The following is a 458679-nucleotide window of genomic DNA, read 5'->3' on the forward strand; positions in this document are numbered from 1 at the left end:
GCCGTTCCGGCGCTCAGGAAGCCGGCTGCCACCGCGCGCGTTTTTTGCCAGGCGTTATGCCACGCCAGTTCTCGGGCTGCTGGCAGTGATGGCAGTCTGCATGAAGTTCGACGGGTTTCCTCAGCGCTGGGACCAGCAGGTGCTGGTGTTCGACGGCATCGTGTCGACCAAGCCAAACGAGATTCGCGCGGGATGCCACGTGTCGACGCAGCAATACCGGACCCTGCCCAACGACTCGTGTGTGCTCGGCGCCAGATCCAGAAAAGTGGAGGGTTTATTGATCGGAGATTCGTACGCGAATCACTTTACCGGCATGATCGACATTCTGGCCGCGCACGACGGCATAGCGCTTCAAGACTACACAATGGATGGGTGCGAACCGATCATTGGCTTTTCCAATCTCAGACAGGCCTCCTATGCAGATAAATGCAGGTCACGAACTGCGTTCGATTATCGTCTGATTGGCAACCACCACTACAAATACGTGATTCTCGCTGCGCACTGGCCGCAGGACGAGAATGGCATCGTCGCGAAAGCGATGACGCGATCTGTCGACTTGGTGCTGGCCTCCGGATCGAAGCTTGTCATCGTGCTCAGTAATCAGACGATTCGGGACGCGGCAACATGCCCCGTGCGAAAGCTGATGTACGCGTCAGATCGAAATTGCGCGGTGCGCGACCTCCCCGATGCACCGAGCTATCTGCGCGATATCCAGAAGAGTCACCCGGAGATCACGTTCATCGATCCTAACGCCGTGATCTGTGACGGCAAGCAATGTAGCCCGATCGTGGGCAACGTACCTCTCTATCGGGACGACGGGCACCTTAACGATGTCGGTTCTCGCCTGATAGGCACCCTGCTGCTTCAGCGGGGGGTCTCTTTGCTTCACCCGGGTGCGACCGGACATGCGACGAAGGCTGCAAATGGGGCAACTTGAAACTGCCAGTGCGAAGTCGCATCAATGGAGTTGGCACAGCGCGGCGCTTCAGGGCTGAGGCCGTCGTTCAAAACCGCCAAGAAAAAACGACGCCTCACGTGGCGGCACATTGCGTTTCGCTCGAAAGAACGCTTGAAAGGATGCTGGCGACCTTCGGCGATGAAATCTTCGCGAAAACGTTCATGCACTGCCAACCAAAGCACGCGAGACTGTAATCCGAGACGTCGGGATCACGAACAGATCAAGGTCCGCCGCAAATCGGGGGAAGCTCATATCAGAAGATGACATGTCGCGACCGTCAGGTTCGCAATGCGGATTTCCGAACTTGGCGCCGCTGATGCAAACATGCCCAATGAGAACATTTCGGGCGAATGTTGTTATTTACGCCTCGAGCTAAGAGAAGCGTCTTTCGCTTCGCTGCAATGTTTTCACCCTATTTTTTCTCACGCGTGCGCGCTTTGGGGACCTACATGCAGCGCGATGAGCCGCTGCATCCGGGCTCACATAAAAAGCGAGTTCAGCTTTCCAAGCCTATTTGACCCCATGCCTGCGCATGGGCGCCAACATCCTGTTTCGTGCCCGAAGATGGCGCTCGAATTAAATCTGTAACCGTCCGAAGCATCCATTTAATTTGCGGATTCTGCCATCGCTAGCTACTCCAATTCCTCTGATGTTAATTAGCCTTACTGACGGAATGGATGTATCTATTGCGCATAATCATTTAATTTTTTTTGAAGGCTCGAAACGGACCTGGATTTATATGTGAAGAATACACAGCGCTCCGTTCCACGGGGAGTTCACGCGAACCGGCCCTTAAACGCCACGCCCTAGTCTAATTCCGCCAGTTACGCTTGGTTACGAAATGATAAGGGTTTCCACTTGAGCCATTTTGTCAGATCGTTATCATTCGCGAAACGTCAAATCGGCTAAACGGCGCGTCTGCTTCTCAGACACGTCGTCCGCCATCTTGCGTTCTTTCGGACGGTAGTAATCAACTTGTTAATTCAATAATTGTCCGACTCCCGCGCGCTGCATACGTACGTTTGCTTGCGCAGGATGGTGCTCGTCCGCGATTTTTGCGGACTTCATATCGATCCGCTAACCGGCCATCGACCATTTTTATCCCGCGAACATTTGTTCGCCTAGCTGCCCGGTATACGGGCTTAGATAAATGACCTCTTTGATCAAACGATACGCCAACGCCGACCTCCTATCTCTCGACCAACTCACCACCCGCCGCAAATTCCTGACAGGATTCGCCCTCACCGCCGGCTCGGTTATGCTCGCCGGCTGCGGGGGCGGCGGTGACGGCACCAGCAGCAGCCCTAGCTCAGTTGCCGACGCCGCAGTCAACGCGGCGATCACTCCTCCCACCACCATCGTCAACGCGTCCAGCTTCGGCGTGAAGGCTGATGGCACCACGAATGACCGCGTCGCGCTGCAAAATGCGATCAACGGTTCAGTAGGCAAGATTCTCCTCATCAGCGGTCAAGTCCGTATCGACGTCACGGGTGTCGCTCTGCTGACAAACAGCTACATTCGCTTTGCATCGGGTGCATCGATCAAATTGCTGCCCCACAATTCAACGTTTTATCAGGTCATGCGGATTTGGGACGTTCAGAATGTGACGGTCCAGAACGCGTACATCGACGGCAGCAAGGAGCTGAACTCGGCCACGCCTAACGCGAATAGCGGCGGCGGCGGCATGGGCATATCGATTTGCGGTGCATCGAATGTCACGCTTACCTCGCCGACCACCATCGACACTTGGGGCGATGGCATCTACATCGCGAATTCGTACTCGTCGGCAGCGACGGTGACCAGCAACGTGACCGTGTCGAATCACATCTCTAACGGCGTCCGCCGTAACGGCGCGACCATCATCAGCGGCAGCGGCATTACGTTCACGAACCCGGTGTGGGAAAACTGCTCCGGCACAATGCCGTCCGCAGGTCTCGATATCGAGCCGAACTCGAATGCGGACGTTCTTTCGAACATAAAGATCGTGACCCCGACGACTACCAACTGTCACTTCGGTATCAACATCTACCTGGCAAACCTGCCTGGCGCCGTTGCAAAGAACGTTTCCATCGCCATTTCGAATCACACCGACAACGCCGCGAACGATGCGGGCTTTTACGTCAGCGGCTTAACGCTGAACGGCCATACGGTTTCTGGCCTGATTACGAGCGCATCGCCGACCTTCGTTGGATCGAAATCCGGATATCGCCTCGCCGCTTGGGATATGGCAGGCCCATCGGTTGAAGTAACAAACGTCACGACGCGTGCGTAATGACGTAACAGCCGCGCGCGATTGGTCCATTCGGACTGTCGCGCGATTCTGGCCCGCCCATGCCCCCGACCACTCCGTTTCCGGTGCCCAGCGGGCATGGGCTTTGCCACTTCAATAGTTGATTTCATCGGTCTGTGAGCGTCAGCAAATCTTGCTTGCGTCGCCAAAAGCATCATTTTTCTCGCCGTTTTATGTGCGATATCCCACATAAGGGCGTGCTAAGATAAATACGTATATTCGCTTTTGTATGATCGATGCAGATGACTTGACGGGCACCGGCCAGACGCGAACCAGATGCACAGGTCGTGTTTCCACACGAGGATCGGCAGATGAAATTGCTTAATGTCATCGGCACGGTGATTTTTCTTGGTGTTGTGGCGCTGGCACTAATAGCTGTGCTGGATGTAGTTTTCTTGCGTCGAGAGAAAAAAAGGATCCACAAGCCAGGTCGCAGATTCCTTGTAAAACGTAGCTCCAAGGTGCGGCCTAACTCCCGCGCGCCCCGCGAAAGAGCCTTCACTTTCAAAAAGCCCGATCGTTAGCCGTGAGCACCGCGCGCTGTAACGCCATGGGCGCCACATTGTTTCGCTTTCATTCCTCTGTCTAGCGCTGGACCTGCCCGTTCTCCCGTGCTCTGCCGCATATTGGTTTTATCACGCATAGTTCGAAGCGCTTTACTCCTTCCTTGCAATCTTCCGCACTCGCTCCCGAATCGCCTGGATAAATCTGCGGCTCCTGCCTGGTGATTGAGGCGGAATACTTTGGTATGTGCGATCGCGAACGGTGCACCAACGCGGCGTGCAGGAAGCTGCACCGTGGGCCTGCTGCTGCACTGCGCTTCGTAACGCCAAGATCAGGCGAGGTTGATTTAATCCGCGACGCTTTTCGCAGACCGACAGACAGAATGCTTCGAATCGTACCGGTAACGAACGCTTTCGATTTACCCCCTCCCGCCCGTCTCAAAAGGCGATACGACGCGTAAGCGTCACGCGGAGCCCGTGGGGAAAATCGCTGCCGTCTCCAGCGCGCATTCGATTTTCGGTGAGCCGTGCTGGCTAGAGGCCCCAACGGGTGGAAACCTGGGATTTGCCGAGACCTGACGGCTTCGGCGGGTTATCTCGTGAAGCACTTCGAGGTCGAGCCCACCTCAAACCCGCTAATCACCAGGCGGCATGTGCACACGAGACTGCTCATGACAAATTTTCTTCGATTCAGCTTCCTGTTTGTCGCGCTATTGCTCTCGACACTGGCGAGTCACGGTGCCTATGTTCAGATGGCCGGCACCCTGCTGGTCGGCGCGTACTGTCTTTGCATGCCCGACACGCGGAAGACGCTGTTCGATCGAGTAAATGTCTTGCGGGTGCTGTCGGCACTCATTGTCATCACCGCGTGCTTTCTCTATTACCTGTTCTTTCCAGCGCCAAACGGAGCCCCTGAACTGGAAAAGTCCGCATTCAACAATTATCTTTTTCTTGTACTCGTGACGGTCTTCGTGGCGTGTCTCTGCTCGCTCGTCCTCAAGCGACTGAGTGAACTGACGCTTGTGCTGGCGGCTTTACTGGTGTTCAACGACCTGATTTTGTTTGCGCAAACCGCGTGTCTCATTGTCACTAAGAGTTATATCGATTTTGTCGAACCGGTCACGGGTGAGCCTTCGCGATTTCACAACTACGAAAACCTGAATCCTGTTTTCGCCTACCGCCCTACCGGTCTCTTCGTTGAGCCTTCGACGTTCAGCGCAGTGGTCGCCACCATGACCGTCGGTTATGTACTGCTCAGCCGGGCGCAACAGCGTGAGCCGCACGCCCTGCCCGTCTTTCTAACGCTCTTCGCCATGCTGATCACTCAGTCGACAGCGGCCACGGTTCAGTGTGTCGTGCTGCTGCTCGCCGTCCTCGTGACCACCCAAAGGAAGTCGGTGCGGGTTCTAACCGTGGGCGTGTGCCTGCTTGCGTTATTGGCTTTGCCTTCAGTCATGCTGACTTATTTCGACAGCTTCGCTATGAAGATGGACGAAACATCGGCTATCCGTCTTCAGTTGCTTGACTACGTCTACAGCTTTCGCACGGGCTGGGATTGGATGCTCGGCTACGGGCCTTTCACGCTGGAAGCGCCGCTATATCACTTGGCCAATCCGAACGGGGGGATGCAGATAGCGTCGCTTAATGACGCAGGTCTGCTTCAGTACTTCGTGGTGCGCTTTGGGATGGTCGGGCTGCTGATTCCTGCCTGGATGTTCCTCAGGATTCGCAAGGACATACCGCATGTGCTATTTTTCGCGCTTATCATGAGCCTGAAGCTTTCATATTCCGAACCAGTCATCTTTCTTGGGCTGCTGCCTTTGCTGATGCGTCTTCCCACGCACGTGCCGGTCGCACGGCGAGCCGGGACGGCGCTTACCCCGCCGATGCTTCGCAAGCCGGTTGGCGAACCGGGTGGCGATGAATAGCAACTGTTTGTGCGAGCGCGCTCAACCGGTCTTCGGGCGCTCCACCAGGGTCTGTGCGCAGGTCTCTTCGTCATGCCGCCAACTGTGTTCCACCGAAAACTGGCGCTGAATACGGCTTCTTGCTGCCTGTCCCAAGGTGGCCCGCTCGCCGCGGGAGAGGCTAAGCATCGCGATCAAAGGGTCCGTGCGCGCGCATTTTCCGGCGGCACGACACATCCTGTCGCACCTTGAGTAGCTCGGCGTCTTCCAGGTCCGTGGCGACGCACGGTACTTCGCATGCCATCGCGTCGCTAACCCGTTGGTTTAGGCGAAAACAATGACTTTACGCATGTCGGCTCCTCGTTGACGCATCCGCTGCTTGCAACGGCCGAATAGCGATGGTTCAGCTTCGACCGCATGGCTGTCCTGTTCTGCTCGCTGGGGTGGCCGGCCGCGTCAGGATGTCATGTGACGGGCGGACCGCGCGGGCCCCGACCCGCTCGAACAGCTCTTCCCAATGCGTGAGCACCGCCTGCACCGAATAGCGTTCGCGGATTGAATGCGCTGCCTTGCTGCCGAGTTCGGAGCGCAACGCCGCATTGGCGATGAGTTCGCGCAAGCCTCGAACCATGGCGTCCACGTCGCCCGCCGGTATCAGAAGTCCGTCGCTTCCGTCGCGCATCAACTCTCGTGGGCCGCTGCGGCAATCAAAGGCGATTGAGGCGACGCCAAGCCCCATCGCTTCCATCAAGGCCATCGGTAAGCCTTCAAAGCGCGACGACAGCACGAAGACGTCCGCAGCCGCCATTTCAGCCCATGGCGAGGCAGTCTTGCCAGGCAGGAAGACACGGTTCTTCAAGCCGGCGCCTTCTATCTGCGCCGCCAGCTTCGCGCGCTCTGGACCGTCGCCCCAGATCCACAGGTCCCATTGGGCATACGCTTCAGCAAGTGCCGCGAAAGCAGTGATCAGAACGTCGTACTGTTTCTGCTCGTGCAGGCGGCCAACCGAAATCAGACGCTTGCGGGCATCCGCCGGCCCGCGCACGCACTGCTGTTCAAAAAGCTCGTCGGGTAACGGATTGGGCATCACGGCCAGGCGTGACATATGCGGCACCATGCGTCTGAGCGGCAGCACGACGTTTTCCGTCAGCACGGTCACCAGACTCGCATGCGGGTACACATAACGGCAAGCCATTCGCCAGAAACGGGAGCGTTTATCGGCCGACGGATCGTTGTGTTCGCATGCAATCACCGGCACGTGCATCCCGCGAGTCGCCAGGATTGCCGTGACGTTAACGTTCGTCAGAAAGGAGATGACGACATCCGGCCGGTGGCCGCGAATAAACGCACGCAACGCGACGAAACGCGCCACGTAGCCGCGCAGCCCGCGCCTGTTTTGGCCGGTGAGATCGGCGAGATAGATCAACCGGACATTATCAGCAAGCGGATAGAAGCAACTGCCGCGGCCGCTGTACGTCACCACGAGGGTAACGGTTTCCTCCCGTTTCGCCCATGCGTTGACAAGCGTAGACGCCACGCGTTCCGCACCGCCAGTGCCCATCGAACTCACCAGCAGGACGATATTCATATCTCCACTGTCCTTGGCTTGCCCGCCGCCCATCCGCCGGCATAGAAAATGGTGCGGATCAATGTCGTTGCGTGCTTCAGCGACGTGCCGAGTTGGGGGATCACGCGCTTAACTCCCCTCCGCGCGTACGGCCGCGGACAGGACGCGAGCGTCGTCGCCGAAGCGGGTACTGTCCGCGACGAAGCGCACGTACCAAGGCATGGCCACTCCGAGCCCCTGCTCAAGCGTTATCCTGCGTTCATAGCCGAGCAGCCGTTGCGCCTTGTCAACATTGGCCTGCGAATGCCGGATATCGCCTGGGCGATTCGGGCCATACACGGGCCGATGGTCGCGCAATGCAACGCCATGATCAGCGAGTGCCGCTTTCAGGTAGCCGTATAGCTGATTGAGTGTCGTGCGGTTGCCGACCGCCACGTTGTACACCTGATCGCGGCTCGCGTCGTCGGCAAGGGCGGCGAGCAGATTCGCCTGAACCGCATTGTCGACAAAACAGAAGTCGCGGCTTGTCTCGCCATCGCCGTTGATGACGACTTCGTCGCCGTTGATCAGCGCCGCCGTCCAGCGGGGAATCACGGCGGCATATGCGCCGTCCGGGTCCTGACGCTGGCCAAATACGTTGAAATAGCGCAGGCCGATCGTGCGCAAGCCATAGTTGCGTGCGAAAACCGACGCGTACAACTCATTTGCATACTTGGTCACCGCATACGGCGACAGCGGCTGACCAATGCGGTCTTCCACTTTCGGCAAGCCGGGGTGATCACCGTAAGTAGAGCTCGACGCCGCGTAGGTAAAGCTTTTGACCTGGGCGTCGCGCGCGGCCACCAGCATGTTGAGAAAGCCGCTGATATTGACTTCGTGGGTTGCGATAGGATCCTGAACCGAACGCGGCACCGAGCCGAGCGCAGCCTCGTGAAGCACATGGTCAACTTGCTTCACCGCGGCCGCGCAATCCGCGAGTTTGCGGATATCGCCTTCTATGAATCTAAAACGCTGCCATTGCGCGGCGTTGACGAGCGAGCGCACTTCGTCGAGGTTGCGCCGGTGACCGGTCGCGAAGTTGTCCAACCCGACCACGCGCTGGTCTAGCTTGAGCAGCGCCTCGAGCAGATTCGAGCCAATAAAGCCCGCGACGCCTGTCACGAGCCATGTATGCGGAGCCGCAGCGAGTTCAAGGCGAACGCGATCGTAGCGATTTGACATCAATGTCCTCCTACCTATAGAAACGCTATCAACCGCGGTCGCGGACGGTATGTGCGCGAAGACACACAACCCTTTTGGATTCGCCTGCGCGACGAATCGCGGGCCCCTGGTATCTCGGACAGCTCTAGAATTTTTCCGCCATATCGCCACGCTTATTCCCGCTTCGGGGTCAAGGTATGATGCGCTGATTGCTCACAATTATCTGCGGGCCATGCACGCGATCGTAGTCTTCACTTCTTAGCGTCGAAAGTCGAGGACTCACCCACTTCGATGAATCGATCACGATGCGTCCCTTCACGACGGCGCCTTTAAGTTCGAGTCCCGAGATATCGAGTGGCGCGAACGCTGAGGCTTCGTCCCGATGGTCCGTTATCTTGATCTGGACGTACTGCGGCTTCGGCCCGGCAAGCATCTGCAGGTACATCAGAATTCCGGTGCGACAGTTGCGGGTTGTCGGGCTTTCAATTCGAATGTCGTGAAGAATATCCAAGTTATTATTGGGCTCGATATCGAGTCCTGCGGACGGCAACGTTCCACCAATACTCTCCCAGACCGGGCGCTCGAAGACGATATTCGCACCGCTGATGATTGACACGCCCTGTCGGCGGCAACGCGAGGCCCGGTGATCGAGCACGCGGATGTCGCTTGGCCACGTGCTCTTGCTCGAATAACTGTTAGCTATATAAATGCCGTCGCCCCAGCATCCGGTCGTGGTGGGTGAAATGAGCGTGATGTTCGAGCTTCCCGCAATGGAAATCCCCATTCCATACCCGCCATTGTGGGGGTCGTTCGGCGCCGCGTTCAGTTCCCTGCTGCCGTCGAGCGTCGCGCCTTCGAGTATCACGTCCCGCACATCCCAGATGCGCATGATCTGATAGAAGGACGCGTTGTGCGGCAGAAGTTTGATCGACGCGCCCGGCGCAAAGCGCACCCGACTGCCGCTTCGCAATGCGAGGCCGACTGCGTCGATCCGGCAATCGCCGGTGATCATCAACGTCTGGCCGAGCGACTGGTCAATCGCCGCCTGCAGGCTCGAGCGATCGTTGCTACGTCCATCCCCCTTTACACCGAACGCTTTGTCCATGAGAACGGCGTTGCGGGCTGGACTGGAAGCGTACGCTGGTTGCGCTGCTCCAGTCGACGCCGCCGCAAGCACGGGAAGCACTTGTATCAAGCGCCGTCGGGCCCACGAGCGGGGCATCTCACTCGCCGCGTGCTCTTGCGCGGATGCCGGCTTTCCGCTCATGGCCGACCAGCCAAGACGACACTGCGGTTCTATTACACGCATATTCAGAAACCACCTTGAGCTCACGTCAGTCGAAGTCAAACGAATGGTCCTGATCAGACCAGGCGTCGCTATTAACACCGGCGAGTTTCGACGGCTTACCTCGAAAAGAGAGATAACTATCGATCAATAAGCCAGACGACAAATATCAGGTCCTACCCTATATGAAGGAATGCGAAGTTTCGTATGACCTGAAACCATCTACTATTAAAGGCCGTCGGGCCGACAATAGATGGCTTCGTTCCGCCGTGAAAATCGAGAGCAAATAGGCTCGTGGGTACCCACCTGGGACCGCTCGCAAACGGGTCGGAACAGATCGCCTTGATATATGCGGCCGATCAAAATGCGCGATTGCCTCCGCATCAGTCTGCGAGAAGAACTCGTAGCCCTTGCCGCGCAAGCATCTCACGCGGCGACTCGTCGTTCTCGATAACGGCGCTATGCACGAGTGCTACTTGTTGCTCGAGAAAATCGGATGCGCATTGCGGTCACAGGTGCTTCGTGTGTTGCCTGGCGCATGTGCGCGATCCCGGATTGCCCCTGCAGACCGGTCTCCCGACCCTGACTGGCCAGATCGGCGACACGATAGACGCTGCAGGCGCGTCTCGGGCGGCCGGCAGCAATCACGGCCACGCCTAACAGGTCGTAACCGCGATATTTCAACCGGCGCAGCCCTTCGAGCCAGCGCTGACCCGGGACGCGACCGTCCTGTTGAATCTCGACCTAGGCTACTCGCCGAATAGTCTGGAACCTATAGGAAAGCTGGGCCTTTCGTGCGGTCGCCAACATATGTAATGCGAGCATAAATATCGAACCGTTGCTCGATTTCTCCTTGATCGCTCCCTGGCTTCTCTAGCCCCGTCTCGTTCCCTGCTTCAGAAGTTGAGTGATCTGTGTTCCGTTAGCCTGCCAGGACGCCCGAGCGGGCCGTACTTGCCCCTCCTTGACCCTCACCCCTCCCCCTCCCCTCAGCCCCGTCAAAGAAGATTGCAGTTTGGCAACGCCGCCTGCCTTCTTCCTTGCAATGTTCGCTGCCGCACGGTCGCGCGGTCGCTTATTCTTCTAACCTCTGGCGTCGGTGGGGACAACGTGAGAGGAATCGAGCGTCATGAACACAGAGAAGATTCCCGTGGTAACAGTTCCTGGTCCGCTCAAACCGCGAACACGCAAGCCGGCTCTCGAAGAACCCCCGAAATCACCAAACGTTCTGCCTGCATCCATTGGGCTTACGGAACGCTCGGTCTTCCACGAACCGTGGTGGCTGAACGCGACCGCTGGTGAGGATTGGCACATGGCCGTCGTGAAGACCGGCGACCAGATCGTCGGCGAGATGCCCTACACGCTTACCAAAAAGGGCTTCTGGCGCATATCGACATTGCCACCGCTCACCCGAACCCTCGGCCCGGTCATCAAGCCGCAGCCCGCCGATGCGGGGAACCCCGAGTGGAATCATCGTCTGGAAGTCACGCGCGAGTTGATCGCTCAACTACCCAAGTGCGCGCACTTTCATCAGATCGCGCACCCGCTTGTGTCGGAAGCCGAAGCAGCCGCTTTCTCGCTGCACGGCTTCCAAGTCTCGGTGGGGTTCACGCTCAAATTGCCCCCGGGCACGGACGAGGCCACCGCCTGGCGCGGACTTCGCTGGAATACGCGCAACCGCGTCCGGCGCTCCGCTGAGCGATTCGTGGTGCGCGAGATCGCGGGCGTCGAGGAATTTGTCGACTTCTATGATTCCAACCTTGCCACCCGTAAGCTCGATAACGTCTACGGCTCAACGATCATGCGGCGGTTGCTGACCGAGGTCGTGCGCCATAATGCCGGCATGCTGCTCGGTACGTTCGACCATGATGGCTCACTCAATGCCGCGACCGCGCTCGTTTGGGACAAGACAAACGTCTACTATTTTTTGACGACGCGTACAGCCACCGCGCACAGCGGCGCGGTAGCTCTACTTGTCTGGCAGGCGATCAAAGTCGCCCGCGAACGTACGCTCGAACTTGACTTCGACGGCGTCTCGACAGCGGGCATTCTCCAATTCCTCGCAGGCTTCGGCGGACATCTCGTTCGGCGCTATACATTCGAACAAATGCGGGGCGATTTTGCGCTCGGTCGCGCCCTGCGCGCCAGTTCGCGCGAGGTTGCGAAGGCTGCTCGAAGTGTTGGCGCGAAGAAAAGCACACCTGCAGAGAAGGGCACACCTGCGGAGAAGAGCTCACCTGCGGAGAAGAGCTCACCTGCAGAATAGCCGGATGCCGTTGCTCGCAGCGTGCATGCTCTTCTGATCCTTCGTAAATAGGGAGGTCGTGAACGCGAGTTTTACGGGCGCACTAGACCAACTGAATGCTCCAAGGTTCGTGGTGCCGGTACCAGTACTTCGCAACAATCGCGCTGCGGTAGTTTCGTATATAGACGAATGGTTCACTGCACCTCGACAAAGCGCCTAAGCGAGCAGCCGGTCAGCCTTGCTCCATCACGAGATTCGATGCCTTCGACCTGTCCGACGAAGAAGTCGTGCGGTAACGGGGTCGTGAATCGCTACTGACAGGTCTTCACTGGCGAGACGTTCCTGCAAACGCAGCCACTGAATGATCCGTCGAGCTTGACGCGCTGGCGCAAGCACCTCGGTGAGGCGGGCGTTGAAGAGCTGCTGGAGGCGACGATTGATGCTGCCGAACGCGCTGGCGTAATCAAGGCGTCGAGCGTGAAGCGGGAAGTGATATCGAAGGTAATCTACCTAAAGCACAATTTCGGAAGGCTTCGGCTGATACCTAGCGAAGCAAGCGCTAGCGAGGGCGGATTCGCAATTTATCTACCGTGAACTGTTGTACTAATGATCCGGTGGATGCGTGCCGATGCTCATGGCGTCAATTCAGCTCAATCGAGAATAGCGCCGCGTTCTGTATGCGCAAATCACCGATAAGTCTTGTTTAGGGCCTCCGCATCCTCGGGTGTCAATTCGTAGACCGGATGCATGACAGCGCCGTTAGACCACTCGAGCTGATAGCGCCACTTCCCGTCGCCGAGCATATAGCGCCATGCTATCGGCTTGCGTTCGCTGCGCTCAGCAAGCGATCGCTCGGTCTGAAAATCTTCGCGTTGACCCATTTTCGCCACCCCCGGACGTTTGTTAAATCCTAAGGTGAGTTTAATTTTCGGTGTGCGCGTTGTCGCTCACTTTTATATCGATTTGTCTTATCTGACCTTACCAACGCGTCATTCGATCATTCGTCCGTGACAATCTCATCGCCTATTCAACCTCAAACGTCGGGAAAACCTTGCTCTCAGACTGTCTTTGCCGCTCCCAACGTGAGGCCGACGTCAAGTCGAAGGCGCCATGTGTTTCATCGCTTGCCTCTTCGATTCCGGGATTGTCCTGCTACGAACTAGCCGCGCAAATTAGACCCGTACAGTTCGTTTATGAACTGTCTCTATTGGGGCGTGCATGCGGGAAAAGAGCGGTGCGGATCTCCTGCACCGCCAACCTGCTTGCGAAGTCACACGCGCTACGAAGCGAGCTCCGGTACAGCGGGCATCCTTGCGGTCGCTCCTCCCAACAAGCAGTCGTGAGACATTAACTGTTGAGTAACCCTCAACCGATTCGAGCCGACTGCACACTCGTCAACGCTGGCGTCATAGTCGTCTGATACTCCGGCACCCAGCGGCGCAGGTCACGTCGCACTTCGTCATCTGCCAATACGCGATGCTGCATCAGCCATGGCAGCAATTCATCGAGGAAGTGATTCGGCACTTCGCGCGCCTGTGCGATCCGCAGCTTCGGATGCGGCGTGCGTGTGGTCGTTTCGTCGTCGGCAAGCAATTCCTCGTACAGCTTTTCACCCGGCCGCAAGCCCGTGAACACGATCCGGATCTGCTCCTCCGAGAATCCGTACAAGCGAATCAGATCGCGCGCCAGATCCACGATTCTCACCGGCTCACCCATATCCAGGATAAAGATCTCGCCGCCACGGCCCATGCTCGACGCTTGCAACACCAGTTGCGCAGCTTCGGGGATCGTCATGAAGAACCGCGTGATCTCCGGATGCGTGACCGTTACCGGACCGCCCTTCGCAATCTGCTGCTGGAACTTCGGGATCACGCTGCCCGCGCTGCCCAGCACATTACCAAATCTCACCGTCTCGAACTGCGTGCGCGGCGCGGTCTGCTGCAACGCCTGGCAGGCCATCTCGGCCAGGCGTTTGCTTGCGCCCATCACGTTGGTCGGGTTGACGGCTTTATCGGTGGAGATCAGTACGAAATGGCTCACCTGATGACGGATCGCCGCGCGCGCCACGCGCAAGGTACCCAGCACGTTGTTGCGCACTGCCGCCCATGCGTTCTGCTCTTCCATCAAAGGCACGTGTTTATACGCCGCAGCGTGAAACACAATATGCGGCGCAAAGCGCGACATGGTCTGATCGAGAAGCAGCGAATCCTTGGCATCGCCGATCACCGGGATCACTGACAGATCCGGGAACCGCTCATGCAATTCTTCGATGAGCAAATACATCGCGTATTCGCTCAGGTCGTAGGCCACGAGTTGCGCCGGCGAGAAGCGCAGGATCTGCCTGCACAATTCCGAACCGATCGAGCCGCCTGCACCCGTGACCATCACCACGCGCCCATGCAGCAGCGCCTCGACGTGCGGCATGTCGATCTTCACGGGCTCGCGGCCGAGCAAGTCTTCCAGGTCGATCTGGCGAACCCGTGAGAGGAATGCCTGCCCCTGTGTGAGCACGGTAAGCGCTGGCAACACCATGGCCTTAACGCCTGCGCGAACGCACATGGTAGCCACACGCCGCTGCGCATCTACCGACGCCGACGGAATCGCGATGATCGCCGTATCGGCCTTGAGTTGTTCCGCCCACAACGGCAGCTCGCTGATCGATCCCAGTACCTTGTGGCCCAAGATTTCACGACCGCGTTTAGCGGGGTCGTCGTCGAGCAGACCCACCAAACGCCATTCACTGGAGCGCGCCAGCTCGCGCACGAGATTCGCGCCCGCCGTACCCGCGCCGAGCACGATCACCGGCTTGCCCTTGCCTATCAAGCCGCCGTACAGGTAAAACTCCTTGATTGCACGGTAAAGCGCGCGCGAGCCGCCCGTCACCATGAACAGCAGCAACGGCGACACGATCAACACAGAGCGGGGAATGATGGGAGAAGGCTGGAGCATGGCCGCACCGATCATCACGATCAGCGCGCCGCTGGCGACCGCCTTGGAGATCCGCATCAGGTCAGGCAGGCTTGCAAACACCCACATGCCGCGATACAGCCCGAAGATACGGAACATCAGACCGTAGATCACTACGACCCACACCAGAGCGTTGATGCCGCCGTGCCAGAAATCGTCAGGAACCGAGCCATTGAAGCGCAGCGTATACGCGGCGAGCCACGCCACCGCGACCGCCATGAGGTCAAAACCGAATGCCGCGATCGAGAGCCACGAAGGCTTAATTCGCATCGTTATCGTTACCTTGAGTGAGGATGAATTGCCGCCAACGGCGGTCGATCTGCCAGCCAACCAAGGCCAGAACAACGTACCACGCCCCGAACAGGGCCCATTGGGCCATGAGCGGCACGCAAAGTGCTAAGAGCGCTACGCAACCGCTGCCCAACATGAGCAAGTAATACGCCACAGCCACGCGGACGTGGCTTTCAGTCAGTCTCACCAAACGCTGATAATAATGCTCGCGATGCGCCAGCCACACTTTCTCCCCCCGCGCGAGACGGCGCGCAAGGGTCACGGTGGCGTCGGCCACGAAAGGCGCAAACACCAGCGCGGGGAACCAGATCGGCCAGACGCTGTGCTGCCAACCCCAGAAGCCCAGCGCCCCAGCCAGGAAACCAAGCGGGATCGAACCGGCGTCGCCGAGGAATATCTTGGCCGGATGGTGGTTAAAAATCAAGAAGCCAAGTGCTGCGCCAGCTACCGCCGCCGCAGCCACTGCAAGCGACGGCTGCGAAATCAGCGCTGCAACGGCGTAAAAACCGAAACCAAACACAGCCATGCCGCCCGCGAGACCGTCGGAGCCGTCCATGAAATTGTAAAGATTGACCACCCAGACGAGCGCCACGACGGCAAGCAGCGCAAGCCACCAGGTAATGCTCACGGAGCTCCACGCAATGGCCCCAGCCACCACGATCAGATGCGCGGCGAAGCGCACGCGGGCCGGCAAGCCCCGCCGGTCATCGATTTGGGACACCACGGACAGCAGCAATGCTCCGAGCGCGATCCAGCCAAAGGATGGCACGCACAATGCAACGGCGAGCAACGTGGCTGGCATGACCCCCCAGCCGCCCACGCGCGGCACCGGGCGCACGTGCAACGACCGATGGTTCGGGATATCGACTGCTATATCCCAGGCCCAGCCTGTACGCAATAGCAGCAGCAAAATCCCCGCGCACACACCGCAAGCGATTCCAGCAGCGAAGAACAACAGCATGGGCATGGGCGTCAGCAGTACCATCAGCGCGCCTCCTGGAATGCACGCACCGTCCGCGCGATGCCTTCGGCCACCGTTATGGGCGGCGTCCAGCCGAGGTCCGTCCGCAGGCGCGTGCTGTCCATGCGCAGCGGGCTTGTCAATCGGTCGACCTGGGCCGTGCGCCCCGTCAGCGCGCCCGCTGCACGCAACCATGAAGCGGGTACCGCCAGAAGCCGCGCGGGTTTATCAAAGGCCTGGGCCAGTGCCCGGATCATCTGCGCGACGCTGAGATCGTCGCCGTCGGTAACATGGAACACTCCGCTGGTCGGCTCGGTGCGCGTTGCCACGAACCGGATGGCATCGGCGAGATTACCCACGTAGACCATGCTGCGACGGACACTGATAGCACCAAGCGGCAAAGGGATACCGCGCTCCACGGCTCGCATCAATTGCTCGAAGTTCGCTCGTACTCCCGGGCCATAGACCAGCGGCGGACGGAGCACGACAATCTCCATACCTTGCTCGCGGCCGAAGCACTCAAGCGCCCGTTCGGCTTCGAGCTTCGTAATGCCGTAAGGATCCGCGGGCGCCGGCGCATCGTCCTCGCGCCATGGCCGGCCCGGCTCGCTCTCGCCCAACGCCTTGATGCTGCTTATAAAAACCAGCCGCGTCACACCCGCGCGCAACGCGGCGCGCGCCACGTTGAGCGAGCCCTGCACATTGACCGCGCGATACTCGCCGAGCGGGTCCCCAGCGCTGTCCCGCATCACGTGAACACGCGCGGCAAGATGAATCAGTACGTCCGCAGCAGGCAAAGCGGCGAGACTTGCGAAGTTATCGTCGGCGATTACTCGTTCGTGCACGCGCGGCTCACAGCCGCCTGGCCGACGCACGAGTGCGGTCACGTCGTGACCCGCATCGCAGAGCGCCGCGCAAGTCGCGCGCCCCACAAAACCGTTGGCCCCTGTGACGATTACTCGCATGACAGCGATCTCCGCAGCTTCATGCCGACAATCCGCGATAAACCGCGCACGTCTGGGCGACGGTCGCGTCCCAGGTGAGATCGGCGGCGCGCAGCAAACCCTTGGCGATGAGTTCGTCGCGCAGAGCCGGATCGCCGATCAGGCGCTCCATGCCGGCCGCGATGTCATCGATGGAATAAGGGTCCACCTCCCACGCCGCCCCTGCCGACACTTCCGGCAACGAAGTCAGATTCGACGTCAGCACGGCCACGCCGCTCGCCATGGCTTCTGCAACGGGCAAGCCGAAGCCTTCGAACAACGACGGATAGGCAAACAATGCCGCCGATGCATACAGCCTCAGTAAATTTTCCCGTGGCACATAGCCGGGCACCACCACCTGACCATCACGCGCGAGCGGTTCGATCACGCGCATGAGGGCGGAATTCTTCCAGCCATCCGCGCCGATCAGCACGAGCGGAAAGGCGCTGCGCATCTCCGCGGGCAGCCGCGCGAATGCTTCGACCAGCCGCTGCAGATTCTTGCGCGGCTGCAGCGTGCAGACGGACAGCACGAATCCGCGATGCTTCAGGCCGAGATTGGCGAGCGCCTCGGCGCATGATTCCGCCGAGTACGGCTGAAACGCCGCTTCAACGCCCAGATGAATGGTGACGACCTTGGATTCGGGCACGCCGTAGATATCGACGATATCGTTCTTCGTGTAGTGACTGTCCGCGATCACGACCTGCGCTTGCCGCAACGTTTTTGGCAACTCGCGGTCGAGATATTCCACCGCCACGCGCGGATGAAACTCTGGATGCCGCCGATGCGACAGGTCGTGAATGGTCACGACCGTCGGGCCTTTGTACCTCGAGGCCACGAAGTTTGTCTCGTGATACACATACCCGCGGCGCGCGAAATCGTCACGCACTTCACGCGACTTGATGGCCCGCGCAATTGTCCTTCCGCGATACAGCCCCGGCAGGCTGCGCGCCTTCTGAAGCACCTTGGCCGCAATACCCTCGCTGAACTGCACGCCCTTGCGCAACGCCACGTGTTGATTGATCAGCGCGAGCAGGCGCTCGCCTTCGAAACGCTCCGCGCCCACCCAGCCCGCCAGCCCCTGCACATCCGGCTCATCGTGCAATCCTTCCAGCAGATGCTGCGTGTAATAGCCGACGCCGCTCCTCGGTGGACGAAGTGAGTTGAGATCGAAGAGCAATTTCATGCGTTAGTGTTTAGTTGACGTAGTGAACAAACAAAAAACAAAAGGAGGTCTGCGATGGCGGAATAGCCCGTCATCGACCGTTGCATGCGAATATGTTTCAAGCTCTTACCGCCGGGATGAAACCGCTTGGGGCTCGGTCGTTATGGCCCCACTCATGGCCCGCTCATGTCCACCAAACGGACGACACGCCTGTCCTGATGACATGAACGTGCCCAATGCATCTATCCTATTTTCCTGATCGATTGGACAGATTTTCCTGCCTGAGACCCTGCTGAGACCCTGTCTCCGCAGCGACTAGGTGTGCTTTTCGTACCCCGGACGCAACCACGAAATTTAACACACTGGCTCTTCGCGAACCTTATGCAGCAAGCGATAGAAGTTGCCTGCATACGATATCAAAACCTTTGGCTGGCGGCGAGTCGTAGCCGGTTCGATTGCTGCAACATCGGTAACGAGATGTTCCGAAACAGGGCACCAGCGTCTCGAAATCCGCTAAAATCGCCGCTTCGCTGCCACAATTCAGCCATTTTCGAGCCGTTCAATGAACATCATTCCCGTCATTATTTGTGGGGGCGCAGGTACCCGCCTGTGGCCGGTGTCCCGCGAAGCCTTCCCTAAGCCGCTGTTGAAACTGGCCGATGGGCAGAGCCTGCTGCAAAAGACGTTTCTGCGTGCTTCGCATGTGGCGAGCGCCAATGAAGTGGTCATCGTTACGAACCGCGAAACGTATTTCCTGACGAAAGACGAATGCGTTGAAGCCGACTCGGACGTCGGCCAGCTGGGTTTCATCCTCGAACCGTCCGCGCGCAATACCGCTGCGGCGATCGGCGTGGCGGCGGAAGTCGTGCGTCAGCAGCATGGCGCAGACGCGATCATGCTCGTCATGCCCGCAGACCAGCTCGTGGAAGACGAAGCCGCGTTCGGCGCCGCCGTCCAGCACGCGGCGCGTGCGGCGCAGGAAGGCCGGATTGTCACGTTCGGCATCCGCCCGACGAAGCCCGAGACGGGCTATGGCTACATCGAATTCGAAAGCAAGCCGCTGCCCGGCGCGGATGCCGTGCACAAGGTCGTGCAGTTCGTCGAAAAGCCGCAGTTGTCCGTGGCTGAAGAACTCGTTGCCGACGGTCGGCATCTGTGGAATGCAGGCATGTTCTGCTTCACCGCCGAGACCATGCTCGCCGAACTCGAGAAGTACGCGCCGACCGTGCTGGAACCGGCTATTGCTGCCGTTATCGATGCAAAGCGCAGTACATCGAAGGATGGTTACACCGTCGAGCTCGATGGCGCGCAATTTGCCCGTGCTGAAGACATTTCCATCGACTATGCCGTGATGGAGCGCTCCAACAACGTCAACGTGGTGCCGTGCGAGATGGGCTGGAGCGACATTGGCTCGTGGCTGTCCATCAGCGAACTCACCGCGCCCGACGCACGCGGCAACCGCATCCATGGCGAGGCGGAGCTGTACGAAGTCGACAACTGCTTTATCCGCAGCGAAGACGGCCGCATGATTGGCGCCGTGGGCGTGCAAGATTTGATCGTGGTGGATACCGCCGACGCGCTGCTGATTGCATCGCGTGACCGGGCGCAGGACGTGAAGCAAATCGTCGCCAAGCTCAAGAAGGTCAATCACGATGCGTACAGGCTCCACCGAACGGTGCATCGCCCGTGGGGCACGTACACCGTGCTCGAAGAAGGCGATCGCTTCAAGATGAAGCGCATTGTGGTGAAGCCGAACGCACAACTTTCGTTGCAGATGCACCATCACCGCAGCGAGCACTGGATCGTGGTGAGCGGGTGCGCTGACATTGTCAATGGCGAGCAGATCATCTCGCTGCAGCCGAACGAGTCCACTTACATTCCCGCTGGCCACAAGCATCGGCTTATCAATCCGGGCGTGATGGATCTCGTGCTGATCGAGGTGCAGTGCGGCGAGTATCTTGGTGAGGACGACATTGTCCGCTTCGAGGACGTTTATGGGCGCGTGCCGGCCTGATCGTCTTTTGCGCAATCGGGTAGCCACCGCTGCCTGATATCAATGCGCGGTGGTTCTTGATTGATGCTGGCTTCGCAACGGCGGCGTCGCTCGCTTTATCGCCGCCCGGCCACGTTTGCCCAGCACCTTCAACGGGATCTATGCGCGTTTTACATTTCTATAAGACTTATAAGCCGGACACAATGGGCGGCGTTCAGGAACTGATCAGCCAGATTTGTTCCGGCGCGGCCCGTCGTGGTGTGACGAGTGAAGTGCTCACGGTGAGCCACGACACTAGCACCGTGGACTTCGGGGACCACGTACACCATCGCGCGAAGATGGACGTGGAAATTGCGTCGTCGGGCTTTTCGCTCTCGGCGTTCGGACGGTTCCGCGAACTCGCCGAACACGCCGATCTGATCCACTACCATTTCCCGTGGCCGTTTGCCGATGTCGTGCACTTCGTTACGCGCGTGCATAAGCCGTCGATCGTGACGTATCACTCCGATATCGTGCGGCAGAAGGTGTTGCTGCAGTTCTATAAGCCGCTGCGCAATCGGTTTCTCGCGAGCGTCGACAAGATCGTGGCAACGTCCCCGAATTATCTGGAGACGAGCGACGTGTTGCAGCGGTATCGCGACAAGGTCGAGGTGATTCCAATCGGGCTCGACGAGACGTCGTATGCGGCGCCGACTGCCGAGAAGTTGCAATATTGGCGTGAGCGCGCCGGGCCGAAGTTTTTTTTGTTCGTCGGCAATCTCCGATATTACAAGGGGCTGCACGTGCTGCTGGATGCACTGCCGGGAACGGATTTCCGGGTGGTGATCATCGGGTCGGGACCAGTCGAGCGCGAACTGCGGGCGCAGGCGGAACGGTTGAAGCTGACCAACGTGGATTTTGTCGGGCCGGTAGGCGACGACGACAAGATCGCCCTGCTCACGCTCTGTCATGCTCTGACGTTTCCGTCGCATTTGCGCTCGGAGGCGTTCGGGATCTCGTTGCTGGAAGCGGCGATGTTCGGGAAGCCGATGATATCGACGGAAATCGGCACCGGGACATCGTATGTGAACGTAGATGGGGAGACGGGGCTGGTGGTGCCGGCGAGTGATCCGGGAGCTTTGCTCGGGGCGATGGGGCGGCTGTGGGAGGACGATGCCCTGGCCGCGAAACTGGGGCAGAACGGCCGGCAACGCTTCGAAGCGATGTTCACAGCCGGCAAGATGGTCGACGCCTATGTGGATTTGTACAGGCGGCTGGTCGACTCCAGTGTCGCGTCATCCATTCGCTAACGGCGTTGAGCGGGCGCCACGCCCGCCCGCGAATTCGCCCGGGCTATCGTCACCGCAAAAACCATACACTATAATGCGCAAATTCCTTTCGACAGCTTACCGAATCCGTCTATGCGGTAGATAACGCATAGACGCGCGTTTTATCGCTTCCAACCCAATGCATGGAAGCCGCGCGCGAAGGTTCCCAATACACGCGGCGGCCAGACTGATCGTTGCCACTTAATCACTGCACTCAACAGGATTTCAATGAAAGCTGTAATTCTTGCAGGCGGACTTGGAACCCGGATTTCCGAGGACACCGTCAATCGTCCGAAGCCAATGATCGAAATTGGTGGAAAACCGATTCTTTGGCACATCATGAAGATCTATTCAGCCTACGGCGTGAATGACTTCGTGATCTGCTGCGGCTACAAGGGCTACGTGATCAAGGAGTATTTCGCCAATTACTTTCTTCATACGTCTGACGTCACGTTCGACATGCGCACGAACGAGATGCAGGTGCATCAGCAATACGCCGAGCCGTGGAAAGTAACCTTGGTGGATACTGGCGAGTCCACCATGACCGGCGGACGGCTGCGCCGCGTCAAGGATTTCGTCAAGGACGAGGAAGCGTTCTGCTTCACCTACGGTGACGGCGTGAGCAACATCAACATTTCGTCGCTGGTTGAGTTTCACAAGCAGCAAGGGACGCTCGCCACCCTCTCCGCCACCTTCCCGCCTGGACGCTTCGGCGCGTTGGACCTGCACGACAATAAAGTACTGTCGTTCAAGGAAAAGCCGAAAGGCGACGGCGGCATGATCAACGGCGGGTTTTTCGTACTGTCCCCGAAGGTAATCGACCTGATTCCGGACGACGACTGCATCTGGGAACGCGAACCGCTCGAGAAACTTGCGGAAGGTGGTCAGCTTTCAGCCTTCGAACATGAAGGGTTCTGGCAACCCATGGACACACTCCGCGACAAAACGCACCTTGAAGAGCTCTGGCAAAGCGGCCGTGCACCGTGGAAGGTGTGGTAATGGTCGATCAAGCGTTCTGGCACGGCAAGAAGGTCTTTCTTACCGGCCATACGGGTTTCAAGGGCAGTTGGCTGACGCTGTGGCTACAAGCTCTTGGCGCCCGCGTCACGGGCTTCGCCCTTGCGCCGGACACCACGCCCAACCTGTTCACGCTCGGGCGTGTAGATGACGGCATTGAATCCATCATCGGCGATATCCGGGATCGCGCTTTGCTGGCCGAAGCCATGAAGGCCGCCAGTCCCGACATCGTGATCCACATGGCGGCGCAACCGCTAGTGCGCGAATCGTATGTGACCCCAGTGGAAACCTACGAAACGAACGTGATGGGCACGGTGCACGTGCTCGACGCGATCCGGCAGGTGCCGGGCGTGCGGTCAGTCGTCGTTGTTACGACGGACAAGTGCTACGAAAATCGCGAGTGGGAGTGGGGATACCGAGAGAACGAGGCAATGGGCGGATACGACCCGTACAGCAGCAGCAAGGGCTGTGCTGAACTCGTGACCTCCGCTTACCGGAACTCGTTCTTCAATCCTGCGACTTACGCGAAGCACGGCGTTGCCATGGCAAGCGGGCGGGCGGGCAATGTGATCGGCGGTGGCGACTGGGCGGCTGACCGGTTGATTCCGGACATCATGCGAGCGATCTCGCGCGGCGAAACGGTGAACATTCGCAATCCGCACGCCATTCGTCCGTGGCAGCACGTGCTTGAACCGCTCAGCGGTTACCTGATTCTGGCTGAAAGGCTTTACACCGATGGCCCGCGTTTCGCCGACGCGTGGAACTTCGGCCCCAACGACTCCGACGCGCAACCGGTCCAGGCGATCGTTGAACGACTGACGTCCCAATGGGGCGACGGTGCGCGATGGAGTCTCGACGGCGGCGAGCATCCGCACGAGGCGACGTTCCTCAAGCTGGACTGCTCGAAGGCGCGCGCACGTCTTGGTTGGCGGCCGCGCTGGGACCTGAACCATACCCTCGACTCGATCGTGGCCTGGTACAAGGCAGCGGCTCGCAACGAAGACGTGAAGGCCGTCACGTTGGCCCAGATCGACCAATACACCCAAATTTGATGAACCCCACCATGACAACTAAAGATCAGATTCGCGAACAAATCATCCAGCTCGTCCGGCAGTACGGCGAGATCGCTTCGCAACCCGTTGCCTTCGAACCTGGCACATCCGTCGTTCCGCCTGCGGGCAAGGTAGTCGGGGCGCCCGAGATGGAAGCGATGGTCCACGCGTCCCTCGATGCATGGCTCACGACCGGTCGTTTCAACGACGAGTTCGAGAAGAAGCTCGCCGCGTTCATCGGCGTGCGATATCTGATTACGGTGAACTCCGGTTCGTCGGCGAACTTGGTCGCGTTTTCTACGCTGACCTCGCCGCGACTCGGCGACCGCGCCATCCGTCCGGGCGACGAAGTGATCGGCGTGGCTGCAGGCTTCCCGACAACCGTCAACCCGATCCTTCAATTTGGCGCGGTTCCGGTTTTTGTCGATGTGGAGCTTGGCACGTACAACATCGATGCGACCCAGATTGAAGCGGCCATCTCGCCGAAGACGAAAGCGATCATGCTCGCGCATACGCTTGGCAATCCGTACAACCTCGAGACGATCGTCGCGTTGTGCAAGAAGTACAACCTGTGGTTGATCGAAGATTGCTGCGACGCGTTGGGCGCAACTTACGACGGCAAGCTCGTTGGCACCTTTGGCGATATCGGTACGATCAGTTTCTATCCGGCGCACCACATCACGATGGGCGAAGGCGGCGCGGTGTTCACGAACAACCCCGAGCTCAAGCTGATTGCTGAATCGTTCCGTGACTGGGGCCGCGATTGCTACTGCGCGCCGGGCAAGGACAACACGTGCGGCAAGCGTTTCTGCTGGAAGCTCGGCAACCTGCCCGAAGGCTACGATCACAAGTACACGTACTCGCATCTTGGCTACAACCTGAAGATCACCGACATGCAGGCAGCCTGCGGACTCGCGCAGATGGATCGGGTGGAAGGCTTCGTGCAAGCGCGTCGCGACAACTTCGCCTACCTGCATGACAAGCTTCAAAGCTGCAAGGAATTCTTGATCTTGCCGCACGCAACGCCGAATTCGGACCCGTCGTGGTTTGGTTTCCCGATCACGCTCAAGCCTGAAGCCGATTTCCGTCGCGTGGATCTGCTTGCGTACCTCGATCAGAACAAGATCGGCACGCGCCTGCTGTTCGCTGGCAACCTCACACGCCAGCCGTACATGATCGGACGTAACTATCGCGTGAGTGGCGAACTGACAAACACCGACATCATCATGAATCAGACGTTCTGGGTCGGTGTGTATCCGGGGCTCTCCCGCGAAATGCTCGACTTCGTCGTTGAGAAGCTCGAGACCTTCCTCGGCGTGAACTTCTAAAGCGGGATTTATGCGCAAGCCGCTGCCTCAAGACGACCTGGATTTTGTCGTCGAGCGTACCGCCGATGTCTGGTCCGCCCTTCAAGGGGCGCGGCTGTTCATCTCCGGCGGTACGGGCTTTATTGGCTCATGGCTGCTTGAAGTCGTGCAGCACGCCAATCGCGTGCTGGGCAGCAAGATTGAAACCGTTGCGCTGAGCCGCGATCCGCAGAAAGCCATCAGTTATGCGCCGCATCTGTTTGCAGTGCCCGGCATGAAGCTCATTCAAGGCGATGTCGCGAGTTTCGAAGCGGCGCGTCAGGCTATTGACGCCTGCATTCATGCTGCAACGGACGTTGCCGATCTTGCCCGTGCAGGCGATGCATTGCGCGTGTTCGATACCGGTGTGACCGGTACGCGTCGCGTGTTGGATTTCGCGCAAGTGAATGGTGCATCGCGGTTTCTGCTGACGTCGAGCGGTGCTGTGTACGGCGTACAGCCAGCCACGCTCGCGCGTACGCCTGAAACGTTCTCAGGTGCGCCCGACCCGTTGAAGATGGCAAGCGCCTATGGCGAGAGCAAGCGTGCGTCCGAATGGCTGGCCTCCGCCTACGCGCAGCAAAACAGCAGCATGCACGTGGGCATCGCGCGGATCTACGCGTTGCTTGGACCGGCCATTCCGTTGGACGGTCCCTTCGCCGCGGGCAATTTCATCCGCGATGCGCTGGCGGGAAAACAGATTGGCATCAGCGGCGACGGGCGCCCGCTGCGGAGCTATCTGTACATGGCAGACGCGTGCGTCTGGCTCCTGCGCATGCTGGTTCGCGGTGAAAGTGGCACCGCGTATAACGTCGGCTCCGAACGCGAAATTTCGATCATCGATCTCGCACGGATGGTGGAAGGCCAATGCGGCTCGACACTGCCCGCGGCACCAGCAGCGAAGGCCGGCAATGGCCCCGCTCCGCGTTACGTACCGGATACGTCGAAGGCGCGACACGCGCTTGATGTCGACGAATTCACTCCTTTGGAACTGGCTCTGTCCAAGACGATCAACTGGAACCGCTCAGCGGTCACGGCATGAAAAAATTCGACGCAGTCCGCGTTCGCAAGACCATTCTCGACATGGCGTTCGCCGGGTCGACCGTTCACATCGGCTGTGCATTTTCGATTGTGGAACTGCTCGCGGTGCTTTATCGCAATCACCTCAACTTCGACGCCAAGGACCCACATGCGGCGCACCGTGACTACATGGTGCTGAGCAAGGGGCACGGCGTGATGGCGCAATACGCCTGCCTGCATGAGATCGGCTGGCTGAGCGATGAAGAGATGCACACCTACTTCGGCAACGGTACGCGCCTGAAGGGCTTGGCCGATGCGCACGTGCCTGGCGTAGAAGTCACGGCCGGTTCGCTTGGGCATGGCCTCTCGGTTGGTGTTGGGCTTGCGCTCGGCGCGAAGATGAACAAGACGGAGCAAATGTGCTACGCGCTGGTGGGCGACGGCGAACTGAACGAAGGCACGATCTGGGAAGCCTCGCTGTTCGCAGCGCAATTCAAGCTCGACAACCTGGTTGTTATCGTTGACGTGAACGGCTTCCAGGCGATGGGTACGACCGACGAAGTGATCAGCCTCGGCGATATTGAAGCCAAGTTCAGGGCGTTCGATTTCGAGGCGGTCAGTATCGATGGTCATGATGAAGCGGCGATTGATAGTGCGTATCGGGATTTCAAGTCCAGCAAGAATGGCAAGCCGAAGGCGCTGATCGCAAAGACGGTCAAGGGCAAGGGCGTGTCATTCATGGAACACGACAACATCTGGCACTACACGCGGCTTAATCCGCAGACCTACGAAGCCGCCATTACGGAACTGGGAGAGCGCGCATGAGAGACGCATTTTCTAACGCGCTGGTTGCGGCCGCGAAGAAAGACCCGAAGGTGTTATTGCTGACGGGCGATCATGGCTATGCCCTCTTCGATGCATTCAGGAAGTCCTGCCCGGACCAGTACATCAATTGCGGCATTGCCGAGCAGAACATGGTGGGAGTCGCGGCCGGGCTGGCGAAGGCCGGCTTCAAACCGGTCGTGTACGGACTCGCCGCCTTCGTGCCCATTCGTGTGCTCGAGCAGATCAAGATCGACGTGTGTTACGAGAATCTGCCGGTCACCTTCATTGGCGACGGCGCCGGCGTGGTGTACGCCCAACTGGGCACGAGCCACCAGAGTACCGAAGACATTGCCGCGCTGCGTGGCGTGCCGCAAATCTCCATCTACTCCCCTGGCGATCGCTTCGAACTGACGGCGTGTGCCGAGCATATCGTGCGGAATCCGGGACCGGCGTATATGCGCATGGGCAAGGCCGATCTGGGCGACGTGCATCGTGGTCCTATTGAAGGCTGGAGTCACGGCGACCTGATTCCCGTGACAAACACCGGTGCGCCGTATCTTTTCATCGGTACAGGCTCCGGCTTGAAAATGGCTCAAAAAGCCGCCGAAGCGTTAGGCAATGCCGACGTTGTTTCAGCGCCCTGCCTCAAGCCGTTCCCCGCAAGGTCATTGCGTGAACTGGCGAAAGGGCGCGAAGCGATCGTCACGTTCGAGGAGCATTCCATTTATGGTGGACTCGGCGGCGTGGTGGCTGAAACGCTGATGGGTCAGTACCTCGGCACCTTTGTGCGCGTCGGTATCCAGGATCAGTTCAGCTCGCTCTGCGGCAATTATTCTTTCCTGATGGAAAGTCACGGCTTGTCGTCCGAGGCCGTGGACCGCCAGATCAGGGAGGCATTGAATGCCACTGTCCAACTCCAGGACTGAAGAGGCGGTCAACGGGCAGCCTATCGTGGACGATCCTATTGCACTTGCCGCGGCTCCCGAGCCGCGCGTCAACACGTGGTACCAGTTGCTGCGCTTTCTGGTGGTCGGCGGGATTAACACCGTCTTCGGTTATGCGCTGTTCGCCGTCTTCACGTGGTTTGGAATGAAGTATCCGCTCGCGATTGCGCTGGCGACCATCGGCGGCGTGTTGTTTAATTTCCAGAGCGTTGGGCGCCTTGTGTTTGGCGGCGCGCCGCGATCGCGCTTCTGGCGCTTCGTTGGTGTGTATTGCCTGATCTACCTGATCAACCTCGGTGGTGTGAAGCTATTGTTGAGCTCTGGCCTAAACGTGTACGTGGCGAACGGCATCATGCTGATTCCCCTTGCCGGCCTCGCTTTCATCCTTAATCGTCGGTTTGTTTTCAATCTGCCATGAAGCATATAACGGTCGTTACCCCCTGTTTCAATGAAGAAGAAAATGTCGAGGCGGTGTACACCGAGACGAAGCGGATTTTCGCGACCATTCCGGAAGTCACGTACGACCACTTGTTCATCGACAACGCGTCCTACGATAAAACCGTCAGCATTCTTCGCGGGATTGCCGCGACCGATCCGAACGTCAGCGTGATTGTGAATGCCCGCAACTTTGGGCATATCAAATCGCCGGTGCATGGATTGTTGCAGGCTAAAGGTGACGCCGTGATCCTGCTGGTGGCCGATCTTCAGGATCCGCCCGAGTTGATGCGCGACTTTGTCCGCAACTGGCTGGAAGGGGCACCCATTGTTGTGGGTGTGAAACCTGAGGCCAAGGAATCCGCATTGTTCTTTGCTATTCGCCGTGCGTATTACCGGATGGTCACGCGGATCGCGAACGTCAAGCTGATCCAGAACTTCACGGGCTTCGGACTCTACGACCGCAAGGTGATCGAGATCATCCGGCAGATCGACGATCCGTATCCCTACTTCCGCGGCCTGATCTGTGAGATCGGGTTTGACGCGATTCAGATCCCTTACGTGCAGCCGCGGCGTAAGCGAGGGATATCGAAGAATAATTTCTATACGCTCTACGACATTGCGATGCTGGGCATTACATCGCATTCGAAAGTGCCGTTGCGGCTGGCGACTATCGCCGGATTTTTCTTGTCAGGTGTGAGTTTGTGCGTGTCCGTGGTCTATATGATTTTGAAGCTGCTGTACTGGAACAGCTTCGTCATGGGAAGCGCGCCGTTGTTGATCGGATTGTTCTTCTTTTCATCGGTCCAGTTGTTTTTTATTGGGCTGCTGGGCGAATACGTGGGCGCGATTTTGACTTATGCGCAAAAGCGGCCGCTGGTGGTGGAAAGGGAGCGGATTGTGGGGGGGGGGGGTGCAGCGTCTTTTGTGCATCCGGCTGTGACCGTTGCCGATTCGACCTCGCCTACCGCGTAGCCAAAACAAACGGCTTTTCCTGCCTCGTAGGTGATCGCTAGGTTGTTCGAGTTCGAGAGGGGATCGCGTTAAACGATCCCCTCTCCCATTTCTGTCACGTAAGTCTGTCAAGTAAGCCGCTTCTTGACCACGATGCCAGCCGACGTTGTGACGTGCCTCCCAAACTTGATCTTCAAATGCGGTTCATTCGAGTAAGGGGGAAGGTCTACGTGAAAATCCAGGAAGTGGGAACCGGGTGCGATCACGAAAGGTTGGACCTCATGGCCAAGCATCTCCAGGCTCGACACCAATTCCCCCATGTCGCGCTGGCGGTATAACACCGTCGGTCCGCTATCAATCGTGTCATCGTTTGAAGACAAGTTGAATTCAGTTGTATGGACCGCCACGCCGCCCGGCTTAAGCGTATTTTCACGACTGTTGATCACAAACTGCATGCCGGCCTCGAGGGACCCGAGGTGTTCGAAACTGCAGCAAGACCACGTGAAGTCAAAGCCCCTTCAGGTCCGCATCAATGGCGTTCATGTCAGAGAACCGGTGCGACACCTTGCTGTTGAATACCTCTTTGCTGACGAGATCCGGATCAAGAAACTCGTTCAAGGTATCGCTGTGCTGACCTGACCGGTTTCGGTCCAGCCGGAAGAAAGTCCGATTTCGGCGTGCGCGTCTGTGGCTAAGATGCCGGCGCCCAAGTTGGCAAATACGGACGGCAGCCGCTCTGTGCCAACGCCAAACCCCACGCCCAGAAAGCTTTCCTTGAGAACGCCCAGTCGCTCAAGGTGGTAATACACGAATATCCATTCCCATACCTTTCGATGGAATTGGACCGGATGTGCAAGGGTTCTGCAAAGTTGGGCATAACGCGGGTGAATGAAATCTGCCGCGCTGCAGGTCGAGAAAGGCAGGAAGAGCTTCTCCGCCGACCAACGCGATGGTTGAGGCAAATAAATATGCTCACGCAACACGCTTGCCACGCGGTGATCAAAATCGCTATCGAATTTGGGAATCTGCTGTTCAATAGCTGTCACCCGCCGCGACAGGTCTGAACAGACAGCGGCTACCTCAGCGGTGACCGCCTCTACCTCAGCGGCGATCTCCTTACTTCGGGACTGCCTCGATATTTCCTTGTCAATGTTTAGAATCGCAGCGTAGGCTCGGATGAGCTGACGGAATGGCGTGATATGAGTAAAAGGCATAGTCGCCTTACTTCATTTATTCGCCCCTAATCACCGAGCGCGGACGGAAGAGCGGCACCATTCAAATTAAACCATGCGGCAAAAAACCGCTTCGTTCAGCCATACTAACAGGCGGCCTGGACGCATGCAGTTCGGACGCGGGCCCAAAATTCAGATCGTCAGATCGAACTGATTGAGCGGCGCCTGGAGAATCGACGAAGATGTCTCCAGGCAACTCATCTACCTGCCAGCGAGTTTACGAGTCATCCGCCAGTTGTGTCGGAAGATGTTGCGGGCGCGTCGCGTAAAGTAAGGGTCTTGAGGCCAATCCCAAACACTCGATTATCTGCGGAGGCGCTCAACTGGCTCGGCGAGACCGCTCCGGGCGCCCGAAAGACGATCTTCAGGGTGCCGTCTTTAATCAGATCGGCAGGAATGGTCGCCGTGCGGGGCCCTTGAGGAGAGGCAGAAGTGAAATCCCACTCCGCGATTTTTGTTCCATTGACCTCGACGATAATCTGCTGCCGATCATGGGGCGGGCTGATGTACGCCATGGCGTCGACATCGAGTTGATTCGGGATCTTGCGATTCTTCGGGATCGTGATCTGAATCTCGGCATCATTGGTAGCCCATGTTCCCCACGGTTCGGTGCCATACCACCCGCGGCCGAGCAGTACCCGACCATTGCCCGACGAGGAAAAAGATATGACGTCTCCCGGCTGATATTGCATCAGGCACGAGCTATCGATGGCCACGTATTCCGAGCTCCAGGCGTGATTCGGAGAACAATTCTTATCGAAAGGGATGCGGGGAACAACCGCATATTGAACCCCATCTGTGATCTTCATTCCCGACCACCATCTGTAGTCGAGAGGATGATTGAAAACAACTCTTGATATCAGTGCATTCGATATCAAGGGGAGTGATTTGTCGTAGAAGACTGCGTTTTCCGAAGTCAGTTGCTGGAATTGGTAGGTGGCCAATTCCTTTGCTTGCTCAAATGCGCGGACAGTGGGCGAGAGAGGCTCAGTGAACGCTCGCAGCACCCAGGTTGCCATATAGGCTGCAAGCAGCGGAGTAGCGCAATCCACCAGTAACCGGTTACGCATGCTGGGTCTGTCGATTAGAGCGGCCAGCAGCCTGACGCCATTCATCATGCCGACCGTCACAACAATGTACATGTGCTTCTTAACGGCATAAGGCGATCCGTCGCCGTGCAGTGACCATGCCAGATATTGCAATACGACCAGTGAGCATGCTGCCAGCCCGGCAGCGCCAAGGACAAGATCCGCTTTTTCGGCATTGCGGAACACGTATCGCCACGCGTTCAAAGCACAAATGACAGCGCAAATGAAAACCACCAACGGCATCGAATATGCGAACTCGAGAGCCCCGTTGTTAGACGAGATCTGTCGCATCAACTTGAACTCGGGATGCGAAACCAGGATAACGAGCGTCAACAGGACGACTACGCCAGCAGCGACGGCGCCCTGAAGGGGAAACGCCCTGCGATCACGCCAAAGCCGCAGCAACTCCAGTGCAAGCAGAAAACAGCCGGTTGCCATGATATGGATGGCATTGAGAGGCTGCACCCACATCGTCAGCGTTCCCATGATGATGAAAATCGCTGATCGATAGGATAGACGCTCGACTTTGACCAGACACAAAAGCGCGAAGAAATAAAATGCGTCGCCCACTAGTTGCGGGTAGAAAAAATTGAGGACGACTTCCCATCCAACCAGCGATTGCGTTCTTTGGATTAGTAAGAAGGCACCCAAAAATAAAGCTAGCCGAATGGGCGTGTCCGCAACAATTCGTGCTGCGATCAGATAGGTGAAAAATGTCGCGCCTACTGTGACAAGACTGATACCTACAAGGCCTGATCCGCCTACCCATCCGATCAAAGCCGCCATCCAATGAGAGACGGGTGGATAAAACGCCATGACGCTGATGCGGTCGGCGGCGTCCGCAGCAACGCCACCCGATCGCATGATCTCGTCAATCAGTGTGAAATGCAGGATGTAGTCGGGGCTGCCATTCTGAAAGTACGGGCCGTACCTGAACATCAAGAATAGGAGAGCGCTCGCGCCAAGCAACAAGGGGCTCAGTCGGAGCCCTGTTTGATTCTTCATTTTTAGACCTTATGGAAACAGCTGCGACGATCCGACCCGATCACCTGCCACGTGGCACCGTTGGCAAGCGGTGCGATAGATGATGACCACTGGTAACCACAGCTTCTTAGCTTCTGCGTTCATGGGAGGCCTCTCGGTACATTTGGCGGCAGTTTATCGCAAACCAGCTTGATGAATCATAAAAGCCCCCTCGATCCGAGCCTCCAAATCGCTGAGCTCTTCCATTAGGGCATTCAAAGGTAACTTCAGATTGTCCGGCGCAGTCAGGGACTGCTTTGCGGTTCGGTGGCACTACGTATGTTCATGTAGAACCCCAGTGCGCGTCATGCCAGCGGTGTCGTGATAGCAAGACACTTAATGGATCTCCGGTGGCCATACCGGGGCTCGGAGCTATCGCGGAAATTCGAATCCGTGAAGCAGTTATTGTGAAAGTGCTTTAATCCGGAGCGCGATCAAATGTGAACTGCAACTTCTTACCAACAACTGCAGCCGGAAGAACGCCTAACCATTGCAAGCTTGCATCTGCAGGTTCCGAGTATGCGGGCCAAGCCCGCATACTCGGGCGCTCACCGGGCACTATCAGCCGTGAACTCATGCGAAACAGCTCCCCTGTTGGCTACGCATCGGCGCCCGCTGCAGCGTTTTGCCGGGCACGAGGTAAGTATTGGCGGCTATCGAGCGCGGAAGCGGGACGGCAACCCTGATTTAAAGTGGTTGACGGACGATCAAATGCTGGCGATGATCCCAGCCATTCATGCTGAATTCCAAAGCGCTTATGCACCGTTCTGTGCATGATGCGTGAATTTGCAGTTGCGCGGCTTTGCCGCCGGTAAAGTGCAAGTTCAACGGCGCACGCGTGAGATGGCATCCGTGTTTGTCACACGCGATGCTACTAAGGAACCGCGTACTGCGAACACGGCCTGCCGATGGATGAGAATTTTCGATCGAAACCCCTTTGCCGTGCGGCCTAATAGGTCCGAACATCAGATACCACGTACCTTCGAAAAGTGAGAGCTGGATGTATCTCGCCATTGTTCCGGACCTGCTCAACCACGAGGTGATTGGCTGACTGCTCAAGCTGCCCACGACGGTAGAAATTGTGGCGCACGCATTGACGATGGCCTGGTTTGGAGCTGAATCGGACGACTCCGCGCATAACGTTTTTTCGAAGCGGCGCTATCTCACCGGCTCAGCTTGACACCTCAGCATATGCGAGTCGGCTTGAAATAGCGGTTAAGCCGGTCGTCTTACGGAACACGCGGGGGCGATAACAAGGCGGTCCGCGCCGCTTATAGATCTCGAACCTGCTAGCGAAACAGTAAAACCAATCCAAACACTCAAACCAACTCAGCCCCGAACTGAGCGAAATGAAGTTACAAAGGAGAAACCCAGCTTGCAAGTCATCGTTTTAGGGCTCTGCATTTTGCTTTTAGCAGCACGCCTTACCATCGGGATTGACCTGTCCGATGAGTCTTACTATGCGGCCTTTGTCGACGGATGGCTGAAGACAGGGATAGCACACAGTCGCAATCTCATGGTCCATCAGACCGCAGATTTTCTGATTTATCCGCTTGCACTTGTTTTCCGCGCCATCAATGGTGGATCCGACGGCCTCATTCTCTTTCTCAGGCTGGTGTATCTCGCGATCGCAGTCCTTGCGTCGACGGCTTTATATCGAGCCGTGGCTCCCAGGTACGACCGACCGATGGCCACCTTAGTAGCGGCGTGCGCGTTGATCTTCGTGCCATTTGGCCTACCTGCACCGTCGTACAACACTATCGGCATGTATTCGCTTTTAGCGGCTCTTGTGCTGTTTGCGACGCATTTCAGTCAGGCACTTCCGCAGCCCGGGAAGCGCCTGGTATTGCCGGTATCGCTCTGGCTATCAGCGATCAGTTGGGCCTTCGCGTGTGTCGCCTACCCGACCATGCTGGCGCCACTCCTATTACTCCTCGTGCTGAGTTTCTTGATTCTAAAAGCGAAGACTGATCGAAGCCTGCTGCTGCGCTACCTGTTTGCGTGTTGCGGAACGCTGGCTCTCGCCGCGATGGCATTGGGCATTACCTTTGGCCTATCCCGCTTGCTCGACATGGTGCTTTTCACCAATGCGTTCAACAGCGTGTCAGGAGGCTTCGCCCGCAAAGCGAATTTCGCAGCATCAATATTCGCGAGTCATCCGGCTTACGCCATTCTTCTCGCTTGCGCACTGATAGTTGCAGTCATCCGGGGATCGTCAATACTCGGTCGGCATCGCCAGTGGATTACCGGCCTTGCTACAGCGGGGATTGTCGTCGGCGTTGTGACGACCGGCAGTCCGACGCTTTTCATGCGCTCACACGACCTCGTACTGGTTCTCTCGGTCGCGGGCGTCGGCGAAGCATTTCGGGCACTGCGGGACTCGGCCGCCGATCGCGGCACGCGCGCCTTCGGCATTATTTATCTGGTGAGCTTTGCAGCGGGTATTACCACCATGATCACCGCCTTCAACGGACCCTACAATTTTCCGATTGGCGGCTTGCTATCGGCGTGTTTGACTTTGATACCCTTCGCATCGATGGGGATAAAAAAATCGCCCGCGTCTTCGCAGCCCACTTATAGACTTCCGGCAGGCACGCCAAACCTGTTCCTTGGCGCAGTTGCATGCTGTGCGATCGGATGGTCCACCTTTACCTTTTACTATGGGCAGATCGTTACGCCTTTCCACAATCTGACCCTCGTTCGTGAAGGAACGTTTAAAGGCCTCCGTACTGACGGCGAACAAGCGTCGTTCATTAGCGAGCTGACTCACGCGATCAACTCAGAGCGATTTTGTGGAACACAGATGGCAGTTCTCGGCACGGGGCCAGGATTCTACTTAATGGGCGCATTCGCACCCACTGCCCTTTCGACATGGAATTTTTCAGGGGACGCTGCCAATCCGGCCGCGATGGCGACCGCGGCATTTTACAGCCAAGCGAAAAATCGCCCCGATGTTCTGGTCGTAAATACCTGGCAATGGGCAACGCCGCTTTCTGACCCCGATCGCGCCCTTCTCAGCCAGTATTCGATTGTGCAGCGAGTTGCGGTCGGCGTGCGCGAAGCGACGGTTTATCGACGCGAAGACTGTGTCGCGCCAGACCGGGAGTAGCGAGCAATTGATCCGGCGGTCCGGCTAGCCGGTTCACTATACAAGCCTGTTCTCCGAAGTCGTATTTCTGCCGTGTTGGCATCGCAGGCGAGCCCCTCACTCGAATGTGCTGCCGACCGCCGCCGACGCGGCTCACAGTGCACCCCGCCGGCACTCGACAACTGCCACACGCCGTTAAGTCTGGCCCATGAGCAACGCGGTTGCTTGACGATCGCACACGGTTTTGCAGTCACAAAACCTACACAATCCCTACATTTTTGACCCATTGTATTGTTTCGAGATTCGAGGAGAAGAAGACACTCGTTTACGCTAAACTCTTGGCAAACATTTCCAAAGTAATTTATTAGAAAGGGAATTCGGAGGTTATGCGATATAAAAACAAGCGTGTACTTTGGTTGCTCAACCACAAGACGCTAATGCCATATGAAGCAAAATTGTTGGTGGAACTGGGATACGAGGTGTTTACTCCCAAGGTCATACCTACAGCAACCGGCTTCCGGAGTGGCGCGGTAGATTTCAGCTATGACAAAACGCTATCTATCCCCAAGCGCGTGCTTGCACGATTGAATAGCTTCAATTTTTACGAGACCGCGTGGCCGTCGGACATCGTGAAATTGCTGAATCGTTATTTCGGCGCGATTTACATCATTCCCTATGGGAAACAAGTCCCGGAAGCCCTAGCCAAGTTTGAAGGGACGATCATGTTCCGGGCATTTGGCTTGGATAACACCCAAACATACACGAACGTACTTCAATTAATGTACGGCCCGGAAATCCTCGGACGAATTGCCGAGCTAGGCGAAAAATTTGTGTTTGCTCAGGGCTATGACCAGTTAATGGAATGCGAACCGCCCCTTATTTCCGACAGGGCCTTGTTCCTCCCAATTGGCGTACCCCAATCGTTTTGGAGCACTGAAAATACGTACACCGGCCGCGACAAATGCATTCTGTTCGTGTGTCCGAATTGCGTCACCAATCCTTACTACTCAGCGGTGTATAGAAAATTCAAGGAAGAGTTTGGCGACCTGCCCCACGTGATTTTTGGCGCGCAGGACGTGCCGGTCGACGACCCCCACGTATTGGGCTTCGTCTCCGACGCGGAATTGATCCGTCTGTACCAGGACTGCGCCCTCCTCTATTACCATTCGACCGAACTGCGGCACGTCCATTATTCGCCTATCGAAGCAGCGATCAACGGTATGCCTGTCGTGTACTTCGAGGACTCATTGCTCGGCCGGATGACACCGGAAATTGCTGGCGGACGGTGTGTCACTGCGCAGGACGCCCGGGCATGCGTCGAGCAGATTCTGTCGGGCAACCAAGACTTTATCGAACAAGTTCGAAATGATCAGCGGGCGCTGGCATTCAAGTTCTCGGATGAGTATTGCAAGGATGTCTGGCAGAAGAACCTGACAGCCGCTGGCCTCCTCCCCGCACGCCGCGCCGAGGCGATTCGGACTGCCGTTGTGCGGGAAGCAAAACGCACCGTGTTACGCCCGTGGGCTAAGGGCCTTGTGACCCTCCCGCGGAAAACGCCGGTACGGCAGCCGACGCAAGAACAAGTGACCGATGCATCGGTCGACGTTACGGACAAGACGTCAGTGTACGAGGGGATAGATTTTTCGAAGCCGCTCTATCCGTCGTTCGTACAAGGCGTGACAGGGCTCTCATTCGAGGAAGAAGGCGGACGCTGGAGCGTCGGATCAACTGTTGCTATTGCTCTGGCGCGGCCGCTGCCGAAGAGGTTCAAGCTGCTTATCGAAGGCGGCGGCTACGGCCCTAACATCGGCATGCCGGTGAAGATTCGGATTGGACGCACGAAGCGCGAAATGACCTTCTGGAATGAACCGGGAATGGGTTCGGAAATCGCAATTGAATTTTCGATGCGAAAGCCAAGAGATCTGATCGAAATTACAATACCGAAGCCGACATTCCCCCCTGGCGACAACCGGGACATTGGAGTGGCTTTCAGACATCTTAAAATCGAAGCGATGGAAGTTGCACGTCGATAAACCGACCGATCTCTCTATGCAATGTCGTGGCAGATCAAATCCGCTCTGACGTACATGATTCGTTGCGCGTACTCAGGGAAGATTAGTGAGGCGAGCGAGACGATGGCAACGCAAGTGGCCGACGCGCGCTCACGCTATCGCGATCGGGGCAGTATATGGCACACACAGACCGGGTTTGTGACCACGGGCAGAAATGCGAACGGCTTGGTGGCTCGCGACAAGAATTTTTCTCTGCGTCACCCGCACGTTAGCGTACCAGGATGAGCCGGGCCATTTTGCGTACGGCATAACGGGAGGCATCCGGTGTCAGATGGCCCACGTCATAGCTGCTCACGGCGGCGCCGTTGATGACGGTTAAGCATCCCGCTTTGTTGCAGAGGGCGGCATAGGGCGAAGCATACAAAACGCCGAGCGACGTCGCGCGCTTTTCCATGTCCCGATCGAGGTCGTCGATGCCCAAAACCAGACCACATCGGGAGAACTCGTTCGTACCGACCATCGTCTCTTGGCTCGCGCATTGAACCAGCATTGAAGGCATCGGTTTCTGCCATTGAGGCATTGGACCCACCACTACAATGCGCGGAACCCCGATCGCCTTAAGAGCTGCCACGGTGTCCTGAAGTCGCTCGACGTTATAGTTCTTCGAGATTCGCCCGTATGCCCAGTTGGCTCCGAGCAAGACGGTTTGCGGTTTGACGCGTGCAATCCGTCGGAGCGTTGCCCGGTTGATATCCGCGCAAAACGGCCGGTCAGAGAAATCGACGTTCATGAGCGGCGGGCACGCCGAGGCTGTGTACTGCGAAACGCCAAAACTGTCGTTCGTCTGCAATGCCAGCAAGCCAGGGTAGAGCGCGGCGGCATACGAATCGCCCCAGAGAAACACCAAAGGCCGAGTTCCAGACGCTGAGCAATCGGCCGAAAACCGGGAATCGTCCTGTTGTGGATCCAGAAAACATGTGTGATCACGCCACTCGGTCGCAGGATACTTTCCGGCTAGCTGCGCCAATTGCGCCGTGTCGCCGCGAGCTCGGTAGCTGAATCCGTCGGTCCACACGATACCCACACCAAGAAGCACCAGAGCAGCCACCGCCGTTGTCAATGGCAAAGTCGCTCGTTTTCGGAAATGCCCAAAACGGATTGGTTTTTCGACCAAGAGATACGTCAAAACGCTAAGGGACAAGGCGACGGCAAGCGCAATCAATCGAGCGCCGGAACCGCCCGCGCGAGCCCATAGATCGTGATTGGACACAGCGTAAAGAATTGGCCAGTGCCAAAGATAGAGAGGATAGCTGATTATGCCGATTGATCGCATGCCGGCGTTCCCGAGGACCACCCGGTTCAGCCAGCTCCCGGGGGTCGACAGCAATAGAAAAGCGCCAAGCACAGGAAGAAGCGCAGCCCAGCCGGGGAAGGTGCTTGTGGGGCCGAGAAACACCATGCCTGCGGCAACGAGTCCAGCGCCCGCGAGTGAGCGCCAGTTTTCGTTTCTACCCATTTTCTTCGGGTGATGCACTTGAAGATGGGCAAGAACACTTCCAGCCATGAGTTCCCAGAAGCGGGAAAGTGGTGAATAGAAAGCAGCATCTGGATGCGCATGAACAGTGGCGATGTTCAGTGCGAACGATGCGACGGCTACGGCCAGCGTGACCGTTAAGAAGTTGAGGCGACGTCGCCACATTAGGCCTAGGAGAAGTGGCCATAAAACATAGAACTGTTCTTCCACGGCGAGCGACCACAGATGAAGCAGTGGTTTTGTTTCGGCTGCCACATCGAAGTATCCTGTTTCTCTCCACAGCGCAATATTTGAGAAAAACGCGCCGCCTGAAATCACCTCTTGTCCGAGTCTTTTGTACTCCTCTGGCTGCATCCAGAACCAGCCTGTAAAGCAACACGTTGTCAAGACAACGGCAAGAGCTGGGAATATGCGCTTGATACGCCGTGCGTAAAAATCGGCGTAGCTAAAAGAATTTGCCTCCAACTTCCAGAAGATGATCCGGCTGATCAGAAAGCCAGAAATCACGAAAAAAATGTCAACCCCGACAAATCCACCGGGCACCCACGCAGGGAATGCATGAAATAGCACTACCGCGAGTACCGCTATCGCGCGAAGACCATCAATATCGCGTCGATATTGGGTCGAACTGTTAAAGGACATTTTTTGGGGCAGGTAGAGTTATGTGTTTGGCCCGCAGGAGTTTAGCAGGCGGACTGCGGTAGACCTTACTCCTCTTCGCTCGCGAATCGCTATGCGCGACCGGAGTCCGCGTCGTTCGTTAGCGGCTGTTTCGTTTATGCCTTGGCCACTGCCGACCTATCTTGCGCGTGCTTCCTGACCAGGCGATGACCAGCAAAATGGCCTCAACCAGGCCAACGACCGAATAAGTGCCGGCGAAATGTCCGGCCGTTGAACTGATCCTGCCACCGTTAGGCAATAAGCATGGCCCAACAGAGAGGGTCGCACTCTCGTGAAGTGGCGAACAGCAAACGCTTTTTGGGTGCTCTTCGAATTGGCCCAACGCGAGTACATGTCTTTGCTTGTTTCCCTACGAAGCATGCGCTAATGACTTCCGCAAGTTATTCACACGTCTGATGAGAGAAGATATAAAAAATATTCCGGGACGTTCAATGAACCGTTCAGAAAAAACGGCAAGCGGCAAGGTTAAAATTGTCGTCACCAAGGCGGACCCGACGCCCCACAACAGATAATGTTTCTCGGGATGAGGGTTAATAATTAATATGGTTCCCCACACTGCGTATAAAATCGGCACGTTCAGCAGGTAAAAACTATAGCTAATTCGACCCAAAAACTGGACGGGACGGCTGATGAGGAATTTATAGGCTAGGCCACGGTATGCTCGAGAAGCAGTGAAAACGACCAAGCCCGCCAAAAAAGAGTGAACAATTAATCCCGAAATGTTACCACGGGCGACAAAGTGCCGAGCGAATACAAAAAGCACTATAGAGATCGCAAGGTGGGTCGGTTTCACGTCAAAATCTATAGCCTTGAATTCAGGCGAGGACAGTGCGACTCCAATCCCAAAAGAAACGAGGTACGGCCAAAGATTGGGCAGACTACCAACTAGAACTGGGTAATCTATAGCCAGCATGGCGTAACCGATCGCCAGGACCAACGCAAAAAAACCAAACGTTCGGCGAAGCAACACAAACGCAACGACAAACGGCGCCGCTACGACCTCAACCAACAAACTCCATGATGGTCCATGAACACCGATGTCATACAGCGTCGCGCTTTGAAAAGCAGTGATTGGTGAAATTACCGGATATTCAATATGCGGAACGAATACGAAAGATAAGAGCATATAAACGAGCATGCAGAAGAACATCGCCGGATATATTCGAGCCACGCGTTTTACTAGAAACTCGATGGATGTTACTAGAGCAGGTTCACCACGATCCAGCGTGCGATCAAGCGACGCACCCAGAACATAACCACTCAAAACAAAAAATAGGATGACCGCGCTATCCCCATTGAAAATAGCTAGGAGAAATTTAACCCAGATATCGGTACCATCCGAAAGAGATTGTGCTGGGGCATACAGAACTCGCGGAATAAGCGATACATTGAAATGCAATATGCCGTGAAACATCGTCACGGCCAATGCCGCGCACCCCCTCAAACCATCTAGGGTTCGGATATGCGCTTGGTCGCGTTGGGACTTCTGATTCATTGCTCATCTGGCCTGTCGTAGTTTCAAGGATGTTACACCAAGTAAGATCCTCGAACTCGCTGCACGGCCTTCTTGAGACTGAGTCGATGCTGAGTTGGGAGCAATTGCCTACCAATCAAGTCAACGCGACTGCGCTGATTGCTCGATGAACAACCACTTCTGCCCGAACAAACTGTTTCGCAAGGTCGCGCTCGGTGTCCGTGAAGTGGTGCGTCAAGAGCCTAAGCGCATCGCGGCATCGCGGCAACGCGCCAGCCTGCAGGCAAGCTCGACGCGACGGAAGAAGGGAAGATGCTCTTCGCTCATGCGAAACTTCCTCAAGCTTGATCGCTTGTGCAATAGGACCGCAGCTTCAGATGGTGTCGGCGAACGACCAATAAGGGATTGAGCTAGCTCGGAATCAGGGCAACGCTGATGTTACGGCGTTGCCCCCTTCTGCGAGACGCTGTTCCGAAACTGACCGCGACGAGATTGTATGTTGACACCGCTTCACTATCGACGGTGCTCCGAGATGACTCACCGTCAAAACCATTGTCCTCTCTATCACGGACCCGCATGACGGTTCAGGGCCACACGTTACAGACCAAAGGGTTTAGTTTTTCGGTGCAAGGTCAATCTGATCGACAAATATACTGAGCCCATAATAGTCAGGCGATGCAGGCGATTCGAATTCAATGGTGTTTGACCCGGACTTGAGAATCCCTTTGCTGACGGTGGCGCTTAGATCTTTGTCGCTTGTCCATTGAACAGGAACCGGCACGCCATTTACGCTGATGGTCGTGTTGTCTTTGGCGGAAGCTGCGTGCGCCAGAGTTTGAATACCCAACTCATAGTCTTTCGCTGCAGGATGCAGATCGAACAGCAGCGTCGCACGTGGCTGATTAATCCATGCAGCCGACGTTTGCCTGAAGGGCGTGTACACCCATTCATCCGGCTTCCAACCGGAGCCAGGAGTAGCTTGCGGAAGATCCCAACGGTGCCCAAAATCCCAATGATGCGACTCGCCGTCGGAGTCTTTATCGAAAAGTCCCAGGTGAAGTGGCCAGGCGCTAGGATTCAGCACCGCGGCATGACCGGAGAGAAGAGCATTACCACTGCGAAGGTCGCGGGGGACTCGCACGACCACGGCATTTGACTTCGAAACGACAAAGTCAGGGAGCTGTGTCGTCAGCGCAAAGCCGGGGCCGGAAACAGGAGCTGGTCCTCTGAAAATCCAACTGTCCGCAGTTTCGATACATGTTCCTTGGCGCGCCACGCCGTCGCGCATTTCCCAGATGTTTTGCGGAGTCAGGCACACAAGTGCTGTCCCGATCGGCTTCCCGGTCAGATAGGTCAGTGCGCTCGGGACGAGTTCGTCAAGCATCCACGTGCCATTCAGTCTTTGCGAATCGTCCAGCACGACAATTATTTTTCCCGGCTCAGTGTCTCTTAATTGGGGGACGATAGACCGCAGAATCTGACGCTGACTCTCGTACAACTTGTTGTAAACGTCGAACTGATACAACTGCTGCGCGGCGCCCAGGAAAAGCAGCGTTACACCGGCAACCGCTGCAACATGCGACTGGACGCGGTCGACCATGATTAGCACCGCGAGAAAAACCAATACCGAACCGGGCGACGCAAACATGAACGTCCGCTGGGTCGTACTCAAATGAGCCAGCGAAATAAGAAACGGCGCATAGCCCATCGCGAGAACGAGTACCCCGACCAGCGCGATCCGCAGAGTGCGGCCGCTGTCCCGCATGTCGACGCGTCGAGCAGAAGCGACGATGACACCAAGAACTATCGCCACTGCGACAAAGTACGCCGGATGGGCTACGTCGTGAGCCACAATGCGTACTGCGTCGAGCCACCCGTCCAGCAAAGAGCGAACAAAGCCACGCGAGAACAGCATGGTTCCATTGGCTTCAAGGGCCGCTATCACATGGCTCTCGTCGCCGGCAACTTGCTGCTGATAGGTATTCTTGGCAGTCAGCAACACGTTGCCGATGTACACGCTGCTCACAGCGCAACCGAGGAACCAGGCTACAGTCGCCCCCCCTTTTCCTCGCATGGTCGCGAACGCCCCCGACCGACCGTTTCGCGCGTAAAGAACCAAGAAGGGAAGTGGCGCCAGCAACAGCGTCAGCTCATACATCCAGGTGCCGATAACGATGCACATAGCGGCAGCAATAGACAACGCGTATCGATGCTTGCGCCTGTCCGAAAGATACGCAGCGACCAGCAACGCTGCCGAGAGCACAATGAGGGAAAACGACATGCCGATATTGAGCGCCCGAAATGCCATCTGCAGCGTGTCGGCGGGCCATACCATCAACAGCAAACCAGCGATTACCGCAAGGCGCCTTGAGCCTGTCAGGTACATTGCTATCCACGCCATCGCTGCGCCGCGGATCAGAAGGGAAAGGGCAAGTTCGACGTGCCAGAACCACCACGAATCCGGGTCGACTGCGTACGCAATTGCCCACGGGGTTGTCATTAGCGGGCGCATCTGGTGTTGAGGCATCAAGCTGTCCGCGCCGGCGAAGAAAAACGGGCCGTGCTGGGAATACAGCCCTAGCAGCCCCCACTCTTCAATCAGGCCACCCATGTGGAAGCCATACGGCAGCCAAAGCATAACGATGACCGCAAGACACGGGAGGAGTAATAGTGACGCCTTCTTCATTGCCGGATGCCCTAGTGGTTTGAGGCGGCAGTTTAAACTACTGGAGTAGTGAAATGATCTTTCGCCGCGTTTGACGGAGATAGAAATCAATTGTGGCAGAGGGCAGCAGGAGCGCTCGACAGGTAGGGTAACTTGCGATCGTTGTGCGAGCGCACCTTATTGGAACACAAGCCTCCTCAGTCACCGCTTTATCGATGCATCGACGCGCAATGCAAGAGATGTAAACATGGGGTTGGTTACAGGGTCATCTGAGTCACGCAAGCTGCTACTCGGTCACAGTCCGCTGATTAGTCGATGACTGGAGCACGTCGCCAGTTCTTTTAAATGGGCCTCGGTCGTGCGTTACCGTGCTTCTCACATAATCAACATTAAGAACATATGCTAGACATAAAGTATCCATGAACGCGACAGCGGCCAAGAGAGAAACTTTCGGATTCATTGAAGGGATGCGCGGCATGGCTGCGCTTCAGGTAGTTCTCACGCACTTGTTTTCCGCGTTTTTTCCCGTCTTCGCGGGCGTAGGTGGGAACGCCCACTACGCATGGGAGGCGGAATTCGCTCGCACGCCTCTTTATTTCCTGATCGATGGCAACACGGCCGTGTACATCTTCTTCCTCATGAGCGGCTTCGTGCTAGCACCGTCGTTCCTGACGACGAAACTTGGGGCCTGCCAGATCATCGCGAAACGTTTCGCAAGACTTTATATACCGGTTCTAGCCGCAGGAATTATCTCGGTGGGGCTTTGGCTCATTCTGCCTGCCGCCAGGGATCACGCGGTGGGTGTCACCATGTCCGCCTGGGCGTCAGCACTCTGTCGCAACCCCATGAGCCTGTGGTCGATCATCAAAGACACTACCCTCAATTCAATGGTGCTCGGATATGAAACCGAATCCGTACTGCAGCACATTCCGATCGTTTCGAGCTTGATTGTCGGCACTCCGCTAACCCTGGCTTTCAACCCTCCTCTCTGGACGTTACATGCAGAGCTCTGGGGATCCGTGCTGACCATCGCCGTCGCTTTCTTCTACAAAGCCGTATCGAGGAGAGTCTTCTGGCCGGTCTGCCTGATTGCGCTTCTTGTTACCGGGACAAGTTTCTTCACGCTGTTTCTTTTGGGTTTCGCTGCCTATGTGAGCAAAGAAAGGCTCGTCCGGCTAAAGAGCCGAGGTGCATCATTAGTCGCGGGAATCCTCATAGCGTGCGGAATCACTGTTTCATCCACGCTAAGCCAGCATCCTTTTGATGTGGCGTTAAATGTTGCGAACCAGGTTGCCTGGCTTAACACCCGGGCTGGCATTCGCCTGCAGTTCGAGTTCGGTGCAATTCTTATCATGCTGGGCGTGTGTCTATGCCATCAGGCTCGTGCCGCCTTGTCTATGCGCTTACCGGTATGGCTGGGAAAGATCTCGTTCAGCCTGTATCTGATCCATTTCCCTGTTATTTTCACCGTCGGCTTCGCCGTTTTCAACGCCGTGTATCCAACATTTGGCTACGGACTTTCCGCGGCCTTTGCAATGGCAACGAGCATGGCTCTAAGCCTTTTGCTAGCCATCGCGTTCGAACGCTATGTAGACGCGAGAAGTGTGCGGTTTTCGAGGAAACTGACTGCATATATGAGCACGAGCGATAAATCGCCACCCGCGCTATCGCAAGAGTGACTCACGATTTCGCGGGCAACGATCCCCGAGCCACGGTGGTACTTGACAGTACACCACCGACCAGTTGGCGGCGCCCTCCTACCGCCACACGGCTAATCCATCACGGCAAGCGAAGCCACCGTCTCTTCGGCGCAAAGCAGTTCATCGCTCGCACCCCATTGCTTCATTACCCGAACGAAATATGCCTTGGCGTTGACGCGCGGTCTGGACTTTTGACTGGCGATGCTTGTATCGATGAGCTCCCTTGCATAGTTGTCCGCGGAGTGCGTTGACAATGCCCATTGGCTTGCTCGCTCACCCAGCGCAGCCCGCGCTGCGGGCGACGAATAAAGGCGCTCAAGTGTTGCTCGAACTTCGTCAATCTCGTCCTCGTGTGAAATTTTTTCGACGCAATCATCCGGGATCTCGCTATAAAACCCGGTATCGGTCACCACGGTAGCTTTGCCATAGAGCATTGCCTCAATAGCCGAGGCCGACGCCGCTTCAAGGCTGGGCCATCGCAGACAGCTCATAACGTCCGCCTCCCCCACAGCGGATGCCAGCTCGGTATCGTTTACGGGGCCCGATATCACCAAATTCACACGTAAGCCGTTTGCCAGTGCGGTGAGCTCGAGAGTTGTCTTCGGATCGATAAATCCCACCAGCCGGTATACGACGTTTTGTTTCAATAGCGGACTAGCGGCAATCGCACGAATTACGTTGTCCACCCGTTTGTTCCGATTGATGTGACCGATCGTCAATAACTTCATCCTGCCAAACTTATTGGGCTGGTAGTCGGTCGACACTAAAGATTCCCCGGGCGCATCGTATGCAAGCGGAACAACTCGAACCGGTCCGGCACAGGAGCGCTTCAGGCGCGGCGTACCCCAATGGCTGTGTGTGATAACTCCTAAAGCTTGAGAGGCAATCCACTCAATCAATGGAGCCTTATCTTTTGTTCCTTCCAGGAATGCATGGTTGTCTGGGTACTTGAAAAACCGCGTTGCTACGTCGTCGCCATACAAGTGTTGCAGAATGGAATTTGCAGCGTCCATGTTCGTCTGCGCCCAGCCATGGAACATGTGTCCGATAAAAAAATCATGCAGACACACAACACCGGGCAAGCGCGCTAACCACGTGACGCAGCCTTCGTGGTATTCGTAATTGTCGCCGACCTGATAGATCGTTGTGTCGCACTCAGCTGCTGCATCCAATACCTGACTTTCCGCATTCCACGGAATCATCCGTGTACCAAAATCGTGTGAAGGACGACTAAGGAGCGCATCACTTTCGGCGCGCACTATGACTACTTGATGCCCCTGCGCGATTAGCGCATGACTGACAAGGCAGGTCATTCGGCCGATCGCAGAGGTCTTGAGCGCAGGTGTAAATATGAGCAATTTCATCGCAGAAGACTCTCAACTGTTTTCGGCCAGGTAATGTCAAAGCTATTCCATAAGTCCTGTGCGCCACGGCCGTAACTCCGGGTCAACGCTGTATCTGCAAGAGCTGCATTCATGGCGTTGGCGAGTGATGCCGCCGCAGGCTCGGCGACCCATCCGGTTTCACCCTGCTTGACGAGCCCCAGAATGCCACCGCTGTCTGACGTAGTGATGAGCGCTTTCCCGGCCGTCGCAGCTTCCATTGCCACATAACCGAGCGAATCTTCGTCGAAGGGAAGATAGGCGACCGCCGCTGCATTCATCAGGTATTCGGCGTAGGTCTCACGTGGCAAAAATCGCAAGTCCAGTTTTACGCGGTTGCCTAAGCCAAGCCGCTCGACCGCTTCCCGAAGCTGATCACCGTCCGCCGGGCTGTCAGGCGGCCCTGCAATAACCAGTCTGACGTTCGAACCGGTGTGTGCCAATGCCTCCAACAGCAAATGCTGGCGCTTCATGCCATTAACCCGCCCGCCCGCGAAAATATAGTCACCGAAGCGTCCACCCGTGAACAGGTCGGGATCGTTGATGGGAGGAAGCAATACCGTAGCGTCGAAGCCATTATATTTCTGGAGTCGACGCCGCGTGACTTCGGAGTTCGTGAAGATCCGTTTGCTTTCGGCAAATGCTTCGTTATCCGCATTAGTTATCAGTGCGCGTAGATCATTACCTTCCTGCCCCGGAGAAAGGTTCGTCTGGCCGACGTCATACAGGTCATACGCCTGTCGATACTGATGCAACAGCCAAAGCGTCTTGTCGGGATGCCTGATGTAGAACGCGGGAAATTTGAGTGCAATCACCTTGTCGACGTTCCACAACTCGAGCGCACGGACCATCAGCATCTGCGAAGATATGCGCGAGGCGGGTTCCCATTGGAATGGGATCCGCAACACCTCGGAGTCATGTCCCTCAATGATTAGATTTTTCTGAAGGTTAACTGCGAGCTCTTCCGCCCCGCCCCACACGAACGGCGCCATATTATTCACAATCAGTACTTTCACGCGAGCAACCTTCTGAGAACGTGGGACCAGGAGATATTGATTTCGTCCAGCCGTTCCAGCGCTTTCCTTCCCATCTGTTTGGCAAGTTCCCGGTCGAGGTAGAGCTTGTCCATCACCTCAGCCAAGCGCTCGGCTGACGGCTGTGTAACAAAACCGTTGACGCCGTCCTGCACCAACTCAAGGACGCCGCCAGAGTCGGTTGTAGTGATAATTGCTTTCGCCGAATGACTCGCTTCCACGCTTGGATAGCCGTACGAATCTTCATCCTCTGGCAGATAGGCAGTCGCCAGGCAATCGGCAAAGTAATTCGCCTTCTCTTCTTCCGTGATCCAGCGGTAATCAAGGGTCACGCGGTCACCAACGCCCAACTCCGCGATTCGGCTCTCGAGTTCTTCCGGATAGTGAGAACCTGAACTGGAGCCGCATAGACGCAACCGCACCGGCGTCTTGGTAAATTCCATGGCGTCGACAAGCAAATGCTGCCGCTTATGATGTTCAAGCCGGCAAACGCAAACTATCTCATCGTTATATTGACGCGTATGGAATCGCTCTGAATCGAAGACAGGCGGATAAAGTACTTCGCTGTCTACACCGTTGAAATGCTTCAGCCGATCAGATACGACCCGCGAATTGGTAAAGATTCGCTTTGCCTCACGCAGCGCGGCGGTATCCGCGTCGTGCAATGCCGCACGCACACCACGGTGCTTTTCATCATCAGGAAAGCCGCGGTAACGGTCGTTGTCCCAAAGGTCGTAGAACGAGCGGATATGATGAATAAACCAAAGTATCTTGTGCGGGTGCTGGATCAGGTGCGCTTGAGGCCGGAAACAAATCACCCGGTCCGCAGAGGACAGGTCGATCCAGCGGAACGCTGTCATTTGTTGAAAGAGGAGGTCCGGAACATCAACCTGGGGCAGGTAGATGCGCTCGACTTGATGCCCCTCCTTCTCCAGCATGGCTTGCAACCACTCGACTATGTTTCTCGCGCCACCATAGATAAACGGAACGAATGTCGAGACCAAAGCGATTTTCATGCTTGGAGCAAAGCCTGCTTGAGACTGTCTGCGACGCGATGTACATCGGCTTGCGTCAGCGCCTGATGGGTCGGAAGATTAATGCCCCGCTGAGCCCAGAGGTCGGCCACCGGATAGACCGTCTCTTCCTTATACGGCGGCAGAACGTGCATCGGGTAGAAGACCGGACGCGTTTCAATGCCGACGTCTGCCAAGTGGCGCATGACTGCGTCGCGTCGCGTCGCGTTGCCATTACGCAGGAAGATGTTGTACATCCAGTACACCTGTTTGACGGACTCAACTTCCTTTGGCAAGACGATCTGTTCTTCGAGACCAGCCAATGCATCGGCATACCACGTAGCGAGTGTGGCGCGGTCGGAGAGCGACTTCTCGATCGTCTCCATTTGCGCCAAACCGATGGCCGCCTGAATGTTCGTCATGCGATAGTTGTAGCCCACTACCGGGAACCAGTAACGCCGGTTCAAATCCATGCCCTGACCGCGGAACAACCGCAATTTCTGAGCGAGCTCGTCATTGTTCGTCGTGATCATCCCGCCTTCACCGGTGGTAACGATCTTGTTGCCGAAGAAGCTGAACGTGGCGCAGTTGCTCATGGAGCCTACTTTGCGCCCACCCACTTCCGCGCCGTGCGCTTCGGCAGCATCTTCAACCACCCACAGTTTGTGCTTGCGCGCGATCGCGTTAATAGTCTCCATTTCCGCCGGGTGGCCATAGAGATGGACGGGAATAATCCCCTTCGTCTTCGGCGTGATTTTGCGTTCGATATCGGCCGGATCGATATTCATCGTCGCCGCATCGACGTCGACGAGCACTGGAGTAGCACCGCAATACCGGACCGCGTTTGCGGTGGCGATATACGTGACAGTCGGAATAATCACCTCGTCGCCCGGATGCAAATCGAGCGCCACCAGCGCGAGGTGAAGCGCGGTTGTGCCGTTGTTGGTAGCAATGGCATGTTTTACACGGCAAAACTGCGCGAACGACTCCTCGAACGCGGTGATATATTTTCCGACCGACGATATCCAGCTGGTATCCAGGCAATCGAGAACATATTTGCGTTCGTTACCATTGAGCACCGGTTGTGCGACAGAAATCCTATTCATTGTATATTTTCTCTCAACGTATTAGCGGTCGCGCAGGCACGCCAACGACCGTTTGTTCATCTGCTATATCGGTAATAACGACGCTTCCTGAGCCAACCATGACGCCCGAACCAATAGAGATCTCCGGAATGACCCGGCTACCGATTCCGAGGAAACTTTGACTTCCCACACTCACATTTCCAGCAAGTCCACATTGCGGAGCGACATGTGCCGCTTTCCCGATTTTACAGTCATGATCGACACATGCGCCTGTGTTGATGATCGCGAGGGAGTCAATTACCGCCTCCGCATTGATTACCGCCCCCGCCATCACAGCAATTCCGGCGCCTAACTTAACAGAGGGCGAAATGACCGCGTACGGACTGATTGCATTGACCAGTTCGTAGCCCTGAGCAATGGCTAAATCAGCTAAACGCTCTCTTAAGCGATTCGAACCAATGGCGATGAATGCTCGCCGGTATCCTTCTTCATGTAATCGCACGAGATGGTCGTCGCCGTTCAAAACGGGCACTCCGACGCAAACGCTTTGGCTGCGATCGTCCCCTACACAAAAATCGACCTGCTCGCCCATCCCTTGCAGGCTTTCGATGCACACCTTGGCGTGCCCGCCGGCGCCCACTACTATCACGCCTTTCTTCACACTATTCATACGTCAAAACCCAATTTTTTCCATGCGACGGACCCGTTCCGCGCGAAAAACAGGTTAGTACTTTCCGCCTGACCCAGTTGCTCCTGCGTCACGTACTCCAGAACGCCCGTGTCAGGATTGATTGCGCGGTAAACAAAGCCGCTTTTCGCGAACGCTCCAAGCCAGTGATCGAGAGAATGACCCACACGCCTCAAATGAGACGGTCCTAATTCTACGATCAGGGCAATCTCCGGATTATTTGCGAGCAGCGACTTCGCCCCCTCCATGATGTCGAGTTCTGCACCCTCGGCATCGATCTTCAACAAGTCTACGGTCAAGCCGGCCGGGAGCGCGCTATCGAGCGTGACCGTGCGAACATCAATTGAAGAGGTTTCGTAATCGGCGGGAAGGTCGAGCGCGAAGATCGAGTGGTGTCCGCTCGTCGCACCCAGGAATAGCTTTGTCTCGCCGATATTATTTGAAACAGCGGCACCGTGTACCTCGATCATGTCAGAGAGGCCGTTGAGCCAAAACGACCTTTTCAACATGGCCCGCGTATTCGGAAACGGCTCGAAAGCAAAGATCTTTCCGTGGCCATGCATCGCCCTCGCCGCAGCAAGTGACAACAGGCCAAGGTGGGCACCGACATCAACGAAAACATTGCCGCGGCCGACGAATTGTTGAATCAGCAAGCGCGTTCCTCGCTCCAGATCCCCGGTATCGAGCAGTCCGGCGAGCACTGCGTGATCCGAGTCCGCACAAAGTACGTAACCCACTTCGGACTTAAGCAGAACCCGATCTTGATCGCTATGCACAGCCACGCGTCGCGCGGAAATAGTCGCCAAGTGTTCAAGCCGGTCAAGACGAGAAAACTCATTGAATGCGTGATCTTCTGCAACGGATCGAATCGCTTCGCGCGATTCCTTCATCAGAGCCCGCAATTCAGCCGCAGTGGCTTCCTGCAAGAGAAGCACCTCGTCACGGATCGATTCCCGCGAGACCTGAATGCTCTGGTGCAGACCAGCAGATAATGCCTGCGCATCTTTGTACCCGACCGTGTGCCAGTGATGCGCATTGACTAGGATCTGATGCTGCACGCTCTCCGCCGTCATCTGCAGGACTTCGCGCCCCGTGGCGTGCGCGTGGCGAATTTCGTGCGCAAGCTCCGCCTGCATGCGACGAAGCTCGTCGTTCACGCCCTGAGCCACAGCGGCAGTACGATTCAATTCATCTTGTATGCCCTGCGTTAGATAACGGCGCGTACGAAACGCAAGCGGCCTGACAATAGGTAATACCATCCGATAAGCCAGCCGAGCCATTTTTCGCGCCGCTCGTTTCAACAGCGACGGCCTGACCGGTTGCGGTGGGCGATCGGCTTCAGCCATTTACCTTCGCCTCCACGCCAAAGTACGCGTCGAGGATGGTGTGCGGATCACCATCCATTTTGACCCTACCGTGCTCAAGCCAGAGCACGCGATTGCACGTATGCGTAATCAGCTCCCGCGAGTGCGATGCGATCACCAGAATATTCGTCGCCTTAACCAGTTCGGTCATGCGTATTTCAGCCTTCTGCTTGAACCCCTCGTCTCCCACCGATAACCATTCGTCCATTAACAGGATTTCGGGGCGCACGATCGTCGACACGGCAAACGCCAGCCGCAGATGCATACCCGTCGAATAGGTCCTCATGGGCATGTCCACGAAATCGCCCAGTTCAGAGAAATCGATGATCTCGTCTATCTGCCTCTTGATATGCGAACGTGGCATGCCGAGCAATGCTCCACGCATGAAGATGTTTTCGCGTCCGGTTGCTTCGGGATCAGTTCCAAGCGATATATCGATCAGCGAGCCAATCTCGCCGTCGATACGGGCTCTCCCGGACGATGGTTCATACACACCGCCGAGCAACCGTAACAGCGTGCTCTTTCCCGCGCCGTTATGACCCAATAGGCCCACGCGATCGCCATCACGCAACGTGAAACTCAATCCCTCCAGTGCACGTACTACTACGCGCCCGTCCTTGTCCGCGCCAATTTGCCCACCTGTCGCAACCTGCATCAGCCTTTTCTTGAGCGACCTGCCATTTGCGTTATAAATTGCAAAATCAACGCACACGTTCTCGAATTCGATAAATGCCATAATTTCCGTCTTGGTTACAACCAGTAAGCGATACGTCGCTTATAACGTCCGTAAAGCGCAATTGCGAACAACCATCCCACCAGTGCCAGTGCGCATGCAACCACCCAGTTTATCGTCGTAGGAAAATCGCCAAGCAGTGGCGCGCGCACGATTTCCAATAGGTGATACATCGGGTTCAGGTCCAGCAAATATAAACCGGCACCTTTAGGCAAGTTTTTCGGCATCCACATTATTGGCGTCAGATAGAACACGACCTGCAGAACACTCCCGACAATCTGGGCGAGATCGCGATATCGCGCGCACAGGAGCGCAAGAATCAGCGCCACCCACGTTAAATTGATCAGCAGCAATAAAAGGCCGGGTATAGCGAGAAACGCCGTCAGATAAAGAGGCTTCCCAACAGCAAGCAAGATAATCGGAAATATGACAACGTTATGCCCAAGAATTAATATATTTCGCCAGATCATCCGAAGGATATGGACAAACAGTGGAATAGGAAGTTGCTTAATAATGCCTTCTGCGGCAATGAAACCAGTACACCCCTCGGTAATTACTGTCGATATGAAACTCCACAAAATAATGCCGATCGCAATAAACGGAAGAAATTCCGTCATCGGGGATTTGAAAATAGTACCGAACACAATGCCAATCGTGCCAATCATGACACCCATGCTGATAGTCAGCCAGAGCGGACCGAGCGCTGAACGCCTGTAACGCTGGCGCACATCCTGCCAGCCAAGCATTCCTACGAGCGAATAACGTCTTGTTGCCGCCGCGATATCCGACAACGCACTTACAGTGGGTCTCTTGCGCATATAAAGCAAATTCTCGAAAAAAGTTCCACGATTTTAGACGGGGACGGGTTCGGGGTCCACCAACTTTGTTGACAAGGCCGCCTTGGTGCCGAGTTATTGTCGTTCGACCGACATCTCGCACGTTGGTGCCCCATGTCTGGCCGACCATGCGGCAATATTTGCGCGTTGCCGGCAACGGCGCGGGGACGGGTTGTATCAGGCGTGGAGAACTGCCAGCGGCCCGACCACCCTCCGGCACCGCGGGCGGATCGCAGGGGACGAATGATTGAATTCAGCACGCTTGCGGCTAAGTAATCATTCGAAGGAACAACCAACCAAATGTGATTCAAGCGACTTTCGGCGCCATTCAAATCACCTAGTTGATAACTATAATCCGTATTCTAACTCCTCTGCTCGTACCTTAAAGCGACAATGGCAAATCGTTGAATCATCGGGTTATTCAATGATCAGAACGAGCAAGATCATAATCCAAACTTTTAAGCACCCTCTCCAAATTAGACTCCTTAACAACGCCTCTTTTTTGCAACTTGCAATTTCTTTTGATATCCTTACAATCTGGAATGTCAGACGGGACATTTCGAAATGTCCGTGTGCAGTTCGGTTAACTGAACGCATGAAAATGGTTACGAAATATTTCCCCTCATTAACTACCATTACGGTTTTAAGGAAATGAGATCGTGATACCCGACATCAAACTCTTTTCCGATGCAGATTGTCAAATTATCTGGCCGAAGGCTCGTCGCGCTGTCACAGATTGTGAATACATATGCTTGTCTGGTTTCGCTTCCGAGCGAAAATTTTGGCACAGCGATAAGCACGCTCTTGAATTGCTCGCGACGCGGAGAGTGTTGAACGACCGGCTAGGTAATGGGCCGACACAAAATGTTACGGCGGGTACGTGGCACTTTCCCCATAGTGCGCGTTCATACAATTCTTTTTATGTCTTAAATTGCGTGCTTTCAGCCAACGCTCGCCAGGGCCACCCCACCTCCCGCGCGCAGCGGAGGCTCATGGATCGCGGAATGCTTGTGCTGGCCCACCCGTGGTCAAGTCCGATCCAGTCCTCGGCCCTTGAAGCGTAAAGCGCTCGAAGCAGGAACAATAATGGAAACAACCCATCTTACGAGCACACACGAACCGTCTTCGCCAGCCACTAACGTGGTCACGCAACCGTCGGCAGTTACACGCGAGCAGCGTGAATCCAGGAATGATCATCGGGGCGCAGTCGTCTGGCTCACTGGGCTACCAGGTTCGGGCAAGTCGACAATTGCCCGCTCAGCCGAGCGGATTCTCCACGATCTCGGACTCCAGACGGTTACCCTCGACGGCGACAACATTAGGCTGGGTCTCTGCGCAGATCTCAGCTTCTCTGCGGCGGACCGAAATGAAAACGTTCGCAGGGTAGCCGAGACTGCGAAGCTCTTCCTTGATCAGGGAAACGTTGTAATCGTCGCCTTGGTTTCACCAGTGCGCCAGGCCCGCGAAAAGATCAAGGAAGTAATCCCTGCCAAGGACTTTCTCGAGGTCTACTGCCGCTGCCCGCTTTCTATATGCGAGCAGCGGGACCCCAAAGGCCATTACGCGCGGGCAAAACGAGGGGAGATCTCAAACTTTACGGGCCTCTCGTCGTTCTATGAAGAACCGCTCGAACCTGCTTTGCTCCTGCGCACCGACGCGGAGTCGGCAGAAGAATCGGTGCGCCGCCTGAGCGAGTTGGTACTCGAACAGTGCAAAGCGGTCAAGGTACAGGGTTGAATGAACGGCGCTCGCGAAGCGCCGGTTTGGTTTTTTGTTGAGGATGAAAGTGAACAAGCTTCCGGGCAGTGATGCCTTATACGCAGTCGTTGCCACGGTGCGCGCGTTGCTATTGGTTGAATTGGGATCGAAGCAGGTAATACCTCTAGAATGGGACCAGCCGGAGTATTACGGGATTAGTTGGCGCCCGGAGGGAAAGGATTTGATCCTTTCCCACTCGATGCTCGACAATAATGAGTTGCGGGACGTCTCCTCCTACGCCATGTCGGAAGTAGGCATTCTGTCGGAAGGTACATTCATAACGCCGCCTTTCCTTTCTCAGCCGCATCAGATCACTCTCGCATCCGACGGACGCGTTATCTGCACCAATACAGGTCGCAATTCCATTTCAATCTTCAACTTTGCGAAACCAAACCTGATGCAGGAAGCGAGGGTTTCCGGCGCACGGTGGGACCGGTTATCCTCTGATAATATTCCTGGCGATCATCTGAATTCGGTATTTGAAAAAGACGGCTTTTTATATGCAATAGCGCATCGTCACGGCAGGGGCTCAACGCTAGCCACATTCAACTATCCTGATCTTGACTTACTCGCGTTGGATCCCGTAAAAAACCGCAGCGGTCTGCATAATATCTGGGTCACCGACGACGGCCAGCGGATTTCCTGCCACAGCGAAGCGGGGTCGGTAATCGACCTGAATAGCGGCGCGGTCCTTTGGGATGCAGGCAGTCCGGTTTATACCCGTGGCTTGGCGGCATCAGTCGACTTTGTCTTGGTGGGTGAAAGCGAAAGAGCCCAACGCGCATCCCGACGCCATTCCATGAGCGGATTGTGGCTGCTTGATCGGAAGTCATGGCAAGCGCTCGACTACATCTGCCTCGGCTCATATGGGGCCGTTCATGAAGTACGGTTGCTCAACGTCAGGGATGAAGCACATCATGGCCACACTTTTGGCGGACTCCATACGCTCCTGACCCGCGACCGGCGAGATGTCATGACAGCCGAACGTCTGGGCGCGTCGCGTCGCGCACGCCAATCGAAGGCAATGTGGCAGTCATTCGACCTGATTTTTGGATCTCCTGTGTCTTCCGAGAACGGCGGTCAGATGGCTGACTCAGGAAACCTTTGTCTCCTGGTCCAGCGAACGCAACCTGGCCGGAATCTCACTTTCTCTTTTTCGATCGCGTCGGCAGAAGCTGAGTCGCATATCGCGATCGTCGCTTATCGCGGCCAGGGCGGTGATACGGATATGGACGCGTTACTGATTCGACGCGTGAGCGAAACCGAAGCGGAAATGAACCGTTGGATTCATGACAGCAGTTCGTGGAAACGACGCGACGAAGCTGTAATAGCCGACCTCCCGCTTTCGGGAGACGTCCACTTCTCGGTAAGTAGCGAAGGCGTTAATCTGGAAATCAACGGTAAACCATTCTCAGGAAGTTGCGTTGATGATTTCCCAACCGATTCAGGCGCACTTGGAATCCGGTGGCTAGGTGCAACGGTCTGGCCAACAACTAAATAACGTGCAACTCGGGGTGCTGACGCGAGGAATGTTGCGTCAGCCCACCCCTGTCGCCGTAGCATTCTCAGCGATGCCACCTCGTCATATTGAAGATGCGCGAGAGCGTACTTTATTCGAGTTCCGACGGATCATAAGATCGGTACAGCCACGCGGGTTTGTTCCCACGATCAATACCGGTATTTCTAGCTCTCAGGAAGATGTACTGACCAAGGTCATGTTTGCGATATTCGATCAAATGCCCAAATTTGTCGGGATCGAGATAGACATCGGTCATATTGTCGTGGACGTCGGCGGTGAACATCTCATCAATAGTGAAGCCAAGATGCGTCAATAGCAGATGAAGCTCGTGCTTGTTATACTCGCGGTTATGTCGTCCGTAAGGTCCGAAGGCGCTGTACGGGTCATACATATTTGTGCCAACGATCATGCGAGCCACGTTCTCAATTCGGTTCACATTCGGTGTTGTCAAAATCAGCGTTCCATCCTCGCGGAGAGTACGCTTGATTTCCCTTAATACCCGACACGGATCGTTCAATAAGTGCTCGATAATCTCGCAGAACAACACGACGTCGAGTGATGCCGATTCAAACGGAAACCGATCCGCTTCAATATTGAAATGCGAGAACGGTAGGTCGACGTGTGTCTTGCTGCCGGGTTTGCGAAACTCGTCCAAATAAACTCGTTGTACTGCCTCACCTTTCGGGACCTGATCGCCGAAATAATTGCCGATACGCCAATCGGCCGAGGTAAAGTTCCTCAACAGCATGGTGCTGAAATAGGGGTTGCCCCCCAGTTCCAGCCCTGTCACCGGGCCTGACACGTTCGACACCGCTCGCTCAACAAGACCAAATGTCTGAACAAACCGCTCAAAATCCTGGATGCAATAGCTGGCAATAGATTCGGGGGCATCCGCAACACGGACTGATTTGAGCCAATCAAATAACTCCTCTCTCGACACTCCTTGAGGCAGCGGCAAAGGTGGACGAAGTGGGAACGACTCAAGAGAAAATCCAGGACCGGTATGTTCCGTCTTGTCGGAAGTCGCCCGATCCCGCTCATTAGTCATTTCGGCAACAGCAGCCGCGTTCCTCTTTCGTAGAAACATCTCATTCCTCTCAGTTTCGTTCGTATGATCAACACTCGAAGATCCAAGTGCCTACGTTCGGAAACAAAATAGCAGCTATATGTTTCAGGCGATACTGCGAGAAACGGGGATGGTAAAAAAATCAGGCGCTTACGAGGCCTATGCAGCAGTCACCCTCGCCTTCGCCCACCTCAGATACCATTCACCTTGCAGCATCACCCGTCCGATCTGTCCTGCGCTCTGCTTCCACGTCATCCAGGCCATACCGGTCGACGGCGGCACGCGCCCTTCCTTGTACAGCAGCAACCATGCTTCAACGGCAGCGCTCAAATCTCCGTCCGCATAACCAGTGAAATAAAACGCATGGTCGCCCGCGACCTCACGAAACACCGGCAGCTCACGCGCCAGAATCGGCAAACCTTTTTGCGCCGCCTCGATCAACGGCAATCCGAACCCCTCGCCAAGCGAAGGGGCAAGCAAACACGCCGATGCCTCATACACCTTCTGAAGAAACTCGTCGCTGATCCCCTCCAGCCAGAAGAAATGATCGTTGCTTTCTGCCTGCTGCTTGAGCGTGTCCGCCAACTCATTAACGCCCCACCCGGCTTTCCCGACGATCACCAGATTCACGTCGACACCCGCCGCCCACAGCCGCTCGAATGCAGCAAACGCTTGCACGTGGCCCTTGCGCGGCTCTACCGTGCCCACCATCAGGAACGTCGGACGCTCGCGCAAGGCGGCAAGAACAGCGGGAGCGGTCGCAGGCATACCCGCCGAGGGCTGGCTGCTGTCGATATCCGCGCCCAGATGAAAATAGCCGACCTTCAGCTCGCGAACCCGCTCCACCGACGATGCCTCGAGCCACATCATGAGGTCATCGGCAACCGCGCGTGAAATACAGATCAAACCATCGCTGACTGTCGAGATAGTCTTAAGCCACGGCGGAAACACGGTAGCAATGACCTCCGGGAACCACTCGGGTTTCAGCACGGGCAGCAAGTCATAGACAACAAAGTAAATCTTCACGCCCCGACGTCGCTGCGCGGCAAACCAGCCTTCAGCCGGCGGCACGCAGTCGGCAACTAGGTCAAGACCCAGGAAAACATCACCTTGCTGGCTGTCGACCCATTCGTCTTCGTCGTCGACACCTCGCAGGCCCACGTCCAGCCCTTGCATAAAGCGGTTCGCGTACCGGTAGATCATCACGCTTCGGTCTAGCCGCACCGGCCGCACTTCCCAACCAGCCGGAGGCTGCTCTAGCAATTGCCGCACGATTGCACGTGTGACCCGCTGGATGCCTGACTTCGCATCGTGGTCGCATAGCACCGAGACATCGACGAACAGTTGCCGCCGGCGTCCTGCTCGCTGGTTCGCCGCAATAGCGTCCGCACTCGCAACCAGATCGATATCAGTGGATGCCAAATCAAGCTGCGTCAACGCTTCAATGACCCTACGATACCGCTCCTCACCCGACGTCAGGGGCCTTACGGTGCCGTTCTTCATCCGCTCGCTACGCTTGGCGTATGCATCCTCGAATGCTTTCAACGAGCGTTTGCCAGTCGCGTCCCACGAAAACTTGGACACCTGCACCGCGGCATGATCACGCAGTGACTGCCAGTATTCGGTGTCGCTCAGACCCCGCTCGATCATGGCGGCCATCTGCTCATAGTCGAGGGGATTGAACAGCGCATCCTCCCTGCCGATCACCTCGGGAATACTTGTGGCCTCCGAGCCGATCACCGCAGCGCCGCAGGCCATTGCTTCCAGCGCCGGTAGGCCGAATCCTTCGTGCAGCGACGGAAACACGAATAGGTGGCACGAACTGTACAACCCGATCAGGTCTTCATCGGACACATAGCCGCTCGACAGCACAAGGTCCTCGCGCGCCATGCCATTGGCCTCGGCGAGGTCATACAGCTTCGTGCGATTCGCCTCGGTAGCCTGGCAAACCATGAAGAGCTGATACTGCTTGCGCACCGCAAACGGCACTTTCCCCCATGCCTCGATCAACCCTTCAAGATTTTTGCGCGGCTCGACAATCCCCGTTGTCATCACGAACGGGCTGCTAATGCCGAAGCGCCCACGAAGCACCGTGATATCGAGTTCCGAATGAGTGGCGCGAGCGAACGACTCTGAAACAGCCGAGGATATATTGGTGATCCGCTCACGCGGTATCTGCAATTCACGCACGGCTTCTTCGCCGCAATAGGCAGAGATGGCCAGCAACACGTCAGCGCGCTTGAGCGCTTCAATCTTCTCGTAATAGTGCTTCTTGAAGCCGGCGTCGGTCAGGTACTTGGCCGGATTCAAATATGGAATCAGGTCATATAGCGTGACGGCGTTGATCGTGTCAGTATCGAGCTTTTTGATGGTCGACACTGAAACGTCGACGTAGCCTTCGAACAAGCTGCTGATGTGCACGACATCCGGTTCGAGTTCGGCAATCGCGTACTCGCGGATCAACTGCGCAGCGCGTGTTCGCCAGTCGTCGGATCCTTGATAGAGCGCGATCGGGGGAAGCGAGAACACGGCAATCCGGTCAATCGGCACCAAGCCGTCGAACGTGTGGCGAATCTCTTCGATCGAATCGGGAAACAGGTTGTTCAGGACAACCCAAACCTCGTGCTCACCGGCATTACGCGCGATCGCTTTCGCCAGCGCGAGGCTGTAACGGCCAATGCCTCGTAGCCGGCTAACCGACTGGCATCCTTGAAGATCTAAAACAATACGCATGGCTGTACCGGAGAATTTTATTTCGTGCGTGCGTTTAAAGCACTGAGCAGATCGGCGTGCACCTTCCGGCCGCGTGCCGTGAGCCGGTCAATGGACTCGACTGCCGGCATCGCTGCGCCAGTAACAACGCCCTGAATCGCGTCGAAGCCCGCCATTTTGATGAGACCTGCTCGAACCCGCGGCATCCGTGACAACACGTTGGCAATGCGCTGCCTGAGCACCGGACGACATCGGACATAAGCTGCGGCATGAAGCAATCCAAGCCGCGCCAACCGGTTGACTGCGGCCTTAGAGCGGCCGATTTTCCTGACCGTCAGACCGCCCGCGCGCAACGGTGACGACAACCGCCAACTGGTACTCGCCATCATGGCTGCAACGTGATGTTGAGCGCGGTGGGCCACATCTTCCGCAGCAACCGCACGGGACTGTGCCTGGTGCAATTGCGCTTCCAGTTCACTAGCGCGAGCGGCAGCCTGCTCCTTGCTCGCACGTAAATCCGCCTCCGCACGCAACCGGACCTCTCTCAGACGCTCCTCGTTTCGCGCTGCCCTCTCCTTCAGGTACGCCGCTTCAGCAGCCGCCAGCTCTGCCTTCCCTTGCAGCGCGGCCCGCTCCTTTTCCGCCTCGAGTACTCGGGCAAACAATGCGTTCACGTCCTCAGTCTCCTTTTGCGAGATGGGCAACGCCGATGGCGTAACGAGTGATTCAGCAATCGGGATCGACTCGTTGTCCGCTTTCTTGAACGCGATGATCGCGTAATCGGGCGCCTGCATGAAGTTCTGATCCAGCGCCGACACCACTTTGTTGACGACGCTCGCGCCCGACAATTCGCTCGGCAATAATTCGAGGTCGTTCTGTAAAAAGTCACGATTCACCGGCACCACCACCACACGCTCGAACCCCGAGAACTCCGCAGCGAAGCTAAGCAGGATGGACGGGATCGGCCGCTCGTGAGTCGGGTCCAGATAGAAATTGCACGCACCTACGACCAGGTTCGCCGGATTGGGTGTTTCCAGCAGCATGGCGCCGCCGTCGTCCAGAACGCGATGCGCCTCCTTCATGAACGTCAGCAGTTTCTCGAAGCCGAGGTGCTCGACCACGTGAAATGCGCTCACCAATGTGTATGACTGGTCGGGCTGGAGACCCAGATAGTCCGTTGCATCACCCTTGATGACTGACAATCCTGCTTGCTGGCCCTTGGCGACAAACTCGTCATTGAGATCGAGTCCCTCTGCGCTGAGTCCACGCGCGCCCAGCAACTCAAGCCATTCCGCACGGCCGCAGCCGATATCGATAATCTTCTTGGGGACGCGCTGAAGCAGAGCTTCGACGACTGGCAGGTACACGCTCTGCCGCGCCTTGATCAGGTCACGACTCCCCCGAAACCGGTCTTCGAGCGCGCGATAAAAATCGTCGGTTACCATAAATTCCGCTGTGCTTTCATCTGTACGTTGAAGTTCCCGGCGACCAGACTGAAGCTTAATCTACGCACAGCCAAGAACAGGGATAGTGTCGGGCACCAGAGGGAGCGAACACCGTCACGTTTCGTCGACGTCGCCGCAAATAGCACGCGGCGAACCGATTCCCCGCGCAAGCCCAGCAGACTATCCGCAAAACCAAATGCAAATGCCGCGCTGTCTTGCAAATACAACGCAAACAATCCAGCGCGACATTGCCGATTCGCAGCCGATAAGCAGGCCGGCGTCAGCGAACCGAGCCAGCCTGACCGGAGATCAGAACGAGAAACCCGCCTTGTTACGGCGCAGATCTTCCTCAACCATCATCTTGCACAACTCCTCAAGCGTGGTCTTCGGCTCCCAGCCCAGCTTTTCCTTTGCCTTCGTAGCGTCGCCAATCAGCAACTCAACTTCGGCCGGACGATGGAACTTCGGATTGATGCGCACGATCACTCGGCCATTGGACGCATCGACGCATTCTTCTTTTTCGCCGGCGCCGCGCCATTGGCCTTCAATACCTACGCCCTTGAGCGCCATGGTCACGAAATCACGCACGGTTTCCGTACGGTTGGTCGCGAGCACAAAGGTATCGGGTTCGTCGGCTTGCAGCATGCGGTACATGCCTTCGACGTATTCTTTTGCGAAACCCCAGTCACGCTTCGCGTCCAGGTTGCCCAGTTCGATCACATCGAGTTTTCCAAGCGAAAGCTTGGCGACCGAATCCGTGATCTTGCGCGTGACGAACTCACGGCCGCGCAACGGCGACTCGTGGTTGAACAAGATTCCGCTCGAACCGAAGATGTCGTAGGACTCGCGATAGTTGATCGTGATCCAGTGCGCATACAGCTTGGCAACGCCATACGGGCTGCGCGGATAGAACGGCGTATCTTCCTTCTGCGGAATGGCCTGCACCTTGCCGAACATTTCCGACGTCGACGCTTGATAGAAGCGAATTGATTTGTCGACAATACGGATAGCTTCCAACTGGTTCAGCGCGCCAACACCGGTGATTTCGGCGGTTGTAGCCGGCTGGTCGAACGACACGCCCACAAAGCTTTGCGCCGCCAGGTTATAAACCTCGCGCGGCTGCGCCTTTTCGAACAGGCGGATGGACGCGCCCAGATCGGTCAGGTCGTGTTCAACCAGGTTCAGCTTGGGATGATTCAGGACACCCAGTTCCTCCATCCGCCAAAAATTGACCGAACTCGTGCGCCGATAGGTGCCGTGGACGTCATAGCCCTTTTCCAGCAGCAACTTCGTCAGATATGCCCCGTCCTGCCCGGTGATGCCAGTTACAACTGCGCTCGTCAATTCCATCTCCCTTGGAAAAACCCACCATCGCGCAAATCCGACGCAATGGTGGAGAATGGCTTAAAAATGGTGCGATTATATCCGACGCGCAAAACGCTTCGTCGGCCGAGACCTCGGCTTCTACAGCCGGACACGCCTGCCGCATGTTCGAAAGACATAGTTAAAGCGGATCACCAGCTTGTTAAAGCCCGGCCCGGAAAAAATTGCAGCTGCCGAACCGAATGACGGGCCCGATTCGGACATAACAACGCTGCAAACAACTCTGCCGCAAGATCAATCAGATAATTCGAAGGACCCGACTGACGAAAACTGCGCAACAGCCGCTCCGGAATGATCATGAGTCGCCCCGATTGTATCCACCGAAAAAACGATCAAAAAATTATTAAAAACGTGCGCAGCGATCTTCAAGAAGGCGACGCGGCAGCCGATTAACACTGTTTCACATGGATGACGCGCTGGCGCCGATAGAATCGCGCGGGCCGGTACTACGTCTGACGAAATGAGAAATCCAGTAGTTCGCAGATGACCCTCAACCTCCCAGCAAGCCGCAACCAGCCTCGGTTATCATGCTATGTTGATTTAGCCGGCTTGCGCAGCCAGAGCACAAGCCTACGCAAGCCCGCCGCACGACCTCGGCCTCTCCAGAACGGCTTCGGCCAAGCAAGTCTCTCCGTAGAGCTGCCCGGCAATTAGTTCCGTTCACGCGCCGCGCCCATGCCGGCAATAGATTCACCCTTCGCATCGTTCCTACATGGCATCTTTATTCCCGCAACGCCCCGTTCCCCTCGCTTTCGGCGACATCCAGGGTTGCCGCGAAGCATTCCAGCGTCTCCTGGCTAAAGCCGCGCCGGGCGACGCCACGCCGCTGTGGTTCGCCGGCGACATCATCAATCGCGGCCCCGAATCGCTCGCCACGCTGCGTGACCTGATCGCCCTCGGCGACCGTGGTGTCGCCGTCCTCGGCAATCATGACCTGCACCTGCTCTCGGTATCGGCGGGGATCCGGAAGTCTAAAAAAGGCGACACCATCGAGGAAATCCTGGCCGCCCCCGACGCCGCCGATCTCCTCGACTGGGTCCGGCATCGTCCGATCGCGCATTTCGATCACGGCATGCTGATGGTTCATGCAGGCGTCCTGCCGCAATGGGACGTGGCGCTGACACTCGAACTCGCCGATGAATTCCAGCGCGCTCTGCGCGCGCCCAACTGGAAAGATACGCTCGCGAGCCTCTACGGCAACGAACCGGCCCGCTGGAAACCCAAGCTCAAGGGCAGCGACCGTCTGCGGGTGGTGTGCAATGCGCTGACGCGCCTGCGCTTCTGTTCCGCCGAAGGCGACATGGACTTCTCGTCCAGCGGCGGCGTGGACTCAGCGCCCTCGGGCTTCATGCCGTGGTTCGACGTCCCGTCGCGCGGGACATCAGACATCACCGTCGTGTTCGGCCATTGGGCAGCGCTGGGTCTCATCGTCCGCGATAACGTCATCGGCCTCGATTCAGGCTGCGTCTGGGGCGAAGAGCTGACGGCAATACGCTTGGCAAGCGACCCGGCCGAACGCACGGTGACGCAAGTGGAATGCTCGAACTGCCGAGCGGTTATCGACTAAAAATCGACTAAATGCCCTGCATGGCGGATTTACGGATCTAAGGACCCGTCCGCCATGCAGAGTTCCAGCGCCTCACGCCAGTCAGGCGCCGTCAGTCCGAAAGTCGCGAACAGCTTTTGGTTCGATAAGCGGGAGTTCTTCGGACGGACCGCTGCGGCTGGAAAACCAGCGGTCGTAAGACCCACTGTTGTTAAACTGGAATAGGCGACTGTCGGGATCGCCTTAATCACAGGCTTGGTCGCAAGCGTCGATGTGTCGAAAATGGCCTGAGCGAAGCCGCACCACGAGGTCGCGCCGGAAGCCGTCAGGTGGTAAATGCCCGAGCATCGCAGCCATTCGTCGCGATCCTGGACAAGAAGCTGCGCCAGCACATTGGATGTCAATGTTGCGATGGTCCTGGACCATGTCGGCGCGCCTATCTGGTCAGCCACCACGCTCAGCTCCTCCCGTTGCGCGCCAAGCTGCAGCATCGTTCGAAGGAAGTTCTTGCCTCGCGCGCCGTACACCCAGCTCGTTCGCAAGATCAGATGCGCACAGCCCGACGCCGCAATCGCCTGTTCACCAGCCAGCTTGCTCTTGCCATAAACGTTCAGCGGATTCGCGGCATCGTCTTCTTCGTACGGGTCGTCCTTCGTGCCATCGAAGACATAATCCGTCGAGTAGTGAACAAGCAACGCGCCGAGACGCTTCGCCTCCTGCGCCAGAATATCCGGTGCTTCGGCATTCAGACGCATCGCGGCAGCCACATCGTTTTCCGCTGCATCCACAGCCGTATAAGCCGCTGCGTTGACAATCAGCGCAGGCGACAGTTCGCGCACGATTCGTCGAATCTGTTCGGAATCCGAAAGATCGAGACCACCTCGATCCAGCGCCACCAGATGCCCCAAACCCTGCAGACTGCGCGCCAGTTCGAAGCCGACCTGGCCGTTGGCGCCCGTCAGCAAAATCGGTTTCCGCTCGTGTTCGGTGATCATCTAAGGGCTCTCACGCAAAGAGCTGCGCATCGGCAAGCCGCACGCCTGCCGCATCCTTCGCGGAAAGCAGCGGCTCGAAGTCGATAGGCCACTTAATCCCGATTGCCGGGTCGTTCCAGATAATGCTTCGCGCATGCTCCGGATACCAGTAATCGGTCGTCTTATACAAGCACTGCGCCGACTCCGACAACACGACAAAACCATGCGCGAACCCCGGCGGCACCCACACCTGCCGACGGTTTTCGGCTGACACTCTCACGCCGCTCCACTTGCCGAACCGCGGGGAGCTTTTGCGGATATCGACGGTGACGTCGAACACCTCTCCTTCCATCACGCGCACAAGCTTGCCCTGCGGGTGCTCGATCTGATAGTGCAGCCCGCGCAGCACACCGTGAACCGAGCGCGAATGATTGTCCTGCACGAATTCAACGCCCGCCTGCACGTGCTCACTGAAGTCGCGGTTATTGAAGCTTTCGTAGAAAAAGCCGCGGGCATCGCCGAACACTTCCGGCTCGATGACCACAACTTCCGGCAGCGCCGTAGCGGTTACGTGGATGACCATGCGACGTGGTTCGTAAGTAGGTTGAGCAGATATTGCCCGTAGGCATTTTTGGCGAGCGGATGCGCGAGCTTCAATAACTGTTCGCCGTCGATCCAGCCGCGACGGTACGCAATTTCTTCCGGACACGCGACCACCAGGCCCTGGCGCTTCTGCAATGTCGCGATGAACGTGGCCGCTTCGATCAGCGAATCGGGCGTGCCGGTATCGAGCCACGCAAAACCTCGCCCCATGATCTCCACTTCGAGTTTGCGCTGCGCGAGATAAAACGAATTCACATCGGTGATTTCGAGCTCTCCGCGCGGTGACGGTTCAATGTCGGCCGCGATCTCGCAGACGTTGTTATCGTAGAAATAAAGGCCCGTCACCGCGTAGTTCGAACGTGGCACCGCCGGTTTTTCTTCAATCGACAACGCGCGAAAATTCGCGTCGAATTCAACCACGCCGTAACGCTCGGGGTCGTGCACATGGTACGCAAAAACCGTCGCGCCATCGGACTTTGCATTGGCATGCTCGAGTTGCTTGCCAAGATCATGGCCGTAGAAAATATTGTCGCCGAGAATCAGCGCGCAGGGATCGCGGTCAATGAACTGCTCGCCAATGATGAACGCCTGCGCCAGTCCGTCCGGCGACGGCTGTACCGCGTACTGGATGTTCATGCCCCACTGGCTGCCGTCGCCGAACATGGATTCGAAACGCGGCGCATCCTGCGGTGTCGATATGATCAGCACGTCGCGAATCCCCGCGATCATCAGCGTGGAAAGCGGGTAGTAGATCATCGGTTTGTCGTACACGGGCAGCAACTGCTTCGAGACAACATGGGTGATTGGGTAGAGCCGCGTACCCGAGCCACCGGCGAGAATAATGCCTTTGCGGGCCATCGTCAGTCCTTGTTCAGCTTATCGAGTTCAAGCACGCTGCGCATAGTTGGCATCGAGCCACTTGCGATATTCACCCGAAGCCACTTCGTCGACCCACGCCTGGTTGTCGAGATACCACCGCACGGTTTTCTCGATGCCGGTCTCAAACGTTTCCGCCGGCCTCCAGCCGAGTTCAAGTTCCAGCTTGCGCGCGTCAATAGCATAGCGGCGGTCATGGCCCGGCCGATCCGCCACAAACGTGATCTGATCGCGGTATGAACCGGAGGGCTTGGTCTTCAGCCGATCGAGCAAGTCACACACGGCGTGCACGACATCAAGGTTCGACTTCTCGTTCCAACCGCCGACGTTATACGTTTCGCCCGGGCGGCCATGCGCCAGCACCTCGCGGATCGCCGCGCAATGATCACCGACGTAAAGCCAGTCGCGAATATTTTGACCATCGCCATAAACGGGCAACGGCTTGCCGCTCAACGCATTCCCGATGACCAGCGGAATCAGCTTCTCGGGAAACTGATACGGTCCGTAGTTGTTCGAACAATGTGTGGTCACGACCGGCAGCCCGTAGGTATGCCTATAAGCGCGCACCAGATGATCGGATGCAGCTTTAGTCGCGGAATACGGACTGTTCGGCGCGTACGGCGTGGTTTCGGAGAACGGCGCGTCGCCGCTAGAAAGCGAGCCGAATACTTCATCCGTCGATACATGCAACAAACGAAACGCCGATTGATCGGCATCGGGCAAGGTCTTCCAATAAGCAAGCGCTGCTTCGAGCAACGTGAACGTGCCCACAACATTAGTCTGCACAAACTCAGCGGGTCCGTGAACGGACCGGTCTACGTGACTTTCGGCGGCGAAATGCAGGACCGCGCGGGGTTTATGCTGGCTAAGCAGCGCGTCCATCGCCGCTCGGTCGCAGATGTCGACTCGCGCGAAAATATGCTTAGGGCTGCTTTGCACCGACTTGAGCGTCCCCAGATTTCCGGCGTAGGTCAGCTTGTCTACATTGAGCACGGCTTCGCTGGAGGCGTTCAGCCAACCGAGCACGAAATTAGCGCCTATAAATCCAGCGCCGCCCGTTACCAGAATCATAAAATCCCTCTAAGCCGATAGGTGCACGCATGACGCAGCTAAATGTAGTCGGTCTCGCTGCAGGCCCGCTCGGTAGGCCCGCTCATTCAAGTATAAATCCGCGTCGTGCATGGACGGCGAGATGATGTTTTACGTCTGGCGGCTTTGGGCGGCAATCTGCGAAGGCGTCGTGCTCGGACCAATATCGATCGACTGAACCTCACTGCCGCGGCGTCACCGCTTCGAACTCGCCGACCGCGCCCGCGTCGTCGCCAACAATAGCCACCGGCGCCCCAAGGCCCGCCTGCATCCGCCGTAATGCCGCCTCCACCGCCGCCTGCGCTTGCCTCGCCAGCACGCGCCTGTCGGCACCCGGCTTGATTGCATCGCAGACATACAGATGCGCTGTCAGCGGCGCATCGCGAAGCATGGCGTTCAGCGTGAACGCGAGCGTCAGGTCATCGATATAAGCCGGCGCTTCCGCCTGCCGTCCGTTTACGTCTTCGTACATCAGGCAGATCGGTTGCACCGGGCAAGCCGCCGACACAGCCGCCTGAAACAGGTTGGAGTGAAACGGCAGCAAGTCGTGCCCAAGCGATGTCGTCCCTTCAGGAAACACGCACATGAGTTCGCCGCGCACCAGCCGTTCCGACAGCTCATGCATGATGCGTTTGGCGTCGCTACGTTTTTCGCGTTGAAGGAAGATCGTGTCGAGCTGCTGCGCGAGCCAGCCGACCAGCGGCCATTGGCGCACTTCAGCCTTCGAAACAAACGGCGTCGGCCGCCACGCGTTGACCACGTAGATGTCGATCCAGGACACGTGGTTGCCGACGACCAGCGCGCCGCTATCGAGCCGCGCCTGATCGTTGTGCACGACAAGTTTCATCCCGCAACGGCGCAACATCTCGATCGACCAGAGGCGATTCAACTCCATGCGCACCTGCGGCGTCGCGTTCGGGAAACGCGTGGCCACGGTCCACATCCCGTGAAGCAAATGCCCAAAAATCCGTGCTTTGCGGAAAGCGAACATGGTCAGGACCGGTCAGTGCGCTTCATACGCAATATGCCCCGACACAAGCGTCATGATTACCCGCGCCGGCAATTCATAACCGAGGAACGGCGAGTTATGCCCCTGGCTCTTGAGCTTTTCGGGCTCGACGAGCCATTCGGCGGCGGGATCGAAGAGACAGAGATCAGCCGTTTCACCCACGGCAATACGCCCGGCGTTAAGCTTCAGCGCGTCGGCCGGTGCAGTCGTGATGCGCGTCAGCGCCTTCGCCAACGGCACGCGCGCCTCACGCGCCCATTTCACCGTCAGCGACAGCAGCAATTCCAGCCCCGTCGCACCCGGCGTTGCTTCGGCGAAGGGCAGCAGCTTTTCGTCGTCGTCGAGCGGGGTGTGATCGGAACAGATTGCGTCGATAGTGCCATCCGCCAGCCCCGCACGAATCGCGTCGCGGTCACGCTGCGAGCGCAACGGCGGATCGAGGCGAAATTGCGAGTTGAAATATCCGATGTCCATATCGGTCAGATGCACGTGGTTGATGGTTACATCGCAGGTCACGGGCAAGCCTTCGGCCTTCGCCTCGCGCACGAGCGCAACGCCCGCCGCCGACGACAAATGCGACAAGTGCACCCGCGCACCCGACACCCGCACCAGCTCGAAAATGGTATGCAACGCGATGGTTTCCGCCGACACCGGCACGCCGGACAACCCCAGTCGCGACGCCACCGCACCACTCGCCGCCACGCCACCGCTCGCCATATAAGAGTCTTGCGGACGCAGCCACACGGCATAGCCGTACGTGGTGGCATATTGCAGCGCGCGCAACAGCGTGCGTGTATTTACGATCGGCGTGTCCGCCTGCGAGAAGCCGATGCAGCCCGATTCGGTCAACTCGACCATTTCGGTGATCACCTCGCCCTTGAGCCCCACGGTCAACGCGCCGAGCGGATACACATGCGCCTGATGCAGCTTCTGCGCGCGGAACTTGAGCATTTCGACCAGACCCGGTTCGTCGAGAACGGGATCGGTATCGGGCGGGCAGACGAGACTGGTCACGCCGCCGGCAGCCGCGGCCGCCATTTCGGACGCGAGCGTAGCCTTGTGTTCAAAACCCGGCTCGCGCAGCCGCGCGCTTAAGTCGACGAAACCCGGTGCGAGGGCCAACCCTTTTGCATCGATCACGCGCGCCGCTTGGAAATCGGCGGGCGCATCGCCAATAGCAACGATCTTCCCGTCGGCGATAAACACATCGGCCCGGGTTTCCGTTCCCGCAGCCGGGTCAATGAGCGTGCCGCCCTGAATATGGATTTTCATCGTGTTAATCATTATTTCCGGCAACGATGCCCATTACCGCCATCCGCACGGCAATTCCGAATGTGACCTGGTTGAGGATCACCGATTGCGGGCCGTCGGCCACTTGTGAATCGATTTCCACGCCGCGATTCATCGGTCCGGGATGCATCACGATAGCGTCGGGAGCCGCCAGCGCGAGGCGCTCCGGCGTGAGTCCCCAGGACTTGAAATACTCTTGCGCCGAGGGCAGCAACGCGCCGCTCATGCGTTCGTTCTGCAGGCGCAGCATGATGATCACATCGACGCCCTTCAGTCCTTCGTCGAGGTTGTGATACACGTGCACGCCCATCTCGTTCAGGTTGCTGGGCAGCAAGGTGCGCGGACCAATCGCACGCACTTCCGGCACGCCGAGCGTGGTCAGCGCGTGAATGTCCGAACGGGCTACGCGCGAATGCAAAATGTCACCCACAATCGCCACGCGCAGATTCGTGAAATCGCGCTTGTAATGGCGGATGGTGTACATGTCGAGCAAACCCTGCGTGGGGTGTGCGTGACGCCCATCGCCCGCATTGATCACGTGCACATGCGGCGCGCAATGTTCAGCAATCAGATACGGCGCGCCGCTCGACGCATGGCGCACGACGAACATATCCGCGTGCATGGCCGAGAGGTTGTTGATGGTGTCGAGCAGCGACTCGCCCTTGCTCGTGGACGACGCATTGATATTCAGGTTCAGCACGTCCGCCGAGAGTCGCTTCGCGGCGATCTCGAACGTGGTCCGGGTGCGCGTGGAGTTCTCGAAGAACAGGTTGAAGACTGACTTGCCGCGCAGCAGCGGCACCTTCTTGATCTCGCGATCCGTCACGCTGACGAACTGTTCGGCGGTATCGAGAATATGCGTGACGATCGCTCGCGGAAGTCCTTCTATGGTGAGCAGATGCTTGAGTTCGCCGTTCTTCGTGAGCTGCGGATTGCCTTTGAGAAAACCGTAGCGCGAAGACGTCGGTTTTCTGTCCGGCACGCTGCTTTCGGCAGAACCCTGAGTGGCCGTGTTCATGTCGATCCTGGTGGTGCGTTGTCTTTTGTCTGGGAGAGTCGGCGCTGTTATTTGCTGACGTTCACTGCTGTTTGTGTCAGCGCGCATTTTTAATCCGTGCGCGCTTCGGTCGAGAAGGAGAGCGTGCCGTCGTCGCGCCGCGTGAGCACGAGATTGGCATTCGCGGGTACATCGACTACGCCGCCGGTGAAACGTGCCGCCATGGGCAACTCGCGGCCGCCGCGATCGGCGAGCACGGCCAGTTCAACCGAGGCCGGACGGCCGAAATCATAAAGCTCGTTGACGGCTGCGCGCACGGTCCGGCCCGTTGAGAGCACATCGTCGACCAGCAGAATTTTTTGATTGTCGACTTCGAACGGCAGCGACGTCGGGCTGGCCTGGCTGTGCAGGCCCTTTTTAGCGTAATCGTCGCGATGCAGCGATACGTTCACCACGCCGAATCCGGCCACGTTCAGGTCTTTGGCCAGCCGTTCGACGAGCCACACGCCGCCGCTATAAATACCGGCGAGCACCGGCGCGCCCGCTTGCGTCAGCGACTCGCCATAAGCGGCGCGGATCTGTCCGAGCAACTCCCGATACAGCGCCTCGGCGTCAATAGAACTCATGATTGGTCGTCAAAGTCCGTCTAGATACTGTTGGAGGATGACACGCGCGGCTTCGGCGTCGATATCGTCGTAACGGCCCTTTGCATTCATCTTCACGCCGTTGCGCTTCATTTCGGCCTTCGCTTCCACCGATGAATACCGCTCGTCCACCCAACTCACCGGCACGCTGAAACGACCGTTCAATTGATTGCCGAAACGCGTGGCCAGTTGCGTCATTTCATGCGGCGCGCCGTCGGGGTGCATGGGTAGGCCGACAATCACCGTCATGGGTTTCCATTCGGCAATTAATTGACCGGCTATTTCGAAACGATATTCACGGCTGCGGTTTTCAAACACCGTCAGCGCGCGGGCGTGCCGGGTCAACGTGTTGCCAACCGCGACGCCAATGCGTTTCTCGCCGTAATCGAAGGCGAGCAGCGTGGCCTCGATGCGGGCTTCAATACGGGCATCCCCCGGGGCGTCACCCGTCATGCGTGGCCCGCTTCGCCCGAGAGCATGGAAAGCGACACGCCAAGCAACGACAACGCCGCTTGCAGCTTGTCCTCGGCGGGCACGTCGAAGACGATGCGCGGATCAGCTTCCACGGTCAGCCAGCCGTTCTTGGCGATTTCTTCTTCCAGTTGCCCCGCGCCCCAACCGGCATGGCCGAGCGTAAGCAGGAACCGTGCAGGCCCCTTGCCGCTCGCGACCGCTTCGAGCACGTCTTTCGACGTGGTCATGGCAAGGCCGCCGGGAACGCTCATGGACGAAGTGTAGACGTCGCCGTCGGCCGGATCGTGCAGCACGAAGCCGCGTTCCGTCTGCACCGGACCGCCGAAATAAACGGGCAGATGCACGAGCGGCTCGATCTCGAGTTTCAGGTCGATGCGATTGAAAAGCGATTGGAGGTCGATATCGGTCGGCCGGTTGATCACCAGGCCAAGCGCACCGCGCTCGCTGTGATCGCAAAGGTAGACTACAGTCCCTGAGAACGTGGGATCGGCCATGTTGGGCATGGCGATCAGGAACTGATTGGTCAAATTGATGCGATCGGAAGTCTTGGACATAATTCAAATTTTAGCAAAGGCGCTGCTTGATGGCCGACTTTGATCTGGGGCTAGTCTGGTTTCGACGAGACCTGCGCGTAGCAGACCATGCTGCACTCTATCACGCACTAACACGCTGTCGCCGGGTGCTGTGCGCGTTCGTTTTCGACAGCGAAATTCTGTCTCCCCTTCCTCAAAACGATCGTCGAGTACCGTTTATTCATGCCAGCCTGATCGAACTCGACCAAACCCTGCGCGACGCGGGTGGCGGCCTGATGGTGCGGCACGGTCTGCCGTCGCACGAGATTCCGGGGCTGGCCCGCGAATGCGGCGTCGACGCGGTGTTCACGAATCGTGACTACGAACCGTCGGCGAAAGCGCGAGACGAGGATATCGCCAAAAAACTGGCCAGCGCGGACGTGGCGTTTTTCACGTTCAAAGATCAGGTCATTTTTCATCAGGACGACGTGCTGACGGGCGCGGGCAAGCCGTACACCGTGTTCACGCCCTATAAGCGCAACTGGCTCGCCTCGCTGACGCCGGATGCGATGAAGCCGTATGCATCGGAAGAAAATCTTTCTGTTCTGGCACGGCCGCCTGCTGAAGTAAAACACGCCATTCCGTCGCTGGAATCGCTGGGATTCAGCGCTGCACACGCGCCCGCGTTGCCGGCCGGAACGAGCGGCGCGTACCAGCTCTTTGATGATTTCCTCGACCGTATGGTCGATTACGACCGGACCCGCGACTTCCCATCCGTCAAGGGACCGAGCTATCTCAGCGTTCATCTCCGGCACGGCACCATTTCGATTCGCGCGTTGGCTCGTACCGCTCACGATGCTCAGCGTCACGGCAACCGGGGCGCCGAAACGTGGCTGTCCGAATTGATCTGGCGCGACTTCTATTTTTCGGTGCTGCACCATTTTCCCTACGTTGGCGTGCCGGGCGACCACAAGGCGTTCAGGCCGGAATACGACCGTATTCAGTGGGAAACGGGCGATGCTGCCGATGCGAGTTTTGCTGCATGGTGCGAAGGCCGGACGGGTTATCCGCTAGTCGATGCCGCCATGCGGCAGATCAACCAGTCGGGTTACATGCATAACCGCTTGCGGATGGTCGTGGCGAGTTTTCTCACCAAAGATCTGGGGCTGGACTGGCGGCGGGGGGAACAGTATTTCGAGTCGCTGCTGAACGACTTCGAACTGTCATCGAATAATGGCGGGTGGCAGTGGGCGTCGTCGAGCGGCTGCGACGCTCAACCGTATTTCCGCATTTTCAATCCAATCACGCAGTCGGAGAAATTCGATACCCGCGGCAAGTTCATCCGTCATTACGTGCCGGAACTCGCCGCGCTGTCGGATAAAGACATCCATGCGCCGTGGAAAGCGAAACCGGATGCGTTGAAGGCAGCGAAGATTTCGCTGGGCGCTGAATACCCCATGCCGATTGTCGATCACGATACCGCGAGAAAAATCACGCTCGCGCGGTATGCCGCGATCAAGTAGCGCAGTTAAGGCGCTCGTTCACGCACAGGGTCCGAGCGAGTGAGCGGAAAGCCTACCGCGCCGCGACCATTCCCCTCTCGATCATCGCGGTCAGCGCCGCAACAGACGCCCCGCCCTCCGAAGGTGCGATTCCAGCTGCAGCCTGATGCAGCATCGCGCCAAGCGCCTGAGCCGCCCGCTCGGGAATCGCGGCATCGAGCGGCGAGCCCTCCGGCGTTGTCTGCGCCTCGTACGCAATCCGCCGCCACGCGAGCCCGAGCGTGTCGGCCAGCAACGCGACATGGCCCAGCCCTAACGCACACGCCGCCGCACCCAGCCGATACGCCGCGTCAGCCGCCTTCAGCGCAGCCGGCACGTCAATGCGCGCGGCGTCCCGCGCCGACATCCCATGCTCAATCAACGCGCCGATAGCCGGCTCGGCGCTCGTCAGAAAGTCTTCATACGCAACGGCGTTCACGCGCAATACGCCCAAATCTCGCGTGGACGCGTCACGCGCCTGCTCCGCATTGCGCTCCCATGCGTCCTCGGACGCCTGCGACGCCGCGATGTGCCAGTCCACGGTCAGGCCGTAATCGCGCAACACATCGACCTGGGCGGAATCCTCTGCCGATGCGCCATATAACGCGTAATCGCGCCACAGCAACGCCAGCGCGGCGCGCACCAACGACTTGGGCGCATGCGACAAACCGTGCGCCTGATCGGCAAGAACAAGATTGAAGCGAGCGTAGAGACGGCGCGCGTCGGCCGCGGTGTCGGGATCGGGCTGCAAACGCAATGCTTCGACCACCGCGCCCGCCAGACGCCAGAAATCGTAGGGATCGGGACCGGCGAGATCGGCAAGACAGGCGTCGAGGATAGAGACAATTTCAGCCTCCCCCTTCAACTCGCCAGCCTTCGAACGCAGCAGCATCAGCAACGCACGTTCGTAGTGCGCCCGCACGCGAGCGAGGCGTTCGGGAGAAATGGAACGCAGCGTAGCCGGCGGAATGGCGCGGCCAGCGAGCGCGAGGTCATCGAAGGAAACGGGCACGGCCCGGGTATGCGCGGCCATCAGCGCATGCAGCCCTCGATAATGCTCGAACAGCAGCGTGGAACAGGCCATTTCGCGCAGATTGCGCCGTTCCACCGCCGCGCTGAAATCACGCAACGTTTCGGCGAACTGGTTGCGATTTTTGTCGCTCAGCGCGGCAAGCGGTGACACCAGCACCAGGGTCTCGCCGAAACGCTGCGCCGGGAGCCAGCCCGCCGACTGCAACGCACCAATCCCGCGGCGCAGGACGCCCAGCGTGTCGCCGTCGCGCATGAACGCGTGCAGCGCGTCGGTCAGCGCCATCTCAGCAATCCGCACGGCGCCGCCGCGCGGATTGGGCAATGCCTGGAACGTGTTGCTCAAACCGGATTGAGTTGTCATGGAACGCTCACGAGCCGATGCTCGGCGCTACGCCGTGCATCGGATGGATCTTGATCGAACCCGGGCGCATTTCGCCAATATATGCCGCGATGCATGCCGCCGCATCCCCTCTGGCAATACAACCCGGACACACGCCGGAAGAGTCGAGTCGGGTCGAGCCAACTCGCTCGCCGAGCGTTCCTGCTCACTAGTCTGTCTTTGGTTTAACTGACCATCATGCGTGCCACGGAACCATGACGCAAATCACGAAGCGAAGCACCACGCATCACGCGAACCGCGCGCCTATTTCCCCATACGTAAACAAGACGCGCCGCATGAAGGCATCCCATCCATGCGGCGCGGTTTTTCCTTGCGCGACGTCCGAGACTCGGCTCAGATCTGGACCATTTCGAAGTCTTCCTTGCGTGCGCCGCATTCTGGACACGTCCAGTTAATTGGAACGTCTTCCCAGCGAGTGCCCGGCGCAATTCCTTCCTCGGGCAGTCCTGCTTCTTCGTCGTAAATCCAGCCACAAATCAGGCACATCCAGCTTCTGTATTCCATACTTATGTCGCGTCGGGCAATCGGTTAAATGAGTGCATGATGGTACCGGTTTGGCGGCGCGATGCCTAGCAATGCAGCAGTGCTGGCCGATCGGCCAGGATTCGGACGGTTTTTGGGTTTCGCCGGGATTTCTGCTATCCCCTCTCCGGCGCCTCCACGTGAGCGCTACACAGCCTGCGACGCCCTTCCAGCAAGTATCGGTCCCTCGTCGCACCGGTTCCCGCACAATAATTCACCCGGCTTTGGTGCGAAAAAAAGGCCATCTCATGTGCCCGCGCGACTTTAGGCCGCATAATCGTGCCGTTTGCGCCGACTCCTTGTCCGGCCGCTTGAATAGCCGATAGATCGAACACACGAATAATCCGATGCCCAGCGACACCCCTCCTATTGTTCTAACCTTTGGCCTGTCCGATCCCACGGGTGGCTCCGGCCTGCAGGCAGACCTGCTGACACTTGCCAGCATGGGTTGCCACGGACTCACTGTCCTCACCGGCTACACCGTGCGCGACTCGGCGACCTGCGACGAAGTGACCGGGCTAGACCCCGACACCGTTGGCACGCAGGCCCGCATGTTGCTGGAAGATATGCCGGTGGCGGCCTTCAAGATCGGCGCGGCGACGCGTGCGGAAGTGGTCAGCGCAATTGCAGAAGTGGTCGCCGACTACGACGACGTGCCGCTGATCCTCGCACCCGACTTCACGCTCGACGACGAACACGTGCTGGCGGCTGACGAATTGCGCGAGTCGATGGCGGATCTACTGGTGCCGCAAACGACCATGCTGGTCGCCGATCACGCCACGCTCCTGCAGCTCGCGCAGCCGGACGGCGACGCCGAAGCCCCCACGCTCGACGCCGCGATCTCGCATTTGCTGTCGCAAGGCTGCGAGTACATCCTGGCGACGGAAACGGGCACGCACCGGCATGTGAATACGCTTTACAGTGAGGAAGGCCAGATCCGGCAGGACACGTGGGACCGGACCGAGCACCGCATGATGGGCATTACCGACACGCTCGGGTCTGCCATCGCCGCGTTGCTCGCAAACGGGCAGGAACCAGCGGAAGCCGCGCGCGAAGCACAGGAATATGTGTTCCAGGCGACTCGCGCCGCCTTCAGGCCCGGCATGGGCGCCTATTTGCCGGATCGGTTTTTCTGGGCACGTTCGAACGATGACGACGAGACGCCGCCCGTGGTTGTCGATGCACCACCCGTTACACCGGGCGAAGCCCGCCACTGACATTTTCCTGGAGCGAGACTGACCCATGCCGCTGCGCAAAACATCGCTCCACCCACTCAAGCACAGTCCCGGCCCCGTACGGATCGGCTGCGCCGGCTGGGGCATCACGGACGCGGTCGCGGAACACTTCCCCGGCGACGGTACTCACCTCGCCCGTTATTCGCAGGTGCTGACCTGCGTCGAGATCAACTCCAGCTTTTATCGGCCGCATCGGGCGGAAACGTATGCACGCTGGCGCGACAGCGTCCCCAGCTCGTTTCGCTTTTCCGTGAAGATCCCGAAGGCTATTACGCACGACGCACGCCTGGTGAACTGCGAAACGCTGCTCGACACCTTCTTCGAAGCCGCGACACAACTGGGCAGCACGCTCGGCTGCTGGCTCGTGCAACTGCCACCCAGCCTCGTGTTCGATCCTGCCGTAGCCGAATCGTTTTTTGCATCGATGCGCGAACGCACGGAGATTCCCGTCGCGCTGGAAGCACGGCACGAAAGCTGGTTCGCGAAAGGCGCGGCAGCGTTGCTCAAGTCGAAAAAGATCGCATACGTCGATGCCGATCCACAACCTGATGACTGTTTCATCGCGCATCGGGCGGATACATCGCTGGTGTATTTCCGTTTGCATGGCTCGCCGGAGATGTACCAGTCGTCGTACGAATACCCCTACCTTGATGCCCTCGCGGTAACGCTGCATGACCGGGCAAAAAAAGCGCACGAGGTATGGTGCATCTTCGACAACACCGCCGCCGGCCACGCCCAGTTCAACGCGCTGCGCGTGAAAAGCCGCAGGGCATTGAACGTGCGGCCGAAGCGCGCGGCCGTCAGGGAGAACGCCGATGCTTGAGTGCAGGAAATGGCTAAGTGCGCGGTTTATTGCGGGGGTGTTGATGGCTCTCAGCTCCGCTGCGGCGTTCGCCCAGACGCCTCCGGCTCCCGCGGAAAACCCGAATGCGAACGCAACGCCGGTCGGTGATGGCACTTTTCTGCTGACCATTTTCCTGAAGCATGATCAGTCGAAGACGCTGCCGAAGATCAACGAACAGCTGAAGGAGCAAGGCTTCTTCAAGGCGTTCCCGCCGCCGGGCGTTCAGGTGGTTTCGTGGTACGTGATGATGGGTATCGGTCAGGTGGTCACGCTGCGCGTTCCCGCCGATAAATTGCGAGACGTGAATCGCGCAATCGAAAATACCGCGTGGGGAGGCTACCGGACCGAGTTTTATCCGACCTACGACTACAAGGCTGTCGCCGAACAAATGCGCACACAGAACAACAAGTAGCCGGGAATTGCCGAAAGCCCAAGAAAAAACCCGCATCGTTGCCGATGCGGGTTTTTCTTTGAGCAGGCGCCGAGCTCCCGAAGAAGCTCGCGCTGCCCTGTAATTCAGGGCAGGCCCGAAATTACATGTCCATGCCCATACCGCCCATGCCGCCGGGCATACCGCCGCCCATCGGAGCATCGTCCTTCGGCAGTTCCGACACAGCGCAGTCGGTCGTCAGCAGGAGACCTGCCACCGATGCCGCGTTTTGCAGTGCCGTACGCGTCACCTTGGTCGGGTCCACAACACCGGCTTCCACCAGGTCGACGTACTCGCCCGTTTGCGCGTTGTAGCCAAAGTTGCCCGTACCGGCTGCAACTGCTGCCACCACGACGCTGGCTTCTTCGCCACCGTTCGTGACGATCTGGCGAAGCGGCTCTTCCATCGCGCGCAGCACGATCTTGATGCCTGCGTCCTGGTCGGCGTTCGCGCCCTTCAGGTCCTTCAGTGCCAGACGAGCGCGGATCAGCGCAACGCCGCCACCAGCCACGATGCCTTCTTCCACAGCTGCGCGCGTTGCGTGCAGTGCGTCTTCAACACGTGCCTTCTTTTCCTTCATTTCCATTTCGGTCGCAGCGCCAACCTTGATCACTGCAACGCCGCCAGCCAGCTTGGCGACACGTTCTTGCAGCTTTTCACGGTCGTAGTCCGACGTAGCTTCGTCGATTTGCGTGCGAACTTGCTTAACACGCGCTTCGATGCTTGCAGCTTCGCCAGCGCCGTCGATGATCGTAGTGTTTTCCTTCGCCACTTCGATGCGCTTAGCCGAACCCAGCTCAGCCAGCGTTGCCTTTTCCAGCGTCAGGCCGGTTTCTTCAGCAATCACTTGACCGCCGGTCAGGATTGCGATGTCTTCCAGCATGGCCTTACGACGATCGCCAAAGCCCGGAGCCTTCACAGCAACGGTCTTCAGGATGCCGCGGATGTTGTTCACAACCAGCGTTGCCAGAGCTTCGCCTTCCACATCTTCAGCGATGATCAGCAGCGGACGGCCAGCCTTCGCAACTTGTTCCAGGATCGGGAGCAGGTCACGAATGTTCGACACCTTCTTGTCGTGCAGCAGCACGAACGGGTTTTCGAGGATCGCGGTTTGCTTTTCCGGCGTGTTGATGAAATACGGCGACAGGTAGCCGCGGTCGAATTGCATACCTTCAACCACGTCCAGCTCGTCTTCCAGCGACTTGCCGTCTTCAACCGTGATCACGCCTTCCTTGCCGACCTTGTCCATTGCTTCAGCAATACGGTCACCAATCGACGAATCGCTGTTAGCCGAAATCGCGCCAACTTGAGCGATTTCCTTGTTCGTCGTGCAAGGCTTGCTGATCTTGCGCAGTTCTTCAATAGCAGCGGTCACTGCCTTGTCGATGCCGCGCTTCAGGTCCATCGGGTTCATGCCCGATGCAACGTACTTCATGCCTTCGCGGACGATCGACTGGGCCAGAACCGTAGCCGTGGTCGTGCCGTCGCCGGCGTTGTCGCTGGTGCGGGAAGCAACTTCCTTCACCATTTGCGCGCCCATGTTCTGGAGCTTGTCTTTCAGTTCGATTTCTTTAGCGACCGAAACACCGTCCTTCGTGACCGTCGGGCCGCCGAAGCTGCGTTCCAGAACCACGTTACGACCCTTCGGGCCCAGCGTGACCTTGACCGCGTTGGCCAGGATGTTCACGCCTTCAACCATCTTTGCACGGGCGATATCGCCAAATACGACTTCTTTAGCTGCCATATTCAAACTCCTTGATTCGTTTCAGTTTTTGGCCTTTTCCAGGCCGGGCGAGAGTCGCATGAGCGCGGGTCGATCGCACCGGCTGGAAGGCCGCAGGCTTGAAGGTGATTACTTGACCAGAACGGCCATGATGTCTTCTTCGCGCATCACGAGCAGTTCATTGCCGTCGACCTTGACGGTCTGACCAGCGTATTTACCGAACAGCACGCGGTCGCCCACTTTGACGTCGAGGGCGTTTTGCGTACCCTTGTCATCGCGCTTGCCCGGGCCGACGGCCAGGATTTCGCCCTGATCCGGCTTTTCAGCTGCAGCGTCGGGGATGATGAGGCCCGAGGCAGTCTTGGTTTCCTGATCCAGACGTTTGACGATGACGCGATCGTGCAAAGGACGAAGGTTCATACACACTCCTCTCTTAACTGAGACTATAAAAACGCGGGAAACCCGTCCGACGACCCACAAAGCCACCGGCCGGAAAACTGTTAGCACTCTCGTGCGACGAGTGCCAAGTATATGGCACACCGATCGGTAATTTCAAGAAGGGATATCGGCGAGGGACGAGAAATAGATGTGTTACGAGCGGCGGCGGGGCTGCGGCGGGATTGAGCCGCCTACGAAAACCGTCTGCGGTACGGGATTCAGGCCATATCGGCTGCGTGGAGTTCTTGCCCATCTCCATAATTTCCTGCTTTTTACGTCGACACGCGCGGCGCACTACAATCTACGCCACCGATGTCCTTCGTTTCATCCAGCCGCCCGTCATGCAAAACCCGCTTTCCCGCCTTTCACTCGCCCTGCCCCTGCTCGCCCTCGCCGCTTGTGGGGGCAACGCCACGCCCACGCCCAGCTACCAGGCCGAAATGTTCTCGACGGGCGCGAGCCCGTTCGCGCACAACTACGACGCCACCAGTCAGGAAACCTGCGAAGCCTCGCGCCGAGCGCTGCTGAGCCAGGGTTACGTGACGACCATGCCGCAGCCCGATACCATCGATGCCACCAAGAACTTCCAGCCGGCGGCAGATACGCACGTGGTGGTGTCGTTTCATGTCGTCTGCACGGCGGGCGAGAACGCGACCAATACGAGCATCGCGTATGTGAATGCGGTGCAGGACGGCTATACGCTGAAGAAAAGCGATACCTCGGCCAGCGTGGGATTGAGCGTGCTCGGCTCGCTCTCGCTGCCGATCCGCTCGAACAGCGACTCGATGGTAAAAATCTCCAGCGAAACCGTGCCGGCAGGCAAGTTCTACGATCGCTTTTTTAGTTTGGTCGGGCACTATTTGAAGACCGTGCCGCGCAGCTCGCCCATTCCTGGCGAGAACGTCAGCAGCCAGGCGCTCGCGCCATCGCTGATCCTGAATTCGCCGGACCTCACGCCAACACCTATTGTCGTGCAGACGCCAGCCGCGAGTTCGGCCGCTCGCGCGGAGTTGAACGCCAGCGCCGCTAAACCACCGCCAGCGGCGAGTGCTGTTCCAGCCGCCAGCGCCACGGCGGTGACCGCGGCTACCTCAACGGCTAGCCCGGCTTCCGCGCCGGTGGCGGCATCGGCGACTACCCCTTAAGCATTCGAACATAGTTGCCGTCCGGTGCGTTCATGTTGTCGCCAAAGTACGCACCGGGAGTCGCCACGTTATCAATCGAAGATAGCGGCTGGATTATCGAAAAATTGCAGTCAGCGACGCGCCAACGGCCGCCAGTTCAGCGGCCGCGCTTCGACTCATCGCAGATCGGATCTCGGCCAATACCCTCATCGGCCAGCCTTTGATCGGCGAGATGTATGCCTCGCTTCAGTTCGGCACATTCACTCCGCCGCCGCCAAACGTGATCGCGTTCGCCCCGGGCGACGCGGAAATCGCCGGTAAATTGTTCACCGACAAAGCCGGCGCAGCCCCCGGCGTACCACCCCGCGCCACCGTATGCACGACCTGCGACGGCGGCAAAGGCGCCCCGTTCTTCAAATGCGCCCACATCAGGTTCAGCGCCTGCAGGTTGTAGTACTGCAACGGCACGAAGCGCGTATCAAAGCCCGCGACGCTCAGGAACGCATCGAAATGCTGGCCGTTCGTGATCTCGTAAAAGGACAAATTGCTGGAATTGCCTTCGGCCAGCTTGTTCATCGCGGCGTACGGGCGCGACGCGTGATTGATCGGCACGAGCGTATCCGAGCGCCCCTGAACGATGATTACCGGCTTTCCGTGCAAATTCGCATTCACGCGGATCGCATTGACGCTCGCGGTCATCTTCGCGTCACCATTCGTCCACAAGCCGCGCAGACAAAACGCGCCGGCGAAACTGGCGTCGGCGGTTGCGAATCGATGGTCCGCCGCGCCCGAATTCCCCACGTTCCCCGCGTTGTAGACAAGATTGATACCGTTGGTCGGCGGCACGCCATTGCCGTTGCCGAACACGGTAAGCATGGGAGAAACCACCGGGCTGACTCCAGCCGCTCCCGTCACTGCATTGGTCGTGCCGAAACTGAAATTGCAGAGGTTATCGGTGACGCTCGATTGCGTGTACGCATTCGCGTAGGTCACGGCAACCGCTGGCACAGCTTGCGAATCCCACATCGGCGCCTGCAGGAAGTCGGAATCCGTCTGATAACCGGCCTGATGCAATTGGGCGAGCGCATTGGTGGCCTGGCTGATCACATCGCCCCCGGAAATCACGCCACTCGTCGCCAGCGACGCGCAACGCGCCGCCCGGATCGATGCGGTCGTGGCCACCGGCAACGTCGAGAGATACGGCGCGCCCGCTGCAGCCGGCGCCAGCGCTGCGCAAGGCTGCAGCAAGTTCGCGAGCGTCATGTAATCGGCGAGCGGCCGGCCGAACGACGCCACCGGCACGCCGCCCTGCCTGACAGAAACCTGCGATGGCACGTTCAGGTTGATCTGCGGCTCACCCACGACCACCGCCGTGATCCATCCCTGCGTGTCCTGCTCGGCGGCCGCGAGCGACGCGCCGCCGCCATTACTCACCGAAGCCGCGATGGTGGTCACATCGCCGCGGTTATAGCGGATCTTCTGCGTGCTGCCCCCGGCCGAGCCGTAGGTATCATTAAGCGCCCAGTACGCGAACTGGATCGCCTGCAGCGTATTCGTGCCCCAGTTTTTCTCCGGATTCTGCTGCGAGTGGGCGTGCTTGAAAGCATAGCGATTCGGGAATTGCGCGTTGAACGCGGCAAGATTGGTGCTCCCGAGGTTCGCCGTGAACACGCTGCTCTTGCCCGCGGCCGCGGCGTTGAACAACGTACCGTCGATAAGCGTAATCGTGTTCGTCGCCAGTTCGTGCGCGCCGTTGCCGGTGCCTTTATCGGTGTAAGCGACCGCGCAGCCGCGTTTCAAACCCCATTCCCCCGCCGCCGATATTGCCCCGTACACGCCGCGCGACCCGGACGAAGTCGCCGTGACAATGCACGGCTGGTCGGGGTTGAAACTCGCCGGGATCTGTACGAGCAAGCTGACGTTGAGCGTGCCGCTGCCGTCGTCGGCGAAAGCCAGATACTCCTTGCCGGCGATCATCCCCTCGCCGAGCGTGTCGTTGCCGTTCAGGTCAACGTTCGGCCCCCAGAAGCGCCCGTAGCCGCCATTGGCGGACATATCGACGAGCGCGCGGTAGTTCGAGTAGATCGCGAGACGACGCAGTTCAGCGGCGCTCGGTGCGGCTGGGTTGGCGATGGCCGGCGGCGTTGCCGATGCCAGTCCGTCCTTGCCCAGCCCCGCTGTCAGCAGGTCGTCGGTCGTGCCGTCGTAGGTTTGCGTGCGCACGCTGCCGGAGATGAAGCTTGGCAGCGCATTGGTCGGCGAACCGTTGCCATTGTCATGGCCGTCATCGTTGCCGTGACAGGCCGCGAGGCCGAACGCAACCATTGCCAGGGCAAGCGCCGTGGCTCCCGGGAATCGTTTCATCGTCGCTCTCCAGCATGTTGTTTTTATTCGGCGTACTTCTTTCGATGCACGTCGCGAATCCGCTCCTGCTCTCAACCAGGAAGCTTTAACTCGAAGATTGAACCCATAACGCATAACGGGTTCCGGTGCGAAGCACCGGAACCCGTTATTTAAGCCGCTGAACGAAACCGCGGAGCACGCTGCACACACGGTGCAACGACGCGCCGCTGTCCAAGGCTCAGGAAAACATCAGCCTCCGCCACCGTTCGGCTGAGCCAGCGTGATCTTGTTCGACACGGAGGTGACACCGGCCACGCCCTTCGCCACTTCCTCGGCCTTCGGAATCTGCGCGCCGTCCGGCACCGTACCCGTCAGCACGACAGCACCGCCGCGTGCGCGCACGAAGATGTTCGACACGTCGATGCCCTGTGCCTTACTCAATGCACGCCGCACATCGAGGCCGAGCTTGCGGTTGACCTTCTTGGTGGTCTTGGCCGACGGTGCTGCGCCCGTCGTGGCCATGGCATCACTTGATTGAGCATAGGCGCTCGACGCCACTGCGACGCACACTACGACGCTCAGCGCCTTCAACATATCGACTACTTTCATGACTTCTCCTTTTGTTTCGCTATGGACTTCGCAAAGTGTTGCTCTTGTGCTTCTTTTGGACCGCATCAACCCAGCGGTTTGGCTACGACATCTTGCGGTCTGATTGTAAAAAACAACAATCCACGCACATACGATACAAACAGACCGGCGATGCTGGCGACACGGTGTTGCGAGAGACTGGCGAAAAAACAAATGTCCGGCCGTTCTTATACGGGTGTCATGGCCGTTGGCTCAAGGACATAAGCTGCTGCACATCATGCGACGCTGCCGGTTCTGCTCGGAGCATTTCTCCGAATGCCGGTTAGGCGGCGCGGATGCTGGTTCTACGGCGGCGAACGTCAATTTAATCCAGCCTCGCGAGAAGCGCAAAGCATTTAACACGATGAAGCGCCCACTCGACCGTACTTATCCATATTGTCGTACCGGCTTAGGGCCTGCCCTTGATCCAACGGCACAGGCGATCATGTACCATCGGCGAAATTTGCAACAAAGCGCGGGCCAATGAATGTAACAGCAGACGTTTCAACGTATTAGCACAGGCATGTTTCACTGCCGCGACTGAATAAAATACTTAACGTGCACAACGAAGGGTATTTTAAACATCGCCATTTCGTTTAGTGAATGAGCGGATGCGAGGGTTTTCCCTTTCCAACTTCCCTCTCCCGTTCATGAAATCCGCTGCTTAAAGTTTAGCGGTTTTGCGTCAACGCAGGTCCCCGCCCCACCGAACCCTACAATGACTCAAACTCCCGGCCAAGAACCTCCCGCTCAGGAACCCCCGAAGAAACCCCGCTCCCGGCGCATTACTCCAACCATGGCGCGTTTCGTCGCGATCTCGTGGCGCGACCTCGCGATATCGTTCGGACCAATCCTCCTGATCAGCGCCGCCGCGATCTATTTCGCCGTGCGACTGATCCAGCCCGCGCCGCCCAATACGCTGACGATGTCGGCGGGGACCAAGGGCAGTTCGTTCTGGAACGACGCGCAGCAGTACAAAAAGATTCTCGCGCGCAACGGCGTCACGCTGAACGTGCTGGAGTCGCAGGGTTCGCTCGATAACCTGCAAAAGCTCGAAGATCCGAAGGTGAACGTCGATGTCGGTTTCGTGCAGGGCGGCATGTCGGCGCCCGGCACGCCGGATAAGCACGAGAACCTGGTCTCGCTCGGCAGCGTGGCGTATGTGCCACTGGCGGTGTTTTATCGTGGACCGCTGCTGACGCGGCTTTCAGAATTGAAGGGTAAGCGGCTCGCCATCAGCACTGAAGGCAGCGGCACGCGCGCGCTCGCGCTGGCAGTGTTGAAGGCGAATGGCATCGAGCCCGGCGGAGACACCGAATTGCTGCCGCTGAGCGGCGACGCCGCGGCCAGCGCGCTGACGGACGGGACTATTGACGCCGCGTTTCTCACCGGCGATTCCGCGCAGCCGCCGACCATGGGCAAGCTGTTTCGCACGCCCGGCATCCGTTTCTTCGATTTCACCCAGGCCGACGCCTACGCGCGCCGCTTCCCGTACCTGAAGGTGATCGTCCTGCCGATGGGCTCCCTCGATCTGGCGAAGAACGTGCCGCCGCACCCCATCCACCTGATTGCGCCGACAGCCGAACTGATCGCCCGCGACGGCCTGCATCCGGCGCTGTCCGACCTGCTGATCGAAGCCGCGAAAGAGGTGCACGGGCGCGCGAACCTGCTGCAGACGGCAAACGAATTCCCCGCGCCGCTACAGCACGAGTTTCGTATCAGCGACGACGCCGAGCGTTACTACAAGTCGGGCAAAAGCTTCCTGTACCGGACGCTGCCGTTCTGGATCGCGAGTCTTGCCGATCGCGTGATCGTGCTGCTGGTGCCGATTATCGTGGTGCTGATTCCGGGTTTGCGGCTCGTGCCGGGACTGTACCGGTGGCGGGTGAAATCGCGCATCTACAAGATCTATGGCGCGCTGATCAGCATTGAACGCGAAGCCATGAGCGACCCGGAACCCGCCCAGCGCGAGGCGCTGATCGAGCGGGTGGATGGCATCGAAAATGCGGTGAACCAGATGAAAATGCCGCTCGCCTACGCCGATCAGTTCTATGTGTTGCGCGAGCATATTGGCTTTGTACGGCAGCGGCTGACCAGCGCCCAGGCCGCCGCGCTCGACGCACAGGCAGACAGCGTTCAGCACACCACGTAATATCGAAAGAAGAAACGACGGTAGCCGATCTGACGGTTACCGCGACGAGCAACGCACCAGGGAGATTCATATGAGCGCCTCGCCTTCCATCGATCCGCGCCAGCCGTACTTTTTTTTCGATTTCAACTCTCCCTTTTCGTATCTGCTGCTCGAACAGCATGAGAAGTGGCCGAACATGCCGTTCGAAGTATTGCCTATCGACTATTTAAAGCTCCTCAAACACTGGGGCCAGCCGATGCCGGGCAACATCCCGTCAAAGCGCGTGTTTATCTATCGATACGCGCTCTTTCGCGCCGAACAGCTGGGTATTCCGTTCAAAATGCCGCCGTCGCATCCCTTCGATTCCAGCAAGGCGCTGCGTCTCGCCGTGGCGGCGGGCGGGGAAATTGGCTGTATCCGCGAGATTTTCCGGTTCATCTGGAAGGAAGGCCGCGATCCGTCGACCGAGCAGGGTTTCGACGATCTGTGCCGCCATGTGGGCCTGCCCGATGGAGCGAAAATGATCGAACTCGAGGACGTCGAGGCAACGTTGCGGGCGAACGTCGAGCGCGCGGTGGAACTCGGCGTGTTCGGCGTGCCAACGTTTGTGGTGAACCAGCAATTGTTCTGGGGCGAAGACACGCTGCCGATGGTGCTTTATGTCGCCCGTTCACCGAACTGGCTGGAAGGCGCCGAAGTACAGCGAATCAGCAATTTGCCGAGGACCGCGCCGGCTGTGTGAAGCGGCGCGCAGTGAGGTCGGTGGATTCACTGGATCGGGCCCGGTTGGCGGCTGAGCCCTATCCCATGCATAGCGCACACGCTATGGCGTGAGTGTTCTGTCGGGCTTAACGTAGTGAAATACCGATCCTGCGTGCATAACGCCGGAATCGTCCCGCCACGATTTGCTACGCAACACCACGCGCCCGAAGACCGCGCTCTATGACCGATCCCACCGATCCTGCCGATTACGCCAGCTCCGCCCCGGATTCCCTCGAAATCTGGCTGATCCGCGTGCTGCAAACGCTGCTGACCGAGCGCAGTGTCACGCAGGCCGCGCTGCGCCTGGGGCAGACGCAACCCGCCATCAGCACGGCGCTGCGACGGCTGCGCGAACTGCTGCACGACCCCATTCTCGTGCGCGGCAAGCAGGGCATGGTGCCGACCGAGTATGGCGCGTCGCTGCTGCCGGCTGTGCAGCGCGCGTTACGCGAGGTCGAGTTTGTCGCCACGCCGCATGGCGCCTTCGATCCCGCCACGTCACGGCGCACGTTCCGGGTCGCCGCGCCGGATTACCTGAACGATTTTTTCATGCCGACGCTGGTTCGCGCGTTCCGTACGGCGGCGCCCAACGCGCGGCTGGAGATCGAATCGCTGACGCCGACGCTCGATCATGAGCGTGCGCTCGATGAAGGCGATCTCGACCTGGTCGTCGGCAACTGGGAGAATCCGGAGCCGCGTTTTGCGCGCCGCGATCTCTTCACCGACAGCTTCGTGTGCCTCATGCGGCGCGGCCATCCGCTTGCACGCGAACCGCTGACAACCGCTCGCTACGCGCACGCCGCGCATCTCGCGCCCACCACTTATAGCGGCGCGAAGCGTCATCCTATCGATATAGGACTGGCGGGCGCAGGCATCCGGCGGCGCATTGTTACGACCATTCCGTACTTCGGGCTCGTGCCGCAAGTGTTGCTGCAATCCGACCTGATCTTCACCGCCACGCGACGCTTCGCGCTGCATTACGCCGCGCTGTTGCCGCTCGTGGTCATGGAGTCGCCGATCGAGTTTCCGCCTATCGAAAGTTATCTGATGTCCTTGCCCGAGGTCAGCCGCCCTACTGACCTGGCCTGGTTGCAGGCGCTGATGGCCGATGTCTCCATGGAGTTGACCGGGCAATCCGCAAGCGTAGAAAACCGGTAAGAGTTTCCCGCTCCACGGCCAGTCGCCGGCCAGGCGCAAATTCTTCGCTGCATCGCAAAAATCCCGAAAACCCTTCTCCGACAAGCCTCTCCACTATTTTGCGCATCCCGAAAAAGCGTCCGGCGGGTCACGCGCGCGCCCAACCTATGGGAGAATCACGCTTCTTCAGCGATATCAACCCCGCACTTACCCCAATGTCCACCGAAGCCCCGCTGTCCCGACGCGCCGATCTAGCCATTACCGGGCGGATCGTCGCGGTCGTCACGTTCACGTTCATTTGTTATCTGACCATTGGTGTCCCGCTCGCGGTGCTGCCGGGTTTCGTGCATACGGATCTTGGCTACGGATCGGTCATGGCAGGCGTGGCAATCAGCGTCCAGTACTTCGCAACACTCGCCTCGCGGCCGCTCGCCGGACGCACGGCGGACACTATCGGGCCGAAGCAGACTGTGCTGTACGGGCTGACCGCCTGCGCGCTCAGCGGCGTGCTGCTGCTTAGCGCAGCGCTCGCGTCGCAATGGCATTCGGTGAGCCTGGGGCTGCTGATCGTCGGGCGTCTTGTGCTTGGCTTCGGTGAAAGCTGGGTCGGAACCGGCGCGATCACGTGGGGTATCGGAAGGGTTGGCACCGGCAGCAGCGGACGGGTGATCTCGTGGAACGGCATTGCTACGTATGGCGCGCTGGCTATTGGCGCTCCGCTTGGTGTGGCGATGGAACGCTCGCTCGGATTTGCGTCGCTGGGCGTGTTCGTGATCGTGCTTGGCGGCCTCGGCTACTGGCTCGCCACGCGAATGGGCGCTGTTCCGATCGTGCATGGCGAGCGCATGTCGTATCGCAGCGTGTTCTTTCGCGTGCTGCCGCACGGTATGGGTCTCGCGCTGGGATCGGCGGGATTTGGGTCGATCGCCACGTTCATCACGCTCTTTTATGCCGCGCACAACTGGCCCGACGCAGCGCTTTCGTTGACCGTGTTCGGCACGATGTTCGTTGGCTCGCGGCTCTTGTTCGCGAACACCATCAAGATGTTCGGCGGCTTTCGCGTGGCTATCGTGTCGTTTGCATTCGAATGCGTCGGCTTGCTGATGCTCTGGCTTGCCGCTGACCCCGCCTTTGCACTCGCGGGCGCGGCGCTGACCGGCTTCGGCTTCGCGCTGATCTTCCCGGCGCTCGGCGTGGAAGCGGTAGGGCTCGTGCCGCCGGCCAGCCGTGGGGCGGCGTTGTCGGCGTATTCGGTGTTCCTCGATTTGTCGCTGGGCGTGACGGGGCCGCTGGCAGGGTATGTTGCCGGCGAGTTCGGGTTCAGCTCTGTGTATCTGTTCGCAGCAGTTGCATCGGCGGCGGGCGTGGCGTTGACCGTCGGGCTGTATATGCGCACAGGGCGCGGGGTGGGTGGAGCAGCGACGGCGTAGGACGGGTGCTAGGTTCTGGGGTTAGCGGTCGGGGTTAGCGGTCGGGGTTTGTGCTGGGTTGGTGCTTTCGGCGTTAGCGGTCGGGGTCAGTGCCGGGTTGCCAGGTTCTGGCGTTAGCGGTCAGGTCTATGCCGGGTTGCTGCTTTCGGCGTTAGCGGTCTGCTTGAGTCGGATATTCTCTTTATCACTTTTAGCCACTGCGCGTGGCGGCGCGTCATTTCTTTGTCCAAAGCGACAAAGAAACGAAGCAAAGAAAGCGCTTTTAAACCACGCTACCCTAAGTGTCCACAGCGTGCAGTTTCCATTCATAGGTGCCCCAAAAGCACGGTGCTCGCCAGAACTGCGGGTGTGTGAACCCCTCTTTCTCCGAACACGGATACCCACACGCTTCGCCACCAGTGACTGAACCTGCCCAAGGAACACCCCGCGCTATCCGCGTAAACCACCCTCCAAATTTGTATGTATGCCGAACCACGTCGCCAACCCGCCTCGAAATAAGGCCGTAAGGTGTGTCAGGCCGTCCCCCAAAAAGATAGCCGCGCGGATCAAACACCCAGTCGACCAAGATGTGAAGCAGTAAAGGCGCGTGATGACATGCGGGTTCCTTGGCAATGGTGCTTGCCCGAGAGCGTTCGGGGCGAAGCGTGTTCGTGTAAGAATTCGCGAGAAGGAGGGGTTCACACATCCGTGGCTTGGGGTTGACCCGTTTCGGTGGACAGTTAAGCAGTTGAATTTTGCATGGGCGGTTTTCCTCCTTTTGATGTGGCGCTGCGAGTTGTCCATGGCCGGCCGGCGGGTCGCCTGTTACGACCATGACGCTGGCCGGCGGTGGGCAACTCGCTTGCAGATGCCGTTCGATTCTGCTCGGCATAAGCATGCTCGAAGTTGATCGGCGAACGATAGCCGATGCTACTGTGACGGCGATGCAAGTTGTACCAGCCTTCGATGAACGAGAAGATCTCGCACTGGGCCTGCTTGTGCGTCTCGAAGCGCGTGCGCGCGAACAGTTCGCACTCAAGTGTGGCGAAGAAGCTTTCACACATGGCGTTGTCGAAGCAATCACCGACTGTGCCCATCGAGAGGCGCACTCCCATCTTGCTGCACCGTTGGCCGAAGGCAATCGAGGTGTATTGGCACCCTTGATCGGAGTGGTGAATCACCCCGTGGGGATGACGTTGCGCGAGCGCCATATTCAGCGCCTGCAACATCAACCCGGTGCGCAGGCGACAGCCCGTTGCCCAGCCCACCACGCGCCGGCTGAACACGTCCAGCACCACCGTGAGGTACAGAAACCCGACCACCGTTGGCACATAGGTCGCATCGGCCACCCATAGTTGATTGGGCACCTCGGCGCTAAAGTGCCGCCGCACCAGATCCGGCGCCGGGCGGGCATGCGGCTCACGCCGCGTGGTGCTGACCCAGGCGCGCCGGCTCACGCCGTGCAAACCCGCAGTGTTCATCAGACGTCTAACCCGCTTGCGGGCAGTGTGAATGCCTTGTTCGACAAACTCAGCATAGATGCGCGGCATCCCGTACGTGCCCCGTGAGCACGCATGGACGGTGCGAATGCGGGCAAGCAGATCCGCATCGCGAAGCGCATGCGCGCACGGGTGGCGCTTAAGCCACGCGTAAAAGCCGCTGGTCGAGACTTTCAGCAGCCGTGCCATGGTGGCAATGGGCCAGGTGGCCTGATTCGCTTTCATGAACTCGAACCCTTCTCGGGTACGGTTACGGTCTCCCGGGCGAACCAGGCCGCGGCTTTTGACAAGATGTCCCGCTCAAGCTCGAGCTGGCGAACCTTGCGTCGCAGCCGGGTCAGTTCCTCGCGCTCCGCTGTGCTCAGACCGTCGTGACGCCTGCCGGCGTCGCGCTCGGCCTGCGCCAGCCAGTTGTAGATCGATGCCGCAGTGGGCTCAAACTCCTGCGCGAGCTCCTCAGGCGTGCGCCCTGCGCGCACCAGTTCAACCATCTGCGCCCGGAATTCCGCCGGGTACGGCTTCCGATGTCTCTGCATAATGGACACCTCCTGTTCTAAAGAATAGGTGTCCACGAAATCGGGTCAACTCCAGCTCTTGCGAGCACCGTGCTTTTCGGGTACCCATGAATGGGAACTGCACGCTGTGGACACTTACGTGCCCTCGTTTTGAAAGCGTTTTCTTTGCTTCGTTTCTTTGTCGCTTTGGACAAAGAAATGACGCGCCGCCACGCGCAGTGGCTAATAGTGATAAAGAGAAAATCCGACTCAGGCAGACCGCTAAGGCTAAAAGCGGCAACCCGGCATAGACTCAGACCGCTAACCCAAGAACCTGGCAACCCGGCATTGACCCCGACCACTAACGCAAGAATCTAGCATCGACCCCAACCCCGTCCACCGGCGCGAGCGAAATACCTATGTCCAATCTGCTTTCCCGCCATTTCCTCAGCATGGCCTACAACAACGCGTGGTCGAATCATCGATTGTTGAAGGCTTGCGCTTTGCTGAGCCAGACGGATTTCGTCGCGCATCGAACGAGTTTCTTTCCGTCGATCAAGGCAACGCTGAATCACATTCTGACCGTCGACTGGTTTTACATCGACGCGCTCGAGCGCGAGCAGCGCAACGAGCCGCCGCATCCGCAAATCATGTCTTTCTTCGATCCGGAAGAACCCTTCGATACCTGCGCCGACCTGCAGCGCGAGCAACGGCTGGCTGACCGGAGGCTTATCGACTACTGCGCTCATCTCACTGACAACACGCTCGAGCGCCCAATCACCCTCCTCCGCCCTCGCGCAAAACAGCAGGAAACACGCGCGAGGCTGCTCGGACATGTGTTCCAGCACCAGATCCATCATCGTGGGCAAGTGCATGCGATGCTTGCCGGAACATCAGTCGCACCGCCGCCGCTCGATGAATTTTTCTGCGATATCGATGCCACCCTACGCGCCACGGACCTCGCCGAAATGGGCCTGAGCGAAGCGGCTGTCTGGGGATAAACAAAGGGTTCACCCGTCTCTGCGAATGAGTGCCGCTTCTCATTCAATCCCCGTCGCCGCGCTGCTTGTCTTAGAATCTGCCCTTGGTCCCCACTTCCTGCGCACTATGAACACGACATCGGAGGACCGCTGGCGCGACTTGCGCCCGGACCCGGACAGTGACACCCCGCTTTATCTCCAGCTCGCCCGCAAGCTCGGCAACGCAATTCACGACAATCGCTGGAACGCGGGCGAAGCGCTGCCCTCTGAACGCGTGTTGTCGGAGGCACTTGGGGTATCGCGAATCACGTCGCGCAAAGCGATCGCGCTGCTGGTCGAACAAGGGCTGATCCGGCGAACGCAAGGCGCCGGGTCGTTCATCACGCCGCGCTACGAAGATCCGCTGTCGCGGCTGTCGAGCTTCAGTGAAATGCTGCGTCGACGCGGTTTTACCCCCGGTTCGAAATGGCTCTCACGCGTGATCGAGCCCGCGAATCGCGATGAAGTGATCCAGCTCGGGTTATCGCCGGCGGCGGCCGTGACACGCTTGCGCCGCTTGCGCACAGCCGACGGCATTGTGATGGCGGTTGAGAACTCCACCTTTCCGGCGGCGCTGATTCCGGATCCGTTGGCTGTTGGTGATTCGCTTTATAGCTTCCTGGAACAGCGCAATCTGTCGATCGTGCGCGCCCTGCAGCATTTCCGCGCGGTGAATGCGAGCGATGAGATTGCCGCGCAAATGGGCATTGCGCCCCACGACGCGCTGCTGCTGATCACGCGCGTGGGTTATACGGCCGACCAGCGCCCGATCGAACTCACGGATACTTATTGCCGCAACGACTACTACGATTTCGTCGCGGAACTGCGCAAGTAGTCGCAAGTAATCACCACCAGCGGGGCTGATCGGTCCCAATAGGCACCGGCGGCGAGCTCCAGTACGGCAGCGTCAGCGACATGCGTTCGGGCGGCTGCGTGCACGTAAGCGTTCCAAACGGCGAAGCGATGGTTTGCAGCATGTCGCGGACATCGTCGAGTTGGGGATCGGGCACGTTCTGACCGTCTTCGACCAGTCCCATCGATTGCAACCAGCGCCCGGTCCGCGCCAGCGCTACCCGCACATGCCAGCTTCCGCCTTGCGTGGCGCGTCTTTGCAGCGCGATCATCGCGCCCAATGCCGCGAGATAACCCGTGGCGTGATCGAGTGCCTGGCAGGGCAAGTGGCGAGGTTGCGTCTGACCGGCCGCCTGCGCTTCGGTCCACGCAATGCCGCTCGCCGATTGCACCAGGCTGTCGAAGCCGCGCCGTTGCGACCAGGGGCCTTTGTGCCCATACGCCGATATTGTCACGTACACGATGCCCGGACGCAGCCGCGCGGCTTCTTCGGGTCCGAATCCGTGCGCGGCCAGTGCGCCCGGGCGATAGCCTTGAAGGAATATATCGGCATCTTTCAATAACGCGCGCAGCGATTCGCGACCGCTTTCCTCGCGAAGATCGAGGGTCGCCGAGCGTTTGCCGCGGCCATTGTCGATTACCAGCGGCGGAATGTTAGGCAGATGCGGACCGTTGATGAGCAGGACATCGGCGCCGTGTTCGGCGAGCGTGCGCCCCGCTACCGGACCCGCGATGATACGGCTCAGGTCCAGCACGCGGACGTCTGACAAAGGGCGTTGCGGCTCGCTTTGGCCTATAGGTTCCGGCGGTGCATCGTCGAGTTTGACAATCTCCAGCAGCGGTATTTCGCCAATCGCCTGAGCCTGCGGCAAGCGTGCCCATTCCTCCGGCGTGCGGATCAGCGCGGCGCAGAGGCCGGCATCGGCTAGCGCGTCGTCCAGGCTTGCGCCGTCCCAGTTGCGGATGGCCTGCGTCACTCCGGCATGATCGTTCGCGCAGCCCAGCAGCTTGATCACACCGTCCCGATGATGCTTGAAGTTCGTATGAAGCTGGATCCAGCGGCCGTCACGGGTTTCGTAGAAGCCCATTAGCGGATCGCGCAACTCCGGCGGGTTGTCGGCGCCAATGCGCAAGTAGCGCTCGCTGCGGAACGCTATTGCCGCGCGGCGCGTGTAGATGTGCACGTCTTGCTGCCGGCCCGTGCGATACCTGAAACATTCTGCCGCCGCTAACGCCGACGCACCTACGCTCGCCGCCGCCAGCGCACTTACCCGATAAACCGACGGCAGTTGCCGTTCATCGCCGCTGACCGTGAGGTGGTCAAGCGCTTCGGGGTCTCCCTGCGCCAGATGCCAAAGTTCTTCGACAACTTTCATGGCCATGCTCCTTCAATGCCGCTAGTCAGACCCGGGGTCCGCGGGTTCATCCTCGATTGGTATGGACCGCCCGCGCTGCAATCAGTTTCCGGTTTGGTCCCGATTGATCCAATCGGCGCGTCGATTGCTGCGAACATCGGCACGCAATCCGTGCCCACATCCACGTAAAATCACCGCACTCCTCCGGCCGGCTCCCTTCATGCCCGACACAATCCGCTCGAACGTTGCGCCCACGCCCTCGCCCCAATCGCTCACCATCATGTTATGGCTGGTCGCCACGGGCTTTTTCATGCAGACGCTCGACTCGACCATCGTCAATACGGCCCTGCCGGCCATGGCAAGAAGTCTCGGTGAAGCGCCCCTTCGCATGCAAGGCGTGGTGATTGCGTATTCGCTGACCATGGCGACGGTCATTCCGTTTTCCGGTTGGCTGGCCGACAAGCTCGGCACGCGCCACGTGTTCTTCAGCGCGATCCTGATCTTCACTATTGGCTCATTGCTTTGCGCGAACGCTCACTCGCTCATGCAACTCGTGATTTATCGCGTGGTGCAAGGCGTGGGCGGCGCCATGCTGCTGCCCGTCGGGCGCCTCGCGCTGCTGCGCGTGGTGCCGGCCGAACGTTATCTCAGCGCCATGTCGTTCGTGGCCATTCCGGGGCTGATCGGGCCGCTTATCGGACCGACGCTCGGCGGTTGGATCGTGCAGATTGCGTCGTGGCACTGGATCTTTTTGATCAACGTGCCGGTGGGCGTGATCGGTTGTATTGCCACACGGCTTTTCATGACCGATAGCCGCAACCCCGCCACGGCCCCCTTCGATCTCGCCGGTTACCTGCTGCTCGCGGTCGGCATGGTCGCGCTGACCATCTCACTCGATGGCCTCGCCGATCTCGGCCTTCAACACGCCATCGTGCTCGTGTTGCTCGTGCTGAGCATGGCGTGTTTCGTCGCTTACGGACTGCACGCCGTGCGCGTTCCGCAACCCATCTTTTCGCTCGATCTCTTCAAGATCCATACGTTCAGCGTCGGCTTGCTCGGTAACCTGTTTGCGCGCATAGGCAGCGGCGCGATGCCGTATTTGCTGCCGCTGCTGCTGCAGATCAGCCTTGGTTATTCGGCCTTTGAAGCCGGTCTCATGATGCTGCCCGTGGCCGCTGCCGGAATGGCCTCGAAGCGCATTGTGACGAGCCTGATCATGAGGAGGGGGTATCGGAAGGTACTGATGGTCAACACGGTGCTGGTCGGGCTCACAATGGCCAGTTTCTCGCTTACCAGCGCCGATCAGCCTCTCTGGTTGCGGCTCGTGCAACTGGCGTTCTTCGGCGGCGTCAACTCCATCCAGTTCACCGCGATGAACACGCTCACGCTGAAAGACCTTGGAACCGGCGGCGCCAGCAGCGGCAACAGTTTGTTCTCGCTTGTGCAGATGCTGTCGATGAGCCTGGGCGTCACTATCGCCGGGGCGGTGCTCGCGACCTTCACCGGTATCCTGCCGAAGGTGACCGCAACGAATTCGCTGCCCGCCTTTCACGCGACCTTCCTCTGCGTCGGCATTATTACGGCTGCGTCAGCGTGGATTTTTGCGCAGCTCGGGCCGGAGATTCGCGCCGTGAAGACCAAGAAAACCGATCCGTCGGAAGCACATTGAACGGTGGTTTTTCGCTCGCGCCGGTGGACGGGTTCTTGGGTTTGGGTGGTTTTGAGGTTAGCGGTCGGGGTCTATGCCGGGTTGCCGCTTTTAGCCTTAGCGGTCTGCCTGAGTCGGATTTTCTCTTTATCACTATTAGCCACTGCGCGTGGCGGCGCGTCATTTCTTTGTCCAAAGCGACAAAGAAACGAAGCAAAGAAAACGCTTTCAGAACGAGGGCACGTAAGTGTCCACAGCGTGCAGTTCTGATATATGGGTACCCGAAAAGCACGGTGCTCGCAAGAGCCACGGATGTGTGAACCCCTCCTTCTCCCGAATTCTTACACGAACACGCTTCGCCCCGAACGCTCTCGGGCAAGCACCATTGCCAAGGAACCCGCATGTCATCACGCGCCTTTACTGCTTCACATCTTGGTCGACTGGGTGTTTGATCCGCGCGGCTATCTTTTTGGGGGACGGCCTGACACACCTTACGGCCTTATTTCGAGGCGGGTTGGCGACGTGGTTCGGCATACATACAAATTTGGAGGGTGGTTTACGCGGATAGCGCGGGGTGTTCCTTGGGCAGGTTCAGTCACTGGTGGCGAAGCGTGTGGGTATCCGTGTTCGGAGAAAGAGGGGTTCACACACCCGCAGTTCTGGCGAGCACCGTGCTTTTGGGGCACCTATGAATGGAAACTGCACGCTGTGGACACTTAGGGTAGCGTGGTTTAAAAGCGCTTTCTTTGCTTCGTTTCTTTGTCGCTTTGGACAAAGAAATGACGTGCCGCCACGCACAGTGGCTAATAGTGATAAAGAAATTAGCCAACTCATGCAGACCACTAAGTCCGAAAGCAGCAACCCGGCACTGACCCCGACCACTAACCTCAAAACCACCAAAAGCCAAAACTCCGTCCACCGGCGCGAGCGAAAACATTAACGCGCCATGGCGATCCATCTCCCCGTGCGCGGTGCACTACGGAAGTGCACGAGGCTGCGCCGCCCGGCCGCCACGAAAACCCGGACCTCAGCCCCGCCCGAGTCAGGCCTGGGTTTCGGCGGGAATATCTCAATTGTCCGGCAAATGCGCATATTTCTTGCTCTTCAGGGAGAGGGCCTATCCTGTAAACTAGTTCTTTCCCGATGTTTACTCCCACTCGAGCCGCGTTCGAACGCCTGCCAAAACCACCATGAGCATGGTTGATCTCGACCCTCCCCGCTTTCAGCCACCTCGTCCCGTTGCCGGCGACGACGGTGCGCGGCGCACTGTCCTGTACGGCGAATACACGGTCTTCAGCGTATTCCAGCCCGTGTTCTCCGTGTCTCATCGCCGCGCAATCGGTTATCACGCGTCGCTGCGAGCCCGCGATGACGCCGACCGGCAAGTCCCATCGCATGAAGTCTTCACGCAGGCAGCACGGCGCGGCGATCTGCTCGAACTCGGCCGGCTGGCTGAATCGCTGCATCTGGGCAACTTCTTTTCCTTCGATAGCGACGACGAATGGCTGTTCCTCAGCCTCCACCCGGCCGCGTTGATGGACACGAGCTACGGCGACGCGCTGCTGGCATCGCTGAAAAATATCGGCCTGCCACCGCAGCGCGTAGTGCTGGAAGTGCCCGAGCAAGCAGGCGGCGAGACCACGCGCTTCGCGGAGATCATCGACTCATTGCGCAAGTCAGGCTTCCTGATCGCGCTGGACGGCTTCGGCGTGAAGCATTCGAATATTGACCGCGTGTGGCATCTGCGGCCGGATATTGTGACGCTCGACCGCTGCATCCTGCAGCAGGCGAGCGAACATTCGCATATCGAGCGCGTGTTGCCAGGGCTCGTTTCCCTGCTGCACGAGTCCGGTCAACTGGTCTTGATGGGTGGACTGAGCACCGAACGCGACGCGCTGATCGCGCTCGAATGCAACGTCGATTTCGTGCAGGGCGCGTATTTCGCCGGACCCAGCGTGGAAGCCGTGAAACCGCAAGCCGCGCAAGGCGTGCTGGACGCGTTGTCCGCAGCGTCGCGCGAGCGCGTGGCCGCGCGCGAACGAACGCAGTCGGCGCGACTTGCGCCGTACGTGGGCGCGCTGGAAGCGGCGGCGGCACGTCTGATCGAAGGCGAAACGCTCGCTAATGCGACCCGCACGTTATTGCAGCTTCACGAAACGGCTCGATGCTTCCTGCTCGATGCATCGGGGCGGCAGATCGGCGACAACGTGTTGCCCGTCGCGCGTGCATCGCAACGTGCCAAGCGTTTCCGGCCCCTGCTGCATTCGGAAGGCGCGAGCTGGGAACGCCGGCCGTATTTCATCGAAGCATTGCGCTCGCCGGACCGGGTTCATCTGACAGCACCGTATCTGTCGATCAACGAGGCTCACTTGTGCGTGACCGCGTCCATCGCTGCGCATACGCCGCGCGGTTTGCAGGTCCTGTGCGTCGATATCAACTGGGACGTGACATCGCAACGGCGTTGAACGTTGAGCATCGAAAGCCCACGCTGCGCCACACATGCGAGCGCGTCAGCGCAGCCTTCACGGCGCGCGCAAGGTCTCCTATCTGAATCGAGCACCGCGTACCCCTCAACGCGGTCCTTCGATACATCCCTCGTCGCCAGGGTCACAGCCAGTTTCGGGCGTGAGCGCTTCGCTTCGGCAATCGCTTCCGGGCCGTTCATGCCGGGCATCGCGAAGTTGACCATCAGCAAAGTCAGGCTGCAGCCGCTCCAGCCCCGCGCGTCCATGCGAGCCTCAGTGACGGCGTAACCCAGCATCTTCAGCACCGACGTCGTCTTCAATCACGAGAATCCGCTCGTGCGATACCGCGTGCGATACGATAGATCGTTGAACCTGCAGGCAGAACCGCCCTCCATGAGTTCGAGATCGATGCGTATTAACCGCCGCGTGCTGCTGGCTGCTTCGCTGGCGTGTCTCGGATCGCCTGCCTTCGCGACGGACACCATCGAAACAGCGCAGCCGTCCACGCTTGTCAGCGACGTCCATACCTTCGTCGTGGCGGAAGACGGCTCCTTGACGGAGGACGATGAAACCACCTTGCGCGCGAATACGCCGGCGGGTGTCGGTGAAATCGCGCAACGCTACATCTGGTTCGATAAATCGACGTCAACCATCGACATAACCGATGCCTACTCGCTAGGCCCCGACGGCATCAAACACATTGTGGCGCCCGACCAGATCCGTGAGATCCAGGAGCCGCGTTCGGCAGGCGCTCCCACGTTCGAGGACTCTCGCCTGAAAGCGGTAGTTTTTCCAGGAGTGAGCGCGGGATCGATCGTGCATCTGCGGTTTCACAAGACGCAGTCGAAACCGGTCATCGCGGGGCAGTTCGATTATTTCGTCGAGCCCGGCCGTGGCCCGGTGGAAAACCAGCAGCTGATCTTCGACTTGCCCGCCGACAAACCGCTCTACGCCGATGCACGTGGTTATATCGCCGTGCCGCCGGTGACACAGGGTGGCCGCACGCGCTACGAATTCGACTACAGCCGGGCGCATTACGATCGGGTGGAAGCGGGCTCGGTCGGTTACGCGCAGTATGGCGACCGGCTGATGGTGTCAACATTTCCGGACTACAAGAGCTTTGCCGAGAGCTATCGGGCCGGGACCGTCGATCCGAGCGCGGACGATCCGGCTGTGCGCACCCTCGCGCAATCGCTCACGCGCGACGAAACCGATGCACGCACCAAAGCGGCCACGCTTTACGATTGGGTACGTCACAACATCCGCTATGTGTCGTTATTCCTGGGACAGAGCCCAGCCATCCCCCACCGCGCCGCCGATATCCTCGCCAACCGATACGGCGACTGCAAGGACTATGTCGCGCTGTACGGGGCGTTGCTGGCGGCGGTGGGTATCGAGAACGAGCCGGCCTTGATCAGCCTCGGCTCGGTCTATACGCTGCCGTCGGTACCGGGCTATGGCGGCAGCGCGATCAATCACGTCATTACGTGGCTGCCGGGGCTGGGAATGTATGCCGACTCGACGGCCTTGAGTATCGAGTTCGGCTCTCTGCCGCTCGCGGACATGGACCGCCCAACGCTGCTCGTCGGCGACGGCACGCTGTCACGAACGCCCGCTACCGAGCCGCTGTCGCGCACGGCGCGCTTGCAGATCGATGTGGCGCCGGACGGCTCGGCCGCGTTCGCCTATCAGGTGGAAGACGCCGGATGGAGCAGCGGGCCGGAGCGCGCGAATTTGCTGCACGCGACTGCCGAGCGCCGCAAGCAGATTGCCGATGCCCGCCTTCGGGCGACAGGCCTGCGTGGTGTCGCGACGCTTGCCGCCAGCGACCTGAGCGCGAGCAACGGTCCGCTGACCACCACGATCAATGGCACCCTCGACAATGTCGCGTGGCCCACTGGCACGACCGCCCTGCCCGCGCTCACGAGCCTGTCCGGCGGGATCGCGACGCTGGTTGAGAACTTGCTCGCCGAGCGCGTGCGGACCCAGCCGTTCATGTGCACCGGAGGCACGTTCGATGAAATCTCGCAAGTCGCCTTGCCGAAGACGATTCGCGTCACCGATGTCCCGACCGACGCGAATTTCACAAACGCGTTTTTCGATTATTCATCGCGTTATGTCTTCGACCCTGCGACGAATCTGCTTCAGGCAGAGCGCCATCTGAAGGCGAACTTCGGCAAGCAGGTCTGTACGCCCGCGGACTTCACCGCCATGCAACCGGTGTTGAAGCGAATCGAACGGGACACGGACGCCCAGATCATCGTCAAGGCGATGGAGCCGTGACAAAGCGCGTTCGACCGGCGCGTAAATTTTCGTAATGACGGCATGCGTGCCTGTAACCGGAATGTCGGGCGAGGCGGCTATGCTGCAAAACCCGCATTGAAGGAGCGTCCCGATGCGCACGGCCAGGCCATGATGATCCAAGAATCCGACAACACCCCCGAGCATCCGTCTGCGCCGACTGATCATTTGAGCGCGATCACGTCGCCCGATCCATCGGTTCACCGCGCGCTTGCCGATGCATGCCGCCACGCCGGCGATGAACTCGGCGCGCTCGCCCATTTGATCGCGGCCCATACCCTCGATGCGTACGCGACCGGCTCATCGGACGCGCGCACGAACGGTCTGTGCGACGTCGCCACGGGCTATTTCATGAAAGGGGATCATGCAGTTGCTGCTCGCTGGTATGAACTCGTCCTGACGCTCGATCCGAACGTCGCCGTTGCGTGCCAGAACCTTGCCGCGATCCATGCGGGTGAAGGAATGACTGCCCTTGCCGAGGTTTATCGCGAGCGCGCTTATGGAATCCAGCGGGTGTTTGTCGAAGAGACGGCGGGCTGGACTCGCTCCGTCTTGATCCTCTGCGCGGGTAGAAGCACCGGTAATGTGCCGTTCGAGGCGTTGTTGCCGGGCGCCAGGAACCGTCGTATCAAGTACGCAATCGACTACGCGACCGACGACGAAGACGCTCAGCTTCCCGCCTTCGATCTCGTGTTCAACGCGATCGGCGATCCGGATATTGCAGCGCCGCTGAGGGGCAGGCTCGCGCGTTTTGAGGCGCAGTGTTCGCGTCCATTGCTCAACCCGAACTCGGCAATCACGCCGACCTCGCGACATAAGCTGTCCGCCCTGCTTGATGGCCTTGATGACGTACAGACCGCGCCGTGCGTGCGGTATGAAGATCAAAGCGAAGTACAAAGCGAAGCGCCGGGCGTTGGTCCGCACGCTTCGCTTCGCTCGCTGCTCGCCGATCACGCCGTTACGTTTCCGCTTCTGGCTCGCCCCGTTGCCGCTCACGGCGGCGACGGCCTGGTTCTATGCGACACAATCGAAGCACTTGAAAGCCGGTTATCGACGCAAGAAGGCGCCCAGTACCTGACGGCATTTCGCGATTGCCAATCGGCCGATGGCTTCTATCGCAAGTACCGCGTAATCTACGTCGATCGTCAGCCGTTTCCTTATCATCTTGTGATTTCGCCGCACTGGATCGCGCATTATTTTTCCGCCGACATGGAAAGCCATGCATGGAAGCTCGACGAAGAACGCCGCTTCCTCCGAGACCCGCGTGCTGCACTCGGCGAGCGCGCGATGAACGCCATTACGGCTATCGGGCAGCGGCTCGATCTGGACTACGCCGGCATCGATTTCACGCTTCTCCCCGACGGCGAGGTCTTCGTATTCGAAGCCAACGCGACGATGCTTGCGCACTACGAGCGTGATAACGGCATGCTCGCTCATAAGAACCAACACGTACAACATATCGTCGATGCGTTCGAGCAAATGCTCGTGCACCGGACGGCGGGCTGAATGAACAAGACCATGAACTTCTCCGGCGGACCGGGCGCGTTACCGGCGTCGGTGCTGCGCGAAACGAGCGTTGCCATCGATGGGTTGCCGGAGACCGGTCTGTCCGTGCTGGGAATGAGCCATCGATCCGACTGGTTCCGCGAAGTCCTCGATGAAGCCGAGCGCAACCTGCGCGTTTTGCTCGGCATTCCCGACAACTACCATGTGCTGTTCATGCAGGGCGGCAGCAGCCTGCAGTTCTCCATGCTGCCGATGAACTTCCTGCGCGGCAGCGGCAAGCATGCCGAGTACATTGTGTCCGGTTACTGGAGCGCGAAGGCGCCGGTTGAAGCGCTGCACGAAGGAGAGACGTGTGTGGTGTGGGATGGCGGGGCAGAGGGGTATCGGCGCTTGCCTGGGCCAGCGGAGTTGAAGCTCGCGCCGAACGCCGCGTACCTGCATTACGTGTCGAACGAAACGGTCGAGGGCCTGGAATTTACGGACATTCCGGGGCTTCGTGACGTGCCACTGGTCTGCGACATGTCATCGAATCTGCTGGCTGCGCCGGTCGACATCAACCGTTACGCGATGATCTACGCGCACGCGCAGAAGAACCTCGGGCCGGCCGGCGTCACCGTGGTAATCCTGCGCGATGAATTCGCTCCACGGGCAACGCATGCGTTGCCGACTTTGCTCGATTATCGGACGCATATTCGAGCACGTTCGCTTTACAACACGCCGCCGGTGTTCGCCATCTATGTGTTGATGCTGGTGACGCGCTGGTTGCGCGATGAAATAGGCGGCGTGGAAAACATGGCGGCGATCAACCGCGCGAAATCGGAGCGGCTGTATTGTGCGCTCGATGCCGAGCCGGATTTCTATCGCGTGCATGGCGAGCGCGCTTGCCGGTCGACCATGAACGTAGCCTTCCGTCTCCCCGATGCAGCCATGGAAACGAAATTCCTCGATGACGCCCGTCGCGCAGGATTGCATGGACTGGAAGGGCATCGATCGATCGGCGGCCTGCGGGCTTCGCTATACAACGCGGTGACGCCGGAAGCGGTCGCGGTGTTGTCGGAGTGGTTGGGGGAATTTCGTAGGCTGCGAGGTTAGGTAGACGGTGCAGGTTCGACTGGCTGCGTTGTTCACTCTCGTCATGCCGCGGCGAACAGCCAGTCGAGCAAGACAGTGAACTCCCCGGTCATCGGGTGCATCCCGATACAGTCGATGAAACGGCGGCCCTTCCAGCTCGACCTCGGGAAAGAGCGCGACGAGCTTGCCCCAGTCGCGAAGGTGCGAGCGGAGCAGAGGTATCGAAGTCACCGTTGCCGCTTGGCTAAGCCCGGCTAAAGGCCCTTGAACCTATCCGCGTAAAGGCGGCTCACGCTGAGCTTGTCCGTGTGGCCGCGCAACGTCAGCGTGAGTTTCCCGCTGTCATCGCGTAACGCGGTAGCGATGGCATCGCACCGTACGATCGTGCTTCGATGAACCTGCCAGAAGCATTCCGGATCGAGTTGTAATTGCAGCTCACGCAGCGAGATCCTGATCAGGTGCTCGCGTTCGGCTGTGACCATCCGTACATATTTGTCGGCGGCCTCGAAGTACAGCACGTCCGCTATGGGCACCATGGTTATGGTATTGCCAACACTCGCCTGGATTATCCGCAGCGGGCTTGCAGCCGGCGGGTTGTTCTGCGCTCTCGCGGCATCGACATGCAAGAGCCCGCGCAATGTATGAATGGCCGCTTCCAACGATGGCTCCGTTGCCGGCGATTGCGCCCTCTGCCGCAATGCCGCTTGCAGACGCGCACAGGTTTTTTCCAGGCGATCGGACTGCACAGGCTTCAGCACATAATCGACCGCTGCGTGTTCGAAGGCATGCAGTGCGTATTGATCGTAGGCGGTCACAAACACCAGCAACGGGAACGGTTTGGCAAGGTCCGGCCAGTCTTCGGCAAGCGCCTGCGCGACCTCGAGTCCTGTCATGCCGGGCATGCGAATGTCGAGGAAAAGCACGTCGGGTTGCTGCGCCAGCGCCTGTTCGACTGCTGCCGCTCCGTCAGCCACACTCGCGACGCATTGCAGGTCCGGCCATAACCGGGTCAACTGGGCCTGCAGGTCTGCGGCCAGCAAAGCTTCGTCTTCGGCAATCAGTGCAGTAGCTTTCATGGTCGGCACAGAGTGGTCGGTGGGCGGAATCGACTCAATGGTCGGGATCAGTTAATCGGCCAGAGTCAAGATACAGGAAGGCGCACGATAGCCAGGGTACCGCCCTCGTCATCGTTCGCGGCAATGAGTTCAAGCGACGCGGTTTTGCCGTACAACGCGGCAAGCCGTTCGCGAACCTGCTGGATGCCAAAGCGGCTGCCTTCGGGCGGTAAAACACCAAGACCCCCACCACCAATCCCCGCCCCTGTATCGCGGACACTGAGCACGAGCGTGTTGCCTTCGCGCCGTGCACTGACCCGAATCCAGCCGCCTGCAACCGTGGGTTCAAGTCCATGCTTGATAGCGTTTTCGACCAGGGGTTGCAGCAACAACGGCGGCACCGAGAACCCGGCTATGTCGTCGGGCAAATCGAGTCGCCGGCTCAGGCGATTTCCCATGCGGGTCTGCATCAACTCGAGATAATCGCCAATACGCGCAAATTCCGCGGACAACGAATGTGATCCTAATCCCGAGCGCGAGGCGTCCAGCGTCGCGCGCAGGAATCCAATCAGGCGGTCGAGCATGGCCTGGGCGCGCGGCGGGTCTTGCGCGATCAGCACCCGCAGATTGGCCAGCGTATTGAACAGCATGTGCGGTTCGAGCTGCGACTCCAGCAGCTTGAGCTGGCTCTCCGCGGCACTGCGCAGCGCGGCTTCGGTGCGCGTTTGCATCGCGGCCATGCGGCCTCGGGCATAAAAGAAATACGTGATGCCCAGCGACAGCACAAACACGCCGGTCATGCTCAGCAACATCGCCCGTGGGTTGTCAGGGATCGTGGCGGGTGCGTGCTGCACGCCGGTCAGCAGATCGCCGAGCATGTGCCCGGCGGCGTAACCCATTACGCCCGACACAACGACCCACGGAGCCATCAGTCCCCATCCGGGCCAGTTGCGCTGCGCCTCCTGGTTATCGGGGGACCGCTTGCGAATCAGGGCAGCGAGGCCGTATCGGCCCCCCTCGATCAAACCCTGGATGAACAGCGTGCTGCACAGTGAATAAATCAGGTTGCCGGCGAACGAATCGCGATACATCGCGTAGAAGAACAGGGTGCTCGCCGCCGATACCGGGATAAAGATCCGCAGTTCGCGCCATAGCTGTTTCAGGATGGGATGAGTGTGGCGCATGCAGTCGGCGATTGTGAATGAGGTGATTCAGGCGCGGCCGGAGCCTTCTGATTCTTCGACTGCCCGCGCAGCTCGGCAGTCGTATTGCCTTCGCCAAAGGGGGCCCATCCGGGAGGCTTGAACAGGTTCCTGGGATTGCAGACACACTGCGCGCGCCGGCCAAATCACCCGGCAGATCGACCCATTGCGCGGATTCTACGCGTAGCGGCTTGTTGCAGGCGATCGGATGCATCGGGCCGTAGCGGCAAGACAGATCAGATCGCCGCACTCCCCGCGAGGTCATGGCTCACAGCTCGCGGGTTGTGTGAAAAGCTGGCGTAGGACATACGGCGGACCAAACCCACTCAATAAGCCATGCCGGACGGCTGGGCCTGCCGGGCGACGCGCCACATCGCGAGGCCGCGTGCGAGGAAGATGCCGCTGAACGTGCCGTATGCAAAGCTCACCGAACCCGCGAAGATCCCGTCGATGCTCATATCGGGATGAGTTGCCAGCGCGACGTTGGCGCCGAACTTGATAACGAACAAGCCAAGCATCAGCATGAGCGGAACCCAGCTTCCGGGCACGAGCAGACGCTGCTCCGCGGCAAGCCAGCGGACCTTGCTGCCTACACCGGCAGCGAGGGATATGGCGAGAGCGGCGAGCATTGCCGCTGCCCACGCAACCAACGCGATGGACTCATGGGCGAAGACTGACACAACGCCGTAGAAGGAAAGCGCGGCCATCGCTATTGGAATCACCGTCGCGGCGCGCAGCGTCCTGTGCCCCGATTGCATTTGCTTGACGCCGAGGGAAATCAAGGCCGCAAGCAGCCACCAGACCCAGTGCGGTGTTTGCTGAAGAATGCTGATGAGCATGATGATCGTCCTTATCCGTGTTGAGGAGATTTCGATGATGCTCATGGTCAGCGTTCGCCTCGCGCGTCGCCAGCGGTTTGCGACGGAATGACACATTGCGCCGCGAAACGCTCTGGGTAAGGCGCGAGCGGTTGGTATGAAGCCAGCGCGGATTGCCGGTTGGCGGCGGACAAAGACCCACAAATAACAACGGCCCGCCGGGCAAAAGCCTGGCGGGCCGTTTTTTTGAACTGGTGAAACATGGCAAAGGCCGATCCGGCAAACCCGGGCGATAGCACCAGCCAACCTCAAGCGCTTAACGCTTTATCGCCCTGCCGGATACGCACTTCACCGTCACCAACCCAACAACCTCAAGCGCCGAAGTTCTTCGACGCGAAGTCCCAGTTCGCAATGTTCCAGAACGCTTCAATGAACTTCGGGCGCGCATTGCGGTAGTCGATGTAATAAGCGTGTTCCCATACGTCGATGGTCAGCAGCGCCTTTGCATCGGTGGTCAGCGGCGTAGCGGCATTGCTCGTTGACACGATGTCGAGCGAACCGTCCGCTTTCTTCACGAGCCACGTCCAGCCCGAACCGAACGTGCCGGTTGCGACCTTCGCGAACTCTTCCTTGAACTTGTCGAACGAGCCGTACTTGGCGTTGATTGCGTCGCCGAGTGCGCCGGCCGGAGCACCGCCGCCCTTGGGCGACAGGCTGTTCCAGAAGAACGTGTGGTTCCAGACCTGGGCTGCGTTATTGAACACGCCGCCCGACGCCTTCTTGACGATTTCTTCAAGCGACAGGTTTTCGAATTCAGTACCCGGAATCAGCTTGTTCAGGTTCGTCACATAGGTTTGGTGATGCTTGCCATAGTGATACTCAAGCGTTTCTTCCGACATGTTCGGAGCGAGCGCGTTCTTGTCGAACGGCAACGGCGGGAGGGTATGTTCCATGGTGCGAGCTTCCTTCTATGATGATTATGGGGGACGTGAGGAGTGAAGCAATGGAGCACTCGATTGTAGGCGAGTTGGGATAACCCCGCAAATTGCGGGTTTTTATGAGCAGTATCGATTACGAAGCTTTAACAGTGGCGTAAAAAATGCTCGAACGTTCCTTCTAAGCCGTCAAAAATACGGGCTTTCAAGCGCCGGTGCAGGTCTTGTAAAAAACGGTGTGCGCACCGTATGAAAGCAGCATCCGATGCACACCGCCGCCAACATCAGAATTCATCGGAGAGCCGGGGCTGGATATCGGCCAGCACAATATCCGCCGATCCTTCCGCCAGATGCACGGTCAACGGCCGTTTTGGCTTCAACGCGTTCGGCGCGCGCACGGCGCGTCCGGATTGCGTATCGATCAAAGCCGCGTAGCCGCGCTCGAGCGTGCGTTGCGGGCTCAACACCTGCAACCTCGCCGATAACTCCGACAGCCGGGCCGCCGCCCGTTCATGCCGGCGCCCTTGCGAAACACTCAGGCGTTGTCCAAGACGCATCAGATGTTCCCGCTCGGCGGCGAGATCGGGACGCCAGCGTTGCCAGCGCATTTGCACGAGCGCAAAACGCGCGCGGGCATCGCGCACCGGACGCGCGCCGGCCGACGCCAGCCGCACCGCGAGCTGCCGCAAGTGCGTGCGCTGACGTTCCAGCCGCTCAGCCGGACTGACCAGCCGGCGCGCCAGCCAGTCGAGTTGCTGCGCGCGCCGTTCCATCATCCGGCCGAAACCGCGCGCCAGCGCTGCATGCCGATGATCGAGATCGCGCAGCAGCAACACGCGCTGCGGACTGACGAGTTCGGCGGCGGCCGTGGGCGTGGGCGCGCGGACATCGGCGGCGAAATCGGCGATGGTGAAATCCGTCTCGTGGCCCACGCCGCTGACAACCGGCATCGCACTTTCGGCTATCGCGCGAGCAAGCACTTCCTCGTTGAACGCCCACAAATCTTCAATCGAACCGCCCCCACGACACACGATCAGCACATCGACCTCGCGGCGTGCGCTGGCTTCATCGACCATCGCCGCGAGCTTCGCGGCAACGCCTGCGCCCTGCACCGGCGCCGGATACACGATCACCGGCACGTGCGGCGCGCGCCGCGAAAGCGTGGTGAGCACATCACGCAAAGCCGCCGCCTGCAGCGACGTCACAATACCGATCGCGCGCGGATGCTGCGGCAGCGCACGCTTGCGCTCGGCCGCGAACAGGCCCTCGGCTTCGAGTTTTGCCTTCAGCTTCAAAAAGGCTTCGTACAAGCGACCTTGGCCCGTGCGGCGCACGGCTTCCACGCCGAGTTGCAACTCGCCGCGCGGTTCGTACATGGTGACCAGCCCGCGAACCTCGATCCGGTCGCCTTCGCGCGGCGTGAACTCGGCGTACTGCGCGCGGCCGCGGAACATCACGCAGCGCATCTGCGCCTGCGCGTCCTTGATCGAAAAGTACCAGTGACCGCTCGCCGCTTTCGTGAAATTCGATACTTCACCCGATACCCAGACCAGTGGAAACGAGCGTTCGAGCATGGACCCGATCGCCCGGTTCAGCGCCGAAACGGGGATGACGGCATCGGCGCTGCCGGATGAACCGGCTGAACCGGATGAAGCGAAAGGATCGGAGCTCATCGAGGAAAATGGTGGTCGGTTGAGGTTGAAAACACGGCTGGAAATAGGCTGGCCCGGTAGCGAACAAATCGCCGTCCTGTGAATGCCGCGCCCACAGTGAATAACGCGTGGACGATAGACCGATCAGCGTCCGAAGTGTATCAAGTGTCCACAATGCACAAGTTACCGAAAGCTAACGGGCGCGTTCATGAAACAATGATGAATACACTGTAAGTCATTGTTTTAAAAGTACTTTCCATCTCTAATTCATGAAGAGACCGATGCAGGTCTTTCCTGACGCCGATTTCAGGCGGCCGGAGTCCAAGTTGTTCACAGAGTTATCCACAGACGGTTTGTGTGAAAAATCGAGTAGCGAATCTACCCGATTTCGGACCGCGCCTAAGCCCGTTGCAATACCGGGCGGCAAGGTCCGGTTTGCCCTTCGACTGGCGCCCCCGGCGACGCCGCGCTAGAGTGCCGGGTTCAAGGGCCCGCGCAACAATGGCCCTGCGTCGTCCAGCGACCGCTTACTATCTGCTTACCATTCGCTCATTTTCGGAGATCCGCCCCGATGCAAAGGTGCCGGCCGTTATCACGAACATCGCCCTTCCCCTCGCCGCTACACCGCCCTGCGTTGCTGTCCATCCAAGCGCGTGCATCGTTCGCTTCTGATCTTTATTCTGATTCTTATCCTGTTCCCAAGGCGCGCCATGTCTGACTTCAAGCCGCCGATCGAAAACTTCCTCGCCCGTGAGTGGCGCAAGCGCGGCTGGGTCGCGTGGTCGCTGACGCCGTTCGCGTGCGTGTTCGGCCTGATCGCAGCCATTCGGCGCGCGTTCTTCGCGCTCGGCTGGATCAAACAGGTGAACGTGGGCGTGCCGGTTGTCGTGGTCGGCAACGTGACCGTGGGCGGCACCGGCAAGACGCCGACGGTCATCGCGCTCGTCGAAGCATTGCGCGCCGCCGGCTTTCAGCCAGGCGTCGTCTCGCGCGGTTACGGCGCGAAGATCCACGCAGCCACGCGGGTGACGCCCGACAGCCAACCCTCCGAAGTCGGCGATGAACCCCTGCTGATCGCCCGCCGCACGCACGCGCCGGTGATGGTGTCGCCGGATCGCGTCGCGGCGGCGCAGGCGTTGCTGAAGGCGAATCCATTGGTGGATGTAATCGTGAGCGACGACGGCCTGCAGCACTACCGCCTCGCGCGGACGTTCGAACTGGTGGTCTTCGATGACCGTCTGGGCGGCAACGGTTTCCTGCTGCCGGCGGGACCGCTGCGTGAGCCGATGTCCCGGCGCCGCGACGCCACGCTCATCAACAGCCCGTACGACCGCACGTTGCCGCCGTGGCCGAACACCTTCTCGCTCGATCTGGCCACCGGCGACGCCTGGCGCCTCGACGACCCCGCCGTGCGCCGTCCGCTCAGCGCGTTCAAGGGCGAACGGATCGCAGCAGCGGCGGGCATCGGCTCACCGGAACGGTTCTTCGCGTCGCTGCGTGCCGCCGGACTCGCGCCGGCCACGCGCGCGTTCCCGGACCACTACGATTATCGCGACAATCCGTTCGCCGGCATCGACGCCGATTCGATCCTGATCACCGAGAAGGATGCAGTAAAATTCGGGGCCTGGCGTGACGCGCGCATCTGGGTGGTTCCAGTCGAAGCCGTGCTCAGCCCCCGCCTCATCGCATTAGTTGTGGAGAAACTCCGTGGACGCACGCCTGCTTGAAATCCTTGTCTGCCCTATTTGCAAGACCCAGCTCACGTATGACCGCGCGGCGCAGGAACTCATCTGCAACGTCGATAAACTCGCTTACCCCATCCGCGACGGCATTCCCATCATGCTGCCCGACGAAGCCCGCCAGACCGTGGAAGGCACGCCCATCGAACCGTTGAAACCTGCCGGCGGCAACTGAGGAATTGAGTTTTATGAACGCACACGTTCCGGTCGCGCCGCCCTTCATCGCAGTCGTCCCCGCGCGGCTCGCGTCCACGCGGCTGCCGGACAAGCCGCTGGCGGATATCGGCGGTAAGCCGATGGTCGTGCGCGTGGCCGAGCGCGCGCGCTTGTCGGGCGCGCTGCAGGTGCTGATCGCCACAGACTCGCCGCGCGTAGTCGAAGTGGCGAAGGAACATGGTTTTGAGGCGCTGCTCACCCGCGCCGATCATCCGAACGGTACGGACCGGCTTGCCGAAGTTGCAACGCATTTCGGCTGGAGCGACGACACCATCGTGGTCAATGTGCAGGGCGACGAGCCCTTGATCGACCCGGCGCTCGTGCGCAACGTGGCGGCGCATCTGGCGGCGCATCCGTCGTGCGCGATCGCGACCGCGGCGCATCCCGTTCATGATCCGGCCGATGTCTTCAATCCGAACGTGGTGAAAGTCGTGCTGGATTCGAAGAGCGTCGCGCTGTATTTTTCGCGCGCGCCCATTCCCTGGTCGCGTGACGCGTGGCAGAAGGACTGGCCGAATGTCGCCGCGCTCGGTGCGCGTCCGTCCGTTCCCGCCAACGTGTTGCGCCATATCGGCCTGTATGCGTATCGCGCGAAGTTCCTGCGGGTTTATCCCACCCTGTCCGTGGCGCCTATCGAAGAAGCCGAGGCGCTCGAGCAACTGCGCGCGCTCTGGCACGGCGAGCGCATCGCAGTGCTGACGACGAACGACGCGCCGCCGCCGGGTGTCGATACCCCCAATGATCTGGCCCGCGTCCGCGCGCTGTTTAGCGCGTCGGCGTAACGCGACATTCCCCTTCCGATCAACTCGCGTTAACCCCCGCTGCGCGCCACTTACCGGGCTTTCCGGCCTCGGATTCGAGCCGCCGTCGTTACGATGCGTGGCATAATCGGCCGGTAGCGCGAGCCTTCCGGTCAGCGCCAACGCTCCTGAGCGCCCGTGTCCGACTGGTGCCGCGCCGTCTCTCGAATTCGGCTCGTCGCACCTCGTTTGCGGCTTCAACCGAGCGATGTGCCACAGCGACCGGATGCCAGATAAGCCTCGCAGCGCAGCGGTTTCTATTCGATTCGGAGATATCACCATGCGTTTGATCCTGTTGGGCGCCCCCGGCGCCGGCAAGGGCACCCAGGCCACCTTCATCAAGGAAAAGTTCGGCATTCCGCAGATCTCGACGGGCGACATGCTGCGCGCCGCCGTGAAAGCGGGTTCGCCGCTCGGCGTGGAAGCCAAGCGCTTCATGGACGCAGGCGAACTCGTGCCGGACACGCTCATCATCAACCTCGTGAAAGAACGCCTGCAGGAACCGGACTGCGCGAACGGTTATCTCTTCGACGGTTTCCCGCGCACGCTTCCCCAAGCCGACGCCATGAAGCAAGCCGGCGTTGCTATCGACTATGTGCTTGAGATCGACGTGCCGTTCGAGGACATCATTGTGCGCATGAGCGGGCGTCGCGTGCATGCGGCGTCGGGACGGACCTATCACATCAAGTTCAATCCGCCAAAGCAGGAAGGCAAGGACGATGTCACAGGTGAGCCACTGATCCAGCGCGACGACGACAAGGAAGAGACCGTGAAGAAGCGGCTCGACGTGTACGTCGCGCAGACCAAGCCGTTGATCGAGTACTACAACACGTGGGCCCAACATGGCGACAACAATGGCCTGAAGGCGCCGGAGTATCGGCGGATCTCGGGTCTTGGCGCCGTCGATGAAATCCGCACGCGCGTGTTCGATGCATTGACCTGACTCGTCACTGGGCGCTCATATCCGGGCGCTCGGGGCATGCCTTCTGAAACCCGCTCGCGCTCCATCGGCCGAGCGGGTTTTTCGTTCTGAGCGATCCTTGGGACGAAAACACGGAAACGATTACGTACAACCATCATCAAGGAGCACACAGCATGGACATCCAGGACAACGTTTTTCTCGTCACCGGCGGCGCATCGGGTCTCGGCGCGGCGACAGCACAGCTTATCCGCGACCACGGCGGCAAGGTGGTGCTCGCCGACATGAACGAAGCCGGCGGCGAAAAGCTGGCGAAGGAACTCGGCGGTGTGTTCGTGAAATGCGACGTGAGCCGCGAGGAAGACGGCCAACGCGCCGTGGAAGCCGCGACGCAACTCGGCAGCTTGCGCGGACTGGTCAACTGCGCGGGAATCGCGCCGGCCGCGAAGACGGTGGGCAAGGATGGCCCGCATGCACTCGATCTGTTCGCCAAGACTATCGGCGTGAACCTGATCGGCACGTTCAACATGATCCGGCTGGCGGCGGCGGCCATGTCGAAGAACGAACCGAATGCAGCGGGCGAACGGGGCGTGATCGTGAGCACGGCATCGGTGGCGGCTTACGATGGTCAGATCGGCCAGGCGGCTTACGCGGCATCAAAAGGCGGCGTGGTAGGCATGACGCTGCCGATCGCGCGCGATTTATCGCGCAACGGCATTCGCGTGATGACAATTGCACCGGGCATCTTCGAAACGCCGATGCTTCTCGGCATGCCGCAGGAAGTGCAGGACGCGCTCGGCGCGATGGTGCCGTTCCCCTCGCGTCTCGGCAAACCTAACGAGTACGCCATGCTGGTCAAGCAGATCTTCGACAATCCCATGCTCAACGGCGAAGTCATTCGCCTGGACGGCGCGATCCGGATGCAGCCGAAGTAAGTTTGCGGCTCGGCGGTGTTGGCTCGACGGGCTGGGTCGTATTCTCGGTTTCTATCGAACCCGAAAATTCATCGCTAGCTTCGTTCACACCCCGAGAGGCGAATCACGTTATCGGCCGGACTGGTAGCGGCTAGCGCCATGGGCTTATGCGCCAAGAAAAACGGCGGCCATCGAAATGATGTGCCGCCGTTTTTTGATGGACTTTAGAACGGTGGAAACAACTTACTCGCCGTTGTGCTGCATGCGCTGACGCAGCTCATGCAACTCCGTCTCCACGACGGTCGCGTCTTCGGCGTCGGGCCGATCGTCAAGGTACCGGCGCAGGTCTTCAATTGCCGGGCGCAAGTAGTCCAGGCGCGCGTAAGCGAAGCCTCGATCGCGCACTTCTTCAATACTTCCCGGCATCAGGATCACCAACCGTTGCTGCACGGCGAGCAGCCGTTGCCAGCGCTCGGTCTGCAGATAAATGCTCTTCAGGTTACGCAGCATTCGTCCGATGATTTCGCGACGAGTTGCCGGTTGCAACAAGACCCGCAGCGCGCTACCAATGGACTCTCCCACCCGCTGCACATACGGCTCGAGCATCTCGACCATTGCCGATTCGGACAGTGAATGGCCGGTGGTCGGATCGAGCATCACGTCGCCGTCAGGCGTGGTCACGCGCAGCAGGAAGTGCGCCGGAAACGACACGCCACGCACCGGGATACCGAGCTGCTCGCTCATCTCCAGATACACGACGGCCAGCGAAATCGGAATTCCGCGGCGCCGCTTCAGCACCATGTTCAGGTGACTGTTATCGGGATCGTAGTAATCGTTGAGATTGCTGGTGAAACCCAGCTCGCGGAAGAAGAAACGATTCAGCACGCCGACTTTTTGCTTGATGTCGGCCTCATCGGGCATACGACGGCGCACGCGCAAAACCAGCTCGTCGATCTCAGCCAGTACGCCCTGCAAATCGAGATCCGGATACGCGTCCTGAGCGAGCGACAACGCCGCCTCGGTGAGCGGCAGACTCTCGTCCTCCGCCACTAGCGAGGTGAAATAGTCGAGGATGCGCGTCGTCGTCATTGAAGCGTCCGCCTTCTGAAATACGCGTATTTAAAGCCCATCGCGGAGAGCATACCGAAATATAGCGCACCGAATACAACCAGGCTTGCACCGAGAAGCATGATTCGCTCCAGAGGCGCGGCGCGCATGCCGATCCAGTCGAAATTGCCGGCCACCCAATGCATCACGCCGGCGAGCACAAGGCACGCGCCGACAAGTTGCACGAAGAAGCGCGTCCATCCCGGCGAGGGTTGATAAATCCCGCGCTTCCTTAAGCCGATAAACAACAACGTTGCGTTCACGCATGCGCCCAGGCCGATCGACAGCGTCAATCCGGCGTGCGCGAAGATTGGCACGAAGATCAGGTTGCTAAGCTGAATGGCGATCAACACGATGATGCCGATGATCACCGGCGTCTTGATGTCCTGCTTCGCGTAAAAACCGGGCGTGAGGATCTTGATCAGGATCAGCCCGACCAATCCGACGCCATACGCTGACAACGCCCGGCCGACCATCACGACGGAATGCGCATCGAATTTACCGTAGTGGAACAGCGTGGCCGTCAGGGGTTCAGCGAAGAAAAACAGCGCGCATCCGCTTGGCGCCGCCATCAGGAACGTGATCCGCAGCCCCCAGTCGAGGAGCGCCGAATATTCGACCGGATCGGCGTCCACGTGCGCCTTCGAGAGACTTGGCAACAGGATGGTGCCCAGCGCCGCGCCGAGCAGCGCGGTCGGAAACTCCATCAGGCGATCGGAATAATTGATCCACGACACAGCGCCCGGACCCAGCCGCGACGCAATGTTCGTATTGATGATCAGGCTCAGTTGGGCGACCGACACGCCGAACGTCATGGGAACCATTTTGATCAGCACGCGCTTGACGCCCGGATGCCGCAACGCCCGGAAAAAATTCAGCCCGATGCGCGGGATCATGTCGATCTTCTTGAGGCCGGGCAACTGCACGAGAAACTGCAGCACGCCGCCCACAATCACCGCATAGGCAAGCGCATAAACAGGCACTTTCAGATGTGGCGCAAGAAAGATGGCGGCCGCGATGAACGACACGTTGAGCAGCACGGGCGCGAATGCCGGCAGGGAGAACTGCCGGTAGGTGTTGAGTACCCCGGACGCCAGCGAAGTCAGCGAGATGAAGATGATGTACGGGAACATGATCTGGGTCATGGTCACCGCGAGGCCGAACGCGCGGCCGTCGTGCTCAAGCCCCGACGCCACGGCGAACACGACCCAGGATGCGCCCGCTACGCCCGCGAGCGATACGACTGCCAGCGCCCAGGCGAGCACCGTCGACATGGCGTCGACGAGGGCCTTGGTGGCGTCGTGACCTTCTGTATTCTTGAACTCGGCAAGGATAGGCACGAATGCCTGCGAGAATGCTCCTTCAGCGGACAAGCGCCGCAACAGGTTGGGTATGCGGAAGGCGACGTAGAACGCGTCGGTGAATTGACTGGCGCCGAAGGCTCGCGCGATCAGCGTTTCGCGGACCAGGCCGGTCACGCGGGAAAGCAGCGTGAAGCCGCTGACCGTCAGTAGGGCTCGGAATAGATTCATGGGGCGTTGATTATACGGGCCGCATTATGAATACGACGCGTCGCAACATTTGCTGAATCGTTAGAATTTGCAACTTTGGTCGCTAGGTCGCCTACGAGCAGCTCGGATGCAGCTTGCTTACTGCTTGCGTACTGCTTGCGTGCTGCTCGCTGCTGTTATGCTGCGTCCGGGTTCGCCGGGTAGACGCCCTGCGACACCGGCCAAAAACCAGCCGCGCTTGCCAGTCCCATGATTTCGTTGCTATAATCGCCGGTTTCGAAGCTCCTGAATCCGCTTTCGGCACTTCTATGCAAGTTGTAAATTGCCTAAGAGTTGCCTAAGAGCATGGCGGCTTCGCGTCTTCTTTCGACGTTTTTTGCGCTTTCGGGCAATCGATCCCGAGGGTTTGATCATAAACAGCGCATCGGATTGACCTCGTTTTATCTTGTGTGGAGTCGGGCCAGCATTGAGTTGGATCCGCTCCAGAAGCAAAACGGGAAGCGCTGAAACACATAGCTGGAACAGGATAAGGAACCGTCATGGCAAATACAGCACAAGCCCGCAAGCGCGCCCGTCAAGGCGCCAAGGCAAACTCGCACAACTCGGCGCTGCGCTCGAAATTCCGCACCGCCATCAAGGCAGTTCGCAAGGCGATCGACGCCGGCGACCAAGCCAAGGCTGCAGAAATCTACAAGACGTCGGTCAAGACCATCGACATCATTGCGGACAAGCGCATCGTTCACAAGAACAAGGCTGCTCGCCATAAGAGCCGTCTGTCGGCTGCTATCAAGGGCCTGCAAGCAACTGCTGCTGCTTAAGTCTGGTAGTCGCCCATTGCGTGCCTTTGGTTTGACGGGCGCGTGACAGGCTGCTGCTTCGGTTTTGCTCCGATTTGTCCTGACGCTTAAAACAGCAAACGGCAACAAGAGGCAGCAATAAAAAAACCCGCTATGGCGGGTTTTTTGTCGTGTGCATCGAAAGGAGGCCTTCTCAGAGGCCCTTCCCGCTCAGTTAGCCGCTCGTTGAGCCGTGTTGCTGCGTGGCATGATGCGGCGGCAATTCGCACGCCTCCGTCACAAGAAGATCATTGTCTTTAGCGAAGTTCATCACGAAATCGAAAGCCATAGGCTCAATGTCACGCAAGCGGGAATCGAGAATCACCGTCTTCACGTTACCGAGCAAGGTCGGGCGCACATAAACGGAATACTGCAACCGGGCATTGGGCCCGCGCTTGCCCGGGCCGAACCCCGACATCACGCCGCAAAGCCGTTCCGACCAGTCGCTCGGCCGAAAAGTCTTGCCGTTCGACGTAACGCCCTGGATGAAGTATTCGGTTGGAATTGTTTCGGCCATGTAGGAATACCTGTTTGACAACCGGCGGAGAACGCCGGCGAACGCGCATGCATGGTTGGCAAGGTGAACCGGAAAGTCATCGGCTGCAACCTCCGGCGCTGAACTCCGCCTCGTTCGGCAGCGTCGCGGCCGGGAAGACCCAGCCTCTTTCTTCGACCTGCAGCCACCCGCTCATCGACCGCGTCGACCTGATTCCGACGTCGCCGAACTGCCTTGAGCGCGCAATCAACTCATCATGATGACGCCGGTCACGGCTGCCCGCCAGACGGACTGCTCGGGTAGATGGGCAGGTGTCAGCGAGACGAACTCGCTTGAGCGCGAACTGCTCTGGCTCCCGCGCGCTGCAACGTTAAAAGCAACGATGAATCTGCGTGTTTAGTCCGCGGGTTGACTCTGCGGGTTGACTCTATTTAAGCCCGCGAATGGATCTGCTTCGTAAGCATTCGAAAGGTGCCAAGACTGCGCGAGAAACCTGCCGGATTATACAGCAGAGGCCCTTTTTCCGCACTGCACACAAAGCCTCTAAACCGTGCCAGACGGTGTATGGCGGCGCACATCGGCTATTTGGCGACCTCGTCAAACGCAAGAAATTCCTTTATGCTGAAATTCGATACCACCACGACGGCGGCGCCGTCCGGCACATTTGCCGGCTGAAGCCGCCGTACGCATTTTTCATGACCGAAAAAAAAATTCGCCACTACCTGCAGTTCAAGGATTTCTCTCTCGACGACTATGACTACGTGCTCGAACGCGCGCGTATTCTCAAGCGCAAGTTCAAGAGCTACGAGACCTACCATCCTCTGCACGACCGCACGCTGGCGATGATCTTCGAGAAGAATTCAACGCGTACTAGGCTCTCGTTCGAAGCGGGTATCTTCCAGCTTGGCGGCCACGCCGTGTTCCTCAGCACACGCGACACGCAACTCGGCCGCGGCGAACCTATCGAGGACGCGGCGCAAGTGGTGTCGCGCATGGTCGACATCATCATGATCCGCACGTTTGGCCAGCACATCATCCAGCGCTTCGCCGAAAATTCGCGCGTGCCGGTGATCAACGGTTTGACGAACGAATATCACCCGTGCCAGGTTCTTGCCGACGTCTTTACCTACTATGAATTGCGCGGCCCCATCGCGGGGAAAACCGTGGCCTGGGTCGGTGACGCGAACAACATGCTGTACACGTGGATCGAAGCCGCGCAGATTCTCGGGTTCAAGTTGCGCCTGTCCACGCCGCCCGGTTACGCGCTCGACCATTCGTTGGTATCGGCCGATAGCGCGCCGTTCTACGAAGAATTCGCCGATCCGAACGACGCCTGCGCCGGCGCAGACCTTGTCACCACCGACGTCTGGACCAGCATGGGCTTCGAAGCCGAGAACGAAGTGCGCAAGAAGGCCTTCGCCGACTGGTGCGTCGACTCGGACATGATGGCGCGCGCTCATCCGGACGCCCTCTTCATGCACTGCCTGCCCGCACACCGCGGCGAGGAAGTGAGCGCCGAGGTGATCGACGGCCCACAGAGCGTAGTGTGGGACGAAGCTGAGAACCGGCTGCACGTCCAGAAGGCGCTGATGGAATATCTGCTGCTCGGCAAACTCAATCACTGAGCGGCTTTGAATAAGCGGCTTGATCGAGCCGATTGCAACGTTTAGCTAACCGTGCGGCGTTTCCATCGAAACGCCGTGTCGCCCCGAAAATGCGGAACGCCCGCCATTTGATGTCAAAATAGTGGTTTTCCGCGCGCTGAAAGCCCGGCGCACACCGTTTTCCAGCCATACGAGTTCACCATGAGCGATATCAAAAAAGTCGTGCTCGCCTACTCAGGCGGCCTCGATACCTCCGTCATCCTGAAGTGGTTGCAAGACAACTACGACGCCGAAGTCGTGACGTTCACCGCTGACATCGGTCAGGGCGAAGAACTCGAACCGGCGCGCAAGAAAGCGCTGCAGCTCGGCATCAAGCAGGACAACATCTTCATTGAAGATCTGCGTGAGGAGTTTGTCCGCGACTTCGTGTTCCCCATGTTCCGCGCCAATACCGTTTATGAAGGCGAATACTTGCTGGGCACGTCGATCGCGCGTCCGCTGATCGCGAAACGGCAGATTGAGATCGCCCGCGCGGTGGGTGCGCAATCCGTGTCGCACGGTGCGACCGGCAAGGGCAACGACCAGGTGCGTTTCGAGTTGGGTTATTACTCGCTCGAGCCGGGTATCAAGGTGATCGCGCCGTGGCGTGAATGGGATTTACTGTCGCGTGAAAAGCTGCTGGCTTACGCGGAAAAGGCGGGCATTCCGATCGAAATGAAGCACAAGCAAGGCGGCGCGCCCTACTCCATGGACGCGAACCTGCTGCATATCTCGTTCGAAGGCCGTCACCTGGAAGATCCGAAGGCTGAAGCCGAAGCCGATATGTGGCGCTGGACGGTCGCGCCCGAAGACGCGCCGGACCAGCCGGAATATCTGGATATCGAATACGAGAAGGGTGATCCGGTTGCGCTGAACGGCAAGCGCTTGTCGCCGGCGGAAATGCTGACGGAATTGAATGCGATCGGCGGCAAGCATGGCGTTGGCCGGCTGGATCTGGTCGAGAACCGCTATGTCGGCATGAAGTCACGGGGTTGTTACGAAACGCCGGGCGGCACGATCATGCTCAAGGCGCATCGCGGGATTGAGTCGATCACGCTGGATCGCGAAGTCGCGCATCTGAAGGACGACCTGATGCCGCGTTACGCCGCGCTGATTTACAACGGCTACTGGTGGAGCCCGGAGCGGCGCGCGCTGCAAGTGCTTATCGACCATACGCAGGACAAGGTCAACGGCTGGACGCGCGTGAAGCTGTACAAGGGCAGCGTGACGGTGGTTGCACGCGATTCGAAGGAAACGCTGTTCGACAAGAACATTGCTACGTTCGATGACGACGGCGGCGCGTACGATCAGGCCGATGCTGGCGGGTTCATCAAGCTGAACGCGTTGCGGATGCGGATTGCGGAAAATGCACGCCGCAAGCGCGGCGGCTGAGTTAGTCCGACTTTGTTGATGTTGAAATGAAAAACCCGCTTCGGCGGGTTTTTTGTTGAAGGGCGCGATGTCTTGCGGCGCCTGCCTGGGGGTGACTTATGTACGTCAGTTTGCTGCCGTCGCCTACGTCCGCCAGTTGCGGCGACGTTCGGCGAATACAACAGCGCTTTTCTTTCGCAGCAGTTTTAAATCAAAGACACACCGGCTCCGCTTCAAGCTCGACCGCGAAACGCGCGTGTACGTCGCGTTTAATGGCGGCGGCGAGTTCCAGGATTTGTGCGCCCGACGCGCCACCGCGGTTCACCAGAACCAGCGCCTGCCGGTCGTGCACAGCGGCCGCACCGATCGCCCGGCCTTTCCAGCCGCATTGATCGATCAGCCATCCTGCGGCCAGTTTGAACTGACCATCGTGCTGCTTGTAAGACACCAGCTCCGGCTCGAGCGCCTTCAACGCGTCAAAGGCCGCGGCACTCACAACCGGATTCTTGAAGAAGCTTCCCGCGTTTCCAAGCACCCGCCAGTCTGGCAACTTTGCCTGCCGGACCGCGACCACCGCATCGAAGATAGCCTGGGGATTGTTCGCGCCCCTCGTCTCGAGCACGCGCGCGATATCCGCGTAGTCCGCGCGTGGCGTCCACGCTTTCGGCAGACGAAAGGTCACCGATACGATCACAAAACGCCCACGCCCTTCCTGCTTGAAAAAACTGTCGCGGTACCCGAACGCGCATGCATCGCGATCAAATTCACGCGTTTCTCCCGTCGATAATTCGATCGCGCGTAAACGGTCGAAGCGCTCGCCCATTTCCAGCCCATAGGCGCCTATGTTCTGGATTGGCGCCGCGCCCACCGTGCCGGGAATCAACGCGAGATTTTCGAGCCCGGGCAAACCCTGCGACAACGTCCACGCGACGAACTCGTGCCAGTTCTCACCCGCGCCGGCTTCTACAAAAACGGCTTCGCAATCTTCGTTGATCACGCGGCGGCCGCGCAATTCAATGAGCAACGCGACACCGTCGAAATTGCGCGTCAGCACAACATTGCTGCCGCCGCCGAGCACCAGTTGCGGCAGGCCGTTTATACGGGCGTCGCGAGCAAGCGCCGGGATCTGCGCTTCTTCCGTCAGCCGAACGGCGTGCTTGGCGCGGACGTCGAAACCGAACGTGTTATGCGCGAGCAGCGGGTAATCGGAGAGAAATTGGGACTCGGACATTGAGGAAGCGCTGGGTCAGGATCTGGGGCGGCCTTGGGTAAACCGGGACGGCATCGGTAGAATGACGTTGGTCCGTGATTATAGCGAGTGCGTGCGAGCCTTACGTCACGCCTCGCCTCAACGAAGGGGAATGCAGATGCCATCGTTTGACGTCGTCAGCGAAGCAAACATGATCGAGGTGAAAAACGCCATCGAACAATCGAACAAGGAAATTGCCACGCGCTTCGACTTCAAGGGTTCGGACGCGCGCGTCGAGCAAAAGGATCGTGAACTGACGCTTTTTGCCGACGACGATTTCAAGCTCGGCCAGGTCAAGGACGTGGTGTTGTCGAAACTCGCAAAACGCAATGTGGACGTGCGCTTTCTCGATTACGGCAAGATCGAAAAAATTGGCGGCGACAAGCTGAAGCAGGTCGTCGAGATCAAGAAGGGTGTCACCGGTGATCTGGCAAAGAAGATCGTCAAGATGATCAAGGACAGCAAGATCAAGGTCCAGGCAAGCATTCAGGGCGACTCGGTGCGCATCAACGGCACAAAGCGTGATGACCTGCAGAGCGCAATTGCGTTGCTGAAGAAGGACGTGACGGACACGCCGCTGGATTTTAATAATTTCCGCGATTGAGCGTGACCGGATTGCGTTAACCGGTTTGCATTGATTCAGGCATCGCAATGAGTGAGAAAGCCGCCTTCAGGGCGGCTTTCTCACTTCGACGGCGCGCTTTTGCGGCTGTTTATTTAGCCGCTTCCACCGCCGGCTTCTTCTCTCCGATCCGGCTTTCCTTCCCATCAAGCAGTTTCTTGATATTCCCGCGATGCCGCCAGATCAGCAGCGCGCTCATTGCGGCAACGGCCAGCGATATGCGGCTCGGGCCGAAGAGGAATACGTCGAAGAACGGCGCGAATACCGCCGACACCAACGCCGCCAGCGACGAATACCGGAAGAAGAACGCGATGATCACCCACGTCAGCAAGGTGGCCAGCCCCAACACCGGGTTGATGGCGAGCAGCACGCCTGCCGCGGTCGCAACGCCTTTGCCGCCTTGAAACTTGAAGAATATCGGGAACAAATGCCCGAGAAACACGGCGATGGCGGCCAGCGCGATAGCCGTGGAATCCAGCCCGAACCGGGTGCCGAAATGCACGACGACCCACACGGGTAGCCAGCCTTTGAACGCATCGCCGAGCAGCGTCAGGATGGCTGCCAGCTTGTTGCCCGTGCGCAGCACGTTCGTCGCACCCGGGTTGCCGGAACCGTACGAACGCGGGTCGGCAAGACCCATGGCCGAGCTGACCACCACTGCAAACGAGATCGAGCCGATCAGGTAAGCAACCACAGCAACAATCACATTGTTCATTGATTTCTTCTTATCTTCGGGGACGTCAAGCGTGAATGAGACATGAGCAGGACTTCAGGACGCGCATTTTAATCGACGCTCGCGCAACTCACTGGCGTGGCCTTCAGCAGGTCGGTCAGAACCGGCGGCGCAATGCTCACCAGATATCCGCGCCGTCCGCCGTTCAGATAGATTGTGTCCAGGTCCAGGATGGTCGATTCCACGTACACCGGCATCGCCTTCTTCGTGCCAAACGGCGACGTCCCGCCAATCAAGAACCCTGAATGACGGTTGGCCACTTCCGGCTTGCACGGCTCGACGCGCTTCGCGCCAATCTGCCGGGCCAGATTCTTCGTCGAGACGGTTTTGTCGCCGTGCATGAGCACGATCAGCGGCTTCGCGTATTCATCCTCCATCACGAGCGTCTTGACCACGCGATGTTCATCTACACCCAGCTGGCGCGCCGATTCTTCCGTGCCACCATGCTCGACATACTCATAAGGATGTTCGCCGAAAGCGACCTTGTGCCGACGCAAAAACTGCGTCGCCGGGGTCTCGGAAATGTGTTTTACCTTGGACATGACGGCATTGTAGCGGCGCGAAAGCACGGCCACCATCGACCGAATGGCCAATTGTGCAAGCTGATTTACTGTGGCACGATCGTTCGCAAATGCTTATTCAGTGTTCTACGATCGAGCAACCATCTTGCATTGGATCAGAGGAGATTCAACGTGATTCGCGATTCAGAAACCCAGACGTTGCTTGAAGACGCCATTCGCCGATTTGTACGCGAAACCCTCGTGCCGCGTGAAGCGGAAGTCGATGAAACCGACCAGATTCCCGCCGATGTGCTCGCCGCCATGCGCGAGATCGGCCTGTTCGGGCTGACCATTCCGGAGGCTTACGGCGGACTCGGCCTGACGATGGAAGAGGAAGTGCGCGTGGCGTTCGAACTCGGCCAGACATCGCCGGCGTTCAGGTCCGTGATCGGCACGAACAACGGCATCGGGTCGATTGGCATTCTGCTGGACGGCAGCGAGGAACAGAAGCAGCACTATCTGCCGAAGCTCGCCGCGGGCGATCTGATCGGCTCGTTCTGCCTGACCGAGCCGGACGCGGGCTCGGACGCAGCATCGCTGAAAACCAAAGCGCGCAAGGACGGCGACCACTACGTGCTGAACGGCACGAAGCGCTTCATCACGAACGCGCCGGAAGCCGGCATCTTCACCGTAATGGCGCGCACGAGCGACGCCAAAGGCGCAAGCGGCATTTCCGCGTTCATTGTGGAGCGTGAATCGCCCGGGCTATCGCTCGGCAAACCCGACAGGAAAATGGGCCAGCGCGGCGCGCATACCTGCGACGTGATCTTCGAGAACTGCCGCATTCCGGCCGCGCAATTGATCGGCGGCGTGGAGGGCGTCGGATTCAAGACCGCCATGAAAGTGCTCGATAAAGGGCGTTTACACATTGCAGCCATCGCTATTGGCGCTGCTAAACGGATGCTGCGCGACGCCCTCGCCTACGCCATGGAACGCAAGCAGTTCGGCCAGCCGATCGTCGAATTCCAGCTCGTGCAAGCCATGCTGGCCGACAGCAAGACCGAGATCTATGCGGCCGAATGCATGGTGCTCGACGCCGCGCGCCGCCGCGACGAGGGCCGCGACGTGTCCATAGAAGCGTCGTGCGCCAAATATTTCGCCACCGAGATGTGCGGCCGCGTGGCCGATCGCGCGGTGCAGGTGCACGGTGGCGCGGGGTATATCTCGGAGTACGGCATCGAACGTTTTTATCGCGATGTGCGGCTCTTCAGGCTTTACGAAGGCACATCGCAGATTCAACAAGTGATCATCGCGCGCGGACTGATGCGCGGCACGGAGATTTGAAATGGACATGGATGTCACCGCCCTGCTCGCCGCATTGCCCACGCGTATTTCCGATATTCCCGCGCGCCTCGCCGCCCGCGATCCGCAGCACATTGTCTTGATCGAGGACGAGCGGCGGCTGAATGCGGCGGAACTCGTGCGAGCCATTGACGACACCGCCCGCCAGCTAGCGCAAGCCGGTGTGCAAGGCGGCGATCGCGTGATGATCGTGAGTGAGAATTGCGTGGCGCAGGTGGTGCTGATGTTCGCCGTCGCGAAGCTCGACGCGTGGTGTTTGCTGACGAACGCCCGGCTTTCGGCAAGCGAAGTCGACGCGATCCGCGCGCACGCAAAACCGCGAGTGGTGGCGTTCACCGTCGATGCATCGAAGGATGCCGCGAGTCATGCGGACCGGTTGCACGCTTCAGTAGTGACAGCGGCAACGAACATAGGCGCGTCGCGTTTTATTGTCGATGAAACCGTGTCGCCGGAGCCCGTCGAAACCGATCCCGCCCGTCAATGTGCCGCACTGATCTACACCACGGGCACGACCGGCGCGCCCAAGGGCGTGATGCTGTCGCATCGCAACGTGTTGTTTATCGCGGCCATGTCCAGCACATTGCGGCGTGTGACGCCCGAAGACGTGGTGTACGCCGTGCTGCCCATTACGCACATCTACGGACTGGCGTCGGTCTGTCTCGGCAGCCTGTACGCGGGGGCAACGCTCCGGCTCGCGCCGCGCTTCGCCCCGGATGCCGTGCGGCGAGCGTTGGCGGAAGAGAACGTCTCGATCTTCCAGGGCGTACCGGCCATGCACGCAAAGCTCGTCGAACAGGTGCAGACAAGCGGTACGCCGTGGCGTGCACCCGCGCTGCGTTTCGCATATTCCGGCGGGTCTCCGCTCGATGCCGCGTTGAAGGCACGCGTCGAAGGCTTGTACAAGGTGCCGCTGCACAATGGCTATGGCATGACGGAAAGCAGTCCGACCATATCGCAGACCATGCTCGACGCGCCACGCGATGACTGCTCGGCAGGCGATCCCATACCCGGTATCGAGCTGCGATTCGTCGCGCTGGATGGCGTGGATGTGGCACCGGGCGAAGTCGGTGAACTATGGGTGCGCGGCCCGAACGTGATGCTCGGGTATTACCGCAATGAAGCGCAGACGCGGGCGACAGTCACGAAAGATGGCTGGCTCCGAACCGGCGATCTTGGGCGACAGGCGCCGGATGGCGCGTTGTATATCGTCGGGCGCAGCAAGGAACTGATCATCCGTTCGGGCTTCAACGTGTACCCGGCTGAAGTCGAGAACGTGCTGAACTCCCATCCCGATGTGCTGCAATCTGCGGTGATCGGGAGGCCGGTCGAGGGCAACGAGGAGGTGATCGCGTTCGTCGAATTGCTGCCCGCGGTGCATGCGCTGCCCGACGATATCGTCCAGTGGTGTGCTGAGCGTCTCGCGCCTTACAAGCGCCCCGCCGAGATCCGCGTGCTGGCGGCACTGCCGGCGGCATCGACAGGAAAGGTGTTGAAACACAAGCTTCGGGACGAACTTTAAGCTCGCATCTGCTTTAGGCTCAAACCTTTCAGCCGCGCGGATGGTGATCGTGATGCAGCGTCTTCAGCCGCTCCCGCGCGACGTGGGTGTAGATCTGCGTCGTGGAAATGTCAGTATGGCCGAGCAGCATTTGCACCACGCGTAAATCGGCCCCGTGATTCAGCAAGTGCGTGGCGAACGCATGCCGCAAGGTGTGCGGTGAGAGCGGCGCGCGCACGTCGGCGGTGAGCGCGTGGCGCTTGATGATGTTCCAGAACTGCTGGCGCGTCATGCCTTCGCCGCGCGTGGTGACGAACAGGGCATCGGCGGCGCGAGCGCCGAGCAACACCGGCCGCGATTCGCGCAAATAGCGCTCGATCCAGTCGTGCGCGACCGCCCCGAACGGGATAAGGCGCTCCTTCGACCCCTTGCCCATCACGCGCACCACGCCTTCGTTCAAGCCCACCTCCACGGTCTTCAACGTGACGAGTTCGGTCACGCGCAGGCCGCTTGCGTACATCAGCTCAAGCATGGTCCGGTCGCGTAGCCCAAGCGCGGTTTCCACATCGGGCGCGTTCAGCAAGGCCTCGACCTGGGCTTCGTTCAAGGTCTTGGGAAAGCGCGGTGCCTGTTTGGCCGAACGCAGCTTAAGCGTGGGATCGGCGGGCGCGCGATGCTCTCGCAATGCCCACGCGTAGTAGCGGCGAAAAACCGATAACCGGCGGTTGGCGGACGTTGCCTTGTCCGCGCGACGGGCGGCGAGATAGCCGTTCATGTCGGCTTCGGTGGCGGTATCCACAGTGCCGCCCCGTGTCTTCGATAACCACTCGGAGAACAAGCGCAAATCGCGCCGGTACGCCTCAAGCGAGTTCTTGGCGAGACCATGTTCGAGCCAGAGCGCGTCGCAAAAAAGATCGATCGATGCGCTGCTCGACACGAGTTCCGGCGCGCGTTCTGCCTCGGTCACTTCCATTGATATTTCCTGTAATCGTGCGGTCATGCTTCCTGGCGCAGCGCCCATTCGACGTGCTCACGGACCAGCTCTGAATCATCCGTGGAGCGGGCATTCAGTGCGTTTCGTATTGCCGAGCGCTCATCGGCGCCCAAAACAGGCGAGCGCAACGCATTGCCCATCGCCACCGCGATATTACGCAGCCATTGCTCGTGTCCAATGCGGCGAATCGCGCTGCCCTGCATGCGTTCATCGAAATCATGGGCGCTCCAGCCGAACAGCATTACGAGCGACGCGCGATCGAGCCCATGGCGCACATCGAAATCCGCGACCGGCGCGGCCTGCGCGAACTTGTTCCACGGACATACCAGTTGGCAATCGTCGCAACCATAAACCCGGTTGCCGATCAGCGGCCGCATGTCTTCGGGAATGCTACCCTTCAACTCGATGGTCAGATACGAAATGCAACGGCGGGCATCCACGCGATACGGCGCGACGATCGCCCCGGTCGGGCAAACATCGATGCAGCGCTTACAGCTTCCGCAATGCGAACCGTCGTGTTCGGGCGCGTGATCGGGATGGGTCAAAGCGTCGGGTGGCAGCGGAATATCCACCAAAATCTCGCCGATAAAAAACAGCGAACCGGCATCGCTTTGTAGCAACAACGTGTGTTTTCCGCGCCAACCGTTGCCCGCTTTTTGCGCGAGCTCAACCTCGAGAACGGGTGCGGAATCGGTAAATACGCGATACCCGTACGCGCCAATCTCGGCCTCTATGCGATCGGCCAACTGCTGCAAGCGGCTGCGCATGACCTTGTGATAATCGCGGCCTCGAGCGTAGACCGACACGACCGCCGCCGCAGGATTGTCTATTCGAGCCCATTCGGCCGTGCGCCAGTCGATTGCCTGACCGTCGGCTGTCGTGGCACTTTCGCGCGCCTTGCCGTCGAGCGTCGATGCCGGCAAGTAGGCCATTCGAACTGTAATAACACGTCGCGTGCCGGCCACAAGCTCGGCTGGCCTTGCGCGTTTCATCCCATGTTTGGCCATATAATCCATCTCGCCGTGATAGCCTGCTTCAAGCCATGAGGCCAGGCCTTCTTCGGCTTCCGTCAAGTCGGCGTCGCTGACGCCGACTGCAGCGAACCCCAGCTCGCGCCCCCACGCCTTGATGCGTAGCGCGAGTTCAGCCAGCGCGGCTTCGTCGTCAAAGCTGAAGTGGCGCGTGTCCGCGACGGCGTCGTCTGACGCGCTCTCGCGTTCCACAGGGTGTTCCGGCAAACGGTTCATCACGACATTTTACGAGAATGCCCGACATCCTCACTCGATCGTTTGCAAACCTTCCCGCCGCGCTCCTCGAACGCCGCTTCGACCTGCCTGACGAAGACGCGACGCTCGCCTTCGGTGGCCGCTTCGCGCAGGCGATCCTGCAGACGCGCGGACTGAGCGATTCAGACATTTCGAACGCACAAAACGAACGTTTTCCGGGTTTGCAGGTCCAGTTGATCGGCGACTTGGGCGCGGGCAAGACAACGCTGGTGCGCGCGACGCTGCGCGCACTCGGTCACGCGGGCCGCGTGCGCAGTCCTACTTACACGCTCGTCGAACCCTACTCGCTTGCTACGGAAACGGGTCCGCTCGAGCTCTATCACTTCGATCTTTATCGCTTTGCCGATCCAGCCGAATGGGCCGACGCCGGCTTTCGCGAATACTTCGACGCAGGCGCGATCTGCCTGGTCGAATGGCCGCAACGTGCTGGCGGACTGCTAGGTGTGCCGGATCTCGAATTCACGCTGGAACAGGAAGGCGAAGGCCGCGTGCTGATAGCGCGTGCGTTTAGCGAAACAGGAAAGTCATGTCTCGAAAGCTGTTGATCAAGCCGTTTCATTCGATCGAATCGACCGCCACGGCCTCGCACAACTGGCGGCGGCGCCAGGTGCTGCGCGCGGGTGCCTCGACTATCGCGCTAGCGCTGCTCGGGCCGAAACTCGCGTACGCCAGCTCGGTGCTCGGCGTGCGCGTGTGGCCTGCCCGCGATTACACACGGGTCACGATCGAGTCCGATCAGCCGCTGCAAAACACCCAGCAACTGCTGCAGGGTCCGGACCGGCTCGTGGTCGACCTGAATGGGCTCGACCTCGATCAGGAACTGAAGGATCTCGTCTCGAAGATCACGCCGAACGATCCGCAGATCCAGTCGGTGCGCATCGGTCAATATCAGCCGCACGTGGTGCGCATGGTGTTCGACCTGAAGGGGTCCGTGAAGCCGCAAGTGTTCACGCTGACGCCGATTGGCAGCTACAAGTATCGGCTGGTCTTCGATTTGTATCCGGCCGTTGCTCCCGACCCGCTGATGGACTTGCTCGCTCAGTCCGAGCACAAGCAACAAACCTTCGATCAGACCAACCCGAATCCGGCCCCGCCGCCTGCCACGCTAAGCGGCCCCGCCACGCCGCCGAAAACGAACGTGCCGGACAACACGGACGAGTTTTTCCAGAAGTACGCACAGACCGATCTGCCGCGCGCGCCGTCATCGCCCGCGCCCGTGCCGCCCATTGCTGCGATTCCGAAGCCCCGTCCCACAGTCAAGCCGGCGCCACCTACGGCATTGGCGAACCAGGACGACTCGTCCGACAGCAGCACCAGCGACGACTACGGCTTTTCCAATCCAAAGAGCAACAAGTCCGGGACAACGCGCCTGCTTACCGTCGCGATCGACCCGGGCCACGGCGGCGAAGATCCGGGTGCGATCGGCAGCGGCGGAACGTACGAGAAGCACATTGCCCTCGATGTCGCGAAGAAGCTGCGCGCCAAGATCGACGCGCAGCCGAACATGCGCGCGATGATGACGCGCGACGCCGACTTCTTCGTGCCGCTCAACGTGCGTGTGCAAAAGGCGCGTCGCGTGGGCGCGGACCTGTTCGTTTCCATTCACGCCGATGCATTCACCACGCCCTCGGCGCGTGGCTCGTCGGTGTTTGCGCTCTCGGATCACGGTGCTTCGAGTGCGGCCGCGCGCTGGATGGCGAACAAGGAAAACTCGTCGGACTCCATTGGCGGCATCAATGTGACGACCCAGGACGCAAGCGTCAACCGGGCGTTGTTCGACATGTCCACCACCGCGCAGATTCGCGACTCCATGCGCTATGGCAATTTCGTGTTGAACGAGATTGGCGATATCAACAAGCTGCATAAGGGCTCGGTGGAACAAGCCGGTTTTGCGGTGTTGAAAGCACCGGATATTCCGTCGATCCTGGTGGAAACCGCGTTTATCAGTAACCCCGAAGAGGAGGCGCGCCTGAACGACGACGCTTATCGCGACAAGATGGCTAACGCGATCATGAAGGGCATCAAGCGGTATTTTGCGGCTAACCCGCCGCTCGCAAAGAGCCGGATGACGTAAGGGGCCAGGTTCGCTCGCGCTGGGCTGCGGGGCCCGTTTCTGCCACCGCTAGCGAACCGTTCCGACCTTCCTTCGACCTTGATTCGTACCGTTCCCTACCGCGCCGCCGATAAAAACCGCTGCCTTAACCATCCGCCGAACACATTCACCACGAGTCCGGCCATCACCAGCACCGCCCCCAGGAATTGCATCGGGCTCAGTCCTTCATCAAGCAGCAATGCCGCTGAAGCCAGCCCGACAATGGGCACGAGCAACGAAAACGGCGCAACCTGGCTCGCCGGATAACGCGCCAGCAGCTTTCCCCACAACGTATAACCAAGCATCGTCGCGATAAACGCGAGATAAACGATCGCCAGGATCGACGTGAGCGAGATGCCGGACAAGCTTTCCGAAATGCGCGCTGGCCCCTCCACCATCAGCGAAAGCGCAAGGAACGGCAGCGGCGGTATCAGGCTTCCCCACACCACGAGCGACAACAGGTCCACCTTGCCCATGCGCTTCGTGATGACATTGCCCATGCCCCACATGGACGCCGCCGCAAGCGTGAGCAGGAAACCCGCAACGGTCATGGCATGGCCAGCCTGTACGCCGATCACAGCGAGCCCGCACGCCGCGATCAGCAAGCCCGCGACGTTCGGCCCGCGAAAGCCTTCACCAAGAATCATGGCCGCGAAGATCAGCGTAAAAAACGCCTGCGCCTGCAACACCAGCGACGCAAGGCCGGCAGGCATGCCAACAGACATTGCGTAGAAAAGCAGCACGAATTGCCCGAACGAGATGGTCGCGCCGTAAGCGAACAGCCACCGAAACGGAATAGCCGGGCGCTTGACGAAGAACACCGCCGGAAAAGCGACCAACGTGAAACGCAACGCGCCAAGCAGCATGGGCGGCACACCGTGCAGACCCACCTTGATCACGACGAAGTTCACGCCCCAGGCGAGAATGACAATCAGCGCGGACAACAAATCCTTTGGCGACATCGCCGTCTCCATGAGTTTTATTCGAAGCTGCTTTCAGGACAGACCGGAGCCCGGAAGGCCTGAATTCAGATCGAACACAATTCGACACTGTAGCGGACGATTTTGCAAATGCGTTGTACAGACTCACGCCATAGCCCATTCGGACAAGACGATCCCGCGTCACATCCCAAAGAAAAAGCGCTTGCGCCGGTTCGGGCGCAAGCGCTTGGGTTTAAAACGTCACTTCGTTAGACGCCCTCGGCGCCCCAACCTACTTGCTTTGACCATTCTCCGTCGCGGCACTGGCGCCCGTCTCTACGGCTGGCGTCTTGCTAGGGTCGGCCGATTGGCCGGTCGATGACTGCTTGTTCATGTGCTTGCGCGCCTTGTGATGCTTTTTCATCGGCGCGGATGCACCGTCGGACATGTCGGCGCTTTGCATCGGTGCTGCGGTGGGCATGGACGCCGCGCCCGACGAATTGCCATTCGACGTTTGGGCATAGGCTCCGGTAGTGGCAAAAAATCCGGCGGCAAGGGCGATCAAAAGTGTGTTCCTGGTCATTGTGAAACTCCTGTCTAGGTTAGGCGGAAAGGGTCCATCGCAAGGGTCTATCAACACGGTCCATCGAAAATTGCACGGTTCGCCGGTTCACGCGGTCGCCAAACTTGGTGAGCGGCCCGTGATTCGGTTTGAACGATCGGCCGAACGACATACCACTCGGATTCCGCTTGCGTGCTTCCACACGACGCCCAGTAGAATTGCAGTTCCGAGCACGCAATCCGGACGCCCTTATGTCTTCCACAATCCAAGCGTTTCTCAAGCCGCATCAGCACGACGTCGGTGGCCTCATGGTGCGTCGGGTGCTGCCTGCACTGGCTGCCCGCACCATCGGACCGTTCATTTTCTTCGACCATATCGGCCCTGCAACGCTCGTGCCTGGAGTCGGGCTGGACGTGCGGCCCCATCCGCACATCGGCCTCGCGACTGTCACGTACCTCTTCGAGGGAGCGATCATGCATCGCGACAGCGTCGGCTCAGTCCAGAAGATTTCGCCCGGCGACGTGAACTGGATGACGGCCGGCGGCGGCATCGTGCATTCGGAACGCACGCCGGACGAGGAGCGCGCCGCCGGTCAGGACATGCACGGCATCCAGACGTGGGTCGCGCTGCCCGTGGCACAAGAGGATTGCACGCCGTCGTTCGAGCATCATCCGGCCGCAACACTGCCTCAAGTCGAGCGCAATGGAGTGAAGTTGCGGGTGATTGCCGGCAGCGCTTTCGGGGAAACGGCGCCGACCACCACGTTCTCGCCCACCCTGTATGTCGCGGCACAATTTTCGGTGAACAGCGCCGTGACGCTCGATACGGAACATGAGGAACGCGGGGTCTATCTGCTGGAAGGCGATCTCTTTATTGATGGCGACGCGCTGCCCGCCGGCCAGATGGCTGTGCTCAAGCCCGGAATTTCCGCCGATCTACGCAGTACGGGCGGCGCAATCGCAATGCTGCTCGGCGGCGCACCGCTGGATGGGCCGCGCTTCATCGAGTGGAATTTCGTCTCGAGTTCGAGGGAAAAAATCGAGGCGGCGAAACTCGCGTGGAGCGAACAGCGGATGGGGCAGGTCCCCGGTGAAACCGAGTTTATCCCGTTGCCGCCGCCACGCCGCCAAGCCAATCCGCCGGATGCCTGAGGTCGTAGCCTGAGGTCGAGACCTGAAGTAGGAGTCCGCAGCGCAATCAGGCATGCACCCAGTTGAACTCGGGCGGCTTGCCCCAAGATACTTGTTCATCGTTTACGCGTTTCTGGAGGAACACCATGGATACAACACTCGCCACGTTCGAACAGGACGTAATCGCCGCGTCCACGCTTGCACCGGTGCTCGTCGATTTCTGGGCGCCGTGGTGCGGTCCATGCAAAACGCTCGGCCCGATGCTCGAGCGGCTGGAGGCGGAAGGCGCGGGCAAGTGGAAGCTGGTGAAGGTGAATGTCGATGAAAATCCGGAGCTGGCGCAGCACTTTCAGGTACGCAGCATTCCGCACGTGGTCGCATTTGCGGACGGGGGAGCCGTCGACCAGTTCATCGGCGTGCTGCCGGAAGGCCAGTTGCGCGAATTCATCGACAAACTGGTTCCGGACGGCGCTGAAGCCGAGCGACGTGCCGCGCATGCGGCTTACGAGGCCGGCGACACTGACCTGGCCATTGACCATATCAGGGCGACGCTGGCACTTGATCCCGGTTATGACGACGCGCGGCTGGACCTGATCCAGTGGCTCCTCGCCGCCGGCCGCACTGACGAAGCACGTGATGAAGAAAAGTTGCTGTCGCCGAAAACCACGCAAGGGATCGATGCCCGCTACAACGCGCTAAAGACCGAACTGGACGCCGCCGACGCCGCAGAAAGCCTTCCACCCGCCGACGCCCTGATCAACGCCGTGAACGCCAATCCGGACGATCTGGAAGCCCGTTTCGCGTTGGCCAACCGGCTGATTGCCGGCCGCGACTACAACGGTGCGCTGGAGCATTTGTTCGCGATCGTGACGCGCGACCGCAAGTTCATGGACGACGTGGGCCGCAAAACCATGCTGTCGGTGTTCGGCTTGGCCGCGCATCAGCCGGAAGTGGTTTCGCAATGGCGCCGCAAATTAAGCGCGGCAATTAACTGACGCATTCAACGCCCGGAGTCAAAATCTTTCAAATAGTTTAAATTAATATTTCCGAGAAAGGCATTTTGAAAAATGGCCGCTTGAAAGCGGCCATTTGCTTGATTTACCCGATGTTCAAGCGCGTTTGGCGATTTCCCGTAAGACATAGGCAGCAGCGGCGAATCCAAAACTAGCTGTCACGCAGACACTCGATCCAAACCCCGCGCAATTCAGTCCAACGGGTCCCGCTGCAGCAGGCGCCATTTCCTCTGATTCGTCTACCTCGCTGGCTTCGCGAGCGGGGGTTTCGGGATAGATCAACGGCTCGTCGGAATAGACCGCGCTCACCTTGAACTTCGCTTTTGGTCCGCGTGGAAAGCCGTGCAATTTACGCAGTTGCCCACGCACTTTCGAGAGCAGTGGGTCCTGGATCGTGAGCGCCAGATCGTCAATACGAATCCGCGTCGGATCGAGCTGCCCACCCGCTCCGCCGACAGTGATCAATGGCTGTCCATGCTCAACGCACCACGCAATTAGCGCCGTTTTCGTACGCACACTGTCAATTGCATCGATCACGAAATCGAAGCCGCCGCCGAGCACCGAATCGAAGTTGGCCGGCTCGATAAAATCTTCGACCTGCTCCACGCGGCAAGCCGGATCGATCAGGCGAATGCGCTCGGCCATCGCGCTGACCTTGGCCTTGCCGTAGTTGCCGTCCAGCGCGTGCACCTGGCGGTTCGTATTGCTTTCAGCCACGTTATCGAGATCGATCAGCGTCAGACGCCCGATCGCATTGCGCGCCAGCGCTTCGACCGTCCACGAGCCCACGCCGCCAATCCCGATCACCGCCACATGCGCGCGTTCGAACGCCGCGAGTCCAGCCGGACCATACAAGCGCGCCACGCCGCCAAAGCGTCGGGCGCGGTCAGCGACTTCAAACTCCGGCGTGGCGGAGGTAAGATTTAAAGCGTCGGCGGAGGCAGGAAAAGCGGTCATGGTGAAGTAGGCGGCAGGTAGGCAGAACAAGCAAAAACAAGGCAAGAAGGCCTCAAGACAGCAGCGAGCGGCACCGGTCCGCACTGACGCGCTATCACAACGATAGAACCAGAGATCAGCAGGAATTCGCTGAATTGCGTATTCTGCCTTATCGAAGATTGGACGGAAAAAATCACCGGCCAGTGTTTGAAAGCAAAATGAAAATAATTGCTGAATTGAGTCAAATTTTGTCGCTCGGGATCCGTGATCTAAATCATTGAAGATCAAAGGGACATCAGCGGCAAAGCGCAGAATTTGATGACCTTGGCTATACTAATGCGATTGAAGCGTTTGCATAAAAAATGACGACCCTCGCTGATCTTCGTAAGAATTATTCCGTCGGATCGCTGGAAACATCCGACGTGGATCCCAACCCGATTCGACAATTCGAAACGTGGTTTGCGCAGGCGCTCGACGCACAATTACCTGAACCCAATACCATGACGCTCGCGACCGTCGACGAACATGGACGCCCTTCAGCACGCATAGTGCTGATCAAGGGCGTAGACGATCGGGGTTTCGTGTTCTTCACGAATTACCTCAGCCGCAAGGGTCATGAACTCGCGAGCAACCCCGCCGCGAGCCTGCTGTTTTACTGGATCGAACTCGAACGCCAGGTGCGTATCGAGGGCTCCGTCGTCAAGACAAGTCCGGAAGAAAGCGATGCGTATTTCGCATCGCGCCCGCTTGGATCGCGAATAGGCGCGTGGGCGTCGGAGCAGAGTGAAGTGATCGAAAGCCGCGCGGTGCTTGAAGCCCGCGAGCGTGAATTGATTGCGAAATACGGTGACAACCCGCCGCGTCCGCCACATTGGGGCGGCTACCGGCTCGTTCCCGACACCATCGAATTCTGGCAGGGCCGTCCGTCACGGTTGCATGACCGTGTCGTCTATAAACGTGCTGCACACACGCTTGGGGCGTACGGCCAGCAATGGCAAATCGTCCGCTTATCGCCTTAGCCTTAGCAAGACTTCGACCTTCGCCGGGTTCCTCGTGGACCCGCAATGACTGGACCCGCGTTAAATCGCGTCTCGTTGCGGCGTGTCCAGGCGGCGGAGGATTAGTGACAAAGGGCAAGCAACGAAGGCATCGCGAACACAGAGCAAACGTGCAGTAAAGCGACCCGGTTTAGCTTCATTTTCATCTGAACGCGGAGAACGAGCATGTTTTGGGAGAAAAAGCTGACGCAGTGGGTGCAGGACATTCGGGATCGGGCGAACCTGCCCGCCCGGCTGGTTCTGTGGGATGGACAGCAACATGACTTCGGAAGTTTCGCGGCACCACAGGTCACGCTGCATGTGAAGAGCGCGACCGCCCTGCCCTATTTGCTCGAGCCGAGTCTCGACAACCTCGGCGAAGCCTATGTGAAGGGCAAGATCGACATCGAAGGCAAGCTGTCGGACATCATCAATATTGGCTACGGGCTGGCCAAGAACACCGTCACCAGCGCGAGCAAGCTGGCGCGCGTGCGACGTTACTTCAATCATACGAAGGCGTCGGACAAGAAAGCCATTCAGTACCACTACGATGTATCGAACGAGTTCTATGAGCTGTGGCTCGACAAGAACATGGTCTATTCGTGTGCGTATTTCGAGAACGGCGATGAAGACCTCGCCACCGCGCAGATCAAGAAGATCGACCACATTCTCACGAAGATACAGTTGCAGCCGGGCCAGCGTCTGCTCGACATCGGCTGCGGTTGGGGTGCGCTCGTCTTGCGTGCCGCGCAGAAATTCGGGGCGAAATGCGTGGGCGTCACGCTCTCGCAGAACCAGTTCGATCTTGCCACGAAACGCGTGAGAGACGCCGGACTCGAAGACCAGATCGAAATCCGGCTTCAGGATTATCGCGACATACAAGGCCAGTTCGACCGAATCACGAGCGTGGGCATGTTCGAGCACGTCGGCCGCAAGAACCTGCCTGGTTACTTCACCAAGGTGCGCGAACTGCTGGTCGACGACGGCATTGCCATGAACCACGGCATTACGTCGACCGACTTCAATAGCGGCGAGACGGCGCTTGGCGGCGGCGAGTTCATCGACCGGTATGTGTTCCCGGACGGCGAGCTGCCGCACATCGGGCTTGCGCTCGAAGCGCTGCAGGAAGGCGGCCTGGAGGCCGTCGACGTGGAAAGCCTGCGCCGTCATTACGCGCGCACGCTCGACATCTGGGCAGAAAATTTCGAGGCGAAGGCGGATCAGGCGAAGGCGCTTGTCGACGATGAAAAATTCCGCATCTGGCGCGTGTATCTTGCGGGTTGTGCGTACGCGTTCGAAAACGACGACGTGTCGATTTACCAGATTGTGTGCCGCAAGGCCGGGCGCAGCGCGAAAACGCTGCCGTGGTCGCGCCGCTATATTTACGAAAAACCGCTCTGAGTTCAACGCCTGATTCCGCCGCTTCTCATGAACCCGCATCCGGTGATAAACCGGATGCGGGCGTGGAGGCGCACGCGAAATCCACGCTACAAGTCGATCTGTTCGGCGCGATGGAAGAGCCGGAAGCGGGGAATCGCAAACCGACTCCCACGACCCCGTCTCACACAAAAACAAAATCACGCGGCGGCGTCTTGCCAGCCCTCGCCGCGCCCGACCATCACGCGTTAGCTCTTCGCCTTCCCGACACCGTTCATCTCGGCACCTCGACGTGGTCATTTCCTGGCTGGCGTGACATCGTCTATGGCGACGAATACTCGTCGGCAAAGCTTTCCCGCGATGGCCTCAACGCGCTCGGCGCGCATCCGTTGCTGCGGTGTGTATCGATAGACCGTTCGTTCTACGGGCCGTTATCGGTGGCTGACTATGCGCGCTACGCGAACCAGGTGCCGGCTCATTTCCGCTTCATCGTGAAAGCGCCGGCTTCCGTCACCGACGCCACCGTCCGCGGCGACAAAGGCGCACCCGCCGGCGATAACCCCGCCTTCCTGAACGCGCGCATCGCAATCGATGAATTCGTGCAACCGTGCATCGCCGGTTTGGGTGAAAAAGCCGGCGCGTTCGTGTTCCAGATTCCGCCGTTGCCGGACGCGCTGGTCGTCGATCCAACGGCGTTCCTCGAGCGCCTCTCCGCGTTCCTCAATGCGCTGCCGCCACTGCCTGGCGAAAGTTGCTACGCGGTGGAATTGCGCGACGCGATCATGCTGACGCCGCGTTTCATCCGCGTGCTGCGTGACGCGAAGGTGCGGTATTGCGTCGGCATTCATGCACGCATGCCCGATCCCCGGCGCCAGGCGAAGGCGCTCGCGCTGTTGGACGAAGGTGGACTCGGGCCGCTGATCGTGCGCTGGAGTCTGCACGGCGGCTTCAAATACGAGCAGGCGAAAGCGAAGTACGAGCCGTTCGATAAACTCGTCGATGAAGACCCGGACACGCACGAAGCACTTGCCGAGCTCGCGCTGCGCTATGCGCTTGCAGGGCAGCCGGTGGTGATCGCGGTGAACAACAAGGCAGAGGGCTCGGCGCCGCTGACCTGTTTCAAGATCGCGCGGAACATAGCGGCCGGATTGGCGGAATAAGCCACCGGAATAAAAACGGGCATCGATTTCGCGAAGCCCGTCTTGATCTACCGCCATTCAAACAGCGTTCACCGTTTCAGCCGGTGCGCGAACTTCTGCCTGAACTTCGCCACCTTCGGCGCGACCACGAACGCGCAGTACCCCTGATTCGGATGCTGCTCGAAGTAGTTTTGGTGGTAGTCCTCGGCCGGAAAATAATTACCATTCAGCGGCGTGACTTCGGTGACTATTTTGCCGTCGAAGATCCGTTCTTTCTGCAATTCATCGATCACTTCCAGCGCGATCTTCCGCTGTTCGTCCGAGTGCGTGAAGATCGACGACCGATACTGCGTGCCAACATCATTGCCTTGCCGGTTGAGTTGCGTCGGGTCGTGGGTCGCAAAGAAAATCTCCAGCACGTTCCGATACCCAATCGCCGCCGGATCGAATTCCACCTTGATGACTTCGGCATGTCCGGTCGTGCCGTCGCAGACCTGCTCGTACGTCGGGTCCTTTACCTGGCCGCCGGCATAACCCGATTCCACCGACAGCACGCCTTCAACGCCTAAAAAAACCGCTTCGGTACACCAAAAGCACCCACCGCCAATGGTGGCGGTTTCGCGCTTTGACTGCTCGTCATGTTGCGTCATGCTGGCTCCTGGTTCGTGTTCCGCGAGGGCTATCAAATGCGCGCGGAAGCCTGTGAATCAACCCTCCCAGCTTACTGGTTTTCGGGTGCCCGCGTTGCCTGTACGGCCTTTAGCACAGTGGCGAACGGGCCGATTCCGATAGAATCGTAACAATCGCCAATCCTCCGATGACTTCGAAAACTTCATCCGGCTTCTTGTTTAACTAAGTTTTGCCGCCTGGATTTCGCCGATACCGTCGAACCTGAACCCATCCCGATGAAACGCGCTAATCCACCGAATTTCGACGCCACCGCTTTCCGCGACGCCCTCAGCCAGTTTGCCACCGGCGTCACCGTCATCACCACGCGCACCGAGTCCGGCCAGTTGATCGGCATTACCGCCAGTTCGTTCAACTCTGTTTCACTCGATCCGCCGCTCGTGTTGTGGAGCCTCGCGACCAAATCCGCATCCATGCCGGTATTCCAGGCCAATAGTCACTACGTGGTGAACGTGCTCGCAGCAACGCAAGTCGATCTTTGCAAACGCTTTGCGACGGTCAAGGGTGACCGTTTTGCCGGTGTGTCGCACGCGGCGGGAGACACGGGCATGCCGGTGCTCGACGGTGCGCTCGCATGGTTCGAATGCCACAATCGCAGCCGGTATCAAGAAGGCGATCACGTGATCTTCGTGGGTCAGGTGGAACGATGCGGCGTGCATGAGAATGCAGCGGAGATTGCCCCGCTGGTGTTTCAGGCGGGGCAGTTTCATACACTTGGATCACTGTGAACGGACTTGGTCCAGCGTGTCCCGAGCTTCGGTTAAGACACGCTGCCAGTTCTGTCGATCAAGGCAACCGGCACGCCCGCTTCGTCCTTCATGGTCTGAAGCACGATGTTCGAACGGATATCGATCACACCCGGTGCCTTGTATAGCTTGCTCAGGATAAAGTCCGAGTAGTGCTTGAGATTGTGCGCGAGCACGCGCAGCACGTAATGGGTGTCGCCCGTCACAACAAACGCGCCCACCACTTCTGGCCATTCCCGCACGGCGGCCGCGAATTTCTCGTGCCAGTTTTCCTGGTCGTTACGCATGGAAACATGCACGAACGCTTCCAGCTCCACGCCTAGCCGTTCCCGGTCCAGACACGCGCGATAGCTCGCTATTACCCCTTCTTCCTCGAGCAGCCGCATGCGGCGCAGACACGCTGACGGCGAAAGCGAAATCCGCTCAGCCAGATCAAGGTTGCTGATGCGACCATCTTCTTGCAGCACCGACAAAATACGGCAATCCGTTGCGTCCAGCGAGAACCCGGTCATTTTTTAGTCTCCCTGCGGCTGTTTCATCGAATTATGTTCTAAGAGCCATGTTTTTGGGATGTTATTTCTAAATCAGGTTTTAACCGTTTTCGACCCGATTTAACTACAGAGCAGCCTTATTCGGGCTCGATCAGCGCTCCTTCACGCCAGTCGTGCGGCCAGCGTCCGTAGCTTGGGCGCAACAATATTGCGGAAATACGCTTCGTCCATCGACGATGCCGGGCCGCTGCTGCTCAGCACCAGCCATCGCCCGTTGCGGATATCGCGTAAAGGCGCGGCGATCGCGTTCACGTCGGCGTGCCAGTCGCGAAACGAATAACAACAGCCATCGCGGGCGTAATCGTCGATCGCCTCTTTGGCCGCCTTCACCAGCCGCGCGCCGTCTTCGCCGTTTTTCACTGCGGCCGCTCCGAGTTCTTCCAGCAAGGCAGCCCGCTGATCCGGTTCCTGCACCGCCAGATACGCGCGTCCCATTGAGCTGGTCAGCATCGACAGGCGCGAACCCGGCGCAAGACCCAGCGTCAGCGCCGTCTCACTGCGGATGGTTTCCAGATAGATCATGTCGAGTCCGTCGCGGCACCCCAATGACACCGCAGCACCAATTTCCCGCGCCAGAACCCGCATGTGCGGGCGCGCGAGTTCGAGCGCATCGGCGCCTGCCAGCAACGCGAATCCCAACGACAACACGCCCGTGTCGAGCGCGTATTTACCGGCTGGTTCGTCAAACCGAAGATAGCCGAGCGTGGTCAGCGTGTACGCGAGACGGTTGACGGTGGCTTTGGGCAAGCCGGTTCTATCGACGAAATCACGATTGCCCAGCAAGGTCTCGCCTGGACGAAACGCGCGCAGCATCTCCAGGCCACGGGCGAGCGCTACGACAAACTTGCGTTCATCGATCCCGTCTGAAGATTCGGAAGAACCGGACGGCTTCGACGACTCGGAATTCCTGATGGAAGTTATTGGCATCGGATGCTAGACTCAGTTCTGATTTGCAAAACATTGTTCCGCATAGCGGAACCTGAGTCAAGTCCGAAAATCAGGAATAGAGGAAACAGGAGAAACAACATGGCCGATGACGCCCGTTTTAGCTGGGAAGATCCGTTGCTGCTCGACCAGCAACTCAACGATGAAGAACGCATGATCCGTGACGCCGCGCACGCTTACGCGCAGGACAAACTGCAGCCGCGTGTGCTTGACGCGTTCCGCAACGAACACACGGACGTGGCGATCTTCCGTGAGATGGGCGAACTCGGCCTGCTCGGCCCGACCATTCCGGAACAGTACGGCGGTCCCGGTCTCAACTACGTCAGCTATGGCCTGATCGCTCGCGAAGTTGAACGCGTGGATTCAGGCTACCGGTCGATGATGTCGGTGCAATCGTCGCTCGTCATGGTGCCGATCAACGCATTCGGCACCGAAGCGCAGAAGCAAAAGTATCTGCCGAAGCTGGCGACCGGCGAATGGATCGGCTGTTTCGGGCTCACCGAGCCCAATGCCGGCTCCGATCCCGCCAGCATGACGACACGCGCCAAAAAGGTGGCCGGCGGTTTTTCGATTTCCGGCCAGAAAATGTGGATCTCGAATTCGCCTATCGCCGATGTGTTCGTCGTCTGGGCGAAGCTGGAAGAAGATGGCCGCGATCTGATTCGCGGTTTCATCCTGGAGAAAGGCTGGAAGGGCTTAAGCGCTCCGGCTATTCACGGCAAGGTTGGCTTGCGGGCATCGATTACCGGCGAGATCGTGATGGACGAAGTCTTCGTGCCGGAAGAAAACCTGATGCCGAACGTGAGCGGGCTCAAGGGTCCCTTCACCTGCCTGAATTCCGCGCGCTACGGGATCGCCTGGGGTGCGCTCGGCGCGGCCGAAGCCTGCTGGCACATGGCACGGCAATACACGCTGGATCGCAAGCAGTTCGGCCGTCCGCTTGCCGCCAACCAGTTGATTCAAAAGAAACTCGCCGACATGCAGACGGAAATCACCCTCGGGCTGCAAGGCGTCCTGCGCCTGGGCCGCATGAAGGACGAAGGCACGGCGGCCGTCGAAATCACGTCAATCATGAAACGCAATTCGTGCGGGAAGGCGCTGGATATCGCGCGACTGGCCCGTGACATGCTCGGTGGCAACGGCATTTCAGACGAATTTGGCGTGGCGCGCCATTTGGTGAACCTGGAAGTGGTGAACACGTACGAAGGCACGCACGACATCCACGCGCTGATCCTCGGACGCGCTCAAACGGGTATTCAGGCGTTTTTCTGAGTTAAATTCTCGTCGGGTTGCTAGAAAGCAAAAAGCCAACGTGTTTCATGCGTTGGCTTTTTGCATTTTTACTTGCGGATGGTTCCGGCCAGCGCTTACTTGTCCGGCTGCGGCGTGAAGCGCAGATACGGGCGCACAGCCTTATAGCCCTTCGGGAATTTGCGCTTGATTTCCTCCGCGTCCTGCAGCGACGGAACGATGATCACATCGTCGCCCTGCTTCCAGTTACCCGGCGTTGCGACCGAATGGCTGTCGGTCAGTTGCAGGGAATCGATTACCCGCAGGACTTCATCGAAGTTTCGACCCGTGCTCGCCGGATACGTGATGGTCAGCCGAACCTTCTTCTGCGGATCGATGACAAAAAGCGAGCGGACCGTCAACGTGGCATTCGCGTTTGGATGAATCATGTCGTATAGCTCGGATACCTTCCGGTCGCCGTCGGCCAGGATCGGAAAACCGACATTCGCGGCCTGCGTTTCGTTGATGTCCTTGATCCACTCCTTGTGCGACTCCACGTTATCGACCGACAACGCAATTGCCTTCACATTGCGCTTCTCAAACTCGCTCGCCAGCTTCGCGGTCAGACCGAGTTCCGTCGTGCAGACCGGCGTGAAATCTGCCGGATGTGAAAACAGCACGCCCCAGCTGTCGCCTAGCCATTCGTGAAACTTGATACGGCCAACGCTGGAATCCTGTTCGAAATCGGGTGCAGTGTCGCCTAGACGCAAGCTCATGATGTGTCTCTCCTCGAAGTGATGCACCGCGTTATTCGTCACACAGTGCGGGTCTGGTATAGGTTGGTTGAAGATGTCTGGGCCTTGTCCGGGTTTCGGTCGGGCTTCGGTCCAACTTCGGTCTGATTTAGTTCGGCTCGGCCAGACCGCTCAAGGTCGTCCCGTCGCGTCCGGCCCGGCAAAAATTAAAGCATAACGGACCAGACCTGCACAACGAACGAACATTCCTTCACATCGTCATGCATTTTTGTAATTTTTCGGCCGTGCCCGGAAATTTTCGCGAGCTGAAACGTCGTCCGTTCGACGCACCATCGCGCATCCGTGCATTTACCGGCCAACCCCTACGCGCTGGCGCGCTACCCTTTTGACGGTCCACGCGCAGGGCCTTATGACAGCAGGAACAAAAACTGCACGCTTTGATCTTGGGGCCGGATGGACGCCAATTAGCGGCGGCTTCTTTGGTACGATTGGCGTAGCCTCACCCGTGTGGAGCCATCAATGTCAGAAATCAATAAGGAGCGATTCATGTCGGATATCAAAACCGTTCTCGCAGACGCCGAAGACCTGTTGAAACAGGCCGCAAGCGCCACAGGCGAGCGTGCATCCGAGTTGCGCGAGACCGCTCTGACCCGCTTGAAACAAGCGAAAGAGAAGGCTGCCGACGCACAAGTCGTGGTGATCGAAAAGGGCAAGAAAGCCGCTCGCGCAACCGACGACTTCGTTCACGAACGCCCGTGGGCATCAATCGGGATTGCTGCAGGTTTAGGTGTCGTCGTTGGTTTGTTGATCAATCGTCGCTAATCCTCACCAATCTCGGCGGCCGGGTTAGTCCTTAGTCATGCTGCGGTTTGCTGTGTAATTTGCTATGCATGCAGAGCTAACCTGACCGATGAAACGGTGACCGCCTGGGACCGCCGGAGTTTTCCTCGCCGGCGTCCAGATCAATAGACCTGCCGGGGCGGCTACGCGACCCGGCCGGAAATTTTCGCGCCAAAAATACCGCGCTCCTCGCGCTCAAGCCATGACGACAGAAAGGCAATCTCAGCACGATACGCAAGGGCCGTTGCGCCGCATTGTCGGTTCCGTGTTCGCCATTTTCGAAACGCGCCTGGAGCTGATCGGCATCGAGTTCGCTGAGGAAAAGGAGCGGCTGATCGGCGTGCTCTTCCTCGGTCTTGCCGCCATGATGCTCGCCATGATGGCGCTCATTACCCTCACGGTGCTGGTCGCGATCGCGTTCTGGGATACGTACAGGTGGCAATCGCTCGCGGCGATCACGGTTGCGTACGCGCTGTTCGCGGTGCTGTGCGCGGTTCGCGCGCGCGCCGGATTGATCCATTCCCCTAACGTATTCGACAGCACAATCGCCGAGTTCAAGAAGGACCGCGACACGTTCAACTGATGCGCGCCAAGGGCTCACCTCATGGCGACGCCCGGGCAGTACGACAAAACAGTATTCATCGACGACTTTCCAAGAGCCCGCCACGCCATGAGTCATTACGACGACACCTTCAAAGCTCAGAAGCGAGCGACCGCGCACAAGCTGAGCACGCCCCACATGCGCGCGTTGCGCAAGGAACTGCTGATCGCGCGGGCGGACGTCGAGCGCATGGAACTGGCACAGGCCAGCGCCGATCTGCGTTACAAGGTCTCGCATTTCAGCGTCCTTGGTTTGCTGATGCCGGGGCGCCGCAAGCGCGGCCGTGCATCGGGTGGCAGCGGGTTCATGAGCCGGCTTGGCGGACTGAGCGGCCTGTTCGGTGGCGGCGGCGGCCTGGGGTTGTTGCTCAAGCAATATCCCATTGTGAGTTCTCTCGCCTCGTTGGTGCTCACCAAACCCGTGCGCTCCCGCCTGATAGCGAGCGCGAAACCGATACTCAAGTGGGGCGGTCTGGGCCTGGTCGGCTGGGAGGCATATCGCGTGTGGAAACAGATCAAATCGAGTCCGGACGAATCGCTGTCCCCCGACGCTGCCATCGATCCGGACGCCTGACGCGCCAGGCCCGGGCATCCGGACCCGTACCGTGCGTGGGTTTCATTCGCTCTTCGCTCATTTGCCGCTCCAGCACGCCGCCACTTTGGGCGGCGTGAGTTTTTCCAGCGATCGATTTGACCTGACACCCGTCGCGTCCAGCGAATAGATTCCGCACGCGTCGTTGACATCGATGGGCTGCGCTTCAATCGAATACCCACCGTTCTGCTCCGACTCGCCGAGCATACGCAACACGTAAACCGCCGTGCCCAACGCGGGAGCTTGATCGAAGCCAAGGGGGAGCTTGGCAGCGGCGTCATTGCTCGAAACCGTTCGCGCGCTCTCCACGTATTGAGCGGCGCGATAAAGCGCAGTCACCGCATCCAGCCGATGCCCTCTTGCCACCTGTTCCCGATAAACCGGCATGGCGAATGTCGCGATGATCGCCGCCACGCCGACCGTGATCATCAGTTCGAGCAGCGTGAAGCCCTTGTGTACCGTAGTCATGGCGAACCCTGTTGAAACGGCTTTGCGACAACGCGTCGCCAGTGCCGCACGACGCCGTTTTCACCCATTTCAATCTCCTGCTGTAACCACGATTCGTTGTCCGCCATCCGGCCGAAACCGCGGGCGGTGATCAAAAAAGCGCCGGCTTGATCGTTAGCCCGCACCGGCCAGACTTCGATCAGGCATTGGGGCGGCCGTATTGCGTATGGCCACGATGCAAACGGCGTCACAGCACTCGCCGACGCACCTTCGAACGAAGCCTTCAGCCGCCATTTATTCGGCTCCGCGGCGAGCGGACCGTTGAGGCTCTTCAGCTCCGGTAGAGAGTCAAGCGCGATGCGGGCGCAGCGGATCAACGCGCTGTCGGCGCTGTGAAACGCCTGCACGCGCTCACCTAGATTGGTTGTTGTTCGCGCGCTGACGAGCGCCGCCTCAAGCCATGCGGCGGCGGTGACCAGCAGCATCGACGACATCAGGAGAACGATCGGCAACGCAATGCCGCGTGAGCGTCTACGTGAGTGGGTACGTTTTTTCACGACGATTCCGCCCTCGATGAGTTCGGTACGTTCGCTACATTGCGCAGTGCGATGCGGCGCCGGAAAACTTGCCGGATGCGACCGTCCGCGGACACGACCGACGCGCCGTCGCAATCGGCATAACGCGGGCGAGCCGTCGCGCTCGGACTGTCTCCTCGCACGAGCACACACACGTCCACGGCGACGACCAGCGGCCAGCGGTCCTGCGAGATCGCCGCGGCGTCAACAGAGAACGATGCATCTTTCAGCCAATAGCCGAACTTGATTCGTTCAATCCCCTCGACCAGCGGCTGCCCGGTACCGGGCTTGCCGCTTCCTTCGCAATACAGCTCGGGCTCGACCGTGGACGAACTCGCCTTCGCGTAATAGCGGTTGACGATCCACTCACCCGCCGATATTTGCCCAAGACAGTCTGTCGGCGAACCAGACGACGACGGCCACGTCGAGACGGTATCGGCGGCATAGCGGACAACGATGCCATCTGAACGGCTGGCGAGTGTCTCGCACACAGGCGCGGCGTCGCTACCAGTCGGGCGGCCTGGCGAGCATCCGAACAGCGGCGGGATCTTATCCGCCTGGCCGGCGCCAGCCGGGACGAAACCCGCCATCTGCACTTGCTGGCCAATCAGGTCGAGCGCGGTGCTTGCTGCGTCGCGCAGACGCGTTGTTTCCGTTGCATGGTCGTAGGCCAACCGCTGCCCGCGATATAGCGAAATGGTCGCGAGAACGATCAGCAAGCCGAGCGCCACCGAGATTGATAGCTCGAGCAGCGTATGGCCAGACTGCGGGTGTCTGGAAGCGCTCATCGCGCGAACGCCACGGTCACGCACGCGAGATTTGCGCCCACGCCCGGCTCCGCGCACGCCGCTTGGCCGTCGCTCAACGCCTGTGCTCGCCATTTCACGACTGCGATGCGCAAGCCATCTCCACGGTCCAGCACGTCGACGTCGCCATCGGGCAACAGCGCCGCAGCTCGCGTGCGCCATTGCGTCACGAGCGGATCACGATCGGCGTCGTGACGTATTCCCTCTGCCACGGAATCCGCAATCGATGTGGCCAGTTCGCGCGCCATCAGCGAACGTTCGTTGCGAGCCAGCCACAATTGCGAGCCGATAATCCCGAGCGCCGTAATAGCCGTCAGCGACATCGCGATCAGGACTTCGATCAGTGAATCCCCCCGCCCACCCCTGCGCAATGAACGTGTCATGCCGCCGCTCCGCACGCGCCTTGCGTCAAACGGGGCCGGCCGCCGGCCGCGAGGCGGATGCAGCGGCGCCCGCGCGCTGCAAGCGACGCCAACGCGTTGTCGCGCGCACTGAAGTCGAAGCTGCGAAAGCCACCGATCACCTGGCCCGAGGGCGGTGTAAACGACAACTCACTCCCCGTACCGCCGATAGCAATTCCGCTCGCTGCTGGCTGCATTCTCAACAGCACGCGCACACCGCCTCGATCGGCGAATAGCGCCCATCCGCACGACCAGTCCGTCAAGCCGCCGTCGCAGGCCTTGCTGGCCGCGAGACAGGCGTGCGCGGCGTCGATCCGGCACAAGGTCACGCGTGCGCCGCGCCGGATTGCTTCCGAGCGCGCCAGCGTGAGGGTGGACATCATTGTGCGCGCCCGTGCATCGATCTGGTCGCGCTTGTGCCAGACGACAAGGGACGGCGTAGCGAACGTGGCAACGACAGCGATCACTGCCAGCACGACCGCGAACTCGACTAGCGTGAAGCCTGACAAATATCTTGAATTCATCTGCATCCCTTATCGATTGAACTGGGCCAACGCTCAATCTAAAGAGAATTTTCGATGTCCGCCATTAGCCGATCGGTCGAGTATCGGACGTGCGAAAGCCCCGACATACTATCGAAACGATCACCGGGTTCAAGCGAGAAAGGACAGAGAAATGCAGAAACGCTCAGCGTTTGCGGGGACTGGATTTGCGCGGCGCGGCGCGGCGGAATTCCTCCAGCACGTCTTCAAATTCGGACACGTCTTCAAAGCGTTTGTAGACCGAAGCAAAGCGTACGTAGGCAATGGTGTCCAACTGGCGCAGCTCGTTCATCACGAGTTCGCCCAAGCGGTCGCTGCGAACTTCGCGTTCGCCGCTGCCAAGCAACTGGTATTCGATCCGCGCAACAGCGGCATCAATGGCGTCTGCCGCAACCGGACGCTTGCGCAGCGCCAGTTGCATGCTTGCCACAATCTTCGCGCGATCGAACTCGGTGCGGCTGCCATCCTTCTTTACTACCGACGGCAACGCGAGTTCCACGCGCTCATAGGTGGTGAAACGCTTGTCGCAGGCGGGGCAACGCCGCCGCCGGCGAATGGCCGCCCCATCTTCCGACACGCGCGAATCCGCCACTTGCGTGTCCTCATGCCGGCAAAAGGGGCAGCGCATGGCTTAGCCGTAGACCGGGAATTGCTTGGTCAACACGGCGACCTTCGCGCGTACGCGCTCAAGGTTGGCTTCGTCTTCCGGCGCATCCAGCACGTCGGCAATCAGGTTACCCACTTGCTCGGCCTCAGCCACGCCGAAACCGCGCGTGGTCATGGCCGGCGAGCCGAGACGCACGCCGCTGGTGACGAATGGCTTTTCCGGATCATTCGGAATGGCGTTCTTGTTCACCGTGATATGAGCCTTGCCGAGCGCCGCTTCCGCTGCCTTGCCAGTAATGTGCTTCGCGCGCAGATCGACCAGCATCACGTGGCTTTCGGTGCGGCCCGAAACAATCCGCAGCCCGCGCTTCACCAGCGTTTCGGCCAGTACTCGCGCGTTGTCCGCGACCTGTTGCTGATAAGCCTTGAATTCCGGCGACAACGCTTCCTTGAACGCAACAGCCTTACCGGCAATCACGTGCATCAGCGGACCACCTTGAATGCCCGGGAAAATGGCCGAGTTGATTTGCTTCTCGAACTCGGCTTTCATCAGGATCACGCCGCCGCGCGGGCCGCGCAGGCTCTTGTGGGTCGTGGTCGTGACGAAGTCCGCGAACGGCACCGGATTCGGATAAACACCGGCGGCGATCAGGCCGGCGTAATGCGCCATGTCGACCATGAAATATGCGCCAACGCTCTTGGCGATCTTCGACAAACGTTCGAAATCGATCTTCAGTGCGAACGCCGACGCGCCCGCCACGATCAGCTTCGGCTTGTGCGCTTTAGCAAGCTCTTCGGTCTTGTCGTAGTCAATGTCTTCGGCTTCGTTCAAGCCGTAGCTGACCACGTTGAACCACTTGCCGGACATGTTCACCGGCGAGCCGTGCGTAAGGTGACCGCCTTCGGCCAGGCTCATGCCCATGATGGTGTCGCCAGGCTTGAGCATGGCGAAGAACACACCCTGGTTCGCTTGCGAGCCGGAATTCGGCTGCACGTTGGCGGCCTCAGCGCCAAACAGTTGTTTCACGCGGTCAATTGCCAGTTGCTCGACAATATCGACGTACTCGCAGCCGCCGTAATAGCGCTTGCCCGGGTAGCCTTCCGCGTATTTATTCGTAAGTTGCGAGCCTTGAGCGGCCATGACGGCCGGGCTCGTGTAGTTTTCCGACGCGATCAGTTCGATGTGATCTTCCTGCCGGCGGTTTTCCTGCTCGATCGCCGCAAACAATTCCGGATCGACTTGGGCGATAGTACTTTGGGCTTTATCAAACATACGTTTTCCGTTGAATGGATGCCAGTTGACCGGATCGCGCGTGCGCATATGCACTGCGCTCGCCAAGAGCGCGAAGCACGATGGGTCCCAAGCGAGGCGGAAGAGAGAAGCTCCGTTTACGCGAGACGGACAGCCACCGGCAACGCAACGAGCGCGTGCGGATCTCAGCTGCCCAGGCGAACGGCAAAACGACACCCTGCGCTTCCCGGTGGGTTAATCCACCTTGGATCCGAAGATCCTTGTCGCCAGTTACGCAGGGCTGGAGCGCCCTAGTTTAATGGGCCGCCTGAGAATAGGCAACTGCCGGAAAACGCGTTAAACAGGCGCTTCCAAGGCCATAAAGTACCGTCAGCCGCCACGTGCAAGCATCGTCCGGGGGATAAAATTGCCGACCGGGAGCGGAATTTGCGCTCGTTAGCGGCTTGTTTGATCGGATTGAATTACTCACTGACATAAAAACTGACAACTTGCCGCGTCGCAGCAATGGAAGTACGCTGTCCGGCTTTGCCGCAAGTGCTTGGGTGCCGCCGCGCGAAACCCCTTTCCGTACCCTGACAAGCAACATTACAACCGGAATCCGCACATGATCGTATTTGTCACTGGCGCGTCCGCCGGCTTCGGCGCAGCCATTGCCCGCACGTTTGTAAAAGGCGGCCATCGCGTGATTGCAACCGCGCGCCGCAAAGACCGCCTGCTGGCGCTGTCGCAAGAACTCGGCGACGCCCTGCTTCCCGTTGAACTCGACGTTCGCGACGAATCGGCGATCAAATCAGCTCTCGCGGCGCTCCCGGACGCATTTTCGCAGATCGACGTACTCGTCAACAACGCCGGCCTGGCGCTCGGACTGGAACCGGCGCAGCGCGCGAGCCTCGACGACTGGAACAACATGATCGATACCAACTGCAAGGGGCTCGTCACGGTCACGCACGCGTTGTTGCCTGGCATGGTCGAACGCAATCGCGGGCACGTATTCAATCTGGGTTCGGTCGCAGCCACGTATCCCTACGCGGGCGGCAACGTTTATGGCGCGACCAAGGCGTTCGTACGCCAGTTCAGCCTGAACCTGCGCGCGGATCTGATCGGCACGGCGTTGCGCGTAACCGACATAGAACCGGGCCTGTGCGGTGGTACTGAATTCTCGAACGTTCGCTTCAAAGGTGACGACTCGAAGGCCTCGAATGTCTATAAGGACATGCAGCCGCTGACTCCCGAGGACATTGCCGACTCTATCTACTGGATCGCCACGCGCCCGGCGCACGTGAATATCAACACTATCGAGTTGATGCCGGTCGCGCAGTCGTTCGCCCCGTTGACCGTTTACCGCGGCTGATCCAGGCCAGTGATTACTCCAGGCGCCCAGCCGATAGTTGCCGGAAAGCAGCGGCCGGCAGCACGATTCGACGGACGTTTTGCGGCTTCCGGTAAAATGCGCAGATGAACATGTCCACCAGCGAGCCTCGGCAGGCGAATGGCCTCTTGACCTTCGATTGGCCGCTCCGGGTCTATTACGAAGACACTGACGCCGGCGGTATCGTCTTCTACGCGAACTACCTGAAGTTTTTCGAACGGGCGCGCACTGAATGGTTGCGCGCGTGTGGCATCGACCAGCGTGCGCTGGCCGAGTCGGACGGCGTATTGTTCGTGGTCAAGCGCACGGCGCTGGAATACTCGGCGCCCGCGCGCCTCGACGACCTCATTCATGTAGTGAGCCGGATCGAGCGTATTGGCCGGGCATCGGTGGATTTCCATCAGGAAGCGTGGCGGGACGGCACCTTGCTGGCTTCCGGCGACATCAAGGTGGCGTCAGTCAGCCTCGGCGCCATCCGGCCAGTGGGGATTCCCGCATCGGTGCTTAATGGATTACGTCGCGGACCGCAAAAATCTGTGTCAAGTAACGCGTCAACCGTGGCGATGTCAGCACCGTTTAAATCATCTTGTTCAGAAAAACCCATGTAGACAAAGACCTTTTGACTCCATCCAGACCTGAACTGAAATGAATCGAGCCTGCGTGCCATCAGGCATGCAGCAGAAGTACCGAGCATGTGCTGGCAGGACCGTTCTACGCTTTCAGTCGTTTGTCGAAAGCCTGACAATTCCCGGCGAGTGCACCTCGGACGCCCCTTTGGGACGTAACAGCGGACTTTTATGAACACTACACAAGACCTGTCGATCGTTTCTCTCGTTATCCATGCAAGCCTGCTGGCGCAGGCCGTCATGGCGCTGCTGCTGATACTGTCGTTGTTGTCGTGGACTTACATCATTCGCAAGTGGTTTGCCATTCGGCGCGCACGAAATCAGACCGAGCGCTTCGAACGCGATTTCTGGTCGGGCGGCGACCTGCAGGCGCTTTATCAAAGTGCTGCCAACAACCGCCACACCATTGGTGCACTGGAGCGGATCTTCGAATCGGGCATGCGTGAGTTCCTCAAGGGCAAAGAGCGCCGCATGAGCGATCCGGCTGCCATTCTCGACGGCTCCCGCCGCGCGATGCGTGCAGCGTTCCAGCGTGAAATGGACGTGCTCGAAGTGAACCTCGCGTTTCTCGCGTCGGTGGGTTCGGTCAGTCCGTATATTGGTTTGTTCGGCACGGTCTGGGGGATCATGAATTCGTTCCGCGGGCTCGCTAACGTACAGCAGGCAACGCTTGCGAACGTGGCGCCGGGCATTGCCGAGGCGCTTGTGGCTACGGCAATCGGCCTGTTCGCCGCGATTCCGGCGGTGGTGGCGTACAACCGCTACGCACACGATATTGACCGCCTGGCCATCCGCTTCGAGACGTTTATTGAAGAGTTCTCGAACATCTTGCAGCGTCAGGCTCACTAAGGAGTTCAGAATGGCCGGAGGTCCAATGCGTTCCAGCATGCGCGGCAGTTCACGGCGCGCCATGTCCGACATCAACGTCGTGCCGTACATTGACGTAATGCTCGTGCTCCTTGTCATTTTCATGGTGACCGCCCCGCTCGTCTCGCCTTCCATCGTTAACCTGCCGACTGTCGGCAACGCAGCGCCGCAGGAGCAAACGCCCCCGGTCGTGGTCAATATCAATGCCAACGGCAGCATGAACGTGCGCTACAAGGACGACGGCGGTGCGGCACAGCAGCAGAACATGACGGAGGCCGATCTCAAGACGTTCGTGCTGAATCGGCAGGAGTTGCATCCCGACCAGCCCGTGGTAATCGCCGCCGACAAGACCGTGAAATATGAAGTCGTCATGAACGTGATGTCCGATATGAAAGCGCGAGGCGTCAAACGGGTTGGATTGTTAGTCAAATCGCAATGATGAATCGGCAGCCCAGTGGGCACCCTGGCGCGCGGACCAGCGCGCGCCCCGTCCGTCCGCCGCGTGAACGCGGGACATGGAAGGCGTTCGCGCTCGCCGCGCTGATGCATGTGCTGCTCGGCATCCTGCTGTATCACGGCGTCAACTGGCAAAACAACACCCCGGCGGGTTCCGAGGCCGAACTGTGGACCGAGATCCCGGATCTGTCGGCGCCTACCCCCCGCCCTGTTCCGCCGCCCGCCCCGCCGATCAAGGTGCAGCCCGCGCCGCCGCCGGCCAAGGATGAGGAAGCTGACATCGCATTGCAGGAAAAGAAGCGTAAACAGCAGGAAGCGGTGGCGCGTGCCGCGCAACTCGCTGAACAGCAGCGCGCACAGCAGTTGGCCGACCAGGAAGCCGAGGCCAAGCGTCAGCAGCAGCTCGCGGCGCAGCAAGCCGCGCAACAAGCTGCTTTAGCGGCGCAAAAAGCGGCTCAGGACAAGCAGAAACAGGCCGATAAGCAAAAGCAGCTTGCTCAGCAAAAGCTCGACCAGCAGAAGACGCAACAGGCTAAAGAGAAGGAAGCTGACGCAGCGAAAGCCGCGGAACAGCAGAAGGAAGCCGAAACGAAGGCACAAGAACAGGCAGAGGCCAAGGCCAAGGCGCAAGCGGATGCCAAGGCGAAAGCCAAGGCCCAGGCCGACGCTCAGGCGAAGGCCAAGCTTGACAAGGAACGTAGCGCCCGGCTCGCGGCCTTGCAGGGTCAGGCGGGTGGCGGCACGAGCGAGAGCGGCGAAGGACTGGCCAAGAGCGGCACAGGTCGTGGCGCGGGTGGAACAGCCACATCGGCGGGATATTCTGAGAAGGTGCAGCGCCGCGTGCGCCCGAACATTGTGTGGGCGGGGGAAACGGCGGGACTTGAAACCGTGGTCTCGGTACGTGTTTCGCCCGCGACCGGCACGCTGTTGTCGGCCTCAATCCAGCGCTCGAGCGGTAATGAGCAGTGGGACCAGGCCGCACTACGGGCAGTTCAGCGCTCGGATCCGATGCCTCTGGACACCAACGGCCAGGCGCCCGGCACGTTTTTGATCACATTGCGTCCGGCGGGTGGTTGAACGGACATGGTAAAACGACAGTGCACAATGAGCCCCGATGGGAACGAATTGTGCATTCGGCGGTCTGTTCTGCTGCCGCCGGTAGTTTAAAAATCGCATTTTCTGGAACCAGATACATGAGTTTGATGACGAAGCTTGGCCTGAAAACGCTTGTTGCATCCTGCCTGATTGCCGCGGGTACCGCCGCACACGCGCAGTTGAATGTGCTCGTGACGGGCGTGGGTTCTACCCAATTTCCTATTGCCACCGCCACGTTTGCCAACGAAGCGACTTCGCCTCAGCAGATCAGCGCGATCGTTCGTCAGGATCTGGCGCGCAGCGGCAAGTTCACGAATATCGATGCGGGCGCTACGCCTGTGTCGGAAACGGATTCCGTCGACCTCGGCAGCTGGAAGGCAAAGGGAGCAGACGCGTTCGTGTCGGGCAGCGTGAATCGCCTGCCGAACGGTCAGTACGAAGTGCGCTTCCGCCTGTACGACACGGTTAAGCAGCAAAGCCTGGGCGGCCTGTCCCTCGTCAGCCCGGAAAGCGGTCTGCGGATGAGCGCGCACAAGATTGCGGACTACATCTACGCAAAGTTACTGGGCGATCGCGGTGTTTTCGCGACGCGCCTCTCGTACGTGATCAAGACCGGCGGCCGTTACCAGTTGCAGATTTCGGACTCCGATGGCCAGGATGCGCGCATTGCGCTGTCCAGCCCCGAGCCGATCATCTCGCCGGCGTGGTCGCCTGACGGCACCAAGGTCGCGTACGTCTCATTCGAAAAGAAAAAACCCATTGTTTATATCCACGACCTGCCGACAGGCAAGCGTGTGATCGTATCGAATCAGAAGGGCAATAACAGTGCACCGGCGTGGTCGCCGGATGGCCGCAAGCTTGCGGTCGCCCTGTCGACTACCGGCAACACGCAGATTTTCCAGGTGAACGCGGACGGTAGCGGTTTGCGTCGCCTGACACAGGGCAGCTCGATTGACACCGAGCCGGCTTACTCTCCCGATGGCAACACGATTTATTTCACGAGCGACCGCGGCGGCCAGCCTCAGATCTACAAGATGTCGGCGAATGGCGAAAGCGCCGGCCAGGCACAGCGCGTCACATTTACGGGCAATTACAATACAAGCCCGCGAGTGAGCCCGGACGGCAAGCAGATTGCGTACATTTCGCGTGTTGGCGGCGGCTTCAAGCTGTATTTGCTGGACCTCGCGTCCGGCACGGCGACTGGCCTGACTGACACCACGCATGACGAATCGCCTAGTTTTGCGGCGAATGGTCAGTACATCCTCTACGCCACCCAGGTGAACGGGCGTGGCGTGTTGGCGGCTGTGTCGACCGATGGTCGTACGCGGCAAGTCTTGTCGCTTCAGGGGGGCAGCGTACGCGAGCCGTCCTGGGGCCCGTTCATGCAATAAACCTCACGCAATAACTCAAGCAGCAACACACAAGGAGAGTAACCATGATGTCTAAAATTCGTATCGGCTTTGCAGTGGCGATGGTCGGTGCATTGGCCGCATGTCATTCAGGCGTGAAGCTGGATGAAGGTGCAAACAAAGGCGCGATCGGCACGCAACCCGACGCGAACGCAGTTCAACAGGTCAATGTCGACCCGCTGAACGACCCGAACAGCCCGCTGGCGAAGCGCAGCATTTACTTCGACTTCGACAGCTACGCTGTTCGTGACGACTATCAGCCGCTGCTGCAACAACACGCACAGTACCTGAAGAGCCATCCGGACCGTCACGTCCTGATCCAGGGCAACACCGACGAACGCGGCACGAGCGAGTACAACCTGGCACTGGGCCAGAAGCGTGCTGAAGCTGTGCGTCGCGCGATGTCGCTGCTGGGTGTGGCCGACACGCAAATGGAAGCCGTGAGTCTGGGCAAGGAAAAGCCGCAGGCAACCGGGCATGATGAAGCGTCGTGGGCGCAGAATCGTCGCGCCGATCTCGTTTATCAACAGTAATGTAACCAGTCACGGGTGAGTCGCCGTATGTTGTATCGCTTCCCCTCGCTGCGCTCGGTCGCAGTTGCTTGTTTGTTAGGTTCGGCCGTGGTCGGCGGGTCTGCGCACGCGGCGTTGTTTGACGACAATGAAGCGCGTAAAGCCGTGCTCGATTTGCGCACGAAAACGGATAGCCTGGCTAGCCAGTTGTCCGCCGCTCAGCGCACGATCCTCGATCAATCGAATCGTCTCGACCAGTTGAATCAGCAGGTCGCTACGCTTCGAGGCCAGAATGAGGACTTGGCCAACCAATTGACGACGTTGCAAAAGCAGCAAAAGGACTACTACACCGACCTTGATGGCCGGCTGAAAAAGTTCGAACCGCAGCAGCAGACGGTGGATGGCGTGCAAGGCACGGTGCAGCCCGGCGAGACTGAATCGTTCAACGCGGCATCTACACAGTTCCGTAACGGCGACTTCAAGAATGCTGCTGCGTCGTTCAAGACGTTTGTTGCCAAGTATCCGGACAGTCCGTACCAGCCCACCGCGCAATATTGGCTGGGCAATGCGCTGTATGCTTTGCGCGATTACAAGGGTTCAACAGCAACCTGGCAAAATCTGGTGAAGAATTACCCGACGCATCCGCGAGCGCCCGATGCGCTGCTCGCAATCGCGAACAACCAGATCGAGCAAGGTCAGAAAGCCGCTGCGAAAAAGACGCTGGATCAGGTTATCTCGCAGTATGGTGGAACAGAAGCCGCGCAGTCGGCTGAAAGCAAGATGTCGCAGGTGAAGTAAGCGAAGCTGGTCTTTGCGCCTCTCGTTGAAAAGGCCCGTAGCGTAGTTGCTGCGGGCTTTTTCTTATGCGTTTTCTCCGTTGCGCCCGGGTTCCACCCCAGTTCCACTATACGGAGCATTTTTACGCTCCGTTGACAACTTGTGGTCCGTGTGACTATAATTTCGGCTCTTTGGGTCGTTAGCTCAGCTGGTAGAGCAGCGGACTTTTAATCCGTTGGTCACAGGTTCGAATCCCGTACGGCCTACCAAAGACATGAAGGGCTCAGCGCAAGCTGAGCCCTTTTCTCGTTTGGGAAGCCAAACGAATTTGCACTGCCACCCAATCCCGCAGCGCCCTCACCCCGCCCTGCAAGCTGCAGGCAAATCCACATAGTCACCGGCTTTCACGCCATCGCCGCAACGCGGACACGCGGGGTCTCGCAACAGCCGCAAGCGATTAAACCGCATTCCCAGCGCGTCGAACTGCAGCAAGGTACCGGACAGCGACTCACCAATACCCAGGATCAGCTTGATCGCCTCAGTCGCCTGCAACAACCCGATCACTCCCGGCAGCACGCCGAGCACACCCGCTTCGGCGCAGTTAGGCGCAAATTCAGGCGGCGGTGGTTCCGGAAACAGGCATCGATAACAACTGCCACCCTCTTGCGTCGGCCAGAACACGCTGACCTGACCGTCAAAACCTTGCACTGCGCCGTAGACCATCGGCAGGCCCAACCGCACGCACGCATCGTTGACCAGATAGCGTGTGGAAAAATTGTCGGAACCGTCGATCACGACATCGTGGCCGCTCAGCAAGCGCTCGACATTACCCGCCAGCAGCCGCGTGCGATGCGGTTCGACGACCACATGTGGATTGAGCGCCGCCAAGGTCCTGCAACCGGATTCGACCTTGGGCGTGCCAATATCGGCATCACGGTGCAGCACTTGGCGCTGCAGATTACTGCGATCGACGAGATCATCTGTGGCGCGACAATCTGGATGAGAGACGCGCGACAATCAAGTTGAGAATGTCGCGGCAGAAATGATGATGCCGATGTTGATTGACGCTGGCAAGCGTTTATTGATTGACGTGCGGCGTTGATTGACGCGGGCGAGTGGGTGTCGCGCGACAATCAAGCTGAAGCGATCAGTCGATGAGGATTGCTGTGTAATGGTGACGCCGCAGGTATTCTGGCGGCACGACAATCAGATGAGAATGTGGTGGCGTGGAAGGTGAATCCGGGGTTGATTGACGTCGGCTAGCTTTGCCTGCGAGCCGCGCGTCAATCAGGATGAGAACAGCGGGTCATTCGGTGAGGTCGATGCCGTGCTGATCCTCCTGTGTCAGTGGCACGCCAACGTTCTTTGGTGTCGCTCGACTGGCCGGGCGTCCCGGTCCCTGCTGCTTGCGCTGCAGGGCAGTACGGCGACGGTAGCTTTCGACGTTCAGCTCAAAGATGGTCGAGTGATGGACCAGCCGGTCGACGGCGGCCACCGTCATGGCCCGGTCGGGGAAAACCTTGTCCCATTCGCCAAACGGCTGGTTGGCCGTTATGCAAAGGGAACGGCGCTCGTACCTGGCGCTGATGAGCTCGAACAGCACTGACGTCTCTGCCTGATCCTTGCTGACATATGCGAAATCGTCCAGGATGACCAGGTCGAAGCGATCCAGCCGGTTGATGGCGGACTCCAGCGCGAGCTCGCGGCGCGCGACCTGCAACCGTTGCACGAGGTCGGTAGTGCGAGCGAAGAGGACCTTCCAGCCCTTCTCCAGCAGGCTCAGTCCGATGGCCGACGACAAGTGCGATTTGCCCCCTCCGCTAGGCCCCAGAAGAATCAGGTTGGTGCCGTTACGCAACCAGCCGTCGCCCGCGCAAAGCGCCGAGACGTGCGCGCGCGACACCATTGGCACCGCGTCGAAATCGAAGTTCTCCAATGTCTTGCCCGGCAGGAGCTTGGCGTCCCTGAGGTGACGTTCGACTCGGCGTCGATCGCGCTCGGCGATCTCGTGTTCGGCCAGCGCCATCAGCAGGCGCGCTGCCGGCCAGCCTTCCGTGTCGGAGCGCTCGGCAAAGCTGGACCAGATCTGCTTGATGGCGGGCAGCCGCAAATCGTTGAGCAGCAGCGACAAGCGGGTGGCGTCGATGTCGAGATTCATGCCGTCACCTCCGTTGCCATGTCAAGCAGGGCTTCGTAGTCGCTCAGCGCGGCGAGCTGGATGTTCACCTCTGGCATGCTGCTCGTCGGCTTCGCTTCGAAGCGCGAACACAGTGCGTCGAGATCGGGTAACCGTCCATCGTCTAGGCACTGTTGCAGCGCCTTGGCCAGTTGGGCTTCGCAGTTGTGCTCGTGGGCCAGGCTGAGCAGTTCTACCATGGTCCTGCATGCCTGACGCTCCGGGAGCTGCTCGAGCAGGCGATCGAAGCTCAGGCGATACGCCTCGCGCGGAAAGATCTGATCGCGGTAGACCAGGTTGAGCAGTGCCATGGGCTTGCGGCGCAGCGCGTGGATGACGTGCCGGTAGTTGATGACGTGGCCGTGCTTGCCCTTGGGACCCGCACGCCCGCGCTGCAGTGTCATCAGGGCCGTACTGCCCAGAAACAGCTCCAGCCGGTCGTCGTACAGGCGCACGCGCAGGTGATGGCCGATCAGTCGGGACGGGACGGTATAGAACACCTTGCGCAGGACGAAGCCGCAGGTGGTCGTGACGTACACGCGCGTTTCCTCGTAGTCACACGTACGCTGGGCCGGAAGCGGCTGAAGCAGTGCCCGCTCGAGCTCAATGCGTTTGCCATTACGCGCGTTGATTCGACCGACGATCTCGTCGATGAAGCGGCGATAGGAACCGAGATCGTCGAAGTCGTGACTGCCGCGTAGAAGCAACGCATCACGCACTGCGCTCTTGAGGTGGCCATGAGGGCTCTCGATGGAGCCGTTCTCGTGGGCAACGCCACGGTTGTTGCGTGTGGGCTGCATGCCGTAGTGGGCGCACAGCGCATCGTAGCGCGTGGTCAGATCCTTGCGCGCGTCGGCATCGAGATTGCGGAACGCCGCCGACAGGCTGTCGCTGCGGTGCTCGCGCGGCGCGCCCCCGAGTGCCCAGATGGCGTTCTGCAGCCCTTCGGCCAGCGCGACATAGCTCTCGCCGCCGAGAATGACGTGAGCGTGCTCAAAGCCCGAGCAGGCCAGCCGGAAGTGATAGAGGCGGTGGTCAAGCGCGACACCGGCCACGGTGACGCCCAAGCTGTCCATCTCGGTGAAGTCGGACAACCCGAGACGACCGGGTTCGTGTACCTGACGGAACATAACGTCATGCTCCTCGCCATGCAGTGCGCGCCAGTCGCGAATACGGCGCTCCAGTGTGCGGCGCACGTTGCCCGGAAGGTCGGGATGGCGCCGAAGCATCTCGTCCAGTACGGCTATCGGCCGGATGCCGGGAGCGCACTGGAGCAGCGGCACGATCTCTGTGTCAAAGATTGCCGCCAGGGGATCGGGACGGCGACGCGCACGTGGTGCCTTCTTCTGCGATGGCAGTCGCCGGTCCTGATCGATGCGATAACCCGTGGCGGCGCTGAACCCGGCGCGCGCAGCCGCTTGAGCTGGTCCTTCCTTGAGTCTGTACTTCATGTAGAGCCTCATCTGATGGTCGTTGATGTGTCGGCCGGGCAACTCAGCCTCCCTTCGCTACATGGAAGAGCTGTTCATACCCGATTTACCGCGACCACCGACAAGGCACCCCGGCAGCGGGGCGGACTCCTCGGCGCGGCGTTGCGGCAGCGGTTCCGGGCTACGCCCTCCACCGCTGCCGCAACGCCAGTACTCTCATCCTGATTGACGCACGGCTCTCATCTTGTTTGACGCGCGGCAATCATCATCGATCAGGGTGATATGGCCGATCCCAGCCGCGGCTAGGTACAGCGCCGCCGGTGAACCCAACCCGCCCGCGCCGATCAGCGCCACCCGCGCGGCAGCCAACTTGCGCTGCCCCTCCAGCCCCACTTCGGAGAGCCGCAGATGGCGCGAATATCGTTCGAGAAAATCGGCATCGGCGGTGGGCTCGGTCATTGGCAAGCCGGCCGCTTTCCAGCGCGGAGTGCCGCCCGCAACCGAGAAGAGGCGTGTGTATCGCCGCGATTTAAGCAGTCGCGCACACTGCATCGAACGTCCGCCCACCGCGCAAATCAGCACGATCTCCGCCGTCAGGTCCGGCAACCAGGCACCTGGATCCGCTTCCAGGCGCGACTTGCTGACCCCCATCGCACCCTCGGCCATGCCGGCCGCGCGCTCTCCATCTTCACGTACGTCCACCAGCAATGCGCCCGATTGCAGGCGCTCATAGGCCTGCTCCGGGGATATTTCGACAATCGCCTGGTTCATGATCGTGCTCCTTATGAGCGAATCGGCCTCAGCCCACAGTGACGAGTCGGGTGAACTCCCGCAAGAGGTCGTAGCCGTCCCAGACCGTGGAAAATTCGAGCGCACGCCCCATAGGCACAATGCGATCGATGCCTCGCCCGCCGAGTTGCCGGGCGAACGACATCATCTCGTCGGCCGTGAACCCGAAATACGTCAACGTCTGATCCTGGCGTCGCAACAGGGGCAAAAGCTCGTCGAGCGAGTCCAGCCGCAGATGAGGAAACGTACCGGTTCCGAGCCAGCGACGCGGTAGCCGAACCGGCGTCGCGAGCTGCACCAGAGCGATCTCGTTGCCGATAAAGCGCACATCATCGGCTATCCCTTCCGCAGCCAGACCGTAGGTCGCAACATGCTTCTGGATCGCCATCGCTGCGTCCGCGCGCGGTCCCCGGACCTCGACCGTTTGGGTCAGCAACGCCGCGAACGCGACTTGCGCGTCCGCCACATCCTCAGCCGTCCCAATCCAGAAAATCGTTCCAGGCGACGCGCACGCAGCTTGACCGAATAGGTAGGCATCCGAATGAAAAGCGTCGACCGCCCGCTTGCGCTCAGGTTTGTCGGCCGAGAGAAAGGCCTTAGCGCAGATCGCAGCGAAAGAAGACCGGTTGGGAAAGGTGACATCCCGCGCCGATGGCCGCAGTGGTGAGCGACGAATATCGTCGATGGCTCGATCGCCGCCCCACAACACACGCAAGTCGCAAACGGCTGACAATTCGGATGTTGCTGCCTCGTCACGATGGTCGTAGCTCACGATCCGCTGCGTCCGCGCGATCACGGCATCTGCCGTCTCCAGGCTCTCGGCCAACACGGTGAGCACGGCCTCGGTGGCCTCTCCGCCACGATCCGATACCCGCACCACGTTGCAGTTTCCGGCCAGCGCGGACAATGCCCAGGAGTAGACGAACACCGTATCGGCGTTGCCCGGAGCGATGTGAAAAACGAGTCCCTGCGGAAAACGCAGCGTGCGATCGCCGGTATTGAGCCGAGCCAGTTCCGAAGCCAGATGGCCGCGACGAAGGTACACACCGAGTGGCCCCAATTCCGGATGGCGTCGGGCAAGCGCTGGCGCACGCAGGCGCTGGCCTACGTCATCGAGGAAATCGAGCATGCGTGCATCGCCGACTTGCAAGGCCGGGCCGGACATCGGCTCATGCATCGACTCAAGCAACGCCGATGCCTCAAGCAAAGGACCGAGAGGAAACAGCGGCCGGATCATGTCGGCGCCTTCTCTTCAATAGCAGCACGAATCAGCGACCGGTAATCAATCTTGCCGTTACGCAGCAGCGGCAATTTTTCAATGGCGCGTGCTAGAACGCCATGCCGGTTCACGCCCAATCGTTCGGCGACGCTCCGCGAGATACGTTCCAACCGCGCCGGCTCGGCTTCGCCTTCGCACCACAACACGATCGCTTCGTCGTTGCGCGAGATGGCGACCGCCGCACCTTCGGCCCCCGCTTCCGCAGCCAGTCGTTCGACGGCATCAAGATTGATACGTTGTCCGAACAGCTTGGCAATCCGCTTGAGACGGCCTTCGAGATAGAGATAACCCTCCTCGTCGAAGCGGCCAATGTCGCCTGTATGCAGCACGCCGCCATGATCGTCGCCGCGGGCGAGGTCGGCTGCGATATCGGCGTAACCCATCATGACGCTCGGACCGCGGAAGATGACTTCGCCAGGGACGTCGGGTTGCAACGTCTCCTCCCCGGACTCAACACGAATGGACAACCCACCACCTGGCACGGCCAAGCCGACCGAAGCGCATTTCTCGGCAATCCGGTGCGCCGGCACCACCGCCATCCGGGCCGTAGCTTCGGTTTGCCCATACGTGAGGTAAAAGCGGCCTCCTGCGCGACCAATGTCATCAGCTAGCTGGGCGATCAGCTCAGGCCGCATACGGCTGCCGGATTGAGTCATTGTACGCAGGCTGGCATGCGCCGATGGCGTCCATCGCAAGCGCGCGAGCAGTTCGTACGTATGCGACACCGCAGCGAAGGAGGTCACGCCATAGGTATCGACACACGCCCAGAACTCCGAGCCGATCACCGGATGCGCATTCACCACAACGGTCGCGCCAGCCATCAGGTGGCTGTTCAGCACCGACAAGCCGTAGCCCAGATAAAACGGCAAGCTGGTCGGCGCGATTTCAGCATCGGTGATTTCAAGCGCACGCACGATCGCAGCGGCGTTGGCGAGCACGCCCTCGCGCGAAAGGCGCACCATGCGCGCCGCGCCGGTCGAGCCGGAGGTGGTCAGCAGCAACGCCAGATCGGGATGGACGAGAGCCGCGTCCGTCTGCCTGATCCAGCCGTGATCGACTCGCCGATACCCCGCAGGCGCAGGCGCTTCGATCCCAGGCTGCCACAGACCCGCCGGATCGAATCGCGCGATCAGTTCCATCAGCGTGTTCGACTCGATTCCCGGATCAAGCAGCGCAAGCGCCCGGCCCTGGCGAAACGCGGCGAGATATCGACACACGGTATCGACGGTCCATGGCGCGCTCAGCAGGAGCAACCCGGCCGGCATCGCGTGCAATTCGCTTTCCATCGCGCAGACCCGTGCTGCAAGCTCACTACCCCTCAAGCTCAGACCACGAGCCGCATCGATCAGGCAAGCATTGGCGCCAAATGTGTTCATAAGGTCAGGCCTCCGTCGACACCCAGCACTTGTCCGGTGATAAAGGACGCTTCGTCGCTGAGGAGGAAGCGGATTGTCGTTGCCACTTCAGTCGCTGCGCCAAGCCTGCGCAACGCGGTCTGAGCGCGACGTGCGGCGATGACATCGGTGGGGAGATTCGCCAGCAGATCGGTATCGATCAAACCCGGCGCCACCGCGTTCACCCGAATGCCCAGCGGCCCCAGTTCCTTCGCCGCCGAGCGCGCCAGTGCCGCGATGCCGGCCTTGGTCGCCGCGTAGACCGCCTGGCCCGGCGCGCCACGCTCGCCGGCTATGGACGCAAGCAAGACAATGGCGCCGCGACGCCGCCGCATCATCACCTTCGCCGTGACCTGCAGCACTTCGATAGCACCCAGCAGATTGACGTCGAGCAGATGACGCGCGAGCGGCTCTGTAGTCATCCCGAGCGGCGTGCTCTGCATCACACCTCCGCTGAGCACCAGCGCGTCGATAGCGCCATGCTCGGCAGCAATCGACTTGATGGTCGCGCCAATGGACGCGTAGTCGCTCAGATCAAGCGCCCGGCCAGTCGCGCTAACGCCGTATTCGGCGGCCAGCTGCTGTGCCTCGCGTTCGGCTTTCGCTTGATCCGTGCCAGTCAATATCACGGTCGCTCCTGCTGCGGCCAGCAATCGCGCACTCGCCTGTCCGATGCCGCGCGTGCCGCCGATCACCACGGCAATACGATTGCTGAAACTATCTGCCGTATTCATCGATACCCCCCGAAGCGCGCAATGTCAGACGCCTACCGTGTGAAAACCGCCATCGGCGTGCACAATTTCGCCGGTGGTGACAGGAAACCAGTCCGACAGCAAAGCCACGCACGTGCGTGCGACACCGTTGGCGTCGGCGTGATTCCAGCCGAGCGGCGCGCGGGTTTTCCAAGTTTCGGCGATATCGCCGAAACTCGGCTCGCCGTGAGAGGCGGCGGTACGCAAGGGGCCGGCAGCGACCAGATTGACGCGTATCCCGCGCGGGCCCAGATCGCGCGCAAGGTAACGCGCGCTCGACTCCAGCGCGGCTTTGGCCACGCCCATCCAGTCGTAGCCGGGCCATGTCACCGAGGCATCGAAATCCAGGCCCACAATCGAGCTGCCTGCGTCCATCAACGGCAGCACGGCGACGGCGAGCGCCTGCAGGGAATAGGTCGATACCTGCAAGGTCGTCGATACATCGGCCCACGGCGTAGCCAGGAAATCCCCGCCGATAGCCCCACGCGGCGCAAATGCGATCGAGTGCAATACACCGTCCAGCCGCGGCAAGTGAGCCCGCACGCGCTCGGCAAGCGTTGCAAGTTGCTCACTTTGGGTGACATCGAGTTCGATAACCGGCGGCGGTTTCGGCAATCGCCTCGCGGCGTCCTCGACCATATGCAGCCGGCCGTAGCCGGTAAGCACAATGTCCGCGCCCTGCTCCTGCGCCAGCTTTGCAACCGCGAATGCGATCGACGCATGGTTGATCACGCCGGTGATAAGCAGACGGCGGCCTTCGAGCAAGCCGTTCATGGCCGTGCTCCGTAGGCGCTTTCGGGCAACGTGTCCGCGCATCCCCGAGGTTCGGCGCGTGCGAGCCGGCCGAGCACGGAGAAGCGTTTCCCCGGCCATTCGCCGTCGTCGATGCCATGCACTACCCCCCTGTCCTCGGTCAGCAACACGTGGCCCGGATGCGCGCGCGGCACGGCGCTCAACACTTCGATAACGCCTTCCGTGCCCACAGGAGCTTCCTCCCAGGTCTGCGGATCGCGAATGATGACATCGGCGAAATCGGGGCAATACAGACCATCGCCGGATGCGGATTCGATATGAATCGTGCCGCCCTGCTCGACCATCCCGTAGAAGTTGTGGCATCGGCGAAGGCCAGTCGCCGCGAGAAAAGCAGCGCGAAATTCCTGCGGCGATACGGCTTGATCGGCGAGTTTTTTCCACCCGCCCGTGTGCAGCAGGATGGCGTGGGCCAAGTCGAATCCGCGCGATCGCGCGAATGCGTGGAACCGTGTCCAGACCAGGGACGTGAAGCCGAAGATCAGGAACGTCGCGTGAGCGTGGCGTTGCAGGAAATTCGCGACGGCGGTGGCATCGATACCTTGCTCATCATCCAGCGCGAAGACGTGGTCGCGACCGACATTCATCACGCCCAGTACGGTGGCACCACGGATCGAGGAGCGTTCCCCACGTACCGCCGACGGCGAATCGATAATGGGCAACGGCAGACGTCGCGAGCCCGTCACCGTTGCCAGCGTCGCGGTGAGCAGATGACGCTGGCGTTCGGCAGCGTCCCGGTCCAGCGCAATCCGGCTGACGTTCGTGCTCGTCGTACCGGACGACGTCAGCACGGCGACCTGTTCGCGGCCGGTGCTGATCAGCGAGTGCTCTTTGAACAGACGCACCGGCAGCCACGGGAGTTCGTGAGTTTGCGCATAGCGGCGACCTGGCGCATGACCAATTGCATCGAGCACACGGGCGTATGCGGGACAAGCGCGCCGATGATGCTCGATCAGCTCGACCATCTGCGGTAGCAGCGCGGTCTCCCGCTCGCTCTGGCTTATCCGTGAACCGGTCATGACGATTGCCGGCTCACTCTCGCACCCCAAGCTCACGGAGCAACTGCGAAGCGCCGTTGAAGGTGTCCATCTTCAACGCCCGCTCGGTGTCGATCTCAACCTTGAATTCATCTTCAATAGATGAGATCAGCAACACCGCGCCGAGCGAATCCCAGCCCGGCGTCTCCTGATAACGCAGCGCCGAATCAGGCAGCGTCTTGTCTAGTTCCAGCACCGTATTGAATACCGACCGTAGTCTGGTGTCGAGGGACATTGCACGTTCTCCTTTCGTTGGCCGTCGCTGCGGCAGACTGCTCAACCGCCGGAGATGGCGGTCATGATCTCGACCAGATCGCCCGATGCAAGCGTCCGGGTCAGATCGCTGCGAACCACTTCACTGTTGATCGCCAGACGCATGGTGCGCTTCAGCGTCATGTCATCATTCATCAGTAATCCTTTCAATTCTGGAAATTCGGTAAATAGGGCTCGCAGCGCCGCGTCAAGCGTGTTTTGTTCGTAAACAATCTGACGCCGATAGCCCACGTACCTGAGCAAAGACCCGGAGAACAGGAACGTCATGGCCACCCCCTTTTTAGCTTGAATGTCACGCCGACAGGAACACCTCGACCGCGTCGCCGGCATCAACCCCGGATGCAGTAAGCAACCGATGGACGAAATGAATGTGGGCGCCCACGCGATAAGCCGTGGCCAGGATCTCGCCTCGGTCGAAGAGCATGAAGGGCCTTCGCAAACCGATGCTCAGGCGCTCTATACGCTGGGCCAGACCCGCGAGCAGTTCCGGATGTTCATCCACGAGCAGGAGCACCATGGCCTCGCGACTATCGCCGATGAAATCGCACACGTGCTCGGAATACCATTGGTCGGCTACTTCGCAGGCATGGCGATGAACCACGAATTCGTGCCGGTGTTCAGCAATGGCCTGGGCGTTGGCCGGCACTCGCGCGGCGCCGCGATTAAGCAGCACGGGCCGCTCGTCGATATCGTCGGGATGGTCGAGCAACAACTTCGCCAAATGGTCGGGCACGCGTCCCGGCGCTGCTGCGAGTGTTTGTGTCGATTCAATTCGGACGCACACCTCTTGCAACCCTATGCGAACGACCGGATCACCCTGTTCATTCGCAAGCAGCACCTCGACGTCCTGCAGGCTGTGGAATCGTTTCGGGTTCCAGGTCCTGACCCGCGTAGTCACGCTGAGCGATTCGCAATCGAAGAATGTCGATGGCTGCAGATACTCAATCTCGAGCCCGATGGGAACGAATCCGGTGGCATGGTCGCGGATCAGCACCGCATGCGAGACGGCATGCTCGATCAGCCACGCCGACCAACCCATGAAGCCGAAGGAAAACGCAACGCGCGGCTTGAGTTGCAAATGCGTGAACATGCCGCTGCTGCATGTAAGCGCCAAGGTGCTTTCCCGCGCTGATGCTGATGCTGATGCCGCGCGCCATCCATGCCCGGCCGCGTCCGTGCCACGCTCGGATGACCGGTTCAATCGGGCGTACCCGGGCAGCGTCATGAACTCGGGGAAGTCCTCTTTCATGGCGACTTCCTCGAACAAAGCCCTGGCCTGTTCAATATCCTCCTCGGCGAGCGATTCGGTCGATTCGATGCGATACCGATCGATCTCCTCGGTGACCATTGCACGAACCAGTTCTCTCGTCACCTGACGCCCATCACGCAGACGCGTGCCATGGCGCAGCCATTGCCAAACCTGCGACCGCGCGATCTCAACGGTCGCGGCACCTTCCATGAGACCGAATAGCCTGACCGATCCATGACCACGCAACCACGCCTCCAGATATCGGATCGATACCGCGATGTTGGATCGCAAACCGTGCTCGGTGACCGAACCATCAAGGCGATCGGCCGCCATCAAATCCGCGGCCGTTGTCTCCACCTTGCCGAGCGAGCGGTCGATTTGATACGGCCGCCCGGACAGGACGCGCTCGAATGCGGCGTGACAGACCGGAACCAGGTCCGGGTGAACTACCCAGGTGCCGTCGAAGCCCTCAACCGCCTCGCGCTCCTTATCGCGGCGCACGACCTCCACCGCGCGGCGTTGCGCCTCTGGATCGTGTCGATCCGGAATCTGCGTGGCGACACCGCCCAGGGCATGCGTGCCGCGTCGATGACACGTGCGAACCAGAAGCTCGGAATACGCGCGCATGAACGGCAGTCCCATCGTCAATTCCGCCCGGTCGGGCAAGACAAAATCCGGTCTATTTCTAAATTCCTTCGCAATACTGAACAGATAATCCCAGCGTCCGGCAGTGAGCCCCGCAGCGTGAGGGCCAAGAGCATGCAGGATCTCGTCCATTTCGTACGCAGCGCCAATGTGCTCGATCAGCACGGTAGCGCGGATGCTGCCACGGGGAATGCCGATCCAGTCCTGCGCAAATTCGAATACATCGTTCCACAGCTTCGCTTCAAGGTGGTTCTCAAGCTTCGGCAAGTAGAAATAAGGCCCGCTGCCGCGCTCCAGTTGTCTGCGCGCGCAATGAAAGAAGTACAGGCCGAAATCAACCAGACTAGCTGATGCGGATTGTCCATCGACCACCACATGCTGCTCGGGCAAATGCCAGCCCCGCGGCCTGACGACGATCGCCGTCGTGCCGCCTTCGAGCCTGTAGTGCTTGCCCCGAGGATCAAGATAGGCAATATCGCCCATGACCGCTTCTTTCAGGTTTCGCTGACTCGCCATGGCGTTGTGCCAGGTGGGCGACATCGCATCTTCCAGGTCGGCCACCCATACTTGGGCATGAGCATTGAGCGCATTGATGACAATCTTCCGGTTCTCCGCCGGACCGGCGATCTCCACGCGCCTGTCGATCAGATCTTTAGGGGGTGCAGGAACACGCCAATTTTGATCATTGCGGATGCCGGCTGTGCTCGACAGGAATTCAAAGTTACCGCCCTCCAGGCGATGGCCCGAACACTCTTTGCGGTAATGGAGAATGTGCTGGCGCGGCTGCGCAAATTCGCGATCCAGCACTGCGATAAATTCCGTGGCTTCAACGGACCACACATCCGGGAATAGCTCCGCCACATAGCTTTCGATGCAGCAGGTCGCGCGAGTTGTCTTGGCCAACCTGAACTCCACAGGGTATTTGTGTGTTGCCGCGGGTTAGTCGAGCGCTCGGCGGTTGGCACTAAATATCGACGCTATAGCGGAATTCTTCAAGCTCGAAAAGGAAACGTCACGTTGCCAATTTCCGCACAATGCGCGGGCTTCGGATTTCACGCATCCTGATGGGCTTAGCTCATTTGCCCGATGCAACGGCCCAATAAAAAGCAGGTTGCATGTCGTGAGACAAGCAACCTGTTTCCGTATGTGGCACTGAACCGGCTACGCATGCGTTCCAATAATGCACAGCCCCGCTGTCACGCTAAGCGCGCACAAGTGGCTCGACTCGTTCGACCGACTCTGCGTCCCTCAACATCTGGTGTGTCAGCATGACGTGCTGCCGGGCGAAGCCGCGCGTGGTCAGATCCTTCGATACCAACTCCTGCTGCGCTCGACGAATTCGCTTCGTCGTGCCTTCGGGGTCAGCGCCTAATGCGGCAACTGTCTCGCGCAGGCTTTGTGCATCATGGACGGGTACGTATGAGACGGCGTCATCGGAGAAATAGTCGGACAGACCGCCTATGCCCGTTGCCACCGCCGCCTTGCCGGCCATCACCGCTTCGAGCAACACCGTAATGCCCGACGCATGGTGGTTGGGATGAAGCGGAACGACGATGACATCGGCCCAATCGTAGAGTGCACGTTGCTCCGCTAACCCCGACACCGGCGCGACCACAATGTTATCCGCCCGATCGGGACGCGTGACTTTGCGCTGCGTCGCCAGCCGTGCGCTAAAGCGCTTATCGTTTTCAAATGCAGCCATGAAGGTCTGCCAATCGCGATCACGATCGTTACCAATGGCAGCCACGCGCAACGGTTCGTGAGGGCGCCAATCAGATACCGGCTGCAAAGGGAAATCGTCGGTGCTGATGCCGTAGAGCACCACCGTTGCTTCGCGGTTCCAGAATTTTTTCACTAGCGCGGCGTTGTCGTGAGTGTGCGTCGTCAGCAGGTTTGCGCGACTAAGCAGCCTCTTGAAGATGACGCGTTTGAATACGCTAAGCGATTCCCAGATGTCGAGCAGCCACACACTTTGCGCAAGCAAAAGTGGTTTATTCGGACCACGCTTGAGCATCAGCAACAACGCAGCCGATAGATACTCGCGCTCCGTATGCGTCCAGATCACATCCGCTTCAAGCAGCGCAGCGCGGTTGCGAAACGTATGGATAAGATCGCAGCCAAGAAGCGCTTTCAAGCCGCGTCGAATAGTGCGGAGAACGCGTCCTTCAGGGTGATCTTGCGAATACGAAAGCGACATTGAATCCGACTCGGCGTAGTGATAACCATACAGGCATCCAACGTTCTCGTCCTTGCGGTACCGGCTTGGATCAACGCCATAGTAAAGATGAACATGCACGCTGGTCGGCATGCTCTTCACGGCCTCTTTCACCGGGATTGGTGAGTCCATACTTCCCTCGATAGCGGCGCCTGCGCGAGCGCTTTATATGCTGAAGAAAGCATCGTACAGGTGTCGGACGACGCGTGAACGCCGCGACTCAGGACATTCACGCTGAACGAGAGGTAGCTAACATAACGGTCTTTATCGCACCGGTACCGTGTGTTCGGCAGCGCGCACAATGGAGGCTGGAACTCTGGTATGTCTGGCGTTTTTATCGAACGCATGGCGCGGAAAACTCTCACGCAACGGCGTAGGATCCGGTCTGATACGATTTCTACAGAATGCAGCCGGCTTTCCCCCTGGCGCAAGGAGATTGCTTTGCGGTTCAATTCGGCTATTGACCCGGACACGCTCCGGGCTTACGAGGAAACGCATTATCGCGTCCTGGGCGATGCCCCTGCAACGCTGCGCATAGGTCACGCCAATTCCGGTCTCGTCAAACTTCATCGGGCCTTTGGCGTCGACTGCAGTGCGTTTCTCACTGCAGCGAATCCGTTTAGCACATTGATCAATGCAACGGCCAACGCGATCCGGCAAGCCTCGCTTGCAGAGCAACTTGACCGCATGGGCCTGCGCCGCATCGAAGGGATGGGAGAACATCCGGTGGGGACATGGCCGGGTGAGCCGAGCTTCCTGGTTCTTGGAATGACACTTAGTGATGCAAAACAACTGGGTGCGCAACACGGGCAAAATGCGATCGTATGGTGCGGGCCAGACACCGTGCCTCAACTGATCCTGCTACGATAATTCGTGCAAGCGGCTAACGCTAATCGCTTAAGCCCGTGCAATCACGAAAGGACGACCGGTGACTCAAACTAACCATGAACGAGTCGTCCGTGCAGCCATCAAGAACCCGCATAGATGTTGCAGAAGCTGTAGGGCCCGACACAGGCTGCATGAGTCGGGCTGCCAACATTCACAAAGCGCGACGCGCTGGCGCTCGAACCGGCTGTCACGCCGCCATAGGCCGATGTGCCCTGCTTGGCTTGTGCGACCTGGTTTGTATAGATGCGAGCCACATCGGGATACGACGCGTTACTGACGAGTTGTGAACCATCTTGCTGCGCTTCAACGAGTTGTTGGCGGACTTCGGCGCGGGTCAGGCCTTGAGCCTGGGCAAATGCGCTTGACGATGCGAGAACAGCAGCGGACATGACGAACAGGGCAATCTTTTTCATTTTCGACTCCAGAGTGTTTAACGGGTTGGTACTAGGGCGAACCCATTTTTTTCCCGTCTATTCCGGATAAGTCGAAAATAATTTGCGAGTGGGTCTAGTCGAGGCTTCGTCGACTTACACTCATTAAGCGTCAGACCACCGATCAGCGGCAATCGGGTGCAATCGCTTCTTCCGTGCGATACGGTGTCGCGACGTCGTACACGCCTCTACGCATGCACTCCCCACACCAGCGCCGCGTGGCAACGTCCGCTTGCGCGTCCCATATATGCCCGAACGCGCATTCCCATCGCAACGGCGTGGTGGCATCGATGTAACTCGCCGATAACAACCGCCCGCCCCGTTCCACAGCGAGGGCCTTCAGCCGCTCGGTGTGCTGCTCGCGGCGTTGCGTTGCACAGTTCATGCAGCGCACGTTCTGCGCGGCGCTCAAGCCGTCGTCCCATGCGTGCCCGCGTCCGCATTGCCAGCCCGCGTCGGCCGTTTCAAGCGCTTCGAACGCCAACGCCCGGTCCGCGCGATGACGCGCCGCCAGCGCCATGAGCGCCTCGTGCTCAAGCACGTGTTTTGATTTTTGACGATTCATTAATATGGGTGCCCGTATTGAAACGCCCCGCCGCGCAACTCAGTGCTTGCCGCCGCCTAATGCTTCAGATCGCGACGTGGTCGTTACCATGCCATCGGGGCCGAAATGCGCGTTGAACATGGCGTCGCGCGTCACGCCGCCCTCCTCCCAATGCCAGCTCCACACGCGCTCTTTCTTCAGCGGATATTCGGCGATGGTCGTCGGCTTGCCCAGCAATCGCCGCACTTCGTCCTGCGTCATGCCCGGCCGTACCTTGGCTATGTTCTCCGCAGTCAGCACTTGCGTGACGGAGACGAACTTGCCGTTTGCATCGATATCGACGAAATAAGTATTCGTGCCCGCCGGTCCGCGCGGATATTCGAGGCGCTTCGAGCCGTCGGTGTAGGTGCGTACCGTTTCCGGTTCGCCCATCTGGTCGCGAATCTGCGCCTCGGTCGTCACGCCCGGCGTCAGGTCTTTTAGCAGCAAAGTGTCGGGTTTGACGGCGTTGAAAAACGCTTTGAGCTTGTTCATGGCATCCGCGTTTTGCTGGTCGTTGCAGCCGGCAAGCAGCACAGCAGACACGCACGTGGCAGCGAGCAGAAGTCTTTTCATATCAGCCAGGCTCCTGTCTCATGCGCGCTGTGCACCGTGTTCATCATCCGGCCTTCTTCAGTGACGGCACCGGATCCACTGCTTGCCCCGACTTGCGCAACTCGAAGTGAAGCAACGGCTTGTTGCTCGGCCCAGTCCCCATTTCCGCGATAGTCGCGCCCTGGCGGACCGTATCGCCTTCCTTCACCAGCAGCTTGCTGTTGTGCGCGTACGCGGTCAGGAAGTCGTTGCTGTGCTTGACGATGATCATCTGGCCGTAAGCGCGCAAACCGCTGCCAGCGTAGACGACCCTGCCCGCCGCCGCGGCTTTCACCGGTTCGCCGAGCTTGCCGCCAATATCAATGCCCTTGCTGCCACCTTCGCCGAACTTCGTGATCACGTCGCCTTGTGCCGGCCACGTGAGCCACGCGCCCTTCGCACTGATCTGAGGCGTGCTGGTATCAGGCGCTGCGCTGTTATTGCTCGCCGTTGCTGCCGGTGCGCCAATGATCGGCGGACCGGCCTTCGATCCCGCCGCCGACGAAGCCTGTTTGCTCCAGTCGTCGCCGTTGGCGGCCGTGCCGGTGCTGCCTGGCGGCGCCACGCGCAACAACTGGTCGATGTTGACCTGTTTGCTGTCGGGCAGGTTGTTCCACTTGATGAGATCGGACGGGCGCTGCTTTTGCGCGCGGGCGATGCCATAGAGCGTATCGCCCGGCTTCACGCGATAAAACCCCGGCCCGGCATTCGCCTGCACCGGCGCGCTGGCGGCCGGCCCGGCGACGGGCCCAGTGCCCGGCGGCGTAGTGGGAATGGTCGCTGGCGGGCTGGTGCCGCCCGTCGACTGGTCGACGATAGGCGCAGGCGTCAACGCCGTCGAGCAACCGGCGATAGAGACAGCCACACCGATAGAAACGAGCGCGCCGAGCACTCCCCCGCGGCCGTTGACGGCCCATCCTGTATTACCTGAACGCGATACCGCCATGCTTGCCGTTTTCCCTGACTTCCTGTTATCGATATTTCCGGGCTGCGCGCAAGCGCTCAGAACCGCATGCCGGCGCCACATCCGCCGAAAGCACCGCCGTTCGTTGCACTGCCGCCGCAACCAAAAATCCCGCAGCCGGCAAGCAGCGCCGTTACACCCAGCACCGCCACCGCCAGCCTGAGACGACGCCAGTTACACGCCGCTCCCGCTTCACTTCTTGTTCGTTCCAACATCAGCTATAAGACCTCGCCAACCTTCGCCAGCATAAAACATTTAACGTTTGTTCACGAAACGCCGGAATCGTTCATCTCGATATTCGAAACACCGAGCCGACAATTCGGCATTCTAACCTTTTACGTTTTGGCGGCGAAGACGCCAGCGGGCCCAGCACCGTGCCCGTGATAGCCGCGCTTTCAAAGTGCCGGCCCGGCGACTTCGAAAGCGCTTTCGGCTCAATCAACCTGACTCAATCAATCTGGCTCAATTGCTCGCTTTACGCCGCATGACTTTCCACAATGCGCCCAGCGCGATCGGCACGATTGCCGCGCACACGCCGACCAGCGCGATCACGTTCAGATACTGGCGAATAAACGGGATATTGCCGAAAAAATAGCCGAGCAGCACAAGCAGCAATACCCAGATCAATGCGCCGAGTATGTTGAACAATTGAAAACGCGAGGCTTTCATCGCCGATGCGCCTGCCACAAAGGGCGCGAACGTCCGCACGATCGGCACGAAGCGCGCGAGCACGATGGTTTTGCCGCCGTGCCGTTCGTAGAAACCTTGCGTCTTGCGGAGCGCTTCGCGATCGAGGAAACGTTCGAGCACGGGAATGTGGGTATCGAATACCTTGGGGCCGATCGCGCGGCCAATCCAGTAATTCACCGTGTTCCCGAGGATGGCCGCGATCAGCAGCAGGACAATCAGCGCACCAAGATCCATCGATCCGCTCGCGGCGAACGCGCCACCAATGAACAGCAGCGAGTCGCCCGGCAGGAACGGAAACACCACGAGCCCCGTTTCACAGAAAACGATCAGGAACAGCACCGCGTACACCCAGCCGCCGTAATGCTGGATGAAAAAACCGAGCGATTTGTCGATGTGGAGAATAAGACTCAGGAATGACAGCAGCGTATCCAAAAGGGGGCCTCGATCAGGACGGAATTAGCGGAAAATCAGGAACAGCAGCGTGCATGCACGGGCATATCGTTGCAAAAACGTTGCGATAAAAACAGTCGCGCCATGATACCGAACTCGACGCCGGAAAATTCGCGAAGCGCAGGTTCATTGCCGGGTTTTAGTGCTAATTGGCCCGTTTGCGCCGCTCCAGAACGCGCTCCGGAACGCGTAGAACAGCAGGCCGTTCGGTAACTGGCAAACGCGTAGTGGGAGACCGAACGGCGGTGAAATCGTTCACGGGCGCGAAGCTTTATAATTTCGGCATGCCCGATCTCATCGATTCATCCGACACCGTTTCCAACTCCTCCGCCCCCGCCGGGCGCTTGCCGCGCGCCATTCAGCAGTTGCCCGACCAGCTGATCAGCCAGATCGCGGCGGGCGAGGTGGTCGAAAGGCCGGCGTCGGTGGTGAAGGAACTGCTCGAAAATGCGGTGGACGCCGGCGCGTCGAGCTTGCGGATCACGCTCGACGAAGGCGGCGTGAAGCGGATCATGATCGTCGACGATGGCTGCGGCATCCCTCCGGCCGAGCTTCCGTTGGCGTTGTTGCGCCACGCCACCAGCAAGATCCGCTCGCTTGCCGAGCTGGAAGCTGTGGCGTCGCTGGGGTTTCGCGGTGAAGCGCTGGCATCGATTGCATCGGTGGCAGAGCTTTTTATCACCAGCCGCACGGCGGCGTGCGCGCATGCAACCCGGATCGACGCCCAGACCGGAGCGATCTCGCCAGCGGCCGGGACTATCGGCACGACCATGGAAGTGCGCGAGCTGTATTTCAACACGCCCGCGCGCCGTAAATTCCTGAAAAGCGAGCAGACCGAACTCGGGCATTGCCTGGAAGTGATCCGGCGCATGGCGCTGGCACGGCCGGACATTGCTATATCGGTGATTCATAACGGTAAAGCGGTCGAGCACTGGAACGCGTCGGACCCGTCCACTCGCGTGGCGAAAATTCTCGGCGATGTATTCGCCACCGCGCATCTGCCGCTCGACGAACGCGCCGGGCCGCTGGCCGTGTACGGCTGCGCCGGTCTGCCGACGGCGAGCCGCGGCCGCGCCGACCAGCAGTACTTCTTCGTCAACGGCCGGTTCGTGCGCGACAAGCTGCTGACGCACGCCGTGCGCGCCGCGTACGAGGACGTGTTGCACGGCAACCGCTATCCGGCGTATGTGCTGTTCCTCGATCTGCCGCCTGAATCCGTCGATGTGAACGTGCACCCGTCGAAGATCGAAGTGCGTTTCCGCGATTCGCGCTCGATTCATCAGTACGTGTTCCATGCCGTGCAGCGTGCGCTGGCGCGTAACGCGGGGGCTTCGCCGGAAACGACGGCCGGTGGGCACGCGGCGCAGCTCCAGCCAACGGGAGTCGCTTCGTTCAGCGCGCGGCCTTACGCGGGTGCGGGCTTCGGCGCGCAGGGCAGCGATTCCATGCCCGGGCCGGGACAGAAGACCGACAACAGCACGAACTGGCTGCGGCAATCGCGGATGACTCAGGGCAATCTGCCGGTCGCGCAGCCACTCGCGCTGTACGACGCGTTATTCGGCCGCCGCGACGTGAACGCCGGCATGCCGGAGGGCACGACGCTTGCCGCTGGCGTCGGCACGACAGACGCCTATTCGCCAAATCAGGCCAGTACACCGCTCTATGCCTCGATGCCCGGTGCGCCGGATATCGTTGCCGACGAGCAGCCGCTTGGCTTCGCGCTGGGCCAGATTCATGGCATCTACGTGCTGGCGCAGAACGCGCAAGGCTTGATCATCGTCGACATGCATGCGGCCCACGAGCGGATCCTTTACGAGCAGTTCAAGAACTCGCTGGCTGACCGGGCGATCGCGGTGCAGCCGCTGCTGATTCCTGTGACGATGACCGTCGATGCCGTGGAAATGGGCGTGGTCGAGGAAGAACGCGAAGTGCTGGACGCGTTGGGATTCGACCTGGCGATTCTGTCGCCGGGCTCGATTGCGATCCGTGCGGTCCCTGCCCTGCTGAAAGACGCCGATTTGCAGTCGCTCGCGCGCGCGGTGATTTCGGATTTACAGGCTTACGGCGGCTCGCGGGTATTGACCGAGCGTCAGCATGAATTGCTCGGCACGCTGGCGTGCCATCACGCGGTACGGGCAAACCGGCGGCTGACGCTGGACGAGATGAACGGCCTGTTGCGCCAGATGGAAGCCACCGAGCGCGGCGACCAGTGCAACCACGGTCGCCCGACGTGGTTCCAGTTGACGCTCGGCGATCTCGATCGACTTTTCATGCGCGGCCAATGAGCACGCGGCGGATTGCTTGTTTGCTAGGGCCAACGGCATCGGGAAAGACCGCAGCGGCGCTCGCGTTTGCGCAGCGCCAGCCGGTGGAAATCATCAGCGTGGATTCGGCGCTGGTTTATCGCGGCATGGATATAGGCACGGCTAAGCCGACGCAGGAAGAACTGGCACTGGCACCGCATCATCTGATCGATATCATCGATCCGACCGAGTCGTATTCGGCGGCGCAATTCCGGACGGATGCTTTGAAGCTGGTGGCGGAAATTGAATCACGCGGCCGAATCCCGTTGTTGGTCGGCGGGACGATGTTGTATTACATGGCCCTGACGCGCGGATTAAACGATTTGCCGGAGGCGAATCCGGAAATGCGCGCCGAACTCGACGCACAAGCCGCACGAGACGGCTGGCCGGCTTTACATGCGCGATTGGCTCTGATTGATTCAGAAACGGCAGCGCGACTTGCCCCGAACGATTCGCAGCGAATCCAGCGCGCGCTGGAAGTGTTCATGCTGACCGGCAGACCTCTATCCGCGATATTAAAAGACCCGAAAAAGAGCCAGGAAAGCGAACCTGAATTCGTTCCTATTGCGTTAGAGCCATCGGATAGAAGCGTATTGCATGGCCGGATAGAAAAACGCTTTGACCAGATGCTGAAGGCGGGTCTGATAGAAGAAGTCGAAAGCCTGCGCGCGCGGGGTGACTTAACGCCGAGCATGCCATCGATGCGCTGTGTGGGATACCGGCAAGTCTGGGAATATCTGGACCGAACAATCGACTACGCGACCATGCGCGATAAGGGCGTGTTCGCGACGCGCCAGTTGTGCAAACGTCAGCTGACGTGGCTGAGAAGCATCGAGGATCGGCGGATTGTGGATTGCACGGGAGAAAATGCGACGGAAGCCGCCCTCGTTGAAATCAAACGCGCAGTTCAAATGTAGCGCATTAGGCGCATACAAAGTCGCGCGCTGATGGCCCACGATTATTCGTGCGACGCCTGTCGGCTACAAACAACCGAACGACCGAATGACCACTATCCCGCGGGCTTGTGAAGAACATATCGACTTCATTCATTTCGGACTGCAAAACAATTTCGCAACTGATGCAGCAGCCCGGTTCTATCAGCCATCTCGAAAAAATCAGGCAGCCGGACAGTCGTTTTCAAATCGTCAATATCAGCCAATGGCAGTCGTATCACGCTACTTTAATGGACAGCACGATCCGGCCTGCTCCAACAGGTCGACTGCCGACCTGAATCAGACAGCAAGCATCAAAATGACGCACGGACTCTTCCGCCCGGTGGCTTACCATGCACATGTTCACGATTGTTTTTCACTAAGAACTGTCTCATGAAAGGGAGAACTCTCCTTGGCCCATCTCGCACGCAGATGAACCAACATCATCTGCGTCCACTCACACATCGTCGTCGAATTCGGTACTGGCCCTGACATCGGTACAGGTATGCCATTAAGCATAACGCCACCGTGTCAACGCAATGATCATCGGCGAAAACGTCAAACTGAATCTGGGCGCCATCAGTCACAACCGCTTCTACAACATGGTCGAAAAACGCTCCGGCGAATGGAAACAGCTGCACCGCTAGAACGTGCATGACCTTGCCAGCTTCACCTTCCCGCTGGGACTGGTCGATATTGACTAGAGCACCGTGGCGAGATACTCGCGAGATACGCCGCGCTGGCCTACATGATCGAAAAAAGCGGCTTTCCGGTCAAACGCGTGTTTGCCACGCGCGGGTGTGAACTGGAACCAAAAGATGAAGGCGGACGGGCTGCACTGGCTTGCTGCTTGAGCCATTTTTTGAATTATTTTGAGGGAATCGGTCATGAAAACATCCGCCACTGTACATACCGAAGGCGCTGACATTGCTTATGACGTTGAAGGCCAAGGGCCGTTATTGCTGCTGGTGGTTGGCGGCAATGGCGACAGCCGCCGCTTCACTCGGCTTTCTGCCCAGCTGGCTGACCGTTACACCGTGATCCGTTACGACCGCCGTGCCAACTTTCGCAGCACCGGCGACACACAAATTGAGATGGACATGGCGCAACAGGGGCGCGACGCCGCAGCCATCATTCGCGCACGGGGGACAGAACCGGCTTATGTATTTGGCAACAGCGCCGGGGCCAACATTGCGTTGAAGTTGACGCAGGATCACCCGCAATTGGTGCGTGGCCTGGTCGATCATGAGCCGCCAATCACTGACTTCTTGCCAGAGACCGAGGCCACACCGTGGCGGAAATTTTTCACCCGCGTGTACGACACTTACAAAACAAAGGGTGGAGCCGAGGCGATGAAACTGTTCAACACCTCGTTCGTCGGGCTGGATCTGAATGCCTCTGTGCCGGGGGATCAGGGTAGCGAGTTTGAACGCTTTCTAGCGCACGAATTCAACATAATCAACAGCTTCGTCCCCGACCTCGACGCCCTGCGCCGCGGCGGCGTGCCAATGGTCACCGCCAGAGGCCAGGCCAGCAGTAATGCATTTTATGCACAGACGGCGCGCGAACTGGCACGACAACTACCTTGCCCATGCATTGAGATGAGTGGCCATCATCTGAGCTACGCTACTGACCCGGTCGTGTTCGCCAATGAGTTGAACCAGATTCTGAACTCCCTGCCTGCGCGCCACGCATCACTTTCTTAGGATATCTAAGATGAAGATCATAAGTATTGAAGAACACGTCTCCGACACTGCCCTCGCCCAAGCCTGTCAGAAAGCTCAATCGGCCGAGGCTCCTTACTTTGCCGACTGGGTACGCCAGTCGAAGGATGACCCGGCATCGCGTATGGCTAGCGCCGCGACAGCCGTGACGCTGGCCACGGAGTTTGGGGAGCAACGGCTGGCGGACATGGACGCCAACGGTATCGACATGCAGATATTGTCGTACAGCAATTCTCCACAACTCCTGGCCCCGGCCGAAGCAGTACCGCTGACGCGCAATGCCAATGACAAACTGGCTGCGGCGGTCAAAGCCCATCCCAGCCGTTTCGGCGCGTTCGCCGCTCTGCCCTGGTCAGACCCACAGGCTGCGGCGGCCGAACTGGAACGCTGCATCAACACGCTCGGCTTTCAGGGCGCGATGATCACCGGGCGGCCCGGCGACACTTTTCTCGACGACCCGCGTTATGCGCCGGTGCTTGCTACCGCTGCAAAGCTGAATGTGCCGCTCTACACTCACCCCGGCGTGCCGATGCCCGTCGTGCAGCAAGCGTACTATGCAGGGCTCGATCCCGCTGTCAGTGCCCGTTTTTCGATGTTCGGGTGGGGTTGGCATGTTGAGCCCGGCGTGCAACTGGTGCGCATGATACTGGCCGGGGTGTTTGACAGACACCCGACGCTGCAAATCATTGCCGGACACTGGGGTGAGATGGTGCCGTTCTTTCTGGCACGGCTGGATGAAACGATGCCACCGAATATCACTGGCCTGTCGCGGACCATCACCGAGACATTTATCCAGCATATACACGTCACGCCCAGCGGCATGTTTAACCTGCCGCACTTACAGTTCACGCTGCAGGTGATGGGGGCCGATCGCATCATCTACGCCGTGGATTATCCCTACCTGACCAACCGGGGGGCGCGGTCGTTTCTGGAAAATGCGCCGATCTGTCAGGCTGACAAAGAAAAGATCGCACATGGCAACGCAGAAAAACTGTTCAAACTGTAAATGGCGATCCATGAAAATTTCACCCAATACCCTCCTCGTCACCAAAAACTCCGGTAACGCGGCTACAGATTCTGGAAGAAGCCACCGGCGCCGGTCCACGCCGCACTAAACCAAGCCCGCAGGAACTCAAGGACGGACTCGCCTCTTTCTATTACGACCTGACCGCGAGCACCTCCGCGGCGCAACTCTACGCGCTCCAGCAACGGGTGCCGGCCTCACCGCTGCTGATCGGCTTCGATAACCCATTTATGCCTGCATCCACTTTCGGCTCCCCCATTGCGGATGGAGAAAGCTGGGAGGGATTCAGCAATGAAGATTTGTCGCTGCTGGCCTATGGAAATGCCATACGACTCTTCCCCGATATTTTCGAACGCATGCAAAAAACCGCTGCAATTAAGTAAGGAATCGCAATGATAATCAAACGTCTTGGCAAGAACGGGCCGCCGGTTTCCGCGCTGGGCTTGGGCTGCATGACGCCGAAAAAATCCGGCAGCGACGAGGAAAGCATCGCCACCCTCCAGGCAGCGCTGGATGCGGGCCTCAATTTTCTGGACACCGCCGACTTCTACGGCATGGGTTATAGCGAATCCCTGATCGGCCGTGCGCTCAAGGGACGGAGGGATCAGGCCTTTCTCAGCGTCAAATGCGGTGCCATGTTCTCACCGTCGGGCGCTTTTCTCGGCCTTGACGGGCGGCCAGCTTCAGTCAAAAATTTCGCGGCCTACTCGCTGCAACGCTTGGACGTGGAGGTGATAGATCTCTACCAGCCGTGTCGGCTCGATCCGTCGGTACCCTATGAAGAAACCATCGGTGCCGTCGCCGACCTGATCAAAGAAGGCAAAGTCCGCTATCTGGGCGTGTCCGAAGTGGGCGCGGACAATCTGCGCCGAGCGCACAGTGTCCATCCCGTCAGTGCACTGGAAATCGAATATTCACTGGCGTGCCGCTTTATCGAGGCGGAAATCCTGCCCACCGCACGCGAGTTAGGCATCGCCGTTGTCCCTTACCGCGTCCTGGCCGACGGCCTGCTGAGCGGGGCAGCGGCGGGTACGTTCACCAAGAGCGACGCCTACCTGCAGCCGCCACGCCTGCAGGGAGACAACCTCCAACATAACCTCGCCAAGGTCGCGTTCCTGCAAAAGATGGCCGCTGACAAGGGCTATACGGCGGCACAACTGGCCGTGGCGTGGCTGCTTTCCCGCGGCGACGACATCATCCCGATAGTCGGCATGAGCCGGCGTTCGCGTCTGACGGAAAATTTGCAGACGCTCTCCATCCGCTTCAGTGCGGATGAACTGGCGGAGCTTGATCAAGCCTTCGCGCCCGGAGCGATCCTTGGTGATCGTTATCCAGCCTTTGTGCAGAAGTTTGCGGCGCAATGAACTGCAAGCGTGGGTAGGAAACCGGCACGGTTAAGCGTTCGGCAACATCAACCTACTGCATTAATAGCATCTCTCGTAAGCTTCGCAACTTCGGCGGCGGCATCGGCGAAATCATCGCCCTTGCCGGCATAAATAATCGCGCGCGAAGAATTAATCAGCATTCCACCTTTACCCGAAGAATCGCGCCCGGCACGGACGGTCGCTTCAACATCGCCGCCTTGAGCGCCAATGCCTGGAATCAAAAGCGGCATATCGCCAACAATAGAACGCACGACTTCGATCTCACGAGGAAAAGTCGCCCCAACGACCAGTCCTAATTGGCCACTCGCATTCCACTTCTCGGCAGCGAGCCGCGCCACGATCTGATAAAGCGGCGTTCCATCGACGTTAAGAAACTGCAGATCCGAGCCACCGGCATTCGACGTGCGGCACAGAACGATCACGCCCTTCCCGTCATGCTCGAGATACGGCTGAACCGAATCAAACCCCATATACGGATTAACCGTGACGGCATCGGCTTTGTATCGATCAAATGCTTCGATTGCATATTGCTCGGCGGTGCTGCCAATATCGCCGCGTTTGGCGTCCAGGATCACCGGCAATCCCGGATGCTCAGCGTGAATATGCGCAATCAGCCGCTCAAGCTGATCCTCCGCCCGATGCGCCGAAAAATACGCAATTTGCGGTTTGAACGAGCAGGCAAACGGCGCCGTAGCATCAACAATTTGACGGCAAAAATCGAAGATCGAATCAGCACGCCCTTTCAATGCACCCGGAAACCGTGACGGTTCCGGATCAAGCCCGACACAGAGTAACGACTGGGTCCGCGACCACGCGGCATTGAGCGATTCGATAAAAGACATGGGCATCCAGGGCGAGAGGGCAAATAAGCGATCCCGCATTTTAACGCGCCGCCGTGCGGTTTCTTGACGAGCGGCTTTGGGCCAGCCGCTAACCCCTAACCCCTCATCTCACCGCCGCCGTCTTGCGCGTCGCGCGGCTACGGGCCAGCCGCTAACGCCTAGCGCCCACCGCTAACCCCTCACCGCACCGCCGCCGCCGTCTTGCGCGCTTTCTGCCCCGCAGGCTGCTTTGGCCGTCCACGCCGCTTGGCTTCCCCCGACCGTTCAACGGTAAAGCTGAACTCGCGCGTCAGACCTTCGCCCGGCGCCAGCACCGTCATGCCGTGTGCTGCCCCGCCACCGGGCAGATTCACAGCATTGATCGGGTGATCGACGGGTTCGAAGCAGAAGAAATTCTGACCTGCCGGCGCATAGAGCACGTAGTAATCGGTATCGGCGCAAATGGTCAGCGACAACCGCCGCTTCGGCCACATCACGCTCGTGCGCCCGCTCCATCCGGTGAACGCGTTATTCACCATGGCGGCAGGCATGGGGTAAGCCACGCCGAATTGCCACGCAGGCGGCGCCGGAACGTGGCGGATCGGCAGGAAATCGTCGCCGCAAAGCCACAAGCCATCGGCGGCGGCAGACAACTCGGTATCGGCCTCGCGCGTGAGGAACGGATGCAATCCAAGCCCGAACGGCAACGCCTCGCGCCCGGTATTCTCGATATAAAGCGTCACCACCAGCGTCGACGCTTCAAGCGTGAACGACTGGCTCGCCTGATATGAATACGGCGCGCCATCGCGGCGATCCAGCGTGAGGCGCACGTGTGTGGAACTCTCCGACGCCACGTCCCACGCGCCAAGCCAGCCGTCGCCGTGTAACGGCAGCGGCTCGCCGGGCCGGTTGCACGGCACATCGACACCGCGCCCGAGAAACTGAAACCGCCCGCCGCCGATGCGATTCGAATACGGCAGCAGCGGATAACACGCGAGCTCGTTCGGATCGGTGGCCGCGCTCGGCGCGAGGCACGGCCGGAAGATTGGCACGAGCGCGCCGTCGCTGCGCCAGTCGAAGCGCGTGATGCCGCCGCCGAGCGCCGGCGCGATATCGAGGCGTAGTTGTGCGTTGGCGAGCGTGATGCAACCGTTGACACCCGCGCCGCCCATCGCGACAACCGACGTGGCGGGCCCCGGACGAATCGGCGGCTCAGTCGCGGCGGCAAGCTTCGAACGGCGGGTGGGCGCGGCTGGCCGGGACGACGCCGGTGGTGGCGTGGAGCTTCGTGCTGGGCGGGCAACAGTCATCGTGGCTGACTCCGAACGAGAGGCGATCGATCCCGTGGTCCTGGCCTGAGGCTCCAGCATGCCCGGGAAGCTGCGGGCAGCGCGTCGTGCGCGCCGCCTCGTTTTTTGCTTGCATCGTGATACCGCAGGTCTGCTGCGCGGCGCGGTGCGTGGAGCACCCGCCGCACCCGCCCGCTCAGTCCATTTGGCTATCCGCGCGAAACACTGGCTCAGCGATACCCCGGGCCGGCGGTGTCGCAATAAACACCGCGCCCGCATATGGATCGTCCTGCAACGCGCCCGCGTCCAGTCCAACCCGCGCGCTCGTGATGTACACCGTGCCGAGTTGCGCTCCGCCGAACGCGACGCAGCTTGGCTGCGTGGTCGCCACGTCGATGCGCGCTGTTTCGCGGCCATCGGGGTCATAACGCACCACGCGGTTGCCGCCCCACTGCGCGTTCCACAGGCCGCCATCGCGATCGACGGCGGAACCATCCGGCTCACCGCTCGCATCAGACAATTCGACAAACACGCGCTGGTTTGCAAACGAATCGTAGTCACAGACGCGAATCATGCGCTCCGGGGAATCGCAAAAGTACATGCGCGCCCCATTCGGACTGAACGCGATGCTGTTCGAAATCGCGCACTCGCCGAGCGGCAAACGCTCAAGCGACAAATCCAGGTTCAACCGATAAAACCCGCCAATCTTCTCCGCCTTCGCCACGTCGTGTTTCGTGCCGAACACGAAACGGCCTTGGCGATCGCATTTGCCATCATTGATGCGTGTCGGCAGGTCGGCTTCCACCGGCATGATCGTTTCGATCGCGCCAGTCTTCAGACTAAAGAACGCCAGCCGCGAAGCCAAGCCAAGCAACAGCACGTCGGCATCGGCGCATAACGCGAAGCAGGCAAGACGCTCCGGCATGTCATACGAAACACGGCTGGCATCGCGTGGATCGTAGCGCCACAAACGCTTGCCTTCAATATCGGTCCAGTAAAAACGCCCGGTGTCGGCACACCACGTCGCGCCTTCGCCCAGCGCGCATTTGCTGTCGATCAGCAGATGCGCTTTCATGCCCAGCCTCCGTCAATGACCACTTCCTGCGCGGTCATCATGCTGCTGTCATCCGATGCCAGGAACAACGCGGCCCGCGCAAGATGCACGGGGAGCAATTCCGCATCAATGCACTGGCCCTCCTTGATCGCGCGCTTACCCGCCTCGTCGAGCCATAGGCGACGTTGCTTTTCCGTCATCACCCATCCCGGCACGAGCGTATTCACCCGGATATTGAACGGGCCGAGATCGCGAGCGAGTCCATTCGTCATACCTTGCACGGCCGCTTTCGCGGTGACGTAGACGGGAAAACCGCCTTGTTTCAGCATCCAGCTGATCGAGCCGAGGTTCACGATCGACCCGCCGCCGAGCTGCTTCATGTCGTCGATCACCGCCTGCGCCGCGAAAAACTGATGGCGGATATTCACCGCGATACCGGCGTCGTAGGACTCCGGCGTCACGTCCTCGATGTTGTGACGCTTGTCGTTCGCCGCGTTGTTCACCAGCACGCCGATAGGCCCCAGCGTGCTGCGCACATCGGCAATTCCTTTGCGCAACGCGTCGATATTCGTCAGGTCCACGCGCAGGAACATCGGCCGGAATTGTCCTTCGGCCAGATCCGCGCCGAGCTGATCCGCGAGCGCTTCGCCGGCGTTGGTATCGATATCGAAGAACGCGACCTTCGCGCCCTGATCGAAGAAATGCTCGACGAACGCCGCGCCAATGCCCGTCGCGCCGCCTGTAATCAGCACCACCTTGCCGGCGAGGCTCGGATAGCGCGCGAGGGTTTTATCGACTGAACTGGCCATCTGTCCCTAACCTCTCATTTAGTCGCTGCATTTAGTCGCGCGAGCCGCGATTCTTCAACTGGTCGAGCAGCACTGCGGCAAGCAAGATTGCGCCGCGCACAAGGTACTGATAGAACGCGTCGATGTTCATCAGGTTCATCACGTTCTCGACCGTGCCCATGATCAGCACGCCGATCACTACGCCCGAAATTGTCGCGCGGCCGCCGAGCAGCGACACGCCGCCGAGCACGCACGCAGAAATCACGTTGAGCTCGAAGCCGTCGGCGGCGTTCGGTTGTCCCGACGTAATCCGCGACGCCAGGATCACCCCGGCGAGTGCCGCCACCGCGCCCTGGATCAGGAAAATCCAGACACGGGTGCGTTCCACATTGATACCAGCCAAACGTGACGCTTCCGCGTTACCGCCAATCGCGAGCGTATTGCGCCCATACACGGTCTGATTCAGCAGCACGCCGAACACGATGAAACACGCCAGCGTGACCCAGATCGGCAGCGAGACGCCGAACATGGTCAAGCCGCCCAGCGCGATAAACGTATCCGACGACACGCCCACCGCCTGCCCGTGCGACACGATAAACCCAAGGCCGCGCACGACTTCCATCGTAGCCAGCGTAGTAATCAGCGCGTTGATCCGCAAGTACGCAATCACCGCGCCGTTCACGAAGCCGATGGCCGAACCCGCCGCCACCGCCGCGATAATCGCGATAAACGTGTTCCCCGTGGCGTTCAGCACCATCGCGCAGAGCACGCCAGCGAACGCCACCGTGGACCCGACCGACAAGTCGAAATCCCGCGATGCGAGGCAGAACATCATCGTGCAAGCGACCATGCCGATTTGCGAAATCGACAGCGCCAGGCCGAGCATGTTCTCGATGGAGAAGAAGTGGTCGACCGAGAGCGACATCGTGATGAACATCAAGATGAAGATCACGACCAGGCTGTATTCGGTGATCTGCTGCCACCACTTCTGCTTGTCGTTTTTCGCTGGCACCAGCGTGTTGGTAATGTTTTCCCTGACTTCCATGATGTCCTCCATCTCCACTTTTTTGCTTCAGGCTGCCTTCGCAGTCGGTTCCGATTGCACAGGCAGCGCAAGATTCAGCACTGATTGTTCGTTTGCGGTGCCACGCGGCAACTCGCCCGCGATCCGCCCTTGCCGCATCACCACGATCCTGTCGGACACGCCCAGCACTTCCGGCAGTTCAGATGAAATCATCACGATCGCGCAGCCGCGTTCGGCTAGCTGATAGATCACGTTATAGATTTCGTGCTTCGCGCCCACGTCAATGCCGCGCGTGGGTTCATCGAGGATCACGACCTTCAGTTCCGGCTCAGCGAGCCAGCGCGACAGAATGGTTTTTTGCTGATTGCCGCCGGAGAGGAAGCGAATTTTTTGCTTGCGGCTCGGCGTCTTGATCTTCAGCAACTGGATGAAACGCTCGGCAGTTGCGGCTTCTTTCTTACGATCCAGGAACAACCCGCCGCGCAGGTAATGCCGCCTGCACGAGATATTGATGTTCTCCGACACCGACGCCATGGCCACAATGCCTTCTTCCTTGCGATCTTCAGGACACAACACAATGCCGTGTTTGATCGCTTCGCCCGCACTGCGGACCTTGATCGGCTCGCCATCGAGCGTGATCGTGCCGGCCTTCTTGCGGTCCGCACCGTAGACGAGGTGCATCAGTTCACTGCGCCCCGCGCCCACCAGCCCAAAGAAGCCGACAATCTCGCCGCGGCGTACTTCAAAACTTGTCGGTTCACGCAGCGCGTGTCCTTCAATGTTGGTGACAGAGAAGCGCACATCGCCGAGTTTGCGCGGCTTGTAATCGTAGATATCCGAAATTTCTCGCCCGACCATTTCCTGCACGAGCGTATCGCGCGGAACTTCGGCCAGATTCGCGTGCGACGCGATCTTGCGCCCATCGCGGAAAATGGTGCACGTATTGCACAGCTCGTAAATCTCGTCCATGCGGTGCGAGATGTAGATCAGCGCGCGGTTGTCCGCTTTCAGGTCGCGCACGAGCTTGAACAACACTTCCGTCTCGCGATGCGATAGCGATGACGTAGGTTCATCGAGCGCAATCACGCGTGCGTTACGCAGCAGCGCCTTGCAAATTTCAACCATCTGCCGTTGCGCGATGGAAAGCTTCTTGAGCTTCGCGTTCGGATCGAGATCGACACCCATTTGCAAGAGCCGCTCGCGAACGTGTTTTTTACCTTCGCGCTTGTGCACCCAGCCGAACGTGTTCGGCAAAGAACCGAGCAGCAGGTTTTCTGCGACCGTGAGATCGGGCACGTACTGCAACTCCTGGTGAATCACCGCGATACCCGCCGCAATCGATGCGGCCGCGCTCGCGAACTTCACCTCGTTGCCATCGATCAGGACACGCCCGGAATCCGGCTGATATTCACCGCCCAGCACTTTCAGCAAAGTCGATTTGCCCGCGCCGTTCTCGCCCATCAGGCCGTGCACTTCGCCGGCGTTGACGTCGAACGACACGCCGTCGAGCGCGCGCACGCCTGGAAAAACCTTACCGATATTGTCAAAACGCAGCGTCGCTGACACATCGCCTCCTTGGAATTCGTGCGGACCGCGCGGCATCTAAGCGCGCGGTCCGTATTGCAGAACGACCTTACTTAGCCGATGCCAGGCCCATCTTTTCGCGCACTTCACCCACGTTGTCACGCGTCGCCAGCATGCCGGTAGTCAACGTCACGAGCGGCGGTTCCTTGCCGTCCTTGATCCACGTGTACATGAGTTCCGACGTTTCCTCGCCATGACGCTTCGGGCTGATGATGACGGTCGCATAGAAGCCCGTCGGGTTCGGTTTCTTGAACTCGCTCAAGGCCGAATCCGAGCCGCCGATACCCACGCCAATCATGTTGTCCGCCTTGAAACCACGACCTTCCGCTGCGCGCACCGCGCCGAGCACGGCTTCGTCGTTCAGGCCGAACGCCACCCAGTGCTTGTATTGCGGATTCTTCGTGAGTGCGATGTTCGCGGCGTTGAACGCATTTTCCGTGTCGGTCTTGGCTTGCGGCGCCATCACGATGTTCGCCTTCGGAAAGCCCGCTGCAACCAGTGCGTCGGCTGCACCCGTCGTACGGTCATGGGCTGTCGGCAGTTGCTCGTAGGTCACGTCGATAGCGCCAACTTCAGCCATGTTCCAGCCGCGCTTCTTGATCTCTTCGGCAATGCCATCACCCACCTGCTTGCCGATGTTGTATGCCGAGATGCCCATGTACGGCACCGATGCAATCGGCTTGCCCGACCCGTCCACCAGGCGGTCATCCACCGTCATCATCTTCAGTCCGGCGGCTTTCGCCTTTGCAACAATGCCCGGTCCGAGCTTGACGTCAGGCGTGCAGATCACGAAACCCTGGGCCTTTTGCGCGGCGAGGTTGTCGATCGCGCTCATCACCTTTTCACCTGACGGTGCGCCGATCTTCACCAGCGTGAAGCCCTTTTCCTTGGCCGCGATTTCGGCGAATTTCCACTCATCCTGGAACCACGGTTCTTCCGGCTGCTTCACCAGGAAGCCGATCTTGACGTCATCGGCGGCTTGCGCCACCGGCGCCGTGAACAAGGTCGCGCTTGCTGCGGTGGCCGTGGCAACGAGCGTGAGGAACATTCTGCGTTTCATGGTCTGTCTCCTGACTTGACTGTCTAGTTGGTACGAAGGTATTGGCCGCGTCTTGTTGTAGTGACGTCGCACCACGGCCAGTGCGTCATCCTTTGCTGCTTAGCTTGTGTATTCGTTGTGTATTCGTATGGTTCTAGTCGTGATACAGCGCCGAGCGCCCGCCATCCACCGTGATGCAACTCGCGTTGATAAACGGCGCTTCGTCGGAAGCGAGGAACACGGCGGTCATTGCCACTTCCTCCGGCTGGCCGATGCGCTTCATCGGTTGCAGATCGAGCGTTGCTTGTTTCGCTTTGGCTGGATCGGGTTGCTCGTTCCACCAGTCGTGCGTGAGTTGCGTCTCGATGTAACCCGGCGCAATCGCGTTCACGCGCACCTGCCGCCCCGCATATTCGATACCCAACGCCCGCGTCAATCCGATCACGCCGTGCTTCGCCACCGGATACGGAAAACAACCCGGGATGATCTTGAACGAGTGAGTAGAAGCAATATTCACGATGCTGCCGCGCCCGCGTTCAACCATGCCCGGCAACACGGCGCGGCAACCGTTCCAGACGCCGTCGAGATCGACGGCGAAGCAGCGGCGCCAGTCGTCGTCGGTCATGGTCAATGGATCGCAAAACACGTTGATGCCCGCGTTGTTCACCAGCACGTCGATGGGGCCGAACTTCGCTTCTGCTTCGCTGACCGCGTTCTGCACCGATGCGCTTTGCGTCACGTCCGTTTGCACCGCGAGCACGTTGTCCGCCGATCCGATCCGCGCCGCCGTTTCACGCGCTAACGCGATGTCCAGTTCCGCCAGCACCACTGCCGCGCCTTCACGAACGAACGCACTGGCAATTGCCGCGCCGATGCCACGCCCGGCGCCGGTGATGATCGCGACCTTGCCCGCGAGCCGGGTCATTTCTTCTGGCCTCGCGCCACGGCCAATCCGTTGATGAACGCCTTCGCATGCGAGGCCGTCGTTGCCGCGCTCTGACCTGGCTTGTACAGCGCCGAGCCCAGGCCGAAGCCATTCGCGCCCGCTGTCAGGAACGGCCCCATGTTGTCGGGCGAAATTCCGCCGACCGGCACAAGCGGCACTTGCGCTGCGATCACCGCGCGCCACGCCTTCACCACATGCGCGCCAAGCTGCTCGGCGGGAAACATCTTCAGCACGTCCGCACCGTTCTTCAGCGCGAGGAATGCTTCGTTCGGCGTCGCGACGCCCGGCGCGCAGGCAAGCCCTTGCGCTTTCGCGGCGCGCACAATGTCGCCGTCGCTATGCGGCATCACGATCAACTCGCCGCCAGCCTGTTTCACTTGCGCGACGTAATCCGGGTGCAGGACCGTGCCCGCGCCGACGACTGCGTCGGCGGGCAGCACCTGACGGATCGCCGCGATGCTGTCGAACGGCTGCGGTGAATTCAACGGCACTTCCATGATCCGAAAGCCCGCTTCGTACAACGCGCGGCCATGGTCAGCGGCGTCCGCGGGCGTCACGCCGCGCAGGATTGCGATCAGCGGACACAGGCCGAACGCAGCGGCGAGGCCTGCGTGCGGCGCGTAAGGCGCGGGGAGGTTGATATCGATTTGCATGGTCCTGCTCCTAATTAGATGCGCTTGCTGTCGACTGGATCAGGCCAGCCTGCAGCGCGATCCGATGCAACCCGCGCTCGGTCGCGTGCGCGACGGTCCGCGCGTCGTTGCAACCGAAGCGCGTGAGCGCGTGGCGATAACGTTCGCAAAGCGCGTCGTTACCGATCAGCCTTAATGCCTTGCCCGCGAGGTCCGCTTGCTCACGCGCCAGCACTTCATTGAGGCCGCGTAATTCGTGGCCGATCAACAGGCCCGAGAGGTAATCTGCTTGTTGCTCGGGCTTCAGTTGCCCGGTCAGTCCCAGCGTGCGGGTGCTGAAAATCGTGGCGAGCAAACCCGCGTGACCCGCGTCTTTGGCAGTATCCACACCGCGAATGAACGCACCCAGATCGTGCTTATCGGTCGCGCGCATCGTGCGGCCGAGGATGGTGTGATCGCGCAGCGCGCCGAAGGTCTCGCCAGTCATGAAGGTGTAGAACCGCTCGATGCGTCCCTTGGATACAACCGCCCACTTCGCATGCGTTCCCGGCAAACCGATCAGGCCGCCGTGCGGTGTCTGGTCCAGCGTGGCGTCGCTGGCGAGCGCGCCGAAGATCTGCGTTTCTTCACCGCGCATCACGTTCGGCAACGCGCCTTCTTCAAGCACGCCCGGCACGATGTGGACCGTCACCCCCTTGAGCGTTGTCACGCGCACGATGCCCGCTACCAGCGCAGCCGGATCGGCGGGGGTGGACACATACGGCGCTTCCATCCAGCCTTGCGCGCTGCCGACCATGCCTGCCGCAATCACCGGAAGCGGCACGCCGCTGGCGAGCCATGCGCCGCAGGTTGCATCGAATACGGTGTCGAAACCGCCTTCCGCCGCGGGCTTCGGCAAATTCATGATGCCCGCCGACGATGTCCGCGTATCCAGCACCGCGCCCTGTGCGTCGAGCAGATAGGCGCGCAGCGCAGTCGTGCCCCAGTCGAGCGCGATGAGAGCCGGAGCTCCTTCAGCGCGGCCTGGTTGCGTCTCGGCCGATATGTCGGTCCGCGTCATCGTTTAATCCTGCGTGTTGCGGGCTGCGGAACGCGCCAGCCGAGTTCTTGCGAGATCGCGCGTGCTTCGCGCTGCACGACCGGAATCAGTTCTTCCATGCGCTCCGACGGCATGTAGGGAATCGTGCTCGCCACCGAAAGCGCCGCCACGATCGCGCCCGACGCGTCGCGCACCGGCGCCGCGACGCAACGGATCGACGCTTCGTTCTCCTCGAGATCGAAGGTGAAACCGCCTTGCGAATAACGCGTCATGCGCTGGATGAAGGTATCGATATCGGGCTGGTGATCGGGCTTGAAACTCACTTTGGCGAGCACGCGATGCGATGCTTCCAGCAGCTTCGACCACGTCTCGGGCGGCAGGTCGAGCATCATCGCCTTGCCGATTCCCGTCGATGCCAGCGGCATCCGGTGACCCACCCGCGAGCGCATTTCCAGGCCGCGCGTGCCAGGAATCTTGTCGATGTAGAGCACGTCGTCGCCGTCGCGCACGCCGAGGTGGATGGTGTCGTGCGTGTGTTCAGCAAGCACTTGCAGATGCGGACGCGCTACCGCGGTGAGCGGCATTTGTTCGAGCGCGATCGTGCCGAGTTCGATCAGCTTCGGGCCGAGCAAATACCCGCCGCCGACCTGGCGCAGATAGCGCGCCTGCACCAGCGAGCTCACCAGGCGATGCGTCGTGCTGCGGGTCGTGCCGAGCGCCGCGCCGATGCTGCGCAGATCGCGCGCGCCGGTGGCTGCGGCTTCGAGAATCGCGAGGCCGCGCAACAGGGTTTGCGTGCCGGCTTGCTGCGGCGTGAGGTCGAGCAATGCAGCCGCCGATGCCTGCGCTTCGCTCGGCTCGTTCGCGGCCTCTGCTGCATTTGCCTCGGGCGCCGCCGGTTTGCCGGCCGTGCGGTCCATCGACAATTCATGCTCGACGGTAGTGTTCAGGGTCTTGGTCATGGCACTCGATGTTCGCGGCTTGGGAATGATTGAGCGTTCGTTCACGACGCGGGTTATCGGGCCGATGGCACGCGGCGAAGCGTCACGCGGGAACCGGCGCGAGGAATCATCGATAAGGAGTGCGAGACACGCGGATGCGAGTGCAGATTCGAGCGCGCTGATTGCGCTGATGTCGCTGACGTTGGCATGACTTGTCTCCGAGTGCTTTTTTCGTTTCACGCGATCCGAGGGGAAACCCTGAACCGCGTGTAACTGCCGTTTTGGCTGTGATCGGATTTTAGTGCCGGGCGTCGCGATTATTCAATATGTGATTGATGTGTTCACATATTGGGAGATTAGACGCGTTTGAGCGAGGGCGCTGGAAACGAAAAAACCCCGACGAATCGGGGCTTTTGGGAGAACCGTGGATCGCAAACGCAAGCTGCATCAGCTCTTATGCAGGCGTTCTTTCGTCTTCGCGAATTGCATCGAGCGCGACAGCCTGCTTGTCACTAAGGCGGTGGGCGTCCTACCGAAGCCCCCTCACTGCGGCAATTCCGCCGCCCCCATCCGGCGCGTGATCACCCCCGCCCGTTGCGACAAATACGCAGACCCGCGATGTTCATCGAAGTATTTCGGCCGGGGCAACATCACCGCGAGCCGCGCCGACTGCCACGAGGTCAGTTTCGACGCCGAGGTCTTGTAGTAGTAATGCGCCGCCGCTTCCGCGCCATAAACGCCATTCCCCCACTCCACCGAATTCAGATAGATCTCGAAGATGCGTTCCTTGTCCATCCAGAGCTCGAGCATGGACGTGATGACCAGTTCCTGCGCCTTCCTCACATAGCTCTTTTCCCGCGATAAAAACAGGTTGCGCGCCAGTTGCTGCGAGATGGTCGAGCCACCCGCGACAATCTTGCCGCGCGCCTTGTTCTTCTCCCAGGCTTGCAGGATGGCATCGGTTTCGTAACCGTTGTTGTTGACGAAATTCGCGTCCTCGGACGCAATGATCGCGCGCTTCAGGTTGCGCGAGATCTGGTCGTACGGAACCCAGGTGCGCTGGATGGCGAGATCAGGGCGGTCTTGCGCGAGCCGCCACGCATCCGAGCGCATGAACGCCGTCGATGAAGGATTGACGAACGTATAAATCCCGACCATCGCGAAGAAGTAGACCTGCGTGGCGATGGCGGCAATCGCCATGACCGAGATGCCGTAGACAATCCATCGAGCCGGCCCGAGACGACCGGGCGATTTTGTTGTTGTCATCGTGCTTCTTCTGTTTGGAACGCAACGGCGCGCAGAATCACGCGCTTAACTAAACCTTCGTCGATAACTCCAGCCGCAACGCACGAAGCACGGCGCCGCTGTCGGGGCGCACCCCGCGCCACAGGAAAAACGATTCCGCCGCTTGCTCTACAAGCATGCCAAGGCCGTCCGCCGAACGCGCGCCGAGGCTTTCCGCGTGACGCATGAACACGGTCGGCTGGGCGCTGTACATCATGTCGTAGGCGAGCGTGCCGGGGCCGAATGAACCGTTATCGCAATCGGGCAAGGAGTCGTCGAGACTGCCGGCCGTCGCGTTGACGATCACATCGTACGGACCCGCTTCCACGGAATCCGCATCGCCGCCGGAGAAACGCACATGCGCGGCGTGCGCGGCATCGGAGAAATGATCGACGAGTTGCTGCGCCTTCGACGCCGTCCGGTTAACTATCGTCAGCGCCGCCACGCCGCCGTCCAGCATGGGCAGCACGACACCGCGCGCCGCGCCGCCCGCACCCAGCAGCAGCACGCGCGCGCCCTTCAAACCAATACCAAGATTCCCTTCGATATCACGGACAAGACCCACTCCGTCGGTGTTGTCACCGAGCACGCCGTCAGCGTTGAACGCCAGCGTATTCACCGCACCCGCTGCGGCAGCGCGCGGCGTGAGCGTATTGGCGAAAGCGTGGGCGTCCAGCTTGAACGGCACCGTCACGTTCATGCCGCGACCGCCGGCTTCGATGAACGCGCGGACATCGTCAGAAAACGCGCCGATGGTTCCCAGCACACGACCGTACTCGATCGCTTCACCCGTCTGCTCGGCAAAACGCGCATGAATCCACGGCGATTTGCTGTGCGCGACCGGATTGCCGATCACGGCATAGTGGTCCCGAGTGACAGCGCCAGAAGTCATAGCGTGGGCTCCGCCGTGTCGGGCGTGCTTTCGCCAGCCGGTTCGTCCGTAGAGGCTTCTGCATCGGGCACAGCTTCCGCCTGCGCCTCAGCTTCGCTCTCGGCACTCAAATCTTCCGTTTCAATCAGCTCTTCTTCCGCCTCGTCCTGCTGCGCCTCGGCGTCTTGCGCCGACGCCGGAGCAGGTGCATCGATCACATGCAGCAAGCGGCACGACGCCTCGACGGTGAGTTCATCGAGACTCATGACGTCCAGCATCACCTTCGTCCCGCGCGCGTGCACGCCAAGACCAGGCACATGCAGCATCAGCGGGATTTCGTCCAGGCGCACGAGATCGTCCTTCACCACCGACGCCGCCACGTGCTTCTTATCCTCCTGCTTCAACCAGCGCAGACACCAGAAATACTCCATGCGCCGCTGATAATCGGCGTACGCGGAATACTGGTCATCGAAACCCTGAACCACAGCAAACAGATCGGCATCTTTCGGCTTGAACGGCGCAACCAGCGCAGCCGTCACGCCATGCCGCACGCACGCGAGCAACTGCCATTGATTGACCAAATCGACGTATCGACGCAACGGCGACGTGCTCCACGCATATTGCGCGACGCCGAGCCCTTCGTGCGGCGCGGGCGTGGTCTGCATGCGCGTGCGCTTCGGACCTGGCGCGCCAAATCCGCGCTGCGAGCGATAGATCCCCGGCACGCTGTGATCGTTGAGAAACGCGCCCCACGATGAATTCGCCAAAATCGCCAGCTCGGCGACGATCAGATCGAGCGGCGACCCGCGTCGACGCGGCGTGATCGTGATGTGCTCGCCTTCCACGTAGAAATTGAAGTCGTTATTGCGCTGCACCTCGCGCCGCAGACCGTAACCCGCGCGCGCTTCCTGACGCTTTTCGAACAGCGCTTGCGCGAGCGGCCACAGCACCGCAATGTCATCCTTGTGCGGATACTCGCCGCTACCCGCCGCGAGCGATTCCTCGGTGACATGTTCGTCCAGATGGTTGTGTCGAAGATTGCTCTTCACGAACACACGCTCGGCGCGCGTTTCGGTCGCGACGATTTCCTGCGTTTCCCGATTCACAATGATGTACAGCGACAACGCCGGCCGCAATCCGCCTTCAGCCAGCGTGAACGCTTCCACAACGCTGTCCGGCAGCATCGTGATCTTGTCGCCGGGCATGTACACGGTGGACAACCGCGTGCGAGCGATCGCATCAATCATGTCGCCGCGCGCGATCCCCAGTGCCGGCGCCGCGATGTGAATACCAACGCGCACGCGGCCATCGGCGAGATGCTCGACGGAAAACGCGTCGTCAATTTCAGTGGTGGTGACGTCATCGATGGAGAACGCCTGCACGTCCGCTTCCGGCAAATCGTCGGGCAACGGCGGCACCGTGACAGGCGCAAAGCCCGTCCCGTGCGGGAAAAATTCCGACAGGAAACGCGCTTCGTGCAGCGCACGTGCCGAAGGAATGCCACCCACTTCCAGCATCAGCCGCGCTTGCGAAATGCCGCGAGCGGCAGCGGCCGCTTCGAGCGCCTTATATTCGATAGAGTTCTTGTCCGGCTTCGTCAGCAAGCCGATCGTCTTGCCGGCGAGCGCATCGGGCAGTTTTCCCGCGACCAGCTCCGCTTCGTAACCCGCCTGCACGAGGGCAAGTTGCCGTTTCTTTTCGAGTCCGGCCAGCGCCATCTGCAACTGTTCCTGCGGCGCGCGCTGATATTGCCCGCGCCCCTTGCGGCGGAAATACACCGGCGATCCATGCATGCGCAGCACGAGCGCGGCACGCTCGGTAGCGCCGAATTTATCGCCGAAATAATCCGCGCCCAGTTCCGCGAACGGAAACTCTTCGTCCGGCGCGCACTCCCACAGGAAGTCGAGATCGATGTCCTGTGCTATGGCATCGGCCTGTTGCATCAGATCGGCTGCGTTCGGTTTCTCGAATTCGATCAATACGTCTTTGGCGCGCACTTTCGCACGCCGCCCGCCCGGCAACTCGACCTGAAACGCATCGTTCTGCTTGGACAGAACGGCGCCGGCCTTGAAACTACCTGATTCCTCGAAAAAAACGTTCACTCAATACTCTCGAAAGACTGTTGGTCGGCGTGGCGTCCGGTCGGGTTCGCATCCCGCACACAGCGCCAGGCCCACATAAAAGGAAACGCTCAGGGTCTTCAGGCCGCGACAGCGGGCGGCCGAGCCTCGCAGAACGCGAGCACTTCGTCCAGGTAGCTGGGAAAGTCGCTGATCGCGTGGTCGCTGCCCTGGATCAGCGTGGTCCGTACATCCGGGTAATGCGCGAGCATGGTGCGGTAGTCGAGCACTTCGTCACCGGTGGCAGCTATCAAATAGTAGCGCTCCGGCCGGGTGATCGATGCAACGGAAAGCGCACGTAATTCGTCGATATGACGCGGCTCGACCACAATACTGCCGCCGCCATGCCACAACGGCTGTTCGCCGAGATAAGCGCTCAGGTCCTCTTGCGGCACGACCGCCGGATTCAGCAGCACGGCACGCCAGCCGTATTTTTCGGCTAGCCACGTTGCGTAAAACCCGCCGAGCGAGCTGCCGATCAGCGTGATCTCGTCGTCATGGGCTTCCGCCGCAAGCGTTTCGGCCAGCGCAATGGCTTCTTTAGGCGAGACCGGCAACGTCGGGCACTGCCATTCGTCGATCAGTCCCAGCTCTTCCAGTCGCGCGCGCATCACGCGGGCCTTGAACGATTGTGGCGATGACCGAAACCCGTGCAGATAAAGAATCACACCCGCTCCTTGGTGACCGGCCGCGCGGACAGTGCATCGAGCAGCTTCTGATGCACGCCGCCGAAACCGCCGTTGCTCATCACGAGCACGTGGTCGCCAGGACGGGCCGCGGCGGCGATTGACTTGACCAGCGCCGCGAGGTCGCTGAACGCCTGGGCTTTATCGCCGAGCGGCGCCAGTGCCGCTTGCAGATCCCAGCCGAGCTTGTCGCGGCCTTCGTGCGCGCCGTACCCAAAGACCAGGTCGGCGTCGACAAGACTGGCTGGCAATTGCGCCTTCATCGTGCCGAGTTTCATTGTGTTCGAACGCGGTTCGAGGACAGCCAGAATGCGGCTATTGGCGCCAATACGCGTCCGCAAGCCCGCTACCGTTGTTTCGATGGCGGTAGGGTGATGCGCGAAGTCGTCGTAAACGGTCACACCGTCCACGCTACCCTTCACTTCCATCCGGCGTTTCACGTTCCGGAACGTGCTCAGCGATTGCGTTGCCTGCGCGGGCGGAACGCCTACTGAACGCGCCGCAGCGATCGCCGCCAGTGCATTCATTCGATTGTGCTCGCCTTGCACTTGCCAGTCGACCACGCCCAGGCGCTCGCCTTCCCAGTACACGGCGAACTGCTCGTCAACGGCAACACCGTCGCTCGCGGGCAGCGCTTCCCAGCCGCCTTGTACGCCGAAGCGCTCGACGCCCGACCAGCAACCGCGTGTCAGCACGCGTTCGAGCGCGGCTTCGCGGCCGTTCGTAACGATCCGTCCGACGCCCGGCACGGTACGCACCAGATGATGAAATTGGGTCTCGATAGCACCGAGATCCGGGAAGATATCGGCGTGATCGAATTCGAGATTGTTCAGCACAGCCGTGCGCGGGCGATAGTGAACGAACTTGGAGCGTTTATCGAAGAAAGCGGTGTCGTATTCGTCGGCTTCGATGACGAAGAAGCTTGAATCCGTCAGCCGTGCCGAGATGCCGAAATTCAGCGGCACGCCGCCGATCAGGAATCCCGGATTCATGCCGGCATCTTCCAGCAGCCACGTCAGCATGGAACTCGTGGTGGTCTTGCCGTGCGTGCCGGCGACCGCGAGTACCCATTTGCCGTTTAGAACGTGCTCGCCGAGCCATTGCGGGCCGGACGTGTAGGGCAAGCCGCGATCGAGGATGGCTTCCATCAGCGGATTGCCGCGCGTCACGACATTGCCTATTACAAACAGATCCGGTTCGAGCGCGATTTGCTCGACACCATAACCTTCGATCAACTCGATGCCCTGCGCTTCGAGCTGGGTGCTCATTGGCGGATAGACGCCGGCGTCGCAACCGGTGACGCGATGACCCGCTTCGCGGGCGAGGACCGCGAGACCACCCATGAATGTGCCGCAGATACCGAGGATGTGAATGTGCATAAAGCGTGTGTTCGTGGCGGGAGGGCCGTTAGCACGGGGGGAATGAGTGAGGTATTCCGGCGCCCGGAGCGGTACATTGTAACCGACGGATGGGCGCGGATTTTTGCCCGCGGCCGAGGGTTCCGTCCGCACGAGCGCGATCGAAAACCTATCTCCGGTATCATTCCGCCATGATTCGCAAATCACATTTCGATCCGCTTCGCGTGCGCGAAGAAATCGCCATCGCGGCGGCGCGGCTGATCGCCGAAGATGGCCTCGACTATTCCACCGCGAAGCGCAAAGCCGCCCGTCAAGTCGTCGGCGAAACACGCATTGGCGGCGAATGGCTACCGGATAACGGTCAGATCGAAGAAGAAATCCGCGAATATCAAGCAATCTTCCAAAGCGAAAGCCAGCCAGCCGTCCTGCGGCGCATGCGCGAAGTCGCACTCGAATGGATGCAACGGCTCCAGCCATTCAACCCGTACCTGACCGGCGCCGTGCTGAACGGCACAGCAGGTGAACACTCGGACATCCACCTGCAATGCTTCTGCGATAACCCCAAGGAAGTCGCTATTTATTTGCTGAACGCGAACGTTCAATACGACGTATCGGAAACCCGGCATTTTGCCGGCCGCGGCTACGTTGAAACCCTGAGCTTCCTGATGCGCCCCTCGCGCGACGAAGAACCCATGGGCATTCACGTCGCCCTCTACGACACCAACGACCTGCGCGGCGCCGTCCGCGCGGACGGCCGGGGCAAGCTTGCACGTGCAAGCGCTGCCGCCGTGCGCGCCTTGCTCGACGAGCCCCCCGCCCCCACACCCGCCACCTCACTATGAACTCCATGCGCATTGTTGCTGCCCTCGTGATCGCCATTGCGGCAACCGGCGGCGGTTTCTACGCCAGCCACATGATGATGGGCGGCGAAACTAGCCAGGCAGCAGAAGCCACGACGAAAGCCAGCGGCAACGCCGTCGATGATCTCTGGAAAGCACAGTTGCAAAGCGCTGCAGGCACGCAGCAAGCACTTGCCTCGTTCAAGGGCAAACCCGTGGTAGTGAACTTCTGGGCGTCGTGGTGCGGCCCGTGCGTGAAGGAAATGCCGACCCTCGCGGCGCTTCATCGTGAATATGAGAAGAAAGGCATCACGTTTATCGGACTCGGCGTCGATTCCGAGAAAAACGTGAACGCGTTTCTTCAGAAGGTACCCGTCGATTATCCGATCTACATCGCGGGCTTCGGCGGCGCCGATCTTGCCCGCAGCTTCGGCAATAACGCGGGCGCGCTGCCCTTCACTGTCGTCATCGACGCGAAAGGGGTGATTCGTTCGACAAAACTCGGCGAAGTCGATCCAAAAGAGCTGAAAGCGACGCTCGACGCCCTATAAGACGGCCATTTGACCCTCCGCAAATCGATATCGATCGCGGGGAGATGCCGTCATTTCAGGAAACTTTGCGCGAAAATACGTGCAAAATGCGCGTATTCGACCCTCCCGCACACTTGAACCGGGTCTCGGGCGGGTCGTAAAACTAGACAAAATTCTCTAAAGGGCGCTAAAGTGCGCCCAACTCCGCACAAACCAAAGCCACTATGTCACGACTGCTGGTCCTGCACGGCCCAAATCTTAATCTGCTCGGCACCCGCGAACCGGACGTCTACGGTCGGGTAACGCTCGCAGAAATCGATAAGGCGCTCGCAGAAAAGGCACAGGCGGCCGGCGCGGAATTGTCTTCGTTTCAAAGCAATCATGAAGGCGCGATCGTGGACCGCATTCAGCAAGCGCGGACCGAACAGGTGGACATCGTGCTGATCAATCCCGCCGCCTACACGCACACGAGCGTCGCGATCCGCGATGCCCTCGCGGGCGTGGCGCTGCCGTTCATCGAGATTCATTTGTCGAACGTGCACAAGCGGGAAGCTTTCCGGCACCACTCCTATTTCTCCGATCTGGCCGAAGCCGTGATATGCGGCCTGGGCTGGAAAGGCTATCTGTACGCGCTCGATTTCGCTCTCGAGCGTCTTGCAATGAATGCTGCTGCAAAGCCACGCGCTTGAGTCGCGATCCGCTCAAAGCAATTGAACTGCTCGCGCAACGTGATGCGGAGCCTGTGTCTGCAGCTTCGGACAACGCTCCCGTCGGCGGCACCCAACTACCAAGTCAAGCACCGGAAAAAGCTTCCGGTCACCAAGCATTGAAAGGGGAATTTTCGATGGACCTTCGTAAACTTAAAACTCTTATCGACCTCGTCTCGGAATCCGGCATCTCGGAGCTGGAAGTCACCGAAGGCGAAGGCAAGGTTCGCATCGTCAAGAATGCCGCGCCGGTCTACATGCAGGCTCCGCAGTACATGCAGCAAGGCCCGATGCAGCAAGCGCCGCAATACGGCCCGCCAGGCGACGCAGGCAATGCTGGCGCCGTCGCCGGTGCCCCTGCTACGCCGGCTGCCGTCGTGCCGCAAGGTCACGTAGTGACCTCGCCGATGGTCGGCTCGTTCTACCGTGCGCCGTCGCCGGGCGCGGACGCGTTCGTGCAGGTGGGCGACACCGTCAAGGAAGGCCAGACGCTTTGCATCATCGAAGCAATGAAGCTGCTCAATGAAATTGAGTCGGACAAGTCGGGCATCGTGAAGGAAATCCTCGTCGAGAACGGCCAGGCCGTCGAATACGGTCAGCCGCTGTTCGTCATTGGCGACTGAGCGGCGATTGATTTTTCGCGATGCCGCCGGCGAGAAGCGCAGTCAGTTGTCATGCGCCAAGCCGGTGGCCGCAGCACTCGGGCGCTCGCCTGATTAGTCTGATCGGTCAGACTACCCGGCGAGACGCGCCGCCGATCTCCCAGGACCGCTACGGACAACCGTCCAGGCGTTCTATCGATGAGTCGAAACCTTGCTATGTTTGAAAAAATCCTCATTGCGAACCGTGGTGAAATCGCGCTTCGAATCCAGCGCGCGTGCCGCGAACTAGGCGTCAAGACGGTCATCGTCTATTCAGAAGCCGATAAAGAAGCCAAGTACGTGAAGCTGGCCGATGAAGCCGTGTGTATTGGACCGGCTCCGTCCAACCTCAGCTACCTCAACATGCCGGCGCTGATCAGCGCGGCCGAAGTCACCGACGCCGAAGCAATCCACCCCGGCTACGGCTTCTTGTCGGAGAACGCGGATTTTGCAGAGCGTGTGGAGCAATCCGGCTTCACGTTCATCGGACCGCGTCCGGAAACTATCCGTTTGATGGGCGACAAAGTATCCGCCAAGCAAACGATGATCAAGACGGGCGTGCCGTGCGTCCCGGGTTCAGAAGGCGCGTTGCCGGAAGATCCGAAGGAAATCGTGAAGATTGCACGCGCGGTCGGGTACCCGGTGATCATCAAGGCAGCAGGCGGCGGCGGTGGCCGCGGCATGCGCGTGGTGCACACCGAAGCGGCGCTGGTGAACGCGGTGAACATGACCCGCGAAGAAGCTGGCCGTGCATTCGGTAATCCGCAGGTCTACATGGAGAAATTCCTGGAGAACCCGCGGCACATCGAAATCCAGATTCTTGCCGACTCGTTCCGTAATGCAATCTGGCTGGGCGAGCGCGATTGCTCCATGCAGCGCCGTCACCAGAAGGTGATTGAAGAAGCGCCGGCGCCGGGTATTGCGCGCCGCTTGATCGAGCGGATTGGCGATCGTTGCGCCGACGCCTGCAAGAAAATGGGTTATCTCGGCGCGGGTACGTTCGAATTCCTGTACGAGAACAACGAGTTCTATTTCATCGAAATGAACACGCGCGTGCAGGTCGAGCATCCGGTGACGGAGCTGATTACCGGCGTGGATATCGTGCAGGAACAGATCCGTATTGCTGCCGGCGAGAAGCTTGCGTTCCGTCAGAAGGACATTGTGTTTCGCGGTCATGCGATTGAATGCCGGATCAACGCGGAAGATCCGTTCAAGTTCACGCCATCGCCGGGACGTCTCACGTCATGGCATGCGCCGGGCGGTCCGGGAATTCGCGTTGACTCGCATGTGTATAACGGCTATTTCGTGCCGCCGAATTACGACTCGATGATCGGCAAGCTGATCTCGTACGGCGCGACCCGCGAGCAAGCGATCAACCGCATGCGCATTGCGCTGTCGGAAATGGTCGTGGAAGGCATTTCGACCAACATCCCGCTGCATCGGGAGATGATGATCGATGCAAAGTTCGTCGAAGGCGGCACGAGCATTCATTACCTCGAAAACAAGCTCGCCGCGCGCAAGGCGGCAGCCGCCGTCGCCGCAGAAGACGCGGCGCAATAAACGCAATAAGTAAGGCTTCAAGATGAGCTACCGGGAATTGATCGCCGAGCTGGACCGGGAACACGCGGAAGCGTTGTCGGATGCGCTGCTGGAATTGGGCGCGCTGTCGGTATCGGTGGAAGACGCCGACGCCGATACCCCCGACGAGCAGCCGCTGTTCGGCGAACCCGGCCTGACGCCGGACCAGAAGGCGTGGAACCGCTCGCGGGTCGTCGCCCTTCTCGCCAATGACGCTGATCCCGCCGTGCTGCTCGCGGCGGCGGCGAATGAGATCGGCTTGAAGGACACGCCGGCGTTCACGCTGCGCGATGTGGAAGATCAGGACTGGGTGCGCCTCACGCAATCCCAGTTCGATCCTATTCCTATCGGCAAGCGGATCTGGGTCGTGCCGTCATGGCATGCAGCGCCCGATCCGGACGCGCTCGTGCTTGAACTCGATCCAGGTCTCGCGTTTGGCACCGGTAGCCATCCGACTACACGGCTGTGCATGGAATGGCTCGAGCAATCGGTTGAACAAAACCAGTCCGTGCTCGATTACGGTTGCGGTTCCGGCATCCTCGCGATCCTGGCGAAGAAATGCGGCGCGAACCCGGTGATTGGTATTGATATCGATCCTCAAGCGGTGGAATCCGCACGCCAGAATAGCGAGCGCAATCACGCCGATGTCACCTACGGTCTGCCCGACGATTGCCCCGAAGGCCAATTCGATATTGTGGTCGCGAACATTCTTTCGAACCCGCTGAAGCTGATGGCATCAATGCTTTCCGCGCGCGTGAAACCGGGCGGACGCATTGCGTTATCGGGCATTCTGGCGCGCCAGGCCGACGAAGTTGCCGCTGTTTATGCACGCTGGATCGACATCAGCGTATGGCGGGAACACGAAGGCTGGGTGTGTCTTGCGGGTACCCGCCGCGAAAGCCTTTAGAATAGCGCCATCGTCCATCTACCGGCCTCTGGCCTTCGGCTACATATGGCGCTGGCAACCCGCTGTCCCCACTGCGAAACGGTTTTCCGTCTGGACCCTCATTTGCTCGCGCCGCACGACGGCCGCGTGCGGTGTGGCCATTGCCAGGAAATCTTCGACGCAGCGCATTACCAGTTCGACCGCGACGAAACCGTCATGGCCGCGCTGGCGGCAACCGCGCCTAATTACGGCGTAGACCCGGCAAGCCCTTGGGCAGAGAAGTCGAGCGCCGAGGTCGCCGGCGACAAGCGTGACGCGCTGGGTATCCCCCTGCATCCGTTCGTCTCCAATACGGCGCTAGCCCCTCAGGTCGAAGCGGAACGCCCTCCGATTGAGCGCGCTGAACCGCTCGCGGGCCTCGCTGCCGCTGAAGCGGTTTCGCGCACGCGTGCGGAGAGCGAGTTTCCCGGGGAAGCACTCGCCGAATCCCCGTGGCAATCGGTTGATCGGGCTAATCGCGCTGAGGCAGACGCACAAGCTGAAGCACCCGCCGACGCCCTCGCTCGTACCCAACCGCCGGCAGATTCTTTCGTGGGTCGTAACGAAGGCGATTCGCTGGAGGAATCGCGCACCGATCCCTTCATTGGCCGCACTGAAATCGAAGCGCTTAACGAGTCACGCGCCGACGAGTCACGCGCCGAGTCGCGCGCCGACGCCTTACGTGCCGGTTCCCGCACAGAACCGTTCGTGGGCCGGAGTGCACCGCATTCGGAGCCGGAAACGCCCGCGCCGCGTCGCCCAGTCGATACCACCGCCCGCTCCGAACCCGCCCCGCTCGGTACCACACCCGCAGCGCCGTGGGCAGCAGACCCCGCAGAGCCGAGCTTCGGCAACGCGGCTGCGTCGTCGGAACCCGCCTCTGAGCCGTTCCCCGTTATCCGTGAAACGCGCGCGCCGGCCCGGTCGGGAATCGTGTGGAAGATCATCGGCTCGCTGATTGCACTCGTGCTGCTGATCACGCTGCTCGCGCAGGCCGCATGGTGGGAACGGGAAACCGTGATGGTCTACTGGCCCGCCTCGCAACCGCTCTTCGCGCAAGCATGCGAGCAGATTGGTTGCGTGGTCGCGCCGCCGCGGGATATCGACGGGCTGCAGATCGAGAACTCCGGACTGCGCCAGGTGGACGGCTCGCACAAGCTTGAACTGAAACTTTCGCTGCGCAATCGCTTCGACGTGGCGATCGCGTATCCGGCGCTTGAGCTCACCCTCCTCGACGATAAAAACAACGTCGCGATCCGGCGTGTCCTGTGGCCGCAAGACTACGCGCGTCCGGGCACGGTGATCGGCGCCGGCCTGCCCGCGCACAGTACGCAGCCAGTGATCGTCAGGCTAGATACCGGCGACGCGGTCGCGGCGAATTATCGCGTGCAGATTTTTTATCCCTGACACGCGCCTGCTTCAGCATGTTTGTTGACGCGCGCATACTTTCACGCGCGTCTGCTTTCAGGTTTTTACGCTCGACCGTTTTCTACGCGTTTCCACGTGTGCCCTGTGATCAGCCAGTCGTTTTTTCCACGCACGTCGCTCGTTCGTCCCCGGCCGAGCGACGCGCATATTCCCTGAACGTCAGACACTTTCTGGAGTAGACATGAGCCAAGTTACCCTCGGCGGCAACCCGATCGACGTGGCAGGCACGTTCCCGGCAGCCGGTGCTAAAGCAGCCGACTTCACCCTGGTCGGCAAGGATCTGGGCAACCTGACGCTGGCGAGCTTCGCCGGTAAGCGCAAGGTCCTGAACATTGTGCCGAGCCTCGACACGCCGACGTGCGCCACCTCCACGCGCAAGTTCAACGTTGCCGCGGCCGGACTCGACAACACCGTGGTGGTGGTCGTGTCGGGCGACCTGCCCTTCGCAGCAACGCGCTTCTGCACGACGGAAGGCATCGAAAACGTAGTGACAGCATCGACGTTCCGCGGCCATGACTTCGCGCAAGCCTACGGCGTCGATGTCACGAGCGGACCGCTGACGGGCCTGACGGCGCGCGCAGTAGTGGTGATCGATGAAAACGACAAGGTGCTGTACTCGGAACTCGTGCCGGAAATCAAGAATGAGCCGAACTACGACGCAGCGCTGGCCGCGTTGAAGTAAGCATCGGAGAGCGCGGGCCGGTTGCGGCCTGCCTCTCTCTCCGAGCGGCGGCGAGCCGCATCTCGATCCACCCCTCGCCGCGCCGGATAAACACCCGAAGCACGACGGTTATTCAATCAGCCGAGGCCGTAAGCGGCAATGCGCATCCGTGACGGGGTGGAACTGGAACACCCGCCGCGTGACGAATGCGCAGCGTTTCATGCAGGCATGCACGGTGCACAGGAACTCAAGCCCGCGCGCACTTTCATCGATCAATTTTCAGGGAATTCGCCAGTGTCTACGCTCATCTGCGGCTCGCTCGCCTACGACAACATCATGACTTTCCAGGGCCGCTTCGGCGACCACATCCTGCCGGACCAGGTGCATCAGCTGAACATCAGCTTCCTCGTCCCCACGATGCGACGCAACTTCGGCGGCTGCGCGGGCAACATTGCCTACGCGCTGAACCTGCTCGGCGGCGACGCGAAGATCATGGCGACCCTCGGCGAAGCCGATGCGCAGCTCTACCTCGATCGTTTCGATGCGCTTGGTTTGTCGAGGGAATATGTGCGCGTGCTGCCCGACCAGCATTCGGCGCAATGCTTCATCACCACCGACCTCGGGAACAACCAGATCACCGCATTCCACCCCGGCGCGATGATGGACTCGCACTTGAACCACGCCAGCGAAACCAAGGGCATCACGTTGGGCATCGTTGCACCGGACGGCGCCGACGGCATGCGCCAGCACGTCGAGGAACTGGCGGCAACGGGCGTGCCCTTCGTCTTCGATCCGGGCCAGGGCCTGCCCATTCTCGAAGGTGTGCAACTTCGTCGCATGATTGAACTCGCCACTTACGTGGCAGTCAACGATTACGAGGCGAAATTGCTGAGCAACAAGACCGGCTGGTCAATCGACGAAATACTGAGCCGCGTGCAAGCGCTCGTGATCACGCGCGGCGAACACGGCGCGCAGATCCTGCACGCTGAAGGCATCGAAGAAATTCCGGCCGTGAAGGCTCAGAAAGTCGTCGATCCCACCGGTTGCGGCGACGCATTCCGTGGTGGCCTGCTGTATGGCATCGAGAACAAGCTGGGCTGGGCAAAAACAGGCCGTCTCGCCAGCCTGATGGGCGCGCTGAAAATCGAACATCAGGGACCGCAGACGTATGCGCCCTCCCGTGCCGAGATCCGCGAGCGATTCGAGCAGGCGTTTGGTTCGGCTCTCTAAGGATTTCGAGCAATGCAGCGAGGAAGGTCGAAATGAGTCATTGAAGCGGATTTGAGAAACGCTTAAGCAATGACATGTAGCGGCAGGCTGTTGGCTTTTTCAAGCAACAGCCTGCCGTAATTTTGTGGAGTGAAGAATGAAGTTAACAAGTCGTATGGCGCTCGCAGTAGCGCTTTTTAGCTCCGTCGTCATGACGGGGTGCGCCTATAACAGCAGTTCGCCCGATGTGTACACCGCGTCGCAGGCCCAGCGCGAAGAGACGGTCCGCATGGGTACCGTCGACAGCGTGCGCGGCGTGAAGATCAGCACCAACAACGGCCAGCCTAGCGGGCTTGGCGCTATCGGCGGCGGTGCACTGGGTGCGGTTGCAGGCAGCGCGCTCGGCGGCGGGCGTGGCTCGATCCTGACGGGTATCGTCGGCGGGATCGCGGGTGCGGTGGCGGGCAATGCTGTCGAGAACGGCGTTGCAACGCAGAACGGACTGGAGATCACCGTGCGCCTGGATAACGGCGACATGCGCGCCATTACTCAAACCGCAACCGGCGAAGTGTTCCAGGCCGGCGAGCGCGTTCGGTTGTTGTCGAGCGGCGGTGTGACACGAGTGACGCACTAGCGGATGAAGAACGCGCCGGCATGATCGAATAGGTCTTGCCGGGGTCGGAGAAAAGCGCATGCGCCTTTGGGCACATGCGCTTTTTTTCGTCTGCGAGTCTGGCGTGCGTTGGGTGTGGGGATGCTGAGCGCACCGCCCCTGCTCCGCTACATGTCTACATGCCTACACACTCACATGTGACAGTCGATAAAAAACCCGCTGCCGGCAAAACTACCGGAAGCGGGTTTGGACCGCGTAGCACTACACGGTCACGGGACACATCGCGTGTGTCGAAGTACTGCGTTACAGCCTGCGCTTACGGACGGCTGCCCGTCGGGAACGGCCATGCAGCGGCCGGATTCAACGCCGTCTTGACCGTTGCAGCCGGGGCCGGCGCTGCAGGTGTCGTTGCTGTCGTTGCCGGCGCTACAGCAGCCGTCTTCTTCGCAGCGGCAGCCTTCTTGGCCGGAGCCTTTTTAGCAACCGGAGCGGGCGCTGCAGCAGGAGCCGCAACCGGAGCAGCAGCTACGGCAGTCTTCTTCGCAGCAGGGGCAGCCTTCTTGGCGGGCGCAGCCTTCTTGGCGGCCGCCTTTTTGGCAGGTGCCTTCTTAGCAGGCGCCTTTTTAGCAGCGGCCTTTTTAGCAGCAGCCTTTTTAGCAGGGGCCTTCTTGGCCGCAGCCTTCTTGGCAGGCGCCTTTTTGGCAGCAGCCTTCTTCGCAGGCGCCTTCTTGGCGGCAACCTTCTTAGCCGCTGCTTTCTTCGCAGGAGCCTTCTTGGCTGCAACCTTCTTCACTGCAACTTTCTTGGCGGCAACTTTCTTCGCTGCCGGTGCCTTCTTGGCCGCAACCTTCTTTGCTGCAACCTTCTTCGCCGCGACCTTCTTCACTGCGACTTTCTTGGTTGCAACCTTCTTCACTGCAACTTTCTTGGCCGCCGGTGCCTTCTTCGCTACCGTTGCCTTCTTGGCAGCCGTTTTCTTAACAGCCGGTTTCGCTGCAGCTTTCTTTGCGACGGATTTCTTGGCTAATGCCATCATTTTCTCCTTCAGGTTTCAAGATGAGAGTCAGTTCGAACAACACCCTTCGTCAAAACCCGCTTCCCGCGTGGGCTTCTCAGGACGCACGCTGCGAAGCGGATTATTCATCGGCGTACGCTGATGGAGCTTGCTTACGCTAATGAATACGGCAAGGCGCGCGGTGCCACAAGGCACCGCGCGCCAAATTAAGTCAGCACCAGAAGAAGGTGCCGGCAATCGCTTGATCGGGCCGTCGGCGCTGCCGACGGCATATTTCGGGGGGAAGTTTGCCCGTCCCACTGAAGGGTCCGCAAAACGCCTGTCATCTTTTTGGGCTGTTAAGCCACAAGGCGCACTTTGCATCAGGCGACCGTTCTCCTAAACCTGTTAGCCGGCGCGCGCGCAATCGTGATTGCACGCGATGGCGCCGGTTTGCCATTCATCCCGCATTCATCCCGTCTACTCGGCGCCCTCTGCGGGCGCCCGGTCTACATCTAATTCGTTGTGGCAATGCGTCCATTGCCACTGGCTGACGCTCATTCACTGAGACTCGCTGACTGGCTTATTCCCAGGTCAGCGCGCCGCCCGTCTGATACTCGATCACTCGCGTCTCGAAGAAGTTGCGTTCCTTCTTCAAGTCGATCATCTCACTCATCCACGGGAACGGATTTTCTTCGTTCGGGAACAGCGGGTCGAGGCCGATCTGCTGGCAACGACGGTTACAGATGAAACGCAAATAACTCTTGAACATGGCGGCATTCAGACCGAGCACGCCGCGCGGCATCGTGTCTTCTGCGTACCGGTATTCCAGTTCGACGGCTTCCTGGAAGATCTCACGAATCTCCGCGCGAAATTCCGGCGTCCACAGTTGCGGCTCTTCCAGCTTGATCTGGTTGATCAGGTCGATGCCGAAGTTGCAGTGCATAGACTCGTCGCGCAGGATGTACTGATACTGCTCCGCCGCACCCGTCATCTTGTTCTGGCGACCCAGCGCCAGGATCTGCGTAAAGCCAACGTAGAAGAAGAGCCCTTCCATCACGCAAGCAAACACGATCAACGACTTCAGCAATTTCTGGTCCGCTTCAAGCGTCCCGGTGGTGAAGGCCGGGTCGGTCAGCGTGTTGATGAACGGAATCAGGAACTCGTCCTTCGCGCGGATCGAGTCGACCTCGTGATACGCGTTGAAGATTTCGCTCTCGTCCAGACCCAGCGATTCGACAATGTACTGATACGCGTGCGTGTGGATCGCTTCCTCGAACGCCTGGCGCAGCAGGAACTGCCGGCACTCGGGCGCCGTGATGTGGCGATACGTCCCGAGCACGATGTTGTTGGCAGCGAGCGAGTCGGCCGTGACGAAGAAACCGAGGTTGCGCTTCACAATCCGGCGTTCGTCGTCGGAGAGGCCGTTCGGGTCCTTCCACAGCGCGATGTCGCGCGACATGTTCACTTCCTGCGGCATCCAGTGGTTCGCACAACCCGCCAGATACTTTTCCCACGCCCACTTGTACTTGAACGGCACCAACTGATTCACGTCGGTCTTGCCGTTGATGATGCGCTTGTCCGCCACATTCACCCGCTTTGCACTTGCCGCCGCGATGTCGCTGGCGCTGGGTGCCGCGGGAGCAACGAAGTCGCTCGCAAAAATATTCGGTCCTGCTGCCATTTGGTGAGCCGCTTGAAGAACACCATGACCGGCGACTTGCGTGGCTGCATGCGAACTGACTGGAGCTGCAGCACGCGATGCCTGGCTGACTGCTTGGCTGACGCCGGCAACCTGACCCGCCGGGTTACGCAACGTGTTGTGTTGCGAACCGTTCGAGGGAGTTACGGCAGTGGTCTCGTCATCCCAGTTGAGCATAAATTCTCACCATCAATTTAGATCGGTTTGTACCATCTTTCCATGAGCGATAAAAGAGCTTGCTCATAAAAATCCTGTTTTCGTGTTGACGCTGCTACTTGCATACAACACTTTGCGTTGAGCTCACTGCTTGAAGCTTCATGCGAAGTCTCGTTGAACGTGTTCGATGCAGTGCTCGCTCAGTGCTTCTTCAAGCTCTTTCAACGGTGCTTTTGCTTGGAGCACCTGCATCGTCCAGCTCTGCTGTGAATCGTCTTTCGTGTGGTCTTGCGTGCGCAATTAGCGTGGCAGCAAGCGTGGAAATTGAAGCGTGAGATCGAACAGCTTTCACTGCGTGATTGCTTCGATGAAAACCTGGTGCGTCCGCTTATTCGCACAATGCGCGATTGTCCGGTCAAGTGCTGCTCGCGACTATCTTCACTTCACGACGATGCTCACCCTACCTCCGAGCCAAGCTTTGGATCATGAGCTTCCATGACCCGCTTCAACCTGCTTTTCGAGTGCCGAGCGACATGAAAAACCCGTTGCGCCGAGCTCGCGATTACACGCGTCTTGCTGCTGAAAACGATACGCTGGCGCGCCTCGTTTCCATGTCGAAAGTGTAGCACTCGACGTCGTCATCGCAAAGGCAAAACCACAAAATATTGGGTGTTTTGTGCCTGCGACGACTACCTATAGTACAAACGAATACGTCATGCAAGAGCGGATTTCACGCGTGAAAATGCGACTGTGATGTCACTGCGCGCACGCGTGGATCACCCACCAGCGGCTGCTCGCACACAACTTTTCAACCTCGCTTGTCGCGCAGCGGCGTGAGTAGTTCGCGCAAATTGTTGTGATCGATTTCGTGCATCAGCGCGAGCAGCCGGCCGAGTTGTCCTGCAGGAAAACCCTCACGTGCGAACCACGCGAGATAGTGACCGGGCAGGTCCGCGATCACGCGGTCCTTGTACTTTCCGTAGGGCATCTTCTGCGTGACGAGACGCTGCAGATCTTCCGGGTCCATCGTCGTTCTCCTCGGGTTTTATCGGAGCGAAGTGTCGCTCATCTCGGCAACTCGCGATGTCGCTGTCATGATATCGATGCCATAATCCAGCTTCCCGCCGCGAAGAGATCCCCTTCCGTTCTCCATGTCGCTAGCCATCAAAGCTTTCGTTGCCCCTCTCATCGTCGCCTGCGCGATGTTCATGGAAAGCGTCGATGCCAATGTCATCGTCACCGCTATTCCCGAAATGGCCAAAGCGTTCGGCCGTGATCCCGTCACGCTGAAGATTGCCGTCACCAGTTACGTGCTCGGCCTCGGGGTTTTCATCCCGATCTGCGGCTGGGTCGCCGACCGCTTCGGCGCGCGCACGATCTTCCGTCTCGCTATCGGCATCTTCGTCGCCGGCTCTCTCCTCTGTGCGGCGTCCACTTCGCTGATTCCGTTCACGCTCGCGCGTTTCGTCCAGGGCGTAGGCGGCGCGATGATGGTGCCGGTCGGCCGGATCATCATCTTCCGTTCTGTGCGCCGCTCCGAATTCATCCGCGCGATGAACTACCTCTCGTTACCCGCCATGCTCGGCCCCGCCGTCGGGCCGCTGCTCGGCGGCTTTATCACCACCTATTTGCACTGGCGCCTGATCTTCTTCATCAACATCCCGATCGGCATCCTTGGCATCTACCTGACCAACCGTTACATCGGTAACGCGCGCGAGCCGCATCCCGGACCGCTCGACTGGTTCGGCTTCTTTCTGTCAGCGAGCGCCGGCACATTGTTTCTGCTCGGACTCTCGCTGATCGGCGGCGAGCTTGTCTCCAACCTGACAGCAACATGCATGACGCTCGCCGGCGTCGCTTTCCTGATCGTGTATTTACTGCACTCGCGACGCGTAAAAATTCCGCTCCTTGATCTGCGCTTCCTCCGCGTGCCGACGTTCCAGGCGAGCGTGATGGGCGGCTCGTTGTTTCGCATCGGCTTGGGAGCGGTGCCTTTCCTGCTCCCGCTCGCAATGCAGGAAGGCCTCGGCATGAGCGCGTTCAAGTCCGGGTCGATCACCTGCGCGTCCGCGTTTGGCGGCATGTTCATGCGCTCGCTCGCGTCGCGCGTGCTGCACCGGTTCGGCTTCCGGCAGACGCTGATAGTCAACGCGGCACTGTCAGGCATCGCGATCGCCGCGTGCGGCATGTTCTATCCGGGCACGCCGACGTGGCTCATCTGGGCCGTCGTGCTCCTCGGCGGTTTTTTCCCGGCGTTGCAATTCACGAGCCTCAACTCGCTGACGTATGCCGAGATCGAAAGCCGCGATGTCGGCCGCGCGACGAGTCTCGGGAGTTTTATCCAGCAGGTGTCGCTGGGGTTGGGCGTGACGATCGGTGGTATCGCGCTCCAGATTTCACATTCGCTGCAGGGACATCCGCAGATTGTCTGGTCGGATTTCTGGCCGGCGTTTGTCGTCGTCGGATTGTTTTCGTTCCTTTCGATTCCGATTACCGCGAAGCTGAGTCGGGACGCTGGACATGAGATATCGAGGGGAACGCGCGGGTGAAGCAAGAGCGTGGCGATTCATCAAAGGCGGCGACGATACATATAAGAAAGCCAGCGCTGAATTCGCCAGCCCGGTCCGTCGTCGAAAAAGCCAATGCATCTTCGGTGCCGGCTTCGGGTTTCAAACGCTGCAACGCGTCCGAACTCGGCGAGCGTAAATACAAACGGCTCACTCCGAACTCACCTGCGAAACCGATTGCGGAAAGGGCCACCGCTGCGGGACCGCGACTCGAATTTCAAACGCTGTAGTTACCCGACCTCAGCGAGCACAAATAGAAAAGGCCGGTTCCGAATTCGCCCGCCCTTTCCACCGCTGAAAGAACCAACGCTTCGTACCGGCCTTCAATCTCACCGCTAGCTGACTGGCGAGAGGCCGATTGCATCGGCCTCTCGCCCACAACCGTCTTACTGGCAAGCCTCGCATTCGTCGAACCCGGCATCGCCCGGACGCATCATGCAGACCGGACCATCCGCCTCTGCTTCAGCCGCAGCGGCAATTGCCGGTGCCGCAGCAGCGTTGAAACCACCGGTCGACGATCCATGCGAACCCTGCGAACCAAAACCGTTGCCGTTCGCGCCTGACGCCCCACCCTCGCCGTTCCCCGAGTTACCCGACGGCACCGAGTTCAGCTGACCGTGAGCGACCGTCGACTTCTCGACGTGCGTTGCTGCCATCGTGCGGAGGTAGTACGTGGTCTTCAAACCGCGCAGCCACGCCAGCTTGTACACCTCGTCCAGCTTCTTGCCCGACGCGCCTGCCATATAGATGTTCAGCGATTGCGCCTGATCGATCCACTTCTGACGACGCGACGCCGCTTCTACCACCCAGGTTGCGTCCAGTTCGAACGCGGTGGCGTAGATGGCCCGCAGATCGGCCGGAACCCGGTCGATGCGCGACAACGTACCGTCGAAGTACTTCAGGTCCGAGACCATGACTTCGTCCCACAGACCGCGTTCCTTCAGGTCACGCACCAGGTAATCGTTCACGACCGTGAATTCACCCGACAGATTCGACTTCACGTACAAGTTCTGGAACGTCGGCTCAATACACGCCGACACACCGATGATGTTCGAAATGGTCGCGGTCGGAGCGATTGCGACGCAGTTCGAGTTGCGCATGCCGTAGTTGGCGATCCGCGAACGCAGTTCGGTCCAGTCCATCGACGCGCTGTCGTCCACTTCCACGTAACCACCGCGCGCTTCGGCCAGCAGCTTCAGCGAATCCTGCGGGAGAATGCCGCGGTCCCACAGCGAACCGCGGTAGCTCGAATAACGGCCGCGCTCTTGCGCCAGTTCCGTCGATGCGTAGTAAGCGTAGTAGCAGACCGCTTCCATGGAGGTATCGGCGAAAGCGACCGCTTCCTTCGATGCGTACGGCGTGCGCAGCAAGTGCAGGCAGTCCTGGAAGCCCATGATGCCCATGCCGACCGGACGATGCTTCAGGTTCGAATTCCGCGCCTTGGCCACCGCGTAGTAGTTGATGTCGATCACGTTGTCGAGCATGCGCATTGCCACGCTGACAGTGCGCTTCAGCTTGTCATGATCCAGCGCGAGCGTGCCGTCGGCCTGCGTCTTCATGTGTGCGACCAGGTTCACCGAGCCAAGGTTACACACGGCGATTTCGGTGTCGCTGGTGTTCAGCGTGATTTCCGTGCACAGGTTCGACGAGTGGACGACGCCCACGTGCTGCTGCGGCGAACGGATGTTGCACGGATCCTTGAACGTGATCCACGGGTGACCCGTTTCGAACAGCATGCCCAGCATCTTGCGCCACAGTTGCGCGGCCGGAACCTTCTTGAACAGCTTGATCTCGCCGCGTGCGGCCTTCTCTTCATACGCCACGTAAGCTTTCTCGAACGCCGCACCGAACAGATCGTGCAGGTCCGGTGTGTTGGCTGGCGAGAACAGTGTCCAGTCGCCGTTTTCGTGAACGCGCTTCATGAACAGATCGGGAATCCAGTTCGCCGTGTTCATGTCGTGCGTGCGGCGACGGTCATCGCCCGTGTTTTTGCGCAGCTCCAGGAATTCTTCGATATCCAGATGCCACGTTTCAAGGTACGCGCACACCGCGCCCTTGCGCTTGCCGCCCTGGTTCACCGCAACGGCCGTGTCGTTCACGACCTTCAGGAACGGCACCACGCCTTGCGACTTGCCGTTCGTGCCCTTGATGTGCGAACCGAGCGCACGCACGCGCGTCCAGTCGTTGCCCAGACCGCCCGCGAACTTCGACAGCAGCGCGTTTTCCTTCAGCGCTTCGTAGATGCCGTCGAGGTCGTCGGCAACCGTCGTCAGGTAGCACGACGACAATTGCGAACGGCGCGTACCGGAGTTGAACAGCGTGGGGGTAGACGACATGAAGTCGAAGCTCGACAACACGTTGTAGAACTCGATCGCCCGCGCTTCGCGGTCGATTTCGTTCAGCGCCAGGCCCATTGCGACGCGCATGAAGAACGCCTGCGGCAGTTCGATGCGCTTGTTTTCGTTGTGCAGGAAGTAGCGGTCATACAGCGTCTGCAGGCCGAGATAGCCGAATTGCAGATCGCGGTCGGCGTCGAGCGCTGCGCCCAAACGCTTCAAGTCGTACTGCTGGAGCTTTTCGTCGAGCAGTTCCGCTTCCACGCCCTGCTTGATGAACAGCGGGAAATATTCAGCGTAGCGCGTGGCCATCTCGCCTTGCGCAACGTCCTCTTCCAGGATTTCACGACGGATGGTGTGCAGCAGGATACGCGCGGTGACCTGGCTGTACGCCGGGTCCTTTTCGATCATGGTGCGCGCGGCGAGAATGGCGGAGTCATAGACTTGCGCCATCGGCACGCCGTCGTACAGGTTCTTCACCGTTTCCGCAACGATCGGATCGGCGCTCACTTCGCTGCCGAGATTCGCGCACGCTTCGTTGATGCGCGCCTTCAACGCGTCCAGATCCAGCGGATGCGACACGCCGTTGTCGATCACGTTGATGCCAAGCGCGTTCGCCCGCGTTTCCGGCGCATGAGCACGTTCCTGCGTGCGCTTCTCGCGATACAACACGTACGCGCGCGCCACGTTATGCTCGCCGCCGCGCATCAGCGCGAGTTCGACCTGATCCTGAATGTCTTCAATATGGAACGTACCGCCGTTCGGACGGCTGCGAACCAGCGCCCGGATAACGCTCTGCGTCAGTTGTTCGACGAGCTCGCGCACACGCGCGGAGCCTGCGCCCTGACCGCCGTTCACGGCCAGGAACGCCTTCGTCACAGCGATGGAGATCTTCGACGGCTCGAACGACACCACGGTCCCGTTGCGGCGGATGACTTTGTAGTCGGCCAGTGTGGCGTCCGGCGCGAGCGCGCTGGCGCCCGGCTGACTTTGTGCGCCGAGGGGCCGCGCGGAGGCGCCCTCGTAGGAAGTCGTGGTGTTGTCGGTGGTTTGCATGTGCAAATCTCCAGGTGTTCGATGGTGCGGAACGTCCGCGGATTGAGATGCGTGCCGCGCGCGGTGGCTGCTTGTTACTGCTTTGTTGTTGCTGTTCAGAACATTTGCCAACCGCGCACGACGATGAAATTGAAAATTGAACTTGGCTGAGTCGGAAAAATTGCCGGTGCCGTTCTTGCGCGCAGTCCCATGATTTTTCCATGGGCCCATACGCTTCAAACCGACGAAGACAACCCCTCTCGCTACGCCTGTTTGCCTCGGTCTTTCAAACTGAATGCCGACGTTTTTTACGCGACAAATCAGTCGCTTATCCGGTGTTTTCTTCTATGGCCGGACAAGCCTGCGGCGCCGGCTCTACGAGCGGGGCGCCGCCTGGACAACACAACATATAGTGCGAATTACGTCTCTGAGCACCAAGTATAGTGGCAATCCGCACAGTCTCAAAAACTTTTATTTGCTGAAGAATGGCCTTCAGAGGGTTGACTTTTGAAATGCCAAAGTCGGATAAGGGAAAGCACGCCAAGGTGCGCCGAACACACGCGAACGCGCTGCAATGCAAAATGAAAGCCCTGCTGATCCTTTGGAAGCGGTGAGGCAAGGCAGGCGAACATTGGCAAGACGTAGTGTGTTGCAGCGGCTCAATAACTCACGCGGCGACGCACTCGATCAAGCGAAGAACCAGCGAATCAAACGTCGCCGAGATAGGGAAAGTACTGAAGCGGAAGTTGGGTATCGCGTTGCAGCCGCGACCACTCGAAGTACGGGCCAGGATCGGTTTTACGACCCGCCGCGATGTCCGAATGACCCGCGAGCGCTTCGATTGGATAGCGACGGGTGAGCGCCTGGACCACCTCATTAAGCGACGCGTACTGCGCGTCCTCGAACGCACATCGATCACTGCCTTCCAGTTCGATACCCACCGAAAAGTCGTTGCATCGCTCACGCCCGAGAAAGCTCGACACGCCCGCGTGCCACGCGCGCTCGTTGCACGACACATACTGCTCGACGCGGCCATCGCGATGAATCACAAAATGCGACGACACCCGCATGCCACGCAAGTGGTCATAGTACGGATGAGCGTCGTGATCGAGACGGTTCTGGAAAAACTCGGCAATAGCGCTGCCGCCGAATTCATCGGGCGGCAAACTGATGTTGTGAACGACAACGAGCGTGGGCTCGATCCCCTCCGGACGCACTTCGAAGTTCGGCGACGGCACGCGACGTGCAGCCGTGTACCAGCCGTCGGTATCGATCAGACCAGCAACGCTCATCGTGCGTCGCGGCCGGTGGGATGCGTGGCGTAGCGCTGGGCGTGATCGGAGCAACAGAAGCGATGTCCGGCCGCGACAATCGCTTCGCTGCTCGGCGTATGCACGCCGCACTCGGCGCAACGCACCAGAGGATCGGGGAGTTGCGGCGCGGAGCCGGAAGCCGCCGGGCCGCGAGACGCACGTCCGGCCGCTGCGCCGCCGTCCGCTTGGCGGCCCGTTTGCGCGCCAGCGGCCGTCTGGGCGCGCTTGAGCTTTTTGAACAGCCACTGGCTCGCAAAGAACACAAATATCAGCAGGAGAAGTTGGCGCATGATCTTACTAATAGTAGAGGCAATAAATGCCCGATGATTCGGATGACCGCGTCAAACGACCGCGCGATGCAGCAGCACTTCGAATACAAAGCGGCTGCCCACATAAGCGAGCAACAACGCGACGAACGAAGCGAGCACCCAGCGCAACGCGGCGCGCCCGCGCCAGCCCGACACACGGCGAGCGGTCAGCAGCGCGCCGAACATCAGCCACGACAAAATAGCGAACACGGTCTTGTGATCGAGTTTGAACGCCTTGTCGACGAGTTGCTCGTTGAACGCGACGCCTGATATGAGCGTGAGCGTCAGCAGAACGAAGCCCGCCGAAATCAGGCGGAACAACAATTTTTCCAGCGTGAGCAACGGTGGCAAAGTGTCGAGCCAGCTCGACACCCAACTATTCGATGTATGCCGCGTGGCGGTCCCACGCATGTTCTGCAGCCGCTTTTCCACCATCAGCATCAGGATGGCGTGAAGCGCGGCAATCGCGAACAGCCCGTACGCAATATTCGCGATCAGGAAATGCAGCTTGAACATGGGCGCAGCGGCGTATGGCAGCACACGCACGCCGCCAAAAATCAGCGGCATTACCGAGGCCGCACACGCAAGCGGCAGCACGAGCAGCCGCAAGCCGTCGAGCGGGAAGAAAAAGCTCTCTATCCAGTAGATGCCCGCGCCCAGCCAGAACATGGCGGAGAGCGCGAAGGCAAAACCGAACACCATCGCGTTCTGCGGAAAGATGGTGGTGTGCAGCAAGACGCCATGCACGAGCAACGCGACGCCCAGCAGCACGCGCCCCACTGCACTCATGCCCGATGCATTCGATGCCCGGCCGCCCTGCATGGAGTCGGCCATGCCCGTCGTGCCGGCATTCATGCCGCCCGCCAGGCGACCACCCGCCGGCATGCCCGCCAGCGCCGGAGCCTGATCAACGGCCGTGTTGCGATGCGCGCGCCAGCCAGCTACGGCAAGTCCGCCGTAGAGAAGCGCAGTGAGGGCATACAGTACAATATCCATGTTCGAAGTTTACACCAGGCCCTGAAGCCACGACGTCTTCCCCCTCTTGCCAGGTCGTCTTGAAGCAAGAGCCGCCAGGACGCCGTTACCCCGTTACTGTTAACCGGCACCCGGCCGCATTCTCCATACGCTCCCATGCTCGACACACTCACTACACGGATGGCGCGCGTCGTCAAGACGCTGCGCGGCGAAGCCCGGCTCACCGAGGCTAACACGCAGGAAATGCTGCGCGAAGTACGCCTGGCGCTGCTCGAGGCCGACGTCGCATTGCCGGTTGTGCGCGAATTTATCGCGAAGGTGAAGGAAAAAGCGCTCGGCGAGGAAGTGCTGTCCAGCCTGTCGCCGGGTCAGGCGCTTGTTGGCGTCGTGCAGCGCGAGCTGACAGCCATTATTGGCGGGGATTACGAGGGTAAAGCCGTCGAGCTGAATCTCGCGGTCACGCCGCCGGCAATCATCCTGATGGCCGGCCTGCAAGGCGCGGGTAAAACCACCACATCGGGCAAGCTCGCCAAGCTGCTGCGCGAGAAGCACAAGAAAAAAGTGCTGACGGTGTCCGTCGACGTGTATCGTCCAGCCGCTATTCAGCAGTTGAAAACGGTGACCGAACAGGTCGGCGCGGATTTTTTCCCGTCGGAGCCGGATCAGAAGCCGGCCGATATCGCCCGTGCGGCGGTGGATTGGGCGAAACGCCATTTCCATGACGTGCTGATCGTCGATACGGCCGGCCGGCTCGGTATCGACGAAGCAATGATGAAGGAAATCAGCGAGCTGCACGCGATCCTGAAGCCGGCGGAAACGCTCTTCGTCGTCGACGCCATGCTCGGCCAGGACGCCGTGAACACCGCGAAGGCGTTCAGTGACGCCCTGCCGCTGACCGGCGTGGTGCTGACCAAGCTGGATGGCGATTCACGCGGTGGCGCGGCGCTGTCAGTGCGTCACGTCACCGGCAAGCCGATCAAGTTCGTGGGTGTCGCCGAAAAACTGGACGGGCTGGAGGTTTTCCACCCGGACCGGATGGCGAACCGGATTCTCGGCATGGGCGACATTCTCGCTTTGGTCGAGGAAGCACAGAAAGGCGTGGACGGCGCGGCCGCGCAAAAACTCGCCGATAAAGTCAAGAAAGGCGGTGATTTCGACCTGAACGACTTCCGTGCGCAACTTTCGCAGATGAAGAAGATGGGTGGTTTGTCGTCGCTAATGGACAAGCTGCCGGCGCAATTCCAGCAAGCCGCAGCCGGCGCGGACATGGGCGTCGCGGAAAAACAGATGCGCCGAATGGAAGGCATCATCAATTCCATGACGCTGCTGGAGCGCGCGAAACCCGATCTGATCAAGGCGCAGCGCAAGCGCCGTATTGCAGCGGGCGCGGGCGTGCAGGTCCAGGAAGTCAACCGCATGCTGAATCAATACGAGCAGATGCGCGGCATGATGAAAAAGCTGAAGGGCGGCAATCTGCAGAAAATGATGCGCGGCATGAAGGGCATGATGCCGGGCATGCGTTGACGTTTTTGATCTGATTTGATTCAGCTTGATTCGAATGGCCCGCGTTTCACAGAGGAACGCGGGTTTATCATGTGGCGCTTAGCGCCTCGTTTTCCCTATTTTTAGATCTACACCCTCGCCGCCTGCCCTTATGAATCGCGAAGAAGCACTCCACATTTTCAGCCACTCCGAAGAGATCGTTTCGGCACAAGACGTGACCGCGTCGATCGAAAGCATGGCGAAAGCCATTGGCGCGAGCACGGGCGAAGAGTTCCCGCTCGTGCTGTCCGTCATGGGCGGCGCGGCGGTGTTCACCGGCATGCTGCTGCCGCACCTCGACTTTCCGCTCGAGTTCGACTACATCCACTTGACGCGGTATCGGAACACGACCAAGGGCGGCGACAAGATGGAGTGGCGCGTGGCGCCGGCGGAAGCGGTGAAGGATCGCGTGGTGCTTGTGCTCGACGACATTCTGGATGAAGGCGAAACCATGGCCGCCATCCGCGACCGCATCATGGCCATGGGCGCGAAGAAATTCCTCTCGGCCGTACTGTGCGAGAAACTCATCAATAAATCGAAACCCCTGCGGCCGGACTTTTGCGGCTTCGAAGTGCCGGACCGGTACGTGTTCGGCTGTGGCATGGACGCGAAGGGATACTGGCGCAACCTGCCGACTATCCGGGCGCTGACGGAAGGCGCGTGAATCGTTTTCGCAGCGTTTGAGGTGCGGCCAATAGCCGCATGATCAAGATCAAAAAGGCCGTTTCAACGTGAGTTGAAACGGCCTTTGTTTATTTACCACCCTGGAAGCCCTGACAGACATGTACCTGGATGGTCTTCAGTCAGCCATTCGCAGCCAGTTGATGCACAAACGTCCGTATCCCGGTGAGGATCATTTCCACCGATATCGCGACAAGCACCAATCCCATCAGCCGTTCGAACGCCGTGACCGCGCGTTCGCCGAGCCAATGCTGGATCTTCTCGGCCAGCACCAGCACGACCGCGCAGACCATCATGGTGACCGTTAGTGCTCCGACCCATTCCCACATCTGCCCGGGCGCCTGCGATGTCAGCAGCATCACCGTCGCCAGCGCCGACGGACCGGCCAGCGCAGGAATAGCCAGCGGCACGATCAGCGGTTCGCCACCGCGTGAATCACCACCCATCGGACCATCGGGATGCGGAAAAATCATGCGCAAAGCGATCAGGAACAACACAATCCCGCCGCCCAGCCGCAACGACAAATCCGTCAGGCTCATCGCGCGAAGAAAGCGGTCGCCCACCAGCATGAACAACAGCAGGATCCCGAAGGCGATCGCCACTTCCCGCAAGATCACGATCCGCCGGCGTTCCTTCGCCACACCACGCAACGCGTTGATGAAGATCGGGATATTACCGAGCGGATCGGTGATCAGAATAAGCAGCACCGTCGCCGAGAGGAAGTTGTACTGCACGTTACTGGGTCACACCACGGGCCAGTGCTGCGCGCACCTTCTCGATCACCACGTTCGCCGCGTCGTCCACCGGCAACAACGTGGCTTCGGCGTCGCGTCGTGCCTGGTACTCGAGCTTGCCTTCCTTGAGCCCGCGGTCACCAATCACCAGCCGATGCGGCACGCCAATGAGTTCCCAATCCGCGAACATCACGCCGGGGCGTTCGCCGCGATCGTCCAAGACCACGTCGATACCCGCAGCCTGTAGCGCCGCGTAAAGCTTGTCGGCCTGCTCGCGAACTGCGTCGCTGCGGTCGTAGCCCATCGGGCACAACACGACTTCGAACGGTGCAATCGATTCCGGCCAGATGATGCCCTTGGCGTCGAAATTCTGTTCGATCGCCGCGCCCAGGATCCGCGTGATGCCGATGCCGTAGCAGCCCATTTGCATGGGCGCAGGCTTGCCGTTTTCATCGAGGAACGACGCGCCCATGGCATCCGAGTACTTCGTGCCGAGCTGGAACACGTGGCCCACTTCAATGCCGCGGCAAATTTCGAGCGTGCCCTTGCCATCCGGCGACGGATCGCCTGCCAGCACATTGCGGATGTCCGCCACGACCGGCTCCGGCAAATCGCGGCCCCAGTTCACGCCGGTCGTGTGATAGTCGACCTCATTCGAGCCGACCACGAAGTCGCTCATGTTCGCGACCGTCCGGTCCGCGATCACCTTGATCGGCTTCTTCGTACCGATCGGGCCGAGATAACCGGGCGGCGTGCCGAAGGTATCGATAATTTCAGCTTCGGTAGCAAAGCGATAACCCGCCAGACCCGGCTGCTTGTTCGCCTTGATGTCGTTCAGCGAATGGTCGCCGCGCAGCATCAATAGCCAGATGGTCGGCTCGGCGCCTTCGTTTTCCGTCGCGAGGATGATCGACTTGATCGTGCGTTCCAGCGGAATGTTCAGCAATTCCGCGACCGCCTCACACTTAGCCTTGCCCGGCGTTGCCGTCTTTTTCATCTCTTCCGCAGGCGCCGGACGCGTGGCGTTCAGCGGCAGCGCGTCGGCGGCTTCCACATTTGCGGCGTAATCCGAAGTCGGGCAATACGCGATTGCGTCTTCGCCAGTGTCGGCGATCACGTGGAACTCATGCGAGCCGCTGCCGCCGATCGAGCCGTTATCGGCCGCTACTGCACGGAATTCCAGGCCGATGCGGTTGAACACGCGCACGTAGGCATCGAACATTTTTTTGTACGACTCGGCGAGGCCCGTCTGATCGCGGTCGAAGGAATACGCGTCCTTCATGATGAATTCGCGCCCGCGCATCACGCCGAAACGCGGCCGGATTTCATCGCGGAACTTGGTCTGGATCTGGTAGAAATTGACCGGCAGTTGGCGGTAGCTCTTGATCTCGCGCCGCGCGATGTCCGTCACCACTTCTTCGTGCGTCGGTCCGAGCACGAAATCGCGGTCATGACGATCCTTGATACGCAACAGTTCGGGGCCGTACTGCTCCAAGCGTCCCGATTCCTGCCAGAGTTCGGCCGGTTGCACGCCGGGCATCAACAATTCGAGCGCGCCGGCCCGGTTCATTTCTTCACGCACAATGGTCTCCACCTTGCGGATGGAGCGCAGGCCGATAGGCAGATAACTATAGATACCGCCGGCCACGCGGCGAATCATGCCCGCACGCATCATGAGTTGGTGGCTGACGATTTCCGCGTCGGTAGGAGCTTCCTTCAGGGTGCCGATAAAGAAACGGGATGCTTTCATTCAAAAATTTTCCAATGCGGGAGCGCGTCGGTTGAATGGGCTTATCGCCCAAACCTGCGGAACATGCAGAACGTGCGGAACGAGTGAACGACGGGACAGCGATGCGGCAAGGCGTTGGCCGACCGCCCCGGCACCCAAGCGAAACGAACCCCGATTCGGGTTCGTGCCGGTGCGCCAGGCCCGTTATCTGTTTATAATCAAAGCAATTTTAAAGGATTCGAAGGTGGTTGTATGCTGGATCGTGAAGGCTTTCGCCCGAACGTCGGCATCATCCTCTTGAACGCGCACAACGAAGTGTTTTGGGGCAAGCGGCTACGTGAACATTCCTGGCAGTTTCCGCAAGGGGGCATCAAGTACGGTGAAACCCCTGTGCAAGCGATGTATCGGGAGTTACACGAAGAAACCGGCTTGCTTCCGGAGCACGTGAAGGTCGTGGGTCGAACCCGCGACTGGCTGCGTTATGAGGTGCCGGACAAGTTCATCAAGCGCGAGGTACGCGGACATTATCGCGGACAGAAACAGATCTGGTTTTTGTTACGCATGGTAGGCCGTGACTGTGACATTTGTTTGCGTGCGACTGATCATCCGGAATTCGATGCCTGGCGGTGGAATGAGTATTGGGTCCCGCTTGACGCGGTGATCGAGTTCAAGCGGGATGTATATCAGCTTGCGCTCACGGAACTTTCTCGCTTTCTGAGGCGCGCAGTCGTGCGGGCAGAGCGCGCGGAACGTATGGCGCATCATGCCAATCGTTATCCACGCGTGATTCAGGGCATGACTATGGAAGACGCGGCCGTTTCTGCTAACGGTGGTGTCATTCAGGCAGAATGTTCGGTGACCGAAGAGCTGCACATCTACGCACAACGTCCTTCGCGGGATTAGGACGTGTGTTATTCGAAGCGGCGGTGCGGCAACGCACGCCGCTTTTTTTCGTGCAGCGTCGAAGGCTGGGCTTGCGTGTTTGACATGCCGGCGTGTTCCCTTTGCGGGACAATCGCGGCGCAATTACGCGGCACGATCGATTTGCAGTCGCTTCTGCATCAACCTCAGGAAATCAAGAATTGAAAGCCATTGCATTGTTCGCGGCATCCGCGGCAGCCCTTGTCGTGCTCGCCGGTTGCGGCAGCCCCAAGCCGACCAACAAGGACGACAGCGCGTTCGTCTACCTCATGGACCGCAAGCCGAACTGGACCGAAAACAAGGTCGACACCCTGCCTCCGCTGCCAAAAGACGCGAATCTCCTTGAGTTCACGGTGTCGAACAACACGCCGCTGAGTTTTTTCATCGATAAAAACTCGCTTAGCGTGGGAACAGACGGCGTCATCCGCTACACCGTTGTTGTGAAAAGCCCGGCCGGGGCGCGCAACGTCAATTACGAAGGCATTCGCTGCGACAACTATAACTGGCGCCTATATGCGAGCATTAATGAGGATCAGACCGACTGGGACCGCACGGTCGAGAACGATTTTCGACGCATCGAAAACGGCGAGTTGAACGCCTATCACGCAGCGCTGTATCAGGATTACTTCTGCGCGAACAAGTTGCCGACTGGGTCGGCCAAGCAGATTGTGCAGAACATCCAGATGAAGCGGACTGCAGTTTCGAACTATCACTAAGCCGAAAGGCTGGTGAAAAAGCCCGCTGCACCTGACGGTCAGCGGGCTTTTTTTGTGGGCGGCACTGCGCGATCACCGGGCGCCTGACACTGGGTGATCTCACTTAGCGAGGCTCCGGTGAGCATCCGGCAAAATTGATCGTTCAATAGGAATATTTCGGTCGATGATTGCGTTTTATGAATGTATTAATCCGAAAAATTCGCATTTTCGACCAAAAATGAACTAAAAATCCGCCAATTTACGGTTTTTCCGTTTTGGCGTGTCCCGTGCTGCTTATGCCAAAACCAGATTATCCCGATGAATCAGCTCGGGTTCGAGCATATACCCCAACACCGTTTCGATTTCACCGCTCGGCCGACGCTGGATCAGCCGCGCCTCCGAGCTGCTGTAATTCGTGATGCCGCGCGCCACTTCCTGACCGCCCGGATTCATGCACGCGATCACTTCACCGCGCGCGAACGCGCCGTGAACGTTGATCACGCCGATTGGCAGCAAGCTTTTACCGCCCGCAGTGAGCTTCTCGACCGCGCCGTTATCGATAACCACATGCCCACGCACCTGCAAATGATCGGCCATCCACTGCTTGCGGGCCGCCATACGTGCTGTGCGCGCCATTAATTGCGTACCGATCATCTCGCCCGACGCGAGCCGGGTCAGGACATCCGACTCCCGCCCGCTTGCGATCACCGTATTCGCACCGCTATGCGCCGCGCGTTTCGCCGCGAGAATCTTGGTCAGCATGCCGCCGCGGCCCAGGCTTGAACCCGCGCCTCCCGCCATGGCCTCGAGTTCCGGCGTGCCCGCATCGGCCTGTTCGACCAGCGTGGCCGTTGGATCGCGCCGGGGATCGGCGGTAAACAGGCCGCGTTGATCGGTGAGGATAATCAGCGCGTCGCCTTCTATGAGGTTCGCTACCAGAGCGCCGAGCGTGTCGTTGTCGCCGAATTTGATTTCGTCGGTGATGACAGTGTCGTTTTCATTGATGATCGGCACGCAACCCAGGCGCAGCAAGGTGAGCAGCGTTGAGCGTGCGTTCAGATAGCGTTCGCGGTCGGCGAGATCAGCATGCGTGAGAAGAATCTGCGCCGTGCGCATGCCGTATTTGCCGAAACTGCTTTCGTAGACCTGGGCCAAACCCATCTGGCCAACGGCAGCAGCAGCCTGCAATTCGTCAATTTCGCGCGGCCGCTTCGTCCAGCCCAAACGATGAATACCCTCGGCGATCGCGCCGGAACTGACCAGCACGACTTCCTTGCCTTGCCCGCGCAACGCCGCAATCTGCGCAGCCCAGCGCGCGATGGCCGCGTGGTCGAGCCCGCGTCCGTCGTTGGTTACCAGGCTCGATCCCACTTTCACTACGAGTCGCTTCGAAGCGGCTATGACGGAACGCATCTGACGCATTTCTCCTCGGATTTGCCTCGAAAACCACGGGCCAAACTTTTACGCTTCGTCTTCGTCTTCTTCGTCGATCTCCGGCGCGGGCTGCGGCGCCACGACGGCGGGTTCGTCGCGGAAACGAACGTCGGCGGCGAGATCTTCGGCTTCTGCCGCCCGCGACGCATCCGAATTCTTCGAGATGTAATCGAAGATGGCGTAGGTCAGGCTTTCGCAACCCTGCCCCGTCAGTGCCGAGATTTCGAACACCGGGCCATCCCATTCGTAGCGCTTGATGAAGTCCGCCACGCGAGATTTACGGTCTTCATCCGGCACCATGTCGAGCTTGTTTAGCACGAGCCAACGTGGCTTTTCATACAGCGCTTCGTCATATTTGCGCAATTCGTTGACGATCGCGCGCGCTTCCACAACGGGATCGACTGCGTCGTCGAACGGGGCCAGATCGACGAGATGCAGCAGCACGCCGGTGCGCTGCAAGTGCCGCAGGAACCGGTGGCCCAGACCCGCGCCTTCCGCCGCGCCTTCGATCAAGCCCGGAATATCTGCAATGACAAAGCTCTTTTCCGGTCCCACGCGAACTACGCCAAGATTCGGCGCGAGCGTGGTGAACGGATAGTCGGCAATTTTCGGCCGCGCATTCGACACCGCCGTGATGAACGTGGACTTGCCCGCGTTCGGCATGCCCAGCAGACCAACGTCGGCGAGCACTTTCAGCTCGAGGCGCAACATGCGCCGGTCGCCTGGCTTGCCTTCCGTCTTTTGGCGCGGCGCGCGGTTCGTACTCGACTTGAAGTGCAGGTTGCCGAGACCGCCCGCGCCGCCGTTTGCGATCAGCACGCTCTGGTTATGCTCGGTCAAGTCGGCGATCAGCTCGCCCGTTTCCGTGTCCGCGATGATCGTGCCGACCGGCATGCGCAAGATGATGTCGTCACCGCCCTTGCCATAACAGTCTGCGCCGCGGCCATTTTCGCCGTTGCGCGCCTGGTGTTTCTTCGCGTACCGATAGTCGATCAGCGTGTTGATGTTTCGGTCCGCGACCGCATACACGCTGCCGCCCCGGCCGCCGTCGCCGCCGTCCGGTCCGCCGAACGGGACGAACTTCTCGCGCCGCATCGACGCGCTGCCATCCCCTCCGTCGCCGGCGATGACTTCAATTCTCGCTTCGTCAATGAACTTCATGAGTTGCTCCGTCCCGTGTTTTACTTTGCTTGTGACTGGAGCAAGCGCTAAAGCCAACTCCAGTCGACACTCTATTCTGCCGCGACCGGCCGAAGCCAGCCACTAGGCCATTCGATATATGTCACTGCTTGGGCACGGCCAATAAGGCCGGCCAATAAAAAAAGCCCCGCGAACTTCGCGGGGCCTTTTCCGGTCCTGAAGCCCGTGCCTGGATGTTACTTAGGCAGCCGGGACTACGTTGACCAGATGCTTCTTTGCTGCGCCCTTCGTCGAAAACGTGACGTGGCCGTCGGTCAGCGCGAACAAGGTGTGATCCTTGCCCATGCCGACGTTGTCGCCCGGGTGCATGCGCGTACCGCGCTGGCGAACAATAATGCCGCCTGCGTTGATAGCCTGGCCGCCGTAAACCTTCACGCCGAGGCGCTTTGATTCAGAGTCGCGACCATTGCGGGATGACCCGCCTGCTTTTTTGTGTGCCATTTAATAGCTCCTTGACCGTTTAGCTTAATCGACTCGACGACGCTTACGCGGCGTTGATAGCGTCGATACGCAGTTCGGTGTAGTTCTGGCGATGGCCAGCGTGCTTTTGGTAGTGCTTCCGGCGACGCATCTTGAAGATCGTAACCTTCTTGTGACGACCCTGGGACACGACGGTACAAATGACGGAAGCCCCACTGACCAGCGGTGCACCGAATTTAATCGATTCACCTTCGCCTACTGCGAGAACCTGGTCGAGCGTGATTTCAGCGTCAATGTCTGCCGGTATCTGTTCTACTTTCAATTTTTCGCCGACAGCAACCTTATACTGCTTGCCACCGGTTTTTATGACCGCGTACATTGAGAACCTCACTCTGAAAATTCATTTTTCCGCACACCGTGCGCGAAAACGCGTGATTATACAGAGAGTTAGGCTCTCCGTCAAAACCCTTGTTCATCGCGAAAACGAGCGCGGCTGCAGTCCGGATCGAGCACGGCGCACGCGGCATTATTGCAGTTTCGGCGTCTAACGCCGCGCGTCAGGCTTGCCGCGGCACCCTGTGCGGTTCGTCCGAGGCGTCTTTAGAGGCGGCTATCGGCCGATTCGCCTTATAATTCGCGGCACTACCCTAATTGCCGATCATGTCGTCCACTGCCATTTCCTCCCCAAACGCCGCCAACGTGCTCGAGCCTATCGCCGAGGACATGCAGCAGGTCAATCGCGTCATCCGGCAGCGCCTGGCGTCCGAAGTGATGCTGATCAACCAGATTTCCGAGTACATCATCGGGGCAGGCGGCAAACGGCTCCGGCCCGCGCTGCTGCTGCTGGTCGCCGGCGCGCTCGGTGACACCACCGGGCACCGGCATGAACTGGCCGCCGTGGTCGAGTTCATTCATACGGCCACGCTGCTGCACGATGACGTAGTCGACGAATCCGATCTCCGGCGCGGCCGCAAGACCGCGAATGCCCTGTTCGGCAACGCGGCTAGCGTGCTCGTCGGCGACTTCTTGTACTCGCGTTCCTTCGAAATGATGGTCGGCGTGGGCAAGATGCGCGTGATGGAGATCCTGTCGGTTGCGACCAACGTGATCTCGGAAGGTGAAGTGCTGCAGTTGCTCAACATGCACGACCCGGATGTGGACGAAGCGCGCTACATGCAAGTGATCCGCTACAAGACAGCCAAGCTTTTTGAAGCAGCGGCCCAACTCGGCGCAGTGCTGTCGGGGTCGGATGCCCGGACTGAAGCGGCAGCGGCGGAGTTTGGCCGGCGCATTGGCACGGCGTTCCAGATCATGGACGACTGGCTCGATTACACCGGCACGGCGGAATCGATGGGAAAAAATGCCGGCGACGATCTGCGCGAAGGCAAACCCACACTGCCCCTCATCTATCTGATGGAGCACGGCTCGGCCGAACAGGCAGCGCTTGCGCGCGAGGCAATCGAGCAAGGCGGGACCGATAAATTCGACACCATCTTCGAAGCCATCACGATGTCGGGCGCGCTGGATCACACGCTGAAATGTGCGCGGCAAGAAGCACAGGCGGCGGCCAATGCAATTTCTTCGTTTCCGGATTCCATTTTTAAAGAGAGCCTGCTAGAATTATGTTCTTACTCGACGGCAAGACAGTCCTGAAAAGGAAACGAACCGTCTCTGAGTGAACATTCGGGGTGTAGCTTAGCCTGGTAGAGCGCTACGTTCGGGACGTAGAGGCCGGAGGTTCGAATCCTCTCACCCCGACCAGAATTCCCTTGTAAATCAAGGCCAAAACCGCCCAGCTTGCTGGGCGGTTTTTTGTTTTGGGCCATCATTTTTTCAGGTCATCGACTATTGGTGATCTACAAGTTCGGCGCAAGGCTGGCGCTGCCATCATCAGATCAACAACACGGCGCTCGCTCATCAATGTCCTCACTCAGATTTTCATCGGCTAGAAGAATGTCCGTGGGTCAGCGCATCGGATTGTGGTTCGTGTTCCTGTATTTCCTGATCGGCGGCGCGTGCCACTTTTTGTACATGCCGCTCTTCGTACAAATCGTGCCTCCCTATATCCCCTTCCCGCTCCTGGCCGTCATGGTGAGCGGCGTTTTCGAGTTGCTTGGCGCGATCGGTGTGATGATCAAACGCACGCGAAGTGCGGCGGGCATTGGGCTGACGTTACTGACCATTGCCGTTACGCCCGCCAACGTATTCATGTACCAGCACGCGGATCAGTTCTCGCAAGTTCCATCGTGGTTATTGCTCGTGCGGCTGCCTTTGCAGCTTGTGCTGATTGCATGCATTTTATGGAGCACGCGGCAGCGCGCTTAACTAGCCGGCGCGCGACGCGACTTGCCGCGCATGCGGTTGTGGTCACTCAGGCCATTCCAGACTGAGCCGCCCCGTCTCGTCACTGCCTGAAACTATTCAGATATTTCCGATATTCCGCGCCAGAAAGTTTCACTAGATTTCCTCTCGCACTGCCAGACCAGGGCGTGATGTACGCCCTTCCAGTTGTCAACTTCACGTTGCTTCTTTGTCTTCGAGATAGGAAATCATCATGGCAGTCCCCAAAACGGCGCCCGTCCCAGCCACTAAAAAACCCGTATCGCACTCTGTCTCCGCGAAACACACGCACAATGAATACCCCATCGTTCTTGTCCACGGCATGTGCGGCTGGGGCCGCGACGAATTGTTCGGACAGAAATTCCGTTACTGGGGCGGCGCAAAAGGCGACATCCAGGAACATCTCAAAGCACAAGGCTACGAGACATTCACCGCCTCCATGGGACCGATTTCCAGCAACTGGGACCGCGCGTGCGAGTTGTACACCTATCTCGTCGGCGGTGTGGTGGACTACGGCGCAGTTCACTCAGCCAGATACGGCCACGCTCGCTACGGCCGGAGTTATCCCGGCGTCTATCCGCAATGGAGCGAGGCGCACAAGGTACATTTGATCGGGCATAGCATGGGCGGCCCGACATCGCGAACATTGATCCAACTGCTCGAACAGGGAGACGCGGACGAAGCGGGGTTTGAGCCTGGGCCGAGAGAAGCACCGAGCTCTCCCCTTTTTGCAGGCGGGAAGAAATGGGTGCACAGCGTGACGTCGGTTTCAGGCGTTCACAACGGCGCACTCACAGCGGACGACGTCGGCCAATTCCCGATCTTTATCCGCGATCTCATGGTCAACACGGCAGCGCTTGCGGGGCTGGCAACGACCGAGCCAATCTACGACTTCAACCTGCAGCAATGGGGATTAGAGCGTGACGAGGGACAAGGATTTGAAGACTATATTCGTCGCGCGCTCGAAAGCCCGGTCTGGAAAACGCAGGACGGCTGCATCTACGATCTCTCGACCATAGCGGCGCATTTCCAGAATTCGTGGGCGCGAACATCGGAGAACGTGTACTACAGTTCCTACGCTGTTGACGGCACCTTCGCCGGTCCGCAAGGGACACGTATCCCGCAGGCAAACATGAACGTCATTCTGAAGCCCAGCGCCGCGGCGGTTGGGTTGAACAAGAAGGATCTGGCTGGCGGTTTTGCTGCGTGGCGTCCGAATGATGGTCTGGTTAGCGTACCTTCTGCCCAGTTTCCGGTCGGCCATCCACACGAAATGGCAGGCAAGGACGGTACGATAGCCCGAAAAAAGGGCGTCTGGTACGTCAATCCGACCATCGAAGGAATGGATCATCTGAACATCGTGATCCCGCTTCATGAGACGACGATCGAGCAGTTGTATCGATTTTACGAAGATATAGCCGCCCAAAGCCGCGCCTTACCCGTTTGATCCATGGACGTGACGCCCGAGCCATGGCCCCTATAATGCCGAAGGCACCACTCGGCGGTCACGTCCCATCATGCTTCCTCTGAAATACCTCGGCGCCTATCCGCAAACGCTTCAGGACAAGGTCCGCAAACTTATCGCCGATGACCAGTTGGGCGTGTATCTCGCTGACCGGTATCCGCACCGCCACGCCGTGCAATCGGACCGGGCGCTGTATCAATACACCACGGATCTGAAGCAGGAGTTTCTGCGCGTAGCACCCGCCATCGACAAGGTGATGTACGACGCCAAGCTCGACGTGCTGCGTCACGCGCTTGGCCTGCACACAGCGATCTCGCGGGTGCAGGGCGGCAAGCTCAAGGCAAAGAAGGAAATTCGCGTGGCGTCGTTGTTCAAGGAAGCGCCGCCCGAATTCCTGCGCATGATTGTCGTGCACGAGCTCGCGCATTTGAAGGAAAGCGACCACAACAAAGCGTTTTATCGGTTATGCGAATTTATGCAACCGGGGTATCACCAGATTGAATTCGATCTGCGCGTTTACCTGACGCAGCGCGAGATTTCGCGCGATTCATCCATCAAGTAATTTCGTTAATCCGCAGCCGCATGCGCGAGTGTTTCGCTGGCAATACTTCGCATTGGCCGGATCAGCAATAGCAGCGGCACCACCAGCAAGGTCGCGACAAACATCAGCTTGAAGTCGTTCAGGTAAGCAATCATCTGCGCCTGCTGATTGATCGACTGATCCATCAGCGCGAGACTTATCTGCGATCCGCTTTCTAGCATGGGCTGCATTAACGGATTGAACACGTTCACATTCGCCGCGAGGTCGGCGTGCGCGACCTGCGTACCGCGCGTCATCATGGTCTGCACGATCGAGATGCCAATACTGCTGCCAATATTACGCATCAAGCTGTAGGTCGCGGTGCCGTCGGCGCGTAGTTCGGGTGTCAGCGTGGAAAACGTCAGCGCACTGAGCGGCACGAATACGAAACCCAGGCCAAAACCCTGGATCACGCCGGGCCACACGATATCGGAGACCGACAGCACCAGCGTGTATTGCATCATTTGCCAGAGCGCGAACGCCGAAATGAGAAAACCGGCGAGCAATAACAGACGCGCGTCGATACGTCGTAACAGCCGCCCGGCGATCAGCATGGCGACCATCGTTCCCGCGCCGCTAGGCGCCGTAACCAGACCGGTCGTGGCGACGGGATAGTTCATCAGGTTCTGCAGCATTGGCGGCAACAACGCACGGGTCGCGTACATCACCGCGCCGATCACAAAGATAAAAAACACGCCGGTCGCGAAATTGCGGTCCTTCAACAGTTCGTACTTGAAGAATGAACGCTTCCCGGCGGTCGCGGTGTGCGCGAGAAAAAAGATAAAGCTCAGCACCGCAAGAATTGCTTCGATGCGGATTTCGAGCGAGCCAAACCAGTCGAGCTGCTCGCCGCGATCGAGTAAAGCCTGGAGTGCGCCGATCGCCAGACCCAGCGTGGCAAACCCGAATGCGTCGAATTTCACCCCGAGCTTCGCGGCTCTCGCGGGCAGGAACGTTAGCACGCCAAAGAGCGCAAACGCGCCGATCGGCACGTTGATGAAAAATACCCAGCGCCAGTTGTAGCTGTCGGTGAGCCAGCCGCCGAGCGTCGGCCCGAGAATTGGCCCGACCATCACGCCCATGCCCCATACGGCCATCGCCTGGCCCTGCTTTTCGCGCGGATTGATGTCGAGCAGGATTGATTGGGAGAGCGGCACGAGCGAGGCTCCGAAAATCCCCTGCAGCAATCGCGACGCAACAATCTGCGCAAGACTCTCCGATAACCCGCACAGCGCCGACGCAATCGTGAAGCCGCCAATAGAAATGATCAGCAGACGCTTCGTGCTCAGCCGGTCCGACAACCAGCCCGTGAGCGGCGTGGCAATCGCCGCCGCAACAATGTACGACGTCAACACCCACGTAATCTCGTCCTGCGACGCCGATAGCGTGCCCTGCATATGCGGCAGCGCGACATTGGCGATCGTGCTGTCGAGCGTCTGAATCAGCGTGGCGAGCATGATTGAGACGGTTAGCATGGGCCGGTTGAGCGGCTTGGCGGCCGCCGCGTTTGCCGGCATCGATTCTGAGGACATTCAGGTGCTAACTCGGTTATCAGATCGCTTACTTTAATAGTAAGCATGCTTATTATAAACCTGCCGATGATTGAAACAAGGAGCCAAAAAACCGGGAGAGTCCGCGTTTGCCCGAATGCATGTGGGCACGAGCTTCTTTCGTATAATCCGGGCATGGAAACGCACCTCGACAAGCGCTTTGGTTTTCTGATCTCGGACGTTGGGCGCTTGTGCAGCAAGCGCTTCGACGAACTCGCGAAATCGTCGCTCGATCTCACGCGGGCGCAATGCCGCGCGCTCGCCTATCTATCCCATTTCGGCGATGTAAACCAGGCACGGCTGGCCGATCTGCTGGAAGTCGCACCGATATCGGCCGGTCGCCTGCTCGACCGGATGGAGGAAGGCGGCTGGATCGAACGTTTTTCAAATCCCGATGACCGTCGCGAACGGACGGTGCGGATGACGGCAAAGGCTGAAGGTGCGCTCGGCAAGGCTCGCCGGGTGGGCGATTCAGTGGCCACTGAAGCGTTGGCAGGGCTCGATGCCGACGAGCGCGCGCAATTGATCTCGCTACTGCGGCGCGTGCGGGTAAATCTGAGCACGATTGTGGACGAGTGAGCGGTTTGCGGCGGCTCGGGGCACTTATGTTGCGTCTACTTATGTCTCTACCGAAACTGCAAAAAGCCGCTGTTATGGAGCACTCGGCTCGATAGTTGAAGAGCTTGGTCGGGCGATCGTCCCGCCGCGGTCGAATCTGGATCGATCGACGCAGTGCAATAAACAGGAGGACCGACGCTTGCTACAAAGCGTGTCGGAGCATCCGCCGCGCGTACCCGAGCTTACGGGCTTATGCAAACCGTACGCCTCTCCCCGATCGCAATTCGTCTCCTCCGGAATCCGACATGCTCTTGCTCGCCATACCGCTTACGGTCGTCGCCACGCTCGTCGTTGCCCTGATCCTTGCGAACTTCGTGAGCGGCGAAAAGAAAGTCGAGCACAACATTGACCGGTTGTATTCCAGTGACGACCCGCAATTCATTCGTTCAATGAGCCTCTTGCTGGGGCCGCCGGTGACGTCGGGCAATAGGTATGCCGTGCTGCTGAACGGCGACGAAATCTTCCCTTCCATGCTTGATGGCATTCAATCCGCCAAAGAGACCATTACCTTCGAGACGTTCATTTACTGGTCCGGCGAAGTTGGCGCACGATTTGCGGCTGCGTTGTCGGAAAAAGCGCGCTCGGGCGTTGCGGTGCATATCCTGCTCGACTGGGTGGGCTGCAAGAAAATGGATCATCGTTACCTCGACGAACTGCGGCAAGCCGGTGCTGACGTCGTGCAATATCACAAGCCGCACTGGACCGGACTCGGCCGTATGAATAACCGGACGCACCGGAAGCTGCTGATCATCGACGGCCGCGTGGGTTTCACCGGTGGTGTTGGGATTGCGGAGGAATGGACCGGGCACGGGCAAGACGAAAAGCATTGGCGCGACACACATTTTCGGGTGGAGGGTCCGGTGGTCGGTCATATGCAGGCCGTGTTCATGGACAACTGGATCAAGGTGACCGGCAATGTGCTTCATGGTCCCAAGTACTTTCCTGAGATACCCCCATTGCCGGAAGGTGATGCCTGTCATGGTGTCGCGCACATGTTCAGTAGCTCTCCCACCCACGGCGCCGACGACATGGAACTGATGTATCTCATGGCGATCACAGCGGCCACGCAGAGCATTCACCTGGCGAGCGCATATTTTGTCCCCGATGGCCTCGCGATCAACGCCCTGGTGGAAGCCGCACGACGTGGCGTGAGAGTGCGCATTGTGACGCCGGGAAAACGTATTGACACGCACACAGTGCGTGAAGCCTCCCGCGCCTGCTGGGGAGATCTGCTGGCCGCGGGTATCGAAATCCATGAATATCAGCCGACCATGTTCCATTGCAAACTACTCGTGGTGGACGAGTACCTGGTTTCAGCGGGATCGACGAATTTCGACAGCCGCTCGTTCAAGCTCAACGACGAAGCGAACCTCAATATCTACGATCGCGAATTCGCCCGTCAGCAAAGCGCAATTTTCGACGCTGATATAGAAAAGTCGCACCTCGTCACGTACGAAGAGTGGCTGAATAGGCCGCGGTTAGAGAAGCTGATCGAGAAAGTGGTGCCGTTACTCGACTGGCAGCTTTGAACGCCTGCGCGATTTTTCTCGGGTTTCGACTACCGCCTACTATCTCAATGCCGGGTCAAGCCACCGCCCGCCGCTGCCTCAATCAGCTTTCTCATAGGCCACGCCTCGGCGTACTGGCCGATCACAGCGACCTCACGATCCGCCTGTTCGGGCAGCAAACGGTCGTCCACCACCACGATGATCGGCGTGTTGGCAGTCAGTGCATTGCCACGCAGGTCCACAAGCTTGTAAAGCTCCGAAGACGAAGCGTTGCGATGACATGAAATCACGTCGATCTGCGTGTCACCCTGCGACAGATCGAAGCCGTACTGACGACCAGACACGCCTGCAACCTTAAGCGTGCTCTTGATCGCTGGGACATCTGGTTTCATTGCGTTGAGATAAAGCCTCGTGTCACCTATCAGATTGGGCTCGCGGACCGCGAAGTCAGTGCCCGCGTTATCGAACTCCCATCTGGCCAGACTTAGCAACGCGTCCACATAGCTCGCGAACCCGGACGCCATGTTGGAAACTTCAAACGTGCCTTCAATTTCGCCCTCTTGCGTCACGTTGATGCCGGGCTGCTTGATCGCTGCTTTCACCACTTGATAGTCCCGCAGATGAAACGAATTGATCTGCCGGGAGAAGCAGTGGAACAGCGTTCCCCCTGAATCAAAGAAGCGTATCTGCTCGTGATCATCCAGATACTCCGCGTAGATCTCGAACGGGTCGCCGCCGTAAAAGCCAAACGGTGTTTGGAGGGCCATCATGGGCGGGTATTCATCTTCTAGTTGCACGCAGCCGAAGCCGAGCTTTGCGCACATGTCCTGGCAGGACGACTGGATATTCATTTCGACTCCGGAACCGATGGGTCAGGTAAAACGCACGTCAGCGTCAAGTTGGTCTTCCTGCAGAAGAGCAGCAGCGCGCCCGAGAAACTGATCGCAGACCATTCAGCGTGGCCCGCCAAACGGTCGCGACCCACGTGTTCGTGAGGATGCCGATGAGCATCCGCTGGTCGTCGACCACTTTGAAAGACGTCGAGCTGGTACGCTCGGCGATTACCCCGATGCTGCGAGTAATACATGCTGAACAGGAATTGCTTAAGGTGCGGTCGCCGGCCGTATCGAACAGACAGGTCAGCCGTAATGCCCTGAATGCGCCTGCCCTCGGAATCCGTGACACCGAATTCGCACTTCGCCCAACTTACCGTTTGCTGCCGCCTTCTCCATCCCGTTGATGGATCGCCGAATTTGGTGAGGCTTAGTAGGCGTTCCGCCTCGTCCCGTGGAAGATCGTCGATCATATGAGGTCATGGTTTGCATCCTGCGTGCTTGCGTGGATTTCACATGACCAACCATACCGTGACGCGCTTTGGACGAGTCAAGGTGAAAATTGTCATAAAGCGTCTGCTCGCCGAATCAATGCGCCTCACATCGGAATCAAGCTATCCGCCGATCACCCCCGTTCGCATCAACGCCTCGATTTGTACGTCGCCCATGCCAAGCACGTCGCGCAGCATGGCGCTCGTGTGTTGTCCAAGCATCGGCGGCGCCTGTTCGTACGCAACCGGCGTAGCCGATAAACGCAGCGGACTCGCGACCGTAGGCGCAACGCCCGCGACAAGATGCGGTATCTCCCGCGCCGCGCCGCGAAATTGCGCCTGTTCGGAACCGAAAGCCTGCGCGATATCGTTGATCGGCCCGCACGGCACGCCGCACGCTTCGAGCGCGTCAACCCATGCGTCGCGAGGACGCGTCATGAAGACCGCCGCCAGTTGCGGCAACAATTCCGCCCGGTTCACGCTACGCCCGCTATTGGTGGCGAAACGGGTATCGAGCGCAAGTTCCGGCACGTTCATCGCGGTGCACAGCGAACGGAACTGGCTGTCGTTGCCGCACGCGACGATCACATGGCCGTCGCTCGCGGCGAAGGTCTGATACGGCACGATGTTCGGATGCGCGTTGCCCATGCGCTGTGGCGCGATGCCCGTGGTCAGATAGTTCATCGACTGGTTAGCGAGCATGGCGAGCTGGCAATCGAGCAACGCGATGTCGAGATGTTGCCCGAGCCCGCTTTTTCCGCGCTCCATCAGTGCGGCGAGCACGCCGGTGGTTGCATACATGCCGGCCATCAGGTCCGTTACGGCCACGCCGACTTTTTCCGGGCCGCCGCCCGCTACGCTGTTGGGTTCGCCGGTAATGCTCATCAGCCCGCCCATGCCCTGGATCAGGAAGTCGTAGCCCGCGCGCTGCGATAGCGGGCCGCTCTGTCCAAAACCCGTCACCGAGCAGTACACGAGCCGCGGATTGATTGCCGAAAGACTCTCGTAGTCCAGACCATATTTCTTTAGCCCTCCTACCTTGAAGTTTTCGACGACTACGTCACACGACTTCGCGAACTCGCGGATCAGCTCAGCGCCTTCGGGTGAACTCATGTCGATGGCAACCGACTGCTTGTTGCGGTTCGCGCACAGGAAATAGGCGCTCTCCGATGTATCGCGGCCCTCGGCGTCACGCAGGAATGGTGGCCCCCAAGTGCGCGTGTCGTCGCCCGCGCCCGGACGCTCGATCTTGATCACTTGCGCCCCGAGATCCGCAAGGTTCTGCGTGCACCACGGCCCCGCCAGCACCCTCGATAAATCCAACACGCGGATGCCATCCAGCGGGCGTTTTCTCGTTGTTCCCGCTGTGTTCATGTTCGCGCCCGGGTTCGCCGGCATCGGTTGATTCTTGCTGTCCTGCACCATTTCACCTCGTTCGTTTCAAGCCGGGTTTTGGCTGGTCGGCCCGTGCATGGCCGGGAAAATGCGAATCGGCACGCCTGGTGGGGCGGCTGGCGGAAAGCCGCATCGCTGGATGCCGTCGATTGTAGCCAAGTCGTCAGACAGGGCGTCCCCGGTCCGGCGTTTGTCAATTTGTCAGCTTTTTTGTCCCAACGCGCACCGTCCCATCGACGGGATCAAAATCACGGAACACGGTCGAAATATTTGTCAGGTGCCGGAATATTCCGTAAGCACCATCCGTTTATCCCATACCTGCACAAACGGAATGAAACAAACAACATGAAAATGCGAATCCCGATGCTCGCTGCAGCTCTCGTTGCGACCTTCAGCCTGAGTGCCCATGCCGCGCCGCCAATGGCCGGAGGCGGTATGTACACCGACGCGAAAGGCATGACGCTCTACACATTCGACAAAGATCCGGCGTCGGGTCCAAGCGCGTGCAGCGGCGGTTGCGCCCAAGCGTGGCCGGCGGTCATGGCCGATGCCTCGGACAAGCCCCAGGGCGACTGGACCATGATGCCCACAGCCGATGGTGGCAACCAGTGGGCGTACAAAGGCAAGCGCGTATATACGTTCGCGAAAGACCAGAAACCCGGCGATGCCAACGGCGACAATTTCAAGAACATGTGGCATACCGTGAAGCAGTAAGCGTGGAGCAGTTAAGCGCCATTAGAGCGATGGAGACCAGCATGAAGCGATCGATGGCCACTGTGCGCGCGCCGGCAATATCGTCGTCACGCGCACAGTGGCCGGGAGCGCTGAAAGTGAACCAGTCATGAGCATAGGCCGTTGAGCTTCGATACCGATCTCGTTGGGGTTCTCCCGCAGTTGCGGCGTTACGCGCGCGCGCTGACGGGAGACCGTGCGTGGGCCGATGACCTCGTGCAGGACGTGACCGAACGCGCCCTTGGCCGCTCGAAAGGATTTCGCGTCGGCAGCAATCTGCGCGCGTGGCTGTTCACTATCATGCGCAATCTCTATATCGATCAATTGCGCGGCCGGCGCGATATTGCCGTCGACGACGAAACCGCGCCCTGGCGGCAGATGGCCGCGCCCGTGGGTGAAGTCGACGGGCTCGTGCTGCGCGACGTGCAACGCGCGCTGTATTGCCTGCCGGTCGAGCAACGCGAAGTCATGCTGCTCGTCTGCGTCGAGGACATGAGTTATCAGGAGGCATCCGTGGTGCTGAACGTGCCGGCCGGAACGGTGATGTCGCGACTATCGCGGGCACGTGAACACATGCGCGTGCTGCTCGGTGAGGAGCCGGGCCGCAAATCGGCATCGTTGAAAATCGTGAGTGGCACATGACGAATTCCGAACGTCCTGACCAGGCGGAATCCAGCGCGGCAGCCAACGAGTTGCGCGCGCTGTCGGCGTTCATCGACGACGAAGCGCCGGAGGCCGAGCGCATTGAAACCGCTGCACGCATCGCCGCCGATCCGGTGAGCGCGGCGACGGTCGCCGCTTATCGCGCGCAAGACAATGCGCTGCGAGCGCTGTTTGCCGCCACTGCTGATAAAGAACCTCAAGTCGTGGTCGTTCGTCCGCGCAGGCGTTATCTGATGGCGGCGAGCTGGCTGGTGGTGGGCATTGCATGCGGCTTCCTGATGCACATGCTGTTGCCGGTCCTCGACCAGGATCACCCGCCGCCGCCGTTCGCGCAGCGCGCGGATATCGCCTATGCCGTGTATGCGCCCGAGCAGCGGCACGCGGTGGAAGTCGCGGCGTCTCAGGAAGATCATCTTGTTACGTGGTTGTCCAAGCGGCTTAACAGGACCCTGACCATTCCCTCGCTGCATGAGTATGGGTTCGAGCTGGTCGGTGGCCGCTTGTTACCCGGCGAGGACGGACCCGCGGCGCAGTTCATGTATCAGAACGCCAGCGGCGAACGGCTCACGCTATACATGACCAGCGGTTCGGGCAAGCATAAGGACGAGTACGCCATACGGATGTTGCGCGACGGCTCGCGACGAACGTACTACTGGACAACAGATCACGCGGGTTACGCGCTCTCAGGACAGATCGGCGAGGCGAAACTCCGCGCCATCAGCTTCGATACTTGCGCAGCATTAGGCGGCGATCCGAAGAAATGGCAGTAAGCGGTTTTCAGGATTGCGGTGCTTGAACATGGAAAACCTAAGCGCACGCGGTACGCAGAGCGAATTTATTGAAACTCAGGGCCAGAAGAACAATGAAGAGTGATCGAAGCAGTATGTGCCGCGCAAAGCGGCTTTTGCGCGTTGCCTTGATAGGCGCGGGATGTTTTCTGAGTGTCGCCACAATCGCCGATGAGCGCTTCACGCTCACATCACCCGGCCTCGCCGATAACGCCACCCTCGACTCGCGGCACGCCGCCAGCGCTCAGGATTGCGGCGGCAAGAACGTCTCGTTGCCGCTGGCATGGAGCAATGCGCCTTCCGAGACCAAAAGCTTTGCGGTCACCATCTTCGATCCCGATGGCGCGCGCGGCCTAGGCATCGTGCATTGGATTCTCTACGGAATTCCTGCTGCAACGACCGCATTGGCGGAAGGCGGGCCGCCGCCAGCGGGGAGTATTGGCGGAATCAACCGGACGGGGAGGGACGGCTATTACGGCCCCTGCCCACCACATGGCGATGCACCGCATCACTATGTCGTACAGGTCTACGCGCTGGATATCGACGCGAATTCCCTGCCCGCTGCACTCAACCGCGACGCATTGATCGCCGCGATGAAGGGTCACGTGCTGGCGTCATCGAGCATGGTGGTTCGGTACGCGCGATGATTGTCGACCGGGAGCGATGCGTGCGTGATCAGGTCCTGCATCAACGCATCGCGGCTTATGCCTTCATCAAGCCTCATCCGCGGCCGCGAGCCCCGCCCTCGTCTGCACGCGCCACGCACGTGAACCGCCAAGGAAGTCGACCCAGCCAAGCGCCGCGCCCGTATGGCGCAGCAACTGGAATGTGAACGGCTCGACAATCGCCGTCACGACCGCCATCCACAAGCTCGACCCGGCCGTGTCTCCCGTCCAGCGCCGGTATAAATGCACAGTCCACAAATGAAACGCGAAATCGATAAGAATCTTCGCGCCGATCACGCTGAAAATCGGCAGGACAATAGCGCCGCGCCGATCCACGATAAACCCAAGCAGCAGCGCAAACGCCGTCAAGCCGTAGATAGGCTGCACGGTATCGAAGGCCTTCACGGGCAGCATCAGCAAACCAAGCGTGCCGTAACGCCGGTTGCCGGTCATGTCGCGATTCCAGTATTGCGTCTGCAAAAAGCCCGCGAACCAGCGCCGCCGCTGTCGCATGAACCCACTGAACGAACTCGGTGCGTCCGTGATGGCATGCGCGTTGCCCACCACCCGCACGTCCCAGTCCAGACCGTGATCGACGGAATGACGGCGCAGCCGGTGAATCAGCTCGTAATCTTCCACCAGGCATTGCGGATCGAAACCGCCGACGGCCAGCAACGCATCGCGGCGAAACGAAGCGAACGCGCCCGAGATCAGCAGCAGGCTATCGGCGCGCATCCACGCAAACCGCGCGATGAAATTGCGGATGTACTCGTACGTCTGGAACCACTGGAAGAACCGGCCACTCATCGTTTTGCTGCAGACCGGAACCAGGATGCCAGCCGCCGCAACCAGGTTCGGCCGCGATGCAAACGCGCTGCGCATAGCGAGGACGGCGTCGTCGGCCAAACGTGTATCGGCATCGACGGTCATGACAATCGGCGTACCGATCTTTTCGATCGCCGCGTTCAGCGCACGCGCCTTGCCGCCATGCGCCACGCGCAGCCAGAAGAGCGTCGGATGCAGCGTCGACGCCGCGCTTAACTCGCCCTCCACCGGCGCGACAAGACCAAAACGCTGCGTGAGAAGCTCGGCGGTGGCATCCGAAGAACCATCGTCGGCGATCACAATTTGCGCCGCGCCGTGCGTTTGCCCGAGCAATTTCGCCAGCGTATTGGGCAGCACGGCCGCTTCGTTATGCGACGCCACTATCACGCCGAGCTTCGGCAATCCGCGTTCTCGCTGCTTGCGATCAAGCGGCTTGTGCGGCCTGACGAGCGTCCACGATTTCGCCGCGACGAACATCAGCAGCAAGGTGTCGTAGACCACGTAGGCAATGCCCGTTGACCATGCCACCACGCCATGCAGGAAGAATGCGCGGGCGAACAGCACGAGCCACAGCACGACCACGCCGCCGTGAATCAGCACGCTCGCGAGCGTGACCGGGCGCGGCGCGATGCGCGGCGAAGCCTGCGCGAGCGCTTCCTCCAAAGAGGGTTGGGTTCGGGTCTTTTTCGTCCGCGTGGGAATGGCGTGCAGATCCACATCCATCACGGCACCATCCGCGAGATCACCGACTTCTTGTCGATCCACTGATGCTTGAGCGCGCCGCCCACGTGCATCGCCAAAAGTGCGTAAAGCGCGTAACCCAGCCAAGCATGCAATGCGCCGAAACGATCGTGCAACGACTCCTTCAGCACCGGATCGAGATGCATCACGAGACCCACGCGCGGCCACGGAATCAGGCCGAATAGATGCATTGGATGCGTGGCGGCGTCTTTCCACGCCGAATCGTGCAACCAGCCGGACAGGGGCAGACCGATCATCAGCAGATAGAGCACAAAGTGTGCGATGTGAGCGGCCATGTGTTCCCACTTCGGAAACGCCTTCGGCAACGGCGGCGGCCGATGCGAAACGCGCCACAAGATACGCAGTAACACCAGCCCGAGAACGGTAATGCCGATGGACTTATGGGTATCGACGACCGGACGCACCCATGAATCGGGGAACGATTCCGCTGTCAGTCCCAGTACGACGTTGCAGATGATCAGCAACGCAATGAGCCAGTGCAGGACCATCGCGGTACGCGTGTAGCACAGCGTCGTCTCGGTTTGTGGCGGTTCTGACACCACGTTGGCAGCTTGCGTGGACATTGAAACTCCGTGCGGAAAATGGGGATCGGCGGGATGGTTCTTTCTGCGACCTGTCGCGCCGGGTTGGCTTATTCAAGTTCAAGCGCGAATGTTTGCAGACGACACGATCCAAACGCGTCGTGGTGCTGGTTTATTCCATCGATTCTGCGGGAAAACGCGAACTTACGTTTGTAGAGGGTTTGTCAGGTGAGGTGTTGAAAGGTATCGGTGGCTTCAGCACCCTTCGCGCTTGGCGAAACGAAAGCCAGCACCGCTTGCGCGAATCGCAGTGCAGCCGGATTCGCGGCGTCGCGGCGCGTGACAAGGTGGAGCGGCGCGGAGAACGCTTCGTCACCGGTAACAGCGCAGTACACCACGGCTTCCTGTTGATATCGCTGCATGGATGCCGGCACGAGCGTGATGCCGCCGCCCGCCGCCACCAGATTGATGGCGCTCAGCATGCGCGGCACTTCGCTCACCACCTCCGGCTTGAATCCCGCCGCCTCGCACGCGCGGATGAAGTCAGCGTACATGCCCGGCGCACCCGGCCGCCGCACGAAGATAAACGACTCGCCGGCAAGCGCCTTCAGCGGCACACGCGGCTGTTTGCCTGGGCGCACGCCTTTTGCCGGCAGCAGCGCATGCCCGACCGGCAGCACGAGCACCATGCGCTCCTCGTGCAGCAGGTCGAAGCGCAACTCCGCGGGCGTCTCGATCGGCTTGCGCAAAATGCCTGCATCGACACGCCCATTCATCATCCGTTCGATGATGTCAGCCGCATTGATCTCGTTCAGGTCAATGGCGATGTCCGGATGCGTCGCGCGAAAACGGCGGATTGCGGCAGTGGCGAGTGGATGGAACGCCGCTGAGCTCGTCAGCGCGATCCGCACGGAGCCGAGCTGGCCGTTCGCCACTCGGCGAGCGTTGACCACGCCTTGATCGAGCGCGTCGAGCACGGCGCGGGCATCGGTCTCAAAAGCCGCGCCCGCCGATGTCAGTTCCACCCCACGCGGCAAGCGCGTGAAAAGCGCAAAACCCAGTTCGCGCTCGAGCTCCTGAATCTGCTGCGACAACGGCGGCTGCTGGATATGCAGCCGCGCCGCCGCCCGCGTGAACTGGCGCTCTTCGGCGACGGTAAGGAAGTACCGCAGGTGACGCAGTTCCATCTAGATAGCCTCACATACATGAAAAATATGGCAATGCCATTCGATATGTATTTTACATTTGCCACTGCGTTTCGTACTCTTCGATTCAAATACACATAAATGCACGGATCTGGAGACATATGGAAACCACTTTCCCACCCGGCGCGGCCGACCATCCGCCAGCTTCATTGGCGTCGCTCAGCAAGTCCCAGATTCGCCGCGCCGTGCTGGCTTCGGTAATTGGCAATGGGCTGGAATGGTTCGATTTCCTGATCTACGGCTACTTCGCGAAGATCATCGCGCACGTATTTTTCCCGGTCGGTAACACTGCGCTTTCCACAGCGCTGACGCTCGGCACTTTCGCGATCGGATTTATCGTGCGGCCGCTCGGCGGAATCGCGATCGGCGCGTACGCGGATCGCGTGGGGCGCCGCAAGACTCTCTCCATGCTGATCCTGTTGATGGCCGCCAGCACCTTGTTGATGGGCCTGACTCCCGGCTATTCGACTATCGGGATCGCCGCGCCCTTGCTTGTACTGCTTGCACGCGTCATGCAGGGTTTATCGGTTGGCGGCGAGTTCGCCACGGCCGCCGCCATGCTCACGGAATACGCGCCGCGCGGCAAGAAAATGTACTTCGGCAGCTTCCAGATGACGTCGCAGGCGGTGGCGCTGGTGCTTTCGTCGGCGTTTGGTTATTTCCTGACGTCGAATCTGGACCGGGGGGCGCTCGAATCCTGGGGCTGGCGCGTGCCCTTCCTGGTCGGCGCGCTGGTCGGGCCGGTGGGGTTCTACATCCGCCACAAAGTCGCGGAATCGCCCGAGTTCGTGGAGTTGCGAGAACGGCTCGGCCACGCGCCGCGACAAACCATCCGCGGCTTTTTCCGGCAACGCGGCGACGCGTCGTTGTGCGCGATGGGCGTAATCATCGTCGGTACGGCAACGAATTATCTGTGGCACACGTTCATGCCGCTGTATGTCGAGCGTCAGTTGCACCTGCCGCTCAAGAACGCGTTGTTCGGCACGGCGGTGTCAGGGCTCGTCTCCATAGTGGGTTATCCGCTCGCGGGAAAACTCGCGGATCGGATCGGCGCGTACCGGCTGTTCTTTCCGGTGACTATTGTGTGGGTCGTCATCGCGTATCCGCTGTTTGCATGGGTACTCGCGTCTCCCACGCCGGGCCGTGTTTTCGCCGCGCAAATGGTCGCAACCGTGGTGCTGAGCCTGATGTCCGGACCGCATCCCGGCATGCTCACGCAGTTGTTCCCCACTGCCACGCGCTCTACCGGCGTCGCGCTCTCATACAACATCGCGGTGACGCTGTTCGGCGGCCTCGCGCCGCTGACTGTCTCCACGCTGATCACCGTGACCGGATCGAATATTGTGCCGGCGTATTACTTGATCTTCGCGGGCTTCGTGTCGCTCGCGCTGGTCGGGCTGACACGTTCCGGGCAACGTCTGCGCCGCGATCCCAATGCCCTCCCGCTGGATTGAAATGACTGCCGTGTTCCCCTCTTCCCCTAAAGCTCGCAACGAGCGCCCGGTTAGCGCAGTAGGCAACGAACGGCTACACGTGGTTACATCGCGCGGCGCGGGTGCGGTGCCGTTTTATCGATCGATCGAAGAACGAGATGCTGCGAACGTTACGCGAATCGTAATCCTGCTGCACGGCCGGTTGCGCGATGCCGATGCCTATCTGCTCTCGGCGCAACGCGCGCTGGCGGCGGCATCGACCGATCCCGCCCGTACATTGCTGCTCGTGCCGCAGTTCCTGGCCACCGCGGATATTGCCGCGCACGATTTGTCTGCCGACACGCTGCACTGGGAATGGACTTCATGGATGGGCGGCGACGACGCGCTCGGTCCCGCGCCGCTTAGCTCCTTCGATGTCCTCGATGCATTCATCGCGCAATTCGCGGATCTTGCGCGTTATCCGGGTCTGCTCGACGTGGTGATCGCCGGGCATTCGGGCGGCGCGCAGGTCGCGCACCGGTACGCGATTGTGGGCGCGGGTTGTAACGTACCCGGCGTGCGGCGCCGGTACGTGATCGCGAATCCATCGTCGTATGTGTACTTCGATTCAATGCGGCCTTACGCAGACGGCGTTCTGCGTCCCGCCGATACCACCGCGTGCCCCGGCGTGGATGACTGGAAGTACGGTGTGCGGCGCGCGCCACGCTACGCAGAGTCCGCGTCGTTCGATGCATTCGAAACACGCTACGCGGCAAGCGACGTTGTCTATCTGCTCGGCCAGCAGGATTGCGATCCGCACCACGATGCGCTCGACCGGTCGTGCGCAGCCCAAGCACAAGGACCTCATCGGCTCGCGCGTGGACGTTCTTATTTCTCGTACCTCAAAGCCCGCCACCCACGGCTCGGACATCGCTGCTGGGAAGTTGCCGGTGCGGGCCACAACGGCGCAGCCATGCTCGGCTCGAGCGAAGGCGTGCGGGCATTGTTCGACGCGCAACGGGTCGCGAACGTGGTCGATTCATCGACAGCAGGCGCGACGGACTAGACACCTCGCAATACATCACGGCATTCAAGATCGTTGCGTCGCTAACGGGATAGCTGTCGTCACGCTGTCCCTATGCCCCTATGCCCCTCTATGCCCATTACCCGACCGGGCCGGAATACACTGGCGGCGACGTCAATTCAGCCGCAGGTTTCAGTTGTAGCCACTAATCGCCAAAGGATGACGGGATAGGTCGAACGATCGTCCCGAAGCCTTGACGAGCAAGAGAAGCAATCGCTTTCTGCTCTGCTATAGTCTTTCCCATCCTCCCTTTCCAGATCGCGCGTGGACCACATTCCCTTATGGGCGCAAATCTGCGCCATTTTCCTGCTCCTGTTTCTCTCCGCATTCTTCTCGATTTCCGAAACGTCAATGATGGCGCTCAATCGCCATCGGCTGAAACACCTCGCCAACCAGGGCTCGCTGCGCGCTCGCGTAACGCAGGGCCTGCTCGCCAAGACCGATCAACTGCTGAGCGTGATCCTGATCGGCAACAATCTGATCAACACGATCATTCCGGTACTGACAACGTCCATCGCGCTGCGCACTTTCGGCCATAACAATCTGGTGTTGTCGGTGACGACCGGGGTTGTCGCATTCCTCATCATTGTGTTTGCCGAGATTGCGCCGAAGATCGTCGGCGCGACGTATCCGGAAAAAGTCGCGCTCCCGGCCAGCCTGGTTTTGTCGCCGTTGATGCGCGTGGCGAGACCGCTCGTCTGGTTCGTCAACCTGTTCGCGAACGGTGTGCTGAGAGTCCTGCACATTAATACGAAAGGTGGCCGGGACCAGCGGCTCTCCACGGAAGAACTGCGCACTATCGTGCTGGAATCGGGCAATTTCATGCCGACCAAGCACCGCAGCATCCTGCTGAACCTGTTCGATCTGGAGAACATCACCGTCGACGACGTGATGATCCCGCGCCGCCGGATTGAAGCACTGGATTTCGATGCCCCCTTCGACACCATCCTGCATCAGCTCGAAACCTGCTATCACAACAAGCTGGTGGTATATCAGGGCGACATCGACCGCGTGCTGGGTGTTCTGCACGTGAGAAAGACGCTCTCGGCACTGCATAACCAGGAGTTCGAGCGGGAGACCTTGCGTGAACTGTTGGCCGAACCGTACTTCGTCCCGGCAGGCACGCCCGTGTTTCAGCAACTCCAATTCTTTCAGGAAAGCCGGCATCGAATCGCGATTGTGGTGAACGAATATGGCGAGCTGCAGGGACTGGTGACGCCGGAAGACATCATTGAAGAATTGATTGGTGAGTTCACCACGACCATTCCACGCGGGGCCGGTTCGCGTAGCGGCTGGAACGAGGAAGGCGAATGCATTGTGGCGGGCAGCATGCCGTTGCGCGAGTTGAACCGCTGGCTGAAGCTGACGCTTCCCACCGACGGCCCGAAGACGCTCAACGGCCTGATCCTCGAGACCCTGGAAGAAATTCCGGACGGCGACGTGAGCGTGCGTATTGCTGGCGTGCATTTCGAAGTCATGCGCAGCGACGATCAGGCGATACGCACCGTGAAAATATTCCGCCCGCAAGGCGTGCTGCTGAGAAAACAAGGGTAGCAACGAAGTTGGGTTCATGGGCGGCTCGGGTTTCGCGTTGGGCTTCTGGTTGCATCAGCTTGCACCGTTTCCACCTCCGCGAATCACCTGCCGGGCCGCGTTAGCCGTTCGGCCAGCTTTTTCAGCGTTGCTAAGCGTTAGCCGTTCGGCCGAGTTGGAATGAGGTCCGCGGGAGGACAAGATCGGGGCATCCGTTCACCGAGCCATGTCCATGCCCTCCTTTCTCCCAGTTACGTTTTCGCGGCCTCCGCCGCAGCTAACCGCTCGCCCGGCCGATGCAATCCCTGACGCCGACAACGCACCCGCCGTTGCGTTGCTCACCGATACCCTGCGCGAAGCAGCTGCACGCGGCGCATCCGATATTCACGTCGAACCGGGCGAGCACGAGTGGCGTATCCGCTTGCGTATTGACGGTGCGTTGCACGTCTTTCTCAAACCGCCGCCGCATTTGCGTGACGCTTTCATCACGCGGATCAAAGTACTGGCGCGCATGGACATTGCCGAGCGGCGCGTGCCGCAGGACGGACGTTTGCGGTTGCCTCTGGCGAATGGGAATCCAGAGGACTATCGCGTGAATTCGCTGCCGGTCCTGTTTGGTGAAAAACTGGTGTTGCGCCGCCTGGAGTCACTGCCGGCGGATCTGTCGCTGGCGGCGTTGGGGCTTGCACCGGAGCAGCAGAAGGCTGTGGAAGCCGCGATCCACGCGCCGCACGGACTCGTGCTGGTCACTGGCCCCACCGGCAGCGGCAAGACCTTGTCGCTGTATTGCTTTTTGCAGATGCTGAACGCGGAGTCACGCAATGTCTGCTCCGTCGAAGATCCTGCCGAAATCCAGCTTGCCGGTATCAATCAGGTCAGTGTCCGTGACAAAGCCGGCCTCACTTTCGCGGTCGCGCTGCGCGCGTTCATGCGGCAAGATCCGGACGTGATCATGGTCGGCGAAATCCGCGACGCGGAAACCGCCGACGTTGCCGTGAAGGCCGCGCAAACGGGTCATCTCGTGCTCTCCACGCTGCATACCAACGACGCACCCGCAGCCATCGCACGATTGATCGATATTGGCATTGCGCCGTACAACCTGGCGTCGGCGCTGAGGCTTGTTACAGCGCAACGGCTGGTGCGACGGCTTTGTGACGCTTGTCGCTTGCCTTCAGACCTGGAGTTCGAGCCGGGCTTCAAACCGTTCGAGCCGCGTGGCTGCGTGGCATGTCATGGCATTGGCTATCGCGGCCGAGTGGGTGTGCATCAGCTGATGCCTGTCTCTGACACGTTGCGCGAACTGATCGTCACACGCACCGCCACGCACGCCATCACGCGACAGGCGCAAAGCGAGGGCATGCCGAGCCTGCGCGACGCCGCGTTCGCACGCGTACGCGAAGGCGTGACGAGCGTGGCGGAAGCCGCCGACGCCACGGAGCTGACATGAACATGAGCCAACCGCATTTCGATACGCGCTTTGGCTGGCGAGGCATTGACGCAAACGGCGCGGACAAACGCGGCAAGACGATCGCCTCCGATTCAACCCGTGCACGTGCTGCGCTAAAACGCGCTGGTGTCACGGTGCTGGAACTCACCACGCTCGGTTCGGCGCCGCCTCCCAAAGCCCGGGCGGCCGACGTCACGCTGTTCACGCGGCAACTCGCCGGCTTGCTACGCGCTGGCTTGCCGCTTGCGCCGTCGCTGGATCTCATCGCCGACACCCCTTCGCGCGGCGGCCTGCCGCGCATCGTCGGATCGGTCGCACGGGATATCACGCAGGGCATTGCATTCTCGGAAGCGCTCGCGCGTCATCCCGCCTGTTTCAACGCGCTGTATTGTCAGTTGGTTGCCGTCGGCGAAGTGGCCGGCGCGCTGCCGGTCGTGCTCGCGCGGCTCGCCGACGACCGCGAGCGAGCAGGGGCTCAACGGGCGAAACTACGGGCCGCGCTGACCTATCCGGTCGTGGTGCTGTTGTTGTCGCTTGCCATTACCGCAGGATTGCTGATTGGCGTGGTGCCGACGTTCAAGACCATCTTCGATGGTTTCGGCGCTAGATTGCCGGCGCCCACTTTGTTCGTGCTCGCGTTATCGGATGGCGTCGCGCGCTGGTGCGGACCGTTCGCGCTCTTTTGCGTGGTGTCCGGCATCGCGTTCAAGCGGCTTTTACAGCGCGTCCCCGCGGCTAGAAGCGCGTTTGACCGCGCCATGCTGAAGCTGCCGCTCGCCGGATCCCTCCTGCGCGCCTTGGCGGTGGCACGCTGGAGCCGCGCGCTCGGCACGTTACTGGCGGCGGGCACACCGTTGTCGGACGCATTCGATTCGTTGGCGAGCGCCACAGGCAACCGTATCTTCGATACCGCCACCGTCGAGATCGCCAAGCGGCTTCGGCATGGCGAGCGGCTCGCTGCCGCCATGCGTGCGGTCGGCTGCTTTCCGCCGGATGTGGTGCAGCCTATCGCTGTGGCCGAGGAGTCCGGTTCGCTCGACGCGATGCTGCTCGATCTCGCTACACTGGGCGACCGTCAGGTGGACGAACAGACCAGCGCATTCGCGAGCCTGTGCGAGCCGGTCGTGATCGTGGTACTCGGTGCGTTGGTGGGCGGTCTCGTCGTCGCCATGTATCTTCCGATCGTCCAACTCGGGAATGTGGTGTAGGTGGTGTAGGATCGCAGCCGAATTCAACCCAGGACAGTCATGCAGCCTTTGTATCAGGCGGAGTTTTCAGGCCGCTCTCTCGACGCTTACAGTTCCGCGTTCGGCGCTTTGCCGCTCGCGGCGCAGTATGGTTTCGCGATCGTCTTCGGGCTGGTAATCGGCAGCTTTCTGACGGTCGTCGTGCACCGCCTGCCGATCATGCTGGAGCGCGCATGGAAGGCGGAGAACGCTGTCGACAGTGAGGACGACGCGCATAAAAACGCGCCGCCCGCGCGCTATAACCTCGCGGTACCCCGTAGCGCCTGCCCGCATTGCGGCCACGTGTTGCGTGCGTGGGAAAATATTCCAGTCGTGAGTTACGTGCTGCTGCGCGGCCGTTGCGCGAAATGCAACGCGCACGTGAGCCCGCGTTATCCGCTGACCGAACTGGCTACCGCGCTGTTCGCCGCCCTCTCGCTGTTTGCGTTTGGACCCACGCAGATCGCGCTCGCGGCATTCGGCCTATGCGCGACGCTGCTGGCCGCCAGCTTGATCGACTTCGACACCCGCTATCTGCCCGACACGCTGACGTTACCGCTGCTGTGGGCCGGCCTGATCGTCAATCTCGGCGACGCCGCGTTCGTCCCGCTGCATGAAGCGGTGATCGGCGCCATCGCGGGTTATCTGTTTCTCTGGTGCGTGTATTGGCTGTTCAGGCTGGTACGCGGCGTGGAAGGTATGGGTTACGGCGATTTCAAGCTGCTCGGCGCGCTTGGCGCGTGGCTAGGCTGGCAAGCGCTGCCGCAAGTGGTGCTGGTGTCAGCGGTGGCGGGCGCGATCTTCGGACTGGCGGCAACGGGTATCGGCAGGATGCGGTTTGAAGAACCGCTGCCGTTCGGGCCGTTTCTCGCGGCAGGCGGCGTGATCACGCTATTTTTCGGGACACCGCTTTACGCATTGTTCGGCGGATGAAGCGAAGCAAAAAGAGGAGTTAAACGATGTTCAGCATCGGCTTGACCGGCGGAATCGGCAGCGGCAAGACCACGGTGGCGGACATGTTCGCCGCGCGCGGCGTGCCCGTCATCGATACGGACCTGATCGCGCACCAGATTACCGCGCCGGGCGGCGTCGCAATGCCGCTGATCGAAAGCACGTTCGGCCCGGAATACGTCGCCGCCGACGGTTCGCTGGATCGCGCAAAAATGCGCACCCTCGTTTTCTCCGATAACATAGCCAAAGCTCAACTCGAATCGATCACGCATCCACTGATCCGCGCCGAAAGCGAGCGTCAGCGCAATGCAGCACAAGCGACTTATCACATCGTCGTGGTGCCGTTGCTGATTGAAGCGGGCGAACGTGCAAGCAAGGTGGAACGGGTTCTTGTGGTCGACTGCCCGGTGGACACGCAAATCGAGCGGGTGATCCGGCGCAACGGCTTCACACGCGATCAGGTGCTAGCGATCATCGCGCGTCAGGCCACGCGTGAAGCGCGCCTGGCGGCCGCTGACGACGTCGTCGTCAATGACTCTGCCGCCACGCTGGAAACGCTGCAGCGTGAGGTGGACGCCTTGCACGCGCGCTATGTGGCGATGGCCTTGGGGCGGGCGAGATGAGGAGCAAAACGGGGAGCAAACCGCGTACCTAACAAGTGCATGCAACGCGTTCGAACTCGTCACCAACACCGCTGAAAATGCGCGCCGAATGCGATTAAACGCGTGGATTTGCCGTGGGTTTGATGCGGCATTAGAATGTCCTCACTTTCTGCCATCGAACCTTTCGACCAACGCCGAGGCGAGCGCGCTTGATCCTTTACGAGTACCCCTTCAACGAGCGAATCAGAACGCTGCTGCGTCTCGAAGACCTTTTCGAGCGTTTCACCTTCTTTCTGACTCAAGAAGACCCGCGCGAACATCACGCTGCACTGACCACGTTGTTCGAGATCGCAGAAGTCGCTGGCCGCACGGATCTGAAAGCAGACCTGATGAAAGAGCTGGAGCGGCAACGCCAGACGCTGGCGCCGTTCCGCGGCAACCCTGGCATCGAGCAGGATGCGCTGGAATCAGTGCTTGGCGAGATCGAGCAGACATTGGCCGGCCTCGGGCAGATGCAAGGCAAGACAGGCCAGCATCTGGCCGACAACGAATGGCTCGCGAGCATTCGCAGCCGTACGATCATCCCGGGTGGAACCTGCCGCTTCGACCTGCCGTCGTACTTCGCGTGGCAACAGAATCCTGCCGAGGAGCGCCGCGGGGACATCGCGAAATGGGTGACGCCTATGCTGCCGCTGCGCGACGCCGCCACTATCGTGCTGCGTCTTGCACGAGAATCGGGCCAGGCGTCCAAGGTCATGGCAATGCAAGGCAGCTATCAGCAGATGCTTTCGGGTCGAACTTATCAATTGATGCAGGTACGGGTGCCGTCCGACACGCGCCTGATTCCTGAGGCAAGTGCGAACAAGTACATGCTATGGGTGCGCTTTACGGTGCAGGACGGCGATCTGAGGCCACGTGCAGTAGACGCCGACATCCCGTTCCACCTGACGCTATGCAGTCTTTAAGTTGGGCTTAAAAAACCCATTTACTGAACTCAACCTCTTTAAATCCGCTCTGCCGAATGACCACTATCGTTAAATGCCCGACTTGCGAGAAGGACGTCCGCTGGGTTCCCGAAAGCCGCTTTCGTCCGTTTTGTTCAGACCGTTGCAAGCAGATCGATCTCGGCGCCTGGGCGACCGAGAAGTACAAGATCGGCGGCGGTCAGCAAGACACGCCGCCCGATGAAGACTCGCACAGCGGCCTGAACTAGGCCAGACTGGGCCGCACAGCGAAACAAAGCGTCTACACCGCTTCAGCCTCGAGCCATTCCAGCACGGGAATGGCCGCCGGCAGCAACGGTGTGACATCAGCGGGTAAATGCTGCCAAGCCAGCGCCTGGCCTTCACGCCCAACGGGATCGCCATTCCACGCGGTCACCTTGCAGAAGTAGAGCCGCACGTAAGCATGGGGATAGTCGTGCTCAAGCGTCCGCCAGCGCTCGCAAGCGGTTACGTCGATACCCAATTCCTCATGCAATTCCCGCGTGAGCGCCGCTTCAACGCTTTCGCCCGCTTCCAGCTTGCCGCCGGGAAACTCCCAGTAACCTTCATATGGCTTGCCTTCCGGACGTTGAGCCAGCAGATAACGGCCGTCCGGCTGCACGAGCACGCCGACCGCGACCTCCGTCACACGGCGGCCATCGGGCGCCGTGTTTGAAACGCTCGTAGAAGCAGTGGAAGCCGTCATGCCTTGCGGCCCGACCAGTCGCGTGCGAATTGCCACGCTACCCGTCCCGAGCGTGAGCCGCGCTCCAACGCCCACACGAGGGCGTCGCCGCGAGCACCCGCAATCTCTTCTGCCTCGCAACCGAAATGCTTCAGCCAGTGCCCGACGATTGTCAGGTAATCGTCCTGCTTGAACGGGTAAAAGCTCACCCACAGGCCGAATCGCTCGGACAGCGAAATTTTCTCTTCAACCACTTCGCCCGGGTGAATTTCGCCATCGGACGTGTGTTTGTAGGTCTCGTTGTCGCTCATGTATTCGGGCAACAAATGGCGTCGGTTCGACGTCGCGTAAATCAGCACATTGTCAGATTGAGCGGAGATCGAGCCGTCCAGCGCCACTTTCAGCGCTTTGTAGCCTGACTCGCCTTCTTCGAACGAGAGGTCGTCGCAGAAAACGATGAACCGTTCCGGCCGCGCGGAAATCAGGTCGACGATATCGCCGAGATCGTGAAGATCGTCTTTATCGACTTCGATCAGACGCAGCCCTTCTGTGTGGTACGCGTTCAGGCATGCCTTGATCAGCGATGACTTGCCAGTACCGCGCGCGCCCGTCAGCAGCACATTGTTCGCTGGCGACTTGCGCACGAACTGCCGCGTGTTCTGCTCGATAAGCCCCTTCTGGCGCTCGATATTGCAAAGATCGTCGAGCGACAACGGCGACAGGTTCGGTACCGGCTGCAGGAAACCGCGTCCCTGACGCTTGCGCCAGCGAAATGCCACGGCACTGTTCCAGTCGATTTCCGGCGGAGCCGGCGGCAACATCCCTTCAACGCGCGCCAGGACAGCTTCGGCGCGGGTCAGAAATTGTTCGAGTTTGTCCATTGGAAATGTGTGGGGTTCAGGACCGGTAGTCGGCGTTGATACTGACGTAATCGTGCGAGAGATCGCACGTCCAGATGGTGGCGTCGGCCTGACCGCGGCCTAGCAGCACGCGGATCGCGATTTCGCTTTTCTTCATCACGCGCTGGCCGTCTTCCTCGCGATACTCAGGATTGCGGCCGCCGTTCTTCGCCACCAGGACATCGTCGAGATACAGATCGATCTTGTTGACATCGAGATCCGCCACGCCCGCATAACCGATAGCAGCGAGAATCCGGCCCAGATTGGGATCGGACGCGTAGAAGGCGGTCTTGACGAGCGGCGAATGGCCGATCGCGTACGCAATCAGCCGGCATTCGGCTTCGCTCGTGCCACCTTCCACCGTCACCGTCATGAACTTGGTCGCCCCTTCGCCGTCGCGCACAATCAATTGCGCCAGCTCTTGCGCCGCGGATGTCACGGCGTCGCGCAACGCGAAATAGGCGGGAGAGTCTGTCGAGCTAATCAAAGGCAGCGTCGACTTACCCGAAGCAATCACGATGAACGAATCGTTCGTCGAGGTATCGCCGTCAATGGTGATGCAATTGAACGAGCGATCGGCAACGTGCTTGATCAGCGTATCGAGCACCGGTTGCGTAACAGCGGCGTCGCAGGCGAGAAAACCAAGCATGGTCGCCATGTTCGGCCGGATCATGCCGGCACCCTTGCTGATCCCGGACAGCGTGACCGTGTGGCCATCGATCTGAACCTGACGCGACGCAGCCTTCGGCAAGGTATCGGTGGTCATGATGGTTTGCGCGGCATCGTACCAGTGAGCAGGCTTTTGATTCGCCAGCGCGGCAGGTAATCCGGCTTTCAAACGATCAACCGGCAGCGGCTCAAGAATTACGCCCGTAGAAAACGGCAGGATCTGCGTAGCTTCCAGGTCCAGCAGCGCGGCCAGCGCCTCACACGTTTCGCGCGTGTGCGCCATGCCCGGCTCACCGGTTCCCGCATTCGCGTTGCCCGTGTTCACCACCAGCGCACGAATGCCTTTGGCACCCGCACGCACTGCGTCCAGATGCTCGCGACACACCGTCACCGGCGCCGCGCAGAAACGGTTTTGCGTGAACACGCCGCCGACCGTCGCACCTTCTTCGATCTGAATGACGAGCACATCCTTGCGATTCGGTTTTCGAATGTTCGCCTCCGCCCAGCCTAGCGTGACGCCAGCGACGGGATGCAGATGGGCGGGATCGATCGAGGGGAAATTGACGGCCATGTTCGCGACTCGCTAAAAGTGGCGAGTGCCGGTGCACCGAAAGCGCAACGGCACGGAGATGAAAGAAACGGAGCCTGACTTGTTTGAAAGACGGACGTCCGGGGATACCAAAACCAGCCTGCCAAAGACAAACGACGCATTGCTGCGTCGCCTGTCTCCAATGCTCTTTGTTACTCGCTACGGCTCTTCAACTGTCGATTATGCGAGCTTGCCATGACAGTTTTTGTACTTCTTGCCGCTGCCGCACGGGCACGGGTCGTTGCGTCCGACCTTCGGCACGTCGTCGGCTGCTACGCGGGTGGCGACGGTCGTGTCGTCGCCGTATGCCATCGCCTGATTGATCATCTGCGCGGTGGCGTCGGACGCGACTGCTGCTGCCGCCGCGCCGCCATCCGCAAATTCCGCGTGCTGGAACGACACGTTCTCCAGATGACTGCCCCGCTCTTCGTACTGTTCTGCAGCTTCTTCAAGCTGTTCCGGCGACTGGATCTGCACGTTCATCACTACCCGCGTGACTTCCTGCTTCACCGAATCCAGCATGGCGGCGAACAGTTCGAACGCCTCGCGCTTGTATTCCTGCTTCGGATTTTTCTGCGCGTAACCACGCAAATGGATGCCCTGACGCAGGTGATCGAGTGCGGCCAGATGCTCACGCCAGCGGCTGTCGAGCGTCTGCAGCATGATCGACCGCTCGAATGCGCTGAACGATTCACGTCCGACGAGCGCGACCTTCGCGTCGTAGCTTTCATCGGCAGCGGAAACCACCGCCTCCAAAATCTCGTCCGCGTCGATAGAGTTCGACTCGTTGATCATCTCCTGAACGGCGAGATCGAGTGACCATTCGTTGCGCAGCACTTCTTCCAGTTCCGGCGCACTCCACTGCTCTTCAATGCTTCCCGCCGGAATCTGCGTACGCGTCACTTCGGTGATCACGCTCTGACGCATGGCGGTGATTGTCTCGGCCACGTCAGTCGCTTCGAGCAATTCGTTGCGCTGCTGGTAGATCACCTTGCGCTGATCGTTCGATACATCGTCGTATTCGAGCAATTGCTTGCGAATGTCGAAGTTGCGCGCTTCCACCTTGCGCTGCGCCGATTCGATGGAACGCGTGACAATGCCCGCCTCGATCGCCTCGCCTTCCGGCATCTTCAGGCGGTCCATGATCGAACGCACGCGATCGCCGGCGAAGATACGCAAAAGCGGATCGTCGAGCGACAGGTAAAACCGCGATGAACCCGGATCACCCTGACGTCCAGCACGGCCGCGCAACTGGTTATCAATACGACGCGATTCGTGCCGTTCCGTACCAATAATATGCAGGCCGCCCGACGCCTTCACGCGGTCGTGCAGCGCTTGCCATTCGTCTTCGAGATGCTTGATACGGCGTTGTTTTTCTTCGTCGGAGAGCGCTTCGTCCGCGTCGATAAACGACGACTGCTTCTCCACATTGCCGCCTAGCACAATGTCCGTACCGCGCCCGGCCATGTTGGTCGCAATGGTGACCGCGGCCGGCCGCCCGGCTTCCGCAACAATGGCCGCTTCGCGTGCGTGCTGCTTCGCGTTCAGCACTTCGTGCTTGAGACCCGCTTGCGTGAGGAGACCGGACAGCAACTCGGACGCCTCAATGGACGTGGTGCCGACCAGCACCGGCTGCCCACGCTCGACGCATTCGCGAATATCGCGCGTCACGGCGTCGTAGCGTTCCTTCGCCGTCTTATAGATCTGGTCCTGCTTGTCGATCCGCTTCGGCGGACGGTTCGTCGGGATCACGACCGTTTCCAGGCCGTAGATCTCGTTGAATTCGTACGCTTCGGTGTCTGCCGTGCCGGTCATGCCGGACAGCTTCGAATACATGCGGAAGAAGTTCTGGAACGTGATGGACGCAAGCGTCTGGTTCTCGTTCTGAATCTTGACATGTTCCTTCGCTTCCACGGCCTGATGCAAGCCGTCCGACCAGCGCCGACCGGTCATCATGCGGCCGGTGAACTCGTCGACGATCACAACTTCGTTTCCTTGGACCACGTAATGCTGATCGCGGAAAAACAGCGTGTGCGCGCGCAATGCGGCGTACACGTGGTGCATCAACGTGATGTTTTGCGCCGCGTAGAGGCTCTCGCCCTCACCGATCAGACCCCACTCGGCCAGCAGGCGCTCGGCCTTTTCGTGACCTTGTTCAGTGAGGAAAACCTGACGCGCTTTTTCGTCGAGCGTGTAGTCGCCCACTTTCTCGACGCCCGTGCCGTCCGCCTTCTCTTCGCCGATCTGCTGCTCGAGCAACGGCGGCAGCGCGTTCATGCGCACGTAGAGTTCGGTGTGATCTTCGGCCTGGCCGGAAATAATGAGCGGCGTACGCGCTTCGTCGATAAGAATCGAGTCCACCTCGTCGACCACCGCAAAATTCAGCGGACGCTGCACGCGCGCGTGGGTCTCGTAGACCATGTTGTCGCGCAGGTAGTCGAAGCCGAACTCGTTGTTCGTGCCGTACGTGATGTCCGCGGCATAGGCTTCCTGCTTCTGCGCGTGTTCCATTTGCGACAGGTTGATGCCCCACGACAACCCCAGGAAGTTGTAGAGCTTGCCCATCCACTCGGCGTCGCGTTGCGCGAGGTAGTCGTTCACCGTGACCACGTGCACGCCGCGTCCGGACAACGCGTTCAAATACGCGGCCAGCGTGGCAACGAGCGTCTTGCCCTCGCCCGTGCGCATTTCCGCGATCTTGCCGTAATGCAGCACCATGCCGCCGATCAGCTGGACGTCAAAGTGACGCATCTTCAGCACGCGTTTGCTGGCCTCGCGGCACACCGCGAACGCTTCGGGCAGCAACCGGTCGAGCGACTCGCCGCTCGCCACGCGCTGACGGAACTCGTCGGTCTTCGCGCGCAGTTGCTTGTCCGTGTACTGCTCGATCGTCGGCTCGAAAGCATTGATCGCCGCAACGGTCTTTTGGTACTGCTTGACTAGGCGCTGGTTGCGACTGCCAAAAAACTTTTGGAGGAAACCGGTGGTCATCGGATCAGTGTCTGCGTCGCGGTATCGGCTTAGAGCGCGCTGGGTGCGTCCCAGTTCGGGGAACCTCGGCGGCTTAAGTCCATGGGTGAAATCGAATCGGGGATTTTAGCACGCGCCCCCGATGGAGCTTGCGTGCACATCGTTTGTGATACATCGGTCCGGCGGCATGCTAGCGCGCTTTGAACCGGAAAGCGCGCCGCCATGTCACACGGCGCGCAGAGTTACAATCAGCGGATCGCCGCCAGCCCCACAGATTGAAAAATGAGCCGATTTCCGCCGAATTCAATGCCTCCGCCACGTTTCGATCCCCGCAAGCCGCAAGCGCTGACGGAAGTGCTTGGGCGCACCAGCGAGTTTCTCGCACTGCGTGCCGGTGTCGAGCAAGTAACCGCGCTGCAACGCGATTTGGTGGCGCTGCTGCCCGATTATCTGGGATCCAACGTGGAACCGGGTTTTATTAAAGACGGCGTATTGGCCCTTTTCGCCGCTCATAACGCGCTCGCCGCCCGCCTCCGGCACATCGAACCACGTCTTTTAGTGGATTTGCAGCAACGCGGCTGGGGGGTGAATGCCCTGAAGATTCGTGTGCGGCCGCAGGCGATGAAAGATGTGGTTCCGCCCAAACAAGCGCGCATGTCTGCCGCCGGGGCCGACGCGCTGCAAACGCTCGCCGAAACCCTGGAGCCGTCGCCGCTTCAGGAAGCGCTCGCTAAAATGGCCGCGCGCCATCACGCGAAAACACAAAAAAAATGAGCGGCGCTCGAAAGCAGCCGCCCATTTCATTCAAACCCAATTCTTAATTCTTGATTACGCAAATGCCGTCTGGGTATCGAAAGCGAAACCACGCGGTGCCGCTTGCTTATCCTCGAACGTGACGATTTCATAAGCGTCTTCGTGCGCCAGTAATTCACGCAGCAACATATTATTCATTGCGTGACCGCCTTTATACGCGGCGTACGACGCCAACAACGGATGACCGGCTACGTACAGGTCGCCAATCGCATCCAGCATCTTGTGCTTCACAAACTCGTCTTCATAACGCAAACCGTCGTTATTCAGAATCCGGTATTCGTCCAGCACGATAGCGTTGTCCATACTGCCGCCGCGTGCCAGGCCGAGTTCGCGCATCATTTCCACTTCATGCGCAAAACCGAACGTCCGTGCCCGGGCAATATCCCGGACATAGGACGTATTCGCAAAATCCACTTCAAGCGCCTGTCCGGTTTTATCGACAGCCGGATGGCGGAAATCAATGGTGAATTTCAGTTTGAAGCCGAAATACGGATCGAGACGCGCGAATTTATCGCCGTCGCGGATTTCAACTGGCTTCGTCACCTTGATAAATTTCTTTGCCGCGTTCTGCTCTTCAATGCCCGCCGATTGAATCAGAAACACGAACGAAGCAGCGCTGCCATCCATAATCGGAATTTCTTCAGCCGTGACATCGACATACAGATTGTCGATCCCTAGTCCCGCACACGCCGACATCAAATGCTCGATAGTCGACACGCGCGCGCCGTCCTTCTGCAACACCGAAGCCAGACGTGTGTCGCCGATAGCCATGGCCGACACCGGAATGTCCACCGGCACAGCCAGGTCGATACGCGCAAAGACAATACCGGTATTGGCCGGCGCGGGCCGAAGAGTCAAATTCACCTTCCGACCCGAATGCAGGCCGATTCCGACGGTTTTGACAATGGTTTTAATGGTTCGCTGCTTCAACATGATTTTTTTCGCTTCGATTGTGACTCTCGATTGAGAGAATCAATCGTGAATTTGTATTCAATAGCGCGAAGTATACTCTAATCGCTTCGCGTCGTCCCGGACGGAACCTTGCAACTTGTTTCTCCAAGTTACCGAGTAACTTCGGCACGTCTGATGCTTTACCGCGCGAAAGCGAGGAGGGTCGGGCCGATGACCGGAATGGAGGCATTCCCGGAGATCGGCGCCGCGTTACGGCTTTGTTGCGACTTTGTTGCGGCGCATTTCAAGAGAGCGTGCGAGCGTCATTTTATGTGGCTTTGATGCAACACAACGCCCGCCTTATCGGCCTGAAACGGGCCCGACATCCACTCAACATCGCTTGAAACATCAGCCCAACGTCGCCAGTACGCTCTCAGCGCTGCTGACTTCAAACTTGCCGGGTGCCTCGAGATTCAGCGTCTTGACCACGCTGTCCTCGACCACCATTGCGTAACGCTGGGAGCGAATTCCCATGCCACGCTCCGACAAATCCTGCTCCAGGCCGAGTGCTCGGGTAAAACGTGCGCTACCGTCGGCGATCATCTTCACCTTGCCCGAGGTTTGAAGATCGCGTCCCCACGCGTTCATCACGAACGCGTCGTTGACGGAGACACACCAGATTTCGTCGATACCTGCCGCAGCCAGCTTCTCTGCGTTGTCGATAAAACCTGGCACGTGCCTGGCGGAACAGGTGGGCGTGAACGCGCCCGGCAATCCGAAGATCACCACGCGCTTGCCCGCCGTCCGCTCGCGCACCGAGAAACCGTTCGGTCCCACGGCGCAACCCTCCGTCGCCACGTCGATAAATTCGAAGAGGCGCTCGTCGGGCAGCGTTTCACCTGTCTTGATCATGGATCGGCCTTTCACTGAGTCAGTGCTGGTCACGCCAGCGATCTACCACTTGATTCATCACACATCACACATTCAACGTCGTCGCGCCACTGCCGCTCTCACAGTTCGATCTCATCCCAATATAGACGATGATGAACATAATCGAAGCGGTCACTCAACCACAGCCCGGCGTCCAGCAGACGCGGCCTGAACCTGAGACAGCACGACCTTTGCCTGAAGTTTTTGCCAACGGGCGCTTAAATAAAACCAGCCTCCCCGGCAAAGATCATCAGTCTGCCTGCTTACGCAAGAACGCCGGAATGTCGTACGTGTCCACGCCCTTTTCCTGCAGCGCCTGCACGTGCGAAGCCGCCGTTTCACGCGTCTGACGCCACACAGCCGGCGCGTCCAGATGAGCGTAATCCGTGCCGTTCGATTGCTGCGGTGCGTAGCTATGCTGCGCGTGCGCGATCGGTGCATTGTCCGTGCCGGTACGCAGCAGGGTCATCGGTGCAGCTTGTTGCTTCTTCGCTGCACGGCCGAGGCCCGTTGCAACAACCGTCACGCGCAATGCGTCGCCCATGGCGTCGTCATACACCGCGCCGAAGATCACGGTCGCGTCTTCTGCTGCATACGACTTGATCGTGTTCATCACTTCACGCGTTTCGGACAAACGCAGCGAACGGCTCGACGTTATGTTCACCAGCACGCCACGTGCACCCGACAGATCCACGCCTTCCAGCAGCGGACTTGCCACGGCTTGTTCTGCAGCCAGGCGCGCGCGATCGACGCCGGCAACCGTCGCCGTGCCCATCATTGCCTTGCCTTGCTCGCCCATCACCGTCTTCACGTCTTCGAAGTCGACGTTGACCAGCCCGTCGACGTTGATGATTTCCGCAATGCCGGCAACAGCGTTGTTCAATACGTCATCAGCGCACTGGAAGCACTTGTCCATTTCAGCGTCATCGCCCATCACCTCGAACAGCTTGTCGTTCAGAACGACGATCAGCGAGTCGACGTGATCCTCCAGTTGCTGCGATCCCGCTTCAGCCACGCGCATGCGGCGGCCGCCTTCAAACTCGAACGGCTTGCTGACCACACCGACCGTCAAAATACCCATTTCCTTCGCGATCTGAGCCACGACCGGCGCTGCGCCCGTACCCGTGCCGCCACCCATGCCCGCGGTGATGAACACCATGTGCGCGCCGCGCAATGCATCGGCAATACGCTCGCGCGCATCTTCCGCCGCAGCCTTGCCCATGTCCGGCTTCGCACCCGCTCCGAGACCCGTGTTGCCCAACTGGATCACCTGCGTAGCACGCGAACGCGCGAGCGCTTGCGCATCTGTGTTCATCACAATGAAGTCCACGCCCTGCACGCCGCGGTTGATCATGTGCTGTACTGCATTACCGCCTGCGCCACCAACACCAACGACCTTGATGATCGTTCCGTTGGTTTCCGTTTCCAGCATTTCGAAATCCATATTGCCTCCGTCAAGAATGAAAATCGGCGTTATTCGGCAAGAGATCGGGCAACCTCTTGTCGCGCGCCAGCCGCCGGCACCAGCGCGAATTCTGTTTGTTCAGAAATTTCCCAGGAACCAATCTTTCATGCGTCCCAAAACCTGTCCCATCGATCCGGACTGCACGGCAACCTTGCGGCCACGCATGCGTTGCGAACGGCCTTCGACGAGCAAACCCATTGCTGTTGAATAGCGCGGGTTGCGAACGACATCGGCCAGACCGCCCGCGTATTCGGGCACGCCAATACGCACCGGCTTCAGGAAGATGTCTTCGCCGAGTTCGACCATGCCGGGCATCATCGATGCGCCACCTGTCAGCACTACACCGCTGCTCAGCAATTCTTCGTAGCCCGACTCGCGCACGACCTGCTGCACGAGCGAGAACAGTTCTTCAACGCGCGGTTCGACAACAGCCGCCAGCGCTTGCCGTGACAACGTGCGCGGACCGCGCTCGCCAAGTCCCGGCACTTCGATCATTTCATCCGGATCAGCGAGCGCCTGCTTCGCGATTCCGTAGCTCACCTTGATATCTTCGGCATCGGGCGTGGGTGTGCGCAGCGCCATGGCCACGTCGCTCGTGATCTGATCGCCGGCGATAGGAATCACCGCCGTATGACGGATCGCGCCTTCGCTGAAGATCGCAATATCGGTCGTGCCACCGCCGATATCCACCAGCACCACGCCCAGTTCCTTCTCGTCTTCCGTCAGCACCGCCAGCGACGAAGCCAGTGGCTGGAGAATCAGGTCGTTCACTTCCAGGCCGCAACGGCGCACGCACTTCACGATGTTCTGCGCCGCGCTCACCGCGCCCGTCACAATGTGCACCTTCACTTCCAGCCGGATGCCGCTCATGCCGATCGGCTCGCGCACATCCTCCTGCCCATCGATGATGAATTCCTGCGTCAGGATATGCAGCACCTGCTGATCGGTCGGGATGTTGATCGCCTTGGCCGTTTCGATCACGCGCGCCACATCGGTCTGCGTAACTTCCTTGTCCTTGATAGCAACCATGCCACTCGAATTGAAGCTGCGAATGTGGCTGCCGGCGATGCCGGTGAACACATTCGTGATCTTGCAATCGGCCATCAATTCGGCTTCTTCGAGCGCGCGCTGGATCGACTGGACGGTGGCTTCAATATTCACCACCACGCCCTTCTTCAATCCCTTCGAGTCGCTCTGCCCGAGCCCGATCACCTCGTAGTGGCCTTCGCCTTTCAACTCGGCGACGATAGCCACCACCTTCGACGTCCCGATGTCGAGGGCGACCAGCAAGTCTTTGTAGTCTTTGCTCATAGGGTGCTCATTGCCTGTGATGTCTGCTTACTTCTTCGCTTTGTCGGTGTCGCTGATAAAGCGCATGTTCGCGGCCTTGATCGCAAAGCCGTTCGGATAGCGCAAATCCGCGTACTCGATGTCATTTCCCCACCGCCCCGTCACCGCCGACCAGGCCGCCACGAACCGTTTGCTGCGATCGAACAACGTGTCCTGATTGCGCTCGCGCCCCAACTCGATCTGCGTCCCGTTCGAAAGCTTTACTGTCCACGCGTATCGAGGCGACAAGATGACTTCTTCCGGATGCGCGTCGAGCGGTGCGAACCACTTCGTGAAATCCCGGTACCGCTGCACCACTTCTTTCGCCGATCCATCCGGCCCTTCGAACGCGGGCAAGTCGTCATCGAGCTCGCCCTGGTTCGCCGTGAACAAATCGCCGTCAACGCTGACCAGTTGATCCGTGCCCCATGTGCCAAGCGGCTTGAATTCTTCCAGCGTCACCGCCAGCGCGTTCGGCCACACGCGCCGCACGCTCGCATGGCGCACCCACGGCATCTGTTCGAACGCGGTACGTGCTGCGTCAAGATCGACAGTGAAGTAGTTGCCCTTCAAATGCCCCACCACGCTTGCGCGCACGGTCGGCGAATTGATGTGCAACGTGTCGCCGTCAATCTGGATCTCGCGCAGGCGAAATTCCGGCCGCTGGATCGCCCAGTAACCGGCGGCCCCAAGCAGCACGAACACGAGCAATACGTGCAGTGCGTTGGCCGTGAGGTTCATCTGGCGAGCGTTATTCCACATGTTCTTTACGTCTCAATCCTGCAATGTCAACGACAACACCTTCACCACCAGGTCCGTGTAGCTGATCCCGACCGCACGCGCCGCTTTTGGCGGCAGGGAGTGGTCCGTCATGCCCGGCGCGGTGTTCACTTCCAGGAAGTACGGATTGCCGTCGCCGTCCATCATGAAATCGGCGCGGCCCCAATCGGTGCAGCCGAGCACGTCGAACGCACGGCGTGAAAGCTGCTTCATGCGCGTTTCGTCGGCGGGCGTGAGGCCGCAGGGAATCGGGTACTGCGTGTCGTCGGCGATGTACTTCGCGTTGTAGTCGTAGAACTCGCCGGCCGGCACGATCTTGATGATCGGCAAATCCAGGTCGCCCGCGATACAACACGTGTATTCACCACCGCCTTCAATGCTCTTCTCGACCAGCACGATCTTGTCGAACTTCGCCGCTTCGATCAGCGCCGGCACCAGCGTTTCCGCGCTCTTCACCTTGATCACCGCGACGCTCGATCCTTCGCTCGCCGGCTTCACGAAGAGCGGCAAACCGAGCTTCGCAACAATCTTCGGCGCCGCAGCTTCGTAGTCGTCGCCGCGCATCACGACTTCGAACGGCGGCGTAGGAACGCCGGTTTGTTGCCAAACAAGCTTCGTGCGGAATTTATCGAGGCCGAGCGCGGAACCGAGCACACCGCTGCCCGTGTATTTGATGCCGTAGAAATCGAGCGCACCCTGCAACTGGCCGTTCTCACCATACCCGCCATGCAACGCGATAAACGCGCGCGCAAACCCTTCGGACTTCAACTCGGCCAACGGCCGTTCCGCCGGATCGAACGGATGAGCGTCGATACCCGCATCGCGTAATCCCTTCAGCACGAGACGCCCGGAATTCAGCGACACCTCGCGCTCAGCGGTTTCCCCGCCAAGCAGCACGGCCACTTTGCCGAATACCTTGGGGTCGATTACATTGCTCGTCGCGTTACTCGTCATCTTGAAACCTTCGAATCCTGAACTTGCGTCGTCAGCCGAGCGCATACGCCGCCGATAGAACCGGCGCCCATCGTGATCACTACGTCGCCATTGCGTGCCAGCGTGGCAATCGCGTCCGGCATCTCATCCACCGTTTCGACAAACACCGGCTCCGTTTTCCCCGCCACACGAATCGCGCGAGCTAACGCGCGGCCATCGGCGGCGACGATCGGCGCTTCGCCTGCCGCGTAGACTTCGGTGAGAACAAGGGCGTCAACCGTGGACAGCACCCGCACGAAGTCTTCGAAGCAATCGCGCGTGCGCGTGTATCGATGCGGCTGGAACGCGAGCACAAGACGCCGACCCGGAAATGCGCCGCGCGCCGCCGCGACCGTTGCGGCCATCTCGACCGGGTGATGGCCGTAGTCGTCGATCAGCGTGTACGCGCCACCTTCGGCCGCTTTCACGTTCACTTCGCCGTAGCGCTGAAAACGCCGGCCTACGCCGGTAAATTCTTGTAGCGCCCTCTGGATATCGGCATCTGAGACTTCAAGTTCAGTCGCAATTGCAATTGCAGCCAGCGCGTTCTGCACGTTGTGCGTGCCCGGCAGATTCAACACGATGTCCAACGGCGTAGCGTCTTCACGCAATGTTGTGAAATGCATCTTGCCGTCGTGCGCTTCCACGTTCACCGCACGCACTTGCGCTTCGGCGCCCAGGCCGTATCGGATAATCGGCTTCGACACGAACGGCAGGATTTCACGCACGTTCGGATCGTCAACGCACAGCACTGCGATGCCGTAGAACGGCAGCCGATGCGTAAATTCGATAAACGCCTGCTTCAGCCGCGCGAAATCATGGCCATAGGTGTCCATGTGATCGGCATCAATGTTCGTGATGACTTCGATCACAGGAAACAAGTTGAGGAACGACGCGTCCGATTCATCGGCTTCAGCCACGATGAAATCGCCCGTACCCAACCGTGCATTGGCACCCGCACTGATCAATCGGCCACCGATCACGAACGTAGGATCGAGCCCGCCGGCAGCCAGCACGCTTGCCACCAGCGACGTGGTCGTGGTCTTGCCATGCGTGCCGGCAATCGCGATGCCCTGCTTCAGGCGCATCAGTTCTGCGAGCATCACGGCGCGCGGCACGATAGGAATCCGGCGATGACGCGCGGCCAGCACTTCGGGGTTATCGGAGCGCACGGCAGTGGACACGACCACGGCATTCGCCCCATCAATATTCTCTTCACGATGCCCGATCGCCACGCGTGCACCCAGCGTGGTGAGGCGATCGGTCACGCCGTTGCTCGTCAGGTCCGAGCCGCTGACCTGATAGCCGAGGTTGAGCAACACCTCTGCAATGCCGCTCATCCCCGCGCCGCCAATGCCGACAAAGTGAATGTGTTTGACGATATGTTTCATGGCTGGATTTCCTTCGGCGCTTGTATCAGCGCGCTCAAGCCGGCTACATCGGCGCAGACCCGGCCGACGCGTTCAGCCGCATCGGGTTTCGCCAGGGCGCGAGCTTTCACGGCCATTGAGGCAAGCGTCTCGCGAGTCTGTTCGCGCAACCAGCCAGCGAGTTTTTCCGCCGACAAATCGCGCTGTTGTATTAAGTGGGCCGCGCCCGCATTAGCGAGGAACGCGGCGTTGGTGGTCTGGTGGTCGTCAACAGCAAAGGGGAACGGCACGAACAACGCGGCCACCCCAACGGCCGCAATCTCCGATACGGTCATCGCGCCCGAGCGGCAGATCACGAGATCCGCTGCAGCGTAGGCACTTGCCATGTCGTCGATGAACGGCACCAGTTGAACATCGTCCTCAGCAGAAAAACCCGCCGCCGCGTAATTGGCTTTCAACGCATCGATATGCTTCGCACCCGCCTGATGCACAACGCGCGGACGCATCGCCGGGTCGAGCAACGCGAGCGCTTTCGGTACGGTTTCATTCAAAGCGGCTGCACCTAGACTGCCCCCGACGACCAGAACGTTAAGACGCGCTTCAGGACCCGCTTCATGGCCCACATTGCGCGCGGCGTAGCGTTCTTTGGGTGGCAAAGCCTCGGCAAGTTCCGCACGAATTGGATTTCCGGTCCATTCAGCGTTCGGCAGCGCATTCGGAAACGCAACAAGAACGCGTTTGGCGATATGCGCGAGAACCTTGTTCGCCAGTCCTGCGATTGAATTCTGTTCGTGGAGCACGAGCGGCGTGCCGCTCAGCTTGGACATCAAACCCGCCGGAAACGTGATGTATCCGCCCATGCCGAGAACCACATCCGGCTTCACCGTGCGCAGCGCGTGCAGGCTTTGCGAGCATGCGCGCAGCAGGTTCACCGGGAGCATCAGCTTCGTCTTGATGCCCTTGCCGCGCACACCGCCAAAGCGCACGTATTCCATCGCGATGCCGTGCTTCGGCACGAGCGTCGCTTCCATGCCCGACGCATTGCCGAGCCACACGACACGCCAGCCGCGCGCCTGCATCCAGTGAGCGACAGCGAGCCCCGGGAACACGTGTCCCCCGGTGCCGCCAGCCATCACCATCAGCGTGCCTGCGCGAGATGACGTCGAAACCGTCATACCTTGCCTCCGCGCATGAGCACCCGGTTTTCGTAGTCCACGCGCATGAGCAGCGCAATCCCGACGCAATTGAGCAAGATGCCCGAACCGCCGTAGCTCACCAGCGGCAAGGTCAGGCCCTTGGTTGGCAACAGGCCGAGATTCACGCCCATGTTGATGAAGGTTTGCGCACCGAACCACAAGCCAATCCCCTTCGCCATCAAACCAGCAAAGGTACGATCGAGCGCAAGCGCCTGACGGCCGATTTCGAACGAGCGCCGCACGATCCAGTAGAACAGCAGGATGACGATCAGCACGCCGATAAAACCAAGTTCCTCGCCGATCACCGCGAGGATGAAGTCAGTGTGCGCTTCCGGCAGATAGTTAAGCTTCTCGACACTGCCGCCGAGCCCAACGCCGAACCATTCGCCGCGGCCAAACGCGATCAGCGAGTGCGTCAACTGATATGCCTTGCCTTGTGCATAGCGGTCGTCCCAGGGATCGAGGTAAGCAAAGATCCGTTCACGACGCCACGGCGACGCCCACACGAGCAACGCAAATGTGCCAACAGCCGTTGCAACCAGGCCGCCGAACAGCTTGGCATTCACGCCGCCGAGGAACAGCACGCCCATGGCGATGACCGCGATCACCATGAACGCGCCCATGTCTGGCTCGAGCAGCAGCAACGCGCCGACAAAGCCGACCGCGACGGCCATCGGCAAAAAGCCGCGGCCGAAGCTGTGCATGAACTCTTGCTTGCGCACCGTGTAGTTGGCCGCGTAGATCGTCACGGCCAGCTTCATGATCTCCGACGGCTGCATGTTCGTGATGCCAAGCGGAATCCATCGACGTGCGCCGTTTACACCCTTGCCAATATGCGGAATCAGCACGACCACCAGCATCAGCAGCGAGATGAGGAAAAGCTTGGGTGCGTACTTGTCCCACGTGGACATAGGGACGCGGAACGCCACCACGCCGATCACCGAGCCCATGACCACAAAGATGATCTGGCGGAGGAGGAACGCATAGTCGCGATACGACGCATATTTCGGCGAATCCGGCATGGCGATGGACGCGGAATACACCATCACGATACCAAGTCCGAGCAACGCGATCGTCACCCACAGCAGCGAGTAGTCGTAGTCGAGCATGCGCGAGCGGATAGGCGTCACGCCGTTGACCGCGCTCGAAATACCACTCGCCCGCTCGGCCACGCGCGCACCAATACCACCAAGTCCGCCCGCATCCGTGCGCGACGTGCGGCCGCCGAGCGTGGCGCTGTCGTTGGCAACGGCATTGCGTTGACCGGTCAGTTTCGAGCCAAAACGTTCGGACCAGCTCATAACATCACTCCCCGTTCTGCCGCAATGTCAGCCACCGCTTGCCGGAATACGTCCGCGCGATGTGCGTAGTTCTTGAACATGTCGAAGCTGGCGCACGCAGGCGACAGCAATACCGCGTCGCCCGGTTGTGCCAGAAGCGCCGCCGCTTGCGTCGCGGCTTCGAGCGTTGCGTGGTCATGCAACGGCACATCCGTTTCGGCCAGAGCCTCACGAATGCCCGGTGCATCGCGGCCAATCAGCATCACCGCCCGGCACCAACGCGCGACAGGCGCCGCGAGCGGCGAAAAATCCTGGCCCTTGCCATCGCCACCAGCGATCAGCACGGTCTTTTGCGCGAGGCCATCGAGCGCTGCAACCGTCGCGCCGACGTTCGTGCCCTTGCTGTCATCGACGAAATCAATGCCTTCTATTTGCGCGATCACTTCCACGCGATGCGGCTCGCCCTTGTATTCACGCAAGCCGTGCAACAGGGACGCGAGCGGCAAATCGATCGCCCTTGCGAGCGCCAAACCGGCCAGCGCATTCGCTGCGTTATGCAGGCCGCGAACGCGCAGCGCATCGACGGGCATCAGGCGTTTCGAATACACGTTCGGCGCAGCGGCGACATCGCTTTTACGCCGACGCGTAGGCGCTGGTTCATCGCTGAGATCGCGGTCGTTGCCTTGCGCCAGCCATGCGATATCGTTTTCGCGCAGCAGACCGAAATCGCCGAGGCGCTTCGGCTCGTTCAAGCCGAAGGTCACGACCGTCGCGGGATTTCCTGATCCCAGCGCCATCGTGCGAGCGTCATCACGGTTCAGCACGCGCACCGTCTTTTCACCAAAGATGCGGCCCTTCGCGGCAGCGTAGGCGTCGAGACCACCATGCCAGTCCAGATGATCCTGCGTAATGTTGAGCACAGCAGCAGCGTCCGGCGCGAACGAGTGTGCCGTCTCAAGCTGAAAACTCGACAACTCCAGCACCCAGACATCGGGCAGCGCTGTGTTGTCGATTGCTTCACTTAACTTGTCCAGCATCGCCGGGCTGATGTTTCCCGCCACCGCCACGGTCTTGCCAGCACGTTCACACAACAGCCCGGTGAGCGCAGTCGTCGTGGTCTTGCCGTTGGTGCCCGTAATGGCGATCACCTTCGGCACATAGCCGTTCGCGCCAAGCGACTTCAACGCTTGCGCGAACAATTCCAGCTCGCCCCACACAGGGACGCCGCGTTCCCGCGCGGCGTCGAGGAGCGGCCTCAAATCATCAGCCAGAGGCGACAGTCCCGGGCTGATTGCAACAATCTCTATACCGCCATCGAGCAGCGCCGGCGTGAACTCACCGCCGACAAACTCAGCATCGATGCCATGCACTGCGAGTTCGGACAGGTTCGGCGGCGTGGCGCGGGTATCGGCCACGCGCAGACGGCACCCGTGACGCGCGCACCAGCGCGTCATCGCGAGGCCGGATTCACCGAGCCCCAGCACAAGCACCATCGGACTTTGCCGATCGAAGAACTTCTCGCCAAACATCGCTTTACCTTTTCCCTAGCCAACTAAAAACAACGCACGACTTTGCGTCACGTATTAACGCAACTTCAGCGTCGACAAACCGAACAAACACAGCATCAGCGTGATGATCCAGAAGCGCACGACGACCTGCGTTTCCTTCCATCCCGACAACTCGAAATGGTGATGCAGCGGCGCCATCTTGAAGATGCGCCGCCCTTCGCCGAAGCGTTTTTTCGTGTACTTGAAATAGCTGACCTGCATCATCACGGAGAGCGTTTCCGCGACGAACACGCCGCCCATGATGAACAGCACGACTTCCTGCCGCACGATCACGGCGATGGTCCCGAGCGCGCCGCCTAGCGCGAGCGCCCCGACATCGCCCATGAAGACTTGCGCGGGGTGCGTGTTGTACCAGAGAAACGCGAGCCCAGCGCCCCCCATTGCGGAGCAAAAGATCAATAACTCGCCAGCACCGGGAATGTGCGGGAACAGTAAGTACTTCGAGTACACCGAGCTACCCATCACATAAGCAAACGCACCCAGCGATGCGCCTACCAGCACGACCGGCATGATGACGAGACCGTCGAGGCCATCGGTGAGATTCACCGCGTTGCTCGAACCGACGATCACCAGGTACGTCATCGCGATGAAGCCCCACGTGCCGAGCGGATAGCTGATCGATTTGAGGAACGGCAGCATCAGGTCGGCGCGTGCGGGCAAGCCCATCGACAAGCCGCTTCGCACCCACGCCATGAACAGGTCGAACACGCGAGCGTTGTTCGCCTCCGACACGCTGAACGCGAGATACACGGCGGCGAACAAACCAATCACCGACTGCCAGAAATACTTTTCCCGCGACGACATTCCGCGCGGGTCTTTATGCACGACCTTGCGGTAGTCATCGACCCAGCCGATCACGCCGTAACCGAACGTGACAAGCATCACGATCCACACGAAGCGATTGGTCAGGTCAGCCCAGAGCAACGTGGAAAACGCGATGCCCAACAGGATCAGCACGCCACCCATGGTCGGCGTGCCGGACTTCACCAAATGCGTTTGCGGGCCGTTCGTACGCACGGCCTGACCGACCTTCAGCGAGGTCAATTTGCGGATCACCCACGGGCCGCAGACGAGGCCGACGAACAACGCCGTAATCGTCGCACCGACTGCGCGGAACGTGAGGTAGGTAAACACGCGCAGAAAACTGGCGTCATTCTGAAGCCATTGCGCGAGTGCGAGTAGCATGCTGGTCCTTCTTCTTCAGTGCGCAGCAGGCGTAGCGCCCGCTGCGGGTTGGTGTGGACTCGTCACGGCGTCCACCACGCGTTCCATCTGCATGAAGCGCGAGCCTTTCACGAGAAACGTGGCGTCGGGTCCGAAGCCGGCGCCGGTGAGTGCTGCAATGAGTGAGGTGATATCGGTGAAATGCTGTCCTGCTGCGCCGAAGGTTTTGCTTGAATCGATGCTGGCGTCGCCGAGTGCATACAGCACGTCGATACCCCGTTGCGCCGCGTAAGCACCCACTTCACGATGAAACGCCGGACCCTGGTCGCCGACTTCGCCCATGTCGCCCATGACCAGCACGCGCGGCGACGGTTGCGACGCGAGCACGTCGATAGCCGCGCGCATGGAGTCGGGATTCGAGTTGTACGTATCGTCGATAACAGTCGCGCCTTCGATCGGTTTGAGCACCGCGCGCTTCACTTGCAGGCGGCCCTTTACCGGCTTAAAAGCCTCGAGCCCGTGCTTGACGGCATCGAGTGAAACGTTCGCGGCAATAGCGGCAGCCGTAGCCGCCAACGCGTTGCGCGCGTTGTGTTCGCCCAGCACTTGCAACGCGACTTCAAGCGATCCCTGCGGCGTGTTGATCGCGAGGGTCGTGCCAACCAGCTTGCCGGTCACCGCCGCTTCCACTTGCGATGCGTCCGTATGCAACGCGAAATCCAGGATCGGATTGCCAGTCGCCGCGACACGCCAGATGCTGGCGTATTTATCATCGGCGGGGAAAACAGCCGTGCCGTTGTTGCCCAGCGCGTGAATCACGGAGGCATGTTCCAGTGCGACCGCTTCCACCGTGGCCATGAATTCCTGATGCTCGCGTTGCGCGTTGTTCACGACAGCAACGGTGGGCGCAGCGATCTTGCCGAGCGTTTCGGTTTCGCCGGGATGATTCATGCCGAGCTCGATAACCGCCAGCTTGTGCGTTTCGTTCAGACGAAACAACGTCAACGGCAAGCCGATGTCGTTGTTGAAATTGCCCGCCGTCGCAAGCCGCGCGTTTTCGCCGACAGCCGCCGCGAGGATCGACGCGATCATTTCCTTGACCGTAGTCTTGCCATTGCTGCCGGTGACTGCAATCAGCGGAATCGTAAACCGCTTGCGCCAGCCGTAGGCCAACGCGCCGAGCGCCGCACGCGTGTCCTTGACCTTGATCGCGGGCACAGTGAAATTGTCCGGCGTGCGCGTGACCAAAGCCGCCGCAATGCCGCGCTGCGCTACTTGCGGCAGGAAAGTGTGGGCATCGAAACGATCGCCCTTGATCGCGATAAACAGATCGCCCGGACCCGCCGTGCGGCTATCTGTGGATACCCGGTCGAACGTGACATTTTCATCGCCGATCACGATTGCGCCCGGAATCTGCAACGCTGCGTCGCGTAGTGTGAAGAGCGTCATTCGCCACCTCCGCGTGCTTGCGTAGCGCGAGCGGCAAGCGCCAGGCGTGCGTGATCCTGATCGGAGAAAGCGCGCTTTTTTCCCATGATTTCCTGCGTGGCTTCGTGGCCCTTGCCGGCCAGCACGACCACGTCCTCGCGCGCCGCGGTGCGGATCGCCTGGAGGATCGCGCTCGCGCGGTCTTCTATGCGGCGCGCTTTCGACGCATCCTGAAAGCCCGCTGCAACCTGATCGATGATCGCCAGCGGATCTTCCCCGCGCGGGTTGTCGCTGGTAATCACGACGTGATCCGCATTTTTCTCCGCGATAGCGCCCATCAGCGGACGCTTGGTCGCATCGCGATCTCCACCGCAACCAAACATGCAGATCAACTGGCCTCCACGCGCTTCCGCGATCGGCCGCAGCGCTGCCAGCGTTTTCTCCAGCGCGTCCGGCGTATGCGCGTAATCAATCACCACCAGCGGCTCGTCGTTCTGCAAACGGCCACCGAGGCGTTGCATGCGTCCGTTCACCGGTTCAAGCTTTGCGATCTGCGCCAGCGCGGCGTCGAGCGGAATCTGCGCAGCCAGCAAAGCGCCCAGCACGCCGAGCAGATTGCTTACATTGAATTCGCCGAGCGTCGCGACTTCTACATCGGCGTCGCCCCAGTCGGAACTCAGGTGAAACGCCGTGCCCGTCGCGGTTGCGCGCACGCGGCTGGCAAGCAGCAATGCGTCGGCTTTGACTTCGGCTCCGGCTGCGTTTTCAATTCCATACGCAATCGTTCGCGTCCTGCCGTGACAAGATGCAATCAACCGCTGACCAGCCGGGTCGTCGCGATTGATGACGGCGGCTTTCAAAGCCGGCCACGCGAACAGCTTCGCCTTCGCCCCTTCATACGCGGCGAACGTACCGTGATAGTCCAGGTGGTCCTGCGTGAGATTCGTAAAGATGGCGATGTCGAACTTGGTGCCATTCACGCGCCCCTGATGCAGCGCATGCGACGACACTTCCATTGCCACGGCCTTCGCTCCGTCGGTCTTGAATTGGGCAAACGTGCGTTGCAGTTGCGGTGCGTCCGGAGTCGTAAAACCTGAATGCACGAGCTTGCCCGGCATGCCGCTGCCGAGCGTACCGACCACCGCGCACGGCGTACCCAACACCGACAGCGCCGATGCAAGCCAATGGCTGCACGACGTCTTGCCGTTCGTGCCGGTCACGCCGACGATCAGCATGGAATCGGTGGGTTCGCCGTACCACGCCGACGCTATCGGCCCGGCCAGTTCATTCAGCGCCTTGACCGCCAATGCACGCGACGCGTCCGGCTTGCCGGTGAACTTCTCAGGCTGATACAGCACGGCGGCGGCACCCTTTTCGAGCGCGGCATCGATAAAAGGACGGCTGTCCGCACCATCCACGGCGTAGGCAAAAAACACGTCGCCGGGTTTCAGCGAGCGCGAGTCGGCATGCAATTGCGCATCTGTACCCACGTGCGCACGCAACCACTCGACCGCTTTCGCGATCTGCGCCTGCTGCTTGACCAAATCCAGACCGCTCATCGAACGACTCCCGGGTGGTTCTTCGGATTCGTCGATACCTTCAGCTTCTTCGGCGCATTCGTGTTCGTGTTCACGTTCGGGTTCGTCGCGTTCGGCTTCTTGATGTCGCTGGCAGGCGTGCCGGAAGCGGGGTCGTCGGACACCACCATCTGCTTCACTGCCATGTCCGGCGGAACATTCAGCGAACGTAACGTATCGCCGACGATTGCCGAAAACACCGGACCCGACACCTGACCACCAAAGTGGCTACCGGCTGTCGGTTCATCAACCGAAACCGCCACCACGATGCGCGGATCCGGCATGGGTCCCATGCCAACAAACGATGCGCGATACCGCGATTTATCGTAGCCGCGTCCCGCGTGTTTATACGCCGTACCCGACTTCCCACCCACGCGATACCCCGGCACGGCCGCATCCGGCGACGTGCCGCCCTTCGCTGTCACCATTTCCAGCATGGCTCGCACTTCACGCGCGGTGGTCGGCGAAAACACTTGCGGACCCGTCACGGGCGCATCGCCCGGCGTCCGAAAAATAGAGACCGGCAAGATCTGCCCGTCATGCGCGATGGCCGTGTAGGCGCGCGCCAACTGGAACAGCGACGCCGACAGGCCATAGCCATACGACATGGTCGCCTGCTCAATCCGGCGCCAGCTTTTCCAGGGTCGCAGCCGACCCGACACCGCGCCCGGGAAACCCACCTTCGGCGCCTGCCCGAGCCCGATGCTCGTATACATGTTCCACATCTCTTCGGGCTTCAGTTGCATCGCAATCTTGGTCGCGCCAATGTTGCTCGACTTCTGGATCACGCCGCCTACGGTCAGCACGCCGAACGCCGAGTCATCGGTAATACGCGCACCGTCGAGCACGAACGAACCGCCGCCGGTATCCACGAGCGTGTTCGGCGTGACGCGATGCAGGTCGAGCGCCAGCGAAATCGTGAATGGCTTCATGATCGAGCCCGGCTCGAACGTGTCCGTCATGATCCGGTTGCGCAACTGCTCGCCGGTCATGCGCGAGCGGTCGTTCGGGTTGTAGGTCGGATAATTGACCAGCGCGAGCACTTCGCCCGTCTTCACGTCGACCACAATTGCCGCGCCCGCTTTCGCCTTGAACTTTTCCACGGCAGCTTTCAGGTTCGTGTACGCGATGTACTGGATCTTGCTGTCGATCGACAGTTCCACGTCCTCGCCGTTATGCGGCACGACTTGCTCGTCCACGTCCTCGACGATGTGCCCCATCCGGTCCTTGATCACGCGGCGCATGCCCGGCGTGCCGGCGAGAACGCCCTGATCGCCGAGTTCGACGCCTTCCTGACCCTTGTCTTCAATATTAGTAAAACCGATCAGATGCGCCGTGATCTCGCCTTCCGGATAGAAGCGCTTGTATTCACCACGCGAATAAATGCCGGGGATGTCGAGGGCCGCGACTTTCTGCGCGACCTCGATCGGCACCTGGCGCTTCACGTAAACAAAGGTCTTGTCCATGGAGAGCTTCGCGCGCAATTCCTTCGGCGACATATCGAGCAGCGTGGCGAGCTGGCCGAGCTTGTCGGCGCCGAGATCGTCGGGAACGGCTTCGGGGATTGCCCAGATAGCCTTCACCGGCAAACTGGTTGCCAGCACGAGGCCGTTGCGGTCCTTGATCTGGCCGCGCGTGGCCGGCATTTCGAGTGTGCGCTGATAGCGGCTTTCACCCTGCTTCTTGAAGAACGCGTTGCCCGGGCCCTGGATCCAGAACGCACGCCCCGCAAGCGCGACGAATGCCATGAACAACATGAACACGACGAGCTTCGAGCGCCACATGGGGAGGCGCACCGAGAGAATGGGATTGGGCGTGAAGGCGACGCCCTTGGTTTTCTTTGGCGTCGGTTTCATCGTTTCACCCCGCGTGCGGGAGGCGCCGACGCCGGAACGGGCGCGGGCATTGGCGCGTCCTCGGCCTTCGACGTCACGGGGTCATAGTTCAGATATTGCGTGCGGCCCGTGGTGACGGGCAGCATTTTCAGGGACGTAGTAGCCAACTGCTCGATGCGCGAAGTTTTCGACAACGCGCTCTGCTGATATTGAAGCTGCGAAAAATCCTGCTGCAACTGGCGCTCTTCCGACTGCGCCCGTTGCACATTAATAAAAATCTGCCGTTGCTTGTTCGAGGCGTTAACCGCCGACAGCGCGCAACCGAGCACGACGATCAGCAGGAAGATGTTGAGACGGTTCATGGCGTCGCCTGCCCGCTCGCGTGCTGAGTAACACGCTCGGCAATCCGCATGACAGCTGAACGTGCGCGCGGGTTCGCCGCGACTTCAGCGTCAGACGCAAACACACGCCCAATCAGCTTGAGCGGCGGACTGGGCAGATCAGCGGCGCGAATCGGCAGGCGGCGATCAATGGCAGGCCCGCTTGCGTGGGCCTGCATGAAACGTTTGACGATCCTGTCCTCGAGCGAATGAAAGCTGATCACGACGAGGCGCCCCCCTTGCTCCAACAACGCCAGTGCTGCGTCCAGAACTACTTGCAGCTCCGCAAGCTCTTGATTGATGTGAATCCGTATAGCCTGAAAGGTGCGGGTTGCCGGATCCTTACCCTTCTCACGGGTTTTGACGACATGACCCACGATTTGGGCAAGCTCGCCCGTGGTGACGAGAGGCCCAAGACGGTCGGACTCTGCCCGGCGAGCAACAAGCGCCTTTGCAATCTGAAAAGCAAACCGTTCTTCCCCATAATCTTTGATCACCTCCGTCAGTTCCTGCACCGTTGCCCGCGCCAGCCATTCCGCGGCGGATTCGCCACGGCTCGGGTCCATCCGCATGTCGAGCGGGCCATCGGCCCTGAAGCTGAAGCCGCGATCCGGATCGTCCACTTGCGGCGACGACACCCCCAGATCCAGCAACACGCCCGACACCTTCCCTACTCCTCGCTCGGCAGCGGCATCGGCTAACGAGGCGAAACTTTCATGCACTATGGAAAATCTTGAATCCTGAATCTGCGCTGCCGTAGCAATAGCCAACGGGTCTTTGTCGAAGGCGATCAGGCGGCCAGATTCTCCCAGCTTCGTCAGGATCAGACGGCTATGGCCGCCGCGCCCGAACGTTCCGTCTATATAAGTACCGTCCACACGCGTGACGAGCGCATCTACCGCCTCATCCAGCAGCACCGTGCGATGCTGCAATTCGTTTTTCATCGCAGGGGCCATGTTCGTTAGCGCCGCGTCAAAACGTAAAATTCTTCAGCGCGTCGGGCATGCCTTGCGCCATTGCCGCTTTTTCCTTCTCGGTGTAAGTCACCGTGTCCCACACTTCCAGGTAGTTGCCCATTCCGAGCAGCGTCACTTCTTTAGTCAGCGATGCGGCCGCGCGCAATTCCGGCGATACCAATACCCGTCCGGCGCTATCGAGTTCCACATCCATGGCGTTGCCCAGATAGATCCGGCGAACCCAGATTGCGTCCATAGGGAGTGCAGCGATTTTCGAGCGAAAGATTTCCCACTCTGGGCGAGGAAACAGCAACAGGCATCCATCCGGGCTCTTTGTGAGCGTGACCCGGCCTTCTGCCTGTCCTTGCAGCGCTTCCCGATAGCGAGACGGGACGGACATCCGTCCTTTCGCATCGAGCGACAGCGCCGAAGCCCCTTGGAACACTCGCCCTCTCCTCTTCACGCCACAGCGGCGCGTCACAACTTTGTTGGAATATGCCTGAAAGTGATCGCTGAATCACACAAAAATACACTTTCTCACACCATTTCCCACTGTAGAGGAAGGCATTTCGCCGGTCAATACGATCCGGCATTTTTTGACTAATTTTGTTTGTTAGAACAATGACTTAGCGCAGACCGCTAAAGTAGGCTGAAATTTCGAAAAGCGTTATGAATGAATGACGTAGTAGCGAATGTGAAGGTAGTACGTGAAATGACGGACAAAGACTAGGAGGAAATTTTGTTCTTCGAAGGCCCGGAGGCGGAATTGCGGGTCAGATTGAACGTAAAAAGCAGCGGAGAAGTGAAAGCGCATCCCGTCGGCTTCGGCGAGATGCGTGACTGATTAAATATAGTACGCCGTGCGGGTCATGACCTTCGATGTGGCGCGCATCAGCGCACGCACTGGAAACGGCAGTTCGACGCCGCCCGCGTTGATGGCCGCGACGGCATGCGCAGCTTCATCGGTGCGCATTTGCTCGACGATCGCGCGCGATGCGTGGTCGTTCGCAGGCAGGCTCGTCATGTGGCTGTTCAGGTGCTTCTCTACCTGACGCTCTGTTTCCGCCATGAAACCGAGACTAACGCGGTCGCCAAATCTTCCCGCAATAAACCCTAGCGCCAGCGAACCCGTGTACCACAAGGGGTTAAGCAGGCTGGGCCGCGAGTCGAGCTCGCGCAAACGTTGCATGGTCCACGCCAGATGGTCTTCTTCCTCGCGCGCGGCTTCCTCGAAGCCGCGCTTCAAAGTGGTCGATTTGGTCGCGAGTTTTTGCGCCTGATACAGCGCCTGAGCGCACACCTCACCAACGTGATTCACGCGCATCAGCGCCGCCGAATGCGCCTTCTCTTCCGCGCTCAGTGCTGTATCGGCTGAGTCCGCCGACTCCACTGAACCGGCGGCCGACTCAGCACTGACTGCCTGAACCGGCGGCGCCTCCGGTATGGGGCGTGACATCCGGGATACACCGGTCATCGACCGTAGTCCACGATCGAACTCAGAGATCAGTTCATCGAGTGTCATTTCATAACTCCTGTTTCGATCTCCTGAGCGATCTTGCACCGACGGAGACCGATCGTCCAACTAACAAATTACCCACTCTTCAGAACGTGTAATTAGGGCAAATACGGGTCGCAAATAAGCCGAAAAGCCGATTTTACCGCATGTTGCGTAAACGTCACACGAGGGAAACGAAGAGGCCGCTTTTCCTTTGTCCGCAAAAATCTCTTTGTTACATTACGTTCAACTTCAATTTTGAAGTACCGGCGGGGACGTCAACACACTGGCGCTAAGAACAGTGACCTTGCCAAACAGTTTCAACACTCTGGAGATCATCAATGAAAAAGTCGCTTCTCGCTCTGGCTGCGCTGGGTACATTCGCAGGTGCCGCGCATGCTCAGAGCAGCGTGACGCTGTACGGTATTGTTGATGCAGGTTTCGCCTACGCCAACAACATCGGTGGTAACAAGCTCTATGAAACGAGCGCCGGCAACCTGCAAGGCGATCGTTGGGGCCTGCGTGGTACGGAAGATCTGGGCGGTGGCCTGAAGGCACTGTTCGTGTTGGAAAACGGTTTCAACGCGTTCACCGGCAAGCTGGGTCAAGGCGGTGACGAATTTGGCCGTCAAGCTTACGTTGGCCTGTCGAGCCAGTTCGGTACGGTTACCCTTGGTCGTCAATACGACTCCGTGGTTGACTACACCGGCGCGTTCGAAGTGGGTAGCCAGTGGGCGTCGTACTACGCTGCTCACCCGGGCGACCTGGACAACATGAACAACTCGAATCGCACCAACAATTCGATCAAGTACGCAAGCAACAACTACAACGGTCTTACGTTCGGCGGCTTGTACAGCCTGGGCGGCGTTGCTGGTCAATTCAACCGCAACCAGATTTTCTCGGCTGGTGTTGGCTACGCGCAAGGTCCGTTGGCATTGGGCGCAGGTTACTTCAACGTCAAGAACCCGAACTTCTCGTTCTTCGGCAACAACTCGACGTCGAGCGCAACGGCTTCGAACATGACTGGTTCGACGGTGTACTCGGGCTACGCATCGGCTAAGACGCAGCAAGTGATCACCGCTGCCGGTGCTTACACGTTCGGCCCGGCAACTGTCGGCGCAACGTACAGCAACACGCAGTTCAAGGATCTGGGACAGACGGCAGGCACGGGGCTGAACCCGCAAGGCCTGAACGGCAACGCCAAGTTCCACAACGCCGAACTGAACTTCAAGTATCAGCTGACGCCGGCTCTGTTGCTGGGCGCTGCATACGACTACACGAAGGGCTACGGCGTGAACGACGCGAAGTATCACCAAGGCGTCATTGGCGCGGACTACTTCCTGTCCAAGCGTACCGACCTGTACATCGACGGCATCTATCAACACGCGTTGGGTACGGATTCGACCGGCCATGCCGCTGTTGCAGACATCAACGGCCTGTCGGCGTCGTCGACGTCGAACCAGGTTGCTGCTGTTGTCGGCATCCGTCACAAGTTCTAATAAGTCGTAATAAACCAGTTGTCTTGAAAGGCGCCTCCGGGCGCCTTTTTTTCGCGCTGATTCCGGACTGGATCGAGCCGGTTTCCGGGCTTGTGCCGAAAAAAAGCCTCCGCATCTTGCGATGCGAAGGCCTGCTATTTATTTCCCTCTTTGACGGCTGAATCGTGCTCAGGCGTTGCCGTCGCGCAACTCTCTGCGCAGTATCTTGCCTACATTACTCTTGGGCAACTCCGTCCGGAACTCGATCACGCGCGGCCGCTTGTAGCCCGTCAACCTCTCCTTACAGAAGGCCATCACATCGGCTTCAGTCAGATGCGGATCGCGGCGAACGACAAACAGTTTGACCGCTTCGCCCGAGGTTGCATCCTTCACGCCGACAGCCGCCACTTCGAAGACGCCCGGAAGCTTCGCCACTACATCCTCGATCTCGTTCGGATACACGTTGAAGCCCGACACCAGGATCATGTCCTTCTTGCGGTCCACAATCTTCACGTATCCGCGTTCGTCCATGATGCCTACGTCACCCGACTTGAAGAAGCCGTCGGGGGTCATCACTTTCGCCGTCTCGTCAGGACGGTTCCAGTAGCCTGCCATCACCTGTGGGCCGCGAATGCAGATCTCACCGGGCTGGCCGAGCGGCATGTCGTTGTTGTCGTCGTCGCGAATGGCGAGTTCGGTGGAGGGGAACGGCAAACCGATCGTGCCGGTGTATTCGGTAGCGGTTACCGGATTGCACGTCACGCACGGAGATGTTTCGGATAACCCATAACCTTCGATGATCGGCGAACCCGTTGTTTCGAACCATCGCTTCGCCACGGCTTCCTGCACAGCCATGCCACCACCGTTCGCCGCGATCAACTTGGAAAAATCGAGCTTGGCGAATTCCGGATTGTTCAGCAGCGCGTTGTACAAGGTGTTCACGGCCGGAAACGTGTTGATCTGGAAACCTTTCAGCTCCTTGATCGTGCCCGGGATATCGCGCGGGTTCGGAATCAGGATGCCCATGCCGCCAGTGCGCAGGGTCAGGAAGCCGCAAACGGTCAGCGCGAAGATGTGATAAAGCGGCAACGCCACGACGGTCACGAATTGATCGATGTCCGGCCGGATCTTGCGTCCGGGTTCGAGCCAGACTTCGGACTGCAAGACATTCGCAATCAGGTTCCGATGCAGCAGCATCGCGCCCTTCGCGACCCCTGTCGTACCGCCGGTGTACTGGAGAAAAGCGATGTCGTCAGGACCTTGCTTGATGGGTTTGAGCGTTTCGCGCGCACCTTGTCGAAGGGCTGCGTTGAAACTCACATGACCAGGGAGACTCCACGCCGGCACCAATTTCTTCACACGCCGCACGACGAAGTTGACGATCACGCCTTTCGCGCCCATCAGGTCGCCCATCGACGCGACCACGACGTGCTTGATCGCCGTGTTTTTCACGACGGCCTGCACGGTATGCGCGAAGTTCTCGAGCACGACGATGGCCTCGGCTCCTGAATCCCTCAACTGATGCTCGAGTTCACGCGGCGTATAAAGCGGATTCACGTTCACGACGACATAACCCGCGCGCAGAATGGCGGCAATCGCCACCGGGTACTGCAATACGTTCGGCATCATGATCGCGACACGCGCACCGGTCTTCAAGCCACGCGACTGGAACCACGCGGCTAGCCGACTGGACAGCGTGTCGAGTTCACCGTACGTAATCGCCTTGCCCATGCAGACAAACGCGCGTTTGCTGCGATGTTCGCGAAAACTTTCTTCCAGCAGGTCGGAAAGCGAATTGTACTGAGTCGCATCGATTTCGTCGGGCACGCCTGCCGGATAGGACTTCAGCCAAATTTTTTCCATACGGCGTCTCCTTTGTATGATTTTAGAATGGTCGTGCGAAAATTGTCCGTAGCGCATCGTAGCCGCTCGATCGCATTCCGACAACCGGGTTAGACGCCAGCTTCCAATCTCACCGGCCCGTGCTTCCCCATACGCCTGCCAGTTTCCACGCAATTGTGCTCAACTCATTTTGCCAACGGATTCTGCCAACTCAGGAAGCCGCCTCGACCTCCACGAGACAGTCATAAAATGTCGCGGACCCGCCCAGATCGGTCAGCGCCTGGCTTGTCACCTGATTGGCATTGCAGCCATCCGGTGCGAGTTTCTTCCACCATACCGACAACCCCACTACTACGCCTTCACGCGCGCGATCGGTGACCCGCACACGCGCCTGCATCGAACCGCGATCGTTGAAGACGCGGACCAGTTCGCCTTCGGTGATCTGACGCGCGTGGGCATCGACGGGATGCATGTCGAGATGCGGTTCACCCTCCGTCGATCGCAGGCTGTCCACGTTGACGAAGCTGCTGTTGAGGAAATTCCGTGCCGGCGGCGAGATCATCGCAAGCGGATAACGCGCGGCGAGTGCTGGCGCGTACTCAGCCGATTCGTACGGCGGCAGATAATCGGGCACCGGTTCAAGCCCTGCACGTTGCAACCGTTCACTGAAAAATTCGCATTTCCCCGATGGCGTGTGGAAACCTCCCTCGGCGAACGGCGCCTCCGCCAGCTTGAGTTGCCCCCAGCCTTTTGTCTTCAGCGTGTCCCAAGTCACGCCGGCGAGCGCGGGATCGTCCCAGCGGAATGCCTTCGATGCAATCTCTTCATCGCTTTCGAATAGCGCCGGATGCGTCAGCCCCATTGCCTTGGCCAAGCCGCGAAAAATCTCCGTGTTTGCCCGCGACTCACCCACGGGAGCGATAGCGGGCAAGTTCGCCATCACGTGCGTATGGCCGTATGACTTGTGGGCATCGAGATGCTCTAGCTGCGTGGTTGCCGGCAAGATGAGGTCGGCGTAATCGGCGGTATCGGTCTGGAAATGCTCCAGCACGATGGTGAATAGATCCTCACGCGCAAACCCTGCCGCGACCTTCGCCGAATCCGGTGCGACTGCAACAGGGTTCGAGTTGTAGACGATCAGCGCTTCGACTTTCGGGCCGAAGCTGGCGTCCCCAGGGTGCAGCAACGCGTCGCCAATAGCATTCATGTTCACCATGCGCGGCAGGTTCGACGGCCATCCCGGCAACAAGTCCGGCCGTTCGAGCGCGTTGACGTCCACCGGCGCCCAACTCGACGACGACAGCAGCAAGCCCCCCGACCGCTCGCGCCATGCGCCCGTGAGCGAAGGCAGACAGGCGATCGCGCGAACCGCGTTGCCACCGCCTCGCACGCGCTGCATGCCGTAGTTCAGGCGTATCGAAGCTTTTTTCGTCGATCCGAAAGCCCGCGCGAGATCGATCACGACCTGTTCTTCGATTCCGCAAATTTCCGCAGCACGCGCCGGCGGGTACGCTTCGGCACGTGCCTTGAGTTGATCGAAGCCGAGCGTGTAGGCGTCAATGTAGTCCTGATCGATCAGCCCTTCACCGATCATCACGTTCATCATGCCGAGCGCCAGCGCCCCGTCCGTGCCTGGTTTCAACGCAATATGCTGATGGCATTTTTCAGCCGTCAGCGAGCGATAAGGATCGATGGCAATCAACCGCGCGCCGCGGCGCTTGGCTTCCTGCGCGCGCGTCCAGAAGTGCAGATTCGATGCGATCGAATTCGATCCCCAGATCAGGATCAATTCGCTTTCCTCGAAATACTCGGTGTGCATGCCGAGACTTCCGCCATACGTGTAACGCAAACCCGCGGCGCCAGCGGCAGCGCAGATTGTGCGGTCCAGACGCGACGCGCCGAGCACATTGAAGAAGCGCGCGGCGATGCTCTCGCCTTGCACCAAACCCATCGTGCCGGCGTAGCTGTAAGGCAAAATGGCTTCGGGCGCGCGGACCGCGATTTCATTCAGGCGCTCAGCAGCAAATGTCAGCGCTTCATCCCAGCTCACCGCTTCGAACCGACCCTCCCCCTTCGGACCAACTCGACGCATTGGCGTGAGCAAGCGATCCCGATGGTGAGTTCGTTCGGCATAGCGCGACACCTTCGTGCAAAGCACGCCTTGCGTCGGTGGATGATCGGGGTCGCCAGTCACCTTGATGGCGCGGCCGTCCTTCACAGTGACGCGCATCGCACAGGTGTCGGGACAATCGTGCGGACAGACAGCACGAGCGAATTCGGCGGGAGCGTTCATGCGGATATCCGTGGGAATGTGCAAAAAGCAGTGCAAAAAGTGCACAGATAACACGATTTTATTACGATTGGCCGACCTCACCGTCTCGCGCCTCGATAAATAATCGCGGGCGTAGAATGGTGCGATCGACGCGGACGAAAACACGCGCAACGTTATTTTTTCAGACAGAGGCCTGTTTCATGAATCTGATTCCAGAAATCGAAGCGTCGCATGAGGAAATCAAAGCGCTGCGACGAACGATCCACGCGCATCCCGAGTTGCGTTATGAAGAAGTCGGCACGGCAAAGCTTGTCGCCGAGAATCTCGAACGATGGGGCCTGGAAGTACATCGTGGCATGGGGAAAACCGGGGTTGTCGGGGTGTTGAAACGCGGTTCGGGTAAGCGATATGTGGGTCTACGCGCCGACATGGACGCATTGCCGATCGCCGAAATCAACACGTTCGGACATCGCTCGCAGAACGAAGGACGCATGCATGCGTGCGGACACGATGGCCATACCGCCATGTTGCTGGGGGCGGCGAAACATCTGGCTGAGCACGGTAAGTTCGACGGCACGATCGTATTCATCTTCCAGCCGGCCGAGGAAGGTGGAGCGGGCGCCAAGGCGATGATCGAGGACGGCCTGTTCGAACAATTTCCCGTCGATGCCGTGTTCGGCATCCACAATTGGCCGGGCATGCCCGCAGGCCACTTCGGGGTCACGCCAGGCCCGATCATGGCATCGAGCAATGAATTCCGCATCAATATCAAGGGCGTTGGGTCGCACGCAGCGTTACCGCACAGCGGACACGACCCTGTTTTCACGGCAGTTCAGATTGCCAATGGGCTGCAGGGGATCATTACTCGAAGCAAGAAGCCCATCGACACTGCCGTCCTGTCGATCACGCAGATCCATGCTGGAGATACCTCGAATGTTGTCCCCGATGACGCCTGGCTCGGTGGCACGGTGCGAACATTTACTGTCGAGACACTCGATTTGATCGAGCGCCGGATGCGGGCGATTGCGGAGGCGACCGCGGCTGCGTACGAGTGCGATGTTTCCATCGACTTTCATCGCAACTATCCGCCCACGATTAACGACGCTGAGCAGACTCGCTTCGCGGCTTCGGTGATGGCGGAAGTGGTGGGAAAGGAGAACGTCAATGCGTCCGTCGAGCCTACGATGGGTGCCGAGGACTTCGCCTTCATGCTGCTCGAGAAGCCGGGCTGCTATGCGTTTTTGGGGAATGGCGAAGGGTCACATCGTGAAACTGGACACGGACTGGGGCCTTGCACGCTTCACAACGCAAGCTATGATTTCAACGACGCGCTGTTATCCGTTGGATCAACATATTGGGTGCGGCTTGCAGAAAAGTTTCTGGCTGCCGGAGAGGATCAAGGGACGCGCTGAATGAGTTAAATCGTGTTTAACGCCGATGCGTCCACTTTGTTGAAGTGGGCGCATTTTGTTTGTAGCAATGGGTAGTATTTTGGCTATCGATCTAGCGTTTAAGGGGACGCTTTGCTTCGCTGCCTGATCGAGAGTGATTTGATTTGGTTCACGCAGAGCGTGCCCTTGTTGAACCGCAGCAAATCGGCCGTGTGTATGTACCGAAGTCAGCGCACCTCGCTAGTCTGCAGGCGTGCGAGTGCATACGTTGCTGTATCGAGTATTGGCGAATGCATAAGCCGGTGTGTTGTCGCATGGCTTGCGGAGTATGAGAACGGGGGGCCCGAAACGCAAAAACCCCACCTTTGGGGGGTGGGGTTTCTGCGAGCTGCGGTGTGTTGCAGCGAATGAGGAGCCTGACGATTACCTACTTTCACACGGGTATCCGCACTATCATTGGCGTGGAGTCGTTTCACGGTCCTGTTCGGGATGGGAAGGGGTGGTACCAACTCGCTATGGTCATCAGGCATAAGGGGGTGTTGTGGTGGGGGTTAAGGCCATCACAACCAATCTGGGGAAGAAGTAGTCGAGTGCATGGGGGGTTTTACGCGCCGCACGCCTCGTTATTACTGGTGAAGCTTGGGGTTGTGTTTGTTGGCACAACACTGATCTCAACCTAGGCGTGTACTTAAGACCCTGCGCGTTGCGCAGGATGGGGCATCCATAAGTGCTGAAGCACTAACGGCTGCCGACACACACTGGTTATAGGATCAAGCCTTACGGGCAATTAGTATCAGTTAGCTTAATGCATTACTGCACTTCCACACCTGACCTATCAACGTCCTGGTCTAGAACGACCCTTCAAGGAGCTCGAAGCTCCAGGGATATCTCATCTCAAGGCGAGTTTCCCGCTTAGATGCTTTCAGCGGTTATCTCTTCCGAACATAGCTACCCGGCGATGCCACTGGCGTGACAACCGGTACACCAGAGGTTCGTCCACTCCGGTCCTCTCGTACTAGGAGCAGCCCCCTTCAAATATCCAACGCCCACGGCAGATAGGGACCAAACTGTCTCACGACGTTTTAAACCCAGCTCACGTACCTCTTTAAATGGCGAACAGCCATACCCTTGGGACCGGCTACAGCCCCAGGATGAGATGAGCCGACATCGAGGTGCCAAACACCGCCGTCGATATGAACTCTTGGGCGGTATCAGCCTGTTATCCCCAGAGTACCTTTTATCCGTTGAGCGATGGCCCTTCCATACAGAACCACCGGATCACTATGACCTGCTTTCGCACCTGCTCGACTTGTCGGTCTCGCAGTTAAGCACGCTTATGCCATTGCACTATCAGCACGATTTCCGACCGTACCTAGCGTACCTTCGTACTCCTCCGTTACACTTTGGGAGGAGACCGCCCCAGTCAAACTGCCTACCATGCACTGTCCCCGATCCGGATCACGGACCAAGGTTAGAACCTCAAACAAACCAGGGTGGTATTTCAAGGACGGCTCCACCGAAACTAGCGTTCCGGTTTCATAGCCTCCCACCTATCCTACACAGATCGGTTCAAAGTCCAATGCAAAGCTACAGTAAAGGTTCATGGGGTCTTTCCGTCTAGCCGCGGGGAGATTGCATCATCACAAACACTTCAACTTCGCTGAGTCTCGGGAGGAGACAGTGTGGCCATCGTTACGCCATTCGTGCAGGTCGGAACTTACCCGACAAGGAATTTCGCTACCTTAGGACCGTTATAGTTACGGCCGCCGTTTACCGGGACTTCAATCAAGAGCTTGCACCCCATCATTTAATCTTCCGGCACCGGGCAGGCGTCACACCCTATACGTCCACTTTCGTGTTTGCAGAGTGCTGTGTTTTTATTAAACAGTCGCAGCCACCAGTTTATTGCAACCCCTTCACCCTTTGCGCGCAGGCGCATCAAGCTACAGGGGCGTACCTTATCCCGAAGTTACGGTACCAATTTGCCGAGTTCCTTCTCCCGAGTTCTCTCAAGCGCCTTAGAATACTCATCTCGCCCACCTGTGTCGGTTTGCGGTACGGTCTTGTTAAACTGAAGCTTAGAGGCTTTTCTTGGAACCACTTCCGATTGCTTCTTCGCCTAAGCGAATGGCCTCGTACCCTTGAATTCCGCGCCCGGATTTGCCTAAGCGCCTTCTCCAATACAAGGACCGGGACTTCCAACACCCGGACAACCTTCCGCGATCCGTCCCCCCATCGCATTTAACAATGGTGCAGGAATATTAACCTGCTTCCCATCAGCTACGCATTTCTGCCTCGCCTTAGGGGCCGACTCACCCTACGCCGATGAACGTTGCGTAGGAAACCTTGGGCTTACGGCGAGGGGGCTTTTCACCCCCTTTATCGCTACTCATGTCAGCATTCGCACTTCCGATACCTCCAGCACACTTTTCAATGCACCTTCACAGGCTTACGGAACGCTCTCCTACCATGCGAGATAAATCTCGCATCCGCAGCTTCGGTATATTGCTTAGCCCCGTTACATCTTCCGCGCAGGACGACTCGATCAGTGAGCTATTACGCTTTCTTTAAAGGGTGGCTGCTTCTAAGCCAACCTCCTGACTGTTTTAGCCTTCCCACTTCGTTTCCCACTTAGCAATATTTGGGGACCTTAGCTGGCGGTCTGGGTTGTTTCCCTCTTGACACCGGACGTTAGCACCCGATGTCTGTCTCCCGTGATTGCACTCTTCGGTATTCGGAGTTTGCTATGGCGTAGTAATCCGCAATGGACCCCACAACCATGACAGTGCTCTACCCCCGAAGGTGATACACGAGGCACTACCTAAATAGTTTTCGGAGAGAACCAGCTATTTCCAAGTTTGTTTAGCCTTTCACCCCTATCCACAGCTCATCCCCTAATTTTTCAACATTAGTGGGTTCGGTCCTCCAGTACGTGTTACCGCACCTTCAACCTGGCCATGGATAGATCACTTGGTTTCGGGTCTACGCCCAGCAACTGAACGCCCTATTCGGACTCGCTTTCGCTACGGCTGCCTTAATCAGTTAACCTTGCTACTGAACGTAAGTCGCTGACCCATTATACAAAAGGTACGCCGTCACCCCTTTCAAGGCTCCGACTGTTTGTATGCATGCGGTTTCAGGATCTATTTCACTCCCCTCCCGGGGTTCTTTTCGCCTTTCCCTCACGGTACTGGTTCACTATCGGTCGATCACGAGTATTTAGCCTTGGAGGATGGTCCCCCCATCTTCAGACAGGATTTCACGTGTCCCGCCCTACTTGTCGTACACCTAGTTCCACACATCCGCTTTCGCCTACAGGGCTATCACCTGCTATGGCCACACTTTCCAGAGTGTTCGGCTAACGGTCGTGCTAAAGAGTACAGGCTGATCCCATTTCGCTCGCCACTACTTTGGGAATCTCGGTTGATTTCTTTTCCTGCGGTTACTTAGATGTTTCAGTTCACCGCGTTCGCTTCTCATAGCCTATGGATTCAGCTATGGATACTCCATTCGGAGTGGGTTTCCCCATTCGGACATCGACGGATCAAAGCTCGTTTGCCAGCTCCCCGTCGCTTTTCGCAGGCTACCGCGTCCTTCATCGCCTGTGATCGCCAAGGCATCCACCACATGCACTTGTTCGCTTGACCCTATAACGAGTGTGTCTCCGAGCGTTTTTCTCTACACCGAACCGAAGTTCAATGCGGATGAAACCTCTTTCACCCCGCTATAGGTTGAGTATTCGTGTTGCGCCGTATTCCAAAGCAATCTTTCGATCACCTTTTCATACATTGATACAATCACAACCCTGATTCACCTACTCGCACACCCATCTCTAAGTATGCTTTCGTGAATCTCTTTACTACTTCTTCCAGATTGTTAAAGAACGACAGCATCACCTAAAGCGCTATGCCTTAAATGATTTTACTGACTGGCTCAATCGCCAATGCAAATCACTCTTCATTTAAGAGTGCTTGGCATTGATGATTGGTGGAGGATGACGGGATCGAACCGACGACCCCCTGCTTGCAAAGCAGGTGCTCTCCCAGCTGAGCTAATCCCCCCGTACCTTGATGCTTGAGGGTCCGTAAATTCTATTGAATGTGATTCACTTCTCGTGAGCCACCTTCAAGCGAATCATGGTGGGTCTGGTTGGATTCGAACCAACGACCCCCGCCTTATCAAGACGGTGCTCTAACCAACTGAGCTACAGACCCTTAGCCTGTCTTCTTACAGCCGATAAGCGTGAGCGCTTTAGCACTTCACTTCAAAACGTTTGAGCTCGAGAAAGGAGGTGATCCAGCCGCACCTTCCGATACGGCTACCTTGTTACGACTTCACCCCAGTCATGAATCCTACCGTGGTGACCGTCCTCCTTGCGGTTAGACTAGCCACTTCTGGTAAAACCCACTCCCATGGTGTGACGGGCGGTGTGTACAAGACCCGGGAACGTATTCACCGCGGCATGCTGATCCGCGATTACTAGCGATTCCAGCTTCACGTAGTCGAGTTGCAGACTACGATCCGGACTACGATCGGTTTTCTGGGATTAGCTCCCCCTCACGGGTTGGCAGCCCTCTGTTCCGACCATTGTATGACGTGTGAAGCCCTACCCATAAGGGCCATGAGGACTTGACGTCATCCCCACCTTCCTCCGGTTTGTCACCGGCAGTCTCCTTAGAGTGCTCTTGCGTAGCAACTAAGGACAAGGGTTGCGCTCGTTGCGGGACTTAACCCAACATCTCACGACACGAGCTGACGACAGCCATGCAGCACCTGTGTATCGGTTCTCTTTCGAGCACCCCCACCTTTCAGCAGGGTTCCGACCATGTCAAGGGTAGGTAAGGTTTTTCGCGTTGCATCGAATTAATCCACATCATCCACCGCTTGTGCGGGTCCCCGTCAATTCCTTTGAGTTTTAATCTTGCGACCGTACTCCCCAGGCGGTCAACTTCACGCGTTAGCTACGTTACTAAGTCAATGAAGACCCAACAACTAGTTGACATCGTTTAGGGCGTGGACTACCAGGGTATCTAATCCTGTTTGCTCCCCACGCTTTCGTGCATGAGCGTCAGTATTGGCCCAGGGGGCTGCCTTCGCCATCGGTATTCCTCCACATCTCTACGCATTTCACTGCTACACGTGGAATTCTACCCCCCTCTGCCATACTCTAGCTCGCCAGTCACAAATGCAGTTCCCAGGTTAAGCCCGGGGATTTCACATCTGTCTTAACGAACCGCCTGCGCACGCTTTACGCCCAGTAATTCCGATTAACGCTCGCACCCTACGTATTACCGCGGCTGCTGGCACGTAGTTAGCCGGTGCTTATTCTTCCGGTACCGTCATCCTCCCGCCGTATTAGGGCAGAAGTTTTCTTTCCGGACAAAAGTGCTTTACAACCCGAAGGCCTTCTTCACACACGCGGCATTGCTGGATCAGGGTTTCCCCCATTGTCCAAAATTCCCCACTGCTGCCTCCCGTAGGAGTCTGGGCCGTGTCTCAGTCCCAGTGTGGCTGGTCGTCCTCTCAGACCAGCTACAGATCGTCGCCTTGGTAGGCCTTTACCCCACCAACTAGCTAATCTGCCATCGGCCGCCCCTATAGCGCGAGGTCCCGAAGGATCCCCCGCTTTCTTCCGTAGATCGTATGCGGTATTAATCCGGCTTTCGCCGGGCTATCCCCCACTACAGGACACGTTCCGATGTATTACTCACCCGTTCGCCACTCGCCACCAGGGTTGCCCCCGTGCTGCCGTTCGACTTGCATGTGTAAGGCATGCCGCCAGCGTTCAATCTGAGCCAGGATCAAACTCTTCAGTTCAATGCCTGTTACTGTTTTCTATTCTTGCGAATAGGTCGCTCACTCAACGTACTGACAAGTTCCTCCCATCTTCCAGTTGCCCGAAAGACGCTCAAAACCTACCTTAATACTAGTGTGAGACTTGATACTTTCGCTTCACGGCAGCATCTCCCGAGAAACCCCGGAAAACACCACCACGCTTAAAGCCAAGCACCAAGCGCCCACACTTATCGGCTGTTAGTTTTTAAAGAACATTCGCGCCAACCACAAGATCCCAACCTTCAGAACCCTGCCGCTTTCGCGTTGCTGCATCAGCAGCACAGAAACGAGATTATGTCCTGCGTTTCGCTTTTCGTCAACAGGTTTTTTACTCAACCCCGACTTTCCGATTCCCTGCGAAGCCCGTCCTGCTTGGCTCTGCGGCATCCTCTTAAGCGACACGCCTACTGCACTTTCTCACTTCCCTTCGCCTCATCGTGAAGCGAAGGAACGGAATTCTAGTGCCCGTTTCGCACTCGCGCAAGGGCTTCGCAAAAAGAATTTCAACGATGCTTGAAGACAGGCTTCCGCTTCTCGATAAACGCAGCCATCCCTTCCTTTTGATCCTCGGTGGCAAAGAGCGAATGGAACATCCGCCGTTCAAAGTGAACCCCCTCTGCCAACGTCGATTCATATGCGCGATTAACGGACTCCTTCGCCATCATTACCGCAGGCAGCGAGAAGCTTGCGATTGTCGATGCGGCTTCCATTGCTTCGTCTAATAAGCTTGCCGCAGGCACAACGCGGGATACCAAGCCTGCTCGCTCTGCCTCCTCGGCCCCCATCATGCGCGCGGTCAGACACATGTCCATTGCCTTCGCCTTCGACACTGCGCGCGGCAGGCGCTGCGTGCCGCCGGCACCGGGAATCACACCAAGCTTGATTTCGGGTTGACCGAACTTGGCGGTATCGGCGGCAATGATGATGTCGCACATCATGGCCAGCTCGCAGCCACCACCCAGGGCGAAGCCTGACACTGCGGCAATGATTGGCTTGCGAATAGTGCGCACCGTTTCCCAGTTGCGCGTGATGTAGTCGCCTTTGAACGTGTCCATATAGGAGTAGCCGGCCATCATGCCAATGTCTGCCCCCGCTGCGAACGCTTTTTCGCTGCCGGTCAGCACAATCGCGCCGATGTTCTCGTCGGCATCGAATTGCTTCAGCGCGACGCCGAGCTCATCCATCAGGGCATCGTTTAGCGCGTTGAGCGCCTTAGGGCGGTTCAACGTGATCAAGCCAACTCGTCCGCGGACTTCGGTCAATAGATTCTCGTAAGCCATTCATTCCTCCTATGTGAACTCGCGCGAAAACGCTTCGCGCACGCGTCTCGAAAATGCTAACATTCACAAACCAACCGGTCGGTCAATTAATTGATCAAGCGTCCATCACCGTCACTCTTCTCTTGCCGCCATGACACATCCGCTATTCACGAAGCACGAAGCGACGCTTAATCAAGCGCTCGCCGCCATTGCAACACGTGGCTACTGGAGCCCGTTTCCCGAAATGCCGAGTCCCAAAGTGTACGGTGAAACGGCTAGTTCGGATGGCGAGGCCGCCTTCAAAGGACACCTGAACAGGACGTTCGATCTGGATCAGCCGACAACCGGCGAGACGGTTGGCAATGAGCGCTCGCCCTTTGGGCTCGCGCTCGGCATTCGTTATCCGAAAGCGGACGTCGACACGCTGCTGGCGGCATCCGGGGCGGCTCAAAGCCAGTGGCGCGCGGCCGGTCCCGATGCGTGGGCAGGTGTAAGCCTCGACATACTGACCCGGCTGAACAAGGCGAGTTTCGAGATCGGCTACAGCGTCATGCACACGACCGGGCAAGCTTTCATGATGGCCTTTCAGGCAGGCGGTCCGCATGCACAGGATCGCGCGCTCGAAGCAGTGGCCTATGCGTGGGATGAGCTGCGCCGAATTCCCGCCAACGCTTATTGGGAAAAGCCCCAAGGCAAGAATCCCCCGCTCGCGATGTACAAGCGTTTCACCATCGTGCCGCGCGGCACGGGTCTTGTGCTCGGTTGCTGCACATTCCCCACCTGGAACGGCTATCCGGGAATGTTCGCCGATCTGGCAACGGGCAACACAGTCATCGTCAAGCCGCATCCGGGCGCCATCCTGCCGCTGGCAATTACAGTACGCATCGCTCGCGACGTTTTGCGCGAAGCCGGATTCGACCCGAACGTGGTCACGCTGCTTGCGACCGAAGCGAACGATGGCCCCCTCGTTCAAGATCTCGCGCTGCGTCCCGAAATCAAGCTGATCGATTTCACCGGCAGCACGCAAAACGGCAATTGGCTCGAGCGCCATGCGCATCAGGCGCAGGTCTACACGGAGAAGGCCGGTGTGAATCAGATCGTGATCGATTCCGTCGATAACCTCAAAGCGGTTGCCAGCAACATTGCATTCTCGCTGGCGCTGTACTCTGGCCAAATGTGCACGGCGCCGCAAAACATCTATGTCCCACGCGGGGGCATCCACACAAGCGACGGCCACATGAGCTTCGATGACGTCGCGAAGGCGCTCGCGGCTGCCGTCGAAAAGCTGGTCTCGGATCCGGCTCGCGCAGTCGAACTGACGGGTGCGATTCAGAATGGCGGCGTGATGGCACGCATTGCCGACGCCCAGAAACTGGGCGAAGTCCTGACAGATAGCCAATCGCTCGCTCATCCCGCGTTCCCCGATGCCCATGTGCGCTCTCCCCTGATGTTGAAACTGGACGTTCGCACCGACGCCGCCAAATTCACGCAAGAGTGGTTCGGCCCGATCTCGTTTGTCATAGCGACGGACTCGACAGCGCAGTCTCTCGATCTCGCAGGATCCATTGCTGCGGAACACGGTGCGCTCACATTCTCCGTGTACAGCACAGACGATGCAGTGGTCGACGCAGCCTACGAAGCAGCGATTCGTGGCGGTGTCGCGCTCTCGATCAATCTGACCGGTGGCGTGTTCGTCAACCAGACAGCGGCGTACTCGGACTTCCACGGCACTGGTGCCAATCCTGCAGCTAACGCGGCATTGTCCGACGCTGCGTACGTCGCGAATCGCTTCCGCGTTGTTCAAAGCAGAGTGCATGTTGCGCCCAAGACCGTACCGGCAACAGCTAGCCAAACGGCATAGGTGCCCGGCTCGCAACGCCGCGTCAGGACATAGACCATTCGGTCGAATGGCACGCGGCGTCGGGCACGGCTAGTATCGAAGGCATGCGTATTTGCACAATATAGCGAGCAAGGAGACACCATGTCCGCCAACGGCAATTCAATCATCATCCATATCGACGCCAGTACTCACGTCGCCACACTGACGCTGAATCGTCCCGACAAGCTGAACAGCTTCACGCGAACGATGCATGAAGAGTTGAGCAAAGCGCTCGATCAGGTCGAAGAAAGCCAAGCACGCGCATTGGTGATTACCGGCGCGGGCCGCGGTTTTTGCGCGGGTCAGGATCTCGCGGATCTTGACTTCACACCCGGGGCGATGACCAATCTCGGCGCGCTGATCGACGAGTATTTCAACCCGCTAGTGCGCCGGCTGCAGGCATTGCCATTGCCCGTGATTGCTGCAGTCAACGGTATAGCGGCCGGCGCTGGTGCAAATCTCGCCATGGCGTGCGACCTGATCGTAGCTGCGCGTTCAGCGAGTTTCGTCCAGGCTTTTGTGAAGATTGGTCTGGTTCCGGATTCCGGCGGCACGTGGCTCTTGCCGCGGCGCGTAGGTGAAGCACGGGCGCTGGGCCTCGCGCTGACGGGCGACAAGCTGGGCGCCGAGCAAGCTGAAGCGTGGGGACTGGCCTGGAAACTAGTCGACGATGAGCAATTGCAGAGCGTTGCACTGAAGCTTGCCACGCAACTCGCACAGCAGCCCGCTAAGGCTATCGCAGCAATAAAGCATGCTATCCGTGCTGCCGCGAACAACACGCTCGATCAGCAACTCGATCTGGAGCGCGACATTCAACGCGAACTGGGTGACTCGCACGACTATGCCGAGGGCGTCGCCGCCTTCAAGGAAAAACGTGCACCCCGCTTCGACGGCCTCTGAAATTCGATCAGAAAACTCCGAGAGAACGCACAAATGACGCCTGAAGAACTCGCCAACGCGACTGCGCAAGCCATGTACGAAGCGGATGCATGCAGCCGCGCACTCGGCCTCGAGCTCAAGGAAGTTCGTCCGGGGTACGCGAGCATGCAAATGAACGTCCGTGACGACTTTCTGAACGGTCACGGCATCTGCCATGGCGGACTCATTTTCACGCTGGCCGACTCCACGTTCGCGTTCGCCTGTAACTCGCACAACATCAATACGGTCGCGGCAGGCTGTTCCATTGAATTTCTGCGTGCGGTGAAGGGCGGCGATCGCTTGTCGGCAGAAGCCCTCGAACAATCACTGACGGGGCGAACCGGCATCTACGACATTCGCGTCACGAACCGTGAAGGCGAAACGGTCGCGATGTTCCGCGGCAAGTCGTCGCAGATAAAGGGCAATCTGGTTCCCGTGGAATCCTGACCCACTCTACAAAACACAGCGCCCATACGAACTCGATTCGGGCGATTGATCGACGATCAAGAAGGAGACATTCGATGAACAACCCGCTTCCGCTGGACCCGATCGAGACGGCCAGCCGCGACGAACTAACGGCGTTGCAGCTCGAACGCCTCAAGTGGTCACTCGCCCATGCGTATGAAAACTCGCCGGTGTATCGCCGCAAGTTCGACGAAGCGGGCGTGCATCCTGGTGACGTGAAAACCCTGGCCGACTTGGCGCGTTTTCCGTTCACGACAAAGAAGGATCTCCGCGATAACTATCCGTACGGCATGTTCGCCGTTCCGCATGACCGGATTTCGCGAATCCACGCGTCGTCGGGGACAACAGGTAAGCCCACCGTGGTCGGCTACACGGCCAAGGATATCGACACCTGGGCAAATCTTGTTGCGCGTTCCATTCGGGCAGCGGGCGCACGGCGCGGCGACAAAGTGCACGTCAGCTACGGCTATGGCCTTTTCACCGGTGGCCTCGGCGCTCACTACGGCGCCGAGCGCGCGGGTTTGACCGTGATCCCGTTCGGCGGCGGCCAGACCGAAAAGCAAGTGCAACTGATCCAGGATTTTCGTCCGGACATCATCATGGTGACGCCCAGCTACATGCTTTCGATCGCCGACGAACTCGAGCGACAGGGCGTTCATCCTGCCGGTTGCTCGCTGCGGATTGGCATCTTTGGTGCGGAGCCGTGGACCAACGACATGCGCACGGCTATCGAGAAGCGGATGGGCATCGACGCTGTCGATATATACGGACTATCGGAAGTGATGGGACCGGGAGTGGCGTCGGAGTGTGTCGAGACGAAGGACGGTCCAACGATCTGGGAAGATCATTTCTATCCTGAGATCATTGATCCTGAGACCGGCGAGGTCTTGCCAGACGGCGAACTGGGCGAACTCGTATTCACTTCGCTGACCAAGGAGGCGCTGCCTATTGTCCGCTACCGGACTCGCGATCTCACCCGGCTTTTGCCGGGCAGCGCGCGAACGATGCGTCGGATGGAAAAAATCACGGGGCGTTCGGACGACATGATGATCGTGCGCGGCGTGAATGTATTTCCAACGCAAATTGAAGAGCTGTTGCTCAAGCAGCACGCGCTCGCGCCGCATTACCAGATCGTGCTGACGAAAGAAGGTCCGCTTGATGTGCTCACTTTGAATGTAGAACCTTGTCCTGAAACCGCCCCGGATACGGGTGTTCTCGATCAGGCTAAAGCCGCGCTCGCTTACGACATCAAGGCTTTGATCGGTGTCAGTGCAGTGGTTCAGGTACTGGGGGTGAACGGTATTGAGAGGTCGGTTGGAAAGGCGCGGCGCGTGATTGACCGGCGGAAAGCAGCGAGTTGATTGAGTAAGCCGGTCAAAGCCGGCGCTTATGAACAGAGCGGCGGCCTCAATCGAGAACGCCCTCTCTATCCGGCCAATCAACATCTCTAAACCACGCGCCTACGAATTCGGCAGCAGCAGCCACATCCTGCCAGCCTGCTTCATCCGGCCGGCGAGATCCCCTGCATCGTCGCCCAGACCCCAGAAGTAATCCGCGCGCACGCCTCCCTTGATCGCGCTGCCGGTGTCCTGGGCGAAGACCAGCCGGTTCATCGGCGCATTGCTCAACGGGCGAGTGGTCTGCAAGAAAACCGGCGTGCCGAGCGGGATGGAGGACGGATCGACGGCTATCGAACGTTCAGGCGTAAGCGGAACACCCAGCGCACCCACCGGCCCGGTTCCCACGCCAGCCGCCAGCGTTTCGGTGCCCGGCATCTCGCGGAAGAACACAAAACGCGGATTGACGTCGAGCAACGCATCAACACGTGACGGATTCGCTTTCGCCCACGCCTTGATACCTTGCATCGTGGCCTGTGCAGGCGTGAGTTCACGCCGATCCAGCAACTCACGCCCGATCGATTTATATGGCTGGTTGTTGGTCCCGCCAAACCCGACGCGCATGGTGGTGCCATCTTCCATCACGACTTGTCCGGAGCCCTGGATCTGCAGGAAGAACGCTTCAATAGGATCGTCGACCCACACCAGTTCGTTGCCGATCAACACGCCCGAACTTTCAAGCTGGGCGCGCGTAGGTAGCGCGGTGCCAGGTTTGAATCGATACGGCCATCGATACAACGCGTATTGATAAGGCCCGTGACGCGTGCGCGAACCGCGCAACAACGGCTCGTAGTAACCGGTCACTAGACCGTCGAGCGTGCCGTCGGTGTTCGCCAGCTGGAACGGTGTGAAATACGCCTCGAAAAATTCGCGGGCGGCGTTCATGTCGAGATCGTCGAGCCGTTGTGCCGCCGCGCACGCCCGGCGCCACGCGGGCTGCTGCGCGAGACGGCTGCAGTTCTGGCGCATCGCGGCAGTTGCGCCGAGCAGCGAATCATCCTGCCAGCCAGGCACCTGCTGCCAGCTCACCGCAGTCAGGCGGTTAGCCGCGCGCTGTCCCGTGATGATCGGCGCACCGGTCGGCGGCGCAAGATAGCCAGACTTGATGCCGCCACCACCGCACGAAGCGAGGAGGACGGCAGCTGTGATCGACGCCGCCCAACCCGCCAATCCGGCGAGCGAGCGGGTGAAACGCATACAATGTTCGTTCTTGATGAGAACCGCCATGTCTGATCTATTCGACGAATACCCAATGCTTATTTTTGCGCTCGAGTCCCTCTTGGCGCTGCTTCTGCTGATCTTTATCGTCGTGTGGACGGCTTCGGGCAAGAAGAAAAACAGGCGCTAGAAGAAACGCAAGCAAGCACCATGATGGCACGTCCTTCAGCGCTGCCGGTCAATGAAGCGTACGCGGCATGTGCAACGAGAACTCGGCAATTGGCGCCTCGAAACGCTCGCCATCTTCGGCTACGCAAAAATACGAACCACGCATGGTGCCAACGGGCGTCGCAATGACGGCCCAGCTCGTGTATTCGAATTTCTCGCCCGGCGGCAGCAATGGCTGGTTGCCCACTACGCCAAGCCCCTTTACTTCCTGAACCACGTCGTCGCTGTCGGTGATGATCCAGTGGCGCGAGATCAGTTGTGCCGCGACCTGCCCGGTATTCCGGATGGTTAGGGTGTAGGCGAATGCAAACTGGCGGGCGTCCGGATCCGATTGTTCAGGAAGATACTGCGTCTGGACGGAAACGCTGAATTCATACTGGCTCATCGCTTTTCCAATTCAAAAATGTGCTGCGCGGGTTCTAACCCCTAACCCCCTTAAGGACAGAGGTCCGGCGCGGGTTGCGCGAATTTGCGTGAACGTCAGGTGACGCATTCTGCTTGATGCAGCCGGTACCCGCAACCGAACGCCACTGCGCGCAAGGGCTTTGTAGAGCGCTGGAAACAGCCGCGGAAGGCCGCAGGACGGGACGTAGGCCATTCGGTCAGCGGTCAAAAAGGTCGTCACGCTGTAAAATGCATTTTCCGCTCGCAACCGGCCGACGTCATGACGCAATTTCGCCTGTCCCCCAGTATTTTGTCCGCCGACTTCGCCATTCTCGGCGAAGAGGTCCGCAATGTGGTCGCCGCTGGCGCTGACTGGATCCACTTCGACGTGATGGACAACCATTACGTCCCGAACTTGACAATCGGCCCCATGGTCTGTCAGGCGCTGCGTCCGCATACGGATGTTCCTATCGACGTGCATCTGATGGTCCGCCCTGTCGATCGTATCGTGCCGGATTTCGCGAAAGCCGGCGCTAATGTGATCAGCTTTCACCCGCAAGGTTCGGATCATATCGATCGCACGCTTTCGCTGATCCGCGATCACGGCTGCAAGGCCGGTCTCGTTTTTAATCCAGCCACGTCGCTGAATCATCTCGACCACGTGATGGACAAGGTCGACCTGGTCCTGATCATGTCAGTGAATCCGGGATTTGGCGGCCAGTCGTTCATTCCGGAAGCGCTCAACAAATTGCGCGAAGCGCGTCGACGTATCGACGAATACTGCGAGCGGACCGGTCGCGAAATTCATCTCGAAGTGGATGGCGGCGTCAAGATCGACAACATCCGGGAAATCGCTGAAGCCGGCGCAGATACGTTCGTGGCTGGATCGGCCATTTTCGGCCACCACAATTATCACGACGTGATTGCGCAAATGCGCGCCGAGCTGGCCAAAGTGAATACCGGGGAAGCACGATGAGCGAACTCACGGCGGAGCTTCCGGCGTTTACCAACAAGACGCTGCGCGCAGCGATCATTGACCTCGACGGGACAATGATCGACACCGCCGACGATTTCGTCGCTGCGCTCAACGGAATGCTTGCGCGGATTGGCACGAAGACCACCGATCGGGATGAAGTCATTGGCTTTATAGGCAAGGGCTCGGAGAACCTGATCCGCAGCGTGCTGGCCGTACGGTTTTCAGCGCTGGAAGCAAGCACGAAGTTCGAAGACGCGCTCGCGATCTATCAGACCGAGTACGCGCGTATCAACGGACAACGCGCCACCCTCTATCCCGAAGTGACCGAGGGCCTGAAAGCGCTGCGGGATCTCGGTTTACCGCTGGCGTGCGTGACGAACAAGCCGCACCGGTTCGCCGTTGAATTGCTGGCGAAATTCGGTTTGGCCGAATACTTCAAGGTTGTGCTCGGTGGGGACTCCGTCCCGCAAAAAAAGCCGGATCCGGCGCCTATGCTCATTGCCTGTGAACGGCTGGACGTGCTCCCGCGCGAAACTGTGGCCATTGGGGATTCGGAGAATGACGCGCTGGCAGGTCGCGCAGCGGGAATGGCGACGCTTACGGTGCCTTACGGTTACAACCACGGCAAACCCGTGCACCTGGTGAAATCCGATGGTATAGTTTCTTCCCTGCTAGCCGCCGCACAGGCAATAGCAGCAACCATGGCCGCGCCCGCCGTACCCGGCGCGACAACATCGACTGACTAGTTCAATCCTCATGTTTCTGAACAAAAAACGGAGTCTGAGCAGCATCGACCGGGGAGCCTGGCCCTGGCGTCGCTGGTCGCGCTAACCTCTCCCGAGGGTCGCTGAAGCTCGCCTTCAGCAACCGTTTTTTGTTTCGCTGCGCATACCGCGCGCCGATCCCGCCAACTTGTTTTACCTTGATGCCTGGCCTGACCCGCATCATTCGCTACGCCCAAATTTCGTTTTGCGGCCGTGCCGTTTTAGCAAACGGCTACCGCCCGGACGATCGGGACAGCGTTTGAAGCATCAGGCGATGCACAAACAAGAGCGAGATTCGCGCTGTGCGGTAAATTGTCCGCAGCGCCCAGTGTGTGCTCGATGTCGCCCAATCCAACAAGCGACACGTAAAGGATCAGAACATGACCGAACTCGAATTCCAATCGCTGGCGAATGAAGGTTTCAACCGCATTCCGCTGATCGCCGAGGCGCTGGCCGACCTCGAAACGCCGCTTTCGCTTTATCTCAAGCTGGCTCAAACCGAGCGGAATGGCGCCAACTCGTTCTTGCTGGAATCGGTGGTGGGTGGCGAGCGCTTCGGGCGTTACTCGTTTATCGGCTTGCCGGCCCGCACCATGATTCGCGTACAGAACGGCGTGTCGGAAGTGGTGAAGGACGGCAATGTCATTGAAACGAGCCAAGCCGATCCTCTGACGTTTATCGAAGAATTTCAGAAGCGCTTCAAGATTGCGCAGCGTCCGGGACTACCGCGTTTTTGCGGCGGTCTGGCCGGGTATTTCGGTTATGACGCCGTGCGTTATATCGAAAAGAAGCTGGCCCATTCGGCTCCGCGCGACGATCTCGGCCTGCCCGATATCCAATTGTTGCTGACCGAGGAAATGGCGGTTATCGATAACCTCGCCGGCAAGCTTTATCTGATTGTCTACGCCGACCCGACCACGCCCGAAGCGTTCACGAAAGCCAAACAGCGCCTGCGCGAATTGCGATCGCGTTTACGCACGACCGTGCAGCCGCCGGTGACGTCGGCGAGCGTGCGTACGGAGACGTACCGAGAGTTTGCGAAGGACGATTACCTGAACGCTGTGCGTAAGGCGAAGGAGTACATCGCGGCGGGCGAATTGATGCAAGTTCAGGTTGGCCAGCGCCTGGTCAAGCCATTCCGCGATAACCCGCTCTCGCTGTATCGCGCGTTGCGCTCGCTGAATCCATCGCCGTATATGTATTACTACAACTTCGGCGGCGAGTTTCATGTGGTGGGAGCATCGCCGGAAATTCTGGTGCGGCAGGAAAAACGTGGCGACGAACGGATTGTGACCATTCGTCCGCTGGCCGGCACCCGGCCGCGCGGCAACACGCCGGAACGCGATGCCGAGCTCGCGACCGAACTGCTGAACGACCCGAAGGAAGTAGCCGAACACGTGATGCTGATCGATCTGGCGCGTAACGACGTCGGCCGGATTGCGCAGACGGGGTCGGTGGTGGTGACGGACAAGCTGGCGATCGAAAAGTATTCGCACGTTCAGCACATTGTGAGTTCGGTGGAAGGCAAGCTGAAACCCGGCACGACCAATTTCGATGTGCTGCGCGCTACCTTCCCCGCCGGCACGCTGTCAGGTGCGCCGAAAGTACGGGCGATGGAAATCATCGACGAACTGGAACCGGTGAAACGCGGGCTGTACGGCGGCGCTTGCGGTTATCTGTCGTTCACGGGCGAGATGGATCTCGCCATCGCGATCCGCACTGGGCTGATCCACAAGGGCAATTTGTACGTGCAGGCGGCGGCGGGTGTTGTCGCGGATTCGGTGCCCGAGTCGGAATGGCAGGAGACGGAGAACAAGGCGCGGGCCGTGCTGCGCGCCGCCGAGCAGGTGCAAGACGGCCTCGACAGCGACTTCTGATCCGGAGACAGACCATGCTTCTAATGATCGACTATCGGCATCACTGTTTTTAGGTATTTCGCCGTTGCGCAGAATCGTTAAAAATCAATGATTTAGCGTACACAAGCGTTTCGTCGCGTTTCGTTGCGTTTTGAAATCGGGGGCTAAATCGGGGCTAAATCCGGGTATGCTGGTTCATAACTAGCATCCACCGGACGGAGCCGATATGCCCTCAACAGCCCTTAGCCTTACCGATATCAGGTCAGCAAAGCCGGGCGCTAAGCCCTACAAGCTGTCGCACGTCAACCGCCTGTTCGTGCTCGTCAGCACGGCGGGGTCGAAGACTTGGAAGTGGCAATACCGGCTCGACGGCAAGGACTGCACGTACACAATCGGGCGCTTTCCTGACGTCAGCATCAAGGACGCTGAGGACGCGCGCCGGGCCGCTGAAAAGCTTGTAGACGCCGGGCAGCACCCCGCACAGGCGAAGGCCGAGACGGTCGCCGCCGTGAAGAAAGAAAAGTCGAAAGTGTTCTGGCCGATTTGCGAGGAATGGATCGACGAAAACGAAAAGACATGGTCGGTCTATTACGCCCGGCAAGTGCGCGCCTACATGGAACGCTACGTCAGGGACGGCGCGCTCGGCGCTATGCCTGTTAACGCAATCGAAACCCCGGATATCGTCGCCGTGCTGAAAGGCGTCGCCGTGCGCACTAAAGCCGTGGGCGAGGAACGGAAAAAGACGGGTTCGCCGACAATCGCGATTTTGCTCCGCATGTGGATTAGTTCGGTATTCAGTCACGCCATGCTCGACGGGCGCGCTAAGTTCAACCCGATTGTCGGCATCAAAGCCGCGAAGATAATCAAGCGTCAGCCCGTGAAGAACAATCTAGCGCTTAGCGAAGCCGAATTTAAAAAGCTGTTGACCGCGCTACCGGGCTACGGCGGCAACCGCGTCACCAAGATAATGATTGAATTGCTGGCGCTCTTTTTCGTGCGCACGGGCGAATTGCGTCAAGCCGACTGGAAAGAATTCGATTTAGAAGCGCGTCAATGGATTATCCCCGCCGCGCGTATGAAAATGAAAAACGCCGGGGACCACGTAGTCCCGTTGTCCGATCACGCGATAGCGCTGCTCAAGGAATTGCGGGCGATCACGGGCACGCCGCTGGCAAAGACCGGTAAAGACTGGCTATTCCGTAACACGCGCCGCCCCGCTGAATGTATGTCAGCGACTACGGTTAATCGTGCGCTTGAAAACATGGGCTTTAACGGCCCGGAAACCCTCGGCTTTAGCGCGCACGGGTTTCGCGGCACGGCGTCAACGCGGCTTCACGAACGCGGATTTAAACCCGAATGGATTGAAACGCAATTAGCGCATCAACAGGGTAATGCCGTTGCCGCCGTTTATAACAAATACCGTTATGTCGAGGAAAGAACGGCAATGATGAACGCATGGTCCGATTACGTCGAAGCCCTTAAGTTAGACATTAAGGCTGACAGTGGCGAACCCGCAACGGCTTGATTCGGCTTGAAACGTTTACTTGCGTTTACTTGTGGGGCCGATGTAGCCTATCGGTTCTTGCTGTAGAAACACAGGTAAGCCAAATATCCGCTGTTCAGTAGTGCCCGTATGCGCCACGGAGGGCCGGACTTCTAAAGTCCTACGGTAATCAGGCAAGCCGCCTAGGCATTGCCTTGCCCTCCGGCGCTCAATTCCCTTGAGTGTGTCTTGTGACGCCGGTTATTTAATAACGGCGGCGTTCGCACGTCCGCCACTTGAAGGAACGGAGTCAGTTATGAAAGCACGGGAGATTGATTTAGTTAAATGGCAGGCAATAAGGGTGGAAGACGCTCGGGCGGACGCCAAAATGTACCCTTTGGTCAAAGGCGTTTGCCAACTGTTCGGGTGCAAGCTCCGGCACCGTACTAAAGACGGGAAGTGGTTCGTGTCGGGTGGTAGCTTTCCCCCTAGTCCGATTTTAAATTTAAGCATAGTAATCACGGAATTGCTACGCAACACCAGTAACGATCACCCGTATTACCCGCTGTTATGCGCTGTTCGCGATACGCTTTGCAGCGAATTCATGGAGGCGCAACGACTAAACACTGCGCTTATTTTAGAGACGCGTGAACGCTGGAAGCAGCAAGACGCCGAAGCCGTCGAATTACCGGACAGCGTGCGCGCTTTATTTAAGCGACCCACTTAACCAGTAACGGTTAATAACGTTTAGAATAGAGTTAATCAGGAAGCCGGGCATTTCGCCCGGCATTTATTAACCTAGCCACGGAGGGCGTATCGTCATGGGTTGTTATGGCCGTTACTTTTACTCAGAAGACGCCCGAAGTAAAACCCGCTGTCCCGGTTGTAGTCGAAGCAATACCGGCGGAAAAGCCGAAGCGCGTATATAAGAACACGCAACCCAAGGCCCCGCTGATTACCCTAGACGAACCGGGTTTGATTCGTAACGCGCATTTTCAGGCGTTGCTCGGCGGTCTGTCGCAAGCCGCGTTTTATCAGCGTCGCAAGAAAGGCGCGGTGCCGCCCCCTGACGGTCACGACCCTCGGCCCTATTGGAAAACCTCGACCGTTAAATCGTTCTTGGACGGCGTGAAATGAGCGTCCGCTATCCGCCCCCCAGCGGGGTGCAATCAATTGCAACGCGCAGAAACGCCGGGGCCTGCGGGTTCCGCGCAATAACTGCTGTTTTTAGCCCCGATTCGGGGGCTAAGCCCGGCACGGAGGCCCGCCGTATAAGGCTTTGCCGGGGAATAGCGTTTATACCTTGTAACTATGATAACTGCGGTTACGCGCCTGTACGGGCGGTATGCCGGTCATAAATCGTGACTACCGCCGGGGTCCACGATTCGCCGGGGATCAACCGAATAACCGCCTAAAAACGCCTCGGCTTCGCTTTCTGTTACGAACCGGCCATCAAGAAACCAGAAGACTTCGCCGTCAAGCGGGCACGCCCACAAAATCCTGTTCCTGACTTCAAGGATAACGCCGGGCGGGCTGTCGTCAGCGTTCGACAATGCGGCGTCTTTAAGTGCTGCGGTCTTGTGCATGCTTGTCTATTGTCCCGTGCTGATAGCGTCACGCCAGCGCGCGTCTACGCCGTTGCGCTTGCGCGTGCTGACCGGCCCCGTTACCCGCAGCGGTCCCGCCTGTCTTATCCGTATCGGCGGCTGCGGACTCGTTCGCCCGACGGCTTGCTTGTGTGTCATTCGGGTCCAACCGGCGTCACGCGGCTGTCGATACGGTAGGACTTGGACGCCCGCATAGTGCGACAACGCGGCAACGACAGCGGCGGCGTCCCAACACGCTGTCAAAGCCCGGGCGACGCGCTGACGCTGTTCAATCTGTTCCGGCGTTGCCCTCGGTAGCTCAAACGGGTCGGCCCGGCTTTCACGGTCCGCCCAGCTATACAGCTTGTCCCGCTGTACCCGCTTCTTTTCCGCATAGGTTATCGGCATATCAGCCCCGGCCCGGCACGCGTACCCGCCGGGTCTTCCACGTCGTGCGATTAACCGGGTCTTCATAGGCAACGATCTTCGGCACGACGAGGTTAGCCGTCGCCGTGCTCCGCGTGCCGTCCCCGTGTTCGATAACGGCGGGGCGCGCGGGTAGCCAGCGCGCGAAGGCGTCTACGCTGACATAGCGCGGCACGTACCAGCGGTGAGCGCCACGGTCATAGCGCGCGCCTAGTGCTTGCACGGTCGGGCGATCCCTGACAGGTACACGGAGATAGACACGCCCGTTCATCGCCTTGCCCCTGTCGCGTTCAGATAACCGGTTATCGCCGCTGATACCGCGCCCCTGTGAACAATGCCGGTGCGCGTTAGGTCGTTATGCGCGCGCAATGTGCCGTCCGGGCGGTCGCCGCGCTGAAGTGAACCCACGACGGCGTAGCGTGACAGCGCAACGCCCGGAGCGTCAGGCGCAGCCGTTCCCGCTTCGGCTGTACACGCCTTGCAACACGCTTCCCGGCGCGTGCTACGCCCCGTCGCAAGGTAAAACTCCGTCAACGGCTTGACGACGCCGCACTGTGTACACGCCTTCGCTTCCGCCGCCGTTTCTGTGCAATCAATTGCAATCGATCCGGGCGGGTCAGCGACTACGCGGGGCCGCTGTGCGAAGGCCAGGAACGCGCCTATGCACAAGGGCTTGACGACAGGTAGACACACGGGCGCTACGGCTTGCGCGCGTCCGTGCCTGTTCCGACTACGTTTTGTGCTCACGCGCGTTGTCCCCGATTAGCGTTAGCCGTTGCTCTTGAAAATGCTGCGCGGGTCCGACTTTTCCGGCGGGTTATCGCGGAAAACGTTGTGCTGCCGCTGTTCAGGCGGCCTCATGTCCTTTTCCTTCTTGACTTGAATGTCCTTAACGGCGGAACGGCTGTTTTGATCGTCTTTCTGTGCGGGGGTTAATGCCATTGCTGATAAGTCCTTTAGGATTGAACTACAGGGGGTTATGCGGTTTGCTTCGCGATGGATTTAACGACGGGTTCAGCGGGCGCGATTGCGCGGGCGTGTTCGTTCGCAATCACAACGCCCAGCGCGTCAGTCAATTCGACTTCAGCGGTGGCCCATGCGGAATAGGCGATTTTGAAATCTTCAGTCTCGCCGCTAGCGCCGCCGGGTCTGTCCCAATCCGCCCGCGCTTCACGCAAGGCGAGGATTGCCTTCATTAACAGGGTTTTAGGACCAGCCCATTCCGATACCCGCGCGACTTTCTTCTGATGTGCTTCGATTTGTGCGGTTACATTCTTGATAGACATTTGATACTCCTACGGGTTATGGGACTACAAGGACGCGGTTAGTGCTTCGGTGCGATTGCTTCGGCTTCCGCCTTCAATTCGGCAACGCACGTCGTCAGAAACGGCGTCAAACCGCGTAACGCCTCGGCACTTCGGAATGCCATGTCGTGTCCGCCCGGGCAAGTCTTCGCGTGTGAAAGCGCGGCTTCAAGCCGTTCCGCCCATTCTTTCCAGCGGACAAACACGACGCCGTACGCCGCTTCGATCAGCGGAATCTTTGATTCCTCGATGAACGCGGGAAACTTACCGTCAATGGCATAGGCTTCTAGTGCTTTCCAGCGGGCTTGAAAGTCGTGAATCAACTCGGCACTCCCCTTAAACGCTGATTCGATAGCGGGGGCGACGTGCCCGTTTTCATACACGGCAATTGTTTCGGTTGCTTCAGTCATTTCGAGTAGTCCTAAAAAGATTGTGAAACAGCTTAAAGACGCGATTCTAGTTATCTTTGATAAACGGCATCTATGCAGCGGCGCTATACAGGGTAAGGCTGAGCGCGCTATGTGTATCACGCCCGGGGTCAACTTCGGGGTTAAAAACGCAGAAGTTGCGCGAGGCGACGCCATACACGCGCTTTATGCGTCGCCGTCATAGTCGGCGGGGTTGATAGGCATACGGGCTAAAACAGCTAAATCGCCGGGGCTGGGGCCGCGTTCTAAGGCTTCGGCCTCGACTAATTCCGTCTCTGTCGCGTCGTCTAGTGCGTCCTGTGCCTCAATCGCCGCGATATCTAAGCCGAACGGGTTTGTGATTGATTCCCGCGTGATAACCCGGGTCATCGCGGCTTCGCGTACAGCGGCTTCCCGCTCCTCGGGCGATAACGACCCCAGCGGGGTACGGGGCAAACCGCCGGTGACGGTGATCACGCGCTGCGTGCTGTCTATGCGCCCGGCGTGCGTGACCTGTTGTGCGGTCTTCTCCGTGAACCTGTTGCGGGGATCAACCCGGGACAACACCCATTTCAAGTTCGTCGCCTCGTCGCGTGCCGCCGTAAGCCTGTCACGGTAGAAGCTGCTTTGCGTCTTGCCGCCCTTCGATACGATCACGTCGCCTTGCTTCACGTCCCGGCTCAACGTCATGACTCTGTGCGCAAGGTAATCGCATTGAAGTTCTTGCGCGATTTCGAACTCCGCCTGCAACGCCGGATCAGCCTTCTTAATGCGATAGAACGCGGCGGGGCTGGGGTACGTGCCGCTATCACTATCAAGTATCTCGACAACGGTCTTGCCCTTAGCCATCTCGCTAAAGATTCGGTCAAAGACCGCGCGGTCATACTTCGGCTTCGGGCCGCGCTTACCTTTCGGCACGGTCTTGCGTGCGGGCTTGCGCTTCGGCTTCGCTTTCGGCGCGGGCGCGCACGCGTCCCCCCCGTGAGGCCCGGCGGCGGGCGTGACCCCGACGTGTTTCTCTCCCGGTCGTTGTGCGTCCGGTCCCTGTGCTTGCGCTTGTTTAAAGGTTACAGCCATGACAATTCAATAATCCGTAGGAGGTGGGTTACGTCTCTCGTTTTTTCCACTCGTCGCCGCGCTGTCTATATGTTGTCCTTACTTCCGCTACCCGCTGTTTTTCGGGGGTTTTCAAGCTATTTTCACTTGCCTGCGCCGCCACGGCTGATAGCCTAGTGCTAGGGCCTGCGCCTGCGTGGGCGGCCTGTAGACGGGGAAGACCCGGGGCTGTTCCTTATCAGCGTACACGTCGAAAACATAGTCGGGAAGCACGGTTACGCCTACGGTCGCCGCCGCTGTAGACGTGACTAGCGCTTGTGCTGACAACGCGCCCGCCGCCCCGCTTGTGGTTAGCGCTGTACAGGTTTCATTCGCTGACGCCGCTAGGCGTAACGACGTCTGTAGGCCCGCCGTTGCTGTCACGGCTTGCCCGCACTGCGCTTGCAAGACGATTGCCGTAGTCATCGCCGCGTGTGCTGTGCCTACCTGCTGCGCCCCCGCCTGTAGGTCTATCGCTGTTGCTAGGCCCGCACCCGCACTAGACGTCTCGCCCGCACTAGCGGATAACCCGGCTTGCCCCGCTAGCGCCGCCGCCGCTGACGCGCGTTCTGTCGCCGTTGCAATCAATTGCAGCGACGTGACTAGCGTTGCCTGTGCTGACGACGACGCTTGCGCGCCCGCGCTTAGGCTACCGCTACCGCCCGCGCCTAGTGCCGCCCCCGCCGTGCTGGCTTCATTCGCGGCGGCCCGTAGGGCAATCGACGTCACGAGCGCCGCCTGTGCCGTTCCTGCCGCGCCCGCACTAGCGGCCAGCGTTATCTGCGTAGACAGTGACGCCCCCGCCGATGACGACACGCCCGCCGTGGCACGCAGGACAATCGACGTTTGTAGCCCCGCCTGTGCGCTAGACGCCTGTACCGCCTGCGCCGCCAGCACGCCGTTGGGCGTATTGAGCGCCGCCGCCGCTGTCACGGATTCGCCCGCACTAGCGGCGAGACGGGGCAACGCTATCAACCCGGCGCTCGCTGTCGCTGTTGCCGTTGCGGCGGCGGCAAGGCTTATCGCGGTGTTCAGCGCGGCGGTGGCTGTGCTCGCCTGTGTACCCGCACCGCCGAGTTGAATCGACGTGGTGACGCCCGCCGTTGCTGTCGCTGACTCCGCTGCCGTCGCCGCGAACGATGCTCCGCCCGCCGCCGTGTACGTGATAACGATTTGACCGCCCGCGCCCGCGCCGCCTGTACCGTTCGGGCCGCCGTTATCCGCGCCGCCACCGCCGCCACCCGGGAAGCCACCGGCACCGCCTACGTTACCTGAGCCGTTATCAGCGAATGACCCGCCGCCCCCGCCGCCGCCCGATTGATTCGCAGTACCGGCCCCGCCGTTCTTTGACGAAGACGTGCCGCCCGTACCGCCCGTACCGCCCGTGCCGTTGTCACCGGCCCCGCCTACGCCGCCAATATCCGACGTGCCGCCCACACCGGTAGGCGGCGTCGTACCGGCTAAGCCCGCGCCGTCAGGACCCGCCGCGCCCCCACCGCCGCCGCCCGGCCCGCCGAAACTCGTGTCTTTCCCGCCTGTCGCGCCCGCGCCGCCCGCGTACAGGGTCGTGCCCACAGCGCCGGTAGTCGATCCGCCCGCGCCGCCGGGGCCGGGGGCCGTGCCGCTGAAGACCGCGCCCTTACCGCCGTTTGCGCCTACCGTGCTGGTAGCCAGCGACGTACCGCCGAGCCATGTCGAACCGCCCGCCGTGCCGTTGACGCTGTTACCGCCTGTACCACCTGTACCGATTGCACAATTCAGGATCGCGCCGGGCGTGAGCACGACATTGACGACCGTAGACGCGCCACCACCGCCCCCACCGCCTGAGCCGTATTGACCGTCGCCGACGCCGCCGCCCCCGGCACCCGTAGCCGTAATCGTGTTCGTGCTAGTCCAGTCAGACGGAACAGTCCACGACGTACCGCTGGTTAGGATTACAACTTTTTGGGTCACGTACCGCCCCGCCTTTTATCGTCCTGCTTTTCTGCAATCAATTGCAATCGCTTCCTGGCCCCGGCCCCGCCGCGTTGAAACGCAGATCGACGTAAAAGGCGTTAAAACATGGGTAGATCGTTCGTTATCCTAAGTTTTTAGGGCAAGAAAAAACCCCACGAATTGTTCGGCTTGTAGACGACGGGGAGCGCGGGCAACGGATCGCCCTTTAGGCCTATCGATCCGCAATCAAGCGTGGTCACCCACGCCGTGCCGCCCGCGCCCCGGCTGTCGCCTACGTGACGCACGACGCTGACCTGAAAATTGCCGCTAAAGATCACGCCCGACGCGGCGTTGCTATACGTGCTTCCCGGCTGTACGTTGAACGTCTGGGCCTGCGCGTTGCCGCCGATAATGCCCGGCCCCGGCGGGAGCGTCACATAGTCCCCGGGACTGATATCGGAGCGCATGCGCGCTGTGACCTGTACCTTATTCGGCTCGTTCCACGTCGGCTGTCCTATCAAATCCGTAAATTGAATCTGCTTCGCCACGGTCTGCGTCGTACCGTCCTGCACGGTGAACACGTTGTTTTGCAACGTGATCGATACGCCCGGGTATAACGTCAAGTCCGGGGACGCGCCGCCGATTGTCTTCAGGCTGATTTCATTGACGTACCGCGCGAATTGCGGGAACGTCGCGAAGTAAGCGGTATCGGCTTGCCCGCTAGGCCAGATCAGCGAGCCGCTGATAGCGCCTTTAATCGTGTATTTAGGGAACGCCGTAGACAACGCGCTCACAATCGCCGCCATCATGGGCTGGCCCTTGACCCACTGAAACACGATATTCGCGGGGTCAGCGTTCGACGCCGGAACCGGAATTGTCGTCGCCTGACTTAACGGCTGTCCCGACGTTTGATTCGAAGACGGCGAAGACGCCGTACCCAGAAAGAAGCTGAGTGTCTGATCGTTATTGATCCAGTTGCCTGTACATTGCCGTACCTGCCCGCTAACCAGCCGCCCGGCTTGAGCCGGAATCGCTAGCGGCAAACCCCGGGCCATACCGCCGTAAATCGCGATGTTCATGCCGTTCAAATTAGCGGCTTGCCCGACCTCGGCGATGCCGACCCCGTACACGCACACATAGGGATTGGCCTCCGTCCCCGGCGAGTGCCCGACGATTACCGGTAGGTCGAGTTCTACGCGTTGCGCCGCCGGGTTCGTGCCGCCTACGGTAAAGACCGACGCGCCGGGAATCAGGCTTGTATAGGTCGATAGCGCGGGGTCGGCGGCGGCGAGCGTGAACCCGGGCCTGCCGTTGTAATTCGGGATAAAGACTTTGCCCGTTGCCGGGTCGCTGACGACGATACGATAGAACCTCATCAGCCCACCGCCATGTTAGTCAACACGTTCACGTTCGCCCCCGGCGGCACGTTCACAGACAGTTGCAAAATGTTCGGGGCTTGCGGTCCCTGATTCGGCATCTTGAAAGTGCTACGCGCCGCGCCGTTGCCGTTCTCGGGTTCGCCGCCGGTCTTCGCCTCGAATCTTTGCGTGATGGCGGACAACACCTTTTCCGTCGTCAAATCGCGGAAGTCATGGCTTTCGTGCTGGATCATCGCGGATTCGAGCGCAGCCCGCACCCGGGGGTCTGACATATTAAGCTTGTCATCGGCCTTGAACCCGGTACGCGCTGACACGTCGCGGATATACGCGCCCGTGTTGTTTTCGCTGGGCGGCGCGTACTTCGAAATAATGCCGTTCAACGTATTCAAGTGATCGCGGCCCGCATAGATTTCAAGCTGCCGGTCCATCGCCGATACCCCGGCGTCAACGCTATCGAAAGACGCGAAGCCCTTGCCGTTCGCCGGGCGCAAGTTGCCCGGGTTGTTTTTCTTCGATTGTCCCGACGCCGGGCTAGTGCCGCCGCTGCCCTGATAAGGCCAGTCCCAGTGCTCACCGGGCGCGGGCGGGGACGGCTTGTAACCGGGCATGCCGAATGTGCCGCCGCCGGTCATGTAGTCCTTTACCCATGCCCCGGCCCGACTTGACGCATTCGAGGCCCACGGCAAAAATTCGCCTAGGAGGGCTTTGTTACGCGCGTTCGCGGCGTCGCCCGTGTGATCCCCTAGAATGCCGCCCATCAGCGTCGCGGACTTCGCGTCGATACCATCGGCGTAAATGAAGCTATGGTCCTTTTTCCACTCGTCAGCAAAAGTTCGTCCGTAGGCGAGGGTTTCAGCGGCGGGGCTACCGGCTTCGACGGTGACGCCGTTCTTATCAACGGTAATGCCCGCGAGTTTCAGCTTGGCGTCGATCCATGCCCCGGCTTCGTCGCCCGCCTTTTCGAACTTTTTGAAGGCCGTGATTGCAAGATCAATATCCTTGCCGATTTCGCCGCTTTTGTTGAGTTCGTCAATGAAGTTAGCGATGCCCTTGGCGGCGTCAATGAACTTCGGTTCAAGCGGCATCAGCGCTTTTTCAAACCCGGTTTTGACTTGCGACATGTCGTCGTTCCACTTCTGAACGAAGGCCGTCGATTGATCGAGGTCGGGTTGCCGTTGCGCAACCTTGTCGCGTTCTTCCGCGTACTGGCCGTAGGTCTGTTGAAACCATGCGTCGTCGCGCGTTGCCGCGTTGTTCAACGTGCCCGTCCCGAACAAGGCATTCGCGCCGCTACTGTCCGCCCATAAGCCGCCGTTGCCGCCGAAGCGCTTCTTGGCTTCCGCCGCTTTTTGCAGGGCTTCGAGGTACAGTTCGACGACGGGCTTAGTCTCAATGTCGTTAGCGCTGACCCCGCCCGCCGTCGCCGTATAGATTTCGGACCAGCGGCCCCGGTTCTGTTTGATCGCGCTGATATTCGCGAGGTCGCCCGCGTTAGCGCCGAGCGGCGGGCCGTATTGATCTTTAAACGCCGTGGCTTCTCCGGGCTTCAACCCGATTTCACGGTTCTGCTTGTTCTGATTTGAAAAATCGTCAGCGGCCTTTTTCGTTGCGCCGAGTGCCGCCGCGCCGACCGCCGTGACCGCGCCGAAGCCCTTGCCGAAAGCACTGAGGCCGATGGTCATGCGGGCAAGGCCCGACATGTCGCGATGGGTCTTTTCAACGTGCTTACCGATGGCGCGCCAGTCCTTTTCGGCTGCCTTGCCTTGCGTCCCGAACTTCGTCACGGAGCGCTCGAACCTCGGGTTCTGCGCGGACTTTTCAAGCTTCGCGAACGCCGCCGCCGTGTCTTCAAACCGGCTTTTCAGTACTTTGACTTCGGCATTCGTTTCCTTCCAGGCTTCCGGTTGATCGGCAACCTGTGTGCGATAAAGGTTCCAACGATCCGCGAACTTGTCAAAGTCCTCGGCATCAATCTGTATGCGAATTACGGGATGGTCGGCCACGGCTACGTCCTAGAGAATTGCAATCAATTGCAGCGCATAGCGGGATTTACGAACGCAACAATTGCGCTATGCCCCTACCGAAACTCGCGGCCTCAGCGCCGTCGTGCGTCTCCGTGTTGTGTCGCAGCGCTGCTTTCAGACGCGGAACCGTCGCGTCAAATGCCGCGCGCAAGTCCGGGTTATCGGGATCGTTATCAAGCGCGGCGCGCAGCGAGTGAAGCGATTCGACATAGCTACGCCCGACGAAAAAAGCGGTTTGGGCGTCGCGCGGCTTATCCGCAATCAAGGCGTCCATTTGCGCAAAGAATTCATGGCACTCGGATTTCAAATCTGGATATCTGGTCATGGCTCAGTGTTCCGTTTCGCCCGGCATTTTTTCGGTGCGTTCGTAGCCCGCAAGAATGCGGTTGCATTCGAGCAGTTCAAATAAGTACAGCGTGTACCCGTGAACGCCCGTGTGGATTCGACGGAGGATTTCAACGTCGGGATAGTCTTCGATGGCGGCTTCGATTTCGATTTCGACATCAATCAGGACACGCAACGCCTGCCCCGCGATATCGACGCGGAGGATTCCGTTCGAAACCAGAAAGTGCTGCACGTCCCGCGCGGTCTGTCCGGCGCGGTCAGCTAATTCGACGATATCAACGGTCATTCATCCCTCGGTCTGTCATTTGCGGTATTGCGCAAGATGGCGTCTATATCCCACCGCGCACGGGCGGCGACTTGCTGTTGCTCTCGGGTGGGCGCGGGCGCGCGGGCGGGGCGACGAATATTCGACACGTCGAACACGCGGGGCCGGTCCCTGCGTTGATTCCGATATTCACGTTTGCTATCGTCCACCGCCGCCCCCTGTCATGTTGATTCGTTCGTTTTCCTACGGGCTTCACGCCATGCCCGGCAGGCCGCACGATTCTTTTCCCGGTTTACCGGGTCCGCGCGATACGCGGCCATGTACTCTTCCCGATGCGCCGTCTGTTTCCTCGCCGCCGCCTTAACGCGTTTAGGATTGCGACGCCGCCAGTCCCGCTTTTGTTCGGTCTTACATGCCGTGCATGTCGATCTACCGAGGGCTATTGCGGCGGTCAAACCGCAACGCGTGCACCGACGATTTACGAGGATCACGACGCCCGCCTTATGTCGGCATGACGCGCGGGAACTTCTCGACGCCGTTCACAAAGAAGCCGCCCTCTTGAAAAAGCGGCGGCGCAATGAACATGCCGAAAACCTGTTTGAACATGCCTTTGCTACCGCGCCCGCTGACGAATTCGGAAATTCGGCGGCCTGTTTCGTCGGTCTTCACGATTTCCCGCAAGACCCCCGCCGGAACGTCAAGGGGCGACTGGCGATTCGCCCAAGCGTCGGCATAGGCTTGGCCTTCGATTACGTCTAGCGACGCGCGGTCTGTCGTGCGGCTGAGTTGCTTGTCGGCAAAGCGCGTGTTGACCTTCAGTTCGTCAATGACACGAATCCGGTAGGCAAGGGCCGATTCATCAGCAATCGGCAGCGGCGCTGCACGACCGTATTCCTTGAAAATTGCGTCGGCACGGGCGCATACGGCTTGGCACTCTTGTTTTGCCGCGCGTTCAGCGAGTTCCGCTTTCGTCGGCTGCGCGGGCACCGCTTTTTCGGCGCGCAGCAACTCGGCTTCGCGCGTGCGGATTTGCGCGTTCACGCGCGCAAGTTCGATGTCGAGATCGTTGCTCAAAATGGCCCCTTCGCGTGCTTATCAATTTTTATCATGCGATACGCCGGGGATTTGAACTGATTCATCCAAGCGGACTTCGGCCCGGAAAAAGTCGAGATTTCGCGCCCGGTTTGATCGCGCGTTTTCGTCTCGATCAGTTCGCCCGCTTTCACGCGTGACTCATGGCGTTCCCGGTCCTTAAGGAACTGGTGTTGCTGTTCTACGGTCATCAGGTGAAAACCTGCTTCTGCTAGGGTCTGCACGGCGTCTCCTTCAAGCGGATTGTTTAGCGCGTTTTTCAACGGCGGTACGCGTGGCGTCGGCGAATCGTTTGGATAACAGCGGGTCTTCACTGATCGCGTTATAAACGGTCGATTTCGAGGGCATAGACTGGTCTTCACAAATCGTTGCAACGCTTTCGCCCCCCGCCACGCGCTCGATAATCATGTCGAAAATGACCGGGGGAAACCATGTTCGCCCCGCGTGCCGGTATGCCGTGCTGCTGCTCATGTTCGTGTTCCGTTTATCCAGACAGTGGAACCATTCTCCGGATTCGAACGCTAACTTGGAACAGCCTGACCAACTATTTTTCGTAGTCCTGTGATTGCAATTGATTGCAGTCAATCGCACGCGTCCATCACGCTTATCAGAATCGCGCGGTGACGAAGCATGAAGCCGATAGCGGGCACCCGGGGCGCGACTTCGAGGCCGGTCAGTTCTAAATTCGCCTTGTACCGGAAATCCGCCCAATTTTTGAGAGCAAAAGCAACGGCGGGCAGCGCCCTGTCTTCGCCGATTTTGCGAATGAAAACGGCAAGCTGACCCATTGTTTTCGTGTCGAATAACACTGTTTCGGCGGGGAACAGTTCGCCCATGCGTTGACGCCAGAACGCGCTTAAGACGGTCGGCGTCACGGCAACCGGCGGCACGAACTCGCCGGTAACGATTTGTTTGGCTATCTCTGTTTTCATCTGTAGTGGTATCTAGTGATTTGTCAAACAACCGCTTTAGCGGCCTCATAGCGGCTTCGTTGACCCTTGCGGCTACTCGCGCCTATGCGGCGCTGCGGGCGGGCCGTGGCGGCCCTGTGACGCGCGCCGGGGACGTGCCGCAAGATAAGCGGCGGCTAAGCAAGCGGCGAGCAACGTCAAGTGGATCAGGGCATGCATGGCGGCTCCCTCGGGGTCAAACGTGTGCGGGCTTGAGAATGTGCTTTTTCAAGGCTTTCGCCGTTTTCGCCGCGTGCGCTTGTTCCTCGGCGTAGCGTTGCGCGTCAGCCTTTGCCTTGAACTGTTTCGCGACTTCCGCGTATTCCGCTTCTTGTTCTTCCGGGGTCTTGGGCGGCTTTAAGCCCATAGCCTCGTAATCGATATCGGGCGCGGGCGGTTCGACGGCGGCGGATTCCGCCGGTTCAGCGGGCGGCGGCACGTCTTCGACAGGCAACGCGTCAGGCGTCGGCGGATCGGACGCTTCCTCGGGCGGGGCCGATTGTTCTTCCGCTTCGGACTCGTTGGAGGGGTCCATAACCCAGGCCCACATCTTTTCAAGATGCCTGCGGATATAGGGAATGTTCGGGTTCGCCGGTACGTCGTCCTTACCCGTCGCAGCCCTGAAAAGGGCGGACCATGTTTCCCACCCTGAGATCAGACAATCTAAAAAGCTTTCGAAGCTATCGCCGTTTTCAAACGCAGCGATGATTTTTTCAATTCCAATCAACATGTCTTCGCGCTGATCGATTTGCTTAAACGTCAGCGAAGACAGGGTGCGATGGTGCTTACGCATCAGACGGCACCACAGGTCATAGCGCGGCGGGGTTTGTGACGCTGACAGCGCTTCAACGGGTTCGGGGTTGCCTTGGGGTTTTACCGCTTCCCCTGAGGCTGCTTCACAAGGTTCCGGGCTTGCATTTTCCGCGTCGGATTTTCCCGATGCCTGTTTGTAAGCCTTAGTCTCTGAAATAGTCTTTGAAAGACTCTCTGTAAAGACTCCCGGATTTGGGGAAGTGTGACCTCCCGTTTCCGGGGAGTGTGACTTCCCCTTTTCGGGGAGTGTCCCCTGTGCACTTCCCGTTTCCGGGGACAGTCGATAGTGCACGCACAGCGAACGCTTATACATGAACGTCTCGACTTCAACCGCGCCCGAAGCCTTGAACACTTTGTTAATGCGTTCGATCTGATGCGGGGTCAGCATTAACTCGTTCCAGAGCATTGCCGCTGATTTAGCGATCCATCCCGGCGTGCCTGTTTTCGGGTGCTTAATCCCCGCACGCGGCTTGCCTGTGCGCTTGCTTGTTCCCGACCAGTAGCGCAATTGCGCGTACAAAAGCATTGCGAGGTGGTCGCCGTCGAACCGGATTAAATCAGAATGCTGATAGGCACGGTCATTATGTTCGGGGAGCGCGGGTTTCGGCGGCGTTTTGACTTTCGATTGCTTCGGGGCTTTCGGCGGGGTTTCTACCCGGGCGGTTTCAAGATCAGCGGTCGCCGTTGAGCGAATGATCGTTTCAATCACGGCCCAGCCGGAGGGCGCGGGTTTTGCAATCAATTGCACCGGGGACGGTTCGGTTTCAAAAATCGGAAGTGCTGACATGATTATCGCTATAGGTCAATAAATAGTTTGTCAAAGACCGAGCGCAATGAGATAATCACAGCACTAGGTCGATATTAATGTCGTTCTAGGTCGTAAATAGGTGCGTTTCTTTGCCGGGACTGCCTTTTCAAGCCCGATATCCATTTGCGGTGGAATCGGGCTTTTGTTTTACTGCGCTTGTGCTTTCTTCATTGCTATATGATTTTCAACGGCGGTTCGCACGAACGCGGTAAAAGTCGCGCCATGTTGCTTTGAAAGTGCGTCAACCTCTGATTTTAAGGTGCGCGGTAAAATGATGGTCGTTCGAACCTTGTTCGGGCTGACGTTTGCCATGATCGGGTAATCTCGTTCTGTGAAGATTACTTAGCGTACATATAAAACGATATAATATCCATCAGTCTTAAAATCACTCTCGCTTCAATAAACGATAATAAAATTAGGTTGGCATTTAATCACAGTTATAAAGCGATTTGAACGCACCTAGCCCCGTGCTGACGCTGTTGTTTATTTTTCTAATGGAGTAGTGAAATGCTGACACTGACCCCGGTCGTTCCCGCTGCGTCGTTCGCACCCACTGATGAAATTGCAATTGATTGCAGTCGTGACGTCGCCGATACGCCGCCCGTGCCCGTCGAATGCGGCCCCGCTGACGAACTGCAATACATATAGCGCCGGGCCGTCACGCTAGAATCGCCGCTTCGATCAAAAAGCGGCGGGGGCGGCATTGCGGGCGACAGCACAGAAGAAAGATCGGTACACGCTGTACACCGGGGATTGCCGCCGCGTGCTGGCCGGGCTTGCTGATAACAGCGTTGACGCGATAGTCACTGACGCGCCGTATGCGATCAATATCAAGCGCACTGCCTGGGATAAAAGCGGGGTCGCCTTTGACCCCTCGGTATGGGCGCAATGTCTTCGCGTGTTGCGGCCCGGCGGTCACATGCTGGCGTTCGGGCATGCGCGCACTTATCACCGCTTAGCCGTGGCGGTCGAAGACGCCGGGTTCGAAGTTCGGGATCAAATCGCGTGGGTCTACGGGCAGGGATATCCGAAGTCTACGGACGTGAGCAAGGCCATAGACAAGGCGGCGGGCAAGACGCGGGCGCTGGTTCCCCGCGTTGACGTGAACGGCGTAGCCGGTACGGACGCCAGAAAAAACGGCTGGGTTAACTCACTGACGAAGACGGTTAGAAGTGATACGCGGGGCATCACCCCGGAGGCGCAGCAATGGGAGGGCTGGGGCACGAACCTAAAGCCTAGTCACGAACCGATTCTCATGGCGCGCAAGCCGCTAGACGGCACGCTAGTTCATAACGTGCTGACGCACGGGACCGGCGGTATCAACGTTGACGCGTGCCGTGCTGATCTAGGGCGCTTTCCCGCTAACCTTGTGCACGACGCCAGCCCGGAAGTCATGGCGTGCTTCCCTGACGTCAGGGCGAACATAGGCGGTACGGCATGGGGCACGGCAAGCGCGGCGCGGGTCTTCTATTGCGCCAAGCCCAACGCCCGGGACAAGGGCGAGGACAACGATCACGATACCGTCAAGCCTACCGACCTAATGCGTTACCTGTGCCGGTTAGTCACGCCGCCCGGGGGCACAGTGCTTGACCCATTCATGGGATCAGGTAGCACGGGCAAAGCCGCTATGGCAGAAGGTTTTAAGTTCGTCGGTATCGACCTGATGGCGGAATACGTCGAAATCGCCCGGCGTCGCATAGCCGGGGCGCTGTAATGCAAATGATTACAGTCGCGAGGTCGCCCGAAAAAACCCGCCGTTTGACGGGCGGGGCCGCAATGATCCCTGAGAGGTTTTGTGCGAAGGAAGGCTAATCGTAGCGCGGCACCGGACGAATTGCGATCACTGAAACGACAACAATCTTTGACGCGCGCGAAACTATCCAGCGCATACCGAACGCGCAGGCGCTTGCCCTCCGCGCTACGCCCGGCGCACCCTGTCAGCGTAAGCGCTGGTATGATTCAGGGATGCGCCTGACCTTCAAATCCTCCGCCCTTCTGCTGTTCCGCTGGCGTCACTGACAGCCGGTTTCAACACGCCCGCACGGGCTAAATAGTCGCGTCCCCGCAACACGGGGCTAAATCGGGGCTAAAAAGTGTTTCCGCCTTACCTCGAAACGCGAAATTTCACAGTAAATTCAAATAGTTAGGTGCTAAATTGCTTCTAATGATCGACAACTACGATTCGTTCACCTATAACCTGGTCCAGTATTTCGGCGAACTGGGCGAGGACGTGCGAACTTTCCGCAACGACGAAATTACCCTCGATGAAATCGCGAAGCTGAATCCTCAGCGGATCTGCCTCTCGCCGGGGCCGAGCAATCCGCAACACGCGGGCATCACGCTCGACGTGCTGCGCGAATTTTCCGGAAAGATCCCCATTCTTGGCGTTTGCCTCGGCCATCAGGCTATCGGCGAGGCGTTTGGTGGACGTGTGGTGCGCGCGCAAACCATCATGCACGGCAAGGTGAGCACCATCGAAACGGACTGCCGCGGCGTGTTTTCCGACCTGCCGAAACATTTCAGCGTGACGCGTTATCACTCGCTCGCAATCGAACGCGAGTCGCTGCCGGATTGCCTGGAAATATCAGCGTGGACGCCCGACGGTGAAATCATGGGCGTGCGTCATAAGGAACTCGCGGTCGAGGGCGTGCAATTCCACCCGGAATCGATTCTGTCCGAGCACGGCCACGCGCTGCTCGAAAACTTCGTCAAGAGCCCGGCGCAAGGCATTCGCGCGTGAACCGAGATCCGATCATGACTATTACGGCCCAGGAAGCGCTGCAACGGACAATCGAGCACCGCGAGATTTTCCACGACGAAATGCTGCACCTGATGCGCATGATCATGCGCGGCGAGATGTCGCCGGTTATGTCCGCCGCGATCATCACGGGTTTGCGCGTGAAGAAGGAGACCATTGGTGAGATCGCCGCGGCGGCGACCGTAATGCGCGAGTTCGCAAATCACGTCAGCGTCCCGGATAGCGAGAATCTCGTCGATATCGTGGGCACCGGTGGCGACGGCTCGCATACATTCAACATCTCGACGGCCACCATGTTTGTCACGGCCGCTGCTGGCGCGAAAGTCGCGAAGCACGGTAACCGCGGGGTATCGAGTAAATCGGGCAGCGCGGACGTGCTTGAGGCGCTGGGAGTGAATATCGATTTGAAGCCGGAACAAGTCGCGTTATCCATTGCCGAAACGGGCATGGGCTTCATGTTCGCGCCGAATCATCATCCGGCGATGAAAAACATCGCGCCGGTGCGTCGTGAACTCGGCGTGCGGACGATTTTCAACATCCTCGGTCCGCTGACCAATCCGGCCGGCGCGCCGAATCAGTTGATGGGCGTGTTCCATGAGGATCTCGTCGGTATCCAGGTTCGCGTCATGCAGCGCCTGGGAGCTAAGCACGTTCTAGTGGTGTACGGCAAGGACGGCATGGACGAGGTGTCGCTGGGTGCGGCAACGGTGGTGGGCGAGCTGCGCAACGGCGAAGTGCGCGAGTATGAGATTCATCCGGAAGATTTCGGCCTGCAGATGGTGTCGAACCGGACGCTGAAAGTGGCCGACGCGCAGGAATCGAAGACCATGCTGCTCGGCGCGCTGAACAACAAGCCCTGCGTCGCGCGTGAGATCGTGACGCTGAACGCAGGCACGGCGCTTTATGCCGCGAACGTGGCGGAATCGATCGAGGCCGGCATGGCTCTCGCGAAAGAAGTGATCGCGAGCGGGCAAGCGCGCGAAAAAGTCGATGAACTTGTGCGCTTCACGCAGCAATTCACAAAATAACGAGGCCATGACATGAGTGACATTCTCGAACGCATCATTGACGTCAAACGCGGCGAAGTCCGCATCGCGCAGGAAAGCGTGTCGCTGGAGGAACTGCGCTTGCAGGCGAGCACGCGCGACTCGCGCGACTTCGTCGGCGCATTGCGCGCGAAGCACGCTGAGGGGAAGCCGGCGATCATCGCGGAAGTGAAGAAAGCAAGCCCGTCGAAGGGCGTAATACGCGAGAACTTCGTCCCTGCCGATATCGCGAAATCATATGAGCAAGGCGGCGCCGCGTGTTTGTCGGTGCTGACCGACGTGCAGTTCTTCAAAGGCAGCATTGCGTATCTCGAAGAAGCGCGCGCCGCTTGCAGCCTGCCGGTTCTGCGCAAGGACTTTATCGTCGATCCTTATCAGGTCCTCGAAGCCCGTGCGATGGGTGCCGACTGCATTTTGTTGATCGCCGCCGCGCTACAGCCGTCGCAAATGCGGGATCTGGAAGCGTATGCGCATTCGCTCGGGCTGGCGGTGCTTGTCGAGGTTCACGATCGCGACGAACTGGAGCAATCGCTCACCTTGAAGACGCCGTTGATCGGGGTCAATAACCGCAACCTGCGCACGTTCGAGACATCGATTGAAACGACGATCGGCATGCTGGACATGGTTCCCGAAGATCGTATAGTAGTGACCGAATCGGGCATTCTGAGCCGTGTCGATGTCGACCGTCTGCGGGACATGGACGTGCAGACATTCCTGGTCGGCGAGGCATTCATGCGCGCGGACGACCCCGGTACCGAACTGGCGCGAATGTTCTTCTGACGCTGTTGCACGGAGTTTATTTTGAGTATTGAACGCGAGATCAAACTGGCGCTGCCTACGTCCGAACACGGCGAAATAGCGAAGGACCTGACGCAGCGCACCGGTCAGGAAGGCCGCAAGATCCAACTGACAAACGTGTACTTCGATACCCCTGACCGTGCCCTCGCGAACGCGAAAAGTGCGGTGCGACTGCGCGGCACGCCGGATCAGTGGCTGCAAACGTACAAGACGGCGGGGGAATCGCAGGAGGGTTTGCATAACCGGCACGAGTGGGAACTACCGGTTGCCGGTGAGGCGCTGGAAATCCCCGCCCTGCTTGAAATCTGCGACGACGAGGACGCAGCCAACGCACTCAGCGACGCCGCGCCCGAATTGGTCGCGCTGTTCCGCACCGACTTCTCTCGCGTGATCTGGGACGTCGAGATTGACGGTGCGAAGATCGAAGCCGCGCTGGATCTCGGCGAAGTGGTGGCTGACGTGGACGGCAAGCGCCTGACCACGCCGATCAGCGAACTCGAACTCGAGCTGAAATCCGGCAACGAGGAAGCACTGAACACCCTTGCCGCGCAAATGCGGGGAGCGTTTCTATATCTCCAGCCCGAGGACGCTAGCAAAGCACGCCGGGGCTACGATCTGTGCGAGCCCAAAGTGGCGGGCTCAAACGGCGGCGTGAAATGAGTCAGGCGTCACTGTTTGAAGCCGAGGCACCGAAAGCTCCGCCGTTTACCACGCTGGAAAGTCAGTTCGACGCGTTGCCGGCGGAATGGCGCAAACATCTGAAGACTTTTATCGACAGCCAGCACTACGCTCCGTTGTGCGCGTTCGTCGACGCCGAGCGCGCCGCCGGCAAGACTGTGTATCCCGCCGATGTTTTCCGTGCTTTACGCCTGACCCGCCCCGGCGACGTGAAGGTCGTGATTCTCGGACAAGATCCGTATCACGGCGAAGATCGCGGTGCGCCGCAGGCCCATGGCCTGGCGTTTTCGGTGCCAGCGCCGGTTCGGCCGCCGCCATCGCTGAAAAATATCTTCAAGGAAATCAACGCTAGCCTTGGCTTTACCGCGCCCGCTCATGGTTGCCTCGACGCGTGGGCGCAGCAAGGCGTGCTGCTGTTGAACACGTCGCTGACGGTTGAACGCGATAAAGCCGGCAGTCACGCCAAACGGGGCTGGGAGCATTGCACCGACACGCTGATTCACGAACTTGCCCTTCGGCACGAACATCTCGTGTTCATGCTTTGGGGCGCGCATGCGCAGGCGAAGCGCGGGTTGATCGCTTCGGCGGTGGCATCCGGGAAAGCGCACTGCGTTCTGGAAGCGCCGCACCCCTCTCCGCTGTCGGCGCATCGCGGCTTTTTGGGCTGCGGGCATTTTGTGTCGGCGAATGCGTATCTTGAGCAACACGGGCGACCCGCCATCGACTGGCGCCTCCCCGCTCTGGCCGACGCACCTGCGTAAAAAAAACCGCCGATGTCTTCCGACACGGCGGTTTTTAAAAAGCGTCCTGCTACTTCATAAGCTTACAGCGCGGCGATCGAGTCGCGTGCGGTAGCCAAGGCAGCGCCGGCAGCGTCCGGGCCCATTGCCAAGCCTTCGGCGAAGATGAAGCTGACATCGGTCATGCCCAGGAAGCCCAGGAACGACTTCAGATACGGCGTTTGCGAATCGTTCGGCGTGCCACTGTATTTGCCGCCGCGTGCGGACACAACGATCACCTTCTTGCCCGTTACGAGGCCTTCAGGGCCGTTTGCGCCGTACTTGAACGTGATGCCGGCGCGAGCGATCCAGTCGAAGTACGCCTTCAATTGCGACGAAATGCCGAAGTTGTACATCGGCGCTGCGATCACGACCACGTCAGCCGCTTGCAGTTCGGCGATGAGCGCTTCGCTCTTTGCGTGGATCGCGTTCTGTTCGGCTGTGCGCTGGTCGGCGGGCGTGAAGAATGCGCCGAGTGTGGCATCGTCGAGGTGCGGGAGGTTGTCGGCGAGCAGATTGCGCACGACTAGCTTTGCACCCGGGTGCGCTTGCTGCAGCTTCGCCGACACTTCGTCAGCCAGCAACGTGGATTGGGCGCCTTGCGAGCGGGCTGCGGAATTGATTTGAAGAATGGTCGTCATGATGATTCCTGTGTCTGTTGAGTTCGAGCACGGATCGCGCTCTGACAGGACGCATTCTTCTTTTTTACGACGCCGGGAACAAGCTGCGCACTCGTGACGGATTGTTGCAACAGTAGAACAATCCGCCTTTGGCCTTGCGTTTATCGCTTCAACCTTTCAGCCAGCGTTCGCGCCATTGCTTCGACGGGCCACGCCCATCGGCGGTGGAAAGCAGATATCGCGATACTTCCGGCGGATCGAGTTTGACCTGCGCGACGCGCAGCTCGTCGCGGCGAAACGCGTGCACTTCCACCTTCGCGCCGGGCAAATAGCGCGCAAGCAGCGTATCGAGATTAGATCCGGTGACGCGCAAGCCGTCGATTGCGACCAGCACGTCACCCGCCGACAACCCCGCCTTTTGCGCCGCGCTATTCTCGTGGACAGCCGCGAGCACGCAATCCGCGCCATTGCGAATGCGCGCGCCGAACGACGGTTTCGCCGCCGTACCGTTGGTCGCGACGTCGGGCGCGAACGTGATGCCGAAGGGCTCGAACAAAGTATCGAGAGGCAGATCACGCGTGCCGTGAACGCCCTCGCGGAACAGCTTTTTCAGATCGGCCCCGGTCGCCTCGGCGAACAGCGCTTCCACCTCGTTTTCTTCGATACCCCGCGCCTTGCCGTGATAAAAATCGCGGCCGTAACGCTGCCACAGAAGGCGCATTACGTCGTCCAGTGACTTCTTGCCTTCGGTTTGCGCGCGGATCGACAGATCGAAAGCAAGCGCGACGAGCGAACCCTTCTGGTAATAACTGACGATTGCGTTCGCCGCATTTTCGTCCTGCCGATAATATTTGACCCACGCATCGAACGAGCTTTCAGCCACGGTCTGCTTGAGCCGACCCGACCCGCGCAACACGCCGCCAAGCGTCTTTCCCAGAAGCGAGAAATACTCGCTCGCGCTGATCAAACCGCTACGCACGAGCATCAGATCATCGTAGTACGACGTAAAACCCTCGAACAACCACAGCAGTGACGTGTAATTTTCCTGCGATAAATCGTACGGCGCGAACGCAGCGGGTTTGATGCGCTTCACGTTCCACGTATGGAAATATTCGTGGCTGCAAAGACCAAGATACGTGCGATACCCTTCCGTCACATCCGGGCGCCCGGTCACGGGAAGATCGGAGCGATTGCAGATCAGCGCAGTCGATGCACGGTGTTCGAGACCGCCGTAACCATCGGCGACGGCGACCGTCATGAACACATAACGATCGACAGGCGCCTTCTTCGTGCGCGGCTCGAACAACGCAATTTGCGATTCGCAAACGCGCTTTAGGTCAGTTTCCAGACGGTGCATATCGAGCCCGGTCACGCGGCCTGAAATCACGATGTCGTGCTTCGCACCGTAGGCGTCGAAGGAACCTAAAGCGAACTCGCCCAGCGTGACGGGATGATCGATCAGCGCATCGTAATTTGGCGCTTCATAAGCACCGAATCCGTACCGCTTCGTTCCGCGCGCCTCGGGCAATGCCGTCGCCACACGCCAGTTCGCGTATTGCGTGCCCGCGGGCTTTTGGATATCGACAATACAGGGCACATCCGCCTGCCCTTCTACCGCGAGGAACACACTCGTCCCGTTGAAAAAGCCGATGGTGTCGTCGAGATGCGCCGCCCGCACCGACAAGTCCCAGCCGTAGACCTCGTAACGCAGCGTGATCGGGCCGTCGTGCGGTGCGGTTTGCCACGCATGCTTGTCGGTTTTATCGACGGCGAGCTTGCGGCCAGCCGCGTTGAACGCCTGCAGGGTAACGATATTGCGAGCAAATTCGCGAATCATGTAGCTGCCCGGAATCCACACCGGCAGCACAAAACGCTGGCCCGACGGATCGGGTTGCGCGACGGTCAACGTCACTTCGAACAAATGCGCAGCGGGATTTTTCGGAACGATGGTGTAACGGATGGCGTTCATGCGTGGAGGTCCTTTTGTTCTTGTCGCCGGGCGTGGATGTCGGCCAAGCGTTTCGCGGTTGAACCGCGCATTGCAGAATCAAGCAAGTGCAAGCAAGTTCATGAAAGCGAAAGAGGCGCTTCGCGCGCCTCCTTCGTTCTTGGTCGACTAATCGACCGGTCAATCAGTGAACCGCCGACAATTCCTTCTCCAGCCGATCTGCCGGCACCGCGCCGGGCAAACGGCGGCCGTCTGCGAGGAAGACGGTCGGCGTGCCGGTCACGTTCATCGACTGACCAAGTTTCAGGTTCTTGTCGATGGCGGTCGTGTCGCAGCTGGCGGAAGCAGTTGGCGGCGTATGGTCGAGCATCCAGCTTTCCCACGCGCCCGAGCGGTCTTTCGAACACCAGATCGACTTCGACTTGACCGAAGAATCCGGCGACAAAACCGGATACAGGAAGGTGTAGACGGTGACGTTATCGACGGATTTAAGCGTGGTTTCGAGCTGCTTGCAGTACGGGCAGTTCGGATCGGAGAACACCGCGATCTTGCGCGCGCCCGTGCCCTTCACTACTTTGACCGCGTTCTCGAACGGCAGCTTCGCAAAGTCGATCTTGTTGGTTTCCGCCAGACGCGCTTCGGTGATATTTGTGCGCGTGCGGGTATCGACGAGATCGCCCATCAGCAGATAGTTGCCGGTGGCGTCCGTGTAGACAATCTGCGCGCCGAGGTTGACTTCGTAGAGCCCCGGAACCGGTGACTTTTCCACGCTTTTGATATCGGCGTCGCCAATGCGAGATTGCAGCGTGGCCTTGATCTTGTCGGTGGTCTGATCGGCTTGTGCCGCGATGCCGATACCAAACACCGCGGCCAGCGTGGCAGCAGCGACCAAGGCGCGGCGGAGAGTGATTTTCATTCGAGTTTCCGTCAATCTGAAGTAGGTGGGATGTTCTTAGCCAGTCTTAACCAAGCGCCGCAGACACGAGCCAGCGCTTGATCAGCGGTTGTGCACCCACGAGCGCCATGCCTGTGTTGCGCAGCCCGCGAGCGAGCGTGCCGGGCATGGCGAAGAGTTTCTGCAAGCCGTCGCAGGCGAGCGTCAGTTTTTGGATGTCCTCACGACGGGCGCGTTCGTATCGGCGTAGCAAAATGGGGTCGCCGGCCGTGCGGAACGCTTCCTTGCCCGCGAGGGTTTCGGCCAGCGCGGCGACATCGCGCAAACCCAGGTTCATGCCCTGCCCAGCCAGCGGGTGAATCAGATGTGCGGCGTCGCCAACCAGCGCCACCCGTGGGCCGATCAGCCGGTCCACGGTTTGCAGCGCGAGCGGAAAGCCCTGCGCCGGCGTCACGCATTCGAGCGCGCCGAGCATGTTTTGCGTGGCCTTTTCGACTTCCGCCGCGAGTTGTGCGGGATCGAGTTTCAGGAGGGTATCGGCGTGTTCGGTTTTAGCGGACCACACGAGCGATACATGGTCCCCGGGCAACGGCAATAACGCGATGATCTCGCCATCGCGGAACCATTGGTACGCCGTCTCGCCGTGCGGCTTTTCGCACTTGAAGTTCGCGACCACACCCGTTTGCCGATAATCCCGGCGCTGCATCTTCGCGCCCGTCTGCGCCCGCACCCAGGAATGCGCGCCGTCCGCGCCGACCACCAGGTCCGCTTCGAGCGTGTCGCCGTTTGCGAGGGTCAGATGCGCGGCGTCGTCGTGGATCGTCAAGCCTTGGGCGCGCGAATCGATCCACGTGAGGTTGGGCTGGAAGCGCAGCGCGGCATCGAGCGAGCGTTCGATCAACGACGATTCCACGATCCACGCCAATTGCGGCACGGCGGCCTGGAACGCGGAGAAATGCAGTTCGGCGAAAGCGTCGCCGAAAACGCGCATGTCCAGCACCGGCCCAAGCTTGTCGCGCTCCAGCGCCTGCCAGACGCGCAGCCGTTCCAGCAGCGCCTGCGAGCTCGATGACAGCGCGTAGATGCGGGAATCGAAGCTGCCCGCGGCCGGCGCGGGCGCAGCGGGCATTGCGAGCAGCGCCGTGCGCAAGCCTGATTGTGTCAGCGCAAGCGCCGCCGTCTTGCCGACGAGCCCGCCGCCGACCACGACCGCATGAAAATTTCGTGAGTGGAAAGTCATAAGGTCATTATAGCTGCCGGGATATTTCGAGATTCGATGTGCAATACGGTGTTTCGGCGGGTGCGACGCGCTGTAGCGGCATTTTCCGCCCGCCCAGCCGACCCGGCCGTGGCGCTACAATAGCGGTTTTTCCGGCCCGTACGACGTGGCCACCCGCTACGCGCCTTGTTCCCGGGGTTGTGAAACCCGCGACACGCGCATCCAGCGTTGACCCACGCGGCGCACGCCGTTTCACCAGTTCGAAGGATTCCATGAGCCTCCAATGCGGCATCGTCGGCTTGCCTAACGTCGGCAAGTCCACACTGTTCAATGCACTGACCAAGGCGGGCATCGCCGCCGAAAACTATCCGTTCTGCACGATCGAGCCGAATGTCGGTGTAGTCGAAGTGCCGGACCCGCGGCTGGCGGCGCTATCGGGAATCGTCAATCCCGAGCGCGTGGTTCCGGCCATTGTTGAATTCGTCGATATCGCGGGCCTTGTGGCCGGCGCGAGCAAGGGCGAAGGCCTGGGCAACAAGTTCCTCGCGAACATTCGCGAAACCGATGCCATCACGCACGTCGTGCGCTGCTTCGAAGACGAAAACGTGATTCACGTCGCGAACAAGATCGACCCGCTCGCGGACATTGAAGTCATCAATACGGAACTGGCGCTGGCGGATCTGGCGACGGTTGAGAAGGCTCATCACCGTTACGCCAAGTCGGCGCGCTCGGGCAACGACAAGGAAGCGGCGAAGCTCGTCCCCTTGCTCGAAAAGATCCAGGCGCAACTCGATCAGGCGAAGCCCGTGCGTGCGCTGGACCTGAGCGAGGACGAACTCCTGCTGATCAAGCCGCTGTGCCTGATCACGGCCAAGCCGACCATGTACGTGGCGAACGTGAAGGACGACGGTTTCGAGAACAATCCGCATCTGGACGCGGTGCGCAAGCACGCTGAGGCCGAAGGCGCGCCGGTGGTGGCGGTGTGCGCGGCGATTGAAGCGGAAATCGCGGATCTCGACGATGCCGACAAGCAGGAGTTCCTGGCCGATATCGGCATGGAAGAGCCAGGTCTGGATCGCGTGATTCGCGCGGGTTACACGCTGCTCGGATTGCAGACGTATTTCACGGCGGGCGTGAAGGAAGTGCGGGCGTGGACGATTCATATCGGCGATACGGCGCCTCAGGCCGCCGGCGCTATTCACACGGACTTCGAGCGCGGGTTTATTCGCGCGCAGACCATTGCCTTCGATGACTTCGTCGCGTTCAAGGGCGAGCAAGGCGCGAAGGAAGCCGGGAAGATGCGGGCTGAAGGGAAGGAATATGTGGTGCACGACGGCGACGTCATGAATTTCTTGTTTAACGTCTGATGTAATAAATCGTTGTTCGAGGTTGTTATTAAAAGCGGAGTCCCTGATAAAGGAACTCCGCTTTTTAATTGCGCCGCGCCGGCCGCTCTGCTTGCCCATTGAGCGCCACCCTCCCTGCCAGCGGCGGAAAACTCGCGCCTAAAACAAAAACAATGAAGACACGTTTCTATCGCTGCACCGGTTCGATCCTCCTCGCGGCCGCCCTCGCGCTCAGCTGCTCCAACACGTTCGCCTATTCCTACTCCGCCCCGAACGAGTCCGACCTCGATAACCACCAGACCTACCGCAATCACGACGGCGAAACCGTCCACTCTCCCGCGCATTCACGCTCAGGTGCGGCCCCCGACGGCGCCACCGCCCAATGCCGCGACGGCACGTGGAGCTTCAGCCGCCATCGCAGCGGCACGTGTTCGCGCCACGGCGGCGTCGCAGCCTGGCGCTGAGAGTGCTCAGCCGGCGTCGAAGCAGATAAACGCCCGCCAGACAGCCATATTCATCGAAGTACAATGTCGTCACTTCCCGCGCGCTGCGGGAGACGCATCGCCGCGTACTGAATCCAGGGGTTTCCCGGCGGAGGCTTAAAAACCGACATCCGCCCGGCCGAAGCCCGCCGTAAAACCGAAAACCGCAAACCTCAAGACAACCGAACCCGCAAATGGCCCAATACGTCTTCACCATGAACCGCGTCGGCAAGATCGTGCCGCCCAAGCGCCAGATCCTGAAAGACATCTCGCTGTCGTTTTTCCCTGGAGCAAAGATCGGCCTGCTCGGCCTGAACGGTTCCGGCAAGTCGACCCTGATCCGCATCATGGCGGGCGTCGATAAGGAAATCGAAGGCGAAGCCACGCCGATGCCGAACCTGAACATCGGCTACTTGCCGCAGGAACCGCAACTCAATCCGCAGCAAACGGTGCGCGAAGCCGTTGAAGACGGTCTAGGCGATGTCTTCACCGCGCAGAAAAAGCTCGACGAAATTTACGCAGCCTACGCGGAACCCGACGCCGACTTCGACGCCCTCGCCGCCGAGCAAGCCAAATACGAAGCCATCCTTGCGACGAGCGACGGTGGCACGCCCGAGCAACAACTCGAAGTCGCCGCCGATGCGCTGCGCCTGCCCGCATGGGACGCGAAGATCGAACATTTGTCGGGCGGCGAAAAGCGTCGTGTGGCGCTGTGCAAATTGCTGCTGCAAAAGCCCGACATGCTGCTGCTCGACGAACCGACCAACCACCTGGACGCAGAATCGGTGGACTGGCTCGAACAATTCCTGACGCGCTATCCGGGCACGGTCGTGGCGGTCACCCACGATCGCTATTTCCTCGATAACGCCGCCGAATGGATTCTCGAACTCGACCGCGGCCACGGCATTCCTTGGAAGGGCAACTACAGCAGCTGGCTCGACCAGAAGCAGGATCGGCTGAAGCAGGAAGAATCGACGGAATCGGCGCGTCAGAAAGCGTTGAAGAAAGAACTGGAATGGGTGCGCCAGAATCCGAAGGGACGCCAGGCGAAGTCGAAGGCGCGGATCGCACGCTTCGAGGAACTCAACAGCCAGGAATACCAGAAGCGCAACGAAACGCAGGAAATCTTCATCCCTGTTGGGGACCGGCTGGGCAATGAGGTGATTGAGTTCAAGAACGTGAGCAAGGCTTACGGCGACCGCCTCTTGATCGATAACCTCAACATGAAGATCCCGGCAGGCGCGATTGTCGGAATTATCGGGCCGAATGGCGCGGGAAAATCCACGTTGTTCCGCATGCTCACAGGTAAGGAACAACCGGATTCGGGCGAAATCGTCACGGGGCCGACAGTCAAGCTGGCGTACGTGGATCAAAGCCGCGACGCGCTCAATGCCAACAAGACCGTGTTCGAAGAGATTTCAGGCGGTGCGGATGTATTGACGGTCGGCAAGTATGAGACGCCGTCCCGTGCGTATATCGGCCGCTTCAACTTCAAGGGCGGCGATCAGCAAAAGACCGTTGGCGCGTTGTCGGGCGGTGAACGTGGCCGCCTGCATCTGGCGAAGACGCTGATTGAAGGCGGCAACGTGCTGCTTCTGGATGAGCCGTCGAACGACCTGGACGTCGAAACGCTGCGCGCGCTGGAAGACGCGTTGCTGGAATTCGCGGGATCGGTGATGGTGATCTCGCATGATCGCTGGTTCCTCGACCGGATCGCGACGCACATCATCGCGTTTGAAGGCGATTCGCAAGTGACCTTCTTCGACGGCAACTACCAGGAGTACGAAGCCGACAAGCGTAATCGTCTGGGCGAAGAAGCGGCGAAGCCGAAACGCCTGCGCTATAAGCCAATCGTCCGATAAGCACGGCAAGGGCCGACAACAACGCACCGGATCGCCGCCCGCGCGCGGCTTGGATGGGGGACATCGGGATGGCGGGTACAAAGGCGCGACGCGTGGTGCTGTGGGCGGGCGCGGTCATCGTGGTGTTGCTGTTGGCGGTAGTCGGCGGCGGGTTTTTTGTCGTGCACGAAATGAAGGCGCGCGTGCTCGAAACGCTCGGGCCGCTCGGTTCGGCGGAAGACATTGATGTGGGTTATGCACGCATCACGCTGAGCCGCGTGCGTCTGCGGGGACCGCAAGGCTGGCCCACGGACGACACGCTGCGCGCCGAGCGCGTGACGCTGAATGTGGATATGCGCGCGCTCCTGAGCAACCGCGTGCATTTGCAGCACGTGACGGTGGATGGCTTTTACCTCTCCGTTGCCCGTCTTGCAGATGGCCGCGTTGAACTGCTGCCCAATCTCCGGCAGTCGACGCGCGAGGCCCAGGCGGGTTCAAGCGAAGCCGCCGCGCACGCGCAGGAAGACCGGCTGATCGATCACGTCACGCTTGAACGCGGCGTGATGGAATTCTTCGATCAATCCGTGCAGACGCCACCCTACAGAATCCTGATTTCCGACGCGCGGGCCAACGTCGATAACCTGCACCTTCCCGCCCTCACCGAACCGACCAAGCTGGACATGACCGGTTCGATCAAAGGGCCGTCGCACACGGGCACGGTTGCGTTCAACGGCTGGATAAAAATAGCGAACAAGGATTCGCAGACGCACACGACCTTGCACAACGTCGATATCGCGACGCTCGATCCGTATATGCTGAGGAAAGCAGGCGCGAGGACGACCGTCACGGGCGGCACACTTGACCTCACGCTCGACGCCACGGTGCATGACTACCGTATCCACGCGCCGGGTTCAGTCACGCTGAACCGGCTGCAGTTATCGGATAACGGCAATCCGCTCGACACATTCCTCACCATTCCTACCAGGATCGCGGTCGCGGCGCTGAAGAATCACGATCAGATCAAGCTGGACTTCGAACTCGACGGCGATCTGCGGGACCCCAAGTTCTCGCTCAACGAAAGCTTGATGAAAAAGCTCGCGGCGGGCTTCGCGAAAGCGGTTGGCGTGAACACCGAGGGCGTGGCTAAAAACGCCGGCGGCGTGGTGAAAAGCATCGGCGACACGCTCAAGAATCTGTTCGGAAAGTGATCACACGCGCAAACCCAGCGCCTTCAAGCGCGCTTCGGTCTGCTCGGCATTCGTGTGATGCACCGCGTTCCAGCCAAGCGCCGTCGCAGCGCGAATGTTTTTCTCGTTGTCATCGATAAAAACGACTTCCTGCGGTTGAATGCCCGGAAGATGCTTTTCAATCTCAGTCCACATCAGCGCGAAAATCGCCGGATCAGGTTTCGCGACCAACACACGCCCCGACACAACCACCTCGCGAAAGCGCTGCAGCACGGGGAACCGCTCCCACGCCCAGGGGAAAGTTTCAGCGGACCAGTTGGTGAGCCCGAACAGCGGAACATTCGCGGCTTCGAGCTTGTCGACCAGCGCGACGCCATCTTCCAGCACGCCCGCCACCATTTCTTGCCAGCGCTCGTAAAACGCGCGGATCAGGGCTTCATGCTCGGGAAACCTGGCGATCAGTTCAGCGTTGCCGTCGGCGATCGTTTGCCCCGCGTCCTGCTGCAGCACCCAGTCCGATGCAATCACGTTGTCCATGAACCAACGCCGCTCGGTGGCGTCGGGAATCAGCCGGCTGTACACATACTCGGGATTCCAGTCGATCAACACGCCGCCGAAATCGAACACCACTGCCTTGATCGCCATGCGTTTATAGCTCCGTTCAGATCGCTTGCGTGCGTTTTTCGAGCCACGCTTTCCCCGCGCCGGACACATGCGGCGAGACGCGTTCGAGGACCGCTGCGTGATAGTCGTTGAGCCACGCGCGTTCGTCGTCACGCAGCAGGGTCAGGTCGATGCAGCGTGTGTCGATAGGACACAACGTCAGCGTTTCGAACTTGAGGAAATCGCCGAATTCGGTTTTGCCGGCGGGTTCGTTCATCACCAGGTTTTCGATCCGAATCCCCCATTTTCCCGGCCGATAAAGCCCCGGTTCAATCGACGTGATCATGCCGTCTTCCATTGCTGTGTATGGCTCGGCCGGCGCGTAGTGCGAGATGACCTGCGGGCCTTCGTGCACATTCAGGAAATAACCGACGCCATGCCCCGTGCCATGTCCGTAATCCGCGCCAGCTTCCCAGATAGGCGCGCGAGCGATGGCGTCCAGCATCGGTGAACGAATGCCGCGCGGGAAATGCGCCCGCGACAACGCGATCGTCCCCTTCAGCACGATGGTGAAATCGCGTTTGTGCTCAGCCGTAATCGTGCCGATAGGTACAACGCGCGTAATGTCCGTCGTACCGCTCACGTATTGACCGCCCGAATCGATCAGCAGCAAGCCGTTGCCTTCGATCACCGAATGCGAGGCTTCGGTCGCGCGGTAATGCGGCATCGCGCCGTTTGCATTGAAGCCGGCGATAGTCGCAAAGCTCAGCGTGACGAAACCTGGCCGGCGCGCACGCGCAGCCGTCAATTTTTCGTCGATGGTAAGTTCCGTGATCGTCTCGCGCCCAAGCGTATCTTCGAACCACGCGAAGAACTCGGCGAGCGCCGCGCCGTCCTGTTCCATCGTCGCGCGGATATGCGCGGCGTCGGCGGCGGTCTTGCGCGACTTGGCGAACGTCGACGGATTCACCGCTTCCACGATCTTCACTTCGGCCGGCACTTTCTCGAGCGAGCCGAACGTGATCCGGCGCGGATCGATGAGCAACGTGGAACCCGCGGGCAACGCGGCAAGAGCAGCGGCAACGTCGGTGTACGGCTCAACCCGCACGTTGTCCTTCAGCAGCGACGCTTTAAGATCAGCGGGAATCTTGCCATCGCCGACGAACAAGGCGGCGTCATCCTGTCCGATCAACGCATGCGCGACGAATACGGGGTTATAGGTGACATCGGCGCCGCGCAAGTTGAACAGCCACGCGAGATCGTCGAGCGTCGAGATGAAATGCCACTGCGCGCCCTTTTCGCGCATCACGCGCCGCACTTCCGCCAGCTTTTCGGGACGCGTGACACTCGCCTGAGGCGCGACGTGTTCGTACACACTCTCCGATGGCAAACCCGGCCGCTCCGGCCAGACGGCATCGAGCAGATCCAGGTCCGTGCGCAACACGATCCCGCGCGCCGTCAGCGCATCTTTCAGCGTCCGCGCCGCCGCCACGCCGAGCACGGCGCCATCGACCGCCACCGTCTCGCCGGCCGCCACATTCTCCGCGAGCCAGTCCACGTGCGGTGCGGATTGCTGTCCGGCCATCATCTTCATCAACGCAATACCGGTCCCGGTCAGTTGCGCCTCGGCTTGCGTCCAATAACGGCTGTCGACCCACACGCCGGCGAAATCAGCGGTCACTACCAGCGTTCCAACCGAGCCGGTGAATCCTGACAGCCACTGCCGCCCCTGCCAGTGCTCCGGCAGGTACTCGGAGATGTGCGGGTCCGACGACGGCACCAGCACGGCAGCCAGCGCCTCACGCGCCATGGCGCCGCGCAGCAACTCGATACGCCGGGCGAAAGTCTGGCCATCGGGGGAATTCAGTCGATCGTTCATGAAGTCACCTGCAGAGTTTTGATATATCGAACCATAATCAGCGGGGATCAGCGCCGCGCCGCCAGTCCTACCGTGACGGTCACGGCGACCAGCGCCAACAGCGCGCACGCAAGCCATTCAAGGGAATCGCCGTCGTGGAATGCGCCGGTGACGTTGCCGAGCATTTTCGCGACCATCGCCGCCACCATGCCCGCTAGCCCAGCCGCCCATAGCCGGCCGAACGGCCTTGAGACCAAACGTCGCAACGGATGCAGCCACCAGCCGGCCAGCCCGACCACCAAACCGAGAAACACGATCCCAGGCCACCCCATTAGCGGCGCGTTCCAGCGGATTTAAGACTAAACCTATGGGTTGAATCGGATTGGTGAACTAGCATTTTCTGTTCTGTAAACCTAGAAGGTCTGGAAGGCGTTTGCAGCGTAGCGGATGAGTTTAGGGGGCTGGAATGGCGATGGCAAGCAAGTGCCGCGCCGCCCGGCCCGCTCTCAACGCGCGCGGCGGCGTCGGAAATCATGCGAATCGCCATCATCGACGCGGACGTTCAGCACGCCGCACTCATCCGCCGGACACTAGTCCTGGACGGCCATTTCTGCCATTTCTTCCCAACCGCGCCCGTATTGCTCGATCGAATGAGGCATGACACGTTCGATCTGCTGATCGCCGCCAATGAAACGCGCGACATGATCGGCGCGGAAATCATCGAACGCGTCAGGCAACTCGCGCCGCAGCTTCCCATCGTGTTGATCGCGGCAAGCCAGAGCGAGTCCGACATGGTCGCGTGCCTGAAAGCCGGCGCCGACGATTGCGTCGCCAAGCCCGTCCGATGCACCGAACTGGCCGCCCGCGTGGAAGTACTGGCGCGCCGAAGCGCGGTTCGCACGCCCGCCGCCGAGCATTTCGGCGAGTATCGGTTCAACGCGTCGGAGTTGAGCGTGAGTTTCGCGGATCTGCGAGTCTTGCTCACGCCGAAGGAATTCCGCTTCGCCCGGTTGCTGTTCACGAACCTGTCGCGCGCCGTATCGCGTGCGCACATCATGGAAGTGGTGTGGCCGCGGGGGAGCGACATGGCGTCGCGGACTCTGGACACCCACGCGTCCCGCCTGCGCACGAAATTGCACCTTCGTCCGGACAACGGTTACCGGCTGACGCCGCTGTATGGCTACGGTTATCAACTGGACCGAATTGAAACGGACGGCGTCTCCAGCTCCTTATCTGGAGTAGGTTTCCCGGGTGGAACTGAAGAAATCCGCGAAAGGCTATAATATCGGGCTAAATTCCAGGGTATCTCAGGCCATTGGATCAGCCCGAAAACATGCAGCTCCTCACGATCGGAATCAACCACCACACTGCGCCTGTCGCCTTGCGCGAACGCGTGGCGTTTCCGCTCGAACAGATCAAACCAGCGCTCGGCGCGCTGAAAGATCTGTGGCTGGGGCCGCTGGGGAAAGCCGCGCCGGAAGCCGCAATCCTGTCGACGTGTAATCGCACGGAGCTGTATTGCGCCACCGACGACAAAGCCGCCCGCGACGCCGCGATCCACTGGCTGTCCAAGTATCACAACCTGCCGGTCTCCGAGCTCGCGCCGCACGTCTACGCGCTGCCGCAGTCCGAAGCAGTGCGGCATGCGTTTCGCGTTGCCTCCGGACTTGATTCCATGGTGCTGGGCGAGACGCAGATCGTCGGCCAGATGAAAGATGCGGTGCGCACCGCGTCCGAAGCCGGCGCGCTCGGCACGTATCTGAACCAGTTATTCCAGCGCACCTTTGCCGTTGCAAAGGAAGTGCGCACGACGACTGAAATTGGGGCGCAATCGGTCTCCATGGCCGCGGCGGCCGTGCGTCTCGCGCAGCGCATCTTCGAGAACATTTCGGGCCAGCGCGTGCTGTTTATTGGCGCGGGTGAAATGATCGAGCTGTGCGCGACGCATTTTGCCGCGCAAAAGCCGCGCGAGCTTGTGGTCGCGAACCGCACGGCGGAACGCGGCGAAAAGCTCGCTGAACGCTTCAACGGCCGGTCCATTCCCCTCTCTGAGCTGCCCGCGCGCATGCACGAGTTCGACATCATCGTGTCGTGCACGGCATCCACATTGCCGATCATCGGACTCGGCGCGGTGGAACGGGCCGTCAAGGCACGCCGCCATCGGCCGATTTTCATGGTCGATCTCGCCGTGCCGCGTGACATCGAACCCGAAGTGGGCAAACTGCAGGACGTATTCCTCTATACCGTCGACGACCTCGGCGCGATCGTTCGCGAAGGCAGCGCGTCCCGGCAAGCGGCGGTGGCGCAGGCGGAATCGATCATCGACACCCGTGTGCAGAACTTCATGCAATGGCTCGACGCACGCAGCATCGTGCCGGTGATCCGCCATATGCACACGCAAGCCGACGCCATGCGCCGCGCCGAAGTCGAACGCGCCCGCAAGATGCTCGCGCGTGGCGACGACCCGGCGGCGGTGCTCGAAGCGCTGTCGCAGTCGCTGACCAACAAGCTGATCCACGGCCCCACGCACGCGCTCAGCCGTGCCAGCCGAGAGAATCGCGACCAGCTCATCGACCTGATGGGCGGCCTTTACAAACACGGCCATCCGTCGGGTTCGAACGATCCGTCCGATCCGTCGGAAACTTAGCGCCCCTCTCGCGTCTCCTCTTCGGTTGCGCCGCATGCGAGTATCTTTGCGGTCGCGTTCCTGATTGCTGTCCTCTGCGGAGCTTCGCTCCAGCCTTCCATGAAAACGAGCATGCAAAACAAGCTCGACCAGCTAACTACCCGGCTGGCCGAACTCAATGACCTGATGAGCCGCGAAGATGTGACCGCCGATATGGACCAGTATCGGAAGATCACGCGGGAAAACGCCGAAATCGGGCCGGTCGTGGAGCAATACGCGTTGTGGCGGCAGGCGTCGAATGACGAAACCACCGCCATGGAATTGCTCTCCGACCCGTCCATGCGCGATTTCGCCGAAGAAGAAATCGGCGAGGCGCGCGAGCGGATGGTGGCCATCGAGCGGGATCTGCAAGCCATGTTGCTGCCGAAAGATCCCAACGATGATCGCAATATCTTCATCGAAATCCGGGCGGGCACGGGTGGGGATGAATCCGCATTGTTCGCGGGCGACCTGCTGCGCATGTATCTTCGATACGCCGAGCGCAATCGCTGGACGGTCGAAATGATGTCGGAAAGCGTCTCCGATCTCGGCGGCTATAAAGAAGTGATCGTGCGGATTGCGGGCTTGAACGTGTACTCGAAGCTGAAGTTCGAATCGGGCGGGCATCGGGTGCAGCGGGTGCCCGCGACTGAGACGCAGGGGCGCATCCATACGTCGGCGTGCACGGTCGCGGTAATGCCCGAAGCCGATGAAATTGGCGAAGTGGTGATCAATCCGGCGGACTTGCGCATCGATACCTTCCGCGCTTCCGGCGCGGGCGGCCAGCACATCAACAAGACCGATTCAGCCGTGCGCGTGACGCATTTGCCAACGGGAATTGTTGTGGAATGCCAGGACGACCGCTCGCAGCACAAGAACAAGGATCGCGCGCTGAAGGTGCTCGCCGCGCGGATCATGGACAAGCAGTATCACGAGCAGCACGCGAAGGAAGCGGCCACGCGCAAGAGCCTGATTGGCTCGGGCGATCGTTCGGAACGGATTCGCACGTATAACTTTCCGCAAGGACGAATGACGGATCACCGGATCAATCTGACGCTGTATAAGCTCGACGCGATCATGGATGGCGATATCGACGATCTGGTTGCCGCGCTCGTCAGCGAACATCAGGCCGAGTTGCTGGCCGCTCTGGGCGATTCCGAATGACGACGGTTGCCGGGTTGATGCGCGCGTCTGCACTGCCCGCGCTCGAAACGCGGATCTTGCTTGAGCATGTGCTCGGCTGGCGGCGGACCGAATTGATCACGCGCGACGAAGAGGAATTGGCGGCGGAGAGCGTCGATCGTTTCGACGCGCTGGCACATCGGCGCGCGGCAGGTGAACCGATCGCACAACTCGTGGGAACGCGGGAATTTTTCGGGCTTGAGTTCGAGGTCACGCCGGATGTGTTGATCCCGCGGCCAGAAACTGAATTGCTGGTGGAGATCGCGCTCAAACAGATGGCCGGAATCGCAGCGCCACGAGTGCTCGATCTGGGCACGGGTAGCGGCGCGATCGCGGTATCGATTGCTTTTTCTCGCGACGATGCTCAAGTCTGGGCAGTCGATCAATCTGCGGAAGCACTGGCTGTAACGGCTCGCAATGCGTTGAAACTGCTCGGCATGGACCGGCCGCTGAACCTGCTTCAAAGCGACTGGATCAGCGCGCTTGATCCCGCGCTGCGCTTTGAAGTGATCGTGAGTAACCCGCCTTACATCGCGCAGAACGATCCCCACTTGTCCGAAGGCGATCTGCGCTTCGAACCGCGCACCGCCCTCACCGATGAAGCCGATGGACTCGCCGCCATCCGCACGATCGTCCAGACTGCGCCGTTTTTCCTGGCGACGGGCGGCTCGCTCTGGCTGGAACACGGCTACGATCAGTCGGCAGACGTACGCGCTCTGCTAACCGCGCGCGGTTTTTCCGGCGTACGCTCTGAGCGTGATCTGGCTGGTATCGAACGTGTCAGCGGCGGTTTTTTCACGGCCTGACGCCCGTGGCGCCGGCAACAAACGGCTGCAAGCCGTCCCAGCCGCCCCAAGCCGCATCGATTGAAATCCGCTATCATTTCAAATCGTTAGCGTGTGAAATTTCGCTTGAAGTAGCAAATTCCTCATCGCTCGACCCACAATCAACCCCGCATAACAACGCCTCGCAGGAAAGACCATGGATACGCAAGAACGCATCAAGCAAATCGTTGAAGGAGCACCGGTCGTGCTGTTCATGAAGGGCACCGCGCAGTTCCCCATGTGCGGTTTCTCCGGCCGCGCCATTCAGGTCCTGAAGGCTTGCGGCGTGACCGAGATCAAGACGGTTAATGTTCTCGAAGACGAAGGCGTCCGCCAGGGCATCAAGGAATTCTCCAACTGGCCGACCATTCCGCAGCTTTACGTGAACGGTGAGTTCATCGGCGGCTCGGACATCATGATGGAAATGTACGAATCGGGCGAGCTGCAACAACTGTTCGCCGCTGCCTGAGATTGTCCGTCGCACGTTCTTCGCCCGCAGCGCCCGTGCCGCGACGGCTGATTGTCGCCATCACGGGTGCAACGGGTTCGATCTACGGCGTCCGGTTGCTGGAAAAGCTGCGGCACCTGGGTGGCGTCGAAACGCATTTGCTGATCTCCAGCGCGGGCTGGCTGAACATCCAGCACGAACTCGAACTCGATAAAACCACCGTCCACGCGCTTGCAGATGTCGTGCATAACGTCCGCGATGTTGGTGCAAGCATCGCATCAGGATCGTTTGCCACCGAAGGCATGATCGTCGCGCCGTGTTCCATGAAAACGCTGGCAAGCATCGCGCTCGGGCTATCGGACAATCTGATCACCCGCGCCGCCGACGTCGTGCTGAAAGAGCGTCGCCGCCTGGTCCTGATGGTGCGGGAAACGCCGTTCAACCTCGCGCATTTACGCAATATGACCTCGGTCACCGAAATGGGCGGCGTCATTTTCCCGCCGCTGCCGGCGTTCTACCATCGGCCTGTTTCCATCGACGACATGGTTGATCAGACGGTCGACCGCGTGATCGACATGTTTGCGCTCGGAAGCCCGATCGCGGCCGCTTGGCCGGGATTGAAGGACGCGGATAATTAACAACAGCGGCGACACAATTCATTGCCTCGCCGGCTGTTTATCAACGCATCGTCTATGTTTATAGTCGTGGTAATACCTCTTTCAGAGATCCGCTGCCATGACTCGCCTTCCGACCGTTTTCATTTCCCACGGCGCGCCGACGCTGCCGATCGACCCGTCGATGCCTTCCGGCGAGTTCGCCTCGTTCGCGACGCGCTTCGAACGTCCGCGTTCAATACTCATGCTTTCCGCACACTGGGGCACGGCGCAGCCGGTGGCGAGCGTTGCCGAACAACCGGAGACCATTCACGATTTCTACGGCTTTCCGCGCGCCCTTTACGAGATCCAGTATCGCGCGCCGGGTGCGCCGGAACTTGGTAAGCGGGCCGCGACGCTGCTGACCCAGGCGGGCATTCCGTCGGCGATCACCGAGCAAGGTCTTGACCACGGCGCGTGGGTGCCGCTGCTGCTGATGTATCCGGACGCGGGGATTCCGGTCGCACAATTATCCATACAGCCGCATCTCGACCCGGCGCATCACTATCGCGTGGGCCGCGCGCTGCGAGCGTTGCGGGACGACGGCGTGATGATCGTAGGTTCGGGACAGATCACGCACAATCTGCGGACGGCGGATTTCAGCGCGCGGCCGGAAGATGCCGATCCACGCGTGACCGAGTTCACGGACTGGTTCGAGGATCGGCTGGCAAAACGGGACATCGAAGCTTTGTTGGACTACCGGAAACAGGCGCCGCACGCCGTGCTGATGCATCCGACCGATGAACATTTGCTGCCGATTTTCGGCGCGCTAGGCGCTGCCGACGATGATTTCGAACTTGGTATTCAGTCGCTCGGTACATTTCAGAAAACATTGGCCATGACGAATTACGTTTTCGGCGATGCCTAAATCCCCACAAAATGCAGCGATTTGCCACGAACGGAAATAAAAAACCCGCTTGATTGCTCAAGCGGGTTTTTTAATTGCAACAGCGGGATTTTTACGAGCCGGCTATCACGTAACCATCACGCACCGACTTCGGCGAGGATATCGTCGTGGCTTTCGCGTTCTTCGAGATATTGGGAGCGATATCCGGTTTGTACGCCCCAGTAATAAAACGCCAGCGCCATGACGGCCACCAACGCCATATCCCAGCCATACGGCAATAATCCGCGTCCGCCAAATTCCTTGCTGCCGATGAGCGAAACAAGCGCCATCGCCGGCAAATATACGATCAGCCACCATGCCGCCTTCAGGTCATCGCTCCACTCGTGAAAACCGGTCTTGGACTGGTAGTAGAAATACACTGGCAACGCGACCACCATCAGCAAGATGATCTCGCCGGTCAGCGGCCACTTTGCCCAATACAACACCTCGGAGGCACACACGAACGCGAACGGCGCGATGATGGTCATACCCTTGATCATCAACGGCCGATGCAGGTCCGTGGCCGCACGGCGCAGCGCCATTAAGCTCACCGGGCCGGTCAGATACGAGATCACGGTTGCGACCGAAATCACCGCCGCCAGCGAACTCCAGCCGCGGAAAAAGAACATGAAGACGAACGCGACGCCCAGGTTGAAGAACATCGCCGGACGTGGCACGCCGTAGAGCGGATGGACGTGACCCAGGATCTTCGGCAGCGTGTTGTTGCGCTCCATTGCGTAGATCATGCGCGAGGTGGTCGCCATGTAGGTCGTGCCGGTACCGCTTGGGCTGACAAACGCATCGACGTAAAGAAGAAACGCGAGCCAGTTGAGGTTAAGCGCCAGTGCGAGTTCCGCGAATGGCGACGCGAAGTTGAAGTTGCTCCAGCCTTTCAACACGTCGCCAGGACTGACCGCGCCGATATATGCCACTTGCAACAACACATAGATTACGAGTGCCATCAGGATCGAGCCGATCACCGCGAACGGAATACTCTTCGACGGATTGCGCGCTTCTCCAGCGAGATTCACGGGACTCTGAAACCCGTTAAAGCTGAATACGATACCGCTGGTAGCCACGGCAGTCAGCACTGCGGACCAGCCATAAGGCGCGAAACTCGAACTCGTACCGAAGTTCTCGCTATGAAAACCGGTCAGCATAAGACCGAGAATAGTCGCACCGGGAATAATGAACTTGAATACGGTAATTGCCGAATTAGCGCGGGCAAATAATTTAACGCCCCAGTAATTCAGCAGGAAATATACGATCACCAATAATGCCGATAAAATTAATCCGACCGGCGTTAATGATCCGTCAACAAAGAGTGCATGAGCCCATTGATACGGCCAGGTACTCATATATTGAATCGATGCTTCCGCTTCAATCGGAATGACCGAAACGATCGCAATCCAGTTCGCCCAGGCACTGACGAATCCAACAAGCGCGCCATGCGAATAGCGTGCATACCGGACCATTCCGCCAGACTCCGGGAACATTGCGCCCAGCTCGGCATAAGTCAGTGCAATGGCAAGAATGACTACAGCGCCAATAACCCACGCAACGATGGCAGCAGGACCTGCAATCTTGGCCGCTTTCCAAGCCCCGAATAGCCAGCCCGAGCCGATAATGGAACCCAGGCCGGTCAGCAGCAGCGCAACCGGTCCAATGTTCCGTTGAATAGAACTTTTCACTACGTCTCCCTCAGTCAAAAAACTTTCAAATAGCTTATGCGGGTTAATGCGAAACCTTCAGCTAAATGCGGCCCCGCCCCAACGTGGGGCGTAGTTTAACGGGTGAACCCGCATCACGCTCTATCTGTTACGACTGAGGTTTGGACGGGTCCGCTCGAGCATAAAATATTTACCGAAAGATTTGTAATGTGACGTTCGAATGTCGCTAAAAACATCTCAAAAAAAACCCCATATTGCGGTCGGATATTATTTGACCTTGGGTTTGATTCGCCGTATAAACCTTCTTGCAGGATTTCAAGTGGCGAGTGAATTGGTCTTTCGTAGTTCGCCCATCACGGTACTCCGGTTGGTCCTATTGCCCCTTCCTTGATTTTCATGCACATTCGGGCTTCGGCCTTATTCAACATCTTTAGGAACACGTAACATGGAAACCGGTACCGTCAAGTGGTTCAATGACGCAAAGGGCTTTGGCTTCATCACGCCGGACGGCGGCGGCGAAGATCTGTTCGCACATTTCTCTGAAATTCGCGTGGAAGGCTTCAAGACGCTTCAGGAAAACCAGAAGGTTACCTTCGAAGTGAAGACCGGCCCGAAGGGTAAGCAAGCTGCAAACATCAAACCGGCGTAAGTCTTATTGCCGTTTGAATAGCAGAGAAAACCCCGTATTCGCGGGGTTTTCTTTTTGCATCACGGGTTTATCAGTCGTAAATGAGAAATCACTTTAAATGACTGACCGGACGGTAATAGCAAGTAATACCGATCTGCGAGAAGTCAATTACCACTCGTTACCGATCAGCCGAATAGTCGGCGCGCATAAATACCGAGCCCGGTCGCTACGCTGGCCAGCCGGTCGCCAAACACCGCTTCAGCCTCCGGGAACGCATTGGAGAGCGATTGCGAGAGGAAACCAAGACCCGTCGATCCGCCGGTGAAATAAATCGCGCCTACGTCCTGGGGCGCCACACCTGCGCGGTGCACCGTTTCCCTCGCTGCCGCCACGATTCGCCGTGTCTCTTCCAGCCCCGCTTCAATGAGCTGCTGCTCGTTGAAGCCAATACGCAGCGCCTCTTCCACCTCCTCCATCCCGATCGTGGTCTCACCGCCCGCCGCCACTTCGATCTTCGCGGTCTCCGCGTGCGACGCTAACGCGTGTCCAAGACGGCGCTCGACCACGCGCATCAGACGGTCGTGGTGCTTCGAGTCGCTATAGAGGTGCCGCATCAACTGCAGTTCGTTGACGCGTTTCGGCCCGTAGACGGTATTGATCAGATGCCACGTGGCGAGGTCGAAATAAACGCGGTTCGGCACTTCTCGGCCTTCCGGTGCGATCGACTGATAACCGAGCTCACGAAGAATTGTCGCCAGCTCCACACGCCGGTCGAAGTCCGTTCCAGCCACATGGACGCCGTAATGCGCGAGCACGTCGTCTTTTCGCGACAACAGCTTGGCGCGCGCCGGCCCAACCCGCACCAGCGAGAAGTCCGACGTACCGCCGCCAATATCGGCGACCAGCACCAGCCCTTCTTTCGTCAGGCGCGCTTCATAGTCGAAAGCGGCGGCAATCGGTTCGTACTGGAAATGGATATCCGTCAGACCAATGGCTTGCGCCGCAGCCTGAAGCTGGTTCTGGGCGAGCTGATCGGCGCGCGGATCGTCATCGACGAAAAATACCGGGCGGCCCAGCACCGCGCGCCTGATCGGCGTGCTGGAAACGGCCTGCGCCTTCTGCTTCAGATGCTGCAGGAACAGCGTGATGACGTCGACGTAGCGGATCGCGGAGCCGTCGCCCAGGTCCGTGCTCGTCTCAGCCAGGGGCGAGCCGAGAATGCTCTTCATGGAGCGCATCAGGCGGCCGTCGAAGCCGTCGATGTAAGACTCGAGCGCGGCCCGCCCGTAGGCTTGCTCGTCCTCGTCCGTGTTGAAAAAGACAGCGGTCGGCAGCGTGGTGGCGCTGCCTTCGACCGGCGCGAGCCGGATCGACGCCCCGTCGGGCAATGCGACCGCTGAATTCGACGTGCCGAAATCGATCGCGCAATAAGTCATGAGGTGAGCGACGACAGCGTGAACGCCGCCGAGCGTCGCAAACAAAAAGTGGAGCGCGTTTTTAGCACGTAACGCGCAGTACATCAACAGCCAATCAAAAACATGGCCGGGGGAACGGATTTTGCTCGAAAACCCGGTAATTAATGCTCTCTGCCGGAGGCGCGTGCAGCCGGTCATTCCCACGTTACCGGCCAAACGTATGAACGACACCACGACCATCCGCTCAGTTGAAGGCGAAAAGGAAGCGCCAGCGAGGATCATTGAAACCGATTTGCCCGGAAGGCTCGACCGGCTGCCGTGGGGCCGCTTTCATACGCTGATTGTGCTGGCGCTCGGGATTACGTGGCTGCTCGACGGACTTGAAGTGACGCTTGCCGGCGCGGTGGCCAGCGCGTTGAAATCCAGTCACGTGCTCAAGTTTTCGAACGCCGATGTCGGGTTCGCCGGTAGCGCCTACATTGCGGGCGCAGTGATCGGCGCGCTGGGTTTCGGCTGGCTCACAGACCGGCTGGGACGTCGCAAGCTCTTTTTCATCACCCTGTTTTTGTACGTGGCGGCTACGGCAGCCACAGCCGTTTCGTGGAATCTCGCGAGTTTTGTGCTGTTTCGCTTCCTGACCGGCGCGGGGATCGGGGGCGAATATACAGCGATCAATTCCACGATCCAGGAGTTCACGCCGGCTCGCGTGCGTGGCTGGACGGACCTCGCGATCAACGGCACGTTCTGGGTGGGCGCGGGGCTCGGCGCTGCAGGTTCGATCGTGCTGCTCGATCCAGGCTTGCTGCCGCCCGATTACGGCTGGCGCGCGTGTTTTCTGATCGGCGCAATCCTGGGATTGCTGATCCTTTTCATGCGCATGTGGGTGCCCGAAAGTCCGCGCTGGCTGATCACCCATGACCGCGTGGACGAGGCGAAGGAAATTGTGGAGGGCATCGAGGCGAAGTTTCACGAACATGGCGTGACGTTGCCAACGGACCCCGTCAAACCGCTGCGCCTGCACGCCCGCGATCACACGAAACTCAGCGAAGTATTCCACTCGCTCTTTCATTCACATCGGCGGCGTTCACTGGTCGGATTGACGCTGATGACCGCCCAGGCGTTTTTCTATAACGCGATCTTTTTCACCTACGCGCTGGTGCTGACCGATTTCTACGGTGTGCCGGGGGATCGGATCGGCTGGTATGTGTTGCCGTTCGCCGCCGGCAATTTCCTCGGGCCGATCATGCTCGGCAAACTCTTCGATGTCCTCGGCCGGCGCAAGATGATCGCCTTCACCTACGGGATGTCGGGTGTTTTGCTGACCATCAGCGGATATATGTTCGAGCAGGGTTGGCTGACGAGCACCACGCAGACTATCTCCTGGATGGTGATCTTCTTCTTTGCATCGTCGGCGGCGAGTTCGGCGTATCTCACCGTCAGCGAAACCTTCCCGCTCGAGATTCGAGCGCTGGCCATCGCGATTTTCTATGCCTTTGGGACGGCGCTAGGCGGCATTGTGGGGCCCGCGCTGTTCGGTCGGCTGATTGACACGCATCAGCGCGGCGCGGTGTTTACGGGCTATCTGATCGGTTCTGCGCTGATGCTGCTGGCGGCGGTTGTCGCCGGAATCTGGGGGGTGTCGGCAGAACGCAAGTCGCTTGAGGACGTGGCGCGACCGTTGTCATCGGTGGAGGGGGATTGAGAGTGCGTTCGTGTAGCCCTCACGGCTTCAAACCTCCGCGTTCAGCAGGAGCCACGTCTCAGCAAATTGAGCGCAAAAATCCTCAAACTGCGGCGCTTCGGGGATTCAGGTCAACGACCTCTTTGCGCAACGGTGCCGCGATCGCCCGGCGTTTGCCGGACGATCGCGCTTGAGCCAACATGTACAACCTGCTGAAACCGCTTATTTGAACGCCTTGCCCCAAGCGCCATCGAACGCGATTTCGCCAATCGCTGCCCGCGTGCGCGGCGCGTTTTCACGTTCGAGGAGGACTTCGTCGAGCAACGCGGGATCACCGTGATGTCCCAATGCGATCATCGCGATCACTTCTACATCGTCTGGCGGAGAAAACGCTTCGCGGAACGCGTTGATATCGAAACCCGCCATTTGGTGCGCGACCAGACCGAGCGCGTGCGCCTGCAACGCCAGCGACATACCCGCCGCGCCTGCATCGTACGGAGCTGTTCGGTTCACATCGCCCTTAGGCGTCAAGGTCTTCGCCAGCACGCAAATCAGCACGGGCACATTCGCGTTCCAGCCTTGGTTGAACGGCACCAGCGTGGCGAAGGCCTTCTGGAAAGCGGCTTCGTCGTGGTTACGATCGAAGGTCAGGAAACGCCACGGCTGCATGTTGTACGAAGACGGCGCCCAGCGCGCGGCCTCCAGCACGCTGTGCAAATCCTCGCGGCTCACCGCCTTGTTCGATATAGCCCGCGGGCTCCAGCGGCCGGCCAGCAGTGCATCGATTGCGACTTCAGTAGGTGCGATTTTTTCGGTCATGCGGCAGTCCCTGGTTGGTTGATCCGGACAGCGCGCGTTAATACGCACGCTGCGAGACCATAAGAATAACCAAGCTGGCAAACCCGCGCTGCAGCGTTGAGTTCAATAATCAGCCGGCACAGCAGCCAGCAGCCGCTGTCAGGTCGCCACCGCCGGCATGGCCCGCGGTGCCTTGTTGATCCGCAAGACCATGACCGCGGCGACAATACACAGGCTGCCGGAAATCATCGTCGCGACGGTATAGGTGCCTAGACTCGCGCGCAGGATGCCGCCGCCGAGCGCCGCAAACGCCGCGCCGAGCTGATGCGCCGCCACGACCCAGCCAAATACGATAGGCGCCGACTCCTTGCCGTAGACGTCGGTAGCGAGCCGGACAGTCGGCGGTACGGTTGCCACCCAATCCAGCCCGTAGAACACCGCGAAGACCGGCAGTCCATAGAAGTCGATACCAAACGCGTGCGGCAGGAACATCAGCGACAACCCGCGCAAACCGTAATACCAGAACAGCAGCACACGGGCGTTGAAGCGGTCGGACAGCCAGCCCGACAGCGTAGTGCCGAAGAGATCGAAAATGCCCATGGCGGCGAGCAGACCCGCACCCTGCACTTCGGTCATGCCGTGATCGGCGCACATCGCGATCAGATGCGTGCCGATATACCCGTTCGTGCTCGCGCCGCAGATAAAAAAACTGCCCGCAAGCAGCCAGAAATCGCGCGTCTTGCTCGCCATGCCCAGCGTGCCGAAGGCGAGCGTGATCGGATTCTTTTGCGCGACGGGAATGGGCGGCGGCGCATCAGGAGCCTCGCCGAATGGGCGCAGCACGAGGTCGGCGGGACGCTCAGGCAACAGCCACGCCACCAGGGGCAACACCAACGCCGCTGCGGCCGCGACGACCAGCACCATGGGACGCCAGCCGAAGCGCTCGGTGATCGCCGCGAGCATTGGCAGGAACACAAGCTGACCGGTGGCCGAGCTGGCGGTGAGAATGCCCATTGCCAGTCCGCGATGCGATGTGAACCAGCGATTGACCACCGTGGCCGCCAACGTGATGGCGGCCACGCCGGTGGCTCCGCCTACCAGCACGCCCCACACCAGGATCATTTGCCACGGAGCGGTCATGAGCGTCGACAACCCCACGCCCGTCGCCAATGCACCGAGCGCGACAAGCAATGTCGGGCGCACGCCGAAACGCTGCATCGCGGCGGCAGCGAACGGTCCGGTCAGGCCGTACAGCGCCAGATTGATGGAAATCGCGAGGGAGATGGTCGCGCGGCTCCAGCCGAACTGATGTTCGAGCGGCAACATCATGACGCTGGGTGTCGCGCGCGTGCCGGCGGCCGCCAGCAACACAAGAAACACGACGCCTACCGATATCCACGCGTAATGCATGCGGCCCGAAAGCCGTCTGGCTGCCCAATTCATCCTTCGCTCCGGTTTCTTCTGGTTATCTTTTGACCAACATCTCGACGAACGTTACCACTCAGTCACATTTAGGTTGCGAGCTTAGTGACTGCTCGGTAACATGTCAAGAATCCCTTCCGAAGTAAAGGACATGACCGTGGTGCGGGTATCGAATGAAAACACTGTCGCCGATAAAAAAACCGTCCGCCGGCACATGGACGGCGCCACCGCGCAGGAGCAACTGCTCGACGCCGCGGAACAGCTTTTTTATCGCGACGGCATTCGGGCGATCAGCGTGGACGCGGTGGTCGAACGCGCGGGCGTGAACAAGATGAGCGTGTACCGCCAGTTTTCGTCGAAGGACGATCTGGTGGTGGCGTACCTCACGCGCATGGACGCGCGCTTCCGGGAGCGGGTCGAACGCAGTATCGCGAAACATCCGGATCAGCCGGCCAAAGCGCTTGTACAGAGCATTGCTGACCTTGTCGAACGGGCATCGAATCCGGATTATCGCGGCTGTCCGTTCGTGAACGTAGCCTGCGAATTCTCGGATCGCGAGCATCCGGCGCGGGTGTCGGTGGCGAACAACAAGCAGTATCTGATTGCCCGGCTGCTGGAACTATCAACGGCGGCGGGGGCGGCCGATCCTCAACTTCTCGCCGATTCCCTCGCGTTGCTGGTAGAAGGCGTATACGCGGCGAGTCAGACTTTCGGCCCCGGTTGCGGCCCCATGCGCTCAGCGCCCGCCACGGCCGCGCTGCTCGTGCAAGCGGCGTGCGGTGAAGACAGGATTGAACTGTGAACGAAGAGATTATCGATTCAACGCGGCACTGGCTCACGCGCGCAGTCATTGGCCTGAACCTGTGCCCGTTTGCCAAAGCCGTGTATGTGAAGGACCAGGTCCGCTACGCCGTCAGCGAGGCGCGCACGTTCGAAGATGTGCTCGCCGATATTGAAACCGAGCTGAAGCATCTGGCGGACACCGATCCGGAAAAAATCGACACAACGTTGTTGATCGTCCCGCACGCACTCGCCAATTTCGCCGACTACAACGACGCCCTTCATTTCGCCGATACCCTCCTCAGGCAACTCAAGCTGGAAGGTCAGCTACAGATCGCGAGCTTTCATCCGAACTATCAATTCGATGACGCGGAACCCGACGACATCGAAAATTTCACGAACCGCGCGCCCTACCCGATCTTCCATTTGCTGCGTGAGGCAAGCATTGAACGCGCAGCGGAAGCATTCCCCGACGCCGCCGATATCTACGAGCGCAACATGGCCACGCTGCGCCGTCTCGGCCACGCCGGCTGGCTCGAACACATGAAACGTGACGCCGGGATCAAGTCGTAAAGAACCGCTCGCGCATCTCTTCGAGACCGAGCGTTTCGAGCACATCGGACAGACGCTGCGCCGGTTTTCCGCGCGGCAGATCCTTGAACTGCGCGATGATCAACTCGTTTTTCATCGAGTGCTCCCAGCCGACGAGTTCCGTCACGCTGACCTGATACCCATGCGACTCCAGTTGCAGGCAGCGCAGCACATTCGTGATCTGGCTGCCGAATTCGCGCGTATGCAGCGGATGCCGCCACATCTCCGTCAGCACATTCTTCGAGAGCGAATGCCCTTTGTTCTTGCGTAGAACCGAGGCCACCTCGGCCTGACAACACGGCACCACCACAATGCTTTTCGCTTTCTTCTGCAAAGCGAAATGAATCGCGTCATCGGTTGCGGTATTGCATGCATGCAGTGCCGTGACGACATCCACGGTCGCGGGCAAACGGTCTGACGTAATCGATTCGGCCACCGATAGATTCAAGAACGACATACCCTCGAATCCCAATCGGGCGGCCAATTCCTCCGACTTTTCAACCAGCTCCGAGCGTGTCTCAATACCAAAGATATGTGACCGATCGCGCAGAGCCTTGAAGTAGAGATCGTAGAGAATGAAGCCAAGGTAAGACTTGCCCGCTCCATGATCGACAAGCGTAACCGAACCCTCTTTTGCATGAATTTCCGCAAGCAAAGGTTCGATGAACTGAAACAGGTGATAGACCTGCTTCAACTTTCGGCGGCTGTCTTGATTCATCTTGCCGTCGCGCGTCAAGATGTGCAGTTCCTTCAAAAGTTCGAGGGACTGACCGGGACGAATGTCGTGCTTGGCCGAAGTTTCCGGCTTTTTATCGGACGAATCCGTTGATGCAATGGGCGCGTTCGGCGCCCGGGACTTCTTGGCCATCGTCTGGATACCGTAGTGATTCTGTAGGCGGGGTCATGCGGAAATTTGGGCGCGAAGTGTGCGCTAACCGCTGGTTGTATCGATGTAGATCGGTAAGTTTACCCAAAAGCGCATAGACGCTCCCGTACGACGCAGCATCGGGAACTGGCAGAGGTTTCGAGTCGCCGCAACTCGGCACTGAGGAACCCGGGTTTCAGATGGAACATTTCGTGCATTTAGAACGGGAACAACCAACGGGATGGATGGATATTACGCGGTACAAGCCCGCGACTTTTATAGCAGGAAGCCCTGGTAACAAGGCCAAGCGCGACGAATCAGTGACCTAGGCAACGCTTGAGGCATGGCCGGTGAAACGCACCGGCGAACGTTGACGCACAGCATGTTACGTAACACCTAACGCACACGGCGCGTTCCCACGGGGAACACGCGAACAAAATGAGGACGGCGATGGACCCAATCCGAGACAGTAAAGCCGAACAGCAGTTTCAGGAAATGCTTGCAAAGCTCACGTCAATGCCCGAGTGGAGCGAAAAACAGCAACTTGAACTCGAAATGGCCCGAGAAATTTCCGGTGAAATGTTGCGGCTCGCGGAAGTCATGCGCGACGGCACCACCGACATGGAAACGTGCCTGACCATGCTCAAGTACGCGAAAGTGATGGATTTCGTGCTGACGACCCTCGCCTCGCGGCGCGAGATTGCGCCGCAGACGCTGCGCGTAATCTTCAAGCTCGCCGGGCTGAAAGTGGACGAGGCATATCCTGGTTGAACGCTGCTTGTACGTTGTTCGAAAGACCAGTCCGGGTTGGTTGCGGACTGGCTTGATGCGGCCTTTTCAATGCTTGCGGCGAGTCATCAGCCGCTCGTACGACGCCTTCAAATGGCGTTGCATCGAAGCTTGGGCCTGAATGGCATCGCGCGCTTCGAGCGCGTCCAGTATGTCCTTGTGCTCGCTTAACGCGGCCGCCCAGGTTTCCTCCCCCTCAAAATGCACACGCAGCTTGGATGACAGCGGGCTATGCCGTTCGTCGAAAAGTCCCGCTACCGTGCGCACCAGCACATCGTTTCCTGACATCTGCGCCACGGCCAAATGAAACGCGCGGTCCGCCGCCAGCGGAATTTGGCCGTTCGCCACTTCCCGCGCCATGTTTTCGTAGATTTCGCGCAGCGCCTTGAGCGCTTTCGGTTTGCCGAACGCCGCAACATTCCCTGCGATAGCGCCCTCGATCACCATTCGCGCGGTCATGATTTCGAGCAGACTGTCGCCGAACTCCGTTCCCGGCGGCAAATTCGGACGCGACCCGGGCGCGGATGGCGCACAGATATAAACGCCCGACCCCATCCGGATTTCAACGCGCCCTTCCAGTTCCAGCGCCACCAGCGCCTCCCGCACCGACGGCCGCGACACTCCCAGCATCAGTGCCAACTCACGCTCCGACGGCAGACGGCCGTTCGGCGCGAACCCTTGCTCTTCGATCAGAGCACGCAGTTTATCGGCGATCTGAAGGTAGAGACGACGCGTCTCAATGGGTTTGACAGCCACAAAGGCTCCTTATCTGGACAGGCAGGCCACATCGGCGGAAAGGCTGAATTCTAAACAACGATGCCGCCGGTGGTCAGGCCAAACCCCTATCCGAGGCAAATTGGCTTGACCAGTTACGTTTTAGGAAATTAACATGCACTCTGGTAAGGCCAAAAAAACCATCCTATCCCCATGAAAACTGTCATCTGCGAACAACCCGGCTCGCTCGTTCTGATTGATCGCCCGTCGCCCGAACCCGGTATCGACGACGTTCTGATCCGCATCAAGCGTGTCGGCGTGTGCGGCACGGACCTGCATATCTACACCGGGAATCAGCCGTATCTATCGTATCCGCGGGTGATGGGGCATGAATTGTCGGGGATCGTGGAGTCGGCACCGGCCGGCGCGCGCGTGGCAAAGGGCGATCAGGTGTACGTGATGCCCTACCTGGCCTGCGGAAAATGTATCGCGTGTCGCGCTAAAAAACCGAATTGCTGCATGAATATTCGTGTCCTGGGCGTCCATACCGACGGCGGTCTGGTCGAACAACTCGCCGTGCCGCAGGCGTTTGTGTTCAAAGCCGACGGCGTGACGCTCGATCAGGCCGCGATGATCGAATTCCTCGCTATCGGGGCGCACGCCGTTGCGCGCGCCGACGTGCAGCCGAAACAGCGCGCGCTGGTGGTGGGCGCCGGGCCGATCGGAATGGCGGCGCTGATCTTCGCCAAGCTGCGCGGCGCGGAAGTGACGGTGCTGGATGGCCGCGAGGATCGGTTGCGATTCTGCGAAACGCTGCTGAACGCCGACCATGTCGTGCGCCTGGATACGACCGGCGCCGCAGCGGATGCAAAACGGCTTGCCGCACTCACCGGCAACGAATTTTTCGACATCGTATTCGACGCTACCGGCAACGTTAAAGCAATGGAACGCGGGCTGGAGTTCGTAGCACATGGTGGAAAATATGTGCTGATATCGATTGTTAGCGACCGGATCTCGTTCGCTGATCCCGAGTTTCACAAACGTGAGACCACCTTGCTCGCGAGCCGAAACGCCACGCCGGACGACTTCGAAACCGTGCTTTCCGCGATGCGCGCCGGCCTCATTCCCACGGCAGCGCTCAACACGCACACGCTCAAGTTAAGCGATTTGCCGAGCGAATTTGCCAAACTGCTCGACCCTTCTGCGGGCGTGATCAAGGCACTGGTCGAGTGCTGACACAACCGTATAGACAATGAGCAATCCGATTCTCCAGTTCGGCACGAGCCGCTTTCTCCAGGCGCACGTTGATTTGTTCGTTGCCGAGGCCGCGCGGCGCGAGCCATCGAAGGCGCTTGGACGAATTACCGTCGTGCAAACCACAGCGAACGGTGAAAGCCGCGCGCGGATCGACGCGTTGCGCGCCTCTAGCGCATATGCCGTGCGGATTCGCGGCCAGCAAGGCGCGGTGACCATCGATGTGACCGTTCAATGCGACGCGATCACCGAAGCCCTCAACGCCACCGATGACTGGCCAACGCTACGTGAGCGCGTGCGGCACGACGTCAAGGTGATCGTGTCGAATACCGGCGATACTGGCTACGCCGCCTTTGAGGACGACATAGCGCGACGGCTTGAGGAGGACTCCGTCCCGCGAGGTTTTCCAGCCAAGCTCGCAGTGCTGCTCCACGACCGCTTTGTCGCGGGCGCTGAACCGGTGACCCTGCTCCCTTGCGAACTGATATCGCGCAACGGCGACACTTTGCGCGATCTCGTTATCGGCATTTCAAAGCAGTGGCGAGCCGACGACGCGTTCATCCGCTATTTGCAGCACGATTGCATTTGGGTGAACTCGCTGGTCGATCGCATTGTGTCGGAACCGATTCATCCCGTTGGCGCTATTGCCGAGCCCTACGCGTTATGGGCAATCGAGCGTCAGCCCGGCATGGTTCTGCCGTGCGAGCACGAAGATATCGTACTCACCGACGACCTCGCTCACTACGAGCGCCTCAAGCTTCTCCTGCTCAACCTGGGACATACGATGCTCGCGGAACTCTGGCTCGCCGATCAAGCCGCCGCCGACATTAACGTCCGGGACGCCATGCGCAACGAAGCGTGGCGCACGGCATTGGAATCGACATGGCGCGACGAAGTGCTTCCCGTCTTCCATGCCCTCGGCGAGCACGACGCCGCACGCACCTATCTCGTCGATGTCCGTGACCGCTTCGAGAATCCGTTTCTGGATCACCGACTCTCCGACATCGCGCGCAATCACGCAGAGAAAAAACAACGCCGCTTCAAACGGGCTGTCGAGCTTGCGCATCAACTCGGCTTGAATATTGAACAGCGTCGGCTTGTCGCGGCGCTGTCCTGAGGAATACTTACTATGTCCATCGATCACACCGTTATCCGCCTTCATCCAAACGACGATGTCGTGATCGCGACGCGTCAGCTCATGTCGGGCGCACGCATTACGTCTGAAATCGAACCGCTTGTGGTGAGCGGGCTAATTCCGCCGGGCCACAAGATCGCCACGCGTGACATTGCCAAAGGTGAGCCCGTGCGGCGCTACAACCAGATTATCGGGGTGGCGCTAGATGTCATCGCGCGAGGCCAGCACGTTCATGTCCACAACCTCGGCATGGCGGATTTCGAGCGCGAGCATGAGTTCGGCGTCGATATCCGCGAAACCCATTTCGTCGAAAAACCCGCCACATTCATGGGTATTCGTCGCGACGACGGTCGAGTGGCTACGCGCAATTACATCGGTATCCTGACGAGTGTGAATTGCTCGGCGACGGTGGCACGCGCCATCGCCGATCACTTTCGCCGCGATGTTCGTCCTGAAGCGCTCGCCGATTATCCGAACGTGGATGGCGTGATCGCGTTGACGCATGGACTGGGTTGCGGCATCGATTCTCTCGGCGATGGCATCGCGATCCTTCGTCGCACCCTCGCGGGTTACGCCGTCCATCCCAACTTTCATTCGGTGCTGTTCATCGGCCTGGGCTGCGAGACAAATCAGATTTCCGGCATCCTCGGTTCGGCTGGGCTGAAAGATAACGGCGCGAAACTGCGCAGCTTTACGATCCAGGACAGCGGCGGCACGCGCAAGACGATCGAACGCGGCATCGCGATGGTGAAAGAGCTTCTCGCCGATGCCAACCGCGTCAGCCGCGAACCCGTGCCGGCGTCGCATTTGGTGGTCGGATTGCAATGCGGGGGCTCGGACGGCTATTCGGGGATCTCGGCGAATCCGGCGTTGGGCGCGGCCGTCGATCGCCTGGTTCAGCATGGCGGCACAGCGATTCTCTCCGAGACGCCCGAGGTCTACGGTGCGGAACACTTGCTTACGCGACGCGCGGTGAGCCGGGAAGTCGGTGAAAAACTGCTGACGCGCATCAAGTGGTGGGAGGACTATTGCACACGAAACGGTGCGGCGATGGACAACAATCCATCGGCCGGAAACAAGGTCGGTGGCTTGACGACGATTCTCGAGAAGTCGCTAGGCGCGGTGGCGAAAGGTGGCACGACGAAGCTCGTGGAAGTGTACGAATACGCTCAACCTATCGATGCGAAGGGTTTTGTATTCATGGATTCACCTGGGTACGACCCGGTCTCGGCCACGGGCCAGGTTGCGTCGGGTGCGAATTTGATCTGCTTCACGACCGGGCGCGGCTCGGCTTACGGCTGTGCTCCCTCCCCTTCGCTTAAGCTCGCCACGAATACGGCGCTGTGGGAGCGACAGGAAGAAGACATCGATATCAACTGCGGCGGGGTTGTCGACGGAACGGCATCCATCGATCAGCTTGGAGAAGCCATTTTCCGGATGATGCTGGACTGCGCGTCAGGGGTCGCGTCGAAGAGCGAAGCGCACGGTTACGGGCAAAACGAGTTCGTGCCGTGGCAGGTGGGCGTGATTACTTGAGGGGTTGCTGATTCATACTGGCGGAGCGCACTGATCATTTGTTTCGGTGCTTTCGCTGTATCGATGTCGTTGATTGCGGCTAGGAGAATCGCTCGGGATGCGTACGGGCATCCGTCTTCATGCACAGCGGGAAGTGATGATTGGTGTCGGCGGATCCGTTGCTCCGAGGCCTTCGATAACTCAATGGGAGCGGCCGGTCGAGACCGACTTGGCATCGATTGCGGCGGTCAAATGCAGCATCGTAGCTCTCGTGCGCGGTCACCGATGAGACATCTCCACGGGCATTCACGTGTAGACAGCACCACTTGACACGACAGACAGTCGTCAGTCCATTTCGTCATTCCCGACTTGATAGCTGCCTTTCCGGAGCGAGGAAAAGGTCAAGCCCGAAGCCGCGAAGCGGTGGACCGGACGCGCAGGCTTGAGGTTCGACTCGCCCCGGAGAATCATTACCCTTCGGGAGTAGACGACATCTCAGCTGACATTGTCTGAGCGGTCGAGTACAGGCTAATACAATTCATGCGCGACGGGCGACGGCGATTAGAACCAGTAAACCGGCGGCATCAAGGCTTGAAGCACCTCAAAGGGCCGCTGGCGAAATCGACTGGCCAAGAAAGCGAATCCTCCATTTGTCGAGCCACAGCGTCTCAGCCATGCCCAATCCATAGATCGTAGGCGAAGAAATATGTCTCGGTACTGGCAGCAAACTAACCGCGCACCGATGTGAAACGCCCCCTAACCCGCCATCATCTTCAACGCCAGCGCCTCGGCCACTTCTATCCCGTCGATCGCCGCCGAATAAATGCCCCCGGCATATCCCGCGCCTTCGCCAGCGGGATAAAGCCCATCGACGTTCACACTTTGATAGTCGTCTTTTCGGCGAACCCGTATCGGCGATGATGTACGCGTCTCGACGCCCGTCAGCACCGCGTCGTGCATGGCGAAACCGGGAATCTTCTTGTCGATCTGCGGCAATGCTTCACGAATCGCCTCGACCACATACTCAGGCAAGGCGCTGGTCAGGTCAGTCATCCGCACGCCGGGTTTATACGACGGTTCGACGGATCCAAGCGACGTCGATGGCCGTCTCGCAATAAAATCGCCCACTAACTGAGCAGGCGCGCAGTAATCACCGCCACCGAGTTCGAACGCCCGTTCTTCCCACTGTCTTTGAAACGCGATGCCTGCTAGCGGACCGCCAGGGAAATCGTCTGGCGTGATTCCAACGACAATACCCGCATTCGCATTACGCTCGTTACGCGAATATTGGCTCATCCCATTCGTGACGAGGCGTCCCGGTTCCGATGCTGCCGCTACCACGGTTCCGCCAGGACACATGCAAAAACTATAGACCGCCCGACCATTGCTGCAGTGATGGACAACTTTGTAATCGGCTGCACCCAGCAGTTTATGTCCCGCGAATTTGCCGAACCGGCTGCGATCGATCAGTCCTTGCGGATGTTCGATTCGGAATCCGAGTGAAAACGGTTTTGCTTCCATGTAGACGCCGCGATCATGCAGCATCTCAAACGTGTCTCGCGCGCTATGTCCCACCGACAACACCACGTGATCACAGCGCAGCGTTTCGCCATTGGAAAGCGTGAGACTTCGCACCTTGCCGCCGTCAATCTCAATATCTTCGACACGCGATTCGAAGCGCACTTCGCCGCCGAGTTGATGAATCGTCGCACGCATTTTCTCGACCATCCCGACTAGCCGAAACGTACCGATATGCGGCCGGCTCAGATAGAGAATGTCTTCCGGCGCGCCGGCAAGCACGAACTCTTCGAGCACCTTGCGACCATAGTGCTTGGGGTCCTTGATCTGGCTGTATAGCTTGCCGTCCGAAAACGTCCCGGCGCCGCCTTCGCCAAACTGCACGTTCGACTCGGGATTCAGCACGTTTTTCCGCCACAAGCCCCACGTGTCCTTGGTCCGTTCACGAACAGCCTTGCCCCGTTCCAGGATGATGGGGCGAAAACCCATCTGCGCGAGAATCAACCCAGCGAACAATCCGCACGGGCCCATGCCAATCACAACCGGCCTCGGCGATGTCATCGACACCGGCGCCTTCGCGACAAACTTGTACGCCATGTCCGGCGTCACTGTGCAATGCGGCTGATCGTCCAGATAACGAAGCGCGGAGGCTTCGTCCTTCACTTCCACATCAACGATGTACGTGAGTTTGATGTCGGAGCGCTTGCGCGCATCATGCGCACGGCGAAATACCGTATAGCGGATCAGGCTATCGCTGGGGACATGAATAAGCGCGAGACGTGAGCGAATTGCCGACTCGAGTTCGCTTTCCGAATGCTCAAGCGGCAGCTTGATTTCGCTTAGACGTAGCATGGGGACCTGTTTTGCAAGAGCCGCGAAGACATCCGGCTAAAGCACTATTTTAGCGTGTTGACGAATGCATAAGCCGGTGTGTTGTCGCATGGCTTGCGGAGTATGAGAACGGGGGGCCCGAAACGCAAAAACCCCACCTTTGGGGGGTGGGGTTTCTGCGAGCTGCGGTGTGTTGCAGCGAATGAGGAGCCTGACGATTACCTACTTTCACACGGGTATCCGCACTATCATTGGCGTGGAGTCGTTTCACGGTCCTGTTCGGGATGGGAAGGGGTGGTACCAACTCGCTATGGTCATCAGGCATAAGGGGGTGTTGTGGTGGGGGTTAAGGCCATCACAACCAATCTGGGGAAGAAGTAGTCGAGTGCATGGGGGGTTTTACGCGCCGCACGCCTCGTTATTACTGGTGAAGCTTGGGGTTGTGTTTGTTGGCACAACACTGATCTCAACCTAGGCGTGTACTTAAGACCCTGCGCGTTGCGCAGGATGGGGCATCCATAAGTGCTGAAGCACTAACGGCTGCCGACACACACTGGTTATAGGATCAAGCCTTACGGGCAATTAGTATCAGTTAGCTTAATGCATTACTGCACTTCCACACCTGACCTATCAACGTCCTGGTCTAGAACGACCCTTCAAGGAGCTCGAAGCTCCAGGGATATCTCATCTCAAGGCGAGTTTCCCGCTTAGATGCTTTCAGCGGTTATCTCTTCCGAACATAGCTACCCGGCGATGCCACTGGCGTGACAACCGGTACACCAGAGGTTCGTCCACTCCGGTCCTCTCGTACTAGGAGCAGCCCCCTTCAAATATCCAACGCCCACGGCAGATAGGGACCAAACTGTCTCACGACGTTTTAAACCCAGCTCACGTACCTCTTTAAATGGCGAACAGCCATACCCTTGGGACCGGCTACAGCCCCAGGATGAGATGAGCCGACATCGAGGTGCCAAACACCGCCGTCGATATGAACTCTTGGGCGGTATCAGCCTGTTATCCCCAGAGTACCTTTTATCCGTTGAGCGATGGCCCTTCCATACAGAACCACCGGATCACTATGACCTGCTTTCGCACCTGCTCGACTTGTCGGTCTCGCAGTTAAGCACGCTTATGCCATTGCACTATCAGCACGATTTCCGACCGTACCTAGCGTACCTTCGTACTCCTCCGTTACACTTTGGGAGGAGACCGCCCCAGTCAAACTGCCTACCATGCACTGTCCCCGATCCGGATCACGGACCAAGGTTAGAACCTCAAACAAACCAGGGTGGTATTTCAAGGACGGCTCCACCGAAACTAGCGTTCCGGTTTCATAGCCTCCCACCTATCCTACACAGATCGGTTCAAAGTCCAATGCAAAGCTACAGTAAAGGTTCATGGGGTCTTTCCGTCTAGCCGCGGGGAGATTGCATCATCACAAACACTTCAACTTCGCTGAGTCTCGGGAGGAGACAGTGTGGCCATCGTTACGCCATTCGTGCAGGTCGGAACTTACCCGACAAGGAATTTCGCTACCTTAGGACCGTTATAGTTACGGCCGCCGTTTACCGGGACTTCAATCAAGAGCTTGCACCCCATCATTTAATCTTCCGGCACCGGGCAGGCGTCACACCCTATACGTCCACTTTCGTGTTTGCAGAGTGCTGTGTTTTTATTAAACAGTCGCAGCCACCAGTTTATTGCAACCCCTTCACCCTTTGCGCGCAGGCGCATCAAGCTACAGGGGCGTACCTTATCCCGAAGTTACGGTACCAATTTGCCGAGTTCCTTCTCCCGAGTTCTCTCAAGCGCCTTAGAATACTCATCTCGCCCACCTGTGTCGGTTTGCGGTACGGTCTTGTTAAACTGAAGCTTAGAGGCTTTTCTTGGAACCACTTCCGATTGCTTCTTCGCCTAAGCGAATGGCCTCGTACCCTTGAATTCCGCGCCCGGATTTGCCTAAGCGCCTTCTCCAATACAAGGACCGGGACTTCCAACACCCGGACAACCTTCCGCGATCCGTCCCCCCATCGCATTTAACAATGGTGCAGGAATATTAACCTGCTTCCCATCAGCTACGCATTTCTGCCTCGCCTTAGGGGCCGACTCACCCTACGCCGATGAACGTTGCGTAGGAAACCTTGGGCTTACGGCGAGGGGGCTTTTCACCCCCTTTATCGCTACTCATGTCAGCATTCGCACTTCCGATACCTCCAGCACACTTTTCAATGCACCTTCACAGGCTTACGGAACGCTCTCCTACCATGCGAGATAAATCTCGCATCCGCAGCTTCGGTATATTGCTTAGCCCCGTTACATCTTCCGCGCAGGACGACTCGATCAGTGAGCTATTACGCTTTCTTTAAAGGGTGGCTGCTTCTAAGCCAACCTCCTGACTGTTTTAGCCTTCCCACTTCGTTTCCCACTTAGCAATATTTGGGGACCTTAGCTGGCGGTCTGGGTTGTTTCCCTCTTGACACCGGACGTTAGCACCCGATGTCTGTCTCCCGTGATTGCACTCTTCGGTATTCGGAGTTTGCTATGGCGTAGTAATCCGCAATGGACCCCACAACCATGACAGTGCTCTACCCCCGAAGGTGATACACGAGGCACTACCTAAATAGTTTTCGGAGAGAACCAGCTATTTCCAAGTTTGTTTAGCCTTTCACCCCTATCCACAGCTCATCCCCTAATTTTTCAACATTAGTGGGTTCGGTCCTCCAGTACGTGTTACCGCACCTTCAACCTGGCCATGGATAGATCACTTGGTTTCGGGTCTACGCCCAGCAACTGAACGCCCTATTCGGACTCGCTTTCGCTACGGCTGCCTTAATCAGTTAACCTTGCTACTGAACGTAAGTCGCTGACCCATTATACAAAAGGTACGCCGTCACCCCTTTCAAGGCTCCGACTGTTTGTATGCATGCGGTTTCAGGATCTATTTCACTCCCCTCCCGGGGTTCTTTTCGCCTTTCCCTCACGGTACTGGTTCACTATCGGTCGATCACGAGTATTTAGCCTTGGAGGATGGTCCCCCCATCTTCAGACAGGATTTCACGTGTCCCGCCCTACTTGTCGTACACCTAGTTCCACACATCCGCTTTCGCCTACAGGGCTATCACCTGCTATGGCCACACTTTCCAGAGTGTTCGGCTAACGGTCGTGCTAAAGAGTACAGGCTGATCCCATTTCGCTCGCCACTACTTTGGGAATCTCGGTTGATTTCTTTTCCTGCGGTTACTTAGATGTTTCAGTTCACCGCGTTCGCTTCTCATAGCCTATGGATTCAGCTATGGATACTCCATTCGGAGTGGGTTTCCCCATTCGGACATCGACGGATCAAAGCTCGTTTGCCAGCTCCCCGTCGCTTTTCGCAGGCTACCGCGTCCTTCATCGCCTGTGATCGCCAAGGCATCCACCACATGCACTTGTTCGCTTGACCCTATAACGAGTGTGTCTCCGAGCGTTTTTCTCTACACCGAACCGAAGTTCAATGCGGATGAAACCTCTTTCACCCCGCTATAGGTTGAGTATTCGTGTTGCGCCGTATTCCAAAGCAATCTTTCGATCACCTTTTCATACATTGATACAATCACAACCCTGATTCACCTACTCGCACACCCATCTCTAAGTATGCTTTCGTGAATCTCTTTACTACTTCTTCCAGATTGTTAAAGAACGACAGCATCACCTAAAGCGCTATGCCTTAAATGATTTTACTGACTGGCTCAATCGCCAATGCAAATCACTCTTCATTTAAGAGTGCTTGGCATTGATGATTGGTGGAGGATGACGGGATCGAACCGACGACCCCCTGCTTGCAAAGCAGGTGCTCTCCCAGCTGAGCTAATCCCCCCGTACCTTGATGCTTGAGGGTCCGTAAATTCTATTGAATGTGATTCACTTCTCGTGAGCCACCTTCAAGCGAATCATGGTGGGTCTGGTTGGATTCGAACCAACGACCCCCGCCTTATCAAGACGGTGCTCTAACCAACTGAGCTACAGACCCTTAGCCTGTCTTCTTACAGCCGATAAGCGTGAGCGCTTTAGCACTTCACTTCAAAACGTTTGAGCTCGAGAAAGGAGGTGATCCAGCCGCACCTTCCGATACGGCTACCTTGTTACGACTTCACCCCAGTCATGAATCCTACCGTGGTGACCGTCCTCCTTGCGGTTAGACTAGCCACTTCTGGTAAAACCCACTCCCATGGTGTGACGGGCGGTGTGTACAAGACCCGGGAACGTATTCACCGCGGCATGCTGATCCGCGATTACTAGCGATTCCAGCTTCACGTAGTCGAGTTGCAGACTACGATCCGGACTACGATCGGTTTTCTGGGATTAGCTCCCCCTCACGGGTTGGCAGCCCTCTGTTCCGACCATTGTATGACGTGTGAAGCCCTACCCATAAGGGCCATGAGGACTTGACGTCATCCCCACCTTCCTCCGGTTTGTCACCGGCAGTCTCCTTAGAGTGCTCTTGCGTAGCAACTAAGGACAAGGGTTGCGCTCGTTGCGGGACTTAACCCAACATCTCACGACACGAGCTGACGACAGCCATGCAGCACCTGTGTATCGGTTCTCTTTCGAGCACCCCCACCTTTCAGCAGGGTTCCGACCATGTCAAGGGTAGGTAAGGTTTTTCGCGTTGCATCGAATTAATCCACATCATCCACCGCTTGTGCGGGTCCCCGTCAATTCCTTTGAGTTTTAATCTTGCGACCGTACTCCCCAGGCGGTCAACTTCACGCGTTAGCTACGTTACTAAGTCAATGAAGACCCAACAACTAGTTGACATCGTTTAGGGCGTGGACTACCAGGGTATCTAATCCTGTTTGCTCCCCACGCTTTCGTGCATGAGCGTCAGTATTGGCCCAGGGGGCTGCCTTCGCCATCGGTATTCCTCCACATCTCTACGCATTTCACTGCTACACGTGGAATTCTACCCCCCTCTGCCATACTCTAGCTCGCCAGTCACAAATGCAGTTCCCAGGTTAAGCCCGGGGATTTCACATCTGTCTTAACGAACCGCCTGCGCACGCTTTACGCCCAGTAATTCCGATTAACGCTCGCACCCTACGTATTACCGCGGCTGCTGGCACGTAGTTAGCCGGTGCTTATTCTTCCGGTACCGTCATCCTCCCGCCGTATTAGGGCAGAAGTTTTCTTTCCGGACAAAAGTGCTTTACAACCCGAAGGCCTTCTTCACACACGCGGCATTGCTGGATCAGGGTTTCCCCCATTGTCCAAAATTCCCCACTGCTGCCTCCCGTAGGAGTCTGGGCCGTGTCTCAGTCCCAGTGTGGCTGGTCGTCCTCTCAGACCAGCTACAGATCGTCGCCTTGGTAGGCCTTTACCCCACCAACTAGCTAATCTGCCATCGGCCGCCCCTATAGCGCGAGGTCCCGAAGGATCCCCCGCTTTCTTCCGTAGATCGTATGCGGTATTAATCCGGCTTTCGCCGGGCTATCCCCCACTACAGGACACGTTCCGATGTATTACTCACCCGTTCGCCACTCGCCACCAGGGTTGCCCCCGTGCTGCCGTTCGACTTGCATGTGTAAGGCATGCCGCCAGCGTTCAATCTGAGCCAGGATCAAACTCTTCAGTTCAATGCCTGTTACTGTTTTCTATTCTTGCGAATAGGTCGCTCACTCAACGTACTGACAAGTTCCTCCCATCTTCCAGTTGCCCGAAAGACGCTCAAAACCTACCTTAATACTAGTGTGAGACTTGATACTTTCGCTTCACGGCAGCATCTCCCGAGAAACCCCGGAAAACACCACCACGCTTAAAGCCAAGCACCAAGCGCCCACACTTATCGGCTGTTAGTTTTTAAAGAACATTCGCGCCAACCACAAGATCCCAACCTTCAGAACCCTGCCGCTTTCGCGTTGCTGCATCAGCAGCACAGAAACGAGATTATGTCCTGCGTTTCGCTTTTCGTCAACAGGTTTTTTACCGCTTCGTGACAAACATCATCTCGACCACCTGGACTTTTCAATTTCGTCGAAGTGCCGTCCTGCTTGGCTCTCCGTGTACCGAAATTGATCAGCTAACGCCCTTACTACACTTCCCGCTTCTCTTCGCCTCATACAGAAGCGAAGAGGGCGAATTCTAGTGCTGCCTCAGACCTTGCGCAAGGGGTTTGTGAAAAGATTATTAAAGGCGCGTGAAGAGTCTGCGTCGTCACAGCGAAATGCGGATGAACCAGGCGCACGCGACGGGCTATCAAAGCAGACTTCCTAAAGGACCTAAAGGAACGTCCGGGTCGGATCGGGGGCCACCGCTCGATTATTCACGTTCACGTGCACCGGACCCGCAAGAGCACCAGTGTCCGGAAGAACGCGTGGTTTGCTGGCGCCTCCCGCGACAATCTGTCAAAAATTTGCATCCCGACGCTATCTCGAAACTCGCCGGCTCCTCGGACCAAGTCCTGCTTTGCATTGACCCGCAACGCAAAGGCCCCATCAGGAACAACGCCAATCACGTTATTCAGCGGCGAGCGATTAATGCTCCCCGAAAACGAAAAACCCCGCGAACCGTTGCCGGGCGCGGGGTTGAACAACATCTTGGTGAATCATGAAAAGCTAAACTGGTGCCGGCTGCAGGACTCGAACCCGCCACCTTCTGATTACAAATCAACTGCTCTACCTGATGAGCTAAGCCGGCGAAGTCAGCGATTTTACTTCATTTGACGACTTTGAGGTGGCCTCGACCCGATGATTTGGATCCATCGTCGTCAGGAGGCAACTCATCGTTATCTTGTGCGTCTCGCGCGGACGCTGTCGTCTCACGGTGCTCAATCCGCTCAGACCCACTTTCTTCCGGGCCCAGCTCAGACGAGCGCGGCCCACCGCCCTCGCCCGACACATCCGGCGCCGCACCGATCGCAGCGGGATCGACGGGAAAGGCCATGCCCTGGCCATTCTCTCGTGCGTAGATAGCCAGCACGTTCGTGACCTGCACCTCGATCTTGTGCGACTTGCCGGAAAAGCGCGCGCTGAACTCGATCCACTCGTTACCCATCTGCAACTGGCTCGTAGCCTCGAAGCTGATGTTCAGCACGATCTCGTCATTGCGCACGAACTGGCGCGGCACACGCGTACCGTTGTCGACCCGCACCGCGATATGCGGCGTAAAGCCGTTATCCGTGCACCACTCGTAGAGCGCGCGCAGTAGATAAGGCTTGGTGGATATTTCTTGCATCGACTTGCCCTCGATCGATGGGGAGCGCCGCCGGTCGAGCCGGCGCGCGCCCCGCCATCGAAAATATTAGCGACGCATCACCTTTTCAGAAGGCGTCAGCGCTTCGATGTAGGCCGGACGGCTGAAAATCCGCTCAGCGTACTTCATCAACGGCGCAGCGTTCTTCGACAATTCGATGCCATAGTGATCCAGGCGCCACAGCAAGGGCGCGATGGCGACGTCGAGCATGGAAAACTCTTCGCCGAGCATGTACTTGTTCTTCAGGAAAATGGGGGCGAGTTGCGTCAGGCGATCGCGGATGGCGTTGCGCGCCTTCTCGTGATTCTTTTCCGCTGCCTTGCCCTTTTCGTTTTCCAGCGTGCCAACGTGCACGAACAGCTCTTTCTCGAAGTTCAGCAGGAACAGGCGAGCGCGGGCGCGCTGCACCGGATCGGCGGGCATCAGTTGCGGATGTGGAAAACGCTCGTCGATGTATTCGTTGATGATGTTCGATTCGTACAGGATCAGGTCGCGTTCGACCAAAATGGGAACCTGGCCGTACGGATTCATCACCGCGATGTCTTCCGGCTTGTTGAACAGGTCAACGTCGCGGATTTCGAAGTCCATGCCCTTTTCGAACAACACCAGCCGGCAGCGCTGGGAGAACGGGCAGGTAGTGCCGGAGTACAAAACCATCATGATTAAAAGTCCCTTCAGAAAAACATAAGGGCCAGCGTACGAAAAGCGCCTGCTAGGAGGCGCTTTGACGACGCTGACCCACACCGATCGCGGCGTGTTATTTAATTTGCTTCCAGTATGCCGCGTTGAGGCGCCACGCCAGAAAGCTCAAAACTCCCAAGAACATCAGGACCCAGACACCCAGCTGCTTTCGCTCCTGCTGGGCCGGTTCCGCCATCCACGAAAGGTACGAAACCAGATCGGCCATAGCCGAATCATAATCTACTGGCGACATCGTCCCCGGAGTCACTTGGGTATAACCCGCGAAATGTTTGACCTTTTCACCGGTTTTTTCGTCGACTTCGGTATCGAATTTCGCCGTCCGGACACCCTGCAACTCCCACAGCACATGCGGCATGGCCACGTTTTCATACACGAGATTGTTCCAGCCGGTCGGCCGGGTATCGTCGCGATAAAAACTGCGCAAGTACGTGTAGATCCAATCCTTGCCGCGCGCCCTCGCCTCCACCGACAAATCCGGCGGTGCCGCCCCGAACCACGTTTTTGCATCGTCGGGACGCATGGCGATGGTCATCGTGTTGCCGACCTTGTCGGTCGTGAAAAGCAAATTATCCTGGATTTCCTTCGGATCGATACCGATATCCGTCAGCCGGTTGTAACGCATCAAATTCGCGCTGTGGCAATTCAGGCAATAGTTTACAAACAATTTTGCGCCATGTTGAAGCGAAGCAAAATTTTCGGAGCTATCGGGCGCGGCATCGAGCGGCACTTCCTGTGCGTGCGCCGAAGTCAGGCCGAACGACAGCAGCGCCGCACCAATTATCGCGAGGGTAGAAAACCATTTTTTCATCGTCGTGTCTCCTATGGGGGCGCGGGTCAATGCGGCTTGAACCGTACGCGGTCGGGCGGCTGCTTGAAGCGGCCGCGCGTCGTCCAGAAGGGCATGCCGAGGAAAAACGCGAAATAAATCAACGCACAGATCTGCGCGATCAGCGTGCTGGCCGGCGACGGCGGTTTCGTGCCGAGAAAGCCGAGTACCAGGAACGCGAACACGAAGATGCCATAGAACACCTTATGGAAAAGTGGCCGGTAGCGGATGGATTTGACGGGACTTCGGTCAAGCCATGGCAGGAAGAACAGCGAGACCACAGCCGTACCCATCACAACCACGCCCCAGAATTTCGATTCGGTCAGCGCCATGAACACCACCACCAGCAACGCCAGCACCGGCAAACCTATCCGCCATTTGCCGCGCGCTCGCAGCAACGCCAGCAAGCCCAGCAACGCAACCACGATCATCAGCACAATCTTGAACGGATCGGTGGTGGCGCGGAGCATGGCGTAGAACGCGGTGAAGTACCACACCGGCGCGATCTCGTTCGGTGTTTGAAGCGAGTTCGCGGGCACGAAGTTATTGGCTTCGAGGAAGTAGCCGCCCATCTCCGGCGCGAAGAAAACTATCGCGGCGAAGATGAACAGGAACACGCAGACGCCCATGAAATCGTGGACGGAGTAGTACGGATGGAATGGGATACCGTCGAGCGGAATGCCCTTTTCGTCCTTCTTCGCCTTGATTTCGATGCCGTCCGGGTTATTCGACCCCACTTCATGCAACGCGACCAGATGGGCGACAACCAGACCGATCAGCACGAGCGGAATGGCGACCACATGGAACGCGAAAAAGCGGTTGAGCGTCACGTCCGAGACCACATAATCGCCGCGAATCCAGAGCGACAGATCCGGACCGATGAATGGAATCGCCGAGAACAAATTCACGATCACCTGCGCGCCCCAGAACGACATCTGGCCCCACGGCAGCAGATATCCGAAGAACGCCTCGGCCATCAGGCACAGGAAAATCGCGCAGCCGAAGATCCACACGAGTTCGCGCGGCTTGCGATACGAGCCGTACAACAGCCCGCGGAACATGTGCAGATACACGACGACGAAGAACATCGACGCGCCGGTGGAGTGCATGTAGCGGATCAGCCAGCCCCACGGCACTTCCCGCATGATGTATTCGACCGATGCAAACGCAAGCGTTGCATCGGGCTTGTAGTTCATTGTCAGGAAGATGCCGGTGACGATCTGGTTCACCAGCACGAGCATTGCCAGCGAGCCGAAGAAGTACCAGAAATTGAAATTCTTTGGTGCGTAGTATTCGGAAACGTGCGCCTTCCAAGTCGACGTCAGCGGAAAACGCCGGTCGATCCAGCCCAGAAGTCCTGTTGTTTCTACTTCCTTGTCGGTAGCCGCCATTACGCCTCTCCCTTTTCGTCCTTGCCAATCACGAGTGACGTCGCCGAAGTGAACATATAAGGCGGAATGTCCAGGTTGTCCGGCGCGGGTTTGTTCTTGAACACACGGCCGGCCAGGTCATAGGTCGAGCCGTGGCACGGGCATAAGAAACCGCCGGGCCAGTCGTCAGGGAGATTGGGCTGGGCGCCTTCCTGGAAGCGCGGCGTAGGCGTGCAGCCGAGGTGCGTACACACGGCCACGGCAACAAGCAGGTTCTTGTGATCGGCGCGCGATCGGTATTCGTTATTGCAGTATTCCGGCAGCGGCATGCTGAATACTTTCTTCGACTGCGGATCCGCGAGCTCGGGATCGGCCTTCTTCACGTCGGCGAGCATTTCGTCGGTACGGTTCAGAATCCAGACCGGCTTGCCGCGCCAGGCGACCGTCATCAGGTCACCAGGCTTGAGACCTGATATATCGACTTCGACCGGCGCGCCCGCTGCCTTGGCTTTTTCCGACGGTGCAAACGACCCGACGAACGGGACGCAAGCCGCTACGCCACCGATTCCGCCCATTACGGTCGTCGTGATCAGCCAAGTTCGGCGGCTGCCGTCGACGCGTTGATCTTCGTTGTCTCGCATCACACGCCCCACTTCTGAGTTGGATTTATACCGTCAGTTCGTTCTACCGACGCTAGTGTGCGCGAATGGAGTCGTCATTTACAAGAGTTGAATAGCAAAAAACGCTCGAAGTCCTTCATTCTTAAGGGTTTCCCCGCACTTATCGTGGCTATCGAATGAAGGGGTTATTTAACCCATTCGATTATTTATTGCAGCGCAAGATAATCACACCGGATTATCAATATCGATAAAGACGTGCTCGATATCGAAATGCTCGGCCACATGGGCGCCGAGCGCCTGGACACCGTACCGCTCGGTGGCATGATGCCCCGCCGCAACGTAGGCCACGCCGCTTTCCGCCGCAATGTGCATGGTCTGCTCGGAGACTTCGCCGCTAATGTAGACATCGGCGCCAGCGGCAATGGCCTCGTCGAAGAAACCTTGCGCGCCGCCCGTGCACCACGCCACGCGACGCAGTTCCCAATCCGGATTACCGAACACGAGCGGCTTGCGTCCGACTTCGTTCTCGACCGTCGCGGTGAAGTGCTCAAGCGACAACGGCACCGGCAGCGAGGCGATCCAGCCGAGATCCTGATCGCCGAAACGGTTGTCCGCAATCAATCCAAGGCGCTCGCCGAGCTGGGCGTTGTTGCCGAACTCAGGATGGGAATCGAGCGGCAGGTGGTACGCGAACAGGTTGATGTCATGCTCGAGCAGCGTCTTCAGCCGCCGGTATTTGCGCCCGGTGACCTGCGGCGCTTCGTTCTTCCAGAAGTAGCCGTGATGTACGAGCACCGCGTCTGCGCCCCACTCGATGGCCGCGTCCAGGAACGCCTGCGACGCCGTTACGCCGGTCGCTAGTTTCCCCACGCGACGTGAGCCCTCAACCTGCAGACCATTCGGGCAATAGTCCTTGAAGCGCCCGATTTCAAGCAGATTGTTCAGATACAATTCTAGTTCGATCCGATCCATGAATTCCTCTATTCCATCAAATGCTTAGACGCTTCTGGCTGTTTTTTGCCCAAGCGGTGACCGTGCTTTTGGCGCTGATGTTCATCGTCGCGACCTTGAAACCGCAGTGGCTTCAACGCCAGGGAACGTTCGGCAAGCAACTCTCCGAACCGATCGTCGCGTTGCAGGAAGTTGCGCCGAGCATTGGTTCCCGGCCTGCCCAGTCGTCCTATGCGGATGGCGCGCAGAAAGCGATGCCCGCCGTGGTCAACGTGTTTTCGAGCAAGGACGGCACGTTACCGCCCGATCCGCGCGCGAAAGACCCGCTGTTCCGCTATTTTTTCGGCGACAAGAACAAGCGCAAAGGCGACGAAACGCCGGCGTCGAATCTCGGCTCAGGCGTCATTGTCAGCTCCGAAGGCTACATTCTAACGAACCAACATGTCGTCGATGGGGCTGATCAGATCGAAGTTGCTTTGGCTGACGGACGGACGTCGTCGGCCAAAGTGATCGGCGTGGATCCGGAAACCGATCTCGCCGTGCTGAAAATCAACATGACGAACCTGCCCACCATCACGCTCGGCCGCATGGACCAGACGCGCGTGGGCGACGTGGTGCTGGCGATCGGCAATCCGTTCGGCGTCGGGCAGACGGTGACCATGGGGATTGTCAGCGCGCTCGGGCGCAATCACCTCGGCATCAATACGTTCGAGAATTTTATCCAGACTGACGCGGCCATCAACCCGGGGAACTCGGGCGGTGCGCTGGTGGACGTGAACGGTAATCTGCTCGGCATCAATACCGCAATCTATTCGCGCAGCGGCGGCTCGCTCGGGATCGGTTTTGCGATTCCCGTGTCAACGGCGCGCAGCGTGCTGGAAAGCATCATCACCACGGGCACGGTCACGCGCGGCTGGATTGGCGTGGAACCGCAGGACGTGACGCCGGAGATTGCGGAATCGTTCGGGCTCGAGCAAAAGTCCGGCGCGATCGTGGCGGGCGTATTGCAAGGCGGCCCGGCCGATAAAGCCGGCATTAAGCCCGGCGACATCCTGATCAGCATCAACGACGACACCATCACCGACACCACGCGTCTGCTGAATGTTGTCGCGCAGATCAAGCCGGGGACGTCGGTGAAGGTGCATCTGATGCGCAAGAGTAAGGAGCTGGACTTGAGCGTGGTGATTGGCAAACGGCCGATGCAGCCCAAGCAGCCCCAGCCGCCTGACGATGACAACGGCGGTGGGGATCAAAACGACGAGTGATGTGATCTGCAGCTGCCGTGACGTGTGTAAGCCCAATGCATAAACAAAGGGGCCGTTCCAAACGTGAGTTGGAACGGCCCCTTTGCATTTTTACCCGTCATCCAGAGGGTGTGAAACCCTCAATCCTCTTCCCGCTTCGCGTCCTCCGCGGCTTCCGCTTCCTGCTCCTTGATCTTGTCCTTGCCCACGATCAACCGTGCAGCAATGATGCCGACCTCGTAAAGAATGATCAGCGGTACAGCCAGAATCAATTGCGAGAATACGTCGGGCGGCGTCACCACCGCAGAAATCACGAACGCGCCAACAATTACATACGGCCGGATCTGCCGCAGCTTCTTGATGGTGACGAACCCCATGCGCGCCAGGATCACCACGATGATCGGCACCTCGAAGGTCACGCCGAACGCGAGGAACATGGTGAGGACGAAACTCAGGTAATTATCGATATCCGTCGTCATTTGCGCACCGAGCGGCGCGTTGTAATGCGCCATCACACGGAAAATGGTGGGAAATACGACGAAATACGCGAACGACATGCCGCACAGGAACAGGAAATAGCTGCTCCCCACCAGCGGCACGACCAGCTTTTTCTCGTGCTGATACAACCCCGGCGCGATAAACGCCCAGATCTGATACAGCACAATGGGCAGCGCTATCACCAGCGCGACCATCATGGTCACTTTCATTGGCACGAAAAACGAGCCGGTGACATCGGTGACAATCATCTTGCCGTCCTTCGGCAAGTTCTGCATCAGCGGACGCGCGAGCAGCCGGAAGATATCCGGCGCCCAATAAACCAGCCCGATGAACACGACGATGACTGAAGCGCCTGCGCGGATGATTCGGTCACGCAGTTCGACCAGGTGCGAGATAAACGTCTCTTCGACGGGCTCGTCTTTAATCTGTTGCGGGTCGCTCACGCCGGCCCTCTGCTGGGATTCATCGATGGAAGGGAAGTTGGTGTTCGCGCAATGAAAGCGGCGCAAACATCAGAAAAACCGCGTGGGACGGCGCAGCGTCTCAGGCGTGTGCCGCGCCACTCGCGCCGCGCCTGATTGAACGCGCGTCTTGCGCAACGTGGTGCGCTTGTACCAGTTGGGAATGGCGGACTGCTTGACGCGCCAGTTCTTGCGTTTCGCGGGCGACGCGTTGCTGCTGCTGAACGTGTTGTCCGAGTTCGAACGCCAGGTGTCACCGGAAACGTGAGTCAGATTCGGGTCTCCGCCGCCCGCCACGCTGTCTGACACAGACGTTCCCTGCTTCCAGGCGTCGTTGAGTTCGTTTTCGTGCTGGCGAAGATTGTCGTGAATCTTGTTCTCGACATTCGCTGCCGCCGTTTCGAACTCAGTGCGCATTTTCTTCAACTCGTCGAGTTCCATCTCGCGCGAGACTTCGGCCTTGACGTCGTTGATATACCGCTGCGCACGACCGAACAGCGCGCCCGCCGTTCGTGCCACGCCGGGCAGGCGTTCCGGCCCGAGCACTACCAGCGCGACGACGCCGATCAGCGCCATTTTGGTCAGACCAAGGTCGAGCATGGAATCGAAGATCCTGAGGGTGGCGAGTGGAGGTGGCCGGTGTCGGGCTTACCGTGCTTAATCAACTTGATCAGCTTGATTAGCGGTAGTCGCTCGAACGGGTCTTGTCCTTCGCTTCCACGTCAACCGTACCGTTGCGCGGCAACTCACGCTGCTCGGTCGACGTTGGTGTTTCGCCTTCCTTCATGCCTTCTTTGAAACCCTTTACCGCGCCGCCCAGATCACCGCCGATGTTGCGCAGTTTCTTCGTGCCGAAAACGAGTGCCACGATCAACAGAACGATCAACCAATGCCAAATACTCAACGAACCCATGACTGAAAACTCTCCTTGGCTCCGCCACGCATGTCGCTCGCGGCGAAGAATGTGGACCTCGCGGCCCGAGTCGGAGCATCGAAGCCCCGATGATTAAACCTGTATTTTGCGCGCCCAATATTGCGATGGAAAGACGCTTTCGCTTTCCTTACATTTTGGTCGCGCGATCAAGCGTATCTGTTCAGCAATCCTTCAACCCATCCGGCGCCACGGGCGTTCCCCGGCAAGAATATGGGCGTGAATGTGATACACCTCTTGCCCGCCGCCCGGCCCGGTATTGATGACCGTGCGGAAACCGGTGTCGCCGCCGGTGTACGCCACACCCAGCTCGTCAGCGAGTCGCGCCGTCAGGCTCAGCATTCTACCAAGCAGCGGTGCGTCAGCTTCGGTGCAACTCGACAGCGTCTCAATATGTTTACGCGGGATCACGAGTACATGGACGGGCGCGGCCGGGTTTATATCGTGAAAAGCAACGAATTCATCGTCCTCATGGACTTTCTTGCTTGGAATTTCTCCTGCAGCGATCTTGCAGAAAATGCAGTTCTCTTGGCTCATGGTTGTCGCGGGATATCCCGATATAAATGCGTGTTGAAGATCAGGCGTTCCGTCTCAAACCCAGGCACCCGGTTGCAATGGCTTGTTCTCGTACAAAAATAGCCAGCCCTTTATAACGCGATAAAGCGTCCAGATGCCGACCACGAACAAAATGGGGAACCCGATGAATACCCAGATCAACGCTATGCCGATCACGTGACCAAGCAGCGCGAACCAGAAAGTGCGGATTTGCCATCGGAAATGCGCTTCGTAGGGCGTTCCGGCAACGTCATCGCGCTTCAGGTAATTGATGATGACCGCGATCAGCACGGTCAGTCCGCCGGTTAGCCAGTACGCGGCGTAGAGCGCGTACAGCACGTGGGTCAGCGTGCGCAAGCTGCGCAGGCGTTCGGACTCGGGCGAGTTTTGATAAACAGGCGGCGGATATGGCTCGTAAGACTGATTCATTTCATCCTCCTCGGCGACCGGTCGAGCGAAACCCGACCCTGCAGCTTAGCCACCGTTTTCGTTCTGCTCGCGATCGCGGGATTTGCGTAACGCCTTTTCTTCGATTCCCGACATCCCTTCCCGCCTTTCCAGTTCGGCAATGACCTCTGCCGGACCGAGGTCGAAATGGGACAACATCACGAGACAATGGAACCACAAGTCGGCCACTTCGCCGACAAGCGCCTTTGGTGCACCGCCGTGTCGTGCGTCCTTGGCGGCCAGCACGACTTCAGTGGCTTCCTCGCCGATCTTCTTGAGAACGGCGTCGTCACCTTTATGAAAGAGTCGGGAAACGTAGGATTGTTCCGGGTCCCCGCCCTTGCGGCTATCAATGATCGCCGCGAGGCGCAGCAACGTGTCTTGCGTGGAAAGCATGGCTTGGGTCATTACTTATAAATATGTTCGGGGTCCATCAAGACCGGTTCAACAGCGACCCAGTCGCCCGTTTCCGCCGATCCCTCGAATTTCTGGAAAAAGCACGAATGACGGCCGGTGTGGCACGCAATATCAGACACTTGCTCCACCTTCAGCAACACCACGTCTTCGTCGCAATCGAGCCGGACTTCGTGCACGTGCTGGACGTGTCCCGACTCCTCACCCTTGAACCACAGGCGCTGGCGCGAGCGCGAGTAATACACCGCGCGCTTCAATTCGATAGTTTTCGCCAACGCTTCACGGTTCATCCACGCGAACATCAGCACGTCGCCCGTTGTGGATTCCTGCGCGATCACCGGCACAAGGCCGTTCGCGTCCCACTTGACCTTCTCGATCCATCCCGCTTCTTCAGTTTGTGCAGTCACCGCTTAAATCCTCACCGAGATGCCCTGATCGGCCATGAAGCGTTTTGCCTCGCCGACCGTGTGTTCGCCATAGTGGAAGATGCTGGCGGCAAGCACGGCATCGGCGTGACCTTCGGTGATGCCGTCGGCGAGATGCGCGAGCGAGCCCACGCCGCCGGACGCAATCACCGGAATGGAAATAGCGTCCGATACCGCGCGCGTCAACGCAAGGTCAAAGCCGCTTTTCGTGCCGTCGCGATCCATGCTGGTCAACAAAATTTCTCCGGCGCCGAATTCCGCCATCTTGCGCGCCCACTCGATCACGTCGAGGCCTGTGTTCTTGCGGCCACCGTGCGTGAACACTTCCCAGCGCGGAGTTTCGCCCGCGGCGCTGACACGCTTCGCGTCAATGGCCACCACGATGCACTGTGAGCCATGTTTATCTGACGCATCACGCACGAGTTGCGGATTCGCCACCGCCGATGAATTCATGCTGATCTTGTCGGCGCCCGCGTTCAGCAGCCGGCGCACGTCTTCCACCGCACGCACGCCACCGCCGACGGTCAGCGGGATAAAGACCTGCGACGCCACTTGTTCGATGATCGGCAGGATCAGGTCACGTTGGTCCGACGTGGCGGTGATGTCGAGGAACGTGAGTTCATCGGCGCCCTGGTCGTCGTATCGACGAGCAATTTCGACGGGATCGCCCGCGTCGCGCAATTCGAGGAAATTGACGCCCTTGACCACGCGGCCAGCGGTGACGTCGAGACACGGGATGATGCGTTTAGCGAGAGCCATGTTGTTGCGAATGCCGTTGCGCTGCGAGTGAGTGCTTAGGATAAGCGAGGCGGTTCAATCGAAATTGACCCTCGCGGAGAGAAACGCCGCCCCGCTCGAACGGACTTGCGGCGCGGCCTGGATCAGTTGAGCAGAAAGCCGCCCAGAAGCACATGAGGCGCTTAAATCAGGCGTGCTGAAAAGGCCGTCGCGCGTCAAGGTTATCCACGACTACGCAACGTCCTCGCACCAAACGGCGCCTTAGGCGTCGTCGGCTTCGCGCAGCTTGTCGGCGCGCGCTTGCGCCACGGCGAAATCCAGGTCGCCTGAATAAATCGCACGTCCGCAAATCACGCCCTCAATGCCTTCGTCTTCCACTTCGCAAAGGGAGTCGATGTCGCCCAGGTTCGACAATCCGCCGCTTGCGATCACGGGAATCTTGACGGCTTGCGCGAGGCGCACAGTGGCTTCAATGTTGATGCCCTGCAACATGCCGTCGCGGCCGATATCCGTATAGATGATCGCTTCGCAGCCGTAGTCTTCGAACTTGCGGCCCAGGTCAATGACTTCGTGACCGGTCAGCTTGCTCCAGCCGTCGGTGGCGACTTTGCCGTCCTTCGCATCCAGGCCGACGATGATATGGCCGGCGAACGCAGTACATGCATCTTGCAGGAAGCCCGGGTTTTTCACCGCCGCCGTGCCGATGATCACGTACTCCAGACCGTCGTCGAGATACCGCTCGATGGTGTTCAGGTCGCGAATGCCGCCACCGAGCTGCACCGGGATGTCGTTACCGACCTCCTGGATGATGGCGCGAATAGCCTCTTCGTTTTTCGGCTTGCCGGCAAATGCACCGTTCAGGTCGACGAGATGAAGCCGCCGCGCGCCCCGATCGACCCATAGCCGGGCCATTGCCGCCGGATCTTCGGAAAAAATGGTCGCCTGGTCCATATCGCCTTGTTTGAGGCGTACGCACTGACCGTCTTTTAGATCGATGGCCGGAATGAGCAACATAGAAATAGCGTTATCGGATAAGGGTTAATCGAACGGTTGCAAACTTGGGCACAGCGCCTTTGTTTTGCTTGCCGTCTCGCTAGTGTAGTACAAGTGATGCAAGGCTCGCCGCTGCAAACGGCATAAGCCAAAACGTCAAACCACCGCTAAAACAGCACGAAAACCGCGAACATTACGGTTTCCAGTGTACGAAGTTTCGATACAGCCGCAAGCCCGCGTCCGCACTCTTCTCAGGGTGGAACTGGGTCGCGAACAGATTGTCCCGCGCAATGGCCGAGGTAAACGGTGCGCCGTACAGGGTTTCGCCGGACGTATGCGCCGGATTGTCCGGGACGCCGTAATAACTGTGCACGAAATAGAAAAACGATTCGTCCGGCACGCCGTCCCACAGCGCGTGCCGCTGCGTCTGACGCACGCGGTTCCAGCCCATCTGCGGGACTTTGAAACGCGAGCCGTCGTCCTGCAGCTGGCCTTCCAGATCGAAGCGCACGACCTTGCCGGGTATCAGGCCAAGGCCGTTCGTACCCTTCTCGCCGCCTTCCTCGCTCCAGTCGAACAGCATCTGCTCACCGACACACACGCCCAGCATAGGTTTGTCGCGCGCGGCTTCCATCACGGCTTCCTGCAAGCCCGACGCACCAAGGTGCGCCATGCAGTCGCGCATGGCGCCCTGTCCCGGCAGCACGACGCGCTCGGCTGCGCGGATTGCTTCGGGCTGCTCGACGATCGCCACGTCCGCTTCAGGCGCGGCCTTGCGGAGCGCCTGATACACGGAGCGCAGGTTGCCCATGCCGTAGTCCACGATTGCTATTGAAGTTTTCATCGAAGTATTCAATTCAGCACGTTCCAGAACGCTATTTCAAAGAGGGCAGCAACGCCTTCAATCCATTGACGATAAATTCCACCGCCAGCGCCGACAGCATCAAACCCATCAACCGTGTACCGATGTTAATGCCAGTACGCCCGACCCAGCGCGCGATGGGTTCGGCGAGCATCAACGCGCCGAAACACAGTCCCGCCAGAATCGCGCCGATCACGACCAGCCCAAGGCGTTCATACCAGTGCACCACACTTGCAGAATAGACGATCACCGTACTGATGGAGCCCGGCCCTGTCAGCAGCGGAATAGCGAGCGGCACGACTGCAATGCTGTTTTTCATCTCGGCTTCGTGACGCTCTTCCGGCGTGGAGCGCGTGTTGCCGACCTGCGCGTTCAACATGTTGATCGCCATCAACAACATGATGATGCCGCCGCCCACTTGAAGAGAGCCAACGGAAATTCCGAAGAACGCGATGATCTGCTGCCCGAGCAGCGCCGTCACGGCAATCACGCAGAAGACCGAAATGGACGCGATCCGGATCGTGCCGGCTTTCTCCGAGCTCGACATATCGGTCGTCAGGCTCAGGAAAAACGGGATCGCACCAACCGGATTGATCAGTGCGAGCAACGAAATAAAAGATTTGAGTAAATTCATCGAAGGCCGACATGGCTCGTATCGACGCGGACGGCCCGGACGCGCTTCAAAGCACGTCCTGCTAATGCCAGTTTTTCCGCGTAATTTAGAAGGCGCTTAAAGGCTGCCCTTGGTCGATGGAATCTGCCCTGCCGCGCGCTCGTCCAGCTCAACAGCCATGCGCAACGCGCGGCCGAATGCCTTGAAGACGGTTTCCACCTGATGATGCGCATTGATGCCGCGCAAATTGTCAATGTGCAGCGTCACGCCCGCATGATTCACGAAGCCGCGGAAGAATTCGATGGTGAGATCGACGTCGAACGTACCAATGCGAGCACGCGTGAACGGGACGTGAAACTCCAGTCCCGGACGGCCCGAAAAATCGATCACGACGCGTGACAGCGCTTCGTCGAGCGGCACGTAGGAATGGCCGTAACGGCGAATACCCTTGCGGTCGCCGATCGCCTTTGCCACCGCCTGCCCCAACGTGATACCCGTGTCTTCCACCGTGTGATGGTCATCGATATGAAGGTCGCCATGCGCTTCGACTTCAAGGTCGAAGAGGCCGTGACGCGCGATCTGGTCGAGCATGTGGTCGAGAAACGGCACACCAGTGGCGAGCTTTTGCTTGCCGGTGCCATCCAGGTCGAGCTTCACACGGATCTGCGTTTCGCTGGTGTTGCGAACGACTTCCGCAATGCGCATGGTATTTCCTTTGAGACTTTAAGAGATTTCAGTGCAGCGCGAGTTTCAGAGCGGCGATCATTTGCGCATTCTCTTCTGCCGATCCGACCGTCAAACGGACGCAATTCGCCAATAACGGATGCATTTTACTCACGTTTTTGATCAAAACCCGCGATGTCAGCAGGGTTTCGAAGACGGCAGCGGCATCGGGAACACGAACGAGCAGGAAGTTGCCTGCGCTCGGGAAAACGGTTGCGCCGGGAAGCGCCTTGATCGCGTCTTCCAGACGGGTGCGCTCAGCACGAAGTTCGGCGGCCTGGGCATCGAGCACGTCGAGGTGATCGAGCATGAAATCCGCGGCCGCTTGCGTCAGCACATTGACGTTGTACGGCGGGCGCACTTTATCGAATTCGGTGGTCCATGACGCCTTGCCCGCCAGATAACCCAGGCGGATACCCGCGAGACCGAGCTTCGACATTGTCCGCATCACGACTACGTTGTCGAAATCAGCGGCGCGCGGCAGCCAGCTTTGCTGGGCGAACGGTTGATACGCTTCGTCGATCACCACCAGACTATTCGATGCCGCCGCGATCACGCATTCAATATCGGCGTCGTCGTAAAGCGTGCCGGTCGGATTGTTCGGATACGCGAGATACACCAGCGCCGGGTTGTGCGTTTCGATCGCGGCGATCAGCGCGTCGAGATCAAGCGTGAAATCGTCGTGCAACGGCACGCCGATAAACTCAAGCCCCGCGAATTTCGCCGACATCTCGTACATCACGAAGCCGGGAACCGGCGCAACGACAGCGGCGCCGGGTTTCGCGCATGCCATAGACATCATGCTGATCAGTTCATCCGAACCGTTGCCGAGCAGCACTTCGCATGCAGCAGGCACTTGCATGACGCGCTTGATCTTCTCGAGCAACGCGGTCGGGCGGGGCTCGGGGTATCGGTTCAACGCGACGTCTGCCAGCCGTTCGCCCAATTCAGCAGCCAGCTTCTCCGGCAACCGATACGGATTTTCCATCGCATCGAGCTTTACGAGGCCGGTTGAGTTCGGCACGGGATAACACGTCATTGCAAGGACGTCGGGGCGGAGAATGTCTTGTGGTCGTGTCATGGTATTGCCGGACGCCAAGCGCCGGACGTTGGGCGGATCTAAGGCCGCCTCTATGTTTACTCGGTTTGCGTCGTTGTTCTGCGGGTGCTGACTTACTGCGACGTATTTTTCATCCGATATTCAGCGCTGCGCGCATGCGCCTGCAGGCCTTCGCCATACGCCAGTTCGGCTGCAATCTCGCCGAGCGTCTGTGCGCCTTCCGCGCTGACTTCAATTACGCTCGAGCGCTTAAAGAAGTCGTACACGCCCAGCGGCGATGAAAACCGCGCGGTACGTGATGTCGGCAGCACGTGGTTCGGTCCCGCGCAGTAATCGCCCAGACTTTCGCTCGTGTAGCGGCCAAGGAAGATAGCGCCCGCGTGACGGATCTGCGCCGCCCAGTGATGCGGATCGAGCGCCGAGATTTCGAGGTGTTCCGGCGCGATGTCGTTAGCGATCGCGCAGGCTTCGTTCATATCGGCGACCTTGATCAGCGCGCCGCGGTCTTCGAGCGAACGCTGGATCACATCGCGACGGGGCAACGTGGGCAGCAATTCGTTGATCGCGTCTTCCACGCGCTGGATGAACGCCGCGTCCGGGCACAGCAGGATGGATTGCGCGAGTTCGTCGTGCTCGGCTTGCGAGAACAGGTCCATCGCGACCCAGCGCGGGTCCGTGGTGGCATCGCAGATAATCAGGATTTCCGACGGTCCCGCGATCATGTCGATGCCCACGGTGCCGAACACGCGCCGTTTCGCCGATGCCACGTATGCGTTGCCCGGACCGCAGATTTTATCGACGGCAGGAATGGATTGCGTGCCGTAAGCCAGCGCGCCGATCGCCTGCGCGCCGCCGATGGTGAACACGCGATCCACGCCGCCCAGCAATGCCGCCGCGAGCACCAGCGGATTTTTCACGCCGTCCGGCGTGGGCACGACCATCACGATTTCCTTCACGCCCGCCACGCGCGCGGGAATCGCGTTCATCAGCACGGACGACGGATACGCTGCCTTACCGCCCGGCACGTAGATACCCGCGCGATCCAGCGGAGTGACCTTCTGGCCGAGCACCGTGCCGTCCGCTTCCGTGTACTGCCAGCTATGGCTGCCGCACTCAATCCGCTGTTTCTCGTGATAACCGCGCACGCGCGCCGCGGCCGCTTCCAGCGCGGCGCGGCGTTTCGGCTCAAGCCCTTCAAGCGCCGCTTCCAGTTCGGCCTGCGGTAATTCCAGCGATGCGACGCTTTCGGCCTTCAGCCGGTCGAACTTGTTCGTGTAGTCCAGGACGGCGTCGTCGCCACGCGTTTTGATATCGGCGAGAATTTGCGCGACCGAGCGCTCGATGGCTTCGTCCTCGCTCGCCTCGAACGCGAGCACCGCGTGCAGCGCCGTGTGAAAACCGTTGGCGCTGGAATCGAGTTTGCGAATCTTGATAGACATGCTGGTATCCGTTTGTTTGCCCTGCTCTGCCCTACCTACTTTTACGCGCCCACCGACGCGCGTTCGAACGCATCGAGATACGGCTTCAACGCAGCGCGCTTCAACTTTAGCGCAGCCTGGTTGACGACCAGACGCGACGATATTTCCATGATTTCTTCGACTTCGACCAAATCATTCGCACGCAATGTATTACCTGAGCTGACCAGGTCGACAATGGCGTCGGCCAGACCGACCAGCGGCGCCAGTTCCATCGATCCATACAGCTTGATCAGATCGACGTGAACGCCCTTCGCTGCGAAATGCTCACGTGCCACTTCAACATATTTTGTCGCGACGCGCAGGCGTGCGCCCTGGCGCACGGCGTTTTCGTAATCGAAGCCATTTTTCACCGCCACCGACATCCGGCAGCGCGCAATATTCAGATCGATGGGTTGATACAAACCGCCGCCGCCATGCTCGATCAACACGTCCTTGCCCGCCACGCCGAAGTCGGCTGCGCCGTATTCGACGTAGGTCGGGACATCGGTTGCACGCACGATGATCACGCGCAAATTCGGGTTCGTGGTCGGCAGGATCAGCTTGCGCGACGTTTCGGGATCTTCGGTCACTTCCACCCCGGCTGCGGCGAGCAGCGGCAGGGTTTCGTCGAAGATGCGTCCCTTCGATAACGCCAGCGTCAGCATCGCGCTCGCCGGTACCGAACTCAACGACCTGGAAGTTTGCAGCGAACTCATTGCTCGCCCCCGCTACCCTTGATGCGCCGCACGTTCGCGCCAACCGCCGTGAGCTTGCTTTCCATACGGTCGTAGCCGCGGTCAAGGTGATAGATACGATCGATCAGCGTTTCGCCTTCCGCGCACATGGCCGCGATCACCAGACTCGCCGATGCCCGCAGATCAGTCGCCATCACCTTCGCGCCCGACAGTTTCTGCACGCCGCTCACCAGCGCCGTATTACCGTCGACGGTAATGCTGGCGCCCAGCCGGTTCAGTTCCTGCACATGCATGAAACGGTTTTCGAAGATGGTTTCCACCGCTTGCGACGTGCCGGCCGCGAGCGTGTTGAGCGCCATGAACTGGGCCTGCATGTCGGTGGGGAACGCCGGATATTCCGATGTACGGAAGCTGACTGCAGTCGGACGTTTGTCCATCCGTACGCGAAGCCAGTTCTCGCCTTCTTCAATAGATACACCCGCTTCGTGCAGTTTTTCAATCACTGCTTCGAGCAACGAAGGATTCACGTTGCGCAACGTCACGTCGCCGCCGGTAGCCGCGACCGCGCACAGGAACGTGCCTGCTTCAATCCGATCCGGCACGACCGAATGACGCGCGCCGTGCAACTTGTCGACGCCCTGGATGAGCAGCCGGTCCGACCCGATTCCATCGATCTTCGCGCCCATCGCGACGAGCAGATTCGCGAGATCGCTGACTTCCGGCTCGCGCGCTGCGTTCTCAATGACCGTTTCGCCTTCCGCCAGCACCGCCGCCATCAGCAGGTTTTCCGTGCCGGTGACGGTGATCATGTCGGTGACAATGCGCGCGCCCTTCAGCCGCTTCGCCCGAGCTTCAATGAAGCCATGCTCGATCGTTATCTCGGCGCCCATCGCCTGCAGGCCCTTGATGTGCTGGTCGACAGGACGCGCGCCGATCGCGCAGCCGCCCGGCAACGACACCTTGGCTTCGCCAAAACGCGCGAGCAGCGGTCCGAGCACAAGAATTGACGCGCGCATGGTCTTGACCATTTCATACGGCGCGACGAGGTTGTCAACCTTCGATGCGTTCAGCCAGACCTTTCCGTTCGCGGATTCCGAACGCAGGCCCATCTGGTTGAGCAATTTGAGCATCGTGCGCACGTCTTGCAGGTTGGGCACGTTTTCCAGGTGCACGTCGTCCGCCGTGAGCAGACTGGCGCAAAGAATGGGCAGCGCCGCATTCTTCGCACCCGATACGACGATTTCGCCCGAGAGCTTCGCGCCCCCCACAATCACGAGTTTGTCCATGCTTGGCGTTCCTTCTACGGAGCTTCCTGCTGCGGCGCCGTTATCGGCGTCGCGGTTGTCTTGAGTGAATCGCACTAAATTTTCAGCCAGTCGGTTACGGGTGATGCTTTTGACAATAAATGTGAAGAACGCTCAGACGGGTTTCCACTCGGCCGGGGTCAGCGTTTTCATGCTCAGCGCGTGGATTTCCGCGCGCATGCGGTCGCCGAGCGCCGCGTAGACGAGTTGATGGCGAGCGATGGGCCGCTTGCCTTCGAATGCGTCGCTCACGATGGTCGCGAAGAAATGCTGGCCGTCGCCTTCTACTTCGACATGCTGGCAAGCGAGGCCGCCAGCAATGTATTCCTTCACTTGTTCCGGAGTCGGCAACATGGAAGTCTCCTGAAAATTAAGCGAACTGATTAGTGATGCCAGTTAGTGACGCAGTTTGTAACCACTTGCCAGCAAGCGGATCGCGATCCCCGCCAGCACGATGAAAAACCCGCCGACAATGCCAAGGCTCACGAGCGGATTGATGTCGGACATGCCGAAGAAGCCGTATCGGAAACCGTCGATCATGTAGAAGAACGGATTCAGCCGCGACACTTCGCGCCAGATCGGCGGCAGCGTATGAGTGGAGTAAAACACGCCCGACAGGAAAGTCAGCGGCATGATCAAAAAGTTTTGGAATGCCGCAAGCTGGTCGAATTTATCCGCCCAGACGCCGGCGATCAATCCGAGCGTTCCTAGAATTGCAGAACCGAGGATCGCGAAACCGAGAATGTAGAACGGCGCGGCGAAACTCATGGGAATGAACCACACCGTGACGATAAACACGCCAAAACCGACCGCAATCCCGCGCACGACAGATGCGAGCACATACGCAAAATACATTTCCCAGTGCGACAACGGCGGCAGCAGGACGAACACGAGGTTGCCCGTGATCTTCGACTGGATCAGCGACGACGAACTGTTTGCGAACGCGTTCTGCAACACACTCATCATCACGAGGCCCGGCACGAGAAAGCTGGTGTACGCCACGCCCGGATAAACCTCGACGTGATTCGTGAGCGCGTGGCCAAAGATCATCAGGTACAAAAGCGCCGTGATGACCGGGGCGAGCACCGTTTGAAACGCCACCTTGTAGAAGCGCAGGATTTCTTTGTAGAACAGGGTACGAAAGCCGCTCATGAAAGACCCTCGATCACTTCCGGCTCGTTCATCACCTGCACGAACACGTCCTCCAGATCTGCTTTGCGTACATCGATTTCATCGAACGTGCAGCCCGCCGCGCGGCATTTCGCCAGAATCGGCTCAACTTCGTCGTAGCTTGCCAGCCGCAACAAATGATTGGTTCCGGAAGTTGCACGCGGATCGACTTCCAGCGCGCGCAACTCGGCGGGCAATACACCCTGCGTGAAACGCAACGAAAGCTGCATTCCCGCGAAGCGCTGCAACAGCGTGCTGGTTCGTTCAAGCGCAACGACTTCACCACGACGCAACATGGCGAGCCGGTCGCACAGCGCCTCGGCCTCTTCAAGATAGTGCGTGGTCAGCACGATGGTGTGACCTTCGCGATTCAGCCGGGAGATGAACTTCCAGAGCGTCTGGCGCAATTCGACATCGACGCCCGCGGTCGGCTCGTCGAGCACGATCACCGGCGGCTTGTGGACCAACGCCTGGGCCACCAGCACTCGACGTTTCATGCCGCCTGACAGCGCGCGCGTGTTGACGTCGGCTTTCTCGGTGAGATCGAGATTGGCCATGATTTCGTCGATCCAGTCGTCATTCTTGCGCAGGCCGAAATAGCCCGACTGGATGCGAAGCGACTCGCGGACGGTGAAAAACGGATCGAAAACGAGCTCCTGCGGCACCACGCCCAGCGAGCGGCGCGCCTGGCGGAAGTCGGTGACCACGTCGTGGCCGAGCACGGAGATGGCTCCGCTATCGGCGCGCGCGAGCCCCGCGAGGATGCTGATGAGGGTCGTTTTACCGGCGCCGTTGGGGCCGAGCAGGCCGAAAAACTCGCCTTCTTCGACGACGAGGTTCACGCCTTTGAGCGCTTGCAGCTCTTTGTAGCGCTTCTTGACGTTGCGTATTTCTATGGCTGACATGACAGTGCGCGCGCCGGCGGGGGCTGCGCCTCGATGTGTGCGGATCGGAACCGGAACCAGCCTTTACGAAATGAAAGGCAGATGGCAGGCCGAAAAAACGGTTGATTATAGGCCAAACGCGGCAGGGGTTCGCCGCTAGCAAGTCCGTATCAACCCTGCAAACCCTGCTAGGCGCGTTTGATGGATATCGAAACGCGCCGGTACTTCAGCAGGACAGGATCAATGTCGGAAGGTGAGGAGCGTATCTACGCCATAGGCTTGCGCAAGACTGGCAAGCCCGGAGGGAAGGTTGACGACGGTGAGCGCCGCGCCACGCGCCACTGCCGCGCGTTGCCACGCGAGCAACACGGCGAGCGCCGACGAATCGAACTGCTTGAGCGACGCGCAATCCACTTCGGTTGCGCCGGCGGCGATCCGCGACAAACCCGCGTCGAGCGCGCTTCTTGCGCTCTCGTGCGTGAGCGTCGCGGCGGTTTCGAAGCGACTCACGATGCTTTGCCGCTCGCCAGTTGCTGATTACGCTGCGTGAGGAACTGTACCAGCCCGTCCACGCCGTGTTGCTGGATTTGCTCGTTGAACTGCTGCTGGTAAGCCTGGATCAGCCACGCGCCAAGCACGTTGATGTCATAGACCTTCCAGCCCTGCGGCGTCTTGTACAGACGGTAGTCGAGCTCGATCGGTGAACCGTTGTTCAGCACCACCGAGCGCACCACCACGTCTGTGTCGCTAGGATCTGCGCGGAACGGCTTGTACTGGACCTGTTGATCGCGAACCTGCGCCAGAGCACCCGAATACGTACGGATCAGCAGCATCTTGAATTGCTCGACGATGTCTTTCTGCTGCTGCGGAGTAGCCGTGTTCCAGTTGCGCCCCATGACAAGACGCGTGGTGCGCGTGAAGTCCGTGTACGGCAGGATCTTCTCGTTCACCAGTTGCGTGATGCGCGTGATGTTGCCCGACTGGATCTGCTTGTCAGCCTTGATCTGGTCGAGCACTTGCGACGTGACCGTCTTGACCAGTCCGTCCGGGGTGGACATGTCGTTAGCCTGCGCGAACGCACCGCTACAAAACGCCATCAGGACAGCAAACAGGGGAAGTAGAAATAGTTTTTTCATTACGGACTCTGCAAAAAAAGTGGCTTGAGTTTGAGCGCGGTGTTCACCATGAGTTCATCTTCCACGTTCTATTCAGCCATAGAAATGCTTTCGTTATGTTACCGGGCCGTCAATTTGCACGCTTTAGCGTAGCTTGAACGACGGGAATGACGGGAATGACGGAATCCGCGGGGGCACCATCTGGTCCGGCCGCACCGAAGTCGCGCCGGGCTCGCTTGCGGCGGCCGCGCCGGACGCCGCTGCCGTTGCCGATGCCGCCGCAGGTGACGTCGCCGTGGTTGCTGAAGCAGGCGCCGCGCCTGCTGCCGCGCCGCTGTCTACATCTTCGTACTTTGGCAGGGATGCATTGCTGTCGCTCGCACCGTTGTCGCCGCCAATAAGATACTGACGACGCTGCAAATACGCGTTACGCACGAACGAATACTTGTCGAGCGCAGCACCCGAGAGCACATCGCCAGCTCCCAGCAAGTTGGCCCGCGTGTTGACCAGTTGCACACCGAACAGCGTGGTGCGGAACCACGCCGGATCCACGTAGCTTGTCACGCTGCCAAAATAATCGACAACCGTACCCGCCGTATCACGCACCGTACTGGGTCCCAGCAACGGCAGCACAACGTACGGTCCCGCCGGCACGCCGTAGTGGCCGAGCGTCAAGCCGAAGTCCTGGGTGTGCTTCGGCAGTCCGGCAACACTCGCCACGTCGAACAACCCGGCCACGCCGAAGATCGAGTTCATCACCACGCGCATGATGTCCGACACGCCGTCTGCAATCTTCAACTGCACCAGATTGTTCGCCGCCGTATAAATATCGCCGATATTGCCAAAGAAGTTCGTGACACTGTCGCGCACCGGCTGCGGCGTAACGTACACGTAGCCCTTCGCAATCGGCTTGAGCGCGACCTGGTCGATCTTGTCGTTGATCGTGAACATCGTCCGGTTGTAACTCTCGAACGGATCGCCCTTGGTCGGCGTGGTGACGGTTGCACACCCGGCAAGCACCGCCACCGCGACCATCACGGCCGCGCTATTTACGCGCATTGCCTGCATTTCTTTTTCTCCTTATTGATGCTGACCCGAAGGCAGGCCCGTACCGCGAGATCGGCCAACCTTCGACTACCTGGATTCGCCAGGCTCATTTAGCAGCCGCACTCGCGCCCATCGCGCTCGCGGCGCCCGGGAATGCGGGCGCGGCAGGCGTTGCAGCAGGCGCGGCAGAGCTGGCCGGGCTCTTGGAGGCGCCCGAATCCGCCGCCTTGTTGTACAAGAATTGCCCGATCAGATTCTCAAGAACAACCGCCGATTGCGTCATCGAAATGGTGTCGCCCGCCTTGAGCATCTGGTCGTCGCCGCCCGGCTCCAGGCCGATGTACTGCTCGCCGAGCAAGCCCGACGTCAGGATCTTCGCGGACGAATCCTTCGGAAATTGGTATTGCTTGTCTAGATCGATAGTGACCAACGCCTGGTACGTGTTCTGGTCAAAACCGATGGAATCGACGCGGCCGACCGTCACGCCCGCGCTCTTCACCGGCGCACGCGGCTTCAGGCCACCGATATTGTCGAATTTCAGCTTGACCGCGTAGGTCGGCTGAAACGACAGCGAGCTCATGTTGCCCGCCTTCAACGCAAGGAATAACAGCGCCACGAAGCCCAGCACCACGAAGAGGCCGACCCAAAAGTCGAGAGCAGCAGTCTTTTTCATCGTCTTCCCAAAGAATCTTGTCGCAGTTTTTTGTGTGAGGGACTGTGTCCTTCACAACGTCCACGAACCGGTGAACCGAATCGCGGCGCAAAAGCGTCGCGGTCCCGCCCGGAGTAATCAGTTGAACATCAGCGCGGTCAGCAAGAAGTCCAGCCCGAGCACGGCCAGCGAGCCGTACACCACTGTCTTCGTGGTCGCGCGCGAAACGCCTTCCGGCGTCGGCTGGGCTTCATAACCCTGGAACAACGCAATGAACGTGACGGCAAAGCCAAACACGATGCTCTTGATCACGCCGTTGCCTACGTCGCTCCATACGTCGATACCGCCTTGCATCTGGGACCAGAACGCGCCCGAATCCACGCCGATCATCAGCACGCCGACCACATAACCGCCGAAAATGCCGACCGCGCTGAAGATGGCGGCCAGAATCGGCATGGCGATGATGCCCGCCCAGAATCGCGGCGCTATCACCACCTTGAGCGGATCGACGGCCATCATTTCCATGGCCGTGAGCTGCTCGCCGGCTTTCATCAGGCCGATTTCGGCCGTCAGCGACGTTCCCGCGCGGCCCGCGAACAGCAGCGCGGTGACCACCGGCCCGAGTTCGCGCACCAGCGACAGCGCAACCAGGAGGCCGAGCGCTTGCTCGGAGCCGTATCGATTAAGGGTGAGATAACCCTGCAAACCAAGCACAAAACCCACGAACAAGCCCGAAACCGCGATGATCAGCAGCGAATAGTTACCGACAAACAGGATCTGTTTCGTGACAAGGCGCGGCCGGCGCATCAACGGAAAGAATTCGACGACCAGGCGCAAGAACATGCGCGTCGCGTAACCAATCGTGCCGAAGCTGCCGAGCACCGTACGTCCGATGGCGCTGATCATGCCTTTGCTCCGAGTCCAAAGTCCGCCGCCAGCGGCGTCGTGCTTGGATAGTGAAATTTGAACGGTCCGTCCGGCGCACCGTCGATGAACTGCCGTACCGACGGTTCCTGGGACGCCCGCAATTGCGCCGGCGTGCCTTCGGCCAGAATCCCGCCGTTCGCGATGAAATACACGTAATCGGCAATGGCGAACGATTCCGGCACGTCGTGCGTCACCAGAATGGATGTGGCCCCGAGCGCGCTGTTCAGCGTACGGATCAGGTTCGCCGTAATGCCGAGCGAAATGGGGTCGAGACCGGCGAACGGTTCGTCGTACATCATCAGTTCGGGATCGAGCGCGATGGCGCGGGCAAGCGCCACGCGGCGGGCCATGCCACCCGATATTTCCGAGGGCGCGAGATCGCGCGCGCCGCGCAAACCGACCGCGTTGAGCTTCATCAGCACGAGGTCGCGCAGGAGTTCTTCGGGGAGGTCGGTGTGTTCCCGCAGCGGGAATGCGACGTTATCGAATACGGACTGGTCGGTGAACAGCGCGCCGAACTGGAACAGCATGCCCATTTTGCGGCGAAGCTCGTAAAGGCCTTCGCGAGTCTGGGTGCCGACGTCCTTGCCGCCGAACAACACCTGGCCGCGTTTCGCCTTCACCAACCCGCCGATCAGGCGCAGCACGGTCGTTTTGCCACAGCCGGAACCGCCCATGACAGCCACGACCTGACCGCGCTTGAAGCGCATGTTCAGGTTCGATAATACGAGCCGGTCGCCGTAGCCGAAATCGACGTCGCGAAGCTCTAGCAAGGTCTCGGGAGAAGCTGACACGAAGGCTGACAATCCTTTTACGCAAGAGGCCGAATTATAGGGCCTCTGCATGACAGGTGTCGTGGCGGTCCCTTTCGACTGGTTTAACGGGCTGAACTTTTTTCCGAATCCGGGGCATTATCGCCCGAATTCGTGTTGCAGCGCAGAAATGGCCGCAGCCAGATCCGGTGCCTCTGTCACTGCCCGCACGACTGCTGCGCTTCCGACACCGGTTGAAATAATTTGTCGCAAAACCGAGCCGTTGATTCCGCCAATCGCAACGAGCGGCACGATGCCGTCGAGCAAGCGCACATAACGTGCCAAACGCGACACACCTTGCGGCGCTGTCGGCATGACTTTGGTCGTGGTCGGAAACACCGCGCCGAGCGCGAGGTAGCTCGGTTTGAAATGCAGCGCCTTCAGCATTTCATAGTAGCCATGCGTCGACAGGCCGAGGCGCAAGCCCGCTTCGGCGATGGTGTTCAGGTCAGCAGTCTCCACGTCCTCTTGCCCGAGATGCACGCCGTACGCGCCGGCTTTGATGGCTTCCTGCCAATGATCGTTGATAAAAAGCTGTGTCTGGTGCTTCTTGCCCGCGGCCACCGACCGTTCTATTTCCTGCTTCAAATCGCCGGAATCGGTGGTTTTGCGGCGTAATTGCGCCGTTTGAACGCCTTGGTCAAGCACCCGTTCGACCCAATCTGCGCTTGGCAGGACGGGGTACAAACCCAGCTTGTCCGGGCAAGGGGGGAATGGTTTTGATGGGGCCGCCGGCAAATTGGCGACCTTCGGAAACGTGGAAAAATCGACGGGCCACGCGTCGAGTTCGTCCAGATTGGCCGAACGCCATGCAAGCGCCAGCACGAGCGAATCGTGTGGCTCGAAGCCGCAATCAAGGAACGCGGCCAGCGCGGCCGGCCAATCGTCTGACCATTCTCCCTCCAGCGCGTATTCGACGTTATCCAAATGCAGCGTCGCCCGGCCCGCTTTCAATTCCAGACGCCCAACTCCCTCCGGCAGCGGTTCAACGCCGCCGTCCACGATCAAATCGCCCGCGCGCGGATGATCCGGCTCGCTCAGGCAGATCCGCCATGTCTTCGATGCTGCGGGCCACTCGCCCAGCCGCCGCCGGATTCGCTCGGCGGCTTCCAGCAGTTCATCGGCGGGCGGCCAAAACACTTCCTTATCCTGCGACAACATGCTCATGCAGCACTCCCGTCTTGATGCCAGAACGGCATGCCGACCACCGGCGTGCTCGCTTGTGCGCTATCACGCTCGGCCATTGGCCCGGCGAGATAGGCCATCCGCCCCGCCTCGACGCCCAGCGCAAACGCGCGCGCCATCTGCGGCGGAAACGTCGCCTGTGAGACGGCCGTGTTCAGCAACACGCCGTCGAAACCCCACTCCATCACCTGGCACGCATGCGACGGCACGCCAAGACCGGCATCGACGATAAGCGGCACATCCGGCAGCCGCTCACGCAGCGTGCGCAATCCGTAAGGATTCGTCACACCTTTTCCCGTTCCAATAGGCGCGCCCCATGGCATCAACGCCTCGCAGCCGACATCGAGCAGACGCCGGCCGATCACCAGATCCTCCGTGCAGTACGGCAGCACCTTGAAACCTTCACGGATCAGTATTTCAGCGGCTTCAACGAGGCCGATTGGATCGGGCTGCAGCGTGTAGTCATCGCCGATCAGTTCGAGCTTCAGCCACGGGGTATCGAAGAGTTCGCGGGCCATGCGCGCCGTGGTCAGCACTTCGTCCACGGTCTGGCAGCCGGCCGTATTGGGCAGCAACGCGACACCGTGACGCTTGAGGACATCGAAGAAACCGGCTTCGCCCGTGTTCGACTGCCGCCGCAACGCGACGGTGACCATGCCGGGACGGGCGGCATCGATGGAATCGGACAGCGATTGCAGCGACGGATAGCGCGACGTCCCCAGCAGCACCCGGCTCGGGAACGACGTGCCGTAGAGCGTGAGGGTATCGGCTGTGGTGATGCTGGAAGTCATGGTTCGATTCCTGTAGTGGAGCTCAGCCGCCGGCGACCGGCGAGACGATGTCGAGTTTGTCGCCGGAGGCAAGCGCCTTCGATGCGTGTTCGCCACGCGCGACGAATTGCCCGTTCAGCGCCACGGCGAACGGCGGTTTTGCGCCGAAGGCCGCGAGGGCGTCAGTGACGGTGGCCGCGTCGGGCATGGAGAACGGCTGCTGATTGATATGAATGTTCATGATGAAGGTCAAAGCACGGGCGCCGCGTGTTCGCAGCGGAGCAAGGCGGACCAGCGGGCTTGGCGGCGCCAGTCGTCGAAGGAATCCGGGTCGGAGATCGCGCCGCCCAGCAGCGCTTCGGCGAGCGCGCGGGCGGTGTCGGCGACTTCGGGCGCGATCATGTAACCGTGCCGATACAGCCCGTTCACCCGCAAAGTTCGTCCGCCGTCCCAGACAATCGCCGGACGATGGTCGGGCAAGGTCGGACGGCATTGCGAATTGAGTTCGATAATGCGCGCCTCACCGAAACCCGGATGCACGGCGAACGCCGCGCTCAGGAGTTCGAGCGCCGAGCGCACGGTCATCGGCGACATATCTTCGCCTTCCACTTCGGTTGCCCCGATCACATAAAGATCGTCCTGTTTCGGCGCGATATAAAGCGGATAACGCGGGTGCAGCAAGCGCACCGGCCGCGTCAGGCCGATACCCGGCGCATGCACCCGCGCCACTTCGCCGCGAATGCCTCTTAACGCCGGCCATGCCGGTTTGCCGCCAAGCCCCCGGCAATCGATCACGAAACGCGCGTCCGGCGGGGTATCGGTATCGATCGTCGTATTCCAGTGCAGATCAACGTTACGTTCGGCCAGCCCCGCTGCCAGCGCTGTCAGCACTTGCCGGTTGTCGAGCTGGCCTTCGTTCGGCAGCAGCCAGCCTTGCGGAAAACGCGTGCTCAGCGACGGTTCCGCCGCCGCGACTTGCGCGCCGGCGAGTTTGACGAAGCCATTCCGGAAAAGCTCCGGAGGCGCATTTGCGCGCAAACGGCGCTCGAACAGCGGCGCCTCGGCGCGGTCGCCGGCATGCCAGACGACCAGCGTGCCATTGCGCTGGAAAAACACCGGTTCCGGCATATCGGCGATAAAACCCGGCCAGCGCTCAAGCGACGCCGCCCCAAGTTCGGTGATCAGCAATTCGGCGCTGGCGGCCTCGGCTAGCGGCGCGAGCATTGCCGCCGCGACCCATGCCGCCGATTGCGTGCCGGCGGCGTCGCCGCTGTCGTACAGCGCCACACGGTGCCCCGCCCCCGCCAGCAGCCAGGCGACCAGCCGCCCGCACAAGCCCCCACCCACGACGGCAAAGTCGTCTCGCCCGGACGCACGGGAATGAGAATGCACAACGGTGTTCACGATGACAATGCCTCCTCAGCAGACGCTGCAGAACGCACGGAGCACAGCACGGAAATCGAGATCGGGAGGAATGCCCGTTTCGAACCCTGGTTGCACGCGCGGCGCACAAAACATATTTCAGGGACGAAACCACGGCGAGAAAGCGGCCCGGGAGCGCATTGCCTGCGGCTCCTGTGCCAGCCAATACTGGAAGAAACTGGAAACGCTGCGGTTTCCGGAAACTTCCCTCGCCGGTATTACCCGGATCGGGTGCAAAGGGACTCTCTCAGCCTCGCCGCGCGTTTCTCCGTTCCTTCATGGAGGCAGACGCGTGCCGAAGCACCCCTGTTTCGTCAGCGATCATTAAAACATAAAAGCGAAACGACCCGCAAACCGGGAAAAACCGGGGGCCGGCGCGGACAAAACCGGACCACCTTCCCTTTCGTTCGCGGTGCGCGCACTCTGGCACAATGCCGCGAACGCCGGTTCGTCCTGGTTGGTCTGCAGCACACGCGTACGGCAAAGCATCGGGCTGTTGCATTGCGCTGGTAGCCCAGACGGGCGAGGATTAAGGAAGAATTAAGCCGCGCCCGAAACAATGCTCCGGCGCGCGCCGTCTTTAATGGTCTCTTACGATCATTGAAACGGAGCAGGACCATCCGCATCGATACCGCCAAGTTACAACCTGCCGCCGAGCCGGCACGTCTTCAGGAAGCTCATGACCACCACACCTCCCGGCAACACGGAACAAAACGCCGACAAAGTGTCGGCGTGGAGTCTTATCAAGCCTTATTGGGTATCGGAAGAACGCGGCATTGCATGGCTTTTGCTGATCGCGATCATCGCAATCAACATGGCGGTCGTGTATATCAATGTCCGCCTGAACACCTGGAGCGCGGACTTCTACAACACGCTGCAGGCCAAGCGGGTCGCAGAGTTTCCGCGCTTGCTGCTGATCTTCGCAGGCCTCGCGTTCGCGTACATCCTGCTCGCCGTGTACGGCCGGTACCTGCGCCAGATGCTCGGCTTCCGGTGGCGCCAGTGGCTCACGCACCGATACCTCGAACAATGGCTCGGCGATAAAGCCTTCTATCGTATAGAACGCGATCGCCTCGCCGACAACCCCGACCAGCGGATCAGCGACGACCTGCAGTCTTTTGCCACGACCACGCTGTCGTTGTCGCTGGACTTGTTATCCACGCTCGTCACGCTTGTGACCTTCATCACGATCCTGTGGACGCTGGCAGGCGCGTTGAGCTTCTCGTTGTTCGGCACGCCAATCACCATTCCGGGCTACATGGTCTGGGCCGCCGCGCTGTACGCCGTGCTCGGCTCGCTCTTGATTCAGCGTTTCGGCCATCCGCTGGTATCGATTAATTACCAGGCGCAGAAAGTGGAAGCCAACTTCCGTTTCGGCCTGATCCGCATTCGCGAGAACGCCGAGCAAATCGCGTTCTATGACGGTATCGATACGGAAAACCGCAACGCCCGGGGCATCTTCGAAACGATCCGCCAGAACTACTGGCAGATCATGAAGTACACGAGGCGGATGACCTTCGTGCTGTCCTTCTACGGCCAGATCGCGATTATTTTTCCGATCATGGTCGCGGCTCCCCGCTACTTCGCAGGCGCATTCACGTTCGGCGTGCTGATGCAGATCAGTTCGGCGTTCGGCACGGTCAGCGACTCGTTTTCGTGGTTCATCAACAGTTACTCGACCTTGGTCGAATGGCGCGCTACGGTGAACCGGCTGCGCGAATTCAAGCGTGTGATGCGCTCCACGCACATCAAGGAAGCCATTTCCCCGGCGACGGTCCACGGCGGCATCAACCTGCATTACACGGACACGAAGGCGCTGACCACGACCGGGCTGAAGCTCGCGCTGCCGAACGGCACGCCGCTCGCGACGGTCGCAGATGTGGTGGTGAAGCCCGGTTCGCGCTGGCTGGTGCAAGGTCCGTCCGGATCCGGGAAAAGTACGTTGATGCGCGCGCTGGCCGGCCTGTGGCCGTTCGGTGACGGCACGATCGACGCCCCCGTCGACGCCAAGCTGATGTTCATTCCGCAGCAAAGCTACTTGCCGATCGGCACGTTGAAAGCGGCGTTGAGTTATCCATCGACGGCGGAAGTCTTCTCCGATGAAGCCTGCCGCGAAGCCTTGCGCGCCTGCAACCTGAGCGCGTACGGCACGCGTCTGGAGGAGTCGGGACACTGGGCGAAGATGATGTCGCCGGGTGAGCAGCAGCGGCTGGCGGCTGCCCGCGTGTTGCTGCACAAGCCGGATTTCATGTTCCTCGATGAAGCCACCAGCGCGCTCGACGCCGAGAACGAGATGCTGATCTATACCGCGATCATCGACGCCTTGCCGAACGCCGCGATCGTCAGCGTCGCGCATCGCGAGTCGGTGACCGGCTTCCATGAGAACCGGATCGAGATCGAGCGCGCGGGGGCTGAAAGCCTGCTGGTTTGAGATGGTTTGACATCGAAGCGCTGGTTCGATGCCCGGTGAGCATAAGCTTGAACGTCGTGTGAATTCCCTCAAGCAGGTTCTTTTTTGGCCTGCTTTTCTCGTTTAACGACGCCCCGTAGAATGATCCTGCGCCTGCATGGCAGGCTTTGAACGGGAGACCGGATTGCGAGCGTTCGAGTGGTTCACCGAGTTGACGACGCGCGAGCGCCGCACGCTTTACGCAGGTTTCGGCGGTTACGCCGTCGATGCCTTCGACTTCATGATCTACTCGTTCCTCATTCCCACGCTGATCGCCGCGTGGGGCATGACGAAGAGCGAAGCCGGAATGATCGCGACGAGCTCGCTGATTTCATCGGCTATTGGCGGCTGGCTCGCCGGCATTCTCTCCGACCGATATGGCCGCGTCCGCGTATTGCAGTGGACGATTGGCACGTTCGCGTTCTTCACGTTTCTTTCCGGCTTCACGCATTCGTTCGGACAATTGCTGGCCACGCGCACGCTGCAAGGCGTGGGTTTCGGCGGCGAATGGTCCGTGGTCACCGTCATGATGGCCGAGACCATTCGTTCGCCGCAGCATCGGGCGAAGGCCGTGGGTACGGTGCAAAGCAGCTGGTCATTCGGCTGGGGCGCAGCGGCGATTCTGTACTGGGCTTTCTTCGCGTTGCTGCCTGAAGATACCGCGTGGCGCGCATGCTTCTGGATCGGTATCTTGCCGGCGCTCTGGATCCTCTACATTCGCCGCAATGTGAGCGATCCGGAGATTTATCTGGCCACACGCCGTGCGCGCGATGCCGGCACTGAAACCGCTACGTTCTCCGATATCTTCAAAGGCTCGCACCTCAAGACAACGGTGCTGGGCAGCGCGCTGTGCACCGGCATGCTCGGTGGTTATTACGCCATCACCACGTGGCTGCCGACCTATCTCAAGACCGAGCGCCATTTGTCCGTGTTCAATACGAGCGGTTATCTCGTGGTACTGATCGTCGGCTCATTTTTGGGCTACGTGTTCGGCGCCATTCTCTGCGACAAGATCGGGCGGCGCGCGTCATTCGTTCTGTTTGCTATCGGCTCGTTTCTGCTAGGGATGATCTACACGATGATCCCCATCACCGACCACGCCATGCTGCTGCTCGGCTTTCCGCTCGGCATTGTCGTACAGGGGATTTTTGCGGGCGTGGGCGCGTATTTATCGGAGCTGTATCCGAACGCGATTCGCGGCTCGGGACAGGGATTTTGCTACAACCTCGGGCGCGGACTTGGCTCGTTTTTCCCGATTCTCGTCGGTGTGTTGTCGCAGGGAATGTCGCTGGTTAAAGCGATTGGATTGGTGGCGGGGGCGGGGTATCTGCTGGTGATCGTCGCGGCGTTGCTGCTGCCGGAAACGCGTGGCAAAGCGCTTGGTGCGGTGACAGGTTAACTTTCTTGATGATGAAAACGAGGCCGTTTTAACTTGCGTTAAAACGGCCTGCTTATGGGCCATGCGCCGCCTTTCGGCAGGCGATCTACTGCCGCAGTCAAATCACTCCACTTCCCAAATCTCGCGTCCATTCAACGCTTGCACCGGACGTTGATTGCCGTGATAGAACCGCTGCATGGCATCGAGCTGCTGCTGGGTAATGCTCACTCGTTCCTTGAATTCGATCCATGTCACGCCTTCCGAACAAGGCGGCGTCGTCAGTGAACCGCTGTACGTGTAATAGCTCGTTTGTTTGGGCAGCAGCTCAAACGGGTTGACCATGACCGCGTTGATCTTGAACTCGGCGCCTTGCTCTTTCGGGATACGGTCCAGCATCGCCTGGATGACGGGGTTGGGTTGGTCGCCGATCTGGAATTGAACAGCCAGCACCAGGAGCTTGCCGTCTTCGGAACGGTGCACCAGATGCGCGTCCATCACGCTGTCCTTGCCGGCGAAACGCTCTTCGCCCGGTGAATGGAAGTGGAACTGAACGAGTTGATACGCTTGGTCGCCGAGGGTGATGCTGTCGGTACCGGGCGTCGCGTTGAATTGAATTGCGTGCCCAGTGTTGATGATATCGATGGGAAGGGGCTGGTACTTGACCTTCAGGCGGGGCATATCGGCGGGCGCTTTCTTTGCCTTCTCGATGTCGATCGGTGACTCAGCGCGACCGCTTTCGCAAGTATGAAAATCCTTGCTGATTTCGCCCCAGTGGGCTGGACCGTGTTCGCCTTCGTACGTCCACCCATGACCGGTGGTTTCAGCCGATGCGGACAGTGCAACGAAAGCGGATAACAGGAACGCGCCGCTGGACAATCGTGTGATCTTGTTCATTCCATGCCCCTGAAATTGTGAGGGCATGAGCATGCGCCGATCCGTGCGAGGGGGATATCGGAGAAGTCGTAATAGCGGGGGATAGAAAGGGAAACAGTGGGGGCAGGCAACGGAAACCGGTGTCGGCCGCACATTTGTGCGTTGTGCTCAGCGTTTCAGCTTCGCTTCCGTACCCCTACAGCTAATAAAAAAACCGGGCTCAAACCCCGAGCCCGGTTTTTCACGTACATTCCGCGAGAAAAATCTTATCGCGGCAATTCACTAGACCCCATCAAAAACGCATCGACCGACCGCGCGCACTGCCGTCCCTCGCGAATCGCCCAAACAACCAGCGACTGACCGCGCCGCATATCGCCGGCGGTGAAGACCTTCGGCACCGACGTAAAGTAAGCCTTCTCCCCTTCGGTCGAAGCCTTCACATTCCCCCGCGCGTCTTTATCCACGCCGAACGCCTCGAGCACCGGCGAAGCCGGCTGCGTAAAGCCCATCGCGAGCAGCACCAGATCGGCTTTCATTTCGAACTCCGATCCCGCCACTTCCTGCATCTTCCCGTCCTTCCATTCCACTCGGACCGCGATCAGCTTTTCAACCTTGCCGTTCTTGCCTTCGAAGCGCTTGGTAGCCACCGACCAATCGCGCTCGCAGCCTTCCTCATGCGACGACGACGTACGCAACTTGATCGGCCAATACGGCCAAACCAGCGGCTTGTTCTCCGTCTCGGGCGGCTGCGAAAGCAACTCGAACTGCGTCACGCTTTTCGCACCATGCCGATTCGATGTCCCGACGCAATCCGAACCCGTATCGCCGCCGCCGATCACCACAACATGCTTGCCCTTCGCAATCAACTGATCGACGACCGAGTCACCCGCATTGACCTTGTTCTGCAGCGGCAGGAATTCCATCGCGTAATGGATGCCTTGCATTTCACGTCCAGGCACCGGCAAATCACGCGGCGTTTCCGCCCCGCCTGCAATCACAACAGCGTCAAACTGCTCGCGCAATTCATCGGGCGAAATAGTTTCACGCGAAGAATTCGCGATATGCCCCGGCAACGGATCCTTGCCGATAAACACGTTGGTCCGGAACGCCACGCCTTCGGCTTCCATCTGCCGCATGCGGCGATCGATCAGCCACTTTTCGAGCTTGAAATCGGGGATGCCATAACGCAGCAATCCGCCGATACGATCGTTCTTCTCGAACACCGTCACGTCATGGCCCGCACGCGCGAGTTGCTGCGCAGCGGCCAGTCCGGCAGGACCCGATCCGACCACGGCCACCTTCTTGCCAGTCTTGTGCTTGGACGGCAAGGGTGCGACCCAACCTTCGGCCCAGGCTTTATCGATGATCGCGTGTTCGATCGACTTGATGCCTACCGGATCATCGTTGATACCGAGCGTGCACGCCGTTTCACACGGCGCCGGACAAATGCGCCCGGTGAACTCCGGGAAGTTATTCGTGGAATGCAGCACTTCAATGGCCGTCTTCCAGTTCTGCTGGAACACCAGATCGTTGAAGTCCGGAATGATGTTGTTCACCGGACAGCCATTGTTGCAGAACGGAATGCCGCAATCCATGCAGCGCGCGCCCTGGATCTTCGCGTTCTCGTCCGACAGCGCGTGAACGAATTCCTTGTAATGCTTGACGCGAGCGAGCGGCGCTTCGTACGTCTCATGCTGGCGCTCGAACTCGAGAAAACCGGTTGCCTTGCCCATGTGGTTCTCTTTCTCTGTATTGGGGGTTAATCCACCCTTCGACGCTCAACGCCGAAGGGCCGTACTAAATCAGATCAGCAAACGCTCACGCCGCGATCGCATCCTTCGCTTTCTTCGCGCCCAACTCACCAAGCGCGCGCTTGTACTCGGTCGGGAATACCTTCACGAATTGACGACGCGATGCATCCCAGTTCTCGAGCAACGCTTTCGCACGGGTCGAACCGGTGGACTGGAAGTGCTGCTCGATCAGGTCCTTGAGCAACGCTTCGTCGGTCTTGCCCGTGTGCCACAAAGCCCGATCCACCGTGCGTTCCTGTTCTGCCTGCTGCAAGACAGGATCGAGTGCGACCATCGCCTTGTTGCACTTGCCGCCGAAGGTGCCGTCTGCATCGAAGACAAACGCCACGCCGCCCGACATGCCCGCCGCGAAGTTGCGCCCGGTTTCCCCGAGCACAACCACCGTGCCGCCGGTCATGTATTCGCAACCGTGATCGCCAGTGCCTTCCACGACCGCCGTCGCACCCGAGTTGCGCACGGCGAAACGCTCGCCCGCGACGCCGCGGAAATACGCCTGGCCTTCAATCGCGCCGTACAACACCGTGTTGCCGCAGATGATGTTTTCTTCCGACTTGCCGCGGAAGTCGTTAGTCGGGCGAATGATGATTCGGCCGCCCGAAAGACCCTTGCCGACGTAGTCGTTGCCATCGCCGACGAGATCAAGCGTGATGCCCTTCGCCAGGAACGCCCCGAAGCTCTGCCCCGCCGTTCCCTTCAACTGGATATGGATCGAGTCGTCGGGCAGGCCGTCGTGGCCGTACTTCCGTGCGATCAAGCCAGACAGCATCGCGCCGACCGTGCGGTTCACATTACGCACCGGTTGAATGAACGACACGTGCTCGCCCTTCTCGATAGCCGCCTTCGACTTCTCGATCAGCACATGATCCAGCGCCTTCTCAAGCGCGTGATCCTGCGTCTCAACGTGCTTCGTCGCAATGCTGCCGTCGTTCGGCACTTGATAGAACACCTTCGAGAAGTCCAGACCCTTCGCCTTCCAATGCTCGACCCCCTTCTTCGTATCGAGCAATTCGGCGTGGCCGATCAGATCGTCGAACTTGCGAATGCCCAGTTGCGCCATGATTTCGCGCACTTCTTCTGCGATAAAGAAGAAGAAGTTCACCACGTGTTCCGGCTGTCCCGTGAACTTGGCGCGCAACACCGGATCTTGCGTCGCAACGCCGACCGGGCACGTGTTCAGATGACACTTGCGCATCATGATGCAACCCTGCACGACGAGCGGCGCGGTCGCGAACCCGAATTCATCGGCGCCGAGCAGTGCACCGATAACCACGTCGCGGCCGGTCTTCATCTGGCCGTCGGCCTGCACGCGGATACGGCCGCGCAGTCGGTTGAGCACCAGCGTCTGCTGCGTTTCGGCAAGCCCCAGTTCCCACGGCGTTCCCGCGTGCTTCAACGACGACAACGGCGAAGCGCCCGTGCCGCCATCGTGGCCCGCGATCACGACGTGATCTGCCTTCGCCTTCGCAACGCCAGCGGCAACCGTGCCCACGCCCACTTCCGACACCAGCTTCACCGAGACGCTGGATGACGAGTTCACGTTCTTCAGATCGTGAATAAGCTGCGCCAAATCTTCGATCGAATAAATGTCATGGTGCGGCGGCGGCGAAATCAGGCCCACGCCCGGCACCGAATACCGCAACTTGCCGATGTATTCGCTGACCTTATGACCCGGCAGTTGTCCGCCTTCGCCCGGCTTCGCGCCCTGCGCCATCTTGATCTGGATCTGATCAGCCGACGACAGGTACTCCGCCGTCACGCCGAAGCGTCCGGATGCAACCTGCTTGATCCGCGAGCGCAGCGAATCGCCGTCCTTCAACGGGATATCGGTGACGACTTCGTCGCCGATCACGGACTTCATCGTGTCGCCGTTCTTGATCGGAATGCCGCGCAGTTCGTTGCGATACCGGTTCGCGTCTTCACCACCTTCACCCGTATTCGACTTCCCGCCGATACGGTTCATGGCCACAGCCAGCGTGGCGTGCGCTTCGGTGCTGATCGAACCCAGCGACATGGCGCCGGTCGCAAAACGCTTGACGATTTCCTTCGCGGGTTCCACTTCGTCCAAAGGAATCGCCTTCGCCGGATCGACTTTGAACTCGAACAAACCACGGAACGTCATGTGACGTTTGGTCTGGTCGTTGATCAGGTGCGCGTATTCCTTGTACGTCTGGTACGAGTTGCTGCGCGTGGAATGCTGCAGCTTGGCGATGGCGTCAGGCGTCCACATGTGCTCTTCACCACGCACGCGATACGCGTATTCACCGCCTGCATCGAGCATGGTCGCGAGCACGGGGTTCTCGCCAAACGCCTCACGATGCAGACGAATCGCTTCCTCGGCCACTTCGAAAATGCCGATGCCACCGACCTTCGATGCCGTACCCTTGAAGTACTTCTCCACGAGATCGCTAGCCAGTCCGACCGCTTCGAAAATCTGCGCGCCGGTGTACGACATGTACGTGGAAATGCCCATCTTCGACATGACCTTGTACAAACCCTTGCCCACGGCCTTCGTGTAGTTGTAGATGGCTTTATCGGCGGAAAGATCGCCCTTCAGGCCTTCGGCCATTTGAGCGAGCGTTTCCAGCGCGAGGTACGGATGCACGGCTTCCGCGCCGTACGCTGCAAGCAACGCGAAGTGATGGGTCTCGCGCGCCGAGCCCGTTTCCACGACCAGACCCGTACTCGTGCGCAGACCGTGCTGCACGAGATGCGTGTGGATAGCCGAGGTCGCGAGCAGCGCCGGAATAGCCAGGTTGTCGCGATCCATCTTGCGATCGGAGACGATCAGCATGTTGTAGCCGGACTTCACCGCATCCACGGCTTCCGCGCACAGCGAAGCGAGGCGCGCTTCCACGCCTTCGTTGCCCCAGACCACCGGATAGCAGATGCTCAGTTCATACGAGCTGAACTTGCCGCCGGTGTATTTATCGATGGCGCGAATCTTCGCGATGTCCTTGAAGTCGAGCACGGGCTGCGAGACTTCGAGACGCATCGTCGGGTTGATGTTGGTCGTATCGAGCAAGTTCGGCTTCGGGCCGACGAACGACACCAGCGACATCACCATGTTCTCGCGGATCGGGTCGATCGGCGGGTTCGTGACTTGCGCAAAAAGCTGCTTGAAGTAGTGATACAGCGTCTTGTTCTTGTTCGACATCACCGCGAGGGGCGAGTCATTCCCCATCGAACCAACGGCTTCTTCGCCCAACTGCGCCATAGGCGCCATCAGGAACTTGACGTCTTCCTGCGTATAGCCGAACGCCTGCTGACGATCCAGCAATGCAGCCGCTTCACGGCGCTGCGTGTCGACCTCTTCAGCCTTCGGCTCGATTTCGTCGAGCTTGATGCGCACGGCGTCGATCCAGCTCTTGTACGGCTTGCCGTTCGCGAGGTTGTCCTTGAGTTCCTTGTCGTCAATGATCCGGCCTTGCTCCATGTCGATCAGGAACATCTTGCCCGGCTGCAGACGCCACTTCTTCACGATCTTCGATTCCGGCACCGGCAAGACGCCCGATTCCGATGCGAGGATCACGAGGTCGTCGTCGGTGATGACATAACGCGCCGGACGCAGGCCGTTACGGTCCAGCGTGGCGCCAATCTGGCGGCCGTCCGTGAACGCGATCGCCGCAGGGCCGTCCCACGGTTCCATCATGGCAGCGTGATATTCGTAGAACGCGCGGCGGTTGTCGTCCATCAGCGTGTGCTGTTCCCACGCTTCGGGAATCATCATCATCATTGCGTGGACGAGCGGATAACCCGCCATGACCAGGAGTTCAAGGCAGTTATCGAACGATGCCGTGTCCGACTGGCCCGGATAGATCAGCGGCCAGAGTTTCGGCAGGTCGTCACCCAGCACGTAGCTGGCAATCGCGCCGGTACGCGCGTTCAGCCAGTTGACGTTGCCCTTCACGGTGTTGATTTCACCGTTGTGCGCAATCATGCGGTACGGGTGCGCGAGTTCCCACGCGGGGAACGTGTTCGTGGAGAAGCGCTGGTGCACGAGCGCGAGTGCCGATACCGTACGTTCGTCCTGCAGGTCGCGGTAATACACGCCAACCTGGCCGGCCAGCAGCAGGCCCTTATAGACGACCGTGCGCGCCGACATCGACGGCACAAAGTATTCCTTGCCGTGCTTGAGCTTGAGCGCCTGGATCCGATGGCTGGCGGTCTTGCGGATCACGTACAGCTTCCGCTCGAGCGCGTCCGTCACAACAATGTCTTTGCCCCGGCCAATAAAGATCTGCCGGATCAGCGGCTCGCTGGCCTTCACGGTCGGCGAAATGGGCATGGTGGCGTCGACGGGCACATCGCGCCAGCCGAGCACGACCTGGCCTTCGGCCTTCACCGTGCGTTCCAGTTCCTGCTCGCACGCGAGACGCGACGCGTTTTCCTTCGGCAAGAAGATCATGCCGACGCCGTACTCGCCTTCCGGCGGCAGCGTCACGCCTTGCTTCGCCATTTCCTCACGATAAAACCCGTCGGGGATCTGGATCAGGATGCCTGCGCCGTCGCCCATCAGCTTGTCGGCGCCGACTGCGCCCCGATGGTCGAGGTTTTCGAGGATCTTCAGACCCTGCTGGATGATTTCGTGGCGCTTCTTGCCCTTGATGTGCGCGACGAAGCCGACGCCACAGGAGTCGTGTTCGTTTTCGGGGTCATACATGCCCTGCGCGGCGGGAGCGGAACCGAGAGTCGGCGGCAGTTGGTCGTTCATGGGTCACCGTGTTCTGTGGGGGGCCGCGAGCGGCCGTTGAACATGTTTTGTGTTGCTTGTGTGTTTTGCTCGCGCCACCGGCAGGCCAAGACCCTGAACCTGAACCTGAGCGACAAACGCGAAGCCGGTCGTGCAAACAGACGCGATGCGTCCTGAGCTGCCGGAAAACGAAATATACGCGATGAATCAAAAAGTTGGCAATCAAAACACGTTGATCTGACACCTATTATCGAGTTGGTGCATGTTTGCCCCATTTAATTAGTTCCATATCAAATTCAGCAAAAAATAAACGGCATGCCGATTTTTGTCGTCATGCCGTTCAGTCATTCTTCAGTTCCGGCGCGAAAACACCGTTAACGGGTCTGAGGAGTCTCGCGGACCTTGCGAGGGCGGCCGCGAGGCAACGGTGAGACGCGCCGGTTAGCGGCACGCCCTGCCCACTCCCTGTAGGAGTCGCTGCCGAGCACCCAGCCCTTGAGCGTCGCCTGAAGCAGCCGGTTGGCTTCGCGTTCGTCGAGCGGCTGCTCGCACAGCTCCGTATAGGCGCGCTGTCGTTCGAAGGGCGTATTACCGAGCTTCCAGTACAACGGGTGGTCGGTGATGAGGCTGTCGAGCGTCAAGCCAATGTGATGGCGGTAGCTGGACCATTTGTAGTCTTGCGGGAGGGCCGCGAGGTCGGCATGCACCGGCGCCATCTCGACCACCCGGCTCGCGAGCAGGAAGTAAGTTTCACCTTCGATCACCGTTGCCCGGTAGCGGCCCTCCCACAAGGTGCCGCGGCGGGCATAACGGCGATTGAAATGCGCGACGTAGCGCCGGCCGACCGCCTGCATGGCTTTCGGGAGGCTGGCTTCGTCGCGGGGAGTGACAAGCAGATGCACCGCGCCTGGCATCAGCGCATAAGCGTGGATGGCGAGATGGTGGTCGCGGGAGGCCGTGCGCAGGCATTCGATGAAAAGCTCGTAGTCCGGAGCTTCGACGAAAGCCGGCTGCTGGTCGAGACCGCGCAAGATGACATGCTGCGGCTGTTCGGGAACGTAGAGTCGTGCTAGCCGTGCCATGCTGGATTTTCCGTTGGTCGAGCGTTGGTCGGGTATTCCGGCGGTCCGTCAAAGCCACATTCTGGGCCACCTTGAAATTTTTCGTTCAAGTCGTGCGGGGGATGCATCAACCCACGCATCAACCCATGCGTCAGCCGGGAAAATCAGGAGTCTGGCATCGCGCTAACGCAATTGGAGCCAGCATTCTTCTTAGGGAAAACGCTCTGAGGCGAAGCATGGTTTGTTTCAAATGTTCTGTTCATAATTAGCGTGCTTTTTCGGAGGAGCACTCAATGAAAATAAAACGGGTTGTTACGGGGGTCGCCGCATTTGCGTGCGTGTCTGGCGCAGCACATGCACAGTCGGCGAACACTTTTTACCTCACCACCGGCTGGTTCCACTTTGCACCTATCTCCAGTAGCGGCCCGCTGAAGGAAACGAGCGTAGGCGGATCGCCAGTCGGCATTGAAGTACCTAACACTGGCGCGAGCCTCTCTAGCGCCGACACTGCAGGCTTCACCGCTGGCTACTTTGTCACCGACCATATTGCTGGCGAATTCGTTCTCGGCATTCCGCCCACGTTCAACCTGGAAGGCCAAAAATCCTACTCGCAATATGGCACGCTGGGTTCGGCCAAGCAGTGGAGTCCCACGTTGCTCCTGAAGTACTACTTCATGCAACCGCAGTCGAAGATTCGCCCGTACGTGGGCATTGGCGTAACGCGCGTGTGGTTCACCGACGCAAAGATCACGAATAGCTCCTTCGAAACCAACGTACTGCATGGTCCGACCGACGTATCGACGGATAGTTCGTGGGCGCCCGTGTTTAATGCAGGCCTTACATACGCCTTCAACGACCACTGGTTCGCAGGTTTCTCCATCTCCTTCGTGCCCCTCCACGCCACGGCAAAGTTGACGACGCAGGCGCAGACGCCAGTTGGCCAGCTCACCGTCAACACCGAAGCAAAATTGAAGCTGAATCCGATCGTGACGTACCTGAACGTCGGGTATCGGTTTTAAAAGCGGTTCTAAATGCGGCTCTAAAAGGCTGCACCCAACCTGTTTTTCACGCTGTTCCGTCAAAGCAAGCCAAGAACAACGCCATTGCGAGGAATTCTCGCGATGGCGTTTGTCTTTCAGCGCTTGTAAATATGACTTGCATCGAGCACTTTTCCGGGCCAATCCGGGCAGTTTCTACTTTTTCTGATTTTCTGCTTTTCGCTGGAAGCCTTGCGTGACATAGCGCGAGCGTGCAATGTTGAACGCCGCCGCTTAATCGGCATCCAAATTGCTCACCTTGTGTTTTTCCGCAACTTTGCGGCCCATTCACGATTCATCCATCCTTGGAGCGATCCTATGAACGCATTCCCCAATACGCGAGATGCCATCGGAGATTCATGGAACTCCACCAGCCGCCGCGCACGCCGTATTTCGCGTCACAGCCGCGACGCGGCGCAGGACATTGGCGGCGAGTTGCGCACGCTGATTTCGGAGATTGAAGAAACGTTGTCGGAAGGGACGTCAGCGGACGTCGCCGCGCTGCGGTCGCAGTTGAGCAAGAGCGTGGATTCAGCACGCGCGCGTTTGAATAATACGCACGACGCGGTACGCGCTCGCGCGAATTCGGCCTTGGCCGATGCGGACACCTATATTCACGATAAACCGTGGCAAACCATTGCCCTGGTGGGCGGTCTGGCGTTGGTCGCAGGCGTGTTGCTGGCCCGCGCGCGATAAGCCTTTTGCTTGGGTTTTGCTGGTATCGATGAGAAAAACGCGCGCGGGAATCACTTCCGGCGCGCGTTTTTTACATGCTCGCTCGTTTCAGCTCAGTCCAGAAAATTCGCGCCGATCATGTCGATACGGTCCGTGCAGATCGCGTCCACGCCCCATTTCGCGAGCTCGCGCGCTCGCTCTGGGTCGTTCACGGTGTAGGCCAGGATCCGCAAGCCGGAATCCTTTATCTGCGCGACCAGACGCTCGTCCAGCGTCTTGTGGTCCGCATGCAGCGATACACACGCCAACGCGGCAGTTTGGGCGCGCCAGTCGCTGGGTATGGCTTCGTAGAGCATGCCGCGCGGCAAATCAGGCGCAGCGCCGGCGGCGGCTTCAAGCGCAGCGTAGGAAAACGACGACAACAGCGGCACCGGTTCTGCGCCCGTCCACAGCCGCGCAGCTTCTTGCGCCACCAGAACGCCCGTTTCGACATCGCGCCCTTCGCACGGCTTGATTTCGATATTCGCCGCCAATCCGTGCGCAAAACACCGTTCCGCCACTTGAGCGAGCGTCGGCATGCGCGCACCCGCGAAACTCGGATCGAACCAGCTTCCGGCATCGAGTTGCTCAAGCTCTTCGTAGCGAAGGTCTTTCGCCGGGCCACGCCCGTTCGACGTGCGGTCGACCAGATCGTCATGTAGCAAAAACACAACGTTGTCCGCCGATAACTTCGCATCGAACTCGATCATTTTCAGACCGAGCCGCGCGCCGGTATCAATGCCGTCGAGCGTGTTTTCCGGCGCGACTTTCCCGCCGCCACGATGCGCCACGATGCGCGGATAAGGCCAGTTCTTCATTTCTTTTATCCCTTAATTGACGCGCAAACCGGTCGCCGGATCGAAGATGTGAAGACGGTGAGCCGGCAGCGCCACTTCCAGCGCCTCGCCGCGCGCCGGACGATGTTCGTGCGGCAAACGCACCGCGACGTCGTGTTTGCCCCAACGGCCGTGTGCCAGATTATCGGCGCCGAGTAGTTCACAGGAATCGACCGTCAACGTGACATGCGCGCTCTGCTGCTCCGGCAGCATGTGTTCCGGCCGAATGCCCAGCACCCACTCGCGGCCCTTCAGATCCTGCTGCAGCGACTGCATGCCCACGAGCGGCAGGCGCGGCCCGTTACCCGCGACATCGAAGCTCAAACCGTCGTCCGAGACACGGCCTTCCAGCAGATTCATCGCTGGTGAGCCGATAAAACTCGCGACGAACACCGTCGCCGGACGTTCGTAGACTTCGGTCGGCGGCCCGATCTGCTCGGCACGGCCGCGATTCATCACGATCACGCGCTGCGCGAGCGTCATCGCCTCAATCTGGTCATGCGTGACGTACAGGCTCGTGGTCGCGAGACGCGCGTGCAGCCGCTGGATTTCCAGGCGCATTTGCACGCGCAACTTGGCGTCGAGGTTGGACAGCGGTTCGTCGAACAGAAACACGGCCGGTTCGCGCACGATCGCGCGTCCCATTGCCACGCGTTGCCGCTGGCCGCCGGACAACTCGCGCGGCTTGCGGGCGAGCAACGGTTCGAGTTCCAGGATCTTCGCGGCATTCTGCACGCGCCGGTCGATTTCCGATTTGCTGACGCCACCGATCTTCAGCGCGTACGCCATGTTCTGCGCGACGCTCATGTGCGGATACAGCGCGTAGTTTTGGAACACCATCGCGATGTCCCGGTCCTTCGGCTCCAGCGTGTTCACCACTTTCTCGCCGATGGAAATCGTCCCTTCGGACACGCTTTCCAGCCCCGCGACCATCCGCAGCAGAGTCGATTTCCCGCAGCCGGACGGCCCGACCATCACGACGAATTCTCCGTCCGTTACTTCCACGTCGATGCCGTGCAGAACGAACTGCTTGCTGTCGTAGGTTTTCTTGACGCCTTGAAGGCTCAGTGCAGCCATCGACCCGCCTTCATTTAAGGGCGCCCGCGACCGTCGCAAAATGCGCGACCGCGACACCCGGTTCATAGAATTTATGCAGCAACTCGCGCCACGTTTGATAGCCGGCGGAATTGCGGAAACCTTCCTGATGCGCCGCGACCGTTTCCCAACGCACGAGCAGCACGTACTGCGAACCGTTGTCCGCGTCAGCGCCACGTACCAGTTCGTGCGAGAGAAAACCCGGTTGCGTCGAGATGATCTTTTCGGCTTCAGCGAACGCCGCTTCGAACGCGGCCTCTTCGCCCGCCTTCACCGGCAATTGAGCAACTTCAAGGATCATTGAATGAGCCTCCGTTATTTTTCGGAATCGACGAGACCACGCACGAACCAGCGCTGCATCGTCAGTACCACCGCGAGCGGCGGCAACATTGCCAGCAGCGTCGCGGTCATGACGAGATGCCATTCGGTGGCGGTGTCGCCGGAAGCGATCATGCTCTTGATGCCAACCACCGCGGTTTGCAGAGACTGGTCGCTGGTGATCAGGATCGGCCACAAATACTGGTTCCAGCCGTAGATGAACGTGATCACGAACAGCGCCGCAATGTTCGTCTTCGACAGTGGCAGCACGACGTCCCACAAGAACCGCAATGCCCCGGCGCCGTCGATGCGCGCCGCCTCCATCAGTTCATCGGGCAGCGTCATGAAGAACTGGCGGAACAGGAACGTCGCCGTCGCCGATGCAATCAGCGGCAGCGTCAGCCCGGCGTACGTGTTGCTGAGATGCATCGATGAAACGACCTGGACCGTCGGGAAAATACGCACTTCCACCGGCAGCATCAGCGTGATGAAGATTAGCCAGAAGGCCAGGTTTTTAAACGGGAAGCGGAAGAACACAATGGCGTAGGCCGACAACATGGAGATAGTGATCTTGCCGATCGAAATCACGAGCGCCATGACCAGGCTGTTCAGCAACATGTGGCCGAACGGCGCCGCCGCGTTGCCGCTGCCGTGCGTCCAGATGTTCGCTATGTTCTCGAACAAGTGCGTGCTCGGAATCAGTGAAAGCGGCACGCTGAATACTTGCGCCTCGTTCATGGTGGCGGCGCAGAAAGCGATATACACAGGGAACACGACCAGCACCACGCCCACGATCAGCACCGCGTGGCAAAACAGGTCGAAACCGCGACGGTTCTCGATCATGAGTACTGCACCCGACGTTCAATAAAGCGGAACTGCACAACGGTCAGCGCCACCACGATCACCATCAGCACAACCGACTGCGCGCCGGAACTGCCGATATCGAGGCCTTGGAAACCCTCGGCGAAAATCTTGTAGATGAGCGTTTTTGTGGACTGCGCAGGACCGCCGCCGGTGGCTGCATCGATGACCGGGAAGGTATCGAAGAAGGCGTAGACCACGTTCACGGTCAGCAGGAAAAAACTGGTCGGCGAGAGCAACGGCAGCGCGATTCCGAAGAACCTCCGCACGGGTCCGGCGCCGTCAATGGCCGCCGCCTCGATCAGCGAACGCGGGATGGCCTGCAGGCCGGCGTAGAAAAACAGGAAGTTATAACTGACCTGCTTCCACACCGAGGCCAGCACGACCAAAAACATGGCTTGGGAGCCATTCAGCGCGTGGTTCCAGACAATGCCGTATTTCGCGAGCGCATAAGTCACCAAACCAATGCTCGGATTAAACAGGAACGACCAAAGCACAGCGGCAATAGCCGGCGCAACCGCGTACGGCCAGATCAAAAGTGTCTGATAAAGCTTCCTGCCTCTTGTCACCCGATCGGCGCACGCGGCCAGCAGCAGCGAGATCACCAGGCCCGACACAGTGACGAGCGTGCAGAAGATGATGGTCGTGTTGAACGACGCGAGGTAAAGCGGATCGGTAAAGATCTGCTTGAAATTCGCCAGTCCGACAAACTCGCTCGATGTGCCGAACGCGTCCTGGGTCTGCGTGGCCTGCCACAGCGCCTCGCCGGCCGGCCACAGAAAAAAGAGCGCGGTGATGGCGAGTTGCGGCGCGACCAGCAAATAAGGCAGCAGGCTCGTATTGAACCGCGATCGTTTTTCCATGGCGAGTTTAGCTTCCGGCCTTTTCGAAGCGGCGCAGCAGGTCATCGCCGCGCGACACCGCCGAATCAAGTGCGTCCTTCGGCGTTTTCTTCTGCGCCCAGACCTGCTCGAGTTCTTCGTCGATGATCGTACGGATCTGCGGCATGTTGCCCAGACGCAAGCCCTTGGTGAACGGCAGAGGCGGCTTGTTCAGCATCTGTTTGATGCCGGTGTCGGCGCCGGGATTCTTTTCATAGAAGCCCTGCTTTTGCGTCAGCTCGTACGCGGCTTTCGTGACCGGCAGATAACCCGTGTCCTGATGCCATTTAGCTGCAACAGCCGGCGAGCTCAGGTAAGCCAGGAACTTGGCGACACCCTTGTACGTTGCCGGATCTTTCCCGGACAGAACCCAAAGACTCGCGCCGCCAATGATCGCGTTTTGCGGTGCGCCCTTTACGCTCGCGTCGTACGGCATCATGCCCGTGCCGAAGTTGAACTTCGCATACTTCTTGATGTTGGCAAGCGAGCCCGACGAGTTGGTCAGGATGCCGCAATCGCCGCTATAGAACTTCGATACCGCCTCGTCCTTGCGGCCGACGTACGTGAACGTGCCTTCCTTCGCCATGTTCTGCAGGAACTGGATGTGCGCGATCTGCAGCGGCTTGTTGAATTCGAGCACAGCGTTGGTGCCATCGAAGCCATTATTCTCCGATGCAAACGGCAAGCCGTGCCACGCACTGTAGTTCTCCAACTGAATCCAGCTCTGCCAGCCCGACGAATAACCGCACATGCCGATCGCCTTCAGCTTCTTCGCATCGGCTTCGAGTTCGCTCCAGGTTTTCGGCGGCTGGGTCGGATCGATGCCGGCTTTCTTGAACGCGTCCTTGTTGTAATAGAGGACAGGTGTCGAGCTGTTGAATGGCATCGAAATCAGGTGACCGGTTTTCGAGTCGCTGTAGTAACTGGCAATGGTCGGTACGAATGCCTTTTCGTCGAGCGGGACGCCGGCTTGCTTGAAGACGTCGGAGACCGGAATGACGGCCTTCTTGGCCTGGATCATCGTGGCCGTGCCCACTTCGTACACCTGCAGGATCGCCGGCGCGTTGCCGCTGCGATACGCGGCAATGCCCGCAGCCATCGTCTGGTCGTAGCTGCCCTTGAAGACCGGCACGATCTTGTAATCGCTTTGCGACGCGTTGAAGTCGTTTGCGATGTCGTTCACGCGCTCGCCGAGCGCGGATTCCATCGCATGCCAGAACTGGATTTCGGTGGCGGCCTGCGCCTGACTGGCGCCAAACGCGAATACGGCGGCAATGGAAACGGCGCCGGCCAGCAGCTTGCGACTACTCATGAGTAACCTCTCCTTGAACCCCGGTGGAGTTTTTTTTGGTGGGACAAACGCGGAACGCGCCTGGAAACGCGGGATTCTAATTGTCGTCTATGACGAATAGACGTCCGTATTCTTTTAATGCGTATCGATCCGTCATGCCCGCGATGTAATGCGCGATCAGGCGCGCTTGCGTGCTGCCCGAAGCAGTCTCGCTACCGCGGGGGTCGTTGGCCGACTCCTCCGCGATCGGTCCGCGCGCCTGGTAAGCCGGCGGCAGCAGACGCGGGTCGTCGTTGAACGCCTTGAACAGCCCGCTCACCACGAGGCCCGCTTTGTTAGCCATCCGCATGACCTGGTAGTGGCGATACAGGTTCTTGTAAAGGAAGCGCTTGAGTTCAGTCGCCTGGGCGGCAACTGTCTCACTGTGCGTGACCAGCGCCGGAGCGTCGCGCACGTCATCGACGGACTGCGGATTGAGCCGCGCCAGGTTCTCGCTCGTCGACTCGATCAGATCCACGATCAACGTATTGATGATCCGGCGGATGGTCTCGTGAATCAGTCTTCGCCCTTCAATATTCGGATACTCGCCGCGCGCTGCTTCGTAGTGCGTTTGCCATAACGCGACGTCTGCGAGTTGGTCGAGGGTGATAAGGCCGGAGCGCAGGCCGTCGTCGACATCATGATTGTTGTACGCGATTTCGTCGGCTACGTTCGCGATCTGGGCTTCTATCGACGGTTGCTTGCGATTCAGAAAGCGCTCGCCCAACGCCCCGAGCTGCAGCGCGTTTTCACGCGAGCAGTGTTTGAGAATGCCTTCGCGGGTTTCAAAGCAAAGATTCAGGCCGTCGAACGCGCCGTAGTGTTCTTCGAGTTCATCGACGACCACAAGGCTTTGCAGGTTGTGCTCGAAACCGCCGTGATCGCGCATGCATTCATTCAGTGCATCCTGTCCGGCATGACCAAACGGCGTATGACCAAGATCGTGCGCCAGCGAAATTGCTTCGACCAGGTCCTCGTTCACGCGCAGGTTACGCGCCACGGAACGGGCAATCTGCGCAACTTCCAGGCTGTGCGTCAGGCGCGTGCGAAACAGGTCGCCCTCGTGATTCACGAAAACCTGCGTCTTGTATTCGAGACGGCGGAACGCCGTGGAGTGAACAATGCGATCACGGTCGCGCTGGAACTCGGTGCGCGCAACGGGTGGTTTTTCTTCGAAGCGACGGCCACGCGACTCGGCCGAATGCGCGGCATACGGCGCAAGATGCGCCTCAAGCGCAAAGGACGTCGGCGTGATGCTGGAAAACTGGAATGTCTTGTCGCTCACCGGCTGCTCCGAATCGTCGTTGCGTGGTTGTTTCGTTGTTTCTGCTTGGGTATTGGCCTGGTCTGGCTTGGTCGTATTTTTCGCGGCAACGGCTTTGCCTCGACGTAGCGCCAGCTTGAGCCAGCGCGACGCCAAATTCTTTCTGGCTCTCGCTGCTTGGCGCTTGCTCGGAATCACGGTTGCCTTTTTCATGGCGACGGCCCGCGCCTCAAAACAGCGTCGACGAAGCCGGCGCGAGTAGCTTCAACATCTGGAATGTCTTGCGGCTCACCTGTTGCCGTGAGCGACGGTGTTCTTCGCCGCCGTGGCTACGGACGACATGCAGCGCATTGGTGAACGCGGACGTCTCGCGACTGACCTTCGTCGCAACAACTACTGCGGAACGCAGCCGCTCAGACGCTGGCCGCGAGCGTTGCGCGCACTGCCTCGTCTGGTGCACCCGTGATTTTTGTACTACCGAAACGCTCGAGCAGGATGAATTTGATCTCACCTGCTTCAGCTTTCTTGTCGACCTTCATCAAGTCGATATACCGATCCGCGCCGAGCGCCGGCGCCTTGACCGGCAGCTTCGCCGCGGCAATCAACCGCGTGAGGCGCTCACGTGAGGTTTCATCGAGCTGGCCGAGGCGCACCGACAGATCCGCTGCCATCACCATGCCGCAACCGACTGCCTCGCCATGCAGCCATTCACCGTAGCCAAGGCCAGCCTCAATTGCGTGACCGAATGTGTGGCCGAAATTGAGAATGGCGCGCAAGCCGCCTTCGCGTTCGTCGGCCGCGACTACCGACGCTTTCACTTCGCACGAGCTCTTCACCGCATGCGCGAGCGCGTTTGGATCACACGCGTTCAAAGCCGCGATGTTCGCCTCGATCCACTCGAAGAACTCGCTATCCGCAATGGCGCCCGTCTTGATCACTTCCGCGATACCCGCGGCAAGTTCGCGCGGCGGCAGCGTCTGCAACGCCCCAATATCAGCGATGACCGCTTGCGGCTGATAAAACGCGCCGATCATATTCTTGCCGAGCGGATGATTGATGCCAGTCTTTCCGCCCACCGACGAATCGACCTGCGCGAGCAGCGTGGTCGGCACTTGGATAAAGGGCACGCCGCGCATGTAGCTGGCGGCGGCAAAACCCGTCATGTCGCCGATCACCCCGCCGCCCAGCGCAATCAGCGTGGTCTTGCGGTCGGCGCGCTCGGTCAGCAGCGCGCTGAAAATCTGGTTGAGCGTCTCAAGATTCTTGTGCGCCTCGCCGTCGGGCAAAACGATGGTCGTGACTTTCTTGCCGAGCGGCGCGAGGGCAGCGCGAAGCGCATCGCCGTAGAGCGGATCGACCGTTGTGTTGGTGACAATGGCGACCGACGAGCCCGCAATATGCGGCGCGTACAGCTCGGCCCGGCCAATCAGCCCGGCGCCAATATGGATGGGATAGGCGCGATCGCCCAGTTCGACGTTGACGGTAATCATGGCGGACATTATGACGTAGCCGGCTTGGCGATGCCGGCCATCTCCAGTTGCATCAACACCATGTTGACGAGGTTATTCACGGTCGGTCGGCCGGTTTCCACGATGAAATGCGCGCACTCCTGATAAAGAGGATCACGCGCCTTGTAGAGCGCCTCCAGCTTGCCGCGCGGGTCGTCGGTCTGCAGCAGCGGCCGGTTCTTATCGCGCCGCGTGCGCTGCCACAATTCGTGCGGCGTGGCGCGAAGGTAGATCACCAGCCCGCGACTCTTCAGATGTTCCCGGTTCTCGGCCCGCAGAATCGCGCCGCCACCGGTTGCCAGCACAATATTTTCGCGCCGCGACAACTCGTCGATCACATCCGCTTCGCGCTGCCGGAAGCCTTCCTCGCCTTCGACCTCCCAGATTACCGGGATGCGGGCACCCGTACGCGCCTCGATTTCGTGGTCGGAATCGATGAAAGAACGCTGTAACCGGCGCGCGACCGCCCGCCCCACGGTGGTCTTTCCAGCCCCCATGAGTCCGACAAAAAATACGTTCGCGTTCGCTTGCCCGGCTTCCAACTCGCTTCCTTGTGCATTGATTCCGGTCCCGATTCTGGTCCCGTTCGTGCGGGAGCTTAAGGGCAAAAGGGCCGCTTTGTCGAGTCGGAAAGGCTTGCCGACGGCCCTCACAGACGCGCCGGAACGATATGTGGGGTAATGAAAATGACCAGTTCGCTGCGTGAATTGCGGCGCGCGGTATGACGAAAAAGCCAGCCTAATACCGGGATTTTACCGAGCAGCGGGACCCTCGTGACATCTTCGCGCTCGTCGGCGGAATATATCCCGCCAATTGCCACCGTGCCGCCGTCCTCCACCTCCACGCGCGTCTGAACGTGCTTGGTGTTGATCGCCGGGCCGGCTGCCGTCTGCTCGCCGACGCTGTCCTTCGATACATCGAGATCAAGGATCACGTGGCCATGCGGCGTAATTTGGGGTTCGACCTCCAGTTTCAGCGCGGCCCGGCGAAACTGCACGCCCGATACGCCATTGCCCACTTTCGCCTGATATGGCAATTCCGTGCCCTGCTCGACCACCGCCTTCACGCGATCCGCCGTGATCACGCGGGGACTCGACACAATCTCGCCGCGGCCTTCGTTTTCGAGCGCGCTCAACTCGACGTTCAGCAGGCGCGTAGCCTGCGCGGCGAATAGCGTCAGGCCGGCGGTCGCGGCGTCGAACCCGCCAATCGGCCGCGCCGATAAATCGAACACAGCTCCGTCCGCGCCCGCTACAAGACCCCGCGCGGTGGAGTCGCCGGTGGGCGTCATCGACAGTTTCACGCCGAGATTGCGCGAGAAACCCGTGTCGCCCTCCACAATGCGCGCCTCGATCATCACTTGCGGCGTGGGCTGGTCGATCCGAGCGATCAGCTCGGCTATCTGCGTGACGCGGGCGTCCAGGTCGGTGACGAACAGCAGGTTGGTGCGGGCATCCGCCATGACAGAACCGCGCTTCGACAACACCCGCTGGCTGCCCGAACCCGTCAGGAGCTTGCGAACGTCATCGGCGCGCGGATAGCGCAGAACAAACGTGCGGCTGGCGAGCGGCTCGAGATCGGCTGCACGGGCGTGCGCTTCATAGCGAAGGCGCTCTCGCGCCGCCAGTTCACTAAGCGGGGCAACCCAGATGACTTCGCCGTGGCGCTCCATTGCCAGGCCGTGCACGTCTAGCAGCGTGTCGAACGCGCGCCGCCACGGCACGTCGACGAGATTCAGCGAGACCAGCCCGCGGATCTTGTCACTCGCGACAATGTTGACGCCTGAGAACTTCGCGAAGGTTTGCAGCACGGCGCTCAAGTCGGCATTTTTCAGGTTCAGCGAGATCGGCTTGCCGTCATCGAGCGACGTGGCTGCAGAGTCTGCCGGACCACGGCTCATACGCTCGACAGGCGGCAACGGGGTCGGCGGCCCTTCTAGCGCAGGCGTGGCATCAAGTGTGTCCACTGGAGCGGGGGTGGCGGACGTTGTGGTTGGCGTCAGCCACGCTGCGTCCTCATCGGACCCTTTCGCAATAACGGCAGCAGGAACTTCAACCGCGAACTGGTCCGTTGGCAGCGTCTCGGGAAACGGTTCGGGCAGGGGTGGCAAAGGGGGAATTGCGGCGTGCGCGTTGACAGTCCCCAGTAGCAACGCGGTCGCGATGCCACACGCGCAAATTCGCCGCGGCGACGAGAACAGGCCGACGACCGCCGCCCCACGAACAACCGGAAGCACCACGCTCACCGAACGGCTTAACGACCGCAAAAACCGCAGCGTCTTCATGGCCGATCATCCGCGAAACCGATCGTCCGCGCGCCTCCGCCCGGGCGACTGAGCTCGATCGAACGCGAACGCACATTGCCAAGCCGTTCGTCGCCAATCATCTGGCCCGGCAGAAATCCATCGACTCCCGCGGCCGTTTCTACCAATGCCATCGCACGACGCCGCGCACGCAAAGTGCCGACAAGAAGCATCGCGCCTCCATCACCCACGCCCGCGCCGTTCTTCACACCAAATGGATCGATAGCAAACGCGTCCCGGCGCGACGGCTCCGGCCGCGCGATCGCCGGCAGGTCCTCGAATACTCTGAGCGTAGCTTCCAGGGAAAGCGCATTCGCCACTCGTTTCATTTGCACGTCTGCCGGAACGACGAGTCTAGGCAGCCCTTCCAGCGCGTCGAGAAACCGCCGGATCTCACCGAACGAACCTTCGGCGCGAAATTTCAGCGGCCGCTCGATCTCGAGCCCGTTACCTTTTTGCGCCGCCGGTTCAATCATGCCAATCCGCAAGCCGCTCTGAGCGGCGAGCGCAGTCAGCTCGTGAAGTGCGTCGGCGACGGTCCAACGGGCGAGCGGTGGACCATCGCCTGAACGCGCGCGCATGCCGGGCAGCTGCGCAGTCATTGCTCGTGCGCGGTCGAGGCGCTGCTGCGCGTCGTGCGACGCCAAACGGCTCGCTTCCGCGCCGCTGAGATCGGAGGACCGCCACAAGGACACGCCGCCGGCAAATACCAGCACGGCAATCACGACGCCACTGAGCGCGATCCGGTAACCGCTCCAGGCATCCAGAGGCTGTAGCAATTGAAATCCGTGGGAAGATTTAGCGAGGCGGTTCATTGCACGCTCCGGCCGGCGGCTTTCGGCTTCGACGACGCTTCTCGCTTAGCGGCCTTTAGCAGCTTGGGCGCTGCGTCCCCGCCGATGCTCTGCGTCCAACGCACGACCGCGATGAAATCGTAAGGGCTCGTCTTGTCCGGCGCATTCACCGCGCCGGGTCGCACGACAGCGACTGCCGTGGGCCTTACAGCAGCCACCCGTTGGCGCATTTCCACGATCTCCACGGCCCGTACGCCCGTCACTTTTTCAAGCGCTTTCAGCCACGCGGCAGCCGTGTGTGAATCTGGCGCACTGGCGGCAAGCTCCACTTCGCTCACGCGCTGCGTCACCCGCTGCAAACCGATATTCCCTTGCGGTGTCCCGCGTGCGAGCGCGTCGAGCAGGCCGAGAAACCGGGCGCGCGGCTCCGCTAGTGGTGCGGCGACGCTCTGTGCCCTCTGCTCCAGCGCTCGCCGCTCGACCAGACGGGCATGCTCTGCGACCGGCGCACTTAATTGCCGCAGCGCCACGTCGAGCGAGTCTCGTTTCTCTTCTATACGCACCCGCTCCAACGCATCCCAGCCCGCCACTGCGCCGACCGCAGCACATCCGGCCAGACCGGCGCCCGCGAGCAGCGCGAGCGCACGGTTGCGGGCTCGACGCCGCGCCCCCGACCGGTACGGCAGCAGATTGAAGGCATGCAAACTGATCGCGCTCATGGCGTCACCTCACGCAGCGCAAGTCCCATTGCCACTGCAAACAGCGGCGAATGCGCGAGACGTTCGTCCACTCGCTGTGCGCCGTTGCAAAACGGTGCGCATTCAAACGGCATGACCGGGCAGCCGAACAACGCGGCCAGCATTGACGTAGAAACGCCTGCGCGATCGAGAAGATCGATATCCCCGCCGATATAAATCCAGTGCACACGCGGATCGTCGCCGAGCAGATCCGTTAGAGCTTCAGCCGCGCTTGAGTACTCCGGCGACGGGTAACGGACCTCGTTCTCCACGCCATCCGCACCGACAAGCCACGCGTGCAGTCCCGCGCTTTCCACCCAGCACGCGATGAACCGTTCCAGCGGATCAATCTCCATAGCTGCCGAATAACGCAAGGCGCGCAGCGCCGCGCCCGGTTCACCATCGATCGCACTCAACACAATGTTCGCGGCCGCCGCCGTTTCCATGCGCGACTCCACGTATTGCCGCCCGGTGGCTGCAATCCATACTTCAGCGCCGCCGTTCTCGAGCGCCTGGATAGACCAGTCGACCGCCAGCGCGCCGCGCTCGATCCCCGCCACGCGTTCGGCTTCTGCCAGCACGGCCGGCTCGAGCAAACCGCGCGGATCACGCCCCGCCGTTGCCGAAATAGACACTTGGCTCGTCTGTGTAAGCCGCGAGAGCGGCACTCGCGTGGTCAGCGTAGCCGACGCCGGCAACGCCATTGCACACCGCAGCGAGCGCAATGCGCCTCGCGCCGGCAGCCGTGAAAACGCTTCGCACAACGCGGCCGAGATAGCCGCCCGGTCGATGAAATCTCCGCCTATTACTACGCCCGGCTCAAGCAGAACCTCCTCTAGCCGCTCAACACAAACCGGCCGGTTCGCCTGCAACCGCTTGCTGACAACAGCGAGCCTCACGGCTCCCTCGGTAATGTCGATACCGGCTGCAAACCGGCGCGTAACGGTCAAGACCGATCCGCGCAATAGTGTTTCCGTACCCATGCTCACCCTCTCGTTCCAGGCCGCGCACCGAACCGTTCGAGCGCTGGCAATGAAACGATTGTGGGCAGCTGCGGTGGTTGCCACCACTCGTCCAAGTGGCTAACGTAAAGGGGAGATGGGCTTAAAAGGCTCTGATGCCGACGGGCACGAAACAAGCATGGACAACGCTTAAAAGAAGCGATGCAAACGTTAGCCGTCTCAGTCCGTCAACGCTTATCGTGATGAAAAAGGTGCCGCCGCACCCTGCGCGCAACACCCCAAGTAAGCCAGACGAAAGCCGCAAAGTTGGGCAGCTATAATCGCGGAACCGTTTTTTGGTGGTGCCATGCAATCTCAGTCTCCGTCGTCCCCTCCGTCCCGTCATCCCGACTCCCCGAAGCGTGTTCGCCCGCTCTGGATCAGGCTTCTGCTCGGATTGTTAATTTGTATTGTCGGGATGATTGTCAGCGCGGGGCTCGTGCTGGGTTATGCGTTGGTGGTGGCCCAGCCCAATCTGCCGTCCCTTGAGGCGCTCACCGACTACCGCCCGAAAGTGCCCCTTCGGATCTACACGGCGGATCACGTGCTGATTGGCGAATTCGGTGAAGAACGGCGTAGCGTGGTGCGTATCCAGGACGTGCCGGATTACCTCAAGAAGGCAGTGCTCGCCATTGAAGACGCGCGTTTCTACGACCACGGCGGCGTTGACCTGACCGGCATCCTGCGCGCTGGCGCGGTGGCGCTGACAAACGGCCATGCGTCCCAGGGCGCAAGTACGATCACCATGCAGGTCGCGCGAAATTTCTTCTTGTCGAGCGAAAAAACTTACACCCGCAAGATCTACGAGATGCTGCTCGCTTACAAGATCGAGCGCGCGTTGACGAAAGACCAGATTCTCGAGGTCTACATGAACCAGATTTATCTGGGACAGCGCGCTTATGGCTTCGCGAGTGCCGCGCGGGTCTATTTCGGCAAGGACCTGAAGGACATCACGCTCGCCGAAGCAGCCATGCTTGCGGGCTTGCCGAAAGCGCCGTCAGCTTACAACCCGGTCGTCAATCCGAAACGCGCGAAAGTGCGCCAGCAATACATCCTGGAACGGATGCTCGAACTGCATTACATCACGCAGCAACAATATGAAGACGCCGCGAAACAACCGCTTGTGGTGAAGGGCGCCGGACGCGAGTTCAGTGTGCACGCCGAGTACGTGGCGGAAATGGTGCGCCAGATGATGTACACGCAATATCGCGAGGAGGCTTATACGCTGGGCCTGAACGTGGTGACGACCATCGATTCCGCCGATCAGGACGCGGCGTATCGCGCCGTGCGCAAAGGACTGATGGATTATGAACACCGGCATGGGTATCGCGGGCCGGAAGCGTACATTGATCTGCCTACGGACCCCGACGATCGCGAGCAGGCTATAGACGACGCCCTCGTCGACCATCCCGACAACGGCGAGATCGTGGCGGCGGTCGTCACCGAGGCTGGTCCCAAGCAAGTGAAGGCGAGTTTCATCGATGGCAACACCGCGGTCGTTCAAGGCAACGATCTGCGTTTTGTCGCGAGCGCGCTCAGCACGCGGGCGCAGCCGAACCAGCGCATCCGGCCGGGCGCGATCGTGCGTCTGATGAAAAACGACGACGACAACTGGGTCATCACGCAACTGCCGCAAGTGGAAGGCGCGTTCATTTCCATCGTGCCGCAGGACGGCGCGATCCGCGCGCTGGTGGGCGGCTTCGACTTCAACAAGAACAAGTTCAATCACGTCACGCAGGCGTGGCGTCAGCCGGGTTCGAGCTTCAAACCGTTTATCTATTCGGCGTCGCTGGAAAAGGGCTTATCGCCTGCGACCATCATCAACGACGCCCCGCTGTACTTCAGCGCCGCTGAAACGGGCGGCCAGGCGTGGGAGCCGAAGAACTACGGCGGCGGTTTCGACGGCCCCATGCCCATGCGCACGGCGTTGATGAAATCGAAAAACCTGGTCTCCATCCGCATCCTGAACAACATCGGCGCGAAATATGCGCAAGGCTACGTGACGAAGTTCGGTTTCGATGCCTCGCGTCAACCCGCGTATCTGCCTATGGCGCTCGGTGCAGGCCAGGTCACGCCGCTGCAAATGGCGACGGGCTATTCGGTGTTCGCGAATGGTGGATATCGCGTGAATCCCTATCTGATAGCGGATATCACCGATCCGCGCGGCGCCGTGGTCTCGCATCCGCAGCCGCTGGTCGCAGGCGACACCGCGCCGCTCGCCATTACGCCGCGCAATGCTTATGTGATGAACAGCCTGCTTCAAAGCGTGGCGCAACGCGGTACGGGCGCGAGAACGAACCAGCTGAAGCGGACCGATCTTGCGGGCAAGACCGGCACGACGAACGATTCCCACGACGCGTGGTTCGCCGGTTACCAGCATTCGCTGGTGGCCATCGCCTGGATTGGGTACGACACGCCGCGCAGTCTCGGCGACAAGGAAACGGGCGGCGGACTCGCACTGCCGGTGTGGATGGACTACATGAGCCGGGCGTTGCGCGGGGTGCCGGAATACAAGTCGACCATGCCGCCCGATGTGGTCTCGCTAGGCGGTGAACTCTATTTCGACGACATGACACCGGGCCATGGTTTCGTCGCAACTATCGGCGTGAGTCAGGCCGTGCCGGAAGATGTCAGCGGCACAGCGACTGTGCCCGCGCCACAGGTCGGCGAGCAGGAAAAGCAGGACATCATGAATCTGTTCAAAGGACAGTAAGTCCTGAATTCAAGCTCCGGCCAGTCCGGGGCTTGAGCGCCAAATCAAACGGCAGATATCAAGCTGAGAATCGGATCGGCTCGCCGGCCTGTTCGCTGGCGTACTGGCTGAGCGCTTCAAAAAACTCGCTGCCATCACGCGTGTTGCGCCATGCGCCGTCCACATAGCGGTAGTGAAAGCCGCCCGCTTTTGCCGCAAGCCAGAGCTCGTGCATCGGTGGCTGCAAGTTCACGATCAGCTTCGTACGATTCTCGAATTCGAGCGTTAAAACATTACCGCTGCGCTCGAATTCGACATCGGCTTCGAGGCCGTCCACGTCCCGCTCGATGGCCGCCAGCGCAGCCTCGGCGAGGGTCAGGTATTCGTTGTCGGTCATGCTAAACTCCATCGATTAATTAGTCAGGGACAGCAATGCAAGTCGTCTTTCGGATGAGCGCGATTGTAGCGGCTTTGGCCATTTCCGCCGGCACGCTGCTCGCCGCCTGTGGTCAGCGTGGACCGCTCTACTTGCCCACCACTCCGCCGATCCCGGCGCGTCCCGCCAGCATGCAGCCGTTGCCGGCGAGCAATGCGGAAAGCGCGAGCGCGCCGGCGAGCAATGCGGAAAGCGCGAGCGCGCCGGCGGCAGCATCCTCGGCCTCGGCTGTGGAGAGTACCGGCGACGTTCCCGACACATCCGGCACGGCACTGTCACTCTCCCCTGACGACAACATGAAGTCACCCGAGTCGGCATCGGCACCCAAAGCCGCTTCCTCCGGCGAATAATCGCTGCCGCACCGCGCTTGAGCCGAATCCGGCCAAGCGCGCCAGCAAAACCAGAAAACTCATGACTCAATCCGTATTCTCGCGCTCCGAAGGCGTGCTGCAGGTCGAAGGCGTCTCGGCCGCGTCGCTGGCCGAGCAGTTCGGCACACCGCTCTATGTATATTCGCGCAGCGCGTTGACTGACGCATATAAAGCTTATGCCGATGCCTGCAACGGCCGCCGCGCCACTATCCACGTAGCTGTGAAAGCCAACAGCAACCTCGCGGTGCTGAACGTATTCGCGCGACTTGGCGCGGGCTTCGACATCGTCTCGTCGGGTGAACTGGCGCGCGTGCTGGCTGCGGGCGGCAAGGCCGAAAACACCGTGTTTTCCGGCGTCGGCAAGACGACGGCAGAAATGCGCGAAGCACTCGATGCCGGCGTGAAGTGCTTCAACGTCGAGTCCATTCCCGAACTGCACGCGCTGAACGAAGTGGCCAAAGCCGCGGGCAAACAAGCGCCGGTATCGCTGCGCGTGAATCCTGACGTCGACGCCAAAACGCATCCGTATATTTCCACGGGCCTGAAGTCGAACAAGTTCGGCGTGGCATTCGCCGATGCTCGCGCGACCTACGAGCAAGCGGCGGCTATGTCGAACCTCGACGTGATCGGGATCGACTGCCATATCGGTTCGCAGATCACCGAAGTGAGCCCGTATCTCGACGCCGTCGACAAATTGCTGGACCTCGTTGAGCAGATCGAAGCGGACGGCACGAACATTCATCACGTCGATGTCGGCGGTGGACTCGGCATCACGTACGACGATGAAACGCCGCCTGCTATCGGGGAATTCGTGCGCGCGGTGCTCGCGCATATCGATGAACGCGGGCACGGTCATCGCGAAGTATATTTCGAGCCGGGCCGCTCGCTGGTCGGCAACGCGGGCGTGTTGCTTACGCGCGTGGAATACCTGAAACCGGGTGAAGAGAAAAATTTCGCCATCGTCGACGCCGGCATGAACGACCTCGCGCGTCCAGCGATGTATCAGGCATTTCACCGCATGGAAGCGGTGGAAAAGCGTGCGACGAAAGCGCAGCTCTACGACGTGGTCGGTCCTGTTTGCGAAAGCGGTGACTGGCTCGGCAAAGATCGGGAACTTGCCATCGAACAAGGCGATCTGATCGCGATTTTCTCAGCGGGCGCCTACGGTTTCGTGATGAGCTCGAACTACAACACGCGCCCGCGCGCCGCTGAAGTCATGGTCGATCGTGAACGTGCCCGGCGAGTGCGTGAACGAGAAGAAGTGACTCAGTTGTTCGCGGGCGAATCGATTTTCCCGGACTGACTTCAGTTGGTCCGATCAGCATGAAAAAGGGCGACGCCATTCAAGCGTCGTCCTTTTTCATGCATGTCTCGATCATTCGGCCAGAGCTACACCGCGCGTACCCGAGTAATTCGCGAGCGCAGCCAGACAATCACCCGCCACGCCAGCAAGATCACCACGATCGAACCATAGATCTTCGGCAAGATGAGATCGTGCTTGCCCGCTTTCATCCACCAGAAGTGCAGGATCGCGAGCACGGCGATCGGATAGATCAGCCTATGCAGCGTTTGCCAGCGGCGACCGAGCTTCCTGACCATCGCTTTCGGCGACGTCACGGCGAGCGGGATCAGCAGCACGAACGCCGAGAAACCCACCAGGATGAACGGCCGCTTGACGATGTCCTTGAGGATGGCGAAGACATCGAACCATTTGTCGAACCAGACGTATGTGGTGAAGTGCAGCACGACATAGAAGAACGCAAATAGCCCGAGCATCCGTCGAAAACGCAGCAGCGAGTTCAGGCCGGTCAGTCGGCGAACCGGCGTAACAGCAAGCGTGATGCACAGGAAAACGAGCGTCCACAGGCCGGTCGAGCGGGTAATGAATTCGATCGGATTAGCGCCCAAACCGCCTGTGAAACCGAGCAGAACGATACGCGCGAGCGGATACAACCCGCCAAGAAATACAGCCACTTTCGCCGGCACGATCCAGTTCGCGCTACCTACCGCAACACGCGCTACCGGCTTTGTTTTGACATCGGAAGCCACTGCCATTCTTATCCCCTAAACCTTAAAAATTGGCCTTGAGATCCATGCCGCGATACAACGACGCAACCTGATCGCCGTATCCGTTGAACATCAGCGTCTTGCGCTTTGGCGTGAAAAAACCGTCCTCGCCAATGCGCCGTTCCGTTGCCTGGCTCCAGCGCGGATGATCGACGTTCGGGTTCACGTTCGAGTAAAAGCCATACTCTTTCGGCGCATATTCACTCCAGCTCGTTTTCGGCTGTTGCTCGACAAAACGAATCTTCACCAACGATTTCGCGCTCTTGAAGCCGTATTTCCATGGCACCACTACACGCACTGGCGCGCCGTTCTGATTCGGCAGCACTTCACCGTACAAACCGACGGTCAGCAGCGCCAGCGGATTCATCGCCTCGTCCATGCGCAAACCTTCGGAATACGGCCAGTCGAGAATCGGGTCAGACAGCCCGGGCATTTGCGAGGGATCGGCGAGCGTGATGAATTGAACGTACTTCGCATTGCCCGTTGGCTGCGCCCGCTTGATGATTTCGGACAGCGGAATACCGATCCACGGGATCACCATTGACCACCCTTCCACGCACCGCAGCCTATACACGCGCTCCTCGAGCGGCGCGAGTTTCACGATTTCATCGATGTCATACACCTTCGCGTTCTTGATCTCACCTTCCACCGATATCTTCCACGGCCGCGGCCGAAGCGTGTGCGCGTTTTGCGCGGGATCGGCCTTGTCCGTGCCGAACTCGTAGAAGTTGTTGTAGCTCGTGATGTCCTTGAACGGCGTCACCTTGTCCAGCGCGACGAACTTCGTGTTCGTGGTCGCGGCAAGCTTCTGGCCCTTTGCATCGGGCGATGTCATCGTGGCGAGCGCTTCGCCGTTCACGCCAACGAGTCCCGTCGCGGCCAGCGCACCCGCGGCGCGCAACACGCGCCGGCGGTTCTCGAAGAACGCGCGCGGCGTGATCTCGCTTCGGGCGATGTCGTCCCCGAAAAGCTGACGTGTATGTTTCATAACCATTTCGATACCCCTGACATTCGTGTTGCGGCCCGCGTCCACGTCGCCGCTGCTATAGCTATATTCGTGGCAAACACCGAATCGGTTTCAGCTATTCCGCTCAGGCAATAAAAAAACCGCCAGCAAATCTTGCGTGGCGGTTTTTTGTCGGCGTTTAGCGGCAGATATTACAGCTTGCCGTAACTATGCAGGCCGGAGAGGAACATATTGACGCCCAGGAACGCGAACGTGGTGACCAGCAAACCGGTCAATGCCCACCATGCGGCCACCGAGCCACGCAGACCCTTCATCAGGCGCATATGCAGCCAGGCGGCGTAATTCAGCCACACAATCAGCGCCCACGTTTCCTTCGGGTCCCAGCTCCAGTAACCGCCCCACGCTTCAGCAGCCCACAACGCACCAAGAATAGTCGCGATGGTGAAGAACGCGAAACCGACCGCGATTGACTTGTACATCACGTCGTCGAGCACTTCGAGCGATGGCAGGCGATCCGCCAGGATGCCGCGTTCCTTGACGAGATAAGCGACGCCAACCATGGCCGCCAGCGCAAAACTGCCATAACCGATGAAATTCGCCGGCACGTGGATTTTCATCCACCAGCTTTGCAGCGCGGGCACGAGCGGCTGGATCTGCTGGGCATCGCGGGCGATCGAATACCACATCAGGAAGCCGACCGCCGCGCTGATCACCAGCAGCACGAACGCGCCCATTGCGCGCGTGCTGTAGTGCTGCTCGTAGTACAAATAAAACAGCGACGTAATCAGGCAGAACAGCACGAAAACTTCATACAAGTTCGAAATAGGGATGTGACCGACGTCCGAACCGATCAGGTAAGACTCGTACCAACGCACCATCAGACCGGTGAAGCCCATCAACACTGCTGCCCAGGTCATCTTCGAACCAATCGCGCCGCCAGTAGGCGAACGCGAAAGCAAGCCGATCCAGTAGAACACGGTGGCCAGCACAAGCAGCGCGCTCATCCACAAGATGGCCGACTGACTCGACAAGAAGTATTTGAGGAAGAAGTTGGTGTCGGCGCGGGCGAGGTCCCCGTGATAAAGCTGCAACGACAACAACGACATCACCGCGATGCACGCAATCAGCAGCCGCACCGGCTTCCAGCGCCATCCGAGCACCACGAACACCGGCACGGCGCAGCACAGCACCAGCTTGTCGTAATAGTTCATGAACGGGTAATACCGGAACAGCGCGAAACCCGCGCCGGCAACCATCGCTAGCGCGAACAGCCAGTCGGTCGCGCCGAGACGCTTGAGAAACGGACGTTCGTCGAAGAGGTCCGGATCGACGGGCACTTTGCCCGCGCGCTGTTGCGCAAGAGTCGAATGCGAGGAGGCTTGTGTGAGGTCCATGTTCTTACCGAGTTGAATCCTGCGAGCCGGTGGACTTGGTGTCCGCGGGCGTTTGCGGTGATGAGGACACCGGCTGTGACTTGACGCCCAGCATGGCGCCGATCGCGTCGCGCGTTCGCGCGAACTCCTTCTCGTAATCGATCGTACGCCGTGCAGTGGACATTGCCATCAACACGCTCGTGTCGCCCGTTGCCGTGTCTTTGAGCCAGAACCAGAGACGACGTTCACGCACGTAAAACATCGAGAAAATGCCGAATACGAGCAGAAGGCTGCCAAGATACACCACTTTTTTGCCCGGTGCGCGCGTCAACTGGAACACGGAAGCCTGGATCTGCTTAAACGAATCGAGTTGCAGAAAAACCGGCGATCCGTACAGAAAGCTGTCCGAAAGTGCATTGATCGACGATTGCACGAATTGCGTGTTTTTCGCGTCCGGCGGCGCTTCCGGCAGGCCGTTCTGAGCCCGCGAAATCTGCCAAAGATCCCAAGTCGCGCCTTCCAGCATGCGCAGCAACAAACCTGCCGCCTTTTCCTGCTCGCCCTTGGGCACGGATTTATCGATAAAACCCGCTATTGCCTGGAAACCGCCCAACGTGGCGCCCGGCTGCCCTGGGACCGCCGCCACGCCGGTTTCGTCCGCGCCCGCGAACAGGTTCAGCACCCGCGACGCGCTTTCTTCCAGATGTTTCTGCAAGTCCGCGTTCGCTTCCGGCACCGAGCGCTTCGCGAAACGACGCGCCGCTTCATCGCGCATGGCGGGCGTTTCCAGAGCGGCGCGCAGGTTCATCCACTGCTTGATCGAGCTTTGGTCGTCGGCGGGAATGCGCAAATAGCGGAACGGATCGTTCGGGCTGAGACGCATGCCGGCGAGGAACATCGGCTGGCCTTGTACGTCGACCGGCAGCATGTAGTTGTTGAACTCGCGCGCCTGACCATCCGTGCCCCGTACCTTGTATTGCACCGATGGCCCGACGTTACGTAGATCCGTCGGCTTCGACGTCTTCGCGCCAGAACCCAGCCGTTCGTCAAAGGCCTGCTTCAGCGTCTGCGTCTGGGCGACACCACGGGTATCGATCGAACCGTTGCCGTCGGTGACGTTTTCGACGTTGATCGCGCGGAAATCGGTGAACTCCACGGTTTCGCCCTGACCGCCAATGATCTGCGGGTTCATTGGCGCCGTCCCACCAATGGCGCCATCGAACGGCGTGGTTTTCGCGCTGCCGCCGGTCATGGGCCACGCGGTCATGGCGAGTTTCGAGCCGCCGTCCTGGAAGCTCGATTGATAGATCGAAATACCGTCGTACGTGAACGGTTCATTCACCTCCACACGTGCCGGGATGCGCTTGCCGGTCGCATGATCGATCACGACGATATCGCTCGCAAACAGCTTCGGCATGCCCGTCGAGTAATAGTCGACGATGAATTTATTAAGCTGGATGGAGAACGGCAGATCCTGGATCAGCGAGCCGTCCTGCTGATTCAGGATGGCCGTTGCGACATGCTGCCCTTCCGGCACCCAGGCGTAACCGCGGAACGTGGGATTCGACGTCGGCAGCCGGTGATTCGGCGCGATGTCGTTGATGACTTCGTTCGATGCGATCGGTGTCTTGTTGAATAGCAGCATCTGCAGCTTGATCGGCAAATTGCTGTCCAGCAAGCCGCCAATGCAGATGATCACGAACGCCAGATGCGCGGAGATATAACCGAGCTTCGTCAGCGCGCCACGCTTGGCCGCGATCAGCGTCGCCCCGCTATCCGTCTCGCGCGTGACGAGCTTGTAGCCCATCTTGCCCACGAGGCGCTGCAACTTGGCGGCGGTCTCAGCACGCGACCCTGCCACCTGCGGGAATTCGCCCTTGTGATGAAACGCCCGCAGACTGCCTTCGTGCACCCGATCCTTCCAGCTCTTCATGTCCGCGATCATCTTCGGACCATTGCGGATCACGCACAATGACACTGAGATCACCAGGAACATCAGGATCAGCAAGAACCACCACGCGCTATATACGTTGTAGAGGCTCAGGCCGCGGAAAATATCGGCCCAGAACGGACCGAACTGATTGACGTAGTTCGGGTACGGATCTTCCTGCGTAAGTACCGTACCAATAATGCTTGCTATCGCGAGAATCACGAGCAGAGCGATGGCGAAGCGCATCGAACTGATTGTTTCGATAGCGTGGCGTACGCTGCTACGGTTCGACTTCGACTGCAATCCCGACGTGGTGACGCTCATTCAAACTCCGGCTGAACAGCAAAAAAGGGTGGAGACGCGAGCGGTCTTTGACCGGCATCCCACCCTTTTTCTTATTTTGCGCGCCGGCCTCGTCGGGCCGGCTTCGTACGTCGTTCGGCTATGACTTTAAGCCATGACTTCTGGACTATGACTCGCACATGTGACGTCCGGGCGACGCTGCGCGCATCTTAATGCAGACCCGCACTTGATGCAGGCGGGTCGTACGGACGATTACAGACCGTCAGCAAAGCTTATTGACCGTCAATGAAGGCCCGCAATGTAGTCTGCAACCGCCTTCACTTCCGCCTCATTCAAGCGCAGTGCGATGGTGTGCATTGGCTCACTGTTGTTGCGCGTGCCCTGTGCAAACGCAGTGAGTTGCGCGGCCGTGTAGTCGGACCATTGGCCCGACAACCGCGGATACTGCACCGGTACGCCCATGCCCGTTGCCCCATGACACGCGGCACACGCCGGGACACCCCTGTCGGCAACGCCGCCGCGGTAAATCTTCTGCCCGACCGGCACGGTGTTCTTGTCACGCGCGTAGCCCGGCTTAGCCTTCTGTGTCTCAAAATACGCAGCCACGTTGACCATGTCCTGATCGTTCAACGCACCCGCAATGCCGGCCATGATCGGGTTCTTGCGCGCCGGCTCTTTCGCGCCCGGCTGCGTCTTGTAATCCTTCAACTGCTTGACGATGTACTCGGCATGCTGGCCTGCGAGCTTCGGAAACGCGCCGCCGGCGCTGTTGCCGTCTGCTCCGTGACATGCTGCGCAAACCTGGGTGGCAATTGCCTGGCCCCTCGTCACGTCAGGCTTGGCGGGGACTCCGGGCGTACCCGATGCACCTGCGTCTGCCGCTTGCGCTGTGACTGTCCAGCCTACCAACCCCGCTCCTAATGCTGCTGCTAATTCCAGGACCATCAGAGTCTTGTACAGTCGGTTCATTCGCGTACCCTGTTTTTCGTCTTGTGAGAATGTGAGGTTCTGCAAAAAACGACGGTTACCGATGCACTGCAAGACACCCGACAGAGGACTCGATACGGGATAAAAAGTCACCCGGCGCGCGCCCTGAAATCTGTCTTCTAACCTGTCTCACTCCTTATCCCGCTTGGGTCTTGCGTGCCCTGGCTGGTCTTCGTACAACCGTCGTATTGTACAATAACTCGCTAAACGCAAAGACGCCAGTCGGGGCAAGCCCAGTATTCAGTGGCTCCTTACAGCTCGAGTTTCCACAGAATTTCACTTTCGGTCTTCCCATGTCGTCATTTCTGCTCCATCAAGCCCGTTTCTTTACAACGGTCAATCACCTGAAGGACCTGCCGCCGACGGCCCAGCCGGAGATCGCTTTCGCGGGCCGCTCGAATGCCGGCAAGTCGACGGCTATCAACCTGCTGTGCAACCAGAAGCGGCTGGCGTTCGCCAGTAAGACGCCCGGGCGCACGCAGCACATCAACTACTTCGCCATAGGCCCGGCGGACCAGCCCAGGGCGCATGTGGTCGACTTGCCGGGGTATGGGTACGCGGAAGTCTCGGGCAATGCCAAGCTACACTGGCAACAGCTACTGTCCACGTATTTGCAAAGCCGCGCGCAGTTGGTCGGCATGATCCTGATGATGGATTCACGCCGTCCGCTGACCGAACTCGACAAGATCATGCTCGAGTGGTTTGCGCCCACCGGAAAGCCGATTCACGCTTTATTGACCAAATGCGACAAATTGACGCGACAGGAAAGCATCAATACGTTGCGCGCAACCAAGAAAGCGTTCGAGGAGTACACGGCGGCCGGATATCGCGGCGAATTGACGCTGCAGCTCTTCTCCGCGCTAAAGCGCGTCGGGCTGGATGAAGCCCACGAGAAAATCGAAAGCTGGCTGATTCCGAAGGCAACCGAGGAAATCGCTCCAGAAGACGAAGCGCAGTGAGATAGATCAGGTGCCGTCTAGGGACAGGCTTTGCGGGCAAATGTTGGGATGATTCGTGCAGCTGGCATAAAAAAACCCGCCGCATGACGGCGGGTCAAACAGCCTGATCGAATCCTTCGATCATCACAGGCACCCGCTCAGGGAGGAGAAGCGGGGAGCTCGGCGCCAAGCGCCTACCTCGATCGGTATGATATACCATTGTCTCGAAAAGGTTCTGGAGGCGGTCGTGCCGCATGTCTGCAGCGGTCGCGACAGTTGAGCCAGCAGCCGTTCCCCCGAATCGCGTTATCCATCATCCCCCAAACAAAGTCATGAGCTTCTATCCGCATCATCGTCCGCGCCGCATGCGCCGTGACGACTTTTCGCGCCGCCTGATGCGCGAAAATCTGCTGACTACAAACGATCTGATCTATCCCGTTTTCATTGTCGAAGGATCGAATGTGCGTCAAGCCGTTCCGTCCATGCCGGGCGTGGAGCGTACATCCGTCGATTTGCTGATGAAGGTGGCCGAGCAGTGCGTCGAACTCGGCGTTCCGGTCATCTCGCTGTTCCCCGCTATTGAACCCTCGCTGAAAACGCCTGATGGCCGCGAAGCGACGAACCCTGAAGGCCTGATTCCGCGTGCCGTTCGAGAGTTGAAGAAGCACTTTCCCGAACTGGGTGTGCTTACCGATGTCGCGCTCGACCCTTACACGAGCCACGGACAGGACGGTGTCCTCGACGAACATGGCTACGTCATCAACGACGAAACCAGCGAAATTCTCGTTGAACAGGCGCGTGCACAGGCCGAAGCGGGCGTGGATATTGTTGCGCCGTCGGACATGATGGACGGTCGGATCGGCGCAATTCGCGAGATGCTCGAGAGCGACGGACACATTCACACGCGGATCATGGCGTACGCCGCGAAGTACGCGTCGGCGTTCTACGGCCCGTTCCGCGATGCCGTCGGCTCCGCTGCGAATCTCGGCAAGAGCAACAAGATGACGTACCAGATGGACCCGTCGAATTCCGATGAAGCCTTGCGCGAAGTGCGGATGGATATCGAGGAAGGCGCGGACATGGTGATGGTCAAGCCGGGCATGCCGTATCTGGACATTGTGTATCGCGTGAAGGAGGAGTTTCGCTTTCCGACTTACGTGTACCAGGTCAGCGGTGAGTACGCGATGATCAAGGCCGCCACGCAAAACGGCTGGCTCGATCACGACAAGGCGGTGATGGAGTCGCTGCTGGCATTCAAGCGCGCAGGCGCGGATGGCGTGCTCACGTACTTTGCGCTTGATGCTGCTCGGCTTTTGCGGGCGTCTTCGAAGTAACAGGATCGGCAGGTTGTGGGGTTTGAGGCGGCGGCGGTTGCTTGATGCTTGATGGCCTTGCCGCCTGATTGCATCGAGTGGTTAGGGCTCTGTCTGCCCGGCAGGGTCCCCCTCCAAGTACCCTGTGACGGATGACAATGCGGGCTCATCGACGCAGCAGTATCCGACTCGCGCGGCCGCAAGTCCGGCCAACCTTGAGGCGGCGACTCGCGAGCCAAGCTGCCGCGTCGACTCGTTGTCAAGTCGAGCGGCCATCGCCGTGAACGCTTACACCAGCGGCAGACAGATCTCCGTCAGCAAGTCGGCAGGCGCTGTTTCCTTGGGATTGTTCAGATATTCCTCGAATACCGGCGCATCGGCGGCTTCGCGGCCCGACTGCACGAGCCACGTTCCATATAACCACTCATAAGCCGCGTGCATATCGCTATAGGGTCCTTTATGGCGGAGCACCGCATACTGACCACCGCGCAACGGCGTCACGCTGACCGGCGCGGCAACGCTGACATGCCCCGGCAACACGACCCCTGCCTTCGATCGCAACTCAGCTTCAGCCACAACGCCCGGATCGTCATAGTAGATGCCGATCGTCCGGAACTCGGCCGACAACAGATTCCGGCTCGCCAGCCAACCGAACAGCGAATCGAACGCCTTGCCGATCTGCATATAAGACCCGACGTGGTCGACAGACACAACATTCATCGCCGGTACCTCACGAATCACCACTTCACGCATCACCACTTGATCGTCTCCTGATAGCGCCGGCCGAAACCGGCTGTGAGTGCCTTGCTTGCGGTACTGCGCTGGCGGCATGCCGAACGCCGCCCTGAACGTGCGCGAAAACGACTGCAAGCTGCTATACCCTGAACGCTCGGCAATCTCCGCGATCGGCATCGACCCGTTAGCCAGATAGCCGCCCGCGCGATGCAGCCGCAACCTGCGGACGGTCGTGGCGATTGTTTCGCCATACATCGCCTGATAGATCCGATGCCAGTGATACGGCGACAAACACGCAATTCCAGCCAACTTGTCGATATCCAGAGGCTCATCGAGGTGATCGTAGATATGGTCGAGCACGCGGCTCAGGCGCGCTTCGTAACGGGCTTGATAGGTCAGATCGTTCATGAGCGTCTCGATGAGAGCGAGCGTTGAGTACAGACAAAGTATCACGACGCCATTTACCAAATCCTGCGGACTTGGTCGCGGGGCAATTGACGTTTAAGTGAAGGTTGGCGATGAAGTCAGACCGAAAGGCCGCTCGGATGGTGGCGCTCAGTTTAAACGGCGCCGGTTTGAGGGCGACCTGCCCTTACACCAGCGATCCGAGAGAGAAAACGCCCATCCGTATAGCCTGGTGCTACTGGTTTGCCGTCCGGCGTACCAACCTCGAATCGCTGATATAGGAGAACGCGACGCACGTCTGGGTTCCGAACGCACGTCAAGTTACTTACGTCGAAATCACGTCGTAGGCGCGGAGAGTTTGTCCAGGCTCTTCAAGAATGTATCCGCCGACTCGTACCCGACGACCCGTACTACTTCGTTGCCTTGCGCGTCGAAGAAGATGATGCCCGGTGGCCCGAACAGCTTGAACCGCTTGAGCAACGCCTGATCGTCGGGGTTATTCGCTGTGACGTCAGCGCGCAGCAGGTTAAGTTGCGCCAGGCGGGCACGTACCCGCGGATCGCTGAACGTGAGATGTTCCATCTCCTTGCACGACACACACCAATCAGCGTAGAAATCGAGCATGGCCGGACGGCCGGCGGCCTTGAGCGCCAGATCCAGTTCCGCCGACGATTTCACCGGCGCGAAGGTTTCCCCCGATGCGGACTGCTGCGGCGCACTGGCCTCCGTTCCGGAACCCATTCGCGCAGCAAATACAGCGAGTGGTCGGAGCGGATCGGTGGAACCCGCGGCGAGTCCAACGAGCAACGCAGCGCCCCAGATAGCGAGCGCGGCGCCGAATCCCCGACCCAGCTTGCGCCATATCGACACCGCCGCAGCACCCGATGTAAAAAGCCCCAGCGCCGCAGCCGCTATAAGCAGCCACAACGCCGTCAAGGCCATCTGCGCGACCGCACTCAGCACCGGCCACACAATCCACAATGCCGCCGCCAGCAACACGACGCCAAAGAAGACCTTCACGCCGTCCATCCAGTTCCCTGCGCGCGGCAGCAGCGTGCCTGCGCCAAGCCCAATGATCAGCAGCGGCACACCAAGCCCGACGCCCATGGAAAACAATGCAGCACCGCCGAGCAGCGCATTGCCCGTGTGTGCGATGAATGCGAGCACAGCGAAGAGCGGCGCGGTCATGCACGCACCGACCACGAGCGCCGACAACGCGCCCATTACGACAACAGCTACGGCCTTCCCGCCCGATCGTTTCTGCGACGCTTGGTTGACGCTGTTTTGCCAGCGAGCGGGCAAGGCGATATCGACACCAGCAATCAGCGTGAGCGCGAACACCGCCAGCAGCACGCCGAACGTGCCGAGCACCCAGGGGTTCTGGAGCCACGCGCCAAGACTCTGCCCGATCATCGCTGCGAGCACGCCTAGCGCCGTGTAGACGAGCGCCATGCCAAGCACATACGCCGCCGATAACCCGAACCCTCGTGACCGCGTCACGCGTGCGCCTTCACCAATGATGATCGCCGAAAGAATAGGAATCATCGGGTAAGAGCAAGGCAGCAAGCTCAGCACGACGCCCGCCACGAAGTACAAGCCGACGATCGCGAAAAAGCCGCCGCTTTCGAGCAAGGATTGCGCGTAATCGGCGTTGGTCGCCCGTTCGTACCAGGGCACGTCACTAGTGCTGTTGGCCAATGGAGTTTGACCATTGGCACTGGCGGCTTGCAGCGCTGCGCCGCTTACGCGGTAAACGCGCTCCATGGGTGGATAACAGATGCCCTGATCTGCACAACCCTGCGACGTGACGGCGATATCAAACGGACCGGATGCCTGTTTCACCGGAATCCGGATCACGAGTTCGCCGCGATACGTTTCCACGTCCTTGTTAAACGTCTGATCGAAGTGAACCTTGCCTGCGGGCAATTGCGGTTCACCCAGCGTCGCGGTGCCGCTCTTCACAGCAAATGCAAAACGCTCGCGGTACATGTAGTAGCCGTCTGCGACCTTATATCGCACGTCGATCTCGCCGGGTTTTTCCGAGGCGCTGAATTTGAACGCGACCGCAGGGTCGAGAAAGTCGTCGGCGGCGTGGCTCGGCGAGATCGAGCAGAGCAGCAGTACGAAGCACGACACCAGCATGAGAACGGCGTCGAGCGGCCGGCGCGCGGAGAAGGCAAAGGGCTTAAACATTAAGAGGACGTTGAGTTTCCGCGGTAATCCATTGCCCATAAGCAGCCGATGCATCAGCCTGCCACGAGACAATTTCAGGTGTTTCATAAGGATGATTCGCTTCGATAAAGCGCGCCAGTTCATCGCCGCGTGCGAGGCTCGTCTTGAACAGGAGCTGAAGCTCCTCGGCAGCCTCTACCTTACCTTTCCACCGATACCGGGACTTGACCGTACCCAGCTCCGTCACACAAGCGGCGAGCCGTGCGTCTATGGCTTGCTGCGCGAGTGCTGAAGCTGCCTCGCTGTCGGGCAAGGTTGTAAGAAAGAGGACAACGGGCGTGTACACGGAAAGCTCCGATGCGGTGGGTATGCATGCAATCCTAGCACTGGACGTCGACAACCCGTATTCAGCCAATCGGCCTATGACCCGGGACCCAAGCCGTGTCTACCAGCATCGCAAACCCGACGCGCAATAGAAAAAGGCCAAGCAGAGCTTGGCCTTTTTTTGATCAACAGCGTGCTAGCTTATTCAGCTTCTTGAACATCGTCGCCTTCAGCGAGTTCCGGACGATCCATCAGCATGACCAGTGCCATCGGCGCATTGTCGCCTTGGCGGAAGCCGAACTTCAGGATGCTCAGATACCCACCCGGACGCTTTTCATAGCGCGGGCCGAGCACTTCAAACAGCTTCGCGACGGAGTCACGATCGCGCAGGCGGTTGAACGCCAGACGACGATTTGCCAGCGACGGCTTCTTGCCGAGCGTGATCAGCGGCTCAACGACTTTACGGAGTTCTTTAGCTTTCGGCAGCGTCGTCTTGATGACTTCGTGCTCGATCAGCGAGTTCGACATATTACGGAGCATAGCCAGACGGTGGCTGCTCGTGCGGTTCAGTTTCCGCAAACCATGTTTATGGCGCATTTTGAATTTCCTAATTTAACCAAGTTTAGATCCAGCTCTTCTATTGCGTCTCTTTTGAGCGCACGGGCCGGTCGTAGAAAAAGCAAGATGCGGATTCTAAAGGAAAATCCGCACCTTTGCCAGTCAAGCGTACTGCTTGAAACTTACTTGTCGAGACCAGCCGGCGGCCAGTTTTCGAGCTTCATACCCAACGTCAGACCACGCGAAGCCAGGACTTCCTTGATCTCGTTCAGCGACTTGCGACCGAGATTAGGCGTCTTGAGCAATTCGTTTTCCGTGCGCTGAATCAAATCACCGATGTAATAGATGTTCTCGGCCTTCAGGCAGTTCGCGGAACGAACCGTCAGTTCGAGATCGTCCACCGGACGCAACAGGATCGGATCGATCTGCGGTGCGCGCGACGGTGCTTCTGCCGCTGCTTCCGTGCCTTCCAGTGCGGCAAATACCGACAACTGGTCGACCAGGATACGAGCCGATTGACGAATTGCTTCCTCGGGCGAAATCACGCCGTTGGTTTCAATGTTCATCACAAGCTTGTCGAGATCGGTACGCTGCTCGACGCGAGCGCTTTCAACGGCGTAGCTCACGCGGAGAACCGGCGAGAACGACGCGTCCAGCACGATACGGCCAATGATCTTCGCCGAATCTTCGCCATAACGGCGCACGTTGCCCGGTACATAACCGCGGCCCTTTTCGATCTTGATCTGAACGTCGAGCTTGCCGCCCTTCGACAGATGCGCAATCACGTGATCCGGATTGATGACTTCGCAATCGTGAGCGAGTTCGATATCGCCGGCCGTGACAACGCCTTCGCCTTCCTTGCGCAGCGTGACCGTGACTTCGTCGCGGTTATGCAGCTTGAAAACGACGCCCTTCAAATTCAACAGCAGGTTGACCACATCTTCTTGCACGCCGTCGAGCGTAGAATATTCATGCACGACGCCAGCAATCGTCACTTCGGTCGGTGCATAACCAATCATCGACGACAACAGCACACGCCGAAGCGCATTACCCAAGGTGTGACCATAACCGCGTTCAAACGGCTCCATGACCACCTTCGCGTGACTGTCGCCAAGCGATTCAACTGCAATAATCTTGGGCTTCAACAAACTGGTTTGCATAGGTTTTCCTTTTCAATACCCTCGGCTCGTTACGCCGATAAGGCTGACCGGTGACAACCCGAAAATAGACAGCCGAGGTAGCCCCTTGCCTTCGGCAATCAGGGCACCCCGGCCGTTAATCCGATTTACCGCGAATACAATTCGACGATCAGGCTTTCGTTGATGTCGCCAGCGATATCGCTGCGTTCCGGCATCGACTTGAACGTGCCTTCGAACTTCTTGGCATCGACCGCAACCCAGCTCGGCATTCCGCCTTGCTCAGCCAGATTCAGCGCTTCCAGAATCCGCACTTGCTTCTTCGACTGTTCGCGAACAGCAACCACATCACCTGCCTTAACTTGCATCGACGGGATGTTGTTCACAACGCCGTTCACCGTGATCGACTTGTGGCCGACGAGCTGACGTGCTTCAGCGCGCGTCGAGCCGAAGCCCATGCGATACACGACGTTGTCGAGACGCGACTCAAGCAATTGCAGCAGGTTTTCGCCCGTCGGGCCCTTGCGGCGATCGGCTTCAGCGAAGTAACGGCGGAACTGACGTTCGAGCACGCCGTAAATACGCTTCACTTTTTGCTTTTCACGCAATTGCGTGCCGTAGTCCGACGTACGAGCGCCAGACGTGCGGCCATGCTGACCCGGCTTGCTATCGAGCTTGCACTTGTCGGCGAGTGAGCGACGTGCGCTCTTCAGGAAAAGATCAGTGCCTTCACGGCGGGACAGCTTTGCTTTAGGACCGGTATAACGTGCCACTTTGCATCCTTAATAATTGATCACGCGAAGCTTGTTCGCGCTAGTTCGAACTCGGTGGATCGAACGGTGGGCTTAGTCAGTATTCTTAACGCTGATTCCATAACGCAAGCAACCTGTCGACGCGCGAGCGTCAACAGGTCAAGGCGCTACGCGACGTCTTAGATACGACGACGCTTCGGCGGACGGCAACCGTTGTGCGGAACCGGTGTCACGTCGGAGATTGCGGTGATCTTGATGCCAAGACCATGCAGCGCACGCACCGCCGATTCACGGCCAGGACCGGGGCCCTTGATCCGCACTTCGAGGTTCTTCACGCCGTATTCCATCGCCACGCGACCAGCCGATTCAGCTGCAACCTGAGCAGCAAAGGGAGTCGATTTACGCGAACCCTTGAAGCCTTGGCCACCCGACGTTGCCCAGGCAAGTGCATTGCCTTGACGATCGGTGATCGTGATGATGGTGTTGTTGAACGACGCGTGAACGTGAACTACGCCCTCGGCGACGTTCTTCTTTACCTTCTTGCGAACGCGTTGCGCCGCGGAGTTGTTCGAAGCCTTAGCCATTACGTTTTCCTGTAACTATCAATTCCGCTTACTTCTTCAGCGATTGCGCTGCACGACGCGGACCCTTACGGGTACGGGCATTCGTACGTGTGCGCTGACCACGCATGGGCAAGCCCTTGCGATGGCGCACGCCACGGTAGCAGCCCAAATCCATCAGGCGCTTGATGTTCATCGTCACTTCACGACGCAGGTCGCCTTCGACGATGAACTTACCCACTTCTTCTCGCAGCTTTTCGAGGTCTGCGTCAGTGAGGTCTTTGACCTTCTTCGAAAACTCCACACCAGACGAGACGCAAATGTTGCGTGCGCGCGTGCGGCCTACACCGAAAATAGCCGTGAGGCCGATTTCAGTATGCTGGTGATTCGGGATGTTAACCCCTGCGATACGAGCCATTGTTTTTCCTCAAACAAAAAGCGCAAGCAAAAAGCGCGGCGTTCAGCCTTGACGCTGTTTGTGGCGCGGATCAGAGCTGCAAATCACGCGCACAACGCCCTTGCGCTTGATGATCTTGCAATTGCGGCAAATGCGCTTAACCGATGCCATCACTTTCATGATATTACCCTTTTTTCAAATCACTTCGCCCGGAACACGATCCGTGCACGAGACAGATCGTAAGGCGTCAATTCAACCGTTACCTTGTCGCCTGGAAGAATGCGGATGTAATGCATCCGCATCTTCCCGGATATGTGCCCAAGAACCACATGGCCATTTTCCAACCTAACCCGGAAAGTAGCATTGGGAAGGTTTTCTACCACCTCACCCTGCATCTGGATTACATCGTCTTTGGCCATAGTCCTTATTAGCGCATAGGGACGTTGCTGCCTTTGAAGTTGGCCTTCTTGAGCAGCGATTCATACTGTTGCGACATAACGTAGGACTGCACCTGCGCCATGAAATCCATCGTGACCACGACAATGATCAGCAGCGACGTTCCACCAAAATAAAACGGTACGTTCCAACGCAGCACCAGAAATTCCGGAAGCAAACAAACGAACACGATGTAGATCGCACCGGCCAGCGTCAAACGCGTAAGGATCCGATCAATATACCGAGCCGTCTGATCACCAGGACGAATCCCGGGAACGAAGGCACCGCTTTTCTTCAGGTTGTCGGCCGTCTCTCTGCTGTTGAACACCAACGCGGTGTAGAAGAAACAGAAGAAAACGATCGCCATTGCGTACAGCAACACATACACCGGTTGGCCAGGCTTCAGAGCCTCAGCAACGCTGTGTAGCGTGTTCGCAAACCAGCCGGTCCGCGTACCCGAACTAAACCAGTTCAGGATAGTTGCCGGGAACAGGATGATCGACGACGCAAAGATCGGCGGAATCACACCCGACATATTCAACTTCAGCGGCAAATGCGAAGACTGACCGCCATAAATCTTGTTTCCGACCTGACGCTTGGCGTAATTCACGAGGATCTTGCGCTGACCGCGTTCGATGAACACCACCACGAACGTGACCGCCGCAATCAGCAGGACGACAATAATCGCCGAGATGATGCTCATGGAGCCGGTGCGAACCAGTTCGAAGAGCCCACCGATCGCGTTCGGGAAACCCGCCGCGATACCGCCGAAAATGATGATCGAGATACCGTTACCCAGTCCGCGCTCCGTGATCTGCTCACCTAGCCACATCAGGAACATCGTGCCGGTCACCAGCGTCACGACTGTCGTCAGCCGGAAGACCATGCCAGGATCAATAACGAGCCCTGCCTGATTTTCCAACGCCACCGCAATACCGAATGCTTGGAACGTAGCCAGAACAACGGTGAAGTAACGCGTGTACTGCGTAATCTTCCGCTGCCCCGCCTGCCCTTCTTTCTTCAGCGCTTCCATTTGCGGCGAAACGATCGACAGCAGCTGCATGATGATCGACGCCGAGATGTACGGCATGATCCCAAGCGCGAAGATCGTGAACCTGGACAGCGCACCACCCGAGAACATGTTAAACATGCCAAGAATGCCGCCTGACTGGCTCTGGAAAAGCTTCGCCAGCTGATCCGGGTCGATACCCGGCACCGGAATATGCGCACCGATACGGTAGACAATCAGCGCCAGCAGCAAGAACATTGCACGCCGACGCAGATCGCCGAACTTCGCAGCGCTTCGACCGGATTTTGCGAGACTCGGGCTATTAGCCAAGAACCTTCTCCGATGCTTTCGCTAACAACGACAACACGCGTTCGTTACTCAGAGACCGAGCCGCCAGCGGCTTCGATCGCAGCACGAGCACCCTTCGTAGCGACGAGGCCCTTAACCGTGATCTTGCGCGTCAGTTCGCCCGTCTTGATGATCCGTGCGCTCGTAAAGAGCACGCCGAGCAGTCCGGCTTGCTTCAGAGCCAGCAAATCGACTTCGTCGACCGGCAGCTTCTCGAGATCCGACAAACGCACTTCGCCCACGAATTCGTGCGTCAGCGAGCTGAAACCACGCTTCGGCAGACGACGTTGTAAAGGCATCTGGCCGCCTTCGAAGCCGACTTTATGAAAGCCGCCCGAACGCGATTTCTGACCCTTGTGACCACGACCCGCAGTCTTGCCCAGGCCGGAACCAATACCGCGGCCAACGCGACGCTTTGCATGCTTCGCGCCTTCTGCCGGCTTAAGGTTATTCAAATCCATATTCAACTCCTTGATCCTTGGTCAGCCGCTTAGCTGAGGACTTTGACAAGGTACGAGACCTTGTTGATCATCCCGCGCACTGCCGGCGTGTCCTGCAGTTCGCTAACCGAGTTGAGTCGGCGCAGGCCCAGACCACGCACCGTTGCACGATGCGTTTCACGGGTCCCAATCAGGCTCTTCACGAGCTGAACCTTGACAGTTTTATCAGACATGGTGACCACCTGGCTTAGCCCAAAATATCTTCGACGGACTTGCCGCGCTTCGCCGCGATGTCACCCGGCGTGGACTGCTTGCGCAGACCGTCGAGCGTTGCACGAACGAGGTTGTACGGATTCGTCGAACCGTGGCTCTTCGCCACAACGTTTTGAACGCCCATCACGTCGAACACTGCGCGCATCGGGCCGCCGGCGATCACACCCGTACCGTCCTTGGCCGGAGCCAGGAGGACTGCGGATGCGCCATGCTTACCATGCACTTCGTGTTGCAGCGTACCGTTCTTCAACGGTACCTTGAACATGTTGCGGCGTGCTTGTTCCATTGCCTTTTGAACAGCAACTGGAACTTCCTTCGCTTTGCCCTTGCCCATGCCGATGCGGCCGTCGCCATCGCCAACCACGGTCAGTGCGGCAAAACCGAGAATCCGGCCGCCCTTCACAACCTTGGTCACGCGATTGACTGCGATCATCTTTTCACGGAGGCCGTCGTCGCGTTCTTCAGCCTTCACATTCGCTTGCATCTTTGCCATGACGAATTCTTCCCTTAGAACTTGAGTCCGGCTTCGCGTGCCGCATCAGCCAGCGCTTTCACGCGGCCGTGGTAACGGAAACCTGAACGGTCGAAGGCGACGGATTCGACGCCGGCTGCCTTGGCTTTTTCAGCAATACGCTTACCGACAGCGATCGCAGCGTTGACGTTGCCGCCCTTACCGGTCTTGTCGGCCAGTTCGGCACGCACTTCAGCTTCGAGCGTCGACGCGCTTGCCAGCACCTTGGTGCCGCACGGCGAGAACACTTGCGCATAGATATGCGTGTTCGTGCGATGCACAGCCAGACGTGCGACCTGCAGCTCAGCGATCTTGACGCGCGTCTGTTTAGCGCGGCGCAGGCGAGATTGAGTCTTATCCATGATTGCGCACCCTTACTTCTTCTTCGTTTCTTTGAGGATGACGACTTCGCCGAAGTAGCGCACGCCCTTGCCCTTGTAGGGCTCCGGCGGACGGTAACCGCGAACTTCCGCAGCGACCTGGCCAACTTTCTGCTTATCGATCCCCTTGATCACGATTTCGGTTTGCGTCGGGGTTTCAACTTTGACGCCTTCCGGCATCGCGTGCACCACGGGGTGCGAGAAACCCAGCGACAGATTCAGCTTGTCGCCCTGCGCCTGCGCGCGATAACCAACGCCAACCAGCGTCAGCTTGCGCTCGAAACCCTTCGTAACGCCATTCACCATGTTCGCCACGAGGGCGCGCATCGTGCCCGACATCGCATTCGCTTCACGGCTTTCATCAGCCGGGGCGAAGTTGAGCGTGCCGTTGTCGTTTGCTACCGTAACAAGCGGATTTGCCGCTTGCGTAATCGTACCCAGCGGGCCCTTGACGGTGATTACTTCGCCGCTAAAGGCCACTTCCGCGCCTTGCGGCAGCGTAATCGGGCTTTTACCTACTCGAGACATGTTTCTTCTCCTTTTCGGCTTAAGCGACGTAGCAGAGGACTTCGCCGCCGACGCCGGTCTGGCGCGCCTTGCGGTCGGTCATCACACCCTGGGGCGTCGACACGATTGCAACGCCAAGACCGTTCATCACAACCGGAATGTCGTTACGACCGCGATACACACGCAGACCAGGCTTCGAGACGCGTTCAATGCGCTCGATAACCGGACGGCCAGCGTAGTACTTCAACGCGATATTCAATTCCGACTTCGCACCTTCAGACTTCACTGCGAAATCGTCGATATAACCTTCGTCCTTCAAAACCTGCGCAATCGCAACCTTGACTTTCGACGAGGGCATTGTCACCGATACTTTCTCAACCATCTGCGCATTGCGGATGCGAGTCAGCATATCGGCGATAGGATCACTCATACTCATTTAGATATCTCCTATTACCAGCTCGCCTTGGTCAGGCCAGGGATTTCGCCGCGGAAAGCGATTTCGCGAATCTTGCTGCGTGCCAATCCGAATTTGCGGAACGTGCCACGCGGACGACCCGTGATCGCGCAGCGATTACGCTTGCGAGTGGGGTTCGAGTTGCGGGGCAGTTGTTGCAGTTCGAGACGAGCGGCATAACGCTCTTCGTCCGACTTGCTCGCGTCATCAATGACCGCCTTCAGCGCCGTACGCTTGGGAGCGTACTTTGCAGCCAGGCGAGCACGCTTCTTTTCACGTTCGATCAGTGCCAGTTTAGCCACGGTAACCTCAGTTTCTGAACGGGAACTTGAAGCTGGCGAGCAGTGCCTTTGCTTCATCGTCAGTCTTCGCGGTCGTCGTGATGCTGATGTTCAGCCCACGAAGTGCGTCGATCTTGTCGTAATCGATCTCGGGGAAAATGATCTGCTCTTTCACACCGATGTTGTAGTTGCCGCGACCGTCGAACGCACGACCCGATACACCGCGGAAGTCACGAACCCGGGGGAGCGCAACTGTCACGAAACGATCGAGAAATTCGTACATGGCTTGGCCGCGCAGCGTAACCATCGCGCCGATCGGGTAGCCCTGACGAATCTTGAAGCCAGCGATAGCCTTGCGTGCCTTTGTGATAACCGGCTTTTGGCCAGCAATCTTCGTCAGGTCGCCAACGGCGTTTTCGATGATCTTCTTGTCGGCGACGGCTTCACCAAGACCCATATTCAGGGTGATTTTGGTGATGCGCGGCACTTCCATTACGGACTTGTAGCCGAACTTCTCAACGAGGCCGGGTACAACTTTTTCTTTATAAAACTCATGCAGACGTGCCATTTATTACTCCGCGTCAGACGCTAAGCGTGGCACCGGTCGACTTCAAGAAGCGTACCTTCTTGTCGTTCTCGACCTTGATGCCCACACGCGACGCCTTGCCATTCGCGTCGACCAATGCGACGTTCGAAATATGCAAGGGCATCGTCTTGGCTTCTACGCCGCCCGTCGTACCCTTCATCGGGTTAGGCTTCACATGTTTCTTGACGAGATTGATACCCTCGACCGTCACACGATCTTCCCCAACGAGCAGCACGATACCGCGCTTGCCTTTGTCTTTGCCAGTGATGACGAGAACCTCGTCACCTTTGCGAATCTTGTTCATCGCGACTCCTTACAGCACTTCCGGCGCGAGCGAAACGATCTTCATAAATCGTTCACTACGCAATTCACGCGTAACCGGTCCGAAAATACGCGTACCGATAGGCTCGAGCTTGGCATTCAAAAGTACGGCGGCATTACCGTCGAACTTGATCAGCGAGCCGTCCTGGCGGCGCACGCCCTTGGCCGTACGAACGACCACAGCGTTGTAGATTTCGCCCTTCTTCACGCGTCCGCGCGGCGTTGCTTCCTTGACGGTCACCTTGATGATGTCGCCAATGCTAGCGTAACGACGCTTCGAGCCGCCGAGCACCTTGATGCACATCACTTCACGTGCACCTGTGTTGTCGGCAACTTCAAGCCGAGTTTCGGTCTGAATCATGGTTTATCTTTCCCAACTTAATCCAGTTACGCCACCATGGCTTAACCGGTCAGTCTTGGTCCCGTCAGCCTGGTGGCTGCTTGGGTTAGAACAGGCAGCGAGGGCAGACGAAACCCGCCATCGCAATCCGGTGAATCTGTCAGCACAAGCTTGGCGCCTGCGCTGGCTTCCCCCACCAACTTCGCCCGCGATGGGGCTCCCACAAAGAGGGAAGACCGAAATTATAACGCATAATTTCGGTCTGGCAAGCGAAAGTTACTGCGATACTTCTTTTACCGCTTTTTGCTACTTAGATGACGCGCGCCGACTCAAGCAACTTCGACACAACCCAGGCTTTCGTCTTAGAAATCGGACGGGTTTCCTGGATCTCGACGAGATCGCCTTCGTTGTACGTGTTCGCGTCGTCGTGAGCGTGGTACTTCTTCGACCGTACGACGTACTTGCCGTAGATCGGATGCTTTACGCGATGCTCGACCAGCACGGTGACCGTCTTTTCCATCTTGTTGCTGACGACCTTGCCGACCAGCGTCCGCTTGAGCGAGGTTTTTACGCTATCGTTCATTTCTGGTTCGCCTTCTCAGTCAGGACGGTCCGCACACGAGCGATGTCGCGACGAACCTTCTTCAATTGACTGTTGTTGGTCAATTGCTGGGTCGCGAGTTGCATGCGCAGGCCGAATTGCGCCTTCAGCAGGTCCGTCAGCTCTTGATTGAGAGCGGCCTGGTCTTTCTGGTGAAGTTCGGAAGCCTTCATCATTGCTCCTTAGGCGCCGAGCTGGCGTGAAACGAAGTACGTCTTCAGCGGCAGCTTAGCTGCAGCCAGACGGAACGCTTCACGTGCCAACTCTTCAGTAACACCGTCCATTTCATACAACATCTTGCCCGGTTGAATCTCTGCGACGTAGTACTCAGGGTTACCTTTACCGTTACCCATCCGTACTTCAGCCGGCTTTTGCGAGATCGGCTTGTCCGGGAAAATGCGGATCCAGATACGGCCGCCACGTTTAATGTGACGCGTCATTGCACGACGCGCCGCTTCGATTTGGCGCGCGGTCAAACGGCCGCGACCGATAGCCTTCAGACCATATTCACCGAACGACACTGCGTTGCCGCGCGTCGCCTTGCCGGTGTTACGACCCTTCTGCTCTTTGCGATACTTTCTGCGTTTCGGTTGCAGCATCGTTATTCTCCAGT

The 458679-nt window shown here is 59.3% G+C and carries 428 protein-coding genes, 7 tRNA genes, 6 rRNA genes, 6 pseudogenes and 2 riboswitches (2 of these 449 cut by a window edge); of the genes and pseudogenes, 167 read left to right on the plus strand and 280 right to left on the minus strand.

All coding sequences use genetic code 11. From position 1 onward, the window contains the following. The 4 genes from SBC1_RS13965 to SBC1_RS13980 form a co-directional block, all read left to right on the plus strand. A protein-coding gene (locus tag SBC1_RS13965) for an acyltransferase family protein (protein ID WP_165988181.1) crosses the window boundary here: on the plus strand, positions 1-937 show its 3' portion. It extends 1010 nt beyond the left edge of the window; the window shows 937 of its 1947 coding nt (coding positions 1011-1947); the start codon falls outside the window, past its left edge; it ends in the stop codon at positions 935-937. A 1171-nt stretch (positions 938-2108) separates the two neighbouring features. Then, positions 2109-3230, plus strand: coding sequence for a hypothetical protein (locus SBC1_RS13970; RefSeq protein ID WP_165988183.1), 1122 nt, complete (start codon positions 2109-2111; stop codon positions 3228-3230). A 329-nt stretch (positions 3231-3559) separates the two neighbouring features. Further along, positions 3560-3772 (plus strand): hypothetical protein, encoded by a 213-nt coding sequence (locus tag SBC1_RS13975; RefSeq protein WP_165988185.1) that lies wholly within the window; start codon positions 3560-3562, stop codon positions 3770-3772. 650 nt (positions 3773-4422) lie between these two features. After that, complete coding sequence (locus SBC1_RS13980; protein WP_165988187.1) at positions 4423-5679, plus strand: hypothetical protein; 1257 nt, start codon at positions 4423-4425, stop codon at positions 5677-5679. A 382-nt stretch (positions 5680-6061) separates the two neighbouring features. Here the strand turns inward: SBC1_RS13980 and SBC1_RS13985 are convergent, their stop codons facing one another. The 4 genes and pseudogenes from SBC1_RS13985 to SBC1_RS40585 form a co-directional block, all read right to left on the minus strand. Next, the gene (locus tag SBC1_RS13985; RefSeq protein WP_165988188.1) at positions 6062-7246 is read right to left on the minus strand and encodes a glycosyltransferase family 4 protein; all 1185 of its coding nucleotides are present in this window, start codon (positions 7244-7246) and stop codon (positions 6062-6064) included. 108 nt (positions 7247-7354) lie between these two features. Continuing rightward, on the minus strand, positions 7355-8446 hold the full coding sequence (locus SBC1_RS13990; protein WP_165988190.1) for an SDR family oxidoreductase: 1092 nt from the start codon (positions 8444-8446) through the stop codon (positions 7355-7357). Positions 8447-8615: 169 nt separating this feature from the next. Next, on the minus strand, positions 8616-9530 hold the full coding sequence (locus SBC1_RS13995) for a right-handed parallel beta-helix repeat-containing protein (RefSeq protein ID WP_243830227.1): 915 nt from the start codon (positions 9528-9530) through the stop codon (positions 8616-8618). Positions 9531-10025: 495 nt separating this feature from the next. After that, a pseudogene (locus SBC1_RS40585) lies at positions 10026-10448 on the minus strand (glutamine--fructose-6-phosphate aminotransferase); the annotation flags it as partial. Positions 10449-11022: 574 nt separating this feature from the next. On the opposite strand from SBC1_RS40585, the gene SBC1_RS14000 reads away from it, so the two are divergent. Beyond that, complete coding sequence (locus SBC1_RS14000; protein WP_165988192.1) at positions 11023-11976, plus strand: GNAT family N-acetyltransferase; 954 nt, start codon at positions 11023-11025, stop codon at positions 11974-11976. A gap of 239 nt (positions 11977-12215) precedes the next feature. Then, positions 12216-12471 (plus strand): annotated as a pseudogene (locus SBC1_RS14005) (IS5/IS1182 family transposase); the annotation flags it as partial. Positions 12472-12641: 170 nt separating this feature from the next. Here SBC1_RS14005 and SBC1_RS14010 read toward each other — a convergent pair. The 5 genes from SBC1_RS14010 to SBC1_RS14030 all read right to left on the minus strand — a co-directional run bounded on the left by SBC1_RS14010 (position 12642) and on the right by SBC1_RS14030 (position 18343). Continuing rightward, positions 12642-12836, minus strand: a complete 195-nt coding sequence (locus SBC1_RS14010) for a hypothetical protein (RefSeq protein WP_165988194.1) — start codon at positions 12834-12836, stop codon at positions 12642-12644. Positions 12837-13320: 484 nt separating this feature from the next. Next, on the minus strand, positions 13321-15192 hold the full coding sequence (locus tag SBC1_RS14015) for a nucleoside-diphosphate sugar epimerase/dehydratase (protein WP_165988196.1): 1872 nt from the start codon (positions 15190-15192) through the stop codon (positions 13321-13323). Next, a complete protein-coding gene (locus tag SBC1_RS14020) occupies positions 15182-16198 on the minus strand; it encodes a glycosyltransferase family 4 protein (RefSeq protein ID WP_165988198.1) in 1017 nt (338 codons plus the stop codon). The genes SBC1_RS14015 and SBC1_RS14020 overlap by 11 nt, the downstream gene beginning before the upstream one ends. Beyond that, positions 16198-17139, minus strand: a complete 942-nt coding sequence (locus SBC1_RS14025) for an SDR family oxidoreductase (protein ID WP_165988200.1) — start codon at positions 17137-17139, stop codon at positions 16198-16200. Before SBC1_RS14025 ends, SBC1_RS14020 begins: the two co-directional genes overlap by 1 nt. Positions 17140-17158: 19 nt before the next feature. Beyond that, the gene (locus SBC1_RS14030) at positions 17159-18343 is read right to left on the minus strand and encodes a glycosyltransferase family 1 protein (RefSeq protein ID WP_165988202.1); all 1185 of its coding nucleotides are present in this window, start codon (positions 18341-18343) and stop codon (positions 17159-17161) included. A gap of 541 nt (positions 18344-18884) precedes the next feature. Here SBC1_RS14030 and SBC1_RS14035 point away from each other — a divergent pair. The 10 genes from SBC1_RS14035 (at position 18885) to SBC1_RS14080 (ending at position 29236) form a co-directional block, all read left to right on the plus strand. Next, positions 18885-20336 carry a mannose-1-phosphate guanylyltransferase/mannose-6-phosphate isomerase gene (locus tag SBC1_RS14035; protein ID WP_165092405.1) on the plus strand — a complete coding sequence of 484 codons (1452 nt, stop codon included), beginning with the start codon at positions 18885-18887 and terminating at the stop codon, positions 20334-20336. Between the two features lie 140 nt (positions 20337-20476). Further along, the gene (locus SBC1_RS14040; RefSeq protein WP_165988204.1) at positions 20477-21604 is read left to right on the plus strand and encodes a glycosyltransferase family 4 protein; all 1128 of its coding nucleotides are present in this window, start codon (positions 20477-20479) and stop codon (positions 21602-21604) included. 246 nt (positions 21605-21850) lie between these two features. Further along, positions 21851-22621, plus strand: a complete 771-nt coding sequence (rfbF, locus tag SBC1_RS14045; RefSeq protein WP_165988206.1) for a glucose-1-phosphate cytidylyltransferase — start codon at positions 21851-21853, stop codon at positions 22619-22621. After that, a complete protein-coding gene (rfbG, locus tag SBC1_RS14050; RefSeq protein WP_165988208.1) occupies positions 22621-23691 on the plus strand; it encodes a CDP-glucose 4,6-dehydratase in 1071 nt (356 codons plus the stop codon). Before rfbF ends, rfbG begins: the two co-directional genes overlap by 1 nt. 11 nt (positions 23692-23702) lie before the next feature. Next, the gene (gene rfbH / locus SBC1_RS14055; RefSeq protein WP_165988209.1) at positions 23703-25019 is read left to right on the plus strand and encodes a lipopolysaccharide biosynthesis protein RfbH; all 1317 of its coding nucleotides are present in this window, start codon (positions 23703-23705) and stop codon (positions 25017-25019) included. A gap of 10 nt (positions 25020-25029) precedes the next feature. Continuing rightward, entirely contained in the window at positions 25030-26079 is a 1050-nt protein-coding gene (locus tag SBC1_RS14060; protein ID WP_165988211.1) for an NAD(P)-dependent oxidoreductase, read from the plus strand. After that, complete coding sequence (locus SBC1_RS14065; protein WP_165988213.1) at positions 26076-26882, plus strand: transketolase; 807 nt, start codon at positions 26076-26078, stop codon at positions 26880-26882. Before SBC1_RS14060 ends, SBC1_RS14065 begins: the two co-directional genes overlap by 4 nt. Then, a complete protein-coding gene (locus SBC1_RS14070; protein ID WP_165988215.1) occupies positions 26879-27808 on the plus strand; it encodes a transketolase family protein in 930 nt (309 codons plus the stop codon). Before SBC1_RS14065 ends, SBC1_RS14070 begins: the two co-directional genes overlap by 4 nt. Continuing rightward, complete coding sequence (locus tag SBC1_RS14075; RefSeq protein ID WP_165988217.1) at positions 27783-28244, plus strand: GtrA family protein; 462 nt, start codon at positions 27783-27785, stop codon at positions 28242-28244. The genes SBC1_RS14070 and SBC1_RS14075 overlap by 26 nt, the downstream gene beginning before the upstream one ends. Next, entirely contained in the window at positions 28241-29236 is a 996-nt protein-coding gene (locus SBC1_RS14080) for a glycosyltransferase family 2 protein (RefSeq protein WP_243830228.1), read from the plus strand. Before SBC1_RS14075 ends, SBC1_RS14080 begins: the two co-directional genes overlap by 4 nt. Positions 29237-29343: 107 nt before the next feature. Here SBC1_RS14080 and SBC1_RS39880 read toward each other — a convergent pair whose 3' ends face one another. From SBC1_RS39880 to SBC1_RS14090, 3 genes are all read right to left on the minus strand, one after another. Next, a complete protein-coding gene (locus tag SBC1_RS39880; protein WP_243830229.1) occupies positions 29344-29670 on the minus strand; it encodes a hypothetical protein in 327 nt (108 codons plus the stop codon). 159 nt (positions 29671-29829) lie between these two features. Continuing rightward, on the minus strand, positions 29830-30429 hold the full coding sequence (locus SBC1_RS39885) for a hypothetical protein (RefSeq protein ID WP_243830230.1): 600 nt from the start codon (positions 30427-30429) through the stop codon (positions 29830-29832). 242 nt (positions 30430-30671) lie between these two features. Further along, a complete protein-coding gene (locus SBC1_RS14090; protein WP_165988219.1) occupies positions 30672-32540 on the minus strand; it encodes a hypothetical protein in 1869 nt (622 codons plus the stop codon). Positions 32541-32998: 458 nt separating this feature from the next. Between SBC1_RS14090 and SBC1_RS40590 the strand changes: the two genes are divergently transcribed. The 3 genes from SBC1_RS40590 (at position 32999) to SBC1_RS14105 (ending at position 37679) form a co-directional block, all read left to right on the plus strand. Then, positions 32999-33244 carry a helix-turn-helix domain-containing protein gene (locus tag SBC1_RS40590; RefSeq protein ID WP_165988221.1) on the plus strand — a complete coding sequence of 82 codons (246 nt, stop codon included), beginning with the start codon at positions 32999-33001 and terminating at the stop codon, positions 33242-33244. Positions 33245-33933: 689 nt separating this feature from the next. Beyond that, on the plus strand, positions 33934-35667 hold the full coding sequence (locus SBC1_RS14100) for a hypothetical protein (protein WP_165988222.1): 1734 nt from the start codon (positions 33934-33936) through the stop codon (positions 35665-35667). A 416-nt stretch (positions 35668-36083) separates the two neighbouring features. Beyond that, complete coding sequence (locus tag SBC1_RS14105) at positions 36084-37679, plus strand: hypothetical protein (protein WP_165988224.1); 1596 nt, start codon at positions 36084-36086, stop codon at positions 37677-37679. 247 nt (positions 37680-37926) lie between these two features. On the opposite strand, the gene SBC1_RS14110 is transcribed toward SBC1_RS14105, so the two are convergent. From SBC1_RS14110 to SBC1_RS14120, 3 genes are all read right to left on the minus strand, one after another. Next, on the minus strand, positions 37927-39834 hold the full coding sequence (locus tag SBC1_RS14110) for an acyltransferase family protein (protein ID WP_165988226.1): 1908 nt from the start codon (positions 39832-39834) through the stop codon (positions 37927-37929). 388 nt (positions 39835-40222) lie between these two features. After that, complete coding sequence (locus SBC1_RS14115) at positions 40223-41368, minus strand: acyltransferase (RefSeq protein WP_165988228.1); 1146 nt, start codon at positions 41366-41368, stop codon at positions 40223-40225. A 592-nt stretch (positions 41369-41960) separates the two neighbouring features. Next, complete coding sequence (locus SBC1_RS14120) at positions 41961-44033, minus strand: hypothetical protein (RefSeq protein ID WP_165988230.1); 2073 nt, start codon at positions 44031-44033, stop codon at positions 41961-41963. A 398-nt stretch (positions 44034-44431) separates the two neighbouring features. Between SBC1_RS14120 and SBC1_RS14125 the strand changes: the two genes are divergently transcribed. Continuing rightward, positions 44432-45691, plus strand: coding sequence for an acyltransferase (locus tag SBC1_RS14125; RefSeq protein WP_165988232.1), 1260 nt, complete (start codon positions 44432-44434; stop codon positions 45689-45691). Positions 45692-45783: 92 nt separating this feature from the next. Here the strand turns inward: SBC1_RS14125 and SBC1_RS14130 are convergent, their stop codons facing one another. Genes SBC1_RS14130 through SBC1_RS14165 form a run of 8 tightly spaced genes read right to left on the minus strand, consistent with a single transcriptional unit; the run spans position 45784 to position 53829 of the window. Then, entirely contained in the window at positions 45784-47076 is a 1293-nt protein-coding gene (locus tag SBC1_RS14130) for a glycosyltransferase (RefSeq protein ID WP_165988234.1), read from the minus strand. Continuing rightward, complete coding sequence (locus SBC1_RS14135; protein WP_165988236.1) at positions 47073-48110, minus strand: glycosyltransferase family 4 protein; 1038 nt, start codon at positions 48108-48110, stop codon at positions 47073-47075. Before SBC1_RS14135 ends, SBC1_RS14130 begins: the two co-directional genes overlap by 4 nt. Next, positions 48107-49144 carry a glycosyltransferase family 4 protein gene (locus tag SBC1_RS14140; RefSeq protein WP_165988238.1) on the minus strand — a complete coding sequence of 346 codons (1038 nt, stop codon included), beginning with the start codon at positions 49142-49144 and terminating at the stop codon, positions 48107-48109. The genes SBC1_RS14135 and SBC1_RS14140 overlap by 4 nt, the downstream gene beginning before the upstream one ends. Beyond that, the gene (locus tag SBC1_RS14145) at positions 49141-50247 is read right to left on the minus strand and encodes a DegT/DnrJ/EryC1/StrS aminotransferase family protein (protein ID WP_165988240.1); all 1107 of its coding nucleotides are present in this window, start codon (positions 50245-50247) and stop codon (positions 49141-49143) included. Before SBC1_RS14145 ends, SBC1_RS14140 begins: the two co-directional genes overlap by 4 nt. Before the next feature lie 13 nt (positions 50248-50260). Continuing rightward, positions 50261-50896: an acetyltransferase gene (locus SBC1_RS14150; RefSeq protein WP_165988242.1), complete on the minus strand. Its 636-nt coding sequence runs from the start codon at positions 50894-50896 to the stop codon at positions 50261-50263. After that, positions 50893-52260 carry an FkbM family methyltransferase gene (locus SBC1_RS14155; RefSeq protein ID WP_165988244.1) on the minus strand — a complete coding sequence of 456 codons (1368 nt, stop codon included), beginning with the start codon at positions 52258-52260 and terminating at the stop codon, positions 50893-50895. Before SBC1_RS14155 ends, SBC1_RS14150 begins: the two co-directional genes overlap by 4 nt. Further along, positions 52253-53014, minus strand: coding sequence for an ABC transporter ATP-binding protein (locus SBC1_RS14160; RefSeq protein ID WP_165988246.1), 762 nt, complete (start codon positions 53012-53014; stop codon positions 52253-52255). The genes SBC1_RS14155 and SBC1_RS14160 overlap by 8 nt, the downstream gene beginning before the upstream one ends. 14 nt (positions 53015-53028) lie before the next feature. After that, positions 53029-53829 (minus strand): ABC transporter permease, encoded by an 801-nt coding sequence (locus SBC1_RS14165; RefSeq protein ID WP_165988247.1) that lies wholly within the window; start codon positions 53827-53829, stop codon positions 53029-53031. 1104 nt (positions 53830-54933) lie between these two features. On the opposite strand from SBC1_RS14165, the gene cysC reads away from it, so the two are divergent. Together cysC and SBC1_RS14175 are read left to right on the plus strand one after the other, a co-directional pair. Next, complete coding sequence (gene cysC / locus SBC1_RS14170; RefSeq protein ID WP_165988249.1) at positions 54934-55584, plus strand: adenylyl-sulfate kinase; 651 nt, start codon at positions 54934-54936, stop codon at positions 55582-55584. 49 nt (positions 55585-55633) lie between these two features. Further along, complete coding sequence (locus tag SBC1_RS14175) at positions 55634-57106, plus strand: hypothetical protein (protein ID WP_165988251.1); 1473 nt, start codon at positions 55634-55636, stop codon at positions 57104-57106. Positions 57107-57215: 109 nt separating this feature from the next. Here the strand turns inward: SBC1_RS14175 and SBC1_RS14180 are convergent, their stop codons facing one another. The 4 genes from SBC1_RS14180 to gmd form a co-directional block, all read right to left on the minus strand. Then, positions 57216-58211 (minus strand): class I SAM-dependent methyltransferase, encoded by a 996-nt coding sequence (locus SBC1_RS14180; RefSeq protein ID WP_207958407.1) that lies wholly within the window; start codon positions 58209-58211, stop codon positions 57216-57218. A 138-nt stretch (positions 58212-58349) separates the two neighbouring features. Next, complete coding sequence (locus tag SBC1_RS14185; protein WP_165988253.1) at positions 58350-60923, minus strand: glycosyltransferase family 1 protein; 2574 nt, start codon at positions 60921-60923, stop codon at positions 58350-58352. 17 nt (positions 60924-60940) lie between these two features. After that, entirely contained in the window at positions 60941-62347 is a 1407-nt protein-coding gene (locus tag SBC1_RS14190; protein ID WP_165092431.1) for a bifunctional 2-polyprenyl-6-hydroxyphenol methylase/3-demethylubiquinol 3-O-methyltransferase UbiG, read from the minus strand. A gap of 309 nt (positions 62348-62656) precedes the next feature. Beyond that, positions 62657-63697, minus strand: coding sequence for a GDP-mannose 4,6-dehydratase (gmd, locus tag SBC1_RS14195; protein WP_206365962.1), 1041 nt, complete (start codon positions 63695-63697; stop codon positions 62657-62659). Positions 63698-64442: 745 nt separating this feature from the next. Here gmd and SBC1_RS14200 point away from each other — a divergent pair. Further along, positions 64443-65297, plus strand: a complete 855-nt coding sequence (locus SBC1_RS14200; protein WP_165988254.1) for a symmetrical bis(5'-nucleosyl)-tetraphosphatase — start codon at positions 64443-64445, stop codon at positions 65295-65297. A gap of 29 nt (positions 65298-65326) precedes the next feature. Here SBC1_RS14200 and rfbD read toward each other — a convergent pair whose 3' ends face one another. From rfbD to SBC1_RS14250, 10 genes are all read right to left on the minus strand, one after another. After that, entirely contained in the window at positions 65327-66271 is a 945-nt protein-coding gene (gene rfbD / locus SBC1_RS14205; RefSeq protein WP_165988256.1) for a dTDP-4-dehydrorhamnose reductase, read from the minus strand. A 10-nt stretch (positions 66272-66281) separates the two neighbouring features. Next, a complete protein-coding gene (gene rfbC / locus SBC1_RS14210) occupies positions 66282-66833 on the minus strand; it encodes a dTDP-4-dehydrorhamnose 3,5-epimerase (protein ID WP_165988258.1) in 552 nt (183 codons plus the stop codon). After that, positions 66818-67711 (minus strand): glucose-1-phosphate thymidylyltransferase RfbA, encoded by an 894-nt coding sequence (gene rfbA, locus SBC1_RS14215; RefSeq protein ID WP_165988260.1) that lies wholly within the window; start codon positions 67709-67711, stop codon positions 66818-66820. The genes rfbC and rfbA overlap by 16 nt, the downstream gene beginning before the upstream one ends. A 27-nt stretch (positions 67712-67738) precedes the next feature. Next, positions 67739-68800, minus strand: coding sequence for a dTDP-glucose 4,6-dehydratase (gene rfbB / locus SBC1_RS14220; protein ID WP_165988262.1), 1062 nt, complete (start codon positions 68798-68800; stop codon positions 67739-67741). Positions 68801-68999: 199 nt separating this feature from the next. Further along, positions 69000-69809 carry a 1-acyl-sn-glycerol-3-phosphate acyltransferase gene (locus SBC1_RS14225; RefSeq protein ID WP_165988263.1) on the minus strand — a complete coding sequence of 270 codons (810 nt, stop codon included), beginning with the start codon at positions 69807-69809 and terminating at the stop codon, positions 69000-69002. Between the two features lie 12 nt (positions 69810-69821). Further along, a complete protein-coding gene (locus SBC1_RS14230) occupies positions 69822-71099 on the minus strand; it encodes a dihydroorotase (protein WP_165988266.1) in 1278 nt (425 codons plus the stop codon). Between the two features lie 4 nt (positions 71100-71103). Next, complete coding sequence (locus SBC1_RS14235; protein WP_165988268.1) at positions 71104-72135, minus strand: aspartate carbamoyltransferase catalytic subunit; 1032 nt, start codon at positions 72133-72135, stop codon at positions 71104-71106. Positions 72136-72224: 89 nt separating this feature from the next. Beyond that, entirely contained in the window at positions 72225-72740 is a 516-nt protein-coding gene (gene pyrR, locus SBC1_RS14240; protein WP_165988270.1) for a bifunctional pyr operon transcriptional regulator/uracil phosphoribosyltransferase PyrR, read from the minus strand. 9 nt (positions 72741-72749) lie between these two features. Beyond that, the gene (ruvX, locus tag SBC1_RS14245) at positions 72750-73211 is read right to left on the minus strand and encodes a Holliday junction resolvase RuvX (protein WP_207958408.1); all 462 of its coding nucleotides are present in this window, start codon (positions 73209-73211) and stop codon (positions 72750-72752) included. Then, positions 73208-73786, minus strand: coding sequence for a YqgE/AlgH family protein (locus SBC1_RS14250; RefSeq protein WP_031362713.1), 579 nt, complete (start codon positions 73784-73786; stop codon positions 73208-73210). Before SBC1_RS14250 ends, ruvX begins: the two co-directional genes overlap by 4 nt. Positions 73787-73815: 29 nt before the next feature. Between SBC1_RS14250 and SBC1_RS14255 the strand changes: the two genes are divergently transcribed. Further along, positions 73816-75267, plus strand: a complete 1452-nt coding sequence (locus SBC1_RS14255; protein ID WP_165988272.1) for a deoxyribodipyrimidine photo-lyase — start codon at positions 73816-73818, stop codon at positions 75265-75267. 52 nt (positions 75268-75319) lie between these two features. Here SBC1_RS14255 and SBC1_RS14260 read toward each other — a convergent pair whose 3' ends face one another. Together SBC1_RS14260 and SBC1_RS14265 are read right to left on the minus strand one after the other, a co-directional pair. Beyond that, entirely contained in the window at positions 75320-76678 is a 1359-nt protein-coding gene (locus SBC1_RS14260; protein WP_165988274.1) for a hypothetical protein, read from the minus strand. A 372-nt stretch (positions 76679-77050) separates the two neighbouring features. Beyond that, on the minus strand, positions 77051-77221 hold the full coding sequence (locus SBC1_RS14265) for a rubredoxin (RefSeq protein ID WP_025527884.1): 171 nt from the start codon (positions 77219-77221) through the stop codon (positions 77051-77053). A gap of 365 nt (positions 77222-77586) precedes the next feature. Between SBC1_RS14265 and SBC1_RS14270 the strand changes: the two genes are divergently transcribed. Genes SBC1_RS14270 through SBC1_RS14280 form a run of 3 tightly spaced genes read left to right on the plus strand, consistent with a single transcriptional unit; the run spans position 77587 to position 79730 of the window. Further along, a complete protein-coding gene (locus tag SBC1_RS14270; RefSeq protein WP_165988276.1) occupies positions 77587-78456 on the plus strand; it encodes a hydroxymethylpyrimidine/phosphomethylpyrimidine kinase in 870 nt (289 codons plus the stop codon). Positions 78457-78481: 25 nt separating this feature from the next. Next, the gene (locus tag SBC1_RS14275; protein ID WP_165988278.1) at positions 78482-79297 is read left to right on the plus strand and encodes a DUF72 domain-containing protein; all 816 of its coding nucleotides are present in this window, start codon (positions 78482-78484) and stop codon (positions 79295-79297) included. A gap of 43 nt (positions 79298-79340) precedes the next feature. Further along, on the plus strand, positions 79341-79730 hold the full coding sequence (locus tag SBC1_RS14280; RefSeq protein ID WP_243830231.1) for a hypothetical protein: 390 nt from the start codon (positions 79341-79343) through the stop codon (positions 79728-79730). Between the two features lie 121 nt (positions 79731-79851). Here SBC1_RS14280 and groL read toward each other — a convergent pair whose 3' ends face one another. Next, the gene (groL, locus tag SBC1_RS14285; protein WP_165092446.1) at positions 79852-81492 is read right to left on the minus strand and encodes a chaperonin GroEL; all 1641 of its coding nucleotides are present in this window, start codon (positions 81490-81492) and stop codon (positions 79852-79854) included. A gap of 108 nt (positions 81493-81600) precedes the next feature. After that, positions 81601-81891, minus strand: a complete 291-nt coding sequence (locus SBC1_RS14290; RefSeq protein ID WP_031362728.1) for a co-chaperone GroES — start codon at positions 81889-81891, stop codon at positions 81601-81603. 359 nt (positions 81892-82250) lie between these two features. On the opposite strand from SBC1_RS14290, the gene SBC1_RS14295 reads away from it, so the two are divergent. Continuing rightward, positions 82251-83054, plus strand: a complete 804-nt coding sequence (locus SBC1_RS14295; RefSeq protein ID WP_165988281.1) for a DUF2242 domain-containing protein — start codon at positions 82251-82253, stop codon at positions 83052-83054. 225 nt (positions 83055-83279) lie between these two features. Here the strand turns inward: SBC1_RS14295 and SBC1_RS14300 are convergent, their stop codons facing one another. Both SBC1_RS14300 and SBC1_RS14305 read right to left on the minus strand, forming a co-directional pair. Continuing rightward, positions 83280-85397, minus strand: coding sequence for a D-(-)-3-hydroxybutyrate oligomer hydrolase (locus SBC1_RS14300; protein ID WP_165988283.1), 2118 nt, complete (start codon positions 85395-85397; stop codon positions 83280-83282). Between the two features lie 228 nt (positions 85398-85625). Continuing rightward, entirely contained in the window at positions 85626-85985 is a 360-nt protein-coding gene (locus SBC1_RS14305; protein WP_165988285.1) for a BON domain-containing protein, read from the minus strand. A gap of 814 nt (positions 85986-86799) precedes the next feature. Between SBC1_RS14305 and SBC1_RS14310 the strand changes: the two genes are divergently transcribed. The 4 genes from SBC1_RS14310 (at position 86800) to SBC1_RS14325 (ending at position 91463) form a co-directional block, all read left to right on the plus strand. Next, positions 86800-88155 carry a TAXI family TRAP transporter solute-binding subunit gene (locus SBC1_RS14310; protein ID WP_243830289.1) on the plus strand — a complete coding sequence of 452 codons (1356 nt, stop codon included), beginning with the start codon at positions 86800-86802 and terminating at the stop codon, positions 88153-88155. A 70-nt stretch (positions 88156-88225) separates the two neighbouring features. Further along, entirely contained in the window at positions 88226-88876 is a 651-nt protein-coding gene (locus SBC1_RS14315; protein ID WP_165092452.1) for a 2-hydroxychromene-2-carboxylate isomerase, read from the plus strand. A gap of 200 nt (positions 88877-89076) precedes the next feature. Further along, positions 89077-90054 (plus strand): LysR family transcriptional regulator, encoded by a 978-nt coding sequence (locus SBC1_RS14320; protein WP_165988289.1) that lies wholly within the window; start codon positions 89077-89079, stop codon positions 90052-90054. 194 nt (positions 90055-90248) lie between these two features. Continuing rightward, positions 90249-91463 (plus strand): MFS transporter, encoded by a 1215-nt coding sequence (locus tag SBC1_RS14325; protein WP_165988291.1) that lies wholly within the window; start codon positions 90249-90251, stop codon positions 91461-91463. Positions 91464-92341: 878 nt separating this feature from the next. On the opposite strand, the pseudogene SBC1_RS14330 reads toward SBC1_RS14325, so the two are convergent. Further along, positions 92342-93477, minus strand: a pseudogene (locus tag SBC1_RS14330) (IS3 family transposase); the annotation flags it as partial. A 377-nt stretch (positions 93478-93854) separates the two neighbouring features. Here SBC1_RS14330 and SBC1_RS14335 point away from each other — a divergent pair. Both SBC1_RS14335 and SBC1_RS14340 read left to right on the plus strand, forming a co-directional pair. Then, a complete protein-coding gene (locus SBC1_RS14335) occupies positions 93855-94436 on the plus strand; it encodes a DinB family protein (protein ID WP_165988292.1) in 582 nt (193 codons plus the stop codon). A gap of 106 nt (positions 94437-94542) precedes the next feature. Continuing rightward, positions 94543-95289 (plus strand): GntR family transcriptional regulator, encoded by a 747-nt coding sequence (locus SBC1_RS14340; protein ID WP_165092457.1) that lies wholly within the window; start codon positions 94543-94545, stop codon positions 95287-95289. Positions 95290-95299: 10 nt separating this feature from the next. Here the strand turns inward: SBC1_RS14340 and SBC1_RS14345 are convergent, their stop codons facing one another. Further along, positions 95300-96682, minus strand: a complete 1383-nt coding sequence (locus tag SBC1_RS14345; RefSeq protein ID WP_371826737.1) for a CoA transferase — start codon at positions 96680-96682, stop codon at positions 95300-95302. A 259-nt stretch (positions 96683-96941) separates the two neighbouring features. On the opposite strand from SBC1_RS14345, the gene mdtD reads away from it, so the two are divergent. Both mdtD and SBC1_RS14355 read left to right on the plus strand, forming a co-directional pair. Then, positions 96942-98330 carry a multidrug transporter subunit MdtD gene (mdtD, locus tag SBC1_RS14350; RefSeq protein ID WP_243830290.1) on the plus strand — a complete coding sequence of 463 codons (1389 nt, stop codon included), beginning with the start codon at positions 96942-96944 and terminating at the stop codon, positions 98328-98330. Positions 98331-99499: 1169 nt separating this feature from the next. Continuing rightward, a complete protein-coding gene (locus tag SBC1_RS14355) occupies positions 99500-100774 on the plus strand; it encodes an EAL domain-containing protein (protein ID WP_165988298.1) in 1275 nt (424 codons plus the stop codon). Here SBC1_RS14355 and SBC1_RS14360 read toward each other — a convergent pair. Then, entirely contained in the window at positions 100675-101094 is a 420-nt protein-coding gene (locus SBC1_RS14360) for a hypothetical protein (protein ID WP_165988300.1), read from the minus strand. The genes SBC1_RS14355 and SBC1_RS14360 overlap by 100 nt on opposite strands. 88 nt (positions 101095-101182) lie before the next feature. Here SBC1_RS14360 and SBC1_RS14365 point away from each other — a divergent pair, with 88 nt between their 5' ends. From SBC1_RS14365 to serC, 3 genes are all read left to right on the plus strand, one after another. Further along, the gene (locus tag SBC1_RS14365; protein ID WP_243830232.1) at positions 101183-103057 is read left to right on the plus strand and encodes a DUF3857 and transglutaminase domain-containing protein; all 1875 of its coding nucleotides are present in this window, start codon (positions 101183-101185) and stop codon (positions 103055-103057) included. 129 nt (positions 103058-103186) lie between these two features. Further along, positions 103187-104581, plus strand: coding sequence for a hypothetical protein (locus SBC1_RS14370; RefSeq protein WP_165988304.1), 1395 nt, complete (start codon positions 103187-103189; stop codon positions 104579-104581). Next, complete coding sequence (serC, locus tag SBC1_RS14375) at positions 104582-105673, plus strand: 3-phosphoserine/phosphohydroxythreonine transaminase (RefSeq protein ID WP_165988306.1); 1092 nt, start codon at positions 104582-104584, stop codon at positions 105671-105673. Between the two features lie 233 nt (positions 105674-105906). Here serC and SBC1_RS14380 read toward each other — a convergent pair whose 3' ends face one another. The 5 genes from SBC1_RS14380 to xseA all read right to left on the minus strand — a co-directional run bounded on the left by SBC1_RS14380 (position 105907) and on the right by xseA (position 111272). Then, positions 105907-106728, minus strand: a complete 822-nt coding sequence (locus SBC1_RS14380; protein ID WP_165988308.1) for a LytTR family DNA-binding domain-containing protein — start codon at positions 106726-106728, stop codon at positions 105907-105909. A gap of 65 nt (positions 106729-106793) precedes the next feature. After that, positions 106794-107891 (minus strand): sensor histidine kinase, encoded by a 1098-nt coding sequence (locus SBC1_RS14385; protein WP_243830233.1) that lies wholly within the window; start codon positions 107889-107891, stop codon positions 106794-106796. A gap of 344 nt (positions 107892-108235) precedes the next feature. Further along, positions 108236-108793, minus strand: coding sequence for a DUF6622 family protein (locus tag SBC1_RS14390; protein WP_165988310.1), 558 nt, complete (start codon positions 108791-108793; stop codon positions 108236-108238). Positions 108794-109098: 305 nt separating this feature from the next. Continuing rightward, complete coding sequence (sodB, locus tag SBC1_RS14395) at positions 109099-109680, minus strand: superoxide dismutase [Fe] (RefSeq protein WP_165092467.1); 582 nt, start codon at positions 109678-109680, stop codon at positions 109099-109101. A gap of 266 nt (positions 109681-109946) precedes the next feature. Beyond that, positions 109947-111272, minus strand: a complete 1326-nt coding sequence (xseA, locus tag SBC1_RS14400) for an exodeoxyribonuclease VII large subunit (RefSeq protein ID WP_243830291.1) — start codon at positions 111270-111272, stop codon at positions 109947-109949. On the opposite strand from xseA, the gene SBC1_RS39890 reads away from it, so the two are divergent. The 6 genes from SBC1_RS39890 to SBC1_RS14425 all read left to right on the plus strand — a co-directional run bounded on the left by SBC1_RS39890 (position 111235) and on the right by SBC1_RS14425 (position 115923). Continuing rightward, entirely contained in the window at positions 111235-111417 is a 183-nt protein-coding gene (locus SBC1_RS39890; RefSeq protein ID WP_243830300.1) for a hypothetical protein, read from the plus strand. The genes xseA and SBC1_RS39890 overlap by 38 nt on opposite strands. Positions 111418-112024: 607 nt before the next feature. Then, positions 112025-113041, plus strand: a complete 1017-nt coding sequence (gene lpxK / locus SBC1_RS14405; protein WP_165988314.1) for a tetraacyldisaccharide 4'-kinase — start codon at positions 112025-112027, stop codon at positions 113039-113041. Beyond that, positions 113022-113228, plus strand: coding sequence for a Trm112 family protein (locus SBC1_RS14410; RefSeq protein ID WP_165988316.1), 207 nt, complete (start codon positions 113022-113024; stop codon positions 113226-113228). The genes lpxK and SBC1_RS14410 overlap by 20 nt, the downstream gene beginning before the upstream one ends. 13 nt (positions 113229-113241) lie before the next feature. Then, entirely contained in the window at positions 113242-114051 is an 810-nt protein-coding gene (gene kdsB / locus SBC1_RS14415; protein WP_165988317.1) for a 3-deoxy-manno-octulosonate cytidylyltransferase, read from the plus strand. 298 nt (positions 114052-114349) lie between these two features. Continuing rightward, positions 114350-115012 (plus strand): adenylate kinase, encoded by a 663-nt coding sequence (gene adk, locus SBC1_RS14420; RefSeq protein ID WP_165092471.1) that lies wholly within the window; start codon positions 114350-114352, stop codon positions 115010-115012. A 152-nt stretch (positions 115013-115164) separates the two neighbouring features. Then, on the plus strand, positions 115165-115923 hold the full coding sequence (locus SBC1_RS14425; protein ID WP_165092472.1) for a 3-hydroxyacyl-CoA dehydrogenase: 759 nt from the start codon (positions 115165-115167) through the stop codon (positions 115921-115923). A 222-nt stretch (positions 115924-116145) separates the two neighbouring features. Here SBC1_RS14425 and SBC1_RS14430 read toward each other — a convergent pair whose 3' ends face one another. Then, entirely contained in the window at positions 116146-116991 is an 846-nt protein-coding gene (locus SBC1_RS14430; RefSeq protein WP_165092473.1) for a SirB1 family protein, read from the minus strand. Beyond that, entirely contained in the window at positions 116988-118541 is a 1554-nt protein-coding gene (gene murJ, locus SBC1_RS14435; RefSeq protein ID WP_165092474.1) for a murein biosynthesis integral membrane protein MurJ, read from the minus strand. Before murJ ends, SBC1_RS14430 begins: the two co-directional genes overlap by 4 nt. A 518-nt stretch (positions 118542-119059) precedes the next feature. Between murJ and rpsT the strand changes: the two genes are divergently transcribed. Continuing rightward, on the plus strand, positions 119060-119338 hold the full coding sequence (gene rpsT, locus SBC1_RS14440; RefSeq protein ID WP_158936086.1) for a 30S ribosomal protein S20: 279 nt from the start codon (positions 119060-119062) through the stop codon (positions 119336-119338). A 193-nt stretch (positions 119339-119531) separates the two neighbouring features. Here rpsT and SBC1_RS14445 read toward each other — a convergent pair whose 3' ends face one another. After that, positions 119532-119873, minus strand: a complete 342-nt coding sequence (locus SBC1_RS14445; RefSeq protein ID WP_165092475.1) for a DUF3579 domain-containing protein — start codon at positions 119871-119873, stop codon at positions 119532-119534. A gap of 674 nt (positions 119874-120547) precedes the next feature. Between SBC1_RS14445 and argF the strand changes: the two genes are divergently transcribed. Both argF and SBC1_RS14455 read left to right on the plus strand, forming a co-directional pair. Beyond that, positions 120548-121477: an ornithine carbamoyltransferase gene (gene argF, locus SBC1_RS14450; RefSeq protein ID WP_165092476.1), complete on the plus strand. Its 930-nt coding sequence runs from the start codon at positions 120548-120550 to the stop codon at positions 121475-121477. A 180-nt stretch (positions 121478-121657) separates the two neighbouring features. Next, a complete protein-coding gene (locus SBC1_RS14455; protein ID WP_165092477.1) occupies positions 121658-122887 on the plus strand; it encodes an argininosuccinate synthase in 1230 nt (409 codons plus the stop codon). A 190-nt stretch (positions 122888-123077) separates the two neighbouring features. Here SBC1_RS14455 and murB read toward each other — a convergent pair whose 3' ends face one another. Next, positions 123078-124097, minus strand: a complete 1020-nt coding sequence (gene murB / locus SBC1_RS14460; protein ID WP_165092478.1) for a UDP-N-acetylmuramate dehydrogenase — start codon at positions 124095-124097, stop codon at positions 123078-123080. Positions 124098-124233: 136 nt separating this feature from the next. Between murB and SBC1_RS14465 the strand changes: the two genes are divergently transcribed. After that, complete coding sequence (locus tag SBC1_RS14465; protein WP_165092479.1) at positions 124234-124719, plus strand: YajQ family cyclic di-GMP-binding protein; 486 nt, start codon at positions 124234-124236, stop codon at positions 124717-124719. Positions 124720-124828: 109 nt separating this feature from the next. Here SBC1_RS14465 and plsY read toward each other — a convergent pair whose 3' ends face one another. Beyond that, on the minus strand, positions 124829-125452 hold the full coding sequence (plsY, locus tag SBC1_RS14470; protein ID WP_165092480.1) for a glycerol-3-phosphate 1-O-acyltransferase PlsY: 624 nt from the start codon (positions 125450-125452) through the stop codon (positions 124829-124831). Between the two features lie 68 nt (positions 125453-125520). Next, on the minus strand, positions 125521-126012 hold the full coding sequence (gene ybaK, locus SBC1_RS14475) for a Cys-tRNA(Pro) deacylase (RefSeq protein WP_165092481.1): 492 nt from the start codon (positions 126010-126012) through the stop codon (positions 125521-125523). A gap of 150 nt (positions 126013-126162) precedes the next feature. On the opposite strand from ybaK, the gene SBC1_RS14480 reads away from it, so the two are divergent. After that, positions 126163-127314, plus strand: a complete 1152-nt coding sequence (locus tag SBC1_RS14480; protein ID WP_165988318.1) for an acyl-CoA dehydrogenase family protein — start codon at positions 126163-126165, stop codon at positions 127312-127314. Position 127315: 1 nt separating this feature from the next. After that, positions 127316-128851, plus strand: a complete 1536-nt coding sequence (locus SBC1_RS14485) for a class I adenylate-forming enzyme family protein (RefSeq protein ID WP_165988319.1) — start codon at positions 127316-127318, stop codon at positions 128849-128851. 28 nt (positions 128852-128879) lie between these two features. Here SBC1_RS14485 and xerD read toward each other — a convergent pair whose 3' ends face one another. Beyond that, on the minus strand, positions 128880-129803 hold the full coding sequence (gene xerD / locus SBC1_RS14490; RefSeq protein WP_206365963.1) for a site-specific tyrosine recombinase XerD: 924 nt from the start codon (positions 129801-129803) through the stop codon (positions 128880-128882). Positions 129804-129826: 23 nt separating this feature from the next. Next, positions 129827-131071 (minus strand): tRNA epoxyqueuosine(34) reductase QueG, encoded by a 1245-nt coding sequence (queG, locus tag SBC1_RS14495; protein WP_165988320.1) that lies wholly within the window; start codon positions 131069-131071, stop codon positions 129827-129829. A 17-nt stretch (positions 131072-131088) separates the two neighbouring features. Between queG and tsaE the strand changes: the two genes are divergently transcribed. Then, entirely contained in the window at positions 131089-131655 is a 567-nt protein-coding gene (tsaE, locus tag SBC1_RS14500; protein WP_165092486.1) for a tRNA (adenosine(37)-N6)-threonylcarbamoyltransferase complex ATPase subunit type 1 TsaE, read from the plus strand. Then, positions 131637-133184, plus strand: a complete 1548-nt coding sequence (locus SBC1_RS14505; protein ID WP_165092487.1) for an N-acetylmuramoyl-L-alanine amidase — start codon at positions 131637-131639, stop codon at positions 133182-133184. Before tsaE ends, SBC1_RS14505 begins: the two co-directional genes overlap by 19 nt. Before the next feature lie 95 nt (positions 133185-133279). Here the strand turns inward: SBC1_RS14505 and SBC1_RS14510 are convergent, their stop codons facing one another. Together SBC1_RS14510 and SBC1_RS14515 are read right to left on the minus strand one after the other, a co-directional pair. Continuing rightward, on the minus strand, positions 133280-134164 hold the full coding sequence (locus SBC1_RS14510; protein ID WP_165988321.1) for an EamA family transporter: 885 nt from the start codon (positions 134162-134164) through the stop codon (positions 133280-133282). Between the two features lie 250 nt (positions 134165-134414). Then, positions 134415-134705 (minus strand): hypothetical protein, encoded by a 291-nt coding sequence (locus SBC1_RS14515; protein WP_165092489.1) that lies wholly within the window; start codon positions 134703-134705, stop codon positions 134415-134417. Positions 134706-134935: 230 nt separating this feature from the next. Between SBC1_RS14515 and SBC1_RS14520 the strand changes: the two genes are divergently transcribed. Together SBC1_RS14520 and trxA are read left to right on the plus strand one after the other, a co-directional pair. After that, entirely contained in the window at positions 134936-135835 is a 900-nt protein-coding gene (locus tag SBC1_RS14520; RefSeq protein WP_165092490.1) for a pirin family protein, read from the plus strand. A gap of 125 nt (positions 135836-135960) precedes the next feature. Next, positions 135961-136809, plus strand: a complete 849-nt coding sequence (gene trxA, locus SBC1_RS14525; protein ID WP_165988322.1) for a thioredoxin — start codon at positions 135961-135963, stop codon at positions 136807-136809. Positions 136810-136923: 114 nt separating this feature from the next. On the opposite strand, the gene SBC1_RS14530 is transcribed toward trxA, so the two are convergent. Further along, positions 136924-137784 (minus strand): ThiF family adenylyltransferase, encoded by an 861-nt coding sequence (locus SBC1_RS14530; protein WP_165988323.1) that lies wholly within the window; start codon positions 137782-137784, stop codon positions 136924-136926. Positions 137785-138125: 341 nt separating this feature from the next. Here SBC1_RS14530 and pdxH point away from each other — a divergent pair, with 341 nt between their 5' ends. From pdxH to SBC1_RS14545, 3 genes are all read left to right on the plus strand, one after another. Further along, a complete protein-coding gene (gene pdxH, locus SBC1_RS14535) occupies positions 138126-138782 on the plus strand; it encodes a pyridoxamine 5'-phosphate oxidase (protein ID WP_165988324.1) in 657 nt (218 codons plus the stop codon). Positions 138783-138986: 204 nt separating this feature from the next. Then, positions 138987-140201: a cyclopropane-fatty-acyl-phospholipid synthase family protein gene (locus SBC1_RS14540; RefSeq protein WP_165092494.1), complete on the plus strand. Its 1215-nt coding sequence runs from the start codon at positions 138987-138989 to the stop codon at positions 140199-140201. Positions 140202-140263: 62 nt separating this feature from the next. Then, a complete protein-coding gene (locus tag SBC1_RS14545; protein WP_370469568.1) occupies positions 140264-141337 on the plus strand; it encodes a DUF72 domain-containing protein in 1074 nt (357 codons plus the stop codon). Between the two features lie 68 nt (positions 141338-141405). Here SBC1_RS14545 and msrA read toward each other — a convergent pair whose 3' ends face one another. Further along, a complete protein-coding gene (gene msrA, locus SBC1_RS14550; RefSeq protein ID WP_165092495.1) occupies positions 141406-141966 on the minus strand; it encodes a peptide-methionine (S)-S-oxide reductase MsrA in 561 nt (186 codons plus the stop codon). 255 nt (positions 141967-142221) lie between these two features. Here msrA and SBC1_RS14555 point away from each other — a divergent pair, with 255 nt between their 5' ends. Continuing rightward, positions 142222-142731 (plus strand): flavin reductase family protein, encoded by a 510-nt coding sequence (locus SBC1_RS14555; protein WP_165092496.1) that lies wholly within the window; start codon positions 142222-142224, stop codon positions 142729-142731. Between the two features lie 32 nt (positions 142732-142763). On the opposite strand, the gene SBC1_RS14560 is transcribed toward SBC1_RS14555, so the two are convergent. Together SBC1_RS14560 and SBC1_RS14565 are read right to left on the minus strand one after the other, a co-directional pair. Then, entirely contained in the window at positions 142764-143261 is a 498-nt protein-coding gene (locus SBC1_RS14560; RefSeq protein ID WP_165092497.1) for an Lrp/AsnC family transcriptional regulator, read from the minus strand. A gap of 141 nt (positions 143262-143402) precedes the next feature. Then, positions 143403-144227, minus strand: a complete 825-nt coding sequence (locus SBC1_RS14565; RefSeq protein ID WP_165092498.1) for an IclR family transcriptional regulator — start codon at positions 144225-144227, stop codon at positions 143403-143405. Positions 144228-144326: 99 nt separating this feature from the next. On the opposite strand from SBC1_RS14565, the gene SBC1_RS14570 reads away from it, so the two are divergent. Continuing rightward, positions 144327-145517 carry an acyl-CoA dehydrogenase gene (locus SBC1_RS14570; protein WP_165092499.1) on the plus strand — a complete coding sequence of 397 codons (1191 nt, stop codon included), beginning with the start codon at positions 144327-144329 and terminating at the stop codon, positions 145515-145517. Between the two features lie 95 nt (positions 145518-145612). On the opposite strand, the gene SBC1_RS14575 is transcribed toward SBC1_RS14570, so the two are convergent. Continuing rightward, positions 145613-146251: a peroxiredoxin gene (locus SBC1_RS14575; protein WP_165092500.1), complete on the minus strand. Its 639-nt coding sequence runs from the start codon at positions 146249-146251 to the stop codon at positions 145613-145615. Between the two features lie 498 nt (positions 146252-146749). Here SBC1_RS14575 and SBC1_RS14580 point away from each other — a divergent pair, with 498 nt between their 5' ends. The 3 genes from SBC1_RS14580 (at position 146750) to SBC1_RS14590 (ending at position 148244) form a co-directional block, all read left to right on the plus strand. Next, complete coding sequence (locus tag SBC1_RS14580; protein WP_047845181.1) at positions 146750-147052, plus strand: YqjD family protein; 303 nt, start codon at positions 146750-146752, stop codon at positions 147050-147052. A gap of 220 nt (positions 147053-147272) precedes the next feature. Further along, entirely contained in the window at positions 147273-147653 is a 381-nt protein-coding gene (locus tag SBC1_RS14585) for a phage holin family protein (protein WP_165092501.1), read from the plus strand. 87 nt (positions 147654-147740) lie between these two features. Continuing rightward, entirely contained in the window at positions 147741-148244 is a 504-nt protein-coding gene (locus SBC1_RS14590; RefSeq protein WP_165092502.1) for a DUF3318 domain-containing protein, read from the plus strand. 57 nt (positions 148245-148301) lie between these two features. Here the strand turns inward: SBC1_RS14590 and SBC1_RS14595 are convergent, their stop codons facing one another. The 7 genes from SBC1_RS14595 to glyA all read right to left on the minus strand — a co-directional run bounded on the left by SBC1_RS14595 (position 148302) and on the right by glyA (position 152912). Beyond that, positions 148302-148730, minus strand: a complete 429-nt coding sequence (locus SBC1_RS14595; protein ID WP_165092503.1) for a type IV pilin protein — start codon at positions 148728-148730, stop codon at positions 148302-148304. After that, the gene (locus tag SBC1_RS14600) at positions 148727-149266 is read right to left on the minus strand and encodes a hypothetical protein (RefSeq protein WP_243830235.1); all 540 of its coding nucleotides are present in this window, start codon (positions 149264-149266) and stop codon (positions 148727-148729) included. The genes SBC1_RS14595 and SBC1_RS14600 overlap by 4 nt, the downstream gene beginning before the upstream one ends. Then, the gene (locus tag SBC1_RS14605) at positions 149263-150072 is read right to left on the minus strand and encodes a PilW family protein (RefSeq protein WP_165988325.1); all 810 of its coding nucleotides are present in this window, start codon (positions 150070-150072) and stop codon (positions 149263-149265) included. The genes SBC1_RS14600 and SBC1_RS14605 overlap by 4 nt, the downstream gene beginning before the upstream one ends. Further along, a complete protein-coding gene (locus tag SBC1_RS14610; RefSeq protein ID WP_165988326.1) occupies positions 150069-150473 on the minus strand; it encodes a prepilin-type cleavage/methylation domain-containing protein in 405 nt (134 codons plus the stop codon). The genes SBC1_RS14605 and SBC1_RS14610 overlap by 4 nt, the downstream gene beginning before the upstream one ends. Beyond that, entirely contained in the window at positions 150470-151021 is a 552-nt protein-coding gene (locus tag SBC1_RS14615) for a GspH/FimT family protein (RefSeq protein ID WP_165092506.1), read from the minus strand. Before SBC1_RS14615 ends, SBC1_RS14610 begins: the two co-directional genes overlap by 4 nt. A gap of 157 nt (positions 151022-151178) precedes the next feature. Continuing rightward, on the minus strand, positions 151179-151661 hold the full coding sequence (gene nrdR, locus SBC1_RS14620) for a transcriptional regulator NrdR (protein WP_047845188.1): 483 nt from the start codon (positions 151659-151661) through the stop codon (positions 151179-151181). A gap of 3 nt (positions 151662-151664) precedes the next feature. After that, a complete protein-coding gene (gene glyA, locus SBC1_RS14625; RefSeq protein ID WP_165092507.1) occupies positions 151665-152912 on the minus strand; it encodes a serine hydroxymethyltransferase in 1248 nt (415 codons plus the stop codon). Positions 152913-153075: 163 nt separating this feature from the next. Beyond that, positions 153076-153175, minus strand: a riboswitch (ZMP/ZTP riboswitch). 320 nt (positions 153176-153495) lie between these two features. Between glyA and ydfG the strand changes: the two genes are divergently transcribed. From ydfG to SBC1_RS14670, 9 genes are all read left to right on the plus strand, one after another. Next, on the plus strand, positions 153496-154242 hold the full coding sequence (ydfG, locus tag SBC1_RS14630; protein ID WP_165092508.1) for a bifunctional NADP-dependent 3-hydroxy acid dehydrogenase/3-hydroxypropionate dehydrogenase YdfG: 747 nt from the start codon (positions 153496-153498) through the stop codon (positions 154240-154242). Between the two features lie 110 nt (positions 154243-154352). Then, complete coding sequence (ybgC, locus tag SBC1_RS14635; protein WP_241201957.1) at positions 154353-154868, plus strand: tol-pal system-associated acyl-CoA thioesterase; 516 nt, start codon at positions 154353-154355, stop codon at positions 154866-154868. Between the two features lie 189 nt (positions 154869-155057). Next, positions 155058-155735: a protein TolQ gene (gene tolQ / locus SBC1_RS14640; RefSeq protein ID WP_165092510.1), complete on the plus strand. Its 678-nt coding sequence runs from the start codon at positions 155058-155060 to the stop codon at positions 155733-155735. Positions 155736-155745: 10 nt separating this feature from the next. Next, positions 155746-156192, plus strand: a complete 447-nt coding sequence (gene tolR, locus SBC1_RS14645; protein WP_165092511.1) for a protein TolR — start codon at positions 155746-155748, stop codon at positions 156190-156192. Further along, on the plus strand, positions 156192-157286 hold the full coding sequence (tolA, locus tag SBC1_RS14650) for a cell envelope integrity protein TolA (RefSeq protein ID WP_165988888.1): 1095 nt from the start codon (positions 156192-156194) through the stop codon (positions 157284-157286). Before tolR ends, tolA begins: the two co-directional genes overlap by 1 nt. 116 nt (positions 157287-157402) lie before the next feature. Further along, complete coding sequence (tolB, locus tag SBC1_RS14655; protein ID WP_165092512.1) at positions 157403-158695, plus strand: Tol-Pal system beta propeller repeat protein TolB; 1293 nt, start codon at positions 157403-157405, stop codon at positions 158693-158695. Positions 158696-158739: 44 nt separating this feature from the next. After that, positions 158740-159246: a peptidoglycan-associated lipoprotein Pal gene (gene pal, locus SBC1_RS14660; protein WP_062081640.1), complete on the plus strand. Its 507-nt coding sequence runs from the start codon at positions 158740-158742 to the stop codon at positions 159244-159246. Between the two features lie 27 nt (positions 159247-159273). Next, the gene (gene ybgF / locus SBC1_RS14665; protein ID WP_165092513.1) at positions 159274-160023 is read left to right on the plus strand and encodes a tol-pal system protein YbgF; all 750 of its coding nucleotides are present in this window, start codon (positions 159274-159276) and stop codon (positions 160021-160023) included. 172 nt (positions 160024-160195) lie between these two features. Further along, positions 160196-160271, plus strand: a tRNA-Lys gene (locus SBC1_RS14670). Between the two features lie 88 nt (positions 160272-160359). Here the strand turns inward: SBC1_RS14670 and SBC1_RS14675 are convergent. From SBC1_RS14675 to SBC1_RS14735, 14 genes and pseudogenes are all read right to left on the minus strand, one after another. Continuing rightward, complete coding sequence (locus SBC1_RS14675) at positions 160360-160947, minus strand: ThiF family adenylyltransferase (RefSeq protein WP_243830236.1); 588 nt, start codon at positions 160945-160947, stop codon at positions 160360-160362. A gap of 361 nt (positions 160948-161308) precedes the next feature. Then, the gene (gene istB, locus SBC1_RS14680) at positions 161309-162160 is read right to left on the minus strand and encodes an IS21-like element helper ATPase IstB (RefSeq protein WP_165988328.1); all 852 of its coding nucleotides are present in this window, start codon (positions 162158-162160) and stop codon (positions 161309-161311) included. Continuing rightward, on the minus strand, positions 162157-163641 hold the full coding sequence (gene istA / locus SBC1_RS14685) for an IS21 family transposase (protein ID WP_243830237.1): 1485 nt from the start codon (positions 163639-163641) through the stop codon (positions 162157-162159). Before istA ends, istB begins: the two co-directional genes overlap by 4 nt. Positions 163642-163839: 198 nt before the next feature. Beyond that, positions 163840-164067: pseudogene (locus SBC1_RS39895) on the minus strand (ThiF family adenylyltransferase); the annotation flags it as partial. Between the two features lie 69 nt (positions 164068-164136). Next, a pseudogene (locus SBC1_RS39900) lies at positions 164137-164379 on the minus strand (rhodanese-like domain-containing protein); the annotation flags it as partial. A 28-nt stretch (positions 164380-164407) separates the two neighbouring features. After that, positions 164408-165634, minus strand: coding sequence for an acyl-CoA reductase (locus SBC1_RS14695; RefSeq protein ID WP_165988331.1), 1227 nt, complete (start codon positions 165632-165634; stop codon positions 164408-164410). Then, complete coding sequence (locus SBC1_RS14700; RefSeq protein ID WP_165988332.1) at positions 165631-167052, minus strand: AMP-binding protein; 1422 nt, start codon at positions 167050-167052, stop codon at positions 165631-165633. Before SBC1_RS14700 ends, SBC1_RS14695 begins: the two co-directional genes overlap by 4 nt. Further along, complete coding sequence (locus SBC1_RS14705; protein ID WP_165988333.1) at positions 167049-167804, minus strand: SDR family NAD(P)-dependent oxidoreductase; 756 nt, start codon at positions 167802-167804, stop codon at positions 167049-167051. Before SBC1_RS14705 ends, SBC1_RS14700 begins: the two co-directional genes overlap by 4 nt. A 24-nt stretch (positions 167805-167828) precedes the next feature. After that, positions 167829-168596, minus strand: coding sequence for an enoyl-ACP reductase FabI (gene fabI / locus SBC1_RS14710; protein WP_165988334.1), 768 nt, complete (start codon positions 168594-168596; stop codon positions 167829-167831). Then, a complete protein-coding gene (locus SBC1_RS14715; RefSeq protein ID WP_165988335.1) occupies positions 168593-169651 on the minus strand; it encodes an acyl-protein synthetase in 1059 nt (352 codons plus the stop codon). Before SBC1_RS14715 ends, fabI begins: the two co-directional genes overlap by 4 nt. 13 nt (positions 169652-169664) lie before the next feature. Further along, positions 169665-169904, minus strand: a complete 240-nt coding sequence (locus SBC1_RS14720) for an acyl carrier protein (RefSeq protein ID WP_165092520.1) — start codon at positions 169902-169904, stop codon at positions 169665-169667. A gap of 41 nt (positions 169905-169945) precedes the next feature. Further along, a complete protein-coding gene (locus tag SBC1_RS14725; RefSeq protein WP_165092521.1) occupies positions 169946-170209 on the minus strand; it encodes a MoaD/ThiS family protein in 264 nt (87 codons plus the stop codon). Positions 170210-170234: 25 nt separating this feature from the next. Beyond that, positions 170235-172739, minus strand: a complete 2505-nt coding sequence (gene aceB, locus SBC1_RS14730; RefSeq protein WP_165988336.1) for a malate synthase A — start codon at positions 172737-172739, stop codon at positions 170235-170237. A gap of 298 nt (positions 172740-173037) precedes the next feature. Beyond that, positions 173038-174183, minus strand: coding sequence for a glycosyltransferase (locus SBC1_RS14735; RefSeq protein ID WP_165988337.1), 1146 nt, complete (start codon positions 174181-174183; stop codon positions 173038-173040). Positions 174184-174492: 309 nt separating this feature from the next. Between SBC1_RS14735 and SBC1_RS14740 the strand changes: the two genes are divergently transcribed. Further along, positions 174493-174921, plus strand: a complete 429-nt coding sequence (locus SBC1_RS14740; protein WP_243830238.1) for a DUF3293 domain-containing protein — start codon at positions 174493-174495, stop codon at positions 174919-174921. Positions 174922-175019: 98 nt separating this feature from the next. Here the strand turns inward: SBC1_RS14740 and SBC1_RS14745 are convergent, their stop codons facing one another. The 5 genes from SBC1_RS14745 to SBC1_RS14765 form a co-directional block, all read right to left on the minus strand. Then, a complete protein-coding gene (locus SBC1_RS14745) occupies positions 175020-175352 on the minus strand; it encodes a DUF4148 domain-containing protein (RefSeq protein ID WP_165092524.1) in 333 nt (110 codons plus the stop codon). 142 nt (positions 175353-175494) lie between these two features. Then, complete coding sequence (locus SBC1_RS14750; protein WP_206365964.1) at positions 175495-175935, minus strand: hypothetical protein; 441 nt, start codon at positions 175933-175935, stop codon at positions 175495-175497. A gap of 39 nt (positions 175936-175974) precedes the next feature. Then, positions 175975-176529, minus strand: coding sequence for an outer membrane protein assembly factor BamE (bamE, locus tag SBC1_RS14755; protein WP_165092525.1), 555 nt, complete (start codon positions 176527-176529; stop codon positions 175975-175977). A 43-nt stretch (positions 176530-176572) separates the two neighbouring features. Then, entirely contained in the window at positions 176573-177493 is a 921-nt protein-coding gene (locus SBC1_RS14760) for a peptidoglycan DD-metalloendopeptidase family protein (RefSeq protein WP_165988338.1), read from the minus strand. 480 nt (positions 177494-177973) lie between these two features. Continuing rightward, positions 177974-178633, minus strand: coding sequence for a VTT domain-containing protein (locus SBC1_RS14765; protein ID WP_165092527.1), 660 nt, complete (start codon positions 178631-178633; stop codon positions 177974-177976). Positions 178634-178935: 302 nt separating this feature from the next. On the opposite strand from SBC1_RS14765, the gene mutL reads away from it, so the two are divergent. The 3 genes from mutL to SBC1_RS14780 all read left to right on the plus strand — a co-directional run bounded on the left by mutL (position 178936) and on the right by SBC1_RS14780 (position 182283). Further along, the gene (gene mutL, locus SBC1_RS14770) at positions 178936-180936 is read left to right on the plus strand and encodes a DNA mismatch repair endonuclease MutL (protein WP_165093397.1); all 2001 of its coding nucleotides are present in this window, start codon (positions 178936-178938) and stop codon (positions 180934-180936) included. Then, positions 180933-181871, plus strand: a complete 939-nt coding sequence (gene miaA / locus SBC1_RS14775) for a tRNA (adenosine(37)-N6)-dimethylallyltransferase MiaA (protein ID WP_165988339.1) — start codon at positions 180933-180935, stop codon at positions 181869-181871. The genes mutL and miaA overlap by 4 nt, the downstream gene beginning before the upstream one ends. Before the next feature lie 85 nt (positions 181872-181956). After that, positions 181957-182283, plus strand: a complete 327-nt coding sequence (locus tag SBC1_RS14780) for a hypothetical protein (protein ID WP_165988340.1) — start codon at positions 181957-181959, stop codon at positions 182281-182283. Positions 182284-182586: 303 nt separating this feature from the next. On the opposite strand, the gene SBC1_RS39625 is transcribed toward SBC1_RS14780, so the two are convergent. Next, positions 182587-182775: a hypothetical protein gene (locus SBC1_RS39625; protein WP_207958409.1), complete on the minus strand. Its 189-nt coding sequence runs from the start codon at positions 182773-182775 to the stop codon at positions 182587-182589. Here SBC1_RS39625 and SBC1_RS14790 point away from each other — a divergent pair. From SBC1_RS14790 to SBC1_RS14805, 4 genes are all read left to right on the plus strand, one after another. Then, positions 182774-183592, plus strand: coding sequence for an alpha/beta fold hydrolase (locus SBC1_RS14790; RefSeq protein ID WP_165988341.1), 819 nt, complete (start codon positions 182774-182776; stop codon positions 183590-183592). The genes SBC1_RS39625 and SBC1_RS14790 overlap by 2 nt on opposite strands. Before the next feature lie 10 nt (positions 183593-183602). Next, positions 183603-184616 carry an amidohydrolase family protein gene (locus SBC1_RS14795; protein WP_165988343.1) on the plus strand — a complete coding sequence of 338 codons (1014 nt, stop codon included), beginning with the start codon at positions 183603-183605 and terminating at the stop codon, positions 184614-184616. 206 nt (positions 184617-184822) lie between these two features. Continuing rightward, positions 184823-185017 (plus strand): hypothetical protein, encoded by a 195-nt coding sequence (locus SBC1_RS14800; RefSeq protein WP_165988345.1) that lies wholly within the window; start codon positions 184823-184825, stop codon positions 185015-185017. Between the two features lie 9 nt (positions 185018-185026). Then, complete coding sequence (locus SBC1_RS14805; RefSeq protein WP_165092533.1) at positions 185027-185998, plus strand: aldo/keto reductase; 972 nt, start codon at positions 185027-185029, stop codon at positions 185996-185998. A gap of 47 nt (positions 185999-186045) precedes the next feature. Here SBC1_RS14805 and pyrF read toward each other — a convergent pair whose 3' ends face one another. The 11 genes from pyrF to SBC1_RS14860 form a co-directional block, all read right to left on the minus strand. Then, on the minus strand, positions 186046-186861 hold the full coding sequence (pyrF, locus tag SBC1_RS14810; protein ID WP_165988347.1) for an orotidine-5'-phosphate decarboxylase: 816 nt from the start codon (positions 186859-186861) through the stop codon (positions 186046-186048). A gap of 179 nt (positions 186862-187040) precedes the next feature. Continuing rightward, complete coding sequence (locus tag SBC1_RS14815; RefSeq protein ID WP_165092535.1) at positions 187041-188150, minus strand: aldose 1-epimerase; 1110 nt, start codon at positions 188148-188150, stop codon at positions 187041-187043. A gap of 175 nt (positions 188151-188325) precedes the next feature. After that, positions 188326-189204, minus strand: a complete 879-nt coding sequence (locus tag SBC1_RS14820) for an SMP-30/gluconolactonase/LRE family protein (protein ID WP_165988349.1) — start codon at positions 189202-189204, stop codon at positions 188326-188328. Beyond that, on the minus strand, positions 189201-189992 hold the full coding sequence (locus SBC1_RS14825; protein WP_165988351.1) for an SDR family NAD(P)-dependent oxidoreductase: 792 nt from the start codon (positions 189990-189992) through the stop codon (positions 189201-189203). Before SBC1_RS14825 ends, SBC1_RS14820 begins: the two co-directional genes overlap by 4 nt. A 31-nt stretch (positions 189993-190023) precedes the next feature. After that, positions 190024-191016 (minus strand): L-arabinose ABC transporter permease AraH, encoded by a 993-nt coding sequence (gene araH / locus SBC1_RS14830; RefSeq protein WP_165092538.1) that lies wholly within the window; start codon positions 191014-191016, stop codon positions 190024-190026. Between the two features lie 27 nt (positions 191017-191043). Next, positions 191044-192561, minus strand: coding sequence for an L-arabinose ABC transporter ATP-binding protein AraG (araG, locus tag SBC1_RS14835; RefSeq protein WP_165092539.1), 1518 nt, complete (start codon positions 192559-192561; stop codon positions 191044-191046). A 67-nt stretch (positions 192562-192628) separates the two neighbouring features. Then, complete coding sequence (locus tag SBC1_RS14840) at positions 192629-193639, minus strand: arabinose ABC transporter substrate-binding protein (RefSeq protein WP_165092540.1); 1011 nt, start codon at positions 193637-193639, stop codon at positions 192629-192631. Positions 193640-193772: 133 nt separating this feature from the next. Then, positions 193773-194543: an SDR family oxidoreductase gene (locus SBC1_RS14845; protein WP_165988353.1), complete on the minus strand. Its 771-nt coding sequence runs from the start codon at positions 194541-194543 to the stop codon at positions 193773-193775. Then, on the minus strand, positions 194540-195217 hold the full coding sequence (locus SBC1_RS14850; protein ID WP_165092542.1) for a 2-dehydro-3-deoxy-6-phosphogalactonate aldolase: 678 nt from the start codon (positions 195215-195217) through the stop codon (positions 194540-194542). Before SBC1_RS14850 ends, SBC1_RS14845 begins: the two co-directional genes overlap by 4 nt. A gap of 10 nt (positions 195218-195227) precedes the next feature. Next, positions 195228-196256 carry a 2-dehydro-3-deoxygalactonokinase gene (locus tag SBC1_RS14855; protein ID WP_165092543.1) on the minus strand — a complete coding sequence of 343 codons (1029 nt, stop codon included), beginning with the start codon at positions 196254-196256 and terminating at the stop codon, positions 195228-195230. Then, positions 196253-197155: an IclR family transcriptional regulator gene (locus SBC1_RS14860; RefSeq protein ID WP_370469633.1), complete on the minus strand. Its 903-nt coding sequence runs from the start codon at positions 197153-197155 to the stop codon at positions 196253-196255. Before SBC1_RS14860 ends, SBC1_RS14855 begins: the two co-directional genes overlap by 4 nt. A 40-nt stretch (positions 197156-197195) precedes the next feature. Here SBC1_RS14860 and SBC1_RS14865 point away from each other — a divergent pair, with 40 nt between their 5' ends. Continuing rightward, positions 197196-197387: a hypothetical protein gene (locus SBC1_RS14865; RefSeq protein ID WP_165092545.1), complete on the plus strand. Its 192-nt coding sequence runs from the start codon at positions 197196-197198 to the stop codon at positions 197385-197387. 332 nt (positions 197388-197719) lie between these two features. Here SBC1_RS14865 and mtgA read toward each other — a convergent pair whose 3' ends face one another. The 5 genes from mtgA to mpl all read right to left on the minus strand — a co-directional run bounded on the left by mtgA (position 197720) and on the right by mpl (position 203516). Further along, positions 197720-198442 carry a monofunctional biosynthetic peptidoglycan transglycosylase gene (gene mtgA, locus SBC1_RS14870; protein ID WP_165092546.1) on the minus strand — a complete coding sequence of 241 codons (723 nt, stop codon included), beginning with the start codon at positions 198440-198442 and terminating at the stop codon, positions 197720-197722. Between the two features lie 49 nt (positions 198443-198491). Continuing rightward, positions 198492-199352: a shikimate dehydrogenase gene (gene aroE / locus SBC1_RS14875; protein ID WP_165988354.1), complete on the minus strand. Its 861-nt coding sequence runs from the start codon at positions 199350-199352 to the stop codon at positions 198492-198494. Continuing rightward, positions 199349-201433 (minus strand): ribonuclease catalytic domain-containing protein, encoded by a 2085-nt coding sequence (locus SBC1_RS14880; RefSeq protein ID WP_165988356.1) that lies wholly within the window; start codon positions 201431-201433, stop codon positions 199349-199351. Before SBC1_RS14880 ends, aroE begins: the two co-directional genes overlap by 4 nt. A 98-nt stretch (positions 201434-201531) precedes the next feature. Beyond that, entirely contained in the window at positions 201532-202119 is a 588-nt protein-coding gene (locus tag SBC1_RS14885) for a YqiA/YcfP family alpha/beta fold hydrolase (RefSeq protein WP_165988358.1), read from the minus strand. Then, positions 202116-203516: a UDP-N-acetylmuramate:L-alanyl-gamma-D-glutamyl-meso-diaminopimelate ligase gene (mpl, locus tag SBC1_RS14890; protein ID WP_165988359.1), complete on the minus strand. Its 1401-nt coding sequence runs from the start codon at positions 203514-203516 to the stop codon at positions 202116-202118. The genes SBC1_RS14885 and mpl overlap by 4 nt, the downstream gene beginning before the upstream one ends. A gap of 170 nt (positions 203517-203686) precedes the next feature. On the opposite strand from mpl, the gene SBC1_RS14895 reads away from it, so the two are divergent. The 10 genes from SBC1_RS14895 (at position 203687) to SBC1_RS14940 (ending at position 212647) form a co-directional block, all read left to right on the plus strand. After that, positions 203687-204337, plus strand: coding sequence for a UDP-N-acetylmuramate--alanine ligase (locus SBC1_RS14895; protein ID WP_165092551.1), 651 nt, complete (start codon positions 203687-203689; stop codon positions 204335-204337). Beyond that, positions 204334-204885 (plus strand): TlpA disulfide reductase family protein, encoded by a 552-nt coding sequence (locus SBC1_RS14900; protein WP_165092552.1) that lies wholly within the window; start codon positions 204334-204336, stop codon positions 204883-204885. Before SBC1_RS14895 ends, SBC1_RS14900 begins: the two co-directional genes overlap by 4 nt. 203 nt (positions 204886-205088) lie before the next feature. Next, positions 205089-205553 (plus strand): type II 3-dehydroquinate dehydratase, encoded by a 465-nt coding sequence (gene aroQ, locus SBC1_RS14905; RefSeq protein ID WP_165988361.1) that lies wholly within the window; start codon positions 205089-205091, stop codon positions 205551-205553. A 155-nt stretch (positions 205554-205708) separates the two neighbouring features. Beyond that, positions 205709-206194: an acetyl-CoA carboxylase biotin carboxyl carrier protein gene (gene accB, locus SBC1_RS14910; RefSeq protein WP_165093399.1), complete on the plus strand. Its 486-nt coding sequence runs from the start codon at positions 205709-205711 to the stop codon at positions 206192-206194. A gap of 195 nt (positions 206195-206389) precedes the next feature. Then, positions 206390-207772: an acetyl-CoA carboxylase biotin carboxylase subunit gene (gene accC / locus SBC1_RS14915; RefSeq protein WP_165092554.1), complete on the plus strand. Its 1383-nt coding sequence runs from the start codon at positions 206390-206392 to the stop codon at positions 207770-207772. Positions 207773-207794: 22 nt separating this feature from the next. Beyond that, entirely contained in the window at positions 207795-208697 is a 903-nt protein-coding gene (gene prmA, locus SBC1_RS14920) for a 50S ribosomal protein L11 methyltransferase (protein ID WP_165092555.1), read from the plus strand. A 102-nt stretch (positions 208698-208799) separates the two neighbouring features. After that, positions 208800-210122: a DUF3426 domain-containing protein gene (locus SBC1_RS14925; protein ID WP_371826738.1), complete on the plus strand. Its 1323-nt coding sequence runs from the start codon at positions 208800-208802 to the stop codon at positions 210120-210122. Positions 210123-210324: 202 nt separating this feature from the next. Next, positions 210325-210825, plus strand: coding sequence for a thiol peroxidase (gene tpx / locus SBC1_RS14930; protein WP_165092557.1), 501 nt, complete (start codon positions 210325-210327; stop codon positions 210823-210825). 273 nt (positions 210826-211098) lie between these two features. Further along, the gene (locus SBC1_RS14935; RefSeq protein ID WP_165988892.1) at positions 211099-212034 is read left to right on the plus strand and encodes a carbohydrate kinase family protein; all 936 of its coding nucleotides are present in this window, start codon (positions 211099-211101) and stop codon (positions 212032-212034) included. Between the two features lie 136 nt (positions 212035-212170). Next, positions 212171-212647, plus strand: a complete 477-nt coding sequence (locus tag SBC1_RS14940) for a glycine zipper 2TM domain-containing protein (RefSeq protein WP_165092558.1) — start codon at positions 212171-212173, stop codon at positions 212645-212647. 295 nt (positions 212648-212942) lie between these two features. Here SBC1_RS14940 and SBC1_RS14945 read toward each other — a convergent pair whose 3' ends face one another. The 4 genes from SBC1_RS14945 to SBC1_RS14960 form a co-directional block, all read right to left on the minus strand. Beyond that, on the minus strand, positions 212943-213659 hold the full coding sequence (locus tag SBC1_RS14945) for a histone H1-like repetitive region-containing protein (RefSeq protein WP_165988365.1): 717 nt from the start codon (positions 213657-213659) through the stop codon (positions 212943-212945). Positions 213660-213689: 30 nt separating this feature from the next. Continuing rightward, positions 213690-214004, minus strand: a complete 315-nt coding sequence (locus tag SBC1_RS39905; protein WP_165988367.1) for a hypothetical protein — start codon at positions 214002-214004, stop codon at positions 213690-213692. A gap of 199 nt (positions 214005-214203) precedes the next feature. Continuing rightward, positions 214204-215499 (minus strand): ribonucleotide-diphosphate reductase subunit beta, encoded by a 1296-nt coding sequence (locus SBC1_RS14955; RefSeq protein ID WP_165988369.1) that lies wholly within the window; start codon positions 215497-215499, stop codon positions 214204-214206. Positions 215500-216286: 787 nt separating this feature from the next. Next, complete coding sequence (locus SBC1_RS14960) at positions 216287-216505, minus strand: DUF3820 family protein (RefSeq protein WP_089162423.1); 219 nt, start codon at positions 216503-216505, stop codon at positions 216287-216289. Positions 216506-216629: 124 nt separating this feature from the next. Between SBC1_RS14960 and SBC1_RS14965 the strand changes: the two genes are divergently transcribed. Further along, complete coding sequence (locus SBC1_RS14965) at positions 216630-218027, plus strand: MFS transporter (RefSeq protein ID WP_165092560.1); 1398 nt, start codon at positions 216630-216632, stop codon at positions 218025-218027. Between the two features lie 404 nt (positions 218028-218431). Here SBC1_RS14965 and SBC1_RS14970 read toward each other — a convergent pair whose 3' ends face one another. The 4 genes from SBC1_RS14970 to SBC1_RS14985 form a co-directional block, all read right to left on the minus strand. Then, complete coding sequence (locus SBC1_RS14970; RefSeq protein WP_165988370.1) at positions 218432-221437, minus strand: ribonucleoside-diphosphate reductase subunit alpha; 3006 nt, start codon at positions 221435-221437, stop codon at positions 218432-218434. A gap of 686 nt (positions 221438-222123) precedes the next feature. Continuing rightward, positions 222124-222708 (minus strand): 1,6-anhydro-N-acetylmuramyl-L-alanine amidase AmpD, encoded by a 585-nt coding sequence (gene ampD / locus SBC1_RS14975; RefSeq protein ID WP_165988372.1) that lies wholly within the window; start codon positions 222706-222708, stop codon positions 222124-222126. Then, entirely contained in the window at positions 222705-223019 is a 315-nt protein-coding gene (locus tag SBC1_RS14980; protein ID WP_165092563.1) for a PP0621 family protein, read from the minus strand. Before SBC1_RS14980 ends, ampD begins: the two co-directional genes overlap by 4 nt. 51 nt (positions 223020-223070) lie before the next feature. Next, positions 223071-224033 carry an inner membrane protein YpjD gene (locus tag SBC1_RS14985; protein ID WP_165092564.1) on the minus strand — a complete coding sequence of 321 codons (963 nt, stop codon included), beginning with the start codon at positions 224031-224033 and terminating at the stop codon, positions 223071-223073. Positions 224034-224168: 135 nt separating this feature from the next. On the opposite strand from SBC1_RS14985, the gene ffh reads away from it, so the two are divergent. Together ffh and SBC1_RS14995 are read left to right on the plus strand one after the other, a co-directional pair. Further along, positions 224169-225536, plus strand: coding sequence for a signal recognition particle protein (gene ffh, locus SBC1_RS14990; RefSeq protein WP_165092565.1), 1368 nt, complete (start codon positions 224169-224171; stop codon positions 225534-225536). A gap of 130 nt (positions 225537-225666) precedes the next feature. After that, positions 225667-226218: a hypoxanthine-guanine phosphoribosyltransferase gene (locus tag SBC1_RS14995; protein ID WP_158935967.1), complete on the plus strand. Its 552-nt coding sequence runs from the start codon at positions 225667-225669 to the stop codon at positions 226216-226218. Positions 226219-226357: 139 nt separating this feature from the next. Here the strand turns inward: SBC1_RS14995 and SBC1_RS15000 are convergent, their stop codons facing one another. Beyond that, complete coding sequence (locus SBC1_RS15000) at positions 226358-226969, minus strand: MarC family protein (protein WP_165092566.1); 612 nt, start codon at positions 226967-226969, stop codon at positions 226358-226360. A 1-nt stretch (position 226970) separates the two neighbouring features. Continuing rightward, the gene (locus SBC1_RS15005; protein WP_165092567.1) at positions 226971-228719 is read right to left on the minus strand and encodes a proline--tRNA ligase; all 1749 of its coding nucleotides are present in this window, start codon (positions 228717-228719) and stop codon (positions 226971-226973) included. 231 nt (positions 228720-228950) lie between these two features. Between SBC1_RS15005 and SBC1_RS15010 the strand changes: the two genes are divergently transcribed. Together SBC1_RS15010 and SBC1_RS15015 are read left to right on the plus strand one after the other, a co-directional pair. After that, on the plus strand, positions 228951-229601 hold the full coding sequence (locus SBC1_RS15010) for an RNA pyrophosphohydrolase (protein WP_097265380.1): 651 nt from the start codon (positions 228951-228953) through the stop codon (positions 229599-229601). Between the two features lie 179 nt (positions 229602-229780). Then, entirely contained in the window at positions 229781-230335 is a 555-nt protein-coding gene (locus tag SBC1_RS15015; protein WP_165092568.1) for a CNP1-like family protein, read from the plus strand. A gap of 273 nt (positions 230336-230608) precedes the next feature. Here the strand turns inward: SBC1_RS15015 and proB are convergent, their stop codons facing one another. The 4 genes from proB to rplU form a co-directional block, all read right to left on the minus strand. Beyond that, positions 230609-231727 carry a glutamate 5-kinase gene (proB, locus tag SBC1_RS15020; protein ID WP_165988374.1) on the minus strand — a complete coding sequence of 373 codons (1119 nt, stop codon included), beginning with the start codon at positions 231725-231727 and terminating at the stop codon, positions 230609-230611. 48 nt (positions 231728-231775) lie between these two features. Beyond that, positions 231776-232909, minus strand: a complete 1134-nt coding sequence (gene obgE, locus SBC1_RS15025; RefSeq protein ID WP_165092570.1) for a GTPase ObgE — start codon at positions 232907-232909, stop codon at positions 231776-231778. Between the two features lie 219 nt (positions 232910-233128). Continuing rightward, positions 233129-233389, minus strand: a complete 261-nt coding sequence (rpmA, locus tag SBC1_RS15030) for a 50S ribosomal protein L27 (protein WP_031360734.1) — start codon at positions 233387-233389, stop codon at positions 233129-233131. Between the two features lie 43 nt (positions 233390-233432). Continuing rightward, complete coding sequence (gene rplU / locus SBC1_RS15035; protein ID WP_165092571.1) at positions 233433-233747, minus strand: 50S ribosomal protein L21; 315 nt, start codon at positions 233745-233747, stop codon at positions 233433-233435. Between the two features lie 281 nt (positions 233748-234028). On the opposite strand from rplU, the gene SBC1_RS15040 reads away from it, so the two are divergent. The 5 genes from SBC1_RS15040 to SBC1_RS15060 all read left to right on the plus strand — a co-directional run bounded on the left by SBC1_RS15040 (position 234029) and on the right by SBC1_RS15060 (position 237735). Further along, positions 234029-235021 carry a polyprenyl synthetase family protein gene (locus tag SBC1_RS15040; protein ID WP_165092572.1) on the plus strand — a complete coding sequence of 331 codons (993 nt, stop codon included), beginning with the start codon at positions 234029-234031 and terminating at the stop codon, positions 235019-235021. 31 nt (positions 235022-235052) lie between these two features. Beyond that, positions 235053-235129 (plus strand) — tRNA-Pro (locus SBC1_RS15045). 192 nt (positions 235130-235321) lie between these two features. Continuing rightward, entirely contained in the window at positions 235322-235693 is a 372-nt protein-coding gene (locus SBC1_RS15050; RefSeq protein WP_165092573.1) for a hypothetical protein, read from the plus strand. A gap of 229 nt (positions 235694-235922) precedes the next feature. Next, positions 235923-237155, plus strand: coding sequence for a triacylglycerol lipase (locus SBC1_RS15055; RefSeq protein ID WP_165988376.1), 1233 nt, complete (start codon positions 235923-235925; stop codon positions 237153-237155). Between the two features lie 70 nt (positions 237156-237225). Continuing rightward, complete coding sequence (locus SBC1_RS15060; protein ID WP_165092575.1) at positions 237226-237735, plus strand: M48 family metallopeptidase; 510 nt, start codon at positions 237226-237228, stop codon at positions 237733-237735. A gap of 5 nt (positions 237736-237740) precedes the next feature. Here the strand turns inward: SBC1_RS15060 and SBC1_RS15065 are convergent, their stop codons facing one another. Then, the gene (locus tag SBC1_RS15065) at positions 237741-239285 is read right to left on the minus strand and encodes a DHA2 family efflux MFS transporter permease subunit (protein WP_207958410.1); all 1545 of its coding nucleotides are present in this window, start codon (positions 239283-239285) and stop codon (positions 237741-237743) included. 153 nt (positions 239286-239438) lie between these two features. On the opposite strand from SBC1_RS15065, the gene SBC1_RS15070 reads away from it, so the two are divergent. After that, positions 239439-239882, plus strand: coding sequence for a MarR family winged helix-turn-helix transcriptional regulator (locus SBC1_RS15070; RefSeq protein WP_165988378.1), 444 nt, complete (start codon positions 239439-239441; stop codon positions 239880-239882). A gap of 284 nt (positions 239883-240166) precedes the next feature. Further along, positions 240167-241450: a cardiolipin synthase gene (gene cls, locus SBC1_RS15075; RefSeq protein WP_206365966.1), complete on the plus strand. Its 1284-nt coding sequence runs from the start codon at positions 240167-240169 to the stop codon at positions 241448-241450. 44 nt (positions 241451-241494) lie between these two features. Here cls and SBC1_RS15080 read toward each other — a convergent pair whose 3' ends face one another. Continuing rightward, entirely contained in the window at positions 241495-242280 is a 786-nt protein-coding gene (locus SBC1_RS15080; protein WP_165988380.1) for a DUF1828 domain-containing protein, read from the minus strand. 596 nt (positions 242281-242876) lie between these two features. Next, positions 242877-244127, minus strand: coding sequence for a CaiB/BaiF CoA-transferase family protein (locus SBC1_RS15085; protein ID WP_165988898.1), 1251 nt, complete (start codon positions 244125-244127; stop codon positions 242877-242879). A 372-nt stretch (positions 244128-244499) separates the two neighbouring features. Between SBC1_RS15085 and SBC1_RS15090 the strand changes: the two genes are divergently transcribed. The 4 genes from SBC1_RS15090 (at position 244500) to SBC1_RS15105 (ending at position 246978) form a co-directional block, all read left to right on the plus strand. Next, complete coding sequence (locus tag SBC1_RS15090) at positions 244500-244862, plus strand: hypothetical protein (protein WP_165093413.1); 363 nt, start codon at positions 244500-244502, stop codon at positions 244860-244862. A 141-nt stretch (positions 244863-245003) separates the two neighbouring features. Next, complete coding sequence (locus SBC1_RS15095) at positions 245004-245522, plus strand: sigma-70 family RNA polymerase sigma factor (protein ID WP_031360721.1); 519 nt, start codon at positions 245004-245006, stop codon at positions 245520-245522. After that, the gene (locus SBC1_RS15100) at positions 245519-246313 is read left to right on the plus strand and encodes an anti-sigma factor (protein ID WP_165988381.1); all 795 of its coding nucleotides are present in this window, start codon (positions 245519-245521) and stop codon (positions 246311-246313) included. The genes SBC1_RS15095 and SBC1_RS15100 overlap by 4 nt, the downstream gene beginning before the upstream one ends. Before the next feature lie 92 nt (positions 246314-246405). Continuing rightward, positions 246406-246978 (plus strand): YbhB/YbcL family Raf kinase inhibitor-like protein, encoded by a 573-nt coding sequence (locus SBC1_RS15105; protein ID WP_243830239.1) that lies wholly within the window; start codon positions 246406-246408, stop codon positions 246976-246978. Between the two features lie 66 nt (positions 246979-247044). Here the strand turns inward: SBC1_RS15105 and SBC1_RS15110 are convergent, their stop codons facing one another. The 3 genes from SBC1_RS15110 to SBC1_RS15120 all read right to left on the minus strand — a co-directional run bounded on the left by SBC1_RS15110 (position 247045) and on the right by SBC1_RS15120 (position 250291). Further along, complete coding sequence (locus SBC1_RS15110; protein WP_165988902.1) at positions 247045-248544, minus strand: glycosyltransferase family 2 protein; 1500 nt, start codon at positions 248542-248544, stop codon at positions 247045-247047. Continuing rightward, positions 248544-249146 (minus strand): cytochrome b, encoded by a 603-nt coding sequence (locus SBC1_RS15115; protein ID WP_165988383.1) that lies wholly within the window; start codon positions 249144-249146, stop codon positions 248544-248546. The genes SBC1_RS15110 and SBC1_RS15115 overlap by 1 nt, the downstream gene beginning before the upstream one ends. 182 nt (positions 249147-249328) lie before the next feature. After that, positions 249329-250291: a LysR family transcriptional regulator gene (locus tag SBC1_RS15120; protein ID WP_165988385.1), complete on the minus strand. Its 963-nt coding sequence runs from the start codon at positions 250289-250291 to the stop codon at positions 249329-249331. A 119-nt stretch (positions 250292-250410) separates the two neighbouring features. On the opposite strand from SBC1_RS15120, the gene SBC1_RS15125 reads away from it, so the two are divergent. The 9 genes from SBC1_RS15125 (at position 250411) to SBC1_RS15165 (ending at position 259777) form a co-directional block, all read left to right on the plus strand. Continuing rightward, on the plus strand, positions 250411-251763 hold the full coding sequence (locus tag SBC1_RS15125) for an MFS transporter (RefSeq protein ID WP_165092582.1): 1353 nt from the start codon (positions 250411-250413) through the stop codon (positions 251761-251763). A 1-nt stretch (position 251764) separates the two neighbouring features. Then, the gene (locus SBC1_RS15130) at positions 251765-252787 is read left to right on the plus strand and encodes a hypothetical protein (RefSeq protein ID WP_165092583.1); all 1023 of its coding nucleotides are present in this window, start codon (positions 251765-251767) and stop codon (positions 252785-252787) included. A 282-nt stretch (positions 252788-253069) separates the two neighbouring features. After that, entirely contained in the window at positions 253070-254359 is a 1290-nt protein-coding gene (locus SBC1_RS15135; protein WP_165092584.1) for an HlyC/CorC family transporter, read from the plus strand. Positions 254360-254564: 205 nt separating this feature from the next. Beyond that, a complete protein-coding gene (locus tag SBC1_RS15140; RefSeq protein WP_165988387.1) occupies positions 254565-255785 on the plus strand; it encodes an ATPase, T2SS/T4P/T4SS family in 1221 nt (406 codons plus the stop codon). Next, the gene (locus SBC1_RS15145) at positions 255782-256993 is read left to right on the plus strand and encodes a type II secretion system F family protein (protein WP_165988389.1); all 1212 of its coding nucleotides are present in this window, start codon (positions 255782-255784) and stop codon (positions 256991-256993) included. The genes SBC1_RS15140 and SBC1_RS15145 overlap by 4 nt, the downstream gene beginning before the upstream one ends. Positions 256994-257032: 39 nt before the next feature. Beyond that, complete coding sequence (locus tag SBC1_RS15150; RefSeq protein ID WP_165092587.1) at positions 257033-257944, plus strand: A24 family peptidase; 912 nt, start codon at positions 257033-257035, stop codon at positions 257942-257944. A gap of 26 nt (positions 257945-257970) precedes the next feature. Next, complete coding sequence (gene coaE, locus SBC1_RS15155) at positions 257971-258585, plus strand: dephospho-CoA kinase (protein WP_165988391.1); 615 nt, start codon at positions 257971-257973, stop codon at positions 258583-258585. 188 nt (positions 258586-258773) lie between these two features. After that, complete coding sequence (gene zapD, locus SBC1_RS15160) at positions 258774-259529, plus strand: cell division protein ZapD (RefSeq protein ID WP_031360708.1); 756 nt, start codon at positions 258774-258776, stop codon at positions 259527-259529. 56 nt (positions 259530-259585) lie between these two features. Further along, the gene (locus SBC1_RS15165) at positions 259586-259777 is read left to right on the plus strand and encodes a DNA gyrase inhibitor YacG (RefSeq protein ID WP_165092589.1); all 192 of its coding nucleotides are present in this window, start codon (positions 259586-259588) and stop codon (positions 259775-259777) included. A 32-nt stretch (positions 259778-259809) separates the two neighbouring features. Here SBC1_RS15165 and SBC1_RS15170 read toward each other — a convergent pair whose 3' ends face one another. From SBC1_RS15170 to secA, 4 genes are all read right to left on the minus strand, one after another. Continuing rightward, positions 259810-260253, minus strand: coding sequence for an NUDIX domain-containing protein (locus SBC1_RS15170; RefSeq protein ID WP_165988904.1), 444 nt, complete (start codon positions 260251-260253; stop codon positions 259810-259812). Further along, complete coding sequence (locus SBC1_RS15175; RefSeq protein WP_089162459.1) at positions 260250-261113, minus strand: ATP-binding protein; 864 nt, start codon at positions 261111-261113, stop codon at positions 260250-260252. Before SBC1_RS15175 ends, SBC1_RS15170 begins: the two co-directional genes overlap by 4 nt. Positions 261114-261129: 16 nt before the next feature. Beyond that, positions 261130-262371: a bifunctional glutamate N-acetyltransferase/amino-acid acetyltransferase ArgJ gene (argJ, locus tag SBC1_RS15180; protein WP_165092591.1), complete on the minus strand. Its 1242-nt coding sequence runs from the start codon at positions 262369-262371 to the stop codon at positions 261130-261132. A 198-nt stretch (positions 262372-262569) separates the two neighbouring features. Further along, a complete protein-coding gene (gene secA, locus SBC1_RS15185; RefSeq protein ID WP_165092592.1) occupies positions 262570-265380 on the minus strand; it encodes a preprotein translocase subunit SecA in 2811 nt (936 codons plus the stop codon). 261 nt (positions 265381-265641) lie between these two features. Between secA and SBC1_RS15190 the strand changes: the two genes are divergently transcribed. After that, positions 265642-266133 carry a DciA family protein gene (locus SBC1_RS15190; protein WP_165988393.1) on the plus strand — a complete coding sequence of 164 codons (492 nt, stop codon included), beginning with the start codon at positions 265642-265644 and terminating at the stop codon, positions 266131-266133. Positions 266134-266187: 54 nt separating this feature from the next. Here the strand turns inward: SBC1_RS15190 and lpxC are convergent, their stop codons facing one another. The 18 genes from lpxC to coq7 form a co-directional block, all read right to left on the minus strand. Beyond that, a complete protein-coding gene (lpxC, locus tag SBC1_RS15195; protein WP_165092594.1) occupies positions 266188-267105 on the minus strand; it encodes a UDP-3-O-acyl-N-acetylglucosamine deacetylase in 918 nt (305 codons plus the stop codon). A 366-nt stretch (positions 267106-267471) separates the two neighbouring features. Beyond that, positions 267472-267975, minus strand: a complete 504-nt coding sequence (locus SBC1_RS15200) for a peroxiredoxin (RefSeq protein ID WP_165092595.1) — start codon at positions 267973-267975, stop codon at positions 267472-267474. A 268-nt stretch (positions 267976-268243) separates the two neighbouring features. Next, on the minus strand, positions 268244-269437 hold the full coding sequence (gene ftsZ / locus SBC1_RS15205; RefSeq protein WP_165092596.1) for a cell division protein FtsZ: 1194 nt from the start codon (positions 269435-269437) through the stop codon (positions 268244-268246). A gap of 99 nt (positions 269438-269536) precedes the next feature. Continuing rightward, the gene (ftsA, locus tag SBC1_RS15210; protein WP_031360698.1) at positions 269537-270769 is read right to left on the minus strand and encodes a cell division protein FtsA; all 1233 of its coding nucleotides are present in this window, start codon (positions 270767-270769) and stop codon (positions 269537-269539) included. A gap of 27 nt (positions 270770-270796) precedes the next feature. Further along, positions 270797-271549, minus strand: a complete 753-nt coding sequence (locus SBC1_RS15215; protein WP_165092597.1) for a cell division protein FtsQ/DivIB — start codon at positions 271547-271549, stop codon at positions 270797-270799. Between the two features lie 12 nt (positions 271550-271561). Beyond that, positions 271562-272521, minus strand: a complete 960-nt coding sequence (locus SBC1_RS15220; protein WP_165092598.1) for a D-alanine--D-alanine ligase — start codon at positions 272519-272521, stop codon at positions 271562-271564. After that, on the minus strand, positions 272518-273930 hold the full coding sequence (gene murC, locus SBC1_RS15225; protein ID WP_165092599.1) for a UDP-N-acetylmuramate--L-alanine ligase: 1413 nt from the start codon (positions 273928-273930) through the stop codon (positions 272518-272520). The genes SBC1_RS15220 and murC overlap by 4 nt, the downstream gene beginning before the upstream one ends. Continuing rightward, positions 273927-275084 (minus strand): undecaprenyldiphospho-muramoylpentapeptide beta-N-acetylglucosaminyltransferase, encoded by a 1158-nt coding sequence (gene murG, locus SBC1_RS15230; protein WP_165988395.1) that lies wholly within the window; start codon positions 275082-275084, stop codon positions 273927-273929. The genes murC and murG overlap by 4 nt, the downstream gene beginning before the upstream one ends. Continuing rightward, entirely contained in the window at positions 275081-276406 is a 1326-nt protein-coding gene (gene ftsW / locus SBC1_RS15235; protein ID WP_165092601.1) for a putative lipid II flippase FtsW, read from the minus strand. Before ftsW ends, murG begins: the two co-directional genes overlap by 4 nt. Continuing rightward, positions 276403-277914 (minus strand): UDP-N-acetylmuramoyl-L-alanine--D-glutamate ligase, encoded by a 1512-nt coding sequence (gene murD, locus SBC1_RS15240; protein ID WP_165092602.1) that lies wholly within the window; start codon positions 277912-277914, stop codon positions 276403-276405. The genes ftsW and murD overlap by 4 nt, the downstream gene beginning before the upstream one ends. Positions 277915-277968: 54 nt before the next feature. Then, positions 277969-279138, minus strand: coding sequence for a phospho-N-acetylmuramoyl-pentapeptide-transferase (gene mraY, locus SBC1_RS15245; RefSeq protein WP_031360691.1), 1170 nt, complete (start codon positions 279136-279138; stop codon positions 277969-277971). A gap of 15 nt (positions 279139-279153) precedes the next feature. Continuing rightward, entirely contained in the window at positions 279154-280566 is a 1413-nt protein-coding gene (gene murF, locus SBC1_RS15250; RefSeq protein WP_165988397.1) for a UDP-N-acetylmuramoyl-tripeptide--D-alanyl-D-alanine ligase, read from the minus strand. After that, complete coding sequence (locus tag SBC1_RS15255) at positions 280563-282104, minus strand: UDP-N-acetylmuramoyl-L-alanyl-D-glutamate--2,6-diaminopimelate ligase (RefSeq protein WP_165988399.1); 1542 nt, start codon at positions 282102-282104, stop codon at positions 280563-280565. The genes murF and SBC1_RS15255 overlap by 4 nt, the downstream gene beginning before the upstream one ends. Beyond that, on the minus strand, positions 282101-283978 hold the full coding sequence (locus tag SBC1_RS15260) for a penicillin-binding protein 2 (RefSeq protein ID WP_165988401.1): 1878 nt from the start codon (positions 283976-283978) through the stop codon (positions 282101-282103). The genes SBC1_RS15255 and SBC1_RS15260 overlap by 4 nt, the downstream gene beginning before the upstream one ends. Beyond that, the gene (gene ftsL, locus SBC1_RS15265) at positions 283975-284319 is read right to left on the minus strand and encodes a cell division protein FtsL (RefSeq protein WP_165092606.1); all 345 of its coding nucleotides are present in this window, start codon (positions 284317-284319) and stop codon (positions 283975-283977) included. The genes SBC1_RS15260 and ftsL overlap by 4 nt, the downstream gene beginning before the upstream one ends. Further along, positions 284316-285281: a 16S rRNA (cytosine(1402)-N(4))-methyltransferase RsmH gene (gene rsmH / locus SBC1_RS15270; RefSeq protein WP_165092607.1), complete on the minus strand. Its 966-nt coding sequence runs from the start codon at positions 285279-285281 to the stop codon at positions 284316-284318. Before rsmH ends, ftsL begins: the two co-directional genes overlap by 4 nt. Before the next feature lie 28 nt (positions 285282-285309). Next, positions 285310-285738 carry a division/cell wall cluster transcriptional repressor MraZ gene (gene mraZ / locus SBC1_RS15275; protein WP_165092608.1) on the minus strand — a complete coding sequence of 143 codons (429 nt, stop codon included), beginning with the start codon at positions 285736-285738 and terminating at the stop codon, positions 285310-285312. Positions 285739-286137: 399 nt separating this feature from the next. Further along, positions 286138-286815: a 2-polyprenyl-3-methyl-6-methoxy-1,4-benzoquinone monooxygenase gene (gene coq7 / locus SBC1_RS15280; protein ID WP_165092609.1), complete on the minus strand. Its 678-nt coding sequence runs from the start codon at positions 286813-286815 to the stop codon at positions 286138-286140. Positions 286816-287129: 314 nt separating this feature from the next. Between coq7 and SBC1_RS15285 the strand changes: the two genes are divergently transcribed. Continuing rightward, positions 287130-288287: a porin gene (locus SBC1_RS15285; protein WP_165092610.1), complete on the plus strand. Its 1158-nt coding sequence runs from the start codon at positions 287130-287132 to the stop codon at positions 288285-288287. Positions 288288-288455: 168 nt separating this feature from the next. On the opposite strand, the gene SBC1_RS15290 is transcribed toward SBC1_RS15285, so the two are convergent. Beyond that, entirely contained in the window at positions 288456-290129 is a 1674-nt protein-coding gene (locus tag SBC1_RS15290) for a long-chain fatty acid--CoA ligase (protein WP_165092611.1), read from the minus strand. A 190-nt stretch (positions 290130-290319) separates the two neighbouring features. Further along, positions 290320-292401 carry a molybdopterin-dependent oxidoreductase gene (locus SBC1_RS15295; RefSeq protein ID WP_165988402.1) on the minus strand — a complete coding sequence of 694 codons (2082 nt, stop codon included), beginning with the start codon at positions 292399-292401 and terminating at the stop codon, positions 290320-290322. 179 nt (positions 292402-292580) lie between these two features. Here SBC1_RS15295 and SBC1_RS15300 point away from each other — a divergent pair, with 179 nt between their 5' ends. Then, positions 292581-293792 carry a M20 aminoacylase family protein gene (locus SBC1_RS15300; protein WP_165092613.1) on the plus strand — a complete coding sequence of 404 codons (1212 nt, stop codon included), beginning with the start codon at positions 292581-292583 and terminating at the stop codon, positions 293790-293792. Positions 293793-294185: 393 nt separating this feature from the next. Here SBC1_RS15300 and rrf (SBC1_RS15305) read toward each other — a convergent pair. The 6 genes from rrf (SBC1_RS15305) to SBC1_RS15330 form a co-directional block, all read right to left on the minus strand. Continuing rightward, a 5S ribosomal RNA gene (rrf, locus tag SBC1_RS15305) occupies positions 294186-294298 on the minus strand. 239 nt (positions 294299-294537) lie between these two features. Beyond that, positions 294538-297418: ribosomal RNA gene (locus SBC1_RS15310) — 23S ribosomal RNA — on the minus strand. 338 nt (positions 297419-297756) lie between these two features. Further along, a tRNA-Ala gene (locus tag SBC1_RS15315) sits at positions 297757-297832 on the minus strand. A 76-nt stretch (positions 297833-297908) separates the two neighbouring features. Further along, a tRNA-Ile gene (locus SBC1_RS15320) sits at positions 297909-297985 on the minus strand. A gap of 70 nt (positions 297986-298055) precedes the next feature. Continuing rightward, positions 298056-299588, minus strand: a 16S ribosomal RNA gene (locus SBC1_RS15325). Together the 16S, 23S and 5S rRNA genes with 2 tRNA genes alongside form the textbook arrangement of a ribosomal RNA operon. A gap of 521 nt (positions 299589-300109) precedes the next feature. After that, a complete protein-coding gene (locus SBC1_RS15330) occupies positions 300110-300886 on the minus strand; it encodes an enoyl-CoA hydratase (RefSeq protein WP_165092614.1) in 777 nt (258 codons plus the stop codon). Between the two features lie 130 nt (positions 300887-301016). Here SBC1_RS15330 and paaN point away from each other — a divergent pair, with 130 nt between their 5' ends. From paaN to paaK, 4 genes are all read left to right on the plus strand, one after another. Beyond that, on the plus strand, positions 301017-302726 hold the full coding sequence (gene paaN, locus SBC1_RS15335) for a phenylacetic acid degradation protein PaaN (RefSeq protein ID WP_165988404.1): 1710 nt from the start codon (positions 301017-301019) through the stop codon (positions 302724-302726). A gap of 120 nt (positions 302727-302846) precedes the next feature. Then, positions 302847-303644: a 2-(1,2-epoxy-1,2-dihydrophenyl)acetyl-CoA isomerase PaaG gene (paaG, locus tag SBC1_RS15340; RefSeq protein WP_165092616.1), complete on the plus strand. Its 798-nt coding sequence runs from the start codon at positions 302847-302849 to the stop codon at positions 303642-303644. A gap of 33 nt (positions 303645-303677) precedes the next feature. Then, positions 303678-304109, plus strand: a complete 432-nt coding sequence (gene paaI, locus SBC1_RS15345) for a hydroxyphenylacetyl-CoA thioesterase PaaI (protein ID WP_165092617.1) — start codon at positions 303678-303680, stop codon at positions 304107-304109. 74 nt (positions 304110-304183) lie between these two features. Next, complete coding sequence (gene paaK / locus SBC1_RS15350; RefSeq protein WP_165988406.1) at positions 304184-305488, plus strand: phenylacetate--CoA ligase PaaK; 1305 nt, start codon at positions 304184-304186, stop codon at positions 305486-305488. Between the two features lie 99 nt (positions 305489-305587). On the opposite strand, the gene SBC1_RS15355 is transcribed toward paaK, so the two are convergent. Then, on the minus strand, positions 305588-306751 hold the full coding sequence (locus SBC1_RS15355; protein ID WP_165092619.1) for a murein transglycosylase A: 1164 nt from the start codon (positions 306749-306751) through the stop codon (positions 305588-305590). Here SBC1_RS15355 and SBC1_RS40405 point away from each other — a divergent pair. After that, positions 306750-306872 (plus strand): hypothetical protein, encoded by a 123-nt coding sequence (locus tag SBC1_RS40405; RefSeq protein WP_255540185.1) that lies wholly within the window; start codon positions 306750-306752, stop codon positions 306870-306872. The two genes, SBC1_RS15355 and SBC1_RS40405, sit on opposite strands and share 2 nt — an antisense overlap. A gap of 48 nt (positions 306873-306920) precedes the next feature. Here the strand turns inward: SBC1_RS40405 and apaG are convergent, their stop codons facing one another. Further along, positions 306921-307295: a Co2+/Mg2+ efflux protein ApaG gene (gene apaG, locus SBC1_RS15360; protein WP_165092620.1), complete on the minus strand. Its 375-nt coding sequence runs from the start codon at positions 307293-307295 to the stop codon at positions 306921-306923. A 279-nt stretch (positions 307296-307574) separates the two neighbouring features. Here apaG and rpe point away from each other — a divergent pair, with 279 nt between their 5' ends. The 7 genes and pseudogenes from rpe to SBC1_RS15390 all read left to right on the plus strand — a co-directional run bounded on the left by rpe (position 307575) and on the right by SBC1_RS15390 (position 313510). Next, positions 307575-308270 (plus strand): ribulose-phosphate 3-epimerase, encoded by a 696-nt coding sequence (gene rpe, locus SBC1_RS15365; protein ID WP_165092621.1) that lies wholly within the window; start codon positions 307575-307577, stop codon positions 308268-308270. Further along, on the plus strand, positions 308267-309016 hold the full coding sequence (locus SBC1_RS15370; protein ID WP_165988407.1) for a phosphoglycolate phosphatase: 750 nt from the start codon (positions 308267-308269) through the stop codon (positions 309014-309016). The genes rpe and SBC1_RS15370 overlap by 4 nt, the downstream gene beginning before the upstream one ends. Before the next feature lie 398 nt (positions 309017-309414). Next, entirely contained in the window at positions 309415-310911 is a 1497-nt protein-coding gene (gene trpE / locus SBC1_RS15375) for an anthranilate synthase component I (protein WP_158937729.1), read from the plus strand. 205 nt (positions 310912-311116) lie between these two features. Then, a pseudogene (locus tag SBC1_RS40595) lies at positions 311117-311326 on the plus strand (Arm DNA-binding domain-containing protein); the annotation flags it as partial. A gap of 72 nt (positions 311327-311398) precedes the next feature. After that, on the plus strand, positions 311399-312415 hold the full coding sequence (locus SBC1_RS15380; protein ID WP_243830240.1) for a site-specific integrase: 1017 nt from the start codon (positions 311399-311401) through the stop codon (positions 312413-312415). A gap of 274 nt (positions 312416-312689) precedes the next feature. After that, positions 312690-313100: a hypothetical protein gene (locus tag SBC1_RS15385; RefSeq protein WP_165988411.1), complete on the plus strand. Its 411-nt coding sequence runs from the start codon at positions 312690-312692 to the stop codon at positions 313098-313100. Between the two features lie 104 nt (positions 313101-313204). Continuing rightward, positions 313205-313510 (plus strand): hypothetical protein, encoded by a 306-nt coding sequence (locus tag SBC1_RS15390; RefSeq protein WP_165988413.1) that lies wholly within the window; start codon positions 313205-313207, stop codon positions 313508-313510. Positions 313511-314368: 858 nt separating this feature from the next. Here SBC1_RS15390 and SBC1_RS15395 read toward each other — a convergent pair. The 16 genes from SBC1_RS15395 to SBC1_RS15470 all read right to left on the minus strand — a co-directional run bounded on the left by SBC1_RS15395 (position 314369) and on the right by SBC1_RS15470 (position 327114). After that, positions 314369-314656, minus strand: a complete 288-nt coding sequence (locus SBC1_RS15395; protein ID WP_165988415.1) for a DUF5710 domain-containing protein — start codon at positions 314654-314656, stop codon at positions 314369-314371. A 497-nt stretch (positions 314657-315153) separates the two neighbouring features. Then, positions 315154-315327: a hypothetical protein gene (locus SBC1_RS15400; RefSeq protein WP_165988417.1), complete on the minus strand. Its 174-nt coding sequence runs from the start codon at positions 315325-315327 to the stop codon at positions 315154-315156. Positions 315328-315362: 35 nt separating this feature from the next. After that, positions 315363-315671, minus strand: coding sequence for a hypothetical protein (locus SBC1_RS15405; protein WP_165988419.1), 309 nt, complete (start codon positions 315669-315671; stop codon positions 315363-315365). 38 nt (positions 315672-315709) lie between these two features. Beyond that, positions 315710-316099: a hypothetical protein gene (locus tag SBC1_RS15410; protein ID WP_165988421.1), complete on the minus strand. Its 390-nt coding sequence runs from the start codon at positions 316097-316099 to the stop codon at positions 315710-315712. A gap of 183 nt (positions 316100-316282) precedes the next feature. Further along, positions 316283-317014 (minus strand): hypothetical protein, encoded by a 732-nt coding sequence (locus SBC1_RS15415; RefSeq protein ID WP_165988423.1) that lies wholly within the window; start codon positions 317012-317014, stop codon positions 316283-316285. Between the two features lie 270 nt (positions 317015-317284). Next, on the minus strand, positions 317285-319144 hold the full coding sequence (locus SBC1_RS15420) for a hypothetical protein (RefSeq protein ID WP_165988425.1): 1860 nt from the start codon (positions 319142-319144) through the stop codon (positions 317285-317287). Between the two features lie 137 nt (positions 319145-319281). Further along, positions 319282-320502: a hypothetical protein gene (locus SBC1_RS15425; RefSeq protein WP_165988427.1), complete on the minus strand. Its 1221-nt coding sequence runs from the start codon at positions 320500-320502 to the stop codon at positions 319282-319284. After that, positions 320502-322508, minus strand: coding sequence for a hypothetical protein (locus tag SBC1_RS15430; RefSeq protein ID WP_165988429.1), 2007 nt, complete (start codon positions 322506-322508; stop codon positions 320502-320504). Before SBC1_RS15430 ends, SBC1_RS15425 begins: the two co-directional genes overlap by 1 nt. Before the next feature lie 46 nt (positions 322509-322554). Next, complete coding sequence (locus SBC1_RS15435; RefSeq protein ID WP_165988431.1) at positions 322555-322854, minus strand: hypothetical protein; 300 nt, start codon at positions 322852-322854, stop codon at positions 322555-322557. 3 nt (positions 322855-322857) lie between these two features. Further along, on the minus strand, positions 322858-323160 hold the full coding sequence (locus SBC1_RS15440; RefSeq protein WP_165988433.1) for a hypothetical protein: 303 nt from the start codon (positions 323158-323160) through the stop codon (positions 322858-322860). Between the two features lie 480 nt (positions 323161-323640). Beyond that, positions 323641-324213, minus strand: coding sequence for a hypothetical protein (locus tag SBC1_RS15445; protein WP_165988434.1), 573 nt, complete (start codon positions 324211-324213; stop codon positions 323641-323643). Then, positions 324210-324455, minus strand: coding sequence for a hypothetical protein (locus SBC1_RS15450; RefSeq protein WP_165988436.1), 246 nt, complete (start codon positions 324453-324455; stop codon positions 324210-324212). Before SBC1_RS15450 ends, SBC1_RS15445 begins: the two co-directional genes overlap by 4 nt. 10 nt (positions 324456-324465) lie before the next feature. Further along, complete coding sequence (locus tag SBC1_RS15455) at positions 324466-324702, minus strand: hypothetical protein (protein ID WP_165988440.1); 237 nt, start codon at positions 324700-324702, stop codon at positions 324466-324468. A 110-nt stretch (positions 324703-324812) separates the two neighbouring features. Next, a complete protein-coding gene (locus SBC1_RS15460; protein ID WP_207958411.1) occupies positions 324813-325121 on the minus strand; it encodes a hypothetical protein in 309 nt (102 codons plus the stop codon). A gap of 256 nt (positions 325122-325377) precedes the next feature. Then, a complete protein-coding gene (locus tag SBC1_RS15465; RefSeq protein WP_165988443.1) occupies positions 325378-326781 on the minus strand; it encodes a hypothetical protein in 1404 nt (467 codons plus the stop codon). Positions 326782-326949: 168 nt separating this feature from the next. Further along, positions 326950-327114, minus strand: coding sequence for a ribbon-helix-helix domain-containing protein (locus SBC1_RS15470; protein ID WP_165988445.1), 165 nt, complete (start codon positions 327112-327114; stop codon positions 326950-326952). 195 nt (positions 327115-327309) lie between these two features. On the opposite strand from SBC1_RS15470, the gene SBC1_RS15475 reads away from it, so the two are divergent. From SBC1_RS15475 to SBC1_RS15505, 7 genes are all read left to right on the plus strand, one after another. Then, a complete protein-coding gene (locus tag SBC1_RS15475; RefSeq protein WP_165988447.1) occupies positions 327310-327450 on the plus strand; it encodes a hypothetical protein in 141 nt (46 codons plus the stop codon). Between the two features lie 55 nt (positions 327451-327505). Beyond that, positions 327506-328516, plus strand: coding sequence for a site-specific DNA-methyltransferase (locus tag SBC1_RS15480; protein WP_165988448.1), 1011 nt, complete (start codon positions 327506-327508; stop codon positions 328514-328516). Between the two features lie 441 nt (positions 328517-328957). Then, entirely contained in the window at positions 328958-329542 is a 585-nt protein-coding gene (locus SBC1_RS15485; RefSeq protein WP_165092623.1) for an aminodeoxychorismate/anthranilate synthase component II, read from the plus strand. Positions 329543-329556: 14 nt separating this feature from the next. Continuing rightward, entirely contained in the window at positions 329557-330588 is a 1032-nt protein-coding gene (gene trpD / locus SBC1_RS15490; protein WP_165092624.1) for an anthranilate phosphoribosyltransferase, read from the plus strand. Between the two features lie 12 nt (positions 330589-330600). Next, positions 330601-331386, plus strand: a complete 786-nt coding sequence (gene trpC, locus SBC1_RS15495) for an indole-3-glycerol phosphate synthase TrpC (protein ID WP_165092625.1) — start codon at positions 330601-330603, stop codon at positions 331384-331386. 21 nt (positions 331387-331407) lie between these two features. Beyond that, complete coding sequence (locus tag SBC1_RS15500; protein ID WP_165092626.1) at positions 331408-332064, plus strand: CYTH domain-containing protein; 657 nt, start codon at positions 331408-331410, stop codon at positions 332062-332064. Continuing rightward, positions 332061-332843: a uracil-DNA glycosylase gene (locus tag SBC1_RS15505; RefSeq protein WP_165988450.1), complete on the plus strand. Its 783-nt coding sequence runs from the start codon at positions 332061-332063 to the stop codon at positions 332841-332843. Before SBC1_RS15500 ends, SBC1_RS15505 begins: the two co-directional genes overlap by 4 nt. A 62-nt stretch (positions 332844-332905) precedes the next feature. On the opposite strand, the gene SBC1_RS15510 is transcribed toward SBC1_RS15505, so the two are convergent. The 4 genes from SBC1_RS15510 to SBC1_RS15525 form a co-directional block, all read right to left on the minus strand. After that, positions 332906-333502, minus strand: coding sequence for an FMN-dependent NADH-azoreductase (locus tag SBC1_RS15510; protein ID WP_165092628.1), 597 nt, complete (start codon positions 333500-333502; stop codon positions 332906-332908). A 148-nt stretch (positions 333503-333650) separates the two neighbouring features. Next, a complete protein-coding gene (locus SBC1_RS15515; protein ID WP_165988452.1) occupies positions 333651-335450 on the minus strand; it encodes a M61 family metallopeptidase in 1800 nt (599 codons plus the stop codon). Positions 335451-335613: 163 nt separating this feature from the next. Further along, positions 335614-336345 carry a DsbC family protein gene (locus SBC1_RS15520; protein ID WP_165092630.1) on the minus strand — a complete coding sequence of 244 codons (732 nt, stop codon included), beginning with the start codon at positions 336343-336345 and terminating at the stop codon, positions 335614-335616. Between the two features lie 46 nt (positions 336346-336391). After that, on the minus strand, positions 336392-337564 hold the full coding sequence (locus SBC1_RS15525) for a UbiH/UbiF family hydroxylase (protein WP_165988454.1): 1173 nt from the start codon (positions 337562-337564) through the stop codon (positions 336392-336394). Positions 337565-337815: 251 nt separating this feature from the next. On the opposite strand from SBC1_RS15525, the gene ychF reads away from it, so the two are divergent. The 4 genes from ychF to SBC1_RS15545 all read left to right on the plus strand — a co-directional run bounded on the left by ychF (position 337816) and on the right by SBC1_RS15545 (position 342420). After that, entirely contained in the window at positions 337816-338910 is a 1095-nt protein-coding gene (gene ychF, locus SBC1_RS15530) for a redox-regulated ATPase YchF (RefSeq protein ID WP_165092632.1), read from the plus strand. 152 nt (positions 338911-339062) lie between these two features. Continuing rightward, positions 339063-339353: a DUF3761 domain-containing protein gene (locus SBC1_RS15535; RefSeq protein WP_165092633.1), complete on the plus strand. Its 291-nt coding sequence runs from the start codon at positions 339063-339065 to the stop codon at positions 339351-339353. 212 nt (positions 339354-339565) lie between these two features. After that, positions 339566-341233 carry an energy-dependent translational throttle protein EttA gene (gene ettA / locus SBC1_RS15540; protein ID WP_165988456.1) on the plus strand — a complete coding sequence of 556 codons (1668 nt, stop codon included), beginning with the start codon at positions 339566-339568 and terminating at the stop codon, positions 341231-341233. A 68-nt stretch (positions 341234-341301) separates the two neighbouring features. Then, positions 341302-342420: a DUF748 domain-containing protein gene (locus SBC1_RS15545; RefSeq protein WP_165092635.1), complete on the plus strand. Its 1119-nt coding sequence runs from the start codon at positions 341302-341304 to the stop codon at positions 342418-342420. Here the strand turns inward: SBC1_RS15545 and SBC1_RS15550 are convergent, their stop codons facing one another. From SBC1_RS15550 to SBC1_RS15560, 3 genes are read right to left on the minus strand one after another with little or no spacing between them, the layout of a single operon-like run. Continuing rightward, positions 342421-343044, minus strand: a complete 624-nt coding sequence (locus SBC1_RS15550; RefSeq protein ID WP_165988458.1) for an HAD family phosphatase — start codon at positions 343042-343044, stop codon at positions 342421-342423. A gap of 16 nt (positions 343045-343060) precedes the next feature. Next, positions 343061-344881 carry an aminopeptidase P family protein gene (locus SBC1_RS15555; protein ID WP_165092637.1) on the minus strand — a complete coding sequence of 607 codons (1821 nt, stop codon included), beginning with the start codon at positions 344879-344881 and terminating at the stop codon, positions 343061-343063. Between the two features lie 47 nt (positions 344882-344928). Beyond that, positions 344929-345192 carry a hypothetical protein gene (locus tag SBC1_RS15560; RefSeq protein WP_165092638.1) on the minus strand — a complete coding sequence of 88 codons (264 nt, stop codon included), beginning with the start codon at positions 345190-345192 and terminating at the stop codon, positions 344929-344931. 201 nt (positions 345193-345393) lie between these two features. Between SBC1_RS15560 and SBC1_RS15565 the strand changes: the two genes are divergently transcribed. The 7 genes from SBC1_RS15565 (at position 345394) to SBC1_RS15595 (ending at position 351500) form a co-directional block, all read left to right on the plus strand. After that, positions 345394-346143 (plus strand): response regulator transcription factor, encoded by a 750-nt coding sequence (locus tag SBC1_RS15565; protein ID WP_165092639.1) that lies wholly within the window; start codon positions 345394-345396, stop codon positions 346141-346143. A gap of 50 nt (positions 346144-346193) precedes the next feature. After that, positions 346194-347507, plus strand: a complete 1314-nt coding sequence (gene hemA, locus SBC1_RS15570) for a glutamyl-tRNA reductase (RefSeq protein ID WP_165092640.1) — start codon at positions 346194-346196, stop codon at positions 347505-347507. Between the two features lie 99 nt (positions 347508-347606). Further along, on the plus strand, positions 347607-348689 hold the full coding sequence (prfA, locus tag SBC1_RS15575) for a peptide chain release factor 1 (protein ID WP_165092641.1): 1083 nt from the start codon (positions 347607-347609) through the stop codon (positions 348687-348689). Continuing rightward, positions 348686-349513 carry a peptide chain release factor N(5)-glutamine methyltransferase gene (gene prmC / locus SBC1_RS15580; protein WP_165988460.1) on the plus strand — a complete coding sequence of 276 codons (828 nt, stop codon included), beginning with the start codon at positions 348686-348688 and terminating at the stop codon, positions 349511-349513. The genes prfA and prmC overlap by 4 nt, the downstream gene beginning before the upstream one ends. A gap of 175 nt (positions 349514-349688) precedes the next feature. Beyond that, on the plus strand, positions 349689-350000 hold the full coding sequence (gene grxD / locus SBC1_RS15585) for a Grx4 family monothiol glutaredoxin (protein ID WP_165092643.1): 312 nt from the start codon (positions 349689-349691) through the stop codon (positions 349998-350000). A gap of 35 nt (positions 350001-350035) precedes the next feature. Further along, on the plus strand, positions 350036-350617 hold the full coding sequence (locus SBC1_RS15590) for a UbiX family flavin prenyltransferase (protein ID WP_243830241.1): 582 nt from the start codon (positions 350036-350038) through the stop codon (positions 350615-350617). 97 nt (positions 350618-350714) lie between these two features. Beyond that, on the plus strand, positions 350715-351500 hold the full coding sequence (locus tag SBC1_RS15595; RefSeq protein ID WP_165092645.1) for a class III extradiol ring-cleavage dioxygenase: 786 nt from the start codon (positions 350715-350717) through the stop codon (positions 351498-351500). 116 nt (positions 351501-351616) lie between these two features. Here the strand turns inward: SBC1_RS15595 and SBC1_RS15600 are convergent, their stop codons facing one another. Next, positions 351617-353209, minus strand: coding sequence for an APC family permease (locus SBC1_RS15600; protein WP_165092646.1), 1593 nt, complete (start codon positions 353207-353209; stop codon positions 351617-351619). Between the two features lie 424 nt (positions 353210-353633). Here SBC1_RS15600 and SBC1_RS15605 point away from each other — a divergent pair, with 424 nt between their 5' ends. Continuing rightward, a complete protein-coding gene (locus SBC1_RS15605) occupies positions 353634-353837 on the plus strand; it encodes a cold-shock protein (protein WP_035936159.1) in 204 nt (67 codons plus the stop codon). Positions 353838-354001: 164 nt separating this feature from the next. Here the strand turns inward: SBC1_RS15605 and SBC1_RS15610 are convergent, their stop codons facing one another. Beyond that, positions 354002-355252, minus strand: coding sequence for an Hsp70 family protein (locus SBC1_RS15610; RefSeq protein WP_165988464.1), 1251 nt, complete (start codon positions 355250-355252; stop codon positions 354002-354004). A gap of 199 nt (positions 355253-355451) precedes the next feature. Here SBC1_RS15610 and SBC1_RS15615 point away from each other — a divergent pair, with 199 nt between their 5' ends. Further along, positions 355452-356933 carry an MFS transporter gene (locus SBC1_RS15615; RefSeq protein WP_165092648.1) on the plus strand — a complete coding sequence of 494 codons (1482 nt, stop codon included), beginning with the start codon at positions 355452-355454 and terminating at the stop codon, positions 356931-356933. Positions 356934-357134: 201 nt separating this feature from the next. On the opposite strand, the gene SBC1_RS15620 is transcribed toward SBC1_RS15615, so the two are convergent. Both SBC1_RS15620 and SBC1_RS15625 read right to left on the minus strand, forming a co-directional pair. Beyond that, entirely contained in the window at positions 357135-357731 is a 597-nt protein-coding gene (locus tag SBC1_RS15620) for a nitroreductase family protein (protein ID WP_165092649.1), read from the minus strand. Between the two features lie 138 nt (positions 357732-357869). After that, a complete protein-coding gene (locus SBC1_RS15625; protein WP_165988466.1) occupies positions 357870-359153 on the minus strand; it encodes an MFS transporter in 1284 nt (427 codons plus the stop codon). Between the two features lie 193 nt (positions 359154-359346). On the opposite strand from SBC1_RS15625, the gene SBC1_RS15630 reads away from it, so the two are divergent. Together SBC1_RS15630 and SBC1_RS15635 are read left to right on the plus strand one after the other, a co-directional pair. Continuing rightward, positions 359347-359934, plus strand: coding sequence for a TetR/AcrR family transcriptional regulator (locus SBC1_RS15630; protein ID WP_243830292.1), 588 nt, complete (start codon positions 359347-359349; stop codon positions 359932-359934). Further along, the gene (locus SBC1_RS15635) at positions 359931-360485 is read left to right on the plus strand and encodes a DUF1415 domain-containing protein (RefSeq protein ID WP_165092651.1); all 555 of its coding nucleotides are present in this window, start codon (positions 359931-359933) and stop codon (positions 360483-360485) included. The genes SBC1_RS15630 and SBC1_RS15635 overlap by 4 nt, the downstream gene beginning before the upstream one ends. Here SBC1_RS15635 and SBC1_RS15640 read toward each other — a convergent pair. Continuing rightward, positions 360475-361371: an SAM-dependent methyltransferase gene (locus SBC1_RS15640; RefSeq protein ID WP_243830242.1), complete on the minus strand. Its 897-nt coding sequence runs from the start codon at positions 361369-361371 to the stop codon at positions 360475-360477. The two genes, SBC1_RS15635 and SBC1_RS15640, sit on opposite strands and share 11 nt — an antisense overlap. Positions 361372-361818: 447 nt before the next feature. On the opposite strand from SBC1_RS15640, the gene SBC1_RS15645 reads away from it, so the two are divergent. Beyond that, positions 361819-362139, plus strand: a complete 321-nt coding sequence (locus tag SBC1_RS15645) for a hypothetical protein (RefSeq protein WP_031362147.1) — start codon at positions 361819-361821, stop codon at positions 362137-362139. 66 nt (positions 362140-362205) lie between these two features. Here SBC1_RS15645 and SBC1_RS15650 read toward each other — a convergent pair whose 3' ends face one another. Beyond that, the gene (locus SBC1_RS15650; protein ID WP_165092652.1) at positions 362206-362913 is read right to left on the minus strand and encodes a FadR/GntR family transcriptional regulator; all 708 of its coding nucleotides are present in this window, start codon (positions 362911-362913) and stop codon (positions 362206-362208) included. 171 nt (positions 362914-363084) lie between these two features. On the opposite strand from SBC1_RS15650, the gene SBC1_RS15655 reads away from it, so the two are divergent. From SBC1_RS15655 to SBC1_RS15665, 3 genes are read left to right on the plus strand one after another with little or no spacing between them, the layout of a single operon-like run. Beyond that, positions 363085-364107 (plus strand): zinc-binding alcohol dehydrogenase family protein, encoded by a 1023-nt coding sequence (locus SBC1_RS15655; RefSeq protein ID WP_165092653.1) that lies wholly within the window; start codon positions 363085-363087, stop codon positions 364105-364107. A 16-nt stretch (positions 364108-364123) separates the two neighbouring features. Continuing rightward, entirely contained in the window at positions 364124-365242 is a 1119-nt protein-coding gene (locus SBC1_RS15660; RefSeq protein WP_165988467.1) for a mannitol dehydrogenase family protein, read from the plus strand. Between the two features lie 12 nt (positions 365243-365254). Further along, the gene (locus SBC1_RS15665; RefSeq protein WP_207958412.1) at positions 365255-366796 is read left to right on the plus strand and encodes a UxaA family hydrolase; all 1542 of its coding nucleotides are present in this window, start codon (positions 365255-365257) and stop codon (positions 366794-366796) included. Between the two features lie 735 nt (positions 366797-367531). On the opposite strand, the gene SBC1_RS15670 is transcribed toward SBC1_RS15665, so the two are convergent. The 13 genes from SBC1_RS15670 to SBC1_RS15730 form a co-directional block, all read right to left on the minus strand. Next, entirely contained in the window at positions 367532-369145 is a 1614-nt protein-coding gene (locus SBC1_RS15670) for an NAD(P)/FAD-dependent oxidoreductase (protein ID WP_165988470.1), read from the minus strand. Positions 369146-369333: 188 nt separating this feature from the next. Next, positions 369334-369446 (minus strand): 5S ribosomal RNA (rrf, locus tag SBC1_RS15675). A gap of 239 nt (positions 369447-369685) precedes the next feature. Then, a 23S ribosomal RNA gene (locus SBC1_RS15680) occupies positions 369686-372566 on the minus strand. 338 nt (positions 372567-372904) lie between these two features. Beyond that, positions 372905-372980 (minus strand) — tRNA-Ala (locus tag SBC1_RS15685). A 76-nt stretch (positions 372981-373056) separates the two neighbouring features. Beyond that, positions 373057-373133 (minus strand) — tRNA-Ile (locus SBC1_RS15690). Positions 373134-373203: 70 nt separating this feature from the next. Beyond that, a 16S ribosomal RNA gene (locus SBC1_RS15695) occupies positions 373204-374736 on the minus strand. Between the two features lie 984 nt (positions 374737-375720). Further along, positions 375721-375796: transfer RNA gene (locus tag SBC1_RS15700), tRNA-Thr, on the minus strand. Between the two features lie 18 nt (positions 375797-375814). Further along, on the minus strand, positions 375815-376333 hold the full coding sequence (locus SBC1_RS15705; RefSeq protein WP_165092656.1) for a ClpXP protease specificity-enhancing factor: 519 nt from the start codon (positions 376331-376333) through the stop codon (positions 375815-375817). A 66-nt stretch (positions 376334-376399) separates the two neighbouring features. Continuing rightward, on the minus strand, positions 376400-377011 hold the full coding sequence (locus SBC1_RS15710) for a glutathione S-transferase N-terminal domain-containing protein (RefSeq protein WP_031362199.1): 612 nt from the start codon (positions 377009-377011) through the stop codon (positions 376400-376402). Between the two features lie 97 nt (positions 377012-377108). Next, positions 377109-377861 carry a cytochrome c1 gene (locus tag SBC1_RS15715; RefSeq protein ID WP_165092657.1) on the minus strand — a complete coding sequence of 251 codons (753 nt, stop codon included), beginning with the start codon at positions 377859-377861 and terminating at the stop codon, positions 377109-377111. 26 nt (positions 377862-377887) lie between these two features. After that, positions 377888-379270 carry a cytochrome bc complex cytochrome b subunit gene (locus SBC1_RS15720; RefSeq protein WP_165092658.1) on the minus strand — a complete coding sequence of 461 codons (1383 nt, stop codon included), beginning with the start codon at positions 379268-379270 and terminating at the stop codon, positions 377888-377890. Further along, positions 379270-379890 carry a ubiquinol-cytochrome c reductase iron-sulfur subunit gene (gene petA, locus SBC1_RS15725; RefSeq protein ID WP_165092659.1) on the minus strand — a complete coding sequence of 207 codons (621 nt, stop codon included), beginning with the start codon at positions 379888-379890 and terminating at the stop codon, positions 379270-379272. Before petA ends, SBC1_RS15720 begins: the two co-directional genes overlap by 1 nt. Positions 379891-380094: 204 nt before the next feature. After that, complete coding sequence (locus SBC1_RS15730; RefSeq protein WP_165092660.1) at positions 380095-380841, minus strand: Nif3-like dinuclear metal center hexameric protein; 747 nt, start codon at positions 380839-380841, stop codon at positions 380095-380097. A 20-nt stretch (positions 380842-380861) separates the two neighbouring features. Between SBC1_RS15730 and SBC1_RS15735 the strand changes: the two genes are divergently transcribed. Continuing rightward, on the plus strand, positions 380862-382085 hold the full coding sequence (locus SBC1_RS15735) for a Do family serine endopeptidase (protein WP_165092661.1): 1224 nt from the start codon (positions 380862-380864) through the stop codon (positions 382083-382085). Between the two features lie 119 nt (positions 382086-382204). Here SBC1_RS15735 and tatC read toward each other — a convergent pair whose 3' ends face one another. The 29 genes from tatC to SBC1_RS15880 all read right to left on the minus strand — a co-directional run bounded on the left by tatC (position 382205) and on the right by SBC1_RS15880 (position 404206). Beyond that, positions 382205-383005 (minus strand): twin-arginine translocase subunit TatC, encoded by an 801-nt coding sequence (tatC, locus tag SBC1_RS15740; protein ID WP_165988472.1) that lies wholly within the window; start codon positions 383003-383005, stop codon positions 382205-382207. 69 nt (positions 383006-383074) lie between these two features. Beyond that, positions 383075-383623 (minus strand): Sec-independent protein translocase protein TatB, encoded by a 549-nt coding sequence (gene tatB / locus SBC1_RS15745; RefSeq protein ID WP_165988474.1) that lies wholly within the window; start codon positions 383621-383623, stop codon positions 383075-383077. A 79-nt stretch (positions 383624-383702) separates the two neighbouring features. After that, positions 383703-383936 (minus strand): Sec-independent protein translocase subunit TatA, encoded by a 234-nt coding sequence (tatA, locus tag SBC1_RS15750; RefSeq protein WP_165092664.1) that lies wholly within the window; start codon positions 383934-383936, stop codon positions 383703-383705. Positions 383937-384128: 192 nt separating this feature from the next. Next, the gene (locus SBC1_RS15755) at positions 384129-384491 is read right to left on the minus strand and encodes a histidine triad nucleotide-binding protein (protein WP_062092250.1); all 363 of its coding nucleotides are present in this window, start codon (positions 384489-384491) and stop codon (positions 384129-384131) included. 54 nt (positions 384492-384545) lie between these two features. After that, the gene (locus tag SBC1_RS15760; protein ID WP_165092665.1) at positions 384546-384938 is read right to left on the minus strand and encodes a hypothetical protein; all 393 of its coding nucleotides are present in this window, start codon (positions 384936-384938) and stop codon (positions 384546-384548) included. 45 nt (positions 384939-384983) lie between these two features. Continuing rightward, the gene (locus SBC1_RS15765; protein ID WP_370469569.1) at positions 384984-385352 is read right to left on the minus strand and encodes a phosphoribosyl-ATP diphosphatase; all 369 of its coding nucleotides are present in this window, start codon (positions 385350-385352) and stop codon (positions 384984-384986) included. An 11-nt stretch (positions 385353-385363) separates the two neighbouring features. Next, positions 385364-385777, minus strand: a complete 414-nt coding sequence (hisI, locus tag SBC1_RS15770; protein ID WP_165988476.1) for a phosphoribosyl-AMP cyclohydrolase — start codon at positions 385775-385777, stop codon at positions 385364-385366. A gap of 3 nt (positions 385778-385780) precedes the next feature. After that, positions 385781-386554, minus strand: coding sequence for an imidazole glycerol phosphate synthase subunit HisF (hisF, locus tag SBC1_RS15775; RefSeq protein ID WP_031362185.1), 774 nt, complete (start codon positions 386552-386554; stop codon positions 385781-385783). Positions 386555-386794: 240 nt separating this feature from the next. Further along, entirely contained in the window at positions 386795-387547 is a 753-nt protein-coding gene (gene hisA / locus SBC1_RS15780; RefSeq protein WP_165092668.1) for a 1-(5-phosphoribosyl)-5-[(5-phosphoribosylamino)methylideneamino]imidazole-4-carboxamide isomerase, read from the minus strand. Positions 387548-387719: 172 nt separating this feature from the next. Further along, complete coding sequence (gene hisH / locus SBC1_RS15785; RefSeq protein ID WP_165092669.1) at positions 387720-388370, minus strand: imidazole glycerol phosphate synthase subunit HisH; 651 nt, start codon at positions 388368-388370, stop codon at positions 387720-387722. Positions 388371-388401: 31 nt separating this feature from the next. Further along, the gene (locus SBC1_RS15790) at positions 388402-389022 is read right to left on the minus strand and encodes a MarC family protein (RefSeq protein WP_165092670.1); all 621 of its coding nucleotides are present in this window, start codon (positions 389020-389022) and stop codon (positions 388402-388404) included. 96 nt (positions 389023-389118) lie between these two features. Next, entirely contained in the window at positions 389119-389706 is a 588-nt protein-coding gene (gene hisB, locus SBC1_RS15795) for an imidazoleglycerol-phosphate dehydratase HisB (RefSeq protein WP_031362181.1), read from the minus strand. A gap of 28 nt (positions 389707-389734) precedes the next feature. After that, complete coding sequence (gene hisC / locus SBC1_RS15800) at positions 389735-390805, minus strand: histidinol-phosphate transaminase (RefSeq protein ID WP_165988478.1); 1071 nt, start codon at positions 390803-390805, stop codon at positions 389735-389737. A gap of 92 nt (positions 390806-390897) precedes the next feature. Beyond that, positions 390898-392223: a histidinol dehydrogenase gene (gene hisD / locus SBC1_RS15805; protein WP_165092672.1), complete on the minus strand. Its 1326-nt coding sequence runs from the start codon at positions 392221-392223 to the stop codon at positions 390898-390900. 41 nt (positions 392224-392264) lie between these two features. Next, complete coding sequence (gene hisG, locus SBC1_RS15810) at positions 392265-392957, minus strand: ATP phosphoribosyltransferase (protein ID WP_165092673.1); 693 nt, start codon at positions 392955-392957, stop codon at positions 392265-392267. Continuing rightward, a complete protein-coding gene (gene murA, locus SBC1_RS15815) occupies positions 392954-394222 on the minus strand; it encodes a UDP-N-acetylglucosamine 1-carboxyvinyltransferase (protein WP_165092674.1) in 1269 nt (422 codons plus the stop codon). The genes hisG and murA overlap by 4 nt, the downstream gene beginning before the upstream one ends. Positions 394223-394354: 132 nt before the next feature. Beyond that, positions 394355-394594 carry a BolA family protein gene (locus SBC1_RS15820; RefSeq protein WP_031362176.1) on the minus strand — a complete coding sequence of 80 codons (240 nt, stop codon included), beginning with the start codon at positions 394592-394594 and terminating at the stop codon, positions 394355-394357. Between the two features lie 42 nt (positions 394595-394636). Continuing rightward, positions 394637-395392 (minus strand): ABC transporter permease, encoded by a 756-nt coding sequence (locus SBC1_RS15825; protein WP_165092675.1) that lies wholly within the window; start codon positions 395390-395392, stop codon positions 394637-394639. Next, positions 395389-396315, minus strand: a complete 927-nt coding sequence (locus SBC1_RS15830) for an ABC transporter ATP-binding protein (RefSeq protein WP_165092676.1) — start codon at positions 396313-396315, stop codon at positions 395389-395391. The genes SBC1_RS15825 and SBC1_RS15830 overlap by 4 nt, the downstream gene beginning before the upstream one ends. 219 nt (positions 396316-396534) lie before the next feature. Then, positions 396535-396804, minus strand: coding sequence for a lipid asymmetry maintenance protein MlaB (locus tag SBC1_RS15835; RefSeq protein ID WP_165092677.1), 270 nt, complete (start codon positions 396802-396804; stop codon positions 396535-396537). After that, positions 396801-397430, minus strand: coding sequence for a phospholipid-binding protein MlaC (locus tag SBC1_RS15840; RefSeq protein ID WP_165092678.1), 630 nt, complete (start codon positions 397428-397430; stop codon positions 396801-396803). Before SBC1_RS15840 ends, SBC1_RS15835 begins: the two co-directional genes overlap by 4 nt. Before the next feature lie 123 nt (positions 397431-397553). Next, positions 397554-398477, minus strand: coding sequence for a VacJ family lipoprotein (locus tag SBC1_RS15845; protein ID WP_165092679.1), 924 nt, complete (start codon positions 398475-398477; stop codon positions 397554-397556). A gap of 85 nt (positions 398478-398562) precedes the next feature. Continuing rightward, positions 398563-399129, minus strand: coding sequence for an outer membrane lipid asymmetry maintenance protein MlaD (gene mlaD, locus SBC1_RS15850; protein WP_165092680.1), 567 nt, complete (start codon positions 399127-399129; stop codon positions 398563-398565). Positions 399130-399246: 117 nt separating this feature from the next. Next, positions 399247-400014 carry a lipid asymmetry maintenance ABC transporter permease subunit MlaE gene (gene mlaE / locus SBC1_RS15855; RefSeq protein ID WP_165092681.1) on the minus strand — a complete coding sequence of 256 codons (768 nt, stop codon included), beginning with the start codon at positions 400012-400014 and terminating at the stop codon, positions 399247-399249. Then, complete coding sequence (locus SBC1_RS15860; protein ID WP_165092682.1) at positions 400011-400829, minus strand: ABC transporter ATP-binding protein; 819 nt, start codon at positions 400827-400829, stop codon at positions 400011-400013. Before SBC1_RS15860 ends, mlaE begins: the two co-directional genes overlap by 4 nt. Positions 400830-400946: 117 nt before the next feature. Beyond that, positions 400947-402014, minus strand: coding sequence for a thiamine phosphate synthase (gene thiE / locus SBC1_RS15865; RefSeq protein ID WP_165988481.1), 1068 nt, complete (start codon positions 402012-402014; stop codon positions 400947-400949). After that, complete coding sequence (locus SBC1_RS15870; RefSeq protein WP_165092684.1) at positions 402011-402823, minus strand: thiazole synthase; 813 nt, start codon at positions 402821-402823, stop codon at positions 402011-402013. The genes thiE and SBC1_RS15870 overlap by 4 nt, the downstream gene beginning before the upstream one ends. 22 nt (positions 402824-402845) lie before the next feature. Beyond that, positions 402846-403043: a sulfur carrier protein ThiS gene (gene thiS, locus SBC1_RS15875; protein ID WP_165988484.1), complete on the minus strand. Its 198-nt coding sequence runs from the start codon at positions 403041-403043 to the stop codon at positions 402846-402848. Between the two features lie 8 nt (positions 403044-403051). Beyond that, positions 403052-404206 carry an FAD-dependent oxidoreductase gene (locus SBC1_RS15880; protein WP_243830243.1) on the minus strand — a complete coding sequence of 385 codons (1155 nt, stop codon included), beginning with the start codon at positions 404204-404206 and terminating at the stop codon, positions 403052-403054. 205 nt (positions 404207-404411) lie between these two features. Next, positions 404412-404542: riboswitch (TPP riboswitch) on the minus strand. Positions 404543-404903: 361 nt separating this feature from the next. Between SBC1_RS15880 and SBC1_RS15885 the strand changes: the two genes are divergently transcribed. Further along, entirely contained in the window at positions 404904-406655 is a 1752-nt protein-coding gene (locus SBC1_RS15885) for an ABC transporter ATP-binding protein/permease (RefSeq protein WP_165092686.1), read from the plus strand. 163 nt (positions 406656-406818) lie between these two features. Beyond that, positions 406819-408072, plus strand: a complete 1254-nt coding sequence (locus SBC1_RS15890; protein WP_165093426.1) for an MFS transporter — start codon at positions 406819-406821, stop codon at positions 408070-408072. Between the two features lie 102 nt (positions 408073-408174). Here the strand turns inward: SBC1_RS15890 and SBC1_RS15895 are convergent, their stop codons facing one another. The 4 genes from SBC1_RS15895 to SBC1_RS15910 all read right to left on the minus strand — a co-directional run bounded on the left by SBC1_RS15895 (position 408175) and on the right by SBC1_RS15910 (position 416507). Beyond that, positions 408175-408945 (minus strand): carbonic anhydrase, encoded by a 771-nt coding sequence (locus SBC1_RS15895; RefSeq protein ID WP_165988486.1) that lies wholly within the window; start codon positions 408943-408945, stop codon positions 408175-408177. Positions 408946-409190: 245 nt separating this feature from the next. Beyond that, positions 409191-410657, minus strand: coding sequence for a glutamate synthase subunit beta (locus SBC1_RS15900; protein WP_165988488.1), 1467 nt, complete (start codon positions 410655-410657; stop codon positions 409191-409193). Between the two features lie 85 nt (positions 410658-410742). Next, on the minus strand, positions 410743-415446 hold the full coding sequence (locus SBC1_RS15905; protein WP_165092689.1) for a glutamate synthase-related protein: 4704 nt from the start codon (positions 415444-415446) through the stop codon (positions 410743-410745). Between the two features lie 353 nt (positions 415447-415799). Then, positions 415800-416507 (minus strand): transposase, encoded by a 708-nt coding sequence (locus SBC1_RS15910; RefSeq protein WP_165092690.1) that lies wholly within the window; start codon positions 416505-416507, stop codon positions 415800-415802. Between the two features lie 272 nt (positions 416508-416779). On the opposite strand from SBC1_RS15910, the gene SBC1_RS15915 reads away from it, so the two are divergent. After that, the gene (locus tag SBC1_RS15915) at positions 416780-417505 is read left to right on the plus strand and encodes an OmpW family protein (RefSeq protein WP_165092691.1); all 726 of its coding nucleotides are present in this window, start codon (positions 416780-416782) and stop codon (positions 417503-417505) included. 336 nt (positions 417506-417841) lie between these two features. Further along, the gene (locus SBC1_RS15920) at positions 417842-418219 is read left to right on the plus strand and encodes a YqjD family protein (RefSeq protein ID WP_165092692.1); all 378 of its coding nucleotides are present in this window, start codon (positions 417842-417844) and stop codon (positions 418217-418219) included. A gap of 92 nt (positions 418220-418311) precedes the next feature. Here the strand turns inward: SBC1_RS15920 and ugpQ are convergent, their stop codons facing one another. The 13 genes from ugpQ to pilM all read right to left on the minus strand — a co-directional run bounded on the left by ugpQ (position 418312) and on the right by pilM (position 431146). Continuing rightward, positions 418312-419055 (minus strand): glycerophosphodiester phosphodiesterase, encoded by a 744-nt coding sequence (ugpQ, locus tag SBC1_RS15925; RefSeq protein ID WP_371826739.1) that lies wholly within the window; start codon positions 419053-419055, stop codon positions 418312-418314. Between the two features lie 12 nt (positions 419056-419067). Continuing rightward, positions 419068-420150: a sn-glycerol-3-phosphate import ATP-binding protein UgpC gene (locus SBC1_RS15930; RefSeq protein WP_165988490.1), complete on the minus strand. Its 1083-nt coding sequence runs from the start codon at positions 420148-420150 to the stop codon at positions 419068-419070. A gap of 10 nt (positions 420151-420160) precedes the next feature. Beyond that, positions 420161-420469, minus strand: coding sequence for an antibiotic biosynthesis monooxygenase (locus SBC1_RS15935; protein ID WP_165988492.1), 309 nt, complete (start codon positions 420467-420469; stop codon positions 420161-420163). Between the two features lie 14 nt (positions 420470-420483). Beyond that, positions 420484-421329: a sn-glycerol-3-phosphate ABC transporter permease UgpE gene (gene ugpE / locus SBC1_RS15940; RefSeq protein ID WP_165092695.1), complete on the minus strand. Its 846-nt coding sequence runs from the start codon at positions 421327-421329 to the stop codon at positions 420484-420486. Then, complete coding sequence (gene ugpA, locus SBC1_RS15945; protein ID WP_165092696.1) at positions 421326-422210, minus strand: sn-glycerol-3-phosphate ABC transporter permease UgpA; 885 nt, start codon at positions 422208-422210, stop codon at positions 421326-421328. Before ugpA ends, ugpE begins: the two co-directional genes overlap by 4 nt. A 7-nt stretch (positions 422211-422217) precedes the next feature. Then, a complete protein-coding gene (ugpB, locus tag SBC1_RS15950; protein ID WP_165092697.1) occupies positions 422218-423540 on the minus strand; it encodes a sn-glycerol-3-phosphate ABC transporter substrate-binding protein UgpB in 1323 nt (440 codons plus the stop codon). Positions 423541-423616: 76 nt separating this feature from the next. Then, positions 423617-424843, minus strand: coding sequence for a deoxyguanosinetriphosphate triphosphohydrolase (locus tag SBC1_RS15955; RefSeq protein ID WP_165093431.1), 1227 nt, complete (start codon positions 424841-424843; stop codon positions 423617-423619). A gap of 392 nt (positions 424844-425235) precedes the next feature. Continuing rightward, positions 425236-426312, minus strand: a complete 1077-nt coding sequence (gene aroB, locus SBC1_RS15960) for a 3-dehydroquinate synthase (RefSeq protein WP_165988915.1) — start codon at positions 426310-426312, stop codon at positions 425236-425238. An 8-nt stretch (positions 426313-426320) separates the two neighbouring features. Then, positions 426321-426827, minus strand: coding sequence for a shikimate kinase (locus SBC1_RS15965; protein WP_370469634.1), 507 nt, complete (start codon positions 426825-426827; stop codon positions 426321-426323). A 152-nt stretch (positions 426828-426979) separates the two neighbouring features. After that, entirely contained in the window at positions 426980-428614 is a 1635-nt protein-coding gene (locus tag SBC1_RS15970; RefSeq protein ID WP_165988494.1) for a type IV pilus secretin PilQ, read from the minus strand. Further along, the gene (gene pilO, locus SBC1_RS15975) at positions 428611-429447 is read right to left on the minus strand and encodes a type 4a pilus biogenesis protein PilO (protein ID WP_165988496.1); all 837 of its coding nucleotides are present in this window, start codon (positions 429445-429447) and stop codon (positions 428611-428613) included. The genes SBC1_RS15970 and pilO overlap by 4 nt, the downstream gene beginning before the upstream one ends. Then, on the minus strand, positions 429444-430145 hold the full coding sequence (locus SBC1_RS15980) for a fimbrial assembly family protein (protein WP_165988498.1): 702 nt from the start codon (positions 430143-430145) through the stop codon (positions 429444-429446). The genes pilO and SBC1_RS15980 overlap by 4 nt, the downstream gene beginning before the upstream one ends. Beyond that, positions 430142-431146, minus strand: coding sequence for a type IV pilus biogenesis protein PilM (pilM, locus tag SBC1_RS15985; protein WP_165092702.1), 1005 nt, complete (start codon positions 431144-431146; stop codon positions 430142-430144). Before pilM ends, SBC1_RS15980 begins: the two co-directional genes overlap by 4 nt. A 325-nt stretch (positions 431147-431471) precedes the next feature. On the opposite strand from pilM, the gene SBC1_RS15990 reads away from it, so the two are divergent. Then, positions 431472-433877, plus strand: coding sequence for a penicillin-binding protein 1A (locus SBC1_RS15990; RefSeq protein ID WP_165092703.1), 2406 nt, complete (start codon positions 431472-431474; stop codon positions 433875-433877). 58 nt (positions 433878-433935) lie between these two features. Here SBC1_RS15990 and cyaY read toward each other — a convergent pair whose 3' ends face one another. Then, entirely contained in the window at positions 433936-434253 is a 318-nt protein-coding gene (cyaY, locus tag SBC1_RS15995) for an iron donor protein CyaY (RefSeq protein WP_165988500.1), read from the minus strand. Positions 434254-434288: 35 nt separating this feature from the next. Between cyaY and SBC1_RS16000 the strand changes: the two genes are divergently transcribed. Both SBC1_RS16000 and lysA read left to right on the plus strand, forming a co-directional pair. Beyond that, complete coding sequence (locus SBC1_RS16000) at positions 434289-434642, plus strand: lipoprotein (RefSeq protein ID WP_165988502.1); 354 nt, start codon at positions 434289-434291, stop codon at positions 434640-434642. A 61-nt stretch (positions 434643-434703) separates the two neighbouring features. Then, on the plus strand, positions 434704-435966 hold the full coding sequence (gene lysA, locus SBC1_RS16005; RefSeq protein ID WP_165092706.1) for a diaminopimelate decarboxylase: 1263 nt from the start codon (positions 434704-434706) through the stop codon (positions 435964-435966). Between the two features lie 86 nt (positions 435967-436052). On the opposite strand, the gene msrQ is transcribed toward lysA, so the two are convergent. The 5 genes from msrQ to SBC1_RS16030 all read right to left on the minus strand — a co-directional run bounded on the left by msrQ (position 436053) and on the right by SBC1_RS16030 (position 442272). Next, the gene (gene msrQ / locus SBC1_RS16010; protein WP_165092707.1) at positions 436053-436718 is read right to left on the minus strand and encodes a protein-methionine-sulfoxide reductase heme-binding subunit MsrQ; all 666 of its coding nucleotides are present in this window, start codon (positions 436716-436718) and stop codon (positions 436053-436055) included. Between the two features lie 16 nt (positions 436719-436734). Then, positions 436735-437718: a protein-methionine-sulfoxide reductase catalytic subunit MsrP gene (msrP, locus tag SBC1_RS16015; protein ID WP_371826740.1), complete on the minus strand. Its 984-nt coding sequence runs from the start codon at positions 437716-437718 to the stop codon at positions 436735-436737. Positions 437719-437888: 170 nt separating this feature from the next. Then, positions 437889-439091 (minus strand): c-type cytochrome biogenesis protein CcsB, encoded by a 1203-nt coding sequence (gene ccsB, locus SBC1_RS16020; RefSeq protein WP_165092709.1) that lies wholly within the window; start codon positions 439089-439091, stop codon positions 437889-437891. 4 nt (positions 439092-439095) lie between these two features. After that, positions 439096-441324, minus strand: a complete 2229-nt coding sequence (locus SBC1_RS16025) for a cytochrome c biogenesis protein ResB (RefSeq protein WP_165092710.1) — start codon at positions 441322-441324, stop codon at positions 439096-439098. Positions 441325-441585: 261 nt separating this feature from the next. Then, positions 441586-442272, minus strand: coding sequence for a cytochrome c (locus SBC1_RS16030; protein WP_165092711.1), 687 nt, complete (start codon positions 442270-442272; stop codon positions 441586-441588). Between the two features lie 311 nt (positions 442273-442583). Between SBC1_RS16030 and yihA the strand changes: the two genes are divergently transcribed. After that, a complete protein-coding gene (gene yihA, locus SBC1_RS16035; protein ID WP_165092712.1) occupies positions 442584-443249 on the plus strand; it encodes a ribosome biogenesis GTP-binding protein YihA/YsxC in 666 nt (221 codons plus the stop codon). Positions 443250-443560: 311 nt separating this feature from the next. After that, positions 443561-444562 (plus strand): porphobilinogen synthase, encoded by a 1002-nt coding sequence (hemB, locus tag SBC1_RS16040; RefSeq protein ID WP_097265639.1) that lies wholly within the window; start codon positions 443561-443563, stop codon positions 444560-444562. 267 nt (positions 444563-444829) lie between these two features. Here the strand turns inward: hemB and SBC1_RS16045 are convergent, their stop codons facing one another. The 25 genes from SBC1_RS16045 to rpsC all read right to left on the minus strand — a co-directional run. Further along, a complete protein-coding gene (locus SBC1_RS16045; protein ID WP_165092713.1) occupies positions 444830-445684 on the minus strand; it encodes a GyrI-like domain-containing protein in 855 nt (284 codons plus the stop codon). Between the two features lie 333 nt (positions 445685-446017). Further along, the gene (dsbD, locus tag SBC1_RS16050; RefSeq protein ID WP_243830293.1) at positions 446018-447823 is read right to left on the minus strand and encodes a protein-disulfide reductase DsbD; all 1806 of its coding nucleotides are present in this window, start codon (positions 447821-447823) and stop codon (positions 446018-446020) included. Positions 447824-447866: 43 nt separating this feature from the next. Further along, positions 447867-448199 carry a divalent-cation tolerance protein CutA gene (gene cutA, locus SBC1_RS16055; protein WP_165092715.1) on the minus strand — a complete coding sequence of 111 codons (333 nt, stop codon included), beginning with the start codon at positions 448197-448199 and terminating at the stop codon, positions 447867-447869. 179 nt (positions 448200-448378) lie between these two features. Next, complete coding sequence (gene rplQ / locus SBC1_RS16060; RefSeq protein WP_062091258.1) at positions 448379-448774, minus strand: 50S ribosomal protein L17; 396 nt, start codon at positions 448772-448774, stop codon at positions 448379-448381. A 143-nt stretch (positions 448775-448917) separates the two neighbouring features. Then, positions 448918-449895: a DNA-directed RNA polymerase subunit alpha gene (gene rpoA, locus SBC1_RS16065; RefSeq protein WP_031361560.1), complete on the minus strand. Its 978-nt coding sequence runs from the start codon at positions 449893-449895 to the stop codon at positions 448918-448920. A 125-nt stretch (positions 449896-450020) separates the two neighbouring features. Beyond that, positions 450021-450644 carry a 30S ribosomal protein S4 gene (gene rpsD, locus SBC1_RS16070; RefSeq protein ID WP_031361561.1) on the minus strand — a complete coding sequence of 208 codons (624 nt, stop codon included), beginning with the start codon at positions 450642-450644 and terminating at the stop codon, positions 450021-450023. Between the two features lie 158 nt (positions 450645-450802). Beyond that, a complete protein-coding gene (gene rpsK / locus SBC1_RS16075; RefSeq protein WP_006052224.1) occupies positions 450803-451207 on the minus strand; it encodes a 30S ribosomal protein S11 in 405 nt (134 codons plus the stop codon). Between the two features lie 28 nt (positions 451208-451235). Next, on the minus strand, positions 451236-451601 hold the full coding sequence (gene rpsM / locus SBC1_RS16080) for a 30S ribosomal protein S13 (protein ID WP_062000484.1): 366 nt from the start codon (positions 451599-451601) through the stop codon (positions 451236-451238). Positions 451602-451643: 42 nt separating this feature from the next. Beyond that, positions 451644-451760 carry a 50S ribosomal protein L36 gene (rpmJ, locus tag SBC1_RS16085; protein ID WP_004199844.1) on the minus strand — a complete coding sequence of 39 codons (117 nt, stop codon included), beginning with the start codon at positions 451758-451760 and terminating at the stop codon, positions 451644-451646. A gap of 20 nt (positions 451761-451780) precedes the next feature. After that, on the minus strand, positions 451781-451999 hold the full coding sequence (infA, locus tag SBC1_RS16090; protein ID WP_047845346.1) for a translation initiation factor IF-1: 219 nt from the start codon (positions 451997-451999) through the stop codon (positions 451781-451783). Positions 452000-452007: 8 nt separating this feature from the next. After that, positions 452008-453354, minus strand: a complete 1347-nt coding sequence (gene secY / locus SBC1_RS16095) for a preprotein translocase subunit SecY (RefSeq protein ID WP_089162636.1) — start codon at positions 453352-453354, stop codon at positions 452008-452010. 44 nt (positions 453355-453398) lie between these two features. Continuing rightward, positions 453399-453833, minus strand: a complete 435-nt coding sequence (gene rplO, locus SBC1_RS16100) for a 50S ribosomal protein L15 (protein ID WP_165092716.1) — start codon at positions 453831-453833, stop codon at positions 453399-453401. Between the two features lie 29 nt (positions 453834-453862). After that, positions 453863-454045 carry a 50S ribosomal protein L30 gene (gene rpmD, locus SBC1_RS16105; protein WP_047845343.1) on the minus strand — a complete coding sequence of 61 codons (183 nt, stop codon included), beginning with the start codon at positions 454043-454045 and terminating at the stop codon, positions 453863-453865. 14 nt (positions 454046-454059) lie between these two features. Further along, complete coding sequence (gene rpsE / locus SBC1_RS16110; protein WP_031361566.1) at positions 454060-454578, minus strand: 30S ribosomal protein S5; 519 nt, start codon at positions 454576-454578, stop codon at positions 454060-454062. Positions 454579-454592: 14 nt separating this feature from the next. Then, entirely contained in the window at positions 454593-454958 is a 366-nt protein-coding gene (gene rplR, locus SBC1_RS16115; protein WP_047845342.1) for a 50S ribosomal protein L18, read from the minus strand. Positions 454959-454970: 12 nt separating this feature from the next. Continuing rightward, a complete protein-coding gene (gene rplF / locus SBC1_RS16120; protein WP_056355422.1) occupies positions 454971-455504 on the minus strand; it encodes a 50S ribosomal protein L6 in 534 nt (177 codons plus the stop codon). A 19-nt stretch (positions 455505-455523) separates the two neighbouring features. Beyond that, the gene (rpsH, locus tag SBC1_RS16125; protein WP_031361569.1) at positions 455524-455919 is read right to left on the minus strand and encodes a 30S ribosomal protein S8; all 396 of its coding nucleotides are present in this window, start codon (positions 455917-455919) and stop codon (positions 455524-455526) included. 14 nt (positions 455920-455933) lie between these two features. Further along, positions 455934-456239, minus strand: coding sequence for a 30S ribosomal protein S14 (gene rpsN, locus SBC1_RS16130; protein WP_031361570.1), 306 nt, complete (start codon positions 456237-456239; stop codon positions 455934-455936). 7 nt (positions 456240-456246) lie between these two features. Beyond that, positions 456247-456786: a 50S ribosomal protein L5 gene (gene rplE / locus SBC1_RS16135; protein WP_031361571.1), complete on the minus strand. Its 540-nt coding sequence runs from the start codon at positions 456784-456786 to the stop codon at positions 456247-456249. Positions 456787-456799: 13 nt separating this feature from the next. After that, positions 456800-457108 (minus strand): 50S ribosomal protein L24, encoded by a 309-nt coding sequence (gene rplX, locus SBC1_RS16140; protein ID WP_031361572.1) that lies wholly within the window; start codon positions 457106-457108, stop codon positions 456800-456802. A 9-nt stretch (positions 457109-457117) separates the two neighbouring features. Continuing rightward, positions 457118-457486: a 50S ribosomal protein L14 gene (gene rplN, locus SBC1_RS16145; protein WP_006052212.1), complete on the minus strand. Its 369-nt coding sequence runs from the start codon at positions 457484-457486 to the stop codon at positions 457118-457120. A gap of 289 nt (positions 457487-457775) precedes the next feature. Further along, complete coding sequence (gene rpsQ, locus SBC1_RS16150; RefSeq protein ID WP_031361574.1) at positions 457776-458048, minus strand: 30S ribosomal protein S17; 273 nt, start codon at positions 458046-458048, stop codon at positions 457776-457778. After that, positions 458045-458239, minus strand: a complete 195-nt coding sequence (gene rpmC, locus SBC1_RS16155; RefSeq protein WP_047845339.1) for a 50S ribosomal protein L29 — start codon at positions 458237-458239, stop codon at positions 458045-458047. Before rpmC ends, rpsQ begins: the two co-directional genes overlap by 4 nt. A gap of 9 nt (positions 458240-458248) precedes the next feature. Continuing rightward, positions 458249-458665, minus strand: coding sequence for a 50S ribosomal protein L16 (gene rplP / locus SBC1_RS16160; protein ID WP_031361576.1), 417 nt, complete (start codon positions 458663-458665; stop codon positions 458249-458251). A 2-nt stretch (positions 458666-458667) separates the two neighbouring features. Next, positions 458668-458679: the end of a 30S ribosomal protein S3 gene (gene rpsC, locus SBC1_RS16165; RefSeq protein ID WP_165092717.1), read on the minus strand. The gene runs 807 nt beyond the window's last position; 12 of the gene's 819 nt are visible here — the last part of the coding sequence; its start codon lies off the right edge, out of view; its stop codon occupies positions 458668-458670.

Origin of the sequence: Caballeronia sp. SBC1, from assembly GCF_011493005.1 — a bacterium.
GTDB lineage: Bacteria > Pseudomonadota > Gammaproteobacteria > Burkholderiales > Burkholderiaceae > Caballeronia.

What these genes read in the sequence shown, in the direction of transcription:
- SBC1_RS15405 (WP_165988419.1), bottom strand. Translation starts at nt 315,671, where the DNA reads ATGTCTATCAAGAATGTAACCGCACAAATCGAAGCACATCAGAAGAAA.
- SBC1_RS15655 (WP_165092653.1), top strand. Translation starts at nt 363,085, where the DNA reads ATGAAAACTGTCATCTGCGAACAACCCGGCTCGCTCGTTCTGATTGAT.
- murD (WP_165092602.1), bottom strand. Translation starts at nt 277,914, where the DNA reads ATGTTTGGCGAGAAGTTCTTCGATCGGCAAAGTCCGATGGTGCTTGTG.
- SBC1_RS15125 (WP_165092582.1), top strand. Translation starts at nt 250,411, where the DNA reads ATGGAAACCACTTTCCCACCCGGCGCGGCCGACCATCCGCCAGCTTCA.
- SBC1_RS14010 (WP_165988194.1), bottom strand. Translation starts at nt 12,836, where the DNA reads ATGGGTCAACGCGAAGATTTTCAGACCGAGCGATCGCTTGCTGAGCGC.
- miaA (WP_165988339.1), top strand. Translation starts at nt 180,933, where the DNA reads ATGAGCACGCGGCGGATTGCTTGTTTGCTAGGGCCAACGGCATCGGGA.
- SBC1_RS15765 (WP_370469569.1), bottom strand. Translation starts at nt 385,352, where the DNA reads ATGCTTTCCACGCAAGACACGTTGCTGCGCCTCGCGGCGATCATTGAT.
- ruvX (WP_207958408.1), bottom strand. Translation starts at nt 73,211, where the DNA reads ATGACGGGTGACGCCCCGGGGGATGCCCGTATTGAAGCCCGCATCGAG.
- tolB (WP_165092512.1), top strand. Translation starts at nt 157,403, where the DNA reads ATGAGTTTGATGACGAAGCTTGGCCTGAAAACGCTTGTTGCATCCTGC.
- SBC1_RS14365 (WP_243830232.1), top strand. Translation starts at nt 101,183, where the DNA reads ATGCGTATTAACCGCCGCGTGCTGCTGGCTGCTTCGCTGGCGTGTCTC.
- ugpA (WP_165092696.1), bottom strand. Translation starts at nt 422,210, where the DNA reads ATGGAAAAACGATCGCGGTTCAATACGAGCCTGCTGCCTTATTTGCTG.
- trpE (WP_158937729.1), top strand. Translation starts at nt 309,415, where the DNA reads ATGACCGAACTCGAATTCCAATCGCTGGCGAATGAAGGTTTCAACCGC.
- rplX (WP_031361572.1), bottom strand. Translation starts at nt 457,108, where the DNA reads ATGAACAAGATTCGCAAAGGTGACGAGGTTCTCGTCATCACTGGCAAA.
- SBC1_RS15605 (WP_035936159.1), top strand. Translation starts at nt 353,634, where the DNA reads ATGGAAACCGGTACCGTCAAGTGGTTCAATGACGCAAAGGGCTTTGGC.
- prfA (WP_165092641.1), top strand. Translation starts at nt 347,607, where the DNA reads ATGAAAACGAGCATGCAAAACAAGCTCGACCAGCTAACTACCCGGCTG.
- rpoA (WP_031361560.1), bottom strand. Translation starts at nt 449,895, where the DNA reads ATGCAAACCAGTTTGTTGAAGCCCAAGATTATTGCAGTTGAATCGCTT.
- ydfG (WP_165092508.1), top strand. Translation starts at nt 153,496, where the DNA reads ATGATCGTATTTGTCACTGGCGCGTCCGCCGGCTTCGGCGCAGCCATT.
- mutL (WP_165093397.1), top strand. Translation starts at nt 178,936, where the DNA reads ATGCCCGATCTCATCGATTCATCCGACACCGTTTCCAACTCCTCCGCC.
- SBC1_RS14515 (WP_165092489.1), bottom strand. Translation starts at nt 134,705, where the DNA reads ATGACCAGGAACACACTTTTGATCGCCCTTGCCGCCGGATTTTTTGCC.
- SBC1_RS15895 (WP_165988486.1), bottom strand. Translation starts at nt 408,945, where the DNA reads ATGAACAAGATCACACGATTGTCCAGCGGCGCGTTCCTGTTATCCGCT.
- pal (WP_062081640.1), top strand. Translation starts at nt 158,740, where the DNA reads ATGATGTCTAAAATTCGTATCGGCTTTGCAGTGGCGATGGTCGGTGCA.
- ugpB (WP_165092697.1), bottom strand. Translation starts at nt 423,540, where the DNA reads ATGAGTAGTCGCAAGCTGCTGGCCGGCGCCGTTTCCATTGCCGCCGTA.
- SBC1_RS14255 (WP_165988272.1), top strand. Translation starts at nt 73,816, where the DNA reads ATGGCCGACTTTGATCTGGGGCTAGTCTGGTTTCGACGAGACCTGCGC.
- SBC1_RS15295 (WP_165988402.1), bottom strand. Translation starts at nt 292,401, where the DNA reads ATGAACGCTCCCGCCGAATTCGCTCGTGCTGTCTGTCCGCACGATTGT.
- SBC1_RS14370 (WP_165988304.1), top strand. Translation starts at nt 103,187, where the DNA reads ATGATGATCCAAGAATCCGACAACACCCCCGAGCATCCGTCTGCGCCG.
- SBC1_RS14605 (WP_165988325.1), bottom strand. Translation starts at nt 150,072, where the DNA reads ATGAGCGCTTCCAGACACCCGCAGTCTGGCCATACGCTGCTCGAGCTA.
- SBC1_RS15370 (WP_165988407.1), top strand. Translation starts at nt 308,267, where the DNA reads ATGAGCGAACTCACGGCGGAGCTTCCGGCGTTTACCAACAAGACGCTG.
- rfbB (WP_165988262.1), bottom strand. Translation starts at nt 68,800, where the DNA reads ATGATTCTGGTAACGGGCGGCGCTGGATTTATAGGCGCTAATTTCGTG.
- SBC1_RS15735 (WP_165092661.1), top strand. Translation starts at nt 380,862, where the DNA reads ATGCTTAGACGCTTCTGGCTGTTTTTTGCCCAAGCGGTGACCGTGCTT.
- SBC1_RS15935 (WP_165988492.1), bottom strand. Translation starts at nt 420,469, where the DNA reads ATGATCCTTGAAGTTGCTCAATTGCCGGTGAAGGCGGGCGAAGAGGCC.
- lpxK (WP_165988314.1), top strand. Translation starts at nt 112,025, where the DNA reads ATGTCTGACTTCAAGCCGCCGATCGAAAACTTCCTCGCCCGTGAGTGG.
- SBC1_RS13990 (WP_165988190.1), bottom strand. Translation starts at nt 8,446, where the DNA reads ATGTCAAATCGCTACGATCGCGTTCGCCTTGAACTCGCTGCGGCTCCG.
- SBC1_RS14995 (WP_158935967.1), top strand. Translation starts at nt 225,667, where the DNA reads ATGAATCGCGAAGAAGCACTCCACATTTTCAGCCACTCCGAAGAGATC.
- SBC1_RS14845 (WP_165988353.1), bottom strand. Translation starts at nt 194,543, where the DNA reads ATGACCCGGCTCGCGGGCAAGGTCGCGATCATCACCGGCGCCGGGCGT.
- trpD (WP_165092624.1), top strand. Translation starts at nt 329,557, where the DNA reads ATGACTATTACGGCCCAGGAAGCGCTGCAACGGACAATCGAGCACCGC.
- ffh (WP_165092565.1), top strand. Translation starts at nt 224,169, where the DNA reads ATGCTCGACACACTCACTACACGGATGGCGCGCGTCGTCAAGACGCTG.
- SBC1_RS15505 (WP_165988450.1), top strand. Translation starts at nt 332,061, where the DNA reads ATGAGTCAGGCGTCACTGTTTGAAGCCGAGGCACCGAAAGCTCCGCCG.
- dsbD (WP_243830293.1), bottom strand. Translation starts at nt 447,823, where the DNA reads ATGCTGGTGTCGTGCTTCGTACTGCTGCTCTGCTCGATCTCGCCGAGC.
- mtgA (WP_165092546.1), bottom strand. Translation starts at nt 198,442, where the DNA reads ATGACAACAACAAAATCGCCCGGTCGTCTCGGGCCGGCTCGATGGATT.
- SBC1_RS15670 (WP_165988470.1), bottom strand. Translation starts at nt 369,145, where the DNA reads ATGCTACGTCTAAGCGAAATCAAGCTGCCGCTTGAGCATTCGGAAAGC.
- SBC1_RS15615 (WP_165092648.1), top strand. Translation starts at nt 355,452, where the DNA reads ATGAACGACACCACGACCATCCGCTCAGTTGAAGGCGAAAAGGAAGCG.
- SBC1_RS14040 (WP_165988204.1), top strand. Translation starts at nt 20,477, where the DNA reads ATGCGCGTTTTACATTTCTATAAGACTTATAAGCCGGACACAATGGGC.
- SBC1_RS16045 (WP_165092713.1), bottom strand. Translation starts at nt 445,684, where the DNA reads ATGAACGATCTGACCTATCAAGCCCGTTACGAAGCGCGCCTGAGCCGC.
- aroB (WP_165988915.1), bottom strand. Translation starts at nt 426,312, where the DNA reads ATGATTACCGTCAACGTCGAACTGGGCGATCGCGCCTATCCCATCCAT.
- SBC1_RS14000 (WP_165988192.1), top strand. Translation starts at nt 11,023, where the DNA reads ATGGCCGTCGTGAAGACCGGCGACCAGATCGTCGGCGAGATGCCCTAC.
- aroE (WP_165988354.1), bottom strand. Translation starts at nt 199,352, where the DNA reads ATGACTTCTGGCGCTGTCACTCGGGACCACTATGCCGTGATCGGCAAT.
- sodB (WP_165092467.1), bottom strand. Translation starts at nt 109,680, where the DNA reads ATGGAACATACCCTCCCGCCGTTGCCGTTCGACAAGAACGCGCTCGCT.
- rpsK (WP_006052224.1), bottom strand. Translation starts at nt 451,207, where the DNA reads ATGGCTAAGGCTTCGAACAACTCCGCGGCGCAACGCGTTCGCAAGAAG.
- SBC1_RS15090 (WP_165093413.1), top strand. Translation starts at nt 244,500, where the DNA reads ATGCGAATCCCGATGCTCGCTGCAGCTCTCGTTGCGACCTTCAGCCTG.
- SBC1_RS14190 (WP_165092431.1), bottom strand. Translation starts at nt 62,347, where the DNA reads ATGGTAACCGACGATTTTTATCGCGCGCTCGAAGACCGGTTTCGGGGG.
- obgE (WP_165092570.1), bottom strand. Translation starts at nt 232,909, where the DNA reads ATGAAGTTCATTGACGAAGCGAGAATTGAAGTCATCGCCGGCGACGGA.
- SBC1_RS14615 (WP_165092506.1), bottom strand. Translation starts at nt 151,021, where the DNA reads ATGCAGATGAATTCAAGATATTTGTCAGGCTTCACGCTAGTCGAGTTC.
- SBC1_RS15165 (WP_165092589.1), top strand. Translation starts at nt 259,586, where the DNA reads ATGACCACTATCGTTAAATGCCCGACTTGCGAGAAGGACGTCCGCTGG.
- SBC1_RS14805 (WP_165092533.1), top strand. Translation starts at nt 185,027, where the DNA reads ATGATAATCAAACGTCTTGGCAAGAACGGGCCGCCGGTTTCCGCGCTG.
- ccsB (WP_165092709.1), bottom strand. Translation starts at nt 439,091, where the DNA reads ATGGACCTCACACAAGCCTCCTCGCATTCGACTCTTGCGCAACAGCGC.
- SBC1_RS15060 (WP_165092575.1), top strand. Translation starts at nt 237,226, where the DNA reads ATGCTTCCTCTGAAATACCTCGGCGCCTATCCGCAAACGCTTCAGGAC.
- SBC1_RS15625 (WP_165988466.1), bottom strand. Translation starts at nt 359,153, where the DNA reads ATGAATTGGGCAGCCAGACGGCTTTCGGGCCGCATGCATTACGCGTGG.
- SBC1_RS40405 (WP_255540185.1), top strand. Translation starts at nt 306,750, where the DNA reads ATGTCTGATCTATTCGACGAATACCCAATGCTTATTTTTGCGCTCGAG.
- SBC1_RS14290 (WP_031362728.1), bottom strand. Translation starts at nt 81,891, where the DNA reads ATGAACCTTCGTCCTTTGCACGATCGCGTCATCGTCAAACGTCTGGAT.
- SBC1_RS14865 (WP_165092545.1), top strand. Translation starts at nt 197,196, where the DNA reads ATGGCACTCGATGTTCGCGGCTTGGGAATGATTGAGCGTTCGTTCACG.
- SBC1_RS15515 (WP_165988452.1), bottom strand. Translation starts at nt 335,450, where the DNA reads ATGAACGCCATCCGTTACACCATCGTTCCGAAAAATCCCGCTGCGCAT.
- SBC1_RS14080 (WP_243830228.1), top strand. Translation starts at nt 28,241, where the DNA reads ATGAAGCATATAACGGTCGTTACCCCCTGTTTCAATGAAGAAGAAAAT.
- tatB (WP_165988474.1), bottom strand. Translation starts at nt 383,623, where the DNA reads ATGCTCGACCTTGGTCTGACCAAAATGGCGCTGATCGGCGTCGTCGCG.
- rpsH (WP_031361569.1), bottom strand. Translation starts at nt 455,919, where the DNA reads ATGAGTATGAGTGATCCTATCGCCGATATGCTGACTCGCATCCGCAAT.
- SBC1_RS14230 (WP_165988266.1), bottom strand. Translation starts at nt 71,099, where the DNA reads ATGAAAATCCATATTCAGGGCGGCACGCTCATTGACCCGGCTGCGGGA.
- ybaK (WP_165092481.1), bottom strand. Translation starts at nt 126,012, where the DNA reads ATGTCCAAGGTAAAACACATTTCCGAGACCCCGGCGACGCAGTTTTTG.
- SBC1_RS14310 (WP_243830289.1), top strand. Translation starts at nt 86,800, where the DNA reads ATGGCGCGTTTCGTCGCGATCTCGTGGCGCGACCTCGCGATATCGTTC.
- murA (WP_165092674.1), bottom strand. Translation starts at nt 394,222, where the DNA reads ATGGACAAACTCGTGATTGTGGGGGGCGCGAAGCTCTCGGGCGAAATC.
- lpxC (WP_165092594.1), bottom strand. Translation starts at nt 267,105, where the DNA reads ATGTTGAAGCAGCGAACCATTAAAACCATTGTCAAAACCGTCGGAATC.
- rplQ (WP_062091258.1), bottom strand. Translation starts at nt 448,774, where the DNA reads ATGCGCCATAAACATGGTTTGCGGAAACTGAACCGCACGAGCAGCCAC.
- hisG (WP_165092673.1), bottom strand. Translation starts at nt 392,957, where the DNA reads ATGAGTTCGCTGCAAACTTCCAGGTCGTTGAGTTCGGTACCGGCGAGC.
- paaI (WP_165092617.1), top strand. Translation starts at nt 303,678, where the DNA reads ATGACGCCTGAAGAACTCGCCAACGCGACTGCGCAAGCCATGTACGAA.
- SBC1_RS15665 (WP_207958412.1), top strand. Translation starts at nt 365,255, where the DNA reads ATGTCCATCGATCACACCGTTATCCGCCTTCATCCAAACGACGATGTC.
- SBC1_RS14900 (WP_165092552.1), top strand. Translation starts at nt 204,334, where the DNA reads ATGAACTCCATGCGCATTGTTGCTGCCCTCGTGATCGCCATTGCGGCA.
- SBC1_RS15140 (WP_165988387.1), top strand. Translation starts at nt 254,565, where the DNA reads ATGTCCATGCCCTCCTTTCTCCCAGTTACGTTTTCGCGGCCTCCGCCG.
- rfbG (WP_165988208.1), top strand. Translation starts at nt 22,621, where the DNA reads ATGGTCGATCAAGCGTTCTGGCACGGCAAGAAGGTCTTTCTTACCGGC.
- hisB (WP_031362181.1), bottom strand. Translation starts at nt 389,706, where the DNA reads ATGCGCATTGCGGAAGTCGTTCGCAACACCAGCGAAACGCAGATCCGT.
- SBC1_RS15190 (WP_165988393.1), top strand. Translation starts at nt 265,642, where the DNA reads ATGAGCCGATTTCCGCCGAATTCAATGCCTCCGCCACGTTTCGATCCC.
- SBC1_RS14945 (WP_165988365.1), bottom strand. Translation starts at nt 213,659, where the DNA reads ATGGCATTAGCCAAGAAATCCGTCGCAAAGAAAGCTGCAGCGAAACCG.
- SBC1_RS15395 (WP_165988415.1), bottom strand. Translation starts at nt 314,656, where the DNA reads ATGAACGGGCGTGTCTATCTCCGTGTACCTGTCAGGGATCGCCCGACC.
- SBC1_RS14305 (WP_165988285.1), bottom strand. Translation starts at nt 85,985, where the DNA reads ATGAAAGTAGTCGATATGTTGAAGGCGCTGAGCGTCGTAGTGTGCGTC.
- SBC1_RS15170 (WP_165988904.1), bottom strand. Translation starts at nt 260,253, where the DNA reads ATGACGGCTTCCACTGCTTCTACGAGCGTTTCAAACACGGCGCCCGAT.
- ybgC (WP_241201957.1), top strand. Translation starts at nt 154,353, where the DNA reads ATGTCCACCAGCGAGCCTCGGCAGGCGAATGGCCTCTTGACCTTCGAT.
- groL (WP_165092446.1), bottom strand. Translation starts at nt 81,492, where the DNA reads ATGGCAGCTAAAGAAGTCGTATTTGGCGATATCGCCCGTGCAAAGATG.
- rpmA (WP_031360734.1), bottom strand. Translation starts at nt 233,389, where the DNA reads ATGGCACACAAAAAAGCAGGCGGGTCATCCCGCAATGGTCGCGACTCT.
- SBC1_RS15885 (WP_165092686.1), top strand. Translation starts at nt 404,904, where the DNA reads ATGACCACCACACCTCCCGGCAACACGGAACAAAACGCCGACAAAGTG.
- SBC1_RS14745 (WP_165092524.1), bottom strand. Translation starts at nt 175,352, where the DNA reads ATGAAAAAGATTGCCCTGTTCGTCATGTCCGCTGCTGTTCTCGCATCG.
- SBC1_RS15355 (WP_165092619.1), bottom strand. Translation starts at nt 306,751, where the DNA reads ATGGCGGTTCTCATCAAGAACGAACATTGTATGCGTTTCACCCGCTCG.
- SBC1_RS14105 (WP_165988224.1), top strand. Translation starts at nt 36,084, where the DNA reads ATGCCATATGAAGCAAAATTGTTGGTGGAACTGGGATACGAGGTGTTT.
- mlaE (WP_165092681.1), bottom strand. Translation starts at nt 400,014, where the DNA reads ATGATCAGCGCCATCGGACGTACGGTGCTCGGCAGCTTCGGCACGATT.
- SBC1_RS15010 (WP_097265380.1), top strand. Translation starts at nt 228,951, where the DNA reads ATGCTGGATCGTGAAGGCTTTCGCCCGAACGTCGGCATCATCCTCTTG.
- pyrR (WP_165988270.1), bottom strand. Translation starts at nt 72,740, where the DNA reads ATGAGTTCTATTGACGCCGAGGCGCTGTATCGGGAGTTGCTCGGACAG.
- SBC1_RS14555 (WP_165092496.1), top strand. Translation starts at nt 142,222, where the DNA reads ATGAAACGCGCTAATCCACCGAATTTCGACGCCACCGCTTTCCGCGAC.
- grxD (WP_165092643.1), top strand. Translation starts at nt 349,689, where the DNA reads ATGGATACGCAAGAACGCATCAAGCAAATCGTTGAAGGAGCACCGGTC.
- proB (WP_165988374.1), bottom strand. Translation starts at nt 231,727, where the DNA reads ATGCGTTCCGTCATAGCCGCTTCGAAGCGACTCGTAGTGAAAGTGGGA.
- SBC1_RS14505 (WP_165092487.1), top strand. Translation starts at nt 131,637, where the DNA reads ATGTCTCGAAAGCTGTTGATCAAGCCGTTTCATTCGATCGAATCGACC.
- SBC1_RS15465 (WP_165988443.1), bottom strand. Translation starts at nt 326,781, where the DNA reads ATGTCAGCACTTCCGATTTTTGAAACCGAACCGTCCCCGGTGCAATTG.
- cyaY (WP_165988500.1), bottom strand. Translation starts at nt 434,253, where the DNA reads ATGACCGACAACGAATACCTGACCCTCGCCGAGGCTGCGCTGGCGGCC.
- SBC1_RS14595 (WP_165092503.1), bottom strand. Translation starts at nt 148,730, where the DNA reads ATGACTACGGTACACAAGGGCTTCACGCTGCTCGAACTGATGATCACG.
- SBC1_RS14590 (WP_165092502.1), top strand. Translation starts at nt 147,741, where the DNA reads ATGAGTCATTACGACGACACCTTCAAAGCTCAGAAGCGAGCGACCGCG.
- SBC1_RS14150 (WP_165988242.1), bottom strand. Translation starts at nt 50,896, where the DNA reads ATGAATAGTGTGAAGAAAGGCGTGATAGTAGTGGGCGCCGGCGGGCAC.
- rpe (WP_165092621.1), top strand. Translation starts at nt 307,575, where the DNA reads ATGACGCAATTTCGCCTGTCCCCCAGTATTTTGTCCGCCGACTTCGCC.
- SBC1_RS15905 (WP_165092689.1), bottom strand. Translation starts at nt 415,446, where the DNA reads ATGAACGACCAACTGCCGCCGACTCTCGGTTCCGCTCCCGCCGCGCAG.
- SBC1_RS14965 (WP_165092560.1), top strand. Translation starts at nt 216,630, where the DNA reads ATGTCGCTAGCCATCAAAGCTTTCGTTGCCCCTCTCATCGTCGCCTGC.
- rplE (WP_031361571.1), bottom strand. Translation starts at nt 456,786, where the DNA reads ATGGCACGTCTGCATGAGTTTTATAAAGAAAAAGTTGTACCCGGCCTC.
- queG (WP_165988320.1), bottom strand. Translation starts at nt 131,071, where the DNA reads ATGAACCGTTTGCCGGAACACCCTGTGGAACGCGAGAGCGCGTCAGAC.
- paaK (WP_165988406.1), top strand. Translation starts at nt 304,184, where the DNA reads ATGAACAACCCGCTTCCGCTGGACCCGATCGAGACGGCCAGCCGCGAC.
- murC (WP_165092599.1), bottom strand. Translation starts at nt 273,930, where the DNA reads ATGAAACATATCGTCAAACACATTCACTTTGTCGGCATTGGCGGCGCG.
- pilM (WP_165092702.1), bottom strand. Translation starts at nt 431,146, where the DNA reads ATGGGTACGGAAACACTATTGCGCGGATCGGTCTTGACCGTTACGCGC.
- SBC1_RS15915 (WP_165092691.1), top strand. Translation starts at nt 416,780, where the DNA reads ATGAAAATAAAACGGGTTGTTACGGGGGTCGCCGCATTTGCGTGCGTG.
- SBC1_RS14200 (WP_165988254.1), top strand. Translation starts at nt 64,443, where the DNA reads ATGGCATCTTTATTCCCGCAACGCCCCGTTCCCCTCGCTTTCGGCGAC.
- SBC1_RS15040 (WP_165092572.1), top strand. Translation starts at nt 234,029, where the DNA reads ATGTCGTCCACTGCCATTTCCTCCCCAAACGCCGCCAACGTGCTCGAG.
- SBC1_RS15220 (WP_165092598.1), bottom strand. Translation starts at nt 272,521, where the DNA reads ATGACGAGTAACGCGACGAGCAATGTAATCGACCCCAAGGTATTCGGC.
- SBC1_RS14110 (WP_165988226.1), bottom strand. Translation starts at nt 39,834, where the DNA reads ATGTCCTTTAACAGTTCGACCCAATATCGACGCGATATTGATGGTCTT.
- SBC1_RS15200 (WP_165092595.1), bottom strand. Translation starts at nt 267,975, where the DNA reads ATGATCAAGACAGGTGAAACGCTGCCCGACGAGCGCCTCTTCGAATTT.
- kdsB (WP_165988317.1), top strand. Translation starts at nt 113,242, where the DNA reads ATGAACGCACACGTTCCGGTCGCGCCGCCCTTCATCGCAGTCGTCCCC.
- apaG (WP_165092620.1), bottom strand. Translation starts at nt 307,295, where the DNA reads ATGAGCCAGTATGAATTCAGCGTTTCCGTCCAGACGCAGTATCTTCCT.
- SBC1_RS39625 (WP_207958409.1), bottom strand. Translation starts at nt 182,775, where the DNA reads ATGACCGATTCCCTCAAAATAATTCAAAAAATGGCTCAAGCAGCAAGC.
- fabI (WP_165988334.1), bottom strand. Translation starts at nt 168,596, where the DNA reads ATGAACGGCTTGCTCGAAGGCCGCCGTCTGCTTATCACCGGCGTGATC.
- SBC1_RS15820 (WP_031362176.1), bottom strand. Translation starts at nt 394,594, where the DNA reads ATGTTGCCGACTCCGGAACAAGTGAAGGAATACATTGCTGGCGGCCTC.
- SBC1_RS14165 (WP_165988247.1), bottom strand. Translation starts at nt 53,829, where the DNA reads ATGCGCAAGAGACCCACTGTAAGTGCGTTGTCGGATATCGCGGCGGCA.
- SBC1_RS14570 (WP_165092499.1), top strand. Translation starts at nt 144,327, where the DNA reads ATGGCCGATGACGCCCGTTTTAGCTGGGAAGATCCGTTGCTGCTCGAC.
- SBC1_RS14985 (WP_165092564.1), bottom strand. Translation starts at nt 224,033, where the DNA reads ATGGATATTGTACTGTATGCCCTCACTGCGCTTCTCTACGGCGGACTT.
- SBC1_RS14120 (WP_165988230.1), bottom strand. Translation starts at nt 44,033, where the DNA reads ATGAAGAAGGCGTCACTATTACTCCTCCCGTGTCTTGCGGTCATCGTT.
- SBC1_RS15385 (WP_165988411.1), top strand. Translation starts at nt 312,690, where the DNA reads ATGAAAGCACGGGAGATTGATTTAGTTAAATGGCAGGCAATAAGGGTG.
- SBC1_RS14445 (WP_165092475.1), bottom strand. Translation starts at nt 119,873, where the DNA reads ATGGCCGAAACAATTCCAACCGAATACTTCATCCAGGGCGTTACGTCG.
- SBC1_RS15285 (WP_165092610.1), top strand. Translation starts at nt 287,130, where the DNA reads ATGAAAAAGTCGCTTCTCGCTCTGGCTGCGCTGGGTACATTCGCAGGT.
- SBC1_RS14455 (WP_165092477.1), top strand. Translation starts at nt 121,658, where the DNA reads ATGAGCGATATCAAAAAAGTCGTGCTCGCCTACTCAGGCGGCCTCGAT.
- hemB (WP_097265639.1), top strand. Translation starts at nt 443,561, where the DNA reads ATGAGCTTCTATCCGCATCATCGTCCGCGCCGCATGCGCCGTGACGAC.
- araH (WP_165092538.1), bottom strand. Translation starts at nt 191,016, where the DNA reads ATGGAAGTCAGGGAAAACATTACCAACACGCTGGTGCCAGCGAAAAAC.
- mpl (WP_165988359.1), bottom strand. Translation starts at nt 203,516, where the DNA reads ATGCACATTCACATCCTCGGTATCTGCGGCACATTCATGGGTGGTCTC.
- SBC1_RS14065 (WP_165988213.1), top strand. Translation starts at nt 26,076, where the DNA reads ATGAAAAAATTCGACGCAGTCCGCGTTCGCAAGACCATTCTCGACATG.
- SBC1_RS14970 (WP_165988370.1), bottom strand. Translation starts at nt 221,437, where the DNA reads ATGCAAACCACCGACAACACCACGACTTCCTACGAGGGCGCCTCCGCG.
- SBC1_RS14575 (WP_165092500.1), bottom strand. Translation starts at nt 146,251, where the DNA reads ATGAGCTTGCGTCTAGGCGACACTGCACCCGATTTCGAACAGGATTCC.
- SBC1_RS15080 (WP_165988380.1), bottom strand. Translation starts at nt 242,280, where the DNA reads ATGAATATCCAGTCGTCCTGCCAGGACATGTGCGCAAAGCTCGGCTTC.
- SBC1_RS14820 (WP_165988349.1), bottom strand. Translation starts at nt 189,204, where the DNA reads ATGAAAGCGCATCTGCTGATCGACAGCAAATGCGCGCTGGGCGAAGGC.
- SBC1_RS14565 (WP_165092498.1), bottom strand. Translation starts at nt 144,227, where the DNA reads ATGCCAATAACTTCCATCAGGAATTCCGAGTCGTCGAAGCCGTCCGGT.
- coaE (WP_165988391.1), top strand. Translation starts at nt 257,971, where the DNA reads ATGTTCAGCATCGGCTTGACCGGCGGAATCGGCAGCGGCAAGACCACG.
- paaN (WP_165988404.1), top strand. Translation starts at nt 301,017, where the DNA reads ATGACACATCCGCTATTCACGAAGCACGAAGCGACGCTTAATCAAGCG.
- SBC1_RS15440 (WP_165988433.1), bottom strand. Translation starts at nt 323,160, where the DNA reads ATGACCGTTGATATCGTCGAATTAGCTGACCGCGCCGGACAGACCGCG.
- ftsZ (WP_165092596.1), bottom strand. Translation starts at nt 269,437, where the DNA reads ATGGATTTCGAAATGCTGGAAACGGAAACCAACGGAACGATCATCAAG.
- SBC1_RS14320 (WP_165988289.1), top strand. Translation starts at nt 89,077, where the DNA reads ATGACCGATCCCACCGATCCTGCCGATTACGCCAGCTCCGCCCCGGAT.
- lysA (WP_165092706.1), top strand. Translation starts at nt 434,704, where the DNA reads ATGACTCAATCCGTATTCTCGCGCTCCGAAGGCGTGCTGCAGGTCGAA.
- SBC1_RS14035 (WP_165092405.1), top strand. Translation starts at nt 18,885, where the DNA reads ATGAACATCATTCCCGTCATTATTTGTGGGGGCGCAGGTACCCGCCTG.
- SBC1_RS14485 (WP_165988319.1), top strand. Translation starts at nt 127,316, where the DNA reads ATGGACATGGATGTCACCGCCCTGCTCGCCGCATTGCCCACGCGTATT.
- murG (WP_165988395.1), bottom strand. Translation starts at nt 275,084, where the DNA reads ATGACGGTTTCGACGTCATCTCGCGCAGGCACGCTGATGGTGATGGCT.
- msrP (WP_371826740.1), bottom strand. Translation starts at nt 437,718, where the DNA reads ATGAAACATACACGTCAGCTTTTCGGGGACGACATCGCCCGAAGCGAG.
- SBC1_RS15300 (WP_165092613.1), top strand. Translation starts at nt 292,581, where the DNA reads ATGAATCTGATTCCAGAAATCGAAGCGTCGCATGAGGAAATCAAAGCG.
- rsmH (WP_165092607.1), bottom strand. Translation starts at nt 285,281, where the DNA reads ATGAAAAACGAATTGCAGCATCGCACGGTGCTGCTGGATGAGGCGGTA.
- bamE (WP_165092525.1), bottom strand. Translation starts at nt 176,529, where the DNA reads ATGAAAAGACTTCTGCTCGCTGCCACGTGCGTGTCTGCTGTGCTGCTT.
- ugpQ (WP_371826739.1), bottom strand. Translation starts at nt 419,055, where the DNA reads ATGAAGAACTGGCCTTATCCGCGCATCGTGGCGCATCGTGGCGGCGGG.
- SBC1_RS15425 (WP_165988427.1), bottom strand. Translation starts at nt 320,502, where the DNA reads ATGAGGTTCTATCGTATCGTCGTCAGCGACCCGGCAACGGGCAAAGTC.
- SBC1_RS14790 (WP_165988341.1), top strand. Translation starts at nt 182,774, where the DNA reads ATGAAAACATCCGCCACTGTACATACCGAAGGCGCTGACATTGCTTAT.
- hisH (WP_165092669.1), bottom strand. Translation starts at nt 388,370, where the DNA reads ATGAAAACTTCAATAGCAATCGTGGACTACGGCATGGGCAACCTGCGC.
- rfbA (WP_165988260.1), bottom strand. Translation starts at nt 67,711, where the DNA reads ATGGCCCGCAAAGGCATTATTCTCGCCGGTGGCTCGGGTACGCGGCTC.
- ugpE (WP_165092695.1), bottom strand. Translation starts at nt 421,329, where the DNA reads ATGATCGAGAACCGTCGCGGTTTCGACCTGTTTTGCCACGCGGTGCTG.
- SBC1_RS14295 (WP_165988281.1), top strand. Translation starts at nt 82,251, where the DNA reads ATGCAAAACCCGCTTTCCCGCCTTTCACTCGCCCTGCCCCTGCTCGCC.
- SBC1_RS15870 (WP_165092684.1), bottom strand. Translation starts at nt 402,823, where the DNA reads ATGACTTCCAGCATCACCACAGCCGATACCCTCACGCTCTACGGCACG.
- SBC1_RS15175 (WP_089162459.1), bottom strand. Translation starts at nt 261,113, where the DNA reads ATGGACAAACTCGAACAATTTCTGACCCGCGCCGAAGCTGTCCTGGCG.
- rplU (WP_165092571.1), bottom strand. Translation starts at nt 233,747, where the DNA reads ATGTACGCGGTCATAAAAACCGGTGGCAAGCAGTATAAGGTTGCTGTC.
- SBC1_RS15730 (WP_165092660.1), bottom strand. Translation starts at nt 380,841, where the DNA reads ATGGATCGGATCGAACTAGAATTGTATCTGAACAATCTGCTTGAAATC.
- murB (WP_165092478.1), bottom strand. Translation starts at nt 124,097, where the DNA reads ATGTCCGAGTCCCAATTTCTCTCCGATTACCCGCTGCTCGCGCATAAC.
- rplR (WP_047845342.1), bottom strand. Translation starts at nt 454,958, where the DNA reads ATGGATAAGACTCAATCTCGCCTGCGCCGCGCTAAACAGACGCGCGTC.
- SBC1_RS15510 (WP_165092628.1), bottom strand. Translation starts at nt 333,502, where the DNA reads ATGACGACCATTCTTCAAATCAATTCCGCAGCCCGCTCGCAAGGCGCC.
- SBC1_RS15845 (WP_165092679.1), bottom strand. Translation starts at nt 398,477, where the DNA reads ATGCAGGCAATGCGCGTAAATAGCGCGGCCGTGATGGTCGCGGTGGCG.
- pilO (WP_165988496.1), bottom strand. Translation starts at nt 429,447, where the DNA reads ATGAACCGCCTCGCTAAATCTTCCCACGGATTTCAATTGCTACAGCCT.
- rpsE (WP_031361566.1), bottom strand. Translation starts at nt 454,578, where the DNA reads ATGGCAAAGATGCAAGCGAATGTGAAGGCTGAAGAACGCGACGACGGC.
- SBC1_RS14315 (WP_165092452.1), top strand. Translation starts at nt 88,226, where the DNA reads ATGAGCGCCTCGCCTTCCATCGATCCGCGCCAGCCGTACTTTTTTTTC.
- SBC1_RS15755 (WP_062092250.1), bottom strand. Translation starts at nt 384,491, where the DNA reads ATGAGCCAAGAGAACTGCATTTTCTGCAAGATCGCTGCAGGAGAAATT.
- nrdR (WP_047845188.1), bottom strand. Translation starts at nt 151,661, where the DNA reads ATGCGCTGCCCCTTTTGCCGGCATGAGGACACGCAAGTGGCGGATTCG.
- SBC1_RS16030 (WP_165092711.1), bottom strand. Translation starts at nt 442,272, where the DNA reads ATGAACCGACTGTACAAGACTCTGATGGTCCTGGAATTAGCAGCAGCA.
- SBC1_RS15840 (WP_165092678.1), bottom strand. Translation starts at nt 397,430, where the DNA reads ATGAAAAAACTATTTCTACTTCCCCTGTTTGCTGTCCTGATGGCGTTT.
- SBC1_RS15470 (WP_165988445.1), bottom strand. Translation starts at nt 327,114, where the DNA reads ATGGCAAACGTCAGCCCGAACAAGGTTCGAACGACCATCATTTTACCG.
- SBC1_RS14955 (WP_165988369.1), bottom strand. Translation starts at nt 215,499, where the DNA reads ATGCTCAACTGGGATGACGAGACCACTGCCGTAACTCCCTCGAACGGT.
- pyrF (WP_165988347.1), bottom strand. Translation starts at nt 186,861, where the DNA reads ATGTCTTTTATCGAATCGCTCAATGCCGCGTGGTCGCGGACCCAGTCG.
- SBC1_RS14015 (WP_165988196.1), bottom strand. Translation starts at nt 15,192, where the DNA reads ATGCGAATTAAGCCTTCGTGGCTCTCGATCGCGGCATTCGGTTTTGAC.
- SBC1_RS15645 (WP_031362147.1), top strand. Translation starts at nt 361,819, where the DNA reads ATGGACCCAATCCGAGACAGTAAAGCCGAACAGCAGTTTCAGGAAATG.
- SBC1_RS14115 (WP_165988228.1), bottom strand. Translation starts at nt 41,368, where the DNA reads ATGAATCAGAAGTCCCAACGCGACCAAGCGCATATCCGAACCCTAGAT.
- SBC1_RS14840 (WP_165092540.1), bottom strand. Translation starts at nt 193,639, where the DNA reads ATGAAACGCAGAATGTTCCTCACGCTCGTTGCCACGGCCACCGCAGCA.
- rpsT (WP_158936086.1), top strand. Translation starts at nt 119,060, where the DNA reads ATGGCAAATACAGCACAAGCCCGCAAGCGCGCCCGTCAAGGCGCCAAG.
- tolQ (WP_165092510.1), top strand. Translation starts at nt 155,058, where the DNA reads ATGAACACTACACAAGACCTGTCGATCGTTTCTCTCGTTATCCATGCA.
- SBC1_RS15525 (WP_165988454.1), bottom strand. Translation starts at nt 337,564, where the DNA reads ATGACTTTCCACTCACGAAATTTTCATGCGGTCGTGGTCGGCGGCGGG.
- SBC1_RS15105 (WP_243830239.1), top strand. Translation starts at nt 246,406, where the DNA reads ATGAAGAGTGATCGAAGCAGTATGTGCCGCGCAAAGCGGCTTTTGCGC.
- SBC1_RS39885 (WP_243830230.1), bottom strand. Translation starts at nt 30,429, where the DNA reads ATGCCTTTTACTCATATCACGCCATTCCGTCAGCTCATCCGAGCCTAC.
- SBC1_RS15455 (WP_165988440.1), bottom strand. Translation starts at nt 324,702, where the DNA reads ATGAGCAGCAGCACGGCATACCGGCACGCGGGGCGAACATGGTTTCCC.
- SBC1_RS14355 (WP_165988298.1), top strand. Translation starts at nt 99,500, where the DNA reads ATGAGCATGGTTGATCTCGACCCTCCCCGCTTTCAGCCACCTCGTCCC.
- SBC1_RS14700 (WP_165988332.1), bottom strand. Translation starts at nt 167,052, where the DNA reads ATGAACACATTTGGCGCCAATGCTTGCCTGATCGATGCGGCTCGTGGT.
- SBC1_RS14610 (WP_165988326.1), bottom strand. Translation starts at nt 150,473, where the DNA reads ATGACACGTTCATTGCGCAGGGGTGGGCGGGGGGATTCACTGATCGAA.
- cls (WP_206365966.1), top strand. Translation starts at nt 240,167, where the DNA reads ATGCTCTTGCTCGCCATACCGCTTACGGTCGTCGCCACGCTCGTCGTT.
- trpC (WP_165092625.1), top strand. Translation starts at nt 330,601, where the DNA reads ATGAGTGACATTCTCGAACGCATCATTGACGTCAAACGCGGCGAAGTC.
- serC (WP_165988306.1), top strand. Translation starts at nt 104,582, where the DNA reads ATGAACAAGACCATGAACTTCTCCGGCGGACCGGGCGCGTTACCGGCG.
- SBC1_RS15100 (WP_165988381.1), top strand. Translation starts at nt 245,519, where the DNA reads ATGACGAATTCCGAACGTCCTGACCAGGCGGAATCCAGCGCGGCAGCC.
- SBC1_RS14270 (WP_165988276.1), top strand. Translation starts at nt 77,587, where the DNA reads ATGCCCAGCGACACCCCTCCTATTGTTCTAACCTTTGGCCTGTCCGAT.
- SBC1_RS14300 (WP_165988283.1), bottom strand. Translation starts at nt 85,397, where the DNA reads ATGAAACGATTCCCGGGAGCCACGGCGCTTGCCCTGGCAATGGTTGCG.
- SBC1_RS15400 (WP_165988417.1), bottom strand. Translation starts at nt 315,327, where the DNA reads ATGGCATTAACCCCCGCACAGAAAGACGATCAAAACAGCCGTTCCGCC.
- SBC1_RS15070 (WP_165988378.1), top strand. Translation starts at nt 239,439, where the DNA reads ATGGAAACGCACCTCGACAAGCGCTTTGGTTTTCTGATCTCGGACGTT.
- SBC1_RS15920 (WP_165092692.1), top strand. Translation starts at nt 417,842, where the DNA reads ATGAACGCATTCCCCAATACGCGAGATGCCATCGGAGATTCATGGAAC.
- SBC1_RS14540 (WP_165092494.1), top strand. Translation starts at nt 138,987, where the DNA reads ATGTTTTGGGAGAAAAAGCTGACGCAGTGGGTGCAGGACATTCGGGAT.
- SBC1_RS14530 (WP_165988323.1), bottom strand. Translation starts at nt 137,784, where the DNA reads ATGACCGCTTTTCCTGCCTCCGCCGACGCTTTAAATCTTACCTCCGCC.
- rplP (WP_031361576.1), bottom strand. Translation starts at nt 458,665, where the DNA reads ATGCTGCAACCGAAACGCAGAAAGTATCGCAAAGAGCAGAAGGGTCGT.
- rfbC (WP_165988258.1), bottom strand. Translation starts at nt 66,833, where the DNA reads ATGGTCATCCACGTAACCGCTACGGCGCTGCCGGAAGTTGTGGTCATC.
- msrA (WP_165092495.1), bottom strand. Translation starts at nt 141,966, where the DNA reads ATGACGCAACATGACGAGCAGTCAAAGCGCGAAACCGCCACCATTGGC.
- SBC1_RS14225 (WP_165988263.1), bottom strand. Translation starts at nt 69,809, where the DNA reads ATGTTCGCTTTCCGCAAAGCACGGATTTTTGGGCATTTGCTTCACGGG.
- SBC1_RS14160 (WP_165988246.1), bottom strand. Translation starts at nt 53,014, where the DNA reads ATGGCATTTATCGAATTCGAGAACGTGTGCGTTGATTTTGCAATTTAT.
- SBC1_RS14325 (WP_165988291.1), top strand. Translation starts at nt 90,249, where the DNA reads ATGTCCACCGAAGCCCCGCTGTCCCGACGCGCCGATCTAGCCATTACC.
- SBC1_RS13995 (WP_243830227.1), bottom strand. Translation starts at nt 9,530, where the DNA reads ATGGACAAAGCGTTCGGTGTAAAGGGGGATGGACGTAGCAACGATCGC.
- tpx (WP_165092557.1), top strand. Translation starts at nt 210,325, where the DNA reads ATGAGCCAAGTTACCCTCGGCGGCAACCCGATCGACGTGGCAGGCACG.
- SBC1_RS15980 (WP_165988498.1), bottom strand. Translation starts at nt 430,145, where the DNA reads ATGAGCGCGATCAGTTTGCATGCCTTCAATCTGCTGCCGTACCGGTCG.
- SBC1_RS14510 (WP_165988321.1), bottom strand. Translation starts at nt 134,164, where the DNA reads ATGTCGCCAAAGGATTTGTTGTCCGCGCTGATTGTCATTCTCGCCTGG.
- SBC1_RS14025 (WP_165988200.1), bottom strand. Translation starts at nt 17,139, where the DNA reads ATGCGAGTAATCGTCACAGGGGCCAACGGTTTTGTGGGGCGCGCGACT.
- rplO (WP_165092716.1), bottom strand. Translation starts at nt 453,833, where the DNA reads ATGGATTTGAATAACCTTAAGCCGGCAGAAGGCGCGAAGCATGCAAAG.
- SBC1_RS14735 (WP_165988337.1), bottom strand. Translation starts at nt 174,183, where the DNA reads ATGGACTCACCAATCCCGGTGAAAGAGGCCGTGAAGAGCATGCCGACC.
- SBC1_RS15475 (WP_165988447.1), top strand. Translation starts at nt 327,310, where the DNA reads ATGCTGACACTGACCCCGGTCGTTCCCGCTGCGTCGTTCGCACCCACT.
- SBC1_RS14705 (WP_165988333.1), bottom strand. Translation starts at nt 167,804, where the DNA reads ATGAATACGGCAGATAGTTTCAGCAATCGTATTGCCGTGGTGATCGGC.
- rpmD (WP_047845343.1), bottom strand. Translation starts at nt 454,045, where the DNA reads ATGTCTGATAAAACTGTCAAGGTTCAGCTCGTGAAGAGCCTGATTGGG.
- aroQ (WP_165988361.1), top strand. Translation starts at nt 205,089, where the DNA reads ATGTCACGACTGCTGGTCCTGCACGGCCCAAATCTTAATCTGCTCGGC.
- SBC1_RS14580 (WP_047845181.1), top strand. Translation starts at nt 146,750, where the DNA reads ATGTCAGAAATCAATAAGGAGCGATTCATGTCGGATATCAAAACCGTT.
- tolR (WP_165092511.1), top strand. Translation starts at nt 155,746, where the DNA reads ATGGCCGGAGGTCCAATGCGTTCCAGCATGCGCGGCAGTTCACGGCGC.
- SBC1_RS14760 (WP_165988338.1), bottom strand. Translation starts at nt 177,493, where the DNA reads ATGGCGGTATCGCGTTCAGGTAATACAGGATGGGCCGTCAACGGCCGC.
- SBC1_RS15120 (WP_165988385.1), bottom strand. Translation starts at nt 250,291, where the DNA reads ATGGAACTGCGTCACCTGCGGTACTTCCTTACCGTCGCCGAAGAGCGC.
- SBC1_RS15255 (WP_165988399.1), bottom strand. Translation starts at nt 282,104, where the DNA reads ATGAGCGGTCTGGATTTGGTCAAGCAGCAGGCGCAGATCGCGAAAGCG.
- SBC1_RS13980 (WP_165988187.1), top strand. Translation starts at nt 4,423, where the DNA reads ATGACAAATTTTCTTCGATTCAGCTTCCTGTTTGTCGCGCTATTGCTC.
- accC (WP_165092554.1), top strand. Translation starts at nt 206,390, where the DNA reads ATGTTTGAAAAAATCCTCATTGCGAACCGTGGTGAAATCGCGCTTCGA.
- SBC1_RS14260 (WP_165988274.1), bottom strand. Translation starts at nt 76,678, where the DNA reads ATGACAACTCAATCCGGTTTGAGCAACACGTTCCAGGCATTGCCCAAT.
- SBC1_RS14750 (WP_206365964.1), bottom strand. Translation starts at nt 175,935, where the DNA reads ATGAATCGTCAAAAATCAAAACACGTGCTTGAGCACGAGGCGCTCATG.
- SBC1_RS14385 (WP_243830233.1), bottom strand. Translation starts at nt 107,891, where the DNA reads ATGCGCCACACTCATCCCATCCTGAAACAGCTATGGCGCGAACTGCGG.
- gmd (WP_206365962.1), bottom strand. Translation starts at nt 63,697, where the DNA reads ATGGAATTGACGAGCGCAGTTGTAACTGGCATCACCGGGCAGGACGGG.
- SBC1_RS15990 (WP_165092703.1), top strand. Translation starts at nt 431,472, where the DNA reads ATGCAATCTCAGTCTCCGTCGTCCCCTCCGTCCCGTCATCCCGACTCC.
- mraY (WP_031360691.1), bottom strand. Translation starts at nt 279,138, where the DNA reads ATGCTACTCGCACTCGCGCAATGGCTTCAGAATGACGCCAGTTTTCTG.
- SBC1_RS14185 (WP_165988253.1), bottom strand. Translation starts at nt 60,923, where the DNA reads ATGCGTATTGTTTTAGATCTTCAAGGATGCCAGTCGGTTAGCCGGCTA.
- SBC1_RS14125 (WP_165988232.1), top strand. Translation starts at nt 44,432, where the DNA reads ATGAACGCGACAGCGGCCAAGAGAGAAACTTTCGGATTCATTGAAGGG.
- SBC1_RS15720 (WP_165092658.1), bottom strand. Translation starts at nt 379,270, where the DNA reads ATGGCGGCTACCGACAAGGAAGTAGAAACAACAGGACTTCTGGGCTGG.
- argJ (WP_165092591.1), bottom strand. Translation starts at nt 262,371, where the DNA reads ATGGCCGTCAATTTCCCCTCGATCGATCCCGCCCATCTGCATCCCGTC.
- SBC1_RS15760 (WP_165092665.1), bottom strand. Translation starts at nt 384,938, where the DNA reads ATGAATCAGTCTTACGAGCCATATCCGCCGCCTGTTTATCAAAACTCG.
- SBC1_RS15595 (WP_165092645.1), top strand. Translation starts at nt 350,715, where the DNA reads ATGACTCGCCTTCCGACCGTTTTCATTTCCCACGGCGCGCCGACGCTG.
- murJ (WP_165092474.1), bottom strand. Translation starts at nt 118,541, where the DNA reads ATGAATCTATTCCGAGCCCTACTGACGGTCAGCGGCTTCACGCTGCTT.
- SBC1_RS15435 (WP_165988431.1), bottom strand. Translation starts at nt 322,854, where the DNA reads ATGACCAGATATCCAGATTTGAAATCCGAGTGCCATGAATTCTTTGCG.
- mdtD (WP_243830290.1), top strand. Translation starts at nt 96,942, where the DNA reads ATGTTATGGCTGGTCGCCACGGGCTTTTTCATGCAGACGCTCGACTCG.
- SBC1_RS14340 (WP_165092457.1), top strand. Translation starts at nt 94,543, where the DNA reads ATGAACACGACATCGGAGGACCGCTGGCGCGACTTGCGCCCGGACCCG.
- xerD (WP_206365963.1), bottom strand. Translation starts at nt 129,803, where the DNA reads ATGGAAGTGACCGAGGCAGAACGCGCGCCGGAACTCGTGTCGAGCAGC.
- SBC1_RS15640 (WP_243830242.1), bottom strand. Translation starts at nt 361,371, where the DNA reads ATGGCCAAGAAGTCCCGGGCGCCGAACGCGCCCATTGCATCAACGGAT.
- prmC (WP_165988460.1), top strand. Translation starts at nt 348,686, where the DNA reads ATGACGACGGTTGCCGGGTTGATGCGCGCGTCTGCACTGCCCGCGCTC.
- accB (WP_165093399.1), top strand. Translation starts at nt 205,709, where the DNA reads ATGGACCTTCGTAAACTTAAAACTCTTATCGACCTCGTCTCGGAATCC.
- thiE (WP_165988481.1), bottom strand. Translation starts at nt 402,014, where the DNA reads ATGAGCATGTTGTCGCAGGATAAGGAAGTGTTTTGGCCGCCCGCCGAT.
- argF (WP_165092476.1), top strand. Translation starts at nt 120,548, where the DNA reads ATGACCGAAAAAAAAATTCGCCACTACCTGCAGTTCAAGGATTTCTCT.
- istA (WP_243830237.1), bottom strand. Translation starts at nt 163,641, where the DNA reads ATGAGGCTCTACATGAAGTACAGACTCAAGGAAGGACCAGCTCAAGCG.
- rpsQ (WP_031361574.1), bottom strand. Translation starts at nt 458,048, where the DNA reads ATGAACGATAGCGTAAAAACCTCGCTCAAGCGGACGCTGGTCGGCAAG.
- SBC1_RS14850 (WP_165092542.1), bottom strand. Translation starts at nt 195,217, where the DNA reads ATGCAAATCGATATCAACCTCCCCGCGCCTTACGCGCCGCACGCAGGC.
- cysC (WP_165988249.1), top strand. Translation starts at nt 54,934, where the DNA reads ATGGAAACAACCCATCTTACGAGCACACACGAACCGTCTTCGCCAGCC.
- rpmJ (WP_004199844.1), bottom strand. Translation starts at nt 451,760, where the DNA reads ATGAAAGTGATGGCATCGGTTAAGCGCATTTGCCGCAATTGCAAGATC.
- SBC1_RS15260 (WP_165988401.1), bottom strand. Translation starts at nt 283,978, where the DNA reads ATGAAACCGACGCCAAAGAAAACCAAGGGCGTCGCCTTCACGCCCAAT.
- petA (WP_165092659.1), bottom strand. Translation starts at nt 379,890, where the DNA reads ATGCGAGACAACGAAGATCAACGCGTCGACGGCAGCCGCCGAACTTGG.
- SBC1_RS14075 (WP_165988217.1), top strand. Translation starts at nt 27,783, where the DNA reads ATGCCACTGTCCAACTCCAGGACTGAAGAGGCGGTCAACGGGCAGCCT.
- yihA (WP_165092712.1), top strand. Translation starts at nt 442,584, where the DNA reads ATGTCGTCATTTCTGCTCCATCAAGCCCGTTTCTTTACAACGGTCAAT.
- SBC1_RS15410 (WP_165988421.1), bottom strand. Translation starts at nt 316,099, where the DNA reads ATGACTGAAGCAACCGAAACAATTGCCGTGTATGAAAACGGGCACGTC.
- SBC1_RS15545 (WP_165092635.1), top strand. Translation starts at nt 341,302, where the DNA reads ATGGCGGGTACAAAGGCGCGACGCGTGGTGCTGTGGGCGGGCGCGGTC.
- trxA (WP_165988322.1), top strand. Translation starts at nt 135,961, where the DNA reads ATGGATACAACACTCGCCACGTTCGAACAGGACGTAATCGCCGCGTCC.
- ychF (WP_165092632.1), top strand. Translation starts at nt 337,816, where the DNA reads ATGAGCCTCCAATGCGGCATCGTCGGCTTGCCTAACGTCGGCAAGTCC.
- SBC1_RS15565 (WP_165092639.1), top strand. Translation starts at nt 345,394, where the DNA reads ATGCGAATCGCCATCATCGACGCGGACGTTCAGCACGCCGCACTCATC.
- murF (WP_165988397.1), bottom strand. Translation starts at nt 280,566, where the DNA reads ATGACGCTCTTCACACTACGCGACGCAGCGTTGCAGATTCCGGGCGCA.
- SBC1_RS15050 (WP_165092573.1), top strand. Translation starts at nt 235,322, where the DNA reads ATGTCCGTGGGTCAGCGCATCGGATTGTGGTTCGTGTTCCTGTATTTC.
- SBC1_RS15055 (WP_165988376.1), top strand. Translation starts at nt 235,923, where the DNA reads ATGGCAGTCCCCAAAACGGCGCCCGTCCCAGCCACTAAAAAACCCGTA.
- SBC1_RS14180 (WP_207958407.1), bottom strand. Translation starts at nt 58,211, where the DNA reads ATGTTTCTACGAAAGAGGAACGCGGCTGCTGTTGCCGAAATGACTAAT.
- ftsA (WP_031360698.1), bottom strand. Translation starts at nt 270,769, where the DNA reads ATGAGCAAAGACTACAAAGACTTGCTGGTCGCCCTCGACATCGGGACG.
- SBC1_RS39880 (WP_243830229.1), bottom strand. Translation starts at nt 29,670, where the DNA reads ATGCAGTTTGTGATCAACAGTCGTGAAAATACGCTTAAGCCGGGCGGC.
- rfbH (WP_165988209.1), top strand. Translation starts at nt 23,703, where the DNA reads ATGACAACTAAAGATCAGATTCGCGAACAAATCATCCAGCTCGTCCGG.
- SBC1_RS14130 (WP_165988234.1), bottom strand. Translation starts at nt 47,076, where the DNA reads ATGAAATTGCTCATATTTACACCTGCGCTCAAGACCTCTGCGATCGGC.
- pdxH (WP_165988324.1), top strand. Translation starts at nt 138,126, where the DNA reads ATGACGACCCTCGCTGATCTTCGTAAGAATTATTCCGTCGGATCGCTG.
- SBC1_RS14520 (WP_165092490.1), top strand. Translation starts at nt 134,936, where the DNA reads ATGTCTTCCACAATCCAAGCGTTTCTCAAGCCGCATCAGCACGACGTC.
- msrQ (WP_165092707.1), bottom strand. Translation starts at nt 436,718, where the DNA reads ATGGCAGTGGCTTCCGATGTCAAAACAAAGCCGGTAGCGCGTGTTGCG.
- plsY (WP_165092480.1), bottom strand. Translation starts at nt 125,452, where the DNA reads ATGAACAATGTGATTGTTGCTGTGGTTGCTTACCTGATCGGCTCGATC.
- SBC1_RS14280 (WP_243830231.1), top strand. Translation starts at nt 79,341, where the DNA reads ATGGCTCTCAGCTCCGCTGCGGCGTTCGCCCAGACGCCTCCGGCTCCC.
- thiS (WP_165988484.1), bottom strand. Translation starts at nt 403,043, where the DNA reads ATGAACATTCATATCAATCAGCAGCCGTTCTCCATGCCCGACGCGGCC.
- SBC1_RS14860 (WP_370469633.1), bottom strand. Translation starts at nt 197,155, where the DNA reads ATGGACCGCACGGCCGGCAAACCGGCGGCGCCCGAGGCAAATGCAGCA.
- tatA (WP_165092664.1), bottom strand. Translation starts at nt 383,936, where the DNA reads ATGGGTTCGTTGAGTATTTGGCATTGGTTGATCGTTCTGTTGATCGTG.
- SBC1_RS14155 (WP_165988244.1), bottom strand. Translation starts at nt 52,260, where the DNA reads ATGGCTGAAGCCGATCGCCCACCGCAACCGGTCAGGCCGTCGCTGTTG.
- SBC1_RS15900 (WP_165988488.1), bottom strand. Translation starts at nt 410,657, where the DNA reads ATGGGCAAGGCAACCGGTTTTCTCGAGTTCGAGCGCCAGCATGAGACG.
- rfbD (WP_165988256.1), bottom strand. Translation starts at nt 66,271, where the DNA reads ATGATCACCGAACACGAGCGGAAACCGATTTTGCTGACGGGCGCCAAC.
- SBC1_RS15930 (WP_165988490.1), bottom strand. Translation starts at nt 420,150, where the DNA reads ATGGCTGCACTGAGCCTTCAAGGCGTCAAGAAAACCTACGACAGCAAG.
- SBC1_RS15130 (WP_165092583.1), top strand. Translation starts at nt 251,765, where the DNA reads ATGACTGCCGTGTTCCCCTCTTCCCCTAAAGCTCGCAACGAGCGCCCG.
- SBC1_RS15330 (WP_165092614.1), bottom strand. Translation starts at nt 300,886, where the DNA reads ATGGCTTACGAGAATCTATTGACCGAAGTCCGCGGACGAGTTGGCTTG.
- SBC1_RS15630 (WP_243830292.1), top strand. Translation starts at nt 359,347, where the DNA reads ATGGACGGCGCCACCGCGCAGGAGCAACTGCTCGACGCCGCGGAACAG.
- ftsL (WP_165092606.1), bottom strand. Translation starts at nt 284,319, where the DNA reads ATGAACCGTCTCAACATCTTCCTGCTGATCGTCGTGCTCGGTTGCGCG.
- SBC1_RS14335 (WP_165988292.1), top strand. Translation starts at nt 93,855, where the DNA reads ATGTCCAATCTGCTTTCCCGCCATTTCCTCAGCATGGCCTACAACAAC.
- rplF (WP_056355422.1), bottom strand. Translation starts at nt 455,504, where the DNA reads ATGTCTCGAGTAGGTAAAAGCCCGATTACGCTGCCGCAAGGCGCGGAA.
- ettA (WP_165988456.1), top strand. Translation starts at nt 339,566, where the DNA reads ATGGCCCAATACGTCTTCACCATGAACCGCGTCGGCAAGATCGTGCCG.
- SBC1_RS15065 (WP_207958410.1), bottom strand. Translation starts at nt 239,285, where the DNA reads ATGTCCTCAGAATCGATGCCGGCAAACGCGGCGGCCGCCAAGCCGCTC.
- ampD (WP_165988372.1), bottom strand. Translation starts at nt 222,708, where the DNA reads ATGAGCGTTGCTGGTCTGATCGATACCGACGGCTGGTACACGGCTGCA.
- SBC1_RS14430 (WP_165092473.1), bottom strand. Translation starts at nt 116,991, where the DNA reads ATGACGACGACGCGCATCCTCGACTATTTCACCTCGCTAGTGGCGGAG.
- secA (WP_165092592.1), bottom strand. Translation starts at nt 265,380, where the DNA reads ATGACCACCGGTTTCCTCCAAAAGTTTTTTGGCAGTCGCAACCAGCGC.
- hisA (WP_165092668.1), bottom strand. Translation starts at nt 387,547, where the DNA reads ATGTTGCTCATTCCGGCCATCGATCTAAAAGACGGTCAGTGCGTACGC.
- SBC1_RS15830 (WP_165092676.1), bottom strand. Translation starts at nt 396,315, where the DNA reads ATGTCAGCCATAGAAATACGCAACGTCAAGAAGCGCTACAAAGAGCTG.
- SBC1_RS14980 (WP_165092563.1), bottom strand. Translation starts at nt 223,019, where the DNA reads ATGCGCCAACTTCTCCTGCTGATATTTGTGTTCTTTGCGAGCCAGTGG.
- hisC (WP_165988478.1), bottom strand. Translation starts at nt 390,805, where the DNA reads ATGACACGACCACAAGACATTCTCCGCCCCGACGTCCTTGCAATGACG.
- glyA (WP_165092507.1), bottom strand. Translation starts at nt 152,912, where the DNA reads ATGTTTGATAAAGCCCAAAGTACTATCGCCCAAGTCGATCCGGAATTG.
- SBC1_RS14265 (WP_025527884.1), bottom strand. Translation starts at nt 77,221, where the DNA reads ATGGAATACAGAAGCTGGATGTGCCTGATTTGTGGCTGGATTTACGAC.
- SBC1_RS15910 (WP_165092690.1), bottom strand. Translation starts at nt 416,507, where the DNA reads ATGGCACGGCTAGCACGACTCTACGTTCCCGAACAGCCGCAGCATGTC.
- SBC1_RS14780 (WP_165988340.1), top strand. Translation starts at nt 181,957, where the DNA reads ATGACCACTATCCCGCGGGCTTGTGAAGAACATATCGACTTCATTCAT.
- prmA (WP_165092555.1), top strand. Translation starts at nt 207,795, where the DNA reads ATGAGCTACCGGGAATTGATCGCCGAGCTGGACCGGGAACACGCGGAA.
- SBC1_RS14030 (WP_165988202.1), bottom strand. Translation starts at nt 18,343, where the DNA reads ATGAAATTGCTCTTCGATCTCAACTCACTTCGTCCACCGAGGAGCGGC.
- SBC1_RS14070 (WP_165988215.1), top strand. Translation starts at nt 26,879, where the DNA reads ATGAGAGACGCATTTTCTAACGCGCTGGTTGCGGCCGCGAAGAAAGAC.
- SBC1_RS15715 (WP_165092657.1), bottom strand. Translation starts at nt 377,861, where the DNA reads ATGAAAAAATGGTTTTCTACCCTCGCGATAATTGGTGCGGCGCTGCTG.
- SBC1_RS14855 (WP_165092543.1), bottom strand. Translation starts at nt 196,256, where the DNA reads ATGACGCGGACCGACATATCGGCCGAGACGCAACCAGGCCGCGCTGAA.
- tolA (WP_165988888.1), top strand. Translation starts at nt 156,192, where the DNA reads ATGAATCGGCAGCCCAGTGGGCACCCTGGCGCGCGGACCAGCGCGCGC.
- SBC1_RS14695 (WP_165988331.1), bottom strand. Translation starts at nt 165,634, where the DNA reads ATGATCCGGCCGCTGTTTCCTCTCGGTCCTTTGCTTGAGGCATCGGCG.
- SBC1_RS14275 (WP_165988278.1), top strand. Translation starts at nt 78,482, where the DNA reads ATGCCGCTGCGCAAAACATCGCTCCACCCACTCAAGCACAGTCCCGGC.
- SBC1_RS14380 (WP_165988308.1), bottom strand. Translation starts at nt 106,728, where the DNA reads ATGAAAGCTACTGCACTGATTGCCGAAGACGAAGCTTTGCTGGCCGCA.
- istB (WP_165988328.1), bottom strand. Translation starts at nt 162,160, where the DNA reads ATGAATCTCGACATCGACGCCACCCGCTTGTCGCTGCTGCTCAACGAT.
- paaG (WP_165092616.1), top strand. Translation starts at nt 302,847, where the DNA reads ATGTCCGCCAACGGCAATTCAATCATCATCCATATCGACGCCAGTACT.
- SBC1_RS14425 (WP_165092472.1), top strand. Translation starts at nt 115,165, where the DNA reads ATGGACATCCAGGACAACGTTTTTCTCGTCACCGGCGGCGCATCGGGT.
- rplN (WP_006052212.1), bottom strand. Translation starts at nt 457,486, where the DNA reads ATGATTCAGACCGAAACTCGGCTTGAAGTTGCCGACAACACAGGTGCA.
- SBC1_RS15535 (WP_165092633.1), top strand. Translation starts at nt 339,063, where the DNA reads ATGAAGACACGTTTCTATCGCTGCACCGGTTCGATCCTCCTCGCGGCC.
- SBC1_RS14345 (WP_371826737.1), bottom strand. Translation starts at nt 96,682, where the DNA reads ATGAAAGTTGTCGAAGAACTTTGGCATCTGGCGCAGGGAGACCCCGAA.
- tsaE (WP_165092486.1), top strand. Translation starts at nt 131,089, where the DNA reads ATGCCCGACATCCTCACTCGATCGTTTGCAAACCTTCCCGCCGCGCTC.
- SBC1_RS15560 (WP_165092638.1), bottom strand. Translation starts at nt 345,192, where the DNA reads ATGGGGTGGCCTGGGATCGTGTTTCTCGGTTTGGTGGTCGGGCTGGCC.
- SBC1_RS15290 (WP_165092611.1), bottom strand. Translation starts at nt 290,129, where the DNA reads ATGGAAAAAATTTGGCTGAAGTCCTATCCGGCAGGCGTGCCCGACGAA.
- SBC1_RS14060 (WP_165988211.1), top strand. Translation starts at nt 25,030, where the DNA reads ATGCGCAAGCCGCTGCCTCAAGACGACCTGGATTTTGTCGTCGAGCGT.
- ftsW (WP_165092601.1), bottom strand. Translation starts at nt 276,406, where the DNA reads ATGAGCTGGTCCGAACGTTTTGGCTCGAAACTGACCGGTCAACGCAAT.
- SBC1_RS13985 (WP_165988188.1), bottom strand. Translation starts at nt 7,246, where the DNA reads ATGAATATCGTCCTGCTGGTGAGTTCGATGGGCACTGGCGGTGCGGAA.
- SBC1_RS15970 (WP_165988494.1), bottom strand. Translation starts at nt 428,614, where the DNA reads ATGAAGACGCTGCGGTTTTTGCGGTCGTTAAGCCGTTCGGTGAGCGTG.
- SBC1_RS14090 (WP_165988219.1), bottom strand. Translation starts at nt 32,540, where the DNA reads ATGAAGAATCAAACAGGGCTCCGACTGAGCCCCTTGTTGCTTGGCGCG.
- rpmC (WP_047845339.1), bottom strand. Translation starts at nt 458,239, where the DNA reads ATGAAGGCTTCCGAACTTCACCAGAAAGACCAGGCCGCTCTCAATCAA.
- SBC1_RS15825 (WP_165092675.1), bottom strand. Translation starts at nt 395,392, where the DNA reads ATGAGCGGCTTTCGTACCCTGTTCTACAAAGAAATCCTGCGCTTCTAC.
- rfbF (WP_165988206.1), top strand. Translation starts at nt 21,851, where the DNA reads ATGAAAGCTGTAATTCTTGCAGGCGGACTTGGAACCCGGATTTCCGAG.
- hemA (WP_165092640.1), top strand. Translation starts at nt 346,194, where the DNA reads ATGCAGCTCCTCACGATCGGAATCAACCACCACACTGCGCCTGTCGCC.
- SBC1_RS13970 (WP_165988183.1), top strand. Translation starts at nt 2,109, where the DNA reads ATGACCTCTTTGATCAAACGATACGCCAACGCCGACCTCCTATCTCTC.
- SBC1_RS16000 (WP_165988502.1), top strand. Translation starts at nt 434,289, where the DNA reads ATGCAAGTCGTCTTTCGGATGAGCGCGATTGTAGCGGCTTTGGCCATT.
- SBC1_RS15085 (WP_165988898.1), bottom strand. Translation starts at nt 244,127, where the DNA reads ATGAACACAGCGGGAACAACGAGAAAACGCCCGCTGGATGGCATCCGC.
- infA (WP_047845346.1), bottom strand. Translation starts at nt 451,999, where the DNA reads ATGGCCAAAGACGATGTAATCCAGATGCAGGGTGAGGTGGTAGAAAAC.
- SBC1_RS14560 (WP_165092497.1), bottom strand. Translation starts at nt 143,261, where the DNA reads ATGACCGGGTTCTCGCTGGACGCAACGGATTGCCGTATTTTGTCGGTG.
- SBC1_RS15115 (WP_165988383.1), bottom strand. Translation starts at nt 249,146, where the DNA reads ATGTCCACGCAAGCTGCCAACGTGGTGTCAGAACCGCCACAAACCGAG.
- SBC1_RS14940 (WP_165092558.1), top strand. Translation starts at nt 212,171, where the DNA reads ATGAAGTTAACAAGTCGTATGGCGCTCGCAGTAGCGCTTTTTAGCTCC.
- SBC1_RS15550 (WP_165988458.1), bottom strand. Translation starts at nt 343,044, where the DNA reads ATGGCGATCAAGGCAGTGGTGTTCGATTTCGGCGGCGTGTTGATCGAC.
- SBC1_RS14390 (WP_165988310.1), bottom strand. Translation starts at nt 108,793, where the DNA reads ATGAGCATCATCGAAATCTCCTCAACACGGATAAGGACGATCATCATG.
- SBC1_RS14960 (WP_089162423.1), bottom strand. Translation starts at nt 216,505, where the DNA reads ATGGACCCGGAAGATCTGCAGCGTCTCGTCACGCAGAAGATGCCCTAC.
- rpsM (WP_062000484.1), bottom strand. Translation starts at nt 451,601, where the DNA reads ATGGCTCGTATCGCAGGGGTTAACATCCCGAATCACCAGCATACTGAA.
- SBC1_RS15215 (WP_165092597.1), bottom strand. Translation starts at nt 271,549, where the DNA reads ATGTGGAATAACGCTCGCCAGATGAACCTCACGGCCAACGCACTGCAC.
- SBC1_RS15555 (WP_165092637.1), bottom strand. Translation starts at nt 344,881, where the DNA reads ATGAACGATCGACTGAATTCCCCCGATGGCCAGACTTTCGCCCGGCGT.
- SBC1_RS39905 (WP_165988367.1), bottom strand. Translation starts at nt 214,004, where the DNA reads ATGCAAAGTGCGCCTTGTGGCTTAACAGCCCAAAAAGATGACAGGCGT.
- SBC1_RS14825 (WP_165988351.1), bottom strand. Translation starts at nt 189,992, where the DNA reads ATGGCCAGTTCAGTCGATAAAACCCTCGCGCGCTATCCGAGCCTCGCC.
- SBC1_RS15705 (WP_165092656.1), bottom strand. Translation starts at nt 376,333, where the DNA reads ATGCAAGAAATATCCACCAAGCCTTATCTACTGCGCGCGCTCTACGAG.
- adk (WP_165092471.1), top strand. Translation starts at nt 114,350, where the DNA reads ATGCGTTTGATCCTGTTGGGCGCCCCCGGCGCCGGCAAGGGCACCCAG.
- SBC1_RS15965 (WP_370469634.1), bottom strand. Translation starts at nt 426,827, where the DNA reads ATGGGGGCTGGAAAGACCACCGTGGGGCGGGCGGTCGCGCGCCGGTTA.
- SBC1_RS15620 (WP_165092649.1), bottom strand. Translation starts at nt 357,731, where the DNA reads ATGACCGAAAAAATCGCACCTACTGAAGTCGCAATCGATGCACTGCTG.
- SBC1_RS14140 (WP_165988238.1), bottom strand. Translation starts at nt 49,144, where the DNA reads ATGAAAATCGCTTTGGTCTCGACATTCGTTCCGTTTATCTATGGTGGC.
- SBC1_RS14815 (WP_165092535.1), bottom strand. Translation starts at nt 188,150, where the DNA reads ATGACTGTTGCCCGCCCAGCACGAAGCTCCACGCCACCACCGGCGTCG.
- SBC1_RS14465 (WP_165092479.1), top strand. Translation starts at nt 124,234, where the DNA reads ATGCCATCGTTTGACGTCGTCAGCGAAGCAAACATGATCGAGGTGAAA.
- SBC1_RS15660 (WP_165988467.1), top strand. Translation starts at nt 364,124, where the DNA reads ATGAGCAATCCGATTCTCCAGTTCGGCACGAGCCGCTTTCTCCAGGCG.
- SBC1_RS16025 (WP_165092710.1), bottom strand. Translation starts at nt 441,324, where the DNA reads ATGAGCGTCACCACGTCGGGATTGCAGTCGAAGTCGAACCGTAGCAGC.
- SBC1_RS39890 (WP_243830300.1), top strand. Translation starts at nt 111,235, where the DNA reads ATGGACCCGATCGCCCGGTTCAGCGCCGAAACGGGGATGACGGCATCG.
- SBC1_RS15710 (WP_031362199.1), bottom strand. Translation starts at nt 377,011, where the DNA reads ATGATGGTTTTGTACTCCGGCACTACCTGCCCGTTCTCCCAGCGCTGC.
- SBC1_RS15145 (WP_165988389.1), top strand. Translation starts at nt 255,782, where the DNA reads ATGAACATGAGCCAACCGCATTTCGATACGCGCTTTGGCTGGCGAGGC.
- SBC1_RS13975 (WP_165988185.1), top strand. Translation starts at nt 3,560, where the DNA reads ATGAAATTGCTTAATGTCATCGGCACGGTGATTTTTCTTGGTGTTGTG.
- SBC1_RS15390 (WP_165988413.1), top strand. Translation starts at nt 313,205, where the DNA reads ATGGCCGTTACTTTTACTCAGAAGACGCCCGAAGTAAAACCCGCTGTC.
- SBC1_RS14715 (WP_165988335.1), bottom strand. Translation starts at nt 169,651, where the DNA reads ATGACCGGTTCACGGATAAGCCAGAGCGAGCGGGAGACCGCGCTGCTA.
- SBC1_RS14235 (WP_165988268.1), bottom strand. Translation starts at nt 72,135, where the DNA reads ATGAACACGGCCACTCAGGGTTCTGCCGAAAGCAGCGTGCCGGACAGA.
- SBC1_RS14585 (WP_165092501.1), top strand. Translation starts at nt 147,273, where the DNA reads ATGACGACAGAAAGGCAATCTCAGCACGATACGCAAGGGCCGTTGCGC.
- SBC1_RS14020 (WP_165988198.1), bottom strand. Translation starts at nt 16,198, where the DNA reads ATGGTACTGCTGACGCCCATGCCCATGCTGTTGTTCTTCGCTGCTGGA.
- SBC1_RS15110 (WP_165988902.1), bottom strand. Translation starts at nt 248,544, where the DNA reads ATGGATGTGGATCTGCACGCCATTCCCACGCGGACGAAAAAGACCCGA.
- SBC1_RS15520 (WP_165092630.1), bottom strand. Translation starts at nt 336,345, where the DNA reads ATGAAAATCACTCTCCGCCGCGCCTTGGTCGCTGCTGCCACGCTGGCC.
- SBC1_RS14250 (WP_031362713.1), bottom strand. Translation starts at nt 73,786, where the DNA reads ATGTCCAAGACTTCCGATCGCATCAATTTGACCAATCAGTTCCTGATC.
- SBC1_RS14145 (WP_165988240.1), bottom strand. Translation starts at nt 50,247, where the DNA reads ATGAATAGGATTTCTGTCGCACAACCGGTGCTCAATGGTAACGAACGC.
- SBC1_RS14895 (WP_165092551.1), top strand. Translation starts at nt 203,687, where the DNA reads ATGATTCGCAAATCACATTTCGATCCGCTTCGCGTGCGCGAAGAAATC.
- SBC1_RS15150 (WP_165092587.1), top strand. Translation starts at nt 257,033, where the DNA reads ATGCAGCCTTTGTATCAGGCGGAGTTTTCAGGCCGCTCTCTCGACGCT.
- SBC1_RS14720 (WP_165092520.1), bottom strand. Translation starts at nt 169,904, where the DNA reads ATGTCCCTCGACACCAGACTACGGTCGGTATTCAATACGGTGCTGGAA.
- hisF (WP_031362185.1), bottom strand. Translation starts at nt 386,554, where the DNA reads ATGGCTCTCGCTAAACGCATCATCCCGTGTCTCGACGTCACCGCTGGC.
- SBC1_RS15610 (WP_165988464.1), bottom strand. Translation starts at nt 355,252, where the DNA reads ATGACTTATTGCGCGATCGATTTCGGCACGTCGAATTCAGCGGTCGCA.
- ybgF (WP_165092513.1), top strand. Translation starts at nt 159,274, where the DNA reads ATGTTGTATCGCTTCCCCTCGCTGCGCTCGGTCGCAGTTGCTTGTTTG.
- SBC1_RS15005 (WP_165092567.1), bottom strand. Translation starts at nt 228,719, where the DNA reads ATGAAAGCATCCCGTTTCTTTATCGGCACCCTGAAGGAAGCTCCTACC.
- coq7 (WP_165092609.1), bottom strand. Translation starts at nt 286,815, where the DNA reads ATGACACTCGATGAACTGATCTCTGAGTTCGATCGTGGACTACGGTCG.
- hisD (WP_165092672.1), bottom strand. Translation starts at nt 392,223, where the DNA reads ATGTCTATCAAGATTCGCAAACTCGATTCCAGCGCCAACGGTTTTCAC.
- SBC1_RS14795 (WP_165988343.1), top strand. Translation starts at nt 183,603, where the DNA reads ATGAAGATCATAAGTATTGAAGAACACGTCTCCGACACTGCCCTCGCC.
- SBC1_RS15790 (WP_165092670.1), bottom strand. Translation starts at nt 389,022, where the DNA reads ATGAATTTACTCAAATCTTTTATTTCGTTGCTCGCACTGATCAATCCG.
- mlaD (WP_165092680.1), bottom strand. Translation starts at nt 399,129, where the DNA reads ATGAAAAAGACTGCTGCTCTCGACTTTTGGGTCGGCCTCTTCGTGGTG.
- SBC1_RS14725 (WP_165092521.1), bottom strand. Translation starts at nt 170,209, where the DNA reads ATGACGTTCCTGTTCTCCGGGTCTTTGCTCAGGTACGTGGGCTATCGG.